The sequence below is a fragment of the Mesorhizobium sp. C277A genome (assembly GCF_040324395.1).
Taxonomy (GTDB): domain Bacteria; phylum Pseudomonadota; class Alphaproteobacteria; order Rhizobiales; family Rhizobiaceae; genus Mesorhizobium.
Genome location: NZ_JAMYVW010000002.1, coordinates 4945794 through 5392028 on the forward strand (window position 1 = coordinate 4945794; position 446235 = coordinate 5392028).

454 protein-coding genes, 4 tRNA genes and 12 pseudogenes (2 of these 470 running past the window's edge) are annotated in these 446235 nt (G+C 63.0%); 223 read left to right on the top strand and 247 right to left on the bottom strand.

Annotation, left to right across the window (positions count from 1 at the left end):
* From ffh to NKK52_RS24380, 4 genes and pseudogenes are all read left to right on the top strand, one after another.
* Nucleotides 1–51, top strand: the 3' portion of a protein-coding gene (ffh, locus tag NKK52_RS24365) for a signal recognition particle protein (RefSeq protein WP_023683832.1). 1536 nt of this gene lie to the left of the window's left edge; only the last 51 of its 1587 coding nucleotides appear in the window; its start codon lies off the left edge, out of view; its stop codon occupies nt 49–51.
* Between the two features lie 7 nt (nt 52–58).
* On the top strand, nt 59–385 hold the full coding sequence (locus tag NKK52_RS24370; RefSeq protein ID WP_023671706.1) for a chorismate mutase: 327 nt from the start codon (nt 59–61) through the stop codon (nt 383–385).
* Between the two features lie 104 nt (nt 386–489).
* Nucleotides 490–891 (top strand): 30S ribosomal protein S16, encoded by a 402-nt coding sequence (rpsP, locus tag NKK52_RS24375; RefSeq protein ID WP_023671705.1) that lies wholly within the window; start codon nt 490–492, stop codon nt 889–891.
* An 87-nt stretch (nt 892–978) separates the two neighbouring features.
* Nucleotides 979–1824 (top strand): annotated as a pseudogene (locus tag NKK52_RS24380) (acyl-CoA thioester hydrolase/BAAT C-terminal domain-containing protein).
* A gap of 87 nt (nt 1825–1911) precedes the next feature.
* Here the strand turns inward: NKK52_RS24380 and NKK52_RS24385 are convergent.
* The 3 genes from NKK52_RS24385 to NKK52_RS24395 all read right to left on the bottom strand — a co-directional run bounded on the left by NKK52_RS24385 (nt 1912) and on the right by NKK52_RS24395 (nt 3281).
* Nucleotides 1912–2175: a YMGG-like glycine zipper-containing protein gene (locus NKK52_RS24385; protein WP_023683830.1), complete on the bottom strand. Its 264-nt coding sequence runs from the start codon at nt 2173–2175 to the stop codon at nt 1912–1914.
* Between the two features lie 153 nt (nt 2176–2328).
* Nucleotides 2329–2856 carry an SRPBCC family protein gene (locus NKK52_RS24390; protein ID WP_023683829.1) on the bottom strand — a complete coding sequence of 176 codons (528 nt, stop codon included), beginning with the start codon at nt 2854–2856 and terminating at the stop codon, nt 2329–2331.
* Nucleotides 2857–2870: 14 nt separating this feature from the next.
* Nucleotides 2871–3281 (bottom strand): DoxX family protein, encoded by a 411-nt coding sequence (locus NKK52_RS24395; protein WP_023687655.1) that lies wholly within the window; start codon nt 3279–3281, stop codon nt 2871–2873.
* Nucleotides 3282–3638: 357 nt separating this feature from the next.
* Between NKK52_RS24395 and NKK52_RS24400 the strand changes: the two genes are divergently transcribed.
* A complete protein-coding gene (locus NKK52_RS24400; protein ID WP_023671700.1) occupies nt 3639–4046 on the top strand; it encodes an ACT domain-containing protein in 408 nt (135 codons plus the stop codon).
* A 3-nt stretch (nt 4047–4049) separates the two neighbouring features.
* Here the strand turns inward: NKK52_RS24400 and NKK52_RS24405 are convergent, their stop codons facing one another.
* From NKK52_RS24405 to NKK52_RS24415, 3 genes are all read right to left on the bottom strand, one after another.
* Entirely contained in the window at nt 4050–4403 is a 354-nt protein-coding gene (locus NKK52_RS24405; RefSeq protein WP_023683828.1) for a GNAT family N-acetyltransferase, read from the bottom strand.
* Nucleotides 4378–4500 (bottom strand): hypothetical protein, encoded by a 123-nt coding sequence (locus NKK52_RS24410; protein WP_280813933.1) that lies wholly within the window; start codon nt 4498–4500, stop codon nt 4378–4380. Before NKK52_RS24410 ends, NKK52_RS24405 begins: the two co-directional genes overlap by 26 nt.
* Nucleotides 4501–4725: 225 nt before the next feature.
* Nucleotides 4726–5760: an aspartate-semialdehyde dehydrogenase gene (locus NKK52_RS24415; protein ID WP_023671698.1), complete on the bottom strand. Its 1035-nt coding sequence runs from the start codon at nt 5758–5760 to the stop codon at nt 4726–4728.
* A 424-nt stretch (nt 5761–6184) separates the two neighbouring features.
* Between NKK52_RS24415 and NKK52_RS24420 the strand changes: the two genes are divergently transcribed.
* From NKK52_RS24420 to NKK52_RS24440, 5 genes are all read left to right on the top strand, one after another.
* A complete protein-coding gene (locus NKK52_RS24420; protein WP_023683827.1) occupies nt 6185–8026 on the top strand; it encodes a DEAD/DEAH box helicase in 1842 nt (613 codons plus the stop codon).
* Nucleotides 8027–8350: 324 nt separating this feature from the next.
* On the top strand, nt 8351–9073 hold the full coding sequence (locus NKK52_RS24425) for a DUF805 domain-containing protein (protein ID WP_023683826.1): 723 nt from the start codon (nt 8351–8353) through the stop codon (nt 9071–9073).
* 193 nt (nt 9074–9266) lie between these two features.
* Nucleotides 9267–9533 (top strand): hypothetical protein, encoded by a 267-nt coding sequence (locus NKK52_RS24430; RefSeq protein ID WP_023683825.1) that lies wholly within the window; start codon nt 9267–9269, stop codon nt 9531–9533.
* Between the two features lie 23 nt (nt 9534–9556).
* Entirely contained in the window at nt 9557–9694 is a 138-nt protein-coding gene (locus NKK52_RS24435; protein ID WP_023683824.1) for a hypothetical protein, read from the top strand.
* Between the two features lie 70 nt (nt 9695–9764).
* Nucleotides 9765–10142: a MarR family winged helix-turn-helix transcriptional regulator gene (locus NKK52_RS24440; RefSeq protein ID WP_023683823.1), complete on the top strand. Its 378-nt coding sequence runs from the start codon at nt 9765–9767 to the stop codon at nt 10140–10142.
* Between the two features lie 8 nt (nt 10143–10150).
* Here the strand turns inward: NKK52_RS24440 and leuB are convergent, their stop codons facing one another.
* The 5 genes from leuB to leuD all read right to left on the bottom strand — a co-directional run bounded on the left by leuB (nt 10151) and on the right by leuD (nt 14052).
* On the bottom strand, nt 10151–11254 hold the full coding sequence (gene leuB / locus NKK52_RS24445; RefSeq protein WP_023683822.1) for a 3-isopropylmalate dehydrogenase: 1104 nt from the start codon (nt 11252–11254) through the stop codon (nt 10151–10153).
* A gap of 149 nt (nt 11255–11403) precedes the next feature.
* Complete coding sequence (locus NKK52_RS24450; RefSeq protein ID WP_023683821.1) at nt 11404–11754, bottom strand: VOC family protein; 351 nt, start codon at nt 11752–11754, stop codon at nt 11404–11406.
* 12 nt (nt 11755–11766) lie between these two features.
* The gene (locus NKK52_RS24455; protein ID WP_023683820.1) at nt 11767–12150 is read right to left on the bottom strand and encodes a RidA family protein; all 384 of its coding nucleotides are present in this window, start codon (nt 12148–12150) and stop codon (nt 11767–11769) included.
* Between the two features lie 308 nt (nt 12151–12458).
* A complete protein-coding gene (locus tag NKK52_RS24460) occupies nt 12459–13382 on the bottom strand; it encodes an Ivy family c-type lysozyme inhibitor (protein WP_023683819.1) in 924 nt (307 codons plus the stop codon).
* A gap of 64 nt (nt 13383–13446) precedes the next feature.
* Entirely contained in the window at nt 13447–14052 is a 606-nt protein-coding gene (gene leuD / locus NKK52_RS24465; protein WP_023683818.1) for a 3-isopropylmalate dehydratase small subunit, read from the bottom strand.
* Between the two features lie 162 nt (nt 14053–14214).
* Between leuD and NKK52_RS24470 the strand changes: the two genes are divergently transcribed.
* Together NKK52_RS24470 and NKK52_RS24475 are read left to right on the top strand one after the other, a co-directional pair.
* Nucleotides 14215–14640 carry a GNAT family N-acetyltransferase gene (locus tag NKK52_RS24470; RefSeq protein WP_023683817.1) on the top strand — a complete coding sequence of 142 codons (426 nt, stop codon included), beginning with the start codon at nt 14215–14217 and terminating at the stop codon, nt 14638–14640.
* A gap of 140 nt (nt 14641–14780) precedes the next feature.
* Nucleotides 14781–15512 carry a DUF72 domain-containing protein gene (locus NKK52_RS24475; protein ID WP_023715738.1) on the top strand — a complete coding sequence of 244 codons (732 nt, stop codon included), beginning with the start codon at nt 14781–14783 and terminating at the stop codon, nt 15510–15512.
* Between the two features lie 204 nt (nt 15513–15716).
* Here NKK52_RS24475 and NKK52_RS24480 read toward each other — a convergent pair whose 3' ends face one another.
* Genes NKK52_RS24480 through NKK52_RS24495 form a run of 4 tightly spaced genes read right to left on the bottom strand, consistent with a single transcriptional unit; the run spans nt 15717 to nt 20722 of the window.
* Nucleotides 15717–16883, bottom strand: a complete 1167-nt coding sequence (locus tag NKK52_RS24480) for an NAD(P)/FAD-dependent oxidoreductase (protein ID WP_023715737.1) — start codon at nt 16881–16883, stop codon at nt 15717–15719.
* Between the two features lie 29 nt (nt 16884–16912).
* The gene (locus NKK52_RS24485; protein WP_023683814.1) at nt 16913–18508 is read right to left on the bottom strand and encodes a sensor histidine kinase; all 1596 of its coding nucleotides are present in this window, start codon (nt 18506–18508) and stop codon (nt 16913–16915) included.
* Nucleotides 18496–19191 (bottom strand): response regulator transcription factor, encoded by a 696-nt coding sequence (locus tag NKK52_RS24490; protein WP_023683813.1) that lies wholly within the window; start codon nt 19189–19191, stop codon nt 18496–18498. Before NKK52_RS24490 ends, NKK52_RS24485 begins: the two co-directional genes overlap by 13 nt.
* A 4-nt stretch (nt 19192–19195) precedes the next feature.
* Complete coding sequence (locus tag NKK52_RS24495; RefSeq protein ID WP_023683812.1) at nt 19196–20722, bottom strand: DUF4153 domain-containing protein; 1527 nt, start codon at nt 20720–20722, stop codon at nt 19196–19198.
* 661 nt (nt 20723–21383) lie between these two features.
* Here NKK52_RS24495 and NKK52_RS24500 point away from each other — a divergent pair.
* Nucleotides 21384–22280, top strand: a complete 897-nt coding sequence (locus NKK52_RS24500; protein ID WP_023715734.1) for an HpcH/HpaI aldolase/citrate lyase family protein — start codon at nt 21384–21386, stop codon at nt 22278–22280.
* A 39-nt stretch (nt 22281–22319) separates the two neighbouring features.
* The gene (locus tag NKK52_RS24505) at nt 22320–22526 is read left to right on the top strand and encodes a DUF1737 domain-containing protein (RefSeq protein ID WP_023673921.1); all 207 of its coding nucleotides are present in this window, start codon (nt 22320–22322) and stop codon (nt 22524–22526) included.
* A gap of 33 nt (nt 22527–22559) precedes the next feature.
* Here the strand turns inward: NKK52_RS24505 and NKK52_RS24510 are convergent, their stop codons facing one another.
* The 3 genes from NKK52_RS24510 to NKK52_RS24520 form a co-directional block, all read right to left on the bottom strand.
* On the bottom strand, nt 22560–22841 hold the full coding sequence (locus NKK52_RS24510) for a helix-turn-helix domain-containing protein (protein WP_023673920.1): 282 nt from the start codon (nt 22839–22841) through the stop codon (nt 22560–22562).
* Between the two features lie 9 nt (nt 22842–22850).
* On the bottom strand, nt 22851–23171 hold the full coding sequence (locus tag NKK52_RS24515) for a type II toxin-antitoxin system RelE/ParE family toxin (RefSeq protein ID WP_023673919.1): 321 nt from the start codon (nt 23169–23171) through the stop codon (nt 22851–22853).
* Between the two features lie 65 nt (nt 23172–23236).
* Entirely contained in the window at nt 23237–23659 is a 423-nt protein-coding gene (locus NKK52_RS24520; RefSeq protein WP_023673918.1) for a metallopeptidase family protein, read from the bottom strand.
* A gap of 216 nt (nt 23660–23875) precedes the next feature.
* On the opposite strand from NKK52_RS24520, the gene NKK52_RS24525 reads away from it, so the two are divergent.
* The 3 genes from NKK52_RS24525 to NKK52_RS24535 are packed head-to-tail and all read left to right on the top strand — an operon-like array spanning nt 23876 to nt 29617.
* Complete coding sequence (locus NKK52_RS24525; RefSeq protein ID WP_023683808.1) at nt 23876–24928, top strand: ImuA family protein; 1053 nt, start codon at nt 23876–23878, stop codon at nt 24926–24928.
* The gene (locus NKK52_RS24530) at nt 24870–26348 is read left to right on the top strand and encodes a DUF6504 family protein (protein ID WP_023715733.1); all 1479 of its coding nucleotides are present in this window, start codon (nt 24870–24872) and stop codon (nt 26346–26348) included. Before NKK52_RS24525 ends, NKK52_RS24530 begins: the two co-directional genes overlap by 59 nt.
* Entirely contained in the window at nt 26345–29617 is a 3273-nt protein-coding gene (locus NKK52_RS24535) for an error-prone DNA polymerase (RefSeq protein ID WP_023685087.1), read from the top strand. Before NKK52_RS24530 ends, NKK52_RS24535 begins: the two co-directional genes overlap by 4 nt.
* A 237-nt stretch (nt 29618–29854) precedes the next feature.
* Here the strand turns inward: NKK52_RS24535 and NKK52_RS24540 are convergent, their stop codons facing one another.
* The 4 genes from NKK52_RS24540 to NKK52_RS24555 all read right to left on the bottom strand — a co-directional run bounded on the left by NKK52_RS24540 (nt 29855) and on the right by NKK52_RS24555 (nt 32496).
* Nucleotides 29855–30097, bottom strand: a complete 243-nt coding sequence (locus NKK52_RS24540) for a Trm112 family protein (protein ID WP_023672122.1) — start codon at nt 30095–30097, stop codon at nt 29855–29857.
* 30 nt (nt 30098–30127) lie between these two features.
* Nucleotides 30128–30799 carry an LON peptidase substrate-binding domain-containing protein gene (locus NKK52_RS24545; RefSeq protein ID WP_023685086.1) on the bottom strand — a complete coding sequence of 224 codons (672 nt, stop codon included), beginning with the start codon at nt 30797–30799 and terminating at the stop codon, nt 30128–30130.
* Nucleotides 30800–30910: 111 nt separating this feature from the next.
* Nucleotides 30911–31918, bottom strand: a complete 1008-nt coding sequence (gene trxA / locus NKK52_RS24550) for a thioredoxin (RefSeq protein ID WP_023685085.1) — start codon at nt 31916–31918, stop codon at nt 30911–30913.
* 80 nt (nt 31919–31998) lie between these two features.
* Nucleotides 31999–32496, bottom strand: coding sequence for a prolyl-tRNA synthetase associated domain-containing protein (locus tag NKK52_RS24555; protein WP_023672125.1), 498 nt, complete (start codon nt 32494–32496; stop codon nt 31999–32001).
* Between the two features lie 216 nt (nt 32497–32712).
* Here NKK52_RS24555 and NKK52_RS24560 point away from each other — a divergent pair.
* A tRNA-Gly gene (locus NKK52_RS24560) sits at nt 32713–32787 on the top strand.
* Between the two features lie 128 nt (nt 32788–32915).
* Nucleotides 32916–35138, top strand: coding sequence for an SAM-dependent methyltransferase (locus NKK52_RS24565; protein ID WP_023685084.1), 2223 nt, complete (start codon nt 32916–32918; stop codon nt 35136–35138).
* A gap of 20 nt (nt 35139–35158) precedes the next feature.
* Here NKK52_RS24565 and NKK52_RS24570 read toward each other — a convergent pair whose 3' ends face one another.
* Entirely contained in the window at nt 35159–35839 is a 681-nt protein-coding gene (locus NKK52_RS24570) for a redoxin domain-containing protein (RefSeq protein ID WP_023672127.1), read from the bottom strand.
* Between the two features lie 19 nt (nt 35840–35858).
* A complete protein-coding gene (locus NKK52_RS24575; RefSeq protein ID WP_023685083.1) occupies nt 35859–39143 on the bottom strand; it encodes an adenylate/guanylate cyclase domain-containing protein in 3285 nt (1094 codons plus the stop codon).
* Nucleotides 39144–39432: 289 nt separating this feature from the next.
* Between NKK52_RS24575 and NKK52_RS24580 the strand changes: the two genes are divergently transcribed.
* Nucleotides 39433–41196, top strand: a complete 1764-nt coding sequence (locus tag NKK52_RS24580) for an adenylate/guanylate cyclase domain-containing protein (RefSeq protein ID WP_023685082.1) — start codon at nt 39433–39435, stop codon at nt 41194–41196.
* Nucleotides 41197–41216: 20 nt separating this feature from the next.
* On the opposite strand, the gene NKK52_RS24585 is transcribed toward NKK52_RS24580, so the two are convergent.
* The 3 genes from NKK52_RS24585 to NKK52_RS24595 form a co-directional block, all read right to left on the bottom strand.
* The gene (locus NKK52_RS24585) at nt 41217–42560 is read right to left on the bottom strand and encodes a hypothetical protein (protein WP_023685081.1); all 1344 of its coding nucleotides are present in this window, start codon (nt 42558–42560) and stop codon (nt 41217–41219) included.
* 29 nt (nt 42561–42589) lie between these two features.
* Entirely contained in the window at nt 42590–43111 is a 522-nt protein-coding gene (locus tag NKK52_RS24590; RefSeq protein WP_023685080.1) for a GNAT family N-acetyltransferase, read from the bottom strand.
* Nucleotides 43112–43248: 137 nt separating this feature from the next.
* Nucleotides 43249–44070, bottom strand: coding sequence for a hypothetical protein (locus NKK52_RS24595; RefSeq protein WP_023685079.1), 822 nt, complete (start codon nt 44068–44070; stop codon nt 43249–43251).
* A 298-nt stretch (nt 44071–44368) separates the two neighbouring features.
* Between NKK52_RS24595 and NKK52_RS24600 the strand changes: the two genes are divergently transcribed.
* Nucleotides 44369–45784, top strand: a complete 1416-nt coding sequence (locus NKK52_RS24600; protein ID WP_023685078.1) for an adenylate/guanylate cyclase domain-containing protein — start codon at nt 44369–44371, stop codon at nt 45782–45784.
* A 15-nt stretch (nt 45785–45799) separates the two neighbouring features.
* Here NKK52_RS24600 and NKK52_RS24605 read toward each other — a convergent pair whose 3' ends face one another.
* From NKK52_RS24605 to NKK52_RS24635, 7 genes are all read right to left on the bottom strand, one after another.
* Nucleotides 45800–46279, bottom strand: coding sequence for a class I SAM-dependent methyltransferase (locus tag NKK52_RS24605; RefSeq protein WP_023672134.1), 480 nt, complete (start codon nt 46277–46279; stop codon nt 45800–45802).
* Between the two features lie 147 nt (nt 46280–46426).
* Nucleotides 46427–47608 (bottom strand): ABC transporter permease, encoded by a 1182-nt coding sequence (locus NKK52_RS24610; RefSeq protein ID WP_031196756.1) that lies wholly within the window; start codon nt 47606–47608, stop codon nt 46427–46429.
* The gene (locus NKK52_RS24615; protein ID WP_023672136.1) at nt 47605–48603 is read right to left on the bottom strand and encodes an ABC transporter permease; all 999 of its coding nucleotides are present in this window, start codon (nt 48601–48603) and stop codon (nt 47605–47607) included. The genes NKK52_RS24610 and NKK52_RS24615 overlap by 4 nt, the downstream gene beginning before the upstream one ends.
* A 2-nt stretch (nt 48604–48605) precedes the next feature.
* Nucleotides 48606–50504 carry an ABC transporter substrate-binding protein gene (locus NKK52_RS24620; protein ID WP_023685076.1) on the bottom strand — a complete coding sequence of 633 codons (1899 nt, stop codon included), beginning with the start codon at nt 50502–50504 and terminating at the stop codon, nt 48606–48608.
* Nucleotides 50501–52396 carry an ABC transporter ATP-binding protein gene (locus tag NKK52_RS24625; RefSeq protein ID WP_023672138.1) on the bottom strand — a complete coding sequence of 632 codons (1896 nt, stop codon included), beginning with the start codon at nt 52394–52396 and terminating at the stop codon, nt 50501–50503. Before NKK52_RS24625 ends, NKK52_RS24620 begins: the two co-directional genes overlap by 4 nt.
* Nucleotides 52397–52547: 151 nt before the next feature.
* Nucleotides 52548–53888, bottom strand: coding sequence for an adenylate/guanylate cyclase domain-containing protein (locus tag NKK52_RS24630; protein WP_023672139.1), 1341 nt, complete (start codon nt 53886–53888; stop codon nt 52548–52550).
* Between the two features lie 302 nt (nt 53889–54190).
* Entirely contained in the window at nt 54191–55369 is a 1179-nt protein-coding gene (locus NKK52_RS24635; protein ID WP_031198422.1) for a DUF3095 domain-containing protein, read from the bottom strand.
* A gap of 74 nt (nt 55370–55443) precedes the next feature.
* Here NKK52_RS24635 and NKK52_RS24640 point away from each other — a divergent pair, with 74 nt between their 5' ends.
* Nucleotides 55444–56532 (top strand): glycosyltransferase family 4 protein, encoded by a 1089-nt coding sequence (locus NKK52_RS24640; protein WP_023685074.1) that lies wholly within the window; start codon nt 55444–55446, stop codon nt 56530–56532.
* Nucleotides 56529–57287, top strand: coding sequence for a polysaccharide deacetylase family protein (locus tag NKK52_RS24645; RefSeq protein WP_023685073.1), 759 nt, complete (start codon nt 56529–56531; stop codon nt 57285–57287). Before NKK52_RS24640 ends, NKK52_RS24645 begins: the two co-directional genes overlap by 4 nt.
* A gap of 1 nt (nt 57288) precedes the next feature.
* Here NKK52_RS24645 and NKK52_RS24650 read toward each other — a convergent pair whose 3' ends face one another.
* The 3 genes from NKK52_RS24650 to NKK52_RS24660 all read right to left on the bottom strand — a co-directional run bounded on the left by NKK52_RS24650 (nt 57289) and on the right by NKK52_RS24660 (nt 61471).
* Complete coding sequence (locus NKK52_RS24650; RefSeq protein ID WP_023685072.1) at nt 57289–58143, bottom strand: MBL fold metallo-hydrolase; 855 nt, start codon at nt 58141–58143, stop codon at nt 57289–57291.
* A 111-nt stretch (nt 58144–58254) separates the two neighbouring features.
* The gene (locus NKK52_RS24655) at nt 58255–58722 is read right to left on the bottom strand and encodes a cyclic nucleotide-binding domain-containing protein (RefSeq protein ID WP_023672144.1); all 468 of its coding nucleotides are present in this window, start codon (nt 58720–58722) and stop codon (nt 58255–58257) included.
* Between the two features lie 34 nt (nt 58723–58756).
* The gene (locus tag NKK52_RS24660; RefSeq protein ID WP_023685071.1) at nt 58757–61471 is read right to left on the bottom strand and encodes an ABC transporter transmembrane domain-containing protein; all 2715 of its coding nucleotides are present in this window, start codon (nt 61469–61471) and stop codon (nt 58757–58759) included.
* A 266-nt stretch (nt 61472–61737) separates the two neighbouring features.
* Between NKK52_RS24660 and NKK52_RS24665 the strand changes: the two genes are divergently transcribed.
* Nucleotides 61738–62409, top strand: a complete 672-nt coding sequence (locus NKK52_RS24665) for a class I SAM-dependent methyltransferase (RefSeq protein ID WP_084561037.1) — start codon at nt 61738–61740, stop codon at nt 62407–62409.
* Here the strand turns inward: NKK52_RS24665 and NKK52_RS24670 are convergent.
* From NKK52_RS24670 to NKK52_RS24685, 4 genes are all read right to left on the bottom strand, one after another.
* Nucleotides 62387–63535, bottom strand: a complete 1149-nt coding sequence (locus tag NKK52_RS24670; protein WP_023685069.1) for a glycosyltransferase family protein — start codon at nt 63533–63535, stop codon at nt 62387–62389. The two genes, NKK52_RS24665 and NKK52_RS24670, sit on opposite strands and share 23 nt — an antisense overlap.
* Nucleotides 63532–64776 (bottom strand): glycosyltransferase, encoded by a 1245-nt coding sequence (locus tag NKK52_RS24675; protein WP_023685068.1) that lies wholly within the window; start codon nt 64774–64776, stop codon nt 63532–63534. Before NKK52_RS24675 ends, NKK52_RS24670 begins: the two co-directional genes overlap by 4 nt.
* Nucleotide 64777: 1 nt before the next feature.
* Nucleotides 64778–65992 carry a glycosyltransferase family protein gene (locus tag NKK52_RS24680; protein WP_023685067.1) on the bottom strand — a complete coding sequence of 405 codons (1215 nt, stop codon included), beginning with the start codon at nt 65990–65992 and terminating at the stop codon, nt 64778–64780.
* A 589-nt stretch (nt 65993–66581) separates the two neighbouring features.
* On the bottom strand, nt 66582–67022 hold the full coding sequence (locus NKK52_RS24685; RefSeq protein ID WP_023685065.1) for an Lrp/AsnC family transcriptional regulator: 441 nt from the start codon (nt 67020–67022) through the stop codon (nt 66582–66584).
* A gap of 145 nt (nt 67023–67167) precedes the next feature.
* Between NKK52_RS24685 and rocF the strand changes: the two genes are divergently transcribed.
* Entirely contained in the window at nt 67168–68103 is a 936-nt protein-coding gene (gene rocF / locus NKK52_RS24690) for an arginase (RefSeq protein WP_023685064.1), read from the top strand.
* Complete coding sequence (ocd, locus tag NKK52_RS24695; protein WP_023685063.1) at nt 68100–69161, top strand: ornithine cyclodeaminase; 1062 nt, start codon at nt 68100–68102, stop codon at nt 69159–69161. Before rocF ends, ocd begins: the two co-directional genes overlap by 4 nt.
* A 6-nt stretch (nt 69162–69167) precedes the next feature.
* On the opposite strand, the gene NKK52_RS24700 is transcribed toward ocd, so the two are convergent.
* Together NKK52_RS24700 and NKK52_RS24705 are read right to left on the bottom strand one after the other, a co-directional pair.
* Nucleotides 69168–70169 (bottom strand): LacI family DNA-binding transcriptional regulator, encoded by a 1002-nt coding sequence (locus NKK52_RS24700; protein WP_023685062.1) that lies wholly within the window; start codon nt 70167–70169, stop codon nt 69168–69170.
* Nucleotides 70170–70259: 90 nt separating this feature from the next.
* A complete protein-coding gene (locus tag NKK52_RS24705) occupies nt 70260–70412 on the bottom strand; it encodes a hypothetical protein (RefSeq protein ID WP_023685061.1) in 153 nt (50 codons plus the stop codon).
* A 95-nt stretch (nt 70413–70507) separates the two neighbouring features.
* On the opposite strand from NKK52_RS24705, the gene NKK52_RS24710 reads away from it, so the two are divergent.
* Both NKK52_RS24710 and NKK52_RS24715 read left to right on the top strand, forming a co-directional pair.
* Entirely contained in the window at nt 70508–71263 is a 756-nt protein-coding gene (locus NKK52_RS24710; RefSeq protein ID WP_023685060.1) for a COG4280 domain-containing protein, read from the top strand.
* Nucleotides 71260–71475, top strand: a complete 216-nt coding sequence (locus NKK52_RS24715) for a hypothetical protein (protein WP_023672157.1) — start codon at nt 71260–71262, stop codon at nt 71473–71475. Before NKK52_RS24710 ends, NKK52_RS24715 begins: the two co-directional genes overlap by 4 nt.
* Here the strand turns inward: NKK52_RS24715 and NKK52_RS24720 are convergent.
* A complete protein-coding gene (locus tag NKK52_RS24720) occupies nt 71469–72101 on the bottom strand; it encodes a methyltransferase family protein (protein ID WP_023685059.1) in 633 nt (210 codons plus the stop codon). The two genes, NKK52_RS24715 and NKK52_RS24720, sit on opposite strands and share 7 nt — an antisense overlap.
* A 229-nt stretch (nt 72102–72330) precedes the next feature.
* Between NKK52_RS24720 and NKK52_RS24725 the strand changes: the two genes are divergently transcribed.
* The 5 genes and pseudogenes from NKK52_RS24725 to NKK52_RS24745 all read left to right on the top strand — a co-directional run bounded on the left by NKK52_RS24725 (nt 72331) and on the right by NKK52_RS24745 (nt 76312).
* Nucleotides 72331–72588: a hypothetical protein gene (locus tag NKK52_RS24725; RefSeq protein ID WP_023685058.1), complete on the top strand. Its 258-nt coding sequence runs from the start codon at nt 72331–72333 to the stop codon at nt 72586–72588.
* A 65-nt stretch (nt 72589–72653) separates the two neighbouring features.
* Nucleotides 72654–73454 (top strand): annotated as a pseudogene (locus NKK52_RS24730) (COG4705 family protein).
* Nucleotides 73455–73721: 267 nt separating this feature from the next.
* Nucleotides 73722–74075 carry a cytochrome b gene (locus NKK52_RS24735; protein ID WP_280940320.1) on the top strand — a complete coding sequence of 118 codons (354 nt, stop codon included), beginning with the start codon at nt 73722–73724 and terminating at the stop codon, nt 74073–74075.
* A gap of 120 nt (nt 74076–74195) precedes the next feature.
* Nucleotides 74196–74867, top strand: a complete 672-nt coding sequence (locus NKK52_RS24740; RefSeq protein WP_023685057.1) for a winged helix-turn-helix domain-containing protein — start codon at nt 74196–74198, stop codon at nt 74865–74867.
* 56 nt (nt 74868–74923) lie between these two features.
* Complete coding sequence (locus tag NKK52_RS24745; RefSeq protein ID WP_352630058.1) at nt 74924–76312, top strand: HAMP domain-containing sensor histidine kinase; 1389 nt, start codon at nt 74924–74926, stop codon at nt 76310–76312.
* A 192-nt stretch (nt 76313–76504) separates the two neighbouring features.
* Here NKK52_RS24745 and NKK52_RS24750 read toward each other — a convergent pair whose 3' ends face one another.
* On the bottom strand, nt 76505–77374 hold the full coding sequence (locus tag NKK52_RS24750) for a helix-turn-helix domain-containing protein (protein WP_023672161.1): 870 nt from the start codon (nt 77372–77374) through the stop codon (nt 76505–76507).
* A gap of 106 nt (nt 77375–77480) precedes the next feature.
* Here NKK52_RS24750 and NKK52_RS24755 point away from each other — a divergent pair, with 106 nt between their 5' ends.
* The 5 genes from NKK52_RS24755 to NKK52_RS24775 all read left to right on the top strand — a co-directional run bounded on the left by NKK52_RS24755 (nt 77481) and on the right by NKK52_RS24775 (nt 83816).
* A complete protein-coding gene (locus NKK52_RS24755; protein WP_023685055.1) occupies nt 77481–78749 on the top strand; it encodes an ABC transporter substrate-binding protein in 1269 nt (422 codons plus the stop codon).
* 202 nt (nt 78750–78951) lie between these two features.
* Nucleotides 78952–79812 carry a carbohydrate ABC transporter permease gene (locus tag NKK52_RS24760; RefSeq protein ID WP_023732830.1) on the top strand — a complete coding sequence of 287 codons (861 nt, stop codon included), beginning with the start codon at nt 78952–78954 and terminating at the stop codon, nt 79810–79812.
* A gap of 13 nt (nt 79813–79825) precedes the next feature.
* Complete coding sequence (locus NKK52_RS24765; RefSeq protein WP_023672164.1) at nt 79826–80662, top strand: carbohydrate ABC transporter permease; 837 nt, start codon at nt 79826–79828, stop codon at nt 80660–80662.
* Nucleotides 80663–80675: 13 nt separating this feature from the next.
* Nucleotides 80676–81755, top strand: a complete 1080-nt coding sequence (locus NKK52_RS24770) for an ABC transporter ATP-binding protein (RefSeq protein WP_023685054.1) — start codon at nt 80676–80678, stop codon at nt 81753–81755.
* A gap of 27 nt (nt 81756–81782) precedes the next feature.
* Nucleotides 81783–83816, top strand: coding sequence for an aldo/keto reductase (locus tag NKK52_RS24775; protein WP_023685053.1), 2034 nt, complete (start codon nt 81783–81785; stop codon nt 83814–83816).
* A gap of 178 nt (nt 83817–83994) precedes the next feature.
* Here NKK52_RS24775 and NKK52_RS24780 read toward each other — a convergent pair whose 3' ends face one another.
* Entirely contained in the window at nt 83995–84423 is a 429-nt protein-coding gene (locus tag NKK52_RS24780; RefSeq protein WP_023685052.1) for an Lrp/AsnC family transcriptional regulator, read from the bottom strand.
* 149 nt (nt 84424–84572) lie between these two features.
* Between NKK52_RS24780 and NKK52_RS24785 the strand changes: the two genes are divergently transcribed.
* On the top strand, nt 84573–85676 hold the full coding sequence (locus NKK52_RS24785) for a saccharopine dehydrogenase family protein (RefSeq protein WP_023685051.1): 1104 nt from the start codon (nt 84573–84575) through the stop codon (nt 85674–85676).
* A gap of 160 nt (nt 85677–85836) precedes the next feature.
* Here NKK52_RS24785 and NKK52_RS24790 read toward each other — a convergent pair whose 3' ends face one another.
* The 5 genes from NKK52_RS24790 to NKK52_RS24810 all read right to left on the bottom strand — a co-directional run bounded on the left by NKK52_RS24790 (nt 85837) and on the right by NKK52_RS24810 (nt 92188).
* On the bottom strand, nt 85837–86703 hold the full coding sequence (locus tag NKK52_RS24790) for a glycosyltransferase (protein ID WP_352630062.1): 867 nt from the start codon (nt 86701–86703) through the stop codon (nt 85837–85839).
* A gap of 206 nt (nt 86704–86909) precedes the next feature.
* The gene (lpdA, locus tag NKK52_RS24795) at nt 86910–88298 is read right to left on the bottom strand and encodes a dihydrolipoyl dehydrogenase (RefSeq protein WP_023685049.1); all 1389 of its coding nucleotides are present in this window, start codon (nt 88296–88298) and stop codon (nt 86910–86912) included.
* Between the two features lie 235 nt (nt 88299–88533).
* A complete protein-coding gene (locus NKK52_RS24800; RefSeq protein WP_023685048.1) occupies nt 88534–89937 on the bottom strand; it encodes a dihydrolipoamide acetyltransferase family protein in 1404 nt (467 codons plus the stop codon).
* A gap of 2 nt (nt 89938–89939) precedes the next feature.
* Nucleotides 89940–90953, bottom strand: a complete 1014-nt coding sequence (locus NKK52_RS24805) for an alpha-ketoacid dehydrogenase subunit beta (RefSeq protein ID WP_023672171.1) — start codon at nt 90951–90953, stop codon at nt 89940–89942.
* A 2-nt stretch (nt 90954–90955) separates the two neighbouring features.
* Nucleotides 90956–92188: a 3-methyl-2-oxobutanoate dehydrogenase (2-methylpropanoyl-transferring) subunit alpha gene (locus NKK52_RS24810; RefSeq protein ID WP_023685047.1), complete on the bottom strand. Its 1233-nt coding sequence runs from the start codon at nt 92186–92188 to the stop codon at nt 90956–90958.
* A gap of 502 nt (nt 92189–92690) precedes the next feature.
* On the opposite strand from NKK52_RS24810, the gene holA reads away from it, so the two are divergent.
* Nucleotides 92691–93734 (top strand): DNA polymerase III subunit delta, encoded by a 1044-nt coding sequence (gene holA, locus NKK52_RS24815; RefSeq protein ID WP_023685046.1) that lies wholly within the window; start codon nt 92691–92693, stop codon nt 93732–93734.
* Between the two features lie 272 nt (nt 93735–94006).
* On the opposite strand, the gene NKK52_RS24820 is transcribed toward holA, so the two are convergent.
* The 5 genes from NKK52_RS24820 to mnmE all read right to left on the bottom strand — a co-directional run bounded on the left by NKK52_RS24820 (nt 94007) and on the right by mnmE (nt 99972).
* Nucleotides 94007–94894 carry a ParB/RepB/Spo0J family partition protein gene (locus tag NKK52_RS24820; protein WP_023685045.1) on the bottom strand — a complete coding sequence of 296 codons (888 nt, stop codon included), beginning with the start codon at nt 94892–94894 and terminating at the stop codon, nt 94007–94009.
* A gap of 62 nt (nt 94895–94956) precedes the next feature.
* A complete protein-coding gene (locus tag NKK52_RS24825) occupies nt 94957–95754 on the bottom strand; it encodes a ParA family protein (RefSeq protein ID WP_023672118.1) in 798 nt (265 codons plus the stop codon).
* A gap of 65 nt (nt 95755–95819) precedes the next feature.
* Nucleotides 95820–96452 carry a 16S rRNA (guanine(527)-N(7))-methyltransferase RsmG gene (gene rsmG / locus NKK52_RS24830; RefSeq protein ID WP_023685044.1) on the bottom strand — a complete coding sequence of 211 codons (633 nt, stop codon included), beginning with the start codon at nt 96450–96452 and terminating at the stop codon, nt 95820–95822.
* Nucleotides 96449–98323: a tRNA uridine-5-carboxymethylaminomethyl(34) synthesis enzyme MnmG gene (gene mnmG / locus NKK52_RS24835; protein WP_023685043.1), complete on the bottom strand. Its 1875-nt coding sequence runs from the start codon at nt 98321–98323 to the stop codon at nt 96449–96451. Before mnmG ends, rsmG begins: the two co-directional genes overlap by 4 nt.
* A 326-nt stretch (nt 98324–98649) precedes the next feature.
* Entirely contained in the window at nt 98650–99972 is a 1323-nt protein-coding gene (gene mnmE / locus NKK52_RS24840) for a tRNA uridine-5-carboxymethylaminomethyl(34) synthesis GTPase MnmE (RefSeq protein WP_023672115.1), read from the bottom strand.
* A 51-nt stretch (nt 99973–100023) separates the two neighbouring features.
* Between mnmE and NKK52_RS32265 the strand changes: the two are divergent.
* Nucleotides 100024–100166: pseudogene (locus NKK52_RS32265) on the top strand (DUF255 domain-containing protein); the annotation flags it as partial.
* Nucleotides 100167–100443: 277 nt separating this feature from the next.
* On the opposite strand, the gene yddG reads toward NKK52_RS32265, so the two are convergent.
* The 4 genes from yddG to hemE form a co-directional block, all read right to left on the bottom strand.
* Nucleotides 100444–101370 (bottom strand): aromatic amino acid exporter YddG, encoded by a 927-nt coding sequence (yddG, locus tag NKK52_RS24850; protein WP_023672114.1) that lies wholly within the window; start codon nt 101368–101370, stop codon nt 100444–100446.
* A 167-nt stretch (nt 101371–101537) separates the two neighbouring features.
* A complete protein-coding gene (rho, locus tag NKK52_RS24855; RefSeq protein ID WP_023672113.1) occupies nt 101538–102803 on the bottom strand; it encodes a transcription termination factor Rho in 1266 nt (421 codons plus the stop codon).
* 163 nt (nt 102804–102966) lie between these two features.
* Nucleotides 102967–103509 carry a protoporphyrinogen oxidase HemJ gene (hemJ, locus tag NKK52_RS24860; RefSeq protein ID WP_023685042.1) on the bottom strand — a complete coding sequence of 181 codons (543 nt, stop codon included), beginning with the start codon at nt 103507–103509 and terminating at the stop codon, nt 102967–102969.
* Nucleotides 103509–104540, bottom strand: coding sequence for a uroporphyrinogen decarboxylase (hemE, locus tag NKK52_RS24865; protein ID WP_023685041.1), 1032 nt, complete (start codon nt 104538–104540; stop codon nt 103509–103511). The genes hemJ and hemE overlap by 1 nt, the downstream gene beginning before the upstream one ends.
* Nucleotides 104541–104823: 283 nt before the next feature.
* On the opposite strand from hemE, the gene NKK52_RS24870 reads away from it, so the two are divergent.
* From NKK52_RS24870 to NKK52_RS24895, 6 genes and pseudogenes are all read left to right on the top strand, one after another.
* Complete coding sequence (locus NKK52_RS24870; protein ID WP_488505159.1) at nt 104824–105762, top strand: pyruvate, water dikinase regulatory protein; 939 nt, start codon at nt 104824–104826, stop codon at nt 105760–105762.
* 58 nt (nt 105763–105820) lie between these two features.
* Nucleotides 105821–106420, top strand: a complete 600-nt coding sequence (locus NKK52_RS24875; protein ID WP_023685039.1) for a Maf-like protein — start codon at nt 105821–105823, stop codon at nt 106418–106420.
* The gene (locus NKK52_RS24880; protein WP_023685038.1) at nt 106413–107240 is read left to right on the top strand and encodes a shikimate dehydrogenase; all 828 of its coding nucleotides are present in this window, start codon (nt 106413–106415) and stop codon (nt 107238–107240) included. The genes NKK52_RS24875 and NKK52_RS24880 overlap by 8 nt, the downstream gene beginning before the upstream one ends.
* Before the next feature lie 27 nt (nt 107241–107267).
* Entirely contained in the window at nt 107268–107852 is a 585-nt protein-coding gene (coaE, locus tag NKK52_RS24885; RefSeq protein WP_023685037.1) for a dephospho-CoA kinase, read from the top strand.
* A gap of 125 nt (nt 107853–107977) precedes the next feature.
* Nucleotides 107978–108682: a DNA polymerase III subunit epsilon gene (gene dnaQ / locus NKK52_RS24890; RefSeq protein ID WP_023672106.1), complete on the top strand. Its 705-nt coding sequence runs from the start codon at nt 107978–107980 to the stop codon at nt 108680–108682.
* Between the two features lie 212 nt (nt 108683–108894).
* Nucleotides 108895–109868: pseudogene (locus NKK52_RS24895) on the top strand (IS5 family transposase).
* A 247-nt stretch (nt 109869–110115) separates the two neighbouring features.
* Here NKK52_RS24895 and secB read toward each other — a convergent pair.
* Both secB and NKK52_RS24905 read right to left on the bottom strand, forming a co-directional pair.
* On the bottom strand, nt 110116–110616 hold the full coding sequence (gene secB / locus NKK52_RS24900) for a protein-export chaperone SecB (protein WP_023672105.1): 501 nt from the start codon (nt 110614–110616) through the stop codon (nt 110116–110118).
* Nucleotides 110617–110758: 142 nt separating this feature from the next.
* Entirely contained in the window at nt 110759–111259 is a 501-nt protein-coding gene (locus tag NKK52_RS24905) for an FxsA family protein (protein WP_023714414.1), read from the bottom strand.
* 196 nt (nt 111260–111455) lie between these two features.
* Between NKK52_RS24905 and NKK52_RS24910 the strand changes: the two genes are divergently transcribed.
* The 4 genes from NKK52_RS24910 to NKK52_RS24925 all read left to right on the top strand — a co-directional run bounded on the left by NKK52_RS24910 (nt 111456) and on the right by NKK52_RS24925 (nt 114223).
* Complete coding sequence (locus tag NKK52_RS24910) at nt 111456–112160, top strand: Tim44/TimA family putative adaptor protein (RefSeq protein ID WP_023672103.1); 705 nt, start codon at nt 111456–111458, stop codon at nt 112158–112160.
* A 79-nt stretch (nt 112161–112239) separates the two neighbouring features.
* Nucleotides 112240–113340 carry a murein transglycosylase A gene (gene mltA / locus NKK52_RS24915; RefSeq protein ID WP_023714415.1) on the top strand — a complete coding sequence of 367 codons (1101 nt, stop codon included), beginning with the start codon at nt 112240–112242 and terminating at the stop codon, nt 113338–113340.
* On the top strand, nt 113337–113855 hold the full coding sequence (locus NKK52_RS24920; protein WP_023672101.1) for a Smr/MutS family protein: 519 nt from the start codon (nt 113337–113339) through the stop codon (nt 113853–113855). Before mltA ends, NKK52_RS24920 begins: the two co-directional genes overlap by 4 nt.
* Nucleotides 113855–114223, top strand: coding sequence for a helix-turn-helix domain-containing protein (locus NKK52_RS24925; RefSeq protein WP_023686054.1), 369 nt, complete (start codon nt 113855–113857; stop codon nt 114221–114223). Before NKK52_RS24920 ends, NKK52_RS24925 begins: the two co-directional genes overlap by 1 nt.
* Before the next feature lie 95 nt (nt 114224–114318).
* On the opposite strand, the gene NKK52_RS24930 is transcribed toward NKK52_RS24925, so the two are convergent.
* From NKK52_RS24930 to NKK52_RS24945, 4 genes are all read right to left on the bottom strand, one after another.
* Nucleotides 114319–114525, bottom strand: a complete 207-nt coding sequence (locus NKK52_RS24930) for a hypothetical protein (protein ID WP_023672099.1) — start codon at nt 114523–114525, stop codon at nt 114319–114321.
* Between the two features lie 336 nt (nt 114526–114861).
* Entirely contained in the window at nt 114862–115479 is a 618-nt protein-coding gene (locus NKK52_RS24935; protein ID WP_023672098.1) for a transglutaminase-like cysteine peptidase, read from the bottom strand.
* 192 nt (nt 115480–115671) lie between these two features.
* Nucleotides 115672–116949: a polyhydroxyalkanoate depolymerase gene (locus tag NKK52_RS24940; protein ID WP_023686051.1), complete on the bottom strand. Its 1278-nt coding sequence runs from the start codon at nt 116947–116949 to the stop codon at nt 115672–115674.
* 252 nt (nt 116950–117201) lie between these two features.
* Complete coding sequence (locus tag NKK52_RS24945; RefSeq protein WP_023672096.1) at nt 117202–117561, bottom strand: septal ring lytic transglycosylase RlpA family protein; 360 nt, start codon at nt 117559–117561, stop codon at nt 117202–117204.
* A gap of 310 nt (nt 117562–117871) precedes the next feature.
* Between NKK52_RS24945 and NKK52_RS24950 the strand changes: the two genes are divergently transcribed.
* Nucleotides 117872–118057, top strand: coding sequence for a hypothetical protein (locus tag NKK52_RS24950; RefSeq protein ID WP_023686050.1), 186 nt, complete (start codon nt 117872–117874; stop codon nt 118055–118057).
* Nucleotides 118058–118375: 318 nt separating this feature from the next.
* Here NKK52_RS24950 and NKK52_RS24955 read toward each other — a convergent pair whose 3' ends face one another.
* The 4 genes from NKK52_RS24955 to NKK52_RS24970 form a co-directional block, all read right to left on the bottom strand.
* Nucleotides 118376–119179 (bottom strand): ATP-binding cassette domain-containing protein, encoded by an 804-nt coding sequence (locus NKK52_RS24955; protein ID WP_023686049.1) that lies wholly within the window; start codon nt 119177–119179, stop codon nt 118376–118378.
* A 7-nt stretch (nt 119180–119186) separates the two neighbouring features.
* On the bottom strand, nt 119187–119963 hold the full coding sequence (locus NKK52_RS24960) for an ABC transporter permease subunit (protein ID WP_023686048.1): 777 nt from the start codon (nt 119961–119963) through the stop codon (nt 119187–119189).
* Nucleotides 119960–121129 (bottom strand): FMNH2-dependent alkanesulfonate monooxygenase, encoded by a 1170-nt coding sequence (ssuD, locus tag NKK52_RS24965; RefSeq protein WP_023686047.1) that lies wholly within the window; start codon nt 121127–121129, stop codon nt 119960–119962. The genes NKK52_RS24960 and ssuD overlap by 4 nt, the downstream gene beginning before the upstream one ends.
* Before the next feature lie 70 nt (nt 121130–121199).
* Nucleotides 121200–122153: a sulfonate ABC transporter substrate-binding protein gene (locus tag NKK52_RS24970; protein ID WP_023686046.1), complete on the bottom strand. Its 954-nt coding sequence runs from the start codon at nt 122151–122153 to the stop codon at nt 121200–121202.
* Between the two features lie 283 nt (nt 122154–122436).
* On the opposite strand from NKK52_RS24970, the pseudogene NKK52_RS24975 reads away from it, so the two are divergent.
* Nucleotides 122437–122726: pseudogene (locus NKK52_RS24975) on the top strand (GIY-YIG nuclease family protein).
* 136 nt (nt 122727–122862) lie between these two features.
* Here NKK52_RS24975 and NKK52_RS24980 read toward each other — a convergent pair.
* The 4 genes from NKK52_RS24980 to tauA form a co-directional block, all read right to left on the bottom strand.
* Nucleotides 122863–123045 (bottom strand): hypothetical protein, encoded by a 183-nt coding sequence (locus tag NKK52_RS24980; RefSeq protein WP_023672089.1) that lies wholly within the window; start codon nt 123043–123045, stop codon nt 122863–122865.
* An 81-nt stretch (nt 123046–123126) separates the two neighbouring features.
* Entirely contained in the window at nt 123127–123987 is an 861-nt protein-coding gene (locus NKK52_RS24985) for an ABC transporter permease subunit (protein WP_023672088.1), read from the bottom strand.
* Nucleotides 123984–124775 (bottom strand): taurine ABC transporter ATP-binding protein, encoded by a 792-nt coding sequence (locus NKK52_RS24990; protein WP_023686044.1) that lies wholly within the window; start codon nt 124773–124775, stop codon nt 123984–123986. The genes NKK52_RS24985 and NKK52_RS24990 overlap by 4 nt, the downstream gene beginning before the upstream one ends.
* A 161-nt stretch (nt 124776–124936) precedes the next feature.
* Nucleotides 124937–125950, bottom strand: a complete 1014-nt coding sequence (gene tauA, locus NKK52_RS24995; RefSeq protein WP_023681205.1) for a taurine ABC transporter substrate-binding protein — start codon at nt 125948–125950, stop codon at nt 124937–124939.
* A gap of 230 nt (nt 125951–126180) precedes the next feature.
* Between tauA and NKK52_RS25000 the strand changes: the two genes are divergently transcribed.
* The 6 genes from NKK52_RS25000 (at nt 126181) to NKK52_RS25025 (ending at nt 131779) form a co-directional block, all read left to right on the top strand.
* Complete coding sequence (locus NKK52_RS25000; protein WP_023681206.1) at nt 126181–126342, top strand: hypothetical protein; 162 nt, start codon at nt 126181–126183, stop codon at nt 126340–126342.
* A 415-nt stretch (nt 126343–126757) separates the two neighbouring features.
* Complete coding sequence (locus tag NKK52_RS25005; RefSeq protein WP_023681207.1) at nt 126758–127234, top strand: RrF2 family transcriptional regulator; 477 nt, start codon at nt 126758–126760, stop codon at nt 127232–127234.
* A gap of 16 nt (nt 127235–127250) precedes the next feature.
* On the top strand, nt 127251–128618 hold the full coding sequence (locus tag NKK52_RS25010) for an FAD/NAD(P)-binding protein (protein ID WP_023681208.1): 1368 nt from the start codon (nt 127251–127253) through the stop codon (nt 128616–128618).
* Between the two features lie 227 nt (nt 128619–128845).
* A complete protein-coding gene (locus NKK52_RS25015; RefSeq protein WP_023681209.1) occupies nt 128846–130279 on the top strand; it encodes a pyridoxal-phosphate dependent enzyme in 1434 nt (477 codons plus the stop codon).
* The gene (locus NKK52_RS25020; RefSeq protein WP_023681210.1) at nt 130276–131457 is read left to right on the top strand and encodes a trans-sulfuration enzyme family protein; all 1182 of its coding nucleotides are present in this window, start codon (nt 130276–130278) and stop codon (nt 131455–131457) included. The genes NKK52_RS25015 and NKK52_RS25020 overlap by 4 nt, the downstream gene beginning before the upstream one ends.
* Before the next feature lie 130 nt (nt 131458–131587).
* Nucleotides 131588–131779 (top strand): hypothetical protein, encoded by a 192-nt coding sequence (locus NKK52_RS25025; protein WP_196814852.1) that lies wholly within the window; start codon nt 131588–131590, stop codon nt 131777–131779.
* A gap of 39 nt (nt 131780–131818) precedes the next feature.
* Here NKK52_RS25025 and NKK52_RS25030 read toward each other — a convergent pair whose 3' ends face one another.
* The 5 genes from NKK52_RS25030 to NKK52_RS25050 all read right to left on the bottom strand — a co-directional run bounded on the left by NKK52_RS25030 (nt 131819) and on the right by NKK52_RS25050 (nt 138686).
* Complete coding sequence (locus NKK52_RS25030) at nt 131819–132124, bottom strand: UBP-type zinc finger domain-containing protein (RefSeq protein ID WP_023672079.1); 306 nt, start codon at nt 132122–132124, stop codon at nt 131819–131821.
* Complete coding sequence (locus NKK52_RS25035) at nt 132124–133791, bottom strand: FAD-dependent oxidoreductase (protein WP_023681212.1); 1668 nt, start codon at nt 133789–133791, stop codon at nt 132124–132126. The genes NKK52_RS25030 and NKK52_RS25035 overlap by 1 nt, the downstream gene beginning before the upstream one ends.
* Before the next feature lie 235 nt (nt 133792–134026).
* Nucleotides 134027–137218, bottom strand: a complete 3192-nt coding sequence (locus tag NKK52_RS25040; RefSeq protein ID WP_084633788.1) for an amino acid permease — start codon at nt 137216–137218, stop codon at nt 134027–134029.
* Nucleotides 137219–138105: 887 nt separating this feature from the next.
* Nucleotides 138106–138312, bottom strand: coding sequence for a hypothetical protein (locus NKK52_RS25045; protein ID WP_023681214.1), 207 nt, complete (start codon nt 138310–138312; stop codon nt 138106–138108).
* A gap of 74 nt (nt 138313–138386) precedes the next feature.
* A complete protein-coding gene (locus NKK52_RS25050) occupies nt 138387–138686 on the bottom strand; it encodes a DUF1236 domain-containing protein (protein ID WP_023681215.1) in 300 nt (99 codons plus the stop codon).
* 176 nt (nt 138687–138862) lie between these two features.
* On the opposite strand from NKK52_RS25050, the gene NKK52_RS25055 reads away from it, so the two are divergent.
* From NKK52_RS25055 to NKK52_RS25065, 3 genes are all read left to right on the top strand, one after another.
* Nucleotides 138863–139123, top strand: a complete 261-nt coding sequence (locus NKK52_RS25055) for a hypothetical protein (protein WP_245263031.1) — start codon at nt 138863–138865, stop codon at nt 139121–139123.
* 47 nt (nt 139124–139170) lie between these two features.
* Nucleotides 139171–139479, top strand: coding sequence for a DUF1236 domain-containing protein (locus NKK52_RS25060; protein ID WP_023681217.1), 309 nt, complete (start codon nt 139171–139173; stop codon nt 139477–139479).
* A gap of 198 nt (nt 139480–139677) precedes the next feature.
* The gene (locus tag NKK52_RS25065; protein ID WP_023681218.1) at nt 139678–140022 is read left to right on the top strand and encodes a low affinity iron permease family protein; all 345 of its coding nucleotides are present in this window, start codon (nt 139678–139680) and stop codon (nt 140020–140022) included.
* A gap of 101 nt (nt 140023–140123) precedes the next feature.
* Here NKK52_RS25065 and NKK52_RS25070 read toward each other — a convergent pair.
* From NKK52_RS25070 to NKK52_RS25110, 9 genes are all read right to left on the bottom strand, one after another.
* Nucleotides 140124–140208, bottom strand: a tRNA-Leu gene (locus NKK52_RS25070).
* A gap of 299 nt (nt 140209–140507) precedes the next feature.
* Nucleotides 140508–141128 carry a 2,3-bisphosphoglycerate-dependent phosphoglycerate mutase gene (locus NKK52_RS25075; protein ID WP_023681219.1) on the bottom strand — a complete coding sequence of 207 codons (621 nt, stop codon included), beginning with the start codon at nt 141126–141128 and terminating at the stop codon, nt 140508–140510.
* A 27-nt stretch (nt 141129–141155) separates the two neighbouring features.
* Nucleotides 141156–141977, bottom strand: coding sequence for a 4-hydroxy-tetrahydrodipicolinate reductase (gene dapB / locus NKK52_RS25080; protein ID WP_023681220.1), 822 nt, complete (start codon nt 141975–141977; stop codon nt 141156–141158).
* Complete coding sequence (locus NKK52_RS25085) at nt 141974–143833, bottom strand: ABC transporter ATP-binding protein (protein WP_023681221.1); 1860 nt, start codon at nt 143831–143833, stop codon at nt 141974–141976. Before NKK52_RS25085 ends, dapB begins: the two co-directional genes overlap by 4 nt.
* Before the next feature lie 278 nt (nt 143834–144111).
* Nucleotides 144112–145131 (bottom strand): glucokinase, encoded by a 1020-nt coding sequence (locus tag NKK52_RS25090; RefSeq protein WP_023681222.1) that lies wholly within the window; start codon nt 145129–145131, stop codon nt 144112–144114.
* Between the two features lie 168 nt (nt 145132–145299).
* The gene (gene mepA / locus NKK52_RS25095) at nt 145300–146382 is read right to left on the bottom strand and encodes a penicillin-insensitive murein endopeptidase (RefSeq protein WP_460221917.1); all 1083 of its coding nucleotides are present in this window, start codon (nt 146380–146382) and stop codon (nt 145300–145302) included.
* A gap of 46 nt (nt 146383–146428) precedes the next feature.
* Complete coding sequence (locus NKK52_RS25100) at nt 146429–147529, bottom strand: SDR family oxidoreductase (protein ID WP_023672065.1); 1101 nt, start codon at nt 147527–147529, stop codon at nt 146429–146431.
* The gene (gene queG, locus NKK52_RS25105) at nt 147526–148680 is read right to left on the bottom strand and encodes a tRNA epoxyqueuosine(34) reductase QueG (protein WP_023681224.1); all 1155 of its coding nucleotides are present in this window, start codon (nt 148678–148680) and stop codon (nt 147526–147528) included. Before queG ends, NKK52_RS25100 begins: the two co-directional genes overlap by 4 nt.
* Nucleotides 148661–149353 (bottom strand): glutathione S-transferase family protein, encoded by a 693-nt coding sequence (locus NKK52_RS25110; protein WP_023681225.1) that lies wholly within the window; start codon nt 149351–149353, stop codon nt 148661–148663. Before NKK52_RS25110 ends, queG begins: the two co-directional genes overlap by 20 nt.
* A gap of 169 nt (nt 149354–149522) precedes the next feature.
* Between NKK52_RS25110 and NKK52_RS25115 the strand changes: the two genes are divergently transcribed.
* Nucleotides 149523–150329 carry an undecaprenyl-diphosphate phosphatase gene (locus NKK52_RS25115; protein WP_023681226.1) on the top strand — a complete coding sequence of 269 codons (807 nt, stop codon included), beginning with the start codon at nt 149523–149525 and terminating at the stop codon, nt 150327–150329.
* Between the two features lie 180 nt (nt 150330–150509).
* Here the strand turns inward: NKK52_RS25115 and NKK52_RS25120 are convergent, their stop codons facing one another.
* Entirely contained in the window at nt 150510–150887 is a 378-nt protein-coding gene (locus tag NKK52_RS25120; protein WP_023681227.1) for a YraN family protein, read from the bottom strand.
* Nucleotides 150880–151788, bottom strand: a complete 909-nt coding sequence (gene rsmI / locus NKK52_RS25125; RefSeq protein WP_023681228.1) for a 16S rRNA (cytidine(1402)-2'-O)-methyltransferase — start codon at nt 151786–151788, stop codon at nt 150880–150882. Before rsmI ends, NKK52_RS25120 begins: the two co-directional genes overlap by 8 nt.
* Before the next feature lie 171 nt (nt 151789–151959).
* Here rsmI and NKK52_RS25130 point away from each other — a divergent pair, with 171 nt between their 5' ends.
* Together NKK52_RS25130 and NKK52_RS25135 are read left to right on the top strand one after the other, a co-directional pair.
* Nucleotides 151960–152145: a hypothetical protein gene (locus tag NKK52_RS25130; RefSeq protein WP_023681229.1), complete on the top strand. Its 186-nt coding sequence runs from the start codon at nt 151960–151962 to the stop codon at nt 152143–152145.
* Between the two features lie 7 nt (nt 152146–152152).
* Nucleotides 152153–152341, top strand: coding sequence for a hypothetical protein (locus tag NKK52_RS25135; protein ID WP_023672058.1), 189 nt, complete (start codon nt 152153–152155; stop codon nt 152339–152341).
* 113 nt (nt 152342–152454) lie between these two features.
* Here NKK52_RS25135 and NKK52_RS25140 read toward each other — a convergent pair.
* From NKK52_RS25140 to rph, 6 genes and pseudogenes are all read right to left on the bottom strand, one after another.
* Nucleotides 152455–152777: pseudogene (locus NKK52_RS25140) on the bottom strand (low molecular weight protein tyrosine phosphatase family protein).
* 3 nt (nt 152778–152780) lie between these two features.
* Nucleotides 152781–153149, bottom strand: coding sequence for a hypothetical protein (locus tag NKK52_RS25145; RefSeq protein ID WP_155923877.1), 369 nt, complete (start codon nt 153147–153149; stop codon nt 152781–152783).
* 71 nt (nt 153150–153220) lie between these two features.
* Complete coding sequence (hemW, locus tag NKK52_RS25150) at nt 153221–154378, bottom strand: radical SAM family heme chaperone HemW (protein WP_023681230.1); 1158 nt, start codon at nt 154376–154378, stop codon at nt 153221–153223.
* Nucleotides 154378–155025, bottom strand: a complete 648-nt coding sequence (gene rdgB / locus NKK52_RS25155) for an RdgB/HAM1 family non-canonical purine NTP pyrophosphatase (protein ID WP_023681231.1) — start codon at nt 155023–155025, stop codon at nt 154378–154380. Before rdgB ends, hemW begins: the two co-directional genes overlap by 1 nt.
* Nucleotides 155025–155435 (bottom strand): VOC family protein, encoded by a 411-nt coding sequence (locus tag NKK52_RS25160; protein ID WP_023681232.1) that lies wholly within the window; start codon nt 155433–155435, stop codon nt 155025–155027. The genes rdgB and NKK52_RS25160 overlap by 1 nt, the downstream gene beginning before the upstream one ends.
* A gap of 190 nt (nt 155436–155625) precedes the next feature.
* Complete coding sequence (rph, locus tag NKK52_RS25165; protein ID WP_023672052.1) at nt 155626–156342, bottom strand: ribonuclease PH; 717 nt, start codon at nt 156340–156342, stop codon at nt 155626–155628.
* Between the two features lie 155 nt (nt 156343–156497).
* Here rph and hrcA point away from each other — a divergent pair, with 155 nt between their 5' ends.
* The 3 genes from hrcA to NKK52_RS25180 all read left to right on the top strand — a co-directional run bounded on the left by hrcA (nt 156498) and on the right by NKK52_RS25180 (nt 159279).
* A complete protein-coding gene (gene hrcA, locus NKK52_RS25170) occupies nt 156498–157583 on the top strand; it encodes a heat-inducible transcriptional repressor HrcA (protein ID WP_023681233.1) in 1086 nt (361 codons plus the stop codon).
* A 36-nt stretch (nt 157584–157619) separates the two neighbouring features.
* Complete coding sequence (locus NKK52_RS25175) at nt 157620–157820, top strand: hypothetical protein (RefSeq protein WP_023672050.1); 201 nt, start codon at nt 157620–157622, stop codon at nt 157818–157820.
* A 109-nt stretch (nt 157821–157929) separates the two neighbouring features.
* Complete coding sequence (locus NKK52_RS25180; protein ID WP_023681234.1) at nt 157930–159279, top strand: PQQ-dependent sugar dehydrogenase; 1350 nt, start codon at nt 157930–157932, stop codon at nt 159277–159279.
* Between the two features lie 24 nt (nt 159280–159303).
* Here NKK52_RS25180 and NKK52_RS25185 read toward each other — a convergent pair whose 3' ends face one another.
* Nucleotides 159304–160209 (bottom strand): hypothetical protein, encoded by a 906-nt coding sequence (locus NKK52_RS25185; RefSeq protein WP_156936405.1) that lies wholly within the window; start codon nt 160207–160209, stop codon nt 159304–159306.
* Between the two features lie 178 nt (nt 160210–160387).
* Here NKK52_RS25185 and NKK52_RS25190 point away from each other — a divergent pair, with 178 nt between their 5' ends.
* From NKK52_RS25190 to NKK52_RS25200, 3 genes are all read left to right on the top strand, one after another.
* Nucleotides 160388–161005: a LysE family translocator gene (locus NKK52_RS25190; RefSeq protein ID WP_023672046.1), complete on the top strand. Its 618-nt coding sequence runs from the start codon at nt 160388–160390 to the stop codon at nt 161003–161005.
* Between the two features lie 179 nt (nt 161006–161184).
* Entirely contained in the window at nt 161185–162159 is a 975-nt protein-coding gene (gene cysK / locus NKK52_RS25195) for a cysteine synthase A (RefSeq protein ID WP_023681236.1), read from the top strand.
* 199 nt (nt 162160–162358) lie between these two features.
* On the top strand, nt 162359–162985 hold the full coding sequence (locus NKK52_RS25200; protein ID WP_023681237.1) for a glutathione S-transferase family protein: 627 nt from the start codon (nt 162359–162361) through the stop codon (nt 162983–162985).
* 9 nt (nt 162986–162994) lie between these two features.
* On the opposite strand, the gene NKK52_RS25205 is transcribed toward NKK52_RS25200, so the two are convergent.
* Complete coding sequence (locus NKK52_RS25205) at nt 162995–164239, bottom strand: RNA polymerase sigma factor (protein ID WP_023681238.1); 1245 nt, start codon at nt 164237–164239, stop codon at nt 162995–162997.
* Nucleotides 164240–164246: 7 nt separating this feature from the next.
* Nucleotides 164247–164615: a YciI family protein gene (locus NKK52_RS25210; RefSeq protein WP_023681239.1), complete on the bottom strand. Its 369-nt coding sequence runs from the start codon at nt 164613–164615 to the stop codon at nt 164247–164249.
* A gap of 243 nt (nt 164616–164858) precedes the next feature.
* Here NKK52_RS25210 and NKK52_RS25215 point away from each other — a divergent pair, with 243 nt between their 5' ends.
* Together NKK52_RS25215 and NKK52_RS25220 are read left to right on the top strand one after the other, a co-directional pair.
* Nucleotides 164859–165113, top strand: coding sequence for a hypothetical protein (locus tag NKK52_RS25215; RefSeq protein ID WP_156939210.1), 255 nt, complete (start codon nt 164859–164861; stop codon nt 165111–165113).
* 145 nt (nt 165114–165258) lie between these two features.
* On the top strand, nt 165259–165720 hold the full coding sequence (locus NKK52_RS25220; protein WP_023681241.1) for an endoribonuclease L-PSP: 462 nt from the start codon (nt 165259–165261) through the stop codon (nt 165718–165720).
* On the opposite strand, the gene NKK52_RS25225 is transcribed toward NKK52_RS25220, so the two are convergent.
* Nucleotides 165721–165870 carry a hypothetical protein gene (locus tag NKK52_RS25225; protein WP_196813601.1) on the bottom strand — a complete coding sequence of 50 codons (150 nt, stop codon included), beginning with the start codon at nt 165868–165870 and terminating at the stop codon, nt 165721–165723.
* A gap of 345 nt (nt 165871–166215) precedes the next feature.
* On the opposite strand from NKK52_RS25225, the gene ku reads away from it, so the two are divergent.
* The gene (gene ku / locus NKK52_RS25230; RefSeq protein ID WP_023681243.1) at nt 166216–167082 is read left to right on the top strand and encodes a non-homologous end joining protein Ku; all 867 of its coding nucleotides are present in this window, start codon (nt 166216–166218) and stop codon (nt 167080–167082) included.
* 11 nt (nt 167083–167093) lie between these two features.
* Entirely contained in the window at nt 167094–169604 is a 2511-nt protein-coding gene (gene ligD / locus NKK52_RS25235; protein WP_023681244.1) for a DNA ligase D, read from the top strand.
* 108 nt (nt 169605–169712) lie between these two features.
* On the opposite strand, the gene NKK52_RS25240 is transcribed toward ligD, so the two are convergent.
* A complete protein-coding gene (locus NKK52_RS25240) occupies nt 169713–170432 on the bottom strand; it encodes an ArsR/SmtB family transcription factor (RefSeq protein WP_352630099.1) in 720 nt (239 codons plus the stop codon).
* Between the two features lie 69 nt (nt 170433–170501).
* On the opposite strand from NKK52_RS25240, the gene NKK52_RS25245 reads away from it, so the two are divergent.
* The 3 genes from NKK52_RS25245 (at nt 170502) to NKK52_RS25255 (ending at nt 171488) form a co-directional block, all read left to right on the top strand.
* A complete protein-coding gene (locus tag NKK52_RS25245; RefSeq protein ID WP_023681245.1) occupies nt 170502–170705 on the top strand; it encodes a DUF1127 domain-containing protein in 204 nt (67 codons plus the stop codon).
* Nucleotides 170706–170790: 85 nt separating this feature from the next.
* Nucleotides 170791–171147 (top strand): NIPSNAP family protein, encoded by a 357-nt coding sequence (locus NKK52_RS25250; protein WP_023681246.1) that lies wholly within the window; start codon nt 170791–170793, stop codon nt 171145–171147.
* Entirely contained in the window at nt 171144–171488 is a 345-nt protein-coding gene (locus NKK52_RS25255) for an antibiotic biosynthesis monooxygenase family protein (RefSeq protein ID WP_023681247.1), read from the top strand. Before NKK52_RS25250 ends, NKK52_RS25255 begins: the two co-directional genes overlap by 4 nt.
* 160 nt (nt 171489–171648) lie before the next feature.
* On the opposite strand, the gene mbfA is transcribed toward NKK52_RS25255, so the two are convergent.
* Nucleotides 171649–172632, bottom strand: coding sequence for an iron exporter MbfA (mbfA, locus tag NKK52_RS25260; RefSeq protein WP_023681248.1), 984 nt, complete (start codon nt 172630–172632; stop codon nt 171649–171651).
* Nucleotides 172633–172796: 164 nt separating this feature from the next.
* Here mbfA and NKK52_RS25265 point away from each other — a divergent pair, with 164 nt between their 5' ends.
* A complete protein-coding gene (locus NKK52_RS25265) occupies nt 172797–173117 on the top strand; it encodes a hypothetical protein (protein ID WP_023681249.1) in 321 nt (106 codons plus the stop codon).
* A 117-nt stretch (nt 173118–173234) separates the two neighbouring features.
* Here the strand turns inward: NKK52_RS25265 and NKK52_RS25270 are convergent, their stop codons facing one another.
* The 8 genes from NKK52_RS25270 to NKK52_RS25305 form a co-directional block, all read right to left on the bottom strand.
* Nucleotides 173235–173606, bottom strand: coding sequence for an endonuclease domain-containing protein (locus NKK52_RS25270; protein ID WP_023681250.1), 372 nt, complete (start codon nt 173604–173606; stop codon nt 173235–173237).
* Nucleotides 173607–173702: 96 nt separating this feature from the next.
* Complete coding sequence (locus tag NKK52_RS25275; RefSeq protein WP_023681251.1) at nt 173703–174074, bottom strand: hypothetical protein; 372 nt, start codon at nt 174072–174074, stop codon at nt 173703–173705.
* A gap of 319 nt (nt 174075–174393) precedes the next feature.
* Nucleotides 174394–174798, bottom strand: coding sequence for a hypothetical protein (locus NKK52_RS25280; RefSeq protein ID WP_245263033.1), 405 nt, complete (start codon nt 174796–174798; stop codon nt 174394–174396).
* Between the two features lie 328 nt (nt 174799–175126).
* On the bottom strand, nt 175127–175504 hold the full coding sequence (locus NKK52_RS25285) for a hypothetical protein (RefSeq protein WP_245263034.1): 378 nt from the start codon (nt 175502–175504) through the stop codon (nt 175127–175129).
* 281 nt (nt 175505–175785) lie between these two features.
* Nucleotides 175786–177393: a leucine-rich repeat domain-containing protein gene (locus tag NKK52_RS25290; protein WP_023681253.1), complete on the bottom strand. Its 1608-nt coding sequence runs from the start codon at nt 177391–177393 to the stop codon at nt 175786–175788.
* Nucleotides 177394–177913: 520 nt separating this feature from the next.
* Nucleotides 177914–178564 (bottom strand): toll/interleukin-1 receptor domain-containing protein, encoded by a 651-nt coding sequence (locus NKK52_RS25295; RefSeq protein WP_023681254.1) that lies wholly within the window; start codon nt 178562–178564, stop codon nt 177914–177916.
* Nucleotides 178565–178655: 91 nt separating this feature from the next.
* On the bottom strand, nt 178656–180461 hold the full coding sequence (gene lepA / locus NKK52_RS25300; protein ID WP_023673259.1) for a translation elongation factor 4: 1806 nt from the start codon (nt 180459–180461) through the stop codon (nt 178656–178658).
* A 139-nt stretch (nt 180462–180600) separates the two neighbouring features.
* Complete coding sequence (locus NKK52_RS25305) at nt 180601–180972, bottom strand: endonuclease domain-containing protein (RefSeq protein WP_023681256.1); 372 nt, start codon at nt 180970–180972, stop codon at nt 180601–180603.
* A gap of 194 nt (nt 180973–181166) precedes the next feature.
* Between NKK52_RS25305 and NKK52_RS25310 the strand changes: the two genes are divergently transcribed.
* From NKK52_RS25310 to msrA, 3 genes are all read left to right on the top strand, one after another.
* Nucleotides 181167–181868, top strand: coding sequence for a DUF1223 domain-containing protein (locus NKK52_RS25310; RefSeq protein WP_023681257.1), 702 nt, complete (start codon nt 181167–181169; stop codon nt 181866–181868).
* Nucleotides 181869–181947: 79 nt separating this feature from the next.
* Nucleotides 181948–182232 carry a hypothetical protein gene (locus NKK52_RS25315; RefSeq protein WP_023681258.1) on the top strand — a complete coding sequence of 95 codons (285 nt, stop codon included), beginning with the start codon at nt 181948–181950 and terminating at the stop codon, nt 182230–182232.
* 111 nt (nt 182233–182343) lie between these two features.
* Entirely contained in the window at nt 182344–183069 is a 726-nt protein-coding gene (msrA, locus tag NKK52_RS25320; RefSeq protein ID WP_023681259.1) for a peptide-methionine (S)-S-oxide reductase MsrA, read from the top strand.
* A 166-nt stretch (nt 183070–183235) separates the two neighbouring features.
* On the opposite strand, the gene NKK52_RS25325 is transcribed toward msrA, so the two are convergent.
* The gene (locus tag NKK52_RS25325) at nt 183236–184240 is read right to left on the bottom strand and encodes a cytochrome d ubiquinol oxidase subunit II (protein WP_023681260.1); all 1005 of its coding nucleotides are present in this window, start codon (nt 184238–184240) and stop codon (nt 183236–183238) included.
* A 108-nt stretch (nt 184241–184348) separates the two neighbouring features.
* Nucleotides 184349–185710: a cytochrome ubiquinol oxidase subunit I gene (locus tag NKK52_RS25330; RefSeq protein WP_023681261.1), complete on the bottom strand. Its 1362-nt coding sequence runs from the start codon at nt 185708–185710 to the stop codon at nt 184349–184351.
* Nucleotides 185711–185980: 270 nt separating this feature from the next.
* Between NKK52_RS25330 and NKK52_RS25335 the strand changes: the two genes are divergently transcribed.
* On the top strand, nt 185981–186907 hold the full coding sequence (locus NKK52_RS25335; RefSeq protein WP_023681262.1) for an ABC transporter ATP-binding protein: 927 nt from the start codon (nt 185981–185983) through the stop codon (nt 186905–186907).
* Nucleotides 186904–187665, top strand: a complete 762-nt coding sequence (locus NKK52_RS25340; protein WP_023681263.1) for an ABC transporter permease — start codon at nt 186904–186906, stop codon at nt 187663–187665. The genes NKK52_RS25335 and NKK52_RS25340 overlap by 4 nt, the downstream gene beginning before the upstream one ends.
* Before the next feature lie 192 nt (nt 187666–187857).
* Here NKK52_RS25340 and NKK52_RS25345 read toward each other — a convergent pair whose 3' ends face one another.
* Nucleotides 187858–188889 (bottom strand): phosphatidylglycerol lysyltransferase domain-containing protein, encoded by a 1032-nt coding sequence (locus NKK52_RS25345; RefSeq protein ID WP_023681264.1) that lies wholly within the window; start codon nt 188887–188889, stop codon nt 187858–187860.
* A 187-nt stretch (nt 188890–189076) separates the two neighbouring features.
* Here NKK52_RS25345 and NKK52_RS25350 point away from each other — a divergent pair.
* From NKK52_RS25350 to NKK52_RS25365, 4 genes and pseudogenes are all read left to right on the top strand, one after another.
* A pseudogene (locus tag NKK52_RS25350) lies at nt 189077–189172 on the top strand (hypothetical protein); the annotation flags it as partial.
* Between the two features lie 154 nt (nt 189173–189326).
* Nucleotides 189327–190223 (top strand): flavin-containing monooxygenase, encoded by an 897-nt coding sequence (locus NKK52_RS25355; RefSeq protein ID WP_280940301.1) that lies wholly within the window; start codon nt 189327–189329, stop codon nt 190221–190223.
* A gap of 403 nt (nt 190224–190626) precedes the next feature.
* Nucleotides 190627–191112 carry a MarR family winged helix-turn-helix transcriptional regulator gene (locus NKK52_RS25360; RefSeq protein ID WP_023681266.1) on the top strand — a complete coding sequence of 162 codons (486 nt, stop codon included), beginning with the start codon at nt 190627–190629 and terminating at the stop codon, nt 191110–191112.
* Nucleotides 191109–191789 (top strand): GNAT family N-acetyltransferase, encoded by a 681-nt coding sequence (locus tag NKK52_RS25365; RefSeq protein ID WP_023681267.1) that lies wholly within the window; start codon nt 191109–191111, stop codon nt 191787–191789. Before NKK52_RS25360 ends, NKK52_RS25365 begins: the two co-directional genes overlap by 4 nt.
* 118 nt (nt 191790–191907) lie before the next feature.
* Here NKK52_RS25365 and NKK52_RS25370 read toward each other — a convergent pair whose 3' ends face one another.
* Nucleotides 191908–192132, bottom strand: a complete 225-nt coding sequence (locus tag NKK52_RS25370; RefSeq protein WP_023673272.1) for a hypothetical protein — start codon at nt 192130–192132, stop codon at nt 191908–191910.
* Between the two features lie 230 nt (nt 192133–192362).
* Here NKK52_RS25370 and NKK52_RS25375 point away from each other — a divergent pair, with 230 nt between their 5' ends.
* Nucleotides 192363–192704, top strand: coding sequence for a hypothetical protein (locus tag NKK52_RS25375; protein ID WP_023681268.1), 342 nt, complete (start codon nt 192363–192365; stop codon nt 192702–192704).
* A gap of 4 nt (nt 192705–192708) precedes the next feature.
* Nucleotides 192709–193419, top strand: coding sequence for a phosphatase PAP2 family protein (locus NKK52_RS25380; RefSeq protein ID WP_023681269.1), 711 nt, complete (start codon nt 192709–192711; stop codon nt 193417–193419).
* 16 nt (nt 193420–193435) lie between these two features.
* On the opposite strand, the gene NKK52_RS25385 is transcribed toward NKK52_RS25380, so the two are convergent.
* Nucleotides 193436–193627, bottom strand: coding sequence for a hypothetical protein (locus tag NKK52_RS25385; protein WP_023755330.1), 192 nt, complete (start codon nt 193625–193627; stop codon nt 193436–193438).
* Nucleotides 193628–193706: 79 nt separating this feature from the next.
* Here NKK52_RS25385 and NKK52_RS25390 point away from each other — a divergent pair, with 79 nt between their 5' ends.
* Both NKK52_RS25390 and NKK52_RS25395 read left to right on the top strand, forming a co-directional pair.
* Nucleotides 193707–193976, top strand: a complete 270-nt coding sequence (locus tag NKK52_RS25390; protein WP_023673276.1) for a helix-turn-helix domain-containing protein — start codon at nt 193707–193709, stop codon at nt 193974–193976.
* A gap of 79 nt (nt 193977–194055) precedes the next feature.
* The gene (locus NKK52_RS25395; protein ID WP_023681270.1) at nt 194056–195777 is read left to right on the top strand and encodes a SulP family inorganic anion transporter; all 1722 of its coding nucleotides are present in this window, start codon (nt 194056–194058) and stop codon (nt 195775–195777) included.
* A gap of 18 nt (nt 195778–195795) precedes the next feature.
* On the opposite strand, the gene NKK52_RS25400 is transcribed toward NKK52_RS25395, so the two are convergent.
* Nucleotides 195796–196653: an SMP-30/gluconolactonase/LRE family protein gene (locus NKK52_RS25400; RefSeq protein ID WP_023681271.1), complete on the bottom strand. Its 858-nt coding sequence runs from the start codon at nt 196651–196653 to the stop codon at nt 195796–195798.
* A 116-nt stretch (nt 196654–196769) separates the two neighbouring features.
* Here NKK52_RS25400 and NKK52_RS25405 point away from each other — a divergent pair, with 116 nt between their 5' ends.
* Nucleotides 196770–197570, top strand: coding sequence for a helix-turn-helix domain-containing protein (locus tag NKK52_RS25405; protein WP_023681272.1), 801 nt, complete (start codon nt 196770–196772; stop codon nt 197568–197570).
* Between the two features lie 174 nt (nt 197571–197744).
* The gene (locus NKK52_RS25410; protein ID WP_023681273.1) at nt 197745–199121 is read left to right on the top strand and encodes an adenylate/guanylate cyclase domain-containing protein; all 1377 of its coding nucleotides are present in this window, start codon (nt 197745–197747) and stop codon (nt 199119–199121) included.
* 142 nt (nt 199122–199263) lie between these two features.
* Here the strand turns inward: NKK52_RS25410 and NKK52_RS25415 are convergent, their stop codons facing one another.
* Both NKK52_RS25415 and NKK52_RS25420 read right to left on the bottom strand, forming a co-directional pair.
* Nucleotides 199264–199560: a YciI family protein gene (locus NKK52_RS25415; RefSeq protein WP_023681274.1), complete on the bottom strand. Its 297-nt coding sequence runs from the start codon at nt 199558–199560 to the stop codon at nt 199264–199266.
* Between the two features lie 64 nt (nt 199561–199624).
* Entirely contained in the window at nt 199625–200452 is an 828-nt protein-coding gene (locus NKK52_RS25420; RefSeq protein WP_023673282.1) for an oxidoreductase, read from the bottom strand.
* A 123-nt stretch (nt 200453–200575) separates the two neighbouring features.
* Here NKK52_RS25420 and NKK52_RS25425 point away from each other — a divergent pair, with 123 nt between their 5' ends.
* Nucleotides 200576–201166, top strand: coding sequence for a TetR/AcrR family transcriptional regulator (locus NKK52_RS25425; RefSeq protein ID WP_023673283.1), 591 nt, complete (start codon nt 200576–200578; stop codon nt 201164–201166).
* Nucleotides 201167–201173: 7 nt separating this feature from the next.
* Here NKK52_RS25425 and NKK52_RS25430 read toward each other — a convergent pair whose 3' ends face one another.
* The 3 genes from NKK52_RS25430 to NKK52_RS25440 form a co-directional block, all read right to left on the bottom strand.
* Entirely contained in the window at nt 201174–201974 is an 801-nt protein-coding gene (locus NKK52_RS25430) for a C40 family peptidase (protein WP_023681276.1), read from the bottom strand.
* A gap of 41 nt (nt 201975–202015) precedes the next feature.
* Entirely contained in the window at nt 202016–202954 is a 939-nt protein-coding gene (locus tag NKK52_RS25435; RefSeq protein ID WP_023681277.1) for a CHAD domain-containing protein, read from the bottom strand.
* A gap of 86 nt (nt 202955–203040) precedes the next feature.
* A complete protein-coding gene (locus tag NKK52_RS25440; protein ID WP_023681278.1) occupies nt 203041–203538 on the bottom strand; it encodes a CYTH domain-containing protein in 498 nt (165 codons plus the stop codon).
* A gap of 92 nt (nt 203539–203630) precedes the next feature.
* Here NKK52_RS25440 and NKK52_RS25445 point away from each other — a divergent pair, with 92 nt between their 5' ends.
* From NKK52_RS25445 to NKK52_RS25460, 4 genes are read left to right on the top strand one after another with little or no spacing between them, the layout of a single operon-like run.
* On the top strand, nt 203631–204335 hold the full coding sequence (locus tag NKK52_RS25445; protein ID WP_023681279.1) for a CerR family C-terminal domain-containing protein: 705 nt from the start codon (nt 203631–203633) through the stop codon (nt 204333–204335).
* Nucleotides 204332–205285 (top strand): HlyD family secretion protein, encoded by a 954-nt coding sequence (locus NKK52_RS25450; RefSeq protein ID WP_023681280.1) that lies wholly within the window; start codon nt 204332–204334, stop codon nt 205283–205285. The genes NKK52_RS25445 and NKK52_RS25450 overlap by 4 nt, the downstream gene beginning before the upstream one ends.
* Nucleotides 205282–206202, top strand: a complete 921-nt coding sequence (locus NKK52_RS25455; protein ID WP_023681281.1) for an ABC transporter ATP-binding protein — start codon at nt 205282–205284, stop codon at nt 206200–206202. Before NKK52_RS25450 ends, NKK52_RS25455 begins: the two co-directional genes overlap by 4 nt.
* Nucleotides 206199–207335 (top strand): ABC transporter permease, encoded by a 1137-nt coding sequence (locus tag NKK52_RS25460; RefSeq protein ID WP_023681282.1) that lies wholly within the window; start codon nt 206199–206201, stop codon nt 207333–207335. The genes NKK52_RS25455 and NKK52_RS25460 overlap by 4 nt, the downstream gene beginning before the upstream one ends.
* A 4-nt stretch (nt 207336–207339) precedes the next feature.
* Here the strand turns inward: NKK52_RS25460 and NKK52_RS25465 are convergent, their stop codons facing one another.
* From NKK52_RS25465 to NKK52_RS25475, 3 genes are read right to left on the bottom strand one after another with little or no spacing between them, the layout of a single operon-like run.
* Entirely contained in the window at nt 207340–207939 is a 600-nt protein-coding gene (locus NKK52_RS25465; protein WP_023681283.1) for a DNA-3-methyladenine glycosylase, read from the bottom strand.
* Nucleotides 207940–207956: 17 nt separating this feature from the next.
* A complete protein-coding gene (locus tag NKK52_RS25470; protein WP_023681284.1) occupies nt 207957–208337 on the bottom strand; it encodes a nuclear transport factor 2 family protein in 381 nt (126 codons plus the stop codon).
* A gap of 8 nt (nt 208338–208345) precedes the next feature.
* Entirely contained in the window at nt 208346–209323 is a 978-nt protein-coding gene (locus NKK52_RS25475) for a threonine ammonia-lyase (protein ID WP_023681285.1), read from the bottom strand.
* Between the two features lie 195 nt (nt 209324–209518).
* Between NKK52_RS25475 and NKK52_RS25480 the strand changes: the two genes are divergently transcribed.
* Complete coding sequence (locus tag NKK52_RS25480; protein ID WP_023681286.1) at nt 209519–211540, top strand: hydantoinase/oxoprolinase N-terminal domain-containing protein; 2022 nt, start codon at nt 209519–209521, stop codon at nt 211538–211540.
* Between the two features lie 123 nt (nt 211541–211663).
* Nucleotides 211664–213835 carry a malate synthase G gene (locus tag NKK52_RS25485; RefSeq protein WP_023681287.1) on the top strand — a complete coding sequence of 724 codons (2172 nt, stop codon included), beginning with the start codon at nt 211664–211666 and terminating at the stop codon, nt 213833–213835.
* Between the two features lie 205 nt (nt 213836–214040).
* On the opposite strand, the pseudogene NKK52_RS25490 reads toward NKK52_RS25485, so the two are convergent.
* Nucleotides 214041–214943: pseudogene (locus tag NKK52_RS25490) on the bottom strand (YifB family Mg chelatase-like AAA ATPase); the annotation flags it as partial.
* 35 nt (nt 214944–214978) lie between these two features.
* On the opposite strand from NKK52_RS25490, the gene NKK52_RS25495 reads away from it, so the two are divergent.
* The gene (locus NKK52_RS25495; protein ID WP_023681288.1) at nt 214979–216517 is read left to right on the top strand and encodes a recombinase family protein; all 1539 of its coding nucleotides are present in this window, start codon (nt 214979–214981) and stop codon (nt 216515–216517) included.
* Nucleotides 216518–217251: 734 nt separating this feature from the next.
* Here the strand turns inward: NKK52_RS25495 and NKK52_RS25500 are convergent.
* Nucleotides 217252–218424 (bottom strand): AAA family ATPase, encoded by a 1173-nt coding sequence (locus tag NKK52_RS25500; protein WP_084633796.1) that lies wholly within the window; start codon nt 218422–218424, stop codon nt 217252–217254.
* Between the two features lie 273 nt (nt 218425–218697).
* Between NKK52_RS25500 and NKK52_RS25505 the strand changes: the two genes are divergently transcribed.
* Nucleotides 218698–219507, top strand: a complete 810-nt coding sequence (locus tag NKK52_RS25505; RefSeq protein ID WP_023681292.1) for a sulfite exporter TauE/SafE family protein — start codon at nt 218698–218700, stop codon at nt 219505–219507.
* Between the two features lie 255 nt (nt 219508–219762).
* Here the strand turns inward: NKK52_RS25505 and NKK52_RS25510 are convergent, their stop codons facing one another.
* Complete coding sequence (locus NKK52_RS25510) at nt 219763–220062, bottom strand: hypothetical protein (protein WP_198031468.1); 300 nt, start codon at nt 220060–220062, stop codon at nt 219763–219765.
* Nucleotides 220063–220358: 296 nt separating this feature from the next.
* Nucleotides 220359–220790, bottom strand: coding sequence for a hypothetical protein (locus tag NKK52_RS25515; protein WP_023681294.1), 432 nt, complete (start codon nt 220788–220790; stop codon nt 220359–220361).
* A gap of 222 nt (nt 220791–221012) precedes the next feature.
* Between NKK52_RS25515 and NKK52_RS25520 the strand changes: the two genes are divergently transcribed.
* Nucleotides 221013–221651 carry a recombinase family protein gene (locus NKK52_RS25520; protein ID WP_023681295.1) on the top strand — a complete coding sequence of 213 codons (639 nt, stop codon included), beginning with the start codon at nt 221013–221015 and terminating at the stop codon, nt 221649–221651.
* On the opposite strand, the gene merBA is transcribed toward NKK52_RS25520, so the two are convergent.
* Genes merBA through NKK52_RS25535 form a run of 3 tightly spaced genes read right to left on the bottom strand, consistent with a single transcriptional unit; the run spans nt 221648 to nt 224680 of the window.
* A complete protein-coding gene (merBA, locus tag NKK52_RS25525) occupies nt 221648–223909 on the bottom strand; it encodes a bifunctional organomercurial lyase/mercury(II) reductase MerBA (RefSeq protein ID WP_023681296.1) in 2262 nt (753 codons plus the stop codon). The genes NKK52_RS25520 and merBA overlap by 4 nt on opposite strands.
* A 52-nt stretch (nt 223910–223961) precedes the next feature.
* Nucleotides 223962–224252, bottom strand: coding sequence for a heavy-metal-associated domain-containing protein (locus NKK52_RS25530; RefSeq protein WP_023681297.1), 291 nt, complete (start codon nt 224250–224252; stop codon nt 223962–223964).
* Between the two features lie 17 nt (nt 224253–224269).
* Nucleotides 224270–224680 carry a mercuric transporter MerT family protein gene (locus tag NKK52_RS25535; protein ID WP_023681298.1) on the bottom strand — a complete coding sequence of 137 codons (411 nt, stop codon included), beginning with the start codon at nt 224678–224680 and terminating at the stop codon, nt 224270–224272.
* An 83-nt stretch (nt 224681–224763) separates the two neighbouring features.
* Between NKK52_RS25535 and NKK52_RS25540 the strand changes: the two genes are divergently transcribed.
* From NKK52_RS25540 to NKK52_RS25555, 4 genes are all read left to right on the top strand, one after another.
* Nucleotides 224764–225192, top strand: coding sequence for a MerR family transcriptional regulator (locus tag NKK52_RS25540; protein WP_023681299.1), 429 nt, complete (start codon nt 224764–224766; stop codon nt 225190–225192).
* Nucleotides 225193–225460: 268 nt separating this feature from the next.
* The gene (locus tag NKK52_RS25545; protein WP_245263035.1) at nt 225461–226036 is read left to right on the top strand and encodes a hypothetical protein; all 576 of its coding nucleotides are present in this window, start codon (nt 225461–225463) and stop codon (nt 226034–226036) included.
* 103 nt (nt 226037–226139) lie between these two features.
* Nucleotides 226140–227081: a ParB/RepB/Spo0J family partition protein gene (locus NKK52_RS25550; protein ID WP_031203656.1), complete on the top strand. Its 942-nt coding sequence runs from the start codon at nt 226140–226142 to the stop codon at nt 227079–227081.
* A gap of 137 nt (nt 227082–227218) precedes the next feature.
* On the top strand, nt 227219–227881 hold the full coding sequence (locus NKK52_RS25555) for a hypothetical protein (protein ID WP_245263036.1): 663 nt from the start codon (nt 227219–227221) through the stop codon (nt 227879–227881).
* Nucleotides 227882–227954: 73 nt separating this feature from the next.
* On the opposite strand, the pseudogene NKK52_RS25560 reads toward NKK52_RS25555, so the two are convergent.
* Nucleotides 227955–228602: pseudogene (locus NKK52_RS25560) on the bottom strand (magnesium chelatase domain-containing protein); the annotation flags it as partial.
* Nucleotides 228603–228850: 248 nt separating this feature from the next.
* Nucleotides 228851–229915 (bottom strand): glycosyltransferase, encoded by a 1065-nt coding sequence (locus NKK52_RS25565; RefSeq protein ID WP_156937160.1) that lies wholly within the window; start codon nt 229913–229915, stop codon nt 228851–228853.
* A 76-nt stretch (nt 229916–229991) separates the two neighbouring features.
* On the opposite strand from NKK52_RS25565, the gene NKK52_RS25570 reads away from it, so the two are divergent.
* Together NKK52_RS25570 and NKK52_RS25575 are read left to right on the top strand one after the other, a co-directional pair.
* Nucleotides 229992–230519 carry a glycosyltransferase family 2 protein gene (locus tag NKK52_RS25570; protein ID WP_084023689.1) on the top strand — a complete coding sequence of 176 codons (528 nt, stop codon included), beginning with the start codon at nt 229992–229994 and terminating at the stop codon, nt 230517–230519.
* A 74-nt stretch (nt 230520–230593) separates the two neighbouring features.
* Complete coding sequence (locus NKK52_RS25575; protein ID WP_156937159.1) at nt 230594–231172, top strand: glycosyltransferase family protein; 579 nt, start codon at nt 230594–230596, stop codon at nt 231170–231172.
* Between the two features lie 92 nt (nt 231173–231264).
* Here NKK52_RS25575 and gshB read toward each other — a convergent pair whose 3' ends face one another.
* From gshB to NKK52_RS25590, 3 genes are all read right to left on the bottom strand, one after another.
* Nucleotides 231265–232218, bottom strand: coding sequence for a glutathione synthase (gshB, locus tag NKK52_RS25580; protein WP_023681307.1), 954 nt, complete (start codon nt 232216–232218; stop codon nt 231265–231267).
* Between the two features lie 134 nt (nt 232219–232352).
* On the bottom strand, nt 232353–232727 hold the full coding sequence (locus NKK52_RS25585; protein WP_023681308.1) for a GtrA family protein: 375 nt from the start codon (nt 232725–232727) through the stop codon (nt 232353–232355).
* 4 nt (nt 232728–232731) lie between these two features.
* Nucleotides 232732–233736, bottom strand: a complete 1005-nt coding sequence (locus tag NKK52_RS25590; protein ID WP_023681309.1) for a glycosyltransferase — start codon at nt 233734–233736, stop codon at nt 232732–232734.
* Between the two features lie 124 nt (nt 233737–233860).
* On the opposite strand from NKK52_RS25590, the gene NKK52_RS25595 reads away from it, so the two are divergent.
* The 8 genes from NKK52_RS25595 (at nt 233861) to NKK52_RS25630 (ending at nt 243041) form a co-directional block, all read left to right on the top strand.
* Nucleotides 233861–235660: a hypothetical protein gene (locus NKK52_RS25595; protein ID WP_023681310.1), complete on the top strand. Its 1800-nt coding sequence runs from the start codon at nt 233861–233863 to the stop codon at nt 235658–235660.
* Nucleotides 235661–235760: 100 nt separating this feature from the next.
* Complete coding sequence (locus NKK52_RS25600; RefSeq protein ID WP_023681311.1) at nt 235761–237110, top strand: putative bifunctional diguanylate cyclase/phosphodiesterase; 1350 nt, start codon at nt 235761–235763, stop codon at nt 237108–237110.
* Between the two features lie 169 nt (nt 237111–237279).
* A complete protein-coding gene (locus tag NKK52_RS25605) occupies nt 237280–238047 on the top strand; it encodes an SDR family NAD(P)-dependent oxidoreductase (RefSeq protein WP_023673186.1) in 768 nt (255 codons plus the stop codon).
* Nucleotides 238048–238052: 5 nt separating this feature from the next.
* The gene (locus tag NKK52_RS25610; RefSeq protein ID WP_023681312.1) at nt 238053–238997 is read left to right on the top strand and encodes a 2-dehydro-3-deoxygalactonokinase; all 945 of its coding nucleotides are present in this window, start codon (nt 238053–238055) and stop codon (nt 238995–238997) included.
* 22 nt (nt 238998–239019) lie between these two features.
* Nucleotides 239020–239661 carry a 2-dehydro-3-deoxy-6-phosphogalactonate aldolase gene (locus NKK52_RS25615; protein ID WP_023681313.1) on the top strand — a complete coding sequence of 214 codons (642 nt, stop codon included), beginning with the start codon at nt 239020–239022 and terminating at the stop codon, nt 239659–239661.
* Nucleotides 239661–240536 (top strand): SMP-30/gluconolactonase/LRE family protein, encoded by an 876-nt coding sequence (locus NKK52_RS25620; protein WP_460222831.1) that lies wholly within the window; start codon nt 239661–239663, stop codon nt 240534–240536. Before NKK52_RS25615 ends, NKK52_RS25620 begins: the two co-directional genes overlap by 1 nt.
* Nucleotides 240537–240631: 95 nt before the next feature.
* A complete protein-coding gene (locus tag NKK52_RS25625) occupies nt 240632–241693 on the top strand; it encodes a D-alanine--D-alanine ligase family protein (protein ID WP_023681315.1) in 1062 nt (353 codons plus the stop codon).
* Nucleotides 241694–241784: 91 nt separating this feature from the next.
* On the top strand, nt 241785–243041 hold the full coding sequence (locus NKK52_RS25630) for a low temperature requirement protein A (protein WP_031199378.1): 1257 nt from the start codon (nt 241785–241787) through the stop codon (nt 243039–243041).
* An 18-nt stretch (nt 243042–243059) separates the two neighbouring features.
* Here the strand turns inward: NKK52_RS25630 and NKK52_RS25635 are convergent, their stop codons facing one another.
* From NKK52_RS25635 to NKK52_RS25650, 4 genes are all read right to left on the bottom strand, one after another.
* Nucleotides 243060–243347 carry a DUF1330 domain-containing protein gene (locus NKK52_RS25635; protein ID WP_023681317.1) on the bottom strand — a complete coding sequence of 96 codons (288 nt, stop codon included), beginning with the start codon at nt 243345–243347 and terminating at the stop codon, nt 243060–243062.
* Between the two features lie 13 nt (nt 243348–243360).
* Nucleotides 243361–244074 (bottom strand): orotidine-5'-phosphate decarboxylase, encoded by a 714-nt coding sequence (gene pyrF, locus NKK52_RS25640; RefSeq protein WP_023681318.1) that lies wholly within the window; start codon nt 244072–244074, stop codon nt 243361–243363.
* On the bottom strand, nt 244071–244667 hold the full coding sequence (locus tag NKK52_RS25645) for an NADPH-dependent FMN reductase (RefSeq protein WP_023673195.1): 597 nt from the start codon (nt 244665–244667) through the stop codon (nt 244071–244073). The genes pyrF and NKK52_RS25645 overlap by 4 nt, the downstream gene beginning before the upstream one ends.
* 120 nt (nt 244668–244787) lie before the next feature.
* Nucleotides 244788–245399: a LysE family translocator gene (locus NKK52_RS25650; RefSeq protein WP_023681319.1), complete on the bottom strand. Its 612-nt coding sequence runs from the start codon at nt 245397–245399 to the stop codon at nt 244788–244790.
* A 123-nt stretch (nt 245400–245522) separates the two neighbouring features.
* Between NKK52_RS25650 and NKK52_RS25655 the strand changes: the two genes are divergently transcribed.
* The gene (locus NKK52_RS25655; RefSeq protein ID WP_023681320.1) at nt 245523–246431 is read left to right on the top strand and encodes a LysR family transcriptional regulator; all 909 of its coding nucleotides are present in this window, start codon (nt 245523–245525) and stop codon (nt 246429–246431) included.
* 95 nt (nt 246432–246526) lie between these two features.
* On the opposite strand, the gene pmtA is transcribed toward NKK52_RS25655, so the two are convergent.
* The 7 genes from pmtA to NKK52_RS25690 all read right to left on the bottom strand — a co-directional run bounded on the left by pmtA (nt 246527) and on the right by NKK52_RS25690 (nt 254536).
* Entirely contained in the window at nt 246527–247132 is a 606-nt protein-coding gene (gene pmtA, locus NKK52_RS25660; RefSeq protein WP_023681321.1) for a phospholipid N-methyltransferase PmtA, read from the bottom strand.
* A 117-nt stretch (nt 247133–247249) separates the two neighbouring features.
* Nucleotides 247250–248380, bottom strand: a complete 1131-nt coding sequence (gene dnaJ / locus NKK52_RS25665; protein ID WP_023681322.1) for a molecular chaperone DnaJ — start codon at nt 248378–248380, stop codon at nt 247250–247252.
* 219 nt (nt 248381–248599) lie between these two features.
* A complete protein-coding gene (gene dnaK, locus NKK52_RS25670; protein WP_023673200.1) occupies nt 248600–250516 on the bottom strand; it encodes a molecular chaperone DnaK in 1917 nt (638 codons plus the stop codon).
* A gap of 371 nt (nt 250517–250887) precedes the next feature.
* Nucleotides 250888–251886: an LLM class flavin-dependent oxidoreductase gene (locus NKK52_RS25675; RefSeq protein ID WP_023673201.1), complete on the bottom strand. Its 999-nt coding sequence runs from the start codon at nt 251884–251886 to the stop codon at nt 250888–250890.
* Nucleotides 251887–251908: 22 nt separating this feature from the next.
* Nucleotides 251909–252112 carry an arylamine N-acetyltransferase gene (locus tag NKK52_RS25680; RefSeq protein ID WP_023681323.1) on the bottom strand — a complete coding sequence of 68 codons (204 nt, stop codon included), beginning with the start codon at nt 252110–252112 and terminating at the stop codon, nt 251909–251911.
* Nucleotides 252113–252194: 82 nt separating this feature from the next.
* Entirely contained in the window at nt 252195–253364 is a 1170-nt protein-coding gene (locus NKK52_RS25685; RefSeq protein WP_023681324.1) for an AI-2E family transporter, read from the bottom strand.
* A 110-nt stretch (nt 253365–253474) separates the two neighbouring features.
* Complete coding sequence (locus NKK52_RS25690; protein WP_023681325.1) at nt 253475–254536, bottom strand: LLM class flavin-dependent oxidoreductase; 1062 nt, start codon at nt 254534–254536, stop codon at nt 253475–253477.
* Nucleotides 254537–254770: 234 nt separating this feature from the next.
* Here NKK52_RS25690 and NKK52_RS25695 point away from each other — a divergent pair, with 234 nt between their 5' ends.
* Nucleotides 254771–255199, top strand: a complete 429-nt coding sequence (locus NKK52_RS25695; protein WP_023673205.1) for a DUF6481 family protein — start codon at nt 254771–254773, stop codon at nt 255197–255199.
* 85 nt (nt 255200–255284) lie between these two features.
* On the opposite strand, the gene sugE is transcribed toward NKK52_RS25695, so the two are convergent.
* Together sugE and NKK52_RS25705 are read right to left on the bottom strand one after the other, a co-directional pair.
* The gene (sugE, locus tag NKK52_RS25700) at nt 255285–255599 is read right to left on the bottom strand and encodes a quaternary ammonium compound efflux SMR transporter SugE (RefSeq protein WP_023681326.1); all 315 of its coding nucleotides are present in this window, start codon (nt 255597–255599) and stop codon (nt 255285–255287) included.
* 212 nt (nt 255600–255811) lie between these two features.
* Nucleotides 255812–255937: a hypothetical protein gene (locus NKK52_RS25705; RefSeq protein WP_023681327.1), complete on the bottom strand. Its 126-nt coding sequence runs from the start codon at nt 255935–255937 to the stop codon at nt 255812–255814.
* Nucleotides 255938–256150: 213 nt separating this feature from the next.
* Here NKK52_RS25705 and NKK52_RS25710 point away from each other — a divergent pair, with 213 nt between their 5' ends.
* The 4 genes from NKK52_RS25710 to NKK52_RS25725 all read left to right on the top strand — a co-directional run bounded on the left by NKK52_RS25710 (nt 256151) and on the right by NKK52_RS25725 (nt 259393).
* Complete coding sequence (locus tag NKK52_RS25710; protein ID WP_023681328.1) at nt 256151–256960, top strand: transglutaminase-like domain-containing protein; 810 nt, start codon at nt 256151–256153, stop codon at nt 256958–256960.
* Nucleotides 256961–257070: 110 nt separating this feature from the next.
* Nucleotides 257071–258024: a cation diffusion facilitator family transporter gene (locus NKK52_RS25715; protein WP_023681329.1), complete on the top strand. Its 954-nt coding sequence runs from the start codon at nt 257071–257073 to the stop codon at nt 258022–258024.
* Between the two features lie 77 nt (nt 258025–258101).
* Nucleotides 258102–258506 (top strand): GFA family protein, encoded by a 405-nt coding sequence (locus NKK52_RS25720; protein ID WP_023681330.1) that lies wholly within the window; start codon nt 258102–258104, stop codon nt 258504–258506.
* An 80-nt stretch (nt 258507–258586) separates the two neighbouring features.
* The gene (locus NKK52_RS25725; RefSeq protein ID WP_023681331.1) at nt 258587–259393 is read left to right on the top strand and encodes a class I SAM-dependent methyltransferase; all 807 of its coding nucleotides are present in this window, start codon (nt 258587–258589) and stop codon (nt 259391–259393) included.
* Between the two features lie 99 nt (nt 259394–259492).
* Here the strand turns inward: NKK52_RS25725 and NKK52_RS25730 are convergent, their stop codons facing one another.
* Entirely contained in the window at nt 259493–260746 is a 1254-nt protein-coding gene (locus NKK52_RS25730) for a DNA recombination protein RmuC (RefSeq protein WP_023681332.1), read from the bottom strand.
* A 103-nt stretch (nt 260747–260849) separates the two neighbouring features.
* Between NKK52_RS25730 and def the strand changes: the two genes are divergently transcribed.
* The 6 genes from def to truA all read left to right on the top strand — a co-directional run bounded on the left by def (nt 260850) and on the right by truA (nt 264448).
* A complete protein-coding gene (gene def, locus NKK52_RS25735; RefSeq protein ID WP_023681333.1) occupies nt 260850–261380 on the top strand; it encodes a peptide deformylase in 531 nt (176 codons plus the stop codon).
* A 99-nt stretch (nt 261381–261479) separates the two neighbouring features.
* On the top strand, nt 261480–261767 hold the full coding sequence (locus tag NKK52_RS25740; RefSeq protein ID WP_023681334.1) for a hypothetical protein: 288 nt from the start codon (nt 261480–261482) through the stop codon (nt 261765–261767).
* On the top strand, nt 261764–262189 hold the full coding sequence (locus NKK52_RS25745; protein ID WP_023681335.1) for a type II toxin-antitoxin system VapC family toxin: 426 nt from the start codon (nt 261764–261766) through the stop codon (nt 262187–262189). Before NKK52_RS25740 ends, NKK52_RS25745 begins: the two co-directional genes overlap by 4 nt.
* 38 nt (nt 262190–262227) lie before the next feature.
* Nucleotides 262228–263178: a methionyl-tRNA formyltransferase gene (fmt, locus tag NKK52_RS25750; protein ID WP_023681336.1), complete on the top strand. Its 951-nt coding sequence runs from the start codon at nt 262228–262230 to the stop codon at nt 263176–263178.
* A complete protein-coding gene (locus NKK52_RS25755; RefSeq protein WP_023681337.1) occupies nt 263175–263681 on the top strand; it encodes a GNAT family N-acetyltransferase in 507 nt (168 codons plus the stop codon). The genes fmt and NKK52_RS25755 overlap by 4 nt, the downstream gene beginning before the upstream one ends.
* Nucleotides 263682–263692: 11 nt before the next feature.
* Nucleotides 263693–264448: a tRNA pseudouridine(38-40) synthase TruA gene (truA, locus tag NKK52_RS25760; RefSeq protein ID WP_023681338.1), complete on the top strand. Its 756-nt coding sequence runs from the start codon at nt 263693–263695 to the stop codon at nt 264446–264448.
* On the opposite strand, the gene NKK52_RS25765 is transcribed toward truA, so the two are convergent.
* Together NKK52_RS25765 and dapE are read right to left on the bottom strand one after the other, a co-directional pair.
* On the bottom strand, nt 264445–265050 hold the full coding sequence (locus NKK52_RS25765) for a hypothetical protein (protein WP_023681339.1): 606 nt from the start codon (nt 265048–265050) through the stop codon (nt 264445–264447). The genes truA and NKK52_RS25765 overlap by 4 nt on opposite strands.
* 2 nt (nt 265051–265052) lie before the next feature.
* Nucleotides 265053–266243, bottom strand: coding sequence for a succinyl-diaminopimelate desuccinylase (gene dapE, locus NKK52_RS25770; RefSeq protein WP_023681340.1), 1191 nt, complete (start codon nt 266241–266243; stop codon nt 265053–265055).
* A gap of 115 nt (nt 266244–266358) precedes the next feature.
* On the opposite strand from dapE, the gene NKK52_RS25775 reads away from it, so the two are divergent.
* The gene (locus NKK52_RS25775; protein WP_023681341.1) at nt 266359–267372 is read left to right on the top strand and encodes a 2-dehydropantoate 2-reductase; all 1014 of its coding nucleotides are present in this window, start codon (nt 266359–266361) and stop codon (nt 267370–267372) included.
* 64 nt (nt 267373–267436) lie between these two features.
* Here the strand turns inward: NKK52_RS25775 and NKK52_RS25780 are convergent, their stop codons facing one another.
* The 3 genes from NKK52_RS25780 to dapD are packed head-to-tail and all read right to left on the bottom strand — an operon-like array spanning nt 267437 to nt 269484.
* Nucleotides 267437–268207: a hypothetical protein gene (locus NKK52_RS25780; protein WP_023673220.1), complete on the bottom strand. Its 771-nt coding sequence runs from the start codon at nt 268205–268207 to the stop codon at nt 267437–267439.
* A gap of 21 nt (nt 268208–268228) precedes the next feature.
* Nucleotides 268229–268633: a DUF805 domain-containing protein gene (locus NKK52_RS25785; protein ID WP_084633802.1), complete on the bottom strand. Its 405-nt coding sequence runs from the start codon at nt 268631–268633 to the stop codon at nt 268229–268231.
* Complete coding sequence (gene dapD, locus NKK52_RS25790) at nt 268630–269484, bottom strand: 2,3,4,5-tetrahydropyridine-2,6-dicarboxylate N-succinyltransferase (protein ID WP_023673222.1); 855 nt, start codon at nt 269482–269484, stop codon at nt 268630–268632. The genes NKK52_RS25785 and dapD overlap by 4 nt, the downstream gene beginning before the upstream one ends.
* A 148-nt stretch (nt 269485–269632) precedes the next feature.
* Between dapD and NKK52_RS25795 the strand changes: the two genes are divergently transcribed.
* Entirely contained in the window at nt 269633–270478 is an 846-nt protein-coding gene (locus tag NKK52_RS25795) for an LOG family protein (RefSeq protein ID WP_023681343.1), read from the top strand.
* A gap of 98 nt (nt 270479–270576) precedes the next feature.
* Here the strand turns inward: NKK52_RS25795 and NKK52_RS25800 are convergent, their stop codons facing one another.
* Nucleotides 270577–271296 (bottom strand): pyrimidine 5'-nucleotidase, encoded by a 720-nt coding sequence (locus NKK52_RS25800; protein WP_023681344.1) that lies wholly within the window; start codon nt 271294–271296, stop codon nt 270577–270579.
* A gap of 175 nt (nt 271297–271471) precedes the next feature.
* On the opposite strand from NKK52_RS25800, the gene NKK52_RS25805 reads away from it, so the two are divergent.
* The 3 genes from NKK52_RS25805 (at nt 271472) to NKK52_RS25815 (ending at nt 274017) form a co-directional block, all read left to right on the top strand.
* The gene (locus NKK52_RS25805; RefSeq protein WP_023681345.1) at nt 271472–272233 is read left to right on the top strand and encodes a GGDEF domain-containing protein; all 762 of its coding nucleotides are present in this window, start codon (nt 271472–271474) and stop codon (nt 272231–272233) included.
* Between the two features lie 177 nt (nt 272234–272410).
* Nucleotides 272411–272581, top strand: a complete 171-nt coding sequence (locus tag NKK52_RS25810; RefSeq protein WP_023681346.1) for a hypothetical protein — start codon at nt 272411–272413, stop codon at nt 272579–272581.
* Complete coding sequence (locus NKK52_RS25815; protein ID WP_023681347.1) at nt 272578–274017, top strand: GMC oxidoreductase; 1440 nt, start codon at nt 272578–272580, stop codon at nt 274015–274017. Before NKK52_RS25810 ends, NKK52_RS25815 begins: the two co-directional genes overlap by 4 nt.
* Nucleotides 274018–274212: 195 nt before the next feature.
* Here the strand turns inward: NKK52_RS25815 and phhA are convergent, their stop codons facing one another.
* Nucleotides 274213–275049, bottom strand: a complete 837-nt coding sequence (gene phhA, locus NKK52_RS25820) for a phenylalanine 4-monooxygenase (RefSeq protein ID WP_023681348.1) — start codon at nt 275047–275049, stop codon at nt 274213–274215.
* A gap of 139 nt (nt 275050–275188) precedes the next feature.
* On the opposite strand from phhA, the gene NKK52_RS25825 reads away from it, so the two are divergent.
* The 3 genes from NKK52_RS25825 to NKK52_RS25835 all read left to right on the top strand — a co-directional run bounded on the left by NKK52_RS25825 (nt 275189) and on the right by NKK52_RS25835 (nt 277835).
* Nucleotides 275189–275665, top strand: coding sequence for an Lrp/AsnC family transcriptional regulator (locus NKK52_RS25825; RefSeq protein ID WP_023681349.1), 477 nt, complete (start codon nt 275189–275191; stop codon nt 275663–275665).
* 111 nt (nt 275666–275776) lie between these two features.
* On the top strand, nt 275777–277324 hold the full coding sequence (gene bchE / locus NKK52_RS25830) for a magnesium-protoporphyrin IX monomethyl ester anaerobic oxidative cyclase (protein WP_023681350.1): 1548 nt from the start codon (nt 275777–275779) through the stop codon (nt 277322–277324).
* 112 nt (nt 277325–277436) lie between these two features.
* A complete protein-coding gene (locus NKK52_RS25835; protein WP_023681351.1) occupies nt 277437–277835 on the top strand; it encodes a RidA family protein in 399 nt (132 codons plus the stop codon).
* A 42-nt stretch (nt 277836–277877) separates the two neighbouring features.
* Here the strand turns inward: NKK52_RS25835 and argB are convergent, their stop codons facing one another.
* Together argB and NKK52_RS25845 are read right to left on the bottom strand one after the other, a co-directional pair.
* Nucleotides 277878–278771, bottom strand: a complete 894-nt coding sequence (argB, locus tag NKK52_RS25840; RefSeq protein WP_013528489.1) for an acetylglutamate kinase — start codon at nt 278769–278771, stop codon at nt 277878–277880.
* A gap of 100 nt (nt 278772–278871) precedes the next feature.
* A complete protein-coding gene (locus NKK52_RS25845; RefSeq protein WP_245270238.1) occupies nt 278872–279294 on the bottom strand; it encodes an amidase in 423 nt (140 codons plus the stop codon).
* 147 nt (nt 279295–279441) lie between these two features.
* Here NKK52_RS25845 and NKK52_RS25850 point away from each other — a divergent pair, with 147 nt between their 5' ends.
* The 5 genes from NKK52_RS25850 to NKK52_RS25870 all read left to right on the top strand — a co-directional run bounded on the left by NKK52_RS25850 (nt 279442) and on the right by NKK52_RS25870 (nt 283893).
* Nucleotides 279442–279981, top strand: a complete 540-nt coding sequence (locus NKK52_RS25850; protein ID WP_023673234.1) for a sigma-70 family RNA polymerase sigma factor — start codon at nt 279442–279444, stop codon at nt 279979–279981.
* Nucleotides 279978–280700: an anti-sigma factor gene (locus tag NKK52_RS25855; protein WP_023673235.1), complete on the top strand. Its 723-nt coding sequence runs from the start codon at nt 279978–279980 to the stop codon at nt 280698–280700. The genes NKK52_RS25850 and NKK52_RS25855 overlap by 4 nt, the downstream gene beginning before the upstream one ends.
* Nucleotides 280701–280922: 222 nt before the next feature.
* Entirely contained in the window at nt 280923–281480 is a 558-nt protein-coding gene (locus NKK52_RS25860) for a fasciclin domain-containing protein (protein ID WP_023681353.1), read from the top strand.
* Nucleotides 281481–281690: 210 nt separating this feature from the next.
* Entirely contained in the window at nt 281691–282191 is a 501-nt protein-coding gene (msrB, locus tag NKK52_RS25865) for a peptide-methionine (R)-S-oxide reductase MsrB (RefSeq protein WP_023681354.1), read from the top strand.
* A 154-nt stretch (nt 282192–282345) separates the two neighbouring features.
* Nucleotides 282346–283893 carry an FAD-dependent monooxygenase gene (locus NKK52_RS25870; RefSeq protein ID WP_352630151.1) on the top strand — a complete coding sequence of 516 codons (1548 nt, stop codon included), beginning with the start codon at nt 282346–282348 and terminating at the stop codon, nt 283891–283893.
* 92 nt (nt 283894–283985) lie between these two features.
* Here the strand turns inward: NKK52_RS25870 and NKK52_RS25875 are convergent, their stop codons facing one another.
* Nucleotides 283986–285587 (bottom strand): DHA2 family efflux MFS transporter permease subunit, encoded by a 1602-nt coding sequence (locus tag NKK52_RS25875; RefSeq protein ID WP_352535254.1) that lies wholly within the window; start codon nt 285585–285587, stop codon nt 283986–283988.
* Between the two features lie 21 nt (nt 285588–285608).
* On the bottom strand, nt 285609–286790 hold the full coding sequence (locus NKK52_RS25880) for an HlyD family secretion protein (protein WP_023681356.1): 1182 nt from the start codon (nt 286788–286790) through the stop codon (nt 285609–285611).
* Between the two features lie 146 nt (nt 286791–286936).
* Here NKK52_RS25880 and NKK52_RS25885 point away from each other — a divergent pair, with 146 nt between their 5' ends.
* Nucleotides 286937–287680, top strand: coding sequence for a TetR/AcrR family transcriptional regulator (locus tag NKK52_RS25885; protein WP_023681357.1), 744 nt, complete (start codon nt 286937–286939; stop codon nt 287678–287680).
* A 66-nt stretch (nt 287681–287746) separates the two neighbouring features.
* Here NKK52_RS25885 and yihA read toward each other — a convergent pair whose 3' ends face one another.
* The 6 genes from yihA to rpmH form a co-directional block, all read right to left on the bottom strand.
* Entirely contained in the window at nt 287747–288406 is a 660-nt protein-coding gene (gene yihA / locus NKK52_RS25890; protein ID WP_023673242.1) for a ribosome biogenesis GTP-binding protein YihA/YsxC, read from the bottom strand.
* Entirely contained in the window at nt 288403–289041 is a 639-nt protein-coding gene (locus NKK52_RS25895; protein WP_023681358.1) for a CatB-related O-acetyltransferase, read from the bottom strand. The genes yihA and NKK52_RS25895 overlap by 4 nt, the downstream gene beginning before the upstream one ends.
* Nucleotides 289042–289359: 318 nt before the next feature.
* Nucleotides 289360–289926 (bottom strand): fasciclin domain-containing protein, encoded by a 567-nt coding sequence (locus NKK52_RS25900; protein WP_023673244.1) that lies wholly within the window; start codon nt 289924–289926, stop codon nt 289360–289362.
* A 340-nt stretch (nt 289927–290266) separates the two neighbouring features.
* Nucleotides 290267–292081: a membrane protein insertase YidC gene (gene yidC, locus NKK52_RS25905; RefSeq protein ID WP_023681359.1), complete on the bottom strand. Its 1815-nt coding sequence runs from the start codon at nt 292079–292081 to the stop codon at nt 290267–290269.
* A gap of 14 nt (nt 292082–292095) precedes the next feature.
* Complete coding sequence (gene rnpA, locus NKK52_RS25910) at nt 292096–292449, bottom strand: ribonuclease P protein component (protein WP_023681360.1); 354 nt, start codon at nt 292447–292449, stop codon at nt 292096–292098.
* A 16-nt stretch (nt 292450–292465) separates the two neighbouring features.
* Nucleotides 292466–292600: a 50S ribosomal protein L34 gene (rpmH, locus tag NKK52_RS25915; RefSeq protein ID WP_008833937.1), complete on the bottom strand. Its 135-nt coding sequence runs from the start codon at nt 292598–292600 to the stop codon at nt 292466–292468.
* Between the two features lie 368 nt (nt 292601–292968).
* On the opposite strand from rpmH, the gene NKK52_RS25920 reads away from it, so the two are divergent.
* From NKK52_RS25920 to NKK52_RS25930, 3 genes are all read left to right on the top strand, one after another.
* Nucleotides 292969–294501 (top strand): ATP-binding protein, encoded by a 1533-nt coding sequence (locus tag NKK52_RS25920; protein WP_023672265.1) that lies wholly within the window; start codon nt 292969–292971, stop codon nt 294499–294501.
* Between the two features lie 195 nt (nt 294502–294696).
* Nucleotides 294697–294773 (top strand) — tRNA-Arg (locus tag NKK52_RS25925).
* Nucleotides 294774–295643: 870 nt separating this feature from the next.
* Nucleotides 295644–296141 carry a hypothetical protein gene (locus NKK52_RS25930; RefSeq protein ID WP_023681361.1) on the top strand — a complete coding sequence of 166 codons (498 nt, stop codon included), beginning with the start codon at nt 295644–295646 and terminating at the stop codon, nt 296139–296141.
* 260 nt (nt 296142–296401) lie between these two features.
* On the opposite strand, the gene NKK52_RS25935 is transcribed toward NKK52_RS25930, so the two are convergent.
* The 6 genes from NKK52_RS25935 to NKK52_RS25960 form a co-directional block, all read right to left on the bottom strand.
* Nucleotides 296402–296929, bottom strand: a complete 528-nt coding sequence (locus tag NKK52_RS25935) for a hypothetical protein (RefSeq protein ID WP_352630155.1) — start codon at nt 296927–296929, stop codon at nt 296402–296404.
* A gap of 8 nt (nt 296930–296937) precedes the next feature.
* Nucleotides 296938–298470: an AIPR family protein gene (locus NKK52_RS25940; RefSeq protein WP_352630157.1), complete on the bottom strand. Its 1533-nt coding sequence runs from the start codon at nt 298468–298470 to the stop codon at nt 296938–296940.
* Complete coding sequence (locus NKK52_RS25945; RefSeq protein WP_023681363.1) at nt 298467–299261, bottom strand: PD-(D/E)XK motif protein; 795 nt, start codon at nt 299259–299261, stop codon at nt 298467–298469. Before NKK52_RS25945 ends, NKK52_RS25940 begins: the two co-directional genes overlap by 4 nt.
* 167 nt (nt 299262–299428) lie before the next feature.
* Nucleotides 299429–302155 carry a Z1 domain-containing protein gene (locus tag NKK52_RS25950; RefSeq protein ID WP_050591935.1) on the bottom strand — a complete coding sequence of 909 codons (2727 nt, stop codon included), beginning with the start codon at nt 302153–302155 and terminating at the stop codon, nt 299429–299431.
* A gap of 5 nt (nt 302156–302160) precedes the next feature.
* Nucleotides 302161–303654 (bottom strand): ATP-binding protein, encoded by a 1494-nt coding sequence (locus NKK52_RS25955; protein WP_031203664.1) that lies wholly within the window; start codon nt 303652–303654, stop codon nt 302161–302163.
* Between the two features lie 63 nt (nt 303655–303717).
* Entirely contained in the window at nt 303718–305463 is a 1746-nt protein-coding gene (locus tag NKK52_RS25960; protein ID WP_502902997.1) for a DNA cytosine methyltransferase, read from the bottom strand.
* Here NKK52_RS25960 and NKK52_RS25965 point away from each other — a divergent pair.
* Entirely contained in the window at nt 305377–305832 is a 456-nt protein-coding gene (locus tag NKK52_RS25965; RefSeq protein WP_502903005.1) for a very short patch repair endonuclease, read from the top strand. The genes NKK52_RS25960 and NKK52_RS25965 overlap by 87 nt on opposite strands.
* A 753-nt stretch (nt 305833–306585) precedes the next feature.
* On the opposite strand, the gene NKK52_RS25970 is transcribed toward NKK52_RS25965, so the two are convergent.
* The 9 genes from NKK52_RS25970 to NKK52_RS26010 form a co-directional block, all read right to left on the bottom strand.
* Complete coding sequence (locus NKK52_RS25970; RefSeq protein ID WP_050591936.1) at nt 306586–306975, bottom strand: hypothetical protein; 390 nt, start codon at nt 306973–306975, stop codon at nt 306586–306588.
* A complete protein-coding gene (locus NKK52_RS25975; protein ID WP_023681370.1) occupies nt 306972–307556 on the bottom strand; it encodes a Panacea domain-containing protein in 585 nt (194 codons plus the stop codon). The genes NKK52_RS25970 and NKK52_RS25975 overlap by 4 nt, the downstream gene beginning before the upstream one ends.
* 584 nt (nt 307557–308140) lie before the next feature.
* Nucleotides 308141–308536 (bottom strand): hypothetical protein, encoded by a 396-nt coding sequence (locus NKK52_RS25980; RefSeq protein WP_156939215.1) that lies wholly within the window; start codon nt 308534–308536, stop codon nt 308141–308143.
* Nucleotides 308537–308586: 50 nt separating this feature from the next.
* Complete coding sequence (locus tag NKK52_RS25985) at nt 308587–309075, bottom strand: hypothetical protein (RefSeq protein ID WP_023681371.1); 489 nt, start codon at nt 309073–309075, stop codon at nt 308587–308589.
* Nucleotides 309076–309221: 146 nt separating this feature from the next.
* The gene (locus NKK52_RS25990) at nt 309222–311579 is read right to left on the bottom strand and encodes an AAA family ATPase (RefSeq protein ID WP_198031471.1); all 2358 of its coding nucleotides are present in this window, start codon (nt 311577–311579) and stop codon (nt 309222–309224) included.
* Between the two features lie 4 nt (nt 311580–311583).
* Nucleotides 311584–311832, bottom strand: coding sequence for a helix-turn-helix transcriptional regulator (locus NKK52_RS25995; RefSeq protein ID WP_198031472.1), 249 nt, complete (start codon nt 311830–311832; stop codon nt 311584–311586).
* 237 nt (nt 311833–312069) lie between these two features.
* Nucleotides 312070–313353, bottom strand: a complete 1284-nt coding sequence (locus NKK52_RS26000) for a tyrosine-type recombinase/integrase (protein ID WP_156939217.1) — start codon at nt 313351–313353, stop codon at nt 312070–312072.
* Nucleotides 313354–313366: 13 nt separating this feature from the next.
* Complete coding sequence (locus tag NKK52_RS32270; protein ID WP_156939218.1) at nt 313367–313753, bottom strand: hypothetical protein; 387 nt, start codon at nt 313751–313753, stop codon at nt 313367–313369.
* Nucleotides 313754–313799: 46 nt separating this feature from the next.
* Nucleotides 313800–314342, bottom strand: coding sequence for an autotransporter (locus NKK52_RS26010; RefSeq protein WP_023672266.1), 543 nt, complete (start codon nt 314340–314342; stop codon nt 313800–313802).
* Nucleotides 314343–314489: 147 nt separating this feature from the next.
* Here NKK52_RS26010 and NKK52_RS26015 point away from each other — a divergent pair, with 147 nt between their 5' ends.
* Nucleotides 314490–315218 carry a GntR family transcriptional regulator gene (locus NKK52_RS26015; RefSeq protein ID WP_023672267.1) on the top strand — a complete coding sequence of 243 codons (729 nt, stop codon included), beginning with the start codon at nt 314490–314492 and terminating at the stop codon, nt 315216–315218.
* A 30-nt stretch (nt 315219–315248) separates the two neighbouring features.
* Here NKK52_RS26015 and NKK52_RS26020 read toward each other — a convergent pair whose 3' ends face one another.
* Nucleotides 315249–316139, bottom strand: a complete 891-nt coding sequence (locus tag NKK52_RS26020; protein ID WP_023672268.1) for a sigma-70 family RNA polymerase sigma factor — start codon at nt 316137–316139, stop codon at nt 315249–315251.
* Nucleotides 316140–316171: 32 nt separating this feature from the next.
* Nucleotides 316172–316480: a hypothetical protein gene (locus NKK52_RS26025; RefSeq protein ID WP_023681378.1), complete on the bottom strand. Its 309-nt coding sequence runs from the start codon at nt 316478–316480 to the stop codon at nt 316172–316174.
* Nucleotides 316481–316627: 147 nt separating this feature from the next.
* Here NKK52_RS26025 and NKK52_RS26030 point away from each other — a divergent pair, with 147 nt between their 5' ends.
* Both NKK52_RS26030 and NKK52_RS26035 read left to right on the top strand, forming a co-directional pair.
* A complete protein-coding gene (locus NKK52_RS26030; RefSeq protein ID WP_023672270.1) occupies nt 316628–316993 on the top strand; it encodes a VOC family protein in 366 nt (121 codons plus the stop codon).
* A gap of 53 nt (nt 316994–317046) precedes the next feature.
* The gene (locus tag NKK52_RS26035; protein ID WP_245261692.1) at nt 317047–317895 is read left to right on the top strand and encodes an alpha/beta hydrolase; all 849 of its coding nucleotides are present in this window, start codon (nt 317047–317049) and stop codon (nt 317893–317895) included.
* 85 nt (nt 317896–317980) lie between these two features.
* Here NKK52_RS26035 and NKK52_RS26040 read toward each other — a convergent pair whose 3' ends face one another.
* From NKK52_RS26040 to NKK52_RS26055, 4 genes are all read right to left on the bottom strand, one after another.
* Nucleotides 317981–318967 (bottom strand): Gfo/Idh/MocA family protein, encoded by a 987-nt coding sequence (locus NKK52_RS26040; protein ID WP_023681380.1) that lies wholly within the window; start codon nt 318965–318967, stop codon nt 317981–317983.
* 78 nt (nt 318968–319045) lie between these two features.
* The gene (locus NKK52_RS26045) at nt 319046–319621 is read right to left on the bottom strand and encodes a YceI family protein (protein WP_023681381.1); all 576 of its coding nucleotides are present in this window, start codon (nt 319619–319621) and stop codon (nt 319046–319048) included.
* Nucleotides 319622–319690: 69 nt separating this feature from the next.
* Nucleotides 319691–320269, bottom strand: coding sequence for a cytochrome b (locus NKK52_RS26050; protein ID WP_023681382.1), 579 nt, complete (start codon nt 320267–320269; stop codon nt 319691–319693).
* 58 nt (nt 320270–320327) lie between these two features.
* Complete coding sequence (locus NKK52_RS26055) at nt 320328–321218, bottom strand: LysR family transcriptional regulator (protein WP_023681383.1); 891 nt, start codon at nt 321216–321218, stop codon at nt 320328–320330.
* Nucleotides 321219–321314: 96 nt separating this feature from the next.
* On the opposite strand from NKK52_RS26055, the gene NKK52_RS26060 reads away from it, so the two are divergent.
* Nucleotides 321315–322310, top strand: a complete 996-nt coding sequence (locus NKK52_RS26060) for an aldo/keto reductase (protein ID WP_023681384.1) — start codon at nt 321315–321317, stop codon at nt 322308–322310.
* 219 nt (nt 322311–322529) lie between these two features.
* On the opposite strand, the gene NKK52_RS26065 is transcribed toward NKK52_RS26060, so the two are convergent.
* The 8 genes from NKK52_RS26065 to infC all read right to left on the bottom strand — a co-directional run bounded on the left by NKK52_RS26065 (nt 322530) and on the right by infC (nt 329634).
* Nucleotides 322530–323132, bottom strand: coding sequence for a nucleotidyltransferase family protein (locus NKK52_RS26065; protein ID WP_023681385.1), 603 nt, complete (start codon nt 323130–323132; stop codon nt 322530–322532).
* Nucleotides 323133–323294: 162 nt separating this feature from the next.
* A complete protein-coding gene (gene pheT / locus NKK52_RS26070) occupies nt 323295–325703 on the bottom strand; it encodes a phenylalanine--tRNA ligase subunit beta (protein ID WP_023681386.1) in 2409 nt (802 codons plus the stop codon).
* Nucleotides 325704–325705: 2 nt separating this feature from the next.
* Nucleotides 325706–326152, bottom strand: a complete 447-nt coding sequence (locus NKK52_RS26075; protein WP_023681387.1) for a GFA family protein — start codon at nt 326150–326152, stop codon at nt 325706–325708.
* The gene (gene pheS, locus NKK52_RS26080) at nt 326149–327201 is read right to left on the bottom strand and encodes a phenylalanine--tRNA ligase subunit alpha (protein WP_032891898.1); all 1053 of its coding nucleotides are present in this window, start codon (nt 327199–327201) and stop codon (nt 326149–326151) included. Before pheS ends, NKK52_RS26075 begins: the two co-directional genes overlap by 4 nt.
* 296 nt (nt 327202–327497) lie before the next feature.
* Nucleotides 327498–327899 carry a 50S ribosomal protein L20 gene (gene rplT / locus NKK52_RS26085; protein ID WP_023672281.1) on the bottom strand — a complete coding sequence of 134 codons (402 nt, stop codon included), beginning with the start codon at nt 327897–327899 and terminating at the stop codon, nt 327498–327500.
* A gap of 39 nt (nt 327900–327938) precedes the next feature.
* On the bottom strand, nt 327939–328142 hold the full coding sequence (rpmI, locus tag NKK52_RS26090) for a 50S ribosomal protein L35 (RefSeq protein ID WP_006201248.1): 204 nt from the start codon (nt 328140–328142) through the stop codon (nt 327939–327941).
* Between the two features lie 184 nt (nt 328143–328326).
* On the bottom strand, nt 328327–328965 hold the full coding sequence (locus tag NKK52_RS26095; RefSeq protein WP_023681388.1) for a methyltransferase family protein: 639 nt from the start codon (nt 328963–328965) through the stop codon (nt 328327–328329).
* Between the two features lie 132 nt (nt 328966–329097).
* Complete coding sequence (gene infC, locus NKK52_RS26100; protein ID WP_023744911.1) at nt 329098–329634, bottom strand: translation initiation factor IF-3; 537 nt, start codon at nt 329632–329634, stop codon at nt 329098–329100.
* Between the two features lie 247 nt (nt 329635–329881).
* Between infC and NKK52_RS26105 the strand changes: the two genes are divergently transcribed.
* The 4 genes from NKK52_RS26105 (at nt 329882) to NKK52_RS26120 (ending at nt 333361) form a co-directional block, all read left to right on the top strand.
* Entirely contained in the window at nt 329882–330652 is a 771-nt protein-coding gene (locus NKK52_RS26105; protein ID WP_023681389.1) for an alpha/beta hydrolase, read from the top strand.
* Between the two features lie 6 nt (nt 330653–330658).
* On the top strand, nt 330659–331801 hold the full coding sequence (locus tag NKK52_RS26110) for a benzoate/H(+) symporter BenE family transporter (protein ID WP_023681390.1): 1143 nt from the start codon (nt 330659–330661) through the stop codon (nt 331799–331801).
* Nucleotides 331802–331918: 117 nt separating this feature from the next.
* Entirely contained in the window at nt 331919–332404 is a 486-nt protein-coding gene (locus NKK52_RS26115) for a DUF2852 domain-containing protein (RefSeq protein WP_023672286.1), read from the top strand.
* Between the two features lie 198 nt (nt 332405–332602).
* Nucleotides 332603–333361: a M48 family metallopeptidase gene (locus NKK52_RS26120; RefSeq protein WP_023681391.1), complete on the top strand. Its 759-nt coding sequence runs from the start codon at nt 332603–332605 to the stop codon at nt 333359–333361.
* 18 nt (nt 333362–333379) lie between these two features.
* Here NKK52_RS26120 and NKK52_RS26125 read toward each other — a convergent pair whose 3' ends face one another.
* Nucleotides 333380–333598, bottom strand: coding sequence for a hypothetical protein (locus tag NKK52_RS26125; protein ID WP_023672288.1), 219 nt, complete (start codon nt 333596–333598; stop codon nt 333380–333382).
* Between the two features lie 109 nt (nt 333599–333707).
* On the opposite strand from NKK52_RS26125, the gene NKK52_RS26130 reads away from it, so the two are divergent.
* The 6 genes from NKK52_RS26130 to NKK52_RS26155 all read left to right on the top strand — a co-directional run bounded on the left by NKK52_RS26130 (nt 333708) and on the right by NKK52_RS26155 (nt 339412).
* Nucleotides 333708–334367 (top strand): phosphoribosylanthranilate isomerase, encoded by a 660-nt coding sequence (locus NKK52_RS26130; protein ID WP_023681392.1) that lies wholly within the window; start codon nt 333708–333710, stop codon nt 334365–334367.
* A 90-nt stretch (nt 334368–334457) separates the two neighbouring features.
* Nucleotides 334458–335708: a tryptophan synthase subunit beta gene (gene trpB / locus NKK52_RS26135; RefSeq protein ID WP_023681393.1), complete on the top strand. Its 1251-nt coding sequence runs from the start codon at nt 334458–334460 to the stop codon at nt 335706–335708.
* Between the two features lie 2 nt (nt 335709–335710).
* The gene (gene trpA / locus NKK52_RS26140; protein WP_023681394.1) at nt 335711–336550 is read left to right on the top strand and encodes a tryptophan synthase subunit alpha; all 840 of its coding nucleotides are present in this window, start codon (nt 335711–335713) and stop codon (nt 336548–336550) included.
* A gap of 101 nt (nt 336551–336651) precedes the next feature.
* Nucleotides 336652–337578: an acetyl-CoA carboxylase, carboxyltransferase subunit beta gene (gene accD, locus NKK52_RS26145; RefSeq protein ID WP_023672292.1), complete on the top strand. Its 927-nt coding sequence runs from the start codon at nt 336652–336654 to the stop codon at nt 337576–337578.
* 62 nt (nt 337579–337640) lie between these two features.
* The gene (locus NKK52_RS26150; RefSeq protein ID WP_023672293.1) at nt 337641–338966 is read left to right on the top strand and encodes a bifunctional folylpolyglutamate synthase/dihydrofolate synthase; all 1326 of its coding nucleotides are present in this window, start codon (nt 337641–337643) and stop codon (nt 338964–338966) included.
* A gap of 26 nt (nt 338967–338992) precedes the next feature.
* Nucleotides 338993–339412, top strand: coding sequence for a VOC family protein (locus tag NKK52_RS26155; RefSeq protein ID WP_023681395.1), 420 nt, complete (start codon nt 338993–338995; stop codon nt 339410–339412).
* Nucleotides 339413–339849: 437 nt separating this feature from the next.
* Here NKK52_RS26155 and NKK52_RS26160 read toward each other — a convergent pair whose 3' ends face one another.
* The 13 genes from NKK52_RS26160 to NKK52_RS26220 form a co-directional block, all read right to left on the bottom strand.
* On the bottom strand, nt 339850–340131 hold the full coding sequence (locus tag NKK52_RS26160; protein ID WP_023681396.1) for a cupin domain-containing protein: 282 nt from the start codon (nt 340129–340131) through the stop codon (nt 339850–339852).
* Between the two features lie 132 nt (nt 340132–340263).
* On the bottom strand, nt 340264–340587 hold the full coding sequence (gene trxA, locus NKK52_RS26165) for a thioredoxin (protein WP_023672297.1): 324 nt from the start codon (nt 340585–340587) through the stop codon (nt 340264–340266).
* 73 nt (nt 340588–340660) lie between these two features.
* On the bottom strand, nt 340661–344179 hold the full coding sequence (gene addA / locus NKK52_RS26170) for a double-strand break repair helicase AddA (protein WP_023681397.1): 3519 nt from the start codon (nt 344177–344179) through the stop codon (nt 340661–340663).
* Entirely contained in the window at nt 344176–347313 is a 3138-nt protein-coding gene (addB, locus tag NKK52_RS26175; RefSeq protein ID WP_023681398.1) for a double-strand break repair protein AddB, read from the bottom strand. Before addB ends, addA begins: the two co-directional genes overlap by 4 nt.
* Complete coding sequence (locus tag NKK52_RS26180; protein WP_031197320.1) at nt 347310–348014, bottom strand: nucleotidyltransferase family protein; 705 nt, start codon at nt 348012–348014, stop codon at nt 347310–347312. Before NKK52_RS26180 ends, addB begins: the two co-directional genes overlap by 4 nt.
* Nucleotides 348015–348028: 14 nt before the next feature.
* Nucleotides 348029–349540 (bottom strand): tRNA (adenosine(37)-N6)-threonylcarbamoyltransferase complex ATPase subunit type 1 TsaE, encoded by a 1512-nt coding sequence (tsaE, locus tag NKK52_RS26185; RefSeq protein WP_023681400.1) that lies wholly within the window; start codon nt 349538–349540, stop codon nt 348029–348031.
* A gap of 8 nt (nt 349541–349548) precedes the next feature.
* Nucleotides 349549–352113, bottom strand: coding sequence for a sensor histidine kinase (locus NKK52_RS26190; RefSeq protein ID WP_023672300.1), 2565 nt, complete (start codon nt 352111–352113; stop codon nt 349549–349551).
* A 307-nt stretch (nt 352114–352420) separates the two neighbouring features.
* Nucleotides 352421–353821, bottom strand: coding sequence for an adenosylhomocysteinase (gene ahcY, locus NKK52_RS26195; protein ID WP_023681401.1), 1401 nt, complete (start codon nt 353819–353821; stop codon nt 352421–352423).
* Nucleotides 353822–354027: 206 nt separating this feature from the next.
* Nucleotides 354028–354318, bottom strand: coding sequence for an HPr family phosphocarrier protein (locus tag NKK52_RS26200; protein WP_023672303.1), 291 nt, complete (start codon nt 354316–354318; stop codon nt 354028–354030).
* Complete coding sequence (locus tag NKK52_RS26205; protein WP_023672304.1) at nt 354315–354716, bottom strand: PTS sugar transporter subunit IIA; 402 nt, start codon at nt 354714–354716, stop codon at nt 354315–354317. Before NKK52_RS26205 ends, NKK52_RS26200 begins: the two co-directional genes overlap by 4 nt.
* Before the next feature lie 164 nt (nt 354717–354880).
* Nucleotides 354881–355342, bottom strand: coding sequence for an HPr kinase/phosphorylase (locus NKK52_RS26210; RefSeq protein WP_023681402.1), 462 nt, complete (start codon nt 355340–355342; stop codon nt 354881–354883).
* A 12-nt stretch (nt 355343–355354) separates the two neighbouring features.
* Nucleotides 355355–357136, bottom strand: coding sequence for a sensor histidine kinase (locus NKK52_RS26215; RefSeq protein WP_023681403.1), 1782 nt, complete (start codon nt 357134–357136; stop codon nt 355355–355357).
* 84 nt (nt 357137–357220) lie between these two features.
* Nucleotides 357221–357922 (bottom strand): response regulator transcription factor, encoded by a 702-nt coding sequence (locus tag NKK52_RS26220; RefSeq protein WP_010912942.1) that lies wholly within the window; start codon nt 357920–357922, stop codon nt 357221–357223.
* A 346-nt stretch (nt 357923–358268) separates the two neighbouring features.
* Here NKK52_RS26220 and NKK52_RS26225 point away from each other — a divergent pair, with 346 nt between their 5' ends.
* The 4 genes from NKK52_RS26225 to NKK52_RS26240 all read left to right on the top strand — a co-directional run bounded on the left by NKK52_RS26225 (nt 358269) and on the right by NKK52_RS26240 (nt 362444).
* Entirely contained in the window at nt 358269–359879 is a 1611-nt protein-coding gene (locus tag NKK52_RS26225) for a phosphoenolpyruvate carboxykinase (protein WP_023681404.1), read from the top strand.
* Nucleotides 359880–359965: 86 nt separating this feature from the next.
* Nucleotides 359966–360400, top strand: coding sequence for an alternative ribosome rescue aminoacyl-tRNA hydrolase ArfB (gene arfB, locus NKK52_RS26230; RefSeq protein ID WP_023681405.1), 435 nt, complete (start codon nt 359966–359968; stop codon nt 360398–360400).
* A gap of 153 nt (nt 360401–360553) precedes the next feature.
* On the top strand, nt 360554–361183 hold the full coding sequence (locus NKK52_RS26235; protein WP_023681406.1) for an alpha-ketoglutarate-dependent dioxygenase AlkB family protein: 630 nt from the start codon (nt 360554–360556) through the stop codon (nt 361181–361183).
* Nucleotides 361184–361307: 124 nt separating this feature from the next.
* The gene (locus tag NKK52_RS26240; RefSeq protein ID WP_023681407.1) at nt 361308–362444 is read left to right on the top strand and encodes a phosphatase PAP2 family protein; all 1137 of its coding nucleotides are present in this window, start codon (nt 361308–361310) and stop codon (nt 362442–362444) included.
* On the opposite strand, the gene coaA is transcribed toward NKK52_RS26240, so the two are convergent.
* The 9 genes from coaA to hisB form a co-directional block, all read right to left on the bottom strand.
* Entirely contained in the window at nt 362431–363390 is a 960-nt protein-coding gene (gene coaA, locus NKK52_RS26245; protein ID WP_023672313.1) for a type I pantothenate kinase, read from the bottom strand. The two genes, NKK52_RS26240 and coaA, sit on opposite strands and share 14 nt — an antisense overlap.
* 132 nt (nt 363391–363522) lie before the next feature.
* Nucleotides 363523–363846 carry a phosphoribosyl-ATP diphosphatase gene (locus tag NKK52_RS26250; protein WP_023681408.1) on the bottom strand — a complete coding sequence of 108 codons (324 nt, stop codon included), beginning with the start codon at nt 363844–363846 and terminating at the stop codon, nt 363523–363525.
* Between the two features lie 8 nt (nt 363847–363854).
* Nucleotides 363855–364661, bottom strand: a complete 807-nt coding sequence (gene hisF / locus NKK52_RS26255; protein ID WP_023681409.1) for an imidazole glycerol phosphate synthase subunit HisF — start codon at nt 364659–364661, stop codon at nt 363855–363857.
* Nucleotides 364658–365494, bottom strand: a complete 837-nt coding sequence (locus NKK52_RS26260; RefSeq protein WP_023681410.1) for an arginase family protein — start codon at nt 365492–365494, stop codon at nt 364658–364660. The genes hisF and NKK52_RS26260 overlap by 4 nt, the downstream gene beginning before the upstream one ends.
* Nucleotides 365491–366237 carry a 1-(5-phosphoribosyl)-5-[(5-phosphoribosylamino)methylideneamino]imidazole-4-carboxamide isomerase gene (gene hisA / locus NKK52_RS26265; RefSeq protein WP_023681411.1) on the bottom strand — a complete coding sequence of 249 codons (747 nt, stop codon included), beginning with the start codon at nt 366235–366237 and terminating at the stop codon, nt 365491–365493. Before hisA ends, NKK52_RS26260 begins: the two co-directional genes overlap by 4 nt.
* Nucleotides 366238–366240: 3 nt before the next feature.
* Nucleotides 366241–366531: a DUF1330 domain-containing protein gene (locus tag NKK52_RS26270; RefSeq protein WP_023681412.1), complete on the bottom strand. Its 291-nt coding sequence runs from the start codon at nt 366529–366531 to the stop codon at nt 366241–366243.
* A 1-nt stretch (nt 366532) separates the two neighbouring features.
* Nucleotides 366533–367183, bottom strand: coding sequence for an imidazole glycerol phosphate synthase subunit HisH (gene hisH, locus NKK52_RS26275; protein WP_023681413.1), 651 nt, complete (start codon nt 367181–367183; stop codon nt 366533–366535).
* A gap of 1 nt (nt 367184) precedes the next feature.
* Entirely contained in the window at nt 367185–367661 is a 477-nt protein-coding gene (locus NKK52_RS26280; RefSeq protein WP_023681414.1) for a DUF2628 domain-containing protein, read from the bottom strand.
* A gap of 4 nt (nt 367662–367665) precedes the next feature.
* Nucleotides 367666–368265 (bottom strand): imidazoleglycerol-phosphate dehydratase HisB, encoded by a 600-nt coding sequence (gene hisB, locus NKK52_RS26285; protein ID WP_023681415.1) that lies wholly within the window; start codon nt 368263–368265, stop codon nt 367666–367668.
* Between the two features lie 236 nt (nt 368266–368501).
* Between hisB and hslV the strand changes: the two genes are divergently transcribed.
* From hslV to NKK52_RS26310, 5 genes are all read left to right on the top strand, one after another.
* Entirely contained in the window at nt 368502–369053 is a 552-nt protein-coding gene (hslV, locus tag NKK52_RS26290; RefSeq protein WP_023672322.1) for an ATP-dependent protease subunit HslV, read from the top strand.
* Nucleotides 369043–369567 (top strand): GNAT family N-acetyltransferase, encoded by a 525-nt coding sequence (locus NKK52_RS26295; RefSeq protein ID WP_023681416.1) that lies wholly within the window; start codon nt 369043–369045, stop codon nt 369565–369567. The genes hslV and NKK52_RS26295 overlap by 11 nt, the downstream gene beginning before the upstream one ends.
* A 4-nt stretch (nt 369568–369571) precedes the next feature.
* Nucleotides 369572–370171, top strand: a complete 600-nt coding sequence (locus tag NKK52_RS26300; protein ID WP_023681417.1) for a DUF2585 domain-containing protein — start codon at nt 369572–369574, stop codon at nt 370169–370171.
* A 4-nt stretch (nt 370172–370175) separates the two neighbouring features.
* Nucleotides 370176–371489 carry an ATP-dependent protease ATPase subunit HslU gene (gene hslU, locus NKK52_RS26305; RefSeq protein ID WP_023672325.1) on the top strand — a complete coding sequence of 438 codons (1314 nt, stop codon included), beginning with the start codon at nt 370176–370178 and terminating at the stop codon, nt 371487–371489.
* 276 nt (nt 371490–371765) lie between these two features.
* The gene (locus NKK52_RS26310; RefSeq protein ID WP_023739746.1) at nt 371766–372722 is read left to right on the top strand and encodes a DUF1402 family protein; all 957 of its coding nucleotides are present in this window, start codon (nt 371766–371768) and stop codon (nt 372720–372722) included.
* Nucleotides 372723–372848: 126 nt separating this feature from the next.
* Here NKK52_RS26310 and NKK52_RS26315 read toward each other — a convergent pair whose 3' ends face one another.
* The 3 genes from NKK52_RS26315 to NKK52_RS26325 form a co-directional block, all read right to left on the bottom strand.
* Nucleotides 372849–374066 (bottom strand): NAD(P)/FAD-dependent oxidoreductase, encoded by a 1218-nt coding sequence (locus tag NKK52_RS26315; RefSeq protein ID WP_023684068.1) that lies wholly within the window; start codon nt 374064–374066, stop codon nt 372849–372851.
* Between the two features lie 16 nt (nt 374067–374082).
* Nucleotides 374083–374397 carry a MocE family 2Fe-2S type ferredoxin gene (locus NKK52_RS26320; protein WP_023672328.1) on the bottom strand — a complete coding sequence of 105 codons (315 nt, stop codon included), beginning with the start codon at nt 374395–374397 and terminating at the stop codon, nt 374083–374085.
* Nucleotides 374398–374482: 85 nt separating this feature from the next.
* Nucleotides 374483–375586, bottom strand: a complete 1104-nt coding sequence (locus NKK52_RS26325; protein ID WP_023684067.1) for a fatty acid desaturase family protein — start codon at nt 375584–375586, stop codon at nt 374483–374485.
* A 174-nt stretch (nt 375587–375760) separates the two neighbouring features.
* On the opposite strand from NKK52_RS26325, the gene NKK52_RS26330 reads away from it, so the two are divergent.
* The 11 genes and pseudogenes from NKK52_RS26330 to NKK52_RS26380 all read left to right on the top strand — a co-directional run bounded on the left by NKK52_RS26330 (nt 375761) and on the right by NKK52_RS26380 (nt 385485).
* Nucleotides 375761–376792, top strand: a complete 1032-nt coding sequence (locus NKK52_RS26330) for a LacI family DNA-binding transcriptional regulator (protein WP_023684066.1) — start codon at nt 375761–375763, stop codon at nt 376790–376792.
* 375 nt (nt 376793–377167) lie between these two features.
* Entirely contained in the window at nt 377168–378109 is a 942-nt protein-coding gene (locus NKK52_RS26335) for a sugar ABC transporter substrate-binding protein (protein WP_023684065.1), read from the top strand.
* Nucleotides 378110–378270: 161 nt separating this feature from the next.
* Nucleotides 378271–379347: an ABC transporter permease gene (locus NKK52_RS26340; protein ID WP_023684064.1), complete on the top strand. Its 1077-nt coding sequence runs from the start codon at nt 378271–378273 to the stop codon at nt 379345–379347.
* Nucleotides 379348–379349: 2 nt separating this feature from the next.
* Nucleotides 379350–380132 carry an ATP-binding cassette domain-containing protein gene (locus NKK52_RS26345; RefSeq protein ID WP_027049093.1) on the top strand — a complete coding sequence of 261 codons (783 nt, stop codon included), beginning with the start codon at nt 379350–379352 and terminating at the stop codon, nt 380130–380132.
* A gap of 113 nt (nt 380133–380245) precedes the next feature.
* A complete protein-coding gene (gene iolG / locus NKK52_RS26350) occupies nt 380246–381241 on the top strand; it encodes an inositol 2-dehydrogenase (protein ID WP_023672333.1) in 996 nt (331 codons plus the stop codon).
* 30 nt (nt 381242–381271) lie between these two features.
* A complete protein-coding gene (locus tag NKK52_RS26355; RefSeq protein ID WP_023672334.1) occupies nt 381272–382066 on the top strand; it encodes an SDR family oxidoreductase in 795 nt (264 codons plus the stop codon).
* Between the two features lie 71 nt (nt 382067–382137).
* Complete coding sequence (locus NKK52_RS26360; RefSeq protein ID WP_023684063.1) at nt 382138–382401, top strand: type II toxin-antitoxin system Phd/YefM family antitoxin; 264 nt, start codon at nt 382138–382140, stop codon at nt 382399–382401.
* Nucleotides 382398–382820: pseudogene (locus NKK52_RS26365) on the top strand (type II toxin-antitoxin system VapC family toxin). Before NKK52_RS26360 ends, NKK52_RS26365 begins: the two are co-directional and overlap by 4 nt.
* A gap of 473 nt (nt 382821–383293) precedes the next feature.
* Entirely contained in the window at nt 383294–384385 is a 1092-nt protein-coding gene (locus NKK52_RS26370; protein ID WP_023684062.1) for a 3-deoxy-7-phosphoheptulonate synthase, read from the top strand.
* Between the two features lie 247 nt (nt 384386–384632).
* Nucleotides 384633–384992 carry an ArsR/SmtB family transcription factor gene (locus tag NKK52_RS26375; protein WP_023684061.1) on the top strand — a complete coding sequence of 120 codons (360 nt, stop codon included), beginning with the start codon at nt 384633–384635 and terminating at the stop codon, nt 384990–384992.
* Nucleotides 384970–385485 carry an SRPBCC domain-containing protein gene (locus NKK52_RS26380; RefSeq protein ID WP_023684060.1) on the top strand — a complete coding sequence of 172 codons (516 nt, stop codon included), beginning with the start codon at nt 384970–384972 and terminating at the stop codon, nt 385483–385485. Before NKK52_RS26375 ends, NKK52_RS26380 begins: the two co-directional genes overlap by 23 nt.
* A gap of 115 nt (nt 385486–385600) precedes the next feature.
* Here NKK52_RS26380 and NKK52_RS26385 read toward each other — a convergent pair whose 3' ends face one another.
* On the bottom strand, nt 385601–386236 hold the full coding sequence (locus tag NKK52_RS26385; RefSeq protein ID WP_023672340.1) for a LysE family translocator: 636 nt from the start codon (nt 386234–386236) through the stop codon (nt 385601–385603).
* A 127-nt stretch (nt 386237–386363) separates the two neighbouring features.
* Here NKK52_RS26385 and NKK52_RS26390 point away from each other — a divergent pair, with 127 nt between their 5' ends.
* Entirely contained in the window at nt 386364–387062 is a 699-nt protein-coding gene (locus tag NKK52_RS26390) for a helix-turn-helix transcriptional regulator (protein WP_023684059.1), read from the top strand.
* Between the two features lie 12 nt (nt 387063–387074).
* Here the strand turns inward: NKK52_RS26390 and NKK52_RS26395 are convergent, their stop codons facing one another.
* Entirely contained in the window at nt 387075–388184 is a 1110-nt protein-coding gene (locus NKK52_RS26395) for a Gfo/Idh/MocA family protein (protein WP_023684058.1), read from the bottom strand.
* A gap of 213 nt (nt 388185–388397) precedes the next feature.
* Between NKK52_RS26395 and NKK52_RS26400 the strand changes: the two genes are divergently transcribed.
* The 10 genes from NKK52_RS26400 (at nt 388398) to phnN (ending at nt 398878) form a co-directional block, all read left to right on the top strand.
* Nucleotides 388398–389243, top strand: coding sequence for a MurR/RpiR family transcriptional regulator (locus NKK52_RS26400; RefSeq protein ID WP_023714510.1), 846 nt, complete (start codon nt 388398–388400; stop codon nt 389241–389243).
* An 18-nt stretch (nt 389244–389261) separates the two neighbouring features.
* Entirely contained in the window at nt 389262–389816 is a 555-nt protein-coding gene (locus NKK52_RS26405; RefSeq protein ID WP_156939276.1) for a hypothetical protein, read from the top strand.
* Nucleotides 389817–390065: 249 nt separating this feature from the next.
* Entirely contained in the window at nt 390066–392000 is a 1935-nt protein-coding gene (locus NKK52_RS26410) for a bifunctional 5-dehydro-2-deoxygluconokinase/5-dehydro-2-deoxyphosphogluconate aldolase (protein ID WP_023684056.1), read from the top strand.
* A 33-nt stretch (nt 392001–392033) separates the two neighbouring features.
* Nucleotides 392034–393884, top strand: coding sequence for a 3D-(3,5/4)-trihydroxycyclohexane-1,2-dione acylhydrolase (decyclizing) (iolD, locus tag NKK52_RS26415; protein WP_286461241.1), 1851 nt, complete (start codon nt 392034–392036; stop codon nt 393882–393884).
* 146 nt (nt 393885–394030) lie between these two features.
* Nucleotides 394031–394948, top strand: coding sequence for a myo-inosose-2 dehydratase (gene iolE, locus NKK52_RS26420; RefSeq protein WP_023684055.1), 918 nt, complete (start codon nt 394031–394033; stop codon nt 394946–394948).
* A gap of 9 nt (nt 394949–394957) precedes the next feature.
* Entirely contained in the window at nt 394958–395206 is a 249-nt protein-coding gene (locus tag NKK52_RS26425; RefSeq protein WP_023672345.1) for a hypothetical protein, read from the top strand.
* A gap of 181 nt (nt 395207–395387) precedes the next feature.
* Nucleotides 395388–396200, top strand: coding sequence for a 5-deoxy-glucuronate isomerase (iolB, locus tag NKK52_RS26430; RefSeq protein WP_023684054.1), 813 nt, complete (start codon nt 395388–395390; stop codon nt 396198–396200).
* A gap of 154 nt (nt 396201–396354) precedes the next feature.
* Nucleotides 396355–397062: a DUF1045 domain-containing protein gene (locus NKK52_RS26435; protein ID WP_023684053.1), complete on the top strand. Its 708-nt coding sequence runs from the start codon at nt 396355–396357 to the stop codon at nt 397060–397062.
* 35 nt (nt 397063–397097) lie between these two features.
* Complete coding sequence (locus NKK52_RS26440) at nt 397098–398252, top strand: alpha-D-ribose 1-methylphosphonate 5-triphosphate diphosphatase (protein WP_023684052.1); 1155 nt, start codon at nt 397098–397100, stop codon at nt 398250–398252.
* Complete coding sequence (gene phnN, locus NKK52_RS26445) at nt 398249–398878, top strand: phosphonate metabolism protein/1,5-bisphosphokinase (PRPP-forming) PhnN (RefSeq protein ID WP_023684051.1); 630 nt, start codon at nt 398249–398251, stop codon at nt 398876–398878. The genes NKK52_RS26440 and phnN overlap by 4 nt, the downstream gene beginning before the upstream one ends.
* 2 nt (nt 398879–398880) lie before the next feature.
* On the opposite strand, the gene NKK52_RS26450 is transcribed toward phnN, so the two are convergent.
* From NKK52_RS26450 to NKK52_RS26460, 3 genes are all read right to left on the bottom strand, one after another.
* Entirely contained in the window at nt 398881–399867 is a 987-nt protein-coding gene (locus tag NKK52_RS26450) for an ABC transporter permease (protein WP_023684050.1), read from the bottom strand.
* 44 nt (nt 399868–399911) lie between these two features.
* The gene (locus tag NKK52_RS26455) at nt 399912–401450 is read right to left on the bottom strand and encodes a sugar ABC transporter ATP-binding protein (protein ID WP_023672351.1); all 1539 of its coding nucleotides are present in this window, start codon (nt 401448–401450) and stop codon (nt 399912–399914) included.
* A gap of 122 nt (nt 401451–401572) precedes the next feature.
* Complete coding sequence (locus tag NKK52_RS26460; RefSeq protein ID WP_023684049.1) at nt 401573–402535, bottom strand: sugar-binding protein; 963 nt, start codon at nt 402533–402535, stop codon at nt 401573–401575.
* Nucleotides 402536–403114: 579 nt separating this feature from the next.
* Here NKK52_RS26460 and NKK52_RS26465 point away from each other — a divergent pair.
* Together NKK52_RS26465 and NKK52_RS26470 are read left to right on the top strand one after the other, a co-directional pair.
* Nucleotides 403115–404218, top strand: coding sequence for a LacI family DNA-binding transcriptional regulator (locus NKK52_RS26465; protein ID WP_031197777.1), 1104 nt, complete (start codon nt 403115–403117; stop codon nt 404216–404218).
* 146 nt (nt 404219–404364) lie between these two features.
* Nucleotides 404365–404619, top strand: coding sequence for a hypothetical protein (locus NKK52_RS26470; RefSeq protein WP_352630197.1), 255 nt, complete (start codon nt 404365–404367; stop codon nt 404617–404619).
* Between the two features lie 355 nt (nt 404620–404974).
* On the opposite strand, the gene NKK52_RS26475 is transcribed toward NKK52_RS26470, so the two are convergent.
* The 13 genes and pseudogenes from NKK52_RS26475 to NKK52_RS26535 form a co-directional block, all read right to left on the bottom strand.
* Nucleotides 404975–405448, bottom strand: coding sequence for a hypothetical protein (locus tag NKK52_RS26475; RefSeq protein ID WP_245275310.1), 474 nt, complete (start codon nt 405446–405448; stop codon nt 404975–404977).
* 655 nt (nt 405449–406103) lie between these two features.
* Nucleotides 406104–407014 (bottom strand): annotated as a pseudogene (locus NKK52_RS26480) (ABC transporter permease).
* The gene (locus NKK52_RS26485; RefSeq protein ID WP_023683613.1) at nt 407011–408111 is read right to left on the bottom strand and encodes an ABC transporter permease; all 1101 of its coding nucleotides are present in this window, start codon (nt 408109–408111) and stop codon (nt 407011–407013) included. Before NKK52_RS26485 ends, NKK52_RS26480 begins: the two are co-directional and overlap by 4 nt.
* Nucleotides 408108–409631: an ABC transporter ATP-binding protein gene (locus tag NKK52_RS26490; protein WP_023683612.1), complete on the bottom strand. Its 1524-nt coding sequence runs from the start codon at nt 409629–409631 to the stop codon at nt 408108–408110. Before NKK52_RS26490 ends, NKK52_RS26485 begins: the two co-directional genes overlap by 4 nt.
* Before the next feature lie 3 nt (nt 409632–409634).
* Nucleotides 409635–410732, bottom strand: a complete 1098-nt coding sequence (locus NKK52_RS26495) for a BMP family ABC transporter substrate-binding protein (RefSeq protein WP_196814159.1) — start codon at nt 410730–410732, stop codon at nt 409635–409637.
* Between the two features lie 26 nt (nt 410733–410758).
* Nucleotides 410759–412071, bottom strand: a pseudogene (locus NKK52_RS26500) (amidohydrolase).
* A 1-nt stretch (nt 412072) separates the two neighbouring features.
* Nucleotides 412073–412732, bottom strand: coding sequence for a glutathione S-transferase family protein (locus NKK52_RS26505; RefSeq protein ID WP_023683611.1), 660 nt, complete (start codon nt 412730–412732; stop codon nt 412073–412075).
* Nucleotides 412729–413574: an aromatic ring-hydroxylating oxygenase subunit alpha gene (locus tag NKK52_RS26510; protein ID WP_023683610.1), complete on the bottom strand. Its 846-nt coding sequence runs from the start codon at nt 413572–413574 to the stop codon at nt 412729–412731. The genes NKK52_RS26505 and NKK52_RS26510 overlap by 4 nt, the downstream gene beginning before the upstream one ends.
* Entirely contained in the window at nt 413571–414224 is a 654-nt protein-coding gene (locus NKK52_RS26515; RefSeq protein ID WP_023683609.1) for a Rieske 2Fe-2S domain-containing protein, read from the bottom strand. Before NKK52_RS26515 ends, NKK52_RS26510 begins: the two co-directional genes overlap by 4 nt.
* 156 nt (nt 414225–414380) lie before the next feature.
* A complete protein-coding gene (locus NKK52_RS26520; RefSeq protein ID WP_023671216.1) occupies nt 414381–414647 on the bottom strand; it encodes an acylphosphatase in 267 nt (88 codons plus the stop codon).
* A 260-nt stretch (nt 414648–414907) separates the two neighbouring features.
* Nucleotides 414908–414984 (bottom strand) — tRNA-Arg (locus NKK52_RS26525).
* A 162-nt stretch (nt 414985–415146) separates the two neighbouring features.
* Nucleotides 415147–416049: a DUF1003 domain-containing protein gene (locus NKK52_RS26530; protein ID WP_023752512.1), complete on the bottom strand. Its 903-nt coding sequence runs from the start codon at nt 416047–416049 to the stop codon at nt 415147–415149.
* 429 nt (nt 416050–416478) lie between these two features.
* On the bottom strand, nt 416479–417447 hold the full coding sequence (locus NKK52_RS26535) for a D-alanyl-D-alanine carboxypeptidase family protein (protein WP_023683608.1): 969 nt from the start codon (nt 417445–417447) through the stop codon (nt 416479–416481).
* A 266-nt stretch (nt 417448–417713) separates the two neighbouring features.
* Here NKK52_RS26535 and NKK52_RS26540 point away from each other — a divergent pair, with 266 nt between their 5' ends.
* From NKK52_RS26540 to NKK52_RS26555, 4 genes are all read left to right on the top strand, one after another.
* Nucleotides 417714–419525: a methyl-accepting chemotaxis protein gene (locus tag NKK52_RS26540; protein ID WP_023683607.1), complete on the top strand. Its 1812-nt coding sequence runs from the start codon at nt 417714–417716 to the stop codon at nt 419523–419525.
* A 237-nt stretch (nt 419526–419762) separates the two neighbouring features.
* Entirely contained in the window at nt 419763–420854 is a 1092-nt protein-coding gene (locus NKK52_RS26545; protein WP_023683606.1) for a hypothetical protein, read from the top strand.
* Between the two features lie 269 nt (nt 420855–421123).
* Nucleotides 421124–421744, top strand: coding sequence for a nucleoside triphosphate hydrolase (locus NKK52_RS26550; protein ID WP_023671222.1), 621 nt, complete (start codon nt 421124–421126; stop codon nt 421742–421744).
* Between the two features lie 85 nt (nt 421745–421829).
* Complete coding sequence (locus tag NKK52_RS26555) at nt 421830–422201, top strand: hypothetical protein (protein WP_023683605.1); 372 nt, start codon at nt 421830–421832, stop codon at nt 422199–422201.
* A gap of 25 nt (nt 422202–422226) precedes the next feature.
* Here the strand turns inward: NKK52_RS26555 and NKK52_RS26560 are convergent, their stop codons facing one another.
* The 3 genes from NKK52_RS26560 to NKK52_RS26570 form a co-directional block, all read right to left on the bottom strand.
* Entirely contained in the window at nt 422227–422931 is a 705-nt protein-coding gene (locus NKK52_RS26560) for a glutathione S-transferase family protein (RefSeq protein ID WP_023671224.1), read from the bottom strand.
* Nucleotides 422932–423083: 152 nt separating this feature from the next.
* Nucleotides 423084–424292, bottom strand: a complete 1209-nt coding sequence (locus NKK52_RS26565; protein ID WP_023683604.1) for a beta-ketoacyl-[acyl-carrier-protein] synthase family protein — start codon at nt 424290–424292, stop codon at nt 423084–423086.
* A 5-nt stretch (nt 424293–424297) separates the two neighbouring features.
* Complete coding sequence (locus NKK52_RS26570; protein ID WP_023671226.1) at nt 424298–424552, bottom strand: acyl carrier protein; 255 nt, start codon at nt 424550–424552, stop codon at nt 424298–424300.
* Between the two features lie 235 nt (nt 424553–424787).
* Here NKK52_RS26570 and NKK52_RS26575 point away from each other — a divergent pair, with 235 nt between their 5' ends.
* The 5 genes from NKK52_RS26575 to NKK52_RS26595 are packed head-to-tail and all read left to right on the top strand — an operon-like array spanning nt 424788 to nt 427144.
* On the top strand, nt 424788–425609 hold the full coding sequence (locus NKK52_RS26575; RefSeq protein ID WP_081726189.1) for an urease accessory protein UreD: 822 nt from the start codon (nt 424788–424790) through the stop codon (nt 425607–425609).
* Nucleotides 425610–425639: 30 nt separating this feature from the next.
* The gene (locus NKK52_RS26580; protein ID WP_023671228.1) at nt 425640–425942 is read left to right on the top strand and encodes an urease subunit gamma; all 303 of its coding nucleotides are present in this window, start codon (nt 425640–425642) and stop codon (nt 425940–425942) included.
* Nucleotides 425943–425952: 10 nt separating this feature from the next.
* On the top strand, nt 425953–426207 hold the full coding sequence (locus NKK52_RS26585) for a DUF1272 domain-containing protein (RefSeq protein ID WP_023671229.1): 255 nt from the start codon (nt 425953–425955) through the stop codon (nt 426205–426207).
* A 29-nt stretch (nt 426208–426236) separates the two neighbouring features.
* Nucleotides 426237–426830 carry a HupE/UreJ family protein gene (locus NKK52_RS26590; protein ID WP_023683603.1) on the top strand — a complete coding sequence of 198 codons (594 nt, stop codon included), beginning with the start codon at nt 426237–426239 and terminating at the stop codon, nt 426828–426830.
* 8 nt (nt 426831–426838) lie between these two features.
* Nucleotides 426839–427144, top strand: a complete 306-nt coding sequence (locus NKK52_RS26595; protein ID WP_023671231.1) for an urease subunit beta — start codon at nt 426839–426841, stop codon at nt 427142–427144.
* 26 nt (nt 427145–427170) lie between these two features.
* Here the strand turns inward: NKK52_RS26595 and NKK52_RS26600 are convergent, their stop codons facing one another.
* Together NKK52_RS26600 and NKK52_RS26605 are read right to left on the bottom strand one after the other, a co-directional pair.
* Complete coding sequence (locus NKK52_RS26600; RefSeq protein WP_023671232.1) at nt 427171–427668, bottom strand: hypothetical protein; 498 nt, start codon at nt 427666–427668, stop codon at nt 427171–427173.
* 123 nt (nt 427669–427791) lie between these two features.
* The gene (locus NKK52_RS26605; protein WP_023671233.1) at nt 427792–428154 is read right to left on the bottom strand and encodes a hypothetical protein; all 363 of its coding nucleotides are present in this window, start codon (nt 428152–428154) and stop codon (nt 427792–427794) included.
* Nucleotides 428155–428334: 180 nt separating this feature from the next.
* Between NKK52_RS26605 and ureC the strand changes: the two genes are divergently transcribed.
* The 8 genes from ureC (at nt 428335) to NKK52_RS26645 (ending at nt 434620) form a co-directional block, all read left to right on the top strand.
* Nucleotides 428335–430047: an urease subunit alpha gene (ureC, locus tag NKK52_RS26610; RefSeq protein WP_031204061.1), complete on the top strand. Its 1713-nt coding sequence runs from the start codon at nt 428335–428337 to the stop codon at nt 430045–430047.
* 91 nt (nt 430048–430138) lie between these two features.
* Nucleotides 430139–430732: a hypothetical protein gene (locus NKK52_RS26615; RefSeq protein ID WP_023683601.1), complete on the top strand. Its 594-nt coding sequence runs from the start codon at nt 430139–430141 to the stop codon at nt 430730–430732.
* Nucleotides 430733–430774: 42 nt separating this feature from the next.
* Entirely contained in the window at nt 430775–431380 is a 606-nt protein-coding gene (locus NKK52_RS26620) for a glutathione S-transferase family protein (RefSeq protein ID WP_023683600.1), read from the top strand.
* Nucleotides 431377–431979, top strand: coding sequence for an urease accessory protein UreE (gene ureE, locus NKK52_RS26625; RefSeq protein ID WP_023683599.1), 603 nt, complete (start codon nt 431377–431379; stop codon nt 431977–431979). Before NKK52_RS26620 ends, ureE begins: the two co-directional genes overlap by 4 nt.
* Nucleotides 431972–432643 (top strand): urease accessory protein UreF, encoded by a 672-nt coding sequence (locus tag NKK52_RS26630; protein ID WP_023683598.1) that lies wholly within the window; start codon nt 431972–431974, stop codon nt 432641–432643. Before ureE ends, NKK52_RS26630 begins: the two co-directional genes overlap by 8 nt.
* On the top strand, nt 432640–433080 hold the full coding sequence (locus tag NKK52_RS26635) for a DUF3995 domain-containing protein (protein WP_023683597.1): 441 nt from the start codon (nt 432640–432642) through the stop codon (nt 433078–433080). The genes NKK52_RS26630 and NKK52_RS26635 overlap by 4 nt, the downstream gene beginning before the upstream one ends.
* A 13-nt stretch (nt 433081–433093) precedes the next feature.
* Nucleotides 433094–433726, top strand: a complete 633-nt coding sequence (ureG, locus tag NKK52_RS26640) for an urease accessory protein UreG (RefSeq protein ID WP_023671240.1) — start codon at nt 433094–433096, stop codon at nt 433724–433726.
* 126 nt (nt 433727–433852) lie between these two features.
* The gene (locus tag NKK52_RS26645) at nt 433853–434620 is read left to right on the top strand and encodes a class II aldolase and adducin N-terminal domain-containing protein (RefSeq protein ID WP_023683596.1); all 768 of its coding nucleotides are present in this window, start codon (nt 433853–433855) and stop codon (nt 434618–434620) included.
* Nucleotides 434621–434701: 81 nt separating this feature from the next.
* Here NKK52_RS26645 and NKK52_RS26650 read toward each other — a convergent pair whose 3' ends face one another.
* Nucleotides 434702–435334, bottom strand: coding sequence for an HAD family hydrolase (locus tag NKK52_RS26650; RefSeq protein WP_023671242.1), 633 nt, complete (start codon nt 435332–435334; stop codon nt 434702–434704).
* Nucleotides 435335–435553: 219 nt separating this feature from the next.
* On the opposite strand from NKK52_RS26650, the gene NKK52_RS26655 reads away from it, so the two are divergent.
* Nucleotides 435554–436513, top strand: coding sequence for a sugar-binding transcriptional regulator (locus NKK52_RS26655; RefSeq protein ID WP_023683595.1), 960 nt, complete (start codon nt 435554–435556; stop codon nt 436511–436513).
* Between the two features lie 35 nt (nt 436514–436548).
* Here NKK52_RS26655 and NKK52_RS26660 read toward each other — a convergent pair whose 3' ends face one another.
* On the bottom strand, nt 436549–436734 hold the full coding sequence (locus NKK52_RS26660; RefSeq protein ID WP_023683594.1) for a hypothetical protein: 186 nt from the start codon (nt 436732–436734) through the stop codon (nt 436549–436551).
* 110 nt (nt 436735–436844) lie between these two features.
* Between NKK52_RS26660 and NKK52_RS26665 the strand changes: the two genes are divergently transcribed.
* The 10 genes from NKK52_RS26665 to NKK52_RS26710 all read left to right on the top strand — a co-directional run.
* On the top strand, nt 436845–437753 hold the full coding sequence (locus NKK52_RS26665) for a LysR substrate-binding domain-containing protein (RefSeq protein WP_023671245.1): 909 nt from the start codon (nt 436845–436847) through the stop codon (nt 437751–437753).
* Nucleotides 437754–437865: 112 nt separating this feature from the next.
* Nucleotides 437866–438207 carry a hypothetical protein gene (locus NKK52_RS26670; RefSeq protein ID WP_155923262.1) on the top strand — a complete coding sequence of 114 codons (342 nt, stop codon included), beginning with the start codon at nt 437866–437868 and terminating at the stop codon, nt 438205–438207.
* A 242-nt stretch (nt 438208–438449) separates the two neighbouring features.
* Nucleotides 438450–439760, top strand: a complete 1311-nt coding sequence (locus NKK52_RS26675) for an ABC transporter substrate-binding protein (RefSeq protein ID WP_023671248.1) — start codon at nt 438450–438452, stop codon at nt 439758–439760.
* A gap of 122 nt (nt 439761–439882) precedes the next feature.
* Nucleotides 439883–440755, top strand: a complete 873-nt coding sequence (locus tag NKK52_RS26680; RefSeq protein WP_023683592.1) for a carbohydrate ABC transporter permease — start codon at nt 439883–439885, stop codon at nt 440753–440755.
* 11 nt (nt 440756–440766) lie between these two features.
* Nucleotides 440767–441591, top strand: coding sequence for a carbohydrate ABC transporter permease (locus NKK52_RS26685; protein WP_023671250.1), 825 nt, complete (start codon nt 440767–440769; stop codon nt 441589–441591).
* Between the two features lie 50 nt (nt 441592–441641).
* Nucleotides 441642–442646, top strand: coding sequence for an ABC transporter ATP-binding protein (locus NKK52_RS26690; RefSeq protein ID WP_023683591.1), 1005 nt, complete (start codon nt 441642–441644; stop codon nt 442644–442646).
* A complete protein-coding gene (locus NKK52_RS26695) occupies nt 442643–443413 on the top strand; it encodes an L-iditol 2-dehydrogenase (protein ID WP_023683590.1) in 771 nt (256 codons plus the stop codon). Before NKK52_RS26690 ends, NKK52_RS26695 begins: the two co-directional genes overlap by 4 nt.
* Before the next feature lie 46 nt (nt 443414–443459).
* Nucleotides 443460–444938 (top strand): mannitol dehydrogenase family protein, encoded by a 1479-nt coding sequence (locus NKK52_RS26700; protein ID WP_023683589.1) that lies wholly within the window; start codon nt 443460–443462, stop codon nt 444936–444938.
* An 11-nt stretch (nt 444939–444949) separates the two neighbouring features.
* Nucleotides 444950–445609 carry an HAD family hydrolase gene (locus NKK52_RS26705; RefSeq protein WP_023683588.1) on the top strand — a complete coding sequence of 220 codons (660 nt, stop codon included), beginning with the start codon at nt 444950–444952 and terminating at the stop codon, nt 445607–445609.
* A gap of 134 nt (nt 445610–445743) precedes the next feature.
* Nucleotides 445744–446235, top strand: partial view of an FGGY-family carbohydrate kinase gene (locus NKK52_RS26710; RefSeq protein ID WP_023683586.1) — the beginning only. 1095 nt of this gene lie beyond the right edge of the window; the window shows 492 of its 1587 coding nt (coding positions 1–492); it begins with the start codon at nt 445744–445746; its stop codon lies beyond the right edge, outside the window.

A 446235-nucleotide genomic window follows, 5' to 3' on the forward strand; every position in this document is an offset into this window, starting at 1 on the left:
CTTCCCGGCCTTGGCGGCGGTGGTCTGCCCGGCCTCGGAAAGAAGAAGTGAGGACGCTATGAACGAAGAAAAAGACATGGCCGACGCACGCACCATCCTGGCCGGCTATCGCGCCTCGATCGACAACATCGACGCCGCCCTCATTCATATGCTGGCCGAGCGCTTCCGCTGCACCAAGGCGGTCGGCGTGCTCAAGGCCGAGCATGGCCTGCCGCCCGCCGACCCGGCGCGCGAGCAGGAGCAGATCACCCGCCTTCGCCAGCTGGCGAAGGACGCTCATCTCGACCCCGATTTCGCGGAAAAATTCCTCAACTTCGTCGTCCGCGAAGTGATCCGCCATCACGAGCAGATCGCCGCGTCCAACGGCGCAAGCAAAACCGGCTAACAAAGTGCATGTCGCCCAAAAGTGCGCAGCGGTTTTGGGACAACGACCTGCACCAGACAAAGCCATTAACCCAACACTGAAATCAGAAATTTAGGAGAAATGAAATGCCCTTGAAGATCAGACTGGCCCGTGCGGGCTCGAAGAAGCGCCCTTACTACCACGTCGTCATTGCCGACGCCCGTTCGCCGCGCGACGGCCGGTTCATCGAGTCGATCGGCTCGTGGAACCCGCTGCTGCCCAAGGACGGCGAGCGCGTCAAGGTCGACGCCGACCGCGTCAAGCATTGGCTGTCGCACGGCGCTCAGCCGACCGACCGCGTGCTGCGCTTCCTCGATGAGGCCGGCCTCCTCAAGCGCGAAGCCCGCTCCAACCCGAAGAAGGCCGAGCCCGGCAAGAAGGCGCAGGAACGCGCCTCTCTGCTGAAGAAGGCCCAGGAAGACGCTGCCGCCGCCGTTGCCGCCGCTGCTGCAGCCCCGGCCGAAGCGGAAGCCGCCACCGCCGAATAAGCATCGCGTCATCGCATCGACAAAACGGCGGGCCTGTGCCCGCCGTTTTGCTAATGTGCGGCGATGTCATATGCGTTCGAACGAAAGATGACTGAGCGGACCGTCACGGAAGAGACCCTTTTCGGCGGCGTAGCCGGAACGCTGTTGCGATGCGCCGGCGCCACGACAGGCGTCGTCGTGCTCAGCGGATCGAGCGGCCGCATCGACGTCACCCGCGCCCGGCTCTTTGCCAAGGAAGGAGCATCCGCTCTCGCGCTGCAATGGTTTGGCGGCGAAGGTCAGGTGCCCGGCATTTGCGAGATCCCGCTCGAAACGTTTTTCGCGGCGACCGACTATCTTGTCCAGATGGGATGCCGGCGCATCGTCTATGTCGGGACCTCGAAAGGCGCCGAGGCCTCCCTGCTTGCGGCGGCTCACGATCCACGCATCGGCCTCGTGGTTGCGATCAGCCCGACATCGGTGGTCTGGGGCAATATCGGGCCGGGCCGCGACGGCGTCAGCTGGCCGGAACGATCGTCGTGGACGCTCGAGGGGATTCCTTTGCCGTTTGTCCCAAGCAATCCCGCTTGGAACGCTGAGTATGTCGATGGTCTGGTGTCCTACCGGGGGCTCTTCCTACGTGCCTTGCAAACTTCAAGGACGCAGCGGCCAAGGCTGCCATTCCCGTCGAAGCTATTTCAGCCGACATTGTTCTGGTTGCGGGCGGCGACGACGCGCTATGGCCATCGCTGGATTTTGCCCAGTCGATCGTTCGGCGTCGCCAGGACACCGCAATGACCACCTGCCTCGTCTCAGTGCCCGACGCCGGCCACCGCATTCTGCTGCCGGGCGAAATCACGCCGCGCTCGAGGCTTGCATGCCCATGGCGGCAATGACGACGCCGACACGCGCCTGGGCCGCCTGGCTTGGGAGCATATCCGGGGATTGCTGTAGCGCAGGCAGCCATGGTCCAGCTGCCTTGGGCAACAGCGAAACCGGCGATCTATAGCCGCCGGTTTCCGATGTTGGACCTGGCTGTGTTCAATAACCGTCGGGGCAGCTGGCGATATAGGTGCGCCCGTTGCGGCCGCGGTAGCGACATTGACCGCTTTCGCTGGCACGGCCGATCAGCGCGCCGGCTACGGCGCCGACGGCGCCGCCGACGACGGCGCCCTGAACCGGATCATTTGCCACAGCTGCGCCAACCGCCGCGCCGCCGAGACCGCCGACCGCGGCACCCTTTTCGGTTTGCGAGCACGCACCCAGTGCGGTCGCCAGTACCAGAATGATCATCGCTTTTTTCATTGTCGTTCCTCTCTCACGCGGATCGCCGTCCTCGCCGCCACGGCTCTAACTCCCAGACAGCTGATTTGATCCCGAAGACGTGAGAGATCCCGGTGCGCCCGCCTGTCACATTCGTAACGACCGCCGCCGAGCTTGTTGAAAATGCAGGACGTTTTACCTTTCAGTGGCCTTCTTCAGATTGGCGAGGCCAGCCTCGAAATCCTTGCCGATCAGCGTATCGAAATTCATGAAGAGGCCCAAAAGCTTGGCAATGAAGGGCCGGCTGCCGCGCATTGCCCAGGTGACTGCGGTGGTGTCGCCCGAGGGCTTCAGGGTGAAGTCGACGCTGTTGTTGGCCCGGAACGGCTTCTCGAAGTCGAGCTTCAGCGACACGAGCGAGGATGGCACGGAATTGACGATCTCCATGCGTCCCTTGCCGGCCTTGGCATTGCCTTCCCAGGCGTAGGCGGCGCCCTTGCCGGCATCAGCGCCCGACAGCGTGCGCTTCATCTCGGGGTCGAGCTTTTCGTAGGGTGACCACTCCGGCCAGTGCTTGAAATTGTTGATCAGTGGAAAGATCGCTTCCGGCGCGGCCTTGATGCTGGCGGTGCGGGCGGTGACGAAATCATTCGACCTCGTCGCCGCATAGATGAGCACGGCGGCGATGATGACGACCAGGAGGATGAGAATGGTGCTGAGCATGTTTTTCTCCTCGCTTAACGGCTGAACGGGATCAGGGCGCGCACGCTTGGGTCGCGCAGATAGAGACCGCCCCACAGGATGATGCCGAGATAGACGCTAAACAGCGTGTGCGAAAACAACGGGCTGCCGACGCGCATATTTGTGGCGATGGCGCCGCCGAGATAGCCGGTGAGCAGGATGGCGCCGAGCACCGAGGTGCGGGGCAGCGCATAGAGCGCGGTCGAGATCAGCCCGATAATGCCGAGCGTGCGCGCGACATTGACATCGGCCGGCCAGCCGAGCGGCACCATGGTCTGGGTGACGACATCGAGCGGCGGCAGCTTGATGACGCCGTCGAAGATCATGAACAGGATGATGAGGCCGCTGAGCACGCGGCCGGTCCACAGGGCGCCCGATGAGACGGGCATGGTTTGAGAAATACTCACGGGTGTTCCCTCCTAAGCGGTTCGAGCCGTTTGCTGGCTTCGGACCAAGGACGAGCGATGGGGCGGCGATCCTACAGGGTGCGGATTCTTTTTGGGTAGCAGCAAGCAAAAGCCGCTGCGTGGCGATCCTTCACACCCCCCTCTGGCCTGCCGGCCATCTCCCCCGCAAGGGGGGAGATTACACGCTCGACCGCTTCGGCAATGTTCCATGAATGAGCGGAGCATCGAAACCGCCGATCTCCCTGCTTGCGGGGGAGATGCCCGGCAGGGCAGAGGGGGGCGCTGTCCCTCCACCTTGACGGACTATCGACATCCACCAGTCACGGCTATTGATAGGGCTGGGCGAGAGACGAGCGAATGGCCGGCGAGACTGATCTGAAAAAGCTGCTGGCGGCGATGACGCCGGAACTGCTGCCGGACGTCTACGTGTTCGCTACGCTCACACCTGGAATCAGCCGGCAGGCAGGCCTCGATCCCGTGATGGTCTTTCGCGAGCGCGAGGGTGTGACACTGATCGTGACCGAGGACGCGGCACGGGCGGCCGGGCTGACCGCTTCGTTCCGCTGCCGCATGATCACCCTGAACGTCCACTCCTCGCTGGAAGCCGTCGGCTTCCTCGCCGCCATCACCGCCCGGCTGGCCGCCGCCGGCATGGGCGTCAATCCGGTCTCTGCTTTCTATCATGACCATCTGTTCGTGCCCGCTGAGCGGGCCGAGGAAGCGATGGAGTTATTGCGCCAACTGGCCAAGGATAACGCCGGCTGAATATCAAGCTCGACGCACGTAGAGAATATCCGGCAGGCCTTCTTCGTTGGTGGTGCCCGCGCCGAACGCCTCGGGGCGAAAGCCATGGCGCTCGTAGAAGCGACGCGCGCCGGTGTTGGCCTGGAAGCAATGCAGTTTAACGATCCGTAGCGCGGCGGTCGCTTGCACCAGCAGCCGGCTGCCGATGCCTTGCCCCGTCCAGGCGGGGTCGAGATAGAGCTGTTCCACCCAATCGCCGCTCAGGGCAATGAAGCCGACAATGCCGGTGCCGGCCTCGGCGACCGTCACCTGCTGCCGGGGCAGCACGATCTCGCGGATGAAGGCAAGATCCTCATCCGGCGTGTGGATGACCGGCATCCAGGAACGAGCCAAGTGCGGCCCGCATGACAATGGCGATGGTCGCGGCATCCAAAGCCGTGGCGGGGCGCAGCACGATTTTGGTGGGATCGTTCAAAGGCGTTTCTCAACAGAGGTCAGCGCTGCCCTCATCCCCCTGCCGGGACCTTCTCCCCGTGAACGGGGAGAAGGAAGGCTTCGGCCGAAGGCCGAGCCCGCGACTACGGGCCGCCGGCTTTCCGGCGCCCCGCGGAGGGCCAGCCGCGGCAGCGGCGATACGGCCCGTGAGCGATAAACGGAATCGGCCGAAAGCCGAACCCCGTGAGCGAAAACAAACCAGCCGTCAGGCCGCCTTCTTCTTCGGCTGGATCAGGCCGCGCTCGACCAGAAGCTCGGCGATCTGCACCGCGTTGAGCGCCGCGCCCTTGCGCAGATTGTCGGAGACGATCCACATCGACAGGCCGTTGTCGATGGTCGAATCCTCGCGGATGCGCGAGATGAAGGTGGCGTCCTCGCCGGCCGATTCCAGCGGCGTGATGTAGCCGCCATCCTCGCGCTTGTCCAAGACCTGGCAGCCCGGCGCTTCGCGCAGGATATCGCGCGCCTCGTCGGCGGTGATCGGCTTTTCGAACTCGATGTTGACGGCTTCGGAATGGCCGATGAACACCGGCACGCGCACACAGGTCGCCGTCAGCTTGATCTTGGGGTCGAGCATCTTCTTGGTCTCGGCGACCATCTTCCACTCTTCCTTGGTCGAGCCGTCGTCGAGGAAGACGTCGATGTGCGGAATGACGTTGAAGGCGATGCGCTTGGTGAACTTCTTGACCTCGACGCCATCGGCGACGAACACCGCGCGGGTCTGTGTAAAGAGTTCGTCCATGCCTTCCTTGCCGGCGCCGGATACCGATTGATAGGTGGCGACGACGACGCGCTTGATGGTGGCGACATCGTGCAGCGGCTTCAGCGCCACGACCAGCTGCGCCGTCGAGCAGTTCGGATTGGCGATGATGTTCTTGCGGGTGAACAGCGAGATCGCATCCGGGTTCACTTCCGGCACGATCAGCGGCACGTCCTGGTCGTAGCGGAAGGCCGACGAGTTATCGATGACGACGCAGCCCTGCTTGCCGATCTTCGGCGACCACTCCTTGGAGACGTTGCCGCCGGCCGACATGATGCAGATGTCGGTGTCGGAAAAATCATACTGGTCGAGCGTCTTGACCTTCAGCGAACGGTCGCCGAACGACACTTCGGTGCCCTGGCTGCGCCGCGAGGCCAGCGCCACGACTTCGCTTACCGGAAAGCCGCGCTCTTCCAGTATGTTGAGCATTTCGCGCCCCACATTGCCCGTGGCGCCGACTACCGCAACCTTGAAACTCATCAGAAATCTCCTGTCCCTCTCCGCTTGGTTTTTGGAGAAAACCCGCCGGCCAATGCGGGTTTTGTCCCCCCGGGCCGGACCCGGGAGAGGGTGGTTAGGCCAAGGGAATCACACCGTTTTGGTGGTGGTTTTGGCCATAGTTTTGCTGGAACGGTAAGACGCGCCAACGCGCCCGGCCCCATGATTGTGGCCGGGGAAGTCGAATGCAAGAAGAGCCATCAGAAGGCCGCGCATCGAAAATGATCCCGTTCGATGCCGGCTTTTACGCGGTTTGCGTCAGGAGTCAATTGCGGCCAGGCACACGCCTGCCCTGTACAATAGCGGCCGCAAGAAGTACGAACGCCCAAATAGTGTTTGGCTGGCGTGCGTCAGCCCCGGCATGTGCTCCATGATGAGCCCAGACCCTGAATTCCGAAAGAGTGAGATGTCCAATTTCGAAGCTATTGTTCCTGCGCTGGCAGAAGCGCTGGAAAAACGCGGCTATACCGAGCTGACGCCAGTGCAGAAGGCCGTGCTGGAGCTCGGCGAGTCCGACGCTCTGGTGTCGGCGCAGACCGGCTCAGGCAAGACCGTCGCCTTCGGCCTCGCTTTGGCGCCGACCCTTCTTGGAAGTGCCGAACGTTTTGACCAGGCTGGCGCACCGCTGGCGCTGGCCGTGGCGCCGACGCGCGAGCTCGCTCTGCAGGTGATGCGCGAATTGCAATGGCTCTACGCGCCGACCGGCGCCACCGTCGCGTCCTGCGTCGGCGGCATGGACATGCGCTCCGAACGGCGCGTGCTGGAGCGCGGCGCCCACATCGTCGTCGGCACGCCCGGCCGCCTGCGCGACCACATCACCCGCAACTCCCTCGACATGTCGGCGCTGAAAGCCGTGGTGCTGGACGAGGCCGACGAGATGCTCGACCTCGGCTTTCGCGAGGACCTCGAATTCATCCTCGATGCCGCACCGGCTCAGCGCCGCACGCTGATGTTTTCGGCCACCGTGCCGCGCTCGATCGCCACGCTGGCGCAAGGCTATCAGCGCGACGCCTTACGCATCTCGGCCGGCGGCGAGGAAAAGCAGCATCTCGATATCGAATACCGGGCGCTGAATGTCGCCTATCCCGACCGCGAGAACGCCATCATCAACGTGCTGCGCTTTTACGAGGCGAAGAACGCGCTGGTGTTCTGCAACACCCGCGCCGCCGTCAATCATCTGACGGCACGCTTCAACAACCGCAATTTTTCCGTCGTCGCACTGTCGGGCGAGCTCAGCCAGAACGAACGCACCCACGCGCTGCAGGCGATGCGCGACGGACGCGCCAAAGTCTGCATCGCCACGGATGTCGCCGCGCGCGGCATCGACCTGCCCAATCTCGAACTGGTCATCCATGCCGATCTGCCGACCAATCCCGAAACGCTGCTGCATCGCAGCGGCCGTACCGGCCGCGCCGGCCGCAAGGGTGTCAGCGCGCTGATCGTGCCCAACGGCGCCCGCAAGCGCACCGAGCGCCTGCTGCAGAATGCAGGGCTGAAGGCGACATGGGCGAGCCCGCCCTCGGCCGACGACGTGATCAAGCGCGATGACGAGCGCATCCTTGCCGATCCAGTCTTCGACGAGCCGGTAGCCGAGGACGAGCGCGGTTTCGTCGACACGCTTCTGGCCAGGCATGGCGCCGAACAGATTGCGGCCGCCTTCGTGCGCCAATGCCGCGCCAGCCGCTCGGCGCCCGAGGAGCTTACGGATGTCGCACCGTTCACGCCTTCGCGTGACAAACCGGCGGGCGAAAAATTCGAGCGCCGCGATGAAGCGCCAAGCCGGCGCGACGACTTCGGCGACAGTGTCTGGTTCTCGCTGTCGATCGGGCGCAAGCAAAATGCCGAGCCGCGCTGGCTGATCCCGATGCTGTGCCGCACCGGCAACATCTCCAAGCGCGAGATCGGCTCCATCAAGATGCAGCAGGATGAGACCTACGTGCAGATCGCGGCCGACTGGGCCGATCGCTTCCTCGCCGCCGTCGGCCCCGACAAGAAATTGCAGGGCAACATTGCGGTGAAGCGCCTGGACGGCACGCCCGACCTGTCGCGGGCCGGCTACCAGGCGCCGAAGCCCGACAAGAAGCCGCATCGCGGCAAGCGCCCGTTCGAGGCGCCGCAAAGCGCACACAAGCCGAAATTCGAGAAGCGGGAACGGCCCGCCGGCGATGCAAAGCCTTGGGCCGGGAAACCGAAATTCGACAAGGCTGGACCGCCGAAGAACAAGAAACCGAAGAAGCGGCCGGTTTGAGGCTCTTATCGGCCAATTACAGATGCAGGCGCTGCCCCTCATTGCCCTGCCGGGCGTTTCTCCCCGTATAGTGACGGGGAGAAAGGGCTGACCGCAGCCTTGGCGCTCTCTTGCAACGTTGGCGATTGGCGGAATCGTCGATAACAGCGACCCCTCTCCCCGCCACTATACGGGGAGAGGATGCCGGCAGGCAGGTGAGGGGCAGCGCCAACGCACCGGAAAATAAAGCAACTCATGCCTGAACCGTTCGCCCTCCATTTCGTCCACCCCCTTGCAGTCCGCCGCAACTTTGAACAGTCTGTGCCTGCACGGGGGCGAGGCTAAATGCGCGGCGAAGTTCTTCACTATGACGAGGCCCAGGGTTTCGGCTTCATCACCGGGGCGGACGGCAACCGCTACACCTTCGCGCGCGAGGATCTGCGCCGTGATACCGTGATCGCGAACGGCGCTGTGGTCGAGTTTCTGCCGGCAAGCGGTCAGGCGCGCGACGTTTTTTCAATCCGCGCCCAGCCCGCCAGTCCCGCCACCGCTGCGCCAGCGGCAAGCGCCGCGCCGCCCAAGGCGGCTGCCGCTTCAGCCGCCCCACAGCATTTCGGCCGCCTGGCGGAAGACGGCGCGGTTCGCGATAGCGGACTGCCGGGTTATTTCTGGCGAGGCGTGACGCGCAACTACATCAACTTCGCCGAACGCGCCCGCCGCAAGGAATTCTGGGGCTACTGCCTGTTCTGGACCGTCAGCTTCATCCTGGTCGGAATTGCCGGCGCCCTCGCCGACCAGGCCGTCGGCAATTTCGATGCCGGCAACTGGCCGATTGTGATGATCGGCGTCTGGGGGCTGTTTTGGCTAGCGACGTTCCTGCCCTGGGTCGGGCTCGTCGTGCGCCGCTTGCACGACATCGGCCTGACCGGCTGGCTGGCAATACCTTACTTCGCAATCACCTTCATGTTCGCTCCGGCTACGCTGATCCTCGCGCTGATACTCGGATTGATCCCGACCCAGGCCCACGAAAACCAGTGGGGGCCGGTGCCTGGAGGAGGCGGAGCCTAGACCCGCGCCAAGAAATGAGCAGCCGGCTGTTTGCGGACAGCCGTGCTATAACAATGGCTTAGGTCGCAGCCGGGAAGGCAGCTGCTGTTTTGACCGGACGAACGAAATATTTCTCTTGCCATTTAGTCTGTGCACAGACAATCTGTGCAATCATCAAATCGACGATCGAAAACGGATGATGGAGCCAAGACAAATGTGGACCAACGAGTACACCGCAATTTCCCCCCTTTCGGCGCAGGCCATCTGGAACGCGCTCAAGGCGCTGCACGAAGGCCGCCTCACCTACGAAGGCTCCGATACCTTCGTGCTGCACGGCCCGTTCGCCAAGGGCACCCGCGTCTCTGTAACGCCCGTCGGGCAGGACACCTTCGAATCGACGATCGTCGACCTCGTCGACGCTGTAACCTATGCCGACGAGACCTCTTCGGCGACACGAAACTGCTGTTCAGGCATACGCTGACGCCGGTCGAGGGTGGCACTCAAGTGACTCATCGCCTCGAGATTTCCGGCCCATCGGCCGCCGAGGTCGGACCAGAGCTCGGGCCGCAGATCAGCGGCGATTTCGACACTTCGATGGCTAAACTGTTCGAGCAGGCAATGGTGTTGGCGAACGGTGGCTGATCAAGGGGATCTGAACACGCGCTTCAGCGGACCATCCGAGAGCCCCGGCTTGCTGCTCTGGCGAACCACCATGCGCTGGCAGCGCGTCATGACGGCGGCGCTGGCCCCGCTTGACCTTACCCATGTCCAGTTCGTGCTGCTGGCTTCGGCGATGTGGCTCGGCCGCTATGGCGAGCCGCCCAACCAGGTCCAACTCGCCGCGCAGGCCGGCACCGAGGTGAAGATGACGTCGGACGTCGTCGCCCGGCTTGAGGCAAAGGGACTGATTGTGCGGGACACCGACCCGCGGGATTCCCGCGCCAAGGTGATCCGCGTCTCCACGACGGGGACGGCCGCAGTCCAGCGCGCTATCGTCGCCGTCGAAGCCGCCGACGCTGCTTTTTTCTCAACCGTGGATGAGGCGCAACTCGTCGGCCTGCTGAAACGGCTGGCCGGCGAGATCCGCTGAGTCGGCCGCTAAGCCAGGAACTTGGCGATGATGGCATCGCCCATTGCGACAGTGCCGACTTCGGTCATGCCCTCGGACAAAATATCCTTCGTCCGGAGCCCGTCGTCGAGCACGGCGGCTATTGCGCCTTCGAGCTTGTCGGCCTCATCGACCATGCCGAAGGAATATCGCATGCACATGGCAAACGACGCGATCATGGCGATCGGGTTGGCGATGCCCTGTCCGGCAATGTCGGGCGCCGAGCCATGCACCGGCTCGTACAGCGCCTTGCGCTTCCTGGTCTTCACATCGGGCGCGCCGAGCGAGGCCGACGGCAGCATGCCGATCGATCCGGTCAGCATGGCGGCGATGTCGGACAGCATGTCGCCGAACAGATTGTCGGTGACGATGACGTCGAACTGCTTTGGCCAGCGCACCAACTGCATGCCGCCGGCATCGGCCAGCATGTGGTCGAGCTTGACGTCGGCATAGCGAGTCTTCTGGGTCTGGGTGACGACCTCGTTCCACAGCACGCCGGATTTCATGACGTTGCGCTTTTCCATCGATGTCACGTGGTTCTTGCGCGTGCGCGCCAGCTCGAAGGCGACGCCCGAAATCCGCTCGATCTCGAACGTGTCGTAGACCTGCGTGTCGATCCCGCGCTTCTGGCCGTTGCCGAGATCGATGATCTGCTTCGGCTCGCCGAAATAGACGCCGCCGGTAAGCTCGCGCACGATCAATATGTCGAGGCCCTCGACGACTTCCTGCTTCAGCGAGGACGACGCGGCCAGCGCCGGATAGCAGATGGCGGGCCGGAGATTGGCGAACAGCTCCATATCCTTGCGCAGCCGTAGCAACCCGGCCTCGGGACGCACCTCGTAAGGCACCTTGTCCCATTTCGGCCCGCCGACGGCGCCGAACAGCACGGCGTCCGCAGCCATCGCCTTTGCCATGTCGGCATCCGAAATCGCCGCGCCATGCGCGTCGTAGGCACAGCCGCCGACCAAGCCTTCATCAGTGGCAAAACCGCTGCCGAGCTTTGCGTTCATGGCCGCGATCAGCTTCTTCACCTCGGCCATCGCCTCGGGGCCGATGCCGTCGCCGGCGAGCAGGAGAAGATTTTTCGAAGCCATGGAGAACCGTCCCAACACTGTTTGGAGAAACCGCGGCCTTGCTAAACGCCAAGAGCTTGCGGCGCAAGGGGATGAAGAACGCTACGACGGCGCCCGCGTCTCAAGACCTGGGTTCCTCGCCGTGGCCAGAGGCGGGGGAGAGGAACAAATCACTTGTGCGACAAAATATTCACCAACCGGCCGAACGGATCGCGCACATAAAACCGCCGTACGCCCCAGGGTTCGTCGGCGGGACCATACTCGATGGCAAAGCCGGCGGCCTTCATGCGTTGCAGCGCCGCATCGACATCGTCGACCTCGATGGAGAGGTCCGGCACCGGCGTGCCGGAGCCGCCCTGGGCCATGAAGCTGATCTGCACCTGCATCCGTGCGTCGGAGCCTAAGGTGACGATCCAGCCCTGATCCATCAGCACATCGAGGCCAAGCACGTCCTGATAGAAGCGTTTCGCCGCTGCCGCGTCTGGTGTCCCGATATTGGCCACGATGCGCCGGACCGTCATGGCTTTGCCTCCTCAAGCCGTACGCCGCAGCGCCGTGACTTCGATCTCGATCTTCATTTCCGGCTTGTTGAGCTGGCACACGATCATCGTCGCCGCCGGCCTGATCTCGCCGAAAGCCTCGCCGAGGATGGGGAAGACGACGTCCACGATGGCCCGGTCTGTGATGTAGTAATGCGCCCGCACCACATCGGCCATGTCGAAGCCGCCATCCCTCAGCGCCTCCGCGATGGTCGCCAGGCAATTGCGCGTCTGCGCCTCCACCGTTTCCGGCATGGTCATCGTCGCATAGTCGTAGCCGGTCGTTCCCGACACGAAGCACCAGTCGCCCTGCACCACCGCGCGCGAATAGCCGGCGGTTTTTTCGAAGGGCGAACCGGTGGAGATGAGTGTGCGCATGGAGCCTCGCTGTGGTTTCGGACACTTTTGCAGGGAAAGGGCCGGCCGGGCCATGGGCCAAGTCAGGTGCAAATCTTGGTCGTCGGCGGGACAGCACCCCCCTCTGGCCTGCCGGCCATCTCCCCCTCAAGGGGGGAGATTAGCAGTTCGGACGCCTTTCTCGCTTTCCACATTTGCGATTGGCGAAAGCCAGAGTGACGTCTGATCTCCCCCCTTGAGCGGGAGATGCCCGGCAGGGCAGAGGGGGGTGTGACGGATCGCGACGGAACAAGCATGAACACCGAGTGTTCGCCGCGCTGCCGCGAACCCTAGTTCCCCGACTCCTGCGCCTTGTCCATTGCTTCCTTCACATCCGCAGGCCAGGTCTTCACGTCAGGCCACGCCTGCGGCTCGCCATTGTCGCCGCGCCGGGCGAAGTAGAGCGTGTGCTTGGCCGGGTCGACCGCCATGAAACCGTCATTGCTGCCGCATGCGTGCGGCACGCAGCCGGTGGCGTAGAAGGCGCCCGACGCCGTCTTTTCGGTGCCGCCGCCGACCAGCAGGCTGGTCGCCATGTCGGGCATGGTGTCGCCGAGCAGCGTCTGCGCCGCCTTGTAGACGGCCTCATTGTGGAAGGCGTCGATGATGTTCTGGTATTTGGCCGGATCGACGTCCTTCCAGTCCGTACCCGGCTCCGGCGCGTAGGTCAGGTCGCCCGAGATCGTCAGCCCGTCGCTGGGTGACCATTGCAGCGCTTGCTTCGTATCGCCCGGCAACAGATACGGCACGAAATAGATGGCGTTGTCGGCCACCGCCGCCGGCGGCGCGCCGCATTCGTCCTGTTCGACCTTGAGGCTTTGTATCTCGCCGCCTTCCGGCTTCCAGACGATGACCTTGGCCGGGCCGCACTGGTTGCCGCCGTCGCCGACATCGACCAGCGCCACGTCGACGCCGCCGACCTTGACTGTTCTGTCGAAGAACACGTCGTAATTGCTGGCCAGCTGCTTGCCGTCATAGGCCAGCACCTTTTCGCCATCCTGCTCCGGCTGGGTGATGGTCAGCTGCCCGCCCTCGAACGGGACCGGCCCTTGGCTGTCATCGTCCGCCAGGGCCGCATTGCTCGACGCGCCCGGATCGGCGGCGGACGGATCTTCTGCCGGCACGAGGACCGTGTCGGTCTGTGCTTGCGCGCCGGCCACCGGCATCAGCATCCACGCCAGCGCGCAGGCGCCGGCAAGAAGAAAACGTGTCATGACTGTCCCCTCCGTTCAGCCGCCACGAACCCGGCTTTGTGGCGGCCGGGCCATCTCGTACCACTCAGGCCCAAGGACGCTCGGCAGCGTTCTTCTTCTCGAACGAGGCGATGGCGCCGGCCTTCTCCATGGTCAGGCCGATATCGTCGAGACCGTTCAGCAGGCAGTGGCGCTTGAAGTCGTCGAGGTCGAAGGTGACCACGCCGCCGTCGGGGCCGCGGATTTCCTTGGCCTCGAGGTCGACCGACACCGTCGCATTGGAGCCGCGCGAGGCGTCGTCCATCAGCTTCTCCAGGTCTTCGGGGCTGACGGTGATCGGCAGGATGCCGTTCTTGAAGCAGTTGTTGTAGAAAATGTCGGCGAACGACGTCGAGATGACGCAGCGAATGCCGAAATCGAGCAGCGCCCACGGCGCGTGTTCGCGGCTCGAACCGCAGCCGAAATTGTCGCCGGCGACCAGGATCTCCGCCTTGCGGTAGGCTGGCTTGTTAAGCACGAAGTCGGGGTTTTCCGAGCCATCGTCCTTGTAGCGCATTTCGGCGAACAGGCCGCTGCCGAGCCCGGTGCGCTTGATCGTCTTGAGATAATCCTTGGGGATGATCATGTCGGTGTCGACATTGACGATCGGCATCGGTGCGGCGACGCCGGTGAGCTTGGTGAATTTTTCCATGGCTTTTGCCCGTTCTTGATCGAATTCGTTGCGTCAGGGTTTGCTGCGCCCGGTTTACACAAAGCCGCCGGCAAATAAAAGGCAACCGTTGGTGCGCGGCCCGATCGAAAGATCGGCGGCAAACGTCTTTAAAACCGGCCGCCGCTGGTGCACCTTGCGCCCATGACCACACAATCGAATATTATCTATGCCAGTGAGCCTGAGCTCGACGTCGCTGAATTCCGCCGCGTTCTGGTTGAATCCACGCTCGGCGAAACACGCCCCGTCGATGACGACGCCCGGCTGCAGGCGATGCTTTCGGGCGCGAACCTGGTGCTGACCGCGCGGCTCGATGTCGAAGGCACGCCGCTGATTGGGGTTATCAGGGCCATCACCGATTTTTCCTGGGTGTGCTACATTTCAGAGCTCGCCGTATCCCAATCTGCGCAAGGCCTCGGCATCGGCAAAGGCCTGATGGACGAGGCCCGCCGGCAGCTTGGGCCTTCGGTCGCCATCAGCTTGATCTCGATGCCCGACGCCGTTGGCTTCTATGAGCGTATCGGCATGAAGCGCATGCCCGACGCGTTCTGGTTCTCACGCAAGGGCTGACGTCGCGTCAGAAGCAATCGCCGATAGGGACCGGGCGGCGGGCAAGGTTCTCGGGCAATGCGGAACGGTGTTCAGGACCCCGCGGCGCAACGCCTCCTTGTCGCCCTTGACCCGCGCTTCATCCGGTCCAAATCCGCAGCATGGGAAATCGCCGATCTCTGATAGGCACCGCCGGATGGGGAATTCCGTCTCGATACAAGGCTGACTTTCCGCAGCCCGGGTCGCATCTCGAACGTTACGCAAAATGCTTTCCGGTCGTGGAAATCGACACCTCCTTCTACAAACCGCACCGCCGCGAGACCTATGAGCGCTGGGCGCACGCCGTGCCGGAGCACTTCCGCTTCGCGGTCAAGGCACCGAAGAGCATGACCCATGAGCATCGCCTCGCCGATTGCGAGGGGCTGACAGAGGACTTTCTCGGGCAGGTCGAAGGTCTCGGCGAAAAGCTGAGCGTGCTTCTGGTGCAGCTGCCGCCAAGCCTGCCCTTCGAGCCGGAGGTCGCCGGCGGCTTCTTCGACATGTTGGGCAGGCGTAGCCTGGCAAGGCTGGCATGCGAGCCGCGCCATCCCAGCTGGTTCGGTGCCGAGGCGGACGCACTGCTCGCCGGTCACCAGGTCGCACGGGTCGCCGCCGACCCGGCTTCGGTTCCGGAGGCAGCAGGGCCGGGTGGCTCGCCCGGCCTTGCCTATTTCCGCTGGCACGGCGCGCCGCGCATCTACTATTCGGGTTACGATGCCGAAACGCTCGACCGGTTTGCGCGGCAAGTGGAAGCAGCGGCCGCTTCCGGTGCCGAGGTCTGGGGCATTTTCGACAATACGGCCGCCGGGCATGCACTGGGCAACGCGATGGCTGTCAGTGCGATGGTTGCTTAGACTCTCGCGGGACAGCACCCCCCTCTGGCCTGCCGACCATCTCCCCCGCAAGGGGGGAGATCAGATGCCGCGACCGCTTTCGCCAATCGCCGACGTTGCAAGAATGGCGCCTTCGCCGAAGCTGCCAATCTCCCCCCTTGCGGGGGAGATGCCCGGCAGGGCAGAGGGGGGTGGGCGGGAACTCGACAGTGAGCTTTTGCCGCCTCAAATCACATTCAATTCCCGGAACGCCCTTCCTTCGGCCACTCTGGCGTACCCGAACGCCGAGCAATCCACGGTCCGATACCCGCCATGCACCAAAAGCTCCGCTAGCGCCTTGCCGACGGCCGGCGCCTGCTGCAGCCCATGCCCTGAGAACCCGTTGGCGAAGATGAAATTCTCGACCTCGGGATGCGGTCCGATGACGGCGTTCTGGTCGAGCGTGTTGTAGTCGTAATGGCCGGCCCAGGCGCGGGTCGGCTTGATTGCTTCGAAAGCCGGAATGCGGGTTGCCAGCACCGGCCAGATCACCTCTTCGAACAGCGGCCAGTCGACGCCGAAATCCCGGGGGTCGGCGGGGCCATCGCCCTCCTCCGGCTCGGCGCCGCCGGTGAGATAGACCGAGCCTTCCGGCCGGACATAGATGCCGGATGGGTCGACCAGCAGCGGCATGTCGGCGTATTTTTCCCGCGCCTCGAAGACGAAAACGTTGCGCTTGCGCGGCTCGACGGGCAGCACGAGTCCCGCCATGCCGGCCACCCTGCCGGCATTCGGCCCGGCGGCATTGACGACGATGCCGGCTTGCAGTCTTTCGCCATTGTCGAGGTCCACGCCGGTGACGCGGTTGCCCTGCCTCTCGATGCCGGTGACGTCGGCGGCGATGAAATCGATTTGTCTGTCGCGCAGCGCCTTGCGGAACAGCGTCAGCATCGCATGAGCGTCGAACCAGCCCTCGCCGCTGCGGCCGAAGGCGCCGGCGCTGATGCCTTCCGTCGACAGCCACGAAAAGCGCTTTGCCAGCTGGTCGGCATCCTCGAGCAGAATGTTGGCGCCCTCGGCGACCTGCGCCTCGTGGTTGGCTTTCAGGATCGGCAACCCGGCCTCGCCGGCCAGGATGAGATAGCCGCCCTCGCGAAAGCCGATATCGGCATCGGCGCCGAAGGTCTCCTTCAGCCGCCGGAACAGGTTTAGCGTGAACTGCGACAGCCGGATGTTTTCCGGGATCGAGAATTGCTGACGGATCGAGGCCATGGACAGCGTCGTTGCCGCATGGGCGAATTGCGGATCGCGTTCGATCAGCGCAATCGAGCCGGTAAAGCCTTCCTCGCGCAGATAATAGGCGACAGAGGAGCCGACGATGGCCCCGCCGATGATGACAATGTCGTAGCGCACGTTTTCTCCGATCCGGCCGCCGGTATGCTTCACGCCGCCGGCACAATGATCTCGAAGCGCGTGCCGCGTCCGGAGTCAACCAGCGCGATCGTGCCATCATGCGCTTTCAGGAGGGCCAGCACGATGCCGAGGCCCATGCCGGTGCCGCCGGACTCACGGCGCGTGGTGAAGAACGGCTCGAAAATGCGGGCCCTGTTGCTCGGCGAAATACCGGCGCCGTCATCGCTGACCGCAACGGTCGCCTTGCCGTCGGCGGTGGCCGCAGAGAGAAGAACCTGGGTGGCTCCGTGCCTGGCCGAATTGTCGATCAGATTGGCAAGCACGATCGCCGCATTCTCGGCTGATATCCGCAGGCCGATTTCGCCACCCGCCTCAATGTTGACCGCCAGCCGGCCATCGACCGGAAGCAGCGCCAGCGCTGCATCGAGCGATGTGCTTTCGCCGCTCGGCGCCAGATTTTCGGCGCGCGCCAGGTCGAGCAGGCGACGCACCAGCAGATTGAGCCGGCCGGCGTCATTGACGATGTTGCCGGAGAACCGCTTGCGCTCGGCGGCATCCATCGCCTCGCCGGAATCGCGCAGCAGCTCGGCCGCGCCCTGGATCGCCGTCAGCGGCGATTTGAGCTCGTGCGAGACATGGGTGGCAAAAGTCTGGATGCTGTCGGAGCGCGCTTGCAGCTTTTCGGCCATGTCGAGAAAGGCGGCGGACAGCTCCGCCATTTCGCGCGTGCCGTGATGGTCGAGCGGCCGGATCGCGTCGCGGTCGCCGGCGGCGATGCGCCTGGTGCGCTCCATCAGCGCGTAGATCGGCCGGCTGACGGTGCGCAGGAAGACCAGCGCGATCAGCAGCGTGCCGAACAGCATGGCAATGGCCGCCAGCGTCACCTTGCCGCGTTCGCCATAGAGATGTTTGACGATGTTGTTCGGCGTCCGGGAGAGATAGATCACGCCGGCGACGTGGCCAGCGACCGCAATCGGCATGGCGACGAAGACACGAACTTTCGTGCCGCGGCTGACCGAATAGAGCGGCGGCGGCGGCTGATCGGGGATTCGTTGCCTCAATGCGCTGGCATAGCGGCCGGCAAGGGCCTCGCGCACCTCCTCGACATTGGCCAGGGATAGTCCGACCTCGTCGCGCCCGGCAATGACGACGCCCTTGGGATCGAGCAGCCGGAAGCCGGCCAGCGTGGTTTTTTGCGTCGTGTCGAGAATGCCGGACAGTCGCGCGCCGATGGCCGTGAAGGCTGGATCGGTGGCGGCGGCAATGCCGGCGGGCCGGGTCGGCAGCAAATAGTCGGAGGCGAGATCGAGGGTAGGCTCGATCGGCTGGTAAGGCGTGTCGTCGCCGCGGCTGGCTTCGCCGCTGTCAGCCTGCATCGGCACCCCAAGCTTCTCCGGGGCAATGGCGGCGTCACTGATATTCTGCGCATAGATGGCGGCGATGACGGCGCCTTGCGCGATCAGCTCGCCCTCGGTCTGGCGGATCAGCTGGTTTTCGTAGAGCCGGAAGAAGAACAAGCCGACCAGCGGCAGCGCCAGCACCATGATGAGGATGGCGAGAACCACCGTGGCCAGCCTTGGCCGCCATTTGGTGCCGATCCATTTGGCGTCGCTCAGGCGCCGCATCGGCCGAGCCGGAAACCGACGCCATGCACGGTCTCGATGGCGTCGAGACAGCCCGCCGCCGCCAGCTTGGCGCGGATGTTGCGGATGTGGCTGTCGACGGTACGGTCGGCGACATGGATGTTGGCGGCATAGGCGCTGGCGACCACCAGGTCGCGCCCCAGCACATGCGCCGGCCGCGCCAGAAATCCCTTCAGGATCGAGAATTCGATCGCCGTCAGCGCCAGCGCCTTGCCGTCGAAACTGGCGCCGTGGCTGGCCGGCACCAGGCTGAGCTTGCCATGCGCAAAGGCCCTGTCATCGGCCGGATCCGGCGCCAGCGGGCGGGCGCGACGCAGGATGACATTGACGCGCGCCACCAGTTCACGCGGGCTGAACGGTTTCGTCACATAGTCGTCGCCGCCCATCTCCAGTCCAAGGATACGGTCGATTTCTTCGTCACGCGCCGACAGGAACAACACCGGCACATCGGAGCGTTGTCTGAGCCGCCGGCAGACCTCCAGCCCGTCCATCTCCGGCATGCCTATGTCGAGCACGACGAGGTCGGGCTCGCGGCGCTCGATCGCCTGCAAGGCGGCCGCGCCGTCGGCCACCGCTTGCGTCTTCATCCCGGCCTTTTCCAGCGCAAAGCAGATGACCTCGCGTATGTGCGGATCGTCGTCGGCGACCAGGATCTGATGCGGCATGGATCTAACGGTCCGGCACTGAAGGTTGCGAGGGCTGGGTAGGGGGAGGAAGCACGAGCGGACCTCTCTTGTCGAGAACCTGCACGAGCCTCCAGCCGCGAAAGCTCCAGGCGCGCCACTGCTTCTGCTCGGCGATAGTGTCGTCGATCATCATTTGCTCGGCCAGATAGGTGGTTTGGTTTCCGAATTGGTGCATGTAGAGGCGGTCCAGCGCCGGCATGGCGGCAGCGCCGAGCGAGCGCAGATATTCGGTATCGATAGGCGTGCCGTCACCGGTCATTTCAAGGGAATGGTCGACATTGAAATTGGCGATCGTTGCGGCGAAGTTGATGAAGCAGCAGACATAAAGCGTCGCCGATAGCGTCGCAAGATTGGCGGAGAGCAGCCATTCGTTGGATTTTCCAACCGCGATGCGGGCAATGATCAGTGCAAGCCCTGACGCCACCAACCCCATCCAGACGAAGGCGGCGATGCGCCAGTAGGTCAGTGCATAGACGCCGATATAGAGATCGAGCCTGAGAATCGACGAGATGACCAGCACGATGTTCTGCGCCACCCAGGCATAGACCAGCCGGCGGATCAGCGGATCGCCTGAGGTTTCGCTGCCCGGCCGCAGCGCCGCCAGCACGAAGCCGGCGGCCAGCAGCGCGGTGGCGATCAGTGGATAGGCGCCGCGATGCGCATAGGCGGCATAGCTCAACCCGTCCGGCAGGGCGACCCCACCCCAGAGATAGGCTGCGTCGAGCCCGGTCTGCAGCGCAAACAAGGCGTTGAAGACGATCAGCGCGCGCAGGATCGCGGCCTTGCCGAAGACGACGGCCTCGATCGTTGTCGCTGGTTTAGTCGCGGCCGGTGCGGCCACGGCTGCAGGCGGCGTCAAAGGTGGAAGGCGGCGCGGGAAACGCGGCAGGCGAGGCCGCAGGAAAGCCCAGACGCCGGCGATCACGAACAGCCAGAAGACGATCCGCGCCAGCTGGATGAGATCGAGCAGCTTCATCAGGTCGATCAGCGACAGCCAGTATTCGATGACCGGATTGGCGGCGCCGAACAAGAACAGGAACACCGCGCCCAGCGTCACCGGCATGACCCAGACGATGATGGACGCCAGGCGGATGCGGCGGCCGCCAAGCCGGCGCACCGTGCGGCGCCATTGGAAAAAGTCACGGATAAGGCGCAGCGGCGCCGCCAGCAGGAACAGCGCCACCTGGCCGGCAATGCGGGCGATGCCGTGCCGTAGCCGCCCGGACAGGGACAGCGCAAACACCACCAGCGCCACGACAGCTATCGCCACCGACAGCGGGCTGACGTTCTCGGCCAGCGGCAGCAGCGCGACGAACAAAGCGGCCGGCTTGAGCCACGGCCTCATGGAGTTCAGGGCGGACGGATGCACGACGACGACCGCGCCGGCGATCAGGATGGCAAACAGCAGCACCGTGATCCCGGCGGGCTGGCCGTAAAAGAAAAAATCCGCCAGCGCCACGAGCAGGACGGCGATGCCGAAGCGGCTGGAAAAGCTTGCAAACGATGTCATGCGCGGATTTTCCTGATGGGCTGGGTCCGCTGGGTCCGCTCGGCCGGTGGGCGGATAAAAGGGAGCAGGCTTGCCTCCAGGCAAAGGCCGGCCTCCGTGCGAGGCGGATCGACCAGCCACCAGCTTTCGCTGCGCAGGCGATAGGGCAAGGACCAAAGGTGAGCGTTTCGCTGTTGCATGCCGCTGTTGTCGCGGGCTCGCATGGAAACGGCGGGGCGGAGCGGAGGAGGTTTTCCGCAGGGATGTGCAGTTTTCGTGCAGGACCTGCGCTTACGGCCGGGGCGCTCCCCCCCATCTTTCCGGACGTTGGCGCTGTCCCAGCCAGGCTCCTTTCCTCTCCCTCCGGAGGGGGGAGAGGTGGCTCGGCGAAGCCGAGACGGAGTGGGGGAACCACCTGGCAATGGCCGCGAACGGACACAGGAAGGGCATTCGGTGCAAACATCGCCTCGCCTTGCGCCCCAAGGGTCGACATCCACTCCGTCGATCCCCACTCCGTCGAGCTTCGCTCGACACCTCTCCCCCGATCGACGGGGGAGAGGAAAGGCCCCCCTTCCGCAACTGCTGCGGGACGGGCGGGGCAGCGCAAGCTTTCGCGGTTGGCTCGTCATCAGGTACCGGTCGGACGCTTGCCTCCCCCGCCCACACGCGGCATAGATCGGCCATGACAAGCGAACCTTACCGCCCGCGCCGCTCGGTGCTTTACGTCCCCGCCTCCAACGACAAGGCGCTGGCCAAAATCGCGACGCTGGCCTGCGATGCCGTGATCATCGACCTCGAGGACGCCGTTGCGCCCGCCGACAAGGTCGCCGCGCGGGACAAATTGGCCGGCATTTTCGCCAGCCGACCAGTTGCCAATCAGCATGGGCGCCGCTGCGAAATGATCGTGCGCGTCAACGCGCTGTCCAGCGAATGGGGCAACGATGACCTGCTGACCGCGGCGAAATTCGAGCCCGACGGCATCCTGTTGTCCAAGGTCGCCACGCCGCGCGATATCCTCGAAGTCGGCGACGTGCTCGACGATAATTTTGCCCCCGACAGCGTCAAGCTCTGGGCGATGATCGAGACGCCAAAGGCCATGCTCAACATCGGCGCCATTGCCGAACTCGGCCGCGACCCCGCTTCGCGGCTCCATTGTTTCGTTGCCGGAACGAACGATCTGGTCAAGGAGACCGGCATTCTGGCGACGCCCGACCGCCGCTATCTTGTGCCCTGGCTGATGCAGATGGTGCTGGCGGCGCGCGCCGGTGGCATCGACATACTCGACGGCGTCTCCAACGATTTTCGCGACCTCGACGCGTTTGCGCGCGAATGCACCGAAGCCGCCGCCATGGGGTTCGATGGCAAGACGCTGATCCACCCGGCCCAGATCGAAGCCGCCAACCGCGCCCTTGCGCCCGCGCCCGAAGCTCTGGCCGAGGCGCGCGCGGTGAAGGATGCCTTTGCCTTGCCGGAAAATGCCGGCAAGGACGTGATTGCTCTGAACGGCAGGATGGTCGAGCGGCTGCATCTGGCACAGGCCGAAAAACTGCTGGCGAAGGCCGCCGCCATCGGCGCATGATCCGCCCCGAAAAGACGAACTCACGACAGGACCTGACCCATGAGACTTTACCGCTTTCTGTCCGCCCCCGACGATTCAACCTTCTGCCACAAGGTGACCGCGGCGCTGAACAAGGGCTGGCACCTGTACGGCTCGCCGACCTACGCCTACGACAAGAAGACCAAATCGATGCGCTGCGGCCAGGCGGTGGTGAAGGATATCGACGGCCAGGAATACGGGCCGGATACGAAGCTGAGTGATTGGTAGGCGAGCTTTGCCAGCCTGTTGTCTAAGACAGCGCTAGGCTGCCTCGGCAATATCAAGACGCACTGTAAGTCCGGCCTGTGTGGCCAGATTGATCAAGGTGTCCAGACTAAAATTCGCGATCCTGCCCCGCAGAAGATCGCTAAGGCGTGGCTGGGTAATCCCGAGCCGGTTGGCTGCTTCGGCTTGGGTAACGTCCCAACTCCGCACCCGCTGTTCGATCGCGATCAGCAAATTGGAGCGCATAGTCATGTTGGCGGACTGAGCCGGGGTGTCTTCCAGCGCATCCCAGACATTTTCAAAGCTTTGACGTTCCATGAGCATGTCTCACTGAATTTGCCTGAACCGCGATGCGGCAAGAGCCAGGTCTCGTTTCGCCGTCTGTTGCGTCTTCTTCTGGAAGGCGTGCAAGACAAAGACGGCGTCACCTATGCTGGCGACGTAAAGCACCCGGAACGCGCCAGCATCGTCTCGGACACGGATTTCCCGTACGCCTAGGCCTATCGTCGTCATCGGCTTCCAATCGCTTGGCTCAAATCCGAGTTGAACCTTGTGCAGTTGAACGCCCGTTTCCTTGCGCACCGCCTCTGGAAAAGCCCGGAGCTTGGCAAGAGAATCTCCAAGAAACTCCAGTCGCTTGGTGGGCATACAGGCTTTATATCAAAACTTGTATAATTTCACAAGCAGGCTCGCCACCTGAATATCGCACAGCCTTACTCCGCCGCCTCTTCAAGCTTTTCCATATCGTCGTCCGACAGGCCGAAATGGTGACCGATCTCGTGGATCAGCACATGGGTGACGATGTCGCCCAGCGTCTCTTCGTTCTCGGCCCAGTAGTCGAGGATGGCGCGGCGGTAGAGGGTGATGCGGTTCGGGCCTTCGCCGGTCTGCGGGTTCCAGCGCTCGGCGATGCCGCGGCCCTCGAACAGGCCGAGCAGGTCGAACGGCGTCTCCAGCGACAGATCGTCCATGATCTCGTCGGTCGGGAATTCGGCGATCATGATGACGATCTCGCCGGTCAGCTTGCGAAAATCGTCGGGCAGATGTGCGTACGCCTCCAGCGCCAGAAACTCGATCTCCTCGATCGAAGGCGAGAGTTCATCGTGCCAGGTGCGGGTCTTGTAGATGCGGGCCATGCTTTGTCCTTTGATCCGGCATATAGGCTTTCCCTCCGGACTCGGCAAATGGACGGGTACCTGGCCAATTCTTTGCGCCGAATGGCTGCGACCAAGTCCAAGGCCTCGCCACCTTTGATCAAGGAATAAATTCCTTCTGACTCCGCTTGACTCTTTCGGCACCCTCTGGAATCTATAAGAACATAACAGGAACAATTATGAGAGAAATTGACCGTCATGGCGACATCAGCCGTGGCGCGGGAGACTGTTTTTGCCCTGCGCCGCCAGATCGCGAAGATCGAGGGAACGCTGCCCGAGCGCCTGGCCGCGCCGGCCGGCGAGCGACCTCGTGCGCGCGCTGACAGCGCTATCGGCGGTGCGCCCGAACCTAATGCCGATGTCACCATCATCCGGCGCGGGCTTGCCGTGGCTTCGCGGAATGCTTTCCTGGCGACCGGCGTCGAGCACCTCGATGCGGCGCTGAGCGGCGGCCTGCCGAAAGCCGCCTTGAGCGAAATCCATGGCCTTGAGACCCGCAATGCCGGGGCCGTCGCCGGCTTTGTGCTGTCGCTGGTCAGCCTGATCCTCAAGGGCCAGCCCTTGCCCGTGCTGTGGATCGGCACATCGGAGATTTTTCGCGAGGCCGGCTTTCCCTATGCCAGGGGATTGCAGGGCATGTTCGGTATCGCACCGGAGCAGTTGCTGTTTTCCGAGGCGCCGAAACTCACCGATGCGCTGTGGGTAGCCGAGGAGGCCGCCAAGATGACGGCGCTCGCCGCAATCATTCTCGAGATCCGTGGCAGCCCGCAGCGGCTCGACCTCACCGCGACGCGCCGGCTGCACGCGCGCGCCCAAAACGCCGGCCGGCCGGTGTTCCTGCTGCGCCAGGCCGGCGAAGCCGAGCCGACCGCCGCCCCGGTGCGCCTCATCGTGTCGGCTGCACCAGCGAAATCGCGCCGGACGATCGCCGGGCCGCTTGCCGGCTCGATCGGCCACCCTGCCTTCACCGTCAGCATCGGCAAGAGCCGCACCGCTCTGCCTGGACAATTCACACTGGAGTGGAACCCCGATGAACACGCATTCGAAGAAAGAAAGCCCCGCGAAAAACGGGCAGAGAATTCTGTCGCTGTGGTTCCCGCATCTGGCGGCAGAACGGATCCTGCGCCAGCGCCTGGGACGGTCGTGGCGTTCCCGGCCTTCGGATCATCTGCCGCCATCTCACCCACCGCTCGTGATCAGCCATCGCGACCGCAACGCCCAGCGCATATCGGCCCTCGACGAGCGGGCTGAGGCGCTGCATCTGAAGCCTGGCATGGGCATTGCCGATGCGCGCGCCATGCATCCCTCGATCGACATCGTCGAGGCCGATCCGGACGCCGATCGCCGGCTGCTCGAAGGCCTCGCCGACTGGTGCGATCGCTATACGCCGCTGGTGGCGCTCGACGGTACTGATGGCCTTTATCTCGACGTCACCGGCTGCACGCATCTGTTCGGCGGCGAGCGCGCCATGCTGGACGACATCCTTGCGCGGTTTTTCCAGCAGGGTTTCGATGTCCGCGCCGGGTTGGCCGCGACGCCGGGTGCAGCCTGGGCGGCGGCGCGCTTCTGCGGCAACCGCATCGTTGTCTCCGGCGAGGAGGAAGCGCTGCTCGCCCCCTTGCCGCTGGCGGCACTGCGCATCGAGGCCGATATCCGCGCCAGCTTGGAAAGCGTCGGCCTGCGGACCGCCGGCGCGGTCATGGCAACGCCGCGCGCGCCGCTCGCCCGTCGCTTCGGCGCGACCTTGCTGTTGCGGCTCGACCAGGCGCTCGGCCGCCTCGACGAGGCGGTATCGCCGCGCCTGCCCGTGGCCCCGCTTTCGGTCGAACGCCACCTGGCCGAGCCGGTCGTGCTGACCGCCGAGATCGAACGGCTGGTGCTCTTGCTGGCGGTGACGCTGAAGGCCGATCTCGAACGCCGCGGCGAGGGCGCAAGGATGCTGGCGCTGCTTTTGTTTCGCGTCGACGGCGCCGTCAGCCGCATCGCTGTCGGTACCTCGCGACCGTTGCGCGAACCCAAGCTTATCCAGCGCCTGTTCCATGAGCGGCTGGCCGCGCTCGAACAGGACATCGATGCCGGCTACGGCTTCGACCTGGTGCGGCTTTCGGTGCTGGCGGCCGCCGGCTTCGACATGCAGCAGGCCGATTTGACCGGCGAGACCGAGGATTACGGCGCCGACATGGCACTCTTTGCCGACCGCATCCGCGCCAGGCTCGGCGACAGTGCGGTGCTGAAACCGGTCGCCCTCGAGAGCCATCTGCCGGAGCGCGCCATTGCCACCATCCCGTTCTCGGAAGCGCCACAACGCAAAACACCGCTCAGGAAGCCGGGCTCGAAAGACGCGCCGCGCGCAACCATCTTCCCGCCGGAACGGCCGATCCGGCTGTTCCGTTCGCCCGAGCCGATCGAGGTGCCGGCCACCGAAATGCCTGAGGGTCCGCCGATGAATTTCCGCTGGCGCCGCGCGCTCTACCGGGTCGCGCGCGCCGAGGGGCCGGAACGCATCGCGCCGGAATGGTGGCGTGAAACGTCAAGCGATCCGCTCACATCGACGCGTGACTATTTCCGGATCGAGGATGCCGACGGCCGCCGCTACTGGCTCTACCGGCAAGGCCTCTATGGCAACCCGCAGGTGCCGCCGCGCTGGTTCATGCATGGGGTCTTCGCATGAACGCGCTGACCGTCATCCCCTATGCGGAATTCGGCATCCAGTCGAACTTCTCCTTCCTGCGCGGCGCCTCCAAGCCGGAGGAGCTGGTGGTGGCGGCCAAATTCCTCGGCTTTTCCTCGATCGGACTGGCAGACCGCAACACGGTGGCCGGCGTCGTGCGCGCCTGGCAGCAGGCCAAGGTCGAGAAGCTCGCCTATCACCCCGGTTGCCGCCTGGTGTTCGGCGACGGCACGCCGGACATTCTCGCCTATCCGCAGAACCGCAAGGGCTGGGGCCATCTCTGCCGCATGCTGACGCAAGCCAATTTGCGCGATGAAAACGAGAAGGGCGCGACCCTTCTCCAGCGCAGCGACCTGCTCGAATGGGGCGACCTGCTGTCGCTGGCGGTGCTGCCGGATCTCTCGGCGAATGCCGACGATCCCCTGGCATTGGTCCGTCAACTGAAAGACCGTTTCGGCGCTAATTTGCGGCTAGGCATGGCGCCGGATTATCGCGGCAATGACCGTTTCCGCATCGAGCAGGCGGCGGGCATGGCGGACATCGCCGGCGTGCCGCTGATGGCGACCAACGACGTGCTTTATCACAGCGCCGAGCGCCGCTCGCTGCAAGATGTGCTCACCGCCATCCGCCTCAATTTGCCGGTCGCCGAGGTCGGGCTGGAGCTGACGGCCAACGCCGAGCGCCATCTGAAGCCGCCGCTGGAAATGGCCCGTCTCTTCCGCCGCCATCCACGGGCGCTGGCCGAGACGCTGCGCTTTGCCGGCGAACTGACCTTCTCGCTCAGCGACCTCCAGTACAATTATCCCGACGAGCCGACGCAATCAGGGCTTGGGCCGCAGGCCGAGCTAGAGCGTCTGGCCAGGGAGGGGGCCGCCACGCGCTATCCGGCGGGCGTCCCCGCTTCCGTCTTGCAGCGCATCAGTGAGGAGCTCGCTCTGATCGAGCGTCTGAATTATGCGCGCTATTTCCTGACCGTTTACGACATCGTCCAGTTCGCCCGCAATGAGGGCATTCTGTGCCAGGGCAGAGGCTCGGCCGCCAACTCGATCGTCTGCTACTGCATCGGCATCACCGAGGTCGGCCCCGAGCGCATCGACACGTTGTTCGAGCGCTTCATTTCCGAGGAGCGCAACGAGCCGCCCGACATCGACGTCGATTTCGAGCATGAGCGGCGTGAGGAGGTGATCCAGTACATCTACTCCAAATACAGCGCCAAGCGCACCGCGCTGGCTGCCGCCGTCATCAGCTATCGCGGCCGCTCGGCGCTGCGCGAGGTGGCCAAGGCCATGGGCCTGTCGGACGATGTCCGCATTGCGCTCTCCAGTTCGATCTGGGGCTGGTCGACCTCGGAGCTCGGCGAGAAGGAGGCGCATGCCGGCGGCCTCGACCGCAACGAGACCTCGACCCGTCACGTGATCGCCCACGCCAACGAGATCATGGGCTTTCCCCGGCATCTGTCGCAGCATGTCGGCGGCTTCGTCATTACCCGCGACCGGCTCGACGAGATCGTCCCCATCGTCAAGACGGCAATGGACGAGCGCAAGATGGTCGAGTGGGATAAGGACGATCTCGACTCGGTGAAGATCCTGAAGGTCGATATTCTGGCGCTTGGCATGCTGACCTGCCTGAAGCGCGCCTTCACCTTGCTCACCGACCATTATCCGAAGGCCCGGGATGATTACGGCCGACCCTATGTGCTGGCCACCCTGCCGCCGGAAGAGAACGACGTGTACGACATGATCTGCCGCGCCGACACGCTCGGCGTCTTCCAGATCGAATCGCGCGCGCAGATGTCGATGCTGCCGCGTCTACGCCCGCGCGAATTCTACGACCTGGTCATCGAGGTGGCGATCGTGCGGCCCGGCCCGATCCAGGGCGACATGGTGCACCCCTATCTGCGCCGTCGGCAGGGCAAGGAAGCGGCTGAATATCAAAAGCCAGAGCTGGAGGCTATTCTCAAGAAGACACTCGGCGTGCCGCTGTTTCAGGAACAGGCGATGAATATTGCAATCGTCGCCGGTGGTTTCAAACCCGGCGAAGCCGACGAACTACGCCGCGCCATGGCCACCTTCAAGCGCACCGGCACCATCGGCAATTACCGCCAGCGCATGATCGACGGCATGGTCGGCAAGGGATACACCAAGGACTTCGCCGAGCGCTGCTTCAAGCAGATCGAAGGCTTCGGCGAATACGGCTTTCCCGAAAGCCACGCCGCCTCCTTCGCTTTGCTCGTCTATGCCTCCTGCTGGTTCAAGACCTTTTATCCCGACGTGTTCTGCGCCGCGATCCTGAATTCGCAGCCGATGGGGTTTTACCAGCCGGCCCAGCTGGTGCGCGACGCGCGCGACCATGGCGTCGATATCCGCGACGTCGACGTCAATTTTTCCGACTGGGACTGCACCCTGGAGAAAGCCCAATTCGATCCGGGCCGCATCCTGGCGCGCCATGCCGAAATGCGCGGTGTCATCAAGACCCGGTGCGCCGTCCGGCTTGGCTTCCGTCAGATCAAGGGCTTGGCCGAGAAGCGTATGGAAGCTTTCACCGCGCGGCGCGGCGCCGGCTATACAAGCGTCAGGGATGTGTGGCTGCGCTCGGGCCTCAATGTCGGCGAAATCGAAAGACTGGCGCAGGCTGACGCCTTCCGCTCGCTCGGCCTCGATCGTCGTGAAGCCTTGTGGGCGGTGCGCGCGCTGGATGGCAAGAGCGCCGCCGAACGGCTGCCGCTGTTCGACCAGCCGGCGATCCGGCTGCGCGAACTCGAGCCCGAGACAAAACTGCCGACAATGCCGCTCGGCGAGCACGTCATCCACGACTACCGCGCGCTCGGCCTGTCGCTGAAGGCGCATCCGGTCGCCTTCCTGCGCGAGCGGCTCGACCGCGCCGGCGTCATTCCCAATGCCAATCTCGGCTCGGTGCGCGACGGCAGGCGGGTCTCGGTCGCCGGCCTGGTGCTGGTGCGGCAGCGGCCCGGCAAGGGCAATGCGATCTTCCTGACGCTGGAAGACGACAAGGCCGTCGCCAACGTCATTTTCTGGGAGCGGACCTTTACCCGTTTCCGGCCCATCGTCATGGGCGCGCGCTTCGTCAAGGTCACCGGCAAGCTGCAGTCGGAATCCGACGTCATCCACATCGTCGCCGAAAAGATCGAGGATTTGACGCCGTGGCTGACGGTGCTGCTGGAAGAGATGACGCCGGCTGCCCGGCCCGACATTGCCACCCTCTCGGACAAAGCTGAAAGGGTCATGCCCAAGGGGCGGAATTTTCAGTAGGCGCAGCTTATTCATCGAATGCGAAGCGACGATGATCCTTCGCGCCCTGCTCTGCCCTGCCGGGCATCTCCCCACACTTGGGGGAGATCGGCGGCTTCGCCATCCAGCCAATTTTTCAACAATAAAGACTGGCGAAGCGGGAGCGACAAGCAATCTCCCTCCTTGTGGGGGAGATGTCCGGCAGGACTTCAGGGCGCTGTCCCGCCAGCCTTCAGCAAACTTCAGCGACGCTCTGATTCAGCCCGGCCCACCCAATCGCGGCGGCGACAGCACGTCTTCCGCCGAAATAGTCCGCGCCTCCGAGGGCAGCATGATCGGGATGCCGTCGCGCACGGGATAAGCGAGCTTGGCAAGCCGCGAGATCAACTCGCCGCGCACCGGGTCCCAGGCCAGCGGCCCCTTGGTCAGCGGGCAGGCCAGCAGCTCCAGCAATTTTGGATCGACATTGACCGACTTGCCGTCACGCCCATCCGCAGCCATTGGATCCCCCTTCAGCCATCGGCTCAGCCCTTATTGCAGGCTGGAGCCAAAGTCCTCATTCTCGCGCGCCAGCGCCATTTCGGTGATGGCGATCAGCGTCTCCGCGCGGGCTTTCAGGTCGGGCGCCTCCAGCAGCGCCTGTTTCTCGGCCGGTCCGTAGGGCGCCATCATCGACAGCGCATTGACCAGCATGGTGTTCTCGGCGCGGCTGACGCTTTCCCAATCGGCTTCGAGATCGTTGGCCTGCAGATAAGCGCGAAACGCTTTCAACAGCGCCGGCCGGTCGACCTCGCTTGCCGCCTGGTCTTCGGCAAGATCGGTGAGGAACGGCGCCAGCTTGCATTGCCGGAAAGGCGTCTTCACCGGCAATTCGCTGGTGATGCGGAAACGGCAGACGCCCTGCAGCGAAACCAGATAGCGGCCGTCGCCGCTCTCGGCCATCGAGATGATGCGCCCGGCGCAGCCGACATTGCACAGTTCCGGCTCCCCGTCGGCGCGCAACGCGCCATTGAGGCTGGGCTGGACGATGCCGATCAGCCGCGCGCCGGCGATCGCCTCATCCACCATCTGCAGATAGCGCGGCTCGAAGATGTTGAGCGGCATGCGCCCGCCCGGCAGCAGCAGCGCGCCGGCAAGCGGAAACACCGGAATGGTTGCCGGCAGATCCTTGCCGACCCGGTAAAATGCGTTTCCGACCTGCACCTTCACTCCTCCGACCCGCTTCGGGCGCGATGTTATCGGCCTAATCTGGCGCGGCGGCCGCCGACCGCAAGGCCCGACAGCCACGCCCCGGCAATTTGGCCGGCAAACGGCTCAGGAAAACAGCAGCGACGACAATTTGCGCCGTGCCGCCAGCGTCGCCTCGTCGGTCATGCCCCAGGCCTCGAACAGTTTCAGCAACTGCGCCCTGGCGCCGTCCTCGTTCCACGTCCGGTCGGCTTTTATAATCGCCAGAAGATTGTCGGCCGCCGCATGGCGCTCGCCCTTGGCGTTCTGGATCATGGCGAGGTCGAAACGCGCCTGGTGGTCGCCGGGATTGGCGGCCAGTCGCTGCTCAAATTCAGCTGGATTGCCAAGTGCTGCCGCTTCCGCAGCCAGCGTCATCTTGGCACGCAGCGCGGCAAGTGCCGGCGCATTCTTCTTGGCCTCCGGCGCCGTTGCCAGCAGCGCCTCGGCGCCGTCGCTGTCGCCGGCCTCGAACAGAAGCTCGCCCAGCCCGGCAATCGCCTCGATCGTCTCCGGCGCCTGCGCCAGGATGGCGTCGTAAATGTCGGCTGCGGTCTGCGCATCGCCCGCCGCATGCGCTTCCGCCGCCGCGGCCAGTGCTTCGGCGACGGGCGGCGCGCCATTGCCCTTGCCGCCGACCTTGGTGATGAACTCGGCGATCTGGCTCTCGGGGATGGCGCCCATGAAGCCGTCGACAGGCTGGCCGTCCTTGAAGGCGATGACCGCCGGGATCGATTGGATGCCGAGCTGGCCGGCGATCGAGGGATGATCGTCAATGTTCATCTTGACCAGCTTGACCTTGCCGCCGGCGGCCTTGATCGCCTTTTCCAGAAGCGGCGTGAGCTGCTTGCAGGGCCCGCACCACGGCGCCCAGAAATCGACCAGTACCGGCTGTTTGCGCGATTCCTGGATGACGTCGGCGGTGAAAGTGGCGGTCGTGGTGTCCTTGATCAGCTCGCCAGCGGCAGGTGCTGCGCCGGGTGTCGGGCCAAGTGCCGACTTGGCCGGCTCGGCGCCGCCATATTGCACGGACGTGGTGTACTGGCCAGAATTGCCGCCGAATTGGCCGCCAAACGGATTGTTGTTGTCGCTCATGTCGTCGCCCTTCCGATCGCGCCCAGCGGAGCAGCGCGACGTCCTTAACTAGAGGTCAGTTTTCGCCATCCATGTGGCGATCAAGCCGAGACTTTCAAGATAGCAGCATCATGTCCGGTTGCCTCGACGAATCTGATGAGGTCGGCGGACGCGATCGACGTCGTCGCCTCATTGGTCAGCGGATGCGCGTTGACTGTCGCATGTGCTATCAAATCCTGGTCGAGCACCACTTTGACCCGTCTTTCGGTGTCGTTGATCAGCCCGAACACGGTGACCGCGCCCGGAATGACACCGAGCAGCTCCATCAGCATCTCCGGCTTGCCGAACGACACCCGGCCGGCGGCGCCGATCATCGTGTGGATCTGCTTCAGGTCGACGACCGCCTCCTCGCCGACGCTGACCAGGAAGAAATTGTCCTTCTTGTCCTTGAGAAACAGATTTTTCGTGTGCCCGCCCGGTATCTCGCCGCGCAGCGACTGCGAATCGGCCACCGTATAGAGCGGCGGATGGCGCACGGTCGACACTGATATGCCGAGATCGGCAAGAAAGGCGAAAAGCTCGGCTTCGGTCTTCGGCATTGGTGGTCTTTCCCTGTATCGGCGCGCGGCAAAGCCGTTTACGGCCAATGATGCCGCCGAGACAAGACCGTCATGCGGGAAGTCGATGAACCACCCGCGTGGCCGACAAGGTTCCGCCAAGCGATTTGGCGCGACCAAAAAGCCCGTCATTTCCCTGTTGCAATCGCCGCGCTCTTCAGCCATATAGGCCCGGCTTGCGGCCAAAGGGCCGTGTGAGCGGGTGTAGCTCAGGGGTAGAGCACAACCTTGCCAAGGTTGGGGTCGAGCGTTCGAATCGCTTCACCCGCTCCAGTTTCCTCTAGGGGAATCAAGCGATGAAGAGGCGCCTTTCGGGGCGCCTTTTGCTTTTTCCAGACCGGCGATGTAAGCGCGTTGCGGAACACTTGTTCTCCCTCAGAACCAGGCGCAGGTAAGACGGCGTGGCGCACAATCCCTCGGGTTCAATTTCGGCGAAAGGCGGCACCGCATCTGAAGCGCTTGCTTGGCTGGCGTTGCGGAACGCCGCGTCCGAATGCGGCTCAGGCTCGCGCTTGATCGACCCGCAGCCCCTGCGCGCACTCCCGGCGGGACGCAAGTGGGCGCATGAGATTGCCAAGGTAATCTTCGATGGCCTCATGGCAGGAAGCCTGTCGGTGCCGGCGCAATTGGCTGCCGGATGGGCGAGGTTCGGCAGCGCAACCACCGCGTTGATCATCGAACTCGGCAAGATCTGGGACAATCCCGCAGCGGCTCGCCGCGTCCAGTACCAGCTTGAGCAAATGCTTCTCGAACCCGACGATCTTGCCACGCCGCGCAGGCTGGCGCGAACGCTCGGAATTCGCGTCGACGCTCGCAATCCGACCGCGACCGAACTGCCGGAAGGCATCGATCAGATCTATGCCCATCTGATGCTGGATGGGCGGATCGAGGCTGTCGTGCAGTTCGGTGCACTCGGGACGGTGACGAGCGATCATTGGATTGAATTGATCCTGGATGTAGTGCCTGCTGAGCGGCTTGCGGGAGGATCGCCTGGACCGCAAAAGGGCGCCGGCGCGACCACGTCAAACACGCCTGCAGCCGAGGTATCGTTTGCCATGGCGGGAAGCGAGCCCGATCAGGACAGCCACTTCGGCAAACTCGCGCAATTGGCCGCACAGGCGCATGACCTGGTTCGGTCGAGCGCTGAACCGTCAGAGCCTGTTACGCCGCGCCGCGCACGGGTCGCGGACAAGCACGACGAGGATCGCACGGCGTTCTGGAACAGCTATTTCGCGACCGAGGATCCCTGGAACTACAGCTCGCTCTATGAGCAGGAAAAATATGAGCGGCAGATCGAGATCCTGCCTGCCGGTCCCATCGGCCGGGCGCTTGAGCTGGCCTGTGCGGAGGGCCATTTCACGCGGCAGCTGGCGCCGCGCGTGGGCCATCTGACCGCAACCGACATCTCCGCCATAGCCATCGAGCGAGCCCGCGCCCGATGCAACAATCAGGCGAATGTCGAGTTCGGCGTACTCGATTTCGCTGCCGACACGCTGCCGGGTGAGATGGATCTGATCTTCTGTTCGGAGGTGCTCTACTATCTGGACGATCTCGCCGAGTTGCGGCGCATCGCCAAGAAATTTGCCGAGGCGTTGGCGCCTGGCGGTAGTTTCATCAGCGCACACGCATTCGTGCTGCGTGACAATGTCGAAAAGACGGGCTTCGACTGGAACACATTCGGTGCCCAGGCGATCTCCGAGACGCTGGCAGCGACCGAAGGCCTGGTGCTCGAGCAATCGATCCAGACCGAGCTCTACCGCATAGACCGCTTCCGCCGCCTATCGCCGGGCGATGTGGCGACGGACCCGGTGATCGATCATGTGCCGATCCGCGCGCCGATCGAAATCGGCGTCGCGCGAAATATCGTCTGGGGTGGGGCGCGAGCCTTGCGCCGCGACGTCGCACGTAACGAGCAGCGCCAGCATATCCCTGTCCTCATGTATCACGGCGTTGCCGATGAAGGTCCGGCCGCGCTCGCTCGCTTTCGGCTCACGCCCGCCGCATTCGCCAGCCAGATGGGATGGCTGCGCGCCAATGGCTTTCACGCCATTGGCTCCGAGCAGCTGGAAGCATCCATCGCCAACCGTCAGCCTTTCGTCGGCCGCCCGGTGCTCATCACCTTCGATGACGGCTTCCAGAACTTCGCCGACCATGCCTGGCCGATCTTGCGCGCCAACGACCTGAACGCGGAAGTGTTCCTGGTGACGGACCTGGTGGGCGAAAGTGCAAAGTGGGACACCGACATCGGTCCGCCGACGCCGCTTATGGGCGCCGGGACGGTGCGACGCCTCGCTGCCGAAGGCGCCTTCTTCGGCAGCCACATGGCGACGCATCGCGCCATAGATGGTCTGTCGAGCGCTGACCTGGCCGCCGAGCTCCTGCGCTCTCGTCTGTTCATCGAACGCTGGACCGGCCGGCCAACCAGGGCGTTCGCGGCCCCCTTCTCCGTCACCGACCGACGGCTTGGCCGGCTGGCTAGGGAGTGCGGCTATCGAGTAGGCTTCGGCCGCAGGCACGGGCCGGCGGACCTCCATAGCGATCTCATCGACCTTCCGCGCATCGAGATTCGCGGCGACCGCTCGCTCGATGACTTTGTCGCCACTGTCGAGGCCGTGCTCGGATAAACGGTGAACTTGTCAGTTCATTATTGGGCGACTTGCGACACGGCTGACATCAGCTCCTTCGGGTTTGGGGCGCCAAACATGTATCGCCCACCCTCCGGGACCTCCGTGAAGCTCCAGCGGACGATCCCCTGCCGGTCCAGCAGGAACTGACCAACCAGTTGTCCGTGTCCCGTGGCCATCATCTGCTCGTCGGCTTCGGTCAGTTCGTAGTGGTCCTTCTTGTCGAGGATTGCGGCGGCTGTCATCGGATCCATGGGACCGGGCAATTCGCCAGGTATGTCGACCCGCATGTCCTGTGCCGCTGCCATCGCGACCTTGTACGGCCAGTTCGTCTCGTTCTCGGTGAATTCGAGATTGGGCAGTCCAAAAGCACGATGTGAAGCGCGTTCCGGGTCCGACGCCGCAAGCAGGTTCGGCATTGGATGGTAGCGGAAATAGAGCCGCGCCCGTTCGATCGGCGTGTTGACCACCGTCAGGCTCTCCACGCCCTTTTCGCGCAGCTCCGGATCGAGACGCGCCTGAGCGGCGATGTGGCGCCGGCAAAACGCACAATGCAGACCTCGAAACAGGCCGACCAGCACCGGTTTTTGCCCGCGAAAGTCGTCAAGCGCAATCTTGCCTTCCTGGGTAATGGCGTCGAGTATCAGGTTCGGCGCCCGGTCGCCCGGTTGAAGCGGTATCAATCCACTAGGCGCGGACATGTCCAACCCCCTATCCCGGCTAGTCGAGAAAAGGCAGCACCACAAGCGCTTCCGGGTCGAGCCCGTGCTGGGCGCATATACCCTGCGCCAGGGAAAAGTAGCGTTCGGCCTCGGCCAGATTGTCGAGGTCGAGATTAAGCGTTGCGAGTCCATCATAGCACGGAAACAGAAGTTGGGGCTCGCCCGTTTCGCGGGCTACCTCCAGTGCTTCGTGGAACAAGCCGATCGCCAGTTCCGGATGGCCGTTGCACTGGTGGATCTGCCCAAGCACGATCAACGGCACTGGCAGGTGCTCGCGCTGGTCGAGCGCCCGGTCAATCTCGATGGCCTTCTCGGCAGCAGGCACGCCCTCCGTTGGACAGCGATCCGTGAAAGTACAACAAGCTACCGCCAGATTGGCGAGGAGGCGCGCCTGGAAACCCAAATCGCCAATACGGCGCGCCACTTCAAGACCGCGCCGACAGACCTCCATCGCCTTCGCCGGATCGATGGTCGTGTAGAGCACCCCGAGATTGGTGTAGCCGCGGCAGGCCGCGCCCAGCAGACCGGCGGCTTCGGCCAATTCAATGCTGCGCTCAACCTCACGCACGGCTTCATGGTTTCGCCCAAGGCGAGCCAGCGCAACAGCCTTGGTATTAAGTGCCTCGGCGGTCACGAGGGTGGCATCATCGGAGACATGTTCCGTTGTCAGAGAGCGTACGCAATCCAGCGCCGCGTCTGCCCATTTTGCCGCGAGAGTGTGATCTCCGCTGCGGAACGCCTGTCGGCCACGTTCTTGCCAGAGATGCGCCTGCTCGATCGGGGCATCCGCTCCATCGAGGAGCGCTGCCGCTTCAGCGTAGCGCGATTCCGCGTCGTCCCGCTTGCCCACGTCCCAAAACAGCCGACCGATCTTGCGCAAAACGCGCGCCGCCGCGACACGATCGGCTGACTCGCGATAGGCCTGCAGCACCGCCTCGTAGTGGCGGTGTGCAATCTCGCGGCGGCCTGCCGGGCCGCTCAAATCGGCAATGCGCTCTGCAATTGCCAGTTTGAGCGGTGTTTGCCCGATCGCGCCCAACGCAGTCAGTGCTCGCTCGTAGAAACGAAGGGCGTCGTCATTGGCGTATATCATGCGAGCGCGATCTCCCGCCGCCTGCAGGTAATGCGCGCCCCTCTCCCGCTCGGCGCTCTGAGCGAAATGATGACCGAGCACGGCCAGATCCTCGAACCGTTCCGGCTTGTCGCCGCACAGTTGCTCCAGGGCGGCACCTACCCGGCGGTGGATGTCGGTCCGGCGTTGCAGGAGCAGATTCTGGTAGATCACGTCCTGCAGCAATGTTTGCGTAAAGCGGTAGCTTTGCGACGAGACCGAGCCTGATCCGGCAACTTCCTCGATGATTTCCGCATCGCAAAGCAGTTCGCAGCCCGCTTCCAGTCGGCCGGGGTCGGCTGCCACGGCTTTCAGAAGCGTGGCATCGAAGCGCGGGCCGATTACCGCGGCTTCCTGGGCCAACCGGCGCACCTCTTGCGGCAGCCGGTCGACGCGAGCAAGCAACATTGCCTGGATCGTGGCGGGGATGCCGGTTGCGACTTCGCCTGCCACGGTCCGCCATTGCTGGCCATCGCGCACCAATACACCGCGATCGATAAGGCCGCGAACGATCTCCTCCAAGAAAAGCGGGTTGCCGCCCGCGCGCTCGAGGATCTGGTCGAGAAGCCCTCCTGCGGCGTTTACCCAGCTCTCGCCGAAAAGCGCCGCCACCAGGCGGCGTCCGTCATCGCTGTCGAGCGGCGAAAGCCTGAGCGCTGTGTGGCTGACCCGACTTGAGTCGAGTTGGTCGTTGTCCGACGCCGGACGATTCGTGACCAGCAACATCAGCCGCGTGCGTTCCAGTCTGTCCATCACGAAACGCAGTGCCTCGAGCGAGACGGAGTCGGCCCAGTGCAGGTCTTCGACGACAATCAACAGCGGCGACAACGCAAGCCGCCATTCCATGATTGTGCGGACCGCGTAGAGAATTTGCCGCCGCAGCTGCTCGGGCTCGACATGCTGCAAGGTGGCATCGGGGTCGCCGAGGCCAAGCACATGGTAGAGCAAAGGCATCAGCCGCTTCGCCTCCTCGCCCTGCAGGCCGAGATCGGCAAGCAAGGCTGCGAGCTTGCCCCGCATTTCGTCCCCATTGTCGTTTTGCATCATCCCGGCAGCGCTGCGCACCACTGCACCCAGGGCGCCAAATGATTGTTCACCCAGCGGTGAGCACGTGGCCTGCCGCACGGCGACGTTGCGAAAACGATCCTCGTCGCCGACGCGGGCGACGAACTCCTTCACCAACCGCGACTTCCCGATACCGGCTTCGCCGACGATGCGGACAAGCTGGGCCGAGCCGCCGCACGCCAAGTCAAGGCTCGCCAGCATTCTGTTGAGCTCCGCATCACGACCTATTATGGGCGCACTGAGGCCGAGCGCCTCGAGCCCGCGCGCTGCACGCGGCGCCGCAAGCGGTGCATCCAGTCGGTGGACGAGCACACTGCCAGCCTTGCCGCGAAACACGACATCGCCCAGCGACTCGTACGAGAAGGCATGCCGGGTCAGCCTGTGCGTGAGTTCGCCCACCAGCACCTCACCCGGTGCAGCCAGCGATTGCAGGCGTTGCGCCGTATTCACCGTGTCGCCGGTCACCGAATAAGATTTGGCGGTGCCGATGCCCAATCCGCCAGTAACGACCGGACCCGTGTTTATGCCTATGTGGAGCAGCAGCGGCGAGCCGGAGTGGCGGGTGCTTTCACCGAGCCGCGCCGTCCGGGCGATCATGTCGAGAGCGGCTCGAAGCGCACGTTCCGGATCGTCCTCATGCGCGACCGGCGCACCGAACAAGGCGAGCAGAGCGTCGCCGATGAATTTGTCGACGAAACCACCAAAGCCTTGCACGGCCGCCGTCAATTCCTTGAACAGTTCGTTCTGCAGCGCCTGCATGACCTCGGGGTCGAGCTGCTCGCTGAGTGTCGTGAAGCCGCAGAGATCGGCGAACAGCACCGTTACCGTTCGTCGATCGGCGTCGGAGACGGAATGCGGCCCCTCTTCGCTTTCGATGTTCGGCGACGGAGCTCGAGAGGGCTGCGCAATGGTGCGGCTTGGTGTCGGAGCAGGCCGTTCGGCAGCTTTTGCGGACGCACCGACGCTTGCCCCACATTTAGGACAGAACTCGAAATCAGGTGCGCAGGCGTAGCCGCAACTGGCGCATGGCACGGGCTGGCGGCGGCCACACTTCGGACAGAAGGCGTAACCGCCCTCGATCTCGAAACCGCAGCCCGAGCAGTTCATGGACACCTCACCAGAGCATGATGCCGAAGAGTGTGAAGCGGTTTTCGGACGACATCATGCTCTATCTCTTTGACCTTGGGCCATGACCCGTGATCTCGCCACGCTCGTCACGGCCGGGGTATTCACAAGGATGAACCGATAGTCGTCAACCGGCAAGCGGCAGCACAAATGGGCATCGGTCTGGGTTGGCGGTGGAGCACTGCCGATACGGGCGGCTGCGTGGCCGTGATTTGCGAAAATTCCCTCGTCCCGCCGTCTTCCTGCTATGATGGAGATGAGGAGGCGACCCATGAGCGAGAACCGTAAGCTGGCCGCAATCCTGGCTGCAGATGTGGTCGGATACAGCCGGCTCGCGAGCGCGGACGAAGATCGTACCTTGGCGCGGTTGCGGGCACTGCGCAGCGACCTGATCGATCCGATCATTGCAGTGCACCACGGGCGGGTTATCAAGCGTACCGGAGATGGGGCGCTGGTTGAGTTTCGCAGTGTGGTCGATGCCGTGCGCTGCGCCGTTGAGATTCAAAACGGTATGGTTGAGCGCAATGCCGGCGTACCGCAGGAGCGCCGCATCGAGTTCAGGATAGGCATCCATCTGGGCGACGTGGTCGAAGAGAGCGATGGCGACCTGATGGGTGACGGCGTCAACATCGCCTCGCGTCTGGAGGGCGTTGCGGCGCCCGGCGCCATCTGCCTGTCCGAGGATGCCTATCGCCAGGTCAAGGCCAGGCTTGACCTCTCGGTCAGCGATCTCGGCAGCACACAGCTCAAGAACATCGCCGAGCCGATCCGGGTGTATTCGCTGCAAGTCGGCGCCGGGGCCAAGGTGGCCGCGACCTCGCAAACCCCGACGAGCCCTCCGGCTGCGGCAGCGCCGCCGAAACTGTCGATCGCCGTGCTGCCGTTCGCCAATATGAGCGGTGATGCCGAACAGGACTACTTCGCCGACGGCATCTCCGAAGACATCATCACGGCGCTGTCCAAACTGTCACAGCTCTTCGTCATCGCTCGCAATTCGTCCTTCATCTTCAAGGGCCAGAACGTCCATGTGCAGGATGTCGGCACGAAGCTCGGCGTGCGCTATGTCCTTGAAGGCAGCGTACGCAAGTCGGGGAACAAGGTACGCATCACCGCGCAGCTCATCGATGCAATTTCAGGCGGCCATCTTTGGGCGGAGCGGTTCGATCGCGATCTGACCGACATATTCGCCGTGCAGGATGACGTGACGCAGCACATCGTCGGTGCGCTGGCGCTCAATCTGACCGACGATGACCGTCTGCGGCTGGCGCCCGAACACCAGCGCAATCCGGAGGCGTATGACTGTTTCCTGCGGGGCCGGGAGCTGTGGCACCGGCTGACGAAGGACACGAACGTCGCGGCCCGCGAGCTCTTGCAGCGGGCCATCGAACTGGACCCGAAATTTGCCTCTGCCCACGCTTTCCTAGCCCTCACGCACGGGCTCGATTACCTCAACAGGTGGGGTGCGTCGGACTCGATGGCGCAAGCGGAAGAGGCAGCAACGCGAGCGGTAACGCTGGATGACAGCAATCCCTGGGCGCACTGGGCGCTGGCATCGGCCAAGCTTTACACACGACGGCACGATGAGGCCATCGGCGAGGTCGAGCGCGCGATAGCTCTCAATCCGAACTTCGCCGAAGCGCACGTCGCCCGCGGCGAGGCGCTGTATTATTCGGGTAGACCCGCGGAGGCGCTAGAGAGTTTCGCCCGGGGAAAGACCTTGAATCCATACTTTCCGGATGTGCTTCTGCACTTCCAGGCTTTGGCATCGTTTCAACTGGGAAGGTACGAAGAGGCCGTCGACCTCTTGCTGCAACGGCTGGCTCGCAACGCTGTCACCGACGTCTCGCGTGCGCTTCTGGCCGCATGCTACGGCCATCTGGGCCGTTTGGAGGAGGCCCATACGGCATGGCAGGACCTGCTTCGCGTCAATCCCGCCTATTCGCTGGAACACCGTCGCAAGGTCTTGCCTTACAAGAACCCTGCCGATTTCGAACTGATGGTAGAGGGGCTCCGCAAGGCCGGCGTGGTGCAATGACGGGCTAAAGCCCGGCCGGATCAGAGGCCCGAGGCCCGGCCGATCTTGCGCCATCGGGCGTTTTCGCGAACCGGTTTCAGGTCATCGGTCGTCTCGGCAAATGTCCGCAACCGGTATTGCCGCAGCAGGTCCGGGAACAGCGCCCCTTCCGGCAGTCCGGCAAGCTGCTCGCGGACCGAGATCTTTTCATCGATGACCCGCATGCCCCAGGCATTTTCCCGAACCTGCAGCTCGGCGGCCAGATCGCGCTCTTCTGGCGCGTTTTCATCAAGCGCAGCCAGCAGGATCGAGTGGAAAAGCGCGACATAGCCAATCTGTCTCAGGCCGCCCACAACCCGCACGCGCGGCAATATGGCAAGGGCAAGGAACATCAGGAACAAGTCCGGCAAAAGCAGGCCGTCCAGCAGTGCCTGCTGGAGATGCGGCCGCTCGAACGGGATGGAAAGACCATGCGGCCTGTCAGGCTCGATCAGCCGCCCGTTCTCGAGGACGAGCTTGCGCACGCGCTGCTCGCGGATGCCCCAGAAATAGGCCGTGGCATTGGGCAGGAACCTGCCAAATGGGCCCGATGCGGCTTCTTGCAAGGCATGGTCGAGACGCCGGCGCCTTGCGGGCTCGAGGAGCAGCCTGGAAAGAAGACTGCCTTCATCTTCCAGATGCCGCGCCACGACAGTCGCGGCCAGCCTATCATCGATGAAAACCGGCCGGGCCATGCCGGAACGATCCCAATCGGCGACCAGATGCTCGTTGAGTTCTGTCAGCGCATCGGCGGCTGTTGCAAATACCTTGTCCTGGCTGGCAAGCAGCGTGCCGAGCCAGCTTCTGGCATCCGTCTCAGTGCCCACCGTTTCGAGCGCGCGCCCGTTGAGGGCGACGGGACCGGCCGCGCAGGCGCTTTTGCGGCACAGTTTGTGGCGGCCCATGCCAAACAAATTGACCTTGTCGTCGCCGACATCCAGCCATCCCGGCCCCTCCCGGCCGGTTGTCTCCATGGTCATGGTCGTTCCCATGAAGCCGAAAAAAGCCGACAGCCCGTTTTCGACCGCGCCGAGCCAGGCAAGCAGCAGGGCATCGAAGGTGATGCGATCCATCAGAAGCAGGCAGTGCAGGCCGGACTGGATAACCGGTCTGTGGTCGAATTCGTCGAGGGCCTTGCCGGTCGCTTCAGGCTGCATGATCGCACCGAGGCGCTGCTGCAGGACGTCGCGCAGGATCGAGCGGGCAGCAATCGACGGGGCCGATCCAGGCCTTGCCACCGGCCGCCACAGATGGCGGGCATAATCGGAAACCGGCGCATTCCAGTTCTGCTCGATGTCACGCACGACCTCCGGGCAGAGCAGCGACAGCACAGCCAAAATGTCCACCGGAGGCGCAGGGGCAGGGACGGCGGTCATCAGAACCGCAGCCGGGCCATGCTCAGGAGGTCGTGGTACTGCCCGTCGGTAAAACCGGCCTTCACATGCCGTCCCTCGACCTCGAAGCCGTGGCTTGTGTAGAGACGGATGGCCGGTTCGTTGTCGGCATAGACAGTCAACTCGACCCGCTTCAGGGCGCGCCAGTTGTCGGCCACGTCAAGCAGCGCGCCAAGGATGGCAGAGCCGATGCCTCTGCCGACAAAGCCATCGTCAAGGCCGATATTGATCTCGCCTATATGCGAGCGGCGCGGCGAACCCTGCGCGACCAGGCTGCCATGGCCGACAACCTTGCCGTCCAGCTCCGCAACGATCCAGGTGGTTTCCGGGCCGGACTTGGCGATGCGCCGCTCCACCTGCTCCACCATCTCGAACGGCATCCTGAGCGTGCCCCAGCGGAACCCCGGCATATTGAAGATAGCGCACAGCGCCTCGGCATCGCTTGGCCGGACGGCCCGGAGCTGCGGCTGGATTTTCTCGGATAAGGAGGTCGTGCTGGTCATGGCTTTCCCGCCTAGCGCAATTTCAGGAAAAGTGTGAGCGGTTTTCCGTCCGGAATTGCGTCAGAACAAAGCGACAGAGGCAATATGCCCGGCACGATGCACCGGACGTCACCTGAAAATCCAGCCGTCTCTGCGACCTATGCCGATTGCGCGGCAAAATGCCGGGGGGCGGCGCAGAGTTTGAGGATACCGCTGATGCCGATCCAGCCGAAAAGGGCGAGCCAGCACAATGTCCCGGCCGCCGTCCAGTCGATCCGGTGCACGGCAGCGTCGGTGATGAAGAGGCCAAGAACAGCAAGCAGGCCAACCAGAAACTGCGCCAGGCCGAGCACCAGCAATTCCTCACGCGGTGCACTTCTCCAGACGAGATAGGTGCCGCCGGCGCCGGCGAGGAAGATGGCGCTGTAGACCTGGGCGTGGAAGGCATCGATCGGCCATGGCCAGAAACCACCGAATGTCAGGGGAAACAGCAACAGGCCGACGCCGTAGGCCCCGAGGATCGTCATTTCCACCGGTAGGTAGGCGCGCCATGCGGGGTTCAAGATCACGCCTTTTGCAGAAGGGCGGGCCCTTGCCCGCCACAGGAACAGCCCGGATACCGCGGCTGACGCAAGATAGACCAGAAACCAGAGCCAGGGGGCTTTGCGCTCGAAGTTGAAATAACCGAGATTGATGAACGAAGCCGCCGACACGATGACGGTGAAGATGAAGGCCATGACCAGCACGAGCCTGCCGGGCGACCAGCGATTCCAGACCAGCAGCGCCGCCATCACTGCCATTTCGGCGGTGTAGAAGCCGCCGAGGAAGCGGGCATTGAACGGCGTGACGGCCCAGGGCCAGCGCGGCTTGACCAGCGCAGGCGCGAAAAACAGGCCGGCCCCGACGATCAGGACGATGATGACCCCCGCCGAGAAAAGGCGCAGGGCCGCCGGAAATGGCGGGTTGTCGCGTGTCGGCATGGAGAAAACCCCAGAGATGAATGCCCCATGGGCTATCATAGTTTGGAATTCAACAAATGGAAATTGACCTGTCACCAGGCTTGTCCATTCGAATGGCCGTCCGGTCCGTTTAGCAGTATGATGGAGCGTTCGGGTCGAAGATCGGTCCGGCCAACACGCCTAGAGCCGGATGATTTCAGGTCTGTCCGACCTGAAATCTGAATCCGCCTCTGAATCAGGAAGAGCATGATGTCGTCCGAAAACCGCTTCACACTTTTCGGCATCATGCTCTAGCGGCGCAATTTCCGGAGCCTGCACGATGACCGAAGCTCAGGATCTGTTCTCGCTTCTGCGGCAATCGACCGATGTCGATCCGCAGGCAATCGACGCAATCCGGCAAACCATCGCCGAGGGCAAGGACCGCGAACTTTGCCGCATCAATGCGCTCGCCTTCGCCAGCAAGCATGGCCTCGACGAGGAACGCACCATAAGCGCCTTTCTCCATGCGGCGCGGGTGGGCATCTTCGACATTTCCTGGAATGTTCTGTGCCCCGGCTGTGGCGGCGTGCTCGACACCAACGCCACGCTGAAAACCATGCAGAAGGACGAATACACCTGCGCGCTGTGCTCCCAGGGCTATTCGCCGACCCTCGACGAGATGGTCGAGGTGACATTCACCGTCAGTCCCCGCGTGCGCAGGATTGCCGCCCACAATCCACACGAACTGCCGTTGGTGGAATATTACCGCCAGATCTACTGGGCGTCCGGGGCCGATCTGCCGGACGAGGATCTGGCGGAAAAGATGGAAGCGTTCTCGCTGGAAGATATCGAGCTTGCGCCCGGTGAAAAGGCGGTTCTGCACATCCAGCTTCCGCCCCAATTCATCATCGTGTTCGAGCCGGTCACGCATTCGGCCCAGTTCATCGACGCGAAGGGCGAACCGGCAAAAGAGCGGCGAAACCTCTCTCTGGCCTTCGACCGCGACCATGTCCAGAGCCAGACGCTGGAGATGCAACCCGGCCCATTGCGCATTTCGCTGGAAAACAGGACCGACACGCGCGTGCTGCCGACGGTCTTCATCGCCTGCCCGGTATTGCATGATTTCCTGGGCAAGCGCCGGCCCTTCGTGACCGCCAAGCGCCTGCTCACCAACCAGACGTTCCGGGATCTCTATCGCACGGATACGCTCGACATCAACCAGCGCCTGAAGATCACCAGCCTGACCTTCCTGTTCACCGATCTGCGCGGATCGACCGAGCTTTACGAGCGGGTGGGCGATCTTTCAGCCTTCGATCTCGTGCGCGAGCATTTCCAGGTTCTGCACGAGATCGTCGCGGCGGAGGCAGGCGCGGTTGTGAAGACGATCGGCGATGCGGTGATGGCGACCTTCGCGACGCCTGACCGTGCGATTGCCGCGGCGCTGCGGATGCGCGACGCCATGCGGGCGCTCAATGACAAAAGCGGGCGCGAGGACCTTCTGCTCAAGATCGGTGTTCATGCCGGCCCCTGCATAGCCGTGTCCATGAACGAGCGGCAGGATTATTTCGGCCAGACGGTCAACATTGCTTCGCGGGTCCAGAACCTCGCCAACGCACAGGCGATCTTCGCCACGCGTGCGGTGGTCGACGATAATCTCACCGCCGATCTGTTGCACAGGAACGCGCTGACGCCCGTGCCGCACGAGGTCTCGCTGCGCGGCATCGAGCGGGAGATTGCGGTTTATACGATCCCCTGAAGAGTTCTCTGCCGCTCACACGCGCTTGCAGAGGAAATAACGGTCGGCGGGCTCCGAAGTGGGCGCCGGGAGGTGTTGCAGCAGCGGGTGATCGAGCGGCGTGCCACTGACCGCGAAGCCGCCGACGCGAAGCAGGCTCGCAATCAGATCGGGAAGCCAGGTAGCGGTCACTGCATCGCGATCGTCATAGCCGGTGCCAATGTCGGCATGAACAAGGGCGGCTTCGATGCCAATGAACTTGCGGCCCGTCTCGCGTATTTCGCCGAGCACGAGGTTTTCAGCTTCGGGAATTGAGCTAGTGTGCGCGCCAACTTCGCGGTCGAACACCACGATCCGGCGCCCGGGCAGAAGCTCGCGCAGATGGTGGAATGTCCGGCCATTGCCGAGGCCGAGCTCAAGCACAAGCCCCTCCATCTTCGCCACCTCGGGGCAGATTCGATTGAGAATGTCGCGCTGCGCGGTCATCCTGCTGATGAAATTATCGAGGCGACTCATATGCGATTTTGTGTCCTGAACCAGCAGCCCCGATCGAGGCTTGCTGCATATAAAGGCGAACGACGAACCCTGCAATAACGCAACCGGCCGCCGACAAGCGTCATACCGGGTGGAGTGTTCGGCAGGCCGCGCGGTGGAACAGCGATATCACTTGTAGGGGTCTGCGGCGTCCCGCAAGCCGTCGCCGAGGAAGTTGAACGCCATGATAACGAGGATGACCGGCAGCATCGGCAAAAGCAGCCATGGATAGAACGCGATCACGCTGACGCTGCGCGCCTCGGTGAGCAGGATGCCCCAGCTGGTTATCGGCGCCCTCAGGCCGAGCCCGAGGAAGCTCAGCGCCGTTTCGCCCAGGATCATGCCAGGGATGGAGAGCGTCGCCGTCGCGATCAGATGCGACATGAAGCCGGGAATGAGATGCCGCCTGATGATGCGGCTGCTTCCGGCGCCCATCAACTGCGCGGCCAGAACGTAATCCTCCTCGCGCAAGGCCAGAAGCTTTGAACGCACGGCCCGCGCCAGTCCGGTCCAGTCGAGCAGTCCGAGGATGACGGTGATGCCGAAATAGATCAGGATCGGACTCCACGTTATCGGCATGATCGCCGCCAGGGCCAGCCATAGCGGAATGCTGGGAATCGATTGCAGGACTTCGATTATCCGTTGGACGATCAGGTCGAAGATACCACCGTGATAGCCGGCCAGCCCGCCGATGACGATGCCGAGCAGGAAGCTGAAACTGATGCCGACGAGGCCGATAGTCAGTGAAATGCGTGCGCCATAGATCATGCGCGAGAGCACGTCGCGCCCCAGCCTGTCGGTGCCGGCCAGAAACAGCTGCCCGTTTTCGGCAGGACAGACAAAATGCCTGTCACCTTCGATCAGGCCCCAGAACCGATAAGTGTCGCCCTTGCAGAAGAAACGGAGCCGCTGAACATCGTCGTGCTTCTCGATGTAGTTCCGCTTGAGCGTGTCCATATCCAGCGTCATCTGGCGGCCATAGACGAACGGCCCGACGAACTCGCCATTGTGGAACAGGTGCACGTGCTGCGGCGGCGCATAGATGTAGTCCATGTTGCGCGAGTGCAGATTGTAGGGCGCCAGGAACTCGCAGATCAGTATCCCGGAATACAGCACTGCCAGGAATATGCCGGATATAAGCGCAAGCCGGTGTTTGCGGAATTTCCACCACATCAGCCGCAACTGCGATGCCTGAAAGACCTTCGATTGCTCCGGCGTCATCGCCTCGACCGACTGCAGGTCGAAGGGCGCGCCGGAAATGTAGTGTTGCAGTGGAGCACCCGGAGCGGGCAGCGGCGAGTCCTGTTTCATTTGGTGCTGCCACCCTGCAAACGAATTCGTGGATCAAGCAGCGCCAGCGCCAAGTCGGAAATCAGCACGCCGATAACCGTCAGGAAGGCGAGGAACATCAGGAATGACCCTGCCAGATACATATCCTGGCTTTGCAGCGCCTTGATCAGCATCGGCCCGGTCGTTTCCAAAGACAGAACGATAGCCGTGATCTCAGCGCCGGAGATGATGGCTGGCAGGATCGAGCCGATGTCGGAAATGAAGAAGTTGAGTGCCATGCGCAGCGGATATTTGACCAGCGCCTTGAACGGATGCAGGCCCTTGGCGCGCGCCGTCACCACATATTGCTTGTGCAGTTCGTCGAGCAGATTGGCGCGCAGCCGCCGGATCATGCTCGCCGTGCCTCCGGTGCCGATGATCAGGACCGGGATCCAGAGATGGGCGAGGATCGACTTCGCCTTGGCCCAGCTCATCGGCTCGCCGAGATATTGCTGGTCCATGAGATGGCCGATGGAGGTGCCGAACCAGATGTTGGCGAAATACATCAGGATCAGCGCCAGCATGAAATTCGGAATGGCAAGGCCGAGAAGGCCGAAGAAAGTCAGGCCGTAGTCGCCCCAGCTGTATTGATGCGTGGCGGAGTACATGCCAATCGGAAAGGCGATGAGCCAGGTGAAGATGATCGTGACGAAGGAAACCAGCACGGTCAGCCACATTCGGTCGCCGACGACGTCGCGAACCGGCAGCTCATATTCGAAGGAATAGCCGAAATCGCCGTGCAGCATCCCGCCCACCCAGTAGAAGTAGCGAATGACCGGCGGCTGGTCGAAACCATATTCCTTGCGCATCATCTGGATGCGGTCGGAATCCACCGCTTCGCCCTGGGCCCGAAGCTCGGCGACATAGCTGTCGAAATAGTCGCCCGGTGGAAGTTCGATGATGGTGAACACCAGCGCCGATATGACCAGCAGCGTTGGAACCATCACGGCGATGCGCCAGACAAGATATCGAAGCACGCTCAGGAGCCTCCAAGCCAGAATGTGTCCAGCAAATAGACACCGAAATAGGAGGTCGGGTCGTAGCCGTAGAGTGCTTTGTCAGGCAGGTTGCGCAGCCGCGACGATACCAGAATCGGCTGAAGTGTTTCGTTCACCGTACCGATAGAGAACACCTGATCGGTGTAGATCGACAGCATCGAGTTCCAGATTTCGGCGCGCTCGCTGGATTCGGTCGACCCGTTCCAGCGCTTGAGCAAAGCCATTAACTCAACGACTTCAGGAACATCGGGTGCCTCACCCATCTTGCCATGCGACAGATAATAAGCGCCCCAGAGCGGCCATTGCAGCTGGTCGTCGATGGTGGGGGCCAGCTGGTATGGATTCATGTCGGCGGTCGGCACGCCATTGTCGATGCCCGACGACATCGACATCAGGATCTGGCCGCCAAGCGCACGGCTGCGGAAGATGTCGCGCTGCGAAGTCCGGATGAACAAAGCGATGCCGATCTTGCGCCAGTGATCGGTGATGAGTTCGAGCGCATCGGTTTCCAGCGTGCTTTCGCCGGCCGTTTCCACGATGATCTGCGCCGGGCGTCCATCGGGAAGTAGCCGCAGGCCGTCATCGTCACGGGCCTGAAGCCCGACCTCGTCAAGCAGTGCATTGGCCTGGTCGGGATCGTGGGCGACCCAGGCTTTCGCGAATTCCGGCCGGTAGAGCGGGCTCTCCGGCAAGACCGTATCGGCGCTTTCCTGCGCCAATCCGTAGAAGACGGCCATGTTGATCTCGCGCCGGTCCACAGCGAGCGAAAGTGCGCGGCGCACGCGCACGTCACGCAAAAGGCCACGCCACACCGGGTCGGCACAATTCAGATTGGGCATGAGCGCCAGCCGCGAACCCTGTGTGCGTTTCCACAGATGCATCTTCACCGGGTAGCGCTTCTCCGCGTCCTTCAGGAAGGAGTAATCGCTGAAGTCGATTCCCATGCATTGCAGGTCGCTCTCGCCCGCACCGGTCTTGGCGGAGATGATCGCCGACGAGCTGACATTCATGATGATCCGGTCGACATAGGGCAGTTGCCGGCCGTTCTCGTCTGTTCGATGAAAGAACGGGTTGCGCTCGAAGATGAACTGGTCGGCCGGCGGCTTGGTCCGGTTCTGCCAGGGGTCGAGCGTCGGCAGATCCGGGTTCTCCGGGCGATACTGCCGCGACATGCGGATATGCAGGAGCGTCCATTTCGCGGTCCGGTTCTCCTTCATCAGGCCGGCGAGCCGGAATGGATCCTGATATTTCTTGTGGAACTGCTTGAGATAGGCGGCCGGCAACACAAGCGGTGTCGGCGAAGCAGCGGCAAGCTTGGGCAGGAAGTCGGGATTGGGCGCGTCCCAACTGTAGCGGACCGTCAACGGATCGACGATCTCGAAACGTGGCGGCTTGCCGTCCGCCAGCAGGGCAGGGGCGAGCCCCCCTTGCGAAAGCTCATCGTTCAGCCAGACATCTTCCCAGCAATAACGAAAATCCTCCGGCGTCAGCAGGCTGCCGTCTGACCATTTATGGCCTTCACGAATCTTGAACGTGAAGACGCGATCGTCCTTTACGTCGAAACTTTCGAGAATGTCGGCTTGAAAGTTAAGCTTCTCGTCATAGCCGACCAGCCGGGAATACCCGTAGATCGTCATCATCCGGATATCTTTCTGGCTGCCGATGATCGTACGCAGCGTGCCGCCATACTGGCCGGGCTGCCGGCCCATCGCCGCGAGGTTCAACGCGCGCGGGCTCTTGGGCAGGCGCTCCGCGAGCGGCGGCAGAGCCCTGGCTTTCAGCTGCGGCTGAAGAAAATCCGGCTCCAGATCGCCGGCGCGCGCCGTGCCCGGCAGAAATGCCGAAGCCATGAGACCAAGGACAATGCGGCGGCTGATCAATGGCGTAACTCGCTGACATCGGCCGAACGTCGGGCCAGCACGAGATGGCCGCCGCCGAGATCGAGCGGCGACAGCATATCCTCTTCGCCCTCGTCGCGGAATTGCGGGCCCCATGCGCTGGTGTCGGAAGCGCCGCCGAGCTTCAGCGTCTTGAAATCCATGGGCCGGTCGAGATCGGGGAAAGGGACTGCGGCGAGCAGCGAGCGCGTGTAGGGGTGGATCGGTTTCCTGAGCAGAATTTCGCGCGGTGCAAGCTCGACGATACGCCCGCCGCACATCACCGCGATGCGGTCCGCCATGTAGTCCACCACCGCCAGATTGTGGGATATGAACAGGTAGGTCAGGCCCAGTTCCTTCTGCAGGTCCTTCAGAAGGTTCAGGATCTGCGCCTGCACGGAGACATCGAGCGCCGAAACCGGCTCGTCGCAGATCAGCAGTTCAGGCCCCAGCGCCAAGGCGCGCGCAATGCCGATACGCTGACGCTGCCCGCCGGAGAAGCTGTGGGGATAACGCTGGATGAAGCGCGGATCGAGCCCGATTGCCTGCATCAGGCTCTTGACTGTGGCTAGCCGGGACGCGGCATTGCCACGTTGATGGATTTCCAGCGGCTCGCTCAAGATGTTTTCCACGGTCATGCGAGGCGAAAGCGACGAGACCGGATCCTGGAAAACCATCTGGAGTTTCGCCCGCAGCAAGCGCAGGGCGTCTCCCTCGGCTTCCAGGACGTCGATCGGTCCGTCGCGGCCGTTGAAGATCACGGAGCCGCCGGTAGGGGTGACGGCCCGCATCAGGATCTTGCTGACGGTGGTTTTGCCGCAACCGCTTTCGCCAACCAGGCCCAGGCACTCACCTCGCCTGATGTCGAAGCTGACGCCGTCCACGGCGCGAACAGAGGTCTGATGGCTCCCGCTGAACCATCCGGAGTTGCGGATGGTGTAGACCTTTTTCAGATCCCTGACCGACAGCAGAATGTCGTCCGGCCCCTTCGCTTCCGGCGCCGTCTGCTTGCCCAGCAGGGTCCCGACATTCACCGGCACCTCGCGGAGCGCCTTCAGTCTTTCGCCAGGCTTCAGGTCGAAATGCGGAACGGCTGCCATGAGGCCCTTCAGGTAAGGGTGGCCTGGCCGGCGGAATATTGCCTCCACAGGGCCTGCTTCCATGATCTCGCCATGGTACATGACGACCACCTCGTCGGCGACATTGGCAACCACGCCGAGGTCGTGTGTGATCAGCAGCATTGCCATGTTGAGCTTGGTCTGGAGCCCACGAAGCAATTGCAGGATTTGCGCCTGGATGGTGACGTCCAACGCCGTTGTCGGCTCATCGGCGATCAACAGAGCGGGCCGGCAGATAAGCGCCATGGCGATCATAGCGCGTTGCCGCAATCCTCCCGAAAGTTCGAACGGATACATGTCGTAGGCGCGCTTGGGATTGGGAAACCCGACGAGGCCGAGCATTTCCTCGGTCCTCGCCTTGCGCTCCGTCCGATCCATGTGCGTATGAATCTGCAGGGATTCGCTGACCTGGTTGCCGATCGTGTGCAGCGGCGACAGCGATGTCATCGGCTCCTGAAAGATCTTGCCGATGCGGCTGCCTCTCAACGCCCGGATTTCGGGTCCGTCGCGCGGCATCTGCAGGATGTCCTGCGTGGTGCCGGGCTTTTTGGGATCGGAAAACAGGATACGGCCGCGAACATGGGCCGTGTTCGGCAAGATGCCCATCACGGCCTGGCTGAGAACCGATTTTCCGGAACCGGACTCACCGACAAGTGCGGTGACCTTGCCGGGCAGGACGCGAAGATTTGCCCGCCTGACGGCATGCAACGGTCCCCCGACAATGGCAAAAGAGATGCCAACATCCTCGATCCTCAGCAGATCAACGCCTGCATCCATTCCCACACCAGCCCCAATCTGGCGCCTCCCGACCGGCCCCAAAAAGCAAGACTAGCGCATTGTCAGCGCAGAGCAACTTGGATTCGAAACGAATTCCCCGGCGACCGGCGGCCGGACAGCATACCAGGGCGTCCAGATCGGATGGTGGTGACTACTGGAGCTTCCTCCGGTCGCCCGCCGACAGCCGCGCGGCATCGCGATGAAGCAGCATGACCTGCTCGGCGTCCGATATCCGATCGTGAAACGGCTGCAGCGCAGCGTCTTCATCGAGTGCGAGAGCACCCGATAGATCGGGTGAAAGCACCGTCAGCTTCTGCTTGCTGCCCGCCAGTTCCTCCTCGCCGAGCGTCAGCCAGCTGTTGGCCCCGCAATAGCCGGCGAAGTCCTTGCTGGCGAGAACGCTGTGCGGATATTTCTTGGTCAGGGTCTGGAGACGCTGGACCTCGTTTACAGCCGAGCCGAAGACCGAGAATGTGAGTCGGTCGGTAAGCCCGACATTGCCGAACATCACATTGCCGACATGCAGGCCGATACCAAATTTTATATCGCCCAGTCCTTGCTCTTTTCTGCGCAGATTGAGCTCCATCATGCGCATGCTGGCCTTGTGCGCAGCCGCAAGAGCAGCCTGGCAGGCGATCTCTGACTGCGCGCGATGCCTTTCGCAGGGGTAGACGGCAATGAATCCATCCCCCAGGAAACTCATGATCTGCCCGCCTTTGCGATTGAAAGGTGCTGCGATGGCATCGAAAAACTGGTTCAGCGTATCGATATAGACTTCGCGGCCGGAAGTTTCGGCGAGCCTTGTCGACCCGCGCATATCGCCCATCACCAGCGCGGCCCGGATTGTGTCGCCCTCGCCGCGCTTGATCTGGCCGTCCAGCACGCGCCTGCCGGCGTCACCGCCGAGATACGTGGTCATCATGTTGTCGGCGAGCTTGGTGAGCACCGCCATCTTGCTTGCTATAGCGAGATGGTTCTGGATCCGCAGCAGCGCCGAAATCATGCTGTCGCTGAAGCCTGAAGCACTGTCGGTGGACCAGGACCCCAACATGCCCTGACTTGTATCGCCGTTGAAGGGATGGACGAAAGCCATGTAATCGGTGACGCCCATAAGCCTGAGCTCATCGAAAACAGGAAACTCCGACCGCACCGACGGGTCGAGCCGGCGCCGCAGATGGTCGAGCTTGTTGCTGAGCAGATGGTAGTATGGGCTGGTCAGGAATCTGTCGGAATGGACGCCGTTCTCACTCCGGAAGCCTTCCACTTCCAGGCCTTGGCCGCGAATCCAGGTGAAACCGAGCGCGTCATAAAGCGGATGCAGCATCGAAAAGCTCAAATGCACCCGCTTCAGCGGCAGGCCGGCAGCAGCCAGCCGTTCACAAAAACCCTTGACCAATGTTTCCAGGTCGTCGCCCGCCAGCGCCGATTGGGTCAGCCAATCGGCAACCTTATCCATGAGAATGTTGGAAATTTCTGCTTGCGCTGTGCTCATGCTATCTCGAAACCCGTCGAAGACGAGCCATCTCCTTTGATCCGCAAAATTCTCGAAGTCAATGAAGCCGGCTTCGGGGGCAGAAGCCGGCGAAGAATATCCCGAATGACTGTCCTTGCAGGAAGCAAGCAGACGTCGACCGCACAAATCACCTGCAACACTATGTGGCGAGGCTGCCGGCGAAGTGCAATCCCGATCCTGACATCGCGCAAATAATTGGTCGGCTCAGGCACCGTTGGGCTCGCCGGGTCTCAAGAACCATGGCCCCGGCGAATTGCGGAAAATCGATTCCCCAAGCCGTATCAGACCGGCGCCTTCGCCTTCAGGCTTGCGGCAGCCATTGCATAGCCGCCGGCGGCGCCATCGATGAAGTGAACATGATCGCGCTGCAGCGGCGAGATGACGAGGCATGTCATCAAGGCCGACTTCTGGCGGTGCAGGCCATAGTTGCAGATGCCGGCCTCTTCCGCTTGTTTCAGCCGGTTATCGATCCGCTGCAACACATCCGCGTCGACGTCGATGGTCATTTTCAAGCCGTCGTCGAACTTGCGGAAATCCGAATTGCTGGCCACCTGGCGTTTGTAGACCTTCGGGTCGAAACCGCCGATCGTCCAGCCCAATTTGTCGGTGAAGGCCGTAAGCGTCATCAGGAAGATCACCCACAGCTTGGCCAGCCACCGCCGGCCCGGCGGCGCCGTGGCCCGTGCCTCGACATCGAGACCGGCGGGCAAGAGACTATAGGCCGGACCGTCCACCGGCACCGGGTGGCCATCGCGCTCCTGCCTGCCGGCAAGGGCGATGATGTCGGAAGCCAGAAACTGGAAACCACGCAAGTCGCGCGATGCCCCCGGCACGGCTATGATCGAGACAATTTCGCCATGCCGGGCTTCGATCGGGTTCCAGCGGCAGGAGAGGCCGGTCAGATCCGGCCGCGCGCCGGCCGGGGCGGGGTCGACGCGGTAGCGCCCGGCTTTCATTTCGGCTTCCGCCCAACTGCCGCCGCCGCCGGCGAACATGGCATAGAAGGCTGCTTCGGAGGCCTGGAACCTCGCCACGCGAACGTCGAGGCCTTGCCCTCTTATGTCCTTTATCGGCACGATTGCGGCACGCAAGGTCAGGTCCAGTTCGTCCGCCACCCATCTCTGGACAGAAGCCAGCGCGTTACGGGCGATCTCCAGCGCCGAGCCGGGAAACGCCACGAGCGCGCCGTCGCCGCCGAAGACGAAGGGAAGATCTTGCCGTCCCAGCGCGTTGAGCAGCGCCGAAATGACGCTGGCGCCGGCCATATTGACGGTTTTGTAGCGCCCGGCCTCGATCGCCTTGGTCGAGCCGACGATGTCGGCGGTGGCCAGCGCCCAGCCATCGGGGAGAGGCCGATAGTTGTCGATATCGGCAACGCTTTCGAACTTTGCGAAGACCGGCAAAGAAGCGACGAACGGGTCGGACGCGACAGCTGTTTCCATAAGCATCAGATAGCACATTCCAGCGCTTGAAGGTGAAGTCGATCACGCCTCGAAATTGACTTGGGCAGGCTTTGCGATGATAGGATCGCGCGATGCGAATTGCCTTCTACGCCCCGCTGAAGTCGCCCAATCATCCCGTTGTCTCCGGCGACCGCCAGATGGCACGGATGCTGGTCCAGGCGCTGCAGCATGGCGGGCATAGCGTCGAACTGGCATCGGAGTTGCGCTTCTATCTACGCCAGCCGGAACCGAAAAGTTTCGATGCGCTCATGATCGAGGCCCGGGACGAAGCCGCGCGACTGACAAGGCTTTGGGACCGTGACGGCAAGCCCGATCTCTGGTTCTCCTATCATCCCTACTACAAGGCGCCCGACCTGATCGGGCCCGAGCTGGCGTTGGCCTTTGCCGTCCCCTATGTGACGGCCGAAGCCTCCTATTCCGAACGGCGCAACGCCGGTTCGTGGGCCGATAGCCAGGCATTGGTCGCGCGAGCCATCGAACAGGCGGCGCTGAACATCTGCTTCACGCAAAGGGATCGCCAGGGGCTGGCGGATGCTGTCCCCCACGCCGCTCTCGGTATGCTTTCACCCTTCATCGACACATCGGCATTCCACGAAATGCCGGTACTGGATTATCCGACGCGCCTCGTGACCGTCGCCATGATGCGCCCGGGCGACAAGGTCTTGAGCTATCGCATGCTGGCGCAGGCGCTCGGGTTGATCGGCCATCTCCCCTGGACGCTATCGGTCGTCGGGGACGGACCTGCCCGTGACGAGGTAAAGGCGCAATTCGCCGGCTTGCCCGCCGACCGTATCGAATGGCTTGGCGCCATCGAGCCTGCCGCCGTGCCGGATGTCCTTTATCGCGGGGGAATCTACGTCTGGCCGGGTTACGGCGAGGCCTATGGCATTGCCTATCTTGAAGCACAGGCCGCCGGCCTTCCGGTGGTGGCTCAGGACATTGCCGGCGTGCCGGAGGTCGTGCGGCATGGCCAGACCGGGTTTCTCACCCCGCCGGGCGATGTGGGGGCGTTCGCTTCGGCCATCGCAAGGCTTCTGGCCAATAATGACGAAAGAACCATCATGGCTGCAGAGGCCAGACGTTTCGTTCTCGAAGAACGCTCTCTCGGTGCTGCAAAGGCCCGTCTGGCGGAACTTCTCAAGATGATCCCGTTGTCATGACGTCCGACCCGATTTGGCAGCCTCTGGTGGACGAGCTGGCGCATCGGCAACGGTGGGGCCGCAAGGCAGAGTTCTGGCTGCGCGACGACGACGCCGTGGATCCGACGCCGGCGCTCGATCGGTTGCTCGACCTCACCGGTGACTTCGCGGTTCCGGTCACTCTGGCCGTCATTCCGGCCCAGACCGACGGGAAGCTTGTCGTCCGGCTTGACGCCGCGCCGCATGCCACGGTTGCCATTCATGGCTGGGCGCACCGAAATCATGCGCCCGAGGGTCAAAAAAAGCAGGAGCTCGGCGCGCATCGGCCACGCGAGGTGGTGCTGGATGAGCTGGCCGGCGGGCTGTCGCGTGTAACCGGCCTGCACGGCGCACGTGCGGTTCCGATGCTGGTGCCGCCCTGGAACCGGATCGACGCCGGCCTGGTACCCGACCTCGGATCGATAGGATTTGCGGCATTGTCGGTGTTCGGGCCGCCAAGGCCGGCTTCCTTGGCGGTCATCAACAGCAATGTCGACATCATGGATTGGCATGGCACGCGCGGCTGCCGCGATCATGGTCTGTTGGTTCAGGCCATCGTCGCGCAATTGCAGCGTGCATTCGACGGCGGCGAACCGGTCGGCCTGCTCACCCACCATCTCGTCCATGATGAATCGGCATGGCTTTTCCTCGAACGGCTGTTCACGATCACCGCGCGGACCGAAGCCTGCGCATGGCTTCCGATCAGCACATTGACCGAACGCAGCGCCGGAAAATAGCTCAGCGCTTTTTGTTCACTGAAGTTGGGAATGTGAGCGTCTGGCCATCCCGCGCCGCAAAAGCGCCGGCAAACCTGTCCTTGGCCAGTTTCTCCATCTCGTCCAGCTCATCGTCGGTGCGTGCCGGATCGTGGTGAAACAGCGCAAGCCCGCGCGCGCCGGCCGCCTCGCAGAGCTTGACGCCCTGTTGCCATGTCGAGTGCCCGTTGCCGCGGTAGCGCTCCATTTCCTCCTCGGTGTAGGTGCAGTCGTAAATGACGAGGTCGGCATCTCTGATCAGGCCGAGCACCGCCTGGTCGAGTTTGCCCGGCTCGTGCTCGGTGTCTGTGATGACCGCCACGACGCGGCCCCCCCATTCGACCCGGTAGCCGATGCAGCCGCCCGGATGGGTAAGACTACCGGTTCGTACAACAACTCCTTCGCGTGGCCGAAGCAGGTCTCCGGATGCGAAATCGCGGCAGTCGAGGCTCGCCTTGCAGACACCGAGTGTCACCGGAAACCATGGCGGCCGAATGAATTCATCGACCATCTGCCGCGTCGTCATGCGTCCAGCGAGATGCCCGGACCAAAGCGTAACTTTGATGCCTCGTTCATAAATAGGCTTGAAAGCCGGCAGCCCGATGATGTGATCGTAATGGCAATGGGTAAAAAACAGGTCGAAATCGGTGACGCCCGACGCTCGAAGCGTCCTGCCGGCAGGCCGCAGGCCGGAGCCCGCGTCGAACAGAAGCGTATGCTTGCCGCATTGCATCTCGATGCAGATCGTGTTGCCGCCATAGCGAGCAAATTCTGGCCCCGACACCGCAATGCTGCCGCGCACGCCCCAAAACCTGACAAGGAAGAAATCGTCGTCCATGCACCCTTTCGCCCATCGTAGCCAACCAACTGCTGCCAGAGTCGTTCCAGGAAAGGTGTGACACGGTTCCGGAAACTGCATCAAAACAAAGAAACAGAGCGGCTCGCCGCTTCAGTGCAACTGTGAATCGCTCTCGGCCGTTCGTGCGTCGATCAGGTCCGCGGTCGTACTGCTTAGCCTATCGGCAAGAACCCGCAATATCTCGATGGTCATTTCGGGAAACTCCTTCATAAGCCTCAGGAAATGGTCCTTGCGGATTCTCAAGGCCTCCAGCTCACTTGCCGCTTTGACGGTGGCAGTACGGGAGCTGTTGCACAATATGGCAATCTCGCCAACGATCGAATTTGGCAGCAATTCGGCAACTTTGATCGGCCCATTGTCGGAATCGACCAGAATATCCGCGCTGCCCGAAAGGATGACATAGGCGGCGTCTGCCTCGTCGCCCTGCCGGAAAAGAATCTGGCCGGCACTGTAGTTCACGCGATCGGACGTGAACGCGAGCAGCTTGAGCTTTGTCGGCTCGATGCCAGAGAACAAGGGAACGCGTTGCAGCATTCCAACTTCATCCTTGAGCAGCATTGTCGCAAACCTTCCTGAATTCGCGTTTGCCAGACTATGACACAAGTTCCTTGAAGATACCGTTTCCCGCCAAGAGTGTCTCGTGTGTTCCGTCTTCCACCAATTGGCCTGAGTCAAAGACCACAACCCGATCGAACATCGCCGCCATTGCCGGATTCGTCACCACCCACACAATTGCCGGCGAATGGCCGTCGCGTCTGGCTTCGTCGAGCACATTCCGCAACACTTTGTCCTGCACGCGCTGGTCGAGCGCCGACAGCGGCCGATTGAGAATGAGGAAATCGGGACGCTTGAGCAAGGCGCGGGCAACATCGAGCTTCTGTCGCTGTCCGCCGGTCAGCCGCCTGCCGGCGGCGCCGACGTTGAAGTCCAGGCCGACATCCAGAAGCTCGGCATAAAGCCCCAGTTCGTCAAGAATATCATAGACGATGGAGCGAATGCGGTCCGGCGCGTCGGGATGGTTGTTGCCGACACGCCCGAACAGGACATTGTCCATGACGGTGGCTGCGGCGATATATTTGGCCGGGTCAAACCGTTCGACAGCTTTCTGCAGCTCGGCCGGCAGGTTTTCATAGAACTGGTTGCGTGCAGCGATGATCTTGCTCATCAACTCGTCGGTCAGCAGGCCGAAGCGATGCCGGGGCTCGATATAGGCAAAGCTCAACGTGACCATCATGGCGCGGTCGTTCTCCGAAACCGCATCGTAGGGGCGATTCTTGAGCCGTTGCAGCAAGGTTTCGTAGGCGGGTATCTCCTCGGCGCTCATGAAGGCGAGCTGCTGGAAGAACTGGTGTTCGGGCGGGAGGTCGGCAAACAGCTCGATCGCCTGTTCGGCGATCTCCATACCCATTTCGTAGAGCGTGCGATCGAGGCCGGCTTGCTTCAGCACGGAAGCAAAATAGGGATTGGACGCCAGTGCCTTGTGAGCCAGTTCGGGGCCGGCCGCGGCGCCGAAGAGCAGGTTCTGGCCGATCGTCGCTTCCTTGTTGTAGGCGCCCGGTTCGAAAGGAACCACCAGCGCGCTCAGGCCTTCTTCCTCCAACCGGGTTCGCAGCGCCGCACGCAATTCGACGATCCGCCCGGCAAGCTTCGTGTGGCGCTTGAGGTCGGCCGAAGAGCGCAAGCCAAGATCCAGAATGTCGCGCGACAGAAGAACCGCGTCGAGCACCCGGCGCACGGCTTCGAAGAGGTCGTGCGGGCCGGTGGCGCCGGCGGAGGCATAGTTGATCCAGTCGCTGCGGATATCGAGATCCGGATTGCCCGACCGGCGCGCCTCGTCGATGTTCCAACGGTGCTGGTCCGCCGCGGCGCCGTCATATGTCACCGATGTCAGCGGCGCATGCTTCAACCCGTAGAGCAAATTGTCGCGCAGGCTTGCCTGGAACAGGAAAACATCCGACGAAGCGTAGGACATGCGCCGGCCGGTCACGGCTTCGGGGAGATCGAGCAAGTCATCGGAGCCCGAAACGATCCTTCCGCTGTCCGGCCAGGTCAGCCGCGCAAAGGCTTCCGCAAGCGCCTCCGCTCCCCCTGTTGCGGTGCTGACCAGCGCCACCGTCTCACCCGGCTTGACCTCGAGCGAGATGCGATTGAGGAGCATTGCGCCGCCATCGTCTGCTATCGACAGGCTGACCGCCGACAGCGGCTTGGTCATCGGATCGGGATCGTCGACCGTCAGTGCTCCGATTTCCGGCGCGATGATATTCTCGACGGTGAACTGTTCGACGACCTGCTGATATTTGACCTGGACATCCTGCCGGTCCTGATCCCAGTCGATCAGTTCCTTCATCGGTCCGGGCAAGTCCTTGTAAGCGCCGATCACGGCCACGAGCTGGCCGACATCCAACCGCCCCTGAATGACCAGATAGCCACCGATCATGTAAAACAGAAAGGGCGTGAGCTGCGCGAGAAAATTGTTGAGGAACTTTACCATGAATTTCCATTGGTAAAGATCGAAGCGGATTTTGAAGATGAGCCCGAGCCGGGCTGCTATGTCGGCGCGCTCGTAGTTCGACGTATCGTGGACGTGAACCGCGCCGATGCCGTCGACGATTTCGCCAACCCGGCCTGAAAGCGCGCGCGCCGTCAACTGCCGCTGGCGCCCGAGCACGAGCAGCCGCCGCCGCATTCGCGGGATAAGCACGATCTGGATCGCCACGATCACGACCGCTATCATTCCGAGCCAGACGTTCTGGACCATGATGAACAGCATGGCCGTCAGCGCCTGGCCGCCGAGCAGCACCGGCTGCAGGAAGGCATCGCCAATGAAGCCGCCCAGCGGCTCCACCTCGTCCTTCACCATGGTCGCCACTTCGGCGGATTTCACCCGCTTGAAGTAAACCGGCGGAAACCGCAGCACACGATCGACCAGATCGAAACGAATACGCCGCAGCATGCGTTCGCCGAGCCGGCCCTTGTAAGTGTTGATGTAGAGCTTGAACAAGCCGTTGATGACGACCAGCAAGAGGAACACAAGGCTGAGCGCAAGCAGGGTCGAGGTGCGGTCCAGTTGAAAACCGGAGAAGAACTGGACCTCGCCGATGAACGGCAGGTTATAGTGCAACCGCATGAATGGCAGGGTCGCGCCCGGTTGCTCGAACCCCTTGCCCTGGATCGGGCCGTTGACGATCAGCTTCGGCAGGTCGAACGACATGAAATACGGGACCATCGAAAGCACGACGATCATCAATATCCAGAGCTGCTGCTTCCTGGTGTGCGTCCAGATATAGCGGGCTAGGCTGGTTTCCATATGCGATTGTCAGTTTGAAGGATGCGGAATGTAAAGGCACCTGCTGGCAAATGGTGTATCGGCCATGTCTTCGCCGCCAACGACGAGCTCAAAGCGGCAGCTGCGCGCCAGGCGGATGGGCGCCGATGGTCCGGACAAATTCAATCGGCCGCCTCCGGGCAATGGCGAAACGGCTTGCGGCACAGTCGCGTCCGCAAGTCGAACAGCCTTGCATGAGGCAAGATTGCGTTGTGTCGCCCGAAATCCCAACATAGAAGACGAATATGATGGATGTCACGCAACCACGCAATGCCGGCATGGATGGGCATGAGCAAGCCCTGGACCTCACGCGGGGAATTGCCGCCTATGTCGACCACCCTCTCGTGGCCGGGCTGGCGCGCGTCATCGCCAAGCATCCGCAGGCCGATATCGCCAATGCCTTCAACCACAAGCAGGTCGCCTGCAAGATGTGGGCGCTCGACAGGCTGTTCGAACGCTGCGGCGGCCGGTTCGAACGCATATGGGTTCTGGGTGGATGGTACGGCGTATTGCCGGCGATGCTTTTCAACGACGCCCGCTTCGACATCGCGGCGATCGACAGCATCGACATCGATCCCGAAGTCGGCGCGGTCGCCCGGACACTCAACCGGCAAGCCGGCGACCGGTTTCAAGCGCTGACGGCAGATATGTACGCACTCGACTATGCCGCCGGCGGGCCCGACCTGGTGGTCAATACGAGCTGCGAACACATAGCCGACCTAAGCGCCTGGCTTGCCCTGCTTCCGCGGGGTACGAACGTGCTGCTGCAGTCGAACGACTATTTCAGCGAGCCGACGCACATCAACTGCGTGGCGTCACTTGCAGCCTTCGAAGCAATGGCGGCGCTGCGGCAGATCAGGTTCTCCGGCGAATTGCCGACAAAAAATTATACACGCTTCATGCTGATCGGAGCTGTTTGAAGCGCTCGCGCAGAATTTGCGCCGAGCGCCGCGCCCCTTCCAGATCGAGACGATGCGCGGCTGGCGGCGGTCCCGCAAGCGCCTGCTCGATCGCATGCGCCAGACGTTCAGGCGTCAGGTCCTGTTCCGTCAGCACCGTTGCAAGACCGAGCTCTTCGAGCATCAGAGCGCGACGCGTCTGCTCGGTTTCCCCGCCGGCTGCAAATGGAACGAGCAGCGAGCGACACCCCGCGCGCATGACATCGCAGACCGTGTTGTAACCCGCCTGCGAGACCGACAGGCGGGCGCCGGTCAGCAGGCTGGCGAAATCCTCGCGGAACCGGAAGATGGACAGGCGTGGGGTGGCATCGCGTGTGATCGCGTCAAACTCGTCCTTCGGCAGGTTTGGGCCGGTGATCAAACACCATGTCCAGGCGTTATCGGCACTTCGCGCCGCCGCGACGGTGGATCGGACAAGGCTCTTTCCGGCCGCCCCGCCGCCAACCGACACGAGAACGTCGAAGCGCTCTGAGGCCGCTTGCGCCGGCGGCGCGGCAACGAGCCCTGTGTAGGCGACCTCGGCCCTGATCGCCCCAGCCAGCGGAAATGTCTTGTCGATGGTTGCGAAAGCCGGATCGCCATGGACCATGACAAGATCGAAATGCCTGTTGACGATATCGACCGTTTCTTCGTTTCGGCTCGGCTTCACGCGCTCCTGAAGGATGTCGCGGACGGACGCCGCCAGCAGCGGTCTGGGCGATGTCGCTTCGATGGCCTCGATCAGTGGCAAGAGTTCGAAACGCATCTGCCGGCGTCCAAAGGGAAACGCCTCGATAATGACGATGTCGGGCCTGTAATCCCGGAAAGCCTGCAGCAGCATCTCTGAGCGCCGCGTCTTGAAATCATCGTCGATGGCTTTGCCCTGCAGGTCGACAAGTCCGGAAAATCCTTCGTCACCGGAGGTGACAGGCGGCAGGGTCACGGATTTTACACCCGATCCCGGAAATCCCGCGATCGGCGCTCCGCCGGTCACGACGGTGACGTCGAACCCGTCATCGACCAGAGCCGCCGCAATGCGGCTGGCGCGCGCGAGATGGCCCATGCCGAGCAGGTGCTGAACATAGAAGAAAGCGCGCAGCCGCTTCATTCGGCGGCCCGCCACTCCCGCTCGAACAGTTCCTTGAGCTGTCCAATGCCTGCCACATGGTCGAAATTGCTTCGCACGCGCCGCTCCGCGGCGTCGCCGAGGCGGGCGCGCAGGACGGGATCGCGGATCAGGCGCTCCAGCGCCTGTGCCAGGGCAGTCGGGTTTTCCGAGGGAATCAGCAGCCCGGTTTCATCCGACGATAAAAGCTCCGGCACGCCGGAAATATCGGTCGACACGCAGGCAAGCCGCTGGCTGGCCGCCTCCACCAGAACATTCGGCAGGCCGTCCCTGTCGCCATCCGCGGTGATCCTGCAGGCCAAAGCGAAGATGTCGGCGCTGCGGTAGTGCTCGAGCACCTCCTCCTGCGCCAGCGCGCCTTTCCAGGAGACGCGGCCATCCAGTCCGAGCCTTTGCGCCAGCGCTTTCAGCCGTTTCAGTTCCTCGCCGCCACCGATATGCTCGAAACGCCACGCCAGATCGCCAGGCAAGAGGGCAAGAGCCTCGAGCAACGTATCATAGCCCTTCTTTTCAACGGCGCGTCCGACGCTCAAGATCATGACCGGTTCGGCCGGCGCCGAGCCGTCATGCTGTTTTCGCGCCTCGCCGAAACTGCCGAAGCGGTCAAGGTCGAGCCCATGATAGCTCAGATGCACGGACGAACTGCCGTTGGCGAGTTTTTTCAGATGGTCGAAGCCGGTTTTCGTGCACGTGACCGTCCAGCGCGCCGAGGAAAGCTTGCCGGCCAGATCCCAGTCCGCCGACGTCCAGATGTCCTTGGCATGGGCTGAGCAGCTCCAGGGCAAGCCACGAAGCTGGCTGGCATAGCGCGTCACAGATGCCGGCGTGTGCGCGAAATGGGCATGCAGCCATCCCGCGTCTTGCGGCCATTCGGCGGCCAACACGAGCGCTTGCCCGAAGCGGCGCGCGCGATTGCGGGTAAAGTCGCGGCGGATATCGGCAGCCAGCGATTTGAGCGCGCGCCAGAAGCCAGGCCGCGGCAGACAGGCAAACAGCGACCGAAGCACGCGCAGCGGCTCTCTGTGCAGATATTCCGGTAGATAGTGGACGGGGGCCTTGATCTCATCGTGCACGGGATGACGTTTTGCGTCGGTCGGCCGCCTGAGCGCGAAAAGTATCAGGTCGAACCCCGCACGCTCCAGACCGAGCAGCTCCTGCGCGATGAAGGTTTCCGACAGCCGCGGGTAGCCCTTCAGAACCACGACGATCTTGCGGTGTTGCAACTCAGTTCATGCCTTCAATGACCGAAAGGTGATGGCCGGCCCGCCGGTCGAGCAGTTCCGCGACGATTTCGGAAATATGAGGCAGCCCTTCCAGAGTCAGATGCGCATTGCTCTGCGATGGGCGGGGCCGGCCCGGCAAAACCTGCAGCGCATCGGCAAACCGCTGGGCATCCTCGGCTTCCTCAGGCAAAAGCATCTCGATGAGGCCGAGTTTGGCTGCGCGCCGTGCCCGGATCAGCTGTTCCTCGCGCGGCGTGACGCGCGGCACGATCAGCGCCGGCTTGTCGAAAGACAATATCTCGCAATAGGTGTTGTAACCGCCCATCGCCACCACCGCCTTGGCGCCGGCAATCAGCTCTTCCATGCGGTTGTCGAATTCGATGATCTTGACATAGGGGATCTTGGCCCCTTTCCTGACCAGCTTGTTGCGCTTGCGCGCCGGCATGTAGGGCCCAAGCACGATCAGCGCCCTGTGCTGCAATCGCGGATCCTGCTGATAGGCCTCGATGACGTTGTGGATCAGGTCGGCGCCGTCACCACCGCCACCGGTGGTAACCAGGATATAGTCGCCCTCGGGCCGGTGGCCGGGCAATTGGTTCTGCTGCAGGCTCCGTTGCAGGAAACCGACGAACTTCATCTTTGCCCTGACCGCCGGCGGCACGTCCAGGCCGGTCAACGGATCGTAGAAATCCGGCGGGCCATAGACCCAGACCTTGTCGTAGAACAGGCCAATCTTGCGCATCACATCCCTGCGTGCCCACTCCGCTTCGAGCAAATGCGGCGCGTCCATCACCTCGCGCAGGCCAAGCACGAGCGTGGTGCCCCGCGTCTTGAGGTAGGACAGCGTATCCTCGATCTCACCGCGCAGCCCCAGCGGTTCCTTGTCGACGATGAAGATATCCGGCCGGAAGCTCTCGGCCGTGTGGCGGATGATCGACTGCCGCATCCTTAGCGTCTCATGCAGATCGATGTCCTTTTCCAGCGAGGTGTATTCGCCGTTGCGCAGCTTGATGACGCTGGGGATCTTCACGAAGTCGACGCGGGCGCGGTAGTCGAAGGCGCCCGCGATGGTGGCGCCCGAAATGATTAGCACCTGAAGTCCGCGGAAATCCCCGACCAGCGAATGCGCGATCGTTCGGCAACGCTGCAAATGGCCGAGCCCGAACGTGTCGTGGCTGTACATGAGAATTCGTGCGTCTTTTGCGTGCTGTGTCATTGTGAACGTCTTTTAGAATTCTCGCCGGACCGTGGGCAACCCCGCAGGCTTCGAAACTATTCTCGCGGGTCTATCGACCTGTTTTGAAACATGGGGGCGAGAGGTACGCAACGGCATTCTTCACCAGGTCACGAATGCCAGGGGCGCTGATTGTGGCGCCATGCCTTGTCTTCGCCGACGATAGACGGCCCGAGCACAAATCTCTGTCATGAGGCTTGACCCCGTGGAATTAAATGCCCTGCGGCCTGAGGCAGGCAAAGCGCACATTGCGAAAAATCAAGGGCGACCAAGGCGAAACGAGGCTGCCGCACATTGTGAGGAGAACCCGCACCTTGGGAAAATGCTTCATAATCCATCGAAACACAACGGCCGCCAGAGGCCGCACGTTGCGGCCTTTTATCCTGCCATCAGCCTTGGCCTGTGGCAAGCGTCCGGTCCTTGCACCGTTGAAGCTGGTGCAATCTCGCGTCATGCCGGCTTCCTCCGTCATGTGGAGGATAGCTGCGGCCCCAATGAGATTCGTCGGCCAGGCGACCCATTCGCCAGTTCCGCCCAAAGCTTTGCGTGAACACGCCGGCCGGAACGGCGGCTAAGCCAGCCGTGCCCTTGTCGTCCTCGGCGTTGCCAGCAGCAGACTTGTCTCGCTGCCGGTTATCCCGGGGATGAGCCGTATCCGCCTAAGCACCGCGTCGAAATCGGTGAGCGACGCCGTTCCGAGTTCGACCACCAGGTCCCAGCGGCCATTGGTGGTGTGAATGGTCGAAACCTCGGCGAGGCCGCCGAGCGCCCGGACCACGCGGTCGGCGGCATGGCCCTCGATCTCGATCATCATCACGCCGCGTATCCGCTGGTCGACCGCGTCGGCGCGCAGCACCACCGTGTAGCCGATGATCTCGCCCGTTTTTTCCAGCCGCTCCATGCGCGCCCTGACCGTGGCGCGCGACACCCCGAGATCGACCGCGAGATCGGAGATGCTGCGCCGGGCATCATGCCTGAGCAGCGTGACCAGCCTTTCGTCGAGCAAGTCCATGATTCTATCCACTTGACCAAACTGACTTATCGGGTTGATAAATCATTCTTCTCGAAATGCCAATTTCGCCTGTTCAAACTGCCGGGCCGGGATGGTTCATTCCACGCATCAACCGCCCAATCAATTTACAAGGACAACAAGAACCATGCGCTGCAGGATCGTTGGCGCGCCGGTGCAGGACGGCGCCGGCAGGATGGGATGCGAGATGGGGCCAAGCGCGCTGCGCACGGCCGGGCTTGTCTCGGTGCTGTCGGAACTTGGCCACGAGGTCGAGGACTGGGGCGCGGTGCAACCGGCCGCAGTGCGCGCTATCGTCCACGGCAATCTCGCGCTGAAGGCCCTGCCGGAGATTTCCGCCTGGACCGCGGCAATTGCCGAGACCGCCTATGCGGCTTCGCGGGACGCCATGCCGATCTTCCTTGGCGGCGACCACGCGATATCGGCCGGCACGGTGTCGGGCATAGCCCGCCGCGCCGCCGAACGCGACCGGCCGCTCTTCGTGCTGTGGCTCGATGCGCATCCGGATTTCCACACGCTCGATACCACCGTCAGCGGCAATCTGCACGGCGTGCCGCTCGCCTATGCCAGCGGCCGACCGGGCTTCAACGGTTATTTCCCGGACCTGCCTGTCGCCGTCGATCCTGCCCACATCTGCGTCATGGGCCTGCGCAGCGTCGATCCGGCGGAGCGCCGGGCGCTGAGCGAAGCGGGGGTTACCGTGCACGACATGCGCACCATTGACGAGCACGGCGTCGCACCTTTGCTGCGCGCCTTCCTGGCCATCGTCGAAAAGGAAAACGGCCTGCTGCATGTCAGCCTCGACGTCGACTTCCTCGACCCCTCCATCGCGCCGGCCGTCGGCACCACCGTGCCCGGCGGCGCCACCTTCCGCGAGGCGCATCTGGTGATGGAGATGCTGTCCGACAGCGGCCTGGTCTCCAGCCTTGATCTGGTCGAGCTCAACCCGTTCCTCGACGAGCGCGGCCGCACCGCCACGCTGATGGTCGACCTCGCCGCCAGCCTGATGGGCCGCCGCATCATGGACCGCCCGACCCGCAGCCATTCCGGAAGCATTGCATGACCCAGCCTTCCCGCCTTGCCATCGTCCCTTTCGTCAGCGTCGACCGCATGATGAAGCTGGTGCTGACCATCGGCGTCGAGCGGTTCCTCACCGAACTCGCCGCCTATATCGAGGAGGATTTTCGCCGCTGGGAGCTGTTCGACAAGACGCCGCGCATCGCCTCGCACAGCCATGACGGCGTCATCGAACTGATGCCGACCAGCGACGGCCGGCTATACGGCTTCAAATATGTCAACGGCCATCCCAAGAACATGCGCGAGGGGCGCCAGACCGTCACCGCCTTCGGCGTGCTCGCCGATGTCGGTTCCGGCTATCCGATGCTGCTCACCGAAATGACGATCCTGACGGCGCTGCGCACCGCGGCGACCTCCGCTGTCGCGGCCAAATATCTGGCGCCCAAAGGCGCGCGCTCGATGGCCATCATCGGCAATGGCGCCCAGTCCGAATTCCAGGCTGTCGCCTTCAAAGCGCTGCTCGGCGTCGACCGGCTGCGGCTCTATGATATCGACCGCTCCGCTTCGGAAAAATGCGCCCGCAACCTCGCCGGCAAGGGCTTCGACATCACCATCTGCGCCACCGGCCAGGATGCGGTGGAAGGCGTCGACATCATCACCACGGTGACCGCCGACAAGCAGTCCGCCACCATCCTCACCGACAACATGGTCGGTTCCGGCGTGCACATCAACGCGGTCGGCGGCGACTGCCCCGGCAAGACGGAACTGCACCGCGACATCCTTTTGCGCTCCGACATCTTCGTCGAGTTCCCGCCGCAGACGCGCATCGAGGGCGAAATCCAGCAGCTCCACGCCGACCATCCGGTGACCGAGTTGTGGCAGGTGATGACCGGCAAGGCGGAAGGCCGCAAGACGGCGGAACAGATCACCCTGTTCGATTCCGTCGGCTTCGCCACCGAGGATTTTTCCGCGCTGCGCTACATCAGAGACCAGCTTCAGGCCACCGGCCTCTACGAGGAGCTCGACCTGCTCGCCGATCCCGACGAGCCGCGCGACCTCTTCGGCATGCTGCTCAGGGCAGCGCTGCAGCCGGCCGCCGCCTGAGGGACTTCAGCCGCTCAACGGCGCGCAGCTCTCCCGTTCGACGAGCACCGGCGTGAGCACTTCGCGGCGCGAATGCGCCGCCGGCTCGGCAACTCGCTCGATCAGCAGGCTCACCGCCCGCGTGCCGATCTTCTCGACCGGCTGTGCGATCGTCGTCAGTGGCGGCCAGGTGGTGACGGCATAGGGTATGTCGTCGAAGCCGATCATCGACATGTCGCCTGGGACCCGCAATCCGCGCCCGCGCAGCACTGTCAGCGCCCCCATGGCCATCAGATCGTTACAGGCAAACAGCGCCGTGATCCCCGGCGCCTGCGCCATCAGCCGCTCCATCGCCGTGCGGCCGCCGGCGAAGTGATAGTCGGAATCCACCACCGAGGCCGGCGGCAGGTCGAGGCCGGCTTCCTGCAGCGCCCTGGCGAAGCCGCGCAGGCGGGCGGGGCTGGAGCTGGAATCGCTCGGGCCGCCGATGACGCCGATCTTCTCGTGGCCGAGCCCGGCCAGATAGCGGCCGGCGAGATAGCCGCCATAATCGTGATCGACCAGCACGGAATCGACATTGACCGAATGGATCTCGCGGTCGATCAGCACCGCCGGGACGCCGGGCAGAAGGCTGGAGAACACCCGCGCATGATCCGACGAGCCGGCGAAGATCAGCCCGTCGATCTGCTTGGCCATCAGCACCTGGAGATAGCGCTCCTCCTTCTCGGCGCTGCCGTCGGAGTTGCACAGGATCACCGTATAGCCGGCAAGGAAGCCGGCATCCTCGATCTGGCGCGCCACGCCGGCGAAGAACGGGTTGGAATTGTCCGGCAGCAGCAGGCCGATGGTCTTGGTCTCGCCGCGCCTCAGGCTGCGCGCCAGCGTGTTCGGACTGTAGCGCAAGGCGGCGATGGCCGAATGGACGCGCTCGGCCGTCTCAGGCTCGACATGGCGCGTGCGGTTCATCACATGCGAGACGGTTGCGACCGACACTCCGGCATGGCGCGCGACATCGGCAATCGTCGTCATTTCTTGTCCCCTAGTGCATGTCGCCCGGAGTGTCCGGCGGATCTGGGAAAATGACATCCATAAAACAAAAACCAAAAAGCGCGACGCGCTTTATCGGATCACCCTCAACAGCTTTTCCCGATAGGCGTCCAGGATGACGGCAAGCACAATGACAAGGCCTAGCACGATCGGCTTGAAATTGTCGCCGACGCCGAGCAGCTCGTGGCGAACGCCGGCGATCGGGCCACCGATGGTGAGACGCAACAGATAGAGTATGGCGAGAATGCCGGCGCGTTCTCCCTTCCGCCGGAGCGCTGTATCCTTCTCAGCCCAGTGATTCCCGCAGACAGGAAACCTTCATGAATGGCCTGACACCCATACTTTCCACCGTGACCGCCTCGTTCCTTGCCTCCTTCGTCGAAGTGGTCGAGGCCTTCACCATCGTGCTGGCGGTCGGCGTCACCCGCAGCTGGCGGCCAGCGCTGACCGGCGCGGCGCTGGCGCTGGCGGTGCTGGCGGCTCTGGTGCTGGCCTTCGGACCGCTGCTGGCGCTGGTTCCCATTACGGTGCTGCAGTTCGTCGTCGGCGTGCTCCTGGTCCTGTTTGGCATGCGCTGGTTGAGAAAGGCCATTTTGCGCAGTGTCGGCGTCATCGCCCTGCATGACGAGGAAGCAGCCTTTTCCAAGGAAACCGCCGCTTTGCAGCAGCAGGCCAATGACCGCCGCGCCGATTATCTGGCCGGGCTCGCAGCCTTCAAGGCGGTGCTGCTCGAAGGCGTCGAGGTGGTGTTCATCGTCATCGCCGTCGGCGCCGCGCATGCACAGACCTTCTATGCCAGCCTTGGCGCGTTGGCGGCCTTCGTCCTGGTAACGATCATCGGTGTTGCGGTGCACAGGCCGCTGGCGCGGGTGCCGGAAAACGCGCTCAAATTCGCCGTCGGCCTGATGTTGACAAGCTTCGGCATTTTCTGGACCGGCGAAGGCCTGGGCGCCGACTGGCCGGGCGCCGATCTGGCGCTGCTGGCCATCTTCGCAATCATCGCCGTCGCGTGCTTCGCCATGGTGCGCTGGTTGCGCGCCAGCTACCCCAAGGCTGCACAAGGAGTTGCTCGATGAACGTCGTCCGCCTCATTCTAAAGGAGCTCGTCGGCATGTTCATCGACGACGGCAGCCTTGCGACGCTGGCGCTGCTGTTGATCGTGGCGATTGCCGCGGCAGTGAAGCTGCTGGCGTTGCCGCCGCTTGCCGGCGGCGTCCTGCTTCTGCCCGGCTGCCTCGTCATCCTGCTCTACAGCGTGCGCCGCGCGGCACGGCGCTCCGGTCAGTAGAGGGTGAAAAACACCGGCAGCATGCCGCTGATCCGCAACTGCTCAATCGTCTCGATGGCCGGGAACAGCGCCAGGAAATAGAGCCCGTCCGTGAATGTCCGCCGCAACGCCTTTGTCGAGAACCGGCGTTCGGCTTGATCGTGAAACAGCAGCGGGTTCGGCCAGAAAGGCGGCGTGCGTTCGGCATAGACGCTGTAGGCGGGGCCGAACTTTCCAAACAGGAACTCGGCTTCCTTGCGCGCCGTCACCCGGAACACCAGGTAGCTCACCAGAGCCAGCGCCGCCGCCACCAGCACCGAGCCGTACATCAACCCGACGCCCGCCGCGCCGACCGTGGAAAAGAAGTAGAGCGGGTTCCGGCTCATCGAGAACGGGCCGATGGTGACCAGCTCGTCGTTCTTCCTGCCGCCGACATAGAGAATGCTCCACAGACGGCCAAGGAAGCAGACCAGCACGAAGCCGATGCCCAGCGCCTCGATGTATTCGTGCCCGTCCGAGCCTTCGACGAGAAAGGGCTTGGTGAACAGCAACAGCATGACGGCGAGGGCTGCCGCCACTTGTATGACGAGCAGGCGCTTGTGCTGGTCGAACGCCTTCGCTGCCGGCTTGGGGGGAGCGTAGCTCATCATAGTTCCTGCTCTCCGGCAGGGCTCATAGCGCCGGTGTCTCGCCACCCACTAGCGCTTCCGTGCGGCGATGGCGAGGCAACCGGCAGGAATTTCAGCCATTCTTACGAATTTGTAAGCGGGCGGACAGATTGCGGCGAGGTCGCCTGCCCATAGTCCTTATGCCGGCCGACCTGCCGGACATCGTTTCATCACCGCCTGGATATCGGCGCAAGACAGGAACACCAGCATGAAAAAGCTAACCCTCGCTTTCTCGCTCTGCGCCATTGCCATCGCCAACCCGGTCTTTTCAGCCGCTTCCGCTGCGACGCCTTGCGAAGACGCTCTGAAGGACCTGCGCGCGGCGGAAGCCTTGGCGGCGCTGAGCGCCGCGGACAAGACAAAAGTATCCGATCTCGAGGCCAAAGGCGTCGAGCGCTGCAATGCCGACGACGACAAGCGCGCCGACGACTTCTTCGCTCAGGCCATGAAGATCATGGGGAAGTAAGACCAAGCCTCGCCGCACGTACCGGGGAATAGGCCCGTCCCCGCCGAAACGACAAGGATCCCATCATGCTCTTGTCTGCAACCACTGCACCCGCCGCACTGGCATCACCCAACAGGGTCCCTGATGTCACCGTCGAATTCTGGCTGATCAAGCTTTTGGCGGTCACCATGGGCGAGACGGCGGCCGACTATCTGGCCGTCAATCTTGGCTTCGGACTGACCGTCACCTCGCTGATCATGACCGGCATCCTTGTCGTCGCGCTGGCGCTGCAATTCGCGCAGAAGCGTTATGTGCCATGGGCCTATTGGCTGGCGGTGGTGCTGATCAGCGTCGTCGGCACCTTGATCACCGACAATCTGGTCGACAATTTCGGCGTCCGTCTGCAAACCACCACGATTGCCTTCACGGTCTTGCTCGCCGCGACATTCGCGGTCTGGTACGCCAGCGAAAGAACGCTCTCCATCCATACGATCGTCACCACCAGGCGCGAGATCTTCTACTAGCTGGCGATCCTGTTCACCTTTTCGCTCGGCACCGCGGCCGGCGACCTTGTCGCCGAGACGTTCGACATTGGCTATCTCACGACTGGCTTCTTGTTCGGCGCGGTCATCGTCTTCATCGCCCTCGGCTATTTCGCCTTCGGCCTCGACGCCATCCTCGCCTTCTGGCTGGCCTACATCCTGACGCGGCCGCTTGGCGCCTCGTTCGGCGACCTGCTGTCGCAGCCGGTCGAATATGGCGGCCTCGGCTTCGGCACCACCTTCACCAGCATGATCTTCCTGGGCTGCATCGTCGCCCTCGTTCTCTATATGAGTCTGAAGAAGGGCACCGGCGAGGCCGACAAAATCCTGCTTGAATCGGAGTAGATGCAAGCACCTGCACGCCCGCCTGACGCGACGAGAACGCGCCAAAACGTCAATGGATCCCTGCCGTGGGTCGCCCTGGGCAGCTATCGCGCTCACCTCATGGACGGAAGAATGAACTCCAGGAAATCCGGTTATAGCGGCCTCCAAATTAGCCTGCATTGGATGATAGCGGCGCTTGTCCTGTTCCAGCTCCTGTTCGGCGAAAACATGACAATCTATGTCGATGCGGCAGCGGACAGACGCTAACTGTCGTCCTACGGGCAGACCATGGGGTCCGCCCATTACTGGGTCGGCCTGGCGATCCTGTTGCTGGTGTTCGTGCGACTGGCCGTCCGCCTCTTCATCGGTGCGCCCAAGCCGCAATCCACAATGCCGAAATGGATGGCTTTCGCCTCACGCACAACGCATGCGCTGTTCTATGGCCTTCTCGTTGCCGCTCCTGTTTCCGGGCTTCTGGCCTTTTATGTTTGGAGCTGGATGGGCGATGTCCATACTTGGGCAAAGCCGGTATTCATCGTTCTGATCTGCATTCATGCCGGTGCGGCACTCTTCCATCATTTTATTCTGAAAGACGCCGTGCTGCGCAGGATGCTTGTCCCTGCGCGCGATCCGGTCGGATGACACTTATGGACATGTGCAACGACCACGAGCGACCAGGCGCCGGCGGATATTCTAGGAACGGACCGCCGCCGGTGCTAGCATGCCGCTCTGGCAAAGCCTCGGCAACAGACCGGAACAGAGATGCGACTTCTCCTTGTTGAGGATGACCCCAGGACCGCAGACTATGTCGTCAAGGGCCTTGGCGAGGCAGGCCATATCTGCGACCTCAGGCGCGATGGCCGCGACGCGCTGTTTGCCGCGACACGCGACGCCTATGACGTGATCGTCGTCGACCGCATGCTGCCCGGCCTCGACGGCCTGTCGATGATCAAGGCGGTGCGGGCGGCGGGCGTGCGCACGCCGGCGATCTTTCTGACCTCGGTCGGCGGCGTCGACGACAGGGTTGAAGGGCTCGAGGCCGGCGGCGACGACTATCTCGTCAAGCCATTCGCCTTTTCCGAACTGCTCGCCCGCATCAACGCGCTCGGCCGTCGCCCTGCGGTGCAGGAGCTGAAGACGACGCTGCGCATCGCAGACCTCGAAATGGACCTGATCCAGCGCCGCGTCACCAGGCAGGGCCAGGTGATCGACCTGCAGCCGCGCGAATTCAGCCTGCTCGAAGTGCTGATGCGCGGCGAGGGCCGCGTCATCACCCGCACCATGCTTCTGGAACGGGTCTGGGATTTTCACTTCGACCCCAAGACCAGCGTCGTCGAAACCCATATCAGCCGGCTGCGCGCCAAGATCGACAGGCCGTTCGAAACCACGTTGATCCACACCGTGCGCAACACTGGCTACAGTGTTCACGACTGAGGCGCGGCATGACAGAAACTTGCCATGACTGAAGCTTGCCATGACTGAAACGCACTATGACTGAGACAGGCTCTCGCCTGCTGCGCAGCACGCCGTTTCGGCTGGCCCTGACCTTCGCCTTGCTGTTCGTGCTCGCCTTCATCCTGTCAGGCGCCATCGTCTACCAGCTGATGAGCGCGGATCTGGCCGAGCAGCTCGACCAGGCGGTCAAGGAGACCTATTCGGTCGTGGCGGTGACCTATGCCGGAAACGACCGGGAGGATCTGGTTTCGGCAGTCGACAGCCATGCCGCGCTCAGCCCTAGCAAGGAACAGCTGTTCTCGCTCACCGATCCCGCCGGCAATCGCCTGGCCGGGAATTTCACCGCCGCCGACCTTCCCGATGGCTTTTCGGATTTTGCCGCTTCCCTGCCAGGCGTTGCGCCGGACACTATGTACCGCGCCTGGACCGGTTCGGTCGGGCCCAACAGCCTGACAATCGCCTTCTCGCTCTCCGAAACCGAAGAGCTGGAACGCATCGTTTTGATGAGCTTCGGCTGGGCCACCCTGATCATTTCAGGGCTGGCGGTGGCTGGCGGCGCCTTGCTGGCGGCGCGCGTGCAGCGCCGCCTCGACGGCATTGCCGCCACCATGGAAGATGTCTCCAACGGCCGGCTCGACGCCCGCATTCCACTGCTCGGCAATGGCGACGACATTGACGGCGTCTCGCGCCAGGTCAACGCCGCGCTGGAGCGGCTGGCGGAGCTGGTGGACGGCATGCGCCAGGTCAGCGCCGACATCGCGCATGATCTGAAGACGCCGCTCAACCGCCTGCAGATGATTTTGGAGGCTGTCGCCGACAGGACGGCGCGGGGTGAGGCAGTTGCCGATGAGCTGGCGGAGGCACGAGGGGAAAGCCTGCAGATCAACGATACTTTCGATGCGCTGTTGCGTATTGCCCAGATCGAGGCCGGCGCCCGCAAGTCGCGCTTTGTCGATCTCGACCTCAACGGCGTCATCGATGCCATCGCCGAAATCTATGCCGGTGTCGCCGAGGATGACGGCAAGTCGCTGTCGGCCACGATCGTCCACGGCACCCCATGCCTGGTCCACGGCGACCGCGACCTGCTAACGCAATTGTTTGCCAATCTGGTTGAGAACGCGCTGCGGCACTGCCCCGATGGCACGGCAATCCTTCTATCGGTGCGGCGGCAAGGCGACCGCATTCTGGCTGAGGTCGCCGACAATGGCCCCGGCATCCCGGCGCAGGAGCGCGAAAAAGTGTTCCAGCGGCTCTACCGGCTGGACTCCAGCCGCACCACGCCCGGCAGCGGCCTTGGCCTCAGCCTTGTGCGGGCCATCGCCGACCTGCATGGTGCAACGATTGCGCTGGAGGATCGCCGGCCTGGGCTGGCGGTAATTGTCGGGTTTCCTCGGGCGGAGGGCACCGGTCCCGGCTTGAAATGACAACGCCAGAGCCAGGTCGACCCCACTCCGTCGAGCGAAGCAGCGACGGAGTGGGGGAAGGCGCTCATGAAACGCGAAGTCGCTGACAACTTTCTCCAAGTTGATGATCGCATCCGACAAAGGCGGTCGCGATTAGCCTTGCACATGTTTCCACCCGGAACGGCTGCGGGTTGATCAAGATGACCGTTGAACCTATCGGCCCACCGCACCCCGGCGAAAATCCGAGGGCGACATCCCTGCCAGCTTGCGGAAGGATTTGTTGAAGGCGCTGAGCGAGCCGAAGCCTGAATCCATGGCGACGCGCAGCACATTGGCGTCTTCATGCATCAGCAGCGCCTGCGCGTAGCTCAGCCGCAGCAGATTCATATATTCGTTGAGCGTCATGCCGGTCGATTTCTTGAAAATGCTCATGGCGTATTTGGGGTGGATGTCGGCGGCAGCGGCAATGTCGACGCAGTCTATGTCGTAGAGGAAATTCTCGGCGATGAAGTCGCACATGCGCCCGACATTGCGCAGCGATTGCTGGTCGAACGGGCCGCCGGGTTCCTGGCCGATGGCGGTTTCCGGCACCAGCCGGTAGGGCTCGAAGCGCACCCGCTCCAACCGCAGCAGCAGCTCGTTCACGGCGTGCTCGGTTATCGCCGCATCGCCCGAGCGGAAATAGCGGTTCCAGCGCTCGAAATTGTGATGGTCGGCCTGGTCGGTCGCCGATGTCACCAGCGTGGCGCCGGTCATCAGCCTGTGGCGGACATCCGTCGGCAGATGCAGGCGGAAGAAATGCACCAGCGGCAGATGCGCGCCGGCATAGATGGCGTCGTCGGAGAGATCGTCCATCTGGTGCGGCAGCCCGCCCCAGAACAGGCACATGTCGCCGGCCGACAGCGAGATCTCGTGCTCGTTCATGCGGTAATGCACGCTGCCGCGGACGATGAAATTGACCTCGACCTGGGCATGCCAGTGCGGCTTCAGCATCACCAGCGGATGGTTGTGAAACATCTGCAAAGCCATCGGCAGGCCTTCGACGCTGCTGGCGCCAGGCTGGTAAAACGGCCGTTCCGGCATCTTACTTTCCGCCCATCTTTTATTCCCGTTGTCAGGGACAAGCCTTCCGCGCCGCCTAGTCTAGCCATGCTCGCGAAGAGAGAGCAAATGAAATGGGAGGATTTCAATGCGCACGACACTGATCTGTGCCGCGCTGGCGCTTGGCCTGGGCTCAACCCCGGCTTTGGCGCAGTCCGGCGAAATCACGATCTGGAGCTGGAATATCGCCGCTTCGTCGCTGAAGGCGACGGTGGCCGGCTTCAACAAGCAGCATCCCGACGTCAAGGTCACCGTTCAGGATCTCGGCAACCAGCCGACCTATGACAAGTCGATCGCCGGCTGCGCGGCCGGCGGCGTCGGCCTGCCCGATATCGTCTCGATCGAAAACGGCGAGGCCGAGAATTACTGGAGCCAGTTCCCCGATTGCTTCGTCGATTTGCACACGCTGGGCTACACCGCCGACGACCAGAAGAAATTCCCGGACTTCAAGCGCACTGAACTGGAGGTCGGCGACAAGGCCTATGCCATGCCGTGGGATTCCGGCCCGGTCGCCGCCTTCTACCGCCGCGACTTCTACGAGAAGGCCGGCGTCGATCCGGCCTCGATCAAGACTTGGGACGATTTCATCGCCGCCGGCAAGAAGGTCCAGGCCGCCAATCCCGGCGTCACCATGACCAATGCCGATTTCAACGGCGACACCGAATTCTTCCGCATGATTTCCAACGAACAGGGCTGCGGCTATTTCGCCGCCGATGGGCAGTCGATCACCGTCAACCAGCCGAAATGCGTCGACACGCTGGCCAAGATCAAGGACATGAAGGACGCCGGCATCATCTCGTCGGCCGACTGGGGCACCAAGATCACCAACAACACCGCCGGCACCGTCGCCACCCAGGTCTATGGCGGCTGGTATGAGGGCACCATCCGCACCGAATCCGCCGGCGAAAACGGCAAATGGGGTGTCTATCTGATGCCGAGCCTGACCGCCGACGGCCCGCGCGCCGCCAATCTCGGAGGCTCGTCGCTCGCCATCACCTCAGCCTCGAAGAACAAGGAGGCCGCCTACGCCTATCTGAAATACACGCTCGAGACCAATGAAGGCCAGATCACCATGCTCAGGGATTTCGGCCTGGTGCCGTCACTGATCTCGGCCCTCGACGACCCCTACGTCTCGCAGGGCCTGCCCTATTGGGGCGGCCAGGCAGTGTGGAAGGACATTCTCGCCACGCTGCCCAAGGTGGTGCCGAGCCGCGGCACGCCGTTCCAGAGCGACGCCGAAATCATCATGCGCGCCGTGCAGACCAAATATCTCGGCGGCGGCTATCCCGATGCCAAGGCCGCCCTCGACGACGCCGCCAGCCAGATCGCTTCGGCGACGGGACTGCCGATCAAGTGACCAAGGCGGTGATGCTGGCGGGCCAGATATAGGGCAATTTGCCGGACCGTTGGCGCTGCCTCTCACCTGCCTGCCGGCATCCTCTCCCCGTATAGTGGCGGGGAAAGGGACGCTCTCGCCCAACAGATCGCCAATTGCCGGCGGCGTCCGCCGGCTAACAACACGCCGGATATCAGCCGGGAAAGAGGAAGGAGGAGGAACCATGCGCTACCAGAACGCCACGGCCTATCGCTTCCTCACGCCCTACCTCCTGATCTTCGCCATCTTCTGGGTGTGGCCGATCATCTCCTCGTTCATGATTTCCTTCCAGGCGACGCGCACGGTGCCCTGGCGCTTTGCGCCGACGTTCAACTGGGGCCGCCTGATCGGCGACCCCGCTTTCTTCAACGCGCTGAAGAACACGCTGCTCATCCTCGTCATCCAGGTGCCGGTGATGATCTCGCTGGCGATCGTCATGGCGGTGCTGCTGAACTCGCCGCTGCTGAAAGCACGTGGCCTCTACCGCTTTGCCTTCTTCGCTCCGGTGGTGGTCGGCGAGGTCGCCTATTCCGCCGTGTTCCGGCTGATGTTCAACCTGGATTTCGGCATCATCAACAAGCTCCTCGCCGGCGTCGGCCTGGCCAAGATCGACTGGTTCTCCAACGTCACACCGGCCATGGCGCTGATCATGATCGCGGTAACCTGGCGCTGGGCCGGCTACAACGCCATCATCCTGCTCGCCGGCCTGCAGTCGATCCCCGAGGATGTCTATGAAGCAGCGACGCTCGACCGCGTCAGCAAGCTCAAGCAGTTCTTCTACATAACGCTGCCGCTGCTCAAGCCGGTCATCGTGTTTTGCGCCGTGCTGTCGATCATCGGCACCATGCAGCTGTTCACCGAGCCGTTCCTGATCACCGAGCGCGGCGGCCCCGGCGGCGGCACCGAGACGCTTGGCCTGCTGCTCTACCGCCAGGGTTTTCGCTCGCTCAATTTCGGCTACGCCTCGGCCGTCGCCTACACCATGGCGGGGCTGGCAATCGCCATCACGCTGGTGCAACTGTGGCTGACACGAGAGCCCAAATGAGAGGGGAGGCGAAATGAGTTCGCTCTCGCAACGACGGCTCGGCCGCAGCGTCCTGCTGCATCTGGTCCTGACGCCGCTGGCGGTGATCTGGCTGTTTCCGCTGTGGATGATGGTGGTGTTTTCGACCATGCCCGACAACGGCATTTTCAGCCCCGGCATCGAGCTTCTGCCGCACGGCAATTTCGTCGACAATTTCAACAACCTGCAGCGCGACACCAATTTCGTCGGCGCTATCGGTATTTCGGTGGCGGTGGCGGTGACCTACACCTTCTTCTCGGTGCTGCTGACCTCGATGGCCGGCTGGGCGCTCGCCCGCTATCAGTTCTTCGGCAAGGGCGCGGTGGTGGCGATCATCCTCGGCACCATCACGCTGCCCTATGCGGTGGTGCTGATCCCGCAATTCATCATGGTGGCGCGCGACTTCCAGCTCGCCAACACCTGGATTGCGCTGATCGTGCCACCCTTGTTCAATTCGCTGGGCGTGCTGTTCATGCGCCAGGCTTTCTCGATGATGCCGGCCGACCTTTTCGACGCGGCACGTGTCGAGGGCGTCAAGGAATGGCGTATCTTCCTGTTCGTCGCTTTGCCGCTGGCGCGGCCGATGCTGGCGGCGCTCGCCATCATCCTGTTCCTCGCCTCGTGGAACAATTATCTCTGGCCGCTTTTGATCAACAGCCAGCCCGGCGCGATGACGGCCCCTGTGGCGCTCGGCACGCTGATCGGCCTGACCAAGGTCTCATGGGGCGGCATCATGGCCGGCGCCGTCATGCTGACCGTACCGATGCTGGTCGTCTTCGTGCTGCTGCAGCGCCATTTCATCGCCGGCATCGCCGCCGGTGCCGTCAAGTAGGGACAACAGCGATATGGCGGCAGTCACCCTCACCAATGTCGTAAAACGCTTCGGCGTCTATGAGATCATCCATGGCGCCAACATCGATATCGCCGATGGCGAGTTCGTCGTCTTTGTCGGCCCGTCGGGTTGTGGAAAATCGACGCTGCTCAGGATGATCGCCGGGCTGGAGGATATCAGCGGCGGCGAGATCGCCATTGGCGGCAAGGTGATGAACGATGTCGAGCCGGCCGAGCGCGGCATCGCCATGGTGTTCCAGTCCTACGCGCTCTACCCGCACATGAGCGTGGAGCAGAATCTGAGCTTTGGTCTCAGGATGACCGGCAACCCCAAGGAGGACACCGAGCGGCGGGTGAAGCGGGCCTCCGAAATCCTGCGCATCACAGAGTTGATGGCGCGGCGGCCGAGGCAATTGTCCGGCGGCCAGCGCCAACGCGTCGCCATTGGCCGCGCCATCGTGCGCGAACCGCAAGTCTTCCTGTTCGACGAGCCGTTGAGCAATCTCGACGCCGAGCTGCGCGTCCAGATGCGGGTCGAGATCTCGCGCCTGCACAAGGAACTCGGCACAACGATGATCTATGTCACCCACGACCAGACCGAGGCGATGACGCTGGCCGACCGGATCGTCGTGCTGCGCGGTGGCCATGTCGAGCAGATCGGCAGGCCGCTCGATCTCTACGACAATCCCGACAACCAGTTCGTCGCCGGCTTTGTAGGCTCGCCGAAGATGAATTTCATCAAGGGCCGCGTCGTCGGGCGCAACATGAGCAGCGTCACCGTCGAGCTGGTGGGCGAGGAAATGACCCGCATTATGCAACCGTTGACCGGCGCCGTGCCGCAAACAGGAGCCAAGGTCATTGTCGGCGTGCGGCCCGAACATTTCGGCAATGGCGGCGAAGGCGACGCCGACCTCACCGTCGGCATCGACGTGGTCGAGCATCTCGGCGGCACCAGCTTCATCTATGCCAGGACCGCCCATGGCGAAGACCTGGTGATCCAGCGCGACGCGGCAAAGGTCCCCGACACCCAGGCGATCACCGTGTCCATCCGCAAATCCTATCTGTTCGATGAAAACGGCCAGCGGCTGCGCTGACCTTCCAGCTATGCAAGGAGAATGACCATGACTGCAACCGCGCCCATCCGCTGGGGGGTACTCGGGCCCGGCGACATCGCCAAAGCGTTCGCCCGCGGCGTGGCAGGCTCGCGCACCGGCACGATCGTGGCGCTCGGCGCCCGCAATCCCGGCAAGGCAGGCCTAGCCGAGACGTTTCCCGGCGCCCGCATCCTCGACGGTTACGACGCGCTGCTCGCTGACCCCGAGGTCGACGCCGTCTATATCGCCATCCCGCATCCCGGCCATGCCGAATGGGCAATCAAGGCGGCGGAAGCCGGCAAGCATGTGCTGTGCGAAAAGCCGCTGGCGCTGACCGCCTTCGAGGCCGACGCCATGATCCATGCTGCGCGCAAGGCCGGCACCTTCCTCGGCGAAGCGTTCATGTACCGGCTTCACCCGCAGACGGCGAAGCTGGTGGAACTCATCAAGTCGGGCGTCATCGGCGATGTCAGGCTGATGAAGTCGAGCTTCGGCTTCGCCATGCCGGGCTTCATGCCCGAGCACCGGCTCTACGCCAACGATCTCGCCGGCGGCGGCATCCTCGATGTCGGCGGCTATCCCGTCTCGATGGTGCGGCTGATTGCCGGGGCTGCGACTGGAAAACCCTTCGCCGAGCCGGACAAGGTTGTCGGCACCGCCCATCTCGGCAAGTCCGGCGTCGACGAATGGGCCTCGGCGCTGCTGCATTTCCCCGGTGGCGTCGTCGCCGAGGTGTCCTGCAGTATCTCGCTGAAACAGGACAATGTCCTGCGCATCCTCGGCACCAAGGGCCGCATCGAGGTGCCGGATTTCTGGTTCGCCGGCGGCGGCAACCGCGATGGCGGCCCTGGCCGGATCGATGTAATTCTCGCCGACGACACGCGCGATACCATCAGCGTCAACGAAACCCGCCATCTCTATTCCTTCGAGGTCGACGCCGCCGGCGAGGCGATCCTGGCCGGCAAACAGGAGTTCGCCTGGCCGGGCATGAGCTGGGCCGACAGCCTCAGCACGCTGCGCGTCCTCGACAGATGGCGCGCCGCCGTCGGGCTCGAATATGAGATCGAAAAGCCGGCTAAGCGAACCAACACCATTTCGGGCCGGCCGCTGCGCACCGGCGGCACGGCCATTGGCAAGCGCAAGATTCCGGGCCTGTCGAAGCCGGCCTCCGTGGTGGCGCTCGGCTTCGAGGATTTCCGCACCTTCTCGTCGGGCGCAATCCTGCTCGACGCCTTCTTCGAGACCGGCGGCAATCTGTTCGATACCGGCTATGTCTACGGCGCCGGCTACACCGAAACGCTGCTTGGCCAGTGGCTCAGGAATCGCGGCGTGCGCGAGCAGTCGGTGATCATCGCCAAGGGCGCCCACTCGCCGCTCTGCTATCCCGATGTCATCGGCAAGCAGCTCGCCCAGTCGTTGGACCGGCTGCAGACCGACCATGTCGACCTCTATTTCATGCACCGCGACAACCCGGATGTGCCGGTCGGCGAATTCGTCGATGCGATGGACGCCGAGGTCAAGGCCGGCCGCATCCGTGGCCCGTTCGGCGGCTCGAACTGGACGATGGCGCGCATGGACGAGGCGATTGCCTATGCCGAGCGCACCGGCAAGCAGAAGCCCGGCGTGCTCTCCAACAATTTCTCGCTGGCCGAGATGCTGGAACCGATCTGGGCCGGCTGCATCACCTCGTCCACCGACGACTGGAAATCCTGGTTGACGAAAAGGCAGATGCCCAACTTCGCCTGGTCGAGCCAGGGCCGCGGCTTCTTCACCGACCGCGCCGGCCGCGACAAGCAGGACAATGAGGAGCTGGTGCGGGTCTGGTATTCCGAGAAAAATTTCGGCCGCCGCGACCGCGCCATCGAGCTGGCGCAGCGCCTGGGCAAAAGTCCGATCCACATCGCGCTCGCCTATGTGCTGGCGCAGCCTTTTCCGTCGGTGCCGTTGATCGGCCCGCGCACGCTGGACGAGTTGGAGGACAGCTTGAAGGCGCTGGATATCAAGCTGTCGGCGGAGGATGTGGCGTGGCTGGATAGCGGGCCGGAAAGGCGGCGGGCTTAGCAGCTAATCTCCCCCCTTGAGGGGGAGATGTCGCCGAAGGCGACAGAGGGGGTCGCCTCGCGTGGAGCGCTAACCTCCTTCTGCAGCGGCAGGTAGGCCGAGCCCAGTCGAACTGACCCCCTCTGGCCTGCCGGCCATCTCCCCCGCACGGGGGAGATTAGCGGCTCATGCGTTCCACCTACCGATCGATCCGTGTCGACAAAATAATCGACGACGACGTCCGCTCGACCCCGTCCATCGCCCCGATCTCGTCCAGCAACGCATCCAGATCCCTGATCGACGGCGCGTCGACGATGACGATCATGTCGAAATTGCCGCTCACCGAGTGCAGCGTCCGTACCGGCGGCAGCGCCTGCAGCGCCCGCACCACCTTGTCGGCGAGCTTGGGCGTGACGGTGAGCAGCACATGCGCCCGCACCAGCCCCTGCTCGTAGTCCGGCGCCATCCGCACGCCATAGCCGGTGATGATGCCGCGCTGTTCCAGCCGCTCGATCCGGCTCTGCACCGTCGTGCGCGAAACGCCGAGCTGGCGCGCCAGCTCAGTGGTCGATGCGCGGGCATTGGCGCGCAGCAAGGAAAGCAGTTTTTGTTCGGCGTCAGTGAGCATTTCGACGAACTTTATCGGCGTATTGATCAATTGTGGGGTTCGTTTCGAACAGTTTCACGCTTCCTTTCGGCAGGCAAGCTGCGATTCTTGAAGGCATCGCGTCCACCGCGCGCGGTCTGGGCCAAAGAGTTTTCACGAGGGGCAAGGTCATGAAGAAAATCATCGTCGTCGGCGCCGGCAAGATCGGCTCGACCATTGCAGGCATGCTCGCCGACAGCGGCGACTACCACGTCACCGTTGTCGACCGCGCGGCGGCGCAGCTTGCCGCGGCCGAACTTCCCGCCGGCGTCGAGGGGCTGGAGCTCGATATCGCAGCGCCGGGCGCACTCGAGGCCGCCCTTGCCGGCGCCTTCGCCGTGCTGAGCGCCGCGCCCTTCCATTTGACCACACGCATCGCCGAAGCGGCCGCCGCAACCGGCGTCCACTATCTCGATTTGACCGAGGACGTCATCTCCACCCGCCGCGTCAAGGAACTGGCGCGTTCGGGCAAGAGCGCGTTCATTCCGCAATGCGGCCTTGCGCCGGGCTTCATCTCGATCGTCGCCAATGATCTCGCCAGCCGCTTCGACACGCTGGAAAGCGTTCGCATGCGCGTCGGCGCGCTGCCGCAATACCCGTCCAATGCGCTGAACTACAATCTGACATGGAGCACCGACGGCGTCATCAACGAATATTGCGAACCCTGCGAGGCGATCGTCGAGGGCGAGCTGATCGAGGTGCCGCCGCTGGAGGAGCGCGAAGAGTTCTCGCTCGACGGCGTCACCTATGAGGCCTTCAACACCTCCGGCGGTCTCGGCACGCTGGCCGAGACGCTGAAGGGCAAGGTGCGCACGCTGAACTACCGCACCATCCGCTATCCCGGCCACGCGGCGATCATGAAGGCGCTGCTCAACGATCTCGGCCTGCGCCACCGCCGCGACGTGCTGAAGGATATCTTCGAGAGCGCCCTGCCGGCAACGCTGCAGGATGTGGTCATCGTCTTCGTCACCGTCTCGGGCCGCCGCAATGGCCGCCTGCTGCAGGAAACCTACGCCAACAAGATCTATTCGCAGCGCATCGGCAACCAGGTGCGCAGCGCAATCCAGATCACCACCGCCTCCGGCATCTGCGCCGTGCTCGACATGCTGGCCGACGGCACCTTGCCGGCGACCGGCTTCGTCAAGCAGGAAAACATCGCGCTTGATGCGTTTCTCGCCAATCGTTTTGGGCGCGCTTATGCGCAGCACGAGATGGTAAGCCGGCTGGCAAGCTGAGCTACTTCACCCTCCCCCTTGTGGGGAGGGTCGGCTCGCGGTCGGAGCGAAGCGGAGATCGCGAGACGGGGTGGGGGTGAGCGCCGACGGTTGGCGAGGACCCCCACCCCGCTCCGCTACGCGGATCGACCCTCCCCACAAGGGGGAGGGTAAGCGCCCGCTACTTCCGCAGAGCCATCGGTCGTCCGAGCAGAAACCGGATGAAGTTGCCCGCGGTCCGCGGCGCAATGCGGGGCTGCGTCGCCTGTCGTGGCGCGCTTTGCCTTCGCGCTGGCACCTTGGGTTCGACAGCCGGTCGGCCCACCGTGAAGGAGGGCCCCGAGACCGGCTTCCCCCTCAACACGTTGGCGGCGTTGTTGTCATGGATGACGATGCACCATTGCGCGCCCTTCGATGCCGCCACGACGGTGTTGAAGCGCGTCGCCATTTTTGCGTGGTGCTCGCTGTAGACGCCGCTCATCGCCGGCGATCTCCTTTCGACCAGCGTGCCGAACGCCGACGTGACATAGTCGTGGTGCGTGTAGCGTCCGCTTGCCGTGTCGAAATTCTGGCCGTCCGGAAAGGCAATGTAGAGCGGCTGCAGGTCCACCACACGCTTTTCGATCTCCCGGCGCGCGTAGTGCTCGACGCGCTCCATGAAGGTCGGCGCCAGCGCGTCGTCGCTGTCGAGCCGCGTGAGCGAAACATAGTCGGCATCGGTATCGGCCTGGACGAAGGCATTGAAGCGATCATTGTAATCCTCGCCCGCCTCGACAAGGATCGGCCTGACGTCGACACCGGCCACGCAGCTGCACACGGTGCGAATATAGTTCTCGTGCGTATCGGCATCGAACGCTAGAAGGACGGTAAAATCCTTCAGCGACTGGCCTTCGAGCGACGACGCGCAATAGGTGTCGAACAACGCCAGGCGCTCGACCAGCCAGACCGGATCGAGATTGGCGCGGCCCTTTCCGTCCCACTGGCTTGGCTTGAAGCCAGCGGCGATGTTGTAGCGTATGGCGATGTATTTCTTCAGGCCGGTGTCCATGGACCGACACTTAGTACATTCCGCTGATCTGCGACAACCAACGGCTGAGCGGCCACCCTCCCCCTTGTGGGGAGGGTCGGCTCGCGGTCGGAGCGAAGCGGAGATGGCGAGACGGGGTGGGGGTGAGCGCTGACGGTCGGCGAGGACCCCCACCCCGCTCCGCTACGCGGATCGACCCTCCCCACAAGGGGGAGGGTAAGCGCACTTCAAATATGCAGCGCGTGGCCCAGCGCCTTCAGCGCCGCTTCCTGGAAGCCTTCGCCTTGCGTCGGATGCGCATGGATGGTCCCGGCGATATCCTCCAGCCGCGCGCCCATTTCCAGCGCCAGGCCGAACGCCGCCGCCAGTTCCGACACGCCTTGCCCGACCGCCTGGATGCCCAGCACCAGATGGTTGTCCGCGCGGGCGACAACACGAACAAACCCGTCCTCGCCGAGTTTCGTCATCGCCCGGCCGTTGGCGGCGAAGGGGAACTGGCCGATCTTGATTTCGCCTGAAGCCTTCGCCTCCTCCGGCGTTAGCCCTGCCGTCACCAGCTCCGGATCGGTGAAGCAGACGGCCGGGATCGAGCGCTTGTCCCAGCTGCGCTTGTGGCCGGCGACGATCTCGGCCACCATTTCGCCTTGCGCCATCGCCCGGTGCGCCAGCATCGGCTCGCCGGTGACGTCGCCAATGGCATAGATGCCGCGCATCGAGCTGCGGCACTGGTCGTCGATCTTGATGAACTTGCCGGCCATGTCGAGATCGATCTGATCGAGGCCCCAGCCCTCCGTCACCGGCTTGCGGCCGACCGTGACCAGGATCTTGTCTGCCGCGATTTTGGTGCTCTTGCCGTCCGCGGTCTCGACCAGCAGCGCGTCGCCCTTGACCCCCTTGGCCTTGGCGCCAAGCATCACCTCGACGCCGAGCTGGGCCAGCCGTTTCACCACCGGCCGGGTCAGTTCCGCATCATACTGCGCCAGCACGCGCGGCAGCGCCTCGACCACGGTCACCGCGGCGCCCATTTTGGCGAACGCCATGCCGAGTTCCAGCCCGATATAGCCGCCGCCGACCACAGCGAGCTTTTTCGGCACCTCGCCGAGAGCCAGCGCTTCTGTGGATGAAATCACCGGGCCGCCGAACGGCAGGAACGGCAGTTCCACCGTCGCCGAGCCGGTGGCGATCACAACCGTTTCGGCGCGGATGATCTGGGTGCCGGTCTCGGTCTCGACCGCGACGGTCTTGCCGTCGCGGAACGTCGCCCAGCCATAGACGGTCTTGACCTTGGCCTTCTTCAGTAGCCCGGCAACGCCCCCGGTCAGCCGGCTAACAATGCCGTCCTTCCACGCAACCGTCTTGCCGAGATCGAGCACGGGCGCTGCTACCGAGATGCCGAGCGGACTGCTGCCGCCGGCCATATGCGCGACCTTCTCGAACTCTTCCGCCGCATGGATCATCGCCTTGGACGGGATGCAGCCGACATTGAGACAGGTGCCGCCCGGTTTGCCGGCTTCAACGATCACCGTATCGATGCCGAGCTGGCCGGCACGGATAGCGCAGACGTAGCCGCCGGGCCCGGCGCCGATGACCAGCAGCTTGCAGGAGATTTCTTTCATGGCGTGACCCTTTGATGCGAGGGAATGTTCCGTCGCGATCCTTCGCGCCCCCCTCTGTCCTGCCGGACATCTCCCCCACGAGGGGGGAGATCAGCAGCTTCTTCGCTTCGCTCATTCCTGCAACGATGGAGATTGGCGAAACCCTGCGTGACGTCCAATCTCCCCCCTTGTGGGGGAGATGCCTGGTAAGGCAGAGGGGGGCGCTGTCCCGCCGTCATCTCGGTCGTTTCGCCCCTCAATCCACAAATATCAGCGCTGGCGTCTCAATCAGCGCCTTGATCCGCTGCACAAACACCGCCGCATCCCAGCCGTCGACCACCCGGTGATCGAAGCTCGATGACAGGTTCATCATCTTGCGCGGGATGAACTGGGTGCCGTCCCAGACCGGCCGCACCATCATCTTGTTGACGCCGACGATCGCCACTTCAGGATGATTGATGACCGGCGTCGTAGCCACGCCGCCCATGGCGCCGAGCGAGGTGATGGTGATGGTCGATCCCGACAGCACGTCGCGGCTGGCCGTGCCCGACTTCGCCGCTTCGGCCAGGCGGTTGAGCTCGGCCGCGCAATCCCAGAGGTCGCGCGCCTCGGCGTGCTTGACCACCGGCACCACCAGGCCCGACGGCGTCTGCGCGGCAATGCCGATATGGACGCCGCCATGCTGATGGATGATGCCGGCCTCGTCGTCGAACAGCGCGTTGATGTTGGGCTGGTCGGCAATCGCCTTGACCATCGCCCGCATCAGGAACGGCAGCAGCGTCAGCTTCGGCCTCTCCACACCCTTGCGCTTTTCCTTGTTGAGCGCCGCGCGCAACTCCTCAAGTGCTGTGACGTCGATCTCCTCGACATAGGTGATGTGCGGGATGCGTGACTTCGCCAGCGACATTTTTTCGGCGATCTTGCGCCGCAGTCCGATGACCTTGATATCCTCGACGCTGTCATTGCGCGCCAGACCCGACGCCTTCGCTACCTGCGGTCCGCGTGCCAGGAATGCCTCGATATCTTCGTGGCTGATGCGGCCGGCAGGGCCGGTACCCGACACCTGGCGCAGATCGATCCCCGCCTCCTTCGCCCTGAGCCGGATGGCGGGCGACGCCAGGGGCTTTTCGCCCTCCGGGCGCGGCGCGCCGGAGGGTGCCGCACCTTTAGATGTCGGCGCAGCACCCCCACCCTTAGCCCCTCCCCACAAGGGGGAGGGGGATTCAGTCTCAGCTGCCCGTGCGCTTTTGGCTGCTGGTGCAGGTGGTGGCGACTTGGCGTCGGATTTCGTGGCCGAGACGCCTCCCTCTTGTGGGGGTCCGGAGGACGGGCGAAACCCGTGGCTCGCCCCGGCAGGGGTGGGGGTCGGTGCCGCCGTGACCTCTGACGATTTCGAGCCTTCGGCGACATTGCCCTCCCCCGCCACTTTCAGCCGCACGATCGGCGAGCCGATCGACACCGTGTCGCCGATCTCGGCGCCCAGCCACAGGATCTCGCCATCGACCGGCGAAGGTATTTCCACCGTCGCCTTGTCGGTCATCACGGCGGCAAGCACCGAGTCCTCGCGCACGAGGTCGCCGACCTTGACGTGCCACTCCACAAGTTCGGCCTCGGCGACGCCTTCGCCGACATCCGGCAGCTTGATGATGTGTTCGCCCATCCCTAGGCTCCCATGGTTTCGAGAAGCGCGCGGCCGACACGGGCCGGCCCCGGGAAATAGTCCCATTCCTGCGCATGCGGGTAGGGCGTGTCCCAACCGGTGACGCGCGCCACCGGCGCTTCCAGATGGTAGAAACAATTTTCCTGCACCAGCGCCGACAGCTCGGCGCCGAAGCCGGAGGTCAGTGTCGCCTCGTGCACGACGACGCAGCGTCCGGTCTTCTTCACCGAAGCGACTATCGCGTCGAGATCGAGCGGCAGCAGGGTCCGCAAATCGATGATCTCGGCATCGATGCCGGTTTCTTCCACCGCCGCCTGCGCGACATAGACCATGGTGCCGTAGGCGAGCACGGTGACGGCCGAGCCCGCCCGGCGGATCGCCGCCTTGCCGAGCGGCACCGTGTAATGGCCGTCGGCGACCTCGCCCAGTTCATGCTTCGACCATGGCGTCACCGGTCGGTCGTGATGGCCATCGAACGGTCCGTTATAGAGCCGCTTCGGCTCCAGAAAAATCACCGGATCGGGATCCTCGATCGCCGCGATCAGCAGCCCCTTGGCATCATGAGGATTGGACGGCACCACCGTCTTCAGCCCCGACACATGGGTGAACAGCGCTTCCGGGCTCTGGCTGTGCGTCTGGCCGCCAAAAATGCCGCCGCCGGTCGGCATGCGGACAACGATCGGGCAGGTGAAATCGCCGTTCGAGCGATAGCGCAGGCGTGCTGCTTCCTGCGTCAGCTGGTCGTAAGCCGGGTACATGTAGTCGGCAAACTGAATTTCCACGCATGGCTTCAGCCCATAGGCGGCCATGCCGATGGCGGAGCCGACAATGCCGGATTCGTTGATCGGCGCATCGAAGCAGCGGGTCTTGCCGTACTTCGCTTGCAGGCCTGCCGTGCAGCGAAAAACCCCGCCGAAGAAACCGACGTCCTCGCCATAGACGATGACGCGTTCGTCGCGCGCCATCGACACGTCCATGGCGTCGCGGATCGCCTCGATCATGGTTCGTCTCGGCATGGTCAGACTCCCGCCTGCTGGCGCTGACGTCTGAGATGCGGCGGCATCTCGGCGAATACGCCCTCGAACATTTCACGCGTCGACGGCTTGCCGCCGGCATGCAGCGTGCCGTGGCTTTCAGCTTCCTTCTGCGCCGCGATCACCGTCTCCAGAATTTCGGCCTCCGCCTGGGCATGGCGCTCATCCGACCAGACCCTGCGCAGGATCAGATGGTTCTTCAGCCGCATCACCGGATCGCCGAGCGGCCAGGCGTCGGATTCGGTTTTCGGCCGATAGGCAGACGGGTCGTCCGAGCTCGAATGCGCGCCGGCACGGTAGGTGACATATTCGATCAGCGTCGGCCCGAGATTCTGCCGCGCCCGCTCCGCCGCCCATTTGGCCACGGCATGCACGGCGAGATAATCATTGCCGTCGACGCGCAGCGCCGGAATGCCGAAGCCGAGGCCGCGCGCGGCAAAGGTGCCGGAACCGCCGCGCGCAATGCCTTGAAACGTCGAGATCGCCCACTGGTTGTTGACGACATTGAGGATGACCGGCGCCTTGTAGGTCGAGGCGAACACCAGTGCGGAATGGAAATCGGATTCGGCCGTCGAGCCGTCGCCGATCCACGCCGCCGCGATTTTCGAATCGTTGCTGATAGCGGAAGCCATCGCCCAGCCGACCGCCTGGATGTATTGCGTCGCCAGATTGCCGGAGATCGAGAAGAAGCCGTGCTCCTTCGACGAATACATGATCGGCAATTGCCGCCCTTTGAGCGGATCGGCCTCGTTGGAATAGATCTGGTTCATCATCGTGACCATCGGATAGCCGTCGGCGATGAGCAGGCCGGCTTGCCGATAGGTCGGGAAATTCATGTCGCCTGGCGCCAGCGCCTTGCGGAAAGCGCAGCTCACCGCCTCTTCGCCCAGATGCTGCATGTAGAACGAGGTCTTGCCCTGGCGCTGCGCCATCTGCATGCGCGCATCGAAGCTGCGCAGCGTCATCATGTGGCGCAACCCCTCGAGCAGCTCCTCGTCGGTGAGCAGCCCGGCCCACGGCCCGACCGCCTCACCGGTGCGGTTGAGCACACGGATGATGGAAAACGCCATGTCGCGGATTGTGCGCGGATCGACATCGATGTCCGGTCGCGGCACCGAGCCCGCCTTGGGGATAGGCACGTTGGAGAAGTCGGGCGTTCCGCCCGGCCGCACTTCCGGCTCCGGCACATGAAACCGCAACATCCCAGCATCGGTCATGACCATGGTCCTCCCATTTGCTGCGGTGATATTTGCACATCCGCGCGCCCGGCACAGCGCCAATTCATGGGGCGCCGCAACCCATCCGGCGTCACGGCCGGCAGGCGACCGCAAGATGCAGATATGTCGGCGAAATTTCTTGTCGATGTTGGGGAGCGGCGCGCAATTAGGCGCAAAGTTTTGCAGGATTTCCAGCAGATAGTCACTTCACGGCCTCCGGGAGAGATGAAGCACCAAGGTCGGCGAACTCGCGCTTTCCTCTCCCCGTGATCGGGGGAGAGGTGTCGAGCGAAGCTCGACGGAGTGGGGGTCGACCCTTGGGCGCTAGGCAACGCTTGAGATAGTGCCCTTCCTTTGTCCGTTCGCGGCGATTGCCAGGTGGTTCCCCCACTCCGTCTCGGCTTCGCCGAGCCACCTCTCCCCCCTCCGGAGGAAGGGCAATAGGGTCTCGAACTCTCTGGAGAACGTTCACTCAGCGACCGCATCATGCTAACCACCCTCCATGGCGCAGAAAAAAGGATATGAGGTCGATTCGTGGCTGGCGAAGCCTGACGCGCGCATATCGATCGTCCTGCTTTACGGACCCGACCGCGGCTTGGTCGCCGAGCGGGCCAAGGCCTTTGCCGCGAAAATCGGCCTGCCTCTCGACGATCCGTTCTCCGTCGTCCGGCTCGACGGCGCGGAGGTCGATCGCGACCAGGGCCGGCTGCTCGATGAAGCCCGCACCGTGCCGATGTTCTCCGACCGGCGGCTTCTGTGGGTGCGAAATGCCAGCGGTCAGAAGGCGCTGGCCGACGACGTCAAGGCGCTGACTGCGGAGCCCGCGCGCGACGCCATCATTCTCATCGAGGCTGGCGACCTGAAAAAGGGCGTCGGACTGCGCGCGATCGTCGAGGCCGCCGACACCGCCATGGCGCTGCCTTGCTACGCCGATGAAGCCCGCGACATCGATAGCGTCATCGACGACGAGTTGCGCAAGGCCGGCATGTCGATGGCGCTCGACGCACGCCAGGCGCTGCGCCGCAATCTCGGCGGCGACCGGTTGGCCTCACGCGGCGAGATCGAAAAGCTGGTGCTTTATGCCCACGGCCAGAAGGACATCAGCCTCGACGACGTAAGGGCGATGTCCGGCGACGTCTCCGGCGCCTCCTTCGACGACGCGGTCGATGCTGTGCTGGAGGGCAGGATCGGTGACTTCGACACCGCCTTCACCCGCCACTGCCTGTCCGGCGGCCATCCTTTCCTGGTGCTGTCCTCGGCGATGCGGCAGCTGCAGCAGCTTCAGGTCATGCGCGGCCAGATGGACACCGCCGGCCGCAACGCCGCCTCGGCAGTGGCCGGCGCCCGTCCGCCGGTGTTTTTCTCGCGGCGCAAGCTGGTGGAGAAGGCGCTGGAGCGCTGGAACGTCGAGGCGCTCAGCCGCGCGCTGAACCGGCTGCAATCGGCCGTGCTGCAGACCAGGCGCAGGCCGGATTTGTCGGAAGCGCTGGCGCGGCAGGCGCTGCTCGGCATTGCGGTGGAGAGCGCGAGGCTGGCGCAGCGGTAATCTCCCCCCTTGAGGGGGAGATGTCGCCAAAGGCGACAGAGGGGGTCGCCGCGCGTGGAGCGCTGGCGCCTTTCGCAACGACAAACGAGGTCGGCGCTTGATGCGAGACGACCCCTTCTGGCCTGCCGGCCATCTCCCCCTCAAGGGGGGAGATCAGCAGTTCGATCCCTTCGGCAATCGCCAATAAAAAGAAGGGCCGGCAACCGCCAAACCCTTTCTTCATCCTAAGCCAGAACTTCATTCGCCGGCTAAATATGCGCAACCCCAACCCTCTACCGCTCATCCTTCAACCGCCGGCATAGCTCGTCGAGCTGCTCCAGGCTGCGGTAGTCCACGCGGATCGCGCCGCCTTTGCCCTTGTGCTCGATGGTCACGATCATGCCGATCGTGTTGGTCATCAGCCTTTCCAGCGCCAGCGTGTCGGCATCCTTGCCCGATGCGCCGTGTGCTGGTTTTGCCTTGGGCGGCGTGCCGCCCGCCGGCATTTGCGCCAGCGCCTCGGCCTGGCGCACCGAAAGCCCTTCTTCGACGATCTGCTTGGCTAGCCCGGCGGGATCCTGCGCCGTCACCAGCGTCCGGGCATGGCCGGCCGACAGCGCGCCGTCGACCAGCATGTCGCGGATCACGTCGGGCAGCTTCAACAGCCTGAGCGTGTTGGCGACGTGGCTGCGGCTCTTGCCGATTACATTGCCGAGGTCGGCCTGTGTGTAGCCGTGGTCGTCGATCAATTGCTGGTAGCCGAGCGCCTCCTCGACCGGGTTGAGATCGGTGCGCTGGACGTTTTCTATGATCGCCAGTTCCAGCGCTGTGCGGTCGTTGACGTCGCGCACGATGATCGGGATCTCGGTCAGCCCGGCTCGCTGGGCCGCGCGCCAGCGCCGCTCGCCTGCAATGATTTCGTAGCGCCCGGCCTGCGTCGGCGAAGGCCGCGCCACCACCGGCTGCACCACGCCATGCTCGCGGATCGACTGCGCGAGATCGGTGAGGTCGGCGTCGCCAAAGTGCCGGCGCGGGTTTTTCGGATTCGGGCTCAGAAACTCGATCGGCACCTTGCCATCGGCATTCAAGCCCGGCTTTTCGGTCGCTGCCGGGCGATCGATCTCGCCGATCAGCGCCGCCAGTCCGCGCCCCAGTCTCTTTCTCGAAAGGTCGTCGCTCATCTCAATTCCAGATTCTTGATCGTTTCGGTAACGGATCGGCTTTGTTTATCGACCCTGCCTAATCAAGCAGCGCGCAATTTGCGCTCGCGGCGGATCACTTCGGACGCCAGCTGCAGATAGGCCTGGCTGCCCGAGCATTTCAGGTCATAGAGGATTGCCGGCTTGCCATAGGAGGGCGCCTCGGACACTCGCACATTCCTAGGAATGATGGTCTCGTAGACCTTGTCGCCCATATGTGCCCGCACGTCCTGCACCACCTGGTTGGCGAGGTTGTTGCGGCCGTCATACATGGTCAGCACGATGCCCTGGATGATCAGGTCCGGATTGATCGAACGGCGCACCTGCTCCACCGTTTCCAGGAGTTGGCTTAGCCCTTCCAGCGCGAAGAACTCGCACTGCAGCGGCACAAGAACAGAATCGGCTGCCGCCATTGAATTCAAAGTCAAAAGGTTGAGCGAGGGCGGGCAGTCGATCAGCACATAGCCGAACGGCGCACCGCGCTCGGTGGCGGCGCGCAGCGCGTTGCGCAGCTTAAGCACGCGATCCGGCGCCGAGGCGATTTCCATCTCGATGCCGAGCAGATCGAGCGTCGACGGCACGATCGACAGGCCGGGCACCGCCGTTGGAATGGCGGCCTCTTCCAGGCCCAGTTCGCCGGTCAGCACATCGTAGGAGGAGACGGTGCGGTCCTTGCGGTCGATACCGAGACCCGTCGAGGCATTGCCTTGCGGGTCGAGATCGACGATCAGCACCTTTTCGCCGATCGCGGCCAGCGCCGTGGCCAGATTGATGGCGGTGGTTGTCTTGCCGACGCCGCCCTTCTGGTTGGCGACGGTGATGATGCGAGGTCCGGTTTTCATGGGTCTGTGCCAGGTATTCATGTGGGCCAGGTATTCATTGCGTCGCCAAGGTTGCGAAGGAGAGCTTACGCAGTCTGCAGATCGGTCACTTCGAGGATGACGCCATGGGCGTCGGTCATGCTCGGATGTTCTACCAGATCGAAAGCCCAGCGGTGAGTGCTTTCTTCCACCTCGGAGCGGTAATCCCGGCCTTTGTGGAACAGCGCCCGCGATCCCTTGGTCAGCCACGGCGCCGACAGATCGAGCAGCGCCGGCAGCGCGGCCAGCGCCCGCGCCGTGATGATTTCCGGTTCGGAAACAAGCGGATAGCTGTCGTCGATGCGCCGGGCGACGACCCGTGCCGGCAAACCGAACTGGCCAATGACCGCCTGTAAAAACGATGCTTTCTTGCGGTTGCTCTCGACCAGATCGATCGACGCGCCATTGCGTTCGACCAGCAGGAAGGCCATTACCAGGCCCGGAAAACCCCCGCCCGAACCGAGATCGGCCCAGCGTTTGGCCTGCGGTGCGATTCGCGCCAGCTGCGCGCTGTCCAGAATATGGCGGCCCCAGACATCGTCCAGCGTCGACGGCGCGGCCAGATTGATGCTGCGGTTCCATTTCAGGAACAACTGTTCGAACGTCACCAACCGATCGAATGTTTCACGTGAAACCGGTCCCGCGACCTCTTGCAGGCTCGCCCATGAGGCAGCGCTCACGCAACGGCCCTTTGGGCGGCCGATTCGGCGTTGCGGACGTGCGCGACGATGATGGCCAGCGCCGCCGGCGTCATGCCTTCCATACGCTGCGCGTCAGCGATCGAACGCGGCTGACGCGTTAACATCTTCTGCTTCAGCTCATTGGATAGGCCGGGAACATCGGCGAAATCCACCGACGCCGGGATCAACCGGCTTTCCTCGCGGCGGATCTGTCCGACATCCGCCTGCTGGCGATCAAGGTAAACCGAATATTTCGCTTCCGTTTCGAGCCGCTCAGCGGTTTTGACGTCGATTGCGCCAAAGGCCGGCGCAACACGGGCCAGCCAGGCTATATCGACGCCGGGATGAGCGAGCAATTCATAAGCGGAGCGGCGCACGCCGTCCCTGTTGATCTCCAGCCCATGCCGCGCCGCTTCGTTGGGCGTCATGGTCGTCGCAACTGCGAGTTCGCGCGCCCTATCAAGATCCTGTGTGACTTGATTGAACCGCTGCGTCCGCTCCGGCGACACGATACCAAGCCGATTTGCCAGAGGCGTAAGCCTTTCATCGGCATTGTCGGCGCGCAGCGATAGGCGAAACTCCGCCCGCGAAGTGAACATGCGGTAGGGCTCGGCAATGCCGCGGCTGGTGAGGTCGTCGACCATCACTCCGATGTAGGCTTCGGTGCGGCTGAGCACGATTTGGTCGTCGGCCGCCGCCTTGCGCGCGGCGTTGAGCCCGGCGAGCAGGCCCTGCGCTCCGGCTTCTTCATAACCGGTGGTGCCGTTGATCTGACCGGCTAGGAAAAGCCCCGCAATACGTTTGGCCTCAAGCGTCGGCTCCAACTCGCGCGGATCGACATGGTCGTATTCGATGGCATAGCCGGGCTGCAGCATGGTCGCCCGCTCTAGCCCGGGTATAGTTTTGAGAATGTCGAGTTGCACATCCTCGGGCAGGGAGGTCGAAATGCCATTGGGGTAGACCGTGTCGTCGTCCAGCCCTTCCGGCTCGAGGAATATCTGATGACCTTCTCGATCGCCGAACTTGACGATCTTGTCTTCGATCGACGGGCAATAGCGTGGTCCGACCCCCTCTATCGAGCCGGAATACATGGCGGAGCGGCCGAGATTGGCGCGGATCAGCTCGTGCGTCGCCGGTGTCGTACGCGTGATGCCGCAATGGATTTGCGGATTCTTGATTGTGTCGGTGAGCAGCGAGAACGGCACTGGATGTTCGTCGGCCGCCTGGCTTTCCAGCGACGCCCAGTCGATGGTGCGGCCATCGAGCCGCGGCGGCGTGCCGGTCTTCAGCCGTCCAAGCGCGAAACCGGCGCGGCTCATCGTCGCCGACAGGCCAAGGCTCGCCTGCTCGTTCATCCGCCCGGCGACAATCTTCCTGTCGCCAATGTGAATAAGACCGCGGAGAAACGTGCCGGTGGTCAGCACCACCGCGCCGCACACCAACCGGCGCCCGTCGGCCAGGCGCACAGCGGCGACCCGTCCATCCACGATGTCGAAGTCCAGAACCTCGCCTTCGATGACGTCGAGACCGTTCTGCTGCCGAATCGCTTCCTGCATGGCCAGCCGATACAGCTTGCGGTCGGCCTGCGTGCGCGGCCCGCGCACGGCAGGGCCTTTGCGGCGATTGAGCAGGCGGAATTGGATGCCGGCAGCATCGGCGATGCGGCCCATCAGCCCGTCCATGGCGTCGATCTCACGCACCAGATGGCCCTTCCCGAGGCCGCCGATCGCCGGATTGCAGGACATGACACCGATCGTGTCGAAGCGCAGCGTGACCAGCGCGGTCCTGGCGCCGGCGCGCGCGGCAGCGCACGCAGCCTCGCACCCGGCATGGCCACCGCCCACCACAACCACATCATAGCGATCGATCATTGTCCCTTCCAGATTCAGAGATTTCCCGACACATGTCCCCACGAGAGGACGCTGTCAAGGATTGCAGGTTGATTCGTTCACGTGGACCGGAGTGCTGAAAGTCGCAGAGGTGTTTCACGTGAGTCAGGGAAGCGGCGACAATTACCTCGGCTGGCGCTGCCCCTCATCTGCCTGCCGGCATCTTCTCCCGGAGGACAATGAGGGGCGGGGCCGGCCTTCGGCACTTGCCGTTTTTGCCAAACTCCTCATTTCACGTGAAACACGCACTAGGGCGGCCCCCCTGTGTTTCACGTGAGTCACTCACACGCCCCCCTGTTTCACGTGAGTCACTTTCCAATGCAAAACTGCGAAAAGATCACGTCCAGCAGGTCCTCGACATCCACCGCGCCGACAATCCGGCCAAGTCGGTCCGCCGCAAGACGCAGCTCCTCCGCCCGTAGCTCCTGGCCGCACTCTTGCCCCGACAAAGCCGAGATCAGAAAGCGCCTGGTCTCATTGAGCAGCTCCACATGCCGCAACCGAGACGGCAGGATGTCACCGGCATCGCCGATAGCAGCCGCGGCGCGCCTGCCGATCTCAGCCAGCAGTTCAGCCAAACCAGTGCCGTCCACCGTCGATATCAACGCATCATACGCCTCTGATCGCGGCGAACCTTTCAAGAGATCGACCTTGGTGCCGATTCTCAAAGCCGGGGCGTCAACAGGCATGTTGCCGATCGCAGTAGGGTCCGCCAGATCTTCCAGCAACAGCACCAGGTCAGCCGTGTGCGCCTTGGCCCGCGCCTTTTCGATACCGATCGCTTCGATCTTGCCGGGCGACTCGCGCAGGCCCGCGGTGTCGGTTACCCTGACCCGCACTCCGTGGAGATCCAGCACCACTTCGAGCAAGTCCCGCGTCGTGCCGGGCTCGTCGGTAACAATCGCCGCCTCACGCCTGGCCAGCGCGTTGAACAGGCTGGATTTGCCGGCGTTCGGTGCACCGAGGATGACAACCTCAAACCCGTCACGGATGATCTCGGCGGCATGGAAGCCATCGACATGCCGGCCGATCTCGCCCACCATTGCGCGCACATCGGACCAAACCGTGTCCGAAACCGAACCGGGCACGTCGTCTTCGTCGGCGAAGTCGATTTCCGCCTCGATCATCGCCCGTGCATGGATCAGCCGACGGCGCCAGCCAAGATAGAGTTCGCTTTGCACTCCTTCGGCATTCTGCACGGCAAAGCGCCGCTGCGCTTCGGTTTCGGCGTTGACCAGATCGGCCAACGCCTCCGTCTCGACCAGATCCAGCTTGCCGTTGAGAAGAGCCCGGCGCGTAAATTCACCAGGTTCCGCATGACGCACGCCGTCAAACCCGGCAATGATCTCCAGCATCTTGCTGGCGACGGCGCGGCCGCCATGGACGTGGAACTCGGCGACATCCTCGCCGGTAAAACTGTTCGGCCCCGGAAAAAACAGCACCAGGCCGTTGTCGATAAGCGACCCGTCCACTGTTCGGAGCTTGCGCAGGGTCGCAACCCGGTCCTTGATCATGCCGTCGGCAACCGTTTCGACAGCGAATCGAGTTCTTGGTCCGGAGATGCGGATGACAGCGATGCCGGCAGGCAGGCGGCCGCTGGACAGCGCAACAATCGAATCGCCTGAAATCATTTGCCCGTTCTCACCGGTCGCCTAGCTGTCCGGTCGACAATCCCACAGTATGCGGCCGTCATGAACCGGCTGTTCGTCAATATCAAGGTCGATCGCGAGGAGCGGCCGGACATTACCAAATCTGTATAGCCGCCTTGTCATCCATGTGCGAGCAGGCGGGTCCTAATTCCGACGCCAAGCAGTTCTGGGCGGGCCAGCAAGCCCTACGCAGGCCGCATCGTTAACGCTTGTGCCTGGCCCCGAGCCGTGAAGCTGGATCCTTCGCCCCCGACAGGCAAGCTTCGTTCCGGCTGCGAATCAGAATCCCGACCCGCGTCACGCCGATATTGTCGCCCCGATCGGAACGCATGCGAATCGATCGAACATTGGCCAGTGGCATCCGGCCGCCAACCGGCAGACCGGAGCTATGCACCGGCTATCCTGCCCGTGGCGCCGGATCCGTAGGAACCGAGCCGCTGTTGCGACGGCAGGTCAACCGGTGTTTCCGTCCAACGCCGAAGGAAGCGGCGTCGCATCAATGGATGGCGACCGCGGCCCGAACAGCAAATCCTTGGCCGCGACCACCGCTCCGACCGTGATCAGGATGCAAGCAACAGCCACCGACCAGTGAAACACACCAAAGCCTGCCAGCAGAAGCACGATGACCGAGAAGAGGGGCGCGGCATAGGAGAGGGCGCCGAGGATCATGATGTCCCCGTGCTTGCAGCCATAGTCCCAGGCGTAAAAGCCGGCGCCTAGCGGTATTACGCCCAAGATGACGATGGCGCTCCACTCCGTCGCCGTCTGTGCCCAGACGGTGGTCTCAAGGGTGAGGTGCAGCACCAAGGCGACCGCAGCCGTGATGAAGCAGTAACCGACGACCACATCGGTCGGCACCTTGCCAAAGCGGCGCGATAAAACCGAATAGCCGGCCCAGATGAAAGCGCAGAACAGCGAGATGACATGCCCCTTCATCACACCATTGGCCAGTCCGATCGTGCCGCCCTTGGTGATCACCACAATGGCGCCGGCAAGGCCGAGCATGACGCCGGCAATGTGATGGGCCCTCAGCTTTTCTCCAGGCAGGAAGGCGGCAAAGACGACGATCAGCAACGGCCAGAGATAGGCGATCAGGCTGACCTCGACCGGCGGCGCCGACTGGATGGCGAAGAAATAGGCGCAGTGGTAGATGCACAGCCCCGCTGTGCCGAGCGCCCAGACCTGCCACGGCTGGCGCAGCGACTTGATCGCCGCCGGACGGACAAGCCAGCTCGACGCGCCGACCAACCCGCCAAGCAGAAACGTCATCGCCGCCAGCTGAAAGGGCGGAATCGGTCCCGCCGCCGTCGAAAGCAGCGCCAGGAAGGACCATGTCAGGATGGCCGAGAAGCCGATCAGGGTCGGGATTGTTTTCTCCATGCGGCTTCCGATCTTCGAGACGCGATTACTCGCATGACGACAGCTGTGGAAATTGCCGCCCAAGGCCACGCCCTGTCGGAAATGCGACCTGTTTGCCCCCGCAATGAAAAACCCCGTCCCAGTTCCCGGAACGGGGCTTCAATGCGAAACGATGGCCGACGAGAAGCTTACGTGTTCATCGAATCGAAGAAATCGGCGTTGGTCTTGGTCTGCTTCAGCTTGTCGATCAGGAACTCGATCGCATCCGTGGTTCCCATCGGCGCCAGGATGCGGCGCAGGACGAAGATCTTCTGCAGATCCTGCTTGGAGACCAGCAGGTCTTCCTTGCGGGTGCCGGACTTCAAAATGTCCATGGCCGGGTAGATGCGCTTGTCGGCGACCTTGCGGTCGAGCTGGATTTCGCAGTTGCCGGTGCCCTTGAACTCTTCGAAGATGACTTCGTCCATGCGGCTGCCGGTGTCGATCAGCGCGGTGGCGATGATGGTCAGCGAGCCGCCTTCCTCGATGTTGCGGGCCGCGCCGAAGAAGCGCTTCGGCCGCTGCAGCGCGTTGGCGTCGACACCGCCGGTCAGCACCTTGCCGGAGGACGGCACAACGGTGTTGTAGGCACGGCCGAGGCGGGTGATCGAATCGAGCAGAATAACGACGTCGCGGCCATGCTCGACCAGGCGCTTGGCCTTTTCGATGACCATTTCGGCGACCTGGACGTGGCGCACCGCCGGTTCGTCAAAGGTCGAGGACACGACCTCGCCCTTCACCGAACGCTGCATGTCGGTCACTTCTTCTGGCCGTTCGTCGATCAGAAGTACGATCAGATAGCATTCCGGATGATTGGCCGTGATCGAGTGGGCGATATTCTGCATCAGCACCGTTTTACCGGTACGCGGCTGCGCGTTGATGAGCGCGCGCTGTCCCTTGCCGATCGGCGCCACCAGGTCGATCACCCGCGACGAGATGTCCTTGCCGGTCGGATTGTCGATCTCCATCTTCAGCCGCTTGGTCGGATAGAGCGGCGTCAGATTGTCGAAATGGATCTTGTGACGGATCTTTTCGGGATCGTCGAAATTGATCGTGTTGACCTTGAGAAGGGCGAAATAGCGCTCGCCCTCTTTTGGGCTGCGGATCGGCCCTTCGACGGTATCGCCGGTCTTCAAGGAGAAGCGGCGGATCTGCGAGGGCGAGATGTAGATATCGTCGGGACCCGGGAGATAATTGGCGTTGGCTGAGCGCAGGAAGCCGAAACCGTCCTGCAACAACTCGACCACACCATCGCCGATGATCTCGACGTCCTGGGCGGCCAGTTTCTTCAGGATGGCAAACATCAGTTCCTGCTTGCGCATGACGCTGGCGTTTTCCACTTCGAGCGATTCGGCATAGGCGATCAGCTCTGGCGGCTTCTTGTTCTTGAACTCTGCGAGTTTCATTTCTTGCATAGACGGACTCTGAATCTGCTTTGGGGAAAATATATCGGCTGGATGCGATAAATGCCGGGCGCGGCCGAAAGCAATCAAGGGCGGCGCATGACGGGAAGGAAGACCCGTCTTTTATCGTCGGTCGGGGGAAAGAGCAAGCTGCGTTTTGTCGACCGAAATGGGCCTAGAACGGCTTGACGACAACCAGGATGACGATGGCGATCATCAGCAATGTGGGGATCTCGTTGACGATTCGCCAGTGCCGCGCCGGTTTTTCATTGCGGTCCTCGGCGAATTTCCTGACAGCACCGGCCAGATAGCCATGCACGCCCGACAGCAACAGCACCAAGCCTATCTTGGCGTGCAGCCAGCCGCCGTGAAAGCCAAACACTTTCCAGGCAAGCCAAAGCCCGAACACCCAGGTGACGATCATCGCCGGATTGATGATGCCGCGCAGCAGACGCCGCTCCATCACCTTGAAGGTCTCCGATTGGACGGACCCCTTCTCTGCGTCGGCGTGGTAGACCAGCAATCGCGGCAGATAGAGCATGCCGGCCATCCAGGAGATGACGGCCAGGATATGGATTGCCTTCGCCCAGGGATAGAAACCCTCAGGCGCAAAGAAAAACAAAAGTGCGGTGAGAACAACCAGCACTCCGATGCCGATGGTCATGCGCATCATCGCCCCACGAGTGCTGTTGCCGCGCGTATTATCCGATTGAGCCATCAGCGTGTCGCGCTCCGCACCTGCTTCACCATCGCCTCGACATGTGCCACCGGCGTCTCCGGCGTGATGCCATGGCCGAGATTGAAGATCAGCGGTCCGTCGCCCAGCGCCTTGAGGATCGCATCGACGCCGTCCGACAGGGCTTTGCCGCCGGCCACGAGCCGCAAGGGATCGAGGTTGCCCTGGACCGCACCCGAGCGCTGCAGTTCGTTCGCCGCCGCCAGGGGTACGGTCCAGTCGATCCCCAGCCCCGTGACACCGGTCTTCTCACGATAGGTCTCGTAGCGGGCGCCGGCGCCCTTGGGAAAGCCTATGATCGGAACATCGGGATGAACCGCACGAACCTGCCTGACGATCTCCGCCACCGGCTGCACGCAGAACTGATCGAAAGACGCATCATCAAGCACGCCGGACCACGAATCGAAAATCTGCACCACGTCGGCACCGGCTTCGATCTGGCGGATCAAATAGGCCGCGGAGTGGTCGGCGAGCACTTTCAGGAGATGCTTGAAGGCCGTCGGTTCGCGATAGGCAAACAGCCGCGCCGGCGCTTGGTCGGGTGTGCCGTGGCCAGCGATCATGTAGGTCGCCACCGTCCACGGCGCGCCGCAGAAGCCGATCAGCGTGGTCTCGTCAGGCAATCTTGCACGCAGCCGGCGAACCGTCTCGTAGACGGGTTCGAGATTCACGTGAAACGTTTCGCCGTTGAGAGCCGAAATCTGAGCTGCAGTGATTGGCGTCAGCAGCGGCCCGCGGCCCTCCTCGAAGCGGACATCGCGCCCAAGCGCATGCGGCACGACCAGAATGTCCGAGAACAGGATCGAGGCATCGAAGCCGAAGCGCTCGATCGGCTGCAGCGTCACCTCGACGGCCAGATCAGGATTGTAGCAAAGATCGAGAAAGGACCCGGCGCGCTTTCTGGTCTCGCGGTACTCCGGCAAATAGCGCCCGGCCTGGCGCATCATCCAGAGCGGCGGCGGAAACACTGCCTCGCCTCTCAGCACGTCCAGCACGATGCGGTTCTCGGGCATTGAGCGCTCTCTTCCCTGCCTTCTCTATAATTAAATAGTCTATTTCTAGAATTTTCTGATTCTAAGAGTCTGTTGGTATCGGTGGTTGTCACCTGTCCCGCTTTGCCCTGGAAAAGGCCAGCCAGCATTTTGTCGCGTGTTTCTTCCGCGGGATTGTCAAAGAGTGTGGATGACCAGGATTCCATCACTGGAGTCAATGGTTTGACGTAGCCGCTGAAAAACCGCCTCTGTGGATGAAGCGCTGGCAAAAACGCCCGTCCCCAGATTTGTCCCCAACCGCACAGTGAAGCTGACAGCGCATCGAATTGTGGACAACTGGCCTTCTGATACAGTCGCCTCCAGCCGGTCGCCTTTGCGGCCCCGGTTTATCCACACAAGCCCACAGCCTGAGGCGCCCCCTGTGAACAAACCCCAGAGCTTCTTTCACCTGCACCTGATTTCCGACGCCACCGGCGAGACGCTGCTGGCGGCCGGCCGAGCCGCCTCGGCGCAATACAAGGATGCGCGCGCCATCGAGCATATCTATCCGCTCATCCGCACCGAAAAGCAGGTGGCGAAAGTCTTCGAGGACATAGAAGAGGAACCGGGCATCATCCTCTACACCGTCGTCGACCAGAAGCTGGCGCGCGGTATTGACGAGCGCTGCGCCGCCATGGGGCTGCCCTGCGTTTCGGTGCTGGAGCCGGTCCTCACCGTGTTCCAGTCCTATCTCGGCACGCCGGCCGGCCGCCGCGTCGGCGCCCAGCATGTGCTCGATGCCGATTATTTCCACCGTATCGACGCACTCAATTTTACGATGGAGCATGATGACGGGCAGCTGCCGCTCAACATGGACGACGCCGATGTCGTGCTGATCGGCATTTCCAGGACATCGAAGACGCCGACCAGCATCTATCTCGCCAACCGCGGCATCAAGACCGCCAACATCCCGATCGTGCTCGGCGTGCCGGTGCCCGAAAGCCTGGCCGCTGCTACCAAGCCGCTGATCGTCGGGCTAATCGCCACCGCCGAACGCATCTCGCATGTCCGGCAGAACCGCGTGCTCGGCAACAGCAGCACCTACGAAGCGACCGATTATGTCGACCGTGCCTCGATCGCCGAAGAGCTCGCCTATGCCCGCCAGATCTGCACCCGCCACAATTGGCCGATGATAGACGTCAGCCGCCGTTCGATCGAAGAGACCGCGGCAGCCATTGTTGCCCTGCGGGGGAAGAATAGATGATGGGATGGCAACGCGACCTCCTGCCCCAATCAACCACTATCGACCAGGCCCAGAACCCATGACCGAAAAAATCATCCTCGCCTCCGGCAGCCCGTTCCGCAAAGCAATGCTCATCAATGCCGGGCTCGGCATCGAAGCGGTGCCTGCCGATGTCGACGAGCGTGCGCTCGAGGCGCCGTTGCAGGACAGCGGTGTGTCGCCGGAAGATGTCGCCCTGATACTCGCCGAAGCCAAGGCGACCGAGGTCAGCGAACGCAGACCGGGCGCCCTGGTGCTCGGCTGCGACCAGACTTTGTCACTGGGAGATGAAGTGTTCCACAAGCCGGCCGACATGGAAGGCGCCCGCCGCCATCTGCTGGCGCTGTCGGGCAAGACGCATCAGCTGAACAGCGCCGCCGTGCTCTGCCGCAACGGCAAGGTGCTGTGGCGTCACGTCGGCATCGCCAGCCTTACCATGCGCAAGCTCGATCCGGCCTTCGTCGGCCGGCACCTGGCCCGCGTCGGCGCCAAGGCGTTGTCGAGCGTCGGCGCCTACCAGATCGAGGGCGAAGGCATCCAGCTGTTCGAAAAGATCGAAGGCGATTATTTCACCATTGTCGGCCTGCCGCTGTTACCGGTGCTGGCGGAATTGCGTGCGCTCGGAGCCATCGATGGTTGAGAAAAAAGCTTTCGTCACCGGCCATCCGATCGCGCATTCGCGCTCGCCGAAGATCCACGGCTATTGGCTGAACACATACGGCATCGACGGCAGCTATCATGCGATCGATGTCGCGCCGGCCGATTTTCCCGAGTTCCTCTCTTCCCTCCAGGCCAATGGCTATCAGGGCGGCAACGTCACCATTCCACACAAGGAAGTCGCCTTCGCCCGGGTCGAGCGCCGCGACGAGGCGGCGGAGATGATCGGCGCGGTCAACATGCTGTGGCTGGACGACGGCGTGCTGTGGGGCGGCAATTCGGACTGGATCGGCTTTGCCGGCAATCTCGACGAGCATGCCCGGGGCTGGGAGAGAAACGCTCCGGCCGTGGTGCTCGGCGCCGGTGGCGCGTCGCGCGCGGTCATCCACGCGCTTAAATCGCGCGGCATCAAAGATATCCGCATCGTCAACCGCACATTGGCGCGGGCGCAGGAACTCGCCGACCGCTTCGGGGCCGGCGTCTCGGCGCATGGCGCGGTCGGCGACTTGCTTGGCGATGCCGGCTTGCTGATCAACACGACGGCACTTGGCATGCATGGCGATGCGACGCTGGCCGCCGATCCGGCCGGCCTGCCAGCTCACGCCATTGTCGCAGACATCGTCTATGTGCCGCTGGAAACACCGCTGCTTGCCGCTGCCCGCGCGAGAAACTTGAAGACGGTCGACGGGCTCGGCATGCTGTTGCACCAGGCTGTGCCCGGTTTCGAACGCTGGTTCGGCAAGAAGCCGCAGGTCACGCCTGAGTTGCGACAGATGATCGTCGCCGACATCGTCGCCAAATGATGGGTCGCAAATGATGGGCGCAAAATGATGATCGTGCTTGGCCTCACCGGGTCGATCGGCATGGGCAAGTCGACGACGGCGAAAATGTTCGTCGGCGCCGGCGTGCCGGTGCATGACTCCGACGAGACCGTGCATCGCCTCTATGCCGGCAAGGCAGCACCTCTCGTCGAGGCGGCCTTTCCCGGCACCGTGATTGCCGGTTCGGTCGACCGCACCGAGTTGGCGCGCCGCGTGCTCGGCAACGCTGCTGCGCTGAAGACATTGGAGGCGATCGTCCATCCGCTGGTGCGGGCCGATGCCGATGCCTTTCTGGCAAGGCACCGCGCCGCCGCCGCGCCGCTCGTCGTGCTCGACATTCCGCTGCTGTTCGAAACCGGCGGCCGCAACCGTGTCGACAAGGTCGTCGTCGTCACCGCGCCGGCCAATATCCAGCGCGCCCGCGTGCTGGCGCGTCCTGATATGAGCGAGGAAAAGCTGGCGGCCATCCTGGCCAAGCAGGTGCCCGATGCCGAAAAACGCCGGCAGGCCGATTTCGTCATCGACACCGGTGAAGGCATGGACGCCGCCCGCAGCGCGGTCGGCGCGATCATTGCCGAGCTCTCAGGGCGCTGAGCTCGCCTGCTAACTCCTGGGGGATAAGTCGCGCCCATAAGGCTCCTGACGGCAGGCTGTCGGCATTGCCCATTGCCATTTTGTTGCGCTCCATGATTCTACTCCTCCAGGAGTGAGTTGATTCTATGCGTGAGATCATTTTCGATACCGAAACCACCGGACTCGACATGCGCGACGACCGCATCATCGAGCTTGGCGGCGTCGAGCTGGTCAACCGCTTCCCGACCGGCCGCACCTTCCACAAGTTCATCAATCCGCAGGGGCGCGCCGTCCATGTCGAGGCGCAAGCCGTGCACGGCATCAGCGCCGCCGACCTCGTCGGCAAGCCGACCTTTGCCGAAATCGCCGAGGAATGGCTCGCCTTCACCGACGGCGCCAAGCTCGTCGCCCACAACGCCAATTTCGACATCGGCTTCCTCAACACGGAATTCGGGCGGCTCGGCCAGCCGGCCATAGACACCGGGCGCGTCGTCGACACGCTGGCGCTGGCGCGGCGCAAGCATCCGATGGGCCCCAATTCGCTCGACGCGCTCTGCCGCCGCTACGGCATCGACAACGGCCACCGCACCAAGCACGGCGCGCTGCTCGATTCCGAGCTCCTGGCCGAGGTCTACATCGAACTCATCGGCGGCAAGCAGGCCGCACTTGTCCTCGACGCGGTCGTGGTGCAGCTCAACAGCAATGGCGACGTTGCCGACATCGACATCTCGATCGCCGCCAGGCCAATCGCCCTGCCGCCGCGCCTGACTGAGGGCGAGCGAGCGGCGCATGCGGGGCTGGTGGCGACGCTGGGTGAAAAGGCGCTGTGGCTGAAGGTGGCGGCGGGGTGAACGGATCGCGGAGGTAGCGTTCCGTCACACCCCTCTCTGGCCTGCCGGCCATCTCCCCCTCAAGGGGGGAGATCAGCAGCTTCGCCGCTCCAGCCCATTCCTGCAACGTCTAAAGTTGGCGAAGGTCGCGATGACGGCCAATCTCCCCCTTAGGGGGACTGTTGCAAAATTGGGTGGATGTGATTCCCTGTTTTTGAAACGGGGATTTTGCGATGACGACAAAGCCGAGCGGTCAGTTCAGTTTGTAGAGGCTCTGCTGCCGCAGGGTCTTGGTCGGCGCGGACGACTGGACCGGCTGTCGTCGCTGGTGAAGTGGTATCGCTTCGAGAATATCCTGGCGCGGCTGCGCTCGCCAACTGGGCCGGGGCGGCCTGCGTACAATTCGCTGGTGATGTTCAAGGCGCTTCTGCTGCAATCCTTGTATGGGCTGTCGGACAACGAACTGGAGGAGGCGCTCGCCGATCGGCTGTCGTTCCGCCGCTTCGTTGGACTGACGCTCGAGGAGACGGTGCCCGACCACACCACGCTCAACCGCTTTCGCAATCTTCTCGTGGAGGCCGGGCTTCTGGAGAAGCTGTTTGGCGAACTGGACCATCAACTGGACAAGGCCGGGCTGATCCTGCGGCGCGGCACGATGCTCGATGCCACGGTGATCGAGACGGCGGCGGCACGGCCGCCCAGTGGGGCCGCGCACGAAGCGGGCGATGCCGGCGATCCCGATGCCGGCTTTACACGCCGGCAGGGCAAGCCTGGCTCCTCCTACGGCTACAAGGCCCATGTCGGCGTCGACCAGGGTTCTGGTCTGATCCGCCGGGTGAGGACGACAGCAGCCAACGTCAACGACACGGTCGAGGCGGATCATCTGATCTGTGGCGACGAAGGCGCGGTGCTGGCGGATGCGGCCTATCACACCAAGGCGCGCGAGCTGTCGCTGAGGCAGCGCGGGATCAAGCCGCGGCTGATGCGGCGGGCCAACAAGCATCATCCGCGCCTGCCGGCGCGCCTGAAGCAGTTCAACCAACTGATCGCCCGGCAACGTTTTGCCGTCGAGACGACCTTCGCCACCTTAAAGAACCGCATGCGACTTTGCGCCATCCGCTATCGCGGTCTGGCCAAGGCGGCAGGACAGGTTCTCATCGCCGCCATGGCCTTCAACATGCGTCGCTGGGTGACGCTGGCGACCTGATCTAGGGTCGCACTGCGCCCGAAATTCGCCGAATACGCCAACTCCTACCCCATCTGGCCACAAACCAGCGCCGGAAACCACCTCGCATTGCCCTTGCCGTCTCTCTCCACGCCCAAAGCCTATAACGCAACGGGCCCTTAGGGGGAGATGCCTGGCAAGGCAGAGGGCGTGCTGTCCCGCCAGCATCTCAGTATATAAAAGCCCGGCACGAAGCCGGGCTTTCAACTCATGCGCGTGACGCTTGCCTTCAGCTCACCTTGACCTTCGATGCCGCCTGGTCCTCGGCCAGCTTCTGTTGGAACATCTGGGCAAAATCGATCGGGTCGAGCATCAACGGCGGGAAGCCGCCATTGCGGGTGGCTTCGGCGATGATCTGGCGGGCGAACGGGAACAAAAGCCGCGGGCATTCGATGAACAGGATCGGCAGCATGTGCTCCTGCGGGAAGCCGGCGATGGCGAAGACGCCGCCATAGACCAGTTCGACATTGAACAGCACTTCCTGGTCGAAGGACGCCTTGGCGTTCAAGGTCAGATTGACGTCGAACTGCTTGTCGGAGAGCGGGTTGGCATTGACATTGACATTGATCGCAATGCCTGGGGCCTTGTCGCGGCCGCGCAGCGAGTTCGGCGCGCCGGGGCTTTCGAAGGACAGGTCCTTCACATACTGGGCAAGCACGTTGAGCGACGGCTGCGCCGTTTCGCCGTTGCCGTTGGCGGCGCCGACCGGCGCGTCATCTTTGCTGGCCATGAGCCTTGTTCCTTTTGCCTGGACAGCAGCGCTGACCGAATTGAAATCGGGCGTTGGCTAGCATGGTCGGCATGACAAGACAAGGTTTGCCGCCTTCAGGCCGAAGGGGTCGATGTAGCCTCAGTCGTCCTCAAGGCGACGGTCAGTCGTCCTTCAGGCGGCGCCACGGCGAGTTATGGTCGGGACCGCGCTTGAAATCGTCCTCGCGCGAATAGTCGCCGTCGTCGAGGTCGATGACCTTGTCGCGCGACCTACCGCGAAAACCGCCGGCGGTGAAATCGGTCGCGACGACGATGCGGCCCTTGAGCCTGCGCCAGGCAAGGTCGCGCACCGGCGGCAGGAACAGCAGCAGGCCGATAATATCGGTAATGAAGCCGGGGATGATCAACAGGATGGCGGCGACCACGATCATGGCGCCATGCGCGAGCTGGCGGCTGGGGTCGCCGCCGCCGGCCATCTCGGCGCGGACCCGCGCCATGACACCAAAACCCTGGTGCCGGAGCAGAAGCACGCCGGCAATGCTTGAAGCCAGCACCAGGCCGACCGTGGCGAGCGCCCCGACCTCGCGGCCGACAATGACGAAACCGGCGATTTCCAGCAGCGGCAGCGCAAGCAGGAACAGAGGAAGGAAGGAAATGCGCAAGTCTTGACCGATCGTTTCCATGTTTGCCGGGCGGCGCATAATCGCCGCTGGCACTGAGGCCGTTAGATAGGTATGCCTGCCTTTGATTTGAATGATTGCGCCATGCGTTCTATATGCTTTGCATGTTTAACGCCATGCGACCGCCGCCCGATTGGCTGGCGGTCCCGGCCAGGTCAGGGATTGATTGGCGAAAGATATGGGATTCTTCGACTTCGGCACCATTTTCTTTCTAATTGCGGCGGTGGTGATCTTTTTCCAGCTGCGCAACGTGCTTGGCCGCCGCACGGGCAGCGAGCGCCCGCCCTTCGATCCGTACACGGCCAGCCGCACCGAGAAGGACGCGACCCAGAAGCCCGAAAATGTGGTTTCGCTGCCACGCAAGCGCATGCCGGGCGAGACGGCTGCCGAGACCTATGCGGCCATCGATGCCTTCGCAAAGCCCGACACCGACCTCAACAAGGGCCTGCGCGCGATCAAGGATAATGATCCCTCCTTCGACCCCAAAGTCTTCGTCGACGGCGCCAAGATGGCTTATGAGATGATCGTCATGGCCTATGCCGATGGCGACCGAAAAACGCTGAAGAACCTGTTGTCGCGCGAGGTTTTTGACGGCTTCGTTGCCGCGATTGGCGACCGCGAGGCGAAAGCCGAAAAGATCCAGTCCTCCTTCGTCGGCATCGACAAGGCCGACATCGTCTCGGCCGAGATGAAGGGCGGCGAGGCCCACATCACGCTGCGCATCGTGAGCGAACTGATTTCGGCGACCCGCGACAAGGCGGGTGCGGTCATCGATGGCGATCCCGAGACGGTGGCCGAGGTCAAGGATGTCTGGACCTTCGCCCGCGACACACGCTCGCGCGATCCGAACTGGAAGCTGGTCGCCACCGAGGAAGAAGACTGAGCCTATGCATGTCGCCCGATGCGGGCAGCTTTTTTGGGATAGCGACATGCAAGCAAACATGGGCAGTGGCGAGGCTGAGGTGTCGCTCTCGCCGCTTTTCGTGGAAAAGTCCTTCGATGATCTTCCCGGTTGGAATTCCGATGACCATCTGCCCGCTTTCGAAGCCTTCCGCCGTTCGGCCTTTCATGTCCTGAACAAGCCCTACCGCACCGGTTCGTTGGGCGTCCGGTTCGACGCGTTTGCCGGCGCCTATGACGAGGCGCGCACCGTTTCGCCGGCGAATCGGTCGGCGGCCAAGGGTTTTTTCGAGCGCCATTTCGCCCCAGTCCAGATTCGATCCGAAAACCCCGGCCTGGTCACCGGCTTCTACGAGCCGGAGGTCGAGGCCTCACCAGTGCGCACGGATGAATTCACGGTGCCGCTACTGGAGCGGCCGGCCGACCTCGTCGACATCGATGACGCCAACCGTCCTCGAGGGATGGACGACTATCTCGCCTTCGCCCGCGATACGCCGCAGGGCCTGGTGGAGTATTTCGACCGCAGTGAGATCGAGAGAGGCGCGCTGGCCGGCCAAGGCCTGGAAATCGCCTGGCTTGCCGACAAGGTCGACGTCTTCTTCATCCATGTGCAAGGTGCGGCCAGGCTGAAGATGACCGACGGCCGGCTTTGCCGCGTCACCTACGCCGCCAAATCCGGCCAACGTTTCAGCGGTCCGGGGAAGATTCTCGCCGAACTCGGCGAAATCCCACTGGAAAAAGTGACGATGCAGTCTATCCGCGCCTGGTTCAGGGCGCATCCGGATCGCGTCGACGAGATCCTCTGGCAGAACCGCTCCTACATCTTCTTTCGCGAAGCCGATGTCGACGATGCCGCATCCGGTCCAATCGCCGCCGCCAAGGTGCCGTTGACGCCCGGCCGTTCGCTCGCGGTCGACCGGCTGCTGCACACATTCGGTACCCCCTTCTACATCGACGCTCCGTCGCTGACCGCCTTCGACGGAAAACCGTTCCGGCGGCTGATGATTGCGCAGGACACCGGCTCGGCCATCATCGGAGCGGCGCGGGGCGATCTGTTCGCCGGCTCCGGCGATGCGGCCGGCGAGATCGCCGGCGTCGTTCGCAATGCGGCCGATTTCTATGCCTTGGTTCCAGGCGCTCTCGTTTCGGAATCGAATCGATGAGCAAGCGCCCCGATAAACTCAACGAAGACGATCGGGTGCTGTGGAACCTGGTGGCGCGCACCGCCCGACCGCTGAAGGGCCGGACCGCGGTCGAGATTCCCGACATCGTCGTAGACCCCAAGCCGGCACAGACGCCGGTCGCTGTCGGTCCGGTCCTCGCCGCCAAGCCGAAGGCGCAGCATGTATCGCACGCGCTGGACGAGCCGACATTGGACAAGCTGAAGAAGGGCCGGCTGCCGATCGAAGGCCGCGTCGATCTGCATGGCATGACCCAGGACGAGGCCTATTCGCTGCTGTTTTCGTTCCTGCACCGGGCCCATGCCGGCGGCATCCGCTATGTCCTCGTCATTACGGGAAAAGGGTCGTCGTCGGGCGGCGACGGCGTCTTGCGGCGCGCCGTGCCTGCCTGGCTGTCGACGCCTGCCTTCCGGCCGCTGGTCTCCAGCCACGATCACGCCGCCCGCAACCACGGCGGTTCGGGCGCGCTCTACGTTCGGCTCAGGCGAACCCGCTGATGACGCCGTTCGGCGAAAAACTGCGGGCGCTTCGAGCCGAGCGCGGCTTGCGCCAGAAGGACATGGCGCAGGCGATCGGAGTCAGCGCCGCCTATCTGTCGGCGCTGGAACATGGCCGCCGCGGCGCGCCGACCTGGACGCTGATCCAGAAGATCATCGGCTATTTCAACGTCATCTGGGACGATGCCGAAGAGCTGGCGCGTCTGGCCGAGGCCTCACATCCGCGGGTGAGACTCGATACGTCCGGCCTCAGTCCTGCCGCCACCGAGTTGGCCAATCTCCTGGCCGAGAACATCGAGAAGCTGAGCGAAGCCGAGCTTGCCCGCATCACCGCCTCGATCCGGGCCGCACTGGAGCGGCGTAAGTAGGGCGGCGCCAAGGCCACGAATGCTCATCAATAGCGCCGGCATTTCATCCTGAAGGCGATGCCCGCCGGCCGTTAGCCAGCGGGCATATAGCGAGATTACTTCGCGCCGGCCTGGCCGCCACGGCCGCCAGTGCTGTCATGATCGCCGCCGCGGCCGCCACCCAGGCAGTCCGAGGTGAGATCGCAACAGCGATTGCCCCACTGGTTGTTCTTGGCGCAGCCGGTCTGGTCGGCCATAGCGGATCCGGCCAGGGACGATACCGCGATGGCGGCGAGGAAAGCATTACGCAGGAAAGCAGTCATTTGAAGTCTCCATGGTTGGGTTTCTGTTTACGGCTGTGTGTCGCCGCTGGAGACGGTTTGGTTCACGCAGGTAGCGAAATTTTTTGAGGAGGCGTTTCGAGAGATAAGATTTCGAGGTCAGCGCTGCCCTCATCCGCCGCGCTGCGCCTATTTTGCAACGTTGACGATTGGCGAAATCACCGATGGCAGCATCTTTCTCCCCGTCACTATACGGGGAGAAATGCCCGGCAGGGCAATGAGGGGCAGCGCCGACTTGCGGTTATCTCGTGAAAGTTATTAGCCGCGGGCTTCCGACGAAGCTGTTCGCAGCGACGCGCTCACATGCATCGTCCTTATTTACTGAACCGCGCCGACCAGCACCTGCTGGCCGCCGCGGATCGAGACCCAGCGGCCGGTGTTGTCGATGGCCTGCCGCTTGAGGAAGCGATAGCCGGTGGCGTCCCAGATCTTCACCTTGTCGGTCAGATTGTCGAGGACGTAGTCGCCCTTGTCGGTGCGCACCGTCAGCACGGCATGGCCTTCGCCGTCCGGCTTGCGCACGACGGTGATCAAGAGATCGGCCAGCGACACGCCAGAGCGCGAGAGCTGGCGGCGCTTTTCCAGCACATAGTCTTCGCAGTCGCCGACGCCCTTGTCGGGATAGGCCCAGACCTCGTCCTTGCCATAGATGTCGTAGTCGCTCATCGGCTTGACGGCGGCGTTGACCCTTGACGTCACGTTGATCAGCTTGCGCATGAAGGCGTCGGTCATCGCGGCGGGGTTGAGGTTGCTCGGCCGGATCGAGCATTCGCCGGGCTGGGTTTTACAGAAATCATAGTGGCCGATCGGCTGCGAGGTCATGCCGCCCGTCGCCATGGCGCCGCCTGCAAGTGCCGGCACTGCCCAGCACGCAGAGATCGCCAGCCCTGCTGCCGCCCACAAGCGCAGCGTCCGTGCCATCGGTGAGGAAGTCATTGTCCCCGTTCGCCCTTGTTCTTAACGAAAGGTTAAAGGGGATTTACACTCCGTGTCAATTATCGGGGGAGCCAGATTCTTCGGCATGGTTACCCGCGCCCGCCCAACAGCGTCTATTGTGCAACAGAACGCCTGTGGCGCGCAAAATCGCCCCGCTTTTGCGGGCAATGCACGCTGCAGCCGGATCGAGCCTCAGCCTTTGGCGGAGCGGACCAGCTTGGGTTTCACCGCTACGCGTGTTTGGCGGCCGTAGCTTGTGATGAAATCGACGATGCGCGGCACGATTTCCGAGCGGAATCGCGACCCGTTGAAGACGCCGTAATGGCCGACGGCCGGCTGCATGTAATGCGCATGCCGGTCAGCCGGGATGTTGGGGCAGAGATCGTGGGCGGCCTGGGTCTGGCCGAGACCGGAAATGTCGTCGTTCTCGCCTTCGACCGTGAACAGCGCGACATTGCGGATCGCCTTGGTGTCGACCACCTCGCCGCGATGCGTCATCTCGCCCTTGGGCAGCGCATGGCGCACGAACACCGTGTCGACGGTCTGCAGATAGAATTCCGCCGTCAGGTCCATCACCGCCAGATATTCGTCGTAGAAATCGCGGTGCTTCTCGGCATTGTCGCCGTCATGCTTGACCAGGTGCATGAAGAAGTCCTTGTGGGCGGTGATGTGCCGGTCGAGGTTCATGCTCATGAAGCCCGACAACTGCAGGAAGCCCGGATAGACTTCGCGGCCGAAGCCCGGCACCGGCCAGGGCGCGTGCATGATGACGTTGTCGCGGAACCAGTCGATGCCCTTTTCCTTGGCCAGAAGATTGACCGCGGTCGGATTGCGGCGGGTGTCGATCGGCCCGCCCATCAACGTCATGGTCGAGGGCACGAAGGGATCGCCGCGCTTTTCCATCAGCGCCACCGCTGCCAGCACCGGCACCGAAGGCTGGCACACCGCCATCACATGGGTGTCCGGCCCCAGCGCATGCAGCATGTCGATGATGTAGTCGATATAATCGTCGAGGTCGAAATGGCCGTCGGTCACCGGCACCATGCGGGCATCGACCCAGTCGGTGATGTGCACGTCGGCATAGGGCAGCATCGCCTCGACCGTGCCGCGCAGCAGCGTCGCATAATGGCCCGACATCGGCGCCACAATGAGAAGCTTGGGGTCGGCCTTTCGCCCGGCGGGCACCGACCGCTCGAAGCGGGTAAGATTGCAGAACGGCTTCGACCACACCGTCTTTTCGCTGACCTCGACGCTCTTCCAGTCGACCACGGTCTTGCTCAGGCCGAAATGCGGCTTGCTGTAGCGGCGCGTCGTGCGCTCGAACAGTTCGGCGGTGGCGGCGACCGAGCGGCCCCACGGCGTATGCGAAAACGGATTGAGCGGGTTGGTGTAGAACAGCCGCACTGCATCGGCATAAAGCCGCGCGGGCTGCAGGGCGGCATGGTTCATTTCATAGAGCTGGTAGAACATCAGGTACTCCGCAGCTGCCGTGACCGAAGGGACGACGGACAGCGCCGAGCCTTGAATGTCTCGCGCGGAGGTTAACAAGATATTGCTGCGATGCAATACGTCACGTGGCGTGACATATGCCAATCTTTCGTCCAAGGCCTTGAGAAACCGCGTTGGGCGGGTGCAGCCGGCTCAATGTGCACTGCAAAATGCAAGGCTGTTGGACGACGGGGCAGGATGTGTCCGGCCCGATCGGGCCGGACTTGGACAGATCTAGACGCGCGCCATGCACACCGAGGTATGGCCGGAGCCGATGAAGCCGAGTTGGCCGGCGGCGCCCTTGGACAGATCGAGCACGCGCCCTTTGATGAACGGGCCGCGGTCGTTGATGCGCACGATGACGCTGCGGCCATTATTCTGGTTGGTCACTTTCAACTTGGTGCCGAAAGGCAGGCTGCGGTGCGCGGCGGTCAGCGCCGACGGGTTCATGCGTTCGCCATTGGCGGTCCTGGAATGCAGTGCGTACCAGGAGGCGCGGCCGCACTGGCCAGCGGCGGAGGAGGCGGATGCACCGACCATCAGGCCAGCCGCGATCGTTACCGCGACAAGCGCGGTCTGGTTTGTTTTCTTCATGTTGGGGGGATTGGCTCCGTTTTCGACAGACCCCAGCCGTTAAGTGTCGAATAAGGCAGGAAATGCGGCAAGCATCGGGCAGTTCCGTGGCACCGGCACACGTTTCGAGTCGCTGGGAAACAGTTTGTCAGGCATCTTTCGTGTGGCGCGGCCGTATCGCCGGCGATATTGCGAGCTGTTTCAAAGATTCCGTGAGCAAGGCAGGACGTTATAGTACAAGTAGAAGAGAGCGCGATTGGGCGCCGTCCTTTCGCTCTGTCATCACGGTCATGGCGCAGTTGACGATCGACTTCGGAAAGGAATCTTGGCGATGAGACTGTTCAGATATCTGCTGGCGCTGATCGTACTGGCCATCGGCGCGCTGTGGTCGCTGCAAGGCATTGGCGTGGTCGGCGGCAGCTTCATGACCGGCCAGTCGCAATGGCTCTATATCGGCATCGTGACCATGCTGGTCGGTTTCGCCGGGCTGGTATGGGCGAGCCGTTCGCCGGGGTGAGTTGCGACGAAAGTCGACCGCCACAGATCGACCCCACTCCGTCGAGCTTCGCTCGACACCTCTCCCCCGATCGACGGGGGAGAGGAAAGGCGCGAGCCTTGCAGGGGCGCGAACTTATGCGGCCTGGCTCCCTTCCTCTCCCTCCGGAGGGGGAGAGGTGGCGCCGCGAAGCGGTGACGGAGTGGGGGAAGGCGCTGGTCAAATCCGCAGTCGCAAACAGGGCCAACCCGGCGAGCAAGAAAACAGCCACCCCATATTGCCGGTCCATTCTGTTACCTATCTATCCGGCTCGGATAGAATGCCCTGCCCGCGACAGCACTACCCGAACAGCTGATCCAGAATCCTTCCCTCCAGCCTGGCAAGCTCGACCGAACCGCGCCGGCGCGGCCGCGCCACCGACACGTCGCGATCGAGCGCGATGCGGCCCTCGTCGATCACCACCACCCGGTCGGCGAGCGCAACCGCCTCGGCGACGTCATGCGTGACCAGCACGGCGGTGAATTTTTGCTCCAGCCAGATGCGTTCCAGAAGCTGCTGCATTTCGATGCGGGTCAGCGCATCGAGTGCGCCGAGCGGCTCGTCGAGCGCCAGAATCTTTGGCTGTCCGATCAGTGCACGCGCCAGCGCCACGCGCTGCTTCTGGCCGCCCGACAGCACCGAGGGCCATTCGTCGGCGCGGTCGGCGAGGCCGACTTCACCCAGGATGGCGAGCGCGCACCGCCTGGCTTCCGCACCGGTGGCAAGCCCGGTCAGCCCGACCTCGACGTTTTTCACCACGCTGGCCCAGGGCAACAGCCGCGGCTCCTGGAACATGAAGCGGCTCTCTTCGCCGGCGCCGGCCTTCGCCTCCGGCCCGAATGTAAGGGATCCAGCGGTTGGCCGATCGAGCCCGGCCAGCAGCCGCAACAGCGTACTCTTGCCGCAGCCGCTCTTGCCGATGACGGCCACAAACTGTCCGACGGGCACATCGAGATCGATGCCGTCGAGCACGACCTTGTCGCCAAAGCGCTTTTCCACGCCCTTGAAGGCAAAGGCGCGCTGCCTTTCGACGGCCTCCTCCGGCCGTGACGGTTCCGGCGCGGCGACGAAGGAACGGATGGCGGTCAGGCTGGCGGTTGGCATCGAACCCTCAGGCGTTCTGGAAGGCGGGATGCCAGCCGAGCGACAGCCGCTCGAGCAGGCGGGCGAAGCTGTCGGCAAGCTTGCCGAGCAGCGCATAGATCAGGATCGACAGCACGACCACATCGATCAGCAGGAATTCGCGTGCCTGCATGGCCATGTAGCCGAGGCCGGAACTGGCCGAGATGGTTTCGGCAACGATCAGCGTCAGCCACATGATGCCCAGCGCATAGCGCAGGCCGACGAAGATCGCCGGCAGCGCGCCGGGCAGGATCACCTGAAAAAACAACGCGCGGCGGTCCATGCCGTAGACCCGGCCCATCTCGACCAGATGCGGGTCGACGCTCTGGATGCCGAGCAGCGTGTTGACGTAGATCGGGAAGAACACGCCGAGCGCCACCAGGAACAGTTTTGCTTCCTCGTCGATGCCGAACCACAGGATGACCAGCGGAATCAGCGCCAGATGCGGGATGTTGCGGATCATCTGCAGCGTCGTGTCGGTCAGGCCGCGGCTGAGCGCCGACAGCCCGTTGGCAAGGCCGAGTGCAAAGCCGATCGAGCCGCCGATGGCAAAGCCGGCCAGCGCGCGCAGCGTGCTGACGCCGATGTTCTGTATCAGCTCGCCCGACAGCGTCAGCCGCCAGAAGGCCTCGGCCACCGCGCTCGGCGCCGGCAGCACATTGGCCGGCATCACGCCGACGCGGCTGGCGGCTTCCCAGCCAATTATGACCAACGCCGGCAGCAGCCAGCCGATGCCGTTCTGTTTGACCCGTTGAGCCAGGCTCATGACGACGCCTGAAGGCGGTTGGCGCCGTGGAAGCCGACGGCGAATTCATTGGCGATGTTCTCATGCGCCCGTGCCCGCCTGGTGCCCAGGCCGAGACGCGGGAACAGAAGCTCGGCGACGCGGTAGGCTTCCTCGAGATGCGGGTAGCCGGAGCCGATGATGGTGTCGATGCCGATCGCCTGATACTCGCGGATGCGCTCGACGATCTGCTCGGGCGAGCCGACCAAAGCTGTGCCGGCGCCGCCGCGCACCAGGCCGACGCCGGCCCACAGATTGGGCGAAACCACCAGCCTGTCGCGGCGGCCGCCATGCAGTTCGGCCATGCGCCGCTGTCCCACAGAGTCCATCTCCCTGGTGAAGCGGGCCTGGGCATTTTCGATCTGGGCATCGGTGACGTGGCTGATCAGCCGGTAGGCGGCGCGCCAGGCCTCTTCCTCGGTCTCGCGCACGATGAAATGAAGCCTGATGCCGAAACGCAGTTTGCGGCCGCGCCGTTCAGCCTTTTTGCGCGCCGCGCTGAGTTTTTCCGCCACCTGCGCCGGCGGCTCGCCCCAGGTCAGGTACATATCGACGAGATCGGCGGCGAGCTCCTGGCCGGCATCGGACGAGCCGCCGAAATAGAGCGGCGGCCGCTCCTGTTGCGGCAGAAGGTCAAGGCGGCCATTGTCGACGCGGTAATATTTGCCGTTGAAGTTGACGCTCTCGCCCGACACCAGCGCGCGCCAGATGGTCAGGAACTCTTGCGCTTGCGCATAGCGCTCATCATGCGGCAGGAACACGCCATCGCCGGCAAGCTCGGTCGGGTTGCCGCCGACCACGACATTGAGCAGCAGGCGGCCATTGCTCAGCCGGTCGAGCGCCGCCGTCTGGCGCGCCGCGAAGGTCGGCAACGTCACGCCGGGCCGTAGCGCCACCAGGAATTTTAGCTTTTCCGTCAGCGCTGCAAGGCCGGAGGCGGTGATCCAGGAATCCTCGCAATTCTGCCCGGTCGGCAAAAGCACGCCGGGAAAGCCGAGCCGGTCGACGGCCTGTGCGATCTCCTTGAAGTAAGCGAACTCCGGCGGCCGCTGCTGCTGTTCGGAGCCGAGATAGGAGCCGTCGCCATGCGTTGGAATGAACCAGAAGAAATCGAGCGGGCTGGCTTGCGGATTGGCTGGAGCGGTCATGGCGAAATCCCTGAAGCGGAAACGGCAAAAAGGCGCCGGGCGTTTTCCGCCCGGCGCCGCACGTGAAAGTTCAATTGCCCGGTGCGGTCCACACGGCGTCGGAGATGCGCACCGCATTCGGGATCAGTTTGAGCTTGTAGAAGCGATCGGCGGTCGCCTGCTGGCCGGCGATGATCTCGTCGGTGATCGGGAAGATGCCGAATTTGGTGCGATTGGCGGCGATGGTCTGCGCGTCGAGCGGCACGCCGGTCACCTCATGCAGGGCGGCGGCGACCTTGTCGCGATTCTGGTCCGCCCATTTCGCCGCCACGCCGAGCGCCGCTATCGTCGTGGTGATCGTCTCCGGATGCGCCTTGGCGAAATCCTTGTTGGCGAGGAAATAGGTGTTCACCTTCAGCACCTCGCTGGAGCGCGCCAGCACGCGCGGCTGGTAGCGTGTCTCGGCGATGGCGTAGAACGGATCCCAGACCGCCCAGGCATCGATCTGGTCGCTGGCGAAAGCCGCCGCAGCATCGGCCGGGCTGAGATAGACCGGGGTGATCTGGTCGAAGGGGATGTTTGCTTTTTCGAGTGCCGCGACCAGCAGATTGTGCGCGCTGGTGCCTTTGCCGACGCCGATGCGCTTTCCCTTGAGGTCGGCGAGCGACTGGATCGGCGATGCCGGCTTGACGAAGATCGCTTCGCCGTCGCCATTGGCCGGCAGTGCCGCCGCATAGACGATGTTGGCGCCGGCCGACTGGCCGAAGATTGGCGGTGCGTCGCCGGTCCAGCCGACATCGATGGCGCCGACATTGAGCGCCTCGACCAGCGGCGGGCCGGCGGTGAATTCGACCCATTTCACCGCGACGCCCTTGTCGCTCAGCGCCTTCTCGATCACCTGCTGCTGCCGGGCGATGACCGGCAGGCCGGTCTTCTGATAGCCGATGTTGAGCTGCTTCAACTCCTGCGCCGAGGCACTGAGCGAGGCAGCAATGCCCGCCGCCAAAAGGCCAAGGCCGAAAACGCGTCTGGTCAGGCTGAACATGATCCCTCTTCCTTCGCTGCGAACCGGCGCCGGGAAGGGCTCCCTGCCGTGGATGAGAGACAAGGCTAGGTAGGTCTATAAATTTAGTAGAGAAACGATTTTGCGAGTTGGCTGCTTGACGTGGAAATATTTTCTTCAGAACCCAGCGCTCGTCATCCTAGGGCGAAGCAAGGAGCGAAGCGACGCGGTGCAGACCCTAGGATCCATGCCGTGACGTTTGCCGTAGAGTGGAACGGATCAGAATGTCGCTTGTGCGCGAACCGAGGCTCGATACCCTGAAACCATGACCGGCTACGTCTACATGACTGCAAGCCAAAAACGCGGCACGATCTACATCGGCGTCACCAACGATCTCGCCCGCCGCATGCCTGAACACAAATCCGGCCAGGGCGCAGGCTTCACCAGCCGCTACGGTGTTCAACGGCTGGTCTGGTATATGAGGAATTCTTCGACATCACCGATGCCATTCAACGCGAGAAGTCGCTGAAGCGATGGCCGAGACAGTGGAAGATCGAACTGATAGAGAAGGCCAATCCGGAGTGGTTTGAGCTGTTTCGCGGAACCGGGTGGTAGGCGCCCGGTTTGTTGCTCCCCTGTAGCGTAGCATCAGCGTCTCGGCATGGATCCTAGGGTCTGCGCCGCGTCGCTTCGCTCCTTGCTTCGCCCTAGGATGACGAAATCGCGAAGGCTGGCGCTAATCACCATCACCTCACTGCGACCAATACTGCCAGGCCCAGTAAAATCCCTCGTCGCGTGGCGGCAGGCGGTCGCGTTCGGCGTCGAGTTGCACCGGGGCCGGCGATTTCGGTTGCGGCTGTGACGACGAGTTCTCCCGCCAGGCGAGCAGCCAGTTGCCGAGATGGGCGAACAGCACCGCGGTGGACTGGGTCATGACATCACTCCTTCTGTTCCGGGGTCGGCGGTCGCCGTGCTGCGAAGGGAAGCAGCCGGTCAAACCGGCAGAAACTTGTTGTCATTCCTTTCCCGCCCACGGAACCAGCTGACGCTCGATCCGGCGGATGATGAATTCCAGCACGAAGGCTATTGTCGCGATCACCACTATTCCCATCACCACGACATCGGTGACCAGGAACTGGGCGGCCGACTGGATCATGAAGCCGAGGCCGCGCGTTGCCGCCACCAGCTCGGCTGCAACCAGCGTCGACCAGCCGGCGCCGAGCGCGATGCGCAGGCCGGTGAGGATCGACGGCAGCGCGCTGGGCAGGATGACATGGCGCACCACTTGGCGCTGCGTCGCACCAAGCGAACGGGCCGCATCGATGCGCTCCTTTGAGACACCGCGCACGCCCGAGGCCGTCGACAGCGCCACCGGCGCCAACATGGCAATGGCGATCACCAGGATCTTTGACGGTTCGCCGATACCGAACCAGATGATGACCAGCGGCAGATAGGCGAGCGGCGGGATCGGCCGCAAAAATTCGAGCAAGGGATCGAAGATGCCGCGCCCGACCGTCGAAATGCCGATAGCCAGCCCAACCGGAACGCCGATGACGATGGCCGCGAGCAGCGCCGCGAACACGCGGCCGAGGCTGGCGACGATATGCTGGAGCAAAGTCGCGTCGACGAAGCCGTCCTTGATCACCACGATGAACTTGGTCCACACGGCGGCGGGCGACGGCAGGAACACCGGCGACACCAGTTGCAGGCGCGCAGACAGCGCCCATGCCGCCAGCACGACCAGGATGGTGACGGCGCTGATCGCCCGCGAGGAAACCCCGCGCCGCTTCCGCACCGGCCGCGACCACGGCACCGAAATGGCATCGGCCTCGCCGGTCCCGGTGGCCGGCCGCTCGCTGTAGGAGGTGACGCTCATGCCGCCTCTCCTTCGAAGATCGCATCGGTCAGCTCGCCGCGCGCCGCGGCAAAGACTGGATCGGCCTTGATGGCGCGGATCGGCTCGCCTGCGGCATAGCGCCGGCTGAAACCGGTCTCGAATGTCCGCACCACGCGGCCCGGTCCGGGCGCCAAAACGACGATGCTTGTGGCCAGCACCAGCGCCTCCTCGATGCCATGCGTGACCATCAGCACGCCGACCCGGCTTGCGGTCCACAGGTCGAGCAGCGTCGTCTGCATGCGCTCGCGCGTCAGCGCATCGAGTGCGCCGAGCGGTTCGTCGAGCAGCAGGAATTCCGGTTCGGCGGCGAGTGCACGGGCGAGTCCGACGCGCTGGCGCATGCCGCCGGACAATTCCCAGATGCGTTTGTCGCCGACGCCGTCAAGCTTGACCAGCGCCAGCAACTGGTCGGCGCGGCGCGCCCGCTCGGCTTGCGGCACGCCGCGCAGCCTGAGCGCAAAGGCGACGTTTTCACGGGCCGTCAGCCAGGGAAACAGCGCATCGTTCTGGAACACGACCGCCCGGTCGGAGCCTGGGCCGGTGATCGGCCGGCCGCCGATCGTGGCGACCCCGCGCGCAGGCTCGACCAGGCCGGCGGCGACATTGAGCAGCGAGGTCTTGCCGCAGCCGGAGCGGCCGACCAGCACGACGAAATCGCCCTTGGCGACATCGATGGAAACCCGGTCGACCGCCGGCGCTGCCTGGCCGTCATAGTGAACCGAGACCTTGTCGAGTACGAGATGCGGGTGGAGTACGAGATGCGGCATGAAAAGGGGCTCCGGAAGAAAATCAGCCTGCCCCGGCCCTCGTTGAGCGGATCCGGGACAGGCAGCACGCGGCGTCAGGGAAGAGGAAACCGCGCGTGTTCAGAGCAATTCCAGGAAAAGTGTGAAGCGGTTTTCCGTCCGGAATTGCGTAAAACTGAAGATCAGTTCGAGGCCAGAGCCTCGGTCACGTATTTCGACGACACGTATTTCGAATAGTCGGGCAGCACGGCGTCGATCTTGCCCTGCTCCTTGAGGAAGGCCGAAGCTGCCTCGATCGCCTTGACCGTGCCGCCGCCGAGGAATTTGTCGGAAGCCTGCTCTTCCAATGTCGGGAAGACGTAACCCTTGAGGAGCTGCGGCACCTCTTCCAGTTTGGCGCCGGTGATCTTGGCGATCTTGGCCGCTTCCGGCGACGAAACCGACCATGCCTCGGGCTTGGCCAGGAACTGGGCATAGGATTCGCCGGTCACCTTGACGAAATCGCGCACGGCGTCCGGGTTCTTTTCGGCGAAGTCGGTGCGCACGATCCAGGCGTCGAAGGTCGGCGCGCCCCAGGCGGCAACCTGCGAGGAATCCAGCACCACCTTGCCTGTCGTCTTGATCTGGCCGAGCGCCGGATCCCAGACATAGGCCGCGTCTATGTCGCCGCGAGTGAACGCGGCGGCTATTTCCGGTGGCCTGAGATTAAGGATTTCGACCGACTTCGGGTCGACGTTTTCGTGCTTCAGCGCGGCAAGCAGGCTGTAATGCGTGGTCGACACGAACGGCACCGCCACCTTCTTGCCGGCGAGGTCGGCGATCTTCTCGATGCCGGATCCATTGCGGGCGACCAGCGCCTCGGACTGGCCGATCAGGCCGACGACAAAGATGGTCTGGATCGGCAGTTCGCGGCTGGCGGCCGCGGCCAGCGGACTCGAGCCGACATAGCCGATATCGACCGAACCGGATGCGACGGCGGCGATGACATCGGCGCCGGAATCGAATTTGCGCCAGTCGATCGTGGCCTTGGTCGCCTTTTCATAGGCGCCGTCGGCCTGCGCTACTTTGGAAGGTTCGACCACCGTCTGGTAGCCGATGGTGATGTTGAGGTCCTGCGCCTGGGCCGGGCCGAGGAAGGCCGCACCCGCCAAAGCTGCCGACGACAGGAGGACAATGCGTCGCGAAATGCTGGACATGAAAGGCTCCATGAAAAATGAGAAAAACCGGATGCCTGTTCATAGTCAGCTAATTCTATCATTCTTGTAGAGTTAAATCCTTCCAAGCAAGAAGCACTTGTTAGAAAAAACCACCGGCTGATGCGGGCGCGGTGACCGGCCCGTGCCGAACCGTGCGCAAACGCAAACGGCGCCCCCAAGGTGCTGAAGAGTTGGTGGTCCTGCCAACCCTCCTACGGAAGAGGCCTGATTTGGTGCTCGGTGCGCCGCTTGCGGCCTGCCGCAGGATCGATGTCGAGCCGTTGAGCCTCACCGACTTCCGCAGCGACGGCCACCGCTGGATGCTGCGGTCAAGCGGCGTGCCGGTGGCCGCCAAGGCCGCCCGGCCTCAGAGCGGCAAGGCGGCGTCCTGATATCGGGCGCAGGGCGGCGCCCGAGTTGTCGGGAGTCATGTTTCGCCGATCCGCGGGCTGCGACCCAAAATTCCCGGCAAAGCCCCAAATGGCGCAAATCCATGCTGTAAAAGACGGTTGATTTGAAAACACGTTCCGCGTGTTCGAGGGTAAGTATAGTAATCTTATCGACATTGGGAGCAGGAGCCGCCGCTCATCGCCGCAATCGCTCGCGGCTGGCTGTGACCTTAACGGCACAAAGCTTGCCAAAGTGGCCCCTGCGGCGTGAAAACGAAGCAAAATCAAGGTTTCTCGGCTTGTATATCATGTCAGTAGAATTTATGTGTCGAAGCAGCTTGCACGCGGCGGGGAGGCACGTCAGGCGTTTCGCAACCGATGGTTTTGGGCCATCGCCTGACAGAGAAACATTCGGTCTATGCTCACCAAAAAAGGCAAGTACGGCCTCAAGGCGCTGGTCCATCTGGCGCAACTGCCGGTGGGACAGCTCGCCTTTGTCGGCGACATCGCCAGCGGCAACAACATTCCGAAGAAATTCCTCGACGCCATTCTGGGCGAATTGCGCAATGCCGGTTTCGTCCAGAGCCGCAAGGGCAAGGATGGCGGCTATCGCCTGGCGCGCCCGGCCGACGAGATCAAGGTCGGCCATGTCGTGCGCGTGCTCGACGGACCGCTGGCGCCCATCCCCTGCGCCAGCCGCACCCAGTATCAGCGCTGTGAAGACTGCAATGAGGCGACATGCCAAGTCCGACATCTGATGCTCGAGGTCCGGCAGGCGATCGCCGAGGTGCTCGACCAGCGCACGCTGGCCGAGATGCGCGACATCGTCCTCGACGACCTTCCGGTCCCGAGGGACATCGACGAGCTTGCGCCGGCGCAAAAGGTCCCCGCCTGATCCTGAGCGTGCTCGCATGAGCGTCGCGCGCGCCAATTCGATCATCCCCAGCTCGATCATCATCGTCGGCGGCGGCGCCAGCGGCGTCGTGTTGGCCGCGCATCTGCTGAAGTCGCCCAACCCGGACCTTCGCGTCACGCTGATCGAAAAGCGTCCGCATTTCGGCCAGGGCATCGCCTATTCGACGCTTTTGTCGGCGCACGTGCTGAATGTCAGCGCTGCGGGGATGAGCGCCTATGCCGACGATCCCCTGAATTTCTGGCGCTGGTTGCAGGGGCGCGGCCTGATAAGCCAGGAACAGACGCCGCAGACACCCTTCTATGCACCGCGCAGCGTCTATGCCCGCTACCTCAAGGAAGTGCTCGACGAGCTCGAAGCGCGCGAAAAGGAAACCGGCCGTCTCAGGCTGATTCGCGAGGAAAGCCTGTCGATCTCGCCGACATCGTCCGGCGTCGAAGTGGTGCTGGCCAACGGCACCAGCGTCGTCGCGCATCTGGCGGTGCTTGCCACCGGCCATGACGAGCAGCCCGGCGCCGGCCAGGGCCACGCCATCCGCATGGGCACCGAGGCCGACACCGCGCTCGATCCTGAAGCCCGCGTGCTGGTGCTGGGCACCGGGCTCAGCATGGTCGATGCCTTCCTGTCGCTCGAGCAGCGCGACCATCGCGGCGAGATCGTCGCCGTGTCGCGGCGCGGCCTGCTGCCGTCGCCGCACCGCAAGGGCAACCCGATCAAGCTCGACGTCGCCGACATTCCGCTCGGCACGCAGCTCTCCTATTTCGTCGGCTGGTTCCGCGACCTGATCCGCGAAAACCAGAAGGCCGGCATCGACTGGCGCGACGTCGTCGATGGGCTGCGACCCTTCAACCAGAAGATCTGGCAGAACTGGCCGTCCTCGGCCAAGCGCCGCTTCGTCGAGCACACCAAGGCCTGGTGGGACATCCATCGCCATCGGCTGGCGCCCGAGGTGCATGCCCGCGTCACCGAGGCGGTGCGCACCGGCCGCATCCGCCCGGTCGCCGGCCGTGTCGTCGGCATCGAGGCCGGCGATGGATTCACCGTCGGCATCCAGTCCCGCCACACAAAGGCGCTGGAAATGCTGCAGGTCGCGCGCATCTATGATTGCACCGGCATCGCCCGCGATATCTCGACGACGTCGAACAGCGTCGTGCGCTCGCTGGTCGACCGCGGCCTGGCGCGGCCCGACCCGCTGCGGCTTGGTCTCGATGTCACAGCCAAATGCGAAATCATCGCCGGCGACGGCACCGCATCGGCCAAGATCCTCGCCGTCGGGCCGCTGACCCGCGGCACCTTCTTCGAGATCGACGCCATCCCCGATATCCGAGTCCAGTGTGCGCGGCTGAGCAAGCAGCTGCTGGGGTAAAGCTGTTGACGTCGGCGGGATAGCACGCCCCTCAGAGGGGAGTGGGAAGGATCGCTACGGAGGGTGTTTGGCTTGAGTCCAAAGCCGGCCTCAAACTGGAATTCCATTCCCCCTCTCGCCGGTTGATTGGCACGATCTACCTTCTTTCCGACTGCAAACGGCCGGAAAAGAAGCTACGCTGCCGCTCTGCCCCCGAGGCGGTCGCTTGTTCAAGGGAGCACATCGATATGAGCGAGCACGGAAAAGCTGCGCCAGGCAGTTCGGACGGCGCGTTATCCCGCCTGCGTCCGCCCTACGCCTCGGTGCTCGACCTCATCGGCCAGACGCCGGTGGTCGAACTGACCAAATTCGACACCGGCAAGTGCCGGCTGTTCATCAAGCTTGAAAGCCAGAATCCCGGCGGTTCGATCAAGGACCGCATTGCGCTGTCGATGATTGCGGCGGCCGAGAAGGAAGGCAAGCTGAAGCGCGGCGGCACCATCGTCGAGGCGACCGCTGGGAATACCGGTCTCGGCCTCGCCCAGGTCGGCATCCCCAAGGGCTACCGCATCATCCTCGTCGTGCCCGACAAGATGTCGCGCGAAAAGATCCAGCATCTGCGCGCGCTCGGCGCCGAAGTGCGCATGACCCGCTCCGATGTCGGCAAGGGCCATGCCGAATATTACCAGGACATGGCCGAGAAGATCGCATCGGAAACGCCCGGCGCCTTCTACGCCAACCAGTTCGCCAACCCGGCCAACCCCGAGGCGCATGAGACCACCACCGGACCGGAAATCCTTGCCCAGCTCGATGGCGACCTCGACGCCGTGGTCGTCGGCGTCGGCTCCGGCGGTACGCTGACCGGGCTTGGCCGCTACTTCGCCAGAACATCGCCGAAGACCGAAATGGTGCTGGCCGATCCCGTCGGATCGGTGCTGGCGCCGCTGATCAAGACCGGCAAGATGGAAGAGGCCGGCAGCTGGACCGTCGAAGGCATCGGCGAGGATTTTGTGCCGCCCAATGCCGATCTGTCGCTGGTCAGGAAAGCCTATTCCATCCCAGACAAGCAGAGCATGCTGGCCGTGCGGGACCTGCTTTCGAAGGAAGGCATTCTCGCCGGCTCGTCTTCCGGCACGCTGCTGTCGGCCGCGCTTCGCTATTGCCGCGAGCAGACGACAGCAAAACGCGTCGTCACCTTCGTCTGCGACAGCGGCAACAAATATCTGTCCAAGGTGTTCGACGATTTCTGGCTGGCCGAGCAGGGGCTGGCCGAACAGGAACAGCATGGCGATCTGCGCGACCTCGTCATGCGCTCGCACCGCACCGGCGACACCGTTTATGTCGGCCCCGACGAAAGCCTGCTCAACGCCTATGGCCGCATGCGCCGCTCCGATGTCTCGCAGCTGCCGGTGCTGGACAATGGCAAGCTGGTCGGCATTATCGATGAGGGCGATATATTGGCCAAGGTCGACGGCCCCTATGACGGCCGCTGGGACCGCTTCAACGCTCCGGTGCGCACCGCCATGACCTCCAATCTGCACACGCTGCAGGCCGGCCAGACGCTGGATGCGCTGCTGCCGGTGTTCGACCGCAACGAGGTCGCCATCATCTTCGATGGCGACGAGTTCGTCGGCCTGATAACCCGTATCGACCTGATCAACCATTTGAGGCGCGCACGATGACTGCTGAAACATCCCCGTCGGGCAAGAACCGCCTGGCTTTTTCCACGCGCACCATCCATGGCGGCCAGAGCCATGACCCGCTGACCGGCGCGGTGATGGTGCCGATCTACGCGACTTCGACCTATGGCCAGCAGTCGCCCGGCGTGCACAAGGGGTTTGAGTACGCCCGCAGCCAGAACCCGACCCGCTTCGCCTTCGAGCGCGGGGTGGCCGATCTCGAAAGCGGCTCGGCCGCCTTTGCATTCGCTTCCGGCCTGGCGGCGATCTCGACCGTGCTCGAGCTGCTCGACAGCGGCGCCCATATCGTTGCAACCGACGACATCTATGGCGGCTCGTTCCGGCTGATGGAGCGGGTGCGCAAGCGCTCGGCCAATCTGCAGGTGAGTTTTGTGGACTTCACTGATCTGGCGGCGGTGGAAGCAGCGATCCGTCCGGAGACAAAACTGCTCTGGGTTGAAACCCCGACCAATCCGCTCCTGCGCATCGTCGACCTCGAAGGCGTTGCGGCACTCGCCAGGCGCAAGGGCGTATTGACGGTCGCCGACAACACGTTCTGCAGCCCCTACATCCAGCGGCCGCTGGAACTCGGCATCGACATCGTCGTGCACTCGACGACGAAATATCTCAACGGCCATTCCGACATGGTCGGCGGCGTCGCCATCGTCGGCGACAACAAGGACCTCGCCGCCCAGCTGAAATTCCTGCAGAACGCCATCGGAGCCATCTCCGGTCCCTTCGACAGTTTTCTCGCGCTGCGCGGCATCAAGACACTGGCGCTCAGGATGGAGCGGCATTCCACGAACGGCCTGAAGATTGCGCAGTGGCTGGAGGCGCGAAAAGATGTGCGCCGCGTCGTCTATCCCGGCCTGGCCAGCCATCCGCAGCACGCCATCGCCGTCCAACAGATGCATGCCTTCGGCGGCATGATCTCGGTCGACCTCGACCGCGACCTCGCCGGCACCAAACGCTTCCTGGAACGGACGCAACTGTTCACACTGGCTGAAAGCCTCGGCGGCGTCGAAAGCCTGATCGAACACCCGGCGCTGATGACCCACGGCTCGATCCCGGCCGAAAAGCGCGCGGAAATCGGCATTTCGGATTCGCTGGTGCGGTTGTCGGCGGGGATAGAGGATGGCGATGATCTGATCGCCGACCTGGACCAGGCGCTGCGGGGGTAGGCGTACCGGATGCGTACCGATGACAATGAGGGGCGGCGCTGACCTTCGAGATTAAATCCCAATCCGCCGCGCGTTAACACATTCAGCAGCCTTTGCTTAACCCTTCGCCGCTATGTCCCGCCAGGGAGGCATGGCGAGAGTGAGTGTGATGGACAACAACCCGGAAAAGCGCAGCGAATGGCGCGCCATTTTTTATGTGCAGGCCCGCGTGGCCATCCTGTTTGTCCCGGTCGTCGCCAGCCTTCTGATCATTGCCGCTCTTGCCGGCAACGACCACAGTTCCGACGCCCTCGACCGCACGGTTACGGGCTCGGTGAAATAGCGGCACGGCCGTCGGCTTGCCTGCCCGGGAACGGCCGCCTCAGAAAAACTTCGGGATCGGGCCGTTCTGCGGCGTCACGTCGCCTTCCAGGTCGATGAACGCCTCGTCGACAAAGCACCAGGCCCAGCCTTCCGGCGGGTCGTAGCCTTCGATGATAGGGTGCTTGGTGGCGTGGAAATGCTTGGTGGCGTGGCGGTTGGGCGAGTCGTCGCAGCAGCCGACATGGCCGCAGGTACGGCACAGCCTGAGATGCACCCACATGGAGCCGCTCTTCAGGCACTCCTCGCAACCGAGCGCGCTCGGCGTCACCGTCTTGATGTCGCGCGTGTGTTTGCATTCATCCATTATGCTCTCCTGGCCAGTTCGGGCGCTGCTGCGTCGGGTCGCGCGAGATAGGCGTGCAAGGCAGCCACCACCTGGGCGCCTTCGCCGACGGCGGCGGCGACCCGCTTGACCGAGCCTGCGCGCACGTCGCCGATGGCGAACACGCCGCTGCGGCTGGTCTCCATCTGGCCCGCCCCTATGTCGGCGCCGGTGCGCACGAAGCCCCTGGCGTCGAGCGCGATATCGCACCCAGCCAGCCAATCGGTGTTGGGGTCGGCGCCGATGAACAGGAAGAGATGCTGGATCGGCCGCGTCTCGACGCCGCCGGGGTTGCGCCAACGCAACTGGGTGAGATTGCCGCCTTCGCCTTCCAGCGCCTCGATCTCGGTCTCGCCAAGCACCTCGATGTTGGGTTGCGCCTCGATACGCTCGACCAGATAGCGCGACATGGTTTCCCTGAGGCCGCCGCGGCGCGCCAGCATAGTCACCTTGCGCACCTGGCTGGCGAGATAGACGGCCGCCTGCCCCGCCGAATTGCCGGCGCCGACCAGCGCCACTTCTTGCCCCACGCATAGCCGCGCTTCGATCGGCGAGGCCCAGTAATGCACCGACGTGCCCTCGAACTCGGCCAGCTTGGCGATGTCGAGGCGGCGGTAGCGGGCGCCGCTGGCGATCACCACCGTGCGTGCGCGCAGGCTTTCACCGTCGCCGACGGTAAGCGTGTAGCCCTCGCCTGCTGCACCGAGCAGCTTGGCCTCGTCGGGGATGACTATTTCGACGCCGAATTTCTGCGCCTGGTTGTAGGCGCGCGCCATCAGCGCCATGCCGGAAATGCCGGTGGGGAAACCCAGATAGTTCTCGATGCGCGCGGAGGCGCCGGCCTGGCCGCCGAAGGCGCGGCAATCGAGCACGATGGTCGACAGCCCTTCGGATGCCGCATAGACCGCGGCCGCCAGCCCCGCCGGCCCGGCGCCGACAATGGCGACGTCATAGACCATGTCGGGATCGATCGGCCGCAGCAGGCCGATGCAGCGGGCAAGTTCGGTTTCGCCGGGATTGTGCATCAGCTTGCCGTTGGGGCAGAGCACGATCGGCAGATGGTGCGGGTCAACATGAAAATGCTCAATCAGCGTCTTGGCGCACGGGTCGCTGTCGGAATCGAGCGCGCGGTGCGGCTGGCCGCTGCGGCGCAGAAATCCCTGCAGCCGCAGCGTGTCGCCATTGCCGGCCGGGCCGATGACGACCGGCCCGCTCGAGCCGCTTTCCAGAAGCCCGACGCGGCGCAGGATCAGCGCCCGCATGATCCGCTCGCCAAGGCTTGCCTCCTGCACCATCAGGTCGCGCAGCCGCTGCGAGGGGATGACGAAGGCCTCGACCGGCTCGGCCGCCTCCGCATTGACCAGCGACGGCCGGCTGGAAAGCTGCGCCAGCTCGCCGATGAAATTGCCGGGACCATGAGTGACGATGGTCTCGCGCCGGCCAGGCCTGACATCCTGGGTGATATCGACCGTGCCCGACAGGATGACGATCAGCCCCGGCGCTACGGTGCCGGCGGTGACGATATGCTCGCCGGCGGCATAGGAACTCGCCTCGCCGAACCGGCGCATGCGCTCGATATCGGCGTCGCCCAGGATGGGAAACATCTGGTCGCGGCGGGTGACGGTGATCGGCTGGGTGGGTGGGGCCATAGGTGCGAGCGTAGCGCCGAGACGGCCGGGTTTGAAGTGGTTTGTTAAGCGCCTGGCCGGGAGGGCAGGTTGGTTCCCGCACCAACTCGTGCGGATGCCTCACATGGCCCCGCGCTGCAAGGCAAACAGTGCGCCGACAAGTGCGACCTTTATAAGGGCGAGCCCGAGCAGTACCGCCAGCAGTCCTCGCTCACCAGTATGCTGCAAGAGCAGCGCGCAGACGGTCGGCGCCGGGCTATCGCGTTACGCCAAGCGCCTGAGGTGCGGTAGTATCCTTGGGCTCCCCGAAGGCAGATCCTGGCGAAATCCCATTCGTCACATCTTTGTAGAGCGCTATCGGATGCGGGCGCCCCACCAGATATCCTTGGATTTCGGGACATCCTTCCTTCATCAGGAAGGCACGCTCGTCCTCTGTTTCGACACCCTCCGCGATGACAGGCAAGGCCAGCGCATTCCCCAGGCTGAGTATCGTGCGCACGATGGCGGCCGATTGGACATTCGAACCGACACCCGAAACAAAACTGCGATCGATCTTGATCTTGTCGAATGGAAACGCCTGCAGCGAGGACAGCGAGGCATACCCGGTGCCAAAATCATCCATCGAGACCCTGACGCCCAACGCCTTCAACCTCCGCAAAACCGACAAGGCAGTTGCCCGGTCGCGGATGAGAACCCCTTCCGTGATTTCCAGTTCCAGCCGCCCCGGAGCAAGGCCGGTCTCGTAGAGGATAGAATGAACGAGGCCTACCAGGTCCCCGAAACGGAATTGCACGGGAGAGAGGTTGACGGCGATCTGCAGCGGTGAGGGCCAGGAGGCCGCGTCTCTGCACGCCTGCCTGAGCGTCCATTCACCTATCTCAACGATCGTGCCATCCTGTTCGGCAAGCGAGACAAACGCGTTTGGGGAGATGAGCCCATGCTTTGGATGGTGCCATCGGGCGAGTGCCTCGAAGCCGAAGATTTCGCCGTCCATCCTGGCTTGCGGCTGATAATGAAGCACAAGTTCGCCATGGGCGACCGCAGAGCGCAAATCTCGCTGCAAGGCGTAGCGCTCTCTTAGCCGCTTATCCATCTCAGGATCGAAGAATTGCACCATTCGACGACCGTCCGCCTTGGCCCGGTAGAGCGCTGCGTCGGCATTTGCCATCAGCGCCGCTGCATTCTCTCCGTCTTTCGGATAGATCGCCGCCCCGATGCTCACCCCGATCGAAATGTGCTGGCCCCGGATTTCGAATTTGCCTGCCGCCGATTCGAACAGACGGTCCGCGACTTCCTTGGCACCTGCAGACCGGTCATCCATGGCCAGGACAACCGTGAATTCGTCGCCGCCCATGCGCGCGATAAACGCCTCAGGCGCCGCGGTTTGGAGACGCCGGGAAATGGTGCAAAGCAGATCGTCGCCGGCGGCGTGCCCGAAAACGTCGTTCGCCTCTTTAAAATGGTCAAGGTCGATGCTGAAGACGGCAAAGCTGGCGTGCGTTGCTTTTGTTCGCTCGAGCGTCGTGGCCAGGTGTGCTGCAAGCGCGGCCCGGTTCGCCAGGCCGGTAAGCGGATCGTGGTGCGCGAGATGCGCGATTTCCTCGTGCCGTGCCATCAGTTCGGTGCGCGCTACGTTCATGTTCTCGCGCGCGTCGTCCAGGCCGTGGGCGGCTTCCCTCACCTTGTCCTGGAGCAGGTTGAAGCTTTCGGCCATCTCTCCAAGTTCGTCACGAGAGTTTACTGTAACCGGCATGATATTCACGGAGGCATGCGCCGCAGCGAGGTCTCCCCGCCCCAGGGCGACCATGGCAAGAGAGAAATCCTTCAGCGTTCCGGATGTCAGACGCTTTGCCGCGTTGCTCACCTCTGTCGCCGAATGGGTGATCATTCCCGGCAAGATCAGGCCAACGCTGATGGTCAGCAGCGCGACAACGACAAAAATGTCCTCCAGCGCGGCGACCAATGAAGTGTCGCCTTGGGGAACGCTGCCGATCGCCAGGAAATAGCCGGCACCGTCAAGCACGAGCACAAAAAGCATGGCTCCGGTAAGCTTCAGGTGAAGCGTATGTGGCAGCAAGGGTAGACCGAGTGCGTATCGATCCTCCATCGTGCGCCAGGCGTAGAGCGCAGCACCCGAATATGCCAAAGCCAGACCAAACAGGACGGTAGGAAGGCCAAATTGCTGAAATCCCAGTATGGCGGTCAACAGCCATATTGCAGCCGCGCCTACGCCAAGGATGATCGTTCCCCTGGGAGCCCGGAAGGGTCGCTCGGCTTCGGGACTGTCACGGCGCAAGAGCCAGACTGCGATGTTTGGCATGCAGATGCTGATCAGGTACGTAAAATTGGCCGCGGCGATCATCCAGAGCGGATATCCGCACAGCATGAAGCCGATTGCCGCGGCAGCTGTGAGCAGCGTTGCCGCCCAGGGACAATCTGTTGAGGTGCGCCTGGCCAGGAAGCTCGGCAGCAGGCCGTCTTCGCTCAGCTGCGCAAGGGTCCGCGCGGCGCCTGCCAATGGCTGCAACGTTCCATGGAACATGTTCAGCATGATGAGCCAGATGGCGGCCGCCTTGCCGAAACTCCCCAACAAGGGCGCAAAGGTGGGCCCGAGAGCTATGGCGAGGTCGGTGCCGAGCGGCTCCGGTCCGAGCACACCCAGCCAGACAACCGGCAGGACCAGGAAATAGACGCCGGCCATTGCGGCGCTGGCCCACATCGCCAGAGGAATGTTGCGGTTGGGATCGATGGTTTCGCCAACATGGCAGGCTGCAGCCTCAAATGCCGGTGCGGCAAACCCGATCAGATACAGTCCCGCCATCACCGACGTGATGTCGCCGAACAGGCCGGTAAACGGGCTGGTCAGGGCAAAATCCGTCGCCTGCCGCCAGTCGACCGAGCCACTGATGACCGGTACGAGGGATGAGAGAAACGCAAGCGTCGCGGAGGCCGTGGCGATCGGGATCGCCAGTTGGACCACCCACTTGATTCCACACAGGTTCACCGTCGTAAAGAATGCGATAAGCCCGCAGGCGACCGCCTCCACGGGGAGGCCCGGCAGGTACCATTGCTGGATTGCAGACGCTGAAAGAACCGCTGTCAGTCCGCAGGTCGGCACCCAACCCCACCAATAGCAGGTGCCCGTCAGAGCCGAGAGAACGGGACTGTAAGGTCTGAAGGCTTCGGCGCACGCTGCAGAGATACCGCCGACGCGGTTTGGCCACATGAGAACCAATTCGGTCCACGCAGGCGCGGCGGCCCAGCTTAGAAGCAGACCAACAACGAGCAAAGGAACCGCAGCGCTTCCTTGACCGGGAATATTCCCCTGGCCGACAAAAAGGGCGGCAATCAGAAACAGGCTTTGATTGCTGCCACCCATGGCGAGCGCTGTCGTGCCCATCCATCCCAAGGTTCTCGGGTGCGGTCGTGAAGGCGTGAGGCCCGGCATTCAGAGACATCCATTCGAGTGCGGAGCGCTGTCTGACTGGGAAATGTAACCTGCGGCGATATGTCTGTCGAACGTCACGCTCCCAAGTCAAAGTTGGACCATAGGCGAGACATATTAAGACTTCCTACCAAACCAGATCCGCCTGATGATCACTGTCAACGTGCGGTGGCTGCGGTTCAATCATGCTGATGCCGGCCCCAAGGCCTTGATCTCCTCAGATCTGGGATGTCATTTCCAATTTTATCTATCGCCCACTATGGAAGAGCGATCGAATAGTCGCGAATACAGCCTAATATCGATTATTATCGACAAATCTCGTGATTGCGGCGCTATCATCCGAAGGCGGCTGAAATCGACTGTAGATCGCTAATCACATTGACCGCCTTTGACTTCGTACCTCGCCATCGCGGGGCAAGCACCGAGACTTCACGCCGTGCCTCAAGTTGGAGCTAACTTGTGCGAGCACGCCGCATAGCCCCGCGTTGCAGGGCAAACAGCGCGCCGACCACGCTGGGCGCGGCGGTCGGCCTTGGCGCGCTGGTGGGTCCTTCCCAGCCGGCGCCCGTACGGTCGATATGGCGATCGCTCGCTACCATCATCCGATCTGCACCAAACTGGCCTCGGTGACATTTCTGACCATAGGCGTGGCGACGCTCTGGACCGGCCTGCCCGGTTCTGCCGGCCGCGGTGATTTTCTATGGCGCCCGCATCGGCTAGCATGGCCGAGTATCGTCACATGCGGCGACATGGTGTTCTGGACGATGCTTGAGCACGACGCGACCTCGCCAGCGGGCACGCCTTCGACGCCGGCCCGTAGCAGGAATGTGTTCAGCACCAGAACACTTGGGATCAGCGTTGCGGGAGCCTGCACACGTGAGTACTCCGCCTCACAAGCCTTCCGGCTGGTCCTCGAGGACGAACGACGCTGCAATCAGGTCATCGCCACTAATGCGGCCACTGCCGCCAACCATGATGGATGCGACTTTCTGAAAGGTCTTCATGTCGGCCTCTGTTATGCGCGCATCGCGCATTCTCGCCCTGAGAGAACCCAAGCGGGTATCAAGGGCTGGCGATGTCTCGACGTCATCGATCATCTTCGATCATCCTGGAGCGCAATGTGAAATCCGCTGCCCGCCGCCATGGCCGGCGGCGGGCGGCAGCTATTCGATCAGTCGTAGACCTTCACAATTTTCCGGGTGCTGGGATCGACCAGGACGGTGCGGTTGTCGACCACGACGTAGCGGTATTTGACGTTGGGAACTTCGTGCAGCTCGACCGTATCAGGCAAGGCACTGCCGACGTTCAGCTCCACGCCCGGGATCTTCACCGAAGCCAGCGGCTGCTTTTTTACGTATTCGCGGACGACCGTATCCTGCTCCGGTGTGATGACGACATCCTGAGCTGCGGCGGCGCCGACCCCAGCCAAAAGCAACAAGCCTGCAGCGGCACTTGCAAAGTGGATTTTCATGGTTTTCTCCTCGCGTAATCCGGCGACGGCACCACGCCTGTTCGCCGAGAGACCGAACTTGAGATCAGCCAGATTGTTCCTGTGACTTCAGTCCGCGGCGAACCAGACCAAAGTCGGATATCAGCTAAGACCCAAGTCCCGAGGCGGAACGTTCAAGCGGGGCAGGCGTTTCCCAAATGCAACTAAATAAAACAGGAGAGGAACACATGGCCGACGGCCCAACTGTTGTTAATTCTGGTGGTGGTGGCGGCACTGCGATTGCCGTTGTTCTTGCACTTATTGCAGTCGTAGTATTGCTTATTTTTACCGGCGTCATCAATATCCGCGGCGACGGCGGCAAGGATATCAACGTCAAGGTTGAAGCGCCAAAGGTGGAAGCTCCGGCTGTACCCGCAAAGCCTGCGGCACCTGCCCCAGCCCCTGCGAGTGGCGGCTGATCTGGTCGTATCCACGCCTTCAAACTGACCTATGAAAGGAAATTCCCATGACCAGATATTTCGTCAGCGCCGCCGGCGCCCTCGTCCTTATGGCGGGCATCGGAACCTCGTTTGCCGAGGATGTTATTGTTCTCAAGCCCGAACAACAGACGGTCATTCGCGAATATATCCATAAGCAGAAGCTGGCCTCAGTCAGTTTGCTCGGCGTCGAACTCAATGTCGGCACGGCACTTCCAGACACTGTCGAGCTCCACGCAATCGACGTTCCGGATGTCCGCTACAAGTATACGGTTGTCGGAGATCATGCGGTTCTCGTCGATCCCGACACGCGCAAGGTCGTGCAGATCATCGAATAACGCGCGAGCCCGCCGCTCCGGTCTGGAGCGGCGGGCTGTGGCTGCCCTGTGAAAGTCTACGGGCAGCCTTTTCTCAACGGGAGGATGTCTGATGTTTAGCGACAAGGAAACTTGGGTCCTGGAAGCTGCCTTACTCGCGGCAATTCCAATTTGCGTAGCCGTCACCGCACTCGTGGCATTTTTGACCGCGGCCTGGATATGAATCGCTTCCTGTTTGTGATGGGCGACTTTCTATCCCGGCCACCGGGCTTCTATGTCCTTCTTGTAGCCATGCTGCTCTGTACTGCGTTGGTGCCATTCGGCCTGACCAATGTGGTCACCTACGCATTGTCGGTAGCGGCCATCGTGATCACCGGCGTTGTGCTGATCCAGGGTTACCGCGACACGGCCGCCATTCACGCCAAGCTTGATGAGATTGTCGTTTCGCTGAATGAGACCAGAAACGATGTCGTCGGCTTGGAGCATGCCGAGCCGGAGGAGATTCGGGAGAAGCTCCAGACACTCGAAGAAGAAGCAATGAAAGCGGTTCGCCCGCCGCATTGACCCTCCGCTGGACTATCTGTCATCCATCAGCAAAAAAGCCCGGGAACCGGGCTTTTTTGCTTCGCGTCAAAATCATTTCGGACTTATCCGAAACGGGAATTTGGTGCCCAGAAGAGGACTCGAACCTCCACTCCTTGCGGAACACGGACCTGAACCGTGCGCGTCTACCAATTCCGCCATCTGGGCTGGTGCGGGCTCATGTAAGCGGGCAAACGATATGTGTCAACGCGCTTTTTCGAGGGCCTCTGCCTGCCGGCTTAGTTTCCCGGGGGTCAGCGCCGCCCCTCACCTGCCTGCCGGCATCCTCTCCCCGTACAGTGACGGGGAGAGGGGCGCTCTCATCGATGATTTTCGCCGGTCACCTGCGTCACAAGAAGAGCGCCGAGGCTGCGGCCAGCCCTTTCTCCCCGTCACTATACCGGGAGAACTGCCCGGCAGGGCAATGAGGGGCAGCGCCGACTTGGCGAATGCGCTGGCCGAAAACCTCACCCCTCCAGCACGTCCTTCGACGCCACAGTGGAATCGGCGTTGAGCTTGTAGATCACCGGCACGCCGGTGCCGAGCTCGAGCTTGACGATCTCCTCGCCGCTCTTGCCGTCCAGCGCCATGATCAGCGCGCGCAGCGAATTGCCATGCGCGGCGACCAGCACGGTGCCGCCTTTCAGAACATGCGACTGCATGTCGTGCAGGTAATAGGGCCAGACGCGGGCGCCGGTGTCCTTCAGGCTTTCGCCGCCGGGCGGCGGCACGTCGTAGGAGCGGCGCCAGATGTGCACCTGCTTCTCGCCCCACTTCTGGCGCGCGTCGTCCTTGTTGAGGCCGGAGAGATCGCCATAGTCGCGCTCGTTCAGCGCCTGGTCGCGGATCGTCTTCAAATCGCTCTGGCCGACCGCGTCGAGAATGTGCTGGCAGGTCTTCTGCGCCCGGATCAGCGCCGAGGTGAAGGCAATGTCGAATTTCAAGCCGCGTGCCTTGAGCTTCTGGCCGGCTTCCTTGGCCTCCTTGTGGCCCTGCTCGGTAAGGTCGACATCGCGCCAGCCGGTGAACAGGTTCTTCAGGTTCCATTCGCTCTGGCCGTGGCGCACGAGCACGAGAGTTCCCGACATGTTTGCTCCTTCAAAATTATGGATAGTTTAGCTCAAGCCGAGCACGTCCCGCATGGAATAAAGTCCGGGCTTTTTACCGCGCGCCCAGAGCGCGGCCTTGACCGCGCCGCGGGCAAAGATGGCGCGGTCCTCGGCATGGTGCGACAGCGTGATGCGCTCGCCGGTTCCGGCCAGGATGACGCTGTGGTCGCCGACCACCGAGCCGCCGCGCAAGCTGGCAAAGCCGATGGTTCCTGGCTTGCGCACGCCGGTATGGCCGTCGCGTGACCGCACATCTTTGCCGGCAAGGGAAATGCCGCGTCCCGCCGCCGCCGCTTCGCCGAGCAGCAAGGCGGTGCCCGAGGGCGCGTCGACCTTGTGCTTGTGATGCATTTCGAGGATCTCGATGTCGAAATCCTCTGGACCGAGCGCGCGCGCGGCCTGCTCGACCAGCACCGCCAGAAGATTGACGCCGAGGCTCATATTGCCGGATTTGACGATCGTCGCGTGGCGCGCCGCGGCCTCGATCCTGGCGTCGTCTTCCGCCGAGCAGCCGGTGGTGCCGATGACATGGGCAATGCGTGCCTGCGCGGCATAGCCTGCGAATTCGACGGTGGCTGCCGGCATGGTGAAATCGAGCACGCCGTCGGCCTTGGCGAACACCGGCAGCGGATCGTCGCCGATCGTCACATTGATGATGCCGATGCCGGCAAGCTCGCCCGCATCCCTGCCGAGATAGGGCGATTCGGTTCGTTCGACCGCGCCGACGACGCGGGCGCCGGGGATCGAATGGATGGCGCGGATCAGCGTCTGGCCCATGCGGCCGGCCGCCCCCACCACCACCAGGCCCATTGCGCCGGATTCGCTCATGCTGTTCTCCCCACCGCCTTCTTGGCGCGGCTGCGCCGGACCGGAGTTTGGACGGGCTTCGAGTCGTCGACAAGCCCCAGTCCGTTCTTGCCTTGAATGCGGTGGAAGCGGGCGTAGACACTGTTTGGATCGGCCATCAGTGCGGCATGGGTGCCTTCCTCGACCAGGCGCCCCTCTTCAAGCACGATAATGTGGTCGGCGTTGACGACCGTCGACAGGCGATGCGCTATCACGATGGTGGTGCGCCCTTCCATCACATGGGTCAACGCCTCCTGGACGCGCGCCTCGGCCTCGTTGTCGAGCGCCGAGGTCGCTTCGTCCAGCAAAAGGATCGGCGCGTTGCGCACGATCGCCCGCGCAATCGAGACGCGCTGGCGCTGGCCGCCGGAAAGTGTCGAGCCGCCCTCGCCGACGGGCGTGTCGTAACCCTGCGGCTGCTGACGGATGAACTCGTCGGCCGCCGCCAGCACCGCCGCCCGCTCGATCTCGGCGTCGGTCGCCGAAAGTCGGCCAAAACGGATGTTGTCGCGTATGCTGCCTTCGAACAGATAGGGCGCCTGCGAGACATAGGCGATCGAGCCGCGCAGCGAGTGCTTGGTGACTTTGGAAATGTCCTGGCCATCGATCTCGATCGAACCCTTGTCGACATCGTAGAAGCGCTGCAGCAGCGCCACGAGCGTCGTCTTGCCGGCGCCCGAGGCCCCGACCACCGCCGTAACCTTGCCGGCCGCGGCGGTGAAACTCAGGTTCCTGATCACCGGCATGTCGGCGCTGTAGCCGAACGTCACATTGTCGAAGCGAACCTCGCCGGTGGTGATCCTGGCTTCGACCGCGTCGGGCGCATCGCCCTGTTTAGGCTCCAGGTCGAGCAGCTCGTAAATCATCCGGGCGTTGACCAGGGCACGTTCCATACCGACCTGCGTACGAGCCAGGCGCCGTGCCGGGTCGTAGGCCATGATCAGCGCGGTGATGAAGGAAAACACAGCGCCTGGTGGTTGTCCGAGCACCAGCGCCCGGTAGCCGGAATAGGCAAGGACGGAGGTAATGGCGAGACCGCCCAAAATCTCGGAAATCGGCGACAGCCGCTCCGCGACCCGGGCGATCTTGTTGTTACGCTGCTCGGCCGTATCGGCCATGATGCCGATCCGGCGCGCCAGCTCGGCTTCCAGGGTGAAGGCCTTGACGATGGCGATGCCTTGCGTGGCCTCCTGTACGGACCCGTTCAGCCGCGAGTTGATCAGCACCGACTCCCGGTTGATGCGCCGCAATCGGCGGGTGATGTAGACGACGGCCCAGATCAGCGGCGGCCCGATCAGCAGCGAGCTGAGCGACAACACCGGATCCTGGTAGATCATGACGCCAACGAGGGCGATCAGCGAGACCGCGTCGCGGCTGATGGAGGTCAGCGTCAGCGACAGCAGATCGCGAACGCCGCCGACATTCTCGTTGACCTGTGCCGCCAGCCGACCGGAACGCGTATCGTTGAAGAAGTCGACGCCGAGCTTCATCAGGTGGTCGAAGCTGCGCTTCTGGTAGCGGGCGACCAGATTGTTGCCGATCTTGGCCAACGCGACCGCCTGGCCGTAACCGGCGAAGCCGCGCAGCACGGAGGCGGCCATGAACCCGGCGCAGATCCAGACGATCATGTCGCCGCGTCGTTCGTAGAAGATCTCGTTGATCATCGGGGCCATGATCCACGCCGTGAAGGCGGTGGTGGCGGAAACAATCAGCAGGCAGCCGACGGCAACGACATAGGTCCAGCGATATTCACTACCGTTTTCGGCCAGGATGCGGCGCAGCACCGCAGTGACCTCAGCTGGCTGGACTTTCAGTTTGAGTGGACTTTGAGCGGTCAAATCTCGGGCGCTTCGTGGTTTGCTAGAGCATGATGCCGAGAAGTGTGAAGCGGTTTTCGGACGACATCATGCTCTATCTCTTTGATTTAGAGCCGGATGATTTCAGGTCGATTCGATCTGAAATCAACCGGCATCTAGGGATGCCAGGCTGGAATTCGGCCCCCTCTTAGCGCCCCGGCTACGGCTTGCCTATGGCGAAACTTCGTCGCGGCTCGAGGTCAGGGTCACGAAAGCTGCAGCCATTTCCAGGAACAGACCCATGTTCGGGACGAAATGGATTACGTGCGCCAGCGCCGCCCCGCGGTCTGGACGCCGAACAGCGACGGGTTGCGGGCATAGGCGGCAAGGCCCAGAAGCGCTGCCAGCGGGTGGGTGATGACATAGACCGGCATCGAGGCCATCAGCGCGCTGTGCGGCGCCTTGTCCTCGAAGGCGGCGCGGAAATTGCCTTCCTTCAGCGCGGGCACGATCTTTTGCGCGATGCCGCCGGTCAAGAACACGCCGCCGCGGCTCATGAACACCAGCGCGAGGTCGCCGGCGGTGCGGCCGAGGCAGGTGACGAACAGCGCCAGCGCTTCCTCGGCGACCGCATCGGTCTTGGCCAGGGCCGCCCCGGTGATTTCGGCCGGCGTGGTGAACGGCGCCGGCTTGCCGTCGGCCTTGGCGACCGCCCGGTAGACATTGACCAGACCGCGCCCGCACAGGATCTGCTCGCCCGAAATGCGGCCGTCCAGCTTTTCGATATGCGGGAACACCTCGAAATCGCGCGGCGTCCGCGGACCGATATCCATGTGGCCGCCTTCGCCAGGCACCGGTATCCAGTGGTGGAGGGCATGAACCAACCCGGCGACGCCGAGGCCGGTGCCGGGACCGAGCACGACACGCCCGGCATTCTCCTCCGGCGTGCCGCCGCCGATCTTTTCCATGTGCTCTTCGCCGAGCGCCACGACGGCCAGCGCCTGCGCCTCGAAATCGTTGAGCACGACGATGTCGCCCAGGCCCAGATTGGCAAACATCTGCTTCGGCTTCACCACCCAGGGACAGTTGGTAAGCGGGATCTCGTCGCCATCGACTGGTCCGGCGATCGCCAGCACTGCCGAATTCGGCCGGATGGACGACCGGTCGAGCACCGCCGCCTGGATCGCCTCGTCTATGGTGGCGAAATTGGCGGTTTGCACGATATGCGGCTCACCGGCTTCCGAATTTGCGTCGAGCACGATCGAAAAGCGCGCATTGGTGCCGCCGATGTCGCCGATCAGCACTGGAAACCGCAACGCGGTGTCGTCGTCGCCTGACATGCTCTTGCTCGTCCCCTTTGCGGCGCCGTTGCGACCGTTTCAATCGCCCGGTTTTTCAATCGCCCGGTTTTTCAATCGCCCGGTGTTCAATCGCCCGGTGTTCAATCGCCCGGTGTTCAATCGATTGACTAGCGCATGGCCCCGGAAAGGGAAAGCGTCAGTTCGCCATCACTGTCCGACGTTTGCCGGCGGCCGTCGCCTTGGCAGGGGAATGCCGATCTCCGGCGTGGCGGTGAAGGCGTTGGCTGCGTTTGGCAAGCCGCCCGCATTGCCCGCAATAGGCGGAGGCGCGTCGGGTTCCGGCGCCCTGGCGGCGATCGGCACGCCGCCGCCGCGATAGGTGACGGCTTCCGCCGAGTCCGCGTCGGGCTGGTCAAGCACGAACTGGCATTGTTTCGGCAGGTTCGCCATCGTCATCAGGTCGCGCGCCTTGGGCGCATCCGGGTTCTTGTTGGGGCGCCACGGCTCCTCGGTAAACCACCAGGCCAGCGGCTTGCCGCAGCCGTCATCGTCGGGCGTCGCTTCCTGTCCCTTGCAGTTGGGCGAACCCGGCTGGCAGCCGATGCGGATGTGGAAATGATAGTCATGGCCCCAGAACGGCCGGATTTTTCTCAGCCAGGTACGGTCGCCGGTGACGGTGTCGCACAGCTTCTTCTTGATCCCAGGATTGACCAGGATGCGCTCGACTTCCGGATAGCTCGCCGCGCGCTTCAACAGCTTGGTATGCATCGGCTTCCACAGCCTGTCCTTCACCAGATGCGTCTTGTCGTCGACCATCAGCGTGGCGCTGATGTTTTCGCGCTCCTGGGTGGTGAGCTTGCGGTCGGGCATTGGCGTCAGCCAGATGTCGGCGTCGAGGCCGATCTGGTGCGAGGCGTGCCCGGTCAGCATCGGCCCGCCGCGCGGCTGCGAAATGTCGCCGATCAGAAGCCCCGGCCAGCCGTCGGCGGCGGCATCGCGCGACAGTTTCTCGATCAGCGCAATCATCGTTGGATGACCCCAGCGCCGGTTGCGCGAGGGACGCATCACCTCCCAGTTCTGGCCGTCCATCGGAATGGCGACGCCGCCAGTGAAGCAGCCCTTTGAATAGAAGCCGAAGGATTGCGCCGCAGCCACCGCCGGCAGCTTCTTGGCGCCGAACAGGTCTTTTGCCCGTGGCTCGGCCGTGATTGCGCCCGCCACCAGCCCGGCCAGCGCCACGATCGCCAGCGCCGCCGTCAGGAACGGCCGTCTGCCGGTCAAGGATCGCATCGAAATCGTCATGAACCCCACTGCAAAAGTCCGCAACACAATCGAATCATATCACCCTCGGGCTCGCGTTTCGATTATCTACCTTCATCGGGCTGCGCGGCTCGCCGTCGCGCCAGCTGCCGTCGGCCCACATCCGATCGAACGCCTGGCGGTAGTCCGGATAGCGGAACCGGTAGCCCGCTGCCTTGATCGCGGCGTTGGCGACGCGCTTGTTCTCGCCATAGAAGGACCGCGCCATGGGCGAAAGTTGGGCGGTCTCGAAAGGAATCTCCGGCGGCGGCTCGACGCCCATCAGCGAAGCGGCATAGGTGACGACATCCTGCGGCGGCGCCGGCTCGTCATCGGTGATGTTGAAAATGCCGCCTCTATTGCCACCGATGAGGTGCCAGAGCGCGCCGGCGATGTCGTCGCAATGGATGCGGTTGAACACCTGGTCGGGCTTGACCAGCCGCCTGGCCGTGCCGTTTTCCAGATTGACCAGCGCGTTGCGACCCGGCCCGTAAATGCCGGAAAGCCGCAGGATGGCCACCGGCTTGCCGGTCTCGAGTCCAAGCTGCAGCCAGCCCCGCTCGGCCGCCACTCGCATCGACGAGCGTTTCGACACCGGCCGGCATTCGGCCGTTTCATCGACCCAGGCACCGTCATAATTGCCATAGACGCCGACGGTCGAGAGATAGCCGATCCAGCGAAGCGCCGGCATCGCCTCGATCGCCTTGCGCGCGGCGAGAAGCACAGGGTCGCCGGCCTCCTCCGGTGCCACCGAGACGACGAGATGGGTGGTCTTTTCCAGCGCATCGCCGATTTCAGGGGTCAGGGCGCCGTCGAACAGCAGCGGCGCGATGCCGACCTGCCGCAGCGCGTCGAATTTTTCCAATGAGCGCGTGGTGCCAAAAATGAGATTCTTGTGAAGAGGGGCGCCCACACTACCCCTCCCCACAAGGGGGAGGGAACGCTGCCGCGCGCTCTTACCGATCCCAGTCGCTGGGTCTGCGAAGGTAGGCGCTTCCGCGAGTTCCCCTCCCCCTTGTGGGGAGGGGTTAGGGGTGGGGGTATTCGTAGTGCGCAAACCGTGCCAGCCCGCATTGGCCCGTGCAAAGGCTTTGCCCGAATAGCCGGCGCCAAAGATAAAAACCTGTTTTTCGCTCATGCGTGCGCCTCAATTGGCAATACGGACAGCCATTCGCCCCGCACTGTCGTGTCGGTTTCAGTGTTCGAGTAGATCGCCGCCTGCCTGTTGAATTCGGCGGCCGGCACCAGCCGCGCCAGCGCCCAGATCGCCGCGCCGCGCACCAGCGGCGAGGCGTCGCCAAGGAGGGCGCGCACCGGGCCGGCCAGCGAAACATCGCCGGAATTGCCGGCGGCGGTCAGCACGTTGCGGACAAAGCGGTCGCGGCCGACGCGTTTGATCGGCGAGCCCGAGAAGAAAGACCGGAACGCCGTGTCGTCCAGCTGCAACAGCTCGCCCAGCGGCGGCTCGCGCAGTTCGTCGCGGGCAGCAAGCTTGGCTTCCGAAGCGGCGCGGGCAAACTTGTTCCACGGGCAGGCGGCGAGACAATCGTCGCAGCCATAGATGCGGTTGCCGATCTTTTCGCGGAATTCTTGCGGGATCGGCCCCTTGTTCTCGATGGTCAGGTAGGAGATGCAGCGCCTGGCATCGAGCCGATAGGGCGCCGGAAAGGCATCGGTCGGGCAGGCGTCGAGACAGGCGCGGCAGGAACCGCAATGGTCTACCTCGGTCGCATCGGGCGTGAGCTCAGCCGTGGTGAAGATGGTGCCGAGAAACAGCCAGGAGCCGTGCTCGCGGCTGACCAGATTGGTATGCTTGCCTTGCCAGCCGAGCCCGGCGGCCTCAGCCAGCGGCTTTTCCATAACCGGCGCCGTATCGACGAAAACCTTTACGTCGCCGCCGGCCCGCGCGACGATCTTGCCGGCGATCTCCTTCAGCCGGCCCTTCATCACCTCGTGATAGTCGCGGTTTTGCGCATAGACCGAGATCGCGCCGCGGTCGCGCCTTGCCTGCAGCGCACGCGGATCGTGGTCGGGGCCATAATTCATTGCCAGCACGATGATCGAGCGCACCTCGGGCCACAGCGTCGAAGGCTCGCTGCGGCGTTGGAGCGTCTCCGCAATCCACGCCATCGAACCGTGAAAACCATCGGCGATGAATTCGGCCAATCTGGCCGGCGCCAGCGGGATCGCATCGGGCGTGGTGACGGCAACCGCATCGAAGCCGGCGCGCCGCGCCTCGGCGTCGATCAGCGCGCGCAGGGTTTGGCTTCTAGAAGTCGAGGTCCGCATAATGCGACACCGGCGACAGGCCGCGCACTCGGTCGGTGAGCAGCGGCCGGAACGACGGCCGCGATTTCACCCGCGTGTACCATTCGCGCGCCGCGGCATGCTCGCGCCAATCGATCTCGCCGAGATAATCCAGCACCGACAGCGTCGCGGCCGCCGCCAGGTCGGCATAGGTGACCTTGCTGCCGGCCAGCCAATGACGGGTGCCGGCCAGCCAGTTGGTGTACTTCATGTGCTGGCGAATGTTGGCGCGCGCCGCGCGGATCGCCGCCGAATCGGGGGAACCGCCGCCCGCCGTTTCCGGCATCACCGGCTTCAGCACGCGCTCGCGCACCAGATGCCGGGTCACTTCGCTCTCGGCCTTGTTGAGATACCAGTCGGTCAGGCGGCGGATTTCGGCGCGCTGCATCGGGTCTTCCGCAAACAGGCGCTTGTCGCGCTTCAGGACACCACGTGTTTCGTCGAGATATTCAGCGATCACCATGGCGCCGACGATCGGCACGTCGCCTTCGGCCAGCAGGATAGGCAAGGTGCCGGCCGGGTTCAGCGCCAAAAACTCCTTGCGCCGCGTCCACGGTTTTTCCTCGATCAGCGCCAGCTCCTCGCCATACTCGCCGAAGGCGAGGCGCACGAAGCGGCAGGTGGCGAACATCGGGTGATGGAAAAGCGTCAGCATGATTCCGCGATATTAAGGCGCACTGGCGAATCGCCGTCCGCACCGGTAAGTCTTGGCGGCCCGTCATGCGGCCGTCACGGTGCTGCGACCTATAGGGGGACTTCCGCGCCGTGACAAGCAAGCCCTTTTGCCAGCCGTTTCCTTCCGTCCCTTGAATGCCGAGGTTGCCATGGATAGCCACACCATCGTCGAAGCCCTGCTGCTCGGCCTGCTGGAGGGGCTGACCGAGTTCATCCCGGTCTCCTCGACCGGCCATATCCTGCTCGCCGGCCATTTCCTCGGCTTCCATTCCACCGGCAAGGCTTTTGAGATCCTGATTCAGCTCGGCGCCATCCTGGCGATCCTCAGCGTCTATTTCCGCCGTCTGTGGCAGATGCTGCTCGACCTGCCGCATGACCGGCTGACGCGGCATTTCGTCCTCGGCATCCTGATTGCCTTCCTGCCGGCCGCCATCATCGGCGCGCTGGCGCATGATTTCATCAAGACGGTGCTGTTCGAATCGCCAAGGCTGATCTGCATCATGCTGATCATCGGCGGCGTCGTGCTGCTGGTCGTCGACCGCATGAAGCTGCAGCCGGTCTACCGCGACGTCGAGCGCTTCCCGACAAGGCTTTATTTGCAAATCGGCCTGTTCCAGTGCCTGTCGCTGATCCCCGGGACGTCGCGCTCCGGTTCGACCATCGTCGGCGCGCTGCTGCTGGGCGTCGACAAGCGCGCGGCGGCGGAATTCTCCTTCTTCCTCGCCATCCCGACCATGGTCGGCGCCTTCGCCTTCGATCTGTTCAAGAACCGCAACGTGCTGAGCAGCGCCGATCTGCCGATCATCGCTATCGGCTTCGTCGCCGCCTTCGTTACCGCGCTGATCGTCGTGCGCTTCCTGCTCGATTACGTCTCGCGCAACGGCTATTCGCTGTTCGGCTGGTGGCGCCTGGTCGTGGGTGGCGTCGGGCTGGTGGCGTTGATGATCTGGGGGTGAGCTTTACCCTCCCCCTTGTGGGGGTCCGAAGGACGGGCGAGACAGGCGGCTCGCCCCGGTCAGTCGATCCGCAAAGCGGATCGGGGTGGGGGTCGGCGCCACACCCCCGCCCCGTTTCGCCAACGACGCGTCGCGTCGCTTGCTCACCGACCCTCCCCGCAAGGGGGAGGGTAAAGGCCGCTAACTCCTCCCAAAAAACGCGTTCTCGACATGCACCGGCCAGCGCCAGGGCAGCACCGCGATCATGTCGAAGCGCATCGACAATCTGCCGTAGTCCGGCTGCCGCGACAGCCAGATGTCGGCGGCGCCCTCGATGCGGCGCTCCGATTCGTGGCCGATCGCCTCCATCGCTTCCATCAGCGTGCGCCGCGCCTTGACCTCGACGAACAGCACCAGGTCGCCGCGCCTGGCGATCAGGTCGATCTCGCCGAAGCGGGTGCGATGCCGGCGGGCGAGGATGCTGTAACCTTTCAGCATCAGCGCCGCTGCCGCCAGCCACTCGCCGCGATGGCCGCGCCGATAGGCTTTTTGGCGGCTGGCGGCCGGGCGCTCAGCCACCTTCGCCTTCTCCAACCGCATCCCTGAGTTCCAGCAGCCGCCGGTAAAGCGCCTGCTTCTGCCCGCCAGTCATCTTCGCCGCCTCCGCCGCCGCCTTGGACGCCGGCATTTCGGCGGCCAGCGACAGCAGCAGCCTGTCGATGTCGGCGGGTTGGTCGGGCTTGATCTCGGCGGGCCCGACGCAGATGACGATCTCGCCCTTCGGCGTGTCAGCCGCCGCATAGTGGTCGGCCAGCGCCTGCAGCGTTCCCGTCCGCATCTCTTCAAAAGTCTTGGTCAGCTCGCGGCCGATGGCGGCCTTGCGCGCGCCGCCCAACGCCTCGACCATGGCGGCCAGCGTATCGGCCAGCCGGCGTGGCGACTCGAAGAAGATCAGCGTTGCCGGCACCGCCCTGAACGTTTCGAGCTTTGTCAGCCGCTGCCCTGATTTCACCGGCAGAAATCCGGCGAACAGGAAAGCGTCGGACGGCAGTCCCGACGCCGTCAGTGCCGCCAGCGGCGCCGATGGGCCGGGGATCGGCACCACGCGCAGGCCGCGCTCCAGCGCTTCGCCGACCAGCCGGTAGCCTGGGTCGGAGATCAGCGGCGTGCCGGCATCCGAAATCAGCGCCACGCTCTGCCCGGCCTCGAGTGCTGCGATCAGCTTCGGTCCGGCCTCGCCGGCATTGTGTTCATGATAGGCCGTGGTGCGGCGGCGGATGCCGTAGCGGTCGAGCAGCACGCGCGAGACGCGGGTGTCCTCGCAGGCGACGACGTCGGCGGCCGCCAGCGTCTCCAGCGCGCGCAGCGTGATGTCGGAGAGATTGCCGATCGGCGTCGCCACCAGATACAGCGCCGGCGCCAGCGGCCGGACTGCGATCTCGGTCTGCCCGATCACATAGCTGCGTTTCTCGCCGGTCACCGGGTCTCTCCATTTCGCCCTGTTTGGCATGGCGCGTGCCGGGTTGCAAAACCCCGAACGTCGGGCCAAACCTGACGCCGATGTAACCCGGCGGCCATGTCTTTGCCACAGTGGGGAACGAAAGCGTGGCTGGCGGATTGAATACCTGAGTCTCTTGAGGAGGAGGACAGGATGGACAGCCTGGAATTGCAGGACGTTTTCGAGCCCTACTATGCCGGGCGCAACCGCGTGCCCGCGCCAAAGGGCAAGCGTGCGCTCGCCGAGAGCGACACCGGCCTGACCAGTCGGGCGGCCACCGCCTTGCCGACGAATGTCAGGCTTTCGGACAACAAACCGGACAGCACGACGGAGCACTGACCGTACGATGCCCAATCGTTTCGATATCTTCATCACCCGTCTTGAAACGAAGAGCGCCCGCGAAGGCGCGCCGCCGCATCCGATGAACGACCAGAACAGCGTCCGCCGGGACAAGAGCGACGCCAAGCCGGCCCGGACCGGAGAGGCGCATGCCGAGAAACACCGCGGCAAGCGCCGCTTCAAGCACGACGCTTGACCTTCGCGATTGGCGAGGACCACCCTCACTTCGTCATCACGGGCGAGCAAGGAGCGAAGCGACGCGGCGCAGACTCGAGGATGACGAACGCGTGGTTGCGAAGCCCCCATAGTTCAATCGAGATATCGCGAAGCCCGTGCCTTCAGAAGGTCGATCAACTCCGGATCCATGGATCCGTAGTCATCCGGGATGTCGAGGCAGATGACGCGGGCCTTCTTCAGGCTCTCCTTGAATTCTTCTGCAGCTTGGTGCGGTGCGCTTTTTCCATCACGAAGACGATGTCGGCCCAGGCGACCAGTTCATGCGTCAGCGGCGTGTCTGCATCGTGATTGGTGCCGGCCGACTCGACCTCGATATCCCTACGTTTGGAGAACACCTGCTCGGCGGTCGGGCTGCGCAAGCGGTTCTGGCTGCAGACGAACAGGACGTTCTTCACCGACTACTCATCCCAGATCTTACGCAGATTTTTGCTGAGAGGGATGTACTGATCAAATGTGAGTCCATTCAGATCAAACTCGAGCAACTCATCCTTGGCGATTCCGCGAAGCTTATTTCCAATATATGTTATGAAACTGAGGACAACGCTGAATTCGCTCAAGTGGGTCAATTTTAGTTTCGATGTGACCGTTGCGTTCCTGATGAAAATCGCCTGAGCCTCAAAGAGGTCGTCTTGCTCTGGAGATCTCAAGATTTCGGTCAATCCAAACTCGAACACATCATCCGTGTTCAATGTCATCAAGGTCTCGTGGATCAGGAACGTCATCGCAGGAGTCACCTCGGATGCGGCGCTGGCACGCCAGCGGTTCAACAAGTCGACTTTCTAACATCCTTGCTCAAGCCGATAAATCGTCCAACAGCCCGGCCATTTGCCCTGTGGGCTCACCGCGCCAAATCCGCCACCACGGCATCGAGCACGATCATGCCGGCTGGCGTGGCGCGTAGCCTGGCATTGCCGATCGGCGCCACCAGCCCCTCATCCTGCAGCACGGTCAGCCGGGCGCTCGACAGGCCGCGCCCGGAAAACGCCTCGTAGCGGGAAAGGTCGATGCCTTCGGCCAACCTCAGCCCCATCAGCAGGAACTCGTCGGCCTCTTCGGAGCGCGTCAGGATCTCGCCGCCGGTGACGCCATGGCCCCTGGCCTCCACCAGATTGGCCCAGGTCTCCGGCATCCGCTCGGCGATCGTCACGGTGCGGTGGCCGTTCTCGATAAAGCGGCCATGCGCGCCCGGTCCGACGCCGACATATTCGCCATAGCGCCAATAGGTCAGATTGTGCCGGCTCTCGGCGCCCGGCCTGGCGTGGTTGGAAATCTCATAGGCCGGCAGGCCATGCGCTGCGGTGATCTCCTGCGTCAGCGCATAGAGATCGGCGGCCCGGTCATTATCGGGGATGATGAATTTGTTCGCCGCATGAAGGGCATGGAACGGCGTGCCTTCCTCGATGGTCAGCTGGTAGAGCGACAGATGGTCGGCGGCATGGCCGATCGCCTGTTCGAGCTCCGCCTGCCAGTCATCCAGCGTCTGGCCGGGGCGGGCGTAGATCAGGTCGAAGGAAAGTCTTGGGAATATGTCCCGTGCCAGGCCAATTGCATGCAGCGCCTCGTCGACATTGTGCAGCCGGCCGAGGAAGCGCAGATCCTTGTCGTTCAGCGCCTGCACGCCGAGCGACACACGGTTGACGCCGGCGGCGCGGTAGCCGCGAAATCGCTCGGCCTCGACCGAGGACGGATTGGCTTCCAGCGTCACCTCGATGCCGTCGGGCACCGTCCAGTTCTTCGCCACGGCGTCCAGCACCGCCGCCACCGTCTGCGGCTGCATCAGCGACGGTGTGCCGCCGCCGAGAAAGATACTGGTCACTTCGCGCGGCCCGGTCCGCTCGCTCATGGTCTTCAGCTCGTTCTCGAAGGCGCGGGCAAAGCGCTCCTGGTCGACCGGCTGGTGACGGACATGGCTGTTGAAGTCGCAATACGGGCATTTGGCGGCGCAGAACGGCCAATGGATGTAGACCCCGAAGCCCGGGCTGCGGTCCAGCGACATTAAGCTGAGCCTAACCTGGCGCGGGCGAATTTCTGGAAGGCGCGGGCGCGGTGCGACAGCGCCGTCGGCTGACCGGGCTTCCAGCCGTGTTTTTCCTCAGCGCTCATCTCGCCGAACGTCTTGTCGAAACCGTCGGGCAAAAACACCGGGTCGTAGCCGAAGCCCAGTTCGCCGCGCGGCGGCCACACCAGCGTTCCCTCAGCCTCGCCGCGATAATATTCAGCCTCGCCATCGGGGAAGGCCAGGCAGATGACGGCGACGAACCGCCCCTTGCGCTGCGCTGGCTCGGCGGCGCCGACCTCCTGCAAGGCCACTTCGGTGCGCTGCATGGCGATGCCGAAGTCGCGGCTGCCGTCGGGAGCTTCGGCCCAATTGGCGGTGTAGACGCCGGGAGCGCCGTCGAGCGCGTCGACGCACAGGCCCGAATCGTCCGACAGCGCCGGCAAGCCGGTCGCCTTAGCCGCGGCGAAGGCCTTGATGTAGGCGTTTTCCTCGAAGGTGGTGCCGGTCTCCTCCGGTTCCGGCAGGCCGTAGTCCTTGGCCGACTTCGCCTCGAAGCCGAACGGACCCATCAAGTCGGCGAATTCGCGCAGCTTGCCCTCATTGTGACTGGCAACGACGATCTTCTTTCCATCGAGAGAATGCATCAAAGGCCCCAGATCCTTGGCTCGGCGAATTCGATCGAATTGCCCGAGGGGTCGCGTATGTAGATCGAACGCCCGCCCTGCGGCCATTCGAATTCGCTTTCGATGGCGATGTTTTTCGCCTCAAGTTGCGCCTTCCACTGTGCGAGCTCATCCGCACTTGCGGCAAAGCAGAGATGGCCCTCGCCGACCGTGCCATGTGGCGGCACTTTCAGCCGCGCATCGGGCGCCGGCGGGATTTTGGTGGCTTCGGCATTGAAGACCAGCAGCACGCCCGGGCCGCAGCGGAAGAAGAGATGGCGGCCGTCGACCTTGCCGAGGAGAGGGAGGCCGAGGACATCGGAGTAGAAGGTCTCGGCAGCCGGCAAATCAGTGACGTAAAGTGCCGATTCCAGAATCGCGGAGGGAGTCACGAGGCACCCCCCTCTGCCCTGCCGGGCATCTCCCCCGCAAGGGGGGAGATTGGCAGTTCCGCTGGCGGCGTCTCAACGTTGATGGTTGGCGAAAACGGTAGCGACCTCTGATCTCCCCCCTTGCGGGGGAGATGGCCGGCAGGCCAGAGGGGGGTGTGAAGGATCGCCGACGTCATCACGTTAAATTCAATCAGGCCACAGCCATCTGCTGCAAGCTCACCAGCCGCTGAATGCCCTTCTTGGCCAGGCCCATCAACTCCGCGAACTGCCCTTCCGAGAACGGCTCGCCCTCGGCGGTGCCCTGGATCTCGACGATGCCGCCCTTGCCGGTCATGACGAAATTGGCGTCGGTGCCGGCAGATGAATCCTCGATGTAGTCGAGGTCGATGACCGGCTGGCCGTCATGGATGCCGCAGGAAATTGCCGCGACATGGTCCTTCAGCACCTTGGCAACACTGGCCATCTGCCGCGCTTCCATCCAGCGCAGGCAATCGTAGAGCGCCACCCAGCCGCCGGTGATCGAGGCCGTGCGGGTGCCGCCATCGGCCTGGATGACGTCGCAGTCGACGGTGATCTGCTGTTCGCCCAGCGCCTGCAGGTCGACAACGGCGCGCAAGGAGCGGCCGATCAGCCGCTGGATTTCCAGCGTGCGGCCGCCTTGCTTGCCGGCCGAGGCTTCACGGCGCATGCGCTCGCCGGTCGAACGCGGCAGCATGCCGTATTCCGCCGTCACCCAGCCCTTGCCGGAATTACGCATCCAGCCTGGCACCTTTTCCTCCAGGCTCGCCGTGCACAACACATGCGTGTCGCCGAATTTCACCAGGCACGAGCCTTCGGCGTGTTTGGAGACGCCGCGCTCGAACGAGATGGCGCGCATTTCGTCGGCTTGGCGTTTGGAAGGGCGCATCGAGGCCTCTTTCTGTTCTTTTACGGTTGCGTCGGCGGCTTGTAGACGCATGCAGCCCATGGCGCAAAGGAAAAGGCCGGGCGATCTGGCACAGAGGCCGGGTTGCGCGGGGGCGATGGAAGTCTATATCCTTGAGCCGGAGGTTTTTGGCTCGAATGACCAAGGCAGTCACCGAACCCAGTCTGCTGGCGCCCGCGCTGCAATCGCTCGACATGCGTTCGCGCGACATTTTCCGGCGCATCGTCGAATCCTATCTGAAGGACGGTGAGCCTGTGGGATCGCGCAGCCTGTCGCGCATCCTGCCGTCGTCGCTGTCGCCGGCCACCATCCGCAACGTGATGAGCGACCTCGAGCATCTCGGCCTGATCTATGCCCCGCACATCTCGGCCGGGCGCCTGCCGACCCAGACCGGCCTGCGCTTCTTCGTCGATGCCTTCATGGAGCTTGGCGATCTCTCCGACGAGGAACGCCGGGTCATCGAGGCGCAGGTGCGCGCCTCCGGCTCGGGCGCGACGCTGGAACACATGCTGACCGAGGCCAGCCAGATGCTGTCGGGCATGTCGCGCGGCGCCGGCCTGGTGCTCGCCACCAAGAACGAGGTGGCGCTGAAGCACATCGAGTTCATCCAGCTCGAGCCGACCAAGGCGCTGGCGGTGATGGTGTCGCAGAATGGCGATGTCGAGAACCGCGTCGTCGACCTGCCGGCCGGCATCACCGTCTCGCAGCTGCACGAGGCCTCCAACTTCCTCAACGCCCATATCAGGGGCCGCACGCTCGCCGAGGCGCGCATCGAGATCGCCCGCATCAAGGACGAGACCAGGGCAGCGCTGGACACGCTGTCGCAGGATCTGGTCGAGAAAGGCCTGGCGGTGTGGGCCGGCGCCGATAGCGGCCTGCCGGCGCGCCTTATCGTGCGAGGCCGCGCCAATTTGCTCGAAAACGTCACCGCCCAGGCCGATATCGAATTGCTGCGCCACCTGTTCGAGGATCTGGAGACGCAGGACGGGCTGATCCAGCTGCTCGACCTCGCCGAGGACGGCCCCGGCGTGCGGATCTTCATCGGCTCGGAAAACAAGCTGTTCTCGCTCTCCGGCTCGTCGCTGGTCGTGGCGCCTTACCGCGACAAGGACGCCCGCGTCGTCGGCGCGCTCGGCGTCATCGGCCCGACCAGGCTGAATTATGCCCGCATCGTGCCGATGGTCGACTACACGGCCCAATTGATTACCCGGATGTTAAGATAATTCCGAAGCCGGGATCACCGTAAAGGAGGGCGCAGAATGGCGCTTGAATCGTTCAAGGCCCAGATCAGCATGCTGCTCGAAGAAATGGTCAACCAGCCGGAGGACGAGCACGAAATCCAGGAGCAGCTGCGCGAAAAACTGCGCGAAATGCGCGCCATGGGCTTGCCGCTGCCGGAAGATCTCGTCGCATTGGAAAAGCGTCTCGACGACGATCTGGACGTCGAAGAGGAAAGTTGAGCGGTTCTCTCGTCGAATCTGCGCGCGCGCACGCTTCTCTTTTGCGGCGGCTGCACAATATCTCCCTTGTGCATGACGCGCCGACCGGCGCGAGTTCGAGGAGAACAGCATGATCCGGATTGCCGGCTTGGCAGGCCTTGCCCTGCTTCTGGCCACCAGCACCTTCGCCCAGGAGGCCGATCAACCGCTGCTGACCGGCAAGGACGCTTTCGGCGACTGGAAGGCCGACAAGCCAGGTGTGCGCCGGCTGATCAAGCCGGATGATCTGCAAAAGCCCAACATGACCGAATCCGCCTCCAACAGCGCCGGCCTCGGCGATCGGCCCGAGGGCGCGAAGCCCGTCCTGCCGCCTGGGTTTTCGGCCGAACTGGTTGCTTCCGGCATTTCCAATCCGCGGGTCGTGCGCGTGGCGCCGAACGGCGACCTGTTCGTCGCCGACAGTGACGCCAACCAGATCCGCGTCTATCGGCTGGCCAAGGGTAGCGCGAAGCCGGCCGAAGAGGGCATTTTTGCCGACAATCTAAACCAGCCCTATGGCATCGCCTTCTACCCGCATGGCGACAAGCCGCAATGGGTCTACGTCGCCAACAACGACAGCGTGGTCCGCTACGCCTATCGCGACGGCGACCTTAAAGCCTCCGGCGAACCGGAGACGATTGTCTCCGACATCCCTACCGGCGGCCACTGGACCCGCGATATCGCCTTCTCGCCGGACGGGAAGACGCTGTATCTCTCGGTCGGCTCCGGATCGAACGTCGCGGAGGGCATGCAGAAGGCACCGAAGGGCGGCCTTGACGCCTGGGCAAAATCACAGCCACTCGGCGCCACCTGGGGTTCCGAGGATGGCCGTGCCGACGTGCTGGCCTTCGGCCCCGACGGCAAGAATGGCCGCATCCTCGCTACCGGCCTGCGCAATTGCTCGGGCATGACCGTGCAGCTGGCCACCGGCGCGCTGTGGTGTGTCGTCAACGAGCGCGACGGTCTCGGCGACGATGTGCCGTTCGAATATGCCACCTCAGTCAAGGACGGCGCCTTCTATGGCTGGCCCTGGTATTATATCGGCGCCAACGAGGACCCGCGTCACGAGGGCGCGCGCCCAGACCTCGCCGGCTCGGTCACCGTGCCCGACGTGCTGATGCAGGCGCATTCGGCGCCGCTCAACATCGCCTTCTATGACGGCGGCAATTTCCCGGCAGAGTACAAGGGTGACGCCTTCGTCGCCCTGCACGGCTCCTGGAACCGTGGTATGAGGACCGGCTACAAGGTGGTGCGGCTGAGATTCAGCGACGGCAAGCCGACCGGCGAGTACCAGGATTTCATCACCGGCTTCGTCCTCTCCGACGACGCCGTCTGGGGCCGGCCGGTCGGCGTCGCGGTGGCCAAGGACGGCGCGCTTATCGTCACCGAGGATGGCAACGGCACCATCTGGCGCATCACCCATGTCGATGGCCCATCCTGAGCCGGCGAACAGCGCAATCCGGCCCTAATGCACGTCCCGATGGATCACCTTGGGATAGGTATGGATCACCTCGGCCGATGAGACGCGGTCATCGAAACCGGTATCCCTGAGATTGAAGAGCCCGACCGAGCCGAAGGACTTCTTCGCCCCTTGCGCGAAGCGGCTGTCGCTGAAATCGTGCTCGTAAAGGCTCACCGTGACGTGGCCGGCATTGAGCTTCGGCACGTAAACACTGCTGATGGTGTCGTTGGCGACGCCCAGTTGGTTGATGTGGAAGCGATAGAGGTCCTGCACCATGCGCCGGGCCGCATTGCCATTGATCATCCAGTATTCGCGGCGCGATGCGCGGTTCGGGTCGATGAGTTTGAGCGGCGCCTTGCGGCCAAGCCCGAGCCAGTGCTCGAACACCATCACATTGGCGCCCCAGGGATAGGGATAATTGGACTTGTCGATGATGCGTGGCGGGCCATCCTCGGCAATCTCGGCGGTATCGACATAATCCAGCCATTGCAGCTGGAACGACGCTTCCACGTTGAGGTCGGTATTGCGCGGATCGGCAGCAATGATGCGCCAGTCCGAGACCGGCGGATATTTGGTGTCGAGGTCGATGTAGAATTCGCCTTTGGCGGTGTCGTCGGGGTCTATCTTTTGCGGTCCGTCACGCTCGATCGCCACCAGCCGCACCTTGAAGCGGTTGTTGACGACCAGCGGATAGATCATCGGACGAACGGGGTAGGCGCCAGGGTTCCGGCTGTCGGTAAAATATCCAGTCTGCGGAACGACATCGCTATCGCCCTTGTCGAACAGGCTGAAAGCCTGACGCCCCTCGAACCACAGATACCATTCCAGCTCGTGGACGTGACCGCGTGCTTCGGAATAGTTGTTGGGCATCCACTTCATGAGCTGGATGTGAAGTCTTTTGGCTAACATGGGTGCTCCTGCCGTTCGGAGCCATGCGAGATAGCCGACCGCCTTCGGGGCGTAAGTGAACCATCTCTCGCTTTCAGGCGAGGATGACCGGCTTTCATGCCCTGCTTGGCGCAATCGAATCCGTTTTGCCGTTGCAGGCTTTCATGGCATCAGAGTCGTTTCACGAGGTGCGACCGTCATGACCCTCACCGGCTTCCTTGCCTATAGTGCTGCGCTGGGCATCGCCGCCGCCATTCCCGGGCCCGGCGTCACCGCGCTTGTGGCGCGGGCGCTCGGATCCGGCTTCCGCTCATCGCTGGCGATGTCGTTCGGCCTGATGCTCGGCGACCTCATTTATCTCACCGCGGTGGTGCTCGGCCTTGCCTTTGTCGCGCAAAGCTTCGGCATGGTGTTTCTCGCCATCAAATGGCTGGGCGTCTCCTATCTCGCCTTTCTCGGCTGGCGTTTCTGGACGGCCGGGATCACGCCCGAGACTGTCGAGGCCAGGAAAGGCAAGGGCGGCCTGGTATCGAGCTTCCTTGCCGGCCTCACCGTCACGCTGGGCAACCCGAAGACGATGATCTTCTACCTCGCCATCACGCCGACCATCGTCGACCTGAAGACCATCACGCTCGCCGACTACGGCATCCTGGTCGCGCTCACCGTTATCGTGCTCTTCGTGGTGCTTGTGCCCTATCTGGCGCTGGCCGCCAAGGCGCGCTGGTTCCTGAAATCGCCACGCGCGCTGAAGGCGCTGAACCGCACCGCCGCCGGCTTCATGGTGGGCGCGGCCGCTGCCATTGCCGCACGTCAGTAGATCGGTTCAGGCCCATCCATTCCGCCGATCGGTCCATCCGGAAAATGCGGCTTGAGGAGACAAGCGTTTTCAGCAAGCGGCCCACTCGATATTTTCGGCCGGCAGCCTATCTTGCGCGGGCGAAAGCCCTATTCTGTCCGCCGACGCCAATTGCCTGATCTGATTTGGGAGCGAAACCAATGAACAAGCCTTCCGCGCGCGCGCCCGGCCGCGGCCGTGTCTACAACTCGATCACCGAGACGATCGGCGACACGCCGCTGGTGCGGCTCGACAAGTTCGCCAAGGAGAAGGGCGTCGTTGCCAACCTTCTTGCCAAGCTCGAATTCTTCAATCCGATCGCCTCGGTCAAGGACCGCATCGGCGTTTCCATGATCGAGGCGCTGGAAGCGTCGGGCCGGATCAAACCCGGCAAGACGACGCTGATCGAGCCGACCTCGGGGAATACCGGCATCGCGCTCGCCTTCGCCGCCGCCGCCAAGGGCTACAAGCTGATCCTGACCATGCCCGAAACCATGTCGGTGGAGCGCCGCAAGATGCTGGCGCTGCTCGGCGCCGAACTGGTGCTGACGGAAGGGCCGAAAGGCATGAAGGGCGCCATCGCCAAGGCCGACGAACTGGCCGCCACCCTGCCTGACGCCGTCATCCCGCAGCAGTTCGAAAACCCGGCCAACCCGGAGATCCACCGCCGCACCACCGCCGAGGAGATCTGGAACGACACCGATGGCGGGGTCGACATCTTCGTCGCCGGCATCGGTACCGGCGGCACGATCACCGGCGTCGGCCAGGTGCTGAAGCAACGCAAGCCCTCGGTGCATGTCGTCGCCGTCGAGCCGGAGGCCTCGCCGGTGCTGTCGGGCGGCCAGCCCGGCCCGCACAAGATCCAAGGCATCGGCGCCGGCTTTGCGCCCAAGATCCTCGACACCTCGATCTATGACGAGATCGTCAAGGTCTCCAACGAGGATTCGGTCGCCAACGCCCGCCTCGTCGCCCGCCTTGAAGGCGTGCCGGTCGGCATCTCGTCGGGCGCTGCCCTGCAGGCCGCCATCGCCGTCGGGTCGCGGCCGGAGAACAAGGGCAAGAACCTGGTGGTGATCATCCCGTCCTTCGCCGAGCGCTATCTGTCGACGATCCTGTTCGACGGGCTGGGGGCTTAACGTCTTAACTGGATAGGCGGCGATCCTTCGCACCCCCCTCTGCCCTGCCGGGCATCGGGGGTGCTGTCCCTCCGACATCGGAAGTCTCATGGCTGGACCGCAGAAAACCCGGCCGTGGCGTCCGCCACCGGCTTGAGCGGGAGGCGGCTTCAGGGTCAAATCGCCCCGGCCTGCTTCGCGCGGGCAGGGGGAGAATCACATGTACAAGCTTTACACGCGCCCAGGCAGCGGCGGTTTTGTCGTCGAGGCCGCATTGGCGCTGGCAAACGCGCAATTCGACCAGATCGATGTGCCCAAGAAGGATCCGCCGGACCCGGCTTTCCTCGACATCAGCCCGTTGAACCAGGTTCCGGTGCTGACCTTGCCCAACGGTCAATCGATAACCGAATCGGCGGCGATCTGCATCCTGCTTGCCGAGCGCCATCCGGAGGCGGGTCTGGCGCCGGCCGCCGGATCGCCGGATCGCGCCGGTTTCCTGCGCTGGATGGCGTTCATGTCATCGGTGCTCTACCCCGCCATCCTGCGCCTCTACTATGCCCATCGCTACACCGCCGATGCCGACGGCAAGAAAGCCGTCAAGCAGGCAGCCATTGCCGAGATGGACCGCGGCTTCGCCATTGTCGATGCAGCCCTCGAGGGGCGCGGCTGGCTGGTCGGCGACGCGATGTCGCTGGCCGACATCTACCTCGTCATGCTGGTGGCCTGGCACCCCGATATGGACAAGGCGCGAGCCGACTGGCCGAACATCGAACGCTTATGGTCGGCGCTGCGCGCGCATCCGCTGATGAAACGGCTCAACACCACGCATGAAATGTGGCCGGCCTGAACGGACGCTTCAATTTCGCAGGATCGCCCGTTTCGCCTGCAGGAAGCGGCGCACGGCGGGGTCGCGTTCAAGGCCGATCGCCCGGTCATAGGCTTCGACCGCTTGCGCCGCATTGCCGAGCCTGGCCAGCAGGCCGGCGCGAGCGGCCCAATAGGGCTGATAGTCGTTGAGCCGCTTGTCGTCGCCCAGCACGTAGAGCGCCGCCAGTCCTGCCGCCGCCCCTTCGGCCTCGGCAATCGCCACGGCGCGGTTGATCGAAATCACCGGCGAGCCTGATATCGCCGACAGCGCATCGTAGAAGTTACGGATCGCCGCCCAATCGGTTTGGCCGGTCCGTCGCCGCGTCGCATGCACCGATTGTACCGCCGCTTCGAGCTGGTAGCGGCCGATGACGCCAATGGTGGCGGCGTGGCCCAGCAGCGACTCGGCTTCGTCGATCAGCGCGTGATCCCAAAGACGGCAATCCTGTTCGGCGAGCGGCACATAATCTCCAGCCGCATCGCGCCGCGCCGGGCGGCGCGCCTCGGCAAACAGCATCAGCGCCAGCAGGCCGAGCGCTTCCGGTTCGTCCGGCATCAGCGATGCCACCAGCCGCCCGAGCCAGATGCCTTCGGTCGCCAGATTGCGCACTCTCGTCTCGGTCCCTGCCGGGTCGGTCCAGCCTTCGGCGAAAGCCGCGTAGATCGCTTCCAGCACCGTTCCCAGCCGCTCGCCGAGTTCGGCGCGATCCGGCACGCGGAACGGAATGCCGATCTCGCGGATGCGGCTCTTGGCGCGCACCAGACGCTGGCCCATCGTCGCCGGCGAAACCAGGAAGGCCGAGGCGATCGTCGCCGCGTCGAAACCCAGAACCGTCTGCAGGATCAGCGGCGCCCGCACGCTGGCTTCGATCGCCGGATGCGCACAGGCAAACATCAGCCTGAGACGTTCGTCGGGAAGGTCTTCGTCTTCCATGCTCGCCTCCATCTCCTCGGCCATCAGCTTGAGATGGTCGCGGCTCGCCTCGCTGGTCAGCCGACGGCGCACCGCGTCGACGCGCCGCCGGCGCGCCACGGCCAGCAGCCATGCTTCCGGCTTCTCGGGCACGCCGGTCTGTGGCCAGCGCTCAAGGGCCGCGGCAAAGGCCTCGGCCAGCGCGTCCTCGGTGCCGGCTACGTCGCGGGTGCGCGCAGCAAGGTAGGCGACCAGCTTGCCGTAACTCTGCCGGGCGGCCGCTTCGGCCGCCGCCCGCGCGATCTCCGGGCGATTGTCCATCACGGTTTCATTTCTTGGGCATGTAGTCGGCCATTTCCCAGATCGGCCGCAACTCGACCGTGCCGGCGCTCGCCGCCGGACAGCGCGCCGCCCAGTCGATGGCGGTATCGATATCGGCCGCCTCGATCATGTAGAAGCCGGCAAGCTGCTCCTTGGTGTCGGCATAGGGGCCGTCGATCACGTTGGTCTTGCCGTCTGTGATCCGCACCGAGGTGGTCGCCTGGGTCGGGCGCAACCGTTCGCCGGCGAGCCATGCGCCGGATTTCTTCAACGCTTCGGTATAGGCGGCATATGCTGCGCTCATCTGCTGAGCCTTCTCGATTGGCGTGTTCGCCTGCGCGGCTTCGTCGCTGTTGATCAAAAGCATGTATCGCATGGGTCTTCTCCCGTGGTTTCGAAGGCCGCGTCCTAGCGGGGCCAGACGTATGTCGCGCGGCGGCGGCCGATTTCGACAGGCTTCAGAAAAAACTTTCGCCTCCGCCAGGAGATTTCGCAAGGACCAGATGTTCCTTCGTCTGCTGGCGGATGACCGGCAGCGGACTGGCCGTGGCTCCGCACAGCACTATCCTCTGTCGTTGGCGGGCACGTCACACGAGGCATGGGCAAAAAGAGCGGCGCGATGAGGCTTCTGGTCGTTGGCGGCTATGGCATTTTCGGCGGCCGCATCGTGCAATTGCTGGAGAGCGAGCCACGCCTGATCCTGCTCGTCGCCGGGCGCTCACTGGCCAAAGCCGAGGCCTTGTGCAACGCCGGCACCGGCGCGGCGGCGCAGCTCGTGCCGGCGCGCTTCGATCGCAACGGCGACGTCGCGCAAGGCCGGCCTGTTCGTTCGCGCCTCAGTCCGGCAACGCCGCGACGGCGACGATCTCGATGACGATGTCTGCCTGGGCAAGCGCTGCGACGCCGATTACCTCGAAGGCGGCGGATTGTTGTCGCTACAATGCTTCGGACAATGCTCGGCGAAAAACGCGTCCAGCACGTCGAGACGAAAATTAGGCGAGCTGAGGACGGAGAAGAGAATGGAACTCGTGACCCACAAGAAATTCAAGAACGGCCGGTTGATGCCATGGGGCAAAGGCACGGTCGTCAGCGGTGCGAAAGGCACCGTCTATCTCTGCGGCAACACCGCGACATCGGCTGACTACGATCCGGCCGCCAAGAAGGGTGGCGGCTTCGCCGGCGTTGCCGCGGCGCAGTGGCGGGAAGTTCTGGGCAACATCAAATCGGATCTGGAAGAACTTGGCAGCGGGCTCGACCATCTCATCAGGCTGACCTTTTTCGTCAAAGGGCCATTTCCCGACGGCGGCGTCCGGCAGCTTGTGTCTTCAGACACTAAGCCCGCCGGCAGCGGGATCAAAGCCGCGGCGTTGTCGCACGGCTTCTCGCGGCCAGCGCGGGGCGCTCGGCGCGATAGGTGGTTGCGCGGGGATCGGCCTCCGGTCTGCAGATCCGGCTGTCGTGACGCGTTTCGAACGTCATGATCAATGCGCGCCGAGCGAGCTGCCGCGACGGGCGCAGGCCGGACCCGGGCCGCGCATGTAGTAGCGCTCCGGCCGATAGGTCGGCGCGATGAACTCGCGGATGGCGGCGGCATAGCCGGCAATGTGGCCCCAGAATTTCATTTTACTCAAGTCCCTGTCCCGATTTTCGGATGTCCCGTCCGATTGCGGGGATCATAGCGTCGAGGCGTGAATAGTCGGTGAACACGATGTTAATCTTTGGTCGAAAACCCCATGCTTCGTGGCTGGAATGCGGCTGTTTGGGGGTCTTTCGGTGTGGTTCGTCGCCATTTCCGGCATTGTGACTTTTGCATCACATATGTTTCGTCTGAATGACGCTTGGGCGCGGTTCTGTTTCAGATTTGGCGAGCCTCTCGAAATTTCCATGCTCGCTGCCGAAATGCCCCTGGTTGCGCGCCCGGAACCGGAACGGGCCTTGCCCGTTCTCGCTTGAACCGCATCGCGCAGGAGTTCGCCATGGCACCTCGCCCCGCCTGGAAGGGCTATCTGAAACTGTCGCTGGTCACCTGCGCTGTCGAACTGACCAACGTCGTCACCCACGCCGAAAAAGTTTCGTTCCGGGTGCTCAACCGCAAGACCGGCAACACGGTCAAGCGCATCTATGTCGATTCTGAAACCGGCAAGCCGCTGGGCGATGGCGACGAGATCAGGGGCTATGAGGTGAGCCCCGGTGAGTTCGTCCATATCGAGGACGAAGAGATCGAAGCGGTGCAGATCGAGTCCTCGCACACGATGGCGCTGGACGGCTTCGTCGACAAAGCCTCGATAGAGCAGATCTATCTCGACACGCCCTATTATGTCACGCCCGCCGACAAGGTGTCGGAGGAGGCCTTTGCCGTCATTCGCGATGCCATGGCGGACAAGAAGATGGCCGGGCTGGCGCGCGTCGTGCTCTATAGCCGCGAGCGGCCCGTGGTCATCGAGCCGCGCGGCAAAGGCATGGTGCTGACCACCTTGCGCTACGGCAACACGGTGCGGGAGCCGGAGAGCATCTTCGGCGACATCAAGGCGGTGAAGACCGACCAGGAGATGACCGATATGGCCGAACGCATCATCGACAAGAAGAAGGGGAAGTTCGATCCGTCGACATTCGAGGACAAGTATGAGGACGCGCTGCTCGAATTGATCCGCGCCAAGAAGGCCGGCAAGAAGGCGCCGAAAGCGCAGGCCGCGCCCAAGCCGTCCAATGTCGTCAATCTGTTCGACGCGCTGAAGAAGAGCCTGTCCGATGGCGGCCAGGCGGAAGGCCCGGCGAAGAAGGCCAAGCCGGCGGCAAAAAGCGGCAAGGCGAAAGCTTCTGCGCCCAAGCGCAAGTCGGCTTGAGGGTCGGCGCCGTGGCCAGCCTCGAACAATATCAGTCCAAGCGCGATTTCAAGAAGACGGCCGAGCCGGCGGGCAAGGTCGCGCGCGGCAAGCAGCCCGGCGGCATCTTCGTCGTCCAGAAGCACGACGCGACCAGGCTGCACTATGATTTCCGCCTCGAGCATGAGGGCGTGTTGTGGAGCTGGGCGGTGACGCGAGGCCCGAGCCTCGACCCCCACGAAAAGCGGCTGGCCGTGCATGTCGAGGACCACCCGATCGACTATGCCGGCTTCGAGGGCACCATTCCCAAGGGCGAGTATGGCGGCGGCACCGTCATCGTCTGGGACGAAGGCACATGGACGCCGGAGATCGACCCCGCCAAGGCGATGAAAAAGGGCCATATCGACTTCGAACTCAACGGCCAGAAGCTGAATGGGCGGTGGCATCTGGTCAGGTTAAGACCCCGCCCGGGCGAAAAGCGCGACAACTGGCTGCTGATCAAATCCGACGATGCCGCCGCCCGCCCCGGCGACGATATCCTGAAGGACGCACCGAAATCGGTGAAGTCCGGCCTGACCATCGAAGAGGTCGCGGAAGGCAAGACCGCCGACGGCAAGAAGCCGAAGGTCTGGCACTCCAACAAGCCCGCGGCATCCAGCAAGGCGAAAGCCGGCAAGCGCCTCGACTTCGTCGAGCCGCAGCTGGCGACGCTGGAGCGCGAGGCGCCGCCCGGCGAGGACTGGCTGCATGAGGTCAAGTTCGACGGGTACCGCATGCAGGCGCAGATCGCCGGCACGGAGGTGCGGCTGCTGACCCGCACCGGCCTCGACTGGACGGAGAAATTCGGCCCCGAGATCGTCGCGGAACTAGCCCAGCTGAAATGCAGCGACGCCATCATCGATGGCGAGATCGTTGTGCTCGCCGACAGCGGCGTTTCGTCCTTCTCGCTGCTGCAGCAGGATCTCTCCGCCAATCGAACCAACCGCTTCACCTACTATGTGTTCGACCTGATGCGGCTTGACGGCAAGGATTTGCGCCGCGAGCCGCTGGTCGAGCGCAAGCAGGCGCTGCAGGAGCTGCTCGGCGAGACGGCCGAAAATGCCGCCGTCCGCTTCAGCGACCATTTCGCCGAGCCCGGCAAGATCATGCTGCAGCACGCCTGCCGCATGGGCCTTGAAGGCATCGTCTCCAAGCGCGCCGATGCGCCCTACCGCAGCGGCCGTGGCCCAAGCTGGGTGAAGTCGAAATGCACGGCCCGCCAGGAATTCGTCATCGGCGGGTATCTGCCCTCGGACAAGACCGGCCGCGGCCTGCGCTCGCTGCTGGTCGGCTACCACGAGGGCGGCAAGCTCCACTATGCCGGCCGCGTCGGCACGGGCTTCACAGCCAGGAGCGCCACCGATCTGAAGAAAAAACTCGATGCGCTGAAGGCAGACGCCTCGCCCTTTGCCGCCGCCGTGCCGAAGGGCAAGGGTCTGGTCTGGGTCAGGCCCGAACTTGTCGGCGAAGTGGAGTTCCGCAGCTGGACGTCGGACCGTATAATACGCCACGCGTCGTTCCAGGGACTGCGCGAGGACAAGCCGGCGGAGGAAGTCGTGCAGGAAAAGCCATCGAAGGCTGCGAACAAGGCAAAGCCGGCGGCAAGCGGCGCCGGCAAGGCCGCCGGGGCTAAGGCGCCCGCGACGATCACGACCAGCGTAAAACTATCCCATCCCGACAAGCTGCTGTGGCCCGAGGAAAAAATATCCAAGCAGGCTTTGCTTGAGCACTATGCGCTGGTCTGGCCGCGCATGGAGCAGTTCGTCGTCAACCGGCCGCTCAGCCTGGTCAGGGCGCCGGACGGCATCGGCGGTCCGCGCTTCTTCCAGAAACATGCCTCGGCCGGCATGAGCGACAAGATTGCCCGCATGAAGGACCCGACCGATGGCGAGGAAATCCTGTTCATCCGCGATTTCGACGGCCTTGCCGCTCTGGTCCAGTACGGCGTGGTCGAGGTCCACATCTGGGGCTGCAAGATCGATGAGCTGGAAAAGCCGGATCAGATCATCTTCGATCTCGATCCCGATGAAGGCGTCGACGTCAAGGCGGTGCGCGAGGCCGCACTCGACATCAGAGGCAAGCTCGACGATCTGTCGCTGCCGAATTTTGTCAAGCCGTCGGGCGGCAAAGGCTATCACGTGCTGGTGCCGCTGAAGCCGTCGGCGGACTGGGAGGCGGTCAAAACCTTCTCGCATGATTTCGCCAAGGCGCTGGAGCAGGCCGCGCCCGACCGCTACACCGCGACGCTGTCGAAAAAGGCGCGCACGGGAAAAATCTTCGTCGACTATCTGCGCAACGGCAGGGGCTCGACCACGGTCGCGCCTTACTCTTCCCGCGCCAAGAAGGGCGCGACGGTGTCGATCCCGGTGACGTGGGCGGAGGTTGAAAAAGGGTTGGCGCCGAATTCCTTCCCGATCGGGGGCAAGACGACGCTGAAGGAACTAGCGCAGGCCGATCCGTGGGCGGATTTCTTCAAGCAGGGGAAGGTGTTGAAGCGGGGGTGAGCGTCGCGCGCCTCACCTGCTACGCAAGCGTTCCGTCACACCCCCCTCTGTCCGGCAGGACAGAGGGGGGTGCTGTACCGCCAGCGTCGCCCAATTAGTGCCTGCAAACTAACCCAAAAACACCCGCTCGAACGCCTGCTTCCCCGGCGGTGAAAACACCACCGCGCGGCTGTCCTTCTCCCGCCTTGCCCATTTCTCCGACAGGATCTTGTCCAGAATAGCCGCGCCGAGCGTTCCCGCGAGGTGCGAGCGGCGCACGCTCCAGTCGAGACAGGCGCGGCAGACCGGCCGGCGCGGCTTGGCGCCGACATCGATACCGAGGGCCGAAAAATATGACGCCGCCGACGGCCCGAGCCTGATCTCCCCCGGCCGGATCTGCCCCGGCCTGATCTCCCCGAGCCTGATCTCCTTGTCGTCGCGCAACAGGATGCCGCGCGCGACGAGCCGGTCGAGCATCGCCACCGCATGTTCGCCGGCGAGGTGGTCGTAGCAGACGCGGGCGACGCGCATGGCGCCGTCGCGCGGGCCGGGCCGCACGCGCTTGGGGCCGACCGCTTCGGCCACCCCGGTGATCGCCTCGATCATGCCTGCCACCTGCGGCCCTGCGAGGCCGTAATAGCGATGCCGGCCCTGGCTGGCCAAGGTCAGCAGCCCACCCTCCATCAGTTTCGACAGATGCGAGGACGCCGTCGGCAGCGAGACGCCGGCCTCCAGCGCCAGTTCGCTGGCCGTCAAAGCCGTGCCGCCCATCAGCGCATTCAGCATGTTTGCCCGCGCCGGATCGCCGACCAGGCTGGCAATGCGGGCAATGTCGGGTCCTTCACGCATAGTTAGGTCTCCATCGAAGCATTCTCGTCAGATAAGCATTATTGTCGGGCGGGATCAAGGAGAACGCCGATGCCAACCGCTTCCGCCCCATTCGCCGACCGCCGGCCGTTCCCGTTCGTCACCTGGCTGCAACGGCGGCTGCTCGCCCGCTGGTACGACCGCCACCTGCAGCGGCTCGATCTCGCGGAGATCGACGACCATCTGCTGCGCGATCTCGGCCTGACCCGTGAGGATGTGCGCCGCGAATGCGCAAAATCCTTCTGGCAGGCCTGACCGCCAGCGCTTTTGCTTAGCAGACCCTGCGGCATAACGTTTCGACGCCGCTCGAACTATCCACGCGAAACCCAAGGAGATCACGATGACCATCACCTGCTTCATCCGCTATGAGATCGACCCGTTCGGCAAGCCGGCCTTCGAGCAATATGCCAAGGCCTGGGGCCAGGCGATCCCGCGCTGCGGCGCCGATCTGATCGGCTACTACGCCCCGCACGAGGGCTCGGCCACCACCGCCTACGCCGCCTACAACATCGACAGCCTCGCTGCCTACGAAGCCTATCGCGCCCGGCTTGCCGCGGATCCCGCGGGCAAGGCCAATTACGAATTCGCCCGCCGGGAAAAGTTCATCTTGAAAGAAGACCGCATCTTCCTGAAGCTGGTGTCGGGGCCGCATGGACCGCGGCACCTGTTCCAGACCGCGGTCAAGGAGGAGATATGATCGCTGTCATCTTCGAGGTGCAACCGGCTGAGGGAAAGCGCGATGCCTACCTCGGCATCGCCGCGGAACTCAGGCCGCTGCTCGACGGCATAGACGGTTTCATCTCGATCGAGCGCTTCCAGAGCTTGGGCGATCCCAACCGGGTCCTGTCACTGTCCTTCTGGCGCGATGAGGAAGCGGTGAAAGCCTGGCGCAACACGGAAGAGCACCGGCAGGCGCAGCATGCGGGCCGCGGCGGAATATTTGCCGGCTACCGGCTGCGCATTGCGCATGTGCTGCGGGACTATGGGCTGACGGAGAGGGATGAAGCGCCGGCCGACAGCCGGGCGGTGAATGGGTGACTAGGTATCGGCGTCGCGCCAGGCCCCCTCATCCGGCCGCTTCGCGGCCACCTTCTCGCCGCTGGGGAGAAGAGACTGGCGCAGGCGTCGAAAACCTCCTCTCCCCTCGGGGAGAGGTCAGCCGAGCGAAGCGGAGGCTGGGTTAGGGGGCGCTTGGCGCTCATGCATTCCCGATCAGCACCCCGGCCGCAAACACCAGCGCCCCGCCCAGCACCACCTGAAACGCCGCGCGCAGGAACGGGGTTTGCATGTAGCGGTTCTGGACGAAGGCAATCGCCCAGAGCTCGAAGAACACCACCACAGCCGCCACCGCCGTCGCCGTCCAGAAATGCGGGATGATGTAAGGCAGCGCGTGGCCCAGCCCACCCAGCGTCGTCATGATGCCGACGGTCAGTCCGCGCTTGATCGGCGAGCCACGCCCCGACAGCTTGCCGTCGTCCGAAGCGACTTCGGTAAAGCCCATCGAGATGCCGGCGCCGATCGAGGCGGCGAGGCCGACCAGCAGCGTCTGCCAGGTGTCGTGGGTGGCAAACGCGGCGGCAAAGATCGGCGCCAGTGTCGACACCGAGCCGTCCATCAGCCCGGCCAGTCCCGGCTGCACATAGGTCAGGATGAACTGGCGCTGCTCGGCGCTGGCTTCCTCGTCCTTCACCTCGCCCGGCACGAGTTTCTGTTCCAGCCGATGCGCCGAATTCTCATGGCTTTGCTCGGCCGCGGCCAGGTCGCCGAGTAGTTTCCGCGTCGAGGCATCGCCGGTGCGCTTGGCCGCCTCGACATAGAAGCGATAGGCCTGCCGCTCCATCTCTTCGGCTTGGCGCCGCACATGCTCGATGCCGAGCGGCCGCACCAGCCAGTCGGGCTTGCGCTCGTAATAGCCTTTCACATGCTCGCGGCGCAGCAGCGGAATGCGCTCGCCGAAACGCTTGCGGTAGAGCTCGATCAGGGAATCACGATGCCCGTCCTCCTCCTCCGCCATCGCCTCGAACACTTTCGCCGATTGCGGAAAACTGTCCGCCAGCCCGTCGGCATAGGCGCGGTAGATGCGCCCGTCATCCTCTTCGGATGAAATTGCCAGGGCCAGGATCTCCTGTTCCGACAGCGTTTCGAAAGGACGGCGGCCGAAACCGAAGACACGGGAAAGCATGAGAAATTCACCCCAGTTTAGAACAATTCTAAACTAGGCGCTGCAGTCTCTGCGGTCAATCACCAGTCAAGAAATGTTGAAGCGCCGGATTGCAACGCGCCCTTCATTATCGGCAAATGTTCACCTATATTGTCGCGACACGCAAGCGAAAAGGCATGAGCAAGATGACGGCAAAGCCGCACGACCACTTCGATCCGAAACCCGTCCTCGATCTGATCGCCAGCATCGAGGCCGATTTGCAACGGCTGAAAGGCCTGGTCGAACAGCAGGTCGAAAAATTCGATCCCGCCAATCCGCACAACAAGGCGCCAGACGGCAAGCTGACCGAGGAGGGCGTCGAATGCTGCTACCGCCTGTTCGACGAAGGCAAGTCGCGCTATTCGGTCGCCCAGCAGATGAAGATCTCGTTTGCCGCCGCGACGCACCGGTTCAATTCCTGGCGCAAGGCGGGCGGGCCGAAGCGGCAGAGGGCGTTGCTGGGATAATTGGCGAAAGCCGCGGGGAAACCCGATCTCCCCCCTCGTGGGGGAGATGGCCGGCAGACCAGAGGGGGGCGCTGTCCCGCCGACCTTTCCCTGCCCAAAGCCCAGCACCGGCACGGTTCAGGATGCGCCTCCAAGCCCAGCCGCAATCACAATATGCTGGCAGACATTGTCGACGTCGCGGATGACGTCGTCATTCCAGAACCGAAGGACGGTCCAGCCATCTTGTCCGAGGTGCGATGTCCGCGTTTCATCCCCGGCAGCCGCGCCGGCGTCCGTATGCTGGGAGCCATCGACTTCGATGACCAGCTTCTTCTCCGGGCAAGCGAAATCGACGATGTAGCCGGCAATCGGAAATTGTCGCCGGAAGCCAAGCCCCATCAGCCGGTGGGCACGAAGTTCGTTCCAGAGCTTGAGTTCGGCTGGCGTCAGGACTTTGCGCATCGATCTGGCGTTTGCGCGATGTCGAGGCGATAGAGGCGTGTGCGGCATTACGATGCTGGGTGGTTGCCGAGGCTTGCGCTCTATGGCGCCCCCCTCTGTCCTGCCGGACATCTCCCCCACTTGGGGGGAGATTGGCTGTACTTCCTACGGCGTCAGTTCAATTTCCTCCGTCTCGCCGCCATTGCAGGTGTAGCAGCAATCCTCGCATCTTTCCTTGTTGTTGGGGCCGACGCCCCAATAGGTTCCCTCGTCGCCGTCGACCCAGGCGCCGTAGCAGATGGACTCGCCTTCGTCGCACGAGACCGGGATCTGCTTGGTCTCGCCATCGTCGAGATAAAAATCCTTGTCGTTGCCCGGCCAGACATAGTCGCGGTCCTGGCTGTAGAGCTCGAGGCGCATGGCGTTGGGATGGCTGTTCTTGACGGCGAAGGTGATGTCGGCGGCGTGCGCGGCCGGCGCAAACAGCGCGGCAAGTGACAGCGCGACGACGACGCGGCGCAGACAAGTGAAAGACATGGTGTTTCCCCCGAGGCAAATCGGCCCCCCGGCCGAGGGAATCAGCATCGCATGATGGCGGCTGACATTGAAGGGCGGGGCGTGACTGATTTTGGGGGGATTGGGAGAGGTTGGTGGAACTGCTGATCTCCCCCCTCGTGGGGGAGATGCCTGGCAAGGCAGAGGGGGGCGCTGTCCCGCCGACCGCTCATTCCTGCAGCCGCGCCATTTCAATTTTAGGCTTGCTGATCCATACGCTGGCGATCCTTCGCGCCCCCCTCTGTCCTGCCGGACATCTCCCCCACGAGGGGGGAGATCAGCAGCTTCGGCGCCCCGCCCCTCACTCCACCAGATCGATCGTCTCGGTCGTCTTCTCCACGCAGATAAAGCAGCACGTATCGCAAGGCTGGTCATTATCCGGCCCGACGCCGGCGGAGACCGCATCATTGCCATTCACCCAGGCGCCATAGCAGATGTTCTCGCCTGACATGCACGAGATCGGCACCGATTTCTGCGAGCTGGGCTCAATCAGGAACACCTGGTCGCCGCCCGGCCACGACATCTTGCGATCGCGGCTGAACAGCTCCACCGCCACCGCCTGGCTGCGCAAGTTCTTGACGAAGAACGCCATATCGGCTGCATGCGCCGGGGTGGCGATGAGGAGGACGGCAAGGGTGAGGCGGAGCATGGCGGCGGGTTTCCGAATCGGAGACGCACGCTCGCATGGTCGGGGAAGAAGCGCCATCTTCCCTTCTCCCCCTGTGGGAGAAGGTGGCCTCGCGAAGCGAGGTCGGATGAGGGGTGTTCCAGGGAACGCAAGCGTCTCACTCCGCTGGAACACCCCTCATCCGGCTCGGCGCTATCGCGCCGATCCACCTTCCCCCACAAGGGGGGAAGGAAAAGTCAGCGCCCCACCTTCACATGCGGAGCCAGCCGCCGGATCGCGTCAATCACCTCGGCGACTTCAGCAACGTCCAGATCCAGCCGGCAAACGTCAGCACCAGGAACGGATAGCCGGCGGCGGGCAGCGGCGCCGAGGTGGGCAGCAAGGGCGCGCCCCACCATGCCCACCGTCACGACAAACAGGATGGCGCGCCGGCGAGCCGCATCCAGAGCGCAAAGGTGTTCGCCGCGCCGATCAGGACAAGCGCTGCCGCCCACAGCGAGATGCCGCCGACATAGGAGGGCACGCTGGCCTCCAGCCCCGCCGCATTGCCGGATATGATCAAGGCCTCGCCGGCGAGGAAGGTGAGGAAGCCCGCGGCGACGCAGTCATTGCCCAGCCGCTGGTATTTCATGGTCAGAAGTGCTGCGGCCACCACGAGTGCTGCGCCGTCGATTGCCCAGAGCGTTTCGCGCAACGGGGCGCTGGCGACGAAGGTGCCGGCCAGGCCGAAAGTGCCGCCGATGGCTAGGCCGGTTGCGGCGATGGTGTCGAGGGTGGTGCGCATCGAGACCTCCCCAAGCCGGCTCAAGGACAGTTCAGCATGGGAGGTTCTCCAAGCGGCGCGCGTTGAAGAGGCCGGGCCGACGACAGTCCCTTCAGCATGAAGAAACCGGACAGCCCGGCGAGCAGAAACGCCCTATCGCCGGAAAAGGATTTCCGGTGGTTCTGTTGCGGATTTCGGCCGAGGCGAACATGGCGGGGAGTGAAGCGGAAAGGGCGGCAGGTGTGGAGAGGTAGCCGAAAGCTGCTTTGCTGCGACTCTGCTAAAGCAGGCTTACGAAATATTCAAAGTACCCTCCCTTGAGTACCGATTATTAGTGTTTTCTCAGTGACGAACGGCCTTATCCTTTCCTCTATGCCATGCGCATAAATCACCGTAGTCGCCGTAAGTGTTTGCAGCGGCGAGAGATCTTCTATATTGGTATAGCTAATATCAATTTGTCTTATGGATGGCAATCCTGATATGAACGAAATTCGCGTCACGTTCGAATTTCTTAAGTTTACAACCTGTAACTTCTTTAGGTTTGCCAACAATTCGACATTTGATACTTTCACGCCCATCAGGTTTATATTGTCAAGCATAGATAGCTGCGATAACGCATCAATACTATCTATACTCGTTTCGGCCAAATTTAGATAGGTGAGCTTATTTAGCGCGCCTATAGGCGATATGTCTTCTACTGGTGTTCCTTCCAGATCTAGATGGTCTAGATCGCCCAGTTCTCTGAGTGGCTCTAAGTTCTTCACCCTTGTTCGCTCCAAGTCTACGAATCTAAGATCCATCAATGCGCTTAGAGGTGAAAGATCGTCAATCCCCGTATTATTGGCAACTATTGACACTAAGTTCTTTGCTTCCCTCAATCCATGCAAGCTCTCAAGAGCCGTTTTGCTGACATTTACATACCGCAGTTTTGTTAATTTTGTCACCTCAGGTATAAATTGGATTTTAGTTTCGGCCGCGCTAATCTGCTTTAATGATGTCATATTAGAAATAGTTGATATATCGCCGACGCTTGTGTGATCAATATGCAATTGCTCCAAATTAGATAGCTTACCCAAGGCCTCTATATTGCTGACATCAGTCCAGGTCAGATTCAGCGAGGTGAGGCTCCCTAGACCACCTAGTGTCTCTATGTTTGAAACACCTGTTCTTGCTAGGCTCAGCACTCGAAGTCCCACCAGATGGCTTAACGGGCCGACATTCTCGAGAGCGAGCGCGCCATCAAGGTACAATGTATTTAGCTTCGTCAATTCTGCTAACGGCGACATGTCAGAGATGCCGGTGTATCTTAGGCTTAGATATCGAAGCCCTTTCATTCCCGACAACGGGGAAAAATCCTCAACGTAGCAGCTGTCCATGTCAAGTAACTGAAGCGACGGATGCCCGCTGAGCGGCTCAAGGCTCCTTGGTCTCCTATTGATAAGCGAAAGTGTTTCTAGACTAGTCAGGAACCGAAGAGGTGACAGGTCCGTCAGTTTGCTTGTGCCAAAACGAAGCGATCGTATTCTAGGAATCCACGCCTCTGGCGGCACCTTTCCGCTAAGCACCATATTTTTCGCGGCCCTAATGCTAAACTCTTCATCGAGATCGGGCTCGTCAACGACGGACGGATGCAAGCCAATCGCCCCTTCCAGCAGGGCACCCACAAAGGACACACCCGCCAAGTTGGCACGACGAAAGTCGGCGCCGGTTAAGTCTGCGTGTGCAAAATTAAAGCCGCGCAAGTCTTGATCCCTAAAATCGAGATTTGCGAGATCTGCACCAACGAAATCGCGCGAGGGATCTAGTTCTGCCAACCTGGATAGTTCACGAAAGCCTGGAGTCTCGGAACGCCCCGCGGCATCCACAAGGCGATCGAGAATCTTTGCAATATTTGACCCTTCGCCAGTCATTTGCGCGCCTTCCTAATCCGGACTTCGCGGACCATTTGGCCATTACTAGCGCCTTTATCTTTAGCCGCGGCTATCGCCGCAATCGCCTCAATTGCGGACTTTAATGTGTTTGACCGTGGTATTATTGGCGATTCGACAAAGCTCAGCCCCTCCACACATAGCGACACCGACACTTCTGCTATAAGATCTCCAGTATCCGCGCGAGAAACGATCCCGATTTCCGACAATCTATTCTCGCCTGCCTTGGGGCCTGGCGGCAATGCCAGTTCCCCGAGCACACGATGACCGCTGGGCGGATCAATTGAGATGACAAGAGCGCCGGGATCCTCCCTCAGAGTTACGTATCGGATATTCGGCTGCCTACTTCTCAGATATTCTGATCGCTCAATTTCCCCACCTCGACGATCAAATACCTTTAAATGCGCTCGTCGAATTCCAAATTCGACACGAGCTTTTTCGCCCTGAATATAAAGCCTGTCGACAAAATCAAGCTGCCCCAATAGTGCATGTGTGCCGTTGTTTAGTTCATGTATCTCGATCTCTGGTCTGTCGATAAAATCGACCTCTTCAAAATTTCGAGCTTTAAAAGAGAATTCTTTTGCAGCGCCGGACGGCCACGAGACCGACCCTGATCATTCCGGGTCCCCGCCGGCAAGTCGCGCATCCGCTCGACCATACCGGCGATATCATCCGCAATCTGCTCAACGAGCGAGGTTCGTTGATCTTTCGTGAGGTCGACAAAGGAAGCAGCCAGCGTTTCAACGTACTGCCGTTGTTCAATCTCTAGAACCGTCTCGTTTTGCTCTTCCGTGAAGTGCTTCTTCTGTCCGGCAATCTCTCGGACGAGAAGTGGCGCGACATACTCACCAACAGACTTATTTAATTCTACAGCCTTGAACGGCAAATATTCTTTGCGACAATAATCACTCTCCACCCATTTTGGAGAAAGTAGTAATATCATTATGTCTGAGCTATTTATGGCGCTTTCTATCTTCGCATTCCACCTCTCTCCGATTCGGATGTTTTCAGTGTCACGCCATATTGCGAATTTTGCATTTGTGAACTTGTTCGATACACGCAACTCTAGCTGCCTGGTAAATGCCTCTACCAAATCTGGATCAGCAGCTGCATCCGAGTGCGCGTAAGAGAAGAACCCTTGGTAAACATGCACGCTATCTTCCTCCCCAAGCGACTCGAATTTAGCTTGATTGCCGGTCGACGGTCGAGCACTATTATTTACTCAGCATTGCGTTCAATTTCTTTCAATCCCCCATCTTCAGCGCCTGGATAAACGCCTCCTGCGGGATATCCACCTTGCCGAATTGCCGCATCCGCTTCTTGCCCTCTTTCTGCTTGTCCAGCAGCTTGCGTTTGCGCGAGACGTCGCCGCCATAGCACTTCGCGGTGACGTCCTTGCGCAGCGCCGAGATGGTTTCGCGGGCGATGACCTTGCCGCCGATGGCGGCCTGGATCGGGATCTTGAACAGATGGTTCGGGATCAGCTCCTTCAGCTTTTCGCACATCTGGCGGCCGCGCTTTTCCGCCGCCGTGCGGTGGACCAGCATGGACAGCGCATCGACCGGCTCCTCATTGACCAGGATCGACATCTTCACCAAATCGCCTTCCTTGTAGTCGGTCAGATGATAGTCGAAGGAGGCGTAGCCCTTGGAGATCGATTTTAGGCGATCATAGAAGTCAAAAACCACTTCGTTGAGCGGCAGGTCGTAGATCAGCATGGCGCGCTTGCCGACATAGGACAGGTCGGCCTGGATGCCGCGCCGGTCCTGGCAGAGCTTTAGAATACCGCCGAGATAGTCGTCGGGGGTGAGGATGGTGGCGCGGATCCACGGCTCCTCGATGGCTGAGATTTTCACCACGTCGGGCATGTCGGCGGGGTTGTGCAACTCCTTAACCGAGCCGTCATTGAGCAGCAGCCGGTAGACGACGCTCGGCGCCGTGGCAATGAGGTCGAGGTTGAACTCGCGTTCCAGCCGCTCCTGGATGATTTCCAGGTGCAGCAGACCGAGGAAGCCGCAGCGATAGCCGAAGCCGAGCGCGGCACTGGTCTCCATTTCATAGGAGAAGCTGGCGTCGTTGAGGCGCAATTTGCCGACGGCGGCGCGCAGATCCTCGAAATCGGCGGCGTCGACCGGGAACAGGCCGCAAAACACCACCGGCTGCGCCGGCTTGAAGCCGGGCAGGGCGTGCGCGGTCTGGCGCTTGTCCTCGGTGATGGTGTCGCCGACGCGGGTGTCGGCCACTTCCTTGATCGAGCCGGTGAAGAAGCCGAACTCGCCGGGGCCGAGCTCGTCGACATTGATGCGGGCGGGCGTGAACACGCCGGTGCGCTCGACCAGGTGTTTTGCGCCGGTGCCCATCATGCGGATGGTCGCGCCCTTTTTCAGCACGCCGTCGATGATGCGCACCAGGACGATGACGCCGAGATAGGCGTCGTACCAGCTGTCCACCAGCATGGCTTTCAGGGGTGCCGACGCGTCGCCTTCGCGCGGCGGCGGCAATTGGTGGACGATTGCCTCCAGCACATCGGGAATGCCGAGGCCGGTCTTGGCCGAGATCAGCACGGCGTTGGAGGCGTCGATGCCGATGACTTCCTCGACCTGCTCGCGGATGCGCTCGGGCTCGGCGGCCGGCAGGTCGACCTTGTTCAGCACCACGACGATCTCGTGATTGTTGTCGATGGCCTGGTAGACATTGGCCAGCGTCTGCGCCTCGACGCCCTGGGAGGCGTCGACGACCAGCAGCGAGCCTTCGCAGGCGGCGAGCGAACGCGACACTTCATAGGCGAAGTCGACATGGCCGGGCGTGTCGATGAGGTTGAGGATATAGTCCTCGCCATTGTTGGCGCGGTATTTCAGCCGGACCGTCTGCGCCTTGATGGTGATGCCGCGCTCGCGCTCGATGTCCATCGAGTCCAGCACCTGCTCCTTCATGTCGCGCAGCTCCAGCCCGCCGGTGGACTGGATCAGCCGGTCGGCAAGCGTGGATTTGCCATGGTCGATATGGGCGACGATGGAGAAATTGCGGATGTGGTCGAGAGGCGTGCTCATGGCGCGCGCTTTAGCAGGGGCGGGTTGCAGGGGCAAGCGGGGTGGCGGTGCCCTTGCCTTCTCCCCTTGTGGGAGAAGGTGGATCGGCGCGCAGCGCCGAGACGGATGAGGGGTGTTCCAGCTTGACGCCGGCGTTCTTTCACCGCCATGGCTGCAAACTGACATCCCTTACATAAGCGATTATCGTGGTGCAGACGCTGTCCATGTCTTTCAGGACATCGTCGTTCCAAAAGCGCAACACACGAAAGCCTCTCGCCTCCAGTTCCGTTCTACGGGCCTGGTCTGACTCTGAGTCCGCATGCTGACTCCCATCGATCTCGATGATGAGGAGTGATTCAAGACAAGCGAAATCGGCGACGTATTTTCCAACAGGAACTTGGCGCCGAAATTTGATCCGATCGAGCCTGCGGTCACGTAGTTCGTGCCACAGTTTGTCTTCCGCCTCCGTCATTTCACGTCTGAGCGAACGGGCAAAGTTTCGTTTGGCAGGAGCGACGGGCTGATGTGGCATGACGTTAGATTAACCAACGTCTCACTCCGCTGGAACACCCCTCATCCGTCTCGGCGCTTCGCGCCGATCCACCTTCTCCCACAAGGGGAGAAGGCAACGACGCGTCCGCCCCCAATCACGAAGCGGTGAACCATGTAACGAAGCCTCGGGCAGCGACGAAGTGTGGGATGAACCCGCCGCAACGGAGACCCCCGATGACTGGACTTAACCCAAAACGCGCCGGCATGCTGGCCGCCGCAGGCGCGGCGTTGATGATGCTTGGCGGCACCGCCTTCGCCCAGCCGCTCACCGTGGTCGAATTGTTCACCAGCCAGGGCTGTTCGTCCTGTCCGCCGGCCAATGCCAATCTGATCAAGGTCAAGGACGAGCCGGGTGTTCTGGCGCTGTCGTTCAACGTCACCTACTGGGACTATCTCGGCTGGAAGGACATTTTCGGCCGCGAGGAATTCACCCAGCGCCAGGTGCGCTATGAGCCGTCGCTCGGCCGCTCCGGCCCGTTCACGCCGCAGGTCGTGGTCAATGGCGGTGCCGATGCGGTGGGCGCGGCATCAGGCGAGATCGAGCAACTGATTTCCGCGAGCGGTCACACGAAGGGGCCGATGCTGTCGCTCGACGGCGGCAAGATCAGCATCGGCGCCGGTTCCGCGCCGGCCGGCCGCGCCGATGTCTGGCTGGTCCGCTACAACAAGGGCGTCATCGAAGTGCCGGTGGCGCGCGGCGAGAATACCGGCCGCACGCTGCCGCATGCCAATGTCGTGCACTCGCTGGAGAAACTCGGCAGCTGGAGCGGCGGCGCCACCACACTGCCGCTGCCGGCGGCAAGCGGCGGGCTGAGCACCGCGGTGCTGGTGCAGTCGCCGGGTGGTGGGCCGATCCTGGCTGCAGCCGCCGACTGATTCTTTTTCTACGCAACGCCGCTAGCGCGGCATAACCGGGCTCGCATCCGCGCGCCCTCTTCAAGGAGGAAATACCATCATGACCAAGACCCTGACCGCGCTCGCCCTTGCGCTTTCGATGACCGGCTTCGCCGCCGGCGCCCGTGCCGACGAAGCGACCAACGCCATGAAGCCGGCGATGGCCACCGATGCGATGAAGCCCGTGACCGATGCCATGGCGCCGGCGACCGGTGCCATGAAGCCCGCCGACCCAATGGCGACGAATGCAATGAAACCCGCCACCGACGCCATGAAGCCGGTTGATGCGATGAAGCCCGCAACGGATGCGATGAAGCCGGCGGACGCCATGGCGCCCGCGCAATAAGGCTTGGTCCCATGGCCCGGCCGCACAATGGCCGGGCCGGCGCACGGCAATTTGAGAAACCAGGCGGGACGTTCTGTCGTATAGTCTTCGCCACCATCAAGGAGATCAGACATGACCGGCATTGCAAGGACGAGAACGCCGATCTTCAAGAGCGCGCTTGCCGCGCTCATCGTCGCCGCCGCGGCGGCTGCCTTCTGGCAGAGCCCGGCGCGTTCGGCCGAGGACGCGGTGGTGATCCCGCCGCCGGCAGTGGACGAGAAGGCCGCCAGCGGCAGCGAGAAGGCTATCTTCGCCGGCGGCTGCTTCTGGGGCGTGCAGGGCGTGTTCCAGCACGTCAAGGGCGTGACCAAGGCCGTCTCCGGCTACACCGGCGGCGCCAAGGATGACGCCGTCTACGAAACGGTGGGCAGCGGCCGCACCGGCCACGCCGAATCGGTCGAGATCACCTACGATCCGTCCAAGGTGACCTACGGCCAGCTGCTGCAGGTCTATTTCTCGGTCGCCCACAACCCGACGCAGTTGAACTTCCAGGGCCCCGACTCGGGCACCCAGTACCGCTCGACCATCTTTGCCGAGAACGATGCGCAGCAGAAGATCGCCCAGAGCTACATCGCCCAGCTCGACCAGGCGAAGGTGTTTGCCAAGCCCATCGTCACCACGCTGGAGACGGGCAAAACCTTCTATCCGGCCGAGGAATATCACCAGGACTTTTTGACGCTGAACCCGACCTACCCCTACATCGTCTACAACGACCTGCCCAAGGTGGCGAATTTGAAGTCGCTGTTCCCGGGGTTGTACAGCGAGAAACCGGTGCTGGTGCTGGCGGGGAAGAGCTGAGCACCTAATCTCCCCCCTCGAGGGGGAGATGTCGCCGGAGGCGACAGAGGGGGTCGGTCCGACCGGACGCGACCTCCTGCGGCAGAAGAAGGTTAGCGCTCCACGCGCGGCGACCCCCTCTGGCCTGCCGGCCATCTCCCCCTCAAGGGGGGAGATCAGCTCCCCCTCAATCATACGTCAGATCCGTCGCCTTCCCCCCAAACACCCGATACGCATAGAACGAATAGAAGATGATCACCGGCAGCACGACCACCGTGCCGGCGAGGATGATGGCGAGGCTTTCCGTCGCCGACGCCGCCTGCCAGATGGTCAGCCTGTCGGGCACCACGAAGGGGTAGAACGACCAGGCAAGCCCGGCAAAGCCGAGCGCGAAGATGGCGGCGAGCGTCAGGAACGGCCGCAGCGCATGGCGGTCGTCGGGCTTGGGCAGGTGGAAGGTCTGCCGCCACAGCCACAGGAACAGCAGCGCCGACAGGATCGGCAGCGGCGACAGATAGAGCATTTCTGGCCAGACGAACCATTTGGCGAAGATGCGCGGACTGGCGAATGGGGTCGCCAGCGACACCGCCGCCATGCCGAGCGCGGTCAGCACCAGGGCCGTGCGCAGCCAGGCCACCGCCTTCCTCTGCAATTCGCCCTCGGTCTTGTAGATGACCCAGGCCGCGCCCATCGCTGCATAGGCCGCCGACAGGCAGAGCGCCACCAGCGCGCCGAAAGCGATGCCGCCAAAACCGACATCGAGGCCAAGCACATAGACGCCGAGCATATAGCCTTGCGCCACCGAGGCGATGACGGAACCGAGGAAGAAAATGCGGTTCCAGCGATGCTTCTTGCCGGCGGGCACCTTGGCGCGGAAATCGAAGGCGACGCCGCGCAGGATGAGGCCGACCAAAAGCACGAAGACGGGAATATAGAGCGCGGTGAGGATGACGCCATGCGCCAGCGGGAAGGCGACCAGGAGCAGGCCGACGGCCAGCACCAGCCAGGTCTCGTTGGCATCCCAGAACGGGCCGATGGCCGCGATCATGGTGTCCTGCTCGGCATCTTCGGCGACCGAGAACAGGATGCCGATGCCGAGATCGAAACCGTCGAGAATGACGTAGATCAGGATGGCGAGGCCCATCAGGCCGGCGAAGATCAGGGGCAGCGCGGTTGGCCAGTCGAAGGTCATCGGTCTGTCATCCCTCTCATCAACGGTTCTGCCCTTCGCTATGGCTCCGGGCGTTCGTCATTCGAAAAGCCAAATCGTTGGCTTTTCGTCCGCTACGCGGACCATTCCTCACTCTCCCGCGGCCGGTTGCGACATCGCCGTCTTCATGACGCCCGGGAGCGGCGAGGTATCGCCGTCCGTGGCGGCCTTCAGCGCCAGGTGCACCAGCACGCCGAGATAGGCGATCAACAGCAGCACATAGAGGATGAGATAGATGGCGAGCGTCAGCGCGACATGGCTGCCGGCGACCGGGCCGATAGCGTCGGCGGTTTTCAGCACGCCGGTGACCAGCCAGGGCTGGCGGCCGATTTCGGTGGTGTACCAGCCGGCGAGCGTCGCCAGCCAGCCCGACAGCGCCATCGGCACCATCAGCATGGCCAGCGGCTTGGGCAGGCTGTGGCGGCGCTTGAGGAAGAAGGTCGCCGACCACGAGACGATGAGCATCAAAATGCCGGTGCCGACCATGATGCGGAAGCCCCAGAACACCGGGAAGACCGGCGGATGCAGGCCGGGGTAGTCGTTGAGCCCCGGCACGATGCCGCTGGTGGAGTGACGCAGCACCAGGCTGGCGCCGTCGGGAATGGCGATCTCGAATTTGTTTTCCTTCGCCGCCTCGTCGGGCAGCGCAAACAGCACCAGCGGCACGTTGGGGCCGGTGTTCCAGTTCGCCTCCATGGCCGCGATCTTCTGCGGCTGGTGCTCCAGTGTATTCAGCCCGTGCTGGTCGCCGGCGAAGATCTGGATCGGGATCAGGATGGCGGCGGTGAAGACGCCGGTGCGCAGCGCCTTCCACATCGATTCCGACCGGTCGCCGGTGAGATAGCGCAGCGCCGACAGGCCGGCGATCAGGAACGACACCGTCAGGCCGGAGGCAAGCAGCATATGCGTCAGACGGTAGGGCATGGACGGGTTGAAGACGATCGCCCACCAGTCGACGGGATGCGCCTTGCCGTCGATCATCTCGAAGCCGGCCGGCGTCTGCATCCAGGAATTGAGCGCAATGATCCAGAAGGCCGACAGCGTGGTGCCGCCGGCGACCAATACCGTCGCCAGCGTGTGGACGCGGTTGGAGACGCGGCGGAACCCGAACAGCATGATGCCCAGGAAGGCCGCTTCGAGGAAGAAGGCGGTGAGGATCTCGTAGGCAAGCAGCGGCCCGGCGATGTTGCCGACCTTTTCCATATAGCCCGGCCAGTTGGTGCCGAACTGGAAGCTCATGGTGACGCCGGAGACCACGCCCATGGCGAAGGACAGTGCGAACACTTTCACCCAGGTGAAATAGGCGCGCATCCAGGCGGAATCATTGGTGGTGTTGTAGCGGAGCTTGAAGAACAGCAGCACCCAGCCAAGCGCAATCGTGATGGTCGGAAACAGGATGTGGAACGAGATATTCGCCCCGAACTGCATTCGCGACAGGATGAGCGGGTCCATGCGGGCTCCGGCTGCTGTTTGTTGGCGCAGAATAGGCGGCGGATGCGGTCCGGTCAAAGCGGCTTGGCGTCACGCGGGGCGCGTTGTCGCAGCAGATCGTATCAAACCGTCAGCGCCCCGACACCCCCATGACGAAACGGCAAAAGGGGAACGTTTGTCCACAATTGTCAGCAGCGGCATTGACTTCCGAGCCTGCACACCGACATTCAGCGCAATAATAATCCCCGCCTCTTTCAAACAGTCGTTTTCGGCCTCATGTCTTCCACGAATTTGCCTTCCATCATTTCGATTGCCGGGGTCACCAAGACCTACGCCACCGGCTTCAAGGCGCTGAAGGAAATCAACCTCGACATCGAACGCGGCGAGATTTTCGCGCTGCTGGGGCCGAACGGCGCCGGCAAGACGACGCTGATCTCGATCGTCTGCGGCATCGTCAACCGTTCGTCGGGAACGGTGACCGTCGACGGCCACGACATCAACCGAGACTACCGCGCCGCGCGCAGCCTGATCGGGCTGGTGCCGCAGGAGCTGACCATCGACGCGTTCGAGAGCGTCTGGGCAACCGTCACCTACAGTCGCGGCCTGTTTGGCAAGCCGCCCAATCCGGGCTTCGTCGAAAAGGTGCTGCGCGACTTGTCGTTGTGGGACAAGAAGGACGCCAAGGCGATCACGCTGTCGGGCGGCATGAAGCGGCGGCTGATGATTGCAAAGGCGCTGTCACATGAGCCGCGCATCCTGTTCCTCGACGAACCCACGGCCGGCGTCGACGTCGAACTGCGCCAGGACATGTGGGCGATGGTGCGGCGGCTGCGCGACGACGGCGTCACCATCATCCTTACCACGCACTATATCGAAGAGGCCGAGGCGATGGCCGACCGTGTCGGTGTCATCAACCGCGGCGAGATCATCCTGGTCGAGGGCAAGGCCGAACTGATGCGCAAGCTCGGCCGCAAGCGCCTGATCGTCGAATTGCGCAACCCGCTCACCGCCATTCCCGATGCATTTTCGCACTACGCGTTGGAGCTGTCGGGCGATGGCACACAGCTGACCTACACCTATGACAATCAGAGCGAACGCCCCGGCGTCGCATCGCTGCTGCGCGAACTCGAGACGGCAGGCATCCAGTTCCGCGACATGGACACGCAAAACAGCTCGCTCGAGGAGATCTTCGTCAATCTGTTGAGGCAAGAGCCATGAATTGGCGAGCAGTATGGGCGATCTACCGGGTCGAGATGGCGCGTGCGTTCCGCACCGTGCTGCAGAGCATCGTCTCGCCGGTGATCTCGACATCGCTTTATTTCGTCGTCTTCGGCTCGGCCATCGGCTCGCGCATCACCGAGATTGACGGCATCAGCTACGGCGCCTTCATCGTGCCGGGGCTGATCATGCTGTCGCTGTTGACGCAGTCGATCTCCAACGCCTCCTTTGCCATCTATTTCCCGAAATTCGTCGGCTCCATCTACGAGCTCTTGTCGGCGCCGGTGTCGTATCTGGAGATCGTCATCGCCTATGTCGGCGGCGCCGCGACCAAGTCGATCATCCTCGGCTTGATCATCCTGGCGACGGCCTCGCTGTTCGTGCCGCTCACCATCCAGCATCCGTTCTGGATGCTGGCCTTCCTTGTCTTGACGGCGGTGACCTTCAGCCTGTTCGGCTTCATCATCGGCATCTGGGCGAAAAGCTTCGAGCAATTGCAGCTGGTGCCGCTGTTGATCATCACGCCGCTGACCTTCCTCGGCGGCAGCTTCTATTCGATCAACATGCTGCCCGAGACCTGGCGCACGGTGACGCTGTTCAACCCGGTCGTCTACCTGATCAGCGGTTTCCGCTGGAGCTTTTACGGCAAGTCCGATGTCTCGGTCGCCGTCAGCCTGGGCATGACGATGGTGTTCCTCGCCATCTGCATCGCCATCGTCGCTTGGATCTTCCGGACCGGCTACCGGCTGCGCAACTGACCCTGCCGCTCTAAAGCGCGTCGCGTTTGAACGGACTCAGGCGACGCGCATTAGGTCTTTGTTTTTATGCATGTCGTTTGCTCAAATCGGGACCACTTTTGAGCGACATGCAAATAGGCGATCGCCCGTGCGCCGGTCAAATCAACAGTTTTGCTGGGGGCAAATTGGCCACGTTGGCCGCCACGCTTCTTGCTAGATCGCCTTGATGAGGCGCAGCAACCCCAGCATCTCGATCAGCCTGCCCTCGCGGAAGGCGATGTAGGTCGGTTCTTCGACGCCATGGAAGCGGCGCTTGAACGCCGCCTGGCCTTTGAGGTTGAACTTGCTGCGGTTGACCCAGGGAGACTCATAGGCCCGCTCGAAGGCGTTGCGCCAGAAGCTCGATTCGGCAAAGCTGTTGGCTCCGACATCGAGCATCGGCGACAGGCCGAGCGTGACGACCGAAATGCCCTCATTGCGAAACCGGTCGACGGCGAATTTGGTCAGCCCGATTTCGGCATGCGGCGAGGCATCGATGTGCTTGCGCTTGAACGAGGTGGTGTAGCCGATCACCTTGCCATCCCGGAACATCGGATCGAAATCGAGCAGAGCGACGAGCTCGCCTTCCGGGCTGTAGAGCACGAAACGGCGCATATCGATGCCGAGATGATCGGCAAAGGGGCGGTTGAGGAACGCCATCTCCCAGCGCTTGACGATGCGGTCGGCCCGCCAGTTCTGTGACAGGCGCTGGACCTCGTCGAGATAGACCGCTCCTTCGCCAAAAGAAAACCCCTTCTTCAACAGCCAGCGTTCGGAATACCGCACGGTTTCGTTGCGCTTGCCGGAAAAATCGTGAGCCGGCAGTTCCAGCCGCGTGTCGACGCCGAGACGGTTGACCTGGTAGCCGAGCCCGGCCAGAACGCGCGCCGTCGGTTCGCCGATCTGCACGAACCACGGGCTGTCGGCGGCTTCGACAAAGCGCCTGATATAGTCGGGCCGATCAGCCGGATGGGCCACCGGGTCACCGAGCGCGAAATGGTGCTTCATCTTGGTGCCGAAGGCGATGTAGCCGTCGGCGTCGCCGAAATAGGACAGTTTTTGCTGCACGGCGGTCGAATAGGCCAGCGAGAAGTCGCCGTGCTGGCGGACAAGCGCCAGCCGCTCGACATGCGGAAAATCCTGGCGCGGCACCTTGGCTGCGGCGCCCTCCAGCAGTCTGTCGAGAAAGATACGCAAGGAGGGCATGGTCGAGCTTCCGCGTGCCGATGATAAACAGAGGCTTGTCCCCAAGGCCTCGAATCAGTCGCATTGACGCGACCTCATTATCGATCATATCGCCCCTGTGCCATATGGGACGTGCCATATAGGACGGGTCCCCATGGCGCACCTGAAAGGAAATCTCGACCGAATGGCGGCTACGACAAGCGAAACGATGCCTATCGTCCTGGGGCCGAAAGGACCCGACTATACGGTTATCGTCATCGGCGCCGGAGCGGCGGGGCTGGCGGCCGCCGACGCGCTTGGCCGGCGCGGCGTGCGGGTCGTCGTGCTTGAAAAGGAGCCGCGGATCGCCGAACCGTGGCGAGGGCGGCACGAGAAGCTGACCCTCAACACGCATCGCGCGCTATCGGCCCTGCCCGGCCTTGCCTATCCGCCACGCACCGCCGCCTTTCCGAACAAGGATGCCATCGTCGGTTATCTCGAGGATTTTGCCCGCGCGCGGCATAAGGGTCGAATTCGGCACCGCCGTCGAGCGGATCGAACGCAGAGGCAATGGCTGGCTCGTCCATACGGGCCGGGAAACGCTGAGCGCCCGCAATGTCATCGTCGCCACCGGCCGCGACCGCTTGCCATGGACGCCGGACTGGCAAGGCAAGGCGACTTTCACCGGCAAACTTGTCCACGCTGCCGATTTCGGCACAGCGCAGGACTATGTGGGCAAAAGCGTGCTGGTGGTCGGGGCCGGAAATTCCGGCTTCGACGTGCTCAACCACCTCGCCCGTGCCGACACCAAGGCCATCTGGTTGTCAGCCAGGCAGGGTCCGTCGCTGATGCCGAAACGGATCGGCAAGGTCGCCGTGGCGCGCTTCGGCGGTTTCATGGCGATGCTGCCGACGTGGATTGCCGATGCCGCGATTGCCGCGACGCAGCGGCTGGTGTTCGACGACCTCACCCGCTTCGGCCTGCCGCCGGCGCCGAAGGGCGGCGCCAGCCGGCTCGGCGTCGAGCAGATCGCTATTGCCGTTGACGACGGCGCCGTCGCAGCGCTGAAGGCCGGACGGATTTCGGTGGTGGCGCCGGTGGCGGCTTTCGAAGGCGCCGGCGTGCGGCTGAACGACGGCACGGTGCTCGAGCCGGATGTAGTGATCGCGGCAACCGGCTATCGCACCGGCCTGGAGGCCATGCTGGGCGATCTCGGCGTGCTCGACGCCAAGGGCGTGCCGAAGGCCAATGGCGGCACCCCGAGCGGCCAGCCCGGCCTGTGGTTCATCGGCATGCGGCCAAGCCTGACCAGCTATTTTCACAGCGCCGGACTGCAGGCCGAAGCGATTGCCCGTCAGATCGCCAGGGAGTTGTAGACGAGCGCTTCTGGACGGAGAACCACCGCGCACTTCGGGCTGCTGCTGTGGCGGGGACTGGTGGTTCAACGCATCTGCAAGATGGATCGAATATCCTGGCGATTGGCTGAAACGCCGATCCCGTCGTCTTCCACGGGCGAAGCAAGGAGCGTAGCGACGCGGCGCAGACCCGAGGATCCATGCCGTGACTTCTGAGCTACGCTGCGTTGCAGGTTCTGCTCCGCTGCTTCCGCGGCCAAGGTCCCGGCATGGATCCTCGGGTCTCCGCGACGGAGCTTCGCTCCTGCTTCGCCCAAGGATGACGAAGTTGAGATGCTTGCGGCCAACCTCCAAAGCAGGCGCTTGAACTCGTTCATTGCCTGGTTATATAACATATCATGGTTATTCCGCAGGCGGACCACCCATGGAAGACATCATTCGATCCCTTGGCTACCTCACCCTAGGCAGCAGGCTGAAGCGTATCGGCGAGCAGTTGCAGGCCGATACGCAGCGCATGCTCGATGGGCTGGAGGTGCCGGTGCAGTCCAGCCAGTATCCTCTGCTGGCCGCGCTCGACCGGCTCGGGCCGCTGCCTGTCGGCGAGCTGGCGCAGTCACTGGGGATCACCCAGCCGGGGGTGACGCGCAGCGTGGCGCTGCTGGCCGAGTTGGGGCTGGTCGAGGCCGCGCCATCGAACGACGACCAGCGCCGCAGGATGATCTCGCTGACCGCGAACGGCCAGCGCCTGGTCGATAAGGCGAAGCGAGACGTTTGGCCGCGCATCGAGAACGCCGTTGCCGACTTGTGCAAAGGCCTTGCAGGGCCGCTTCTCGAACAACTCTCGGCAATGGAGGAGGGCCTGGCGGCGGCCCCGCTCGACCGTCGTGTGAAACAGGATGTCGCGCCATGAGCCATGTCCTCGATCGTCCGGTCTGGAGCGCGCTCGACACGCGGCATCGGATCTTTGCGTATGGCGACAGGCTCGCCAGGCGCTATCCCTCCTCGATCGTCCCCTTCGCGGCTTCCGGAGCAGACGACGCTGAGAGTCTGCAGGCGCTCGCAAGCCTCATTCCTGCAGGTGAGAGCGTGTTCATGCTCCAGGCGGACCCCATTGCCTTGCCGCCGGAACTGACCGCGACCGTGACCGCCTTCGGCGTTCAGATGGTTGCCGAGGCGCCATTGCCTTCCGTGTCGGACGAGCGTGTGCAGCAGCTGACGCAGGACGACGCGGCCGAGATGCTTGCTTTGGCGTCACTGACCAAGCCCGGCCCGTTCACGCTCAAGGCGCTGAGCCTCGGCGAGTTCTGGGGCGTGAAAATCGACGGCCGGCTGGCGGCGATGGCCGGCGAGCGCATGAAGCAGCCCGGCTACAGCGAACTCAGCGGCGTCTGCTCGCATCCCGAATTTCGCGGCAGCGGCCTCGGCCGGCTGCTGTCGGTGTTCGTGGCCAACCGAATTTTTGCGCGCGGCGAAGTTCCCTACCTGCATGCCTATGCCAGCAATGCCAACGCGGTTGGATTGTACGAATCCATCGGCTTCAGGCTGCGGGCAGAGATGAATGTGGCCGTCGTGCAGCGCGCCGGCTAGAGCGTTTCACCGTTTCACGGAAACGGCGAACCGCTCCTAGGCCTTTATTTTTACGCAATTCCGGACGGAAAACCGCTTCACACTTTTCCTGGAATCGCTCCAGGCCGCCTTGCGGGCCTCAGGCTGATTTCGGCTCCAACCGGCGGAAACCCACGGTTTCCATAAGCATATCTTCCTCGACCATGCCGGCATTGTGCAGCGCAAGCAGGTTCAGCGCGATCTCCCGCGCCTCCGCCGAATCGGGATGCACGTCGCGCCTGCGGCAGGCTTCGTCGAACACGCGTTGCAGCCTGGCGATGTCGTCGGGTTTCAGCAGGCCACGGTCATAGACGGACTTTGGCATGGCACTCTCCTCCAGAAGAGGTAGGGCGCCATGTTTAAAAGTCCATTCTTTTCCAATGCTTGAGCGCAGCTGCCTGGGTTTGCACGAATCCGACCGAGCGTGGCAGTCAGACCGCGATCGCGCTGCCATTCATTCAGCACCTCGGCCGTGGCCTGTTCCGCCGCAGTCTGCTTGACGTGCCGCCACGCTTGCGAAACAAGAGCTGCCACAAAGGACAGCGAGGCACAAAAGTGAGTTTCTGGGGACTGGCGCAGCTCGTCATTTCGACGGTGATCTTCCTGCTGGCGGCCATCGCGGCCAAGCAATGGGGGCTGGCGCCAAGCCTTGGCAAGATCGTGCTGACACTGGCGCTCTATACGGCGGGCAATCTGATGATGCTGCGGCTGGTTCGTGAGTTCGGCATGTCGGTGTCGTTCAGTCTGTCGGCGGTGATCCAGCTGGTGGCGGTCAATGTGGTGGCGCTGGTGTTCTTCGGCGAACGCGTCAATGCCTTGCAGGCGACCGGCATCGTGCTGGCCATCGCGGCGGTGGTGCTGATCTCGCTCGGGCCTTACCTGCAGGGGCGACTGTAATCCGATGAAGACCCCGCGTGCGTTCACCAACTGGCTTGAATTTCCGGTGCTGCTGGCCGGGCTGGTGATAGCCGCCGGGCTGTGGGGCTTCGAGGAACTGATGGAGGTGGCGCGGGCCACCACGCCGCACGCTTTCGATACTGAGATCCTGCTCTCTTTCCGAAAAGTGGGTCAGCCGGATGTTCCCGTCGGCCCGGCATGGCTGGAAGGCGCGATGCGCGACATCACCAGCCTCGGCAGCTCCAGCGTGCTGGTGCTGATCGTAACGGCGGTGATCGTCTACCTCCTGCTGATCCGTAGGCCGAGGACGGCGCTGCTGATCTTTGTCGCGGTGGCCGGCGGGCAGCTGCTGTCGACCTTGCTCAAGGCCGGCATCGACCGGCCGCGCCCCGATCTTGTCTCGCACCTGGCCAACGAGACGTCGCTGTCGTTTCCCAGCGGCCACGCGATGCTGTCGGCGGTGACCTATCTCACGCTAGGCTCGCTCGCAGCGCGCTTCCTGCCGGGACGAACGACGAAAATCTATGTCCTCAGCCTGGCGGTGCTGGTAACGCTGCTGGTCGGCGTCAGCCGCGTCTATCTCGGCGTCCACTGGCCTTCCGACGTGCTGGCGGGATGGTGCGCCGGCTTCACCTGGGCGACGCTGTGCTGGCTGGCGGCGCGAATGCTGCAGCGGAACAAGGCGGTGGCCGATGGCAACGAGCCCGAAGACTGACGATCCGGAGCGACATTCAAATCAGCCGGTTGATCAGCCCGTGTCCGCAGCCTGCCAGCAGAAAAACCGCCGACAGCAAGGCTGCCGACGTCGTCAAGGTCCTGAAAATATTCAACTGATATTTCCCCGCCAGTAAGAGCCAAGGCGGTAGCGTAGCATGCTCATCCCGTATCCCGCCATCCGGCTTTGTGGAGAGATCATGTTTCATGCATGCTTTATGATGGTTGAAACATCACTATGATTGTATTACACGTCGTCTCCGCAGACTCAGACGGGGGTTCCGACCGATGATCACTGCCGCCCAGATGCGCGCCGCGAGGGCGCTGGCCGGCATCGATCAGAAGACGCTCGCCGAGCGTGCCGGCGTTTCGCTTCCGACAATCCAGCGCATGGAAGCGAGTGACGGCGTGGTCAGGGGTGTGGTCGATACGCTGATGAAGGTTATCCAGGCTCTCGACGAGGCCGGGGTGGAGCTCATCGGCGAGAACCAGACCAGCGAGCGCGGCGGCCGGGGCGTGCGCCTCAAGCCGGTCGCGCCGCCGAACCCGCAAGGCTGAGCCGGCATATAGTCGCGACGGCGACCGCCGACAGTCCTGCCGACGATCCCGCCGCCTTCACGCAAGCGGAAGGCAGTCCATGGATCAGATCCGGCGGGCAGTGCATCAACCGGCCCAGAAGTCGGCAAAGCCGACATTTTCAGAGCTGTTCACGCCCAAGCTGGTGACGGTCTGGCGCGAAGGTTACCGCCTGCCGCAGTTCAAGGCCGACTTCATGGCCGGGCTGACCGTCGCTATTGTCGCGTTGCCGCTGTCGATGGCGATTGCGATTGCTTCGGGCGTGACGCCGGAGCGCGGCCTGTTCACGGCCATTGTCGGCGGCTTCATCGTCTCGGCGCTCGGCGGCAGCCGCTTCCAGATCGGCGGCCCGGCCGGCGCCTTCATCGTGCTGGTGGCGGCGACGGTGCAGCGCGAAGGCGTCGACGGACTGCTGCTGGCGACGATGATGGCCGGCATTTTCCTGCTCGCCAGCGGCTATCTCCGGCTCGGAACCTATATCAAATTCATCCCTTACCCGGTGACGGTCGGCTTCACCGCCGGCATCGCAGTCATCATCTTCTCCGGCCAGATCGTCGAACTGTTCGGGCTGAGGCTTGCCGGGCCGGAGCCCGGGCCGCTGCTGCCGAAGCTGATGGCGATCGGCCACGCGGCCGGCACGCTCAATATCTCGGCAACGCTGGTGGCGGCGCTGACCATCGCCACCATCGTCGGGGTGAAGCGCTGGCGGCCCGGCTGGCCGGGCATGCTGATCGCCGTCGGACTGGCCTCCCTTGTCGTGGCGCTGCTTTCGCTGCCGGCGGAAACGATCGGCACCCGCTATGGCGGCATTCCGCGCAGCCTGCCGTTGCCGGCACTGCCGGCACTCAACCTCGACAAGGCGCTTGCGGTGCTGCCGGATGCGGTGGCTTTTGCGCTGCTCGGCGCCATCGAATCGCTGCTCTCGGCCGTGGTCGCCGATGGCATGACCGGGCGGCGTCACCGTTCCAATTGCGAACTGGTGGCGCAAGGCTTTGCCAACATCGCGTCTGCCGTGTTCGGCGGCATCTGCACCACCGGCACCATCGCCCGCACCGCCACCAATGTGCGGGCCGGCGCGCATGGGCCGGTTTCCGGCATGCTGCATTCGCTTTTTCTGCTGGTCTTCATGCTGGTGGCCGCACCAATGGCGAGCTACATCCCGCTTGCCGCCCTTGCCGGGGTGCTGGCGGTTGTCTGCTGGAACATGTTCGAGAAGCAGGCCTTCGCCACGTTGCTGCGCGCTTCGCGCGGCGACGCCCTGGTGCTGATGGCAACCTTCCTGATCGTCGTCTTCCGCGATCTCACCGAAGGCATCGTCGTCGGCTTCGCGCTAGGCTCGATCCTGTTCATCGACCGCATGGCCAAGTCGATCGCCGTGGAGGCGGATTTGCCGCTGGTGCAGGACGATGTCGCCGACAGCAGCGGCCGCGCCTACGATGCAAGCGAGGCAAGCGACGCCGACACCGTCGTCTATCGCATCTCCGGCGCCTTCTTCTTCGGCGCCGCCTCGACTGTCGGCACGGTGCTCGACCGCATCGCCGACCAGCGCAAGAACTTCATCCTCGATTGCTCGGCGGTGCCGTTCTTCGATTCCACCGCGGCCAATGTCATCGAGGGCGCGGCGCACAAGGCGAAGCGCGCAGGGGTGCGTTTCATCATCGCCGGTGCCTCGCCGCAGACACGGCGCATGCTGATCAACCACGGCGTCAAGCGGCCGCTGGTGACCTTTGCCGCCTCGATCAAGGATTCGCGGGCGCAACTCAAAGCCGCGCCCGCTGGCTGAGCCGGCAAGTGTGCGCCGTCAGTCCAGGCTCAGCACCGCGATCTCGCCCTCGTTCATCAGCGGCACGAAGATCCGCGTGCCGTCTGTGCCGATATCGGCGCTGCCCGGCTTGAACTGCTCTACAGCCTTCGGCGCCTCGCCGACTTTGTACCGATAGAGCGTGCCGGTCATGAAGGCGGTGGCGTAGATGCTGTCGCCGATGGCGACGACGCCGTCGAGGTCGGAAAAGTTTTGTGCGCCAGGCAGCGGCGTCACGGCTTTCGTCGCGAGATCGACCGACAGCAGGCCCCCGGGCGCGGCAGTGCTGAAGTCCGGCTTGATGCCCTTGCCCCAGGACGCCACGATCAGCCGATCGCGATCGGCAAAGATGCCGTTGGGTGCGGCGAGCTTCGCATCCTTCACGAACAGTTCCGGCTTGTCGCCGTCAATGCGGTAGATCGCATCGGCCAGCATGTCGGTGACATAAACCTTGCCCGAACTGTCCGATGTCACGTCATTGAGGAAAACGGCGCCGGGCACATCGATCGTCGAGATGAGCTTGCCGCTGGCGAGATCGACGATGCGCACCTTGGTGATGTCGGCGACGTAGAGCTTGCCGCCAGAGATCGCCGAGCCCTTCGGTGCATCCATGCCGGCGGTCCAGTGCCGGCTAACGACCTTGCCGTCCAGCGACAGCACCGAGAGATAGCCGTTGCCGTCGGCCTCCCCGGGATTGCCGACGATGTTGGAGACGATAATGCGATTGTTGGCGGCATCGAACAGCGCCGATTCGGGTTGCTCGAAGCCCGAGGCGCGCCAGAGTTCGGCGGCCTCGGCCGCAGGCACGAGCGCGATACCGAAGGCGGCGAGACAAATAGAGGGGATGAGGGTTTTCACGGCCAGGTCTCCTGTGGTGGATGGCGGAGAGCTAGAGATGTCGATACGTTTCCGGAAGGGCGATTGCCGCTAGTATCGAAACGCGATACCAAACCGCGAGAAAAGAGGTGCATTCCATGAACGGCCTGATCTTCGAGGCGCTGAAGCGGACGCTGAAGGCCAAGGGCGTCACCTATCGTGAGCTAGCCGGGCGTATGGGCATTTCCGAGCCGACGGTGAAGCGCATCTTCCACGAGCGCAACTGCAAGCTCGACCGTCTCATCGGGATCTGCGCTGCCGCCGGCGTCGAGCTGGAAAACGTGCTGGGGTCGATGAACCGGGGGCCGGGACCGGTCAATCGCATCGCGCCGGAGATCGAGCGCAAGCTCGCGGGACGGCCGGCGCTGCTGTTCATCTTCGTCATGCTGTCGGAGAAGTTCACGCCCGAAGGCGTCATGCGCTCGCAAGGCTTGAGCGAAGCCTCGATGTTCCTTTATCTGCGCGATCTCGAAGCGATCGGCCTGATCGCATTGGGCAGCGGGCTGTCGGCACGGCTGCTGGTCGACACACCGATCCAGTGGAATTTCGAAGGGCCGCTCAGGCCGCTATTCGAGATGACAAACAAGAATTTCATCGGCTGGGCGATCACCCATCTGGAGCGGGAAGCGACCTTCGTCTCTTTCTCCAGGCGGATGCGGCCGGAGACGGCGGAGATGGTGAAGCGCGAGGCGGAGGAACTGGCCGAGCGCGCCAAACTGCTCGCCCATCACGACCAGCACACGACGCCGGAAGACGGGCTGACCGGCTACAAATGGACGTTTGCTTTTGGCGCAACCCCGTTTCCGGCGATCATGCCGATCGGCCCGCACCCCAGGGATGCCGGTGCGTCCGACCGGCCCACCGCTCCGGCAAAGGGACGCCGCCCGTTGCCGGCCTGACTGGGCCATCATCCGAGCAGGATTGCATCTGGCGGCTGAGCTTGTCGCGCTCCAGTCCGGAGGTGCTTCAAAAATGAAGCCACATTCATGATAGAGTTCGCGCGCTGATTTGCCAGACTGTACGGGGCGGGTTTGCCGAATGCGTGACCGTCCCCGCAAAATCGAAGTGATCCTATGCCGACCGCGCCAACACTTGAACTTCGCCGCTATTCGCGCCTGAAAAATTTGCGGGAGCGCGCAGAACGCCAGGGTGCTGCATTGCAGTTCTGGGCGCGCACGGCATCGCTCGCCGTGATCTCCTGCTTCTTTTCCTTGATCAGCCGCTGGGATGCCTCGCTGCTCTTCGTGCTGGCGGGCCTCGCGCTGTTCCAACTCGTCGGCCTGATCCAGTTTCGCTTTGCGCGCCGTCGCAACGCGCCATGGTGGATCGGTTACCTCGTCGGTACGCTGGACATCATTCTGTTGACCGTTCTGCTGGTAACGCCCAACCCGTTTTCCCTCGAGGTCGCGCCGGCCGCGATGCAACTGCGCGAGGGCAGCTTCAAATTCCTGCTGATTTTCGTATGCCTTGGCGCGCTGACCCTTTCGACACGATTGGCGCTCTATCTCGGCGCGCTCGCGGCCTTGACGTGGACGATCGGGGTGGGATGGGTGGTTTTTCATGCGGGAACCGTCATTCCGGCAACGAACCTCTATTCGCTGCCGCTGACAGAGCGACTGAATCTCTATCTCAACCCCAATTTCGTCGATACGTTCGCGCAGGCGACCAATGTGTTGGTTGTGCTGATTATCGGCGCGATCATGGCGCTGGTCGTCTCTCGTTCCCGACATCTGTCGGAAGACTATGTCAAGGCGGAGCGCGCCCGCGCCAATCTCGCCCGGCATTTTTCGCCCAATGTCGTCGACCAGCTCGCCACGGATGACGAGCCCTTCGGCCCGGTCCGCCGGCAGGATATCGCGGTGCTGTTCGCCGACATCGTCGGCTTCACACACTATTCCGAGGATCATCCGGCCGAAGCAGTGTTCGAACTACTGCGTCAGTTCCACCGTCGCATGGAGCAGGTCGTCTTCGACCACCATGGCACCGTCGACAACTATATCGGCGATTGCATCATGGCGACCTTCGGGGTTCCGCAAGCCAGCCATGACGACGCAACCCGGGCCATCCGGTGCGCTGAAGCGATGATCGCCGCTATCGAAGACTGGAATGTCCAGCGTGTGTCCAGAGGATATCCGCCGCTGGACGTTCGGATCGGTGCACAATATGGCGCCGTCGTCCTCGGCGCGGTCGGCAGCGAGCGCAACCTGTCCTTCGCGGTGGTGGGCGACACCGTCAACGTCGCCAGCCGTTTGCAGGCGCTCTGCCGGGAGCTTCAGGCGAATATTTGCTTTGGGTCACGACTGATCGAGGCCGCGAAGGCGGAATCGCTCGGGACACAGCTGAATGCGCGCGATCATGGACCGGTTAGCATCCGCGGCCGGGACGAACCGGTCCATGTCTGGGTCGAACACAGAGCCGAAAACCAGGGCGCTATTGCGGTTTCGGCGTGATGCAGGCCGCCATGTGAGACGCCTGCACCTCGGCAGGATGGACGCCAGAAACCTCGACAGGATCGCGCCCGCCAGCGTGCGCAAAGCTGGCCCGTTCGAGAGCGACTTTCGCTGCCGCATCGATGCGGTTTGGTCGAAATGGTTAGCCGTGCGTTTTCAAATGCAGCATCGGATGGTGTTCGTAGTGCCCGGCGCCATTCTTCACGATCGGGTCCTCCGAGGTGATCGCCTCTATGTCCAGATCATCGGCAATCCGATAGAGCGACACCCCATAACCGCCAGCCGGGTCCATCACGGGGCCGTGCGCGACGATAAGCCTCTTTTCAAGCAGGTCATCCAGGAATGCTCCGAACTGCTTCATCCACTCTTCCTCATCGGTGGTCATCGTTGCCAGAAAGTCGGAACGCGGCGGAATATATTTGCACAAATAGGACTTCATTCGTCGCTCCTCGGCGAAAGGAGGCTCGCCTGCCGGACTGGCCTGGCGATGCCTTGATTTTAGATCAATCGGCCACGCCCATCTGCTTGCGGAAGCTCTTGTCGAACATGTTTTCGGGCACGAAGCGCCGCATGAAGCGAAGACGGCCTGCCGTTTTGCCAGGCGTATAGCGCATGCTCGGCGTCTTTTCGGTGGCTGCCTGTACCACTTTGTCGGCCACGGCTTCCACCGGATCGCCGCTCGCGATTCTGTTGCGCCAGGTCGAATTCATGGCTGAGCGCCCCTGTTCGTAGACGCCGGAAATCCGGTCAGGCTGTTCGGCGTTCTCTTCCAGTCCGGTGCGGGTGAAGGCGGGCTCGACAAGGGAAACCCTGATGCCGAACGTTCGAAGTTCGTGATCGAGCGACTCGGAATATCCTTCGACTGCGTGTTTGGTGGCGGTGTAGAGGGCGGTGAATGGCCCCGGCAGGAAACCGGACACCGAACTGATGTTGATGATCCGGCCCTCGCCCTGTCTGCGCATGATGGGCAGCACTTCATTGGTCATGCGAACAATGCCGAAGACATTTATGTCGAACAGGCTTTGGGCTTGAGCGACCGATGATTCCTCGGCGCCGCCGATCAGGCTGCGGCCCGCATTGTTTACCAGTACGTCGATCCGGCCGGCGAGGGCGACAACTTGCTTGATGGCGTCTCTGACGGACCCATCATCGGTGACGTCGCAAGGGACCATGTGAATGCCCTGACGCACTTCGTTGGGCGCAGCTCGGCGGCTGGTGCCGAACACGCGATACCCCGCCCGGATGAGCGCAAGTCCGGCCGCATGCCCGATGCCACCCGAAGCGCCGGTGATCAGCGCGATCTTCTCGGCGCGCGACTGAACTTGTGTCATCTCAACTTTCCTGCGTAATGATTATGATCGTAATCATTGGGTGATAATGACCGCCGCAATCATTGTCAAGCGCCTCCGCCACGTCTTATATGTCGATCATCATCAATAGGAGAGGATGCGGTCGTGAAGGTGAGCAAGGAGATGGTCGAGTTAAATCGAGAGCGGGTCATCGATACCGCCGCAAAGCTCTTCCGCGAACAAGGGATCGACGGGATCGGCATTGCCGATCTGATGAGCGCGGCCGGGCTTACCCACGGAGGCTTCTACCGACAATTCAAGTCGAAGGACGACCTCATCGTTCAGGCCATGCAGCGGGCCTTCAGTGACATGAGCGCCGATCTATCCGCCCGGCTCGCTTCGACCGATACTCCGTTTGAGACGCTCGTGCGCCACTACATCTCGGACCATCATCGCGACAATCCGGGGCACGGATGCAGCCTCACCGCACTGGCGGCCGATGCCGCCCGGCACGACGATCCAGCGCTTCGATCGTTCTTCGGAAGCATCGTCAGCAATTATGTCGCGTTGATCATTTCACTCCTGCCGGGAAGCGACCCGGCCGCGAAGCGGAGTGCCGCGATCGCATTCCTAGCGGAAATGGTCGGATCGGTGATCCTCTCCCGCGTCGTGCCCGATCCGACGCTTTCCGCTGAGATCATCGACACTGTCTCGAATGATCTCATAGGGCGCCACTCGCCATCGGCGCCGGTTTGAATGGTTGCTATTCGGCGGCCTTCGCCTCAGCGGCCCTATCTTCCCAGGTCACCGCCCGGTAGTCGAAACCAAATTCCAGCGTCGGTTTCACGATGCGGAAGAAGGGCGACAGGTCGAAGTCGCGCGGCGTGTAGAGCGAGTGGTGGCGGATGTGCAGGATTTCGCGGCGCGAATAGTTCGACTGCGCCGAGGCGCGGCCGGGCGCGCGGGTGATCTCGGGCAGGATCGGGTAGCGGATCTCACCATAGGCTTCGGCGATCAGCGTCGAGCAAATGGCGCGCGTCGGATCGCCGGAACCGAAAGCCAGCATGCGGCGGCGCCAGCGCACCGGCACCGGTGGCGTCGGCAGGAAAAAGCGCAGCATGTCGAAAATGTTCTTGAGATCGTATTTCAGGCCGAGCTTGCCGATCATGAAGGCGACGACATGGTCGCGGTCTTCCGGCGCCAGCCCGCTCGCCCGGCAGATACGGGTGTTGTAGGTGCGGTAGCGCGACAGCGGCACGGCGACACAGCCTTCGCCGAGCGTGACTTCGATCAGCCGACGCCGTTCCGATCCGTCCTCCGGTTCGGACAACGCATCGCCGATATAGAAGGCGGCGTGCGACCAGGTCGACTGTGTCAGGTATTTGATGGCCGCGGAGATCTTCTGGTTGCCTTCGATGAGCAGGATGTCGCCGGGTTCGAGCGTGCGCCGCAACGTCTCGGCGTCGGACGGCGTGTAGGGCTCATAGCCCGAGGATTCGTCCTGCAGCCGGCCGGCAAGCCAGCGGCCAAGTCGGTCGAGAAGCGTGTCGCGCGGCGCGGTCATTGTAAAGTGTGACTAGCACGAGGTGACGTCCTCGGCCATGATCAACCGACCGGGACCTCTTTCGACAATACCGGGCCGGCGAGGTCGTCGCGCGCATTGCGCGCGAGTTTCTTTGTCGAGCGCTTGGGGCTGTCGCCGAACAGCTCGGCCGCTCCGGCGAGGCAGCTCTTCTTCAGGCTTTTTTCCGAGCGCTTCAAAAGCTTGCCAAGAAGCCTTGTGTCCTGGGCATCGCCGAGCGGCTCACCGTCGGCCTCGAGCAACACGCGCATGACGAAGACGTCGTGCAGTTCGCCGAGCTTTTCACCCAGTTCGTCGACCGCCTTGCGCCGCACCTTGATCGGCGTCGGCCACAGCCGGCCGAGCAGCGACAAATGCATCGAGTGGGTCTTGGCAGCCTTGCGCAGATCGTGGAAATCCTCTGCTTCGCCGCGCGATCCCGCCCGGTCCAGCGCCCTCCTGGCACGGCGCAAGGTCTTGCGAGCGCCTTCCGCAAGCACATCGGCTGCATGCTCAGGCAGATCGGGGAGCAGCAGCCCCTCTATCCTGATGAGGCCTTCCTCGCAGGCGGCGGTGGCCGCGCCTATGGCGGCGTCGAGGCCGGCGCCGGCATGCATTTCATGCTGGCGGGCAATCAGCCGGTCGCGCACGCTGTCGAGGCCGCCGCCGGCAACCTGCTCGGGAAAGGCGGCTGCCAGCCGGTCGACGGTCTCGACCAGCGCGGTCGCCTCGCGCGGCCCGGCAAGCAGCGCCGCCACCTGACGGTAGCATTGGTTCTCAGTCCGACAGAATGTTTCATTTCCGGAACGGACCAGCCGCAGCAAGGCGCGCGCGCTCTTCAGCCGCTTGCGGCATTTGTGCAATGCCTGCTCCGGCAGGTCGCGCGCGACGGCCAGATGGGCAAGCGCCTTGCCGATCTCCTCGCCAAGGATACGCCTGACCTCGCCGGTCAGCGGCAGGCGCGGATCGATGCGAAAGCTCATGCGGCGATCTCCGGAATCCCCCTAGAGCATGATGCCGAAAAGTGTGAAGCGGTTTTCGGACGACATCATGCTCCATCTCTTTTGATTTAGAGCCGGATTCCGATTTTAGGTCGACCCGACCTAAAATCATCCGGCTCTAGGGCGAGCGACGCGTTGTAAAATCTCTGCTCGCCGGTCACTTCGCGGCCGAGCCAATCAGGCAGCATTTCGTCAGGTACATCCTCCGGCGTCTCCAGTTCGGCCACCACAAGGCCGGCTAGAATCCCGCCGAAAACATCGACTTCGTAGAGATAGCCGCGATGCCTAACATGGTGGCGTGTCTTCTCGATGACATGTCCGATGGCGAAGGCCAGCATCTCCTCGGCATCAGTCAGAGGAATTTCATATTCGTATTCGTCGCGCTCGCGGATCTTGCTGCCGAATTTAAGCGTCAGCTTCGCCGAACTGCCGTCGCTGATGCGTACGCGCACGGTGCGGCCAGGTGCTGCGGCAAGGTAGAACTGGCGAATGCGTATATTCGCCTCGGCCATTTCTAGCCATTCGGCGCTGGAGACCAGGAACTTGCGTTCGACTTCCTTGCCCATGGCCGCGCACTAAAGCGTCTGCGGCTCGACATGGCAAGCGGCCGTAGATAATCAATTTGACTTTAATCAATCGATTGATTAAAGAGGCCGACATGATCAAATCCGCGCCCGACAAAATGCCCCGCCAGGAGACATCGCCCGCCGAGCAGACGCGCGCCGCACTGGTGCTGGCCGCGCTCAAACTGTTCGGGCGGCAGGGCTTCGACGGCACCTCGACGCGCGAGATCGCGGCGGAGGCGAAGGCCAACATCGGCTCCATCGCCTATCATTTCGGCGGCAAGGAAGGGCTCCGCGGGGCCGCCGCCGACCACATCGTCGAGACCATCCAGGCGGTTGCTGGCCAGGCGCTCGGCGGCATGCAGCTGCAAGGTCAAGCCAGTTCAGAGACGGCGCGGGCGCAGCTCTCGACCGCATTGGAGCGGATGGTAGGATTTATCGTCGCCCGGCCGGAGGCGGGCGATATCGTACAATTCGTACTTAGAGAGTTGTCGCATCCGACGGCCGCCCTCGACCGCATCTATGACGGGGTGTTCGAACCGACGCATCGCCGCCTCTGCCAGATCTGGGAACAGGCGACGGGCGAGCCGGCCGAAAGCGAGGCCACCAAGCTCGTGGTCTTCACGCTGATCGGCCAGGTCATCTATTTCCGCATCGGCCGCGAAGCAGTGATGCGTCGTATGGGCTGGCGCGAGATCGGTAACGCCGAAGCCGCCAAGGTGGTGGCGGCGGTCACAAGCAATCTTGGCGCCATACTGGCGGCCCGAAATCCGGTCGCCCGCAAGGAGGGCAAGCGATGAGTTTTCTCTGTTCCCTGCCGCTCGCGGCCCAGCTGTTCGGCGCCTGCGCGCCGGCAGCGCCGCTTGCCGTCGGCTATGTCGAGGGCGACTATGTCTTGCTGGCGCCGATCGAAGTGGCGCAGGTCGAGACCGTCGCGGTCAAGCGCGGCGACCGTGTTGTATCAGGCACGCCGGTGGTGACTCTCGAAAGCGCCGACGCAAAAATCGCCGTCGCCCAGGCAGAGGCCGCGCTCGCCCAGGCGCAGGCGCAGCTTGCCGACCTGCAGATCGGCAAGCGGCCGGAGGAGATCGCGGTGCTGAAGGCCGAGGTCGACATGGCCAAGGCCCAGGCCACGGATGCCAAGCGCAAATACGACCGCGCCGCCGACCTGTTCAAGCGCGGTGCCGGCACGCAGGCCGACTACGACACGGCCGCCGCGACGCTGGAGACCGCCAATGCGCAGGTCGGCCAGGCGCAGGCCAACCTCGCCGTCGGCGGTCTGCCTGCGCGTCCCGAAACGATCAAGGCGGCAGACAATCAGGTCAAACAGGCGCAGTCGGCGTTGGAACAGGCTGAGTGGCGGTTGTCGAAGCGCGTGCTGGCGGCACCTTCGCCCGGCCGCATCAATGACGTCATCCGCAATTCCGGCGACACCGCCGGTCCGACCGCGCCTGTCATTTCGATGTTGCCGGACGGTGCGGTGAAGCTCAGCGTCTATGTCCCGGAAAGTGCGTTCTCGTCGATCAAGGTCGGCACGCTGCTTGTCGTCCATTGCGACGGCTGCGGGCCGGAGGTGAAGGCGCGCGTCAGCTATGTCTCGCCCGACCCGGAATTCACCCCGCCGGTGATCTACTCGCTCGAGAACCGGCAGAAGCTGGTCTACCTCGTCGAGGCGCGGCCTGAGGGCAAGGCGCAAGCGCTGCAGCCGGGACAGATCGTCGATGTCGAGCTGGCGGCCTCCGCAAAATGAACGCCATCGACGTTCATGGCCTGGTCAAGCGTTTCGGCGACAAGACTGTCGTCGACCATGTGACGATGACGGTGGCCGAGGGCGAGATCGTCGGCTTTCTCGGGCCCAACGGGTCCGGCAAGACGACGACCATCCGCATCATGTGCGGCCTGCTGACGCCCGACGAGGGCGAAGGTAGGGTGCTGGGTTTCAACATCCGCACCGAGTCGCTCCGCATCAAGCGCGAAGTCGGCTACATGACGCAGAAATTCTCGTTCTACGAGGATTTGACGATCGGCGAGAATCTCGAATTCGTGGCGCGGCTCTACCGGCTGAAGTCGGTCGAGGAGCATGTGTCGAAAACGCTGGAAGAGCTTGGCCTGACGAGCCGCCGCAACCAGCTCGCCGGCACGCTGTCGGGCGGCTGGAAGCAGCGGCTGGCACTGGCCGCCTGCATCATGCACAAGCCGAAGCTGCTGCTGCTCGACGAGCCGACCGCCGGCGTCGATCCGAAGGCGCGGCGCGAATTCTGGGACGAGATCCACCGGCTGGCGAGCGGCGGTCTGACCGTGCTGGTGTCCACCCACTACATGGACGAAGCCGAGCGCTGCCACCGCATCAGCTACATCTCCTACGGCAAGATGCTGGCCACCGGCACGGTGGACGAGGTGGTGACGAATGCCGGTCTGACCACCTTCGTGCTGCAGGGACCGCGCCTCGACCAGGTCGCCGATGCACTCAGGGACCGGCCCGGCGTCGACCAGGTGGCGCCGTTCGGCGCGACGCTGCATGTCGTCGGCTCCGACAAGGCAAAGCTCGAAAAGGCGCTCGCCGATGTCGAGAAGGAGCACAAGGGCGTCAGCGTAAAACCCGGCGAGACCAGCCTCGAGGACGTCTTCATTCAGTTCATGTCCGGCTCGAAGGACAATATGGCATGAACAGCGTCTTCTCCTTCGCCAGGCTCGGTGCGCTGCTGATCAAGGAATTCATCCAGATGCGGCGCGACCGCATCACCTTCGCCATGATGCTGGGCGTGCCGCTTTTGCAGCTGGTGCTGTTCGGCTACGCCATCAACAACGATCCCAAAAGCCTGCCTGCCGCACTGGTGGCGACCAGCAACGACCCCTACACCCGCGCCATTGTCGCGGCCCTGCAGACGACCGGCTACTACCGCTTCGACCATGTTGCGCAAAGTGCCGAGGCTGCCGAATTCCTGATGGCGCGCGGCGATGTCGCCTTCGTCGTCACCATCCCGGCCGATTTCGGCCGCCGGGTGGAGCGCGGCGACAATCCGCAGATACTCATCGAGGCCGACGCCACCGACCCGGCCGCTGCCAGCGGCGCCATCTCGACGCTAAGCAAAGTGGCCAGCCAGGCGCTGCTTCGGGCGCAAGGGATGCAGGAGGCGGCGAGTGAGGCCGCCAGGGGCCAGCTCGATGTGGTGGTGCACCAGCGCTACAATCCGGAAGGCATCTCGCAATACAACATCGTGCCCGGCCTGCTCGGCGTCATCCTGCAGATGACCCTGGTGATGATGACCTCGATCGCGCTGACCCGCGAGACCGAGCGCGGCACTATGGAAAACCTGCTCGCCATGCCGTCCAGCCCGTTCGAGATCATGCTGGGCAAGGTGCTGCCCTATCTTGTGGTCGGTGGCGTCCAGGTGGTGGTGGTGCTGGCGGCGTCGAAGCTCTTGTTCGCCATCCCCTTCACCGGTTCCATGTCGCTGCTGCTTACAGCCGTATTGGTGTTCGTGCTGGCGCTGGTGCTGCTTGGCTACACCATCTCGACCATCGCCCGCACGCAGATGCAGGCGCTGCAGCTGACCTTCTTCTTCTTCCTGCCGTCGATCCTGCTGTCCGGCTTCATGTTCCCCTATCGCGGCATGCCGGGCTGGGCGCAGACCTTCGGCGAGATTTTTCCGCTGACGCATTTTCTGCGCATCACCCGCGCGGTGATGCTGAAGGGCGCCGAACTGCCGGCGGTTGCGGGCGAGATCGCCTGGCTGGTCGGGTTCGTGGCCTTGTTTGCCGGCGTCGCATTGGTGCGGTTCAGGCGCACGCTCGACTGAGCGTTCAGGAATTGAGCGATGGCGGACCGCTGACGAACGGACTGCCCCTGACATAGAACCGCAGCGGGCGGTCCGCATCCTTCGTGATGCCGATGCGGATGCCTTGGCCGATGTCGCCGGGCTCGTGCTCGTCGGCTGCCAGCCATAGCGGGCCTTGGCGGCACAGATCGAGGCCGTCCAGCGAACGGTCGATCCGCAATGCCTGGGCGAGCCGCCCCGGCCCGCGCGCCAGGTCGCGCAGGCGCTCCACGCCCCGGTTCAGCCGCATGATGGCGATGCCTTCGAGCGGCTCCAGCGCCCGGATCAGCACGCCGGTGCCGGTGCCCGGCCCCTCGCTCGAGACATTGAGCATCCAGGAGACCCCATAGGCGAGGTAGACGTAGGCGTGTCCGGGCCCGAGGAACAGCGAACGGTTGCGCGGCGTCATGCCGCGATAGCCGTGCCCGGCGGCGTCGCCGGTGACATAGGCCTCGGTCTCGACGATACGGCCGCTGACGATGCCTTCCGGCAGCTCCCGCACCACGAGCTTGCCGATGAGATAGCGGGCGAGATCGGCCGTATCATCAGGCAGTTCGGCACGATCGAGCGGATGGTGGCCGGTCATGCTACCGCCGCCGTGTTTCAAGGTATCCGTTCGACCCATTGCGCGCGCGACTGCCCCGGCTCGAACGGATCGCCGAAATACTGTGTCTCGCGAACCACCTTGCCATCGACGAACTCCATGATGCTCACCGTATAGGACGGAATCCCGTCATAGGTCAGGACATATTCGGTGATCCAGAGGTCGCCTGACCCGGTGATCCGCCGCACGGCAAAGCGCTTCCGGTTGGGCTGCGTGGCGCGCGACGACTGGATGTTGTGCCGTCCGCTGATGCGCTCGCCTGATTGCGGATAATCGAGCACCGCGTCCTCGCGATAGATCTGATGCTCCGTCTCGAGATCATTGGCATCGGAGGCAGCCCAATGGCGATCGAGAGCCGCCCTTATCTCAGCGTCTGCCATATCGGTTCTCAGCCCGCGGCCATGATCTCGGCATAGGTGGTGAAATCGACATTGCCGCCTGACAGCACGACGGCGACGCATTTGCCCGACAGTTCGATCTCGCCTGACGAGAGCGCCGCCAGCGCCACGCAGCCGCCGGGTTCGACCACCAGCTTGAGATGGGCCATGGCGTCGCGCACCGCCTGTGCGGCCGCCTTGTCGGAGACGGCGATGGCGCCGGCGAGGTTCTTGCGGTTGATCTCGAAGGTGATGGCACCGGGCTCTGCGGTGAGGATGGCATCGCAGATCGAACTGTGGCCGGGCTCGTTGGAAACCCTTTTTCCTTCGATCAGCGAGCGGCGGGTGTCGTCGAAATGCTCGGGCTCAACGGCCCAGACTGCTGTGGCCGGCGAGGCATCCTTGACGGCGATCGAAATGCCGCTCGTCAGGCCGCCGCCTCCACAGGGAATGACGACCGCATCGAGGCTGACGCCGAGCGCTTTTGCCTGGCGCATCAGTTCGAGACCGATCGTGCCCTGGCCGGCGATGATGGCCGGATCGTCGAAAGGAGGCACCAGCGCCATGCCCTTGTCCATGTAGGGTCGCACCACCGTCATGCGGTCGTCGCGAAAGCGGTCGAACGGCACCACTTCGGCCCCCATCTTGCGGACATTGGCGATCTTCATCGCCGGCGCGTCGGCCGGCATGGCAATGACCGCCTTGACGCCGAACATGGCAGCCGCCGCGGCGACGCCCTGAGCATGGTTGCCGGAGGAGAAGGCGACGACGCCGCGGCTGCGCTCTTCTTCGCTCAGCGAAGACAGTTTGTTGTAGGCGCCGCGGAACTTGAACGAGCCGGTGCGCTGCAGCGTCTCCGGCTTGAACAGGATGCGGCCGCCGAAGCGTTTGTTGAGTTCCAGCGATTCGATCAAGGTCGTTTCGGCGATCAGGCCGGAGAGCCGCGCGGCGGCGGCATGGATGTCGGCGATGCCGGGAAGCGTGGTCATGGCGAAGTCCTGAAAGGGATGAGATCGGCGCATGGTGCACGCAAAGGCAGGCCACGCACCAATGAAAAAATGTGACCGTTACAAAGTTTGGCGGGCATGAGCGGCGACGAGGGTCAAACTGGCCCACCTCTCCCGCCTTTATCAGCCGGGCCGTATCGGCTAAGGGCGGGGGAGCAGAATCCCGGACCGCCAGACATGACCGCCAAGCCAAAACCCCTGTTTCTCGGTATCGACACCGGTGGCACCTATACCGATGCCGTGCTGTGGTCGGAACAGGGCGGGCCAAAAGGCAAGGTGCTGGCCAAGGCCAAGGCGCTGACCACGCGGCACGATCTTGCCGTCGGCATTTCCGGCGCGGTTGATGCGGTGCTGGGAAAATCGGCCACCGATCCGGCCGCGATCAAACTCGTGTCGATGTCGACGACGCTCGCCACCAATGCGCTGGTCGAGGGCCAGGGTGGGCGTGTGGCGCTCATCATGATCGGCTTTGCCGGGGCCGACCTTGCGCGCGACGGGCTGAAGACGGCGCTCGGCACCGATCCGGTGGTGTTTTGTCCGGGCGGCCATGACGTGCACGGCAATGCGGCCAAGCTCGATCTGTCGGGGCTGGAAGCAGCACTCCCTGAACTCGGCGCCTCGGTGTCGGGCTTTGCCGTGTGCGCCTATTTCGCCACCCGCAACCCGGAGCATGAACTCGCCGCGCGCGACCTCATCCGCGAAAAGACCGGCCTGCCGGTGACCGCCAGCCATGAATTGTCGGCCAAGCTCGGCGGTCCGCGTCGCGCGCTCACCACCTTGCTCAACGCCAGGCTGATCTCGATGATCGACCGGCTGGTGGCGGCAACCGAAGGATTTTTGGAAGCCCGCAACATCGCAGCGCCCTTGATGGTGGTGCGCGGCGATGGCGCGCTGGTTTCGGCGGCGTTTGCCCGCCAGCGGCCGATCGAGACCATCCTCTCCGGCCCGGCCGCCAGCCTGGTCGGCGCCCGCCACATGACGGGCCTGGACAACGCCATGGTGTCGGACATTGGCGGCACCACCACCGATGTCGCCGTGCTCGACGGCGGCCGTCCTCGGCTCGATCCCGAAGGCGCCACCGTCGGCGGCTTCCGCACCATGGTCGAGGCGGTCGCCATGCGCACTTTCGGCCTCGGCGGCGATTCCGAAGTGGCACTGGAAGATGGCGCGCTCAACCCGAAAATCCTGCTCGGGCCGCGCCGCCTGGTGCCGCTGGCGCTGGCCGGCATGATGCATGGTGTTTCCGTGACATCGGAGTTCGAGCGCCAGCTCAGGGCGCCCAACCCCGGCCGCATGGACGGCCGCTTTGCGCTGCGCACGGGCGTGCCGGACAGGCTCGCCGCCGGCCTGACCGCGCCCGAGGCGAAACTGTATGAACTCATTGGTGCCGTGCCGCTCGCCATCGACAGGCTGCTCACCTCGAACGCCCAGAACGCCACGCTGAACCGGCTGGTCTCGCGCGGTCTTGTGCATATCTCGGGCTTCACCCCTTCGGACGCCGCGCATGTGCTCGGCAAGCAGGCCAACTGGGACCCGCTTGCGGCCCGACTCGGCGCCGAACTGTTTGCCCGCAAGCGCGACGGCCGCGGCCAGTACATCGCGCCGTCTCCGGAGGTGATTTCCGAACGCGTGCTGCTGACGCTGACGCGCTGGTCGGCCGAATACATTCTGGAGACCGCCTTTGCCGAAGACGGGCTGGATGGCGCCGCCACCGTCGCGCATGCGCTGGTGCAGCGCGCCGTCGATTCCCATCCCGGCATCGCAAGGCTCAGCGTCGCGCTCGATCGTCCGGTCATCGGCCTCGGCGCCTCGGCGCCGCTGCACTATGCCGGCTTGGCCGAGCTGGTCGGTAATGAGTGCGTTGTGCCGGAGGATACCGACGTCGCCAACGCACTCGGCGCCGTCGTCGGCCAGGTCCGCGTCTCGGCCGAAGCCCGCGTCAGCCAGCCTAAGGAAGGTTTGTTTCGTTTGGCGTCGGGGCAAACGGTGCGCGACTTCACGGACGAGGCCGAGGCGATCGCGGCAGCGGAGGCTGATGTGCGGGCGATCGTAGCCGCGCGCGCGAAGGATGCCGGCACGGATAATGCCGAGATCGACGTTTCGACCGAGTTCAAGGTGTCTACGGTTGAGGCCCAACGGATGTTTATCGAAGCGCATGTGGTGGCGGTTGCATCGGGTCGGCCGAGGATTGCGGTTTAGGTGATCTCCCCCACGAGGGGAGAGATCAGCAGCTTCAAATTCCCCGCCTTCACCCTAAGCTGAATTGACCCTTCACCCCTGACATGCCAAAGGCCGCAAAGCCTTTCATCTGGAGAAGCCCTGATGACCGATCGCGTCGAGATCGCCGGATTGCGGATTGCCCGCGAACTGCATGACTTTGTCGGCGAAGCGCTGCCGGGTACCGGCATTGCCGCCGACGCCTTCTGGAACGGCTTTTCGGCTATCGTCCATGATCTCGCGCCGAAGAACCGGGCGTTGTTGGCCAAACGCGACGCCATGCAGGAACGGATCGACGCCTGGCACCGCGCCAATGGCGCGCCCATCGATATGGAGACCTACAAAAGCTTCTTGCGTGAGATCGGCTATCTCGTGCCCGAAGGGCCGGCCTTTTCCGTGTCGACCGACAATGTCGACCCCGAGATCGCCACCGTTGCCGGGCCGCAGCTGGTGGTGCCGGTGATGAATGCGCGTTATGCGATCAACGCCGCCAATGCCCGCTGGGGCTCGCTCTACGATGCGCTCTACGGCACCGACGCCATTGCCGAGACCGGTGGCGCCGAGAAGGGTAAAAGCTTCAACCCCGTGCGCGGCGCCAAGGTGGTTGCCTGGGCGAAGAGTTTTCTGGACGAGTCCGTGCCGCTCACCTCGGGCAAATGGGCCGGCGTGAACGGGCTGACGGTTTCGGGTGGCACCTTGCGGCTCGGCGCCGGCGCCGGCGGCACCACACTGGCCAACCCGAAACAATTTGCCGGCTACCGCGGCGACGGCGCCAACCCGGAAGCCATCCTGCTGGTCCAGAACGGCCTGCACATCGAGATCCTCATCGACCGCACCAACCAGATCGGCCGCACCGACCCGGCCGGCATTGCCGACGTGATCCTGGAATCGGCGCTGACCACCATCCAGGACTGCGAGGATTCGGTCGCGGCGGTGGATGCCGAGGACAAGGTCATCGTCTACCGCAACTGGCTCGGCCTGATGAAGGGCGATCTGGCGGAGGAAATCAGCAAGGGCGGCAAAACCTTCACGCGCAAGCTCAATCCGGACCGCGCCTGGACCGCGCCCAGTGGTGGCGCGCTGAGCTTGCCCGGCCGCTCGCTGATGCTGGTGAGAAACGTCGGCCACCTGATGACCAATCCGGCCATCCTCGACCGCGATGGCAACGAGGTGCCGGAAGGCATCATGGATGCGGCGCTGACGGCGCTGATCGCGCTGCACGATGTCGGCGCCAACGGGCGGCGGATGAACTCCCGCGCGGGCTCGATGTATGTGGTGAAGCCGAAGATGCATGGGCCGGAGGAAGTCGCCTTCGCAGTCGAGATTTTCGACCGCGTCGAAGCGCTGCTCGGCATGGCCAAAAACACTATCAAGATGGGCATCATGGACGAGGAGCGGCGCACCACCGTCAACCTCAAGGAAGCGATCCGCGCGGCGAAGGAGCGCGTCGTGTTCATCAACACCGGCTTCCTCGACCGCACCGGCGACGAGATCCACACCTCGATGGAAGCCGGCCCGATGATCCGCAAGGGCGACATGAAGCAGGCCCCCTGGATCTCCGCCTATGAGGCGTGGAATGTCGACGCCGGGCTCGAATGCGGGCTGGCCGGCCATGCCCAGATCGGCAAGGGCATGTGGGCGATGCCCGATCTGATGGCGGCGATGCTGGAACAGAAGATCGCGCATCCCAAGGCCGGCGCCAACACCGCCTGGGTGCCGTCGCCGACAGCGGCGACGCTCCACGCCACGCACTATCACAAGGTCGATGTCCATGCCGTCCAGGCGGCGCTCAAGAGCCGGCCGAAGGCGAAGCTAGATGATATATTGTCGGTGCCGGTGGCGGTGCGGCCGAACTGGACCCCCGACGAGATCCAGCGCGAGCTCGACAACAATGCGCAAGGCATTCTCGGCTATGTCGTGCGCTGGATCGACCAGGGCGTCGGCTGTTCCAAAGTGCCCGACATCAACGATGTCGGCCTGATGGAAGACCGCGCCACGCTGCGCATCTCCTCGCAGCACATCGCCAACTGGCTGCACCACAAGGTCTGCTCGCAGATTCAGGTGATGGATTCGCTACGCCGCATGGCGGCAACCGTCGACCTGCAGAATGTCGGCGACCCGCTCTACCGCCCGATGGCCACCGATTTCGACAATTCCATCGCCTTCCACGCCGCCTGCGACCTGGTGTTTAGAGGCCGCGAACAGCCGAATGGCTATACGGAACCGGTGCTGCACGCACGGCGGCTGGAGCTGAACGCGAAAGAGCGGGCGAATTAGCGCCTGCATTTCCCTCCCCCTTGAGGGGAGGGTGGCCCGAAGGGCCGGGTGGGGTCCTGCGTGAAGTGCGGCGACTCCCTTCGGACGACACTACAAGCAATGTCATTGCAGAGGCCCTTTCTCGGCTCGGCTCCAAAAAGATCCACCATTCTTCGGCGACCCCCACCCTGCCGCTTCGGGGCCACCTTCCCCTCAAGGAGGAGCGTTACGCCGCCTGCGCCACCCGCTCCGACATCATGCGGTAGGAAATCGCCTCGGCCAGGTGAATGCGGCCGACGGTTTCTCTCGCTTCGAGATCGGCCAGCGTGCGCGCCACTTTCAGCACCCGATGATAGGCGCGCGCGGAAAAGCCGAGCTTTTCGCTGGCGTCCTTCAACAGAGACAGGCCGGCGGCATCCGGCATCGCGATGTCCTCGATAACAGAAGGCGAGCAATGCGCGTTGGTGGTCGCGCTGGTCACGCCGAGCCGCTCGAACCGTTCGCGCTGGATGGTGCGGGCGCGCGCGACGCGCTGCGCAACGGCGGCACTTTTCTCCGCCCGATCCGGCCGGATCAGATCGGCGGCCGAAACCGCAGGCACCTCGATCCTGAGATCGATGCGGTCGAGCAGCGGGCCGGAAATGCGCGCCTGGTAGTCGGTGCGGCAGCGCTCACCGCGCAGGCAGCGATAGCCGGGCTCGCCGGCCATGCCGCAACGGCACGGGTTCATCGCCGCCACCAGCTGGATGCGCGCTGGATAGGTGACGCGGTGGTTGGCGCGCGCGATCATGCAGTCGCCGGTCTCCAGCGGTTGGCGCAGCGCATCCAAGGTCTGCGGCGTGAATTCGGGAAACTCGTCGAGGAACAGGACGCCGTTATGGGCAAGCGATACTTCGCCCGGCCGCGCCCTGATGCCGCCGCCGACCATTGCCGCCATCGAGGCCGAATGGTGCGGGGCGCGGAACGGCCGCCGGTCGGTGAGCTTGCCTTCGCCGAGCTCGCCGGCCACCGAGGCGATCATCGAGACTTCAAGAAGTTCCTTCGGTGCCAGTGGCGGCAGAATTGAAGGCAGCCTCTGCGCCAGCATCGATTTTCCCGAGCCGGGAGGCCCGACCATCAACATGATATGGACGTTAGACCCAACCTCAGGTAGGACGCTTAGCCATGACAAAGCCCAAGAGCCCCAGAGCCCGAGCGTACTCATACATACGCTTCTCCACACCCGAGCAGGGTGCCGGTGACAGCCTACGTCGCCAGACTGACAAAGCCGTGAAGTATGCCGCCCAGCACAATCTCATTCTTGACGACACAACGACCTTTCGCGACCTCGGTGTCTCAGCCTTTCGCGGTGCCAACGTTGCGGTGGGCGCGCTGGGAGATTTCCTCTCGCTGGTCCAATCAGGTGACATTAAGCCGGGCAGCTTCCTGTTGGTCGAGAACTTTGACCGTATCTCTCGCGATAGCATCTTGGACGCTCAGGCGGTCTTCACGGGCCTTTTGTCGGCCGGGATCACCGTTGTCACGCTCAGCAACGATAGGGCCTACTCTAGGGAGAGCATCCGCCAGAACCAGTTCGCGATCTTCGAGATCATCATTGGATTTATCCGTGCGAATGATGAGAGCGCCCGCAAGCAGGAACTCCTTCGCGCGGCGTGGCATGGCAAGCGACTGAAGCTAAAGGAGCAAGGCATCCCGATGACAAGGCTCAGTCCCGGCTGGGTTCGGCTTCGCGAAGATCGCCTTGGATTTGACCTGATACCTGAACGCGCTGAGGTAGTCCGCCGAGTATTTGACCTGACCCTGGCTGGCCAAGGGCAGCACGCGATTGCGCAAAGGCTGAACCGCGAGGGCGTGCCCGTGTTCGGAACGGGTAAGATGTGGCACCGCTCGTACATCAAGAAGATGCTGGCGGACCCCTCCGTCGTAGGTGTTCACACGCCTCACCGGGTGGAGCGGATCGGTGGCAAGAAGCGACGTATTCCCACTGAGCCAATGGAAGGCTATTTCCCAACGGCGGTTGACCGCGAAACGTTCGAGCGCGTGGCCACTCTCTCAACCGGAAGAGGAGCGGGACGTACTGTAAATGGCATTGAGAACGTCCTCGCTGGGCTTGCGGTGTGCCCAAAGTGTGCGTCGACAATGACCCGCGTGAACAAGGGCAGCAGATCACGACCCTCCCTTGTTTGCGTAAGGGCCAAGGCGGGCAAAGGGTGCGCCTACAAGTCAATTCCTTGCCAGCAGGTTGAGTTCGCATTAGCGGAGAAGGCAGGCGAGTTCTGGCGCACGCTCCCTGCGCCTGATGCCGCTTTGGAAGCCAAGTGGCAGCAACTTCTGGCGGATGAAGAGAACCACGACGAGGCGATCAGCAACATCGTTGACGCGATCAAGGAAGGGGGGGCTTCGGCAGTATTGCTGGATAGTCTGCGACAGGTTGAAGCCGACCGTGAGAAGATCAGGACCGAAGTTAGCGAGGTTGGCGAGAAGGTCGCGGACGCACTGACGAACAGGACACAACAAACTGTCGACCGGCTCGTTGAAGGGCTGAAGGCAACGACTCACGACGTGGTGGCCATCAACGCGACGATGCGTCAACTGTTCACCAAAGTGACCGTGGACTGGCCGCGCGGATACCTTTGGTTCCACTGGAAACACGCCCCAGGAGAAGAGACCGGGCTGATGTTCGCGTGGCCAAGTGACCCCTGAGCGCGCGCCTGACGGCTACTGCAATTGAACTGTAGGTGTCGGCGGCGGAAGATGAGCCAGTAAGCTGCAGGCGAGCACAACGCTCAGAAGCGCTAAGCAGGAGAAGGCAAGCGTGCCGTGGGTGCCGCCTATGCGTCAGCCGCAATCTGTTGAACCGTGCGAATGCAGCGCGCAAGGCTATCTGAATTAGCGGCTGCTACTTCCGGCCGCCAGCCGTCGTCGTCATTGAGGAATGCGCTCACCAATGATCCGTACAGGGGTCCAATAGCTCGTCCGCTGCCCTCCCTGGGGACCATCTCATCGCGTATTTTTTTGCGCGAAGAGTGACGTGCTATGTCCACCAATGCCCGTTTTGGATTTGCGAGGCCTTCGGGAGTTTGAGGTATGCGAGCGGTAGATACGCCGAGAAATGCTGCAATACGGTCGCGGTCGGCCAATATCCAGGCCTCCGCTGCCCGAACGACTACTCGAAAGTGCATTTGCTGGCTCGGGGTCGGAAGCCATGCTTGCCGACCGTGTGGACCGCACGGGAAATCGTCGTCCAAGTCGATCAACACAAGCCATGGAAAATGCTGTCCGGCATTGTTGTAGCCAGGAAGCGAACGGAGCAGGTGTGGCTTTCCCTGCCTTCCATATACATTGCCAATCACCGTGCCCGTGTGGCGAACAATCCGCCTGAGCATGGCCTCGTCAAGGTCCCCCTCTACGGCCGCGTGGAACATCGCTGGCTGAACTCAATCGCCAAAGAGGCTGAGTTGTGCGGCCCTGGGCGGACGCGTCTCCGGGATCAATGCATCGGGGAGCGGCAAACCTCCTTCCACCAGCGCGCGAGCGTGCTGCAGCTGCGATACAAGTTCCACACGCGTTCCTTCGGCCTTGGGCCGCAACAGAAGCACTTCGTCCAATGCGATGCCTTCATCGCGCAGCAAATCGGCAGAGTGAGAACTTAGTAGAACCTGCCGACCGGTTCGTCGCTGAAGTCGCGCGAATAGCTGAGGCAGGTATCTCACCACCTCGGGATGGAGTGACAATTCCGGCTCTTCAAGCAGAAGAGGCCCCGACCCATCCAGAACCGCCCACAACAACGCGAGGAGGCGCAGAGTTCCATCGGAGAACTGCTCCTCCGTTTGCCAAGCGCCCAACGACCGCCAGTGTTCATACTTTCCTCTGAGATGAGGAGTTCCCTTTGCCTCATCGCGAAAGAATTGAAGCTCCTGCAATTGTGGAACGGCGACCTTCAAGCCCTCCGCGATCTTGCGGAGCCGCGCGCTGCGAGTTCGATCTTGGGTCTTGGCCACTTGTTCCAAGAAGTCGGAGCCAAACGGGTCATTGTCACGACCTACGTATCGGTCGGTTTCTCGTACAAGCTGGGGGACAAGATGGACGTAGCGGACTGTTCTGAGGAAGTCTGCCAAATCGCGAAATGACCTGTTGACGTTCACCTGTTCGATATGGGTCTGTTGGAGGCGAGCTGGATCGTTTCGATCATCTTCATCAGGTCGACGGATAAGCGTCGTGCCCATGGATTTGACGACCTCGCGCCGCAACAGCGGCCGCTGGCGATTGTCTTGGGTGAAGGTAACTTCATAGGTCCAGATGTTTGGTACCTCATCGGTGCCCAGTGAGACGGCTATCTCAACATCCGGGTAACGGCGAGCGGCAAGGCTACGGAGTTTTGACACGCCGCCTCGTTTGGTGATGGCTTCCTGGAAACCGCCACCCAGGGCTACGAGGTCATGAAGAAACCGGAATGCGTCGAGGAAGTTCGATTTTCCAGAGGCATTGGGTCCAATCAGAAAGACACGCCCAGCCAACGAAACGTCTGCGTGAGCAAAATTGCGCCAGTTGGCCAATCTCACATTTGTGAAGCGCAGCCCTTTGAGGCTTATCGGACTCTTTCCGTTCATGCTGATGACCTAAGCGATTGGAAAGAATGGTTGGTACCACAATGAATTCAAAGTAGCAGTACCAGCCCGGGCCAATTGTGGGTGTGAGACGGAATTAGATACCGTCGTCCTGCTCCGGCTAAATGCTCAGAGGGCGCGGACGTGACCGAAAGATTTGAGCGGATGGTTATGGGGAGCCGACCACGCTCTTGGCGGCGACGTGCCCGACATGGAGTGACCTATCGGCCCAAGCAAAGATGGCTTACAGCGTTGTTTCCCACGGAGTACAACGCCTTGACTGAAGAGCCGTTGATTGTCGACCAGACTTCACCCAGCAAGCCCCTCGCGTTCGGCGGAGGGTTAGTCATTGGGGCACTGGGCGGGCTGGTTGGTCTTGGTGGCGCTGAGTTCCGCCTGCCGCTTCTGATTGGCCTGTTCAACTTCGGCGCGTTGGAGGCGGTGATCCTCAACAAGGCGATGAGCCTGATAGTGGTAGCGACGGCGCTGCCCTTCAGGGCTCAAACGGTGCCGTTCGGGGAGATAGCTTCGCATTGGCCGATCATCGCGAACTTGCTGGCCGGTAGCCTCATAGGCGCGTGGCTGGGTGCTGGATGGGCGACGCGCCTTCGTGCTGAGACCCTCTACAAGACCATCTCAATCATTCTTCTCGTGATCGCGGGCGTGCTGTTGTTTGGTTATGACGCTCACACCGCTGGCGCGCTGCTCACTGGCCTGGCACAGTTGGTCGCTGGGGTCGTCGCTGGGTTCGTCATAGGCATCGTAGCGGCGCTACTCGGAGTGGCCGGTGGCGAACTGCTGATCCCAACGCTGATACTCCTATTCGGGGCCGACATTAAGCTCGCCGGAAGCCTCTCACTCGCTGTGAGCTTGCCGACCATGATCGTTGGTTTTGCCCGCTATACCCGCGACCAGAACTTCTCGGTCATCCGGCGCAACATCGCGATCGTATTGGTGATGGCCTGCGGCTCAATCGTCGGGGCGTTCCTCGGCGGGCAGATGCTTGGATTTGCACCGAGCGGTGTCCTCTTGCCGCTGCTCGCGGCGATCCTGGTAATCTCAGCGGTCAAGGTGTGGCGTCGCTGAGGCTGGAATACCTTCTCCTCCTTAGCCGCAGCCAGGAACGCTTTCGTGCCTCCTCAGGTGGCATCTCATCGGCAATCACGGCGATGCAGACGCGCACCGCTAGGTTCCACTTAGGGCGACGCTTGGTGAACTGCAGGAGCCGATCGCCGGCTGCCTCGGCAGAGCTGACATCGCGGGTCATACCGGCGCGCTCTTTGACGAGGACCGGAGGCGCGGCTTGATGTTGCCACGCTGGCTATGCGGAAGGCATTTGGCCTATGAGAGGCTCACCCCATCACCGAATAGGGCGACCTGGAGGAAACGGTTTGCCGCCCGGAGCCTTTCCACCTCGGCCTCCAGTTCCGCCACCGTATCCTGCAGGATGGCTATTTCTGCCTTGCGCCTCTTGCGAAACCGCCGTTGCCGATCCGCATTGACGGCGTTGTGAAGAGCGAGGTTCAAGGCGACAGGCTCATCCGGGTATTCCGCCCCTATCCCCTTGGCCTCCTCCAGCTTCCGGTGGAAGTACGCGTCATCGTCATCGAAGTCGTAGTAGTCGCCGTAGGTCTTATCCACTCGGTTCCTTTCCGCTGCACCGGACAATTCCATTACGTGACGCACGGCCGAGCCGATTATCAAGATTGCCATTACGTAATGCCAAAGTCCTTGGGGAATGTTCAGCGGAAAAATCCGCCCGACCGATCAGATATAGGGCGGCGCGGGATCACCCCCGTACCCCCTTCGGTTCCACCACACGCCACCCTTCGGGAAACCAAGAGAGCCTCGCCTTGCCCAGCGGCTGGCGTGCCAGAGCCACTTGCCGGGTCGGTAGAGCATTGCAGCTTGGGGAGACTGAGTGGGCATGGTTGCTATCAATCGAGCCTGATGCACCCGTAGTCGGTCCTTGCGATAAGGAATTTCTCTTTGTCGCCCGTCATGAACGCCATCAAAGGCAGGTAGCTGTGTCCAAACCGCAGAGTTGTCCAGTCAATTACGATCATGGCTGGTAGAGCCTGGGTGCCGTCTGAGTTTGGAAATCGCAACATGATGAAAGAAATGCCAAGGGCATCGCCTCCATCCAAACCCGTGAACCAATGCTTCAGAACCTCTGCCTTCTCCTCGCGCGTCTTCTTATCGAGCCTATTCGTCCCCTGGTATGTGACCGATACCGCGTCTTTGCTGGCCTCAATTCGATAGCTCTCTGTCTGGGTAAGGTTGGAGGATGAGCACAGGGCCTTTTCTGCCAGCGCGGTGGTGGTGGAGATTGCCGAGGGAATGAGAAATGCCAAGGCCCAACGCCTCATCTTGATGCCTCCTTCGGCCCGATGGTGGTCGCGCGGCCGCGCTTCACCTGTGCCAAACTAGGAGCAGTAGCCGCTTAGTACAACGCAGCACCCTCCGGCCGCAGCAGGTTCGCTCGGGTGTGCCCTTTCCGAACCGGATCGAGGGTGGTTCGATAAATGCCACTTGACCAGTCAAATAGAACCATCTATTAGCGAACCACTCAAACCGAACTGGAGCACACCGTGACATTTATCCGAGCCTATCTCAGAGCCTCGACCAAGGAACAGGACGCAGGACGTGCGCGGGGTGACCTTGAAGCGTTCTGCCGGGAGCGGGGGCTCACCATCGCCGCCACCTACGAGGAGAACGAGAGCGGCGCTTCGCTGCACAGGCCAGAGCTGTTCCGGCTGCTCAGGGACAGCAAGCCGGGCGACATCCTGCTCACCGAACAAGTCGACCGCCTGAGCCGCCTGTCAGACAACGACTGGGAACAGCTCAAGCGCGAGATCAAGGACCGTGAGGTGAAGGTCGTGGCGCTGGACCTGCCGACCTCGCACATGATGCTGAAGACCGAGGACGCCTTCACCGGGCGAATGTTCGACGCGATCAACGGGATGCTGCTCGACATGCTCGCCGCCATCGCCCGCAAGGACTATGACGACCGACGCCGCCGGCAGGCTCAGGGCATCGCAAAGGCGAAGGCCGAGGGCAAGATGAGGGGTCGCCCTGAGGACGCCAAGCGGAACGAAGCGATCCTCGACATGCTGCGGGGCGGGCAAAGCTGGAACACCGTCGTGGCAGCGACAGGTTGCTCGCGCTCGACGCTCGCGAAGCTGGCGAAGCGCCTTGTGCCATCAAGCGAAGCGCATGCCGTGCCTTAGCCTGCGCAGCAGGACAGCTTCGCCACGTCCTTGTCGAATGACAGCGCCGTGAGCTTCAAGCCCTCCACAGTGGTCAGGTATGGGAAGAGCGTGTCTGCGAGTTGCTGGACGGTTAGCCCGCAGGTGATGGCTAAGACGGCAGTCTGGATGCTGTCAGCGCCCTCAGGTGCCAGAATGTGAGCCCCGAGCAGCCTGCCCGTCCCGGTTTCGGCGACCAGCTTGATCAGCCCCCTGGTATCGCGTGCGGCCAGTGCGCGTGGCACTTGGTCAAGAGCAATCTTGGAGACGCGCACATCATGCCCGGCTGCGCGAGCGGCAGCTTCAGTGAGACCGACACTCGCGACCTGCGGATCGCTGAACACGACGGCCGGCATCGCTGCATTGTCGTACCGCAGGCTGTCGCCGTTGAGGGCGTTCTTGGCAGCGAGCTTGGCGCCATAGGCGGCCATGTAGACGAACTGATCGTGGCCGGTCACGTCGCCAGCGGCATAAGTGCCGGGGCGGGTGGTGCGCATGTGGTCGTCAACTGCAATGCCCCCGTTTGCCGCAACAGCGACACCGTTGTCGGTGAGGTCGAGCGCCTCGGTGTTGGGTGTGCGCCCGGTGGTGACGAGAACTTGCTCGGCGTCGAGTGTCACATTCCGGCCATCGCGCTCAACCGTCAGAGCAACACCGGCATCGGTCGTGCGGATCGAATGGTAGGCTACGCCGGAGACGACGTTGATCCCCTCGTCCTCAAAGTATCCCGTCAGCGCCCGGCTGATCTCAGGCTCGGCCTCGGGCAACAGTCGTGAGCGAAAGACAAGCGTCACCCTGACACCAGCCCGCGCGAACAACTGAGCCAGCTCGGCACCGATGTAGCCCCCGCCGATGATGAGCAGCGTTCTCGGCAGTTCCTGAAGCTCCAAGGCTGTTGTGCTGGTGAGATAAGGTACAGCTTCAATACCTGGGATGCTCGGGACAGTGGGCCGCGCCCCGGTCGCGATGATGATCCGGTCGGCCGCGATCCGCGTGCCATCAACATTCACTCCGCCGTGGACGAGGCGCGCCGATCCCTCGCGATAGGCGATGCCGTCGTAGGCCGGCAGCAGGTCTATGTACTTCGTCTGTCGCAAGTGCCCGACCAGATCGTCCTTTTGAAGAACTGTCGCCCGCCAGTCCGTGATCACAGCCTCAGCCGTAACGCCAGCAAACCGTGCGGCGGCGCGTGCGTTGTGAAGGGTCTCCGCAGCCCGGATGAGGGTCTTTGAGGGCACGCAGCCGATGTTGACGCACGTACCTCCGATGGTCCCACTGCCAATGAGCGCCACCTGGGCTCCTTGATCGGCGGCGGTGATAGCTGCCGAGAAGCCAGCCGAGCCGGCCCCAATGACGGCAATGTCATAGACATCGCGCCTCGGGACTCGACGGCCGACAGTGGTGACTTTCGAGGTGGCACCATTGGCACTGTGGGAGCCAGCATCGGCTTGGGTGCGATCCTTCCGCAGCCCGATCATGCTTGGCTCGAAGATCGCCCGGCCAGCCTCCAGAGCCTCCTTGATGGAAAGTCGAAATCCCGGTTCGTCGGCCGGCCATATGCTTCGCCAAGCTGCGAAGTGGTCGTCGCTACAGAAGAAGGCTGTCGTCGAACAAAGTGAATTTGCGGCACAGCCGCCCTCGTAGTGCACGCTAAGCCAGACCACCGTTTGCCGAGGGTTGACCTCGTCGAGTGCCCGGCCGTGGTCTCGCGTGGAGACGTTGATCGGTGAGCCGCAATGCCAGCAACGGGAAGTGATCTGAATGTCTCTGTCGAGCATTGCGCCGACGCCAAGCGCATCGACTGCGCACATGGCGTTGATAGTACGGCCATCCAGCTTGATTTGGTGGCCGGTGTCTCGGTCGGTGAATGGATAAGTGCCAACGATCCGGTCGCCTTCAAGAACCACAAGGTCCCGTTCACTGAGTTCATTGAGCAGCGGTTGCAACGCTGCTTCGGTCAACCCGACTTCCGTTGCAAGAGCGACGAGTGTTGGCGCCCTGCCATTGTCGGCATAGAACTGAAGCAGTGCAGCGCGTACCCGGTCCACGGCGGCCGAGTAGCCGCTCCAGCGGTCAAGGACATGATCTGAACCGATCATCGCAGTCAGCGCACCCCGGACCACCGAGGATGCCACGACCGACCAATCGGGAAACGTCACGCCGGGTCGTATAGCAAAACTGGGCAGAGCGGCGGCTGAGCCAATATCTGAGGGGGACTTAGGTGCGCAGCAGTCGCTCATGAGTTCAAGCCTAATTGAAGGGTGGTGGGTTCGGGTTGGGCTCGGTAGACTGTCAGCTTCCCTGTTGGGGATGAGCCGGGTAACCCGCGTTTGTGCTGGCGGCGGCTATGGCCTCGGCCGTCGTCTTTCCATCGTCGAAAGTCACGGTAGCAGTCATCGCCTCTAATGAGATGGCCACATCGTCGACACCAGCCACCGAAGCCATGGATGTCTTCACGATGTAGGGGCAGGAGGCGCAGGTCATGTTGTCGACACCGAAGGTGACGGTGCGCTCGGCAGCGAAGGCGGCAGAGGCAGCCAAGGTGATCCCGCCGACGAAGAAGGCGCTCAAAAGGTTCTGCATGGGACAATTCTCCTTGTTTATGCGCCAAGCAGCACGGGCGCGATGTAGTCGAAGGCAAACGCGGCGGTTACGAGCGCCGTCGCTGACCAGAGCGCGAGTTTGACGAGCCGGTTAGGTAATGGCCGTGCGCAGGCCGCGTCGTCGGCGCAGGCTCGCGTTGGCACCCTGTAGACGAGATAGAAGCCATAGCCGAGGACACCAACCGTTCCCGTCACGAATAGCGGCTTGTAGGGAGCGAGCGCGGTGAGGTTGCCGATCCACGCGCCACCGACACCGAGGCTGAACAGCACCAGCGGCACGATGCAACAAGAGGACGCGGCGAGCGCGCCGAGTATGCCGCCTGCTATGACGAGGCGTTGCCGTCCAGCGTGGCTGCGGCCTGAGACCTCATCGGCGGACGCCGACCGTATGTTTCCAAGAGTTTCCATTTCGTCCTTCGCTGATTGCCGAGATCCAGTCTCCGCAGTAATGTGCAGTCTGTAGCGACTACAGGCTCAAGAGGAATTTTGGGATGCGCGATCACGCCTTGGTGAAGGGCCTGCAAAGAGCTGAACTGGCCCGGCGGACAGGAACCAATTTGGAGACGGTGCGGTACTACGAGAAGGTTGGCCTTCTACCGGAGCCGCCGCGCACACAAAGCGGCTACCGAAACTACGACGCGACACACGAGCGACGCCTTCGCTTCGTTCTGAGGGCGCGTGAGCTGGGCTTCTCACTTGACGAAATCCGCGCGCTGCTACGGCTTGTGGATGAGCGTGACCGGCCCTGCGCAGACGCTCGCGTGGTTGCGGCGACACACCTTGAGGACGTGCGCGCAAAGATCGCCGACCTGAAGCGCATGGAACAGGTCCTCAAGGAGGTCGTCAAGCAGTGCGGGGATGGCACATTGCCGGCATGCCCACTGATTGAGACGCTGTTCCAAGAGACTGCCGTCAATTAGGCCGAGAGACGGTCCGTGACGCGCCTCGCGTTGGGTAAGCTGGCGCGTGCATTTGGCGCTGTCGCTGGCCCTGTGCTGCTGTTAGACGCTTGGCTGCCCGACAATGCGGGGTGGCTACTTTGAGGACGAGGACCCATTGACCAACTGGACGGCCAAGCGCGAGCGGAAAGCCGAAGTGAAGAGCCGGGCGAATGAGCCCAGCGCGATGTTCACCCGATGCCGAGCGGTCGGGTGTAGTAGGCCGGCCCGTGCGGGCACAGGAGACGGCTTGGACACGCGGTTCTGCCGTTCGCATGCGGATCACTACGCGCGCCATGGGAGCGCCTATAAGCCGTCCTATGGGGCACGGGAGATCAACCCTTACCGGGCCTCCGCGCTGGCATGGCTTGAGGCAAACCAGAGTGACACCTATGTGGCCAATGCGGTCGACCGAGTAGCCACGCTTCTGCGGACCTCGGGGCCTCACATAGAGGCTTTCCGGTTGCGTGGGCTGTCACCACAGGAGCGCGCGAAGGCAGCCTGGGCGAGGCTGCGGAAGGCCGGTGTCGATCCGCGCCGGGTCGTTGCTGCATGGCTGGCCGTCGAGATGATCATACGGGACGATCCGCAGGCTGAGCGCAAAGCTGAGTTCAAGCAGGTGCAAGCTGCAAAGCTGATCCACAAGATGGCTTCAGGGACGCACAAGAGGTGGGGCGAAGGGGCGAACGTGAAGGAACTGCACGTCTACCCGAGGTCACGCGGGCGCATCCTGAGGCACGTTGGCGAGGCGCTGGAGGAAGCGTGCGAGCTTCTTGTCGAACACCGTGGGCGCGATCTACCCGAACGGCAAGCTGATAGGGCGTGACCTTCTTCTCGCCCATTCATCAGACCAACAACTCTCCCGGCGATCAACAAAATCCGGAAAGGACACAGAAATGACAGGCGGAGGCCGGCAACGAGTGCCACAGATGGAGCCCGCCCAGCGGCTGATCGAGGAGCTGGAGAGAGAATGGAGGGAGGAGCAGACCATTCACCGCAGGTGGCGTGAGGATGGCGTCAAGTTCGATCTTGAGCGGCCCGAGAGGCTGGACATTAGAGCAATCACGCTCATGCCTGAGCTGTTCCAGCCCCGAGACGGCATTAGCGAGAAGCACGTCGCCGACCTGACTAAGGCAATCAAGAGCTTCGGCGAACTCGATCCGGTGACTGCGATTGTCGTGGGAGAGCGGACGATCTTGATTGACGGTCACCACCGCATAGAAGCCTACGGGCGTGTTAGGCCAGACCGAGAGGTGCCGATAAGGTACTTCGATGGGTCGCCCAGCGAGGCCGTTCTGGTAGCGAGCGAGGCCAACTCAGCCGTGAAGCTCCCTATGGAAAGCCGGGAGCGGCAAAACAGGGCGTGGAAGCTCGTCCTAATAGGGCGCTACAGCAAGCCCGACATTGCCAGAGCAGCGGGAGTATCCGAACGACAGGTAGCCAACATGCGGTCGGTGATGAAGCAGCTTGGCGATGAAGCCTTTGCCCACAACAAATCTTGGTTCCGAGCGAGGAATGCGGCGAAGGGCGGGTATCAGCACATGGACGAGACAGAGGCGTCTATCTGGCAGGAAGAGTTAGCTCAACGCTACGCCGACAACATGGCGAAGATGTTCTCAACCAAGATGGCGGACAACCCTCAAGTCGCTGCGATGGCCCTTGAGAAGTACTTCGGCAGGCGGCTTCCGGAAGTCTGGAGGGAACTTAGGGACTTTGTCGACGTCCGCGAGATTGAGCTTGAGGAAGCTGAGGAGAAGGCTGCGGTCGAGGCTGAAGAGGCTGACATTGAAGCTATTCTATCCGCAAGGGCTGCGGCAGAGGCCGTTAAGACCGCAGGACCCGAAGAAGAAATCCGCCACGAGGAGTTCTAACGCTCGACTGGGATGCAATCCTTATGGGATGCATTTTGCACCCCCTGCAGTGGACCGAACGCCGAGCGAGACCACGGCACAAAGTAGGGGTCTTTCGTCCACAGCATGAACACGAACCACCCCCAAAATATTAGACAGTGCTAAATATCGTTGTCCGGACGCATGCGATCTGCTACTATTTAATCAGCGACAAAACGGTTCTGGATGGCCGCACGTCCGACATCATGCACAAGTTCAACTCGAACCGGAGAACGGCCATGAAACGGCTTCCGACGGTCGCTGCCCTTTTGGCGGCGGGAACTATGTTTGCAATGCACGGCGCAGCCGCCGACGACGCTGCGATGATCAAGAGCGCGGAAGCCGCTGCACCCGCTGCTGTAGCAAGTGGCGCTGCGATCTACACCATGGACGAGAAGGGTGCCATGCGCACGCTGCGAGAGGGCACAAACGGCTTCTGGTGCATGCCGGACAATCCGGGCTCGCCGGGACCAGACCCGATGTGTGGCGATGCCAATTCGATGGAATGGTTGATGGCATTGGTCCAAAAAAAGGAACCGCCCAAAGACAAGGTCGGCTTCATGTATATGCTGGCCGGCGGCACCGACGGCAGCAACACCGATCCTTATGCGACAAAGCCAGAAGAGGGCAACAATTGGATCGAAACCGGACCGCATGTCATGGTCGTCAACGCCAAGGACGTGATGCACGGCTATCCGGAGAACCCCAAGCCGGACACCTCAAAGCCGTATGTGATGTGGGCGGGCACTCCCTACGCACATCTCATGATCCCGGTTAAGTAGCAGAAATAGCGCGCCACGCGGGCGTACGTTTGTGTCGCCCGAAGGCTCTTTGTAGGTGAAGGTCTTTCGTCCACAGCATGAACAGATTGTGGCCGCCGGCCGCCGCCACTTCCAGCGCCCGCTTGGCGCTTTCCTGGCCCTTGATGTCTGAAAGGTCGGGCAGGTCGCGGGCCGAGACATGGATGCCGGGCTCGGGCCGCGACAGCACCTGCGTGCCGCGAAAATGATTGGCGATGGCAATCAGGCTGCGCGGCGCCAATATGTCGAAATCCTTGCCCGCCCAGGCCGCTTCCGGCCCGCAGCCGAACGGGCAGATCAGGCCTTTTCCCTCGGCATTGGCGCCGATCGCCGCCGGCAGCGCGCCGGCCACCGCGGCAATGGTGCCGTCGAGCGACAATTCACCCAGCACGACATAAGACGCCAGCATATCGCCCGGAATGGCGCCGAGTGCCGCCATCAGGCCGAGCGCGATCGGCAGGTCGTAATGGCTCCCTTCCTTGGGCAGGTCGGCAGGCGCCAGGTTGACCGTCACCTTCTTCGACGGCATTGACAGGCCCGAAGCGTGCAGCGCCGCCTGCACCCGCTCGCGGCTTTCGGCCACCGCCTTGTCGGCCAGGCCGACAATCTGCATGCCGACCTTGCCCGGCGCGATCATCACCTGGACATCGACCGGTACGGCCTCGATGCCCTGGAAAGCAACCGTGCGAACCCGCGCCACCATCTTGCTCTGCCCCCGGATATCAGCTCGCCTCGGCCTTGTGGTTCAGACCGCGAGCGACGTCAGGACAAGACAACCATAGATTTCAGGCCAAGGCAAGAACATTACAGGAACATGCATTCGTTGTGGTTGCAGCGCGCTGTGCCGGTTGCAAAAACGGAAGATGGTTGAGCAAAATGGAACGGCTGCTCCGCCTCCTCGACCGCGTTAACAAGGCGACTAGGCCCTTCGGCAATCTGAGGGTGTTGCTTCTAAGCGGTGATGAAGGCATCGACCGAACCTGAAAGCGATCGATCGATCGCGACCTGCGGTGGAAGCCACTCCATGACAGGATATCTGAAAGGCCAAGGCAGGGCGATCCGGCGCGAAGAGCCGCTCTCCAGAAAAATCTCGTTTACAAGGTCTATGAACCGCCCGCGGTCTCGTTCGATTCGTTTCAAAGTTTGCGAACGAATGTAATCCCGGGGAATTCGTCGCTCCTTCAGCGCTAAGACAGCCTCCGCGATGGATCGAGGATCGGGTGGAATTGTAAGCGAATAGTCATCATCCAGATAAAGGTCTCGGCCGCCATGGTTCGGCGTCGTGACCACTGGAAGCCCCGCGAGAAGATATTCCGTGCTTGCGAACATTGGTCCTTCAAGGTGAGAGAGACAGATTCCCACGGCTGCACGATTTAGATGCGTGTTCACCTGAGCCGGTGCCAATCGGACAGGCTTGCCGGTGCCGTCAAACTCGTTGATAAAGACGTGATGCGGCGCGAGCTCCCTATGCCGATTTATTCGCGCTCTTTCCGACTCCGTCGTGGAGGATCCGCTTGAATCTCGATAGAAGACAAATGCGCAACGCTGGATGCCAAGCGACAAGTCATGGCGCTTCCACGGAGCCAGTTGCGCATTGTAGATTGCATCAAATTCTACAGGGACGTCATCGAGAGGCCTGAATATGTGTTCGGAGGTTGTTGACGTCTTGTTGTGCAGGACGGCGGCCTCGCCGGACTGGTTCAACAGATCAGCCTCTGCCTGAGTGTTGGATAGGAAGATTAGCGAGTGACGGGGGTTCTTGAGTCTATGCAGAACGGCATAGGTCCGGATGGTTTTGACGCTAGCACTGTTTTCGATGGACCAGGTTGGCGAGATGAGAAACCAGGCGCGGTGGCTGCGTGGACGGAAAGGCATATGACTTGCTAATCCGAGCGGCGTACCGGACATTCCCGAATAGGATATGAACGGATCGTCCGACAGCAAACTGGCCTGAAGAGCAGGTTGCGACTTCGCGGAAGGGTGCCCTTTTCTGAGGTTGTGGCCATGACGCAGCATGGCTCTGACAATCTCGAATTTGGTAGGAGGGCGATACCCGTGCTGTAGGGTCAACATGCGGCAATTGCGATCTTGAGTGCGGAGAAAAACTCGCTTCGATAGAGAGAAATTTGGCAAAGAAACACCGCCATTTGATCGACGGAATATCTCAGGCGATCAAAACTGGTGTACGGAGAAGCGCCTCTTGAAAGAAAACATCGTCCCAAGCGGAGCTGGTTCTCACATCGCGCTACCAACCGTATCCGTTTGCGTAGGCTGTTTCAATCAAGAGGCATTCATCGACACTGCGATCCGATCCGTAGCGGCGCAGACATACACTGCGTTCGAATGCGTGGTGGTCGATGATTTTTCGACCGACGGTTCCCGCCGAAGGATTGAAGAGTGTCTGTCCCAGCTTGGCGACAGTCGTTTCCGCTTTCTGCCCCGACTGCAAAATGGCGGGCAGTTGACAGTAATGATGACCGGGCTTGACGCGACAGCCGGGCCCCTGATCTCCTTTCTTGACGGTGACGATGCTTGGCATCCTGACTTCATAGAATGCCATGTGAGAGCGCATCTCAGCCAAACCGTATCGCGGCAATGTCGAGCTCCGATGAGGTGGTGATAGATACGGCCGGCAACCTGCTTGCGGGCGGTCATCCCGTATTCCACCTGAACGACCCGCGATCGATGCCGAAAATGAGCGGCTACCTGCATGTCGACACCGAAGCTGACCCGACATTATTATTTATTGATCGGGGTACCGTGGGTTGGTTTTGGTCAACCACATCGGGGATGATGTTTCGTCGAGCTCCGCTTGAAATCATGCGTCCATCCGATCCGGACGAAATAAAGATATGTGCCGATGGTTATATGGCTCGTGCCGCCCATATGATCGGCGGAACCGTGAGGATTGGGCGGGCTCTTGGCAGTTATCGGCTTCACGGCGGCAATGGCTGGGCGGACGGGCGCATCCTGGGTACCGGAGTTGGCCTCGGCAGGATGTCGCCTGATACTGAAATAGCGATACGGCGGGCACTGGCCAATCGTTGGTGCGAAGTGGCGCCGGGACTGGCGCATTTAATCTCCCGCCACTCAATGCGCAGGACCTTGGTCGACCTGATCGGACTGTCTGCGGCTTTTGCATTGCTGGAAAAGAACTCCGATGCGGGTTTTCTGCTGAAAGACTGGGCAACACCACAGCGAAAATTGCAGACCAGACTTATCGGTCTCCTTCCTCCGAAACTGAGGCCTCGGCGCTTCCGGGACATAGTTTGATTTGATGAGCCGCTTGCTCGGCAGTCTTACCCGATAAAGAGCATCTTTCGATGCTTCTCTGGACCCACCAAAGTCCTCCGTAGCAACGCACACTACGCGGCCAAATTCCGCCGCTTCGCCTCTACCGCGTCCCAGAACAGGCTGGCGATATCCGCGCCACCAAAGCGTTGCACTTCGCGCACGCCGGTTGGCGAGGTCACGTTGATCTCGGTCATGTAGTCGCCGATCACGTCGATGCCGACCAGGATGAAGCCGCGCTCTTTCAGCGACGGGCCGATGCGGGCGCAGATTTCGCGTTCGCGCTCCGTCAGCTCGGTCTTTTCGGCGCGGCCGCCGACATGCATGTTGGAGCGGGAATCGTGGTCGGCCGGCACGCGGTTGATGGCGCCGACCGCCTCGCCGTCGATCAGGATGATGCGCTTGTCGCCCTTGCGCACATCCTTCAGATAGCGCTGGACGATATACGGCTCGCGTGACAGCTGGGCGAACATTTCGAGCAGTGAGGCGAGGTTGCGATCGTCTCCCTTGAGATGGAAGATGCCGGCGCCGCCATTGCCATAGAGCGGCTTGACGATGATGTCGCCGAATTCCTTGCGGAAGGCCGCGACCTCCTGGGGATCCTTGGTGATCAGCGTTTCGGGCATCAGATCGGGGAATTCGGTGACGAAGATCTTTTCCGGGCTGTTGCGCACCCAGGCCGGGTCGTTGACGACCAGTGTCTTCGGGTGAATGCGCTCCAGAATGTGCGTGGTGGTGATGTAATTCATGTCGAAGGGCGGATCCTGGCGCAGCAGGATCACATCCATCTCCGACAGGTCGGTGCGCACCTTGTCGCCCAGCGTATAATGATTGCCCTTCTCGTCGCGGAGCTTCATCTCTTCGATGCGGGCAAACACCTTGCCGCCCAGCATCGACAGCCGGTCGGGCGTGTAGTGGAACAATTGGTGGCCGCGCCGCTGCGCCTCCAGCGACAGCGCAAAAGACGTGTCGCCGGCGATCGAGACGGTGGAGACATGGTCCATCTGGACGGCGATCTTCAGGGTCATCTTTTGGTCTCCAGCGGGTCGAGCAAGTCCAGGAAAAGTGCGTAGCGGTTTTCCGTCCGGAATTGCGGCAAGGCAAGTCGCCGATATACGGAACTTGGCGGCTTCTGCCAATCGCGCTTGCTTGGCCCAGACCTTTACCGGTCGAAGACCAGCCGGGAGTAACCGAGGAAGGACAGCGCCATGGCGACCAGCGAGGCGACGGCAAGTGCCGCCAGCGGCGGCATTGCCGGCAGCGCGAACAGGATGGCGCAGTAGACGAGATAGTTGACAATGCTGGTGGCGATGCCGACGCCGCCATAGCGCGCGCCCTCCTGCGCCACGCCGCGGCTCGACGGCGAAAAGGTCAGGTGCCGGTTGATCTGCCAGGTGACGCACAGCGCAAAGCCGATCGACAGGACACGGGCGACGAAGGGACCGAGCGGCGTCACCGCCAAGAGCAGCCAGAGCACCGCGGCATCGGCGACGAAACCAACGCCGCCGGCCAGGACGAAGCGGGCGAGCCGGCTCACGGCCTCAGGCGGCCCGGGGCGTCTTGCCCGGTTCGGCCTTCGCTGTTTCGCTCGTGCGTTCGCGCCGTTCGACCCGGCCCGACGGAACCGAGAGATAGAAAATGCGTTTCTGCTCGGCGCGTCCGCGCGATACCGAATCGAGGATCAGTCCGGTCACCATCGCAAGCATCGAGAGCAGCAGCAGGCCGACCGACAGCACCCAGGTCGGCATGCGCGGCACGAGGCCGGTCTGGGCGAATTCGATCAGCACCGGCGTCATCAGGGCAAGGCTCGACGCCAGGAAGAAAATCGCGAAGGCGCCGAAGAAGCGCAGCGGCTGCGTTTCCTTCATCAGCATGGCGAACATCCACAGGATCCTGGCGCCGTCGCGATAGGTCGACAGCTTCGACGACGATCCCTCAGGCCGGCGGCCATAATCGAGCGCGATCTCGCTCACCGGCAGTTTGAGCTGCGAGGCATGCACCGACATTTCGGTCTCGATCTCGAAGCCGCCGGAAACCGCGGGAAAGCTCTTGACGAAACGCCTCGAGAAGACGCGGTAGCCGGAGAAGATGTCGGTGAAGTCGGCGCCGAACAGCCGCTTGTAGAGGCTGTTGAAGATGCGGTTGCCGAAGGCATGGCCGGAACGGCCGGCATCGTCGGTGACGCCGCGCCTGGTGCCAACCACCATGTCGCAGCGCTCGGTCTGCAGGATGTTGATCAGCAGCGAGGCATCTTCCGGCGCATAGGTGCCGTCGCCATCGGCCATCAGATAGATGTCCGCATCGATGTCGGCGAACATGCGCCGCACGACATTGCCCTTGCCCTGGCGCGGCTCGCGGACGACGATGGCGCCCGCTGCGCGCGCCTTGAGCGCGGTCAAATCCCTGGAATTGTTGTCATAGACATAGATCTCGGCCGATGGCAGCGTCTCGCGAAAGCGCCGCACCACCTCGGCGATGGTCAGTTCCTCATTGTAGCAAGGCAGGAGCACGGCAATGGCCGGCTCATGGCGGACTTCGTGCGGCATTTCCGTCTCCCGACACCCGGCGGAGCCTCCGGCCGCGCTCATATGCGGCCTCGCTCAGGCGACTTTACTATTTATTGAAGCTGTTAAGGCTAGGTTTAAGGCCGCAGTCTTTCCGACGAAGGTCATGATGATGAACGCAGCCAAGGCGGGTGCTTCCTCCTGGAAGTCCGATATGACGCTGGCGTTGCTTGCCATGCTGGTGGTGCTGGCCGTCAATGCCGCCACGGGCTTTCGCGAATTGAGCAATGCCGGCGGCGACAATGACAGCCTGCTGCGGCTGGTCGAGGTTCGCGACATGCTGGCCGGCCAGGGCTGGTTCGACCTGCATCAGTACAGGATGGGGCCGGAAGGCGGTTTCGTCATGCACTGGTCGCGGCTGGTCGACGCACCGCTCGCCGCCATCATCCTCGCCGCCTCGGCGCTGACCGGCAGCATGGCCATGGCCGAAGTGGTCGCACAGGTGCTGTGGCCGTCGCTGCTGTTTTGCCTGGCGGTGTTTTTTACAGCCCGTGCGGCACGCAGCTTCGCCGGCGTCGGCGCCGTGCTGCCCGCTATCGTCATCGGCGCGGCGGCGCTGCATTTCATCGGCATTTTCTTGCCGGGTGCGCTCGATCATCACAATGTCCAGCTGACGCTGACCATGGCCAGCCTCAGCCTGCTGCTCGAGGCGCCGGCGCGTCGCTGGGCGGCGCTGATTTCCGGGCTGTGTGCGGCCCTGACGCTGGCCGTCGGCATGGAAACCGCGCCCTATGTCGCCACCATCGGCGCCTGCATCGCTTTGCTGTTCGTCGTCGATCCCGGCGGCGAACGCCGGATCGCCAGGGATTTCGGTCTCGGCTTTGCCGGGGTTTCAGCCCTCGTCTTCGTCACCACCATCCCGCCATCGGCCATGGGCCAGCCGCAGTGCGATGCCTTCTCGGCTGTGCAGTTCGTGGTGGCGGCAATCGCCGGACTGGGGCTTGCCGCCGTGACGTCGCTCACGGTGTCCAATGGCACGGCCAGCCGCCGCCTGATCTCGCTTAGCCTGCTCGCGCTTGGGCTGGGCGCCGTCATCGTGGCGCTGTTTCCGCAATGCCTTGCGGCTCCCTACGCAAACCTCGATCCGCGCCTCAAGGAATTGTGGCTCGATCACATCGACGAGGCGCAGTCGCTGTTCAGTATTGCCGTCAATGAGCCGGCGTCGCTGGCGGCGCGCTATGTCACGCCGCTGGTGGCGATCGCGCTGATGGCGCTTCGCCTGCGCGGACCATGGCGCCGCCAGGACAGCCTCGTCGGCGCCTTGCTGGTCGGCGCCTTCATCGTCAGCGCCTGGCAGGTCCGCGGCTCGACATTCTCGATCGCCTTTGCCGTCATCCCGCTGTCGGCCTGGATCGCAAGCTGGCGCGAACGGGCGAGGATCAGCCCTGCGCGCAGCGTATCGCTGCGCATGGCGGCGGTCTGGCTGGTGTCGGCGAATGCCGTCTGGGCCGGCGCTGCCGCCGCGACGTCGAGCGTATTCGAGGCCAGCAAGGTCTCGGTCGAGGCACAGGACACCGACAGCGATCCGTCCTGCGAGCGCAAGGCCTCCTTCGCGGCGTTGGCCCGGCTGCCGGACACCACGGTGCTTGCCATTTCCAATCTCGGCTCGCCCATCCTTGCCTATTCCGGGCACCGCGTCTTTGCCGGCCCCTATCATCGCAACATCGCCGGCGACCTGCTTGCGCTCGATGCCTTCCTCGGATCGGCGGACCAGGCGAGGATGATCGCGGCGGCTCACCACGTCGGCCTGATGGCGCTCTGCCGCGGCAGCGCCGAAAGCAAGATGCTTGCCGCCAAGGCGCCGCAAGGCTTCCTGGCCAGGCTGATGCAGGGAAGCGTCCCCGATTGGCTCGAACCGGTGGCCGAAACGCGCGGAACCCCGGTCGAACTCTACCGCGTCCGCTAAAGCATCATTCGCCAGCGAAAAATCGATTTCGCGATACGCTTCCTAAACGCTTTGCTGCCAGTCTCAGCCTAAATTTCGGGCGTCACAAACAGGGATACCGATGCAAACGACGTTTGGCACCGGGCAGGCAAGCAGGGAAAACTCGGATCTGGCGTTCACCGATGCGCTGACCGGGCTTGGCAACCATCGCCGCTTCTTCGACAAGGTCGATCGCCTGATCAGCGACCGTGCAGACGATCCCGCGCCGTTCACGGTCGGCATTCTCGACCTCGACGGCTTCAAGCCGATCAACGATCTGTTCGGCCACAAGGCCGGCGACGACATATTGATCCAGGTGGCAATGCGGCTGCGCGCTTCGATGGACAGCCACTCCACCGTTTGCCGCATCGGCGCCGACGAATTCGCCTTCCTGTATCCGATGGTGTTCTCGGAGGAAGCGGCGGCCGAGAAGTCGCGCATGATGATCGAAATCCTGTCGGCGCCCTACGATGTCGGCGAACGCACCGCCAGGCTTTCGGCCTCGGTCGGCTGCTCGCTCTTTTATTCCGGCGACGAAACCACGGAAATCCTCGTCAACAAGGCCGAAACGGCGCTCTACCACGCCAAGCGTTCGGGCCGTGGCCGGGTCGTCGTCTACACCCGCGAAATGGAAGAGGCGGCCAAGCGCGTCACCCGCATCGAACAGGCGCTGCGCCGTGCCGTCTCGGCCGGTGAGGTCGAACCGCATTTCCAGCCCATCGTCGATTTGACCACCCGCCGCACCATCGGCTTCGAGACGCTGGCGCGCTGGACCGATCGCGACCTCGGCGTGGTGCCGCCGACCGTGTTCATCCCGATCGCCGAAGAGCGCGGCATCATCGGCCCGCTGTCGCAGCTGGTGCTGCGCAAGGCGACCGAAGCGGCGCGCAGCTGGCCGAAGGACCTGTTCCTGTCCTTCAACCTGTCGCCCTCGCAACTCGTCGACCAGAACACCGGCCTGCACATATTGTCGATCCTCGACCGCACCGGCTTCGATCCGCGACGGCTGGAGATCGAGATCACCGAAACCGGCCTGATGAACGATCCGGCCTCGGCCGAGAAGATCGTCGAGGACCTGCGTCGCGTCGGCATCCGAGTCTCGCTCGACGATTTCGGCACCGGCCAGTCCTCGCTCGGCCGCTTGCGCGAATTCCATTTCGACAAGCTCAAGATCGACCGCGCCTTCGTCTCCTCGATCCTCGACGACCGCCCGTCGGAACACATCATCCGCGCCATTCTGGCCATGTGCGAAGGGCTCGGCATGGATGTCGTCGCCGAAGGCATCGAGGAGGAGGCGCAGGCCGACCGCCTCGTCCAGTTCGGCTGCGCCGGCGGCCAGGGCTATCTCTTCGGCAAACCGGTCGACGCCGACGCCACGCTCGGCTACCTCCGCGATTCCTATCGCGGCGCCCTCTACGCCAAGGCAGTCTGACCGGCGGTCTTGCCTGCGTCGAGCAAGTCAGCGGTGCGAGCCAAGATCGACTGTGGCCGCCATCTTGCGTCCTTTTGTCTGACATAAGCCAAACAAATCGCCGTTTTCGCCCTTGCTCCCCGGACTTGGCTGGATAGGATGCGCGCCGACCGGATCGGGAGAGAAAAATATGATGCCATCGGCCGATTTTGCCGACCTCAGGGGAGCCTCGGTGCTGATCACCGGCGGCGGTTCCGGAATTGGTGCGGCACTGACCGAGGGCTTCGTTCGCCAGGGCGCCCATGTCGCCTTCATCGACATCGCCGATGGCCCAAGCACGCTGCTTGCCGACCGCGTCGAAAAAGAACTTGGCCGGCGACCGCTCTACCTCAAGACCGATTTGCGTGACGTCGAGGCGTTGCGCGCTTCGGCCGCCAAAGCGGCTGAGGCGCATGGCGACGTCACCGTGCTGGTCAACAATGCCGCCTGGGACGAACGCCACGACGTCGCCGACGTTACCGTCGAGTTCTGGGACAATAATCTCGCCGTCAATCTGCGCCCGCATTTCTTCACCGCACAGGCGGTCGCGCCGGGCATGAAGCGGGCCGGCGGCGGTTCGATCATCAACTTCACCTCAACCTCCTATCTCATCAACCACCCCGATATGCCGGCCTACACCGCCGCCAAGGCCGGCATACTCGGCCTCACCAAAGGTCTCGCGGGCAAGCTTGGGGTCGACGGCATCCGCGTCAATGCGATTGCGCCGGGCTGGGTGATCACCGAGCGGCAGCGGGAACTCTGGGTCACCGAGCAGGGGCTCGCCGCCCATGTCGCCAAGCAATGCATCAAGCAGGTCATGCAGCCCGACGACATCGTCGGCACGGTGCTGTTCCTGGCCTCCGACGCCTCGCGTATGCTGACGGCGCAGATGTTGATCGTGGACGGGGGTTTCCTGTGAGCCCGGTGAATCAAAATCCGGCAACAGGCACGCCGGCAGTCGCCGCCGTCGACTGGGGCACGACCCGCATGCGGGTCTGGCTGGTCGACGAGGCGGGCGGGGTGCTTGCCGAGCGTCGCGGCGATGATGGGTTGATCACCGCGCAGCAAAAAGGCTTTTCGACCATCCTCGAGGGCCATCTGGCGGCGCTCAGCGCACCTGACACACTGCCAGTCATCATCTGCGGCATGGCCGGCTCGCGCCAGGGTTGGCTGGAAGCGCCTTACGTCATCGTGCCGGCGCCGCTCAGTGCCATCCTCGCGGGGGCCGCCCGCATTCCCGGCCAGAGCCGCGACATCCGCATCGTGCCTGGCCTGGCGCAGCGCCTGGAAGATGCGCCGGACGTAATGCGCGGCGAGGAAACCCAGCTTGCCGGCGCCGGTTTGCCGGCAAAAGGTCGCCATCTCGTCTGCATGCCCGGCACCCATTCGAAATGGGTTCTGGTCGAAGACGGCGCGGTCGACGGCTTCTGCACCTGGCCGACCGGCGAGCTGTTTTCGGTGCTGGCCACTCACTCTATCCTGCGCCATTCGCTGGGCGAGAGCCCGAAGCCGGTCACTCCGGACAATCCGTTCTTCCAGGAATGGTGCCGCAAGGCTTTGGCGGAGGGCGGCGATGTCACCTCGCGGCTGTTCTCGATCCGCGCCGCCGGCCTGCTGCAGAACCTCAAGGCCGACGATGCCGCCGCTTGCCTGTCCGGCCTGCTGATCGGCGGCGAGATCGCCTCGGCGGGCCGCCGCTATGGCGAAAGCACCACCGCAATCGTGCTGGTTGCGTCCGGCTCGCTAGCAGCCCTCTACCGCCAGGCGCTAGACCTTGCAGGGCTTGCCGTCAGGACGGTCGACGCCGACGAGGCGGTGCGTGCCGGCCTTATCGAGGCAGCGCGGGAAAATGGCATGATCGCCAAATGACTCACCAGAGTGGAGTGACAGCGTGACCCAGACCGCCCCCTTCCCGAAGCTCAAGCGTGGTCTTGTCGCCATTCTGCGCGGCCTCAAACCCAGCGAGGCGGTTGCCATCGGCCAGGCGCTGTTTGACGCCGGCATCGAAGCCATCGAGGTGCCGCTCAATTCGCCGGAGCCGTTTTCATCGATCGCCAGCATTGTCACCGCTTTGCCCAAGACAACGCTGGTCGGCGCCGGCACGGTGCTGACTTCAGCCGATGTCGACACCTTGGCCAAGGCCGGCGGGCGGCTGCTGGTCAGCCCCAACATCGATGCCGACGTCATGGCCCGCGCCATGCACCATGGCATGGTGACGATGCCAGGCGTGTTCACCCCCACCGAAGCTTTTCAGGCGATTAGGCTTGGGGCTTCGGCGCTCAAATTCTTCCCGGCAAGCGTGCTCGGGCCCAGCGGCATTTCGGCGATGCGGGCCGTGCTGCCGGCCGATACCGTGGTCGGCGCCGTCGGCGGCGTTTCCGAGAAAGACTTTGCCGGCTACAAAGCCGCTGGGGTGACCGCTTTCGGTCTTGGCTCCAGCCTGTTCAAACCCGGCATGAGCGTCGACGAGGTGGCCTCGCGCGCCCGGGCGGCGGTGACGGCCTGGGATGCGGCCTTCGGCGGAGCGGCATGATGGAAAACGTTTCGGTTTTCTCGGACCATGTCTGCGAGCTCGGCGAGGGGCCGAGCTACGATCCCGCCACCGATACGCTGTTCTGGTTCGACATTGTCAACGGCCTGCTGCTGGAGCAGGGTGTCACGTCCGGCGCGCGGAAAGTCCATGAACTCGGCCAGATGGCCAGCGCCATCGCCATTGTCGATGACAATCGCCAGCTCATCGCCACCGAGACTGGCCTGCATGTCCGCGACGTCTCGACCGGCAAGCTGACGCTGCATACGCCCATCGAGGCCGACAATGCGCTGACCCGCTCCAACGATTCGCGCGTCCATCCGTGCGGCGCCTTCTGGGTCGGCACGATGGGCAAGGGTGAGGAGAAGGGCGCCGGCGCCATCTACTGGTTCTTCAAGGGCGAATTGCGCACGCTTTACACCGGCATCACAGTATCGAATTCGATCTGTTTTTCCGAAGACGGCTCGATTGCCTATTACACCGACACCTCGACCGGCCTGTTGATGCGCGTCGCCTGCGATCCGGCAACGGGTCTGCCGATCGGCGAGTCCAAAGTGTTCGTCGACCATCGCTCGTCCAGGGGCTTTGTCGACGGCTCGGTCGTTGATCGCGACGGCGTGCTGTGGAACGCCGTCTGGGGCGGCAAGGCGGTCAAGGCCTATTCGCCAGATGGCACATTGTTGCGCGAAATTGCCGTGCCGGCGGGGCAGTCCTCGTGCCCGGCCTTTGTCGGGGCCAAGGCCGGTCGGCTGGCGGTGACCTCGGCCTGGAAAGGCAAGGACGACAAGCAGCGCAAGCTCGACCCACAGGCCGGCATGACCTTCCTGCTCGACATCCCCGTCAACGGCCGCTTCGAGCCGCGCGTGGTCATCGCCTGAGCGCTGTCGCGCAGGCGTCCGGCTCGGTCGGTTTCGCGCAAGTCTGAAGCAGGGGCCATGCCATGGTGGGACAACACCACCGAAGGTCCTGATCCATGCCGCGCCCGACCCTGATCCTCGTCCATGAGCCGGAAAAGGCCTGTCTCGACCGGCTGGTCGCCGACGGCTTTCCCGCCGAGCGCGCCCTGGAAATCTCGTCCTATCTGGCGCAATCGACCGATCTCGCGCCCGAATTCGATGAAATCACCGCCGCTTGCGGGCGGCGCGGCCTCGCCTTCATGCCGGTTGCACTCGACGATGCGTCAAGCGCGCTGGCGAAGGCCGATCCCGCAACCACGCTTGTCTGGACGCTGACCGACGGCATTGCCTATTTCCGCGGTGCTGCAGCGCCCGCACTTGCCAGGCTGAATGGGCTTAGAACCATCGGAGCCGACGATGCGCTGTTCGCGCTTTGCCAGGACAAGTTCCGCTCCGGCGCCGTGCTTTGCGCGCTCGGCCTGCCGGCGCCGCAGGCAGGCCTGGCCCGCGACGGCCGCTGGCTGGCCGCCCCGCCAGCTTCGGAAGCCGGCTGGTTCGTCAAGCCGAACCGGCTCGGCTCCAAGGTAGGCATCTGGCCGGATTCACGCTGCAACGACCTGGCCCATGCGCTGGAGCTTAGCCGGCGGGTCTATGCCGCTTATCGCGACGATGTCGTCGTCCAGCCCTATGTCGGCGGTCGCAATGTCCGCGCCAGCTTCCTTGGGCTGCAAACGGATGCCGGGGCGGAAGCGCTCGGCATTGCGTTCGTCGACTCCGGCGGCGATTTCCAGACCATGGCGGACTCGATGGCGCTCTACGGCGACACCGGCGAGGCCGCCAAGGCGGCTGGACTATACAGCGAGCCGGTGCTGGAGGCGGTTGCCGACACCCAGCCGGCAGCCGCGGCAACCATCCGCCGCATCGCCGAGCGGCTGGTCAGCGGACTTGGCCTGCGCGACGTGTTTTCCATCGATTTCAGGGTCGAGGCCACCGATCATGCCCACCTCATCGAGTTCGAAGTCTGTCCCGGCCTGCCCTGCTTCGATTTCCGCGCCTATTGCCGGCTGCAATGGAGCATGACGCTGGCCGATGCGGTTGCCGAGACGGCGGCGAACCGACTGAACCGACAGGCGATCTGAAAGGCCGCGGGGACCGGCACGACCTACCGCGCCTTGACGGCTTTTGCTCCACCTTTAGTGTCGCGGGACAGTCCTCAGGCAAGGCCGCGCGATGAGCACACCAGCAAGCTCCCTCCATCATCACATAAGGCGCATGGCCGGGCGCGATCCGCATGAGGCGCATCGCGTCGCCACGCCGCTCGAGCTGCTGTTCGATCTGACCTTCGTCACCGCCTTCAGCCTTGCCTCGTCGCAACTGGCGCATGCCTTGGCCGAGGGCCACTACGCGGCGGCGCTGATCGGCTTCGGCTTTGCCAGCTTCGCGATCTGCTGGGCGTGGATCAATTTCTCCTGGTTTTCCTCCGCCTATGACACCGACGATTGGATCTTCCGCCTCGTCACCATGGTGCAGATGATCGGCGTGCTGGTGCTGGCCATCGGCCTGCCGCGCATGTTCGCCTCGATCGAGCATGGCGAACACCTCAACAATTCGGTCATGGTGCTGGGCTACGTCATCATGCGCGTCGCCATGATCTTCCAATGGCTGCGCGCGGCGCGGCAGGACCTTGGGCGGCGGCGTGCCTGTCTCACCTATGCCATCGCCATCGCGATCGCCCAGATCGGCTGGGTGGTGCAGATCCTCGTCGATTTCTCGCTGGCGACGAGCCTGGCTTTCGGCGCGGTCCTGCTTCTCATCGAGCTTGCCGGACCGGTCATCGCCGAACGCCGGGATGGCGGCACGCCCTGGCACGCGCATCACGTCGCCGAGCGCTACAGCCTGTTCGCCATCATCGCGCTGGGCGAAGGGGTGGTCGGCACGCTGGCGACGCTGTCGGCCGCGGTCGAGGAGCAGGGCTGGAACCTCGATGCCGCCTTGATCGGCATTGCCGGAATGGGTCTCACCTTCGGCATGTGGTGGGTCTACTACATGCTGCCCTCGGGGACGGTGCTGCACCAGCACCGCAATCGCTCTTTTGTCTGGGGCTATGGCCAGATGCTGATCGTGGCGGCCATCGTCGCCACCGGCGCCGGGCTGCATGTCGCGGCCTATTTCATCGAGCACAAGGCCCATATCGGCCCGGTAGCGACCCTGCTCTCGGTCGCCATTCCGCTAGGCGTGTTCCTGGGGGCGATGTACGCGCTGTATTTTTATTATCTCGTCCAGCGCTTCGATCCCCTCCATGTCTGGCTGCTGGCGGGAACGGCTGCGGTCGTCGCACTTGCCATCATCGCCGCCCTTGCCGGCGTCGACATGGCGGTCTGCCTCATCTTACTCACGCTAGCGCCGGCCGTCACCGTTGTCGGCTATGAGCTGTCGGGGCACCGCCATCAACTGGAGGTGCTGGCGCAGGAGGAAGCGCCGCACTGAGCAGAGCAGCTTCGCGCGTCAGATACCCTCGACCAGCACGATCTCGCCATCGGCTACTTTCTGACGGATGGCGACGGCGCGCTGGTACTCCGGCGAGTGGTAGCAATCGTGCGCCGCGCTGAGCGATTCGAACTCGATAATGACATTGCGGGCGCGGCCAGGCCCCTCGGCCTTTTCATGCTCACCGCCACGGGCAAGGAACTTCACGTCGAAACGGTCGAAAGCGAGCTTGGCGGCAGCGACATAGTCCTTGTAGCCTTCGGCGTCGCGCACATCGACGCGGGCTATCCAGTATCCCTTGGGCATTTTCTTCTCCTCGTTACGCGGCGCGCATCTCTTCCAGTATGACTTCCGCCGCCGCGCGCCTGTCGCTTGCCGCCACGATTGGCCGGCCCACAACAAGATGGCTGGAGCCGTTGCGGATCGCCTGGCCGGGCGTCACCACGCGTTTCTGGTCGCCATGGTCGCTGCCCTTGGGCCGTATCCCCGGTGTCACCACCGCCAGGTCGGGTCCGACGATGCGGCGCACCGCTTCCGCCTCCTCGGCCGAGCAGACGACGCCGCCCATGCCGGCATGCAGCGCCTGTTCGGCGCGTCTCAGCACCAGCGTGTGAGGGTCGTATTCATAGCCGGCGTCGATCACGTCCTGCTCGTCCATCGAGGTCAGCACGCTGACCGCCAGCAGGCAGAGGTCGCTGCCCCTGGCGGCCTCCACCGCGGCTCGCATCGCCTTGGGATAGGCGTGGATGGTCAGCATGGTCATGCCCATGCGCACGATGTTCTCGACACCCTTCGCCACCGTGTGGTCGATGTCGAGCAGCTTCATGTCGAGGAAGATTTTCGTGCCGCCGCTGGCCAACTCCCTGGCGAAGTCGAGCCCGCCGGCGAAGGCCAGCTGATAGCCGATCTTGTAGAAGGAGACGACGCCGTCGAGCTCCTGCACCGCCTGTTCGGCCTCTTTCACCGTCGGCACGTCGAGGCCGACGATCAGCCTTTCTCTCATGGTATGGGCCTGCATGGCTGTGGAAATCATGCCCCGGTCCGGGTCGACAGCATGCGCGAGGTTTCGATCAGCGTGCGGCATAGGTGCTCCATCGATTTGGTCAGTCTCTCATCCCTGAAATTGCCGTCGCCGTCGAAGGCACTGCCGCCATCGGATACCGAGCATTCCGGCGTCACCATCTCCAACTGGCAGCGCACCAGCACGGCGCGCAGATGGTTGATGCAGCGGATCCCGGCGAAATGTCCGTTGGAAGACGAGCACAGGCCGGCGACCTTGCCGACAAGCGGCCTCACCGGCCAGCCGCCATCGAGGCGCACCCGGCTTACCCAGTCGATCGTGTTCTTGAGCAGTGGCGGGATCGAGCCATTATATTCCGGCGTCGCGATCAGCAGCCCGTCATGGGCGGCGATCAGCCGGCCGAGCTTCACGGCGTTGTCGGGAACGCCTTTTTCCTTTTCGAGGTCCTCGTCGATGATCGGCAGCGGATAGTCGGCCAGCGAAATGCGCGTCACCTCGGCGCCTTGCATGGCCAGCTCCTTCTGCGCCACATCGGCGGTCCTGCCGCTGAAGGCGCCGCTGCGCACCGAGCCGGCGAAGACGAGGATTTTCGCGATCACAGCCATTGGCCACTCTTGTTCCCGGACAGGTACAGCCAGAGGCTGCGCAAATCAACGCACTGGCTCAAAAAACGGAAACGATCGGGGGGCAGGCGCGCGAAGGTGTGCCGAGCAGCTGGGCTATTGCTAGTGGGTGACCGCAATTCTTGCACTCAGCGCGATGAGTGCAACTCCGAGCAAGGCATCTATCGGCCTGCGGACGCTGCCATATACCGCCCGAACCGTTCTTGTGGAGAACATTAGCGCGACAAGCCCAAACCACGCCATCGCGACCAGCCCGATTATGGCCAGCGACACTGCCTGGACCCAGATCGGAGCCTGCATCGGCAATACCGATATGAACAGGCTCGCGAAGAAGGCGGCCGTCTTCGGATTTGTAATTCCGACAACGAAGCCGCTTCGCCAAGGAGCCGTAGTCTCTGCGCCACTGACGGCCAGCGGTGGCTGCGCCTGCCAAGCCGACAAAAGGATCTTGCTGCCCAGGTAACCGAGATACACGGCACCGGCGATCCGGACGGCAAGGTGAGCCCATGCAATCTGCGTCAGTACGAGGCCCAGGCCACACATCGCGAGAGCCGCCCACACCATGACCGCTGCGGCAATGCCAAGCGCCACATGGAACCCCGCGCGACGGCTGATCAGCGCATGGGAAGTCACGGCTACAAAATCGGGTCCTGGGCTCATGGCGCCGAGCAGGAACACTGAAGCAAGTGTCAGGAATTGCGGAAGGTAGCTCATGCGAAGCTCCAATTTCAGGCTCGTCGTACCGCACGCCTGCATGCCAGAGAGGCCAGGAAGCCGCTCGCCGCGATTTCGAGGGTCGTTTCCCTCACCTTCACAAAACCTACAGCGCTCTTTAATATGAGCGAAATGAAAGATATTTCGGCAGCCATGAACAAAGCTAATATCAACATCACGATGGTGCGCGTCCTGACATCGCTCAGCGAGACGCGCAGCTTCACCAAAACCGCCGAGCGGCTCTGTCTTTCTCAATCGGCCATAAGCCATGCAATGAAGGCGCTGGAGGAGATCGTTGGCGCGCCCCTCGTCATACGTGATCGGCGCGGTGTCGCTTTCACCGCAACCGGCGAGGCGGCTTTGGACGCGGCGCGCGCCGCTTTGCATGCTTTAGGCCGTCTTGTCGGCCTACGGGAACACTCCATCAAAGGCAGAGTACGGCTCGCGCTGGTCAGCAGCGCCTCGGTAAAGATTGCTCCATATGCGTTGAACATTACTTCCGTCCGGCACCCGGAGCTTGCTGTCGAACTGCTCTTGGGCACGGATACCGAGGTGGCGGAGTGGGTCGATCGCGGTGCCGCCGATATTGGACTGTCCTACATCGCCGGCAATTGCCAAGCCGAGGAACTTGTCGACGACGAACTCTTTGTAGCGTCATCGCAAAAGAACTCAGTCCAAGGCGGGTCATTTCCGATCCGCGCTCTCGACGGCCAGCCATTCATCATGTCGAGCGGCGGCTGCGGACCAATGCTTGCCGAATTGTTCCAGGATTTTGGCGTTGCGCCAGTTGTCATCCTGTCGGCGAGCGATATGGCGGCGCTGCTTGCTCTGGTTGGGGCCGGGCGCGGTTTGTCGATTGCGCCAGGCCTGGCGTTTCCGGCCGATTGGCAGCGAACCGTCGCGAGGCGTCCTCTGGAGCCGCGTGCGCGTCGGCCTCTGCTGCTTCTGTTCTCCAGCAGCGCCGAAGCAACGGCCGTGCGGGCCATGTGCGCGGCGATCAGAGAGGTCGCCACGAGTTTGCGAGGCGGATAACAGTCAAGGATGTGGATCGACCCTCAATCGAGCTTCCTTCGGGAGACGTCGATCCTCTACAAGGCGCCAGAGACTTCTCCCGCCCCCAATACCAGCTAATGCGCTTCGCGCCGGTAGATCCACAGCTGCGTCGGCGGGATGTTGCGGAAGATGAAGTCGAAATGCTTGACCGTGTAATTGCCGCGGCCGGGCGGGATCGGCGACAACGGCCCATAGGTCAGCTGCACGATCGGCCGTCCAACCGGGATGCGGTCTAGCAGGCTTTCAATATAGGCGATCCGCTGTGCGACCGGGAAATTGAGCAGCGGCACGCCGGAGACGACGGAATCGAAAACCATACCGCTCTTCTCGCCAAGCGTGGCGTTGAGATTGAAGGCATCGCCCTCGATGACGTTGACGCCGGGATAGAGCTGGCGCAGATGGCGCACGAAATCGGTGGAATATTCGACCGCGTAGAGGTTTTCGGGCTTAACGCCCTGGGCGAGGATTGCACGCGTGATGACGCCTGTGCCGGGGCCGACTTCAAGCACCGGCAGGCCGGACTTCGGATTGACGATGGAAGCCATCTTGCGGGCGGTGACGGAGCTTGTCGGCACGATCGAACCGACCGACTTCGGCTTGTCGATCCAGCCTTTGAAGAATTTGAGTTCGTCGTCGAACTTTTCCGCCAGCGCCTTCCGCAATCCCGGACCACGTGCCATGCAAGTTCTCCTCAACACTCCCCGAACGCTACTTAGCAGCTAACAGGTCCAAGGCAAGGCGCGATCTGGCATAAGATGTTGATGACGTTTGGGAAGCGTGGCGGCCTTGGCTTGGGTTCAGTGCTCGCCGAAGGATTCGAAAAAGTCCTTCATGCGGGCGAAAAAGCCGCTCGACTGGGGCGAATTGTCCTTCGACGACAGCTGCTCGAACTCTTCCAGCAACTCGCGCTGGCGGCGCGACAGGTTTTGCGGCGTTTCGACCGCGGTCTGGATATAGAGGTCGCCGACATTGGGCTGGCGCAGCACCGGCATGCCCTTGCCCTTGAGGCGGAACTGGCGGCCGTTCTGCGTGCCTTCGGTCACTTTCACCTTGGTCTGACTGCCGTCCAGCGTCGTCACCTCGAACGAGCCGCCAAGGGCGGCCGTCGTCATCGATATCGGCACCTTGCAGTAGAGATCGGCGCCGTCGCGCTGGAAGAATTCATGCGGCTTCACCGCCAGGAAAATATAGAGGTCGCCCGATGGGCCGCCGCGCAGGCCCGCCTCGCCCTCATTGGCAAGCCGGATGCGGGTGCCGTCCTCGATGCCGGCCGGGATATTGACCGACAGCGAGCGTTCCTCGGTGACGCGGCCCTGGCCGGCGCATTTCGGGCACGGGTCCTTGATCGTCTGGCCGCGGCCTTGGCATTGCGGGCAGGTACGCTCGATCGAGAAGAAGCCTTGCGTCGCTCGTACCTTGCCGTGGCCATGGCACATCGAGCAGGTCACCGGCTGGGTGCCGGGCTTGGCGCCGGTCCCGGAGCATTCCGTGCATGAGATCGAGGCCGGCACGCGGATTTGCGCGGTCTTGCCGGCAAACGCTTCTTCCAGCGTGATTTCCATATTGTAGCGCAAATCGGCGCCGCGTTCGCGGCCGCCCGACGAGCGGCGCTGGCGCCCGCCCATCATGTCGCCGAAAATATCTTCGAAAATGTCGGCGAAGCCGCCGGCGCCAAAACCTTGCGCGCCGCCATTCATGCCGCCCTGCTCGAAGGCGGCGTGACCGAAACGGTCATAGGCCGCGCGCTTCTGCGGGTCCTTCAGCGTTTCGTAGGCTTCGTTGATTTCCTTGAACTTATGCTCGCATGAGTGATCGCCGGGATTGCGGTCGGGATGGAACTGCATGGCCAGCTTGCGGAAAGCGCTCTTGAGCTCCTTCTCGTCGGCGCCCTTTTGCACGCCCAGCGTCTCGTAGAAATCAGCTTTCATCTTTTCCCGCAGTCCGGATGCTCAACGTCTTGATGCATGTTGCGTCGTTTGCCGGCACGTTGTCTCGATTTAGGAGCGGTGCTGCCCGGATGCTAGGGCCGGCGCGCTTGTGCCTGTGTTTTTCAGTGACTTTTTCGGCAAGGCCCGCACTTTTTCAGCGAGGGTTGCAAAAAAGCCCGGCTTTGCGCCGGGCTTTCCGCTTTATTTGCCGTCAACCGGTCAGGCCGACTTCTTCTTCTCGTCGTTTTCGTCGATTTCCTCGAAATCGGCGTCGACCACATCGCTATCCTTGGCCGCGTCCGCCTTGGCGTCGGCTTCCGCCGCTTCCTTCTGCGAAGCTTCGTACATGGCCTGGCCGAGCTTCATGGATGCTTCGGCAAGCGTCTGCGACTTGGCCTCGATGTCGGCGGCATCGTCGCCTTCGGCAGCAGCCTTCAGCGCCGTGATAGCCTCCGATATCGCCGTGCGCTCGGTTTCCGAAACCTTGTCGCCATATTCTTTCAGCGACTTCTCGGAGGAGTGCACCAGCGCCTCGGCCTGGTTGCGGGCCTCGACCAAGGCGCGCCGCTGCTTGTCGGTCTCGGCATTGGCTTCGGCGTCCTTGACCATCTTCTCGATGTCGGCGTCCGAAAGGCCACCAGAGGCCTGGATGCGGATCTGGTGCTCCTTGCCGGTGCCCTTGTCCTTGGCCGAAACGTTGACGATGCCGTTGGCGTCGATGTCGAAAGTGACCTCGATCTGCGGCACGCCGCGCGGCGCCGGCGGAATGCCGACCAGGTCGAACTGGCCGAGCGCCTTGTTGTCGGCAGCCATTTCACGCTCGCCCTGGAAGACGCGGATGGTCACGGCCGACTGACTGTCTTCAGCGGTCGAGAACACCTGGCTCTTCTTGGTCGGGATGGTCGTGTTGCGTTCGATCAGGCGGGTAAACACGCCACCCAGCGTCTCGATGCCGAGCGACAGCGGCGTCACGTCGAGCAGCAGCACGTCCTTCACGTCGCCCTGCAGCACGCCGGCCTGGATTGCGGCGCCGAGTGCGACGACCTCATCCGGGTTGACGCCCTTGTGCGGCTCCTTGCCGAAGAACTGCTTCACGATCTCCTGGATCTTGGGCATGCGGGTCATGCCGCCGACCAGGACCACTTCGTCGATCTCGCCAGCCTTCAGCCCGGCATCCTTGAGCGCTGCCTTGCAGGGCTCGATGGTGCGCTGGACGAGATCGTCGACCAGCTGCTCGAACTTGGCACGGGTCAGCTTCAGTGTCAGGTGCTTGGGGCCGGTCGCGTCGGCGGTGATGAAGGGCAGGTTGATTTCGGTCTGCGTCGTCGACGACAGCTCGATTTTGGCCTTTTCAGCCGCCTCCTTGAGGCGCTGCAGCGCAAGCTTGTCGTTCTTCAGGTCGATGCCCTGTTCCTTCTTGAACTCGGCCGCCAGGTATTCGACGAGACGCATGTCGAAATCCTCGCCGCCGAGGAAGGTGTCGCCATTGGTCGACTTCACTTCGAACACGCCGTCGCCGATTTCGAGCACCGAAATGTCGAACGTGCCGCCGCCAAGGTCATAGACGGCAATGGTCTTGCCATCCTTCTTGTCGAGGCCGTAGGCAAGTGCTGCAGCCGTCGGCTCGTTGATGATGCGCAGCACCTCAAGGCCGGCGATCTTGCCGGCGTCCTTGGTGGCCTGGCGCTGGGCGTCATTGAAATAGGCCGGAACGGTGATGACCGCCTTCTCGACCTTCTCGCCGAGATAGGCCTCCGCCGTTTCCTTCATCTTCTGCAGGATCATGGCCGAGATCTGGCTGGGCGACTGCTTCTTGCCGCCGGCCTCGACCCAGGCATCGCCATTGTCGCCCTTGACGATCTTGTAGGGGACAAGCTTCTTGTCCTTCTCCGTCACCGGGTCGTCATAGCGGCGGCCGATCAGGCGCTTGACCGCGAAGATGGTGTTTTCAGGATTGGTGACCGCCTGGCGCTTGGCCGGCTGGCCGACGAGACGTTCGCCGTCGCCCGAGATGGCGACGATGGAAGGCGTCGTGCGCGCGCCTTCCGCATTTTCAATGACCTTGGGCTCCTTGCCATCCATGATGGCGATGCAGGAGTTGGTGGTGCCGAGATCGATACCGATTACTTTTGCCATTTTTCTAGTCTCTCCGCTAAGCAGGCTCTCAGGACCCGTAAGGCGTTCCGACGAAAGCCCCTGTTCACAAGAAATTCCGCTCCGGCAACCGGCATTCCGGCACTGGGCGGCTTGGCGCGTATATAAGAACAGGCGGCATCGGGCGCAAGCATTCTGCGCATGGCATCCACCGCGCCGCGCTTGGCGCCTTTGAACAGCCGCCCGGCGGCCCGGATGTGCTCAAACCGCGCTCAAAACCCCAGGATCTGCGCGATCCCCCGGCGAAGCGCCCAGTCAGGGCTTCGAAACCACAAGAAAACGTCACCTATGCGTGAGAGAGGCGGCTCCTGGCTGAGGAAGGCGCCTGCCCACAGCAGACACAGGCAAAAGCGTCACGCGGCCTGCGACAGCGATTTATGCGCCTCGGCCAGGATTTCGAACGAGCGCACGCGTGCCGCATGGTCGAAGATCTGCGCGGTCACCATCAGCTCGTCTGCGCCGGTGCGGCGCACGAACGCGTCTATGCCTTGCCGGACGGTTTCGGGGGAGCCGACGACGGCGCAGGACAGCGCCTGCGAAATCATGGTTTTTGCCATCGGCTCGAGCGTCTGGTCATAGCCCTCGACCGGCGGCGGCAGGCGGCCGGCCCGCCCCGTGCGCAGATTGACGAAGGCCTGCTGCAACGAGGTGAACAGCAGTTTGGCCTCTCCATCGGTCGGTGCGGCGAAAACGTTGAGGCCGAGCATGACATAGGGCTTGTCCAGCTGTTCCGAAGGCTGGAAGCGCGAACGGTAGATCTCCAGCGCATGGTCGAGTTCGGCCGGCGCGAAATGCGAGGCAAACGCATAGGGCAGGCCGAGCATGGCGGCGAGCTGCGCGCCATAGAGGCTGGAACCGAGGATCCAGACCGGCACCTTCTGGCCTTCGCCGGGCACGGCGTGGATACGCTGGCCTTCCGCGGCCGGCTGGAAATAGCCCATCAGCTCGACGACATCCTGGGGGAAATTGTCTGACGCCTCGAGATTGCGGCGCAGCGCGCGCGCTGTTCCCATATCGGTGCCGGGCGCGCGGCCGAGGCCGAGGTCGATGCGGCCGGGGTGCAGTGCCGCCAGCGTGCCGAACTGCTCGGCAATCACCAGCGGCGCATGGTTGGGCAGCATGATGCCACCGGCGCCAACGCGGATGGTCTTGGTGCCGCCTGCGACATGGGCGATGACCACGGCGGTCGCCGCGCTGGCGATGCCCGGCATGTTGTGGTGCTCGGCCAGCCAGTAGCGCCTGTAGCCGAGCCGCTCGGCATGGCGGGCCAGGTCGAGCGAATTTGCCAGCGATTGCGAGGCGTCGCTGCCTTCGACGATCGGCGAAAGGTCGAGAACGGAAAGTGCGGTCATGGGCCTCAAGCCTTTACGATGTTCAACTGCCTGACCCTGGTTTCGAAGGCGCGGTCGGGAATGACGATGTCGAGCTGGCACCAAGCAACGGGTCCAGATTCTCGAACGGGATCGCCTGCGGATGCTGGCGATGCAGCGCGCTCAGCGTGTCGAGCGACGCATCGATCGGACCGCGATAGCCGATGCGGTCGAAATAGGAATCGAGGTCGAAGGAGGCATCGTTCATCGCAGGGTCCGGCTTGACCGGCTCGATATAGGCACTCCGCCTGAAGACAACAAATGCGGGATGACGGACAGGCGCGGCAAGCTTATGGCGCGGCCTTTCCGTTCTCTTCGGCCGCTTCCTCCTCCACCACGGCCGTCTGCTGTGCGGCGAGAAAATTGCCGACATGGCTGAGGCCATCGAAATGATCGCAGAACACTTTGACGACGACCAGCAGCGGCACCGCCATCAGCGCGCCGACAAAGCCCCAAAGCCAAGACCAGAAGGCGATGGCGATGAAGATCGCCACGGCGTTGATCTCGAGGCGTCGGCCGACAACCATCGGCGTAACGAACTGGCCTTCGACGATGTCGCACAAAAGCACGAAGCCCGGCGCCAAAAGCGCGTAGGTGATCGAGTCGAAGCTGATCATCGCAATGACGCTGACCAGCACGATGGTGATCAGCGCGCCGACATAGGGCAGGAAGTTGAGCAGCGCCGCCATCGTTCCCCAGACGAGCGGGTTGGGCATGCCGAGCGCCCACAGGCCAAGGCCGATAACCGCGCCGAGACCGGCATTGATGACGGTGACGGTGAGCAGATAATGCGAGATTTCGCGCTCGACGTCATAGACGACGCGCAAGGCCCGCTTCTTCTCGCTGAGGCTGGCGAAGGACTGGATGATCTTCTCATAGAACATCGTGCCTGACGCCAGCAGGAACAGCGACAGCACGAAGATGATGGTCAGGCTTGTCCCCGCCGACAGGACGTTGCTGGCGGCGGCCGACAGGACGCCGGACTGCGCCATCGCCACCTTCTGGATGCCCGGCTCCTGCGAGGTCTCCGTCATCTGTTCGATCTGATGCGAGATCTGCATGATCCTCTCGAGCGGACGCCGTAATTGCGCCAGCCGTTCGGTAAGTTGTTGGCCGATCGACGAGGTGTTGTTGAGAAGGTCGATGACCGGGCCGCTGAGCAGATAGCCGGCAACGCCGAAGACGCAGATCGACAGCACGACCAACATTGTCGCCGAAACCACTTCCGGAATGCCGCGCTTGCGCAGGAAGCGGACGATTGGTGTCAGCGTCAGCGTCAGCAGGAAGGCGAGGATGACCGGCATGAAGAAAGCACGCGCGAAATACAGCGCGTAGATGGCCATGAACAGGAAGATCCCGATGAGCAGCGAACGCATCAGATGCGTGTCGGCACGCGCCACAACTCTCGCCTCTTCGGTCTCGGCAAGGCCAGCACCCAAAGCGGCGGGTTCGGCTTTCATGATTTTCCCTCAGCGGCGCACCGCAATTGGTGCATTCCCCTGACGGAAACGCCTCTGCAAGCCCAAGGTTCCGTTAGCCGGCAAGGCCCTCAATCCGGGCCGCCCGTCGCTCAGGCGGCTGGCGCTGCGACGGCGACGCCGGGCTTGGCGGTCTCCTTGCGCACGATCGGCGCCACCTTGGTGCCGTACAGTTCGATCGCCTTCATGATCTTGGCGTGCGGCATGGCGCCGATCGCCATCTGCAGCAGGAAGCGGTCATTGTTGAAGATCTTGTGCTGGGCGACGATCTTTTCCGCCACCTGCTCCGGATTACCGACAAACAGCGCGCCGTTCGGACCACGCGACTGATCGAAATGCGCCCGCGAGGTCGGGCCCCAGCCGCGCTCGCGGCCGATGCGGTTCATCACTTCGGCCTGCGGGCCGTAGAAATCGTCGGCCGCCTGTTCAGTGGTCCCGGCGATGAAGCCGTGCACATTGATGCTGGTGGCAAGGCCCGAGGGGTCGGTACCGGCCCGCCTGGCGGCATCGCGATAAATGTCGAACAGCGGTGCAAACCGCGCCGGCTCGCCGCCGATGACGGCCAGCGCCAGCGGCAGGCCGAGCACCCCCGCGCGGGCCGCAGACTGCGGCGTTCCACCTATTGCGATCCAGATCGGCAATTTGTCCTGCAGCGGCCGCGGATAGACGCCGCGGTCGTTGATGGGCGCGCGCAGATTGCCGGACCAGGTGACCTTGACGCTGTCGCGTATGGCCAGCAGCAGGTCGAGCTTTTCGGCGAACAGCTCGTCATAGTCCTCGAGATTGTAGCCGAACAGCGGGAAGGATTCGATGAACGAGCCGCGCCCGGCCATGATCTCGGCCCGGCCGCCCGACAAAAGGTCGAGCGTTGCGAACTGCTGGAAGACACGCACCGGATCATCGGAGGACAGCACGGTGACCGCGCTGGTCAGCTTGATGCGCTTGGTGCGTTCGGCGGCAGCGGCCAGCGCCACCACCGGCGCGGACGCGGCATAGTCGGGGCGGTGATGTTCGCCCAGACCAAAGACGTCGAGGCCGACCTGGTCGGCCAGCTCGACCTCCTCGATCAGATTGCGTAGTCGCTGATGCGGGCCGATCGCGCCGGGGCCGGGCTCCGGGCTGACGTCGGCGAAAGTGTAGAGACCGAGTTCCATGGCATGTCATCCAAATGTTCTGATTTGCCGCTAGAGGTAGCGGCGAGCCGCCCCGGCCGCCAGAGGGGCGGGTAGTGAACAGTGCATGTCGGTTTCGACCGGCTTTGTTTCAGGGAAAACGCGTCTCCCGGCTGCAACAGCATAAACTTTCATGGCTGGCATACCGTTTTGGCGCTTGAACTCTCGGTTTTCGCGCGTATGTAAGCGTCGCGAATTGACTTCAGGGAAGTGGACTTGGCTATCTACAGGGAAAAAGACATTTTCGAGCGGCGCAATGCCGCGAACGAGGCAAAGAAGGCGCTTCTGGAGCGCTTCAAGTCAAAGCCGGCGGCTGATGATCCTGCGGTTCTGGCCAAACAGGCCGAACGCAAGGCGATTCTTGAGGCTCGCGAAATACGCGAGGCCGAAAAGGCCAGGCTGAAGCAGGAAAAGCTGGCACGCGAGGCGGTCGAGAAGGCCGAGCGCGAGGCAGCAGCCGAAGCGGCGCGTATTGCGGCCGAAGAGGCAGCGCAGGCTGAAGCGAAGATCAAGGAAGCCGAAGAAAACGAGCGCATTGCCCGTTTGCTGGCAGACGAAGCCGAACGCAAGGCCAAGCGCGACGCACGCTATGCGGCGCGCAAGCAGCGTACCGGCAGGACGCCTCCGGGCTTCTCCGCCCGCTAACGCTTCGATCGAAACGATCGGACATCAGGGTCGCCTTCCAGCGGCCCTGAATGTGTTTGTGCGTCGATTTCCTTGGTTGCTTTGCTCAGGCGGCGAGCTTCAGCCCCATAATGCCGCAGACGATAAGCGCAATGCAGGCGAGCCGGATGGCCGTCGCAGGCTCGCCCAGCAGCCAGATGCCAAGAAGCGCCGTGCCGACCGTGCCGATGCCGGTCCACACCGCATAGGCCGTCCCGACAGGCAGCGTCTTGAGCGCCAGGCCGAGCAACCCGAGGCTGATGATCATCGAGGCGACAGTGAGCACCGTCGGCAGCGGCTTCGAGAAGCCGTCAGTGTATTTGAGGCCGATCGCCCAGCCGATTTCGAACAGACCGGCGAAGAACAGAAAAATCCACGACATCGGGATGCACTCCTTCCACGAGGATGGCGGGTCGTCCCGGCCGGATTTTTGAGAAAGGCACGAGGTCGTCCTCGCCGCCTCGAAATAAGCGGCTGCGTCGGTCCGATCAACAAAACACCGGCAGCATCGTTCATGCCGCCGGTGTCAAATCTGCGCCGAAACGGTTTGCCCGGGTTTCAACCGTCCCAAGATCTTGACGATCCAAGGCGGGATTACTTTTCCTTGAGCCTCATCGCCTTGACGGGCGGCGCCTTCAGCGCCGGAGTTGCGGCGGGCTTCTTGGCGTCTTTCTTCGGCTTCCGAGCTTCCTTGCCCGCCTTCATCGCACCTTTAGCCATGATTCGTTCCTCCAGTTGCTGGGAGGCCAAGTGAAACAAGAGAAACGCCGGACTGCAAGAGGGCTGGCGTCTGTCGCCGGCGCCGGCGGGCCGCTTTCAACCGGTTTCTAATTTGCTCGTAAACCATTGCGGTCCGTGCCATGGTTGTCTTCGCACTGCAGCATCGGCCATGCCTTCGCCCGGCGATGATCAGGCGGTGCGGTCAGGACGACAATGCGAATCCACATCGGCAGCGAGATGAGTTTCGATTTTCCGCAGGAAACGCCGCTGATCGCGATGCTCAATGTCCACTACTCCAGGGCCTCCGATCTCGAGCGCCCGGATTTCCTGACCTCCAACCCGCCGGTGCCGATCCAGAGCTACCGCGACAGTTTCGGCAATTGGTGCAACCGTTTCGTCGCCCCGCCCGGGCGCTTCACCTTCGGCACCGATTCGGTAATCCGCGACCCCGGTACCTTCGAGATGGGCGACCTGATGGCCTGGCAGCATGAGGTGCGCGACCTGCCGTCGGACACATTGCTGTTCCTGTTGCCGAGCCGCTTTTGCGAGAGCGATCTGCTGGCCAGCGAAGCCTGGCGGCTGTTCGGGCATACGCCGCTTGGCATTGCGCGCGTCCAGGCGGTCTGCGACTTGGTCCACAACCACATCGTCTTCAGCTACGGCAATGCGCGGCCGACCCGCACCGCGGCGGAAGCCTATCGCGAGCAAAGCGGCGTCTGCCGCGACTTTGCCCACCTTGCGGTCACCTTCTGCCGTGCGCTCAATATCCCGACCCGCTACTGCACCGGCTACATCAGCGACATCGGCCTGCCCAAACCTTGGGCGAGCATGGATTTCGCAGCCTGGATGGAGGTCTATCTCGGTGGCCGCTGGCATGTCTTCGATCCGCGGAACAATTCGCCACGCATCGGCCGCATCCTGATCGCGTCGGGTCGCGACGCCGCCGACGTGCCGCTGACCCACATCTTCGGACCGGGCACGCTGGCTGGTTTCAAGGTGTGGACGGACGAGATCATCGAATAGGGGCGTCTTTCCGCAAGCTGGCCTACAAGACCCTGAACGACCGGGCGATTCGTGCGTTGTGATGCCTGTGGAGCTCAGGGGCGTTACATCAGGTTCCTTGGAGGGACAGCATGGCAGCACATGGCGGGTCGAAGACGGTCATCTACGCGGCGCTCGCCGGTAATCTCGCTATTGCTGTGACCAAATTCGTCGCCGCCTTCTTCACCGGCAGCTCGGCGATGCTGTCGGAAGGCGTGCACTCGCTGGTGGATACCGGCAATGGCGGGCTGCTGCTTTACGGCATGCACCGCGCCGCCCGTCCGCCGGACCGCACCCATCCGCTCGGCCATGGCCGCGAGCTCTATTTCTGGAGCTTCATTGTCGCCCTGCTCGTCTTTGCGCTCGGCGCCGGCGTGTCCTTCTATGAAGGCGTCGTCCACATCATGGCGCCTGAGCCGGTCGCCAATCCCAAAATCAACTACATCGTGCTTGGCCTCTCGATGCTGTTCGAGGGCAGCTCCTGGTACGTGGCGCTGAAGGAGTTCCGCCAGCAGAAGGGCAAGCAAGGCTGGCTGCAGGCCGTGCAATCGAGCAAGGATCCGAGCGTCTACACGATCCTGTTCGAGGACAGCGCCGCCCTGCTCGGTCTGTTCGTCGCCTTCGCCGGCATATTGGCGGCCGAACTCCTCGACATGCCCGAACTCGACGGCGTCGCCTCGATCGGCATCGCGATGATCCTCGGCGCCACCGCCATCTTTCTGGCGCGCGAAAGCAAGGGATTGCTCATCGGTGAGCCCGCCTCGCCGGAAGTGCAGGCCAAGGTGCTGGCCAGCGCCCAGCAGGATCCGGCAGTGCAGCGGGCCAACGGCGTTCTCACCGTCCATCTCGGCCCGCAACAGATCGTCGCTGGGCTGAGCATCGAATTCGAGGACCATCTGGCGGCGCCTGAGATCGAAGCCTGTGTCGAGCGAATCGAGGCGCTCTTGAAAAAAGAAATGCCGGAGATCACCAGACTGTTCGTCAAGCCGCAGACGACCGGAACGTGGGAGCACCGGCGCAAGCAGGTCGAGGCGGCGTCGGACTAGTTCTGGACCAGCAGTGCACCGTTGGCCCCATCGCCTGGTCCCGCTAAGATCACCCGACGGATTTCGGAGAATCAACCATGAAAATCGATGGTGGGTGCCATTGCGGCGCCATAACTTATGAAGCAGACGTCGACCCGGAAAAGACCTCTATCTGTCATTGCACCGACTGCCAGCAACTGACCGGTACCGCCTTTCGTGTCACTGTTCCCGCGCCTGAGGATCATTATAGGATCACAAAGGGCACACCGAAGGTTTATATCAAGACGGGATCGAGCGGCGCCAAGCGTGCCCAGGCGTTCTGCGGCGAATGCGGTTCGCATCTTTACGCAACGTCGGTTGGCGACGGGCCGAAGGTCTATGGGATCAGGGCGGGGACCGCGCGGCAACGCGAGGATCTCGTTCCGACCCAACAGAAATGGCACCGATCGGCCCTGCACTGGCTTCCGGAATTCGAGGGCGTAAGCATCGTAGAGGCGCAGTAGCACCTGCCTCCCGGTTAAACGCGGCCCAAACCAGACAATATGTGCTAGGCTCGCCATCAAACGGATGGCGGGGGATAGCAATGTCGGAAACGGACAAGGTGTTTGCCGGCTCGATTCCGGAAAACTACGACCGCTACATGGTGCCGTTGATCTTCGAGCCGTTCGCCGCGGATTTGGCACGACGGGCAGCGTCCTTGTCGCCCGGCGCCGTCCTGGAAGTCGCCGCCGGCACCGGCGTTGTTACCCGCGCATTCGCGCCAAAACTGTCCCCTGGCGCAAGCTATGTCGTGACCGACCTCAACCAGCCTATGCTCGACTACGCGGCCTCGCGACAAGCTCCCGACAGTCGCATACAATGGCGTCAGGCGGATGCTCTGGCGCTCCCGTTCGAAGATGCGGCTTTCGATCTCGTTTGCTGTCAGTTCGGCGCGATGTTCTTTCCCGACCGAGCCGCTGGCTATCGCGAAGCAAAGCGGGTCCTGAAGACCGGCGGCCATTTCCTGTTCAACGTGTGGGATCGCATTGAAGAGAATGTATTCGCCAATGATGTGACGAATGCTCTTGCGGAGATTTTTCCGAACGATCCGCCCCGCTTTCTCGCCCGCACGCCGCACGGCTACAATGACATTGCATTGATCCGCGGCGAGTTGGAAGCCGCAGGTTTCTCCCGTGTGGTGATCGACACGAGGGCCGAACAAAGCCGTGCCTCCTCGCCGCGCCTTCCGGCGGTTGCCTATTGCCAGGGAACTCCGCTTCGCAATGAAATCGAGGCCCGAGGAAAATTGGAAGCCGCAACCGATCACGCCGCGTCCGTGATTGCAGCCAGACACGGCAGCGGCGAGGTTGCGGCCAAGATCCAGGCACACGTGATCGTGGCTACGGTCTAATGCATGGCGCCAGAAGTGTGCCGCGGTTCTGGGGCAACGACATGCATCAAAACAAAGACTTAAGGCGCGTCGTATGAATCCGTTTCAGCGCGACGCGCTTTAATCGTCGCCTTCGACGACACGTAGCCTGAGCTGCCCCGTCTTGGAATCCGCCACCCGCACCCCTGCTTCGGCCTTGGCGGGTCCGCCACCGCGCACTTCGGCTTCGCTTTCGCCAAACTCCAGCGCTTCGATCTTTTGGCCGCGCTTGGTCACCTTCGACGTCGACACCAGTATCTCGTCGATATCCTTGGCCGACTGGCCAAAATGCGTCTGCAACCGGCGCACGCGTTCGTCGACGCGCGCGACGTCCTCCATCAGCCGGATCACCTCGCCCTGGATCAGATGCGCCTGTTCGCGCATGCGGGCGTCCTTGAGGATGGCCTGGATGACCTGGATCGACAGCATCAAAAGCGACGGCGAGACGATGATGACACGCGCCCGGTGCGCCTTCTGGACCACGGCGTCGAAATTCTCGTGCATTTCGGCGAACACCGATTCGGACGGCACGAACATGAAGGCCGTGTCCTGCGTCTCGCCCTGGATCAGGTATTTTTCCGAGATATCGCGGACGTGAATTTCGATGTCGCGGCGGAAAGCCTGGGCCGCGATCTTCTGTTGTTCGGCGCCATCGGCGGCGCGGATGGCGTTCCAGGCTTCCAGCGGAAACTTGGCGTCGATGGCAAGCTGCGGCGCACCGTTCGGCATCCTGACCAGGCAGTCGGGACGGCTGCCGTTTGACAGCGTTGCCTGGAACTCGTAGGCGCCCATCGGAAGGCCGTCGGCGACGATCGCCTCCATGCGCGACTGGCCGAAGGCGCCGCGCGTCTGCTTGTTGGACAGGATCGCCTGCAATTGCACGACCTGGCCGGCCAGCGACTGGATGTTGCCTTGCGCGGTGTCGATGACCGCCAGCCGTTCCTGCAGTTTGGCGAGGCTCTCATGCGTCGATTTTGTCTGTTCGGTCATGGTTTGACCGAGCCGGCCGGTCATGGCGTCGAGGCGCTGGCCGATCGACTGGTTGAGTTCGGCCTGCCTTGCGCCGAACACGTCGGCGATGGCGCCCATGCGGCCCTGCATCTCGGCCTGGCTTTGCAAAATGCCGGCCATCCGCGCCTCGGCGTCGCGGGCGTGGTCGGCGGCTTCCGCCGCGGCGATGGTGCGCGCCTTGGCCGATCGCCACAGCGCCACGACAAGCGCCAGGAACAGGCCGAGAAACACCAGCGCGCCGAGGGCCAGTGCATGGCCGAGCGTGATCGTCGTGGCGCCAAGCCGGGCAACGGGTTCGGAAAGGATGGTGCTCAGGTCGTTCATCCCGCCAGCATAGCCGATTCGCAGACCTGGCACAGATCAAAACGTGAACGAGACCGATTCGCACCGGTTGACGCTTCTCCTGCGACGTTTTAGGTGAGGCGCCATGTCGATCAAGCCGCTCATCATCCTTCCCGATCCTATCCTGCGCCAGGTTTCCAAACCGGTCGAACGCGTCGACGCGCCTTTGCGCAAACTGGCCGACGACATGCTGGCGACGATGTATGATGCGCCGGGCATCGGCTTGGCCGCAATCCAGATCGGCGAGCCGCTGCGCATGCTGGTCATCGACCTCGCCAAGGAAGACGAGCCGCCGGCGCCGCATGTCTTCATCAATCCCGAAATCCTCGAAAGCGCCGACGCTCGCTCGGTCTACGAGGAAGGCTGCCTGTCGATCCCGGACTATTACGCCGAGGTCGAGCGTCCCGCCTCGGTGCGCGTGAAATATCTCGACCGCGACGGCAAGCTGCAGGAGATCAAGGCCGAAGGCCTGATGGCGACCTGCCTGCAGCACGAGATCGACCATCTCAACGGTGTGCTGTTCATCGACCACATCTCGAAGCTGAAGCGCGACATGGTGGTCAAGAAGTTCAAGAAGCTCGCCAAGGACAAGGCGCCGGGCAAGCTGGTGGGATAGGCCCTGCTTTCGGCGACTCGCACAAAATCCCGTCTCGACCCGCCCCTATTGAGAGACGCTTCCTTGCGTGATATCATTGATATCAGACTGGAGACTCCGATGGGCGATATGTTGATCAGAGATATTCCCGAGCCGTTGAAGCGTGAAATCGAGCATGCGGCACGCAAGGGCGGCCAAAGCCTCTCGATCAAGGCGATCGATTTATTGCGAAAAGGCATGGTTGCGGAAAAAGAAGGCAAGGCCGAGCCTGGACTCACGGCTTGGGATGCGATTCGCGCTGCCTTCGCCTCGGAAAATGCAATCAGCGAGGAATTTGCGCAGATGATGGATGAGATCGAAGCGGAACGGAAACGCGACTTTGGCCGCACCATTGAGAATTTCGAGTGATAATCCTCGATACCAATGTCGTCTCGGAAGCGAGCCGGCCCGCGCCCGATCCAAACGTCGCTAAGTGGTTTCGCAGACAGGACCTGCTCGACCTCTATCTCTGCGGTCCTGTTGTCATGGAGCAGTCCTTTGGAGCCGAAAGGTTTCTGAACAAGACCGGCTCGGACCGCCACGTCCGTGCACTTGACCACCTGGTTTCGAAGCATTTTTCGGGACGTGTCGTCGAATTTGCCGGTCCCATCCCCCGTCTGGCGGGCAAGCTCCGGGCAACGCGAGAAACTATCGGCCGGCCGATCAGCCTTTCCGATGCCATGATCGCTGCGATCTGCCTGTCGCACGACGCTATGCTGGCGACGCGCAACATTAAGGACTTCGAAGAGCTTGACCTCAAGATCGTAAACCCGTTTGAAGCAGACGCTTGAGCGGACTGCCGCGCGCAGAACAGGATACTGGACGAAAAATGCCGCTTCGCGTCATCTTCATGGGCACGCCGGAGTTTTCGGTGCCGGTGCTGCGCGCGATTGCCGAGGCCGGGCACGAGATAGCAGCCGTCTACACCCAGCCGCCGCGCGCCGCGGGCCGCCGCGGGCTGGAGCTGACACCGTCGCCGGTGCAGCGCGAGGCTGAGCGGCTGGGCATCGAAGTGCGCACGCCGCTGTCGCTGAAGGGCGAGGGCGAGCAAGCTGCTTTCCATGCGTTGCGTGCCGATGTCGCAGTCGTCGTCGCGTATGGTTTGCTGTTGCCGAAGGCTATTCTGGAGGCTCCGCGCCTCGGCTGCCTCAATGGCCACGCCTCGCTTTTGCCGCGTTGGCGTGGTGCAGCTCCCATCCAGCGAGCCATTATGGCCGGCGACGTCGAAACCGGCATGATGGTGATGCGCATGGAAGAGGGCCTGGACACCGGTCCGGTGGCACTGGTTGAAAAATGCGCCATAGAGCCCGACATGACGGCCGGCGATCTGCACGACCGCTTGATGAATATTGCTGCCACGCTGATGGTGGAAGCGCTGTCCCGATTGGAGACAAATACCCTGGCATCGACTTTGCAGGCGGCTGACGGGGTGACCTACGCCAGGAAAATCGATAAGTCGGAGACACGTGTGGACTGGACGCGCCCGGCTGCGGAGGTCCACAATCACATTCGCGGGCTGTCGCCATTCCCCGGCGCCTGGTGCGAGGCCGACATCGGCGGCCGCACGGAACGGCTGAAACTGCTTCGCTCGACGCTTTTGGAAGGCACGCTTTCTGAAAGCATGGGCGAGTCGGGAGGAATTCTCGATGACCGGCTGACGGTCGCCTGCGGGTCGGGCGCGGTCAGGCTGGTCGAAGTTCAACGGGCGGGCGGAAAGCCTGCTGCCGCGAAGGAGTTTCTGCGCGGGGCCAAGATCGAAAAAGGAATGAAGTTCTCATGAGCATGATGTCGATACGCGGCGCGACGCCGCGGGACCGCGAGGCCATACGCCTGGTCGAGGAACACGCATTCGGCCAGCAGGCGGAGGCCGGGCTGGTCGACGCTCTGGTCACCGGCGGCGACGCCGTTGTCGAACTGGTGGCGGAAGAAGACGGCCAGGTGGTCGGCCACATCCTGTTTTCCAGGCTGTTCGTTAGGAACGGCGGCAAGCAGTTTGCAGCCGTGGCGCTGGCGCCGTTGGCGGTGGAACCTTCGTTCCACGGCTCGGGCATTGGCGGTGCGCTGATCCGCGAGGCGCATATCCGCCTCAGGGATGCCGGCGAGACGCTCGCCGTTGTGTTGGGCGATCCGGCCTATTACGGCCGCTTCGGCTACAATCATGCGCGCGCCGAAAAGTTCGAGAGCGAATATCAGGGCGAAGCGCTGCAGGCGCTGGCCTGGGGTGACGCACCCGAAAAAGGCAAACTGGTCTACGCCCAGGCCTTTACCGCACTCGCCGCCTGAACGAAGGGTGTATGCCGCGTTTTCGTCTCGATATCGAATATGACGGCAGCCTCTTCGCCGGCTGGCAACACCAGGCGGATCAGCCTTCGGTGCAGCAGGCGATAGAGCAGGCGATCGAGAAATTCTGCGGTGAGGCGGTGCGGATACGCGCCGCCGGCCGCACCGACGCCGGGGTGCATGCGACCGCCCAGGTGGCGCATGTCGACCTCGCCAAGGCATGGCCAAACGACAAGGTGCGCGACGCCGTCAACGCGCACCTGCAGGCGGCAGGCGCGCGCATCGCCATCCTGCAGGCGACGGTTGTCCCCAATGAGTTCGACGCCCGTTTCTCGGCCACCGGACGGCACTATCTCTACCGCATCCTCAACCGGCGCGCGCCTGCAGCGATGGAAAAGGGCAAGGTCTGGTGGGTGCCGAAGCGGCTCGATGCGGACGCCATGCACGAAGCGGCGAAAGTCCTGCTCGGCCGACATGACTTTACCACCTTCCGCTCGACGCAATGCCAGGCCAACAGTCCGGTGCGGACGCTGGAGCGGCTCGATGTAAGCCGCCAGGGCGACCTGATCGAAGTCAGGGCCTCGGCGCGCTCTTTCCTGCACAACCAGGTGCGCTCCATGGTCGGTTCGCTGAAACGCGTCGGCGACGGCGGCTGGACCGCCGCCGACCTCAAGGCAGCGCTCGCGGCGCAAGACCGCGCCGCCTGCGGCCAGGTGGCGCCGCCCGACGGGCTTTTTCTCGTCGGTGTAGACTATCCGGAAAAGTTCTAGGCCGGAGCGGCGGTCGGCACCGTGATGCCGAGCAGCGCCACTAGGCCGAACAAGACGGCCAGAGACACCACCAACATGCCTGCGAACACGGCGCTGCCGACAGCCGCGCCCTTGCCGATCGCGGCGTTGGTCATCCGCCAGGTGAGTACCAGCGACAGCACCACCAGAACCAGCCACACCAATTCGGCAACCGGGTTGCCGGACGGCAGGAAAAGCCTGATCAACGCTGAAGGCAGCAGCATCCAGGCGGTGATCGCCGACGCCCAGTTGCTCGCGACGACATAGTGGACGAAGCGGTCGCCGATGCCGGCGCGCGATGCGACCAGGGCAAGCACAACCAGGGGCAGCAGCCACGAGCCGAGGTCGACGGTCGCCAGGCGAACCAACATGCCCAGCCGACCGGCGAACGCATTGGGATCGCCGATCTCGTTGGCCGTGCCGACCCAGCCGACGATCATCGCCGGCGCGGCGACGACGATGGCGAAGAAGGAATTCCAGAAGCCGTCCGCCGAAAGGTCGAGCAGCCGCAAGCCGTCGGCCTTTCCGAGCATCAGCCGCCAGGCGCCGTTAAGCGATGAAGAGGTCTCGTCAACCGAAAGCATGATCAGCCCTGCTCGAACCAGTCATCGATGAAGCGCTGGTAGATTTGGGTCAGCGTCTCGAGGTCGGCCAGTGCGACGCGCTCGTCGACCATGTGCATGGTCTTGCCGACCAGGCCGAACTCGACCACCGGGCAATAGTCCTTGATGAAACGCGCATCCGAGGTTCCGCCCGAGGTGGACAGCGCCGGCTCCTTGCCGACCGTCGCCTTGATCGAGCCGCGCAGCGTCTCGATCAGCTTGTCGTCGCGCGTCAGGAAGACATGGCTCGGCCGGTCGCGCCAGATCAGCTCGTAGTCGACCGGCGTCTTGCCGGTCCGGTATTTCTTGCGCTTCGCCGCCTGGTCGAGGCGGTTATGGATCTCGGCCTGCACCGTCTCGGCAGTCCATGTGTCGTTGAAGCGGATGTTGAAGGTGGCTGTCGCCTTGGCCGGAATAACATTGGTCGCCGGGTTGCCGACATCGATCGAGGTCACTTCCAGATTGGTCGGCTGAAAATCCTTCGTGCCCTTGTCGAAGACGGGCGACAGCAAGGCGTCGACCAGGCTGATCAGGCCGCGCACCGGATTGTCGGCGAGCAATGGATAGGCGACATGGCCCTGGCGGCCGTTGACCGTGACACTGCCCGACATCGAGCCACGCCGGCCGATCTTGATCATGTCGCCGAGCGTGTCCGGATTGGTCGGCTCGCCAACGATCGCGGCGTCCCATCTCTCGCCCTTGGCCGCCGCCCAGTCGAGCAGTTTTGTCGTCCCGTTGATCGCCGGCCCCTCCTCGTCGCCGGTAATCAGCAGCGAGACCGAGCCTTTCGGACCACCCTTTTTCTCGACATGGCGCGCCACGGCGGCGATGAAACAGGCGATGCCGCCCTTCATGTCGACGGCGCCGCGGCCATACATCTCGCCCCTGGCGATCTCGGCGGCGAAGGGCGGATGCGTCCACGACGCCTCGTCGCCCGCCGGCACCACGTCGGTATGGCCGGCAAACATCAGATGCGGCCCGTTGCCGGAGCGACGCGCGTAGAGGTTCTCGATGTCGGGGGTGCCGTGTTCGGAAAACACAGGGCGTTCGACGGAAAAGCCGAGCGGCTTCAGCATGCCTTCCAGGGCAGCCAGCGCGCCGCCCTCGGCGGGCGTTACGGAGGCGCAGCGTATGAGGGTCGCGAGGTTGGCGGCGGGATCGGTCGGCAGTTTCATGGGCAAAGCGATAGTCGAAAGCGAAAGGCCTGTCACGGCCAGAGATGATGACCGATCCTGCCGCCGACATTATGGTTTTCCTGTCGTATAGTGCAGGCCAACACGAGATAATCGCATGGCCAACGCCGAAAAGACCATCGTCATTGCCGGCGCCGGCAGCATCGGCTGCTATGTCGGCGGTTGCCTGGCGCTGGCCGGACGCAAGGTGGTGTTTTTGGCGCGGCCAGGCATCGCGACAGCCTTGCTGGACGGTGGCCTGCGCATCACCGATCTCGATGGTCGCGACCGATCCATCCGGCCGGGGTCCGTCACCACCGATCCCGCCGCTGCCCTCGCCAGTGCCGACGTGGTGCTGGTGACGGTCAAGAACGGCGCTACCGAGGAGATGGCGTCGCTTGTTGCCGGACATGCGCGCGGCGATGTCGTGGTGGTCAGCCTGCAGAACGGCGTCGGCAATGCCGACCGGTTACGCGCCGGGCTCGGTGGACGGACTGTGCTCGCCGGCATGGTGCCGTTCAATGTCGTCCAGTCGGCCATAGGCAATTTGCCGCTTCACGTGCATCGCGCCAGCGACGGCAAGGTCATGATCGAAGATGGCGTGACCGGCCTTGCCGGCCTTCTCGATGTCGAAGGGCTTGGCGTGGAAACCCATCCCGACATGAAAGCCGTTCAGTGGGGCAAGCTGCTGATCAACCTCAACAACGCGCTTGTCGCCTTGTCCGGCCTGCCGCTGGCGAGCGAACTTGCCGACCGCCGCTGGCGGCGAATCCTGGCCGGTCAGATCGACGAGGCCCTGACGGCGATGAAGGCGTTACATATCGCGCCGGCACGAATCGGCGGCTTGCATCCCGTCCTGCTGCCGAAACTGCTCCGGCTGCCGGACTGGCTGTTCCGGCTGGTCGCCCGCCGCATGCTCGCCATCGACCCGCAGGCGCGCTCGTCGATGTGGGACGACCTCCAGCGTGGTCGGCCGACCGAGATCGGTGACCTGCAGGGGGCCGTCCTGAACCTCGCCGAAAAGGCCGGCACGCCGGCGCCTCTGCTGAAGCGGGTCACCGTGCTGGTGCGGCAGGCCGAGCGGGAAAAGCGCGGCTCACCCGGGCTGACGCCGGAAGCCGTCACTGGATAGTCTACTTGCCGCGAGCCTCGGGCCTTGGCCCGCATAGCCCGAAAACAGGCGCGTGGGCCCCGCGTCACAGCTTTGGTGCGCGCCTCGGAGCCGGCGCTTTGCTCGCCGGGCCTGGCGCCGGCACGGGCTGCGCCGCCGGGTGGTTCTCGATCAGCGTGATCTTCTGCCAGATCTTGCGCGACAGGTTGGACGCTAGGTTCTCGACGTCGTTGACGCCGTCGATGACCACATCGTCATTGACGGACTGCGCAAACAGCGCCGCGATCTTGCCGGTGATCGACAGCATTTCCGAGCAATAGTCGAGGTAGCGCGCCAGGTCGGCGGCATTGGTGATGCGAGCCGGCGAATGCGCGGTCGGCCTGAAATTGGCGGACAATGCTGCCGGATCCTTGGTCAGCTGGTGCATGTCGATGACATGGATCAGCGATCTCAACCCATGCAGCTGGCGAAACACCCGCTTGCGCTTGATGCGCTCCTCGGTGCGGATCAGCGCCAGCAGGCCGAGCACGGCAAGGATCATCATGTTGATCGTGGCTTCGATGCCTTGCACCGACTGCACCGCATCGTCGGCCTGCGAGATATGGATGAGCGGCAGGATGGTGCCGACGAACAGGAAGATCAGCGCGCCGGCGGCAACAGCGGCGACGATGGCGCCGCGCAGCCACCAGATCGGCGCTTCCAGCGCCTGCGCCGCCTTGGCCAGGTCGCGCGACAGCGACACCAGTTCGGCGGCGACGCCGCGCAGGCCGGCATCGGGAAAACGCTCGGCGACGCGCTCTTCCAGCCGCTCGGCGGTGTCGATGATCAGTTTCGGATCAAGCGTGCGGTAGCGCATGGCGAGATATCCGGTCGGCGCTCATGGTTCAGCCGGCGCGTTGCTGCGTTTGCCGTAGCGGTTCGGACCGGGGTCACCGCGGAAACACGCTAGAACGATGAGAAGAATGGGGCCGATGATAAGAGAGACCAACGCGTAATAAGTCGGCTTGCCGAAATCATGAAACCGCTTTGCGGTTACCGCAAAGCTCGACCATGTCGAGATCAGCAAAACGACCCAGAACACAAGTGCCCAGTTCTGGCTGGTTGCGGTGCCGGGTTCCAGTCTCGACAACTGGTAGAGCGGGAAAAACTGTGCAAGCACCAGCAGCAGCCCGGCGAGCACGTAGGCACTTGGGCTGACGCGCCCTGAGAGGCTGAAGAAAAGCCAGGGAAGTGGTGGTGTGTTGGGCAATCTGGAGCGCTCTGGTTGCTCGGACAGGATCAATCACGCAGCAGTTCGTTGATCGAGGTTTTCGACCGGGTCTTGGCATCGACGCGCTTGACGATGACGGCGCAGTAGAGGCCAGGGCCCGGCTCGTTGTTCGGAAAGGCCTTGCCCGGCATCGAGCCGGCGACGACGACCGAATTAGGCGGCACCTCGCCATAAAACACTTCGCCGGTGGCGCGGTCGACGATCTTGGTCGACTGGCCGATGAACACACCCATTCCGAGCACCGAGCCTTCGCGCACGATGCAGCCCTCGACCACTTCGGAGCGCGCGCCGATGAAGCAATTGTCCTCGATGATGGTCGGGCCGGCCTGCATCGGCTCCAGCACCCCGCCGATGCCGACGCCGCCCGAGAGGTGCACATTCTTGCCGATCTGGGCGCAGGAGCCGACCGAGGCCCAGGTGTCGACCATGGTGCCGCTATCGACATAGGCGCCGACATTGACGAAGGACGGCATCAGCACCGCGCCCGGCGCGACATAGGCCGAGCGGCGCACGATCGAAGACGGCACGGCGCGGAAGCCTGCCTTCTCGAAATCGACCGCGCTCCAGCCGTCGAACTTCGACGCCACCTTGTCCCACCAGACTGCCTGGCCGGGGCCGCCCTTGATGATCTCCATCGGATAGAGCCGGAAGGAGAGCAGCACCGCCTTCTTCAGCCATTGGTTGACATGCCATTTGCCATCGGCCTGGCGCTCGGCGACGCGCACGGTGCCACGGTCGAGCAGGTCAAGTGAGGACTGGATGGCGTCGCGCGTTTCGCCGCGGGTCGCGGTCGAAATCGTGTCGCGCTCCTCGAAGGCCTTCTCGATGGTCTTTTCGAGGCTGGCCAGATCAGGCTTCGACATGAATTCGCTCCGTTACCACGCTGTTAAGGCCGACGGCCTTAACCTTGTTTTGAAAGTCGCGCGGACCCTATGTTAAGGCGTATTGGGGGTCAATCGCGCGTGCGCCATGGAACGGCGCAAGTGAACTGTTGGGACGGGTAGAAAGCATATGACTCCTATGGAAAAGGCGGGATGGACGCCGCTGCCGCATTCGGACGAGGATCTGGAGCGCTCGAAAAGCGTTCCCGACACGCCGCAGACTCGCGCCGAAACCTACCGGCTGGCCTGGAACGATCCCGACTTCATGACGCGCCGGGAGTTGCGCGCTGTGCGCTTGCAGCTTGAGCTCTTGAAACCCGAAATGATCCTTGCCGAGCGCGGCATCCGCTCGACGGTCATCCTGTTCGGCGGCGCGCGTATTCCCGAGCCCGGCGGCGAGGCCTGGGCCGCCAAGAACGAGACGCAGAAGAAAAACCTCGAGGAAAACAGCAAATACTACGAGGAGGCGCGCAAATTCGCCCGCCTCTGCTCACAGCAATCGGCCACGTCCTACTACCGCGAATTCGTCGTCGTCACCGGTGGCGGCCCAGGCGTGATGGAGGCGGGAAATCGCGGCGCCGACGATGTCGGCGCGCCGTCGATCGGCCTCAACATCGTCCTGCCGCACGAGCAGGCGCCGAACGCCTATGTGACCCCGGAGCTGTGCTTCAACTTCCACTATTTCGCCATCCGCAAGATGCATTTCGTGATGCGCGCCAAGGCCGTCGCGGTGTTTCCGGGCGGCTTCGGCACCATGGACGAGTTCTTCGAGACGCTGACGCTGATCCAGACCGGCCGCATGGAACGCGTGCCGGTGATCCTGTTCGGCAAGGCGTTCTGGCAGCGCGCGATCGACCTCGATTTCCTGGCCGAACAAGGCACCATCACGCCCGGCGACCAGGATATCATCGACTTTGTCGACACCGCGGATGAGGCGTGGGGGATTATCAGCCGGTTCTACAAGTTAGGAGAATAGGGTCGGCGAAATGGGAATTGAACTGAAGAATTGAAGAACTGAAGAATTGAGGAAAAGGAGGTCCGGATCGGTCTCCCTTTCACCAGTTCTTCAATTCTTCAGCTCCTCAATTCCTCTACCCCCTCCACTATCCCCGTCAGAAACGTCGCGAGATCGTCGGTGACGAAATCGACGTCGTCCTCATTGGCCGGATCGCGCTCCCAGATCTCGGCAAAGGTCGGCTCGAAATTGCGCGGCACCACCAGCACCGTGGTCATGCCCAGTGATTTCGGCACCTCGAGGTTGCGGGCGAGATCCTCGAACATCACCGCATTGTGTCCGGTGACGGCGTGCAGTTCGGCAAACTTCTCATAGGTCTGCCGCGACGGCTTCGGCGTCAGCCCGGCGGCGACGATATCGAAAATGTCGTCGAAATGGTCGAGTATGCCGAGCTGGCGCGCGGTGCGCTCGGCGTGCCTGCGGTCGCCATTGGTGAAGATGAACTTGCGGCCGGGCAGCTGGCGGATAGCGGTGCCCAGCACCGGATCCGGCACCAGCCACGAATAGTCGATATCATGCACCTTTTCGAGAAAGTCGTCGGGGTCGATGCCGTGACGCGTCATCAGCCCGTTCAGCGTCGTGCCATATTCCTGATAGAGTTCCTTCTGCAGCTTGCGCGCTTCCTCGCGCGGCAGCGTGAGCAGTTCTCCGACATAGGCCGTCATCTTGACGTCGATCTGCGAAAACAGATTCGAATGGTGCGGATAAAGCGTGTTGTCGAGGTCGAACACCCAGTCGGTGACATGGGCGAAGCGGGCGGGATCGGGCAGCGTGGTCATGGCGTCCTTATGGCATGAAATATCTGCCGTTCGAACCCCTTTCTGATGTAGAGCTTATCCACAACCTATGTGCATCTAGAGTTGTAAAAATGGGCTCACCATTCAAATTTTAGCCATCACGGAAAGGTGGCCTTCAGGGCTTGCTGGCACAGAGACGGTTCAGTGGGAGCCAGCGATGAGTCGCATAGTCTTAAAGTCCGCCGCGGTCGCATTCGGCTCGGTAGCCATCTCGCTTTTGCTGACGCTGATCATCGTTCCCGCCATGGGTTTTCCGGTCGACCGCACTGTCTGGCTGACATCGACGGTGTGCCCGCTGGCGCTCGCCTGGATCGCCTGCGCCAGCACCTTCTGGCAGAGCGACCGACTGAAAAACGCGCATCGCGATCTCGCCCGCGCGCATGCCCAGCTCGCCGCCGCGCATCGGCGCCTGTCGGCGAAGGCGAGCCGCGACGACATGACCGGCATGCTCAACCGCGAGAGCTTCTTTGCCGCGTTGGACGGCTCGCGGCGCAAATCCGATCGCGGCGCGCTGCTGATCATCGACGCCGACCATTTCAAGGCGATCAACGACAGTTTCGGCCATCTGACCGGCGATGACGCACTGGTGTTGATCGCCAGCGCCATCGAGCGCGGCGTCCGCAGCGGCGACGTGCTCGGCCGCATTGGCGGTGAGGAGTTCGGCGCCTTCCTGGTCGGCGCTACGGAAGCCGAAGCCCGGCGCGTGGCCGAGCGCATCCGCCGTGAAGTCGAGCTGGTCCGCTTTCGTCCGGTCGACGAGCGCACGGTGCCGCTGACCGTCTCGATCGGCGGCATCACCTGTGCGCAAGATGCCGATGTCTCGGACCTGATGCGCGCCGCCGACCGCCGGCTCTACGAGGCCAAGCACCGCGGCCGCAATTTGTCGATCCTCGACCGGGACATTTCCGAAGCTGCCTAGGTGTTGGTGGTGGGGCTGTTAACGGTTCGCCAACATTGTTTCCACGCAACTGCGCCGTTTACCGGGTTGTAACTCGTTTACAGGCAAGGCTTGGCACGGGAATGGCATGTCTGGCCGGTACCTGTGCCGTTCAGGGAACGCCATGCGTGGATCGAAGCCCCCATCCAGAGACGTGTCATGAGTTTCTTCATCAGGAAAATATCGCGCCGCACCATCGTGCAGGCGCTGATTGCGATGCCGGCGCTACAGCTTTTTCGCAAGCAGCCTGACAGCGACCGCCCTCCGGCCGATCCCGACGAGATCGTCGTGGTCAATGGCTGGATCCTGAAGCGGAGCGACCTGGCATGATCTTCGACAGCTATGAGGCGTTTCGAGCCTCGGATTTCAAGCCCAAGGTCTGCATTCTCGGCTCCGGGCCGGCCGGCACCACCATTGCCAGAAAGCTCGGCGCCGCCGGCATTCCGGTCGTGGTGCTGGAGGCCGGCGCACGCGAATTCAGCGACGAGTCGCAGGATTTCTACCGCGGCTCCACGGTCGGCGATCAATATTTCGATCTCGACATCACCCGGCTGCGCTTCATGGGCGGGTCGTCGAACCACTGGGCCGGCTGGTGCCGCGTGCTCGACAAGCAGGACTTTGAGCCCAAGGCATGGGCGCCGGACACCGGCTGGCCAATCGCCCGGACCGACATCGAGCCCTATCTGCCCGAGGTGCACGACATACTCGAGCTTCCCGACTTCAAGCCCGATGTGCCGATTTCAGACGACATACGCTGGGTGCAGCTGATCAAGAGCCCGGCCGTGCGCTTTGGCGAGAAATTCTCCGACGAGCTCGACAAGAGCAAAAACATAGCGCTCGTGCTCAACACCTATGCCACCGAACTTGCCGGGGACGGCAAACGAGTGACCGGCGCCAGGCTGTGGTCGAACGGCAAGGATGCCGGCGCTTTCAGCGCCGATTATTTCATCGTCTGCGCCGGCGGGCTGGAGAATTCGCGGCTGCTTCTATGGTCGAACCAGCGCTCGAATGGCGGCGTGGTGCCGAACGCCACGGCACTTGGCCGCTACTGGATGGAGCACCCGACCTTCGAGGGCGGCAATGCCATCCTGGCCGATTACAGCGAGTTCGAGGTCGATGCCGTCAACGAGGCGTTCTTCTCGCCGATGCTCGCCGCCATGGAGCGGCTGCAGATCATGAATTTCGGCATACGCCTGATCGAGACGCCCTATGCCGGCGTCAAGAGCCTGATTGCCGACCTTGCCTGCACCGCGCCCGAGGCCGCCGAATGGGTCGCCTACCAGCTCAGCCAGAACCTGCGCTGCGCCGCCCAGCTCTACGTCGCCTGGGAACAGGCGCCGCTGGCCTCGAACCATATCGAATTGTCGAAGACCGATGTCGACCGTGCCGGCGTGCCGCGCATCGAGCTGCACTGGAAGAAGTCGCCGTTGGAGCGCCGCACCATCCTCGAGGGGCTCAAGCTGTTCGGAACGACGCTGATCGAGAAGGACCTCGGCCGCGTCCGCATCATGGACTGGCTGACCAATGGCGAGGACTACCCGACGGATGAGGAACTGGCCGGCCACCATCATATGGGCGGCACGCGCATGGGCACCGATGTCACCAAGAGCGTGGTCGACGCCAACTGCAAGGTGCACGGCATGGACAATCTCTATGTCGGCGGTTCCTCGGTATTCTGCACGTCGGGCGAATGCAACCCGACGACGACGATCACCGCACTTGCCTGCCGGCTAGGCGACCATCTGACCAAAGTAATCACGGTGTGACGAAGTAATCCCCCCGGTGTGACGAAGTCATCACCGTCTGATTGTCAAAAAAGCGAACGGCGCGACAGGATTGCTGCCGGCGCTACCCATGCCTTGGTGTCGAAACCCTCGGAAATTAGCGCCAACGAGATCTCCCTCCCCTTTGGGGAGGGATTAAGGGTGGGGGTAGGTGCCGCACAAACCCTTCAGGATTTGCTAAACCGTCGCTGGATCCAGTGCTGGCTGCCCCTTGCGGCGGGCGACGATCGCCTTGAAATCGGCGGTCCGGAACGCATCGCGCAACACGTCGAAAGACGGCAGCACGAAATAGGCGCGCTGGAACTTGTCGATCTCGTAGCCGGTGCGCATCACCGTTTCGAGGTCGAAGGGCACGTGGTGCGCGTCCGGGCTCGCGACGGCGAACTGCAATTCGGTGAACGACGACATCAGCCCGGCGCCGAAAGCTTTCAGCTTCTGGCCCTCCTCCTGTATCAGCCCGTATTCGGCGGTGTACCAGTACAGCCGGGTGATCATCTCGTCACCGCCCAGCGCAATCACGCTCTCGGCCTTTTCGCCATACATCTGCATGAAGTCGGCAAACACCGGCTGCGTCAGGATGGGCACATGGCCGAAGAAGTCGTGGAACATGTCGGGTTCGACGATGTAGTCGAGCTCGTCCTTGGTGCGCAGCCAGTTGGTTACCGGAAAGCGCCGGTTGGCGAGATGGTCGAAGAAGGGCGCGGCCGGGATGAGGCCAGGCACGGCGACGATTTCCCAGCCGGTCAGCTTGCGCAGCTTGTCTGAGACCGCGCCGAAATCCGGGATCTCGTCGAGCAGGCCGAGCGCGGCGATCCCATCGAGATAGGAATGGTGCGCCAGCTTCTGCGTCAGCTTGGTCTGCCGGTCGCACAGCGTGCGCCACACCGCTTGTTCGTCGGCGATGTAGTTGTAGCCCTGCGCCACGGTGAAGTCGGAACGGCACACCGAATAGTCGCCACGCAGGCCTTGCGCCGCGCAATCACGGGCATATTCGGCAACGCTCATCGTCGTCATGGTTCTTCTCCCCTGATCGTGACACTTGAATATGTCCGCAGAGTCTAGCGGCGGCCGGCGAGGCAATTCAGCTTTGATGATGGCTTGGGTCCATGATTTGAGGTAAAAATCACCAAGCAGAAGCTGAAAGAGAGTGAAAATGCCTCAGTTCGACGATTTCGAGATCAAGATGCTGGATGTTCTTCAGCGCGATGGACGCAAGCCCGTGTCCGAACTGGCGCAGGAGATCGGCCTGTCGACGACGCCTTGCGCCCGCCGCTTCGAGGCGCTGCAGGAGGCCGGCATCATCAAGGGCTTTGCCGCCGTGCTCAACCGCCGCGCCGTCGGCCTGATGGTCGAGGTGTTCATCCAGGTGCGCCTCACCAGCCACAGCAACGGTTCGCCCGAAACCTTCATCGCCGCCGTGCAACGCATGGACGAAGTGTCGTCATGCTGGACGATGACCGGCGACCACGATTTCCTGCTGCACGTCATGGTGCCGTCGGTCGACGAACTCAACGCCTTCGTCATGCACCGCCTGATGCGCCTTGCCGGCGTGCGCGACGTTCACACCCAGCTGGTGCTGCAGAACATCAAGGGCCCGGGCCACGTGCCGCTCGCCCACCTCAGGCGGTAGGACACGCATCGCCATTTCTGCGGAAAAGCTGCACGCAAACTGCTGAACGGAGCCCAAATGCGAAACTGAAACGCCGGCTACGCCATGCGGACCGTCGCTCAAAGGTCCGTCATGAACATCGTGCTGATCAATCCGCCGCACACCGCCATCGGCAGCCGCGTGCCCGATGACCATCTGCCACCGCTCGGCCTGCTGGCGCTGGGCGGCCCGCTTATCGACGCCGGCCATAAAGTCCGGCTGGTCGATGCCGAATTCGGGCCGATGCCGTTGGAAACGCTGGTGCGCGATGCGCTCAGCGGCCAGCCCGATTGCATCCTGATCGGCCATTCCGGCTCGACCTCGGCGCATCCCACCGCGCTCGCGATCGCCCGCATGGTCAAGGCGCTCGAGCCGGCGACGCTTGTGATCTATGGCGGCGTGTTCCCGACCTATCACTGGCGCGACATACTGGCGGCGAGCGATGTCTTCGACTTCATCGTGCGCGGCGAGGGCGAGGCAACCATCCTTGCCCTGGTCGTGGCACTGGACAATCGCCGGCCACTGGCCGATGTCGCGGGTATCGCCTATCGCGACGATCTCGGCCGCCCCTTCGCGACGCGGCCGGCCGGGACCACTGCCAATCTGGACGAGTACCGCGTCGGCTGGGAGCTGATCGATCACCGCCGCTACAGCTATTGGGGCGGCAAGCGCGCCGTGGTCATGCAGTTTTCGCGGGGCTGCCCGCATCTGTGCAACTATTGCGGCCAGCGCGGTTTCTGGACCCGCTGGCGGCACCGCGACCCCAAGAAATTTGCGCAGGAGATTGCCTGGCTGCACCGCCAGCACGGCGTCGAACTGATCAACCTCGCCGACGAAAACCCGACCGTATCGAAGAAGGTTTGGCGCGCCTTTCTCGATGCGCTGATCGCCGAGAACGTGCCGGTGCTGATCGTCGGCTCGACCCGGGCCGACGACATCGTGCGCGATGCCGACATCCTGCACCTCTATCGCAAGGCCGGCGTCATCCGCTGGCTGCTCGGCATGGAAAACACCGACGAGCAGACGCTTCAACTGATCCGCAAGGGCGGCAGCACCTCATCCGACCGCGAGGCGATCCGGCTGCTCCGCCAGCATGGCATACTGTCCATGGCGACCTGGGTGGCTGGGTTCGAGGATGAGACCTTTCGCGATCTGTGGCGCGGCTTTCGCCAGCTGCTTGCCTATGACCCCGACCAGATCCAGGCGCTCTATGTCACGCCGCACCGCTGGACGCCGTTCTTCCGCATCGCCAAGGACCGCAAGGTGATCCAGACGGATGCCCGGCTGTGGGACTACAAGCACCAGGTGCTGCAGATGACGCGGCTGAAACCGTGGATGCTGTTCTTCTCGGTCAAGCTGATCGAGGTCGCGGTGCAGTCGCGGCCGAAGGCGCTGGCGCGCATTCTCTTCCACCCCGATCCCGAACAGCGCCATTCGATGCGCTGGTACACGCAAATGGGCCGCCGCGTGTGGTTCCGCGAGGTCTGGGGTTTTCTGGCCCGCGACCGCCGCCTCAAGGATGGTCCGACGCTGGCTGAGTTCTGGGGCGCTCCGCAGGATGCCGATGAGGAATCCATGGTCGTCATGCGCCCGTCGCGCAAGCCGGCCGAAGCGGCTGTCGCGATCTCGGCCGGCGCCTGACAGGCTCGCTGCCATTCACAGATACGTACCGTATGCGTATTGACATACGCAGCGTATGTACCCACCTCATGCATACGGGACGTATGTGAGTGCCCCGGACAATGGAGTGAAAATGACCAAACGTGACGCGATCTTTCCTGCCGGCAGGCAGGCTCTCTACGAGATCAATCGCTATTCTGCTGCAATCCGATCGGGCGATCTTTTATTCGTCTCGGGCCAGGTCGGCAGCCGCGAGGACGGGTCGCCCGAACCTGTCTTCGAAAAGCAGGTCCAGCTTGCCTTCGACAATCTCGCGGCAGTGCTGAAAGCAGCGGGCGCCACGTTCGACGATGTAGTCGACGTGACCACCTTCCACACCGATCCGGCAGCGCAATGGCCCGTGATCGATGCCGTTCGGCTGAAGGTGTTCGGTGAACCGCCCTACACCAATTGGACGGCGGTCGGCGTCAACTGGTTAGCCGGCTTCGACTTCGAGATAAAGGTCATCGCGCGCCTGCCCCAGCCTGCCTAAGGGCTGGCCAGCCGACCAACTGGCCGCCAAGCCAGTTGCCGATCAGGGCACGATCAGCGTGCCGGCGCCGTGTTCGGTGAACAGTTCCAGAAGCACCGCATGCGGCGTCTTGCCGTTGAGGATGACGACGCCTTCGACGCCGCGCTCGATCGCCTCGATGCAGGTCTCGACTTTGGGGATCATGCCGCCCGACACCGTGCCGTCCTTGATCAGCGCCTTGGCTTCGGCCACCGTCAGCTCGTCGATCAGCTTCTTGTTCTTGTCGAGCACGCCGGGCACGTCGGTCAGGAACAAAAGGCGCGTCGCCTGGCAGGCGCCGGCGATGGCACCGGCGAAGGTGTCGGCATTGATGTTGTACGTGTGGCCGTCGCGGCCGGGCGCCACCGGCGCCAGCACCGGGATCATTTCCGAGCGTGCCAGCAGGTCGAGCAGGGTGCGGTCGACCTCGACCGGCTCGCCGACGAAACCGAGATCGAGCACACGCTCGATGTTGGAGTCCGGGTCGATCATGGTCTTGCGCGCCTTTTCGGCGAACACCATGTTGCCGTCCTTGCCGCACAGGCCGATCGCCCATTCGCCCTCGGCGTTGATCAGCGCGACGATCTCCTTGTTGATCGAACCGGCCAGCACCATCTCGACGATCTCGACCGTCTTCTGGTCCGTGACGCGCAGCCCGCCTTCGAACTTGGATTCGATGCCCATCTTGGCCAGCATGGCGCCGATCTGCGGCCCGCCGCCATGGACGACGATCGGGTTGACGCCGGACTGCTTCAGCAGCGCGATGTCACGGGCGAAAGCCTTGCCGAGCTCGATATCGCCCATGGCATGACCGCCATATTTCACCACCACCGTCTTGTGCTCGTAGCGCTGCATATAGGGCAGGGCCCGCGAGAGCAGGGCGGCCTGCATTTCGGCGGTGGCGGTGATCTCCGTCATCGGCATGGTTCCCTGGATGCGGGTAAGGACGGCGGCGTCTTAGCGGGAATTGGCCTAGGCCGCAAACAGCTTTGCTATCACGATGATGAAATCTGCCGGATCAGGCCGGCACCTTGAGCGGCGCCCGCCGCGTCAGCCAGCCGGAAATCTTCTCCATCTGCGCGGCGAGCGACAAGAACGTCTGCTCGTCGCCGGGGCGGCCGACGCCCTGGATGTCGAGCGGCAGGCCATTCTGGATCGCCGGCCAGTGGTGAACCACAGGCTCTTGTCCATCAATTGCCCAAACAGGGATCTGATCTCCAAGAGACGGGTCAAATGCAATTTGTCGAGCAGGTTTTCGATGAGCTCGCGGCCCCCTTCGGGTCCATGGCGCCTCAGGCAAGCGGCGGATGCGCAATGATCGGGTTGCCTCGGCGCGCGCGATCGCAGCATCGACAAGGTCCGGCGGCGAGATCTCGCCTCTATGCACCAGCTCCGCCAAGCCGGTTGCATCGTTCTCCCACAGCATCTGTTCGGCCGACATTGCTGTTCCCCTTTCTGCGGGAGGCTAACGACAGCCGATTTCCTTGGCACCGACCGGCGATTACTGGCGATCGGGCGCGGACATCGTTTGCGTGGACAACAAGATTTCTGCCTTTGCAAATAAATCGTGATCGCTTAGCTTGTCCGTATGACGCCGCAGGATATCTCCACCCTGATTGTCCGGACCTCGATGAAGGATCGGACTGCGTTCGATCTGCTTTACCGGCAAACCAGTGCGAAACTTTTCGGCGTGTGCCTTCGTGTATTGAAGGATCGCGGAGATGCGGAAGAAGCGCTGCAAGAGGTCTTCGTCAAAGTGTGGACGAAGGCGGACCGTTTCGCTGTTTCCGATCTAAGCCCAATCTCCTGGCTGGTGGCCATAGCACGCAATCATGCGATTGATCGCATCCGGTCGCGACGCAAGCCCGCTGCCGATATCGATGCCGCGCTCGACGTGGCTGACCCCGGTCCGGGGCCAGAGGCTATGGTTGTTGCGGGCGGTGAATCCGAGCGCATCTATCAGTGCCTTGAAGAGTTGGAACAAGACCGGGCGCAAGCCGTTCGGGGTGCTTATTTGAACGGCGAAAGTTACGCCGAGCTCGCGGAACGTCACAAGGTTCCGCTCAACACGATGCGGACATGGCTGCGCCGCAGCCTGTTGAAACTTAGAGAATGTCTGGAAAGATGACCCTGGCAGAAGAAAATGGACCGGAACGTGGAGGCGACGACCTGCTCGCAGCCGAATACGTTCTCGGCGTGCTGCCGGCGGATGAGCGCCAGATAGCCTCCGGACGCATCGACGCGGAGACCGGCTTTGCCCGTCTCGTCGATTCCTGGGAAGTGAATCTCTCGCCGATGGCTGCCGCTTATGCTGAGGTAGAGCCGCCGGCCACCATCAAGCCGGCTATCGATCGCCGGCTGTTCTCCTCCACCGCGGCGTCGACGACGGCCCCGAGCGGCAGCCTGTGGTCCAGCCTTAGCTTCTGGCGCGGCCTCACCGCAGCGGCTCTCGCGGCCCTGGTGCTCTATGTCGCCGTGCCTTACGTCAGGTCGCCGGTCGTCGTGCCGCAGGAGCGCCTCGTCGCCTCGCTGGCTGCCGAAGGCAGCGATGTCAAATACCTCGTCGTCTACGACGCTTCCCGCCGCGATGTCGGCCTGTCGCTGGTTTCGGGCGAACGCGCCGCCGGCAAGGACTTCGAACTGTGGATGATCGAAGGCAAGAATGCGCCGGTCTCGATGGGTGTCATTCCCGCCGGCCAGGTCACGCACATTCCGGTTACCCCGGCAGTGCAGCAGAAGCTGGCGCAAGGCGCCGTGCTTGCCGTCAGCGTCGAGCCGACGGGCGGTTCGACGACCGGACAGCCGACCGGACCGGTCGTTGCCGCGGGCGACCTGAAGGGCATCTGATAAATCGTAAAACCATGACGTCACAATGAAGACAGCGGAAGTACATCTTCCGCTGTTTTCGTTTTGGATACGCTGCTGGAGATTAGAGGTTCGATCTCCGGAGATTAATTCGTCGACAAAATAAAGGAAATTTTTCCCGGCGCGCGGAAACTCAGGCAGTTCTATTTCGTATCTCCTCATGTTCCGAAAGAGGAAACAATAACCCCGAGGAGTTCGAACACTATGCGTAGAATCGCCACCCTTTTGCTCGCCGGTACCATTGCCGTCTCCGCCCTCGCCACAATCGCCTATGCCGAGAATCCGATGGTTGGCGGCGCCGCCATGTACGCCAACAAGAACATCGTCGAGAACGCCGTCAATTCGAAGGACCACACCACGCTGGTCGCCGCCGTCAAGGCTGCCGGCCTGGTCGAGACGCTGCAGGGCGCAGGCCCGTTCACCGTCTTCGCGCCGACCAATGAGGCCTTCGCCGCGCTTCCGGCTGGCACGGTCGAGACGCTGCTCAAGCCCGAGAACAAGGACAAGCTCACCAAGATCCTGACCTGCCATGTCATCGGCGCTAAAGCGATGGGCGCCGATGTCGCCTCGATGGCCAAGGCCGATGGCGGCACCCATAAGGTCAAGACGGTCGGCGGCTGCGAGCTGTCGCTCAAGGCTGACGGCGGCAAGGTCACCGTGACCGACGAGAACGGCAATGTCGCCAATGTGACGATCGCCGATGTCGAGCAGTCGAACGGCGTCATCCACGTCATCGACAAGGTCCTGCTGCCGAAGATGTAACAAAGCCCTGCCGCCGACGAACAGGCGGTAAGCTCCTGCAGATTGCGCGGCCCCGCCCCCGTGGGCCGAGCAAACGACCGAGCGCTCCATCCCGTCCGCAACAAGCGCGGAGCCGGTGTGGAGCGTTCGTTTGCAGGGCAACCGTCACCGGCTTTTGATTTTCCAGTGGCGGCCAAATCTGGCAAAACAACCCGCAGGAGGATTTCTGTCATGAACCGTCGCGACTTGCTTTTGAGTGGCGTCGCCGTTGCCGCATTTGCCGGCGCGGTGGCAACGCTGCGCATGGGCGGACCCCAACCCGCCAGAGCTGCTGAAACCTTCGAGGTCACCAAGACCGACGTCGAGTGGCACGCCATCCTGTCGGATGAAGCCTTCAACGTGCTGCGCAAGGAAGGCACCGAGTATCCCGGCACCAGCCCGCTGCTCAACGAGCACCGCAAGGGCATTTTCGCCTGCGCCGGCTGCGACCTGCCGGTCTATTCCTCGGAGACCAAGTTCGATTCCGGCACCGGCTGGCCGAGCTTCTGGCAAGAGATTGCCAACGCCGTCGGCAAGACCGAGGACCGTTCGCTGGGCATGACCCGCACCGAGGTCCATTGCCGCCGCTGCGGCGGTCATCTCGGCCATGTCTTCGATGACGGTCCCGCACCCACCGGCCTGCGCCATTGCATCAACGGCGTGGCGCTCAGCTTCAAGCCGGCCACTGCCTGACCGTTCGGCGTCTTTTAGCGGGATTGGGGATTTGGCGCCGGTGTGACGACCGCCTCCTATCTCTTGAAATGGGGCGAAAACAGTCAACTTCAAGAATTGGCAGACGGCTTTTTATGCGTAGATTCCGCAGCCCTTAACGAGAGGGCCAGAACCTATGCAACGAACTGAAGCACGGGCTCGCGACGGCGAGCCCAAATCGACCGCCAAATCGACCGACGGTGTTGATGCGGACCGGCCGCGAATATCCCATTCCGTGGTGATCGCCGGCGGCGGCCCGACCGGGTTGATGCTGGCCGGCGAGCTTTCCCTGGCCGGCATCGATGTCGCCATCGTCGAGCGGCGCGAGAACCAGGACCTCGCCGGCGCGCGCTCGGGCGGCCTGCATTCGCGCACCATCGAGATCTTCGACCAGCGCGGCATTGCCGATCGGTTCCTGTCGCAAGGCCAGACCGCACAGGTCGCAGGCTTCGTCGGCGTTTCGCTTGATATCAGCGACTTCCCCACCCGCCACAATTACGGGCTGGCGCTGTGGCAAAAGCACATAGAGCGCATCCTTGCTGACTGGGTCGAGGAGCTTGGCGTCACGTTCTACCGTGGCCGCGAGGTGACAGGCTTGGTGCAGGATGGCGGCGGCGTCGATGTCGCGCTGAGCGATGGCGGGTCGCTTCGTGCCGATTATCTCGTCGGCTGCGACGGCGGCAGAAGCCTCGTGCGCAAGGCGGCGGGCATCGAGTTCCCCGGTTCCGAGCCGACAACCAGCAATTTGATCGCCGAGATCGAGGTAACGGAAGAGCCGCAATGGGGTATCCACCGCGATGCCATCGGAATTCACGGCCTCAGCAGACTGGAAGACGGTACGGTGCGGGTGCTGGTGACCGAACGCGAGGTCGGGGCCGGCGGCGTGCCCACATTGCATGAGCTCAGCGAGGCGCTCATTGCCGTCTACGGCACCGATTACGGCGTCCACAATCCAACATCGCTGGCCCGCTTCACCGACATGACCCGGCAGGCAGCCTCATACCGCAAGGGGCGGGTGCTGCTGGCAGGCGACGCCGCGCACGTGCATCCACCGGACGGTGGACAGGGGCTGCAGACCGGCGTGCAGGACGCGGTCAATCTGGGCTGGAAGCTCGCCCAAGTGGTCAGGAAAACTGCGCCCGAAAGCCTGCTCGACAGCTACCAGGCAGAGCGCCACCCGATTGCCGCGCGTGTGATGAAAAACACCATGGCGTCGGTCGTGCTCCGTCGCGAAGACGAGCGCACCAAGGCGCTGCGCGATACAGTGTCGGAACTTCTCGGCATGGAAGAGCCGCGCAAGCGTTTTGCCGGCATGTTGTCCGGCCTGGACATCCACTACGATCTTGGCGAGGGGCATCCGCTGCTGGGGCGTCGCATGCCGGATCTCGACCTCGTCACCGCTGCCGGTCCGCTGCCGGTTTTCGCCCTGCTGCACGACGCTCGGCCGCTGCTGCTTAATCTTGGTGAGCCCGGCGCTTTTGGTATCGGCCAGTGGGTGGAGCGGATTCAGCTGGTCGACGCCAGCTACGATGGCGCATGGGAGCTTCCGGTGCTGGGGGCAGTCGAAGCCCCACGCGCAGTGCTGGTCCGGCCTGACGGTTATGTGGCCTGGGTCGGCGGCCCTGAAGCAGCCGGGCTAACCGACTCGCTGACCAAATGGTTTGGGCCGTCTGCCGCGGCATAGGTGATAACGATCGATGCTTAAGGGTGACCCCGGAAATCGGGGGTGATTTCCGGGGTCACACATGAGCGCGCCAGGCGGGGGGTCCGGCGCGCTCAATGGCCTCCGCCGCCGCTGCCCGCGGGCGGCGCCGGCTTGGCGATGACCAGGGTGAAGACCGCCATGGTCGCGAACAGCACGGTCAGCATGGTGAACACATCCATGAACGACAGCAGCGACGCCTGCTGCTGGACCATGCCCGACAGTTTGGAGATCGCCGCCTTGGTGGCGTCGAGGCCGGGAGTCTGCTGGAAGTCGAGCGTCATGTTCTGCAGCTTGGTCTGCGCCGCCGCACTGCCCCATTCCACATGCTCGGCCAGCCTGGCGTAGTGGAAGGCGCTGCGATCGATCAGCACGGTGTTGATGACGGCAAGGCCGACCGCACCGCCGAGGTTGCGGGTCAGGTTGAACAGGCCCGACGCGTTCTTCAGCCGGTCCGGCGGCAAGGTGCCGAGCGCAATGTTGTTGATCGGCACCATGCACAGCATCATCGAGCTGCCGCGCAGGATCTGCGGGATCAGCAATTCCCAGAAATCCCAGTCGGCGGTCAGATGCGTCATCCACCATGTGCCGGCAGCGAAGCCGAACAGCCCGATCATCATCATGATGCGCAAATCCATCTTGCTCGACAGGATGCCGGAAATCGGCGCAGTGACGAACATCGCCAGGCCGCTGACGAACAAGGCTTCGCCGATCATCATGGAATCGTAGCCGCGGATGCGCCCGAGGAACACCGGGTAGAGATAGGTCAGACCGTACAGGCCGATGCCGATGACGAAAGAGAACAGCGAACCGAAGGCGAAATTGACGTTGGTGAAGGCCCTGAGATCGACGATCGGCTCCTCGGCGGTGAAGGCACGCCAGAAGAACAGCGCCGCACCGACAACCATGATGATGGCGCAGATGAACACGGCCTGTTCCTGCAGCCAGTCATGGTTCGGACCCTCCTCGAGCACATATTCCATGCAGCCGAGAAACGCCGCCATGCCGGCAAGGCCCCACCAGTCGAACTTGCTGAACAGGCCGAGATTGGGCTTGTCAAAATCGATCAGGGTCCAGGTCGTGACCGTCACCAGAATGCCTGGAATGACATTGATGAGGAACAGCCAGTGCCACGACATGGCATGGCTGATATAGCCGCCGACGGTCGGGCCGATGGTCGGCGCCAGCGTCGCCACCAGGCCGATCATCGGCGACACCATGGCGCGGCGCGACGGCGGGAAGATGGTGAAGGCGGCGGCGAAAACGCTCGGGATCATGCCGCCGCCGATAAAGCCCTGGATGGCGCGGTAGACGATCATCTGGTCGATGTTGGTGGCGGTCGCGGCCAGCGCGCTGGCCGCCGTGAAGCCGGCCGCGGCGCCTGCAAACAGCACGCGCGTCGACAGCATCCGGCTGAGGAAGCCCGACAGCGGGATCATCACCACTTCGGCGATCAGATAGGCGGTCTGCACCCATGGGATTTCGTCGGAACTGGCGCTGAGGCCGGCCTGGATCTCCGCCAGCGAGGCTGAGACGATCTGGATGTCGAGGATCGCCATGAACATGCCGAACACCATCGCCAGGAAGGCGATGAGGCGGCGCGTCGAGATGGTCGTCGGTACCGCCGGCATGGCAGGCGCCGGCCCCGCTCCTGCAGTTATGGTTGCGGTTGCCATGGCGTTGCTCCCGGCTTTCGCTCAGTTCGTCGTAGCCGGAGCCGTGCGGCTGTCGACGGCGACGACGACGCTCAGGCCGGCGCGCAGCCTGCCTGCCTTCAGCACATCGGCCGGCACGTCGATGCGAACCGGGATGCGCTGCACCACCTTGGTGAAGTTGCCGGTGGCATTTTCCGGCGGCAGCAGCGAGAACACCGCACCCGAAGCCGGCGCCAGCGACGACACCGTGCCTTCGAAATCATGGCCGTCCGTGGCGTCGACCGAGACCCGCACCTTCTCACCGGGCACCAGCTTGGCCAGCTGCGTCTCCTTGAAGTTGGCAACGATGTAGAGCTTGTCCAGCGGCACCACGACGGCGAGCTTCTGGCCGGGGCTGACGAGGTCGCCCTGCTCGACCGAGCGGTTGCCGACGACGCCGTCATAAGGCGCCTTGAGCACGGTGAAGGACAGATCGCGCGCGGCCTTGTCGCGGTTCAGCCGCAGCGAAGCCAGCGTGCTGGCCGATTCGGCGCGCTGCGCTTCGAACACGCCGATATTGGCCTGTGCGGCTGCAATCTGCGCGTCGGCGCCGACGAGGGCTGCATTGGCCTGGTCGAGAGCGGTCTGGGCATCGTCCAGTTGCGCCTGTGTGCCGACATGCGTCTTGACCAGTTGCGCGGCGCGCTGCTGGGCGCGAGCGGCGTTGTCGGCTGCCGCCTGGTCGGCGACCTTCTGCGCCTGCGCCTGTTGCAGCGAAGCTTGCGCCGCCTTCGTCTGCGCGTCGATACGGTCGAGCGTCTTGGCCAGCGTGGCGATCTGCGCCTCCGCCTGGGCAACGGCTATTCTGTAGTCGCCGTCGTCGATCGTCAGCAGCGGATCGCCAGCCTTGACCTGCTGGTTCTCCGAGACCTTGACTTGATCGACATAGCCGGAAATCTTCGGCGAGACGAACGACATGTCGGCCTGGACATAGGCGTCGTCGGTCGAGATCAGGAACCGGCCGTCCGTCCAGTAATTATAGCCATACCAGGCGCCGGCGCTGAGCAGAGCGAGGCCGATGATCGGCAGCATGAACGAGCGAGCCGACCGCTTCTTCTTGGCCGGCACCTCGGCCAAAACTTCGGCGGCAGGCTTGATCGGCGCTTCCGGCGCTTCGATAGCCGGCGAGACCTTGGCGTTGGGAAAGGGGCGGACTTCGGCGGTGGTTGGCGTGTTCGAGGACATGATATCTCGCTACCGTAGCTACATAAGGAAAATGTATTATACTGAACCGTTCGGTTCGATGCGAACGTTGACATAGCGCTAAAGCAGGCCCATATCAAGAGCAATCGAACCGCTCGGTTCGAATTATTTCGCGAGGTGTGACTTTAATGGCCGACACGTTACCCGACGTCGAAAATGATCCGTGCGATGTGCTGGATAGTGCGCGTCGCGGCCGCCCGGCGGCGGGCCAGGATCCGGTCAAGCGCAGCCAGATCATCGAAGGCGCGCGGCGCGTGTTCATCGACAAGGGCTTCGAAGCGGCGTCGATGAACGACATTACCCGCGAGGCCGGCGTCTCCAAGGGCACGATCTATGTCTACTTCGCCAACAAGGAAGAGCTGTTCGAGGCACTGATCGAGGAAGAGCGCGGCACCATCTTCAAGAACATGTACGACATGCTCGACCGCGCCGACGATCTGCGCCAGACGCTGGTGAAATTCGGCAAGGTGCTGTCGATGAAGATCACCTCGGCCAAGGTCATCCAGGCGCAACGCACCGTGATCGGCGCCTCCGACAGGATACCGGACATGGGCGCGCGGTTTTACGAACGTGGCCCCAAACGCGGCCACGACAAGGTGGTCAAGTTCCTCAATGCAGCCATCGAACGCGGCCTGCTCAAGATCGATGATGTCGATCTTGCCGCCTATCAATTCACCGAACTGTGCCTCGCCGGCCTGTTTCGCCAGTGCATCTTCGCCTACCGCACCAAGGCGCCGAGCCAGGATGAAATCGACCACATCGTGCGGTCGGGCGTCAGCCTGTTCCTGAAGTCCTACGGCACTGAAAAGCTTGCCGAGGAAGAAAGCCACCAGATGATCGCGCTCGAGGCGAAGTCCAAGGCAAAGGCCTAGTTAGCCAAAGGTCTTTTTTCGCAACTCCGGACGGAAAACCGCTTCACACTTTTCCCGGAGTTGCTTTTAACCGCCATTGGCCGCCAGCACGATCGCCGCGCGCAGTTCGTCCAGACCCTCGCCCTTTTCCGACGACGTGGCGAGCACGAACGGAAACGCCGCCGGCCGCTTCTTGATCTTCAGTAATGTCTCTTCGATCAGCTGCGGCACGCCGGCGGCCTTGATCTTGTCGGTCTTGGTCAGCACGATCTGGTAGGACACCGCCGCCTTGTCGAGCAGCGACAGCACTTCGTCGTCCTTGGCTTTGATGCCATGGCGGGAATCGATCAGCACATAGACCCGCTTCAGCGTCACGCGGCCCTTGAGATAGTCGAAGACCAGCTTGGTCCAATCGTCCACCTTTTCCTTCGGCGCGCTGGCATAGCCGTAGCCCGGCATGTCGACCAGCGCCATTGGCGGCAAGTCGGTGCCTTCGCCGGAAAACCCGCCCGGCACGAAATAGTTGAGCTCCTGCGTGCGCCCCGGCGTGTTGGAGGTGCGCGCCAGCCCGTTATGGCCGACCAGCGCATTGATCAGCGACGACTTGCCGACATTGGAGCGGCCGGCAAAGGCGATCTCCGGCGGCCCCTCCGGCGGCAGGAACTTCATCGCCGGCACGCCGCGGATGAAGATCCACCCCTTGGTGAACAGGTCGGTTCCGATGACGGTGTTGCCCAGCGCGTTCAAATCGCTGCCTCCAGCCTGGAAATATCGGCGCCCCGAATGGCGTTGAGGTTGCGGCCGATCTTGTCCACCGGCCAGTTCCACCACGCCACGGAAAGCAGCCGCCTGACCGTCCTGTCGTCGAAACGCATCTTCACCACCTTTGCCGCATTGCCGGCGACGATCGCATAGGCCGGCACGTCATGCGTCACCACCGATTTCGCCGCCACGATGGCGCCATTGCCGACCGACACGCCGGGCATGATCACCGCATCCATGCCGATCCATACATCATTGCCGACCACCGTGTCGCCGCGCAGTTCCTGCGACCACGTCTTCGGGTCGAAGCCTTGCTCCCAGCCATGGCCGAAAATGTTGAACGGATAGGTGGAAAAGCCGGACATGGCATGGTTGGCGCCGTTCATGATGAAGCGCGCGCCCTCGGCGATGGCGCAGAACTTGCCGATGATCAGCTTGTCGCCGATGAAGGGATAATGATGCAGCACGCACCGCTCGGCGAATTTGTCCGGTCCGTCAGGATCGTCATAGTAGGTGAACTCGCCGATCTCGATATTCGGCGCGGTGACCAGGGGCTTGAGGAAGCCGACGCGGGTGTGCATCGGGATCGGGTGTTTGATGTCTGGGTTGGGTCCGTCCATGGCGAGATCCGTCGAGAGTGGCGCAAATTAAAGCCGCCATTCGAGATGGCGTGATCCGCCCTATAGCACCAATCGCCCGATGAGCGAGCCCTGCTGGGCTTCGATGTTCAGTTCGTGCCGCGGCAGATCACGATCAGGTCGACCGCCGCCGTCGGCTAAGGCGCCCTGAAACAAAAAAAACGGGGCCCTGCGAAGGACAAGCAGGACCCCGGTGGTGTCGAAGACGGCTTCAAAAGAATGGCACCTCCTCGTGAGGTAGGGAAGGCAGACCGAGAAAGCCCGTCGCAGCCCGCCGTCATTCCCCGTTGCGTAAAGCCGTTACTTCGGCAACAGCACCTTGTTGACGACGTGGATGACGCCGTTCGACTGGTTGACGTCGGCGACCGTTACCTTGGCGGCGCCGCCGGATTCGTCGACGATATAAAGCGCGCCTTTTTTTACCTCGGCGATCAGCGTGTCGCCGCTGACGGTCTTCATTTCATACTTGCCACCCATCGCCTTGGCCTTGGTCATCATATCCTTGGCCGAGATCTTGCCGGCCACGACATGGGCGGTCAGGATCTTGGTCAGCTTGTCCTTATTTTCGGGCTTCACCAGCGTGGCGACGGTGCCGGCCGGCAGTTTCTTGAAGGCGGAATCGGTCGGCGCAAACACCGTGAAGGGTCCCGCGCTTTCCAGCGTGTCGACCAGGCCGGCGGCCTTGACGGCGGCAACCAGCGTCTTGTGGATCGGCGAGTTGAGGGCGTTCTCGACGATGTTCTTCGAGGTCAGCATCGCAGCGCCGCCAACGGCGGGATTGGCGAGCGTATAGGCCGTCGTAGCTGCGAGGCCCGATAGAGCCAGGCCGGCGGAAAAGCAGAATGCCTTGAGGATGGACTTTGCCATTGGAGAACCCTTCTGGTGCGACAATTGTTGATTCGATTGTCGGGAAGAGTTACGCGGCGATTGCGGGAAAGTTTCGGTGCAGAGTAAAAAAGGATAATGATAACAAATATTTAAAGGCGAATGCCCATTCCACGCGCCGCATCCCCGCGATGGACATGACGGGGTCACGGATCAAAAACAGCGGTCTTCGGATTAGAGCTGATCGGTGTTGATCGGCCTTGGCGGTACAAGCAGCAGCCACGCCGGTTGCACGCCGCAAGTTTCGCGCCTCACGGGAACGTGATGCGCGCCTCGTCCACAAAAAACACCGGACGAGCCGGGGCTTTGATTGCCACGCTGTTTATTCAGCTGGCGAGGGTTTCTTTCGGAACAATGCCGTCAGATTGTCCCACAATTCGATCTTGGCGCCCTGGCGCTTCATGATCACGCCCTGCTGCAGGATCGACAGCGTGTTGTTCCAGGCCCAGTAGATGACGAGGCCGGCCGGGAAGCTGCCCATCATGAAGGTGAAGATCACCGGCATCCAGGTGAAGATCTGCGCCTGCGTCGGATCCGGCGGCGTCGGGTTCATGCGCATCTGCAGGAACATGGTGATGCCCATGACCACCGCCCAGGCGCCCATATGCGGCAGGAATGCCGGCGGCGCGAAGGGCAGCAGGCCGAACAGGTTGAAGACCGAGGTCGGATCGGGCGCGGCCAGATCCTGGACCCAGCCGAAGAACGGCGCGTGCCGCATCTCGATGGTGATGTAGAGCACCTTGTAGAGCGAGAAGAACACCGGGATCTGCAGCGCCACCGGCCAGCAGCCGGCGAGCGGATTGATCTTCTCGGTCTTGTACAGCTCCATCATCGCCTGTTGCTGCTTCATCTTGTCGTCCGCGTATTTCTCGCGGATCTCGAGCATCTTGGGCTGCACCTTCTTCATGTTCGCCATCGACGCATAGGATTTGTTGGCGAGCGGGAAGAAGAGGGTTTTGACGACGACGGTGGTGGCAAGGATGGCCAGACCGAAATTGCCGAAGAATTTGTACAGCGTGTCGATCAGGTAGAACATCGGCTTGGTGATCCAGATGAACCATCCCCAATCGATCAGCCGGTCGAACAGCCTGATCTGGCGATCCTGGGCGTAGGCGTTGATCTTGTTGACTTCCTTGGCGCCGGCGAAGATCTCGGTCTCGACCGTCGCCGACTGGCCGGCGGCAATGGTGATCGGGTCGGTGAGGAAGTCCGACTGGTAGCGCGGGCGGCCATTGTCGTAATAGGCATAGTGCGGCTGGAAGGGCTGCTTCTCGGTCGGCACCAGGGTGACCGCCCAATATTTGTCGGTGATGCCAAGCCAGCCATCGGTCGATTTGCTCGGCGTATAGAGCTTGTTCTTCTCGATGTCGGCGTATTTGTGCTCCTGCAGGCCTTCGGTTCCCGTGACGCCGATCAGGCCTTCATGCAGCACATAGGAGCTGGCGACGGCCGGCTTGTCGAAACGGATGACGCGGCCGTAATTGGACAGCGTGACGGGGGTCGAGCCTGAATTCTGCACCGCATCGGAAACGGTGAACATGTAGTCGCCGTCGACGGAGATCGTGCGCTTGAAGGTCAGGCCCTTGTCGTTGGTGAAGGTCAGCGTCACTGGCGTCGCCGGCGTCAGCGTCGCATTGCCGTCGACGCTCCAGACCGTTTCCGGGCCCGGCACCGTGCCGGTCGTGTCGCTGCCGACAAAGCCGATCTCGGCATAATAGCCGGTGGGCAGCGCCTGCGGATTGAGCAGCTGGATCTGCGGCGATGTCTTGTCGACCGTCTCGGTGTAGTGCTTGAGCTTTAGGTCGTCGAGGCGGGCGCCGGTGAGGTTGATCGAGCCCGACAGGCTCGGCGTGTCGATGTTGACGCGGGCCGTCTTGGCCACTTCCTGCGCGCGGCCTTCCGGCGTCGTGACATAGGTGCCGGGCGCGTTTGGAATGGCGCCGGGCGCCGCGGGCGCCGGCGTGCCGCCGGGATTGGCGGCCTCGGCCGCCTTCTTCTGCTCCGCCGCCCGCTGCTCTTCGATGCGGGCCGCCTCGCGCTGCTGTTCGCTCCGCGGCAGCACATAGAAATATTGCCACAGCCCGAGGATCAGCACCGACAAGACGATGGTGATGTAGAAGTTCCGGTTATTTTCCATCGAAAGCCCTTGGCCTATCGTGTTCCGCTGAGACGGCGGGAGAGTTCGGCCTTCAAGTGGCCGAACGGAATGGTGAGCACGTCTTCACGCCCGACAATGACATAGTCATTGCCGGGCGCCATGTCACTTGCGGCATGGGTGCGCACGGCTTCTTTCAGCCGCCGCCTGACGCGGTTGCGCACAACCGCATTGCCGACCTTCTTGGTGACGGTGAAGCCGACGCGCGGCGGCAGACCGTCTTTGCGGTCGAGAACTTCAACGAGAAAAAGCCGCCCGCGCCGCTTTTCACCGCGGCGGACGGCCAGGAATTCCGCACGTTTCAGAAGCCGCTTGGGGTTTGGTCCCACTGGCTTGCCGGTTGCGGGCAACGATCTCGTCTTCCGTTCAGGCGCTGAGCCGCTTGCGGCCGCGGTTGCGGCGAGCTGCGACGACGCCGCGACCACCCTTGGTGGCCATGCGAGCACGGAAACCGTGCCGGCGTTTGCGGACGAGTTTGGACGGTTGGTAGGTACGCTTCATTTGTTTTAATACCGCGGGGTGCGGCCCTTCTTGATTCTGTCACTGTGTAACAGGAGCTTTGCCGGGCCGGCATTGGCGCGATCGAAACCGCGCCGGGACGAATGGCCCGAGCGTGAGCGGCTTATAGAAAGAAGGGTTTTGGGAGTCAATCCAGCGCGAACTATGAGTTCGTCGCAGCGCGAACTATGAGTTCGTCGCAGTGCGAACTGCCAGTTCGTCACGACGCGACACCCCGTTCGTCGCGGCGCGAACACCCAGTTCGAGTCTATCTTTATTGCTGGCACCATCGTCCAACGAAGGATGAAATTGGCAAAAAAGCCGCAATCACCTAATCTCAACCGATCAAGCGTTTGTGAAGACAGGCCTTAATGAGCGAAGTTGCATCAGCGGATGAAGGGAGCGGCCCGGCGACAGCCGATGCCAGCCCGGCGACCGTTCGCCCGGTTGCGAGCCGTTCGGTGCCCAATCGTTCAGTGCCCTTGGCGCGCGGCCTGTCGACCAAGCTGCTCTTGCTCACCATTGTCTTCGTGCTCCTGGCCGAAGTCCTCATTTTCCTGCCCTGGATCGCCAGCTACCGCCTGGCTTGGCTGAAGGAGCGGCTAAGCACCGCTGCCGCGGTGTCGATCGTGCTGGTGCAGGGCGAGCCCAATTCGCTCTCCCGCGCCGCCCAGAACGACGTGCTGATGGCAATCGGCGCCAAGGCGATCGCGGTGCGCGACGGCGGCGTATCGCGCCTGCTGGTGGTGGCCGAGATGCCGCCGCAGGTCGACGAGCATATCGACATCGCCAATGTCGGCATGATCAAGGGCATGACCGGGGCGCTGGATACGCTGTTCTTCGGCGGCAAGCGCATGCTGCGGGTGTTCGGCCCGGTCGGCGACAGCGACAAGGAATTCGAGCTGATCATGCCCGACTATTCCCTGCGCAACGCCATGCTGCGCTATTCGCGCAACGTCGCCTTCGTCTCGCTGCTGATCTCGCTGTTCACCGCAATGCTGGTCTATGCCGCGATCGACCTGATCATGATCGGCCCGATCCGCACCATGACGCGCTCGATGCTGTCCTTTTCCGAGGCGCCCGACGATCCAGGGCGCATCATCCACCCGGCCGCCCGTGCCGACGAGATCGGCGTTGCCGAGCGCGAACTGTCGCAGATGCAGGAACGGCTGCAAAAGATGCTGTCGGAGCAGAAGCATCTTGCCGATCTTGGCCTCGCCGTCTCCAAGATCAACCATGATATGCGCAACATCCTGGCCTCGGCGCAGCTGATGTCGGACCGCCTGCGCCTGGTCAAGGACCCGACGGTGCAGGCCTTCGCGCCAAAGCTGTTGCGCGCGCTCGACCGCGCCGTCTCCTATTCCGAAGGTGTGCTCCACTATGGTCGCACGCAGGAGCCGGCGCCCTCACGCCGCCGCTTGCGGCTGCGCCAGCTGGTCGACGACGTCCACGGCCTGCTCGACATCGAGGACGGCATCGAATTCGTCAATGCCGTCGAGCTCGCCTTCGAGGTCGATGCCGATTCCGACCAGCTGTTTCGCGTGCTCACCAATCTGTGCCGAAACGCGGTGCAGGCGATGGCGGCCGACGCCGAGAGCGCGCTGGTGCGCCGGCTCGCCGTATCGGCCGAGCGCATAGGCAGCGTAAGCCGCATCATTGTCACCGACACCGGTCCCGGCCTGCCGGCGAAGGCGCGAGAAAACCTGTTCGCGGCGTTTCGAGGCTCGGCCCGCAGCGGCGGCACCGGCCTTGGCCTGGCCATCGCGCACGAGCTGATCCGCGCCCATGGCGGCACGGTGGAACTGGTCGAATCGATCGGCGGCCGCACCACCTTCGCCGTCACCATCCCCGACCAGCCGGTCCGCCTCGACCAGGCCCGCAACGGCCTGCGCCGCCCTGCCTGAGCTGTATTGATATTCAGCCGAAGCCGGACTGAGCTGAATCTCAGCACCCCTTTGATCGGCACCGTCGAAAGCAGCTGCGACAAAACTTTTGCCGGATTGGCTTGCTTTTCGGAAATTCAGTCGCTAGGGAACACGTCTTGTCGCGGCCGGTCGTCAGGATCGGTTAGCGGGGCTATGTAAAGCATGGCCTGTTGCGCGCCCGTAGCTCAGCTGGATAGAGCACCAGACTACGAATCTGGGGGTCAGGAGTTCGAATCTCTTCGGGCGCGCCATTAAGCTCGTGATCTGTCAGAGCATTTTACCAGCTTATTTAACCTTGCTTCCAACGCGCGCATAGCCGGAAGCGATATGGAAGCGGAGACAGCCTAGGCTAAGCGGCGAGTGCGCTTTGAGCGAGCGTTTACATCGAGCGTGGCCCAAGTAGGGAGGCGGTCCTAGATCGGTGCGCTTTAAATTTCCCGCGCGCCGCGTCCTTGGGGCACCCCACCCCCTATTGGACGGGGGGGCGGGGTAGGCCGACGGGGTACATACTCCTCGTCCTATCGTATAGTGCATTTGCTGACGCCAGCCGTTGTCTCGATATCTTGCACCGGCTGTGTCGGGAAATAAATGCGCGCCTAGGCAGGCATTCCTACGGCGATTGCCTATTCGCGGGTCACGCCAAGCATCGTGCGGCTCCATTCCACGGGAAGGGGTCGCCACGGCCCCTGCGGGCCTCGTTGGTCGGCCATGCTAGGCGGTACAGCAGCGGCCCTGATACAACGCCAAGGCGCTTTTTGAGCGTCTCGAACACCAATGCTTGGTCGCCCAAGCCATGCTGAGTGCCAAACCTCGGAAATCCGGCAGCCGGCGAAGTTCAAAACCTCGCAAAAGGAACGCACCTCGCGCGACGCGTTGGCGGCCGCCGTGAGGAGGGCAGCGCGCACGGCGCCGGCGAGATAAACACGGCGGCCCTTGGGGCGATCAGTTCGGACATTGAAACAGAATACTAGATGCCGTTTGGCAGGTCATACCAAAAACAATTTAATGAACGACCATGAATCATCTTGATTCATGGTCGTTCATCGTCTATCTATCTCTTCGAGGACGAACGATGGTTCGAGCCGGTTCGTTCTCGTTTGTTGGCAGCTCAGGAGAAAACCATGAACACCAGCGGTATCTTTATCACGTCAGACCACCTGAAGTCTCTATCAAAGCAGGAGCAGGATCTGCTCTTCAATATCATCAGCGGGCGATCGCCCACTGTTGATGTGCCCACAGCAAGCCAATCGACCGACCCGAGTTCAGAAGTGGAGGACGAGCATTTTGTCGAGCTGTCGCCAGGTCAGGCACGCGAGTTTTATGCGGGCTGTAGTGCGAAAACACGGAAGGCGATCGACGTGATCGCCGACAGCAACAGCCGTAGGTTTCAGTTGGCTGATGTGGCCAAGGCAATCGGTGTGAAAACGACCGAGCTTACAGGTGTCTGGGGTGGACTAACCCGTCGTTCAAAGACGATCACAGGCGATGGTTCCGCTTATCTCATCGACTGGAATAAGCACGAAGGGATCTGGGATGACGATGGAAACTACATCGATCACACTGCCGAGGTGACGGAGCTGACCTATCGCAGCTTCCGTAAGGCGCTGGGCCGCTCCTGATCTCATCGGGCCCCGTCGGGCGCTTTGACGGGGCTCGACACAACTGGCTAGGAAAACCTGAAACAGAATTATGAATTCTGTTTCAGGTCGTTCGATTGTCTAAATTCGGAACCGAACCTTCGGCGAATTCCAAAAGTGCAACTTGGACACTTCTGCTCGGGGTAAGGTCTCCTTAATTTTTCATACATTCGGATCAGAAGAGCTTGGAGGTCACCAATGCTATCTGCCCGAGCCCAAACCACCGGGTGCGCCCTTAGGACTTATTGGCCAACAAAACCTTGGGCCTTCATCCGCTCCAAGACAGCCAGCGCCAGCTTTGATTGAAAGTCGGTTGGCAATCGCCGCGGGATAGACGAGCAAACCTGCAAGACTTGCAACTCGTTGGGGGTCAGACGCTTGCGCTCGCGACCCCAACCAAGCACGCCATTCCAGAATTCACCTCCCAGTGTCACGACCTCAGCCTGAGCATTTATTCCTTCAGTCAGAACCTTATTGCTGCGCGCCTCGCGTGCAGTGGTTTTGGCTTCGTCGATCGGCGCCAAGCAGCTGTCGAAATCTTCATCATAAGCCAGTTTTCGTGACTTCAAGCCGTTCCAGCAGGCTTGTTGTTTTGCCCATTCCGACATGTTGCGTACGCCTCGGGGCGGGTGCGTAATCGCATTGTGCGCTTCAGCAGCCGCGATCATCAATGCACGAACCAGCGGTTCGGGCACCGACTGCCGTCGCCAGATGACATCAAGGTCTAGAACCTGCTTTTCGTCGTTGGCATCATGAAAGACCTTGGCCATGGCATAAGTTACGATGTTTGCACGATAGCCCCCCCGTACCATGTCTGTTTAGGGACTTGGGACTCGAGCTGGCGAAAGATCAATGCTTTCGAAATCAACCGCTTGAACCAGAGTTCATCATACTTGACGTCGCTCTTGCTCCACGCTTCACCGATCTCCTTTGCGAATTCCGCAAAGTTCTTCTGGGCACCCTTTGAGACCACGTGGGGGCGGCCGGTGGCAGAAAACTCGAACTTTGCAAGATCAGTCTTGCTGAAAAGCTGCGTCTTCGGAAATTCCAGATCAAACTTTTTCTGCTGCGCGGCTGTAAGTTTGGCTCGGGCGTTTATGTATTGTCCACGCGAACGCTCGTAGAACCACTTGCTGTCATGTCGTTCGCCCTCTTTCGAGGCGAAAATAACGTCACGCGAGAACTTTTCCATGGCTACGTGGAACGGATGATTAGAGAAGAAGTCCGCAGCGTTTACCTTGTTTTGAGTGTTGGCGTACTCCGAGATCTTCGGGACGATTTCTTCGGACCTGTCGGGCGGCACCACGGTCAGCTTCATCTGCACAAAGACCTGGGGAAGCTGGTCCTTGGCTGTCTTCAGCCCGCCATGAATCGATCCTGTGGTCTGCGCCCCGTTGACGATCTGCAGGTTGCTGATCGAGGCCACAGCCAGCCCTTCCGCCGTCTGGACGCAGGTCACATCGTTGGCTGTGGCAGATAGCCCGTTGTTGTAGGGGAAGAACAATTCCGGTTCCGTCCTGATCGTGGTCTGGATACCCTTGTTGGTCTTGGCCCGAGCCTGAAGGAACGACCGGACATTCGCCTCCAGCAGTCGCGCGCCCCATTTGTCGTAAATGTCGGCAAGCTGCTGCCCCGGCACGATCATCAGATAGCTTTCCAATGCCGCCCCCGCCTGCGACGCCTTCAGTGCCGGCAGTGGTCCGCCGAAGTCCTTCGCGAAGTCGATGACCATATCTTCGCGCGCCTGACCTGAGCGGTCGAAGCGCTCGAAACGAGCAAGGTCCCAGACCGAGTAGGTGATTGGAACGTCACCGGCGTCTGCCAGCTTCACCGCATCATCACGGCCGATGTAATGCCGATTTGAGATCAGGATCAGCTTGACCTTGGTAATTTGAGACCAAGTCGTGATGATCAGGTCCGAAACCTGAAAGGCGGCACTGACTTCGTTTAAGGCATCCCGAAATTCTTCGGTCCGTGCCTTCTTAAGGAAGCGGATCAACGGATTGAGGATGGTCGGAGCATCCGACTTTCCGAAGGTCCTGACATTGTCGGACTCGACAAAGTCACAGACGATCAGGCCCAGGACGCCCTCGCAATCACGTGGGTCCCCGGCATAGCCGTCGATCCGCAGTTTCTGGCCGCCTTCGCCATTCTGGTAAAATGCTCGGTCTGCCACTTCCAGTTCGCCCGCTTCCGTCAGCCGTTCAGCCATTCGGTCGAAGAAGGCCTCGACCATCATGACACCACTGGCATCAGCCTCGCGCCTGATATCGGCCATCAGGTTCTGGTGATACTCGTCAAGCACTGTCATAGGTGGGGGTTCTCGAACAACTTTGCCTCGACAGCCTTGGTTTCGGTCATGAACGGCGCGCAGGCCGCAAGCGACAGTGAATATGTGACATTTGATACGCCCAGCGGAACCGGTGCCGCGAGGCGCGGAAAATCGGAGGTGACAGCATGGAAATCAGGGACCGACACGATCCACCTCGATGATGCATAGTCGTGCAGGGAGTCGAATCCGGCATCGGCAAGATGCAAATCCCAGTCCAGAATGCTCGACGGCTCCGAGACCTCCAAGAAACTCGTGATCTCAGCGACCAGCTCGGTCAATGTCTTGCCATGTGGCCTTTGAACCTTGTCTACGGCCAAGACCGCAAGCCAGAGCCGCCGATCCGCGACATCGGCAAGTTGATGTTCATTTGATATCTTCACGTAAGGCTGCGAGGCGCCACGACGCGCCTTGACCTCGATGCAGTCGGATTTCAATTCGAAATCCTTTGGTGCCCCGGCAGGTCCACTCCAAGCGGTCAGCGCTGCCTTGGGTCCAAGCCCGGTGATTACCCGTTTCAGGATTTCCAACTCGCCAATCAGACCTTTCTGGGCCTCATCGGAAAGAACCTCGGCCTTTCCGCCCCGCAGAAGGTAATGCCAACGAAAAGTCCGCCCGATGGCCTGTCCTAGTGCCTTCGCTTCGGTTTCTGCCTGTTCACATGCGGCCACGACATCCCGGCACAGCGTCTCGAACAGTTCGAGTTGCGCATTGTCCTTCAGCCCTGATGTAAAGGATAGGGCCTCCCGGCAAGGTCTGAAATTTGATTTCAAGGCTCTTGAGCTTTGGCAAGTCAGGGACCGGCTTGGGCAATTCCGTTAATTGAAGAGCCAAGGCTACATCGGCCCGGGGCATCACTGCCCAGAAGAAATCCCACTTGCCCTTGGCATCGACCCGGCGCGTGTCGACCTTTCCGGCCTCCAGCCCCGACCATGGCGTATCATTCGGGATCACCGTCAGCCTCCGCTTCCTGTTCATCATCGCCGAACATCTCGCGCATCCGGATGGTATTGACGACGTATTCGACGGTGCCGCCGGCGATCTGGCTGAGCGGAAAAGAAATCCCCCAGGCAAGGACATCGCTTTTGGGAAGCGCGGTATCTGCTTCGTCCTGGCCAACCTTCGGTTTGACCAGCCGCAAGATCAGCAGCGGCCGGTCGCGGGCCTCGCGGAATATCCTCGGGGGGAGGGTGCCGGGCATCGGCTTGTCGCCAAGCGACGTCTGGTAGGCGGCCAGCGTTGCTTCGACCTGCGGAGTGGTGAGGCCTTCGCGCTCGTCCTCGGCCGAACCGACCCGCCTGCTCGCACCACTAATTGCCAGAACGCCCCTAGCGAGATTGTCAGCATCTACCGAGCGCTCGAAAGGGACGAGACTGACTCCCGATATAACGGTGGCAACGGCCCCTTCCTTTCGAGCGCTAGCCAGCAGCACATCCCACTCTTTCAACTCCGTTTCTGCCCGTGCGTCTATGTAATCGCTCATCAGCTTTGGATCTGTCAGCGGATCGGCGGCATCCGCTCGGAAGGTGCGCAGAAACTCGCGGATCAGTGCGACAGGCACGGCCTTGTAGAGTAGTCCCCTGGGGCGTTCTTCCAGCACCGAGTCGGTTCTGCCCCGGATCGCCGAGACTAACTGCACCCCGGCGGCAAGGTTTTTCTCCAGCTGAGCGGCATCCGTGCGGATGCGCGTTGTCTCCACCAGCTTTCCGGCAAGCCCTACCTTCACCGGAAATTCCTTGCCGGTGCCCATCTTATTACGCGCGGTTACGATCAGCGCCTGGGGGTGACTGCGCACAGCCAAGCCGAATTGTTCCGGCGTTGCCTTGGCGAGTTCCATCCGCTTCAGCTGTACCTGCAAGTCGTCCATGGCTTCGTGGATGTGGGCATACCAGCCAACACCATCGGCAGGCATCCAGACGCGGCAGAGATCTTCATATCCGGGGCGATAACCGAACCAGCGTCCCATCTGCATCAGGGTGTCATACATAATGGAGTTGCGCAGGAAGTAGCTGACCATCAGGCCCTCCAGCGTCAACCCGCGCGACAAGGAAAACCCACCCACCGCAATGACTGTAACGCCATGCTCGCCTGCCTGATCGTAATCGAGCGGGGAGGACCGTTTTGATGCGTTTACCTCCACCACCTTTGCTGCGACCAGGACTTCATGGAGCCGCGACTGGATACCGGGCCAATCCGCCCCATCGGCACCGGCGAATTCTTGCTCCCACACCGCATGCAAAGAAGCTATTTCAGGGTTCCTCAGCGCCGACGAGCCCTTTGCGGCATCCACGGCTGCTGCATCTCGTACACGTGCGACCAGGTCGCTGATCCGTGACCTGAGCCGTCCCTGAACATCCGTGAACCTTGAGGCATTTATCAGCATTGAGGCATGTGCCGCCTGCTGGCCACGCGAATTTCGGATCGCCCGCGCGACGATGAAGGTGCGGACAGCGCTGGCCAGGCTGGCGGGCAAAACATCGACCGGATCGTCGATCCTGTGCTTCATCGGCAGCACGTCTTCGTTGTCCGTGATCAGCCGAACATGCGCGTCGCGCGCGTCAATGAATACCTTCTGCGCCCCGAAATAGTTTGACGGCGCATCCAAGCCGATGATGAAGTGGCGCGGAAACAGATCCTGCTTGAGGGCATCGTCATCCGTGTCCGGGTCGATGAAGATATTGGCAAAGGGGGTCGCCGTATAACCGACATAGCAACTGCGATGGAAAAGCGACAGAAGTTCCCGGATCTGACTGTTGATCCTCGTCACCTCGTCTTTTCCATAGCGCGTGTTGATTGAAGCGTTGTCGGCTTCATCGTCAATCAGCAGCATGGGCTGCTGCACCATCTGTGTGCCCTGATGAACTGAATGTTCCTTCAACCATTCCAGCAGGTTTTTCAGCGTGCTTGAGTTCTTCTTGATAACCAGAACGACTGGCACATTATACTGGCCGACTTGGCTGGTATTTGTAGTGGCGGTAGCCTTGTTGAAATCGCGCAGGGTGTTGGTCAGCGAAACGGGGAACTCCCGCTGATCGAAGGTGCCCACGCCGATGATCTTCTGGCGTTGTGCCCTGTTGGCATGCGCCAGCCGCCCGGTGTCGCGGCCGATGAAGCCTTCGTCGATCCGCGCTTGTGTCTGGTTGCGCAAGTTGTTGTGGATACCCGCGATGACCACAATCAGCCGATATCCGGCATCCGCCGCCTTACAGATCAGCCCCGCGTAATTCTGTGTCTTGCCGCTCTGGACATGCCCTACGACCATGCCCCTTCGGCTCCACGGGGAAGTGTTGCGCGGGTCGCCCAACCGGTCGAGCACCCGGTCAGTCACCTCGTCAGTCGCCTCGATCACCGCCTTGGGCAGGCCCTTGAGGTTCAGAAGCTGCCGGTAACGCCCCCAGTAGAAATCTCCGATCTCGCCATTGATCTTGGCATCGTGCAGCCAAGGTCGAAAATCCTCGGCGTCGACAACGGCCCCAAAACCCATGCTGATTCCGTATTTTTCCTCGATCAAACGGGCGAGGTCCTCGGCTTCTGCCTCAGTGACCTTTCCAGCGAACATGGGCGTGCCGCACAGTTGCGCGATGATGTCACGGATGGATTGCGCAGTGTGTGCGCCGCTCTGCGACGCCATGTACATCGACGTCATGCCTTCAAGGCTGCTCAGCATTGGCGTCACGGATTTTCCTTCGCTTCAAGTGTTGCGGCGATGATCCGCTGAGTATCTTCCCAAGCAGACCGAAACGGATCCACGTCTTTCATCATCGACATGATATCCTTGATATCCTTCTTGGCGTCCATGAGTACGGACAAGGTCGACTGGACAGCCTGAACCAGAGTGTCTTCATCCACCGTGTCCGCCACTATCCGCTCGGCCGTGCCCGCCATATCCGAATGCAGCGTCTCGACAGGAAGTGATGCTCCTACCAGCGCGATGCAGTTGAAGAACCCACGGCGGAAGCCCTCGGGCAGACTATCGGCAAAATCGGCAAATGCAGGATGATTGATGTTCGGGCGATAGCGGATCTGGCCATCGGCCTGAATCCGATGCCACATCGGCAAACGCTCGTGATCGACAAGCTTCTGCCCGCGCTTTCGGTATGTCCGTTTTGATCCGTCCTGGATACGCTCGATAACCTTTTTCAGTCGATCCCGGACCACGGGCGGTAGCTGGGCTGACGATTTCTTCACGTCGATTTTCCAGTCCCCGTCCATGCTGTTCGGAATATCGATCCGCACGCGCGACAGCTTTGTGAGTTCCGACTGGCGACACAGTCCGAACCAAGTGCCGTGAAGTATCAGGCGCCTGCCTCTATAGAGATAAAACCCTTGGGACTTCAGATGGCCTTCCGGCCCTCCGATGTCTTCCCAGCTTGCGTTGGCCATTTGCTTGTGGTGCGGCAGCGTGAAACTCTGGATTCCTACATCGCCACGTAGGAGGGGGAGTTTTTCTTCTGGATCGGCTATCGTCGCGGGGTTTTGTCGAGCGAATGGGTCCAAGGGACGAAGTAGCCGACCATTCAACAGTATGCGCAGAGGCTTCGATTCTTCCATGAAGCGGTGAAACACAAGACGCAGGTGTCGCTCGGATTCAGCCAGTCGCTGATTGATCGCTTCGGCGCGCTTAGCTGCGTCTTGGGTATAGCCCCCGGTGAGGCGGTCAAGCTTCTCCCAGAGAACAAGCGTACCCGACGCTTCCAGCCTGTCCACACCCGGGATGGCGGATAGATCATTCGGCAGCTGAACGGACCACTCATTTCTTTCGGCGACGTCATCAAGGTCCCAGACGGCCGCAGAGGACTTTCCGGTCTTGCGTGAAATCACCGTCAACCGCCGACACTGCGAAAAACTTGCACTCTTGAGGCCTAGACCGAAACGGCCAAGATCCGGCTGATCCCGGGTCGCCAGCGGGTTCTTGCTCCCGGGGCGCATCGCGGCGACCAGCTCATCCTCCGTCATGCCCTCTCCATCGTCGATAATCGCAATGAATGGTTCGTCAGCAAAAGTCTCGGTCAGAACTTCGATGCGCCGTGCGCCTGCGGTAATCGAATTGTCGATAATGTCCGAAAGAGCTGTCTCAAGCGAATATCCAACATCTCGCAACCCTTCAATCAAGGCTGCCGCGTAGGGGGTAACATCCGCCCGACGCATTATACTCGAATCATGCATGTACGACATCCAGAGAGGGTTGCGATCTACTCTCACGCGAAATGTCCGAGAGTTACAAGCTCTTCAGGATCTGTTGGTATGTTTTTTTGACAGAGCCTTCGACAAGAGCCTCGCTATCTGTCTTGCAAGAAATGGCGGTACAGCGTTTCCGACCTGAACGTATTGCTGAGTGCGGTTGCCAAGAAAGAGGTAGTCGTCGGGAAAAGTCTGCAACCTTGCCGCTTCCCGTACTGTGAGGCTGCGGCATTGAGCCGGATCGGGATGGATGAAGTAATGACCGTCCTTCGAAATGTGACTGGTGACCGTAGTAGATGCCTCATGTGCCAGCTGCACCCGGAATCTATCCGAGAACACGCCACTGTGCCAATTGCGATGATCGGGGCTAAGCGCGATCGGAAATTGGTCTGCCTTCGGACTGGCCCCATAAACTTGGCCGAAGACTGCCGCGAACATGTAGCGCGCAAGGTCTGATGTCATGTGGCCACGGGTTTCGTGCTGGGCTATCGCCTGTAGCTCTGGGCGTTCTAGCCAGCGCATGAGCTCGTCGTTCGAATTGCCATAGCCGACTGGTAGTGCGACCGTTGACCTCACTGGCGCGAGTTGCGTTTGCAATTGCCGCGCCAGATCCAAGAACCTGATGAGAAGTTCGTTGTTGTTTCCATGGCTGTAAATTTCGGCAAGCTGCTTCGCCGCAAGAGTCACCGCTGCCTGCCAGTTCTCCACGTTGTCATCTCCGCGGCTGAGGCCGCTGCGAAGCGCGGGAAGCGCGCCTATGACATCCGATACTGTGCGCGGTGCATCCACAACGGGGATATTTGCGCGAGATACCAAATTGGCCAAGTCGGAGCGAATGCCGACGATAACCACTCTATGCCGCCGCTGAGGAACACCGAAAGCCTCAGAACGCACGATGAAGTCTGAGGGGTGACGGGCCGTGCGCAAGCTTGCTACGCTGTTCTCGACGCGGATTGCGTGCAACTGATAGAGTTCGCCGCGCCCCGTGCCGATCGACGACAGATCCTCCATCAGCATCTCAAAAACAAACCTGCTTTCGACCGTTGATGACAGTATCCCCTTGACGTTTTCCATCACGAAGGCCGCCGGACGCAAGCGATCCAGCACGCGAATGTATTCCCTGAAAAGGTAGTGCCGCGCGTCATTCTCAGGAATGTAGCCGAGTGTACCCTTAGCTCGCGCGCGGCCGACCAGCGAGTACGCTTGACATGGCGGTCCGCCAATCAGAACCGTGTCATCAAATCGGCGGCGCAGCATCAATGTAGCCGCATCGATCGCGTTAGCGGCCAAGTCTGTGCCAAGTTCCAGACAGCGCGCTTCCTCTGTTGCTGTCTTCCATGTCTCGGCATCTACCGAACCCCAATCCGGCTCAGCAATCAGGCCAGCGTGGAAGTCGATGAACTGATCTAGCATAGCTCCGTGCCGACGCCGATGTTCCCTAATGAAGGCGCGCAAAGTAAGGGTGCGATGAGCCGATGCCTCCTTCTCGACCGAGATGCCGATCCGGAATGGCGCGTGGCCATCCTCGACAAGTGAGGCAAAGCCTTCACCCAGCCCGCCAGGCCCAGCAAAAAGATCGACGATGCCGAAAGTTGAAGGCAATTCAAGTTCCTTAAGAGATCCGCTGGGACGGTGTATATCAACTATGACGAGGAGGCCAGGAGGCCTGTGACTGATATTGTCGACAAGGAAACCCGATCCCGGATGATGGCCGGGATTCGAGGAAAGGACACCAAGCCCGAAACGGTGCTGCGACGTGAGCTGCATGCGCGCGGTTTTAGGTTTCGGCTGCATGCGATGGACCTTCCGGGTCGGCCGGACCTCCTCCTTCCCAAATTTGGGGCGGTCATTTTCGTGCATGGCTGCTTCTGGCACCGTCACGAAGGATGTCGCTACGCAACTACCCCAGCGACGAGACCAGAGTTCTGGCAGGCCAAGTTCGATGCCAATGTCGCGCGGGACCAAGCCGCGCACGCGGCATTACTTGAGACCCACTGGAGGGTAGCGACGGTCTGGGAATGCGCACTGCGAAAGGGCAATCAGGCGAAGGCCGTGGCTGAGCTGCTAGCCGAGTGGCTTAGGTCCGACCTTGTGCAATTTGAAGTTAGCGAGGATATCGTAAAAGAGCGACAAGCGCGTGGCGTCTGCCCGCACGCGGATTAGCTGCAAGCAGATGCCTTTAGGCGGGCAGGCTTATCTTCTTGCGGACGTCGAAGTTGTAGCGACTTACAAGCTGCTTAACATAAACAGGACAAGGCTAGAAACCTTGTTGCATCGGGTCTTCGCGCCATCCCGGTCGGCTCGGCGTTACGTATGAAGATCGTTTCGGCAATCCGGTGAAACCGAGGGAATGGTATCTCGTTCCGTTGGCTGCAATCGACCAGGCCGTGGAGCGGATTCGCGACCAGTCTATCACCCAGTATGAATATGATCCCCGGGCGGCCGAATTGAAAAGGTCGATACAGAGCTAAGGGAGGTCGTCCTGGCGACCTAATGTGGGTTTTCCTGACATGAAACAAAGTTACCCCGCGAGGTAATGGGATGTCATGGTAAAGCGAGGCTAATAGGGAGCCTCCTCCAGGGTGTCTTTTCGGGACGCGCACTCAATCGCGTGCGAGGGCCATTGTAACCGTGCAGACTGCCATCGCTAGGTGCTGCTGCCTAAAGGTGAGTTGATAGGAAGTGGCTTGGATAGTCTTATCGACGCTTGGAAAGGCTGGAAGGGCGTGCAGCACGCAAGAATTGACTAAGCACGTTATGCCAGAGCGCTGCTTGAACACGGCTGACAAGCGTCTTGTAGGACAGTCGGCAAGCGTGTCGGCTCTTGCCTTCTTCACCACCGCGTTGGAGGTCTGCTCGTTTCAACCGAAGGACTTGGCAAGCACATTTTCTGGCAGGTCAAAGGCTGACTTGCCGTCAGTTGCCGAGGTTAATCTGGTAATATTCGACTGCCCACTGTCCAATGAACTCCGACGTTTCAATGCCCGCGCAGATTGCCGAGAGGTGCGGCTCCTGCATATCGACCCTTGGAATGAACAGCCCGGCCTGTACAGCCTTAATGATCGAATTGCTGTGCCGCTGCTCGGCAAGCCGGTAATATGCATAGCAGGGCTTGTCTATGAACGGGTGCTCACCGCCATTGAATACGCACGCCGGGTCATGCGCCTTGTCGGGCTTTATCGACGTAAGCGATACAAGCAAATGGAATCCATTTTTGCATTGGTTGGTTACGGTTACAAACAGATGCATCCCTGCCGGACCAGACGGGACGAGCAGAGTACCCCCTTTGTGGGGCACATAGGTCATTCAGCGGCGTGGAGGTAATCGTCAGCGGCGTCGAGATACTCGTGCAGGCGCCGGTATTCGTGAACTTCCTTAGAAAGCGACAAGCTGTCGTCTTTCTTCAAATACCGAAACACGTCCTCATGATGGATGGGGCGCGACGAGCCATTCGGGTCTTGCCACTCAGGCACGTTCTCTTTCTTGTGAGTCCAATCCCGCAAGGCGTATTTGTCGAATTTTCCGAATTTATCCCACAGAGCCTCTAATACCTTGACGTCAGCCCTGCTGAGATTCTTCAGGGCCTCTTGCGTCACACCCGGAACAACCTTGATGTCGAAGCCCTCGCGCTTAGCCACAAATTGAGACCAGCACTCATTCTCTACATTGCCATTGATCAGGTTCAGGGTGATCGACGCGACTGGGCCGTCCGGCATCGACACGAGCGTGTCATAGAACATTGGCTCGTCATAGCGCGCCATGAATTCGCGTTCTGCGAGGTACACAAGTTTCGAGAGCTTAAGCACGTTAATGCTGCCCCCCGACTTCAGTGCCAGGAAGGCGACAACGTTCGCAACCTTGCCAACATCGAACCCGGCGAGTAGCATGAAATTCTCCAAATCACCTACGTTTTACGTAGCTACGCTTAGCGTAGCTACTGTTTCATAGCGCTTGTCAATTAGAATTATGTTCTACGGACACGCTTTCAAGCCTCAGAGTGACCATTTAACGACAGACCGGTAATTTTTTCGGGAAGGGCAAGCCTGATGAACCTTGAAGAGGCAATGATTGTTTGGACGCCAGCGCGCGGCGTTTTCGAAACGGCACCAACCGCCGGACAAATCGCCATTACAAAAATCCCACAGTCGCCACACCTTAAGGCCCACCCGATGTCGGCGGGCGCCTGTGATCGCAGTTGGCGGGAAGCCACGGAAGCCAGACGCAGAGATTTGTTGCAGCGATATTTCACCCAGATAATTCATCGCGATAGGCTGGATGAAGCTGTCGTTAGGCAAGCTCTTGGTGTTATCGAAGACGTCGATTCGAGAGGGCTCTCAGCGAAAGCTCCAAGAGATGGCGACGCATGGCTTTAGAGAAAGGTGGCGAGTAGCCACCCATTTTAGCCTTAGTGTAACTGCTACCTACCCCAAATTTGATTACCACCCAACCGAACGAGATCGACGCGCGAATGTCAGCAGTTTTTGCTGTCCAGTTCGATGTTACCCTCCAGCGTGTTATCGCTAGCTCTGGCGTACCCCCGCACCCGCCCTACCGAGCCCGAACCCGTGACGTGACGAGCGCGAACCCAGGTCCACCCTAAGCCACCCATCATGGCCTTTACCCGCTTGCCGGCTTCAGGCGTGCGTTGAACGGGCTTTAAGTTCAAATGGTCGAACACGGCTTCCGTCGAAACACGCTCGACACCGTCGCTCCCTTTTTGTCCTCGAAGAAGGGCAAGCCGCTCTTGCCACGGGTCGCTCTTGCGGGCTTGTAACTCGCTGCGAATGGTCCGCAATTGTGAAAGAAACGGACGGTGCTCCAGTGGAGAGGTTGGAACGGCCCACGTCCTGGCTTGACGAATCTTCATGCCTGCAAGGTCCAATGGTCAAATGATCAGATCTATAGGAATATAAACCGTTAAAGCCGTCCAGACCCGGACACTGGACGCCATGCGGTGGATCGATGGTCGAGGCCCGCCAGCGGCTTGGGTGGGTACTCGGAAGCCAACGAAGGGTCTTTTTCGAGCAAACGCCGGTTGTGATGCGCGGCGAAGACCCCTGCTGCATACTCAATGAACGACGGGTGCCGCCGATAGTCAAAGTCGGAAGCCTCAAGCGATCCCGCGAAGAGAGACCACAGCACATCTGTCGGCTCAGTCGAGCATTCAAGCACCTTGCGTTCAATATGGTTTATCGGCAGCCGCTGCCCCGACGGTCCGCTCCAGCCGAAATGAACCACGGCACGAATCCTGGGAATCGCCTTCATGACTTCTTCCAGAAGGTCGTCTTCGCCCAATACAAAAAGCCCACCCGTAATGGTGTTGCGGCGGAGGCCAGGAGCGCCAACGGTGACTGCCATTATCGCCTTCCAAGCGGACCGCGCGCACGCGGCATCAATCATCGACATGACTCGTTCTCCTAATTCGAGGGCAAGAATCAACTGCGGTCTCGCCACCACCACACCCCCCACACCCCCCGGTAGTTGGTGGTGGCGCTGACGCACCCCACCACCACCTCAAGCCACTTGATCGCCAAATTGGCTGAAATGGCTTTTCATGGCTTTCCGCTCTGCTTCTGGTTCGGTGCACTCTGGCTACCATGATGCGCTGTTGGTACGGCCGACGTCGGCGGAGTCGAACCCGTGACAGTTGGGGGGACTGGCCCAACAATGATGTAAGCCTGTCGCGTATAGCCTCCTCGCCCGGTGCGGCTGACCTGGACGGGCCCGATCTGAATTCGACCCATTCGGTGAAGATGATCGAGAATGGCCTTTGCCTCGATGTCGCTTGCGATGCCATTGCGCTGTGGAGCAAGGGCTCTGGCTATCACCGGAACGGCATACTCCGCAGACTTGGGCGATGGAGATAGAGGCGTGGGCGCTGTGCCAACCGCCACCAGGGCGGCGGCAATCATCGCTTGCGGAAACGGCGTGGCAGTCAGCGAGGGCTTGAACAGCTCTACAACGCCAACCTTGTCACCGTGAGGATAGATTGGCGGTTGCGCATTCGGCATCTCGACCGAAACAAGACGGAACCACCGTTCATCGGCAGCGGCTGGAGACAGGTTCTGCTTCGTGCCTGTGACCCTGAAGATAGACGAGACATCCCACGGTGCGACACCGATTTTTGTTGCATCGTCATTCCTCAACGGTTCGATGGCAAGGCTGATGCGCGCCAAATTCACAATGCTCGCTGCGCCCATTGCGGCGTCGGCGTTGCCCAATTCCCGATTTTTCGACGTGTGATGGGCAATGATAACGGAGAGCTTGTTGAGTGCCGCAAGCGAGACCAACTCGCGCATAAGCAGGGCTGCGGCGGCGTTGTCATTCAATGTCGCGCCCCCCACGACGGCTACGAGCGGATCGAGGATCAGAACGTCGGGTTTGTGAAGCGAGACCAGCGCGCGAAGCTCCTGCCAACCCGGCAGATTCAGTGCAGGAGTTCCACGCTCCACCCTGATCAAAGTGAGAGACAGTCTGTCCGCCCCTGCGACATATAACCCGCCAACATCGGCGTCGGTCAGTTGGTGGTGCGCCATCGCTGCGCGCACGCGCAGAGCAATCTCATCGGTCGAGTCCTCAGCGTTGATGTAAAGAACTCGAAGCCTCCCCCCGAATACGTGACTGTCTAGAAGGGGGCGTCCTGACGCACATGCCAGAGCAAGTGAGGTCAGAAATGACGACTTGCCCTTGCCGCCTGGCGCAACGATCAGGGAAACGGCTCCGCGAACCAAATCTGTCCCGTGAAGCCACTGGCGTTTCGGCGGAATGGCTGGCAGCGTGGAAACAGGCAGGGCTCCGCCATGTGTCGTGCTAGCAGGCTTCTGTTCAGGTTGACACGAACCGAGGAGCCTAGAGATTTCTACGCCTGCCGAACGAGCCAAATGAAAGAGCGTGCCGACCGTTGTTCCACCCGCCTTGTTGGCCCTGTAAGAGTCCCACACCAAGTCGAATTCCCCCTCGGACGTCCAGCCTGCACCCCGTCTGGACCATTCCAAGGCCAAGCTGCGAGCATCTGGACAGCCACGTTGGCCAGCATCCGCAACGGCGAACAGGACCGCCAGCCATTGGTTGCGAGGGTCTGAGGTAGCGTTGTCGATAGCCGTTAGGCACTCTGCCACCGCACAACGCTGTCGATCGGGAGCAAGATCGTCGAATGGATGGTGAATTGAGATGCCGGCAGCGAGGTCGGATTGGCCAGTTACCTCTGAGGTATGGAATGAACGGGGCGGGAACCGATCGTTCGCGAACTGGCTATCAACGGGAAGTCCGACTACTGCGCGGGAAGCACTGAGCACCTTGGCGATCTGATCCTCAGTGATCGACGGGACTGTGGCGACTGGAACCGTTGCTGGCGACCTGCCCGCGAGCCAGAACAATTCACCGCCGGTTTCATGAACGCCATGCACGACCAGTTGCTGGCCTTTTCCAAGCACCTCGATTTTGCCACGCCTTCCGCCAACGACGCGCTTGCACGGCTCACCCTCGGCAGCTCGAAATACCAACGCAAAGCGGGGTGATCCCGGACGACGACGGATGAGCCCGCCAGTGGGTAGAATTGGCTTCACCGCCATTAGAAATTTTTGAACCCTGGCTGGGTCATCAATATCGACGTCGATAACCCGGAGACCCGCTGTACAAATGCCGGTGTTTGCAGCCGCCGCGCTCACAGGTACCAATTGGCTAAGCGTTTCCCCTTGGGTCCAGTTGTCGGCGATTGGCCTTTTTCCCTTCGACCTCACTCTTACAACGGAGTAGCCATTCGCAACGGCTGAACGGCGAAAGGTCTCGGCGCTTTGCTTTTGTTCGACTGCAGGGCACTCGCCGTTGGCGCCACCAACCGGAATTGCGGCTGAGCCATTTGGTCGATGAGACACTTGAGCCGCGCCCACGTTGCCATTTGCGGAACCCATAGGTTCATTCTCCGCTCTGGCGTTGTTGACGCTCCAATTCATTCTGTGCAGGACCAGCGTCGATGCGGTCACAAGTGCGCGCTTCAAGCCAGAGTTCCACATCCTTTCGGCGGTAGCCGATGCGACGCTCACTCAGTCGGACGAAACGGGGTCCATTGCCATTGGAGCGAAGCCGCTGAAGGCTAGGAAGGGAGATGCCAAGCCATTTCGAAAGGATCTTTTCGGTGACAACCGTATCAATATAGCCATCCATAAACATATCTCCAGGATGATCAGGATGAGCTATGATACCTAGTGGCAATCAATTGTCTATAATTGGCTGGTTTCAGGTCGGTTACATTGAATAATATTTGCCTCATCTACCGAGATTCGTGGCGTTTGGCGAAGACCCTGCCGCCAAGTGTCGATTTCCATGCAGACTGCTGAACGTTCGGAAGGGGAGGATTCCAACAGCATGCGCCGCAGCACTTGGTCGGGCCAGGCAAGCGCTTCATTCGGCGGTGCGTACGATTTGACACAAAATTTCGTGCCACTTCTCTAGCGCTACCTTCTTTGCGTCTCGGAATGAGGCGCGATTGTATACAGCAGCTACCCCCTGTTGCTTGTGGGCAAGCAACGCCTCGATCACGATAGGCTCCACGCCCGCATCATGAAGTCTCGTGGAGAAAGTCCGCCGGAGGTCGTGAATGCTCCAAGGCTGTATGTTCGCATCGCTTTTCGTGAGCTTTGCGTCCAGAGACTCCTTGCTCTTGCTCCATCCAGAAAAGCCATTGCCGCGCCTACCGAAGACGCTGCCCTCGGCCTGAGTTGGCCGCACTGGAAGATGAGCGGCAATCTTGGGGAGGAGCGAGATTTCATGAATCTGGCCTCCCTTCATCCGCTCTGCCGAAATCAGTATCTTGTCGTCGTAGATTTCGGGCCAGCGCAACCCGCCAATTTCAGTTCGGCGACAGCCCGTCAGCATGCAGAGCCGAACGATCCGGGCATAATCTTCGGCACCGCTGGTTACTTGCCAGATCACGCGCAACTCATTGTCATTGAGGATACGTTCGCGTGCCTTCTCCTGCTGGCGAGGCGTAAACGCGACCGGATTGTTGTCTGTTTCGATGGTTCCACTGCGTAGCCCCCAAGTCCACATTGCGCTGAGGGCTGCCCTCAATCTATTGGCTGCGACCGGGCCGGATGCTTCCGCTACACCGTCCAAAAGTAGCGCTATGTCTCGCCGTCGCACGGTTTCCACCCGCTCGTGATGAAGGGGGGCTGCATGCCGCATGAGATGGCGTTCGGTTTCCAAATAGGAGCGTGGCTTCTGGCGCGCTCGCGCGTGCCTCAGATAGGTCTCGACGACCGTAAATAGGGAAGCGGCATTCCGCTTTGCCTTCCTTTGAACAGATGGGTTAGTCCCTTGCGTGACATTTGCTGCGTAACGGCGCGCCGCCTCGCGAGCAGCATCAAGACTGACCGCCGTCAGATCGCCAAGTGCAATTCGCCGCGTGCGCTTGTGCTCATCCCGATATTGATAAACCCAGGTCCTTCGTTGCGAGCCAAGAGCTCGTATCCCCAGGCCCCGACAGCCGGCATCCCAAAAGAACGCTTCGGGCCGCCCGTCGGGGCAACGCATCCGGGCAATGTTCGCCTTCGTGAAGGTGTCTGGCGCGGGCGGGCGTAGCGTCGAGCCGGGTAGACGAATAACGTTATCTGGAAGCGCGGTGGAAGCAGGACCAGGCGTGGAAGCAGGATGCTTCTGAGGGCTCATGACGGATTTCTTCTCCAACTGACTGATGCTATCAGGCAATATTGCCGTGTTTTAGGTAGCTTGGCAATGTTTCTGATGCTTCCAGATCGGCTGTGCTACTCAACGAAATGATAGAGCACCAGACTACGAATCTGGGGGTCAGGAGTTCGAATCTCTTCGGGCGCGCCATTTCCGCCGAATCTGCGATTTCCTGCGATCCGCTTTCGGTCTTGGGCTCGCATATGAAGAGCAGGTCGCGGAACACGTTGCCGAGCACCGCCTCATCCGAGTGCTGGAGAACTGGACGCCGCCTATTCCGGGCTTCTTCATTTATTACCCCAGTCGTCAGCCTGACTGCGCTATAAACGCGCTGCGATGTTCTTGAAACGGGAGAGTACGCGGCGACCGTTATCTGGGCGCAGCGACGCTGAATGCTCATTCACGCCGCCGCGCAGCACGCTCACTTTTCTTCCGCCTTTCCCGGATCAGGGCCCAATAGGCCTCGCTCCAGCCAGATACCGCTCATTGTCAAACGGCTCGGCGTGGGTGCTGCCCGGGCTCCACATGTGGCGGTGGGTCTCGGTCAGATTGCCGAGATAGACATGCAGCGCGCCTGAGCGGGCGATGCCGGTGTTGGCCACCGCGTGCACGGTATCAGGGGTCATGTGCACCACCGCGGGCGCCGCGATGTCGTGGCGTTCCGGCGCATCGATCTCGCTGCCGTCGACGGGATAGATGAAGTTGGTCTCGCTGCCCTTGTAGATGCCGATCAGCGCATCCATCAGATGGTTGTGCGGCGGGTACCGCAGGCCGGGCGACAGCGTGATGTGGTAGATGGTCAAGTCAGGGCTGGCATGCAGCAGCACCTCATCGTCGTCTTCCTCATGCGCGAGCACGCCTGATGCATGGAAGCGGTCGGTGTGTTCGCGCAGCACCGCCTTGACCCGTTCGATGGCATGAGCACCTTTGGCTGCGTTGACGATACCGGCGGTTACGGCGTAGAGAGGCGAGTTGGCGGCAAGAGACATTTGTCGTCATCTCCATTGGGAAGCTCAACCAATACAGCTGAGATGCTCAGGCTAGCGAATGCCGACAGACCCGTCAACCGGATGGTCGAAACGGGCAAGCAGACTACGCGGGCAGACTACGCGGGCAGACCACACGGGCAGGCAGATATGGCTCTTCCGAAATCAGTGTCACCGTCCGCCGTCAAGGCGCCGTCGACCGCCGACATATTGCGCAGCGAGGAAGCTTATGAGCAGCTGAAGAGCGACATCGTCGCCTGCGTCCTGCAACCCGGCGAAAGCCTGACCGAAAAGCAGATCGGCGACCGCTACCAGATCAGGAAGGCGACGATCCGCTCGGCTTTGGCCCGCCTGACGCAGGAAGGGCTGATCAAGAGCGAGCCGCGCCGCGGTTATGTCATCGCACCGCTTAGCCTGCGCGACGTCAACGAGATCTTCGACCTCCGCAGCCTGATCGAACCGGAAGTGTTCCGGGTGGCCGCGGCAAACCTCACCGAACGCGGGCTCGACGACATCAGGCTGGCGGCGCAGAAGGTGCTGAAGCCGGAGACGCTGCGCAGCCATGTCGCCTTTCTGGCGGCCGACCGCGCCTTTCGCCTGGCCCTGGCTGAACTCTCCGGCAATCTGCGGCTGGTTCGCCTGCTCGACCAAACGCTCGACCAGTCGGAGCGTGTCCTCCATCTCGGCTTCAAATCGCGCGACTTCACGCAAGCGATCATCGGCCAGCAGAAGGAGTTGGTGCTTGCCTGCGAGCTGGCCGAAGTCTCGGCCATCGCAAAGCTTGCCCGCTCGCAGTGCCTGTCGCTCAAGAAGCAGGTGCTCGAGGCCTTGCTCGCCGGCTCCAAGCTGCAGGACGCCAATTTGCAAAGCTTCGCCTGAGGCGCGAAGTCCGCGCTCTCTGGCCGATGCTTACTCGTCGATGAAGCGGATGTCCGCATCGGCAAGGCAATAGGGCGCGTAGCGGAAATCGCGGATATGGCTGACCTTTCCATCCTGCCAGTCGACCAGCATGAAGCCGCGCACGGCGTCATCTCCCGTTTGCGGGTTGCGGATCAGGATGGCCGGCCTGCGGTCGACGAAGCCGAGCGACAGCGCCCAGTCCTGGACACGGTCGTAATTGCCGAAATAGTTGGAAACCTGCGCCTTGCCGCGCATGCGGGTGCGGTTGACGACTTCAAGCTGGATATCCTCGGCGATCAACGCGCGCACGGCGTCGAAGTCGCGCGCGTTGAACAGGTCGACATAGCGGCGCAGGCGCCGCTCGTCGTCGGCGTCGAGCTTTGGGGCAGGCGCCTGCTCGTCCTGTGACGCCAGCAGGCGCAGCTGCGACCGCCCGCGATGCAGCGCTGCCTTGGTCGCGGCCAGCGTCGCGCCGGACACTTCGCAGGTTTCGTGCAGGCTGAGGCCAAGCACGTCGACAAGGATCACGGCGCTGCGCTGCACTGTTGCCAGCTGCATGAAGCTTCGCAGGCTGGCGGCGGTGGCGAGCCTCGCATCGGCGCTTGCGGAGGGGTCTTCGATCGTCGTCATGTCGGTCTCGCTCATGCGCGCCTGCTCCCGCTGGCGCCGGCGCAGATGATCCTGCGCGGCATTGTGGGCTATGCGGAACAGCCATTGCTCCGGACGCCCAACGGTGGCGTCGCCGTCGATGGCCTGCAGTGCCTTGATCAGTGTCTCCTGGACGATGTCCTCGCCATCGATCACCGAGCCGGCCATGCGGGCGCAGTAGCGGTGCAGCTTCGGTCGCAAGGCGCCGAGCATCGCCTCCAGGGCAACGCGGTCGAGTTTTGCTGTGTTCATCCTGTCCGTTCCCAAAATGCCGGTCTTTGCATTCAAGCCGGCACGACCTCGCCGGCCAGCATACGATAATTGCCGACGATCTTTGCCGGCGATCTGGCAAGCGGCGTCGAGCGGCGCCCGGCATGATCGGCGCTGAAGGCCTTGAAGGCTGCGAGCCCCGTCAGGCCGTCGCCATCCTGGCTGACAAGATGGATGAACTCGCCATTCTCCAGTTCCAGGACGAGGTAGCGCACGGATTGCGGCTTCGTGTCGTCGAGTGCCTCGAACACCTGTGCAACCAGCATACGGTTCTCGGCGATGCTTTCGTCCTTCACGCCGTAGCGGATGAGATTGTAGCCCATTGTCGTCTCCTGTTTTTCAACTCTGCACAGAGAAGACGTTTCGCGGCCTCGAAAAGATTCGTCGCCCGGCGAATCTTTTCGATCGTCCGGATCGTCTTTCCCGTCGACGGCTGCGCGGCAGCCGTCCAGGAGCAGGAGAGACCCATCATGCACATCCAGTTTGCCGAATTGCCGGTGTTCGACCAGGACCGCGCCAAGGCCTTCTACACCGGACATCTTGCTTGCCAAGTGGCGGAGGACCAGCTGATGGGCGACAGCGGCTGGCGCTGGATCGAGCTGACATTTCCCGGCGCCGTCACCAATTTGCATTTCGTCAAACGCCCCGATGACACGCCGGGCACTGAGCCCGTGCTGGTGCTCGTTGATGGCGATGTCGAGGCAACGGTCGCGGGCCTGAAGGCGCGCGGCGTCGAAATCATCACCGAGCCGCAGGAAGCGCCTTGGCAGCCGGGCCGCACAGTCGCCGAATTCCGCGACAGCGAGGGCAACCGCATGGTTGTCGCCAGCAAATGATCGGACCCGGCGCAAAGCCGAACTTTGACATGAGAACAACAGGAGAGATGGACATGACCCCCCAAACGTCGACGCTGAAAGTACCGGGCGCCAGCCTCTATTATGAGATGCGCGGTTCCGGCCCCGTACTGTTGATAATCCCCGGCGGACCGCAGGACGCCGGCGTCTTCGCCGATGTCGCGGGCCACCTCGCCGACCGCTACACGGTGGTCGCCTATGATCCGCGCGGCAATTCGCGCAGCACCTTCGACGGAGAGCCGCAAGAGCAGGACCTCGATGTCCATGGCGACGATGCCGCGCGATTGATCGAGGCGCTTGGCGCCGGACCGGCCTATGTGTTCGGCACCAGCGGCGGCGCCCAGATCGGGCTCAACCTCGCCGCCCGCCATCCCGGCCGGGTTCGTGCACTGGTGGCGCATGAGCCGCCCAGCATGATGCTGCTCGACGACCCGTCGCCGTCACTGGCCGGCATGCGCGACCTGCACGACACCTATCGCAGCCAGGGTGTCGAGGCGGCGATGCAGAAATTCTTCAGCGAGAACAGCCTGTCGGAAGGGCCGGGTCAGGATGAAGCCGGGCCGCAGGACGGACCGCCTTCGTTCGAACCGTCGCCCGAGGAGGCCGAGACCTTTGCCAGGGTCAGCGGCAATTTCGAATACTGGCTGGCGCATGGCGTCATGCCGCTGTCGCTCTACCGTCCTGATATCGAGGCGCTGCGCGGCCGCCCGGTCGTGGTCGGCATCGGCGAAGAGTCCATCGGCCAGCCGATCGACGGCATGGGCAAGGCGCTGGCCGACGGGCTCGGCAGCAAGCGCGCCGCCTTCCCCGGCGACCACATGGGCTTTGCGCCCTATCCCGACCGCTTCGCCGAGACCTTGCACCTGACGCTCAGAGGCGCGTGAGATCGTCAGTTCAACAGGAAAGGAGCGTCCGCATGCACAATGCGGACGCCCTTCTCCCATGAAATTACCCGCTAAGATTGCTGTATCAGACGGCCTCCCAGCCTTCCTTGCCGCCGGCGCGGAAGATGGCGTCGATGACCTTCTGGTTGAGCACGGACTCCTCCAGCGTGAAGACACGCTCCTTGCCACCCTGTGCCGCCCTGGCAAACGTCTCGACCTCGCGCCGGTATTGCTGCGTGCCGGGAAAGCGGAACACCTGCGCCTCCGTATGGTTCTGGTTGTGCAATTCGATGCGGTGATGGTCGTAGAGCCCGGCATTGAACGGCGAGAACACCTCGATGAAACCCTTCTCGCCGTGGAACACCATCACCTGCCGCGCCGCCATCTGCGTCGACAGATAGAAGGACAGTTCGAAATCGCCGAAATCGGCGCGGATCGAGGAATAGATGTCGGTGCCGAATTTCTTGTCGCGCTCGATCGTCGCCTGCACGCGCAGTGGCTCCTTGCCGCTCGAAAACCGCGTCGACACCGTCGGATAGACGCCGATATCAGGCAGCGCGCCGCCGCCGAGATCGAGCTGGTTGCGCATGTTGGTGGGATCGACATTGTAATAGGAGAAGGCGCCCTGCACATGGCGCAGCCGGCCGATGGCGCCATCGGCGATGAGATCGCGCACCTTGATCCATTGCGGGTGGTAGATGACCATGAAGGCCTCGCAGACCAGCACCTTCTTCTGGTCGCGCAGCTTGATCAGCGGTGCGATATTCTTGGCGTCGAGCGCCAGCGGCTTTTCCACCAGCACATGCTTGCCCGCTTCGATGGCCTTGGCCGTCCACTCGACATGCTGCGAGGTCGGCAGCGGGATGTAGACGCCGTCGACGTCTTTCGAAGCGAGCAGCTCCTCATACGAACCAAAGGCATGCCTGGCGCCGAACCGCTCGCCCAGGGCCTCGGCCTTCGACAGGTCGCGGCTGGCGATCGCGGACAAAACGCCATTCTCGGCCTCGACGATTGCCGGCAACAATTGCTCGCGGCCGATCTTGGCCGTCGACAAAACACCCCATCGGAACATCAGGCTTCTCCTATCGATTTACAGGCGAGGAGGTTTGCCCGAAATTGCAGGAAAAGCCAATGCGGATCGCTGGTCCTGCTAGCCTCGCTTGCCCGTTAGCGTCATGTCGAAATTGACGATATTCGAATAGATCGGCGTGCCGACATCCATGCCGTACCGGGAGCGCAGCACCTTGCCGGTGACGTGGAATTTAATGACGCCGCCCTTCAGCCCGCCGAGCTCGGCAGTGAACTTTTCCGCAAACGTCTTGCCGCGCGCCGTCAGCCGGCCGCTGACCAGCGCCGTGGTGTCGCTGGTTCGGGTTACGCTGGTCGAGCGGAACTGGATTTCGGGGCTGTTGGCCACGTCGAACACCGCATCGGAGCGCAGGAAGGCGTCGATGCGGCCCTGGCCGGTGCCGACGCTTTCGGGATAGATGGTGAAGTTGACCGCGGAACGGCCGACATCGCTGTTGTCGATGCGGATGGAGCCCTTGAAGCGGCCAAAGGCGCCGTCGAGGCCGCCGCCACCGACCTTGCCGATGGAGAAGCGAATGCTGGAGCTGGCCGGGTTGACCGTGTAGCTGCCGGCGGCGTCGCCGAGGTCCACAGCGGCGGAGACAGGCATGGCAAGGCAAGCGGCAACAGCCGCCAATCCGAAGATGCGCGCATACATGGGTTTTGTCCTTACTGGGGCAGGCGAAGTGTTGCGCCCTCACTCCAATGAACGAATGCGCGGCGCGCGCTATTCCATGTCCTGATCTGACGAAGGCGTGATCATGCGCGTGAGCACGCTGTCGCGCAGCCAGAAATGATGCCGCAGCGCCGCCAGCGCATGCAGCGCAACCAAGGCAATGCCGGCATAGGCGAGATACCAGTGTGCTGCCGCCCAGAAGTTTTCCGCCGCATCGGACACGCCGAGCGGCAGGTTCGGCATCACGAAAAGGTTGAACGGCATGCTGGGGATCTCCAGCATCGACACCGAAACCAGTGCCCAGCCGGACAGCGGCACCGCGAGCTGGAAGCCATAAAGTGCCAGATGCGCCAGCGGCGCCGTCCGACGCTCCAGGCCTCCGACCGAGGCCGGCAAGGCCGGGGCCGCATTGCCGAGCCGCCAGGCAATGCGCAGGATGAGGAGGCCGAGCAGCAGGAAGCCGAAGGATTTGTGCAGCTGGATCAGCTCGAAGGCGGTGCGCTGGCTGGTCAACCGCACCATGATGAAGCCGAGCATGAACTGGCCGATGAACAGGATGCCGATCAGCCAGTGGAGGACGATCGCCGCCCAGCCGTAGCGGGTTGAGTTGTTGGTGATGAATGCCGGCATGGCTGGTGAACGAATGGCAGCTGGGCTTTCTTCCACCCTCCCCACAAGGGGGAGGTGGCTAAGCACCGACCTTGAAGAAATCCACAAACGCCCGCAGCGCCGGGCGCATCTGGCGGCGGCTGGGGTAGTAGACGAAGAAACCGTCGAAGGGCGGACACCAGTCTTCCAGCACGCGGATCAAGCGGCCGTCGGCGAGCGGCGCGCGCACATAATCGTCGAAGACGAAGGCGAGCCCTGCGCCGTCGACCGCTGCCTGGGCGATCAGATGGTCTTCGTCGAGGATCAGCGGCCCTTGCGCCGCGATCTCGATCTCTTCGCCATCCTTCTCGAATTCCCAGCGGTAAAGAATGCCGCTGGAAAAACGGAAGCGGATGCAGCGGTGGTCGGCAAGATCGCGCGGATGGCGGGGTCTTGGCATGGTCGCGAAATAGGATGGCGCGCCGACCGCGGCGCCGCGAAGGTCCGGTCCGATGCGCACCGCGATCATGTCGCGCTGCAGGCTCTCACCGAGCCGCACGCCGGCATCGAAGCCGCCTTCGACGACGTCGGTGAAGCGATCCTCGATGACGATTTCCAGCACGATGTCGGGATAGGCCGCGGCAAAGCCGCCGAGCCTGGGCGTCAATGCCAGGTGGGCCGCGGTGCGCGGCACGGTCAGCCGCAGGTTCCCGGCCGGCCGGTCGCGCGCCTCGATCGCCGTTTCCAGCGCCAGATCGATCTCGGACAGCGCCGGCCGCAGCCGTTCGAGCAGCTGCGCGCCCTCCTCCGTTGGTGCCACGCTGCGGGTGCTGCGCGCCAAAAGCCGCACGCCGAGCCGCGCCTCCAGGCTGGACACGGCATGGCTAACTGCCGAGGGCGCGATGGCCAGTTCGCGCGCCGCGCCGCGAAAACTACCGCATTGGGCGACTGTTGCCAGTACAGCGAGTTGAGAAAGATGCGCTCGGTTCATTGCTCTATTTTATAGAACAGCCCGTGCGAATGACAGCCAATTATCGAACGTAAAGCCAGGCGCTATCTCTGTTTCATCGCAACAAGGAGATGCGCCATGAAAACCCGCAAACTTGGTACTGAGCTCGAAGTCTTCCCCGTCGGCCTCGGCTGCATGGGCATGAGCTTCGCATATGGCGGTCAGGCAGAGGTTGACGCAATCGCCACGCTGCGCCGCGCTGTCGAGATCGGCGTGACGTTTTTCGACACCGCCGAAGTCTATGGTCCCTTTGAGAACGAGATCCTTCTCGGCAAGGCGTTGAAGCCGGTGCGCGACAGGGTGACGATCGCCACCAAATTCGGCTTCAAGATTTCCGAGGAAGGCTCAGGCCTCGAACGCATGGTCGGCGTCGACAGCCGCCCGGAGCACGTCAAGGCGGTGGCGGAAGCCTCGCTGAAGCGGCTCGATACCGATGTTATCGACCTCTACTACCAGCACCGCGTCGATCCCGACGTGCCGATAGAGGACACGGTCGGTGCCATGGCCGAGCTGGTGCGCGATGGCAAGGTGCGGGCGCTGGGCCTGTCGGAGGTCAGTGCCGCCACCATCCGCCGGGCGCACGCCGTGCATCCGATCGCTGCCGTGCAGAGTGAGTACTCGCTTTGGAGCCGCGACCCCGAAGACGAAGTGTTCGATGTCTGCCGCGAACTCGGCATCGGCTTCGTCCCCTACAGCCCGCTCGGTCGCGGCCTGCTCACCGGCACCATCGCCAAGCCCGAGGCCCTCAGCGACGACGATTGGCGCCGCACCTTGCCGCGTTTCCAGGCCGACGCCATGGCGGCAAACGCCAAGGTCGTTGCGACGCTGGAAAAGCTGGCGGTGGAAAAAGGCGTCACATCGGCGCAGCTGGCGCTGGCTTGGGTGCTGCACCAGGGCGACTTCATCGTGCCGATCCCCGGCGCAAGAAAGATACGCCATCTCGAGCAGAACACGGCGGCGGTCGGGATCGAGCTGAGCGCGGCCGAGGTGGCGGCGATTGGCGACGCGCTGTCGCCGGATAAGGTGGTTGGCAAGCGCTATACGGAGGAACTGTTGGCGCTGGTGAATGGGTGAACAAGCGGGGGAGCTTGGCGCCCTGAGAAGTCAGCGCGCGGCACCCCCCTCTGTCCTGCCGGACATCTCCCCCGCAAGGGGGGAGATCGGCTGTCGTCGCTGTTTTCGCCAATCACCAACGTTGCAGAAAGTGCGCCAACGATGAAGCTGCCAATCTCCCTCCTTGCGGGGGAGATGGCCGGCAGGCCAGAGGGGGGTGCCTCGCGCCGCCATTTCGTATCACCAAGGCACCACCGTAATCTCCGGCCAGCACGCCTTCGCCCTCGCCCCCTTCGCCTCATGCGTGCGCCTGTTATCCATCAGCCGGTTGGGCGTGATGCGAAACGCGAAGAGGTCATCCAGCCCGAACGGCGCCACGATCTCAAGCTGCTCGTCGGCATCGTATCGCACCCCGACCGCATGCGTCTTCGAGGCGAAATAGCTCACCGACTCGCTGGAGCTCGTATAGCGCGGGCAGGGCTGGCCGAATTTCTGCGGATACCACAGATGCACCCGTGCCTGGTTGCGCACCTCGGCCGGCAGAGCCAGCCCCTCGAAATGCTGCGCCGCCCGGCGGATGACCGCGTCCTCGGCCTCGTAGGACAGGTCGCTGTCATCGAAGTAGAAGAGATCGACATCCTTGATGCCGTAGCCCGGCGGCTTGCCGGTCAGATGGTTCCAGATGCTGTTGTAGAGCGCGCCGGACACCACCAGCCAGTCCGGCAACGCCAGCGTGCGGGCCCGCTCCAGCGCGTCGCTGACGAGCGCATCCGCCAACACCATTGCGAGAAACGCTTCGCGCTGGGCTTCGAACGGCAGACCGGAATAGCGCAGATGGTCCATCGCCCTTTGGAGAGCGATTCGCAACTGCCGGCAATCCTCAGAAGCAATTCCAGGAAAAAGTGTGTAGCGGTTTTCCTGGGAAAGCGCGCCGCGCTTTCCCTAAGACGCGCTTTCCCTAAGAATTGCGTGAAGGCGAAATATGTAGGGCGGGCGTTAGCCGCTCTACGTTCTCAGCATGCCGCCCGTTTGCTTGCCGACATTGTCGACGATGCGCTTGGCCAGCGCCTCGAAATCCTCGTCGGTGAGCGTCTTTTCAACCGGCTGGATAGACACTTCGATGGCAATCGACTTCTTGGCGGCCCCGAGAGATGCCCCCTCGAACACGTCGAACACCGAAACGCCGGTGACCAGCTTCTTGTCGGCAGCGAGCGCCGCGCGCACCAGCGTACCGGCCTCGACCGCCTTGTCGACGACGAAAGCAAAGTCGCGCTTCACCGCATGGAAGGCGGACAGCTCGAGCTTCGGCTTGGTTTTCGTCGGCTTGGCCTTCGGTTCCGGCACGGCGTCGATATAGACCTCGAAACCGCAGATCGGTCCGGAAACGTCCAACCCCTCCAGCGTCTTGGGGTGGAATTCGCCGAACGTGCCGAGCACGGTCTTCGGGCCGAGCTTGATCGTGCCGGAGCGGCCGGGATGGTACCAGGCCGGACCGCCTGGCTCGATCTGCAGCCTGTCGACCGGGGCGCCGCAGGCTTCCAGCGCTGCAATCGCGTCGGCCTTGGCGTCGAATACGCCGACCGGACCGGAATTGCCGGCCCAACTGCGGCCGGAGCCGTCGAGCTTGGCGGTGCCGCGGCGCACACCGGCCGCAACGCGCCGCTGCTGGTCGGGGCCGTCGCCCTCATAGGTACCGGAGACCTCGAACAGCGCGACATCGCCGATGCCCTTGTCGGCATTGCGCTGCGCGGCGACGATCAGGCCGGGCAACAGCGAGGGCCGCATATCGGACATGTCGGCTGCAATCGGATTGGCGAGCTTCAGCGCCGTCTGGCCGCCGCCGAACAGTTCGGCGTGTTTGGCCGGGATGAACGACCAGGTGAGAACCTCCAGCATGCCCCGCACGGCGAGCGAGCGCTTAGCAATGCGGGTGCGCACCTGCAGCGTCGTCAGGATCTTGGAATTGACCGCTTCATGAGCGCCGAGCGGCTGCGGCGCGATGTTGTCGACGCCGTGAATGCGCATGACTTCCTCGACCAGGTCGGCTTTGCCATCGACATCGGGCCGCCAGGACGGCACCGCCACATCGACGATGTCGTCCGAGCCCTGCGGCTCGAAGCCGAGGCGCGAAAGGATGTCGAGGCTTTCCGCCTTTGGCACTTCGGTGCCGGTCAGCCGCTTTACTTCCGAGATCGGGAAGGAAACGATCTTAGGCTTGTAGCCGGCATAGCCAACGACCTCGGTTTCCGTCGGCTCGCCGCCGCAGAACTCCAGCACAAGCTTTGTCGCCAGCTCGACGCCGGGCACCATGAATTCTGGGTCGACGCCACGCTCGAAACGGTAACGGGCATCGGTGATGATGCCGAGCGTACGGCCAGTGCGGGCCGTGGTGATCGGATCCCAAAGAGCGGATTCGATCAGCACGTCCGTGGTGTTCTCGTCGCAGCCGGAATGCTCGCCGCCCATGACACCGGCGATCGATTCGACGCCATTGTCGTCGGCGATCACGCACATCTGCGGCGTCAGCGTGTATTCGCGCCCGTCAAGCGCCAGCACCTTCTCGTCGTCGCGTGCGCGGCGCACGACGAGATTGCCGGCGACCTTCTTGGCATCGAACACATGCAGCGGCCGGCCACGGTCGAAGGTGACGTAGTTGGTGATGTCGACCAGCGCGCTGATCGGGCGCAAGCCGATGGCGATCAGCCTTTGCTGCAGCCATTTCGGCGACGGCCCGTTCTTCACGCCTTTCACCAGGCGCAGCGCGAAACCGGGGCAGAGCTCCGGCGCCTCGATGGTCACCTTGACCGGCGTTTCACCTTTGCCAGGGACCGCTTCGACCGGCGCGGTCTTGAGCCGGCCAAGCCCGCTTGCCGCCAGGTCCCGGGCGACGCCGTAAATGCTGGTCGCATCCGGCCGGTTCGGCGTCAGATTGATCTCGATCACCGGATCGTCGAGATGCGCGTAAGCCGCGAAGCTGGTGCCGACAGGCGCATCGGCCGGCAGGTCGATAATGCCATTGTGCTCATCCGACAGCTCCAGCTCGCGCTCGGAACACATCATGCCATGGCTCTCGACGCCGCGGATCTTGCCGACGGTCAGCGTCACGTCGATACCGGGCACATAGGCGCCGGGCGCGGCGAAGGCGCCGATCAGGCCGGCGCGGGCATTCGGCGCACCGCACACCACCTGGACAGGGGCTGCGCCATTGCCGGTGTCGACGGTCAGCACCCGCAGCCGGTCGGCGTCGGGATGCTGCACCGCCGTCAGCACCTTGGCGATGACGAACGGCTTCAGGCCGGCCTTGTCGTCGACATGCTCGACTTCGAGGCCGATCGAGGTCAGCCTCTCGACGATCTCGTCGAGCGTGGCGTCGGTGTCGAGATGATCCTTGAGCCAGGAAAGGGTGAGTTTCATCACTATGTTCCGTTTTGTCTGTACCCGCCCGGACCTTGTCCATCGGGTCTGGGCACGCTTGTCTTCAAATGGCGCGGCAAGTCGTCGGGCATATGCACGAAGGGCAGCTGCTCGCGCACATAGGCATGGTGCGTCGGCCGGAAATAAGCCGGCATGTCCATGGCGCCCAGCATGAAATAGATGTGGTCTTCCAGCCGCTCGTCGACATAGGCGATAGGCGAGCCGCAAATGCCGCAGAACGAGCGTGTAACCGGGCCGTTCTCGTACATCTTCAGTGCCTTGCCGGTGAAAGCCACCTGCTCGGTAAGGAAGCCGACAAAGGCCGACACCGGCGCGCCGCTGGCGCGCCGGCAATCGCCGCAATGGCAATAGCTGACATGGTGCGGTTCGACCGAGGCCTCGAACCGTACCGCGCCGCAGCGGCAGCCACCGGCGTGCGGCGCCGTCATGCGGAAAGACCTCCGAACAGCGTCGGCATGTCGAGCGGCCGGAAACCGTAATGCGACAGCCAGCGGACATCGGCGTCGAAGAAGGCGCGCAGGTCCGGCATGCCGTATTTCAGCATGGCGATGCGGTCGATTCCCATGCCCCAGGCAAAGCCCTGATATTCGTCGGGATCGAGCCCGCCGGCGCGCAGCACATTGGGGTGGACCATGCCGCAGCCGAGGATCTCCATCCAGTCGGAGCCTTCGCCGAAGCGCACTTCGCCGGGCCGCGAGCGGTCGCATTGGATGTCGACCTCGAGGCTTGGCTCGGTGAACGGGAAGAACGACGGCCGGAAGCGCATCTTGACCTGCGGCACCTCGAAGAAAGCCTTGCAGAATTCTTCCAGCACCCACTTCATGTTGGCGACATTGGCCGATTTGTCGATCACCAGCCCCTCGACCTGATGGAACATCGGCGAGTGGGTAGCGTCGGAATCCTGCCGGTAGGTCTTGCCGGGAATGACGATGCGGATCGGCGGCTTCTGCTTCTCCATGGTGCGGATCTGTACCGGCGAGGTGTGCGTGCGCAACAGCTTGCGCTCGCCCTTTTCGTCCGGCTGGAAAAAGAAGGTATCGTGCATCTCGCGCGCCGGATGCCCTTCGGGGAAATTCAGCGCGGTGAAATTGTAATAGTCGCTCTCGACATCGGGACCTTCTGCGATGGCAAAGCCGAGATCGCCGAAGATCGCCGCGATCTCGTCGATGACCTGGCTGATCGGATGGATGCGGCCGCGCTCGGCCGGCGATTGCCGCACCGGCAGCGTCACGTCGACCGTCTCGGCGGCAAGGCGCGCCGTGACCGCCACATCCTTCAGCTCGGCCTTGCGTGTCGTCAGCGCTTCGGTGACGCGGTTCTTCAGGCCGTTGATCGCGGGGCCCTTGACCTGGCGCTCCTCGGCGCTCATCGCGCCCAGTGTCTTCAGCAATTCCGAGATCGACCCCTTTTTGCCGAGAGCCGCGACGCGCACGGCTTCGATAGCAGCCTCATCGGCGGCCGACGCGACGTCGGCCATCAGGGAGTTTTCGAGAGTATCCAAGCCGGTAGCTATGTCGTTCACGGTCAAACTCGCTGTGTTGGGAGTCAACTTTGAGGTGAAAGTCACTTTCAAGTTGAAAGTTCAGCCATAAGAAAAACCCGCGCCAGCCGTGCCAGCGCGGGTTCCCCAATCAGAATTGCGAATGCTGGGAAGCGCTGGGCTCGGAGGCCGATCCCGAAAAGTTGCAGACTTTTCGGAAAGATCGCGCTCCTCGCTAAATTTCCCTGAGCATGATGTTGTCCAAAAAGTCAGCAACTTTTTGGCATCATGCTCTAGGCGACAGCGCTTTCAAAAGCATTCGGGGTGGTGTTCTTCAGATATTCGAGCGCGACCTTGGCCTTGGCCACGAGTGCGGCGAACGCCTGCGGTTCATGGATGGCCATGTCGGACAGGATCTTGCGATCGATCTCGATACCGGACTTGTTGAGGCCGTCGATGAAGCGGCCATAGGTCAGGCCATGCTCGTGCGTCGCGGCGTTGATGCGCTGGATCCACAGCGCGCGGAACGAGCGCTTGCGGTTCTTGCGGTCGCGATACGCATACTGCATCGACTTTTCGACCGCCTGCTTGGCGATGCGAATGGTGTTCTTGCGGCGGCCGTAGAAGCCTTTCGCGGCTTTCAGGACCTTCTTGTGCTTGGCGTGCGAGGTGACGCCTCTTTTTACGCGTGCCATGTCATGATCTCCTTAAACGCTGTTCCTGAAACCGAATGCTCAGAGGCCGTTCGGCAGAAAATTCTTGATGACCTTCTTGCCATCCGGTTCAGCCAGAACCATCGTGCCGCGGGCATTTCGAATGAACTTGTTGGAACGCTTGATCATGCCGTGACGCTTGCCGGCCGCAGCCGACAGGACTTTACCCGTACCTGTGATCTTGAACCGCTTCTTGGCGGCCGATTTGGTCTTCATCTTGGGCATTTTGCTACTCCGTATTGGTGGCGCACAATCGCGCTTCTTGTTCGCTTCGGGCGGACCAAAAGCCCGAAAAGCAAATGAAACCGCCACGGCATGCCCTGCCGGGCGGTTTTCTTGGAACGGCGGTCCTATACGTCAAAGCGGGCTGGCGCGCAACACCCGAGCGGCTGCGACGCTCTCTCCGCGATCAGGGCAGCCTAAACAGCACCGGCAGAATGCCCGATTGCTGGGCACCATCGATGGTCTCGAACACCGGCAACGCCACCAGAAACACCAGCCCGTCGAGCAAGGTGGTCAGCAAGAGGCGCGGCTTGAAGCTGCCGGTGTCGCCTTCCTGGTAGAGCGACAGCTGGGGGAAGAAACGCGGCACCCGCGCCAGATAGGCTGTGTAGGGCGCGCCGAGAACCTCCTTGAGATACCGTTCCTCGCGCAGGATGACGATGTGGAAGGCGCCGGCGCACAAAAGCGCAAACAGGACGATGCCGGAGAACGAGCCGATCTGCGCCCCGACGCCGGCGGCGGCAACGGTCGAGAACACGTAGAGAGGATTGCGGGTGATCGAATAGGGTCCGCCGGTGACCACTTCGGAGGATTTGCGCCCCCCGATATAGAGTGTCGACCACAAGCGGCCGACGACGCCAAGGAAGATCAGCAGCACGCCGACCATCTCGATCGTTTCATGCACCGGGGTATCGGGCGGGAAGGTCGACTGGCCGAACAGCAGTGCCGCAAACAGCACCACCACCAGCACCGCAAGCACCATCCGGCGCATGTGCTGGTAGCCGCCCAGCTCCTTGATGGGCGCAGGGTTGATTTCATTGGCCATGTCGGGAATCCGATCGTCGAGAAGCTTTGCCGGCGATCGCGGCGTCTGGACAGGAGAATCGGCGTCCCGCCGATCGCCGGGACGCCATGAGACAGGATTCAGGCGGATTTAGAGCGCAACGCCCGAACTGATCTAGCGCGGGGCCAGCACCATCATCATCTGGCGGCCTTCCAGCTTCGGCTCGGCTTCGACCTTGGCGATGGTAGCCGTCTCCTCGCGCACCTTGTTCAGGAGCTGCATGCCGAGTTCCATATGCGCCATCTCGCGGCCGCGGAAGCGCAGCGTCAGCTTGACCTTGTCACCTTCCTCGAAGAAGCGCCGCACGGCCTTCATCTTGGTTTCGTAGTCATGGCTGTCGATGTTCGGGCGCATCTTGATCTCCTTGATCTCGATGACCTTCTGGTTCTTGCGCGCCTCGGCCGCCTTCTTCTGGTTGGCGTATTTCAATTTGCCGAGATCGAGAATTTTGACGACAGGCGGCACCGCATTGGGCGAGATCTCGACCAGATCGAGCCCTGCCTCTTCGGCGAGCAGCAATGCGTCGTTGATGGAAATATCGCCGCGGTTCTGGCCATCGGCGTCGATCAGTTGGACCCGGGGAACCCGGATATCACGGTTGGAGCGCGGGCCATCTTTGGTGGGCGCCGCTGCTTTGAAAGGTCTGCGAATGGTCGTGGTCTCCTTGGCCGTTTCGTTCAGGGTTTCAATCTAGAAATGTTCAGGACGCGCCAATGTGGTGAGCGCGCGGGCGGAGTCAATAGCACAGCGCTGACAGAAAATCACCCTGATCGCAGGCCTGCACCAAACAAAGGATGTCGCGAGCACTTTCCGCCTCGCCTGTGCCTGTGTCAAAAGACCGGCGAGTAAAATCAGGCTCCCGCAATCAGGCCCCCAGGACCAGGATTGATCCACAGCCATGACCGCGACCACCCCAACCCTGCTGGATGTCGACGGCATTGATATCGCGGTTCGCCATTCCTCGGGCGCAACGCCCGGCATCGTCTGGCTCGGCGGCTATAAATCCGACATGCTGGGCACGAAGGCGCAGACGTTGTCGGATTGGGCGGCAAGGGAAGGCCGCGCGTATCTGCGCCACGATTATTCCGGCCATGGCGAATCCGGCGGCGCCTTTGCCGACGGCACCATTTCGAAATGGCTTGGCGAGAGCCTCGCCGTCTTCCGGCGTTTCACCGAGGGCAAGCAAATCCTGGTCGGCTCGTCGATGGGCGCCTGGATCGCGCTGCGCATGGTGCAGGAACTGCGCAAGGCGGGCGACAGCAATGTGGTTGGCCTGGTGCTGCTCGCGCCGGCGCCGGATTTCACCGCCGAGCTGGTCGAGCCGGCTCTGACGGAGGAACAGAGGCGCGACCTCCGGGAGAAAGGCTTTTTCGAAGAACCTTCGGACTATTCCGCCGAGCCTTACATCTACACAAGCGCGCTGATCGAGGACGGCAGGGCGAACCGGGTCATGACCGGGCCGATCGATACCCATTGCCCCGTCCACATCCTGCAGGGCCTGGCCGATGCCGATGTGCCGGCAAGCCATGCGCTGAAGCTGGTCTCGCTGCTGCCGGCCGACGACGTCACCTTGTCGCTCATTCCCGACGGCGACCACCGCCTGTCGCGGCCGCAGGATCTCGACATGCTGCTGAGGGCGGTGGGCGACATGGTTCAGCGGGCGGGGTAGGCGAGAATGCGCATTTCCATCCCGATATCCGCCTTTGTCGCGGCAATCGTCGGCTTCGGCGGCACGCTGGCCGTCGTCATTGCCGCCGCCAAGGCGGTTGGCGCCACGCAAGCCGAAACCGCGAGCTGGGTGACGGCAGTGTGCGTGGCGATGGCGATCGAATGCTTGTGGCTGTCCTGGCGCACGAAAATACCCATCATCACCGCCTGGTCGACACCGGGCCTGGCGCTGATGGCGGCATCGAGCGGGTTTACCATGGCCGATGCGGTCGGCGCCTTCATCGTCACCGGCCTAATGTTGATCGCCACCGGCCTGTTCAAGCCGCTGACCCAGCTGATATCAAGGATACCGGCGTCAGTCGCGTCCGGCATGCTGGCGGGCATCGTCGTCACCTTCGCGCTCAATGCCGTCAAGACCATTCCGGTCGACCCCTGGTTGATCCTGCCGCTGATCGCGGCCTTCTTCGTCATTCGCCTGTTCAACCCGGCGCTGTCGGTGCTGGCGGTGCTGATCGGCGGCGGCATCGCCGCCTTCCTGACAGGCCGCGTCGGCGGACTGCCGGCACCGGAACTGTCGACGCTGACGCTGATTGCTCCGCATTTCAGCGCCGCAGCTGTCATCGGCCTGGCGCTGCCGCTCTACCTCGTCACCATGGCGTCGCAGAACCTGTCGGGTCTCGCCGTCTTGCGCGCCGCCGGCTATCACCCCGAACCCGGCCCGCTGATCGGCGTCACCGGCCTGTTCTCGCTGCTGTCGGCGCCGTTTGGCGGCTCGACCACCAATCTGGCCGCGATCTCTGCGGCGATCTGCACCGGGCCGGACGTCCATCCCGACCCGGCCGAGCGCTGGAAGACCGGACCCTTCTATGCACTTGCCTATCTGATCTTCGCGGTTTTCGGCGCCTCGCTGGTGGCGATCTTCGCAGTGCTGCCGCAAAGCCTGATCGTGCTGGTGGCCGGCCTGGCGTTGATGGGGTCGCTGGCCAACGCGCTGGCGATCGCGCTCAAGGACGAGGACCAGCGCATGGCGGCTACTGTCACCTTCGTTGTCACCGCGTCGGGGCTGACTTTGTTCGGCGTTGGCGCCGCCTTCTGGGGCTTGGTCGCCGGCCTGGTCGTGCTTTTCCTCGAAGCGGTCAAAAAGCGATAATCAATTCAGGACCTTGTCCGGTTTTGGCGGACGTTGTCTTGAATCGCCGTTTTTCTCATCCCATTTCGAATCCACGCAGCCGCTCTTGGCTGTCTCCAACCGAAGGAATGGGAGAAAATGAACACATCCGCATTGATCCGCCCGGCCTGGACGCCGGCGACCATCGCGCTGATGGTGATCGGCTTCATGGTGTTCTGGCCGCTTGGCTTCGCCATGCTCGCCTACATCATCTGGGGCGACCGGCTTGACGGCTTCAAGCGCGACGTCAACCGGGCCACCGACGGCATCTTCGCCGGCTGCCGTCGCGGTTCCGACAAGGCCGCGCGCTGGGGCCACGGTTCGGCCCGCACCGGCAATGTCGCTTTCGACGACTGGCGCGAGAAGGAACTCGAACGCCTCGCCGAAGAGCGTCGCAAGCTCGATGAGATGCTGAGCGAGTTCGACGAGTACGCCCGCGAATTGCGCCGCGCCAAGGACCAGGACGAGTTCGACCGCTTCATGGCCAACCGCAACAAGTCGACAGCGCCTGCGAAGACAGGCTCGGCCGAAACGGCCAAGCCCGCGACGCCCAAGCGCAAGGGCCCGAACCTGCTTGACGACTGAGGCTGCGCGCATGACCCCGAAAATCGAAACCGATTTTCGGAAAGGTTCATGCGCCGAATTAGAGTGCTACAGCGTCCTTTGCGCGTCAGAGACGCGCGGCGCTCTAAGACAGGCCTTGGCATGATGGACGGCGTCGCGCGAGCGGCGCCGTTTCTTTTTTGTTCTGGTCGTTTTCCTCGAATCGCGTATCGTTCAGCCATGTCCTTCGGCTTTTTCCGCAACCTGACCAAACCAAAACCCTCGCCTGTCGAAGAGCGAGAGCACGTCGTTGCCGGCCGCACACTGCCGCTCAGGATCGTCGAGAGCGCCCGCGCACGGCGGCTGACGCTGCGCATCGATTCGGGCGGCCAGGGGCTGCGCATCACCGTGCCGCCGGGCCTGCGCCGCGGCGAGGTGGAGAAATTCCTTCACCGCCATCAGGGCTGGCTGGAGCAGCGTCTGGCCAAGGTACCGACACGGCCGCAAGTGCGCCCCGGCATCAAGATCCCGATACGCGGCGTCGCGCATCGCATCGTCCACGAACCGTCGAAACGCGGCACCGTCACCGTGTCGCGCGACGAGCGCGGTCCGCTGCTGATCGTCCATGGCGAGCGCATACATTTGCCGCGCCGCATCGCCGATTTCCTCAGGCGCGAGGCCAAGAAGGACATCGAGAAGCTGGTGGTCAAGCATACCGAGGCCATCGGCAAGCGCGCCAAGGCTATCCGCTTCAAGGACACGTCGAGCCGCTGGGGCTCCTGCACTTCCGACGGCAATTTGTCCTTCTCATGGCGCATCATGATGGCGCCGACGCCGGTGATAAACTACTTGGTCGCGCATGAGGTGGCGCATCTCAAGGAGATGAACCACGGCCCGAAATTCTGGAAACTGTGCGAGCAGCTCTGCCCCGACACCGACCGCTGCAAGGACTGGCTGAAGCGGAATGGTGGGGCATTGCAGGCGATTGTGTTCGATTAGCCTTCGCCGGCGGCGCGCTCAATCATCATTGGCCGCATTAAGCTCTTCAGGCCGCAGCCCTTCGTCGCCATGGCGCGGCCATGGCAGGAAATTCTGCTCGAACGCATCGCTGCCGAAATAATCCAGGACCCGGTGCGCTTCCGCCCCGTCGAAGGCGGCCTTTTGCATCAGATGGGCGATGACGTCGCGCGCTTGCGCGATCTTCTGCCTGAGTTCGGCTATGCTCTGGTCGGCCATTCGTCTGCTCCGCCTTGCTTCTCCCATCAATAGGTAGCGCCTTTGGCGTTGCCGGCAAACAGCATGCTTTTTCTCGACTCTTGGCCGGTTTCGTGCCAAGCCCCGCGCCATGGCGCTCGATATCAAGATCTGTGGATTGAAGACCGATGAGGCAATGGCCGCGGCCCTGGCCGGCGGCGCCAGCCATGTCGGCTTCATCTTCTTTGCTAAAAGCCCGCGCTATGTCGAGCCTGCGGCAGCCGGCCGCCTGCGCGAGGCGGCAATCGGCAAGGCCAGGGCGGTCGCCGTGACGGTCGATGCCGATGACGCGTTCCTGGATGAGATCGTCGCAAAGATGCGCCCCGACATGCTGCAGTTGCACGGCACGGAGACGCCCGAGCGGGTGGCCGAGGTGAAAGCTCGCTACGGCCTGCCTGTCATGAAGGTGTTCTCCGTCAGTGAGGTAGCCGATCTCGAGCGGCTAAAGCCGTTCATCGGCGTTGCCGATCGCTTCATGTTCGATGCCAAGCCACCAAAGGGCTCGCAACTTCCGGGCGGCAATGGCGTCGCCTTTGACTGGCGCATCCTGGCCGGCCTTGACGCCGGGCTCGATTACATGCTTTCCGGTGGGCTCAACGCCGCCAATATCGGCGACGCCCTGATATCAGCCAATCCGCCCGCGATAGACATTTCGTCGGGGGTGGAAAGCGGCCCGGGCGTCAAGGATCCGGCGCTGATCGAGCAGTTCTTCCGGGCCGTCAGGGCCGCGCGCGACGACCGCGCTGCCTGAGGCACTTCTTTCGAACCCGAGCATGTTCCGGAGAAGTGGGAACCGGTTTTCCGATAAGACATGCTCAGAACCAAGACCAGGAGATCGGCGATGAACAAGCCGGCGACACCCAATTCCTTCCGCACGGGACCCGACGAACAGGGCATGTTCGGCATCTTCGGGGGCCGCTTCGTGGCCGAGACGCTGATGCCGCTGATCCTCGACCTCGAACGGCACTGGAACGAGGTCAAGAACGATCCGGACTTCAAGGCCGAACTGACCGACCTGTCGACCCATTATGCCGGTCGGCCATCAAAGCTGTATTTCGCCGAAGGGCTCACAAAACACCTTCGTGAGGTTTCCTCGGCGAAGGGCCTCGGGGGCGGCGCCAAAGTCTACTTCAAGCGCGAGGATTTGAACCACACCGGTTCGCACAAGATCAACAACTGCCTCGGCCAGATCCTGCTGGCCAAGCGCATGGGCAAGAAGCGCATCATCGCCGAGACGGGCGCTGGTCAGCACGGCGTTGCCGCGGCCACGGTCGCGGCGCGCTTCGGCTTTCCCTGCGTCGTTTATATGGGCGCCACCGATGTCGCCCGCCAAAGCCCCAACGTCTTCCGCATGAAGCTGCTCGGCGCCGAAGTGCGGCCGGTGACCGCCGGTCACGGCACGCTGAAGGACGCCATGAACGAAGCGTTGCGCGACTGGGTCACCAATGTCGAGGACACTTATTACCTGATCGGCACTGCCGCCGGCCCGCATCCCTATCCGGAGCTGGTGCGCGACTTCCAGTCGGTGATCGGCATCGAGGCGCGCGCCCAGATCCTCGAACAGGAAGGCCGGCTACCCGACACCATCATCGCGGCTGTCGGCGGCGGCTCGAACGCCATCGGCCTGTTCCATCCGTTCCTGGATGACAAAGAAGTCCGCATCATCGGCATCGAAGCCGGCGGCCGCGGCCTTGACGGCATCGAGCATTGCGCCTCGATGAATGCCGGCGCGCCCGGCGTGCTGCACGGCAACCGCACCTATCTCTTGCAGAACGCCGACGGCCAGATCCTCGACGGCCATTCGATCTCAGCCGGCCTCGACTATCCCGGCGTCGGCCCCGAACATTCCTGGCTGCGCGATTCCGGCCGCGTCGAATATGTGCCGATCCTCGACGACGAGGCGCTGGAAGCCTTCAAGCTGACGACGCGCGTCGAAGGCATCATCCCGGCGCTGGAATCCGCCCACGCCATCGCGCATGCGGTGAAGATCGTGCCTGATATGGACAAGGACCAGATCGTCATCGTCAACCTGTCGGGACGCGGCGACAAGGATGTGCACACAGTGGCCTCGATGCTGGGCATGGAGATCTGATCATGGTGACCCGCATCGACCGCCGCATGGCAAAACTGAAAGCCGAGGGCCGCCCGGCGCTCGTCACCTATTTCATGAGCGGCGACCCCGACTATGACACCGCTTTGTCGATCATGAAGGCGCTGCCCAAGGCCGGCGCCGACATCATTGAAATGGGCATGGCGTTTTCCGATCCGATGGCCGATGGACCGGCGATCCAGGCCGCTGGCCTGCGGGCGCTGAAAGGTGGCCAGACCCTGGTCAAGACGCTGAAGACGGCGGCTGATTTCCGCGCCACCGACAATGAAACGCCGATCGTGCTGATGGGCTACTACAACCCGATCTACATCTACGGTGTCGATCGCTTCCTCAAGGACGCCATCGCCAGCGGCATTGACGGGCTGATCGTCGTCGACCTGCCACCGGAGATGGACGAAGAACTCTGCATTCCGGCGCTGAAGGCCGGCATCAACTTCATCCGCTTGGCAACGCCGACCACCGACGACAAGCGCCTGCCCAAGGTGCTGCAGAATACGTCGGGCTTCGTCTATTACGTGTCGATGACCGGCATCACCGGCTCGGCTTTGGCCGACACCGGCAAGGTTGCCGCCGCGGTCAAGCGCATCAAGGGCCACACCAATCTGCCGGTCTGCGTCGGCTTCGGCGTCAAGACCGCCGAGCAGGCGCGCATTATCGGCGCCAATGCCGATGGCGTCGTCGTCGGCACCGCGATCGTCAACGCGGTCGCCAATGTGTTGGGACCGAAGGGCGAGAAGACCGCCGACCCGGCCGAGGCCGTCGCCACCCTGGTCAGCGGACTGTCTCAGGGCGTGCGTTCGGCCCGCCTTGCTGCTGCCGAATAGTTTCCCTACTTAGGCCTTGTGCAAGTCGTTATCCCAAAACCGGTTCCCACTTTTGGGCGACATGCACGAGCCAACTCTTCGTCAGGACAGGAGCCGAAGCGATGAACTGGATCACCAATTACGTTCGCCCGAGGATCAATTCGATGCTCGGTCGGCGCACCGACATGCCCGAGAATCTCTGGATCAAGGATCCCGAGACCGGCGAGATGGTGTTTCACAAGGACCTGGAATCCAACCAGTTCGTCATCCCGTCATCGGGCCATCACATGAAGATTTCGGCCAAGGAACGGCTGAAATTCTTCCTCGACGACGGCAAATACGAGCAGCTTGAGAACCCCAAGGTCATGCAGGACCCGCTCAAGTTCCGCGACGAGAAGCGCTACACGGACCGGCTGAAGGACGCCAAGGCCAAGACCGGCCTGGAAGACGCCATCATCAACGCGCTGGGCACGGTCAAAGGCCTGCCGGTTGTGGTGACGGTGCAGGATTTCGCCTTCATGGGCGGCTCGCTCGGCATGGCCGCGGGTGACGCCATTGTGCACGGTTTCGAGGTCGCCTTGCAGCGCAAGCGGCCGCTGATCCTGTTTGCCGCCTCCGGTGGCGCGCGCATGCAGGAAGGCATTCTGTCCCTGATGCAGTTACCGCGCACCACGATCGGCGTCGACCGGCTGAAGGAAGCCGGCCTGCCATACATCGTCGTCTTGACCAACCCGACCACCGGCGGCGTTACCGCCTCCTACGCCATGCTGGGAGACGTCCACATTGCCGAGCCCGGCGCGCTGATCGGCTTTGCCGGCCCGCGCGTCATCGAGCAGACCATCCGGGAGAAACTGCCGGACGGTTTCCAGCGCTCCGAATATCTGATGGAGCACGGCATGGTCGATATGGTGGTGTCGCGGCTGGAACTGCGCGAGACGATTTCACGGCTGTTGAAAATCCTGCTCAAACTGCCGCAGGAGCAAAAGCCGCTGGAGCCGGAAATCCTGCCGCCGTCGGTCATCCCGACGGAAGCCCGCCCGCAAGCCTGACGCGACATTTCTGGCCGCAAACCGCGATTGCGTGCACCTGCGCGCATGCGTAGGATTCGCTCATGACAACGCTTGCCGCAGATCGTGAAATCGAAGCCCTGATGGCGCTGCATCCGAAAGGCTTCGACCTTTCGCTCGACCGCATCACAAGGCTGCTCGAACGCCTCGGCAATCCGCAGGAGCGGCTGCCGCCGGTCATCCATATCGCCGGCACCAACGGTAAGGGCTCGTGCGCGGCCTTTTCGCGCGCGCTGCTCGAAGCCGGCGGCCACCTTGTCCATGTCCACACTTCGCCGCATCTGGTGAACTGGGCCGAGCGCTACCGGCTGGCGGCCGAGGGCGGCGGCCGGCTGGTCGACGACGAGACCTTCGCCGAGGCCATCGCCCGCGTCGCCCGGGCCAATGCCGGCCAGAAGATCACCGTCTTCGAAATCCTAACCGCCGTCACCTTCATCCTGTTTTCCGAGCATCCGGCTGCCGCCGCCATCATCGAGGTCGGCCTTGGCGGCCGCTTCGACGCCACCAATGTCGTTGCCCGGCCGGCGGTGTCGGTGATCATGCCGGTGTCGATGGATCACGAAGCCTATCTCGGCGACCGGGTCGAACTGATCGCCGCCGAAAAGGCCGGCATCATGAAGCGCGGCTGCCCGGTGGTCATCGGCGCGCAGGAGAGCGAGACGGCGCTGCAAGTGCTGATCGAAACCGCCGAGCGGCTGGATTGCCCGACCTTCGTCTACGGCCAGGATTTTCTCGCCTTCGAGGAAAACGGCCGCATGGTCTATCAGGATGAGGACGGGCTGATGGACCTGCCGCCACCGCGCCTGCCCGGGCGCCACCAGTTCGCCAATGCGGCGGCAGCGATTGCCGCCGTCAAGGCCACCGGTTTCGAAATCAGTCATCGCGCCACTGAGAAGGCGATGGCGAGCGTCGCATGGCCGGGCCGCATGCAGAAACTGGTACAGGGCCGGCTGATGGAGCTGGCGCCCAAGGGCGCCGACATCTGGCTCGACGGCGGCCACAATCCGGGCGCCGGCATGGTCATTGCCGAGGCGCTGGCCGAGCAGGAGGAAAAGAACCCGCGGCCGCTGTTTCTGATCTCCGGCATGATCAACACCAAGGACCAGAGCGGCTACTTCCACGCCTTCAAGGGCCTGGCTCGGCACGTCTACACCGTGCCGGTGAGCATGAGCGATGCCGGCGTGCCGAATGACGAGCTGGCGGTGCGGGCGACCGAAGCCGGCCTCACGGCCGAACCGGTCAGTTCCGTCGCCAGTGCGCTGATGCTGCTGCGCGACACCTGGGACGGGCCGGCGCCACGCATCCTGATCGGGGGGTCGTTATATCTCGCCGGCGCGGTGCTGGCCGAAAACGGCACGCCGCCAACCTGAAGCCATTTCACTGCGAGGAGCCCATCATGATCAAGGTCAAGCAACTCGCCCATGTCTGCATCTTCGCGCATGATCTGGAGGCGACGCGAAGCTTCTACCGCGACGTGCTTGGCCTCGACACGCAGTTCAATTTCCTGCGCGACGACAAGGTCTTCGGCTTCTACCTCAATTGCGGCGGCCGCAGCCATGTCGAGGTGTTCCAGAAGGACGGCACTGCATACAGCGAGCAGAACCAGATCAACCATTTCTGCCTGGAAGTCGAAGATCTCGACGCGGCGATCGCCCATATCAAATCGAAGGGCATCGACGTCACCGCCAAGAAGCACGCCTGCGACGACACTTTTCAGGCCTGGATCCGCGACCCCAACGGCGTGAAGATCGAGCTGTTCGAATACACCGCAAAAAGCGCGCAATTTACCGGAGGCGACCGCATCGCCGACTGGTAGTATTTTGGCCCGGGGAATCTATCGGGCGGTTGCCCCTCGGGCAGAAGCCCCGATATGCTTGGCCAAGCATGGAGGCAAGCTCGAATGGTTGTGAAGTGTCTTGTTACCGTCGACAACGACCCGCCGGAGGAGCTGATATTTGAATATGCTCCGCGGGTCGGCGATCATGTGATGTTACCGGGAGCCATCGAGCCACCGCACCCAATTGTTCGAGTGGCCCACAGACCGACGCGCCCCAATGATGCATCCGGCCAGCCCAGTGTCGCGTATGCGTAAGCCGAGAGACGTTTCTCTATCGTGTGTATACGGGCGCTATAGAGGGATATGGGCAGGTCCTGAAGCCCGCGACCGGACGGAAGCCCGGCAAGCCTAGGCAGGCCAAAAAAACCGTGGCTCAAACTAAATAGACATCGGCGGCCGCGGCACCAGTCTGAGGCCTATTTCAGCTCGATCTCGATGAAGGCGTATTCGCCGTCATTGGCGCTGATGACGTCGTGCTCGACGCCTTCCTTGCGGAAGTAGGGCGCGCCCTTCTTCATTTCAGCAAAACTCTCGCCGTCCTTGGTCACCAGCTTCACCTTGCCGTCCATCAGCGGCACCACGACGTAGTCATGGCCATGCCGGTGCCAGCCGGTGTTGTCGCCGGGCTGGAAGCGATATTCGGTGACGATGACGCGCTCATTGTCGATGAAGACGGTGGCCTTGGCGGATCCGGTCATTTGTCTCTCCTGTCCTGCAACAAGCAGATGACATGGAGTGCGCCGATGCGAGGGCCAGAGGCGGTCGGGCGATGACGCCAAAGAAAAAGCCCGGCGCGAGGGCCGGGCTTCGGATCTCGGAAATCAGTCAGCTCAGGCGAGGCTGCCATTGATCCAATGCGACAGCGCGGTCTTCGGCGCGGCGCCGACCTTCATGTCGGCGACTTCGCCGCCCTTGAAGATCATCAGCGTCGGGATCGAGCGCACGCCGAATTGGGCGGCAAGCTCAGGGTTCTCGTCGATGTTCAGCTTGGCGATCTTGATCTTGTCGCCGAGTTCGTTGGCGATCTCTTCCAGCGACGGACCGATCATCTTGCAGGGGCCGCACCATTCGGCCCAGAAATCCACGACGACGGGCTGCGAGGCGTTGAGCACATCCGCCTGGAAATTGCTCTTGTCGACCTTGACGGTGGCCATGCGAAAATCCTTTCGAAATTTATCTCGCACCAAATGTGGTGGTTGAGCAGCCCTTCTTCAAGCAGAACTTGTGTCACGCTCCCGTGAGTCGGGCAAGGGCGTCATCCATCGCCTGCGCCGGCAGTTCGATAAGCCTCGGTGCCTCGGTGAACAGCAGTGCTGCCGTCACCGCGCGGCCGGGGTAAAGCGGCTGGAGCAGCGCGCGGTAGAGCGCCAGCTGCAGGATATAGGCCGGCGGCACCTGGGCCAGGCCTGCGGGCGCCGGCCGGTTGGTCTTGTAGTCGACGATCGATACGCGCCCGGGCGTCACCGCCAGCCGGTCGATCTTGCCGGAGATCGAGCGCAGCCTGCCCTTGACCTCAAGGCTGCCCATCACAGCAACTTCGGCGCGGGACGACGGCGAAAACAGCCCGGCAAAACGCGAATCTCTGAGGATCGCCATCACCGAAGCCAGCGCCTTGTTGCGCTCGGCCTCCGGCCAGTCGGCGCCGGCACGGCTGAGATATCGCAACGCCGCTGCTTGCTGTTCGTCCTCGGGGAAGCCGGGCAGCATCTGCAGCAATTTGTGCAGCGCCAGCCCGCGCATCACCGCAAAGCCCGGCTCCGCCTCGCTGTCCAGCACCGGCGAGCGGGTATCGACAACAGCTTCCTTGCCCTCGTCGATCAGCGCCGACGCGCCGGAAGGCGACAGCGGGCGCGGCAGCTCCTCATAAGGCGGCAAGGGCCGGAACAAGCCCACCGGCAGCGGCAGCACCTGTTGTGGCAGCCGCGACTCGTCGGCTGCCGCCTGCGCCACCGGCGGAAGCTTGCTCATGACGAAACGATGCACCGGCTCGCTGCTGGCGGGGTGGCGGCGCTCGGTGCTTTCGGGTGCACCTGTCAGCGCGCGGCTGACGATCGAATGCCAGGTGCCGGTGCTGGGCTGACGCTTGCCGTGATAGCCGCAGACGATCAACCGGTCCTCGGCGCGTGTCATGCCGACATAGAGCAGCCGCCGGTATTCGTCGTCGGCAAGCTCCCGCGCCCTGGCCGAGGCTGCCTTTGAGAAGCCGTTGGCGACATCGGCGGCTGAGCGCCAGAGATAGCCCTTGCCGTCGAAATTGCGGCCCGAAGCGTCGAACGGCATGAGCCGCGGCAGATGCTGGTCGCTGAACGGCGCCGAACCGCCATCGACCAGGAAGACAACAGGCGCTTCCAGGCCCTTGGCGGCATGCACGGTCATGACGCGGACCTCGTCGCGCGTCTGGTCCATCTCGCGCTTGATCTCCGGGCCGGTGTTTTCCAGCGTCGCCAGGAAAGCCTCCAGCCCCGGCAAGCCGGTGCGTTCTTCGGCCAGACAGAAGCTCAGGAACTCGTCGAGAATATCGCCGGCCTCCGGGCCGAGCCGGGCGATCATCTTCTTGCGCAGGCCGTCGCGCGCCAGCACCCCGGCGTAGAATTCGAACACCGGCCGGAACGCCGCCTCGTTGGCCCAGCCGTCGAGCCGGGCAACGACATCGGTCAGCGCGGTATTGTCGCCAGCATGCTGGCGTAGTGAGGCGATCAGCGATGTTCCGGCTGGCCGTCCGGCGCCAAGCGCAAAAAGCGTCTCCTCCGACACGTCGAAAACCGGGCTGCGCAGCACGGCGGCGAGCGACAGGTCATCCTGCGGCTGGATGAGGAAATGGCCGAGTGCGATCAGGTCCTTGACCGCGATGTGGCCGGGCAGGCTCAGCCGGTCGGCGCCGGCGACGGGAATATCGCGGTCCTTCAGCGCGCGCGACAGCGCATGGACGAAGCGGTCGCGCTTGCGCACCAGCACAAGAATGTCGCCGGCCCTCAGCCTGCGTCCCTTGCCCTCGATGATCTCGCGGTCCTTGAGCCAGGCCTCGATGGTCGCAGCCACATGCTCGGCCACCCGCACAGCCGGCGCGCTGGCATGGTTGACCGGCAACGTCCAGTCGTCGGGCTCCTCGACGGCGTCAGCGCCGAGCGACGGCCAGACCTCGACATAGCCAGGCGCGTCGTTGCGGATCGCCTTATGGTCGAGCGGATCGGGGTCATGGCTGATGCCGCGCCGCACGCCCGGATCGGCAAAGACGCGGTCGACGGCGGCAAGCACGTCGTCGGTCGACCGGAACGACCAGGTCAGTTTCAGGTCGGCAAACGAAGCATTGGCGGCGTTCACGCGTCCGGAAAACAAGAGCCGGCTGTCGGCGAAGGAATCCGGCGCGGCACCCTGAAAGGAATAGATCGACTGCTTTTCGTCGCCGACGGCGAACACCGTGCGATTGGTCGTGCCGCGCTGGCCGTGGCCGGCAAAGAACTCCTCCGCCAGCCGCTTCACCACCTCCCATTGGTCGGGGCTGGTGTCCTGCGCCTCGTCCAGCAGGATGTGGTCGATACCCTGGTCGAGCTTGTACTGCACCCAGGGTCCGGCATCCGGCCGCGCCAGAAGGTTGACGGTGCGGGTGATGAGGTCGTTGAAGTCGAGAAAGCCGCGGCTGCGCTTCAGGCGCTCGTACCGCACGATCAGCCAGTCGGCTATGGTCAACGCCGCGACCGTGCCTTCCAGCATCCGGAACAGCGCCAGCCGGTCGGAGACCTCTGTTATCGCCTTGACGGCCGCCAGATAGCGCTCGGGAAGGTCGGGCAGCCGGCCGAGCAGCGCCTTCTTGAACAACTTTGAGGGATCATAGGGGTCGCCATCGGCCTTGAGAAAGGCTTTGCCGAGCATCTGCAGCCGGCGGGTCGGGTCCGTCTCGGCAAAGGCCAAGCGGGCATAGGGCAAGAGATTGTTGAGCACGGTGCGGGCGTCGGCGGCCTCGGCGGCACTGGCGAACACTGCAAAGAAGTCCGGCAGGAAACCCGGCAGCGGCCATACCGATGCCGCTATGTCTTCGGCGCTCTGCCCGGGGCGAAAATGGAATTCGTCGAACAGGGCCTGAAAGCCGCCGCCGTCGCGCCGGACCGCACCGATGAAGCCGCGTAAGCCGTCGCGCTTGCGCACGATTTCGGCGAGCAGCGCATCGAGTCCGTGTTCGCCGCCGCGCTCCAGCACGGTGGCAAAGGCCTCGGCCAGTCCGGTGTCTCCGGCTGACGTGCCCGAAATCATGTCCCGGCGGGCGCCAGCAAACAGCGAGGCCTCCATCTGCGGATCGAGCATTTCGAAATGCGCCGGGATGTTGGCCTCCAGCGGAAACTGGTGCAGCACCGATTCGCAGAAGGCGTGGATGGTCTGGATCTTCAGCCCGCCCGGCGTTTCCAGCGCTTCGGCAAACAGCCGGCGCGCCCGCCGCATCGTGTCGCGGTCGGGTCGGCGGCCGTCCACCGCCTCAATCTTTGTGGCAAGCTCGGCATCGCCGAGCGCCGTCCATTCCGACAGGGTCGAGAACACGCGGTTCGACATGTTGGCGGCGGCCGCCCGCGTATAGGTCAGGCACAGGATCTTCGACGGATCGGTGCCGTTGAGCAGCAGCCGGATGACGCGCTGGGCCAGCACATGCGTCTTGCCCGAGCCGGCATTGGCGGACACCCAGGCCGAGTTCTTCGGGTCGGAGGCGCGCGCCTGGCTGGCGGCGGTTTCGCTGGGGATGGGATAGGCTTTTTTCATGCCTCCCCCGCCTCGTCATCGCTGTCGCCGCCGGCCGACCATTCGAGCACGCGCGCCAGATGATCGTAATCGCCATCGCTCTCGCCCTCGCGAAAAGGCAGCGCCCGCGACAGATAGCCGGTCGTCGGATCGGCATAGTGGACCAGCAGCTTTTCCAACCGCGCCCAAGCCTCCTCGGCGAGGTCTTCGGCGGTCCGAGGCTGGCGGTTGTAGTCGAGGATGGATTCCTCGAACACTTCGCCATTCGGCTTCAGCCGCACGAATGCGAGCTGGGAGGGCTCGCGCGCGCCAAGCCCCTTGAAGGCGCCGCGCCGGAGCAGCGCCCCTTCGAGCGCCAGCTGTGGCGCCAGCAGCGTGTGGGCCTGCGCCTTGGACGGGGACGAGCCGGTCTTGTAGTCGAGAATGTCGGCCATGCCACCGGCCAAAAGGTCGACGCGGTCGGCATAGCCGGACAGCGTCACGCCGGTGCGGCCGACAGCGGTCTTTTCGGCGCGCTCCTCGGCATGCCGCCGGGCGACGGCGGGAGCGCGGCCGCGCTCCCATTCGATGATGTTGGCGGCAAGCTTTTCGAAGCGCGGCCACCACACAGCCTCGACGTCGGCGGGCAGGGCGATCTCGGCAAAGCAGGTCCGGCCGGCAGCGATGAGGCGTTCCAGAGCTTCGGGCGCGCGGGGATCCGCCACCTCTGTCGAGAACAGATGCAGGATGTCATGAAACAGCGTGCCGCGCTCGGCGGCACCGGGGTCGCGGATCACCGGTTCGAGCGGCAGAAGGCTCAGAATACGCCTGGCGTAGACCGCATAGGGGTCGCGGCGCAGCGTCTCGATCTCGGTCACCGAGAAGTGGGTGGGCCGCATGCTCAGCGGCGGTTTCGGCTGCGGTCGCGGCGCGAAATGCTGCCGCTCGCCGGCATCGAGCGCGCGCGCCCAGGCAAGCAATTCGTCGCCGCGCCCGCGCAGTGCGGCGGCCGGATCCTTGCCGATGAAGGTGAGGATGCGCTGCAACCAGCGCGACGGCACCGCCGGTGCGTCGCCGGCTCGGGCGGAGCGCGTCAGCACCACCTTTTTCGCCCCCATCGCCATCTGGAAATCGTGGGCGGCAAGGCCGATGCGCCGTTCGGGCGGCTCGAGGTCGATGCCGGTCTTCATCAGCCGCGACATGAAGCGGTCGCTTTCCGGCTTGCGTGGCCACACGCCTTCATTCAGCGCGCCAATGACCAGCGTGTCGACGTTCTGCAGCCGTGCCTCCAGCGCGCCCCATATGGCAATGTTGCGGTCTGTGCCTTGCCCGGGCTTGACCGTTTCCGGTGCTATCAGCGCGTCCATCACATCAGGCCATTCGTCGGCCGGGAAGTCGAACGATGCAGACGCGGCGACCACACCGCGCAGCAGCTCGGCGAGTTTCTCGCCGGCGTCGCCGGCATAAAATTCAGCCAGGCTGCCCTCCGCCGTGCGGCCGAGATTTTCCAGCGCGGCGACGCTCGCTCTGGTCAACGCGACGAGATCGGCGTTCTCTTCACCGCGAAAGGCGGTCAGCGGCGCCAGTGCCGTCACAAGCCGGCTCAGCATATCGCGGGCATCGTCGATGCCGCGCCCGCTCAGGCGCGAAAACCAGAAGGGCTGGCGCTTGTCCCCGCTCAGCCCGGCGAGACGCTCCTCGAACAGTGCTGGCAAAGAGGCGATGTCGGGGCGTCCGGTGCCGCCGCGCAGCGCCACGAGTTCGATGAGCTCGGCGGCATGGCGCACGCCGGTGCGCTCAAGTCCGAGCCCGAGCAGCGGATGCTTGAGCAGCGACAAAAGGCCGACGGGATCGCCGGGCCGGAATACCGCTTGAAGTGTGAGCCGCAGCAGGCTGGCGGCAGGCGTGTTGGCGAGCGGCGTGCCGCCGGAATCGTCGGCGATCACGCCGAAGCGCAACAGCTCGGCCGAGACGCGCCGCGCCAGCCAGCGGTCGCCGGTAACGAGCGCTGCCCTTAGTCCCGGCTGTTCCACGGCGGTTTTCAGCGCGATGGCGATCGCCGCCGCCTCGTCGCGTTCGCTGGCGGCTTCGATCAGCGTCACGTCGGCGAAGGCCTCGGCGATGTCTACGGCGTTGAAGCATATGCGGGTCTCGGCCCATAATTCCGTGGTCTCGGCCGGCCGCAGCGCCTCGCCGACAAGGGCCGCGCGGAGCGCCAGTGCGGGCTCGGCGGAGACCACTTCCTCGACATCGCCACGCAGCACGCCAATCTTGCCGATCAGCTTGGCCATGCCGTATTGCGGGTGGCCAAGCAGTGCCGGCCGCGCACCGGGCGCCCCAATCGCGGCAAAAGACGGTTCGTCCAGCATCCCATCGAGCCCGGGCAGCACCACGGCGCCGTTGGGCAGGCTGGCGACCGTGGCAAGCAGTTCGGCCGTGGCGGGAATAGAGCCCGTCGAGCCGGCGGCGATCACCGGGCCTTTGGGCGGGTTGCGTTCCAGCCGCTTCGCCTCGCGCCGGATCAGCGCATTGCGGTGCGCGGCCGGGTTGGAGCGGTCGCGCTCCTCCAGCAATTTCGGCCAGGCCTCGGTGACGATACGGAGGAAATCGAGCGTCACAAGCCACCATCCGGCAAGATTGCCGGTGACCAGATCGGCAAGCCTGGTCCAGTCCGTGCCTTCGGTTTCGATCTCGTCCATCAGCCGGGCGAGGTCGCGCGCCAGCCAGATCGCATCGGCGGCGGAGGCCGGCACGACGATCTCTTCGTTGAACATATCAAGGACATGCGCCGGCAAGGTGCGCTTCCAGGCCCGCACCAGCGGCGCCAGTAGCAGCAGGCGTTCGATGGCTGCGATCGGCGGCGCCATTTCAAGCTCGGTCGGCGTGCCGGCGTCGAAGGCGGCTTCGTCCTCGTCGAACTCTCCGAGCGGGCGGATGACCGGCAGGATCGCCGAACGGCGGCTCCCCCCCGGTCCCGAAAGCGCGTCGACAAAAGCGCCGCGCAGCGCACGGGCCGCGCGCCGTGTCGGCACATAGATGGTGACATCAGCCAGCGCCAGCGGATCGCCGTCGAACCGGAAGCCGGGCACCAGCCGTCCGGCCAGCAAGGCCTCGGCCAGAGTCGGCAGGAATGGCGCTCCGGGCGGGATCGAAAGAACGCGGCGCGCGCCGCTCATACCACCTTCGCGAGAGCTTCGGCGGCGGCCGCTTCCGCCTGCGGAATGGCGTCGGGAGTGCCGACGGTGATCCAGCTTCCGCGCATCTGCATGCCGAACAGACGGCCAGAGGCGATTGCCTTGTCGAAATAGGTGTTGAGCGAATGCGCCCCGGCCGGCGCATCCCTGAAGATGGCGGGATTGACGATTGCCGCTCCGGCATAGATCAACCCGGCCGGATCGCCTTTCGAGCGCCGCAGGCCGCCATCCGGCGCCATCAGGAAATCCGTGCCGACACCGTGTCCGGTGGCCGAGTCGAGATCGGTAAGCATCAGCAGAATATCCATTTTCGCGCCGTCCCATGCAAGGGCAAGGCGCTCGAGGCTGGGCTGGCCGCTGTCGATCCAGAACGTATCGGCGTTGATGATGTAGAAGGGGTCGCTGCCCAGCAGCGGCAATGCCTTGACGATGCCACCCGCCGAATTCAGCAGTGCGTCGCGCTCGTCGGAAATGACGATCTTTGGCGCCCGCCTGTGGGCGATATGGGCGACGATCTGGTCCGGCAGATAGTGCACGTTGACGATGGCTTTCTCGACGCCGGCCGCTTCGAGACTGTCCAGCCCCCAGTCGAGCAAGGTCCTGCCGGCGATCCGCACCAGCGGCTTCGGCATGGTGTCGGTGATCGGCCGCATGCGCTTGCCAAGACCCGCCGCCAGCACCATCGCTGTGGTCAAGGTCACGGGAGCCGTTCCTCCAGCAGGCCATGTGCCATGTAAAACTCCTTCAGCTGAGCCAGCGCCGGGTGCGCCAGCGCCCGCCTGAGATAATCGCGGATGCGCGGCAGGTGTCGGAGATAATAGGGCTTGCCGTCGCGCTTTTCGAGCCGCACGAAAATGCCGAGGATCTTCGAATTGCGCTGCGCCGCCATGATCGCATAGGCCGCGCGGAAGGCGTCCTCATCGAAGCCGCCGGCGGCGTGGCGCGCAGCGACATAGGCGTCCACGGTCCGCTGCTCGATATCGGGCGAAACGGTGACGCGGGCATCCATGGCCAGCGACGCAACGTCATAGGCCGCCGGACCCATCAGCGCGTCCTGGACGTCGACGATGCCGAGGCGGTCGTGGCCTTTGCGGTCACCGCGCCAGATGATGTTGGGCGAATGGAAGTCGCGCAGCATCAGCGTGTATTCCTGTGTGTCCAGCCGATCGAGAACCGCGTTCCATTCCCTGTGATAGCCGGCGCGTAAAGCCTCGCTTGCCGGGCTGCCGGTCACCATCGGCACATACCAATCGACCAAGAGATCGGCTTCGATCAGCATGGCGTCGCGATCGAAGGGCGGCACCTCGTGGAAGACGCCTGGGACGGCTTCCATGCGCTGCAGCCAGGTCTTGCCATGCATCATGGCCAGCAATTCGGCTGCTGCCGTGTAGCGCTCGGCCGCCGGCTCACCATTGCCGTCGAGAAAACCTTCCGAGCCCAGATGCTCCAGCAGCAGAAACCCTTGCTCGAGATCCTCGGCATGGATTTTTGGGACACTGACACCTTGCGCCAGCAGCGCCTTGTCGATGGCGACGAAGGCGGTGACCGACTGCGCGGTGTGGGCGATCACGGCATAGGGCTTGCCGTCGCGCACCGGCGGCCCCAGCACCAGCCGCGGCGAATTCATCAGCACGCGCGGCGCAAGGCCGGCGCGCGAGACGATCTCATAGGAGCGCGCCGAGGCGTCGCCGACGAAATGGCGCCGCGCGGCGTCGCCCCAACCGGCCGTTTTGAGGAAATCGCGCATCGCCAGCGATCGGGCCACGCGTTCGAAGGCAACGCCTTGGCCCGATAGTTTCGCCAGGCGGCCTTCGCCCTGATGGACGAGTTCGATCCAGATCGACGTCCTGGGCAGAGCGGCCTCCGCCCGTTCCGGCCACTCGACAAGGGCAGCGCCCTGCAGCAGCGCCTCGTCGAAACCCAGCTCGTCCATCTCGCCGGCCGAGGACAGGCGATAGAGATCGAAATGGTGCACGGGGATGCGCGTGTCGTAGCTTTGCACCAAGGTGAAGGTAGGGCTCGGCACATCGAGGCCGGCATCGTCGGCCAGCGCCCTGATCAGGGCCCGCGCCAGCGTCGACTTGCCGGCGCCGAGATCGCCCTTGAGCGCCAGCACGTCGCCCGGCCGCAGCGCCATGGCCAGGTCCTCGCCGAGCCTTGCGGTCGCAGCCTCGTCGGCGAGAAAACGCTCCAGCACAACAACGGTCATCGAGCGCGCTACTCGGCCGCGGCGCGGATGCCCGACGGTGCATCGGGGAAGGTGCAGATGACGGTGGTGCCCTTGTCCTTGCCGGTCTCGATGCGCACGCTGCCGCCGTGCAGCTCGACAAAGCTCTTGACGATCGACAGGCCTAAGCCCGCACCGCGCCGGCGCCCGCCATTGGTGCGCGGCTCGAAGCGGCGGAACACCGAATCGAGCAGGTCCGGCGGCATGCCGGGGCCGTTGTCATGGACGGAGAATTCCACACCTTGCTCCAAATGCCGGCAGGCAAGCGTGATAGTGCTCGCCTCCGGCGCGTAATTGGCGGCGTTGCTGAGCAGATTGTAGAGGATCTGGCGAACCCGGGTCTCGTCGCCGTGAAAACTCTTCGGCGCCGCAGCGGCGTCGATCCGGAGCTTGATCGAATGCTCTTGCAGCCGGTCGGCGACCAGTTCGGCCGCGGCCTCGATGGTGCGCTCGACGCTTACTTCCGAAATGTCGAGCTGCATGATGCCGGCGTCGACGGTGGCGAGGTCGAGTATGTCGTTGACGATGGTGAGCAGCACCGAGGATGACGAGCCGACATGCTCGACATATTCGCGCTGCTTTGGGCTGAGCGGCCCGGTCGCCGGCAGCGACAGAAGCTCGGTGAAGCCGATGATGTTGGTCAGCGGCGAGCGCAGCTCGTAGGAGACATGCTGCACGAACTCGTTCTTCAGCTGGTCGGATTTCTGCAGCGCTTCGTTCTTGTCCTTCAGCGCGCGCTCGACATTGACGCTGTCGGTGACGTCCACAAAGGTCATCATCACCTGGCCGTTGGGCAGCGGGATGACGGCGTAGCTGAGCACTGTGCCGTTCTTCAGTTCGGTCTGGCCATGGCGGTCGCGGCGCTCGTCGTCGAAACCGGTGATGGCGGCGACGAACCCGCCCCACGGGCTGTCGACGGCGCGCTGGTCGCTGAGATCGCGGATCGCCGAGACATGGACGTTGGGCTTGATCACATCCTGGCTCAGTCCCCACAGCGCGACAAAGGCCGGGTTCGACAGGCGCAGCCGCCCATCGGGACCGAACACGGCGACGCCTTCGGCCAGATTGTCGAGCGTTTCGCCCTGGACCCGCACCGCCGTCTGGTAGCGGCTTTCGAGGTCCATCTTCTCGGTCAGGTTCTCGAACACCCAGGTCACGCCGCCCTTCGGCTGCGGGTTGGCCACCACGCGGATGGTCTTGCCGTCGGGCAGATGCCACCAATGCTCTTGCGATTCCACCGCGCGGTAGGCGCCAAGCAGGCCTTCTTTCCAGCGCCGCCATTCCGGCTGCTCGGCGATCTTGCCTTCGCTGCGCAGCCGGTCGAGCAGCAGCGCATTGTCGGGCGCGCTGTGCAGGAAGCCCGGGTCCAGCCCCCACAGTTTCTGGAACGCCTGGTTGAAGAAGCGCAACTTCTCGTTGGCATCGAAGATCGCCACCGCCGTGTTGAGCTGGTCGAGCGTGTCGGCATGGCTGCGCACCGTGCGCTCATATTCGCCGCGAATGGTTTCGGTGGCGCTGGTGTCGCAGGCAAGACCGGCCGAGCCGTCGGCACCGGCGAAGTCGGTGACGGCGAACACCCGGCGGTCGCCCTCGATCACCGTCGACAGCGTCTGTTCGAAGATCGGGCGCGATTTGTGCTGCGCGGCGATCTGTTCGCGCGCTTGGGCGCCGAGGAATTCCTTGGCTTCGCGCACGGCGGTCTCGGCGTTCGGTGCCTCGACCGCTCCGGCATAGGCACGGTTGACCCATTTCAGCCGCCCGTCGGTGGCGCGCAGCCAGGCCGGCATCGGCAAGGCGTCGAGCAGGCCGATCATGGTCTCGTAGTCGGCGGCCAGACGCTGGTTCTCGATCTTCAGCCTGGCTTGGCTCCTCTGAGTTTCCGACAGCGAGACGAAGCGCACCAGCACATGCGCGGCGCTCTTGCGGCCATGCACTTCAAGCGGCGCCCCGGCCTGCGATTCGATCACGAGATCAAAGGGTTTCGCTTTCTCGCGCAGACCAGCGACGGCATTTTCGAGCGCCGCCGCCGAGCGCGGCATCAGCCAGCGGCCGAAGGCGAGGAAGGCTGCACGGTCGTCCGGCGCACCGCTTTCCAGCGGCAGCGTGCCGATCAGCTCCGGCTTCTTGTTCTCCGACGCCCAGACGATGACGCGCTGGTCACGCAGATTGAGCAGCGCCTCGGAGCGCTGCAGCGCCGCATTGATGTCGGCAATGCGGGCTCTGAGTTCGACATTCTGCGCCGAGGTGCGGGCTCTTTCGCGGATCAGGAAGATGGCCGAGACCAGTGCCGCGCCCATGACGCCGACGAACATGGCGAGCTGGATGACTTCGACCGCGCTGACCGACAGTCCGGCCTTCTGCGCAATGGCCGGCTCGGCATGGGCGGCAAACGAGGTGAGCGGGCCGGCAAGAGCTGAGGTGGCAAGAAAGCCGGCGGTGCGGGCGCCAACGCGCCTCTTCAGGCCACCGCCTGTCGTGACGGAGCCATTGCTATCGGAATCGTCATGGCCGCCGGAAACGGCCGATCCCGCGCGAGGCGGGTTTTCCCCCGGCATGCCTTGGTCCTCTTCGCCGCCTGAATGCAAGACCGCCTAGATCAGGATCACGTTTGATGAAACGCCCTTCTGACCTAACTCTTTTCTAAAGAGCATGATCTTTTCCGAAAACCGCTTCCCACTTTTCGCTGACGCGGTCCTTCGGTTCGAATCATGCTCTCGATGCGTACGCCGGCCTCGTCCCCGGCCCACGAATCAGCACAATAGCGCGTGCTGGAATCGGCGTGAAGAATCATCCGCGCAAAAAAGAAGCCGGGCGAAAAGTCAATCGCCCGGCTTCAATATCTAGTGGTAAACGCCGCTTTGGCTAATAGCGGTAGTGTTCCGGCTTGAACGGACCCTGCGGGGTCACGCCGATATAGGCGGCCTGTTCGCCGGAAAGTTCGGTCAGGCGGGCTCCAAGCTTGTCGAGATGCAGACGCGCCACCTTCTCGTCGAGGTGCTTGGGCAGCACATAGACCTGGTTCTGGTACTGGCCGGGCTTGGTGTAGAGCTCGATCTGCGCCAGCACCTGATTGGTGAACGAAGCCGACATCACGAAGCTCGGATGACCGGTCGCGTTGCCGAGGTTGAGCAGGCGCCCCTCGGACAGCAGGATCATCCGCTTGCCGTCCGGGAAGGTTATCATGTCGACCTGCGGCTTGACGTTGGTCCATTGCAGGTTGCGCAGCGACGCGACCTGGATCTCATTGTCGAAGTGGCCAATATTGCCGACGATCACCATGTCCTTCATCGAGCGCATGTGGTCGAGGGTGACCACATCCTTGTTGCCGGTGGTGGTGATGACGATGTCGGCGGTCGGTGCGGCATCTTCCAGCGTGACGACTTCAAAGCCGTCCATCGCCGCCTGCAGCGCGCAGATCGGATCGACTTCGGTGACCTTGACGCGGGCGCCGGCGCCCTTGAGCGAAGCCGACGAGCCCTTGCCGACGTCGCCGTAGCCGCAGACGACCGCAACCTTGCCGGCCATCATGGTGTCGGTGCCGCGGCGGATGCCGTCGACCAGCGATTCCTTGCAGCCATATTTGTTGTCGAACTTCGACTTGGTGACCGAGTCGTTGACGTTGATCGCCGGGAAGGGCAGCAGGCCCTTCTTCTGCAGCTGGTAGAGTCGGTTGACACCCGTGGTCGTCTCTTCGGTGACGCCGCGGATGGCTTCCTTCTGCTTGGTGAAGAACCCGGGCGAAGCCTTCAGCCGCTTCTTGACCTGGGCGTAGAAGTATTCCTCTTCCTCGCTCTGCGGGTTGGACAGCACGTCCTCGCCGGCTTCGGCGCGGGCGCCGATCAGTATGTACATGGTGGCGTCGCCGCCATCGTCGAGGATCATGTTGGAAAGGCCGCCATCGGCCCACTGGAAGATCCTGTCGGTGTAGTCCCAGTACTCCTCGAGCGACTCGCCCTTGACGGCGAACACCGGGATGCCGGCCTCGGCGATGGCCGCGGCCGCATGGTCCTGGGTCGAGAAGATGTTGCACGAGGCCCAGCGGATATCGGCGCCAAGCGCCTTCAGCGTCTCGATCAGCACCGCCGTCTGGATGGTCATGTGCAGCGAGCCGGTGATGCGCGCACCTTTCAACGGCTTCTTGTCGCCGAATTCCTCGCGGCAGGCCATCAGGCCCGGCATTTCGGTTTCGGCGATATCGAGTTCCTTGCGGCCCCAGCCGGCAAGCGAGATGTCGGCGACCACATAGTCCTTGCTACCTGTCATGGCAGTGCTCCGGTGTGATTTGTCTTCAGAATGCGCCTGCGCCACACGGCGCGTCGAAGGGCGCGGAATGCCGGCCTGACTAGCAGATCGCCGCCAAGACGACAATGGGATATAAAGAAATCTTTATGCGCGTATGTGTTTACGGGGATGCATGCCGCCCAAAAGTATCCCGCGGTTTTGGGACAACGGCGTTCAAAGCAAAAACTTCAGCACTCTTCGCCGAAGCGCGAGGCGACCAGCTGCTCCAGCGCGTCCATCGCCGCTGCGGCTTCAGCGCCGCTGGCTGTGACGCGGATCGAATAACCGGGGCTCGCCGCCAGCATCATCAGCCCCATGATCGAGGTGCCGCCGACCTTGAGACCATCCTTCTCGACATGGACGGTGGCGTCGAAGCCGCTGGCGACCTGGACGAACTTCGCCGAGGCTCGCGCATGCAGGCCGCGCTGGTTGACGATCGGGAACTCGCGCACGATCTCACCGGGCGACAGCGCGTTCATTTGCTGCTCAGCAGCTGACTTGCGACGTTGATGTATTTGCGCCCCGCAGCCTGCGCCTCGTCGAGCGCGGTCGCCATGTTGTCGCCCTTGCGGATCGACGACAGCTTGATCAGCATCGGCAGGTTCATGCCGGCGATGACCTCGGTGCGACCGGATTCCATCACCGAAATGGCAAGGTTGGAAGGCGTGCCGCCGAACATATCGGTCAGAACGATGACCCCGGTCCCGGTGTCGACGCGGCCGACGGCGTCGACGATATCGCGCCTACGCTGCTCCATATCGTCATCGGCGCCGATTGCCACGGTTTCGAAATTGTCTTGTGGCCCCACGACATGTTCCACGGCATGGCGGAACTCGGCGGCCAGTTGACCGTGCGTTACAAGCACGAGTCCGATCATTCTATGGTGGCTCCCGTCATCGCCGCTTCACAGGCGCTTTTTATGCTCGCCGGCCATCCCAGGCGGCGGGAGCGCTATCTTGTCGACGCGCGGCGCGTTGACAAGCCCAAAATTGCGTCGGCCATGGCCAATTTGACGCATTGCAGCAAAAAACCGGCGGCGGATCATACGAAAGGCGCAATCGCCAGCCGCGCCATTACCGCCGGCAAAGCCGCAGTGACGTTGCGCTGAACGAGGTCGATGCGCGGCACCACACAGCCGGCAATGGTCGCGCTCGCCTCTTCCTGGAAACGCTCCACAGCGTTTGCGGCAACCAGCTGGATCGTAAGGTCGATGACCCCCACGGGTTCGAACAAAAGCGGCTTCGGACCAAGCCCGGGCACCTCTGCGAGGCCGGCAATGCTGGCGGGCGCATGGCAGACCAGCCGCCCGAAACGCGCCGCGACAAACAGCTGGTCGTCGCCGATCAGCCTCGCAAACAGCCCGAGCCGGCTGAAATGGTCGATGAGCGCCAGCGCCAGCGTTGTCTTGCCCGAGCCGGACGGCCCGGTGATCAGGACGCCCCGCTCCCCAATCAGGACTGCGGTGGCATGGATGTTCTCGGGTTCCGCGGTGGGATCGGGCATACGCAGCCGCGATCAGCCTTCGGCCGGCAGCGTGACGACGAAGCGCGCGCCCTTGATGTCGCCGGGCTTGGTGCCGGGGATGTTCTCGGCGGTCAGCGTGCCGCCATGGGCTTCGACGATCTGCCTGGATATCGACAGGCCAAGCCCCGAATTCTGGCCGAACGCCTCGCCCGCCGGGCGGTCGGTGTAGAAGCGCTCGAAGATGCGGTCGATGGCGTCCGGGCGGATGCCGGGGCCGTTGTCGTCGACGGTGACGATGTTGACCTTGCCCGCGCGTGCCAGCGAAATGGCGATATGGCCGTGGTCCTCCGGCACGAAGGAGCGGGCATTCTCGATCAGATTGGTGATGACCTGGCCGATCCTCAGATCATGGCCGGTGACGAAATAACCTTTGACGCCTTGCGGCAGCTTGGCGGCCTTGAACTCGATCTCGACAGCCTTTTTGTTGCGCGTCGCCTCGCGCGACACGGCGACGAGGTCGGTGATGAATTTCTTCAAATCGACCGTGGCGGCATCCTCACGCGCCAGTTCGGCGTCGAGGCGCGAGGCATCGGAAATGTCGGTGATCAGCCGGTCGAGACGCCGGACATCGTGCTGGATGATCTCCATCAGCCTGCCGCGTGAATTGTCGTTCTTGGCAAGCGGCAAGGTCTCCACCGCGCTGCGCAGCGAGGTCAGCGGGTTCTTCAGCTCGTGCGAGACATCGGCGGCGAAGCTTTCGATCGCCTCGATGCGGGCATAGAGCGCATTGGTCATGTCGCGCACCGCGACCGACAAATTGCCGATCTCGTCCTGGCGGTCGGAAAAGTCGGGGATCTCCTCGCGGCTCTTGACGCCGCGCCGCACCCGCACTGCCGCCGCCGATAGCCGGCGCAGCGGATTGGCGATGGTGGATGCGAGCAGCATCGACAGGATTGCGGTGACCAGGGCGGCGATGCCGAACACGCGCAAAATAGCCTTGCGCTCGGCGGCGACGATCTTGTCGATGTCGCCGCCTTCCGTCGACAGCATCAGCACGCCGAGAACGGCGCGGAAGCGCTGGATCGGCACCGCCACCGAAACGATCTGCTCGCCCTGTTCGCTCACCCGCACGATCGTCGACGGACTGCCGGTCAGCGCCTTGACCACTTCCGGGAAGGCCGCACCGTTGCCGCCGGGCTGCTCATGGTAGACGGGCAGGTCCTTGTTGCGGAAGAAGTCGAAGACGAATTTCTGCACGCGCTCCAGCATATCCGGCTGCTCGTCCTCGACCGGAGGCAGGTCGTAGCGCAGGATCTGGCCGCGCGAGTAGAGATGGCGCGAATCGAGCAGCAGATTGGCGTCGCGGTCATAGATGCGGGCCCGGGTGCGCGTCGGCGAAATCAGCCGCCGCAGCACCGGCGCGACGCGCTCGGGGTTGATCGGGAAATCCAGATTGTCGAGCTGGTCTGAGCCCGGCCCGAGGCTTTCACCGGCCTGCAGTTCGAGCAGTTTTTCCGGATCGATGCTGATCGAATCGGTCTCGACCGTCGCCGACGCGGCAATGGCGCCGGCGATGATCTCGCCCTGCGTCATCAGGCTTTCGACGCGGGCATCGATCAGCCCGTCACGGAAGGTGTTAAGATAGAGGATGCCGGTGACCAGCACGGCGAGGCCGGCCAGGTTGAGGAACAGGATGCGCCGGGTCAGGCTGGAAAAGATGTGGTGGCCGAGGAAGCGGCGCATCGGCACCGTCAACCTCGACAGGAATGCGGGCAGAATCCGCGACCGCCTGACAGCGCTCGTTCGTCTGCTCCGCTGTACATCCACTGCCATCGAATAGCAGCTCCCGCCTAGTCTTTGGTTTTATGCATGTCGTCGTCCCAAAAACGCGACCACTTTTGGGCGACATGCATCAACTCAAGCTTCGCGGAACCGGTATCCGACTCCGTAAAGGGTTTCGATCATTTCGAAGTCGTCATCGACGGCCTTGAACTTCTTGCGCAGCCGCTTGATGTGGCTATCGATGGTGCGGTCGTCGACATAGACCTGCTCATCATAGGCCGAATCCATCAGCGCATCACGGCTTTTTACCACGCCGGGGCGCTGCGCCAACGAGTGCAGGATGAGAAATTCGGTGACCGTCAGCGTCACCGGCTCGCCCTTCCAGGTGCAGGTATGGCGTTCCTGGTCCATGACCAGCTGCCCGCGTTCCAGCGAACGGGCCTGCTGGCTGGGCGCCTTTGCCGCAGCTTCGCGGGCGCTGGCGCGGCGCAGCACGGCGCGCACCCGCTCGACCAGCAGGCGCTGCGAGAACGGTTTGCGGATGAAATCATCGGCGCCCATCTTGAGGCCGAAAAGCTCATCGATCTCATCGTCCTTCGAGGTCAGGAAGATCACCGGCAGGTCCGACTTCTGCCGCATCCGGCGCAACAGCTCCATGCCGTCCATGCGCGGCATCTTGATGTCGAGGATGGCGAGATTCGGCGGCCGCGCCGCCAGGCCTTCCAGCGCCGACGCACCATCCGTGTAGGTCTCGACGCGATACCCCTCGGACTCGAGGGCGATCGACACCGATGTCAGAATGTTGCGGTCGTCATCGACAAGCGCGATTGTTGCCATTTCAAGCGGCTCCCTCATGAGCTGTCCCTTCTGTCTTAGAGAAGGGGCTTTTGCAGGACAAATTAGGTACAAAATGTGGCACAGGCTCCACCCGCTGTCGCGGACGGCTTGCCGGCGGCCCCATCGGAACCTCTACACGGGTTGGACGATCACTGTGTGCCAATCCTTTGGGCAACCACTGCGATTTTTTGCACATATAAACGATTTAAACAACTTTCAAAATTTTTAAATCGATTAATGATTTGATATCATTTGGGTTTTCTGGTTCTCACCGTCTCAGCCCCTAACGCGGGCTCGCCGGAAACGCGCCGGCAAAGTGCGGCGAATCCAGAAGAAGGGACCCTTGATGTCGGAAGTCGGCAAACGCAATTCTGCTTGCGCGATCGATCGTATCGGCCTGAAAACCACCGGCACGGTGCATTATAATTTTGGTGCGGCCGCCCTTTATGAGGCAGCGATCCGCCGTGGCGAGGCCCGGTTGACCGCCGGCGGCGCGCTGCTTGCCGAGACCGGCCAGCACACCGGCCGCTCGCCCAAGGACAAGTTTGTCGTCCGCGATGGCGCCACCGAGCCCCATGTCTGGTGGGACAACAACAAGGCGATTTCGGCGGGCCAGTTCGAAATGCTGCTCGCCGATTTCCTTGTCCACGCCGCGAATAGGGATCTCTATGTGCAGGACCTCGTCGGCGGCGCCGATGCCGAGCTGAAGCTGCCGACGCGGGTCATCACCGAATTCGCCTGGCACTCGCTGTTCATCCGCAATCTTTTGATCCGCCCGCAGGCCGCCGAGCTCGAGGATTTCGTGCCGGAGATGACGATCATCGACCTGCCGTCCTTCCGCGCCGATCCGGCCCGTCACGGCAGCCGCACCGATACGGTGATTGCGGTCGATCTCGCCCGCAAGATCGTGCTGATCGGCGGCACTTCCTATGCCGGCGAGATGAAGAAGTCGGTGTTCACCATGCTGAACTATCTGCTGCCGGAAAAGGGCGTCATGCCGATGCACTGCTCGGCCAATGAGGGCCCGGGCGGCGACGCAGCGATCTTCTTCGGCCTGTCGGGCACCGGCAAGACGACGCTGTCGGCCGATCCGTCACGTACGCTCATCGGCGACGACGAGCACGGCTGGGGACCGCACGGCATCTTCAACTTCGAAGGCGGCTGCTACGCCAAGACGATCCGGCTGTCGGCCGAGGCCGAGCCGGAGATTTTCGCCACCACGCAGCGTTTCGGCACGGTGCTGGAAAATGTCGTGCTCGACGCCGACCGCGTGCCGGACTTCAACGACGGCCGGCTCACCGAAAACACGCGCTGCGCCTATCCGCTCGACTTCATTCCCAATGCCTCGAAGAGCGGACGCGCCAGCCATCCGAAAAACATCATCATGCTGACCGCCGATGCCTTCGGCATCATGCCGCCGATCGCACGGCTGACCCCGGCGCAGGCGATGTATCACTTCCTCTCCGGCTACACCGCCAAGGTGGCCGGCACCGAGAAGGGCGTTACCGAGCCGGAAGCGACTTTCTCGACCTGCTTCGGCGCCCCGTTCATGCCGCGCCACCCCAAGGAATACGGCAATCTGCTGCGCGAGCTGATCGCCCGCCACGGCGCCGATTGCTGGCTGGTCAACACCGGCTGGACCGGCGGCGCCTACGGCACCGGCAAGCGCATGCCGATCAAGGCGACGCGCGCCTTGCTGGCCGCAGCGCTTGACGGTTCGCTGAAGGCGTCCGGTTTCCGCACCGACGCCAATTTCGGCTTCGAGGTGCCGGTTGCTGTGCCTGGCGTCGACAGCGCCATTCTCGACCCGCGTTCGACCTGGGCCGAAAAGGCAGCCTATGACCGGCAGGCAGCGCGATTGGTCGGCATGTTCGCCGTCAACTTCGAGAAATTCGAGAGCCATGTCGATGCCGTCGTGCTCGGCGCAGCACCCCGCCTGCAGGAAGCTGCGGAATAGTCCAGGCATCTTCACCGAAGCATCCTTGAAAGGCGCGGTCTCGATCGGGCCTTTTCTTTTTTGGTCCGCCGCGCCATGACTGCGGCATGCCTATCGACGACATCATCATATCAGACGAAGCCGTAATCCATCCGGGCGACCTGCACGAGGATTTCATCCGCTCGTCGGGTCCCGGCGGCCAGAACGTCAACAAGGTGGCGACCGCCGTCCAATTGCGCTTCGACGCCGCCAATGCAGCTGGCCTGTCCGAACGCGTGCGCGCGCGCATGATCAAGCTCGCCGGCCAGCGCGCCACCAAGGACGGCGTCATCGTCATCGAGGCCGGCCGCTTCCGCACCCAGGAGCAGAACCGGGCCGATGCCCGGGCAAGGCTGACGGCGCTGGTCGCCAAGGCCGCGGAACCGCCGCCGCCGCCGCGCAAGAAGACCAGGCCGTCGAAAGGCTCGGTGGAGCGGCGGCTGCAAAGCAAGGCAGGGCGCGGCACGATCAAAAAGCTGCGCGGCCGGGTAGAGAACGACTAAGGACCGCGCCGACTGCGTGCATAAAGCGGCCTCCCCTGCCGCAGCCGCAAGGTTTCACCATTGCCACAGAAAGGGAGGCCGACAACGGTGGCTTTCGGGTCGCCGTTTCTGATTGGCGGTGGCATGGTTTCAGTATCAACCGGAGGCGAAGTCATGCTCGTTCTGCCCAAAGGCGTCCGCCACATGCCTGGTTATCTGTCCCGCGCGGCGCAGGAAGCGCTGGTCGAAGAGGTGAGGACAATTGTACAGCGGGCGCCGCTGTACGTGCCGGCGATGCCGCGGACCGGTAAGGAGATGAGCGTGCGCATGACCAATTGCGGCACGCTCGGCTGGGTCACCGACAAGGAGCTGGGCTATCGCTACCAGCCAACGCACCCACTCACCGGAGAGCCATGGCCGCCGATCCCGGACGCGCTGCTGCAATTGTGGCGGGAGGTCGCCGCCTATCCGAATCCGCCGGAGGCCTGCCTGGTCAATTTCTATACGCAGGACGCCAAAATGGGTCTGCACCAGGATCGCGACGAAGCCGATTTCTCGGCCCCAGTGGTCTCGGTGTCGCTTGGCGACGATTGCCTGTTCCGGGTCGGCCAAGTGACGGGCAGGGGGGCCACACGCGACGGCGGCACCAAATCGTTCCGCCTGAAAAGCGGCGACGTCGTCGTGCTCGGCGGCGAAGGCCGGCTCTGCTTCCATGGCGTCGACCGCATCTACCCGTCGACATCGGCGCTGCTGAAAAATGGCGGCAGGATCAATCTGACGCTGCGGCGGGTGACCTTGCCTTGAAGAGGTGAGAGTGCATTCTTGCACTTACTGAACCACTGACCTTGCGAATGAAAAATCCCTAACGGAATTTAAGGTTTCGGCCGCTAGTCTGCGCCAAAACGTCATCATTCCCGGTGTGGATACCATGCTCGAAATCGAATCCGAAGTGATTTGGCGCTACATTCGAAATGCCGCATGGCGCACGGTTTCGATCGCCCGCTCGGATGCATCGCTCTACCTGTTCATTGGCATCTACACTGCAACGGGGCTGGGGTTTCTGGCTTGGGTCGGCGCGCTCCATCGCACCGCATACCAGACCTACGTGCCGATATGGCTTATGGTTTTCGGTTTCGTGCTGCCGGCGGTATCGCTTCTCCTGGAAACCGGCTGGCTTTTGCATCGATTTGAGCGTCGGCGGAAATTTGCTGCGGGCAAGATGTTCTCAGCCGAGCGGATGGCGGTTCTCTTTTCCGGCATATGTCTGTTGATGGGCATCATGATTTTCCAAAGCACCTTCACCTCGGTCAAGAACGGCATGTCCGTCCTGTGGAAAGGTTTCCCCTATGATCGCGCCTTGGCGGATATCGATGCCTATCTGCATTTCGGCACTGATCCGTGGCGATGGCTCTACGTTATCGGCAAGCATGACTGGGTACGGGAATCCGTCGGATGGAACTACGACATGCTGTGGTTCATCATTTGCTACAGCATGCTGTTTTTCATGGTCACGTCACCACGCACCACGCATCTGAAGAGACGCTATGTGCTGTCCTTCATGGTGGTGTGGGTGGTCGTCGGAAACATCCTGGCCGGGCTGTTCATGTCGGCCGGACCGGCGTTCTACGGCTATGTCACCGGCGATGTGCCACGCTTCGGTGAACAGCTTTCGTTTCTTGCGCAAAGCCCGTCGGCGAGTTCCGCCGCCGTGTACCAGCAGTATCTGTGGACGCTCCAGACCGAGGGTGTGACTGGACTCGCGTCGGGAATATCGGCATTTCCAAGCGTTCATGTCGCCTTGATCACCCTGAATGCGGTGTATACCTGGGAGTACGACCAGCGGTTGGGCGCCATCGCATTTCTGTATGTCGCCTTCATAGTCGCGAGTTCGGTCTATCTTGGTTGGCACTATGCGATCGATGGTTATGCGGCGGTCGCGCTCACGATCGCCCTATGTGCGGCCGTCCGCAAGCTGGTACCCGACGGCGAAATCCTGATGCCAGGCCCGGCCCGGCAATCGGCGGCTGGCGGCAGCCGCCCGGAGGCGGCCGTCACAGTTTCCTGAGCGCCACTTCCTCGACAAGATGATTGGCGCCCTTGCGCAGGATGAGGTCGGCCCGCGCCCGTGTCGGCACGATGTTCTCGCGCAGGTTTTTCAGGTTGATGTTGGCCCACAAGCCTTCCGCAATGGCGCGCGCGGCGTCTTCCGAAAGCTGCGAATAGCGGTGGAAGAAGGAGTCCGGATTGCGGAACGCCGTCTCGCGCAGGCGCATGAAGCGGGCGATGTACCATTGGTGGATCAGCTTTTCGTCGGCATCTATATAAATGGCGAAATCGAAGAAATCCGACAGGAACGGCACGATCTTGCCGTCCTTCGGCAATTTGCCGGGTTGCAGAACGTTGATGCCTTCGAAGATCAGAATGTCGGGCCGGTCGATGGTGACGAACTCGCCGGGAATGACGTCATAGGTCAAATGCGAATAGACGGGCGCGCGGACATTGCGCTGCGCCGACTTGATGCCCGAGAGGAAACGCAGCAGCGCACCGACATCGTAGCTGTCGGGAAAGCCCTTGCGCTCCATCAGATTGTCGCGTCGCAACACCTTGTTGGGCAGCAGGAACCCGTCGGTAGTGATGAGATCGACCTTGGGGCTCGACGGCCAGCGCGCCAGAAGCTCCTTCAGCACGCGCGCCGTGGTCGATTTGCCGACCGCAACCGAACCGGCAATGCCGATGATGAACGGTGTCTTGACCACATCCAGCGCGTTGAAGAAGGCCTGGCGCTGGCGAAACAGCAGCTGGCTGGCCTCGACATGCGCCGAAAGCAGCCGCGAGAGCGACAGATAGATGCGCTTGACTTCTTCCAGGTCGACCGGATCGTTCAACGAGCGCAGACGGTTGATCTCGTCTTCGCCCAGCGTCATCGGCGTGTCGGCGCGGAAGTTCGACCATTGCTCGGCCGAGAAGAAACGATAGGGGGAATATTTCTCGGTCGGAGCGAGCTGGTCCATCGAGTTTCCTGCCCTCTAGAGCATGAGGCCGAAAAGTGTGAAGCGGTTTTCGGGCGACATCATGCTCCCTCTATCAATTTAGAGACGGATTCAGATTTCAGGCCTCGGCCCGAAATCATCCGGCTCTAGCGGTCAGCCTTTCGGCCGGGATGCCTTTTCAGTGACGCCCGAACGGCCGGTGCGGCCCTCAAGCTCCTTCAGCACCTCGCCCAGCGAAACGCCGGCCATGCCAAGCACGACGAGCCAATGATATATGAGATCGGCACTTTCGGAAACGAGGGCTTTCTCGTCGCCCTTGACGGCGGCAATGACGGTCTCGACTGCCTCTTCACCAAGCTTCTGCGCCGCCTTGTCGATGCCTTTGGCGAACAGTTTTGCCGTCCACGAGTCCGGGTCGCCGGAACGGGCGCGTTCGCCAATGATCGTTTCCAGATCGGACAGCGAAAATTCAGCCATGACGCAGTCTACAGCCTTTGTGGAGTGGATTGAACCGGATAGTCCAGCCGCATCGGCAGCCCGCCCTCGGCCATATGCGCCTTGGCTTCCGTAATCGTGTAAGTGCCGAAATGGAAGATCGAGGCGGCGAGCACGGCGCCGGCATGGCCGTCGCGAATGCCCTCGACCAGATGATCGAGCGTGCCGACGCCGCCCGACGCGATCACCGGCGCGCGCACCGCATCCGCTATCGCGCGGGTCAGCGCAATGTCGTAACCGGCCTTGGTGCCGTCACGGTCCATCGAGGTCAAAAGAATCTCGCCGGCGCCGCGATCGACCATTTTTCGCGCAAACTCGACCGCATCGATGCCGGTCTTTTCACGGCCGCCATGGGTGAAGATCTCCCAGCGGTCGGCTTCATTGGGTGCCGACACCTTTTTGGCGTCGATGGCGACGACAATGCACTGGTTGCCGAACTTGTCGGCGGCTTCCGCGACGAAATCGGGGTTCTTCACCGCCGCAGTGTTGATCGACACCTTGTCGGCGCCGGCCAGCAACAGTTTGCGAATATCGGCCACCTGGCGCACGCCGCCGCCGACGGTCAGCGGCATGAAGCATTGTTCGGCGGTGCGGGCGACGACGTCGAAGATGGTTTCACGGTTGTCGGACGACGCGGTGATATCGAGAAAGCAAAGCTCGTCAGCGCCGGCCGCGTCATAGGCTTTGGCCGCCTCGACCGGATCACCGGCATCGATGAGGTCGACGAAATTGACGCCCTTGACGACGCGGCCGTTCTTGACGTCGAGGCAAGGGATGACTCGGGCCTTCAGCATCAGCCCTTCTCCATCGTCGCCAGCAACTCGCTGAGCAGTTCGCCGACCAGCGGCGGAACCTCGGCCTGCGCATCGAACGCCGGATCGTAGGCGGAAATGGTGATGCCGGAAATCGGCAGCAGGCCGGCCATGCCGCAGACAGCCTGGCGCAGCTGTTTCGGCTCCGGGCCGCCGGGCGTGGTGTAGCGGTTGGCCTGCAGCGCCCCGGGGTCGTGCACGTCGAGATCGAGATGCAGGTGCACCCGCTTCGCATCCGGCGCCTTCAGCCTGCCGCTCGCCGTCGCCCAGTCCGGGCATTCGGTGCGGATGACCGGCAACGTCTTCAACAGCTCCGTTTCGGCCGGATCGAGATCGCGCGCGTTGACCAGCACGCAGCGCGCCGGATCGATCGGCCTGAAGCCGGGGATGGCCGAGGCCATCGGCTTCCAGCACAGGCCGAGAACCGTGGCCAGCGCCATGCCGTCGAGAAAGCCGAAGATGGACGTCTCCGGCGTGTTGAGATCGCCATGCTGGTCGGCCCAGATGATCGCATCGGCATCCTCGCCGGCAACCGCACCGGCCGATGTCAGGCAATTGCCGGCCAGCACGATGGGAAACCGGCCGCGGTCTATGGCGATGCGGACCTCGCCGGAGACGGCACCGCACACGGCAAAGCCGGTGGCGATCTCGCGCTGTTGTTCGTCGCCAACCCTGCCGATATCGGTGACGACGACGTCATGCCCGGAGAGCGTCAGCGCGTCGACAAGCCCGCCGGCGATGAGTGCATCCGGGCCTCGGCCCATGCCGCCGTGATAGTGGCCGCTGTCATAGGAGGCCAGGATGATGGAGATTTTCACGGCCGGGTCTCCATCGCCTTGCCCTGCAGCACCGCCAGCGCCTCGGCCGGGTCGATGCGCCCGTCATAGAGCGCGCGGCCGGAGATGGCGCCTTCGAGTTTCTTTGCGTCGGGCATGGTCATGCGCACGATGTCGGCGATCGAGGCCAGCCCGCCCGAGGCGATGACCGGGATCGACACCGCATTGGCAAGGTCGATGGTGGCATCCCAGTTGATGCCGGTCAGAACGCCGTCGCGGTCGATGTCGGTGTAGATGATGGCGGCAACGCCGGCGCCTTCGAATTTCTGCGCCAGTTCGATGACGCCGAGGCTGGAGGCCTCGGCCCAGCCTTCGACCGCCACCTTGCCGCCCTTGGCGTCGATGCCCACGGCGATCTTTCCAGGAAATTCCTTGCAGGCTTCCCGGACCAAGTCGGGATGGCGCACCGCCACCGTGCCGAGGATGACGCGGGCCAGCCCGCGGTCGAGCCAGTCCTCGATCTGCGCCAGCGTGCGGATGCCGCCGCCGAGCTGCACCGGGTTTTTCGTCGCCTTGAGGATGGCGCCGACCGCCGCGCTGTTGATGCTCTGGCCCTTGAAGGCGCCGTTGAGGTCGACGACATGCAGCCATTCAAACCCTTGCTCTTCGAAGGCCTTGGCCTGGGCCGCAGGGTCGTCATTGTAGATGGTCGCGGTCGCCATATCGCCGTGCTTCAGCCGCACGCACTTGCCGTCCTTGAGGTCGATGGCCGGAAACAGGATCACCGTTCAGACCCCTTCCACAATGGCGAAATGCGAGGTCGAATAAGCGCGCCGGAATTTCAGCGCTGCCTGGTATTCGGGGGAATGGAAGCAAGCCAGCGCGATCTCGTAGCTTTCGAACTCGACGATCACATGGCGATTGCCGGATGGCCCTTCCGGGCTTGACGACTGACCGCCTCGCGTCAGGAATTTCGCGCCGTATTTGTCGAACGCCGCTTTGTTGGCGGCGATGTATTTCGGATAGTTTTCCGGATCGGTCACATCGACCATCGCCATCCAGTAGCCCTTCTTGCTCATCTCAAGGCCTCCAGCGCAGGAAGTTGGTGATCAGTGCCAGGCCGAGCGCCTGGCTCTTTTCCGGATGGAATTGCGTGCCGGCAAGGTTACCGCGCGCGACCGCCGCCGTTACCGGGCCGCCATAATCGGCGACGGCCAGCACTTCGTCCGGCCTTGTCGCGTCGAGATGGTAGGAATGAACGAAATAGGCGTGCAGACCCTTAGGCCCGGTCGCAATACCCGAAAACAGCGGGTGCTTGCGCTCCAGATCGATGGTGTTCCAGCCGATTTGCGGGATCTTCAGCGCCGGATCGGCGGGCGTGATCTCCTTGACGTCGCCGGCAATCCAGCCGAAGCCCTTGGTCACGGTCTTTTCCAGGCCGCGCTCCGACATTAGCTGCATGCCGACGCAGATGCCGAGGAACGGCCGCGCCTTGGCGATCGCTACCTCTTCCACCGCTTCCCACATGCCGGCGACGCCGCGCAGGCCCGCCGCGCAATCGGCATAGGCGCCGACGCCGGGCAAAACGATGCGGTCGGCGCTGCGCACACGCTCGGCATCGGCGGTCAGCTCGATGGCAGCGGCAATGCCGGCTTCATGCGCGGCGCGCTCGAAGGCCTTGGTGGCTGAGCGCAGATTGCCCGACCCGTAATCGATGATGGCGACCCGCATCTCAGGCTTTTCCCGGCGTATGGCTCAGGCCCAGCGTCAGCCCGATCTGAGCCGGTCGGGCAAGGCTGGCGTCCGGCACGATGCGCGGCAGCGGCGCCGGCTCATCGGCAAGCGCCTCGGCATCCAGCGTCAGGCGAATGTCGGCATCGTCAGGATTGTCGGCTTCGATGACGCCCCATTCATGCCAGCCGCGGCGGCGAAGGGCTGCGAGCCGCAACCCTTGGCCTTCCAGCCCGATATAGAGCGAGACCAGTAAAGACAGTGCGGAGCCGGCCCAGTCCAGTCCCAGCCATTGGCCGAGCACCGAGATAAGCCCCATGGCGACGAAGGCGAGCGCGGCCTCGATCCAAAGCCGGTGCCAGGCGAGCCACAGCGGCGCCACCAGGAAAGCCAGCCAGGAAAAACCGTCGCGGACAAAAATGGGTGCGTCGGCCGCCTCGGTGCGGCCTGGCGGTTCCATCACGACATAGATGGCCATCAGCCTACCCTTTCAGAGATCCCTTGGTGGAGGGAACCGCTTCCGGCTGGCGCGGGTCGCGCTCCAGTGCGAAACGCAGCGCCACCGCCACCGCCTTGAAGCAGGTCTCGGCAATATGGTGATTGTTGGCGCCGTAATGGTTGGTGACATGCAGCGTGATGCCGGCATTCTGCGCCAGCGCATGGAAGAATTCACGCACCAGTTCGGTGTCGAACGTGCCGATCTTGGGCGACGAGAAGGCGACATTCCAGACCAGGAACGGACGGCCCGACACGTCGATCGCGGCCCGCGTCAGCGTCTCGTCCATGGCAAGGTCGACAGAGGCGTAGCGCATAATGCCGCGCCGCTCGCCCAGCGCCTTGGCCAGCGCCTGGCCGATCGCAATGCCGGTGTCCTCGACCGTGTGGTGGTCGTCAATGTGCAGGTCGCCCTTGGCCTTCACCGTGATGTCGATCAGCGAGTGGCGCGACAGCTGGTCCAGCATATGGTCGAAGAAGCCGACGCCGCTCGACATGTCGGATTTTCCGGTGCCGTCGACATGGACCGAGACACTGATCTCGGTTTCCTTGGTCTTGCGGCTGACTTCGGCGGAACGGGACGCCATGACCTTGTCCTTGGCTGAGGGGTTCGAAACTCAAGACGGGGTTCCAAGCTGTCATTTGCTTGAAAACGAAAGCCTTCTAGCAGCATGATCCGGCGATTGCCAGTTGCGATGCGGACAGCCACGGCCATGGCGGACGCCGTTTGCAATCACCCGCCCCATGCATACATATGGCCGATCGAAATCACTCGTACCGCGCGCCAATCGCCTTATCGGGATCGCGCGAATCGGAGCTAAAAATGTCCAATGAACTGAGTATGCACGCCACGACCATCGTGACGGTGCGCAAGGGCAACAAGGTGGTGATCGCCGGCGACGGCCAGGTCAGCCTTGGCCAGACCATCATGAAAGGCAACGCCAAAAAGGTGCGCCGCATCGGCAAAGGCGGCAATGTCATTGCGGGTTTCGCCGGCGCCACGGCGGATGCTTTCACCCTTCTGGAGCGGCTGGAAGCCAAGCTCGAACAATATCCCGACCAGTTGACGCGCGCCTGCGTCGAGCTCGCCAAGGACTGGCGCACCGACCGTTATCTGCGCCGGCTGGAAGCAATGATGCTGGTGGCCGACAAGTCGGTTTCGCTGGCGCTCACCGGCACCGGCGACGTCCTGGAGCCCGAATTCGGCGTCATGGCCATCGGTTCCGGCGGCAACTATGCGCTGGCCGCTGCCCGCGCGCTGATGGACAGCGACAAGGATGCCGAGGAGATCGCCCGCAAGGCGATGCAGATCGCCTCCGACATTTGCGTCTACACCAACAACAACTTTGTTGTCGAAACGCTCGATGCCGGCTAACCCGCCGGTGCTCTATGATTTTCGACCGGTTACCGAAAAAGACCTGCCGATGATCGCCGGCTGGCTGGCCGAGCCGCATGTCGCCGAATGGTGGGACGATCCGGAGACGGAAATCGCCGAAATCCGGGAGCATATTGACTCAATTTCTGTAGAGCCGCTGATCGTCGAGCTCGACGGCAGGCCGATCGCCTATCTGCAGAGCTACGATCCGCATCTGGAAGATGGCCATCCCTATGCCGACCAGCCGTTCGGCACGCTCGGCATCGACCTGTCGATCGGCGTGCCGGACCTGGTTGGCAAAGGTCATGGCTCGGCTATCGTCAGGCAATTCGTCGAGCAACTGTTCGAGGAAGGTGCGCCGCGCGTCATCATCGATCCGCATCCCGACAATGGCCGCGCCATCCGCGCCTATGAAAGGGCCGGATTCCGCGTCATTGATCGCAGGCACTCTAGATATGGCGACGCCGTGCTGATGGCCATCGATGCCGAGGACGACGCTCAAGAGGGGGAATGAGTTGATGACGGCACCGGGCGTGGACAAGAATTATTCGGCCTACGAAGACAGCTGGCGGATGGGCCTTCTGCTCGTGCTCGCTCTGCTCATCTTCCAGGCCGGCGCGCTTTACGGCATGGGCCGCACGCCGATCTGCACATGCGGTTACGTCAAACTCTGGCACGGTGTGGTGAACAGTTCGGAGAATTCCCAGCATATTTCCGACTGGTACACGTTCTCGCACATCATCCACGGCTTCCTGTTCTACGCCTTGGCCTGGTTCCTGTTCCCGCGCTCGCCAATCGGTCTGCGCCTGGCTTTCGCCGTCGTCATCGAGGGCGGCTGGGAGCTCCTGGAAAACAGCCCGTTCATCATCGAGCGCTACCGCGCCGGCACCGTCTCGCTGGATTACTATGGCGATAGCATCATCAATTCGGTGTCCGACACACTGGCCATGATGCTGGGATTTGTGATGGCCAGAAAGCTACCTATATGGGTGGTCGTCGGCCTCGCCCTCATCTTCGAACTGGGTGTCGGCTACCTCATCCGGGACAATCTGACACTCAACGTGATCATGCTGCTGCATCCGTTCGAGTCCATCAAGCAGTGGCAAAGTGGAATTTAGTGATATGACCACCTTCTCTCCCCGTGAAATCGTTTCGGAACTCGACCGCTTCATCATCGGCCAGAAGGACGCCAAGCGCGCCGTGGCCATCGCCTTGCGCAACCGCTGGCGCCGCCAGCAGTTGGAAGGCCAGATGCGCGAAGAGGTGATGCCGAAGAACATCCTGATGATCGGCCCGACCGGCGTCGGCAAGACCGAGATCTCGCGCCGCCTGGCCCGGCTCGCCGGTGCGCCCTTCGTCAAGGTCGAGGCGACCAAGTTCACCGAAGTCGGCTATGTCGGCCGCGATGTCGAGCAGATCATCCGCGACCTGGTCGAGATCGCAATCGGCCTGGTGCGCGAGAAGATGCGCGAGGACGTCAAGGCGCGCGCCCATCTCAACGCCGAGGAGCGCGTGCTGGAAGCCCTGGTCGGCAAGACGGCTAGCCCGGCGACCCGCGATAGTTTCCGCAAGAAGCTGCGCGACGGCGAGCTCGATGACAAGGAGATCGAGATCGAGGTTGCCGACACCGGCACCGGCGGCATGCCCGGCTTCGAGATCCCCGGCATGCCGGGCGCCAATATCGGCGTGCTCAACATCAACGACATGCTGTCGAAGGCGATGGGCGGCAAGAAGACCAAGGCGCGCAAGACGACGGTCAAGGAATCCTACGCGCTGCTGGTCAACGACGAGTCCGACAAGCTGCTTGACCAGGACGAGGTCGTGCGCCGGGCGCTAGATGCGACCGAAAATGACGGCATCGTCTTCCTCGACGAGATCGACAAGATCGCCTCGCGTGAAGGCGGCATGGGCGCCGGCGTCTCGCGCGAAGGCGTGCAGCGCGACCTGCTGCCGCTGATCGAGGGCACCACGGTGGCGACCAAATACGGACCGTTGAAGACCGACCATATCTTGTTCATCGCCTCGGGCGCCTTCCATGTCTCGAAGCCCTCCGACCTGTTGCCGGAATTGCAGGGCCGCCTGCCGATCCGTGTCGAGTTGCGGGCCCTGGAGAAGGATGATTTCATTCGCATCCTCACCGAGACCGAGGCGAGCCTGATCAAGCAGTATATCGCGCTGATGAAGACCGAAGGCGTCGATCTCACCTTCACCGACGACGCCATCGATTCGCTCGCCGGCATTGCCGTCGACCTCAACGCCAGTGTCGAGAACATCGGCGCGAGACGCCTGCAGACGGTGATGGAGCGTGTGCTGGACGAGATCTCCTACGACGCGCCGGACCGCAACGGCACCAGCGTCGCCATCGACGCCGCCTATGTGGAAAAGCATGTCGGCGACCTCTCCAGAAACACAGATTTGTCGCGATTCATCCTTTAAACGAGGGCGCCGGTTCATCCGGCGCCGGTGTTAGAGCGCCGCGCGTCCTTTGGACGCGCAAAGGTCGCTCTAACAGTATTGAATCGACGCATCGGACTTTCCAAAAATCGGTTTCGATTTTTGGGCCGATGCTTAGGCACCAATTTCCGGCAAACATCATCGTGTGTGGCCGGATGGTATCATGCGGCCACCTTTCGTCTTGCTGGCTGCAAGGGCGCTCTCGACTCGACCGGGAGCTTTACCTAATTTGCGCGGCAATTCTCTAGGCGGCGGCGCATGAAAAAACTGATCCTGCTCATTCTCGGCTTGACGCTGGCGGCGACGCTGTTCGCGGCTGACGCGGCGACATTGGTGCCGGCGGGCAACCGCAATGTCGTGCAGCCTGACATACCGGGCGCCTCCAGCCGCCGCACCCAGGCCACCAACACCACCTTCCAGGCCAAATACCGCAAGGTCTACGCTCTGTTGCAGAACGACGCCGAATTGCGCGCCAAGATCAGGAAGGCGGCTGCCGCTTACGGCATCAACCCCTTGCACATCGTCGGCGCCATCGTCGGCGAGCACACCTACAATGTCGATGCCTACGACCGGCTGCAGACCTACTACGTCAAGGCGATCTCCTACCTCTCCAGCAAGCTGTCCTTCGCCTATGACGGCGAGGACATCACCGATTTCGTGCAGCGGCCGGAATTCAAGAAGTGCACAATGTCGGACAGCTACGACCTGTGGGAATGCCGCGAGCAGGTGTGGAACCGCTCCTTCCGCGGCAAGACCGTCGGCGGCACCAGCTTTCCCAACGACCGCTTCGGCGCCACCTTCTTCCAGCCCTATTATGCCGGCCAGACCTTTGGCCTCGGCCAGCTCAACCCGCTGACCGCGCTGCAGATGAGCGATCTCGTGCACAAGGTGTCGGGGCTGCCCGAACTCGATGTCGGCGATCCCAATGGGGTCTACAAGACCATCATGGATCCGGATCTGACATTGCCCTACGTCGCAGCGACGATCAGGAAGTCGATCGACGCCTACAAAAACATTGCCGGCTTCGACATCTCAGGCAACCCGGGGCTGACCGCCACGCTCTACAATGTCGGCAATCCCGAGCAGCGCGCCTATGCGCTGAAAGCAGAGAACGACAAGCGCCGCGCGGCGGGTGAGACGGTCAAACTGCCGGAAGAGAATTATTACGGCTGGCTGGTCAACGACAAGCTGGACGAGCTGAAGGCGCTGTTTTAGGGCTGGGGCCCTTTACCTCCCCTTGTGGGGAGGTCGGACCAAAGGTCCGGGTGGGGGTCGGTGCCGCACCCCCACCCCGCTGCTTCGCAGCGACCCTCCCCACAAGGGGGAGGGTAGGTCAGCCCTTCACGCCGCCAGCAACGACTTCAGCTTCACATCCGGCGACCCCAACGCCTTCGGCGCCGGCCTGGCTTGCTTGGCGATCAGCATCTCCGCCAGCCTGATGTCGCGAGCAACCGCATTGCCCCTACCGATGCCGCTCGCCGCCACCAGCGTGCCATCCTCGGCGAGGTGAAACAGAATAAAAGCACCGTCGCCGAGATCGCGGCGGACCGTGCTTTTGCCCTCGTCGGGAAGGCCGGCGATCTGCAGCGACAAACCATACTGATCCGACCAGAACCATGGCACCGCGGCATGCGCTTCGCGGGCGCCCAGCATGTTCTTCGCGGCCAGCGCACCCTGTTCCTGCGCATTGCGCCAGGCTTCCAGCCGCACCCGCCGGCCAGCATAGACAGCGAGCGGAAACGAGCAGCAGTCGCCGGCGGCAAAGATGTCGGGATCGATTGTTTGGAGTTCGCCATTGACGGCGATGCCGTTATCGACGGTCAGCCCCGCTTCCGCGGCAAGCCCGGTCACCGGCACGGCGCCGATGCCGATGACGGCGAGATCGGCGACGATGTCCTGCCCATCGGCGAGCATGATGTGCACCTCAGCGCCGTCGTCGGCGATATCAGCGATGCCCTGACCGGTGAGCACGGTCACGCCTTCGGCCTCATGCGCCTGATGGATGATTTCAGCGATCTCCGCCGGCACCCCGCGCATGAGGATGCGCGGCTGCGCCTCAATGACCGTGACGCTGGCCCCGAGCTTGCGCGCCGAAGCGGCGAGCTCCAGGCCGATAAAGCCACCACCAATGATGGCGATGCGGTTTGCCGGGCTGAGGTGGGCGCGAATGGCCAGCGCGTCGGCAAAGGTGCGGAGGTAGACGCAGCGCGACCCCAATCCCGGCATCGGCAGCTTGCGCGGTGTCGAGCCGGTCGCCAGCAACAGCTTGTCGTAGGGCAGGGCCGAACCGTCCGACAGCCGCACCATATGCGCCGGGCGGTCGATCGCCACCGCTTGAACGGAATGGATATGCCGGATCGATTTCTCGGCCAGAATTTCGTCGCTGGCGATCGTCTTGATCTCGGGCGCGTCGCTCGTCATTGCGTCCTTGGACAGGGGCGGCCGCTCATAGGGCAGATGGGGTTCGTCACCCACCAGCGTCACCGGCCCGTCATAGCCCAGCTCGCGCAGAGCAAGGGCTGCCCGCCCGCCGCACTCGCCGGCGCCAATGATGACCATTCCCGCCTGCATGGTCCTACCCGATCTGGATCAGCACTTTGCCGGCCTCGACCTTTACCGGATACGTGGCGAGATTGACGCAAACCGGCGCGCCGCGTGCCGCCCCCGTCTTGTAATTGAAGCGGCCATTGTGCTTGGGGCACTCGATGATGTCATCCATCACCAGCCCGTCGGCCAGATGCACCTTTTCGTGCGTGCACAGGCCATCGGTGGCGAAGTAGTCGTCATCGGGGCTGCGATAGATGGCGAAGGTGCGGCCGCCATGATCGAAGCGCATCACATCTTCTTCGTCGATGTCGCCGGCGGCGCAGGCTTCGATCCAGTCGCTCATGTGTTCCTCCCAAAAGCAATTCCAGGAAAAGTGCGTTGCGGTTTTCCGTTCGGAGTTGCGTCAAAACAAAAGCTTAATCGCGCGATCATTCCGCCGCGGCGGCGACGACGTCGTTGTGGAATTCCTCGCGGTACGGCCGCGCCGTCGGCGGCAATTCGCGCTTGAGGAAATAGTCCTCGTTGCGCAGCTGGCGCAAAAAGGCCGGGATCATCTCGCGGTAGCCGGCCAGGATCGACGGCGTCGGCGCCGGCAGATCGTGCTTGATCAGCGCATGCAGTTTGGGCAGCGCATGATAGGGCACCATCGGGAACATGTGGTGTTCGACGTGATAGTTCATGTTCCAGTAGATGAAGCGGCTGACCGGGTTCATGTAGACGGTGCGGCTGTTCAGCCGGTGGTCGACGACATTTTCGGCGAGCCCGCCATGCTGCAGCAGGCCGACCATGACATGATGCCAGGCGCCGTAGAGCCGGGGCAGCCCGACCAGCATCAGCGGCAGCCATGAGCCGAAATACAGTGCGATCGCGATGGTGACGGCATAGATGGCCGTCCAGATTCGGGCGATGCGAATGGCTTTAGGCTGCTCCTGTTCGGGGATAAAAGTCTTTTCCGCCGCGCTGATATTGCCGGCGGCGTTGCGCAGCATGTCCGACATCGCCTTCCAGGCGTCGATCACGCCGACGAAAGCAAGCGCGACGCGCAACAGGTCCGGCGGGCGCATCACCGAGATTTCCGGGTCGCGGCCGACGATGATGGTGTCGGTGTGGTGGCGGGTGTGGCTCCAGCGCCAGGTCACCGGATTGCGCATGATCATGAAGCAGGCGATCTGGTAAACCGCGTCGTTCATCCACTGGGTGCGGAAGGCGGTGCCGTGGCCGCATTCGTGCCAGCGTGAGTCGGTGGAGGAGCCGTAGAGCACGCCATAGACGAAGAAGAACGGCACGCACCACCAGCTGCCCCAGAACCAGGCGCCGCCGGCGGCACTCAGGATCAGCGCGGCGAGCCAGATCGTGGTGTCGCGGATCGCCGGCCCATCGGAGCGCTGCATCAGCTCCTTCATCTGCTTGCGCGGAATATCGGTGTGATACCACTCGGCCGCCGACAGGCCGGTCTCGACGGCGAGCTTGGCGTCGCGGCCGATCAGGCTGTAGTCGCGCCGGGACGGTGGTGTGGATAGTGTCGCTTCCATAGGGGCTGCCTCCGTCGGCCACAGCATCCGTCAGGACGGATATGTCCATTACAGGCGCCTGTGTCCGAGCGCAAAATAGCGCCATGCGGTGATAGTCTCAATATCACAAAGATAGTTTCTATCATTTTCCATCAGAACGATGTAAGCAGTTGCAGGCACTCATGCGGGACAGTCATGGCAAAACGGCCAACCATCACCGATCTGGCGCGCATCTCCGGCGTTAGCGTCGCCACTGTCGACAGGGTGCTGAACAACCGGCTGCCGGTGCGCGAGGAAACCGCGCGCCGCGTCTATGAGGCGGCGACCGGCATCGGCTACCACGCCGCCGGGCTGATCAAGCGGCGCATGCGCCAGGAATTGCCGGAATACCGCCTCGGCTTTCTGCTGCTGCGGGGCAATGATGTTTTTTACGGCGATTTCGCGAGGGAGCTAGAAATGGCGGTCTCGCAATCGCAGCGCTTCCGCGGCGTCGCCACCATCGATTTCGCCAGCTCGCTAGCCGCCGACGAGATCGCCGCCCAGATGCGCAAGCTGGCAGCGAAATCCAGAGCAATCGCCGTTGTCGGTCCGGACCATCCGACGCTGACGGCGGTCGTGGAGTCGCTGAAAGCGAGGGGGCAACCTGTCTTCTCGCTGCTGTCCGACTTTGCCGCTGGCATCCGTGAGGGATATGTCGGCCTCGACAATCGCAAGGTCGGTCGCACCGCGGCCTGGATGATCGCCAGGGCGGCAAAGAACCCCGGCAAGGTCGCCCTTTTCGTCGGCAGTCATCGCTTCCACGGCCATGAACTGCGCGAGATCGGATTTCGCTCCTTCTTCCGCGAACATGCGCCGGACTTCACGGTGATGGAAACGCTGGTCAATCTGGAAGCCAACCAGGTCACCCACGATGCGATGATCGATCTCCTGGTGCGGTATCCGGATCTTGCCGGCTGCTATGTCGCCGGCGGCGGCATGGAAGGCGCGGTCTCGGCGCTGCGCGCAGCGAAGCCCGCAAACATGCCGGTGGTCGTCTGCAACGAGATCAACGCCGAATCGCGCGCGGCACTCGCCGACAACATCCTGACAATGGTGATCTCGACGCCGCTCGCCGCCTTGTGCCGCGAGCTTGTCGACCTGATGGCGCATTCCATCGAGGCCGGCGCCGCCAACGCGCCGGGCCAGACCTTTCTGCCCTTCGACATCTATCTGCCGGAAAATATCTAACGCGTTCTGCCGCGCCGACCCGTTCGGCGTGGGCTCTCCCGGCGATGATAGAATCTATCAGATTCTGCCTTCAGACTCGGCCTGGGCCGCTGTCGGCCTTGATTCGACGTGAAATTGCGGCGCGGCGACCGAAAATCCGCTTTCCGACTTAGGAATCGCTCTTGACGTCTCGCGAAAAAATGGAATAAATATTTCATCAGATTGGTATTTTGGTTCTTTCGTTCCGGAACATCTGTTTCAAACTGGGAGCCTGGCGTTCCATCCCTTGGACAAAACGCCATACGGAACAGGAAGGCATCAGGGAGAGATTCCTCGGGCTATCGGGGATTCCGGGTAGATCGGTGCAGCCGGACACCAATGTGGAGGAGAAACACAATGAAGAAACTGATTTTGGGCGTCGCCTTTGCGGCGCTGATGAGTTCGTCCGCTTTTGCCGCCAAGGTCGGCGTGTCGATGGCCAAGTTCGACGACAACTTCCTCACCGTGCTGCGCAACGGCATGATCGAGCAGGCCAAGGGCATGAGCGGCGTGGAACTGCAGGTCGAGGACGCGCAGAACGACGTCGCCAAGCAGCTCGACCAGATCAAGAACTTCGCCGCCTCGGGCGTCGACGCCATCATCGTCAACCCGGTCGACACCTCGGCCACGCAGGCGATGTCGGACGCCGCCGCAGCCGCCAAGATCCCGTTGGTCTATGTCAACCGCCAGCCGGTCAATGTCGACACGCTGCCGGACAACCAGGCCTTCGTCGCGTCGAACGAGGCCGATTCAGGCACGCTCGAGACCAAGGAAGTCTGCCGCCTGTTCACCGAGGCCGGCAAGAAGGAAGCCAATGTCTATGTCATCATGGGCGAGCTTTCCAACCAGGCCGCCGTGCAGCGCACCAAGGACATCGAAGAGGTGATCGCCACGCCGGAGTGCAGCTTCATCAAGATCATCGACAAGCAGACTTCGAACTGGAACCGCGACGAAGCGCAGAACCTGATGACCAACTGGCTGTCAACCGGCAAGCCGTTCGACGGCGTCATCGCCAACAATGACGAAAGCGCCATCGGCGCCATCCAGGCGATGAAGGCCGCCAACATCGACATGAAGACGGTCGTCGTCGGCGGTGTCGACGCCACGCAGGACGCGCTTGCCGCCATGCAGGCCGGCGACCTCGATGCCACCGTGTTCCAGGATGCGGCCGGCCAGGGCGCCGGCGCGCTCGACGCGGCACTGAAGCTCGCCAAGGGCGAGAAGGTCGAGCACAAGGTCTACGTGCCCTTCCAGCTGGTTACGCCGGCCAACATCGACAAGTTCCTGAAGAAGAACTGAGCCGGCAACTCACGCGTAAGCAATTCCAGGAAAAAGTGTGAAGCGGTTTTCCGTCCGGAATTGCGACAAACAAACAAGAGAGCGGCGCAACCGCGCCGCTCCCGTTTTCCCCACCGCCCTGAGGGGCGGAAGGGCAAATGCGGCCTCACGGAGGACAAGGCATGTCACAGACATCTCATGGCGTCGGCGGGGTCAGCTATGACGCGAAGAGGCGGACATGGCCGGCCGAATTCAACGTCTTCCTGGCGCTGGTCATTCTGGTCGTCATCTTCGAACTGATCGGCCGCATCTTTCTTGGCGACAGCTTCCTGTTCAACACGCGCGACAACGTCGCCGGGATCTTCAATGAGGCCCGCCTGCAGATCATCATCCTGCAGGTGTCGATCGTCGGCATCATCGCCATCGGCGTCACGCAGGTGATCATTTGCGGCGGCATCGACTTGTCCTCGGGCTCGATCGTCGGCGCCACCGCCATGATCGCCATGAGTTTTGCCCAGGTGGCGACGGTCAACGGTAACCCTAACCCCAAGGCGATGTTCCTGGCGCAAGGCTGGACCGACCTGCCGGTGATCGTGCCGGTACTGGTCGCCATCGGCTGCGGTCTGCTCGCCGGTCTCGTCAACGGCTCCTTGATTGCCTATACGCGCATTCCACCGTTCATCGCCACGCTCGGCATGATGGTGACCGCGCGCGGCATTGCCAAATGGTGGTCCAAGGGCCAGCCGATCTCGTTTCCGACCGAAAGTTTCGCTGGAATCGGCAAGGGGCTGATGCCGGTCATCATCTTCCTGTCGCTGGCGGTGCTGTTCCAGCTGATCATGACCTACACACGCTACGGCAAGCACTGCTACGCCATCGGCTCCAACGAGGATGCCGCGCGCATGTCGGGCATCAAGATCGCCAACCACAAGATCCTCGTCTATGTCATTGCCGGCATCCTCGCCGCGCTGGCCGCTGTCGTGCTCTCCTCCAAGAACCTGACAGCACAGTCCGGCATGGGCGTCATGTACGAGCTCGACGCCATCGCCATGGCGGTCATCGGCGGCGTCTCTTTGTCGGGCGGCCGCGGCTCGATCGTCGGCACCGTGATCGGCTCGCTGATCTTCGGCGTCATCATTTCCGGCTTCACCTTCCTGCGCCTCGACGCCTACTATCAGGAGATGGTCAAGGGCGTGATCATCGTCGGCGCGGTCGTTCTCGACCAATGGCGCCAGCGCATGCGGGCATTGAGGGCTTGACCATGCCAGATATCTCCACGACAGACATCGTCCTGAAGACCGAAAACCTGACCAAACGCTATGGCGGCGTCCATGCGCTGGAAGGCGCGAATTTCGAGCTGCGCAAGGGCGAGCATGTCGCCATCATGGGCGACAATGGCGCCGGCAAATCCACCTTCGTGCGCCAGATCACCGCCGTCGAGCAGCGCACCAGCGGCCAGATCTGGTTCGACGGCAGGGAAGTGAATTTTGCCGGGCCGATCGAAGCGCGCACGGCGGGCATCGAGACCGTGTTCCAGAATCTGGCGCTGGCCGACGATCTCGACGTGCCGTCGAACCTGTTCCTCGGCCGCGAAAAGGTGCTTTTCAATCTCGGCCCGTTCTCGATCCTCGACCGCAAATACATGCGCAAGGCGACCGAGGCGGCGCTGATCCGCACGGCAGTGAAAATCCCCAATTTGTCCAACACCATTCGCCACATGTCGGGCGGCCAGCGCCAGTGCGTTGCGATCGCCCGGACCGCGACCTTCGCCTCCAAGCTGATCATCATGGACGAGCCGACGGCAGCCCTTGGCGTGCAGGAGACGGCGCAGGTCGAAAACATCATCCGCACGCTGAAGGACAATGGCGAGCCGCTGATCCTGATCAGCCACAACATGCGCCAGGTGTTCGACCTGTGCGATCGCATCGTCGTCTTCCGGCGCGGCCGCATCGTCGCCAACCTGCGCAAGGAAAACACCGACGGCAACGACATCGTCTCCTACATCACCGGCGCCAAGACCGGGGAGGCGGAACTCGCGGCCTGAACAGGATGGTCATCCTGTTTTCTGGCGTGCTCGAAAAATTATCTTGCCACCTTTCTCAAAAGGAAGGTGGAGACACAACTCTCTCGAACCCATCCCCCTAGAGGAAATACCCCATGACTGTTCGTTTCGCCCTCCTCGGTGCCGGCCGCATCGGCAAGGTCCATGCCCGCGCCGTCGGCTCCAACCCGCAGGCCAGACTGGTGGCCGTTGCCGACGCTTTTGAAAAGGCGGCGACCGAGTTGGCAACCGCCTATGGCGCCGAAGTGCGCACCATCGACGCGATCGAGAAGGCCAAGGACATCGACGCCGTGGTCATCTGCACGCCGACCGACACCCATGCCGATCTGATCGAGCGTTTCGCCAAGGCCGGCAAGGCGATCTTCTGCGAGAAGCCGATCGACCTCGACGTCAAGCGCGTCGAGAAGTGCCTGGCCGTGGTCGACAAGGCCAAGGCGACGCTGATGGTCGGCTTCAACCGCCGCTTCGATCCGCACTTCGCCGCCGTGCGCAAGGCGATCGACGACGGCGCCATCGGTACTGTCGAGATGGTCACCATCACCTCGCGCGATCCGGGCGCGCCGCCGGTCGATTACATCAAGCGCTCGGGCGGCATTTTTCGCGACATGACCATCCACGATTTCGACATGGCGCGCTTCCTGCTCGGCGAAGAGGTGGCGGCGGTCAGCGCCCATGCTTCGGTGCTGGTCGACAAGAAGATCGGCGAGGCCGGCGATTTCGATTCGGTCAGCGTCATCCTCGAAACCGCGTCCGGGAAGCAGGCCGTCATCTCCAATTCGCGCCGCGCCACCTATGGCTACGACCAGCGCATCGAGGTGCATGGCTCCAAAGGCATGGTCGCCGCCGAAAACCAGCGGCCGGTGTCGATAGAGGTCGCCAACGAGAAGGGCTATACGCGCCCGCCGCTGCACGATTTCTTCATGACCCGCTATCTCGACGCCTACGCCATCGAGATTGCCGCTTTCATCACTGCTGCAACCTCGGGCAAGAAGGCATCGCCGAGCGGCGCCGACGGCCTCGTGGCGCTGAAGCTGGCCGATGCCGCGCTGAAGTCGGCGACATCAGGCAAGACCGTCCGTCTCGACAAGTAAGAACCGGAACCAAGGCACAGGAGCAGAGCGATGAGCACATCCGCCGATCGCAATTCGAACACGCGCGCCATCGTCACCGGCGGTGCGCAAGGCATCGGCTTTGCCGTCGCCGAAGCGCTGGCCGACGAGGGCTGCAAGGCGCTGGCGCTCATCGGCCGCTCGCAGGAGAAGGGCGACAAGGCGGTCGCCCACTTCAAGAAGGCCGGCGTCGATGCGATCTTCATCAGCGCCGACGTCTCGAAAGTGGCGGACTGCAAGCGTGCGGTGGCAACCGCGATCTCGCATTTCGGCACCATCAACGCGCTGGTCAACGCCGCCGCCACGTCCGCGCGTGGTTCACTTGTCGAAACTTCGGAAGAGGTGTTCGACCAGATTTTCCACACCAATGTGCGTGGTCCCTTCTTCCTGATGCAGGGCGTGGTGGCGCATCTGCTGGACAAGAAGGCGCCGGGCTCGATCGTCAACGTGCTGTCGATGTCGGCACATTGCGGCCAGTCGTTCCTTGCGCCCTATTCCTCGAGCAAGGGCGCGCTGGCGACGCTGACCAAGAACGTCGCCAACGCCTATCGTTTCAACCGCATCCGCTGCAACGCCGTGCTGCCGGGCTGGATGGACACCGAGGGCGAGGACATCGTGCAGAAGAAATGGCACGGTGCCTCCGACGACTGGCTGGCAAAGGCAGAGGCCGGCCAGCCCATGGGCCAACTGGTGAAGCCCGACCAACTGGCGCGGCTGATCAGCTACATGGCCAGCCCGCAATCCGGTGTCATGACCGGCTCGCTGGTTGACTACGACCAGAACGTCGCGGGGACCTCGCCGGAGTAGCCTCAAACCCTGTTGCAGCAACATCGCCATTCCCACATAGTCCTGATAGTCAGGCTAGTCACGAGCATGCGATGCTAACGTCATCCAAAGACACCAACTGGACGGTTGCCGGGGCAAAAGCCCGGCTCTCCGAGGTCATCGAGCGCGCACAGTCCTCGCCGCAGACGATCACCAAGAACGGCAAACCAAGCGTGGTTGTCGTCTCGGCCGAGGAATGGCAGCGCAAGATCGCACGCAAGGGTACGCTTGCCGAGTTCCTGCTGGACTCGCCGCTGCGCGGCGCCGATCTCGACCTTGAACGTCAGCGCGACGAACCGCGTGACCTGCCGCGGTGAGACTGCTGCTCGACACGAATGTCCTGTCCGAGGTGACGAGGCCAGCGCCTGTCGCACGTGTCCTGGGCTGGCTGGACGAGCTTGATTAGGACCGCTCCTTCATCAGCGTAGTGTCGATCGCCGAGATCCGGCGCGGCGTCTCTCTGATGGATGAGGGCCGCAAACGCGAGGCGCTGGCCGAATGGCTCGCCCGGGACCTGCCCCAGCGCTTCGAACAGCGGGTTTTGCCGGTGGACGATGCGGTTGCCTTGGCCTGGGGCGACCTGATGGGTTTTGGCAAGCGCCGCGGTCGTGGTCTATCGTCGATGGACGGCCTGATCGCAGCCACTGCGATTGCGCACGAGCTCACCTTGGCAACGCGCAATACGGAACATTTCGAAGGCTTAGGGCTTGAACTCTTCGATCCATGGACGGCATGAGCCGCTCCGCGTTATACGTGTTGGCGATTGGCGAAACCGCCGGCACTTCGTCATCCACGGGCGGAGCAAGGAGCGTAGCGACGCAGCGCAGACCCGAGGATCCATGCCGCGACTTCAGAGCGCTGCTACGGTCCAGAATTCTGCTCCGCCGCACTCCACGGCCCAGGTCACGGAATGGATCCCAGGGTCTCCGCGACGGGGCTTCGCTCCTGCTCCGCCCAGGGATGACGAAATCGCGAGGATTCGGCCCATCCCGAATTGTCTCCGCATACCCCACGTGACAAGCGCCTCCGCATCGACTATATGAGCCTCATGATCAACCTGACCGCCTCGTATTGGTACTTTAGCAGCTCGCTGGCGGCGGGAGGATTGCGCTCGATCTGAAGATTGCAGCAACAAGTCCGAACAGCCGCCAGACCTGGCGGCTTTTTTGTATCAGCCGGCAGGTCTCCTAAAAACAGGAGCAGAAAGCCGTGTTGACCACCACAGACGATCTTCGGGTCAAGGAAATCCGAGAATTGAGTACGCCGGACGAGGTGATGCGGGAGATCCCGCGCACGCTGACGGCAACGCGCACCGTGAGCGCATCACGCAACGCCACCCATGCCATCTTGAACGGCACCGACGACCGGCTGCTTGTCATCGTCGGCCCGTGTTCGATCCACGACCCGGTCGCCGCCGTTGACTATGCCAGCCGTCTGGCGGCGCTGCGCGAGACCCTGTCCGACCGGTTGGAGATCGTCATGCGGGTCTATTTCGAAAAGCCGCGCACGACTGTCGGCTGGAAGGGCCTTATCAACGATCCCGATCTCGACGGCAGCTTCAACATCGACAAGGGGCTGCGGATGGCGCGCAACGTGCTGTCGGCGGTCAACAATCTCGGCTTGCCGGCGGCCACCGAATTTCTCGACATGACGACGCCGCAATACATTGCCGACCTCGTCGCCTGGGGCGCCATCGGCGCGCGCACCACCGAGAGCCAGATCCACCGCGAACTGGCTTCCGGCCTGTCCTGCCCGGTCGGCTTCAAGAACGGCACCGACGGCAATCTCAGGATCGCCGCCGAGGCGGTGAAATCCGCCGCCCAGCCGCATCATTTCATGGCGGTGACCAAGGGCGGACGCAGCGGCATTGCGACTACTACCGGCAATGAGGACTGCCACGTCATCCTGCGCGGCGGCGTTCAGCCGAATTACGATGCGGCGAGCGTCGAGGCGGCCTCGGTCGAACTTGCCCGCATCGGCGTCGCCCCCCGTCTGATGATCGATGTCAGCCACGCGAACTCGAGCAAGAAGCCGGAGAACCAGCCGAAGGTGGCGGCCGATGTCGCCGGCCATGTGGCAGCAGGGGACGAGCGTATCATCGGCGTCATGATCGAGAGCAATCTCGTCGCCGGCCGGCAGGACGTGGTATCAGGCAAGCCGCTCGTCTATGGCCAGAGCATCACAGATGGCTGCATCGACTGGGCGACCACAGAGACGGTGCTGCACGGCCTCGCCGGCGCCGTAGAATGGCGCCGCTCAGCCCGCCGCGCCATGATGGAGAGCCGGCCGGGCGCCGCCTGATACGAGGCGATGCGGGGAGGGCGGCGGTTCGAAATCCAGCCAGGATTGCGCCGCCCCAAAATGCATGTCGCCCAGAAGTGTGCCGCGGTTCTGGGGACAACGACATGCATCAAACAAAGGCTTTAGGGTCTGAGGATCGCCGAGTCGATCTGCATCGAAACGAAGTCGATTTGCGGCGTTCGGCAACGCAGCGCGCACTGCGGCTCCCCTTGCACACCGGCAACCCGTCTGCTAGATACTGAACCGCATGGTTCAGTATGCCGACTTGGATGCCTCGTTCGCCGCGCTCTCGGACGCCACCCGGCGTGGCGTTCTGGAGCAGCTCGGACGCGCAGATGCTTCGATCACCGAGCTTGCCGGAAAGTTCCACATGACCCTCACGGGCATGAAGAAGCACGTCGGCGTCCTGGAGCAGGCGGGGCTCGTCACCACGCAGAAGGTTGGCCGCGTGCGGACCTGCAAGCTCGGCCTGCGCGGACTGGAGGAAGAGGCGGCCTGGATCGAGCGGCACCGCCTGCTCTGGGACGCACGCTTCAACGAGTTGGACAAGGTTGTCGAGGAATTGAAACGGAAGGAGAAAGCCGATGCGCCAAAGAACCGAGAGTGAGCCCACGAACAGCCGCACCACGGTCGAACGGAAGTCCGAACGCGAGCTGGTCGTCACGCGAACAGTCAACGGTCCGGCGCGCATCGTGTTCGAGGCGTGGACCAAGCCCGAGCTGTTCAAGCAGTGGTGGGTGCCGAAGTCGATGGGCATGTTCCTGCGTTCCTGCGAGATGGATGCTCGTACCGGAGGCACGTACCGCCTGGTGTTCGGCCACGACGCCTCGGACCTTCACGAATTCTTCGGCAGGTATATCGAAGTGACACCCCACTCACGCCTCGTCTGGACCAATGACGAAGGTGGTGACGGTGGACCCGTCACCACGCTGACCTTCGAGGAAAAGAGTGGCAAGACGCTGCTGGTCATGCACGAACTCTATCCCTCGAAGGAGGCTCTCGACGCGGCCGGTACCGGGGCGGCGGATGCGATGGGCGAGACGTTCGAGCAATTGGACGAGCTTCTCGTCGTCTTGGGCGAGGGCGTGAGGCGGTCATGACGTCATCGGTCTCGCGGACGGGGTAGCTGCCGCCCTCGACGACGAAAAGACCGGGACAGTGATCCGCAAGCGCCGCGCCGAGGCGAAGAAACGCGGCGTCATCGCTTGATCGGGATCACGCTGCCCTCAACCCTTCCCATGCCGTAAACACCGAGACCGCAAACAGCAGCAGTCCGGCCGCCCGGCCCGCAAAAGCGGTCGCCCGCGGATTGGCCACCAGCAGATTGCGGCTGCGGCCGGCGGTGATGGCGAGCCCGCCATAGATGGCGGCCTGCGTCAGCATCGTCAGCAGGCCCATGACCGTCGCCTGCATCCAGATCGGGCCGTAATCCGGCTTCAGGAACTGCGGATAGACGGCAAATATGAAGAGATAGGCCTTCGGGTTGATCAGGCAGGTCACCAGTCCCTGGCGAAAGGCCTTCCAGGCCGTACGGCTGCCGGCGGGCCCGTCATGGCCGACGGTGATGGAACTGCGCATCAGCGAGATGCCGATGAAGGCCATGTAGGCGGCGCCGGCTATCAGCAGCGGCTTGTACAGGATTGGTACGAAATGCATCAGCAGGCCGACGCCGATGGCGCCGTTCAGCGTGTGCACGATGCCGCCGACCATGATGCCGCCCGTGGCGGCGAGGCCCCGGTCGCGGCCGCCGGTGAGCGCATTGGCCAGCACGAACAGCATGTCCATGCCGGGCACGATGATGATGCCGGACAGCAGGATAAAGAACAGCCAGAGATTTTCCGCGTAACTCATGTCAGTTGCTTGTCGCTTCCTGCTGGGGTGCCGTTAAGGAATTTGTTGATTTTCAAGCTGATAGACAGTCCAATAAATCACCCCAACTGACGGGGATGTGTCAGTAGCGTTTCATCAGGGAGAGGAAATGCGCAAGGCGTCGCGCCTGTTCGAGATCATCCAGATCCTGCGGCTGGCGCGGCAGTCGGTGACGGCGGCGATGATCGCCGGGCAGCTGGAAGTCACGGTGCGTTCGATCTATCGCGACATCGCCGCACTGCAGGCGATGCGCGTGCCGATCGAAGGCGGGCGTGGCATCGGCTATATATTGCGGCCCGGCTTCGACCTGCCACCGCTGATGTTCTCAATCGAGGAGATGGAGGCGATCGTCCTGTCGCTCGCCCTGCTGGAGCTCACGGGAGACAGCGAACTCAAGCAGGCGGCCAAGCGCGTCAGCGCCAAGATCGCCGGCGCCGTGCCGCCGCCACTACGCCAGGCGTTCGACGCCAACGCACTGCATGTCTGGGGGTTCGCTGCACCGGCAATCGGCACCATCGATCTGGCGCTTGTGCGCCGCGCCATCCGCGACGAGGAAAAGCTCGACCTGTCCTATCGCGACGAAATCGGCCGCGCCTCCGAGCGGCTGATCCGTCCAATCGCGCTGATCTACTATTCAGAAACCGCCAACATCGTCGCTTGGTGTGAACTGCGCCAGGCCATCCGCAATTTCCGCAGCGACCGCATCGAGGCTTGCCAGCCGACCGGCCTGCGCTTCAAGGGCGAAGGCGATCGCCTGCGGCAGGTCTGGGTCAATGGCTGGGAGGCGAACGCTGTCGCTGGCGGCTGAAGCGAGCGGATCTTACCGCACATCCACCCAGCGCTTCTCCTCGAACGACCTCGCCATCGCGTGCACGGTGCGCTCGATCTCCAGCCCTTCGGCAAATTCGATGAGCCGTGCCGGCCTGCCGGCAAGGCGGGTCAGCAGTTCGTGGCACTCGATGATCTTGAGGTCGTTGAAACCGAGGCCATGGCCGGGCGCCGGGAGGAAGGCGTCGTAGGGCTTGTGATGTGGCGCCACCAATATGGTGCGGTAGCCCTGTTCGGTCGGGCGATCGGCGGTGACATAGAGCTGGATTTCGTTCATCCGCTCCTGGTCGAACAGGATCGATCCTTTGGAGCCGAAAATCTGTATGGCGATGCGGCCCTTGCGGCCCCAGGCCGAGCGGTTGACCAGCAGCGTGCCGGCAATGCCGTTTTCCAGATGCATCAAAACGCTGGCGATGTCGTAGGTCTCCACCGCACGGCGGCCGCCGCCGGCCAGCTTGCGGTCGGCATAGGGCTTGGCCATGTCGCAGATGACTTTTGTGACGCGGCCGAACAGTGTCGAGACCAGCGACAGCGGATGCACGGCGAAATCGTCGAGCGCGCCATAGCCGGATGCGGCCTCATGCTTCCAGAAGAACAGCGCTTCGGGGTCGGCCATGAAGTCCTCGTCCATCTCGATGCGCAGATGGTTGACCTCGCCGATGATCTTTTCCTCGAGCAGCGCGCCGATGTGGCGGATGGCCGGGCTCTGTATGTAGTTGTAGCCAAGCGCTGCGACCTTGCCGGACTTCTTCGCCGCGGCCGCCATCGCCGCTGCTTCGGCAAAGCTCGGCGCCATCGGCTTCTCGCACCACAGATGCTTGCCGGCTTCGAGAATAGCGATGGCCATCTCCGGATGGAACTGATTGGGCGTGGTCAGCGAGACGATATCGACCTCGGGGTCGTTGACGACGGCACGCCAGTCGCCCGACGCCTTGGCGAAGCCGAACTCACCGGCCTTGCGCTTGGCCAGCTCCTCGTTGACCTCGCCGAGATGGACCAGCTTCGGCTTGGCGACATCGGGAAAGACGGCGCCGACGGCGCTCCACGCAATGGCGTGGCATTTGCCCATGAAACCCGTGCCGATAAGACCAACGCCAACCATTTCTTTCTCCCAATACCTGAAGCGATCGATGGATGAATTAGTCCATTTCTTCTCCGAATGGAATGTCTGCCTCATTTTTTATGGCCTTCTTGCGCAGGCTCGCTATGATGGGGCAGAGAGGACGTCACTTGAGTTAAAGAGAGCATGATGTCGTCCGAAAACCGCTGCACACTTTTCGGCATCATGCTCTAGATGAGCTTGGACGGGGCGACGATGGACGAACGGGTACCTCGCGACTTCGAGACGCTGCGCGCCACGATCCTCGATCGCCGTGAAACCTTGCCCAAGCGCATCGCCCAGATCGCCGCCTATGCGCTCGACAATCCCGATGACATCGCCTTCGGCACCGCCGCCAGCATCGCCGCTTCGGCGGGCGTGCAGCCGTCCACCTTGATCCGCTTTGCCCAGCAACTAGGCTTCGACGGCTTCACCAGCCTGCAGCAGGTGTTTCGCGAGCGGCTGCGCGAGCGCAATTCCTCTTATGACGAACGCCTGCAGGCGCTGCGCGCCAAGGCCGATGCGGGTGCTGGACACCGAGCCATCTTCGACGGCTTCGTCGCCGCCGCCAGCACTTCGCTCAACGATATTTCGCGAACGCTCGACGAGGCGCATCTGGAAGACGCGATCTCGCTGCTGGCCAAGGCCGAGACCATCTATGTCCTGGCCAAGCGGCGCTCCTACCCGGTGGCAAGCTATATCGCCTATGCGCTGGGCAAACTGAAGATCCGCAACCAGCTGATCGAATCCGCCGCCGGCCTCAATGCCGAAATGGTCGCCTTCGCCACCCCGGCGGACGCCGTCATCGCCATCAGCTTCTCGCCCTACGCACCGGCCACCATCGAGGAAGCCCGCACCATTTCCGAACAGGGCGTGCCGATCGTCGCCATCACCGACAGTTCGTTTTCGCCACTCGCCCAGTTCGCCAAGGTCTGGTTCGAGGTCGCCGAGGCCGATTTCGCCGGCTTCCGCTCGCTGTCGGCCACCATGGCGCTGGCCATGGCGCTCACCGTCGGCGTCGGCGAGAAGCGGCGCAGCACCGGAAAGAAGCGCAAGGTCTAGGCAATCCCAGAAAAAGGCGTGAAGCGGTTTTCCGTCCGGAAAATGCGGACTTGGGATCTGTGGAAAGGGATCATCCCGTATGCCATGCTAGAACCGAAGTTCATCGAGAATGGTTCATGCATGAATTGGGAACAGATCGCATCGGATTTCGCTTGGGACGGCTCATGGCGAGATATCTACGTTCTGAACACGTCTGAGGCAGATTGGCAGGCCGTCTGGGACATCCTCCTCGAATGGACCCCGCCTGCCAATTTCAGTGTCTCCGGCAAGATCGAATCGATGCCATTGGGGGTCGAAGCCGCCCTGGAAAGCGAAACAGACAGCCTACTTTCTTTTTACGTCGGGCCAATCCAGCTTGCATGTCACTTCTTCACCGTTGTCGAAATCGAGTTCGACTTCGATCCTAGGCAAGTCAGCGGAGAAACTGAGATTGAGCACCTTGACCGCTTTGTGCGATTGCTAGGTGACGCTACTGGGAAGCGGGTAACTCTGACGCAGGAAAATGATCAGGAGGCTATCATCGCCCGCTACTCTCCCGACCTTGGGAGTGTGGTCTGGCGTGCTTTTTCATAACCGAATCGTTTTGTCGGCTGGCGGCTTTCCCCCTCAAACTCGTGTCGATCCACATCTGGTTGCGCGGTAACGGGTCTCCATCCTAAGTCTCCAGCAGCCATCGCTCTTCGGCACTTTTAAAGGAAGGAATGCTCATTCCATATTGACTATGAATTGGAATTATTATTTCATATTCCCGGCGCCACGCTGCCGCTCGCGCGTGTCCCCCAACTACGTTGCTCAAGACAACAAGACCGACGGGAGGTTCCAATGAGCGAAGCCGTGGACGCCAAACAGGCGACGCTCGATGTCATCACCATCGGTCGCGCTTCCGTCGACCTTTACGGCCAGCAGATCGGCTCGCGGCTGGAGGACATCACCTCCTTCGCCAAATCGGTCGGCGGCTGCCCGGCCAACATCTCGGTTGGCACGGCGAGACTAGGCCTGCGCTCGGCGCTGCTCACCCGCGTCGGCGACGAGCAGATGGGCCGCTTCATCCGCGAGCAGCTCAGGCGCGAAGGCGTCAATGTCGATGGGCTCAAGACCGACAAGGAACGGCTGACGGCTCTGGTGCTGCTTTCGGTCGAGAGCGAAGGCGTCTCGCCGATGATCTTTTATCGCAGCGACTGCGCCGACATGGCGCTCGCCGAAGAGGACATCGATGAAGCCTTCATCGCCTCGGCCCGTTCCATCGTCGTCACCGGCACGCATTTTTCCCGGCCCAACAGCGACGCCGCCCAGCGCAAGGCGATCCGCATCATCAAGGCCAGGGGCGGCAAGGTGGTGTTCGACATCGACTACCGCCCCAACCTCTGGGGCCTCGCCGGCCATGCCGAAGGTTTTGAGCGCTATGTCAAATCCGACCGCGTCTCGGCCCAGCTGAAGACGGTGCTGCCCGATTGTGATCTCATCGTCGGCACCGAGGAAGAGATCATGATCGCCTCGGGCGCCGACGATTGCCTGAGTGCGTTGAAGACCATCCGCGCTCTGTCCTCGGCGACCATCGTCTTGAAGCGCGGCGCCATGGGCTGCATCGTCTATGACGGGCCGATCAGCGACGATCTGGAAGACGGTATCGTCGGCAAGGGCTTTCCGATCGAGATCTATAATGTGCTCGGCGCGGGTGATGCCTTCATGTCCGGTTTCCTGCGCGGCTGGCTCGGTGGCGAAAACCTGGCAACGGCGGCGACCTGGGCCAATGCCTGCGGCGCTTTCGCCGTGTCGCGGCTGCTCTGCGCGCCGGAATATCCGACCTTCGAGGAATTGCAGTTCTTCCTCAGGAACGGCAGCAAGCACCTCGCTCTGCGCAAGGACGAGGCGATCAACCACATCCATTGGGCGACGACCCGCCGCCGCGATATCCCCTCGATGATGGCGCTCGCCTGCGACCACCGTGTGCAGCTTGAGGACGTCGCGGCAAAGACCGGCGCCGATCCGGCGCGCATCCGCGATTTCAAGGTGCTGGCGGTCAAGGCTGCGGCGAAAGTCGCCGCCGGCCGCGACGGCTATGGCATGCTGATCGACGAGAAGCATGGCCGCGAAGCGATGTTCGAATTCGCCCGCCACCCCTTTGCCTGGCTCGGCCGTCCCGTCGAACTGCCGGGCTCGCGGCCGCTGCGCTTCGAGTTCTCGCAGGACATCGGCTCGCAACTGGTGGAATGGCCGGTCGACCACTGCATCAAATGCCTGTGCTTCTATAACCCCGACGATCCGGCAGCGCTCAAGGAAGAGCAGCAGCAGAAGCTGCGCTCGCTGTTCGAAGCCGCGCGGAAGGTCGGCCGGGAGCTTCTGGTCGAGATCATCGCCGGCAAGCACGGCAAGCTCGATGACACGACGATCCCGCGCGCCCTGGAAGAACTCTATGCGCTTGGCATCAAGCCGGACTGGTGGAAGCTCGAACCGCAGGCGTCGGCCGGCGCCTGGGCCAAGATCGAAGCGGTGATCCTGAAGCATGATCCGTGGTGCCGCGGCGTCGTGCTGCTGGGTCTCGAAGCGCCGCAGGACGAACTGGAAGCGGCCTTTGCCGCCACCGCCAAGGCGCCGATCGTCAAGGGCTTTGCCGTCGGCCGCACCATCTTCGTCCACGCCGCGGAACAATGGCTGGCCGGCAAGATGACGGATGACGAGGCTATCGCCGACATGGCCGCGCGCTTCGAACAGTTGACCGAAGCGTGGCTTGCCGCGCGTGGCCGTAAAGCAGCATAAAGGCGCGGCAAGAGGACTGCGGAGGAAAACACCATGAGCAAGACAATCCGCCTGACGATGGCGCAGGCGCTGACCCGCTTTCTGAGCAAGCAGATGACCGAGATCGACGGCAGAAGAGTGCCCATCTTCGGCGGTGTGTGGGCGATCTTCGGTCACGGCAATGTCGCCGGCATCGGCGAGGCGCTGTACCAGCTGCGCGACGAATTGCCGACCTTCCGCGCCCACAATGAGCAGGCGATGGCGCATGCGGCGATCGCCTATGGCAAGGCCAATTTCCGCCGCCGCTTCATGGCCGCGACCTCTTCGATCGGCCCCGGTGCGCTCAACATGGTGACGGCGGCGGCGCTCGCCCACGTAAACAGGTTGCCCGTCCTGTTTTTGCCGGGCGATGTTTTCGCCAACCGCATCCCCGATCCGGTGCTGCAGCAGGCCGAGGACTTTTCCGACGGCACCGCGACGGTCAATGACTGCTTCCGTCCGGTGTCGCGCTATTTCGACCGCATCACCCGTCCCGAGCAGATCATCCCGGCATTGGCGCGGACCATGCAGGTGCTGACCGATCCGGCGGAATGCGGCCCGGTGACGCTGTCGCTCTGCCAGGACGTGCAGGCCGAGGCCTATGACTATCCCGAGAGCTTTTTCGCCGAGCGCGTCTGGCACCAGCGCCGGCCGCGTCCGGACCGGCATGAATTGGCGGCGGCGGTCACCGCGCTGAAGGGTGCGAAAAAACCGCTGATCATCGCCGGCGGCGGCGTGCTGTATTCGCAGGCTTCGGATGAACTGGCGAAATTCGCCGAGAGCGCCGGCATTCCGGTCTGCGAGACGCAGGGCGGCAAGTCCTCGCTGCCCGACACGCATCCGCTCAACATGGCGGCGGTCGGCGTTACCGGCACCTCGGCCGCCAACCGGCTGGCCGAGGAAGCCGATGTCGTGCTCGCCATCGGCACGCGCCTGCAGGATTTCACCACCGGCTCGTGGGCGCTGTTCAAGAATTCCGGCAAGACCATTATCGGGCTCAACGTCCAGCCTTTCGACGCCGGCAAGCACCGCGCGCTGCCGCTGGTCGCCGATGCGGCCGAAGGGCTCGCCGAACTCGGTGCTGCGCTGGGGAACTGGAAAGCACCGGCGACATGGACCGACAATGCGACCCAAGGCAAGAAGGCTTGGCAGGCCGAAGCCTCCAAGGTGACGGCGTCGACCAACGCCGCCTTCCCGTCGGACGCGCAGGTGATCGGCGCCGTGCAGCGCGCGCTGGGGTCCGGCGTGACCTTGCTGAACGCGTCGGGCGGCCTGCCGGGCGAGTTGCACAAGCTCTGGCAGGCAGGCGCGCCCGGCTCGTACCATGGCGAATATGGTTTCTCGACCATGGGCTACGAGATTGCCGGCGGGCTCGGCGCCAAGATGGCCAAGCCCGACCAGGAAATCGTCGTCATGGTCGGCGACGGCTCCTACCTCATGATGAATTCCGAAATCGCCACGTCGGTGATGCTTGGCCTGAAGCTGACCATCGTGGTGCTCGACAACAGGGGTTATGGCTGCATCAACCGGCTGCAGATGGCCACCGGCGGCGCCAACTTCAACAACCTCCTGAAGGACGCGCGCCACGAGATCCTGCCCGACATCGACTTCGCCGCGCATGCGGCCAGCATGGGCGCTATTGCCGAGAAGGTGCCGTCGATCACCGGCCTGGAGACCGCGCTGCAAAAGTCGAAAACCAACGACCGCACCACCGTGCTGGTCATCGACACCGACCCGCTGATTTCCACCGATGCCGGCGGCCATTGGTGGGATGTCGCGGTGCCGGAAGTCTCCGCACGGCCGCAGGTCAACGCAGCCCGCAAGGCCTATGACGAAAAGCGGCAGATGCAGACTATTGGCGATTGATGCTAAGTCAGCGCTGCCCCCTACCTCCCCCTTGTGGGGAGGTCGGACCGAAGGTCCGGGTGGGGGTCTGGCGCCGCACCCCACCCCGCTGCTTCGCAGCGACCCTCCCCACAACGGGAGGGTGAACAAGAAACCGGAGCTAAAACTTGAAAGCCAAACTGGGCATGTCCCCCATTGCGTGGTGGAACGATGATCTTGCCGAACTCAGCGACGACGTCTCGCTGGAAGAGTGCCTGCGCCAGTCGCGCTCTGCCGGCTTCACCGGCATGGAAATGGGCCGGCGTTTCCCAAACGACCCCGAAATCATGCTGCCGATCCTGAAAAAGGCCGACGTGACGCTGTGCGGCGGCTGGTTCTCCGGCACGCTGGTCGATGAGGATATGGGCAAGAACAGGGATCGCATCCAGCCGATGATCGACCTGTTCAAGGCGGTGAATGCGCCTTGCATCGTCTATGGCGAGGTCGGCCGCTCGATCCAGGGTGATCGCTCCAGGCCTCTCGCCACGAAGCCGAAATTGTCCAACGACGAGATGAGGGCCTATGCCAGGCGCCTCACCGAATTCGGCGAATGGTGCGCCGAGCAAGGCATGCCGCTGTCCTATCACCATCACATGGCGGCGGTGGTCGAGACCGAGCCGGAGCTCGATGCCTTCATGCGCCATTCCGGCGAAGGCATTCCGTTGCTGCTCGATGCAGGGCATCTCGCCTTTGCCGGTGGCGACGTGCTGCGCGCCATCGACAACCACCACAAGCGCATCAGCCATGTCCATGTGAAGGATGTGCGCATGGGCGTGATCGACGGGCTCGACCGCACAAAGCAGTCCTTTCTCGACGCCGTGGCGCTCGGTGCCTTCACGGTGCCTGGCGACGGTTCGCTCGATTTCGGCGCCATCGTGCAGCGCTTCGCCGACCATGGCTATGAAGGCTGGTTCGTCGTCGAGGCCGAGCAGGACCCGAAAAAGAACCCGCCGCTGAAGATGGCCCACGTGGGTTACAAGGAGCTGATGCGGGTGATGACGGCGGCCGGCTACACGGTCGAGACGCAAGGCTTTCCCAATGCGTAAGCCGGTCCGATGAAGGATTACGAGCACCCGTTCTTCCGGCCGCTGTGGCGGCGCGTTGCCGTCGTCGCCGTCTGCGTGATCTGGGCCGGAATAGAATTCGCCTCCGGCACCCCATTCTGGGGCATCATTGCGCTCGGCTTTGCCGCCTACGCGGTGTGGCAGTTCTTCTATCTTTACAAGCCGGTGGAGGAGAGCAAGGCTGCGCCTGATCGACCGAAGACCGGCGAAGCGAAGGCGGACGCCGAACCGAAGGAATGAAGCGGCCGTGGCTCGGAAGGGCTTGCGGGTCGGACACTCGACACCTGGCGTATCGCCTACGTCGGTGATTGGCCGGAACGTCCCTCGCTTCGTCATCCTAGGGTCTTCGCGACGGAGCTTCGCTCTAGGATGACGAAGTTGAGAGGCCGACCTCGAAGACTTGCGATAGGAGAGACAAAACATGTCGAAACTGCTCGTCAAAGCCGACAAGGGCCATGGCCGCGTCGCCTATGTCACGCCCAACAGCGCCGGATGGACCTATGTCGGCTTCGACCTGCACCGCCTGAAGCCGGGCGAGACCGCATCCGGCAAGACGCAGGATCGCGAAGTCTGCCTGGTGTTCGTCACCGGCAAGGGCACGGCAAGGGCCGGCGGCCAGGAACTCGGCCTGCTCGGCGAGCGCATGTCGCCCTTCGAGGGCAAGCCGTGGTCGGTCTATATTCCGGAGGGTTCGGACTGGTCGGTCACCGCCGACACCGATCTCGAACTCGCGGTCTGCTCGGCGCCGGGCCTGGGCGGCGGCTTGCCCGTTCGCGTCATCGCACCCGACGACCTCGGCCAGGAGACTCGGGGCAAAGGCACCAACACGCGCTACGTCACCAACATATTGCCCGAGGGCAAGCCCGCCGACTCGCTGCTGGTGGTCGAGGTCATCACGCCCGGTGGCCACACATCGAGCTACCCGCCGCACAAGCACGATCAGGACAACCTGCCGGCCGAATCCTATCTTGAGGAAACCTACTACCACCGCCTCAACCCGCCGCAGGGTTTTGCCTTCCAGCGCGTCTACACCGACGCCGACAAGACCGGCGCCCGCGAGCTGGACGAAGCCATGGCGATCGAGGACGGCGATGTTGTGCTGGTGCCCAAGGGCTATCACCCCTGCGCCGCCTGCCACGGCTACGACCTCTATTACCTTAACGTCATGGCCGGGCCGAAGCGGACGTGGAAGTTCCACAACGCGCCCGAGCACGAATGGCTCATGAAGGCCTGATCGGCCTTCGCTTGCGCCAGAAGCTGTTGGTCCAGCAGCGAAAAATCGTCGGCTAACGATCCACGGGGTCGATTTGCCTTCGAAAACCCGCATAAGCTTCGTCAATCCGTCATGGAAATCACCTATGGCAGCGGGCTGACGAGGATTTTTTTCGATGCGCTACGCCATCTATTTCACCCCGAGGCAGGACGAACCGCTGGCGCGGCTCGCCGCCAACTGGCTGGGCCGCGACCCCTTTGGCGCCGCCACCAGGCCGGTCGAGGCGGTGGGCGAGCTGTCGGCGGCCGAAGTCGCCTTTCACACCGCATCGGCGCGGCGCTACGGTTTCCATGCGACGCTGAAAGCGCCCTTCCGGTTGGCCGCCAACGAAACCGAAAGCTCGCTGCGCGCGGCGCTGGACGCCTTTGCCGAAGCAACGCCGACGGTCACCATCCCGCGCCTGGTCGTCAGCCAGATCGATGGTTTCTTCGCTTTGGTGCCGGAAGGCCCGCTGCCGCCGCTCAACCGTTTCGCCGACGATGTCGTGCTTAGCTTCGACCGTTTTCGCGCGCCGCTCACCGAGGCCGAGATCGAGCGGCGCAGCCCGGATTCGCTGAAGCCAGCCGAGTTCCGCAATCTCTGCCAGTGGGGCTATCCCTATGTGTTTGAGACCTTTCGTTTCCACATGACGCTGTCCGGCCGGGCCGGGCCGCAGGAAAGCCAACGTCTGCGCGCAGCGATCGACAGCCTCTTTGCGCAGGTGCTGCGGCAACCGGTGCTGGTGGATGCGCTGACGCTGTTCGTCGAGACCGAACCGGGCGCTCCGTTCATGGTGCTTTCGCATCATGCGCTCGGCCGCCGAGCTGCCCGAAAAACTGCCTGACCACAATTCGTCCGAGTAAGCAAGGACTGCCTGAAATGACCGCCGAAACCGTTCTCCACAACGCCCGCATCGTGCTTGCCGACGAGATCGTCGAAGGGTCGCTCGTGCTGCGCGACGGTTTTATCTCCGGCATCGACGCCGGCACCGGCCAAATCGGCGGGAGCATGGGCGGCGAGGACATGGGCGGCGACTACATCATTCCCGGCCTGGTCGATCTGCACACTGACCATCTCGAAGGCCACTATGCGCCGCGCCCGAAAGTGCGCTGGAACCCGATCGCCGCCGTCCTTGCCCATGACGCGCAGGTGGCCACCGCCGGCATCACCACCGTCCTCGACGCGTTGCGTGTCGGCATGGACGAGGACGCGGATATTACCTCCGACGACATCCGCAAGCTCGCCGGCGCGATCGAGGACAGCGTCGCGAAAGACCGGTTGCGGGCCGACCATTTCCTGCACCTGCGCTGCGAGGTCTCGGCGCCGGATTGCTTGCGGGCTTTCGCCAATTTCGATGGCGACGAGCGGGTCAAGCTGGCCTCGCTGATGGACCATGCGCCGGGACAGCGTCAGTTCGTCAATCTCGAGACCTACGCCCATTACTATCAGCGCAAGCTGAAATTGACCGATCGCGACTTCCAATTGTTCTGCGAAAAGCGGATGTCGGAATCGGCGAAGAATTCGGGACCGAACCGGGTGGCGATATCAGCCGCCTGCAACGAGCGGGGCATCGTGCTGGCGAGCCATGACGACGCCACATCAGGCCATGTCGACGAGGCGATCGAACAAGGCGTGCGCGTCGCGGAATTCCCGACCACGCTGGAAGCCGCCAAGGCCTCGAAGGATGCCGGGCTCGGCGTGCTGATGGGCGCGCCCAACGTCATGCGCGGCTCCTCGCATTCGGGCAACGTCTCGGCCCGCACGCTGGCCGGCGACGGCCTGCTCGACATATTGTCGTCCGACTACATTCCCTTCAGCCTGATCCAGTCGGCCTTCTTCCTCGGCGACGTCGTCGAGGGCATTTCCCTGCCGCAGGCGGTTGCGATGGTGTCGAAGAATCCGGCCGAGGCGATCGGCCTAAACGACCGCGGCGTCATCGAACAGGGCCGCCGCGCCGACCTCGTGCGGGTGCGCCTCGACGATCATGTGCCGGTCGTGCGCACCGTCTGGCGCCAAGGGCGGCGGGTCGCCTGATGGTCTCGGCGTCGATCGAGCGCGAACTCAGCAGCGAGGCCTTTCCGGTCCGCAACGGCGTCTTCGTCGCCGTCGTCGGCCCGAGTGGCGCCGGCAAGGATACGGTAATCGGTTATGCCCGCACCTTGTTTGCCGACGAGACGAGGCTGGAGTTCGTCCGCCGGGTCATCACCAGGCCGAGCGACGCCGCAAGCGAGGATCACGACACGCTGGCCGACGCGGCCTTTGTCGAAGCCGAGGCCGACGGCGCCTTCGCCATTTCCTGGGAGGCGCACGGGCTGCGCTACGGCATTCCGGCCGATGTCGACTGGTCCATCGCCAATGGCCATGTCGCGGTCGCCAATGTCTCGCGCGCAGTCATCCCGGTGCTGCGGGAGCGCTATGCCAATCTGGCTGTCGTCGAGATCACCGCCTCGCCGGAAATCCTCGCCGAGCGTCTCGCCCAGCGCGGCCGCGAATCGCGCGGCGAAGTGCTGGCTCGGCTCGCCCGCAGCGCCAATATCGCTTTGTCCGGCTCCGGCGTCACCTCGATCGACAATGGCGGCCGGCGCGAAGCCGCCGGAGAACGCTTCGCCGAGGTGCTGCGCAAGGCGATGGCCTTCTCGGATATATCCGGCGTGATGTAGCGCTACTCCGCCGCGACAGTCTTCCGGCTGGCATCGAGCATCAGCCGCCTTGCGCGGAACACGCCCCATTGCTGGTCGACCAGCACGCCGATCAGGATCACGCCGCCCATCACCGCGAAGTTGAGCGAGGACGGGATGCCGAGCAGATTGACCAGGTTCTGCAACTCTTGCAGCAGCACGGTGCCCAGGATGACGCCAACCAGCGAGCCTTCGCCGCCGCGCAGCGAGAAGCCGCCGAGCACGGCGGCGGCAATGGCGTAGAGTTCGTAGAACTGGCCGTGGCTGGCCGGCGAGATCGAGCGCGTGTACATCGCGAAATAGATCGCCGACAGCGCCGTCAGAACGCCGCAGATGACATAGGCGGCCATCACGACGCGGCCGGTGCGGATGCCCGAATATTTAGCCGCCTCTTCGTTCTTGCCGATGGCATAGAGGTAGCGTCCGAACACCGAGCGGTGCAGCACCACCCACATGACGATCGAAATGACGATCAGTGCGATGAAACTGTTGGGCACGCCATAGCTGCGGCCCGCAGTGAGGAATTCGAGCTCGGGAAAATTCTGGCCGAAGGCGAAGCCGGCGGTGCCGTCGGCGGTATAGAAACGGGCGACCCCGCGATAGATCAAAAGGCCGCACAGCGTCACCACGAAGGGCTGCAATTTCAGCCTTGTGATCAGCCAGCCATGCGCCAGCCCGATGATGCCGCCCAGCACCAGGATCAGCGGCAGCGCCACCGGCCATGGCATGTCGCGCACGGCGATGAAATCGATGAACAGCGTGCCGAGCAGCGCCACCAGCGATCCCACCGACAATTCGATGCCGCCGGTGATGATGACGAAGGCCTGGCCGATGGCGAGGATCCCAAACAGGCCGATCAGGTTCGAGGTGTTGGCGAGGTTGATCGGTAAAAGGAAGCGCGGGTTGATGGCGGTCACCACGGCGCCGACCACCAGGATCAGGATCAGCAGGCCGAGATCTTTTTTGCTCATCGTCTTCTCCCCAATGCGCCGGACCGGCAATCGCCTGAAGCCCGCTAGTTTGCCGGCTTGCCGACCGCCAGCAACAGCACGTTTTCCTGGCTGAATTGTTCCTTGTCGAGAATGCCCGAGATCTGGCCCTCATGCATGACGGCGATGCGGTCGGACACGCCGATCACCTCTTCCATGTCGCTGGAGATCATCAGCACGGCGACGCCGGCATCGGCCAAGGCTCGCATCAGCCCGTAAATCTCGGCCTTGGCGCCGATATCGATGCCGCGCGTAGGCTCATCGAGGATCATCACCTTCGGGTTCATCGCCAGCCATTTGCCCAGCACCACCTTCTGCTGGTTGCCGCCCGACAGCGTGCCGGTTCGCGTCTGCACCGACGGCGCCTTGATGCCGAGATTGCTCTTCTGCTTCTCGGCGGTGGCGGTCTCGGCGCTTGCCGACACCAGTCGACGCTTCGCATGCGCCGGCAGGTTGGGCAGCGAGATGTTCTGCGCGATCGACAGGTCAAGCAAAATGCCGGTCAGCTTGCGGTCTTCCGGAACCAGAAAAATGCCATGCGCGACCGCATCGGCCGCCGAACCCAGCACAAGCGGCTTGCCGTCGAGTTCGAGCCCACCGCCAAGCGTGCTGTCGATGCCGAAGAACACCCGCGCCAGTTCGGTGCGGCCGGAGCCGACAAGGCCGGCGAGGCCGAGGATTTCACCGCGCCTGATGTCGAGGTCGACCGGCCGGGCAGGGTAGGCGGGGGTGCGGATGGCTTTGGCCGAGAGCGCAGTGGCGCCCGGCGCCCGAGCCGCCTCGGAGGCCTTCTCGCGCTCCTTCAGCATGCGGCCGATCATCAGCTTGACCATCTGGTCGTGGTTGATGGCGCTCTTCGGCAAGGTGCCAGCCAGCATGCCGTCGCGCAGCACCACGACGCGGTCGGCGACGCGCTCGACCTCATGCAGCCGGTGCGAAATGAAGATGACGCTGATGCCATCGGCCTTCAGCGCCTTGATGACGTCGAGCAGCTTGTCGGTTTCGGCGAGCGGCAGGCTCGACGTCGGCTCGTCGAGGATCACCAGCCGCGCCTTGATCGACAGTGCCTTGGCGATCTCGACCATCTGCTGCTGCGCCAGCGACAGCGAGGCAACCGGCGTATCGGCGGAGAAATTGGCGCCGACGCGCTTCAGCAGTGGCGCCACCATTTCGCGCAGCTTGGCGCGGTCGACCAATCTCAGCGGCCCGCCGCGCAACGGCTCTCGGCCGAAGAAGATATTGGCGGCAACATCGAGGTTTTCGAAGAGATTGAGTTCCTGGTGGACGAAGGCGATGCCCGACCCCAGGCTGCCTTCGACGGTAAGCCCGTCATGCGCAACGCCGTCGACGGTGATGGCGCCGCTGTCTGGCCTGGTGACGCCGCCGAGGATCTTCATCAAGGTCGATTTGCCGGCGCCGTTTTCGCCGACCAGGCCGATCACCTCGCCCGGCCTGACCTCCATGGAAAAGCCGTCCAGCGCCACCACGCCCGGATAGGTCTTGCGCACGTTCTCGAGGCCGAGGAACGGGGTGGTTGCGACGATAGATGGGTCGGAATAATTCATCACGCCATATTTGATCAGGCTTGCCAGCAGCCGGTGGGCTACAGACTGACGGGCCTTGGCAGACCCGTCAACACGATCGCCGGCTCAAGGCGAACCCTGAGCCGGCGCAACTGCTCGTGGTCTCAGTTTCCGGACATCGCCTTCAGATTGGCGGCATAGGCGTCGACATCGTCCTTACCGATGATCTTGGTCGGGATGATGATCAGGCCGCCTTCCGGAATGCCTGATTTGTCGCCCTTGAGATAGGCGGCCATCAGCTTCATGCCCTGATAGGCCCATTCGAAGGGCTGCTGCACGACGGTCGCCGCCACGGTGCCTTCCTTGACGCCGCCCAGCGTGATCGGATCGTCATCGAAGCCGACGACGGTGATCGAGCCGAGCTTCCCGGCGTCGCGCAGCGCTTCATAGATGCGCGGCGTGTTGTAGGAATAGAAGCCGACCATGCAGGTAATGTCGGGGCTGGCGACCAGCGCGTCCTCGACATTCTTCTTGGCGCGCGCCTGGTCGATGTCGTCGCCGCGCACGTCCACCAGTTCGATCTTGCTGCCGGCGAGGCCGTCCTTCATGCCCTGGATGCGTTCCTTGGCATTGTCGGCGCCGAGCAGGCCGACGAAGCCGAGGCACTTGCCGCCGTCCGGCATCGCTTTCTTGGCGATCTCGGCCGCCTGCTTGCCGGCGTCGACATTGGACGAGCCGATATAGGCAACGCGCTTGGTCTGCGGGGCATCGGAGTCGGTGGTGAACAGCGCCGTTTCCGACGCGATCTTGTTCAGACCGTCGGTCGAGGTCTTGGGGTCGACGGCCGAGACCATGATGCCCTTGACGCCGGCGGTCACCAGATCGTCCATCAGCCGCTGCTGGATGGCGACCGAGGACTGCTCGGGATATTTGAGTTCGAGATTGTAGTCGGGCAATTCGGCCTGCGCCTTCTTGACGCCGGCTTCGGCGGCCTTCCAGAAATCGGAAGCGCCGTTGACGACGAAGGCCAGCGTCGGCTTGTCGTCGGCGCGCGCAATGGCTGTCGCGGTCAGGCCAAGCAGCAGGGCTGCGGTGGCCACGGATGCATGTCGTATCAAGGATTTCATGTTCAACCTCCCGTTTTGGCTCAGTCGTCGGACTGAACCGATCTTGCATTCACTGACTTGCCGCTCGCGATTTGGACGCCCTCCTCCTCAGGGGTTCCCGGCGCTGAAGAATGGCGTCGTCGGTCGCGATCACGGACTTTAGAGACTCATCCCGTGCTCGTAAATAGTCTGATTTGTCTGACATATCACATGTCCGAGACCAGGCTTGCGGAGGCAAACCCCGCTCGCCATCGGGCCATTCACGTGCACTTCTCGCCGCACGGGCCCACCTGACCGGACACGGCGGATTGACGTTACAGCGTCGTTTTGTATTAGTAAACACTATTAGCAGAGGTCTCGCGCGGACACTCGGCGGCGGCCCTAGGTCTAGTTTGCCCGAACAGGTGCAGCACGGCTTCGCGCAAGCAGATGCCTTGCAGTCCTCGAATTTCACGCGGCCCGAAGCGGCATGGCGGGGAACTTCAAAGCTGCTAATAAAGATAAACGCCTTCGACTATTTCCATTGGTCGACGGCGCGACACCATCTTGTCGGTGTGGCAGGCTTGCGACTAGACAGGCTGGGGATTGGGACGCAATGCCATGAGCGAGACGAGGGATCCGGACGACACGGCGAAGCGGCGCAAGGCGCCGGCGAGAGCCGCCAAGGGCGGCCGCGTCACCATGACCGACATCGCCAAGGCAGCCGGTTGCTCGCAGGCGACCGTCTCTTTCGTGCTCAACGATTCGCCCGGCATCCGGCTGTCGCAGCAGACGCGCGAGCGGGTGATCGACGCCGCGCGTGCGCTCGGCTACGCAGCACCCGCCTTCTCGGCGCTGCGCAAACCTGTTGCCGCCTTCGATGGACTTGACGGTGTCATCGGTTTCGCTGTCGACCAGTTGGCGACAAGCCCGGAAGCCGTTGTCGCCATCGAGGGCGCGCGCCAGGCATCGTGGAACGCCGGCAATGTGTTGCTCGTGGCGCAGACGATGGGCGACTCCGTCATGGAGCCGCGCGCCATTGCGGCGCTCACCAGGCGCGGCATCTCGGCGCTGGTCTACATGACCATCTTCACCCGCGAGATCACGGCACCGGACTTCCTCTACGGCCTCGACATCCCGGTCATCCTGCTCAACTGCTACACGGCCGATTATGCCTTCCCGGCCGTGGTGCCGTCCGAGATCGCCGGCGGCCAGAACTCGACCCGGCATCTGATCGGCCACGGCCACCGCCGCATCGCCACCATCACCGGCGAGCCGTGGATGCAGGCCGCGCAGGACCGGCTCAAAGGCTACCGCAGGGCGCTCGCCACCGCCGACATCCCGTTCGATCCCGAACTGGTGGTCGAGGGCGACTGGTCGGCGAGCGCCGGCTACGCGGCGACCGTGAAGCTTTTGGCGCTGAAAGAGCGTCCGACCGCTATCTTCTGCCAGAACGACCGCACGGCCATCGGCTGTTACGAAGCGCTGAAGGAGGCGGGCCTGCACATCCCGCAGGACATCTCCGTCATCGGCTATGACGACGAGGAGATCGCCCGTCACCTGTTCCCGCCGCTGACGACATCGATCCTGCCGCACATGGCGATGGGCCAATGGGCGATCGAACAGCTCGAAGTGCCGCCGCCTGCCGGCCGCGGCCGCTATCCCATCACCAAGCTGGAATGCCCGCTGGTCGAGCGGGAGTCGGTGGCAGCTGTGGCTGGATAAAGCTGAAACAACCCATCCCGATGCAAATCGGGATGGGTCTGTTTGGTGGTTGCGCCTCAGGGCAGGGACTATCCGGGAACGTGCCGCGGTTAGAACCGCAAGACGACAAAGGAGCGCCTGCGATAGCAGCGCCGGCGCAGCCGGCCATGCCGCCAGAACGTGCGGCAGTGCCGTCTCCAGACATGCCGCCTGTGGTGGCGACGATGGTGCCATCGCCGATGCGAGATCTGCTCAACATCGCCAGCGCCTTCGTCGTCATCAAACGAATTGGCATCCTGCTTGTCGAGTTCATCGAGAATGCCGTTACCGACATTGGGAACCCCGGCCACGGCCTCGAGAGGCCCAACCGCGGTAGCAAGCGCCGCGGCCCCCGCAACGCCCAACAATGCTGTCAAGAATGATCGCCGATCCATCAAAACCTCCATCAGCAAGACAAGGCTAACATGACGAGCCTAACACAAAGCAGCTAGAGCGGGTGATACAAAAGGCCAGAGGCGAATCTTCGAGCCGGTCCAAACGGGTGACCGGACGGACGGCAGAGGTCAGATTAAGGCCGCAACCGGGCGGCGCGCTTCCTTCGGCTCGGTGACCAAGCCATGCGGAATGCCGCTGATGAAAGCGCACAGCCTGAGCGGTTCCGCCTTTCCGCGAAACTCTGAACCGCTTGGCAAAGCTACCCCCTAAGAATGCCCGCCACCTTGCGGCAGTGGCTGGCTGAGAGACTGACGCCCCACGGCAGATGCGATGTTGCGGTACTCAGCGCCGCGCCAATATCCGGCAGAGCTCCTTCAGGTCCCGGTCGTAGGTGCCCTTGCCGCTGAGCACGCTGGCGCAGCGTTTTTTCATCTTGGCGATCTGGCCGGCCGACATGGCGCTGATGGCAACCACCGCCGGTCGCGTCGGCACCGCCGGCGTGTTGGGATCCCGAGGGCTGGTGGGCGCGGTCGGTGCGCCAATGCCGACCCCGACCCCGGCCGTCACCCCATTGCCCACCCCGACACCGGCGCCGACCCCGACACCGCTGCCGACGGTTGCGCCGACCCCGACCCCGACGCCCGTGCCGACCGATACGCCGGCGCCGGCGGTAACGCCGCTGCCAACCGAGGCGCCGACACTGGCGGTGGTGCCGCTGGTGCCTCCGACCGTCGCTCCGGCATTGACGCCCTTGCTCCCGCCGACCGAGACACCGACGCCAAGCCCGCCGCCACTGCCGCCGACCGAAACACCCACCCCACCGCTGCCGCCGATGCCCACACTGAGCCCGCCCGCGCCAGCCGGAAAGCACAAAGCCAAGGCAACAGCGCCGCCGGCCAAGACCTTTGTTAAACTTTTAAAGAAACCCATAACCCGCTCCCCGTGTTGGTTGCCTGGACGCAGGTTGAACAGCATCCGTTACCAATATGATTACGCGAGCGTAGCGTTTTTAGTTTCTGCGAGAATAGGTAGTATTGGAAATCGTTGTTATGGCTGCTTGCGGAGATCGAAATATATATTTTGGAATTGGCCGAAAAAATCGAGGATTTGCGGTTAGACTCGGAACCTTAGACAGGCAGGACGAGTGCTCGCATGCGGGAATTTACCGGGCGCATGCCTCAGGCCATCTTGCGACGCCGCTTCGCTAGGCTGCGGTGGAGAATGGACCCTCGAGAATGGGCTCGTACTGGGGAAAGGGGACGATCCAAGAACCCGCGACGATCCACCGGTGTCGGGCGCGTTGAGCGTCACATCGTTCCCCTGCTCGCAGTCGACGGCGTCAGCGCTACCCTTGCGGAAATACCTTCGCCCCGTTTGGCGTTTCTGCCCTTTGGATCGGATGCCGATCGTCCGCTGGCGTTTCGATCTCTTCAACTTACGTCGAGTTTCGCAAATCCACTTTGCATCCCGGCTAACGTTCGAAGGGTTCGCCAAGCGAGGCGACACCGTTCAGCCTGAGCAAGCGGCGGTCCGCCGAGATGACACCGAGCACGACGATCGTAACGAGATAGGGAAGGCTGGAAAGCAGTTGCGATGGCAGGTCCAGACCGGTCGCCTGGGCGGCGAGGCTCATCAGCGAAACCGCGCCGAAGAGGCAGGCACCCAGGAAGATGCGGCCAGCGAGCCACGTACCAAAGCAACGAGTGCGATCGCGATCCAGCCACGTCCGGCAATCATACCGTCCGCCCAAAGGGGCGTGTACACCGCCGCCGCATAGGCGCCGGCAAAACCCGCCATCATGCCACCAAAAGCTATGGCCGCGATACGGATAGCGATGACCGGATAGCCGATGGCATGGGCTGCCTTGGGATTCTCGCCGATTGCCCTCACGACAAGGCCGACTCTCGTATAGGCAAACATCGCCCAGATCGCAAACGTCACGGCAAGGGAAAGCCATACGACGACGTCCTGGACAAACAGCCTGCCGACTACCGGGATTTCCGAGAGGCCGGGAAAGGCAAGTTTCGGGAGCCCCTTGACCGTCAAGCTCTCGTAGCTTTTGCCGAACAGCGCCGAAAGGCCCTGGCCGAGAATGCCGATCGCAAGGCCTGTCGCGACCTGGTTTGCCCGGAATCCGAGTGCCAGCACTGCAAAGACGAGGGACAGGACGGCGCTACCGAGGCCGGCGGCAACGAACCCCAGCAGGTGTCCACCGCCGTGGTAGACGACGATGAACGCGAGCACCGCGCCGAGGGCCATCAGGCCCTCTACGCCGAGGTTAAGAACGCCGGCGCGCTCGACCACCAACTCGCCGAGTGCGGCAAGGAGAAAGGGGGTTGCCGCTGCGAGCATGCCCGAAATAATGAACTCGACGGCGTTCATGGCTGGCTCAGGTGATGGGGGCGGCGCCACTCGATGCGGTAGCGCACGAAGGCCACAGCGCCGAGATAGGCGAGCAGCAAGCTGCCTTGGAAGACGCGGACGGCGGCGATCGGCAGGTTTGCCGACACCATCGCATTGTCGCCGCCGATATAGAGGACAGCCATGAAGAGCGCGGAAAAGATGATGCCGACTGGATGCAACCCGCCGAGATAGGCGACAATGATGGCCGCATATCCGTAGCCGGTCGAGATCGAGCGCTGCAACTGGCCGAGCGGACCCGCGACCTCCGCCGCGCCTGCCAGTCCCGCCGCCAAGCCACCGATCAGAAGCGATAGCCAAATCGCACGCCCTTCGCTGAAGCCGGCGTAACCGGCCGCGCGCGGGGCAAGGCCGCCGACCTTGAGCTTATACCCTATGAAGCTTCGCTGCATGAAAACCCAGGCCACCAGCGAGAGCGCAAGTGTGATGAGCAGCGAGACGTTGACACGGGTACCGGTGATCAGGGTCGGCACCATCGCGTCGTTCTGAAACATGACGGATTGTGGGAAATTGAAGCCGGCCGGGTCCTTCCATGGGCCGAGCAGCAAGTAGTTGAGGACTTGCGTCGCAACGAGGCTCAGCATCAGGGAGACCAGGATCTCGTTCGCATTGAGCCTGACGCGCCAGAAGGCGGTGATAGATGCCCAAAGCGCACCGCCGATGGCACCGAGAAGCAGCATCAGCGGCCAGATCCACTGCCCGGTCGCCTGCGGAAACCAGACGGGGATCGCCGAGGCGAAAATAGCGCCCAGGATAAACTGGCCCTCCCCGCCGATGTTGAACACTTTTGCGCGGAAACCGATCGCCAGCCCCTGCGCAATAAGGAGAAGAGGCCCCGCCTTCAGCAGCACCTCCGCGAACGATGCCCAGGAGAGGAACGGCTCGAGAAGCATCGCGTACAGGACGGCCGCCGGATCTCGGCCTATCAGCACGTAAAGGCCCAGATTGAGGATGATCGCCATGCCAAGCGCGACAGCCGGGGCCAGCATGGCCGCGACGAGCGAGGCATGCTCCCGGCGGACGAGCGCGGGGAGGAACGTCGCGGCCCAAACGCTCATGCAGGAACCTTCTCTGGCGAGGCATGTGCTCCGATCATGTATCTGCCGATGTCTTCGGGGCGCGTGTCCCGCGTGACCAGAGGCGGACTCAGCATTCCATGATGGAGCACCTGGATGAAATCGCAGAGTTCGAAAAGTTCCTCGAGTTCCTCGGAAATTACGAGGATCGCCACGCCCAGGTTGCGCAACGCGATGAGCCGCCTTCTGATGGCGGATGCAGCGCCAATGTCTACACCCCAGGTCGGCTGCGCCACGAAAAGCAGTTTTGGCGACAGCATCATCTCGCGACCGACGATGAATTTCTGCAAGTTGCCGCCGGACAGCGAGCCCGCTTCGGCATCCGGGCCGGAGGCGCGGACGTCGTACCGACGGATGCATTCGCTGGTGAAAGCCGTCGCTCCGGCGCTGTTGATGAGGCCGCGCCTCACGAGATCGAAAGGATGGGCGGTAAGAACGGTGTTGAGCACGAGCGACATTTCAGGGACCGCGCCGCGTCCCAGCCGGTCTTCGGGCACGAAGGCGAAGCCAAATCTCCTGCGCGCGGCCGCATCGAGTGCGCCTACGTCGCGGCCCATCATGTAAATCCGGTCGCGTTGTTCCTTCAGCAGCATCGCTTCGCCCGAGATAAGCGCGGCAAGCTCGCCTTGGCCATTGCCCGATATTCCGGCTATGCCAAGAATCTCGCCTGATCGTACCGTGAGGCTGATGCCGGAGAGCGGCGTGGCAAAGGGGTCGTCCGGCGTGTAGTCCATGCCGATTATTTCCAGCCGCTTCTCCCCCTCGGGCATGGCCAACGCGGGCATCACCTCCGGCATGTCGCGGCCGATCATCATGCGGGCGAGGTCGTGCGCATCATAGTCGCGTGGGTCGACGGTGCCGATAACGCGCCCTCCACGCAGGACGGTCGCCTGGTCACAGATCGTGCGAATTTCCTCCAGTTTGTGCGAGATGAACAGGATGGACACGCCGCGGTCGCGAAGGCGCCTGAGCGTGTCGAACAGCTTCTTCACCGCCTGCGGCGGCAAGACCGAGGTCGGCTCGTCGAGAATGAGCAGCTTCGGGTCGGTCATCAGGCAGCGGATGATCTCCACCCGCTGCCGTTCGCCGACCGAGAGCGCGTGCACATCGGCGAGAGGATCTACTTCAAGGCCGAAATCCTGGCCGAGGCTGCGGATGCGCCCCGCCAGCTCCGCCTTGCCGCCGGGGACGACGAGCTGGATGTTCTCGACGACAGTCAGCGTCTCGAACAGCGAGAAATGCTGAAAGACCATGCCGATGCCCCTGCGCCGTGCCTCAGCCGGCGAGGCAAGGCGCAGATGCTCTCCGTTCCAGACGACGGTGCCTTCGTCCGGCTGTTCAACGCCATAGATGAGCTTCATCAGCGTCGATTTGCCCGCCCCATTCTCCCCGAGGATCGCATGGATCGATTGGGGCGCCACGTCCAGATCGATGGCTTGGTTGGCCCGGATCTGGCCGTAGCTCTTCGAGATGCCGCGGAGCGACAGAAGGGGCGGGGTCATGACTTACTTCGGCAGTGGTGTGGTGACACCCTTGACGTGCCAGTCCATCGCGACGATCTCGGGATCCGCTATCGTCGCACCGGCGGCGGCGGCTTCGCTGCCGTCGGCCTTGGTGATTGGACCTGTGAAGGGCGAGAAGCTGCCGTCGGCGATCTTCGCCGCCACTTCCTTGATCTTCGTCATCGTGTCGGCTGGGATATCTGAGTTCCAGTCCACGACCTCCACCACCTTTTCGGCGACGCCGAGGAAGGTGTTGGCGCCCTTGAAGGTTCCGGCCAGATGGGCATCCACGGAAGCCTTGAAGAAGGGCGACCAGTCCGTCGCGATGCAGCCGAGATATTTCTTCGGTGCATATTTCTTCATCGACGAATTGAGGTTGAACGCGTAGACGCCAGCCTCCTCGCAGGCCGAGATCACGGAGGGTGTGTCCTGCGCGTTCGAGAAGATCACGTCGCAGTTCTGTGCCATCAGCGCCTTGGCGGCTTCCTGTTCCTTGGCCGGGTCGAACCAGGAGTTCACCCAGACGACCGATACCTCGATATCGGGATTTACGGTCTGTGCGCCGAGCGTAAATGCGTTGATCGAGGTGATCAGCTCCGGAATGGCGAAGGCCGAGACGGAGCCGACCTTGCCGGTCTTGGAAAGAGCTGCGGCGGCTATGCCGAGCAGGTAAGTGCCCTGGAAATACTTCGCCGCGAAGGGCGAGAAATTCGGCGCGGTCTGGAAGCCGGAGGCATGCAGCACGGTGACCGCAGGATCGCGGCGGGCGATCTGTAGTGCACCATTCTGGTAGCCGAATGAGCCGGCGATCAGGAACTTGTTACCGTCGGCGACGGTCTTGTTCATGATCCGGTCGGCGTCCGGCCCTTCGGCGATGTTCTCGATGACGGTGATCTTCACCTTGTCGCCGTATGCGGCCTTGACCGGCTCGAGGCCGGCGGCGAGCGCATGGCCCCAGCCGACATCGCCGACCGGCGACGGGAGCACGAGCGTGATACCGAGCGGCTCGTCGGCCGCAAAGGCGGGACGGCTGCCAAGCGCGCCGGCAAGCCCTGTTGCGGCAAGGCCCTTCATCAGAGTTCTGCGGGTCAGATAGTTCAGCATGTCAGTTCCCCTGTCTTAAGTTGTTAGAATTCCACCGCGGCAAAAGCGGTTTCCGCGTCCGCAGCAAGCCGGGCCTCGTTCAGCCCGGTAAACGCACCCTTCTCCCAGACGATGCGGCCGTTGATCATGGTCATGTCGGTGGGCATGCCGATGCCGACCTTGGCGATCAGGCTCGACGGATCGTGGCGCGTGCCGACATAATCCATGCGGCGCGTGTCGATCGCGAAGAGGTCGGCGGCCATGCCGGGCGACAGTCGGCCGATGTCATTGCGGCCCAGAAGCGCGGCCCCGCCCGTTGTCGCATAGCCGAGGAAATCGACCGGCGCAGGCACGGGATGAGCGCGCGTCGAGGCCGCCAGGCATTGCAGCATGTAGGCGGAATGGATGCAGTGCATGAGGTTGGAATTGTCGTTCGAGGCAGCACCGTCGCAGCCGAGACCGACGCGCAGGCCAAAGGCGGACATGGCGGGAATATCAGTCACCTCCGCACCCACCAGATAGACCGGCTCCGGGCAATGCGAGACACCGGTGCCGCTCGCCGCCATCAGCCGCAGTTCGTCATGCGTCAGCTCCCAGCAATGGGCATAGAAAGTGTCTCGGCCGGCAAATCCGAGGTCCTCGAGATAGTCCACCGTACGCATGCCGTGGCGGGCCTCGATGATCGGGCTTTCGCCCTCGCCGACATGGGTGTGCATCCGCAGGGAGCGACCACGACCTGACGCATGCTGAAGGGACTGGTGTCGTGATAAGTGTCGATGAGGCGTGCGCAGTCGGCGATGAATTCGTCCGTGGTCTCCAGCATCTCGTCTGGAATGGTCGAGCCTTCCGATTTTGGCAGCGTGTTGCCGCCGCGGCCCGCGTGGAAACGCATGCCGAGAAGGTCGGCCGCTTCGAACTGCCGGTCGATGAGCCGTTTTCCGGCATGGCGTGGAAAATTGTACTGGTGGTCGAAGGCCGTCGTGCAACCGTGCTTTATCATCTCTGCCATCGCCGTAATCGAGGCGTGGTAGAAACAATCCTCGTTGAGCCGGGAGAAGATCGGATAGATCCGGTCGAGCCATTCGATGACCGACAGCTTCGTCCAGTCGAGTTCGGCACGGTTGCGCACAAAGCACTGAAAGAAGTGATGGTGCGTGTTGACGAGGCCGGGATAGACGAACCAGCCGTCGGCATCCTGCACGATAGTACCGGCCGGCAACTCGCTTCTGTGCAGGCCTTCCCCGATTGCCTCGATCTGCGGGCCATTCGTCAGCACATCGACATTGCGCCGGACGATCGGACCCCTGCCCTCGTCGGTGATGACCGCTGCGCAATTCTTCAGGAGATAGCCGGTCACCTCACGCCTCGTCCAGCATGGGTCGCGGTTCGGGCTTCAACTCGTGCAGCCGGTGGATACCGGGCATCTCGATGAAATTGTCGAGGCTGCGGAGCGCTCGCGACCAGAGCCGGATCGTGGGATACGGATCGAGGGAAACGCCGCCGTCGGGCGCGAGCGCGACATAGGGAAAGCAAGCAATGTCGGCAATCGTCGGCCGGTCGGATGCGAGAAACCGATCGCCACGCATTTTTTGTTCGAAAAGGCCGGCTTCCAGCTCACGTAGTGCCGCTATGCCATTGGCCTGAAGCGCACCGATGTCACCGGGGCGCAGCAGCATCTCATGCAGGCGCGCGCCGCCGAGGTTGGCGGTCAGCCTGTGCGAGAAGGAAAGCCATTGCTGGATGCGCGCCGTCTCCTCGGGGGCGCCGCTGCCGAGCCAGGCCGGTGCTGCCTTCGCGGCGAGATAGCCAAGCATGGCGGAAGACTCGGTCAGGATCAGGTCGCCGTCTTCAAGGATCGGGATGGAGCCTCCCGGATTAAGAGCCATAAGCTCGGGGCCACGATGCTCGGCGCCGGGATGGAAGTCGACCGGGCGGATTTCGAGCTTCACACCTGACAGCGTCGCCATCAGGCGCACCTTGTAGCAACTTGGGGAGAGGACGTAGTCGTAAAGCCTCATTGTGCCACCAATTGCGCGCCGTAGGTATAATCGTGGCGCTTCAGCCAGCGGCGATAGGCGACCGAGGTCAGGTCGGCGCGCGTCGGGATTTCCATGCCGGGATCGAGCGGCAGAAGACGCGGGATCTGGTTTTCGAGGATCGAGCGGTCCTGCAGGAAAATCGTCTGCTGGAAATGGATGAGATCGGTCAGTGGTGTCTCGTCATCGAAAAGCGCCATCCATGGCCAGACGTCGCAGAGATCCTCGGCAAGCGGCTGGACGAATAGCGTAATGACATCCCATTCGCCCGGGCGCGGCGGGCAGGTCTTGTAGAGGACTGAGCAGGTCGGAGCCGGCACGCGGTACATGTATTCCGTCGTGATACCTCCGCTCGCGGATTTCGCCGCCTGCGGCTGGTAGAACTTCACCTGGGTCGCCCAGACCTCGTCCTCCTCCTCGCGTATCTCGACCTTGTAGTTTTCGACCTCGGTATGCGGCTCCGAGCCGAGGATGTCGGTATGGACGAAGGGGAAGTGTGCGATGTCGAGGAAGTTCTCGACGGCGCGGAGCGGCGAGCAGCGCACCCGCACCACGCCGACATCGACGAAGCGGCGCCCGGGCTGGTCTGCTTCGGGAATCGGGAAGACCGGTTTCTTCGGTTCGCCGAGCGACGACCAGATATGGCCATAGCGCACCGAAACCGGCAGCACGCGCCCGTTTTCGCCTGTCACTTTCGCCGCGCCATTGGCGTCGAGCGCAATCTTGATCGGCTCGCCCATCAGGGTGGTCTCGCGTCCTTCGCGGTCGAGCCGGCTGAAAAGCCCGACCGGATACCATTCGTCGCGCATCGCATCGTCGATCATGGCACAGCCCCTTTCGCCTCGATCCCTTCGGCCATGCGCCGAAGGCTCTCGGCGGCTCGCGAGGCGGCGATGCGCTCGGACGCATCGCAATCGGCTGGAACAAGGACGTGGATCAGCGTCTCGCCGGCTTCCTGCGGGATAGGCAGCAGGCGAATTGCCGGCGCGCCGGGCGCCTGCCAGACGTATCCTTCAACGGTGGCCTTCGTACCGGCAGCGACCGAGAGCGCCGAATGTCCGGCACGGGCCGTCAATGAACGGAGCGGGACGTAACCCTCAAAAAGGGGTGGCTTGCCATCAGGCTCTCCATCAGCGACCCAGATGATCCCGCCGGCCTCTTCGACCAACCGGGTCGCAACGCGAATCGTCTCCGGCGGCGTGAGGCTGGGATGGGCAGGAATGCGCAGGCACTGACCGGCCTGCGAATAGGTCCAGCCGTGATAGATGCAGGAGAGCGCCTCGCCGCGCACGAAGCCATGGGAGAGGCGCATGCCGCGATGCGGACAGCGATCCGCCGATGCCGCCAAGCGCCCCGATTGGCTTCGCCAGAGGGCAATGGGACCGGCGGGCGTCCGCGCCGGCATTACCTGTCCTGTTGGCAGATCCTGGGTAAGGGCGACCGGCACCCAGGTGTCCGTCTTGTCGGACAGCATGACCTTACTTTCCGTACTGATACTACTGTTTCCCGACCAGAGAGATGCCGGCGCAAGGAGTTGGCGAACCGCTCGATGCGGCTGACGTATGCATAATAATTTCGCAATTGCAATATTGGTTAAATTAAGTGCAAACCGAGGTAACCACACGCAAAGCTATATGTTTTTTTGCTCGACAGGCGCGCGGTCGATCGTCTCGACCCAGACCTCAATGGGCCCAAGCGAACATCCCATCTCCATCATGTCGATCAGCTCCGCCGCACCGGCAATATCGAGTTCGATGCGATCGGTGCTTGCATGAGCGATGTGGTGCGCGAGACCGAGCTTGGCCGCATGGCGCATGATCCAGGGCACGAAGGACGCGGGTTCGAGGTGGCCGCGAATGGTCATCCGCTCATGCAAGCGGTGTTGACTTTGCTTCATCACGAACGCGCGCCTTGGTGTCACGGTCAGCAGCATAGCGTCTGACTGAACGGGCGGAAGTGGTAATCGACGCGCCAATAACACCGAATATCGACTGATCGCCCGTCCCTAGACCCGGGCACTCATGCATGTCGCCCAGAAGTGCCGCGGTTGTGGGACAACGACATGCATTAAACGAAGACTTTAAAGCGCGTCGCATGAATCCGTTTCAGCGCGACGCGCTTTAGGGTTATCTGAGCTATTGTAATGCATCGGTAAGTTGGCGCACCCGACAGGATTCGAACCTGTGACCTCTGCCTTCGGAGGGCAGCGCTCTATCCAGCTGAGCTACGGGTGCCTTCAGGGAACCTGAAAACGAACCAGCCGATAGGCCGGCCAGCCACGGCTTCTTAGCGGAAGCCGGCGCGGGCTTCAACGGGCAATTGGCGTGGCGATATTTTCGAAGCCACGTCGCGCGGCTTGGCAACTTCGCGTCCGCCCTGCAGCCTCAGCCCGGGACTCACCCCGCCACCTCCACCTTCGCCACCCGCCTGCGCACCCTGCGCGGCGCCCGCTTCGCCTTCTTCGCGCCGGTCAGTTCGTGCATCGCATCCAGCTGCATCTGCTGCATTTCGGCCAGCCGCGTCCATTGGCGCGAGATCAGATAGTCGAGCTTTTCGTGCAAATGGCGCACTTCCAGCTCGGCTTTCAGGTTGACCCGGTAGTCGTTGAACGAGCGCAGGCGATCCTTGGCCTCCGTCCGTCTCTGGCTCATCATGATGATCGGCGCCTGGATGGCGGCGATGCAGGAGAGCAGCAGGTTGAGCAGGATGAAGGGGTAGGGGTCGAAGGCGCTGCTCACGCCCGCGATCAAATTGATGCCGATCCACACCGCAAGCACGCTGCCGAACGAGATCAGGAACCACCAGCTGCCGCCGAAAGCCGCCATGTTGTCGGAGACGCGGTCGGCGAACGAGCGGTGCTCCTCGAACTCCTCTTCCGAGTTTTCCGAAATCGTGTCCTGCCTGGCGATCGATTCGACCACCTGGCGGTCGAGTTCGGAGAATTCGCCATGCTCCTGCTGCAGCAACTCCTCCATGTAGCGCATGCGGTAGCGGCCGAGCTCTTCGCGGCTGATGCGGGCGCCGCGCGGCAGGTCGGGATGGTCGGAGCGGATGCGGTCGGCCAGGCTTGGCCGCAGGTCGTCGATGCGCACCAGGTCGCGCTTGCGGAATTTGCGGCCCGATATCGCCGATGGTTTCCGCTTCGGCTTCAGGCGGCCATGGGGTTCGGAGTCCGGCACATCGGGCGCTTCCAGCGCCTCGTCGGCCACCAGCTCGGCGTCGTGGTCGGTCGGCGCCTCGAAATACTCGCCGCCGCTGTCGTTTTCATTGTCGGCCTGTTCGGATGGGTTTGGGCTCATGATGCCGGCTCCTGCTGTCGCGCCCACGATACGCCAAGGCGAGGCGGCATAGCCACTGTGGCGGTGAAGATTGGGGGCTTGTGCAAGCGCTTGTGATGAATGCCTGCTGCAATTGCCTGTGGCGGCGCAGCCCCCGGGGCCTCGCTCGCCTGCTGCTCGGCAACCAGACCGCCGAAGTGCTGTTGCCGACGAAGGTCGCGCCTGCTGCAGAGTTAAGATGAGGCAGCGATCCTTCACGACCCCCCTCTGTCCTGCCGGACATCTCCCCCTCAAGGGGGGAGATCAGATGTCGCCATGGCTTCGCCAAACACGAAAAAGAGGCGAGACGCCGAAGCTGCTAATCTCCCCACTTGAGGGGGAGATGGCCGGCAGGCCAGAGGGGGGTGCTGTCCGCCGGCGTTTCAGAGTTCCTCCACCCAACGACGGGTTCTATTGCGGCGGTAAACCAGGCAACTGCGACCCCTGCGCCGGCAAACCAGGCGGCGGCAGGCCGGGCGATGCTGCCGGCTGGTCTCCCGCAAACATCAGCCGCGTCTTGGTATCGGCCAGCGTCGGCGAAAGACTGCGCTGGATCAGCGCTTCGACATGGTCGTTGCGCTGGCGTGCGCTGTCGGCGCCCATCACCACGACGATCAGATGCCGGCCGTCGGCATTGTAGGACGTGACGATATTGTAGCCGGATGCCCTGATATAGCCGGTCTTAATGCCGTCGACGCCGCGCACCCGGCCGAGCATGTCGTTGTGGCCGCGCACCAGCCGACCGCGGAACATGAAGTCGCTTTCGGAGAAATAGTGGAACTGCTGCGGGAAGCGGGCGCGCAGCGCCATCCCCAGCGTCGCCATGTCGCGCGCCGATGTGTGCTGGCCATCGTCGGGCAGGCCGGAGGCATTGCGGAAGACGGTGCTGCTCATGCCGATCTGGCGCGCCTTCGAGGTCATCATGGCGGCGAACTGGTCCTCCGAGCCGCCGAGATATTCGCCCACCGCCACCGCCACGTCATTGGCCGACTTGACCACGATCGCTCGGATCGCCGAATCGACATCGATGCTCTCGCCGCGCTTGAAGCGCAATTTGGTCGGCGGCTGCCGGGCGGCATTGTCGGAGACCGGGATCTGCGTTTCCTTCGAGACGCGGCCGGACTCCAGCGCCTCGAACAGCAGGTACAGCGTCATCATCTTGGTCAGCGACGCCGGATAGCGTTGCGCCCTCGAACTGACTTCGAACAGCGTCTTGCCACTGCCGGCATCGATTACGATGGCGGCATATTTCTCCTGCGGCGCCGGCACCGCCAGCACGCTGTCGGGCGGTGCGGTGGTGCTGCAGCCGGCCACGAAGACGAGCAGCAGGAGGGCTGCGAGAAATTTTTGGACGAGGGAGGGGAAATGGAAGTTTGGCAAGGCAAGTCCGGCGTTGCTGAGAGGGCCGGAACCTAGCCTAACCCATTGTGTTCGTCCATTTGGTTAACGGCGGAGCTGCCGATGACGCTGCCAATCTCCCCCGCAAGGGGGGAGATCAGATGTCGCTTCGGCTTCGCCAATCATCGGCGCTGAAACGGCAACCTCGACATCCGCCCACCCGCCCGAAATCGCCTGCTTCCTGTCCTGTTTTGCCTGCGGGGTCGCGGTGCTGCTATAGAGGCGGCAATTGCTTGGGGGACTTGACAATGACCGGTGACATCGGCGCGGCTGCGCCATCTCTTATCAGGGCTTCGCTCAGCCGCACCGGCAAATGGGCCGGCAGCGTCGCTTTCATCGGCGGCGCTGCTTCCGACATCCTCAATCCGCTGGCGCCATTCGCCGCCTATATCGCGCTGGTCGCTTCGGTTGCCGCCGCCATCATCGCCATTGCCATCGTTCTGCGGCTGGTGCTGGCCGCCAAGGCGCTGCCGGCGCTGATCTTTGCCACCAGCGCTGCCGCCGTCGCCGGCGGCGTCTATGGCCTGCAGCAGCAGACCAATTCGCAGAACGGTGTGATCGCCGGCCTGGTGCCGGCCATCGCCCAGTTGCAGCAGCAGATGGGCATCGTCTCGGCCAGGGTGGCCAGGATCGAGCAAACGGTAACCGAGACGAAGCTGGCGGTCGACCAGGTCAAGCAATCGACCGACGCGGTGGCGAAGAAGACCGAGGAAATTGCGTCGACCCAGCAGCAGCAGGCTGAGCAGGGCGCGCAGACGCAAAAGTCGGTAGAGGCGGTCAAGCAGACGACCGAAACGCTCGCTGCCGGCCAGCAGAAACAGGCCGAGCAGGCGGATAAGCTTCAGGCGACCACCGAGCAGATCGCCGCCTCGATCGACACCATCGCCAAGGGCTTTGCCGCATTGGCCGCGCAGGGCGGGACGATCGCCGAGCCGAAGCGGCCGGACGAATTCTATCACAATGCCCGCGTCTACGAGCTTTCCGGCGACATGCTGAATGCGCGGCGCTCCTATCTCGCTTTCGCCGGTTTCGACGTCGACGCCGTCGATCCCTACACACGCTTCGCCACCCTGCTGCGCGTGCAGGACGGCAAGGCCGGCGCCCGCGAAGTGTTCGGCGCCCTGGCCGACAAGGCCAAGGCGCTGTCGATCAAGCTGGTCCATATCCTGCAGTTCGACGATGCCCAACGTCTCGACAAGCTCAACGCCTTCATCGCGGCCAATCCGGATTTCGCACCGGCCTATTACCTGCTCGCGCAGGAGTTTTCCGAGGATCGCCTCGGCGTCCAGTCGCTGTCCGACAAGCGCAGCGAGGCCGAGGCGCTGACCAGGTTCGTCTCCTATGAAAAGGAAGGCAGGCTGCTCAAATATTTCATCGACCAGACGCAGCTCGCCGACTGGCTCGATCGCAGCCGCAGCCGGTTGACCGCGCTTGGCGACGTGCTCGACCCAGCGCGCTTTGCCCCGACGCTGACGCCGATGCGCTCCAATGCCGGCTGGACGATCTCCATCTCGCTGCCCGAGGCCGCGACCGGCATTTCCTGGCGCATGGGTGTGTCAGGTCCGTTCACCGACACCGGGCTGATGGCGATGAACGACCAGCGCACCGGCAAGCCGATGCCCAATCCGAGCTTCGAATTGCCCGACAGCACCACGGCCACCACCATCGGGGTCAAATATCTCGATCTCAGGGGCCGCGAGACCGGGCCGTTCGACATAAGTTTCGATCCGGACGCGGCGCTGCAACAGGGCAACAAACAGATCCTCGACCAGTTCTGGACGTCGTGGATCGCCTTCGACGCCAGCGGCAATCACGGCCTGGTCTATTTCTCCCAGATGCTGTCATTCCGCTGCGGCATCAAGGAGGTGCGCTACAGCCTGAACGGCACGGCGCTCGACAAGGAGATCAAGCTGCCGCCTTGCGACAAGAAGGACCCCTACGCCATTCCTTATGACTACCAGCCTTACTTCAGGGTCGCCGACAACGTGACATCGATGGCGGTGCAGGTCACCTACACCGACGGCACCAAGTCGCCGGTCCGGGAGTACAAACGGCAGTAGGCGTCCACCCTCCCCCTTGTGGGGAGGGTCGATCCGCGTAGCGGATCGGGGTGGGGGGTCCTCGTAGGGCGCTACCCCCACCCCGTCGAACGATCTCCGCTTCGCGTCGAGCGCTCGCCGACCCTCCCCACAAGGGGGAGGGTAAAAATCGCCCTGATGCAAAATGCCGGTCGCTGTGCTTGCGCATCCCTCGCCGAGCGGGTTTGTTCGCTGCCATCAGAATCAGCAGGTGCGCGGATGGATACGGTCACGATCAAGGCAAAGGGCATTTCGGTCACGCTCGATCTCACTGTCGGCCATATCGCCGACATGACAGTCGACAGCGATGGCCGCCAGCTGAAGCCGCTGCACCGCGCGCCCTGGATCGATGCCGGCGAGACGCTGCCGCCGGATCTGCCTCAAGGCACGGTGCGGCTGTCTGGCGATTTCCTATGCGCACCGTTTTCGGCCAGCGACATCGAGGCCGCACCGCTGCATGGCTGGCCGGCCAACAGCGCCTGGGATGTCACCGCCAGCGAAGCGACATCCGACGGCTGGCGGGCCGTCTTCCGGTTGCGCCGCACGGTGATGGGCGCGACGGTCGACAAGATCTTCACGCTCCGCAACTGTCATCCCTTTCTCTATCAGGAGCATGTCTTTTCCGGCGGTTCCGGCGCGGTCTCCGCCGCCCACCATCCGATGGCGGCGATGCGCGATGGCGGCCGGCTGGCCTTCTCGCCGAAGCGCTTTGCCGGGACACTGGACGCACCGCTGGAGCCCGATCCGGCCCGCGGTCGCTTCAAGCTTTCCTATCCCGCCCGCTCGACCGATCTGACGCGCTTTCCAGCCACTGGCGGCGGCACGCTCGATCTCACCGACTACCGCATGGAGGATGAGCGCGAGGATTTCATCACCCTGGTCGAAGCCGATCATGACGGTCCGGGCTGGACGGCGCTGGCGCGCCGGGCCGAACAGGATCTGGTGCTGGTGCTGAAGAACCCGGCGGAGCTTCCGGTCACCATGCTGTGGTTCAGCAATGGCGGCCGCGACTACGCGCCGTGGAGCAGCCGCCATCGCGGCGTGCTCGGCATCGAGGACGGCCGCGCCGCCATCGGCCATGCCGCATCGATCGACGACAATTGGCTGAAGCGCGAAGGGGTCGCGACCGCTTTTACCCTCGGCGGCGAAGTCTCCTTCCGCCATGTCATCGGCACGCTGCCGCTGACGAGCGGCGAGCCGCCGCGCGATATCGGGACAGCCTCAGGTCACATGCGTCTCACCGGAGCCGATGGTTCGACCCGCGATGTCAGGTTCGACAGCGATTTCCTGCGGATCGGCCAGCCCGGCTGATTTTCGAACGCTGGCCCTGCCCCTCACCTGCCTGCCGGCATCCTCGACACACGGCACATGGAGCTTGTCCGCCGCACCGCCGCGCCAACCAATCTGCTTGGCGCTGCGGCGGACGCATAGGGGGAGAAGTGTTACCCATCTATCGGCTGCACACCGGCAGGGCGACGAGGGGCAGCGCTGACGTGGCGGATGTCGTGAGATTGCCCAAATCGCGGTTTGAAATTTCCTCAAACTGCCGACAAGATGCAAAGCATAACTGGAAGCGCCCAATGTCCGAAATCGCCCATCTCGCCGCCACCATCTTCAAGCGCGCTGGCAAGGCGAAACGCTTCATCGTCGCCATTGCCGGCCCGCCCGGCGCCGGCAAGTCGACGCTCTCGGCCGGCCTGCATGATCTGTTGCCGGAGGGCGCGGCTGAAGTCGTGCCGATGGACGGCTTCCACTATGATGACATCGTGCTCGACCAGCGCGGCCTGCGGTCAAGAAAGGGCGCGCCGGAGACTTTCGACTTCGCCGGCTTCGAGACGCTGTTGAAGCGCATCCGTTCGGGCGAGCCAGACATCGCCATTCCGGTGTTCGACCGCAGCATGGAATTGTCGCGCGCCGCCGCCTCCATCGTTGCCGCCGAGACCAAGTTCATCCTGGTCGAAGGCAATTACCTCCTGCTGGACGAGGAGCCGTGGTCGCGGCTGGCGCCGCTGTTCGACTTCACCATCTTTGTCGATGTGCCGCGTGCCGAACTCGAGCGCCGCCTTCTGGTGCGCTGGCACGAGCATGGCCGCTCCGACGAAGACGCCCGCGCTTGGATCGCTTCCAACGACATGCCCAACATCGATCGCGTGCTCGGCCGTCGCAGGTCCGCCGACCTGGTTGTTGGCGATCCCGCATAGTTCGCTGGACTTCGGAACGGGAACCTTAAGACTTTCAGGTCGTTATCTCTCATCGGCAATCGTGCCGCCGTGAGGGAACCGTCAGATGGCAACCAAGGCAAAAACACCCGCCAAGAGCAAGACCGCTCAACCCAAAGCCAGGCAGGCAAAGGCCACGCAGGCGAAGGCAGGCGCCGGCCCGGCGATCGCCGAGCGGTCCAAGGACGCAAAGCCGGCTTTCGGCAAAGCGGCGCCAAAGAAGGTAGAACCGGTGGCGACGGCAAAGGTGACGGCGAAAACCGCCAAACCCAAGAAGCCGGCAAGCAGCGGCTCGGTGGCCGGCGGCGCGATGCGCACCGTCAAGGCGACCGCCAATGTCGCCGCTGGTGCGGTGGCGGCGACAGCCAGGGGCGCTGCGTCGCTCGCTGCGTCCGTCATCGGCAAGGGCGGCTCGAAAAGCAAGGCCAAGGCGAAATAGACCCGGCTGCTTCGGCTGGCCGAGGTCAATTCCTGGCGGGAATGGTCAGGCCGCGCTGCACCGCGGGCCGCGCCAGCCCGCGCTCCAGCCATGCCGCGACGGTGGGGAAGTCGTCGAAGCCGACGAGTTCGCGCGCCTCGTAGAAGCCGATCAGATTGCGCACCCAGCCCAGCATCGAAATGTCGGCGATGGTATAGTCGTCGTCCATGATCCAGGTTCGACCCTTCAGCCGCGTCTCCAGCACCCCGATCAGCCGCCGCGATTCATTGCGGTAGCGATCCAGCGGCCGCTTGTCGGCGATCTCGCGTCCGGCGAATTTGTTGAAAAACCCGACCTGTCCGAAAATCGGCCCGATCGCCGCCATCTGGAAGAACACCCATTGGATGGTCTCGTAGCGCCGCGCCGGATCGGCAGGGATCAGCTTGCCGGTCTTGTCGGTGAGGTAGAGCAGGATGGCGCCGGATTCGAACAGGCCGAATGGCCTGCCGCCCGGCCCGTCGGGGTCGATGATCGCGGGTATCTTGCCGTTCGGGTTCAGCGACAGGAATTCCGGCGTCCAGCTCTGGTCCTTGCCGATATCCACCAGATGCGCCTCGTAGGGGAGGCCGAGTTCTTCCAGCGCGATCGAGACTTTCACCCCATTCGGCGTCGTCGCGGAATAGAGCTGCAGGCGGTCGGGGTGGCTGGCCGGCCAGCGCTTGGTGATCGGAAAGGCGGACAGGTCGGTCATCGAAAGCTCCGGTCGGGAATTTGGCGCGGTATCGCGCCGTCTGGCGAGTTGCGAAGGATTATCCTCGGCTTCTTTGCCGATCAACCGGTCGAAGGTGCACACACCGTCTTCGCAGTCATTCAGGGCCAGTCGCTCAGGCCAGTCGCTTGCCGTCAGACCGCCTTGAACGCCACCACGGCATTGGTGCCGCCGAAGGCAAAACCGTTGCTGATCGCCGCGCGCACCTTGCGCTCGCGCGCCACATTCGGCGTGATGTCGAGATCGCAGTCGGGGTCGGCCTGCCGGAAATTGGCCGTCGGCGGCACGATGCCTTCGCGGATCGCCATCACGCAGGCGATCATTTCCAGGCCGCCCGAGGCGCCGAGGCAATGGGCATGCATCGACTTGGTCGACGACACCGACAGCTTATAGGCATGGTCGCCGAAGACGCGCTTGATTGCCGCCGTCTCGATCTGGTCGTTGGCCTTGGTGCCGGTGCCGTGGGCGTTGAGATAGTCGACGTCCTCGGGATTGAGCCCGGCGTCCGCCAGGCAGGCGCGCATCGCCGCCGTCGGTCCCTCGACAGTCGGCGCGACGATATCGGAAGCGTCGGCGGAAAGGCCGGCTCCGGCAAATTCGGCCAGAATGGTCGCGCCGCGCGCCATGGCGTGTTCATAGGTTTCCAGCACCGCCATTCCAGCACCTTCGCCGAGCGACAGGCCCTGGCGATCGGCTGAGAACGGCCGGCAGGTATCGGGCGCCAGCACCCGCAGGGCTTCCCAGCCTTTCAGGATGCCCCAGAGCAGCGGCGCGTCGGTGCCGCCGGCGACCATGACATCGGCGCGGCCGAGCCGGATCTGGTCGACCGCCGAGGCAAAGGCGTGATTGGACGAGGAGCAGGCCGAAGTGACGCCGAACACCGGCCCGCGCAGGCCGAGATTCATACTGACATGGCCGGACGCCGCACTCGGCATCACTTTTGGCACGGTGAAGATGCCGGCCCGGTTCTTGCCGTCGACCAGGATGGCGCGGTAGTTCTCCTCGATCGCCTCCCAGCCGCAGACGCCGACGCCGACAACCGCGCCCATCCGGTAGGTGGTTGCTTCATTCGATGTCAGGCCGGCATGCTGCATGGCTTCGCGCGCGGCAATCGTCGCCAAAAGGCTGAAGCGGTCCATCGACACGGTCTGCTTGTGGCTGATGCCATGGTCGGGCAGCGTCTTGATTTCGCAGCCGACCTTGACCTTCAGATCATGCAAACCGGGATTGCTGATTTGACCGATGGCCGATCGGCCGGCCCGCATTTCGTTCCAGATTGCAGGCGCATTGGCGCCGAGCCCGCATATGCCGCCGATGCCGGTAATGACGACGCGCTTTTGCATTCAGCTCAGGCTTTTTTCGCAATCAGCGCGCGAACAGCCTCAACCATATCGCCGACATTCTTGAGATTGCTCCAGGCATCGACCGTGTTCATCTCGATCTCGATGCCGTACTGCTCCTCGAGATCGAAGATGATCTCGGTCAGTTCCAGGGAATGGATGCCAAGCGCGGTCAATTCCGTATTGGTGGTGATCTCTTCGCCACCGGGCTCCGCATGTGCCCTGATCTTGGCGATGATTTCCGTTGCCAGCTCGTCAGCCATTCGATTCCTTCCCCAATTTTATAACGTCGCGGTGCCGATTGGTTGGCGCCCCTGTTGCCTGGACTGAAATCGCCGTCGCCTTCAAAAACCCGCCAGGCGCAGCATGACCGTTCCAAAGAGGCTCCCTCTATAGAAACGGAAACGCTGTCAAGCAACAAGCTATATCAACAAGCACCATATCGACAAAGCGCCGGGAGTGCTTAACGTTAGCGCCGTGGATACGTTGCAGCATGTCTTGATCCCAGCTCTTCCGGCCCAGCGCGCGGCCGGGGCGGCCCGGCTTGCGTGCGGCGTCAGGGATGGACGCACCCGGCTTTTGCGCCTCTATCAGGACGGCTCGGCCAAAATCCGCATGCCGGCCGTTGCGGCCGATCCGCTCGAAGCCGTGCTCATCAACACCGCCGGCGGTCTGACCGGCGGCGATCGGCTCGGCTGGGAAATCGATGTCGGGCCAGGTGCCTCCGCCTCGATAACCACCCAGGCCTGCGAAAAGATCTATCGTGCCGCTAGCGACCGCGCCGAAGTTCGGGTGAAGCTCAGCGTCGGCGCGGGCGGGCGTATCGCCTGGCTGCCCCAGGAAACCATCGTCTTCGACCGCTCGGCCTTTGCCCGCACGCTCGAGGTCGAGCTTGCCGCAGGCGCCGAGGCATTGCTGCTTGAAGCCACCATATTCGGCCGCCTCGCCATGGGCGAAGAGGCCGCGCACGGCCATTTCCACGACCGTTGGCGTGTCCGCCAGGATGGTGCGCTCGTTCATGCCGAGGATTTCCGCATCGGGCCGGCTATCGCGGCGGCACTTGGCCGCCCGGCGGTCGCCGGCGGCGCCATTGCCGCTGCGACGCTGCTGATGGTCTCGCCGCAGGCCGAAGCCTTGCTCGATCCGGCCCGCGACATCGTCGGCGCCGACGGCGATGCCAGCGCCTGGAGCGTCAAAAAATCTGGCAAGCTTCTTGCGAGGCTGTTTGCCGAGGACGGCTATCAGCTGCGCAAGCGGCTGGTTCCGCTCGTCGAACTGCTCAACGGGCGGGCGGGTCTGCCCAAATTATGGTCACTCTGAGCCAAATACAGGCCAAATCCAGGAAAGCGCATGAACCTGACGCCGCGTGAAAAGGACAAGCTGCTCATCGCCATGGCGGCGATCGTGGCGCGCAAGCGGCTGGAACGCGGCGTCAAGCTCAATCACCCCGAAGCGATCGCGCTGATCACCGATTTCGTCGTCGAGGGCGCCCGCGACGGCCGCCCGGTCGCCGAACTGATGGAGGCCGGCGCCCATGTCATCACCCGCGCGCAGGTGATGGAAGGCATCGCCGAGATGATCCACGACGTGCAGGTCGAGGCGACCTTTCCCGACGGCACCAAGCTGGTGACCGTTCACGAACCGATCAGGTGAGGAGAAAACGATGCTGGAGCTGCGACCGAATTGCGAATGCTGCGACAAGGACCTGCCGCCGGAAGCGGCGGACGCGCTGATCTGCACCTTTGAATGCACCTTCTGCGCTGACTGCGCTGAACATGTGCTGGGCGGCGTCTGCCCGAACTGCGGCGGCAATTTTTCCGCACGCCCGATCCGCCCAGTGGAGAAACTGGTGAAATATCCGGCCTCGACCCAACGCGTGCTCAAGGCCGAGGGCTGCGGCCCGCGCAAGGCTGCGTGATTGTTTTCGTGACTTCGAAGGGAAGACCGATGATCTCTGCTTCAACCAAACGCACCACGCTTGCAGCGATCCTGCTGCTGGCGGCGGCGATGCCCGCCTATGCCCATGTCGGCATCGGCACGACCTCGTCCTTCGCGGCGGGCTTCGCGCATCCGCTGTCCGGCCTCGACCATATGACCGTCATGGTAGCCGTCGGCCTGTGGGCGGCGCTCAAGGGCGGCAAGGCAATCCGGGCCTGGCCGCTGGCCTTTGTCGGCGTCATGCTGGTCGGCGGCGCGCTCGGCATGCTCCACGTGCCGGTGCCTTTCGTCGAACCGGGCATCCTTGCCTCCGTCGTCGCGCTTGGCTTGCTGGTGGCGTTGGCGGTCGATCTGCCGGTCTCGGCCGGAGTCGCCATCATCGGCCTGTTCGCGCTGTTCCATGGCCATGCCCACGGCACCGAAGTGCCGGAAAATGCCGGTGGACTTGACTATATGGCCGGCTTTGCCGTTGCCACCGCACTTCTCCATGCCATGGGCATCGCTGCCGGCCTTGGCCTCGGCATGCGCTTTCGCGGGCTTGCCCGCGCCGCTGGCGCCGCTTGTGCTGCAGTCGGCGGCGGCCTGGTCTTCGGCGTTTTGTGAGGCTAACGATGATTCCCGGCGAAATCATCACCGCAAGCGGCGACATCGAGCTCAACAAGGGGCTGCCGACGGTGACGCTGAAGGTCGCCAACAGCGGCGACCGGCCGATCCAGGTCGGCAGCCACTACCATTTCTTCGAGACCAATGAGGGGTTGAAATTCGACCGCGACAAAGCGCGCGGCATGCGTCTGGACATTGCCGCCGGCACCGCGATGCGCTTCGAACCGGGACAAGAGCGGGACGTCACGCTGGTGCCGTTCGGAGGAAAACGCGAGGTCTACGGTTTTCAGCAGAAGATCATGGGCAGGCTGTGAGATCGACGGGGTCGAGCGCCCTGAGGTCAGTTCGACGGCCTGGCCGCCGCGTAGATGACGATTCTTGCCGAGCCGTCGAATTCCACCGCAAGGACGTCTTCCGTAAGCACGCGCCGCGAATCGATGGCGTTGAACAGCAAGGCGTTGGCGTCGATCTCCTTGCGCAGTTCCGCAATGTCGTCCTGATGCTGTTCGACCTTGCTCTCGACGGCCGGCGGCGGGCCGCCTTCGCTGCGCGCCGCGTCGGTGAGGAAGACGATATCCACAGTATCGAGCTTGGACGTCTTGCGCACGGCGCCGATGTTCTCACGCGTCCGCTCGATCGCGGTGATGATCTTGTTGGTCTGTGGTTCCGTCCGCGCCTCCTCCTGCCGGACATCGGAGCCGACGATCCTGTTGACGGTGTCGGCCCGGTTGACGGCGTCAGCGCTTTCAAGACCTTGCGCGGCTTGTGGGCCGAAAGCTGCGAGAAATGCGCAGGCAGCAAGGCTCTGGAGCCATCTGGTGTCGGCAAAGACAGGCATTGCTCGCTCCTGGTGGACTTTTCTGTGCAACGCCGTTCGGCGCCAAAGGGACGAAACGCCTCCTGTCGGGCGAAGGTTCCCTGTGGGCTGGCGGGCCGGGTGCCGGCCCGCCAAGCGCTTCTTTCAGCTTGCCTTCTTGGTGACAAGGGTCAGCGCGCCATCGGTGGTCATGCTGGCGGCGACCACCTGTGCCGAGGTGAGCCCCTTGGCTTCGAGCGCCGACTTGATCTGCGGCGTCGCGTCGATCGAAGAGCGCAGTTTCTGCAGCCCGGCATCGCCACGCTGGGCGATCACCTGATTGACCTGCGTCTGGGTGGCTTTGGGCAATTCGCTGATATCGACGATGTTGACCTTCTGGATCGCCGGCGCCGCCGGCTGAGCGCTGGGCGCTGCCGGCTTCGGTTGCGGCGTGGGCTGCTGCTGGGCGCCGGCTACGGTTGCGGAGGCCAGCGTGGCGGCGGCTGCAAGAACGATGATTTTGCGCATGTATTTTCCTTTCATCGATTTGGCCAAGGGTTTGGCAAACGGGCGGTTTGGGGTGGCACGGCCACCTCAACGGCCAAATGGGATCAGAAGGTGTCGCCGGGCGGGTCATTGCATGACCATTGGATGGCGACGATGTGGAGTTCGGCTGCGGCCGGCCTCTCGTTTGGGGAGCATTGACTGATGGCTAGAATTACCCGCGCCGCCTACGCGCAGATGTATGGCGCGACGGTCGGCGACAGAGTGCGCTTGGCCGACACCGAGCTGTTTATCGAGGTCGAAAAGGACCTCACCGTCCATGGCGAGGAGGTGAAATTCGGCGGCGGCAAGGTCATCCGCGACGGCATGGGCCAGAGCCAGGTGTCGCGCGCCGGCGGCGCGGTCGACACGGTCATCACCAACGCGCTGGTGGTCGATGCCACGGCCGGCATCTTCAAGGCCGACATCGGTCTCAGGGACGGCCGCATCGCGGCGATCGGCAAGGCCGGCAATCCCGACACGCAGGACGGCGTCACCATCGTCATCGGCCCCGGTACAGAGATCATCGCGGGCGAGGGCAAGATCCTGACCGCCGGCGGCTTCGACGCGCACATCCACTTCATCTGCCCGCAGCAGATCGACGAAGCGCTGATGTCGGGCATCACCACCATGCTCGGCGGCGGCACCGGCCCGGCGCATGGCACGCTGGCCACCACCTGCACGCCTGGACCCTGGCACATGGCGCGCATGATCCAGTCCTTCGACGCTTTCCCGATGAACATCGGCCTGTCCGGCAAGGGCAACGCCTCGCTGCCGGCAGCGCTGGAGGAAATGGTGCTGGGCGGCGCCTGCTCGCTGAAGCTGCACGAGGACTGGGGCACGACGCCGGCGGCCATCGACTGCTGCCTGTCGGTTGCCGACGATTACGACGTGCAGGTGATGATCCACACCGATACGCTGAACGAATCCGGCTTTGTCGAGAACACCGTCGCCGCCATCAAGGGCCGCACCATCCACGCCTTCCACACCGAGGGTGCCGGCGGCGGCCATGCGCCCGATATCATCAAGGTCTGCGGCTTGCCCAACGTCATTCCGTCTTCGACCAACCCGACCCGGCCCTACACCGTCAACACGCCGGCCGAGCATCTCGACATGCTGATGGTCTGCCACCATCTGTCGCCGTCGATCCCTGAAGACATCGCCTTTGCCGAAAGCCGCATCCGCAAGGAGACCATCGCGGCGGAAGACATTCTGCACGATATCGGCGCCTTCTCGATCATCTCGTCGGACTCGCAGGCCATGGGCCGTGTCGGCGAGGTGGCGATCCGCACCTGGCAGACCGCCGACAAGATGAAGCGCCAGCGCGGGTCATTGCCGCAGGAGACCGGCAACAACGACAATTTCCGCGTCCGCCGCTACATCGCCAAATACACCATCAACCCGGCCATCGCGCATGGCCTGTCCAGGGACATCGGTTCGATCGCGGTCGGCAAGCGCGCCGATCTGGTGCTGTGGAACCCAGCCTTCTTCGGCGTCAAACCGGACATGGTGCTGATCGGCGGCATGATAGCCGCAGCCCCGATGGGCGACCCAAACGCCTCTATCCCGACACCGCAGCCGATGCACTACCGCCCGATGTTCGGCGCCTATGGCAAGGCCAGGACCAACTCGTCGGTGACGTTCGTTTCCAAGGCGGCTCTGGACTCAGGCCTGCATGGCCGGCTCGGCGTCGACAAGCAGTTCGTGGCCGTGGAAAACACCCGTGGCGGCATCGGCAAGCATTCGATGGTGCTCAACGACGCTACGCCGCATGTCGAAGTCGACCCGGAGACTTACGAGGTGCGCGCCGATGGCGAGCTACTGACCTGCGAGCCGGCAAGCGTGCTACCGATGGCGCAGCGGTATTTCCTGTTTTGAGGCGAGGGGCGATTTGATCGACCCGGCAAATTCCGTTGCGACCCGGTCGGTCCCACCGCAATATGCGGCTCAAAGAACCGCGTAGCAGGTCATGGTCACCGAAATAGCCTCCGCCCACGACATCTTCCCGCATATCCGCATCGTCATGGGCATGGTGATCGGACTTGGCGTCGCTCGCCTGCTGTCGGGGGTGGCGCGAATCGTCCAGCATCCCGGCCAGTACAGGCTCTATCCCGTGCACCTCGGCTGGGTCGCCTCCATGCTGTTGCTGCTGGTGCATTTCTGGTGGTGGGAGTTCGGCCTCTACACCATAGAGGTCTGGACTTTCGGCAAGTACCTGTTCCTGATCTTCTACGCCATCACGCTGTTCCTGCTGTGCGCGCTGCTGTTTCCGGATTCGATGCTCGACTACACCAGCTACGAGGATTTCTTCTATTCACGCCGTGGCTGGTTCTTCGGCCTGCTGGCGACGACCTATCTGCTCGACGTCGTCGACACGCTGCTGAAGGGTCCCGAGCATTTCGCCCGCTACGGCAATGAATATCTGTTCCGAACGCCGGTTTTCGTGGTGTTGTGCATCGCCGCCATACTGGTGCGTGACCGCCGCTTCCACATCGCATTCGTCGCCGGCACGCTGATCTATCAGATATCGTTCATCCTGCGGCTCTTCGACACCATCGTCTGAACAGTGGCTATGGTTTAGGGTCGCAGGAAAGAGGGTTCAACCATGTACAAGGCCATCGGATCGCGTGGATCCCGCGTCAGCCGCGTTCTGTGGATGCTCGAGGAACTCGGGCAGCCCTATGAATTCGTCGAGGTCAAATTGCGTTCGCCCGAAGCCTATGCGCTCAACCCGTCGGGCAAGGTGCCGATCCTGATCGATGGCGAACTGACGGTGACTGATTCGGCGGCAATCTGCGTCTATCTCGCCGACAAGCACGCCGACAAAGGCATGGGCGCCAATCCAGGTGTGGCCGGACGCGCCGAAATGGATTCCTGGATGCATTTTGCCCAGTCCGAGTTCGAAGCGCCGCTGTGGAACAAGCTGCGCCACCGCTTCCTGTTGCCGAAGGACGTGCGGGTCGATGTCGGCCCCGCCGCCGCCTACGATTTCGCCTCGGAGGCCAAGGCGCTCGACGGCCGGCTGGGGGATCGGGAGTTTGCGCTGGGCGACCGGTTTTCCGCCGTCGACGTGCTGTTGGGCGACATGGGCGGCTGGGCCCGCGCCGGAAAATTTCCGATCGAATCCGAGCGCGTCAACGCGTATTTCGACCGCGTCCTGGCGCGGCCTGCCCGTGCGAGAGCCCAGGCTAACGGTGGAGCCATGCGATGAAACTCAACCTGAACACCGACTTCACCAAGTTCCCCCGGGCCGTCTCGGTGGTGCCTGCCGGCACTGCCGGAACTACGCCGCCATCCGGCCGTGCCGTCCTGCCCCATGACGAGCGTCATTTGCGCCGCCGCGCCATTGAGCTTGCCGACGGCAGCAAGGTGCTGGTCGATCTGCCCGAGCCCGTGACCTTGAACGATGGCGACCGGCTGGTGCTGGAGGATGGCGGCCAGGTCGAGATCACCGCGGCACCCGAAGAGGTCTATGATATCCGCGCCCGCGATGCGGTGCATCTGACGGAGCTTGCCTGGCATATCGGCAACCGCCATCTGGCGGCAGCGATCGAGCCCGGCCGCATCCTGATCCTGCGCGACCATGTCATCAAGGCTATGCTGGAAGGGCTGGGCGCCACGGTCCGCGAAGTCTCCGAACCGTTCAAGCCGGTGCGCGGCGCCTATTCCGCCCAAGGTGCGCATGGTCACGATCATGGCCATGCGCATGCGCACGCCGAAGCGCATTCCCATGATGGACGTTCCCACGCACACAGCGAGTCGCATTCGCACAGCCATTCCCATGACGGGCACCATCACGATCATGACTGACCAGCCATCCGGCATCGCTTTGCTGCGGCTCATGGCGTGGCTGTCGCCGGCCTTTCCGGTCGGCGGCTTTGCCTACAGCCATGGCCTCGAACGCGCCGGGCAAGACGGGCTGGTTGCCGATACCGCCAGCCTCGCCTTCTGGCTGGAGACGCTGGTCGAGATGGGCTCGGGCTGGAACGACGCCGTGCTCTTCACGGAAGCCTGGCGCCGCGCCCGCGACGGCGGCGATCTCCATGAAATTGCCGATCTCGCCGAAGCGCTGGCCGGCTCGCGTGAGCGTCACACCGAAACCATGCTGCAAGGCGCCGCCTTCCTGAAAGCGGCAGCGGCTTGGGCGAATCCGGTGTTGGGCCGCCTGCCGGCCGAATGCGCCTACTGTGTCGCCGTCGGCGCCGTTGCCGGCGGCAACGGCATCGCGCTTCAGGACGCGATGTCGGCCTTCCTGCAGGCCTTCTTCTCCAACCTCGTCCAGGCGGCGATCCGACTCGGAATCGTCGGCCAGACGGACGCTATGGCCTTGCTCGCCGGCTTCGAGCCGTTGGCGCTGTCGACGGCCGCGCGCGCCGCCGGCTCGACATTGGACGATCTCGGCGGCTGCGCCTTCATCTCCGACATCATGGCGATGAAGCACGAGACGCAGTATTCCAGGCTGTTCCGCTCATGATCGTCCTCGCCTTCGCCCTCTCGGCCGTCCTGCTGCTGATCACCGCGCTGCATGTCTATTGGGGCCTTGGCGGCATCTGGCCGGGCAGGGACGGCGTCTCCTGCGCCCACGCCGTCGTCGGCTTTCGCGGCGTCGACGAGATGCCGACGCCGTTTGCCTGTCTCGCCGTTGCCGCGTGCCTGTGCCTCGCAACCCTGTGGCCGCTGGCGCTGACCGGGGTCTTCGCCACCCCCTTTCCAAGGGAAGGCCTTGCCGCCACAGCGCTGCTCATAGGGCTGGTCTTCCTCGGCCGCGGCATTGCCGGCTTCACGCCGTGGTGGCGCCGTCTGGCGCCGGAACAGCCTTTTGCGCGGCTCGATGTCAGCTTCTATTCGCCGCTCTGCCTGTTGATCGGGCTCAGCTTCGCCATCCTCGCCATCACGGAGTTTTCGGCATGACGGATTTTTCGCTATGACTCAGGCCAACGGTCCCCTGCGTATCGGCATCGGCGGTCCCGTCGGCTCCGGCAAGACGACGCTCACCGAGAAGCTCTGCAAGGCGCTGCGCGACGATTTCTCCATCGCCGTCGTCACCAACGACATCTACACCAAGGAAGACGCCATGATGCTGGCCCGCCTGCAGGCGCTGCCTGAGGACCGCATCGTCGGCGTGGAGACCGGCGGCTGCCCGCACACCGCCATCCGTGAGGACGCCTCGATCAATTTGCAGGCGATCGCCGGACTGAACAGGAAATTCCCCGACCTCGACATCGTCTTCATCGAATCCGGCGGCGACAATCTTGCCGCCACCTTCTCGCCCGACCTCGCCGACCTGACCCTCTATGTCATCTCGGTCTGCCAGGGCGAGGAAATCCCCAGGAAGGGCGGGCCGGCGATCACCCGTTCCGATTTCCTGGTCATCAACAAGAGCGATCTGGCGCCCTATGTGAACGTCAACCTCGATGTCATGGAGAGCGATGCCGCCCGCATGCGCGGCAAGCGCCCGTTCGGTTTCACCGACCTGTCGCGCGGCAAGGGCCTGCAGGAAGTCATCGACTTCATCGTCGAACATGGCGGGCTGCAGTCGGCCCGCTCGGCGGCGTAATGCATGTCGCCCAAAAGTGCGTAGCGGTTTTGGGACAACGGACAATGCGAAGACAGCCTGCCCCAGCAGTTTGCGGTTGCTGGCCACGGCCGAGCGCGGCATTCTCTTAAAAACGGAGGTTTTCGGATGAGCATCGCCCGCCTGCAAAAGGAAACGCTGACCAACCTGCCCTATTATGAGGAGCGCGTCGACCTTGCCGCCGCCTTCCGCTGGACGGCGCGGCTCAACATGCATGAGGCGGTGGCCAACCACTTCTCGCTGTCGGTCAACGAGGACGGCAGCAAATTCCTGATGAACCCCAACCAGGTGCATTTCTCGCGCATCAAGGCGAGCGACCTTTTGCTGATCGACGCCAACGATCCCGAGACGCTGACCAGTCCCAACGCCCCTGACCCTACCGCCTGGGGCCTGCACGGCGCCATTCACCGCAACGTGCCGCATGCGCGCTGCACCATGCATGTGCATTCCATTCATGCCACCGTGCTTGCATCGCTGGCCGACTCGACCCTGCCGCCGATCGATCAGAACTCGGCCATGTTCTTCAACCGCCACGTCGTCGACGCCCATTATGGCGGGCTGGCCTTCGAGGAAGAGGGCGAGCGCTGCTCGCAACTGCTCACCGACCCTAAGGTCAAGGTGATGGTGATGGGCAATCACGGCGTCATGGTCATCGGCGACACCGTCGCCGACGCCTTCAACCGCATGTTCTATTTCGAACGCGCCGCCGAGACCTACATCAAGGCGCTGTGGACCGGCCGTCCGCTGCGCACGCTGTCCGACGCCATTGCCGAAAAGGCCGCCAGCGAAATGGACGACTATCCCGGCCAGGCGGAGCGTCACCTCGCCGAGCTGAAGGCGATCCTCGACGACGAAGAGCCGGTGTACCGCAGCTGAATGAGTTCACCCTTCTCCCCGTTCACGGGGAGAAGGTCCCGCCAGGGGGATGAGGGGCAGCGCCGACGTTCATAGGCTCACTCAGAGTCCCAACTGAGCCCGCAACTCTTCCGCACTGTTGATCACGACAGCGCCCTTCGGTCCTGCCATCGGCGCTTCCGGCCAGAAGATCGTCCGCATCCCCGCGGCCAGGCCTGATGTGGCGCCGGTAACGCTGTCGTCGACGGCCACCGCGTCTGAAGGATCGACGCCGGCCAGCCATGCGGCGCGCAGGAACGGTTCGGGATGCGGCTTGCCTTCGCGCACGTCGTTTCGGCTGATCGTGCGCATGCCGGGATAGATCAGGCCGACGGCGCTCAGATTTGCATCGACGATCACCCGGTCGGAATTGGACACCACCGCCTGCTGCACGCCGAGCGCGCGCAATTCGTTGAACACTTCGATCGCGCCGGGGCGCGGCTTCAGCGTCTCGGCCATCGGCATGTAGTGATCGTATTTGCGCACGATCCAGTCGTCGAAGGGCAGGTCGAGGCCGAACTCGCTGCGCAGCATCTCGTAGACCGGTGCGGCGGCGACGCCCAGCACCCGCTCATGCAGGTCGGCCGGCGGCGTGATACCGACGCTGCGCAGCGCCGCCACCAAGGCCGCCTCATGCAGCGGCTCGCTGTCGACCAGCGTGCCGTCCATATCCCAGAAAACCGCTTTCGGCGTCATGCGAGGCTCCTTTGCCGATCCCCTTAAAGCGTTTGTATCAGGAGATAAACCGCCGAGCCCGTCCGCTGGCGATTTTCGCTTGGTTGGTTGCCGCGCGGCGGCCGGATCGAAGCAGCAAGCAATTGCCCTGCCGATAGACAATTGCGCGCCGACACATTCCCTGCAAGACTATGACGCTTCGCCCAAGGGCGCGCAAAGGGGCAGGGCTGGAGGCACATTTTGAATTCGCGGCAAGATGGCGGCAGCAGCAGGCTGGACGAGGCAGCGCGCGCCGGCTGGCTTTACTATGTTGCCGGCAACACCCAGGACCAGATCGCCGCCACGCTCGGCATTTCCCGGCAGACGGCGCAGCGGCTGGTGTCGCTGGCGGTGTCGGAGGGGCTGATCAAGGTGCGGGTCGACCACCCGATCGCCAATTGCCTCGACCTTGCCGCAAGGCTGAAGTCGCGCTTCGCGCTCGACCTGGTCGAAGTGGTGCCGAGCGATCCGACCTCATCCTCGACCACGATCGGCATTGCTGAGGCGGCCGCGGCCGAGATCGAGCGGCGGCTGCGGTCACCGACGCCCATCGTCTTGGCCATCGGCACCGGCCGCACGCTGAAGGCGGCGATCGAGCAATTGCCGCCGATGGAATGCTCGCAGCACAAGGTTGTGTCCTTGACCGGCAACATCTCGCCCGACGGTTCGGCCGCCTTCTACAACGTCATCTTCACCATGGCCGACCGGGTCAAGGCGCGCTCGTTCCCGATGCCGCTGCCGGTCATCGCCTCGTCGCCGGAAGAGCGCGAGATGCTGCTTGCCCAGCCGATGATCCAACCGACGCTGGCGCTGGCCGCGGAAGCCGACGTCACCTTTGTCGGCATCGGCGATCTCGGCCCGAAGGCGCCGCTCTACGAGGACGGTTTTATCTCGGAAAGCGAGCTGAAGGCTTTGCAAAAGGCTGGCGGCGTCGCCGAGATCGTCGGCTGGGTGTTCGATCGGGAAGGCCGCATGATCGAGGGCATCACCAACGACCGGGTATCGTCGGCAGCCTTGCCGTCACGCGAAAAGTCGCTGGTCATTGCGCTCGCCATGGGCGAGCGCAAATTGCCGGGCATCCTGGCCGCTGTGAACCGCCGGCTGGTCAATGGCCTCATCACCGACGAGCGGACCGCCACGGCCTTGCTCGACGATTCCTGATAGATTAAGCGGCCCATCGATAAAATCCAACACGTTTATTTGCAGCGCCCGGACGGGTCGTTGCCGTCGAGAAAACCCATGTCGCGCTGCAGATGCGGCGACAACTCCCGGACGTCGACGTAGCCGCGCCGGCGGTGCACAAGCACGGAAAATTCATGCACCAGCAGGGAAAACCAGCTCTGCGCCGGGGTCGAATGGAGCTTTTGCTGTACCGTGGTCATGATCTTCAGCCTCCGCTATGCTTGAACTTGATTGATCGTTGACATCAGATATCGGCCTGATTGCCTCTTGCCGCCAATCAAACGTCGATCACGACCCATAAGGAGGGCTTATGCCCGATCTCAAGGCACCACAGCTCGCCCAGTTGCCGCCGCTACAGGCCATCAGGGTGTTCGAAGCCGTCGCGCGGCATCTCTCCTTCACCAAGGCCGCGCAGGAACTCGGCATGACGCAGGCCGCCGCCAGCTACCAGATCAAGCTTCTGGAAGAGCGCATCGGTTCGCCGCTGTTCCTGCGCCAGCCGCGCCAGATTGTGCTGACGGAACCCGGCCAGCGCCTGGCGCCCGCCGTCAGCGAGGCGTTCAGCCTGCTCTCAAGCGCCTATTCCGCCGCGCGTGGGGGCGCCGATGGTGTGCTGTGCGTCTCGACGCTGCTGACCTTTGCCTCGAACTGGCTGGCGCAGCACCTCGGCTCCTTCCAGGTCGCGCATCCGTCGCTGGCGGTGCGCGTCGATACCTCGAACAGGGTGATCGATTTTGCCCGCGAGGACATGGACATCGCTATCCGCTCCGGCAGCGGCAAGTGGCCTGGAGTGGAGACCCATCTTTTGTTCAAGGCCGATTTCACCCCGGTGCTGAGCCCGGCACTCGCTGCCACCATAGGTGGCGTCCACGAACCCGCCGACCTGTTCAAGCTGCCCATTCTCGATCCCGGCGACATCTGGTGGCGGGAATGGTTCGCCCTTGCCGGCGTCCCGGCGGACGAACTTGCCAGGCGCACCGGCACCAGCATGGGCGCGCAGGCCTATGAGGCGAACGCGGCCATCGCCGGCCATGGTGTGGCGATCCTGACCACCGCATTGTTCAAGACCGAGCTCGCCGCCGGCCGCCTGATCCAGCCCTTCGACCTGGTCGGCGACGACGGCCACGCCTATTGGCTGGTCTACCCGACGGCGCGTCGCAACGTGCCGAAGATAAAAGCCTTCCGGGACTGGATCCTGGCCGAGATCGCCTGCGCCTGAGGGCGAGCGATTCGCGGATTGATTTCCGAGATGCAAAGCGAGCCATGGATCCGCGACGAATGCTCGCTTTCGCGGACAAACAGCTGCGATCGGGCCACCCGGTTAACCAAGCTTGACAAAAACGCTGTCGATATCACTCGCCCGGCATAGGCTTGTGCTTGTGACGACCCAATTGAGCAGGATCAATCGTCTGCAGATTGAAACAGGGTCGATCAGCCGGCTGATGAAAGTCTATCGCGTCGAAGAAATTGAAAACAACACCGTGCGCACGACGCAGGTGATCGAAGCATTTACGCCGTTTCAAGCTGCCGTGAAGGCAATCGGCCGGGAAGTTAGGCTGCGCAAGGACGAGCCCAGCTGGATCCAGGTGACGGAAGTGCTGACCAGAGCCAAGCAAACACGCGACGGCAGGGTTTTCGAATATTCCGTGGGAAGCTACCCGTCCCACGGCTGATGGACTCGGCCCTATCGCTCCCCTGGCGCGACGATTGGGTTGCGATGGGTCGGCATCAACGCGCTCTCACATCCCCTGCAAACAGCTTCCCAAATCCGTTCAATATCCTCTACGCGCGCAACGCGGCGCTCCGCCTTGCGTGCTGCGCTGCAGCATCGAATCTGGCTTGACATAATTTATGCCAAGTGAGTAATTGCCCATTACCAAGGCAAATGCTCATCTTGGTTCATGGGAGGAATTTGATGAAACTGCGCACGCTCACCCTGGGCTTGTTGTCGGCCAGCGCCTTCGCTTTCGCCGCGCATGCCGAATCCATCACCATCGCCACCGTCAACAATGGCGACATGGTCCGCATGCAGAAGCTGACCGACGACTTCACCAAGGCTAACCCCGACGTCACGCTCAACTGGGTCACGCTCGAAGAGAACGTGCTGCGCGAGCGCGTCACCACCGACATTGCCACCAAGGGCGGCCAGTATGACGTTATGACCATCGGCACCTACGAGGTTCCGATCTGGGCCAAGCAGAACTGGCTGTTGCCGCTCGACAAGCTCGGCGACGACTATGACGCCAAGGACATCATCCCGGCCATCGCCGGCGGCCTGTCGGTCGACGGCAAGCTCTATGCCGCGCCCTTCTACGGCGAAAGCTCCTTCGTCATGTACCGCAAGGACTTGATCGAGAAGGCCGGGCTGAAGATGCCCGACGCCCCGACCTGGGACTTCATCAAGCAGGCCGCCGACAAGATGACCGACCGCGCCAATGGCGTGAACGGCGTTTGCCTGCGCGGCAAGGCCGGCTGGGGCGAGAACATGGCCTTCCTCACCGCCATGTCGAACTCCTTCGGCGCCCGCTGGTTCGACGAGAACTGGAAGCCGCAATTCGACCAGCCGGAATGGAAGAACACGCTGCAGTTCTATGTCGACCTGATGAAGGCCGACGGTCCCGAGGGCGCCTCGTCCAACGGCTTCAACGAAAACCTGGCGCTGTTCCAGCAGGGCAAGTGCGGCATGTGGATCGACGCCACCGTCGCCGCCTCCTTCGTCTCCGACCCGAAGAACTCGACCGTCGCGGACAAGGTCGGCTACGCACTGGCCCCCGACAATGGTCTGGGCAAGCGCGGCAACTGGCTGTGGGCCTGGTCGCTGGCCATCCCGGCCGGCACGCAGAAGGGAGACGCCGCACAGAAGTTCGTCTCCTGGGCGACCAGCAAGCACTACGCAGAACTGGTTGCTTCGAAGGAAGGCTGGGCCAACGTTCCTCCGGGCACGCGCTCCTCGCTCTACGCCAATGCCGAGTATCAGAAGGCGGCTCCGTTCGCCAAGATGACGCTGGACTCGATCAATGCCGCCGACCCGACGCATCCGACCGTCAAGCCGGTGCCCTATGTCGGTGTGCAGTTCGTCGCCATTCCTGAGTTCCAGGGCCTCGGCACAACCGTTGGCCAGCTGTTCTCGGCGGCGCTCGCCGGCCAGACCAGCGTAGACGACGCGCTCAAGCAGGCGCAGGACGCCGCCACCGCGACCATGACCGAAGGCGGTTATATCAAGTAAGGCTCCTCCCGGTGCCGAACGCCGGTCGCCTCCTGACCGGCGATGGCCGCCCGAGTCCCAGTTCGGGCGGCCGCTTTTTCCCCGCTGTGAAAATTCAGTCCGACTAGTGAAGGGTGACCGTCATGGCTACTCAGCAGACCCGTTCGCTTGCCCGCTTCATGATGGCGCCGTCCGTCGTGTTGCTGTTCGTCTGGATGATCGTGCCGCTGGTCATCACCTTCTGGTTCTCCTTCCAGCAATACAATCCGCTGAACCCGATCCGCGACGGCTTCGTCTGGTTCTCGAACTACTCGCTGTTCTATTCCAACCCGGCATTCCTGCAATCGATCCTGAACACGCTCGTCCTGGTCGGCAGCGTGCTGCTGATCACCGTGATCGGCGGCATCATGCTGGCGCTGTTGATCGATCAGCCGATGTGGGGACAGGGGATCGTCCGCATCCTCGTCATCTCTCCGTTCTTCGTCATGCCGCCGGTGGCTGCACTTGTCTGGAAGAACATGATCATGCACCCGCAATACGGCGTCTTTGCCGACATTGCGCGCTTCTTCGGGGCTCAACCGATCGACTGGTTCGGGCAGCATCCGATGCTGGCCATCATCATCATCGTCGCCTGGCAATGGCTTCCCTTCGCCACGCTGATCCTGCTGACCGCATTGCAGTCGCTCGACGGCGAGCAGAAGGAAGCCGCCGAGATGGACGGCGCCGGCTTCGTCAGCCGCTTCATCTATCTGACGCTGCCGCACATGTCGCGCGCCATCACCGTCGTCATCCTGATCCAGACCATCTTCCTGCTGTCGGTCTATGCCGAGATCCTGGTCACCACCAATGGCGGACCCGGCTATGCCTCCACCAACCTGCCCTTCCTCGTCTACCAGAAGGCATTGCTGGAGTTCAAAATCGGCCAGGCATCGGCCGGCGGTGTCATCGCCGTCATTCTCGCCAACATCGTCGCCTACTTCGCCATGCGCGCGGTGGGCAAGAACCTGGACAAGTAAGGGAGGATACGATGGCACGTGCAGTCACCACCCAACACAAGGTCATTGCGACAGGCGCCGCCTGGATCGTCGCGCTGCTGATCTTCTTCCCGATCCTCTACACGATCATCACCTCGTTCAAGTCGGAGCAGGAGGCCATCCAGGGCTTCGCGCTGATCCCGTCGGGGACGTTCGAGAGCTATACCGAGGTCCAGGCGCAGAGCGGCTACTTCAAGTTCTTCTTCAACTCGGTGCTGCTCTCGGTCGGCTCGACCATCCTGGCCCTGATCGTCGCGGTTCCGGCCGCCTGGTCGATGGCCTTCTCGCCGGGCAAGTGGACCAAGGACATCCTGATGTGGATGCTCTCGACCAAGATGATGCCGGCGGTTGCCGTGCTGTTCCCGATCTACCTCATCTTCCGCGATGCCGGACTCCTCGACAGCCGCATCGGCCTGATGATCATGCTGATGCTGATCAACCTGCCGATCGTGATCTGGATGCTCTACACCTACTTCCGCGAAATCCCCGGCGAAATCCTGGAGGCGGCACGCATGGACGGCGCCACCCTGTGGGGCGAGATCGTCTATGTGCTGACCCCCATGGCCGTGCCGGGCATCGCATCGACCATGCTGCTCAACATCATCCTGGCGTGGAACGAAGCGTTCTGGACCATCCGCCTGACCACCACCGAGGCGGCGCCGCTGACGGCCTTCATCAGTTCGTTCTCAAGCCCGCAAGGCCTGTTCTGGGCCAAGCTTTCGGCGGCCTCGACGCTGGCCATCGCCCCCATCCTGATCATGGGCTGGTTCAGCCAGAAGCAGCTGGTGCGCGGCCTGACATTCGGCGCGGTAAAATAACGGACGTTGCCTGAAGCAATCCGGCCAAATAACCCCTCGGGGAGGAAACCATGGGAAACATCACGCTCAAGAACGTCTCCAAGCATTTCGGATCGACGGTCATCATTCCAGGCCTCGACCTGGTCATCGAGAATGGCGAGTTCGTTGTCTTCGTCGGGCCGTCGGGTTGCGGCAAGTCCACGTTGCTGCGCCTCATCGCCGGGCTCGAGGACACCAGCGGGGGCACCATCAACATCGATGACCGTGACGTCACCGGCGAGGCGCCGGCCAAGCGCAAGCTGGCCATGGTATTCCAGTCTTATGCGCTCTATCCGCATATGACGGTGGCCAAGAACATCGGCTTCCCGCTGAAGATGGCGGGCGAGGATGTGGCGACGATCGACAAGAAGGTGAAGGACGCAGCCCGGGTCCTCAACCTCACCAACTATCTCGAACGCCGGCCCGGCCAGCTCTCCGGCGGCCAGCGGCAACGCGTCGCCATCGGCCGCGCCATCGTGCGCCAGCCCTCGGCATTCCTATTCGACGAGCCGCTGTCCAACCTCGATGCCGCACTGCGCGGCACCATGCGGCTCGAAATCAGCGAGCTGCACCATCAGCTCAAGACGACGATGGTCTACGTCACCCACGACCAGATCGAAGCCATGACCATGGCCGACAAAATCGTCGTGCTCAACGCCGGCAACATCGAACAGGTCGGCTCGCCGATGGAACTCTACAAGTCGCCGAAGAACCTGTTCGTGGCGGGCTTCATCGGTTCGCCGAAAATGAACCTGATCGAAGGTGCGCCGGCGGCCAAATACAACGCCAAGACCATCGGCATTCGTCCTGAGCATATGGGGATATCGACCACCGCGGGTGACTGGAAAGCCCTTGTCGGCGTCGCCGAGCATCTGGGCTCCGACACCTTCCTGCATGTCCAGGCCGACGGCGTCGGTCCGCTGACGGTACGCGCCGATGGCGAACTGGCCGTACGCCACGGCGACACCATCTATTTGACGCCGGACAAGGTCCGCATGCATCGCTTCGGCCCCGACGGAAAGGCGCTGACGCAGTGAGACTGAAAGGCAAATCGGCGCTGATCACCGGATCCGCGCGCGGCATCGGCAGGGCTTTTGCCGAAGCCTATACGCGCGAGGGTGCCACGGTGGCCATTGCCGACATCAATCTGGCGGCTGCCGAAAACACGGCCGCCGAGATTGGCGCCAACGCCTATCCGGTCAGGCTCGACGTCAGCGACCTTGCTTCGATCCAGGCGTCGGTCAAGGCGGTCGAAACAAAGACCGGCGGCCTCGACATACTGATCAACAATGCTGCCTTGTTCGACCTGGCGCCGATCGTCGAGATCACCGAAGCGAGCTATGACAAATTGTTCTCCGTCAACGTCGCCGGCACTTTGTTCATGCTGCAGGCAGCGGCGCGTTCGATGATCGCAAGGGGCAAGGGCGGCAAGATCATCAACATCGCCAGCCAGGCAGGACGGCGCGGCGAGCCGCTGGTCGCCGTCTATTGCGCCACCAAGGCCGCGGTGATTTCGCTGACCCAGTCCGCCGGGCTCGACCTGATCAAGCACCGCATCAACGTCAATGGCATCGCGCCCGGCGTCGTCGACAGCGATATGTGGGATGAGGTCGATGCGCTGTTTGCCAAATATGAGAACCGGCCGAAGGGCGAGAAGAAGCGGCTGGTCGGCGAGGGCGTGCCCTATGGCCGCATGGGCAAGCCGGAGGACCTGACCGGCATGGCGGTCTTCCTGGCCAGCGACGACGCCGAATACATCGTCGCCCAGACCTACAATGTCGATGGCGGCCAATGGATGAGTTGATGGGCCGGGATCACGAAGGCCGCAGCCCGGCCAAAAGGGTAGAAAAATGACCGTGAAACTCTCCTCCTCGATCCTCTCGGAACTCCCCGCCAAGGTCGCCGGTCCCAGATATGATCGCTCCAGGCTCAAACCCGGTATCGTCCATTTCGGCGTCGGCAATTTCCATCGGTCGCATCAGGCGGTCTACCTCGACGATCTCTTCAATGCAGGCATCGGCCATGACTGGGCGCTGGTCGGCGCCGGGGTCTTCGAGGGCGAAAAAATCGGTCGTTCCAAGCTGCAGGAGCAGGACTGGCTGACCACCGTGGTCGAGCAGGATTCCGACCATATGAGCGCCCGCGTCACCGGCGTCATGATCGATTTCCTGACGCCCGGCGATGCGGATGCGATCATCGACCAGCTCGCCGATCCGGCGATCAAGATCGTCTCGCTGACCATCACCGAAGGCGGGTATTTCATCGATCCGGCCTCGGGAAAGTTCAACCCGACCCATCCTGATATCGTTGCCGACGCGCAGGCAGGTACGACGCCGAAGACGGTGTTCGGCCTCATCCTGGCCGGGCTGATGCGCCGCCGGGCCGACGGCATCGTGCCGTTCACCGTCATGTCCTGCGACAACATCCCTCACAATGGCCATGTCACCTCGGATGGCGTCATCGGCCTCGCCCGGCTGATCGACGAGGATCTGGCAAACTGGGTCAGCGACAATGTCGCCTTTCCCAACGGCATGGTCGACCGCATCACCCCCGCCACCTCCGACCGCGAGCGCGGCATTCTCGCCACCGAGTTCGGCCTCGAGGACAACTGGCCGGTGTTCTGCGAGCCGTTCAAGCAATGGGTGCTGGAAGACCGTTTCACCGGCGGCCGCCCGCCGCTGGAAAAGGTCGGTGTGCAATTCGTGAGGGATGTCGCGCCCTATGAGCTGATGAAGATCCGCATCCTCAATGGCGGTCATGCCACGATCGCTTATCCCGCAGGGTTGATGGACATCCATTTCGTCCATGAGGCGATGCAGGAGCCGCTGGTGCGCGGCTTCCTCGCCAAGCTCGAGCATGACGAGATCATCCCGACCGTGCCGCCGGTGCCGGACACCGTGCTGGAGGATTATTACCAGCTCATCGAGCACCGCTTTTCCAACCCGAAGATCGGCGACACCATCCGCCGGCTTTGCCTCGACGGTTCCAACCGGCAGCCGAAATTCATCATCCCGACCATCGCCGACCGGCTGAAAGCCGGGAAGAGCGTTGCGGGTCTCGCGCTGGAATCGGCGCTGTGGTGCCGCTATTGCTTCGGCACCACCGACAGCGGCGCCGACATCGAAGCCAACGATCCCAGCTGGGACCGGCTGCAGGCAACCGCCAAGGCGGCGAAGGATGCGCCCGGCGCCTGGCTTGCGATGGAGGACATCTATGGCGATGTCGGCCGCTCGGCGGCGTTCGCCGAGGCCTTTGCCCATGCGCTCAACGTCTTGTGGGCGAATGGCACGCGCGCGACGCTGACGCGCTACATCTCCGGCAAGCTCTGACGCCAGCCGCAATGACGCCCGAACTGGTCATCTTCGACTGTGACGGCGTGCTGGTCGACAGCGAGGCGCTGTCGGTTTCGGCTCTGCTCGGCATGATCTCTGCCGCCGGGGGCTCGGTCAGCGAGGATGCGGCCTACGAGCATTTCCTCGGCAAGAGCATGAAGAGCGTGCGCGAGATACTTCTTCGCGATTTCACCATCGACATCACCGACGTGCACCTGACCGATATGCGCGTCGAGCTGATGCGCAAATTCCGCGAGGAGCTGAAGCCGATTCCCGGCATCAGCGACATCCTGCCGAGGCTGGGCGTGCCCTGCTGCGTCGCTTCCTCCGGCACGCTCGACCGCATTCGCTATGCGCTCGACGTTACCGGCCTGCTCGGCCTGCTCGAGCCCCATCTGTTCAGCGCTGCCATGGTCGCGCGCGGCAAGCCGGCGCCGGATCTTTTTCTCCATGCCGCCGCTGCTATGCGCGCGCATCCCGGTAATTGCATCGTAATCGAGGACAGCCCTGCCGGCATCGCGGCGGCGCGTGCGGCCGGTATGCGCGTCTTTGCTTTCACCGGCGGTTCGCACGCCGGCAACCCGGCCTTGAAAGCGCGGCTTGCGTCGAGTGAACCGGACTTTATATTCGCGGACATGCTGCAATTGCCCGATCTGATTGCAGGCTAGAGCATGATGCCGAAAAGTGTGAAGCGGTTTTCGGACGACATCATGCTCTACTTCTTTGATTTAGAGACGGATTCAGATTTCAGGTCGAACAGACCTGAAATCATCCGGCTCTAGGGAGCGAGAGTAAAAGCATCTTGACGAAAAGCTTCGTTTGCGCGGTCGATGTCGGCACCGGGAGCGCCCGCGCGGGCATTCTCGACACGTCAGGCACCTTGCTCGGCCGCGCCGAGCATCCGATCGTCATGAACCAGCCGCAGGCCGATCACGCCGAGCACAATTCGCAGGATATCTGGTCGGCTGTGTGCATCGCGGTGCGTGCCGCGCGCGAAAAGGCCGGTGTGTCAGCCGACGATATTGTCGGCATGTCGTTCGACGCCACCTGCTCGCTGGTGGTGCTGGACAGGAATGCCGGCCAGCTCAGCGTCTCGGTGACGGGCGAACGGCGCTGGGACACCATCGTCTGGCTCGACCATCGCGCCATCGCCGAGGCAGATGAATGCACCGATAGCGGCCACGCCGTACTCGACTATATCGGTGGCGTCATGTCGCCGGAAATGGCGACGCCGAAGCTGATGTGGCTGAAGCGCAATCTGCCGGGGACTTGGCATGAAGCCGGCTACCTATTC

Excerpts from the sequence above, each read along its gene's own strand:
- NKK52_RS24370 (WP_023671706.1), top strand. The coding sequence starts at position 59 with ATGAACGAAGAAAAAGACATGGCCGACGCACGCACCATCCTGGCCGGC.
- rpsP (WP_023671705.1), top strand. The coding sequence starts at position 490 with ATGCCCTTGAAGATCAGACTGGCCCGTGCGGGCTCGAAGAAGCGCCCT.
- NKK52_RS24385 (WP_023683830.1), bottom strand. The coding sequence starts at position 2,175 with ATGAAAAAAGCGATGATCATTCTGGTACTGGCGACCGCACTGGGTGCG.
- NKK52_RS24390 (WP_023683829.1), bottom strand. The coding sequence starts at position 2,856 with ATGCTCAGCACCATTCTCATCCTCCTGGTCGTCATCATCGCCGCCGTG.
- NKK52_RS24400 (WP_023671700.1), top strand. The coding sequence starts at position 3,639 with ATGGCCGGCGAGACTGATCTGAAAAAGCTGCTGGCGGCGATGACGCCG.
- NKK52_RS24405 (WP_023683828.1), bottom strand. The coding sequence starts at position 4,403 with ATGCCGGTCATCCACACGCCGGATGAGGATCTTGCCTTCATCCGCGAG.
- NKK52_RS24415 (WP_023671698.1), bottom strand. The coding sequence starts at position 5,760 with ATGAGTTTCAAGGTTGCGGTAGTCGGCGCCACGGGCAATGTGGGGCGC.
- NKK52_RS24420 (WP_023683827.1), top strand. The coding sequence starts at position 6,185 with ATGTCCAATTTCGAAGCTATTGTTCCTGCGCTGGCAGAAGCGCTGGAA.
- NKK52_RS24425 (WP_023683826.1), top strand. The coding sequence starts at position 8,351 with ATGCGCGGCGAAGTTCTTCACTATGACGAGGCCCAGGGTTTCGGCTTC.
- NKK52_RS24430 (WP_023683825.1), top strand. The coding sequence starts at position 9,267 with ATGTGGACCAACGAGTACACCGCAATTTCCCCCCTTTCGGCGCAGGCC.
- NKK52_RS24440 (WP_023683823.1), top strand. The coding sequence starts at position 9,765 with ATGCGCTGGCAGCGCGTCATGACGGCGGCGCTGGCCCCGCTTGACCTT.
- leuB (WP_023683822.1), bottom strand. The coding sequence starts at position 11,254 with ATGGCTTCGAAAAATCTTCTCCTGCTCGCCGGCGACGGCATCGGCCCC.
- NKK52_RS24450 (WP_023683821.1), bottom strand. The coding sequence starts at position 11,754 with ATGACGGTCCGGCGCATCGTGGCCAATATCGGGACACCAGACGCGGCA.
- NKK52_RS24455 (WP_023683820.1), bottom strand. The coding sequence starts at position 12,150 with ATGCGCACACTCATCTCCACCGGTTCGCCCTTCGAAAAAACCGCCGGC.
- NKK52_RS24460 (WP_023683819.1), bottom strand. The coding sequence starts at position 13,382 with ATGACACGTTTTCTTCTTGCCGGCGCCTGCGCGCTGGCGTGGATGCTG.
- leuD (WP_023683818.1), bottom strand. The coding sequence starts at position 14,052 with ATGGAAAAATTCACCAAGCTCACCGGCGTCGCCGCACCGATGCCGATC.
- NKK52_RS24470 (WP_023683817.1), top strand. The coding sequence starts at position 14,215 with ATGACCACACAATCGAATATTATCTATGCCAGTGAGCCTGAGCTCGAC.
- NKK52_RS24475 (WP_023715738.1), top strand. The coding sequence starts at position 14,781 with ATGGGAAATCGCCGATCTCTGATAGGCACCGCCGGATGGGGAATTCCG.
- NKK52_RS24485 (WP_023683814.1), bottom strand. The coding sequence starts at position 18,508 with ATGCGGCGCCTGAGCGACGCCAAATGGATCGGCACCAAATGGCGGCCA.
- NKK52_RS24490 (WP_023683813.1), bottom strand. The coding sequence starts at position 19,191 with ATGCCGCATCAGATCCTGGTCGCCGACGACGATCCGCACATACGCGAG.
- NKK52_RS24495 (WP_023683812.1), bottom strand. The coding sequence starts at position 20,722 with ATGACATCGTTTGCAAGCTTTTCCAGCCGCTTCGGCATCGCCGTCCTG.
- NKK52_RS24500 (WP_023715734.1), top strand. The coding sequence starts at position 21,384 with ATGACAAGCGAACCTTACCGCCCGCGCCGCTCGGTGCTTTACGTCCCC.
- NKK52_RS24505 (WP_023673921.1), top strand. The coding sequence starts at position 22,320 with ATGAGACTTTACCGCTTTCTGTCCGCCCCCGACGATTCAACCTTCTGC.
- NKK52_RS24510 (WP_023673920.1), bottom strand. The coding sequence starts at position 22,841 with ATGGAACGTCAAAGCTTTGAAAATGTCTGGGATGCGCTGGAAGACACC.
- NKK52_RS24515 (WP_023673919.1), bottom strand. The coding sequence starts at position 23,171 with ATGCCCACCAAGCGACTGGAGTTTCTTGGAGATTCTCTTGCCAAGCTC.
- NKK52_RS24520 (WP_023673918.1), bottom strand. The coding sequence starts at position 23,659 with ATGGCCCGCATCTACAAGACCCGCACCTGGCACGATGAACTCTCGCCT.
- NKK52_RS24525 (WP_023683808.1), top strand. The coding sequence starts at position 23,876 with ATGGCGACATCAGCCGTGGCGCGGGAGACTGTTTTTGCCCTGCGCCGC.
- NKK52_RS24535 (WP_023685087.1), top strand. The coding sequence starts at position 26,345 with ATGAACGCGCTGACCGTCATCCCCTATGCGGAATTCGGCATCCAGTCG.
- NKK52_RS24540 (WP_023672122.1), bottom strand. The coding sequence starts at position 30,097 with ATGGCTGCGGATGGGCGTGACGGCAAGTCGGTCAATGTCGATCCAAAA.
- trxA (WP_023685085.1), bottom strand. The coding sequence starts at position 31,918 with ATGAGCGACAACAACAATCCGTTTGGCGGCCAATTCGGCGGCAATTCT.
- NKK52_RS24555 (WP_023672125.1), bottom strand. The coding sequence starts at position 32,496 with ATGCCGAAGACCGAAGCCGAGCTTTTCGCCTTTCTTGCCGATCTCGGC.
- NKK52_RS24570 (WP_023672127.1), bottom strand. The coding sequence starts at position 35,839 with ATGTCCGCGCCTAGTGGATTGATACCGCTTCAACCGGGCGACCGGGCG.
- NKK52_RS24575 (WP_023685083.1), bottom strand. The coding sequence starts at position 39,143 with ATGAACTGCTCGGGCTGCGGTTTCGAGATCGAGGGCGGTTACGCCTTC.
- NKK52_RS24580 (WP_023685082.1), top strand. The coding sequence starts at position 39,433 with ATGAGCGAGAACCGTAAGCTGGCCGCAATCCTGGCTGCAGATGTGGTC.
- NKK52_RS24590 (WP_023685080.1), bottom strand. The coding sequence starts at position 43,111 with ATGACCAGCACGACCTCCTTATCCGAGAAAATCCAGCCGCAGCTCCGG.
- NKK52_RS24595 (WP_023685079.1), bottom strand. The coding sequence starts at position 44,070 with ATGCCGACACGCGACAACCCGCCATTTCCGGCGGCCCTGCGCCTTTTC.
- NKK52_RS24600 (WP_023685078.1), top strand. The coding sequence starts at position 44,369 with ATGACCGAAGCTCAGGATCTGTTCTCGCTTCTGCGGCAATCGACCGAT.
- NKK52_RS24605 (WP_023672134.1), bottom strand. The coding sequence starts at position 46,279 with ATGAGTCGCCTCGATAATTTCATCAGCAGGATGACCGCGCAGCGCGAC.
- NKK52_RS24610 (WP_031196756.1), bottom strand. The coding sequence starts at position 47,608 with ATGAAACAGGACTCGCCGCTGCCCGCTCCGGGTGCTCCACTGCAACAC.
- NKK52_RS24625 (WP_023672138.1), bottom strand. The coding sequence starts at position 52,396 with ATGGATGCAGGCGTTGATCTGCTGAGGATCGAGGATGTTGGCATCTCT.
- NKK52_RS24630 (WP_023672139.1), bottom strand. The coding sequence starts at position 53,888 with ATGAGCACAGCGCAAGCAGAAATTTCCAACATTCTCATGGATAAGGTT.
- NKK52_RS24635 (WP_031198422.1), bottom strand. The coding sequence starts at position 55,369 with ATGTGCTATCTGATGCTTATGGAAACAGCTGTCGCGTCCGACCCGTTC.
- NKK52_RS24640 (WP_023685074.1), top strand. The coding sequence starts at position 55,444 with ATGCGAATTGCCTTCTACGCCCCGCTGAAGTCGCCCAATCATCCCGTT.
- NKK52_RS24645 (WP_023685073.1), top strand. The coding sequence starts at position 56,529 with ATGACGTCCGACCCGATTTGGCAGCCTCTGGTGGACGAGCTGGCGCAT.
- NKK52_RS24650 (WP_023685072.1), bottom strand. The coding sequence starts at position 58,143 with ATGGACGACGATTTCTTCCTTGTCAGGTTTTGGGGCGTGCGCGGCAGC.
- NKK52_RS24655 (WP_023672144.1), bottom strand. The coding sequence starts at position 58,722 with ATGCTGCTCAAGGATGAAGTTGGAATGCTGCAACGCGTTCCCTTGTTC.
- NKK52_RS24660 (WP_023685071.1), bottom strand. The coding sequence starts at position 61,471 with ATGGAAACCAGCCTAGCCCGCTATATCTGGACGCACACCAGGAAGCAG.
- NKK52_RS24665 (WP_084561037.1), top strand. The coding sequence starts at position 61,738 with ATGGATGTCACGCAACCACGCAATGCCGGCATGGATGGGCATGAGCAA.
- NKK52_RS24670 (WP_023685069.1), bottom strand. The coding sequence starts at position 63,535 with ATGAAGCGGCTGCGCGCTTTCTTCTATGTTCAGCACCTGCTCGGCATG.
- NKK52_RS24680 (WP_023685067.1), bottom strand. The coding sequence starts at position 65,992 with ATGACACAGCACGCAAAAGACGCACGAATTCTCATGTACAGCCACGAC.
- NKK52_RS24685 (WP_023685065.1), bottom strand. The coding sequence starts at position 67,022 with ATGGACTTGCTCGACGAAAGGCTGGTCACGCTGCTCAGGCATGATGCC.
- rocF (WP_023685064.1), top strand. The coding sequence starts at position 67,168 with ATGCGCTGCAGGATCGTTGGCGCGCCGGTGCAGGACGGCGCCGGCAGG.
- ocd (WP_023685063.1), top strand. The coding sequence starts at position 68,100 with ATGACCCAGCCTTCCCGCCTTGCCATCGTCCCTTTCGTCAGCGTCGAC.
- NKK52_RS24700 (WP_023685062.1), bottom strand. The coding sequence starts at position 70,169 with ATGACGACGATTGCCGATGTCGCGCGCCATGCCGGAGTGTCGGTCGCA.
- NKK52_RS24710 (WP_023685060.1), top strand. The coding sequence starts at position 70,508 with ATGAATGGCCTGACACCCATACTTTCCACCGTGACCGCCTCGTTCCTT.
- NKK52_RS24715 (WP_023672157.1), top strand. The coding sequence starts at position 71,260 with ATGAACGTCGTCCGCCTCATTCTAAAGGAGCTCGTCGGCATGTTCATC.
- NKK52_RS24720 (WP_023685059.1), bottom strand. The coding sequence starts at position 72,101 with ATGAGCTACGCTCCCCCCAAGCCGGCAGCGAAGGCGTTCGACCAGCAC.
- NKK52_RS24725 (WP_023685058.1), top strand. The coding sequence starts at position 72,331 with ATGAAAAAGCTAACCCTCGCTTTCTCGCTCTGCGCCATTGCCATCGCC.
- NKK52_RS24735 (WP_280940320.1), top strand. The coding sequence starts at position 73,722 with ATGGGGTCCGCCCATTACTGGGTCGGCCTGGCGATCCTGTTGCTGGTG.
- NKK52_RS24740 (WP_023685057.1), top strand. The coding sequence starts at position 74,196 with ATGCGACTTCTCCTTGTTGAGGATGACCCCAGGACCGCAGACTATGTC.
- NKK52_RS24745 (WP_352630058.1), top strand. The coding sequence starts at position 74,924 with ATGACTGAGACAGGCTCTCGCCTGCTGCGCAGCACGCCGTTTCGGCTG.
- NKK52_RS24750 (WP_023672161.1), bottom strand. The coding sequence starts at position 77,374 with ATGCCGGAACGGCCGTTTTACCAGCCTGGCGCCAGCAGCGTCGAAGGC.
- NKK52_RS24755 (WP_023685055.1), top strand. The coding sequence starts at position 77,481 with ATGCGCACGACACTGATCTGTGCCGCGCTGGCGCTTGGCCTGGGCTCA.
- NKK52_RS24760 (WP_023732830.1), top strand. The coding sequence starts at position 78,952 with ATGCGCTACCAGAACGCCACGGCCTATCGCTTCCTCACGCCCTACCTC.
- NKK52_RS24765 (WP_023672164.1), top strand. The coding sequence starts at position 79,826 with ATGAGTTCGCTCTCGCAACGACGGCTCGGCCGCAGCGTCCTGCTGCAT.
- NKK52_RS24770 (WP_023685054.1), top strand. The coding sequence starts at position 80,676 with ATGGCGGCAGTCACCCTCACCAATGTCGTAAAACGCTTCGGCGTCTAT.
- NKK52_RS24775 (WP_023685053.1), top strand. The coding sequence starts at position 81,783 with ATGACTGCAACCGCGCCCATCCGCTGGGGGGTACTCGGGCCCGGCGAC.
- NKK52_RS24780 (WP_023685052.1), bottom strand. The coding sequence starts at position 84,423 with ATGCTCACTGACGCCGAACAAAAACTGCTTTCCTTGCTGCGCGCCAAT.
- NKK52_RS24785 (WP_023685051.1), top strand. The coding sequence starts at position 84,573 with ATGAAGAAAATCATCGTCGTCGGCGCCGGCAAGATCGGCTCGACCATT.
- NKK52_RS24790 (WP_352630062.1), bottom strand. The coding sequence starts at position 86,703 with ATGGACACCGGCCTGAAGAAATACATCGCCATACGCTACAACATCGCC.
- lpdA (WP_023685049.1), bottom strand. The coding sequence starts at position 88,298 with ATGAAAGAAATCTCCTGCAAGCTGCTGGTCATCGGCGCCGGGCCCGGC.
- NKK52_RS24800 (WP_023685048.1), bottom strand. The coding sequence starts at position 89,937 with ATGGGCGAACACATCATCAAGCTGCCGGATGTCGGCGAAGGCGTCGCC.
- NKK52_RS24805 (WP_023672171.1), bottom strand. The coding sequence starts at position 90,953 with ATGCCGAGACGAACCATGATCGAGGCGATCCGCGACGCCATGGACGTG.
- NKK52_RS24810 (WP_023685047.1), bottom strand. The coding sequence starts at position 92,188 with ATGACCGATGCTGGGATGTTGCGGTTTCATGTGCCGGAGCCGGAAGTG.
- holA (WP_023685046.1), top strand. The coding sequence starts at position 92,691 with ATGGCGCAGAAAAAAGGATATGAGGTCGATTCGTGGCTGGCGAAGCCT.
- NKK52_RS24820 (WP_023685045.1), bottom strand. The coding sequence starts at position 94,894 with ATGAGCGACGACCTTTCGAGAAAGAGACTGGGGCGCGGACTGGCGGCG.
- NKK52_RS24825 (WP_023672118.1), bottom strand. The coding sequence starts at position 95,754 with ATGAAAACCGGACCTCGCATCATCACCGTCGCCAACCAGAAGGGCGGC.
- mnmG (WP_023685043.1), bottom strand. The coding sequence starts at position 98,323 with ATGATCGATCGCTATGATGTGGTTGTGGTGGGCGGTGGCCATGCCGGG.
- mnmE (WP_023672115.1), bottom strand. The coding sequence starts at position 99,972 with ATGATTTCAGGCGATTCGATTGTTGCGCTGTCCAGCGGCCGCCTGCCT.
- yddG (WP_023672114.1), bottom strand. The coding sequence starts at position 101,370 with ATGGAGAAAACAATCCCGACCCTGATCGGCTTCTCGGCCATCCTGACA.
- rho (WP_023672113.1), bottom strand. The coding sequence starts at position 102,803 with ATGCAAGAAATGAAACTCGCAGAGTTCAAGAACAAGAAGCCGCCAGAG.
- hemJ (WP_023685042.1), bottom strand. The coding sequence starts at position 103,509 with ATGGCTCAATCGGATAATACGCGCGGCAACAGCACTCGTGGGGCGATG.
- hemE (WP_023685041.1), bottom strand. The coding sequence starts at position 104,540 with ATGCCCGAGAACCGCATCGTGCTGGACGTGCTGAGAGGCGAGGCAGTG.
- NKK52_RS24875 (WP_023685039.1), top strand. The coding sequence starts at position 105,821 with ATGACCGAAAAAATCATCCTCGCCTCCGGCAGCCCGTTCCGCAAAGCA.
- NKK52_RS24880 (WP_023685038.1), top strand. The coding sequence starts at position 106,413 with ATGGTTGAGAAAAAAGCTTTCGTCACCGGCCATCCGATCGCGCATTCG.
- coaE (WP_023685037.1), top strand. The coding sequence starts at position 107,268 with ATGATCGTGCTTGGCCTCACCGGGTCGATCGGCATGGGCAAGTCGACG.
- dnaQ (WP_023672106.1), top strand. The coding sequence starts at position 107,978 with ATGCGTGAGATCATTTTCGATACCGAAACCACCGGACTCGACATGCGC.
- secB (WP_023672105.1), bottom strand. The coding sequence starts at position 110,616 with ATGGCCAGCAAAGATGACGCGCCGGTCGGCGCCGCCAACGGCAACGGC.
- NKK52_RS24910 (WP_023672103.1), top strand. The coding sequence starts at position 111,456 with ATGGGATTCTTCGACTTCGGCACCATTTTCTTTCTAATTGCGGCGGTG.
- NKK52_RS24920 (WP_023672101.1), top strand. The coding sequence starts at position 113,337 with ATGAGCAAGCGCCCCGATAAACTCAACGAAGACGATCGGGTGCTGTGG.
- NKK52_RS24925 (WP_023686054.1), top strand. The coding sequence starts at position 113,855 with ATGACGCCGTTCGGCGAAAAACTGCGGGCGCTTCGAGCCGAGCGCGGC.
- NKK52_RS24930 (WP_023672099.1), bottom strand. The coding sequence starts at position 114,525 with ATGACTGCTTTCCTGCGTAATGCTTTCCTCGCCGCCATCGCGGTATCG.
- NKK52_RS24935 (WP_023672098.1), bottom strand. The coding sequence starts at position 115,479 with ATGACTTCCTCACCGATGGCACGGACGCTGCGCTTGTGGGCGGCAGCA.
- NKK52_RS24940 (WP_023686051.1), bottom strand. The coding sequence starts at position 116,949 with ATGTTCTACCAGCTCTATGAAATGAACCATGCCGCCCTGCAGCCCGCG.
- NKK52_RS24945 (WP_023672096.1), bottom strand. The coding sequence starts at position 117,561 with ATGAAGAAAACAAACCAGACCGCGCTTGTCGCGGTAACGATCGCGGCT.
- NKK52_RS24950 (WP_023686050.1), top strand. The coding sequence starts at position 117,872 with ATGAGACTGTTCAGATATCTGCTGGCGCTGATCGTACTGGCCATCGGC.
- NKK52_RS24955 (WP_023686049.1), bottom strand. The coding sequence starts at position 119,179 with ATGCCAACCGCCAGCCTGACCGCCATCCGTTCCTTCGTCGCCGCGCCG.
- NKK52_RS24960 (WP_023686048.1), bottom strand. The coding sequence starts at position 119,963 with ATGAGCCTGGCTCAACGGGTCAAACAGAACGGCATCGGCTGGCTGCTG.
- ssuD (WP_023686047.1), bottom strand. The coding sequence starts at position 121,129 with ATGACCGCTCCAGCCAATCCGCAAGCCAGCCCGCTCGATTTCTTCTGG.
- NKK52_RS24970 (WP_023686046.1), bottom strand. The coding sequence starts at position 122,153 with ATGTTCAGCCTGACCAGACGCGTTTTCGGCCTTGGCCTTTTGGCGGCG.
- NKK52_RS24980 (WP_023672089.1), bottom strand. The coding sequence starts at position 123,045 with ATGACCCAGTCCACCGCGGTGCTGTTCGCCCATCTCGGCAACTGGCTG.
- NKK52_RS24985 (WP_023672088.1), bottom strand. The coding sequence starts at position 123,987 with ATGAGCGTCACCTCCTACAGCGAGCGGCCGGCCACCGGGACCGGCGAG.
- NKK52_RS24990 (WP_023686044.1), bottom strand. The coding sequence starts at position 124,775 with ATGCCGCATCTCGTACTCCACCCGCATCTCGTACTCGACAAGGTCTCG.
- tauA (WP_023681205.1), bottom strand. The coding sequence starts at position 125,950 with ATGTCCAGCATTTCGCGACGCATTGTCCTCCTGTCGTCGGCAGCTTTG.
- NKK52_RS25005 (WP_023681207.1), top strand. The coding sequence starts at position 126,758 with ATGCTCACCAAAAAAGGCAAGTACGGCCTCAAGGCGCTGGTCCATCTG.
- NKK52_RS25010 (WP_023681208.1), top strand. The coding sequence starts at position 127,251 with ATGAGCGTCGCGCGCGCCAATTCGATCATCCCCAGCTCGATCATCATC.
- NKK52_RS25015 (WP_023681209.1), top strand. The coding sequence starts at position 128,846 with ATGAGCGAGCACGGAAAAGCTGCGCCAGGCAGTTCGGACGGCGCGTTA.
- NKK52_RS25020 (WP_023681210.1), top strand. The coding sequence starts at position 130,276 with ATGACTGCTGAAACATCCCCGTCGGGCAAGAACCGCCTGGCTTTTTCC.
- NKK52_RS25025 (WP_196814852.1), top strand. The coding sequence starts at position 131,588 with ATGGCGAGAGTGAGTGTGATGGACAACAACCCGGAAAAGCGCAGCGAA.
- NKK52_RS25030 (WP_023672079.1), bottom strand. The coding sequence starts at position 132,124 with ATGGATGAATGCAAACACACGCGCGACATCAAGACGGTGACGCCGAGC.
- NKK52_RS25035 (WP_023681212.1), bottom strand. The coding sequence starts at position 133,791 with ATGGCCCCACCCACCCAGCCGATCACCGTCACCCGCCGCGACCAGATG.
- NKK52_RS25040 (WP_084633788.1), bottom strand. The coding sequence starts at position 137,218 with ATGCCGGGCCTCACGCCTTCACGACCGCACCCGAGAACCTTGGGATGG.
- NKK52_RS25045 (WP_023681214.1), bottom strand. The coding sequence starts at position 138,312 with ATGATCGATGACGTCGAGACATCGCCAGCCCTTGATACCCGCTTGGGT.
- NKK52_RS25050 (WP_023681215.1), bottom strand. The coding sequence starts at position 138,686 with ATGAAAATCCACTTTGCAAGTGCCGCTGCAGGCTTGTTGCTTTTGGCT.
- NKK52_RS25055 (WP_245263031.1), top strand. The coding sequence starts at position 138,863 with ATGCAACTAAATAAAACAGGAGAGGAACACATGGCCGACGGCCCAACT.
- NKK52_RS25060 (WP_023681217.1), top strand. The coding sequence starts at position 139,171 with ATGACCAGATATTTCGTCAGCGCCGCCGGCGCCCTCGTCCTTATGGCG.
- NKK52_RS25065 (WP_023681218.1), top strand. The coding sequence starts at position 139,678 with ATGAATCGCTTCCTGTTTGTGATGGGCGACTTTCTATCCCGGCCACCG.
- NKK52_RS25075 (WP_023681219.1), bottom strand. The coding sequence starts at position 141,128 with ATGTCGGGAACTCTCGTGCTCGTGCGCCACGGCCAGAGCGAATGGAAC.
- dapB (WP_023681220.1), bottom strand. The coding sequence starts at position 141,977 with ATGAGCGAATCCGGCGCAATGGGCCTGGTGGTGGTGGGGGCGGCCGGC.
- NKK52_RS25090 (WP_023681222.1), bottom strand. The coding sequence starts at position 145,131 with ATGTCAGGCGACGACGACACCGCGTTGCGGTTTCCAGTGCTGATCGGC.
- mepA (WP_460221917.1), bottom strand. The coding sequence starts at position 146,382 with ATGCGATCCTTGACCGGCAGACGGCCGTTCCTGACGGCGGCGCTGGCG.
- NKK52_RS25100 (WP_023672065.1), bottom strand. The coding sequence starts at position 147,529 with ATGAGCGAAAAACAGGTTTTTATCTTTGGCGCCGGCTATTCGGGCAAA.
- queG (WP_023681224.1), bottom strand. The coding sequence starts at position 148,680 with ATGCGGACCTCGACTTCTAGAAGCCAAACCCTGCGCGCGCTGATCGAC.
- NKK52_RS25110 (WP_023681225.1), bottom strand. The coding sequence starts at position 149,353 with ATGCTGACGCTTTTCCATCACCCGATGTTCGCCACCTGCCGCTTCGTG.
- NKK52_RS25115 (WP_023681226.1), top strand. The coding sequence starts at position 149,523 with ATGGATAGCCACACCATCGTCGAAGCCCTGCTGCTCGGCCTGCTGGAG.
- NKK52_RS25130 (WP_023681229.1), top strand. The coding sequence starts at position 151,960 with ATGGACAGCCTGGAATTGCAGGACGTTTTCGAGCCCTACTATGCCGGG.
- NKK52_RS25135 (WP_023672058.1), top strand. The coding sequence starts at position 152,153 with ATGCCCAATCGTTTCGATATCTTCATCACCCGTCTTGAAACGAAGAGC.
- hemW (WP_023681230.1), bottom strand. The coding sequence starts at position 154,378 with ATGTCGCTGGACCGCAGCCCGGGCTTCGGGGTCTACATCCATTGGCCG.
- rdgB (WP_023681231.1), bottom strand. The coding sequence starts at position 155,025 with ATGCATTCTCTCGATGGAAAGAAGATCGTCGTTGCCAGTCACAATGAG.
- rph (WP_023672052.1), bottom strand. The coding sequence starts at position 156,342 with ATGCGCCCTTCCAAACGCCAAGCCGACGAAATGCGCGCCATCTCGTTC.
- hrcA (WP_023681233.1), top strand. The coding sequence starts at position 156,498 with ATGACCAAGGCAGTCACCGAACCCAGTCTGCTGGCGCCCGCGCTGCAA.
- NKK52_RS25175 (WP_023672050.1), top strand. The coding sequence starts at position 157,620 with ATGGCGCTTGAATCGTTCAAGGCCCAGATCAGCATGCTGCTCGAAGAA.
- NKK52_RS25180 (WP_023681234.1), top strand. The coding sequence starts at position 157,930 with ATGATCCGGATTGCCGGCTTGGCAGGCCTTGCCCTGCTTCTGGCCACC.
- NKK52_RS25185 (WP_156936405.1), bottom strand. The coding sequence starts at position 160,209 with ATGTTAGCCAAAAGACTTCACATCCAGCTCATGAAGTGGATGCCCAAC.
- NKK52_RS25190 (WP_023672046.1), top strand. The coding sequence starts at position 160,388 with ATGACCCTCACCGGCTTCCTTGCCTATAGTGCTGCGCTGGGCATCGCC.
- cysK (WP_023681236.1), top strand. The coding sequence starts at position 161,185 with ATGAACAAGCCTTCCGCGCGCGCGCCCGGCCGCGGCCGTGTCTACAAC.
- NKK52_RS25200 (WP_023681237.1), top strand. The coding sequence starts at position 162,359 with ATGTACAAGCTTTACACGCGCCCAGGCAGCGGCGGTTTTGTCGTCGAG.
- NKK52_RS25205 (WP_023681238.1), bottom strand. The coding sequence starts at position 164,239 with ATGGACAATCGCCCGGAGATCGCGCGGGCGGCGGCCGAAGCGGCCGCC.
- NKK52_RS25210 (WP_023681239.1), bottom strand. The coding sequence starts at position 164,615 with ATGCGATACATGCTTTTGATCAACAGCGACGAAGCCGCGCAGGCGAAC.
- NKK52_RS25215 (WP_156939210.1), top strand. The coding sequence starts at position 164,859 with ATGAGGCTTCTGGTCGTTGGCGGCTATGGCATTTTCGGCGGCCGCATC.
- NKK52_RS25220 (WP_023681241.1), top strand. The coding sequence starts at position 165,259 with ATGGAACTCGTGACCCACAAGAAATTCAAGAACGGCCGGTTGATGCCA.
- ku (WP_023681243.1), top strand. The coding sequence starts at position 166,216 with ATGGCACCTCGCCCCGCCTGGAAGGGCTATCTGAAACTGTCGCTGGTC.
- NKK52_RS25240 (WP_352630099.1), bottom strand. The coding sequence starts at position 170,432 with ATGCGTGAAGGACCCGACATTGCCCGCATTGCCAGCCTGGTCGGCGAT.
- NKK52_RS25245 (WP_023681245.1), top strand. The coding sequence starts at position 170,502 with ATGCCAACCGCTTCCGCCCCATTCGCCGACCGCCGGCCGTTCCCGTTC.
- NKK52_RS25250 (WP_023681246.1), top strand. The coding sequence starts at position 170,791 with ATGACCATCACCTGCTTCATCCGCTATGAGATCGACCCGTTCGGCAAG.
- NKK52_RS25255 (WP_023681247.1), top strand. The coding sequence starts at position 171,144 with ATGATCGCTGTCATCTTCGAGGTGCAACCGGCTGAGGGAAAGCGCGAT.
- mbfA (WP_023681248.1), bottom strand. The coding sequence starts at position 172,632 with ATGCTTTCCCGTGTCTTCGGTTTCGGCCGCCGTCCTTTCGAAACGCTG.
- NKK52_RS25265 (WP_023681249.1), top strand. The coding sequence starts at position 172,797 with ATGACGGCAAAGCCGCACGACCACTTCGATCCGAAACCCGTCCTCGAT.
- NKK52_RS25270 (WP_023681250.1), bottom strand. The coding sequence starts at position 173,606 with ATGCCGCACACGCCTCTATCGCCTCGACATCGCGCAAACGCCAGATCG.
- NKK52_RS25275 (WP_023681251.1), bottom strand. The coding sequence starts at position 174,074 with ATGTCTTTCACTTGTCTGCGCCGCGTCGTCGTCGCGCTGTCACTTGCC.
- NKK52_RS25280 (WP_245263033.1), bottom strand. The coding sequence starts at position 174,798 with ATGGCGCTTCTTCCCCGACCATGCGAGCGTGCGTCTCCGATTCGGAAA.
- NKK52_RS25285 (WP_245263034.1), bottom strand. The coding sequence starts at position 175,504 with ATGCGCACCACCCTCGACACCATCGCCGCAACCGGCCTAGCCATCGGC.
- NKK52_RS25290 (WP_023681253.1), bottom strand. The coding sequence starts at position 177,393 with ATGACTGGCGAAGGGTCAAATATTGCAAAGATTCTCGATCGCCTTGTG.
- lepA (WP_023673259.1), bottom strand. The coding sequence starts at position 180,461 with ATGAGCACGCCTCTCGACCACATCCGCAATTTCTCCATCGTCGCCCAT.
- NKK52_RS25305 (WP_023681256.1), bottom strand. The coding sequence starts at position 180,972 with ATGCCACATCAGCCCGTCGCTCCTGCCAAACGAAACTTTGCCCGTTCG.
- NKK52_RS25310 (WP_023681257.1), top strand. The coding sequence starts at position 181,167 with ATGACTGGACTTAACCCAAAACGCGCCGGCATGCTGGCCGCCGCAGGC.
- NKK52_RS25315 (WP_023681258.1), top strand. The coding sequence starts at position 181,948 with ATGACCAAGACCCTGACCGCGCTCGCCCTTGCGCTTTCGATGACCGGC.
- msrA (WP_023681259.1), top strand. The coding sequence starts at position 182,344 with ATGACCGGCATTGCAAGGACGAGAACGCCGATCTTCAAGAGCGCGCTT.
- NKK52_RS25325 (WP_023681260.1), bottom strand. The coding sequence starts at position 184,240 with ATGACCTTCGACTGGCCAACCGCGCTGCCCCTGATCTTCGCCGGCCTG.
- NKK52_RS25330 (WP_023681261.1), bottom strand. The coding sequence starts at position 185,710 with ATGGACCCGCTCATCCTGTCGCGAATGCAGTTCGGGGCGAATATCTCG.
- NKK52_RS25340 (WP_023681263.1), top strand. The coding sequence starts at position 186,904 with ATGAATTGGCGAGCAGTATGGGCGATCTACCGGGTCGAGATGGCGCGT.
- NKK52_RS25345 (WP_023681264.1), bottom strand. The coding sequence starts at position 188,889 with ATGCCCTCCTTGCGTATCTTTCTCGACAGACTGCTGGAGGGCGCCGCA.
- NKK52_RS25355 (WP_280940301.1), top strand. The coding sequence starts at position 189,327 with ATGCCATCGTCGGTTATCTCGAGGATTTTGCCCGCGCGCGGCATAAGG.
- NKK52_RS25360 (WP_023681266.1), top strand. The coding sequence starts at position 190,627 with ATGGAAGACATCATTCGATCCCTTGGCTACCTCACCCTAGGCAGCAGG.
- NKK52_RS25365 (WP_023681267.1), top strand. The coding sequence starts at position 191,109 with ATGAGCCATGTCCTCGATCGTCCGGTCTGGAGCGCGCTCGACACGCGG.
- NKK52_RS25370 (WP_023673272.1), bottom strand. The coding sequence starts at position 192,132 with ATGCCAAAGTCCGTCTATGACCGTGGCCTGCTGAAACCCGACGACATC.
- NKK52_RS25380 (WP_023681269.1), top strand. The coding sequence starts at position 192,709 with ATGAAGACCCCGCGTGCGTTCACCAACTGGCTTGAATTTCCGGTGCTG.
- NKK52_RS25385 (WP_023755330.1), bottom strand. The coding sequence starts at position 193,627 with ATGAAACATGATCTCTCCACAAAGCCGGATGGCGGGATACGGGATGAG.
- NKK52_RS25390 (WP_023673276.1), top strand. The coding sequence starts at position 193,707 with ATGATCACTGCCGCCCAGATGCGCGCCGCGAGGGCGCTGGCCGGCATC.
- NKK52_RS25395 (WP_023681270.1), top strand. The coding sequence starts at position 194,056 with ATGGATCAGATCCGGCGGGCAGTGCATCAACCGGCCCAGAAGTCGGCA.
- NKK52_RS25405 (WP_023681272.1), top strand. The coding sequence starts at position 196,770 with ATGAACGGCCTGATCTTCGAGGCGCTGAAGCGGACGCTGAAGGCCAAG.
- NKK52_RS25410 (WP_023681273.1), top strand. The coding sequence starts at position 197,745 with ATGCCGACCGCGCCAACACTTGAACTTCGCCGCTATTCGCGCCTGAAA.
- NKK52_RS25415 (WP_023681274.1), bottom strand. The coding sequence starts at position 199,560 with ATGAAGTCCTATTTGTGCAAATATATTCCGCCGCGTTCCGACTTTCTG.
- NKK52_RS25420 (WP_023673282.1), bottom strand. The coding sequence starts at position 200,452 with ATGACACAAGTTCAGTCGCGCGCCGAGAAGATCGCGCTGATCACCGGC.
- NKK52_RS25430 (WP_023681276.1), bottom strand. The coding sequence starts at position 201,974 with ATGACCGCGCCGCGCGACACGCTTCTCGACCGACTTGGCCGCTGGCTT.
- NKK52_RS25435 (WP_023681277.1), bottom strand. The coding sequence starts at position 202,954 with ATGAGCTTTCGCATCGATCCGCGCCTGCCGCTGACCGGCGAGGTCAGG.
- NKK52_RS25440 (WP_023681278.1), bottom strand. The coding sequence starts at position 203,538 with ATGGGCAAGGAAGTCGAACGCAAGTTCCTGGTCTCCAGCGCCGAATGG.
- NKK52_RS25445 (WP_023681279.1), top strand. The coding sequence starts at position 203,631 with ATGATCAAATCCGCGCCCGACAAAATGCCCCGCCAGGAGACATCGCCC.
- NKK52_RS25450 (WP_023681280.1), top strand. The coding sequence starts at position 204,332 with ATGAGTTTTCTCTGTTCCCTGCCGCTCGCGGCCCAGCTGTTCGGCGCC.
- NKK52_RS25455 (WP_023681281.1), top strand. The coding sequence starts at position 205,282 with ATGAACGCCATCGACGTTCATGGCCTGGTCAAGCGTTTCGGCGACAAG.
- NKK52_RS25460 (WP_023681282.1), top strand. The coding sequence starts at position 206,199 with ATGAACAGCGTCTTCTCCTTCGCCAGGCTCGGTGCGCTGCTGATCAAG.
- NKK52_RS25465 (WP_023681283.1), bottom strand. The coding sequence starts at position 207,939 with ATGACCGGCCACCATCCGCTCGATCGTGCCGAACTGCCTGATGATACG.
- NKK52_RS25470 (WP_023681284.1), bottom strand. The coding sequence starts at position 208,337 with ATGGCAGACGCTGAGATAAGGGCGGCTCTCGATCGCCATTGGGCTGCC.
- NKK52_RS25475 (WP_023681285.1), bottom strand. The coding sequence starts at position 209,323 with ATGACCACGCTTCCCGGCATCGCCGACATCCATGCCGCCGCCGCGCGG.
- NKK52_RS25480 (WP_023681286.1), top strand. The coding sequence starts at position 209,519 with ATGACCGCCAAGCCAAAACCCCTGTTTCTCGGTATCGACACCGGTGGC.
- NKK52_RS25485 (WP_023681287.1), top strand. The coding sequence starts at position 211,664 with ATGACCGATCGCGTCGAGATCGCCGGATTGCGGATTGCCCGCGAACTG.
- NKK52_RS25495 (WP_023681288.1), top strand. The coding sequence starts at position 214,979 with ATGACAAAGCCCAAGAGCCCCAGAGCCCGAGCGTACTCATACATACGC.
- NKK52_RS25500 (WP_084633796.1), bottom strand. The coding sequence starts at position 218,424 with ATGAACGGAAAGAGTCCGATAAGCCTCAAAGGGCTGCGCTTCACAAAT.
- NKK52_RS25515 (WP_023681294.1), bottom strand. The coding sequence starts at position 220,790 with ATGAGGCGTTGGGCCTTGGCATTTCTCATTCCCTCGGCAATCTCCACC.
- merBA (WP_023681296.1), bottom strand. The coding sequence starts at position 223,909 with ATGAGCGACTGCTGCGCACCTAAGTCCCCCTCAGATATTGGCTCAGCC.
- NKK52_RS25530 (WP_023681297.1), bottom strand. The coding sequence starts at position 224,252 with ATGCAGAACCTTTTGAGCGCCTTCTTCGTCGGCGGGATCACCTTGGCT.
- NKK52_RS25535 (WP_023681298.1), bottom strand. The coding sequence starts at position 224,680 with ATGGAAACTCTTGGAAACATACGGTCGGCGTCCGCCGATGAGGTCTCA.
- NKK52_RS25540 (WP_023681299.1), top strand. The coding sequence starts at position 224,764 with ATGCGCGATCACGCCTTGGTGAAGGGCCTGCAAAGAGCTGAACTGGCC.
- NKK52_RS25550 (WP_031203656.1), top strand. The coding sequence starts at position 226,140 with ATGGAGCCCGCCCAGCGGCTGATCGAGGAGCTGGAGAGAGAATGGAGG.
- NKK52_RS25565 (WP_156937160.1), bottom strand. The coding sequence starts at position 229,915 with ATGCTGCGTCATGGCCACAACCTCAGAAAAGGGCACCCTTCCGCGAAG.
- NKK52_RS25575 (WP_156937159.1), top strand. The coding sequence starts at position 230,594 with ATGAGCGGCTACCTGCATGTCGACACCGAAGCTGACCCGACATTATTA.
- gshB (WP_023681307.1), bottom strand. The coding sequence starts at position 232,218 with ATGACCCTGAAGATCGCCGTCCAGATGGACCATGTCTCCACCGTCTCG.
- NKK52_RS25590 (WP_023681309.1), bottom strand. The coding sequence starts at position 233,736 with ATGCCGCACGAAGTCCGCCATGAGCCGGCCATTGCCGTGCTCCTGCCT.
- NKK52_RS25595 (WP_023681310.1), top strand. The coding sequence starts at position 233,861 with ATGATGATGAACGCAGCCAAGGCGGGTGCTTCCTCCTGGAAGTCCGAT.
- NKK52_RS25600 (WP_023681311.1), top strand. The coding sequence starts at position 235,761 with ATGCAAACGACGTTTGGCACCGGGCAGGCAAGCAGGGAAAACTCGGAT.
- NKK52_RS25605 (WP_023673186.1), top strand. The coding sequence starts at position 237,280 with ATGATGCCATCGGCCGATTTTGCCGACCTCAGGGGAGCCTCGGTGCTG.
- NKK52_RS25620 (WP_460222831.1), top strand. The coding sequence starts at position 239,661 with ATGGAAAACGTTTCGGTTTTCTCGGACCATGTCTGCGAGCTCGGCGAG.
- NKK52_RS25625 (WP_023681315.1), top strand. The coding sequence starts at position 240,632 with ATGCCGCGCCCGACCCTGATCCTCGTCCATGAGCCGGAAAAGGCCTGT.
- NKK52_RS25630 (WP_031199378.1), top strand. The coding sequence starts at position 241,785 with ATGAGCACACCAGCAAGCTCCCTCCATCATCACATAAGGCGCATGGCC.
- NKK52_RS25635 (WP_023681317.1), bottom strand. The coding sequence starts at position 243,347 with ATGCCCAAGGGATACTGGATAGCCCGCGTCGATGTGCGCGACGCCGAA.
- pyrF (WP_023681318.1), bottom strand. The coding sequence starts at position 244,074 with ATGATTTCCACAGCCATGCAGGCCCATACCATGAGAGAAAGGCTGATC.
- NKK52_RS25645 (WP_023673195.1), bottom strand. The coding sequence starts at position 244,667 with ATGGCTGTGATCGCGAAAATCCTCGTCTTCGCCGGCTCGGTGCGCAGC.
- NKK52_RS25650 (WP_023681319.1), bottom strand. The coding sequence starts at position 245,399 with ATGAGCTACCTTCCGCAATTCCTGACACTTGCTTCAGTGTTCCTGCTC.
- NKK52_RS25655 (WP_023681320.1), top strand. The coding sequence starts at position 245,523 with ATGAGCGAAATGAAAGATATTTCGGCAGCCATGAACAAAGCTAATATC.
- pmtA (WP_023681321.1), bottom strand. The coding sequence starts at position 247,132 with ATGGCACGTGGTCCGGGATTGCGGAAGGCGCTGGCGGAAAAGTTCGAC.
- dnaJ (WP_023681322.1), bottom strand. The coding sequence starts at position 248,380 with ATGAAAGCTGATTTCTACGAGACGCTGGGCGTGCAAAAGGGCGCCGAC.
- dnaK (WP_023673200.1), bottom strand. The coding sequence starts at position 250,516 with ATGGCAAAAGTAATCGGTATCGATCTCGGCACCACCAACTCCTGCATC.
- NKK52_RS25675 (WP_023673201.1), bottom strand. The coding sequence starts at position 251,886 with ATGACCGCACTTTCCGTTCTCGACCTTTCGCCGATCGTCGAAGGCAGC.
- NKK52_RS25680 (WP_023681323.1), bottom strand. The coding sequence starts at position 252,112 with ATGAACGATGCCTCCTTCGACCTCGATTCCTATTTCGACCGCATCGGC.
- NKK52_RS25685 (WP_023681324.1), bottom strand. The coding sequence starts at position 253,364 with ATGAAAGCCGAACCCGCCGCTTTGGGTGCTGGCCTTGCCGAGACCGAA.
- NKK52_RS25690 (WP_023681325.1), bottom strand. The coding sequence starts at position 254,536 with ATGGAACTCGGTCTCTACACTTTCGCCGACGTCAGCCCGGAGCCCGGC.
- sugE (WP_023681326.1), bottom strand. The coding sequence starts at position 255,599 with ATGTCGTGGATTTTTCTGTTCTTCGCCGGTCTGTTCGAAATCGGCTGG.
- NKK52_RS25705 (WP_023681327.1), bottom strand. The coding sequence starts at position 255,937 with ATGGCTAAAGGTGCGATGAAGGCGGGCAAGGAAGCTCGGAAGCCGAAG.
- NKK52_RS25710 (WP_023681328.1), top strand. The coding sequence starts at position 256,151 with ATGCGAATCCACATCGGCAGCGAGATGAGTTTCGATTTTCCGCAGGAA.
- NKK52_RS25715 (WP_023681329.1), top strand. The coding sequence starts at position 257,071 with ATGGCAGCACATGGCGGGTCGAAGACGGTCATCTACGCGGCGCTCGCC.
- NKK52_RS25720 (WP_023681330.1), top strand. The coding sequence starts at position 258,102 with ATGAAAATCGATGGTGGGTGCCATTGCGGCGCCATAACTTATGAAGCA.
- NKK52_RS25725 (WP_023681331.1), top strand. The coding sequence starts at position 258,587 with ATGTCGGAAACGGACAAGGTGTTTGCCGGCTCGATTCCGGAAAACTAC.
- NKK52_RS25730 (WP_023681332.1), bottom strand. The coding sequence starts at position 260,746 with ATGAACGACCTGAGCACCATCCTTTCCGAACCCGTTGCCCGGCTTGGC.
- def (WP_023681333.1), top strand. The coding sequence starts at position 260,850 with ATGTCGATCAAGCCGCTCATCATCCTTCCCGATCCTATCCTGCGCCAG.
- NKK52_RS25740 (WP_023681334.1), top strand. The coding sequence starts at position 261,480 with ATGGGCGATATGTTGATCAGAGATATTCCCGAGCCGTTGAAGCGTGAA.
- fmt (WP_023681336.1), top strand. The coding sequence starts at position 262,228 with ATGCCGCTTCGCGTCATCTTCATGGGCACGCCGGAGTTTTCGGTGCCG.
- NKK52_RS25755 (WP_023681337.1), top strand. The coding sequence starts at position 263,175 with ATGAGCATGATGTCGATACGCGGCGCGACGCCGCGGGACCGCGAGGCC.
- truA (WP_023681338.1), top strand. The coding sequence starts at position 263,693 with ATGCCGCGTTTTCGTCTCGATATCGAATATGACGGCAGCCTCTTCGCC.
- NKK52_RS25765 (WP_023681339.1), bottom strand. The coding sequence starts at position 265,050 with ATGCTTTCGGTTGACGAGACCTCTTCATCGCTTAACGGCGCCTGGCGG.
- dapE (WP_023681340.1), bottom strand. The coding sequence starts at position 266,243 with ATGAAACTGCCGACCGATCCCGCCGCCAACCTCGCGACCCTCATACGC.
- NKK52_RS25775 (WP_023681341.1), top strand. The coding sequence starts at position 266,359 with ATGGCCAACGCCGAAAAGACCATCGTCATTGCCGGCGCCGGCAGCATC.
- NKK52_RS25780 (WP_023673220.1), bottom strand. The coding sequence starts at position 268,207 with ATGCGCTACCGCACGCTTGATCCGAAACTGATCATCGACACCGCCGAG.
- dapD (WP_023673222.1), bottom strand. The coding sequence starts at position 269,484 with ATGTCGAAGCCTGATCTGGCCAGCCTCGAAAAGACCATCGAGAAGGCC.
- NKK52_RS25795 (WP_023681343.1), top strand. The coding sequence starts at position 269,633 with ATGACTCCTATGGAAAAGGCGGGATGGACGCCGCTGCCGCATTCGGAC.
- NKK52_RS25800 (WP_023681344.1), bottom strand. The coding sequence starts at position 271,296 with ATGACCACGCTGCCCGATCCCGCCCGCTTCGCCCATGTCACCGACTGG.
- NKK52_RS25805 (WP_023681345.1), top strand. The coding sequence starts at position 271,472 with ATGAGTCGCATAGTCTTAAAGTCCGCCGCGGTCGCATTCGGCTCGGTA.
- NKK52_RS25810 (WP_023681346.1), top strand. The coding sequence starts at position 272,411 with ATGAGTTTCTTCATCAGGAAAATATCGCGCCGCACCATCGTGCAGGCG.
- NKK52_RS25815 (WP_023681347.1), top strand. The coding sequence starts at position 272,578 with ATGATCTTCGACAGCTATGAGGCGTTTCGAGCCTCGGATTTCAAGCCC.
- phhA (WP_023681348.1), bottom strand. The coding sequence starts at position 275,049 with ATGACGACGATGAGCGTTGCCGAATATGCCCGTGATTGCGCGGCGCAA.
- NKK52_RS25825 (WP_023681349.1), top strand. The coding sequence starts at position 275,189 with ATGCCTCAGTTCGACGATTTCGAGATCAAGATGCTGGATGTTCTTCAG.
- bchE (WP_023681350.1), top strand. The coding sequence starts at position 275,777 with ATGAACATCGTGCTGATCAATCCGCCGCACACCGCCATCGGCAGCCGC.
- NKK52_RS25835 (WP_023681351.1), top strand. The coding sequence starts at position 277,437 with ATGACCAAACGTGACGCGATCTTTCCTGCCGGCAGGCAGGCTCTCTAC.
- argB (WP_013528489.1), bottom strand. The coding sequence starts at position 278,771 with ATGACGGAGATCACCGCCACCGCCGAAATGCAGGCCGCCCTGCTCTCG.
- NKK52_RS25845 (WP_245270238.1), bottom strand. The coding sequence starts at position 279,294 with ATGTCGGCCGAACAGATGCTGTGGGAGAACGATGCAACCGGCTTGGCG.
- NKK52_RS25850 (WP_023673234.1), top strand. The coding sequence starts at position 279,442 with ATGACGCCGCAGGATATCTCCACCCTGATTGTCCGGACCTCGATGAAG.
- NKK52_RS25855 (WP_023673235.1), top strand. The coding sequence starts at position 279,978 with ATGACCCTGGCAGAAGAAAATGGACCGGAACGTGGAGGCGACGACCTG.
- NKK52_RS25860 (WP_023681353.1), top strand. The coding sequence starts at position 280,923 with ATGCGTAGAATCGCCACCCTTTTGCTCGCCGGTACCATTGCCGTCTCC.
- msrB (WP_023681354.1), top strand. The coding sequence starts at position 281,691 with ATGAACCGTCGCGACTTGCTTTTGAGTGGCGTCGCCGTTGCCGCATTT.
- NKK52_RS25870 (WP_352630151.1), top strand. The coding sequence starts at position 282,346 with ATGCAACGAACTGAAGCACGGGCTCGCGACGGCGAGCCCAAATCGACC.
- NKK52_RS25875 (WP_352535254.1), bottom strand. The coding sequence starts at position 285,587 with ATGGCAACCGCAACCATAACTGCAGGAGCGGGGCCGGCGCCTGCCATG.
- NKK52_RS25880 (WP_023681356.1), bottom strand. The coding sequence starts at position 286,790 with ATGTCCTCGAACACGCCAACCACCGCCGAAGTCCGCCCCTTTCCCAAC.
- NKK52_RS25885 (WP_023681357.1), top strand. The coding sequence starts at position 286,937 with ATGGCCGACACGTTACCCGACGTCGAAAATGATCCGTGCGATGTGCTG.
- NKK52_RS25895 (WP_023681358.1), bottom strand. The coding sequence starts at position 289,041 with ATGGACGGACCCAACCCAGACATCAAACACCCGATCCCGATGCACACC.
- NKK52_RS25900 (WP_023673244.1), bottom strand. The coding sequence starts at position 289,926 with ATGGCAAAGTCCATCCTCAAGGCATTCTGCTTTTCCGCCGGCCTGGCT.
- yidC (WP_023681359.1), bottom strand. The coding sequence starts at position 292,081 with ATGGAAAATAACCGGAACTTCTACATCACCATCGTCTTGTCGGTGCTG.
- rpmH (WP_008833937.1), bottom strand. The coding sequence starts at position 292,600 with ATGAAGCGTACCTACCAACCGTCCAAACTCGTCCGCAAACGCCGGCAC.
- NKK52_RS25920 (WP_023672265.1), top strand. The coding sequence starts at position 292,969 with ATGAGCGAAGTTGCATCAGCGGATGAAGGGAGCGGCCCGGCGACAGCC.
- NKK52_RS25930 (WP_023681361.1), top strand. The coding sequence starts at position 295,644 with ATGAACACCAGCGGTATCTTTATCACGTCAGACCACCTGAAGTCTCTA.
- NKK52_RS25935 (WP_352630155.1), bottom strand. The coding sequence starts at position 296,929 with ATGGCCAAGGTCTTTCATGATGCCAACGACGAAAAGCAGGTTCTAGAC.
- NKK52_RS25940 (WP_352630157.1), bottom strand. The coding sequence starts at position 298,470 with ATGACAGTGCTTGACGAGTATCACCAGAACCTGATGGCCGATATCAGG.
- NKK52_RS25950 (WP_050591935.1), bottom strand. The coding sequence starts at position 302,155 with ATGCTGAGCAGCCTTGAAGGCATGACGTCGATGTACATGGCGTCGCAG.
- NKK52_RS25955 (WP_031203664.1), bottom strand. The coding sequence starts at position 303,654 with ATGCATGATTCGAGTATAATGCGTCGGGCGGATGTTACCCCCTACGCG.
- NKK52_RS25965 (WP_502903005.1), top strand. The coding sequence starts at position 305,377 with ATGGCCGGGATTCGAGGAAAGGACACCAAGCCCGAAACGGTGCTGCGA.
- NKK52_RS25960 (WP_502902997.1), bottom strand. The coding sequence starts at position 305,463 with ATGCAGCCGAAACCTAAAACCGCGCGCATGCAGCTCACGTCGCAGCAC.
- NKK52_RS25970 (WP_050591936.1), bottom strand. The coding sequence starts at position 306,975 with ATGACCTATGTGCCCCACAAAGGGGGTACTCTGCTCGTCCCGTCTGGT.
- NKK52_RS25975 (WP_023681370.1), bottom strand. The coding sequence starts at position 307,556 with ATGCTACTCGCCGGGTTCGATGTTGGCAAGGTTGCGAACGTTGTCGCC.
- NKK52_RS25980 (WP_156939215.1), bottom strand. The coding sequence starts at position 308,536 with ATGAAGATTCGTCAAGCCAGGACGTGGGCCGTTCCAACCTCTCCACTG.
- NKK52_RS25985 (WP_023681371.1), bottom strand. The coding sequence starts at position 309,075 with ATGTCGATGATTGATGCCGCGTGCGCGCGGTCCGCTTGGAAGGCGATA.
- NKK52_RS25990 (WP_198031471.1), bottom strand. The coding sequence starts at position 311,579 with ATGGGTTCCGCAAATGGCAACGTGGGCGCGGCTCAAGTGTCTCATCGA.
- NKK52_RS25995 (WP_198031472.1), bottom strand. The coding sequence starts at position 311,832 with ATGGATGGCTATATTGATACGGTTGTCACCGAAAAGATCCTTTCGAAA.
- NKK52_RS32270 (WP_156939218.1), bottom strand. The coding sequence starts at position 313,753 with ATGAGCATTCAGCGTCGCTGCGCCCAGATAACGGTCGCCGCGTACTCT.
- NKK52_RS26010 (WP_023672266.1), bottom strand. The coding sequence starts at position 314,342 with ATGTCTCTTGCCGCCAACTCGCCTCTCTACGCCGTAACCGCCGGTATC.
- NKK52_RS26015 (WP_023672267.1), top strand. The coding sequence starts at position 314,490 with ATGGCTCTTCCGAAATCAGTGTCACCGTCCGCCGTCAAGGCGCCGTCG.
- NKK52_RS26020 (WP_023672268.1), bottom strand. The coding sequence starts at position 316,139 with ATGAACACAGCAAAACTCGACCGCGTTGCCCTGGAGGCGATGCTCGGC.
- NKK52_RS26025 (WP_023681378.1), bottom strand. The coding sequence starts at position 316,480 with ATGGGCTACAATCTCATCCGCTACGGCGTGAAGGACGAAAGCATCGCC.
- NKK52_RS26030 (WP_023672270.1), top strand. The coding sequence starts at position 316,628 with ATGCACATCCAGTTTGCCGAATTGCCGGTGTTCGACCAGGACCGCGCC.
- NKK52_RS26035 (WP_245261692.1), top strand. The coding sequence starts at position 317,047 with ATGACCCCCCAAACGTCGACGCTGAAAGTACCGGGCGCCAGCCTCTAT.
- NKK52_RS26040 (WP_023681380.1), bottom strand. The coding sequence starts at position 318,967 with ATGTTCCGATGGGGTGTTTTGTCGACGGCCAAGATCGGCCGCGAGCAA.
- NKK52_RS26045 (WP_023681381.1), bottom strand. The coding sequence starts at position 319,621 with ATGTATGCGCGCATCTTCGGATTGGCGGCTGTTGCCGCTTGCCTTGCC.
- NKK52_RS26050 (WP_023681382.1), bottom strand. The coding sequence starts at position 320,269 with ATGCCGGCATTCATCACCAACAACTCAACCCGCTACGGCTGGGCGGCG.
- NKK52_RS26055 (WP_023681383.1), bottom strand. The coding sequence starts at position 321,218 with ATGAACCGAGCGCATCTTTCTCAACTCGCTGTACTGGCAACAGTCGCC.
- NKK52_RS26060 (WP_023681384.1), top strand. The coding sequence starts at position 321,315 with ATGAAAACCCGCAAACTTGGTACTGAGCTCGAAGTCTTCCCCGTCGGC.
- NKK52_RS26065 (WP_023681385.1), bottom strand. The coding sequence starts at position 323,132 with ATGGACCATCTGCGCTATTCCGGTCTGCCGTTCGAAGCCCAGCGCGAA.
- pheT (WP_023681386.1), bottom strand. The coding sequence starts at position 325,703 with ATGAAACTCACCCTTTCCTGGCTCAAGGATCATCTCGACACCGACGCC.
- NKK52_RS26075 (WP_023681387.1), bottom strand. The coding sequence starts at position 326,152 with ATGACGGCGCCGCACGCCGGTGGCTGCCGCTGCGGCGCGGTACGGTTC.
- pheS (WP_032891898.1), bottom strand. The coding sequence starts at position 327,201 with ATGGCCGACGTCGCGTCGGCCGCCGATGAGGCTGCTATCGAAGCCGTG.
- rplT (WP_023672281.1), bottom strand. The coding sequence starts at position 327,899 with ATGGCACGCGTAAAAAGAGGCGTCACCTCGCACGCCAAGCACAAGAAG.
- rpmI (WP_006201248.1), bottom strand. The coding sequence starts at position 328,142 with ATGCCCAAGATGAAGACCAAATCGGCCGCCAAGAAGCGGTTCAAGATC.
- NKK52_RS26095 (WP_023681388.1), bottom strand. The coding sequence starts at position 328,965 with ATGGCCAATGAAATCAACCCTGCGCCCATCAAGGAGCTGGGCGGCTAC.
- NKK52_RS26105 (WP_023681389.1), top strand. The coding sequence starts at position 329,882 with ATGACCGCGACCACCCCAACCCTGCTGGATGTCGACGGCATTGATATC.
- NKK52_RS26110 (WP_023681390.1), top strand. The coding sequence starts at position 330,659 with ATGCGCATTTCCATCCCGATATCCGCCTTTGTCGCGGCAATCGTCGGC.
- NKK52_RS26115 (WP_023672286.1), top strand. The coding sequence starts at position 331,919 with ATGAACACATCCGCATTGATCCGCCCGGCCTGGACGCCGGCGACCATC.
- NKK52_RS26120 (WP_023681391.1), top strand. The coding sequence starts at position 332,603 with ATGTCCTTCGGCTTTTTCCGCAACCTGACCAAACCAAAACCCTCGCCT.
- NKK52_RS26125 (WP_023672288.1), bottom strand. The coding sequence starts at position 333,598 with ATGGCCGACCAGAGCATAGCCGAACTCAGGCAGAAGATCGCGCAAGCG.
- NKK52_RS26130 (WP_023681392.1), top strand. The coding sequence starts at position 333,708 with ATGGCGCTCGATATCAAGATCTGTGGATTGAAGACCGATGAGGCAATG.
- trpB (WP_023681393.1), top strand. The coding sequence starts at position 334,458 with ATGAACAAGCCGGCGACACCCAATTCCTTCCGCACGGGACCCGACGAA.
- trpA (WP_023681394.1), top strand. The coding sequence starts at position 335,711 with ATGGTGACCCGCATCGACCGCCGCATGGCAAAACTGAAAGCCGAGGGC.
- accD (WP_023672292.1), top strand. The coding sequence starts at position 336,652 with ATGAACTGGATCACCAATTACGTTCGCCCGAGGATCAATTCGATGCTC.
- NKK52_RS26150 (WP_023672293.1), top strand. The coding sequence starts at position 337,641 with ATGACAACGCTTGCCGCAGATCGTGAAATCGAAGCCCTGATGGCGCTG.
- NKK52_RS26155 (WP_023681395.1), top strand. The coding sequence starts at position 338,993 with ATGATCAAGGTCAAGCAACTCGCCCATGTCTGCATCTTCGCGCATGAT.
- NKK52_RS26160 (WP_023681396.1), bottom strand. The coding sequence starts at position 340,131 with ATGACCGGATCCGCCAAGGCCACCGTCTTCATCGACAATGAGCGCGTC.
- trxA (WP_023672297.1), bottom strand. The coding sequence starts at position 340,587 with ATGGCCACCGTCAAGGTCGACAAGAGCAATTTCCAGGCGGATGTGCTC.
- addA (WP_023681397.1), bottom strand. The coding sequence starts at position 344,179 with ATGAAAAAAGCCTATCCCATCCCCAGCGAAACCGCCGCCAGCCAGGCG.
- addB (WP_023681398.1), bottom strand. The coding sequence starts at position 347,313 with ATGAGCGGCGCGCGCCGCGTTCTTTCGATCCCGCCCGGAGCGCCATTC.
- NKK52_RS26180 (WP_031197320.1), bottom strand. The coding sequence starts at position 348,014 with ATGGTGCTGGCGGCGGGTCTTGGCAAGCGCATGCGGCCGATCACCGAC.
- tsaE (WP_023681400.1), bottom strand. The coding sequence starts at position 349,540 with ATGACCGTTGTTGTGCTGGAGCGTTTTCTCGCCGACGAGGCTGCGACC.
- NKK52_RS26190 (WP_023672300.1), bottom strand. The coding sequence starts at position 352,113 with ATGCCGGGGGAAAACCCGCCTCGCGCGGGATCGGCCGTTTCCGGCGGC.
- ahcY (WP_023681401.1), bottom strand. The coding sequence starts at position 353,821 with ATGACAGGTAGCAAGGACTATGTGGTCGCCGACATCTCGCTTGCCGGC.
- NKK52_RS26200 (WP_023672303.1), bottom strand. The coding sequence starts at position 354,318 with ATGAACGCGCTGTCGCCCGGTGAGATCGTGCGCGAGTTCCCGATCGTC.
- NKK52_RS26205 (WP_023672304.1), bottom strand. The coding sequence starts at position 354,716 with ATGATCGGACTCGTGCTTGTAACGCACGGTCAACTGGCCGCCGAGTTC.
- NKK52_RS26210 (WP_023681402.1), bottom strand. The coding sequence starts at position 355,342 with ATGCCCGATCCCACCGCGGAACCCGAGAACATCCATGCCACCGCAGTC.
- NKK52_RS26215 (WP_023681403.1), bottom strand. The coding sequence starts at position 357,136 with ATGGCAGTGGATGTACAGCGGAGCAGACGAACGAGCGCTGTCAGGCGG.
- NKK52_RS26220 (WP_010912942.1), bottom strand. The coding sequence starts at position 357,922 with ATGGCAACAATCGCGCTTGTCGATGACGACCGCAACATTCTGACATCG.
- NKK52_RS26225 (WP_023681404.1), top strand. The coding sequence starts at position 358,269 with ATGTCGGAAGTCGGCAAACGCAATTCTGCTTGCGCGATCGATCGTATC.
- arfB (WP_023681405.1), top strand. The coding sequence starts at position 359,966 with ATGCCTATCGACGACATCATCATATCAGACGAAGCCGTAATCCATCCG.
- NKK52_RS26235 (WP_023681406.1), top strand. The coding sequence starts at position 360,554 with ATGCTCGTTCTGCCCAAAGGCGTCCGCCACATGCCTGGTTATCTGTCC.
- NKK52_RS26240 (WP_023681407.1), top strand. The coding sequence starts at position 361,308 with ATGCTCGAAATCGAATCCGAAGTGATTTGGCGCTACATTCGAAATGCC.
- coaA (WP_023672313.1), bottom strand. The coding sequence starts at position 363,390 with ATGGACCAGCTCGCTCCGACCGAGAAATATTCCCCCTATCGTTTCTTC.
- NKK52_RS26250 (WP_023681408.1), bottom strand. The coding sequence starts at position 363,846 with ATGGCTGAATTTTCGCTGTCCGATCTGGAAACGATCATTGGCGAACGC.
- NKK52_RS26270 (WP_023681412.1), bottom strand. The coding sequence starts at position 366,531 with ATGAGCAAGAAGGGCTACTGGATGGCGATGGTCGATGTGACCGATCCG.
- hisH (WP_023681413.1), bottom strand. The coding sequence starts at position 367,183 with ATGCGGGTCGCCATCATCGATTACGGGTCGGGCAATCTGCGCTCAGCC.
- NKK52_RS26280 (WP_023681414.1), bottom strand. The coding sequence starts at position 367,661 with ATGGCCATCTATGTCGTGATGGAACCGCCAGGCCGCACCGAGGCGGCC.
- hisB (WP_023681415.1), bottom strand. The coding sequence starts at position 368,265 with ATGGCGTCCCGTTCCGCCGAAGTCAGCCGCAAGACCAAGGAAACCGAG.
- hslV (WP_023672322.1), top strand. The coding sequence starts at position 368,502 with ATGTCCAATGAACTGAGTATGCACGCCACGACCATCGTGACGGTGCGC.
- NKK52_RS26295 (WP_023681416.1), top strand. The coding sequence starts at position 369,043 with ATGCCGGCTAACCCGCCGGTGCTCTATGATTTTCGACCGGTTACCGAA.
- NKK52_RS26300 (WP_023681417.1), top strand. The coding sequence starts at position 369,572 with ATGACGGCACCGGGCGTGGACAAGAATTATTCGGCCTACGAAGACAGC.
- hslU (WP_023672325.1), top strand. The coding sequence starts at position 370,176 with ATGACCACCTTCTCTCCCCGTGAAATCGTTTCGGAACTCGACCGCTTC.
- NKK52_RS26310 (WP_023739746.1), top strand. The coding sequence starts at position 371,766 with ATGAAAAAACTGATCCTGCTCATTCTCGGCTTGACGCTGGCGGCGACG.
- NKK52_RS26315 (WP_023684068.1), bottom strand. The coding sequence starts at position 374,066 with ATGGTCATCATTGGCGCCGGCGAGTGCGGCGGGCGGGCAGCCCTTGCT.
- NKK52_RS26320 (WP_023672328.1), bottom strand. The coding sequence starts at position 374,397 with ATGAGCGACTGGATCGAAGCCTGCGCCGCCGGCGACATCGACGAAGAA.
- NKK52_RS26325 (WP_023684067.1), bottom strand. The coding sequence starts at position 375,586 with ATGGAAGCGACACTATCCACACCACCGTCCCGGCGCGACTACAGCCTG.
- NKK52_RS26330 (WP_023684066.1), top strand. The coding sequence starts at position 375,761 with ATGGCAAAACGGCCAACCATCACCGATCTGGCGCGCATCTCCGGCGTT.
- NKK52_RS26335 (WP_023684065.1), top strand. The coding sequence starts at position 377,168 with ATGAAGAAACTGATTTTGGGCGTCGCCTTTGCGGCGCTGATGAGTTCG.
- NKK52_RS26340 (WP_023684064.1), top strand. The coding sequence starts at position 378,271 with ATGTCACAGACATCTCATGGCGTCGGCGGGGTCAGCTATGACGCGAAG.
- NKK52_RS26345 (WP_027049093.1), top strand. The coding sequence starts at position 379,350 with ATGCCAGATATCTCCACGACAGACATCGTCCTGAAGACCGAAAACCTG.
- iolG (WP_023672333.1), top strand. The coding sequence starts at position 380,246 with ATGACTGTTCGTTTCGCCCTCCTCGGTGCCGGCCGCATCGGCAAGGTC.
- NKK52_RS26355 (WP_023672334.1), top strand. The coding sequence starts at position 381,272 with ATGAGCACATCCGCCGATCGCAATTCGAACACGCGCGCCATCGTCACC.
- NKK52_RS26360 (WP_023684063.1), top strand. The coding sequence starts at position 382,138 with ATGCTAACGTCATCCAAAGACACCAACTGGACGGTTGCCGGGGCAAAA.
- NKK52_RS26375 (WP_023684061.1), top strand. The coding sequence starts at position 384,633 with ATGGTTCAGTATGCCGACTTGGATGCCTCGTTCGCCGCGCTCTCGGAC.
- NKK52_RS26380 (WP_023684060.1), top strand. The coding sequence starts at position 384,970 with ATGCGCCAAAGAACCGAGAGTGAGCCCACGAACAGCCGCACCACGGTC.
- NKK52_RS26385 (WP_023672340.1), bottom strand. The coding sequence starts at position 386,236 with ATGAGTTACGCGGAAAATCTCTGGCTGTTCTTTATCCTGCTGTCCGGC.
- NKK52_RS26390 (WP_023684059.1), top strand. The coding sequence starts at position 386,364 with ATGCGCAAGGCGTCGCGCCTGTTCGAGATCATCCAGATCCTGCGGCTG.
- NKK52_RS26395 (WP_023684058.1), bottom strand. The coding sequence starts at position 388,184 with ATGGTTGGCGTTGGTCTTATCGGCACGGGTTTCATGGGCAAATGCCAC.
- NKK52_RS26400 (WP_023714510.1), top strand. The coding sequence starts at position 388,398 with ATGGACGAACGGGTACCTCGCGACTTCGAGACGCTGCGCGCCACGATC.
- NKK52_RS26410 (WP_023684056.1), top strand. The coding sequence starts at position 390,066 with ATGAGCGAAGCCGTGGACGCCAAACAGGCGACGCTCGATGTCATCACC.
- iolD (WP_286461241.1), top strand. The coding sequence starts at position 392,034 with ATGAGCAAGACAATCCGCCTGACGATGGCGCAGGCGCTGACCCGCTTT.
- NKK52_RS26425 (WP_023672345.1), top strand. The coding sequence starts at position 394,958 with ATGAAGGATTACGAGCACCCGTTCTTCCGGCCGCTGTGGCGGCGCGTT.
- iolB (WP_023684054.1), top strand. The coding sequence starts at position 395,388 with ATGTCGAAACTGCTCGTCAAAGCCGACAAGGGCCATGGCCGCGTCGCC.
- NKK52_RS26435 (WP_023684053.1), top strand. The coding sequence starts at position 396,355 with ATGCGCTACGCCATCTATTTCACCCCGAGGCAGGACGAACCGCTGGCG.
- NKK52_RS26440 (WP_023684052.1), top strand. The coding sequence starts at position 397,098 with ATGACCGCCGAAACCGTTCTCCACAACGCCCGCATCGTGCTTGCCGAC.
- NKK52_RS26450 (WP_023684050.1), bottom strand. The coding sequence starts at position 399,867 with ATGAGCAAAAAAGATCTCGGCCTGCTGATCCTGATCCTGGTGGTCGGC.
- NKK52_RS26455 (WP_023672351.1), bottom strand. The coding sequence starts at position 401,450 with ATGAATTATTCCGACCCATCTATCGTCGCAACCACCCCGTTCCTCGGC.
- NKK52_RS26460 (WP_023684049.1), bottom strand. The coding sequence starts at position 402,535 with ATGAAATCCTTGATACGACATGCATCCGTGGCCACCGCAGCCCTGCTG.
- NKK52_RS26465 (WP_031197777.1), top strand. The coding sequence starts at position 403,115 with ATGAGCGAGACGAGGGATCCGGACGACACGGCGAAGCGGCGCAAGGCG.
- NKK52_RS26470 (WP_352630197.1), top strand. The coding sequence starts at position 404,365 with ATGCCGCCAGAACGTGCGGCAGTGCCGTCTCCAGACATGCCGCCTGTG.
- NKK52_RS26485 (WP_023683613.1), bottom strand. The coding sequence starts at position 408,111 with ATGAGCGTTTGGGCCGCGACGTTCCTCCCCGCGCTCGTCCGCCGGGAG.
- NKK52_RS26490 (WP_023683612.1), bottom strand. The coding sequence starts at position 409,631 with ATGACCCCGCCCCTTCTGTCGCTCCGCGGCATCTCGAAGAGCTACGGC.
- NKK52_RS26505 (WP_023683611.1), bottom strand. The coding sequence starts at position 412,732 with ATGAGGCTTTACGACTACGTCCTCTCCCCAAGTTGCTACAAGGTGCGC.
- NKK52_RS26510 (WP_023683610.1), bottom strand. The coding sequence starts at position 413,574 with ATGATCGACGATGCGATGCGCGACGAATGGTATCCGGTCGGGCTTTTC.
- NKK52_RS26515 (WP_023683609.1), bottom strand. The coding sequence starts at position 414,224 with ATGCTGTCCGACAAGACGGACACCTGGGTGCCGGTCGCCCTTACCCAG.
- NKK52_RS26520 (WP_023671216.1), bottom strand. The coding sequence starts at position 414,647 with ATGAAGCAAAGTCAACACCGCTTGCATGAGCGGATGACCATTCGCGGC.
- NKK52_RS26530 (WP_023752512.1), bottom strand. The coding sequence starts at position 416,049 with ATGAGCCCAAACCCATCCGAACAGGCCGACAATGAAAACGACAGCGGC.
- NKK52_RS26540 (WP_023683607.1), top strand. The coding sequence starts at position 417,714 with ATGACCGGTGACATCGGCGCGGCTGCGCCATCTCTTATCAGGGCTTCG.
- NKK52_RS26545 (WP_023683606.1), top strand. The coding sequence starts at position 419,763 with ATGGATACGGTCACGATCAAGGCAAAGGGCATTTCGGTCACGCTCGAT.
- NKK52_RS26550 (WP_023671222.1), top strand. The coding sequence starts at position 421,124 with ATGTCCGAAATCGCCCATCTCGCCGCCACCATCTTCAAGCGCGCTGGC.
- NKK52_RS26555 (WP_023683605.1), top strand. The coding sequence starts at position 421,830 with ATGGCAACCAAGGCAAAAACACCCGCCAAGAGCAAGACCGCTCAACCC.
- NKK52_RS26560 (WP_023671224.1), bottom strand. The coding sequence starts at position 422,931 with ATGACCGACCTGTCCGCCTTTCCGATCACCAAGCGCTGGCCGGCCAGC.
- NKK52_RS26565 (WP_023683604.1), bottom strand. The coding sequence starts at position 424,292 with ATGCAAAAGCGCGTCGTCATTACCGGCATCGGCGGCATATGCGGGCTC.
- NKK52_RS26570 (WP_023671226.1), bottom strand. The coding sequence starts at position 424,552 with ATGGCTGACGAGCTGGCAACGGAAATCATCGCCAAGATCAGGGCACAT.
- NKK52_RS26580 (WP_023671228.1), top strand. The coding sequence starts at position 425,640 with ATGAACCTGACGCCGCGTGAAAAGGACAAGCTGCTCATCGCCATGGCG.
- NKK52_RS26585 (WP_023671229.1), top strand. The coding sequence starts at position 425,953 with ATGCTGGAGCTGCGACCGAATTGCGAATGCTGCGACAAGGACCTGCCG.
- NKK52_RS26590 (WP_023683603.1), top strand. The coding sequence starts at position 426,237 with ATGATCTCTGCTTCAACCAAACGCACCACGCTTGCAGCGATCCTGCTG.
- NKK52_RS26595 (WP_023671231.1), top strand. The coding sequence starts at position 426,839 with ATGATTCCCGGCGAAATCATCACCGCAAGCGGCGACATCGAGCTCAAC.
- NKK52_RS26600 (WP_023671232.1), bottom strand. The coding sequence starts at position 427,668 with ATGCCTGTCTTTGCCGACACCAGATGGCTCCAGAGCCTTGCTGCCTGC.
- NKK52_RS26605 (WP_023671233.1), bottom strand. The coding sequence starts at position 428,154 with ATGCGCAAAATCATCGTTCTTGCAGCCGCCGCCACGCTGGCCTCCGCA.
- ureC (WP_031204061.1), top strand. The coding sequence starts at position 428,335 with ATGGCTAGAATTACCCGCGCCGCCTACGCGCAGATGTATGGCGCGACG.
- NKK52_RS26615 (WP_023683601.1), top strand. The coding sequence starts at position 430,139 with ATGGTCACCGAAATAGCCTCCGCCCACGACATCTTCCCGCATATCCGC.
- NKK52_RS26620 (WP_023683600.1), top strand. The coding sequence starts at position 430,775 with ATGTACAAGGCCATCGGATCGCGTGGATCCCGCGTCAGCCGCGTTCTG.
- ureE (WP_023683599.1), top strand. The coding sequence starts at position 431,377 with ATGAAACTCAACCTGAACACCGACTTCACCAAGTTCCCCCGGGCCGTC.
- NKK52_RS26630 (WP_023683598.1), top strand. The coding sequence starts at position 431,972 with ATGACTGACCAGCCATCCGGCATCGCTTTGCTGCGGCTCATGGCGTGG.
- NKK52_RS26635 (WP_023683597.1), top strand. The coding sequence starts at position 432,640 with ATGATCGTCCTCGCCTTCGCCCTCTCGGCCGTCCTGCTGCTGATCACC.
- ureG (WP_023671240.1), top strand. The coding sequence starts at position 433,094 with ATGACTCAGGCCAACGGTCCCCTGCGTATCGGCATCGGCGGTCCCGTC.
- NKK52_RS26645 (WP_023683596.1), top strand. The coding sequence starts at position 433,853 with ATGAGCATCGCCCGCCTGCAAAAGGAAACGCTGACCAACCTGCCCTAT.
- NKK52_RS26650 (WP_023671242.1), bottom strand. The coding sequence starts at position 435,334 with ATGACGCCGAAAGCGGTTTTCTGGGATATGGACGGCACGCTGGTCGAC.
- NKK52_RS26660 (WP_023683594.1), bottom strand. The coding sequence starts at position 436,734 with ATGACCACGGTACAGCAAAAGCTCCATTCGACCCCGGCGCAGAGCTGG.
- NKK52_RS26665 (WP_023671245.1), top strand. The coding sequence starts at position 436,845 with ATGCCCGATCTCAAGGCACCACAGCTCGCCCAGTTGCCGCCGCTACAG.
- NKK52_RS26675 (WP_023671248.1), top strand. The coding sequence starts at position 438,450 with ATGAAACTGCGCACGCTCACCCTGGGCTTGTTGTCGGCCAGCGCCTTC.
- NKK52_RS26680 (WP_023683592.1), top strand. The coding sequence starts at position 439,883 with ATGGCTACTCAGCAGACCCGTTCGCTTGCCCGCTTCATGATGGCGCCG.
- NKK52_RS26685 (WP_023671250.1), top strand. The coding sequence starts at position 440,767 with ATGGCACGTGCAGTCACCACCCAACACAAGGTCATTGCGACAGGCGCC.
- NKK52_RS26690 (WP_023683591.1), top strand. The coding sequence starts at position 441,642 with ATGGGAAACATCACGCTCAAGAACGTCTCCAAGCATTTCGGATCGACG.
- NKK52_RS26700 (WP_023683589.1), top strand. The coding sequence starts at position 443,460 with ATGACCGTGAAACTCTCCTCCTCGATCCTCTCGGAACTCCCCGCCAAG.
- NKK52_RS26705 (WP_023683588.1), top strand. The coding sequence starts at position 444,950 with ATGACGCCCGAACTGGTCATCTTCGACTGTGACGGCGTGCTGGTCGAC.